This window comes from Acetobacteraceae bacterium (assembly GCA_039613835.1).
In the GTDB taxonomy this organism is placed as follows: Bacteria; Pseudomonadota; Alphaproteobacteria; order Acetobacterales; family Acetobacteraceae; genus Sorlinia.
In genome coordinates this window covers 970,351-1,431,723 of record CP154827.1, presented here as the reverse complement: position 1 = coordinate 1,431,723, position 461,373 = coordinate 970,351, and the positions used below count along the sequence as shown (strand labels likewise).

General features: G+C 56.3%; 456 protein-coding genes, 8 tRNA genes, 1 other RNA gene, 46 pseudogenes and 3 riboswitches (1 of these 514 only partly in view). Of the genes and pseudogenes, 335 read left to right on the top strand and 176 right to left on the bottom strand.

The window, feature by feature from the left end:
* The first annotated feature begins 104 nt into the window (after positions 1-104).
* From AAYR33_07975 to AAYR33_07890, 18 genes and pseudogenes are all read left to right on the top strand, one after another.
* Positions 105-311: a hypothetical protein gene (locus AAYR33_07975; GenBank protein XAO70959.1), complete on the top strand. Its 207-nt coding sequence runs from the start codon at positions 105-107 to the stop codon at positions 309-311.
* Positions 312-314: 3 nt separating this feature from the next.
* A complete protein-coding gene (locus tag AAYR33_07970; GenBank protein ID XAO70958.1) occupies positions 315-542 on the top strand; it encodes a hypothetical protein in 228 nt (75 codons plus the stop codon).
* Between the two features lie 550 nt (positions 543-1,092).
* Positions 1,093-1,728 carry an energy transducer TonB gene (locus AAYR33_07965; GenBank protein ID XAO70957.1) on the top strand — a complete coding sequence of 212 codons (636 nt, stop codon included), beginning with the start codon at positions 1,093-1,095 and terminating at the stop codon, positions 1,726-1,728.
* Between the two features lie 206 nt (positions 1,729-1,934).
* Entirely contained in the window at positions 1,935-2,975 is a 1,041-nt protein-coding gene (locus tag AAYR33_07960) for a MotA/TolQ/ExbB proton channel family protein (protein XAO70956.1), read from the top strand.
* A gap of 2 nt (positions 2,976-2,977) precedes the next feature.
* On the top strand, positions 2,978-3,403 hold the full coding sequence (locus AAYR33_07955; GenBank protein XAO70955.1) for a biopolymer transporter ExbD: 426 nt from the start codon (positions 2,978-2,980) through the stop codon (positions 3,401-3,403).
* Positions 3,404-3,512: 109 nt separating this feature from the next.
* Positions 3,513-3,950 carry a biopolymer transporter ExbD gene (locus AAYR33_07950; GenBank protein ID XAO70954.1) on the top strand — a complete coding sequence of 146 codons (438 nt, stop codon included), beginning with the start codon at positions 3,513-3,515 and terminating at the stop codon, positions 3,948-3,950.
* Entirely contained in the window at positions 3,951-5,234 is a 1,284-nt protein-coding gene (locus tag AAYR33_07945; protein ID XAO70953.1) for a hypothetical protein, read from the top strand. It begins immediately after the preceding gene.
* A 708-nt stretch (positions 5,235-5,942) separates the two neighbouring features.
* Positions 5,943-6,435 (top strand): annotated as a pseudogene (locus tag AAYR33_07940) (response regulator transcription factor).
* A 139-nt stretch (positions 6,436-6,574) separates the two neighbouring features.
* Entirely contained in the window at positions 6,575-6,796 is a 222-nt protein-coding gene (locus AAYR33_07935; GenBank protein ID XAO70952.1) for a hypothetical protein, read from the top strand.
* A 1-nt stretch (position 6,797) separates the two neighbouring features.
* On the top strand, positions 6,798-7,181 hold the full coding sequence (locus AAYR33_07930) for an ATP-binding protein (protein XAO70951.1): 384 nt from the start codon (positions 6,798-6,800) through the stop codon (positions 7,179-7,181).
* Positions 7,182-7,311: 130 nt separating this feature from the next.
* Positions 7,312-7,878, top strand: a complete 567-nt coding sequence (locus AAYR33_07925) for a NifU family protein (GenBank protein ID XAO72435.1) — start codon at positions 7,312-7,314, stop codon at positions 7,876-7,878.
* Positions 7,879-8,015: 137 nt separating this feature from the next.
* Positions 8,016-8,594: a malonic semialdehyde reductase gene (locus AAYR33_07920; protein XAO72434.1), complete on the top strand. Its 579-nt coding sequence runs from the start codon at positions 8,016-8,018 to the stop codon at positions 8,592-8,594.
* A gap of 10 nt (positions 8,595-8,604) precedes the next feature.
* Positions 8,605-9,753, top strand: a complete 1,149-nt coding sequence (gene rimI / locus AAYR33_07915; GenBank protein XAO70950.1) for a ribosomal protein S18-alanine N-acetyltransferase — start codon at positions 8,605-8,607, stop codon at positions 9,751-9,753.
* Between the two features lie 275 nt (positions 9,754-10,028).
* Positions 10,029-10,427 (top strand): MucR family transcriptional regulator, encoded by a 399-nt coding sequence (locus tag AAYR33_07910; protein ID XAO70949.1) that lies wholly within the window; start codon positions 10,029-10,031, stop codon positions 10,425-10,427.
* 238 nt (positions 10,428-10,665) lie between these two features.
* On the top strand, positions 10,666-11,127 hold the full coding sequence (locus AAYR33_07905; protein ID XAO70948.1) for a Fur family transcriptional regulator: 462 nt from the start codon (positions 10,666-10,668) through the stop codon (positions 11,125-11,127).
* 32 nt (positions 11,128-11,159) lie between these two features.
* Positions 11,160-12,020, top strand: a complete 861-nt coding sequence (locus AAYR33_07900; protein ID XAO72433.1) for a GNAT family N-acyltransferase — start codon at positions 11,160-11,162, stop codon at positions 12,018-12,020.
* A gap of 35 nt (positions 12,021-12,055) precedes the next feature.
* Entirely contained in the window at positions 12,056-13,663 is a 1,608-nt protein-coding gene (lnt, locus tag AAYR33_07895; GenBank protein ID XAO70947.1) for an apolipoprotein N-acyltransferase, read from the top strand.
* Complete coding sequence (locus AAYR33_07890) at positions 13,620-14,102, top strand: helix-turn-helix domain-containing protein (protein ID XAO70946.1); 483 nt, start codon at positions 13,620-13,622, stop codon at positions 14,100-14,102. The genes lnt and AAYR33_07890 overlap by 44 nt, the downstream gene beginning before the upstream one ends.
* Before the next feature lie 9 nt (positions 14,103-14,111).
* On the opposite strand, the gene AAYR33_07885 is transcribed toward AAYR33_07890, so the two are convergent.
* Entirely contained in the window at positions 14,112-14,774 is a 663-nt protein-coding gene (locus AAYR33_07885) for a tyrosine-protein phosphatase (protein XAO70945.1), read from the bottom strand.
* 90 nt (positions 14,775-14,864) lie between these two features.
* Between AAYR33_07885 and AAYR33_07880 the strand changes: the two genes are divergently transcribed.
* On the top strand, positions 14,865-15,185 hold the full coding sequence (locus AAYR33_07880; GenBank protein ID XAO70944.1) for a hypothetical protein: 321 nt from the start codon (positions 14,865-14,867) through the stop codon (positions 15,183-15,185).
* A 93-nt stretch (positions 15,186-15,278) separates the two neighbouring features.
* Here AAYR33_07880 and AAYR33_07875 read toward each other — a convergent pair whose 3' ends face one another.
* Both AAYR33_07875 and AAYR33_07870 read right to left on the bottom strand, forming a co-directional pair.
* Entirely contained in the window at positions 15,279-15,464 is a 186-nt protein-coding gene (locus AAYR33_07875; protein XAO70943.1) for a Trm112 family protein, read from the bottom strand.
* An 18-nt stretch (positions 15,465-15,482) separates the two neighbouring features.
* Entirely contained in the window at positions 15,483-16,334 is an 852-nt protein-coding gene (locus tag AAYR33_07870) for a tetratricopeptide repeat protein (GenBank protein XAO72432.1), read from the bottom strand.
* 208 nt (positions 16,335-16,542) lie between these two features.
* Here AAYR33_07870 and AAYR33_07865 point away from each other — a divergent pair, with 208 nt between their 5' ends.
* From AAYR33_07865 to AAYR33_07840, 6 genes are all read left to right on the top strand, one after another.
* The gene (locus AAYR33_07865) at positions 16,543-16,854 is read left to right on the top strand and encodes a glycosyltransferase family 61 protein (protein ID XAO70942.1); all 312 of its coding nucleotides are present in this window, start codon (positions 16,543-16,545) and stop codon (positions 16,852-16,854) included.
* 235 nt (positions 16,855-17,089) lie between these two features.
* A tRNA-Gly gene (locus tag AAYR33_07860) sits at positions 17,090-17,164 on the top strand.
* The gene (locus tag AAYR33_07855) at positions 17,137-17,328 is read left to right on the top strand and encodes a hypothetical protein (GenBank protein XAO70941.1); all 192 of its coding nucleotides are present in this window, start codon (positions 17,137-17,139) and stop codon (positions 17,326-17,328) included. Before AAYR33_07860 ends, AAYR33_07855 begins: the two co-directional genes overlap by 28 nt.
* Before the next feature lie 64 nt (positions 17,329-17,392).
* A riboswitch (TPP riboswitch) is annotated at positions 17,393-17,512 on the top strand.
* Positions 17,513-17,598: 86 nt separating this feature from the next.
* Positions 17,599-19,494, top strand: a complete 1,896-nt coding sequence (gene thiC / locus AAYR33_07850) for a phosphomethylpyrimidine synthase ThiC (protein ID XAO70940.1) — start codon at positions 17,599-17,601, stop codon at positions 19,492-19,494.
* 472 nt (positions 19,495-19,966) lie between these two features.
* Entirely contained in the window at positions 19,967-20,431 is a 465-nt protein-coding gene (locus tag AAYR33_07845) for a thiamine phosphate synthase (GenBank protein XAO70939.1), read from the top strand.
* Positions 20,407-20,550 (top strand): hypothetical protein, encoded by a 144-nt coding sequence (locus AAYR33_07840; protein XAO70938.1) that lies wholly within the window; start codon positions 20,407-20,409, stop codon positions 20,548-20,550. Before AAYR33_07845 ends, AAYR33_07840 begins: the two co-directional genes overlap by 25 nt.
* 233 nt (positions 20,551-20,783) lie before the next feature.
* On the opposite strand, the gene AAYR33_07835 is transcribed toward AAYR33_07840, so the two are convergent.
* From AAYR33_07835 to thiD, 3 genes are all read right to left on the bottom strand, one after another.
* Complete coding sequence (locus tag AAYR33_07835; GenBank protein XAO70937.1) at positions 20,784-20,954, bottom strand: hypothetical protein; 171 nt, start codon at positions 20,952-20,954, stop codon at positions 20,784-20,786.
* A gap of 163 nt (positions 20,955-21,117) precedes the next feature.
* Positions 21,118-21,972, bottom strand: coding sequence for a hypothetical protein (locus tag AAYR33_07830; protein ID XAO70936.1), 855 nt, complete (start codon positions 21,970-21,972; stop codon positions 21,118-21,120).
* Between the two features lie 468 nt (positions 21,973-22,440).
* On the bottom strand, positions 22,441-23,286 hold the full coding sequence (gene thiD, locus AAYR33_07825; GenBank protein ID XAO70935.1) for a bifunctional hydroxymethylpyrimidine kinase/phosphomethylpyrimidine kinase: 846 nt from the start codon (positions 23,284-23,286) through the stop codon (positions 22,441-22,443).
* A 92-nt stretch (positions 23,287-23,378) separates the two neighbouring features.
* On the opposite strand from thiD, the gene AAYR33_07820 reads away from it, so the two are divergent.
* Positions 23,379-23,501, top strand: coding sequence for a hypothetical protein (locus AAYR33_07820; GenBank protein XAO70934.1), 123 nt, complete (start codon positions 23,379-23,381; stop codon positions 23,499-23,501).
* A 74-nt stretch (positions 23,502-23,575) separates the two neighbouring features.
* Here AAYR33_07820 and AAYR33_07815 read toward each other — a convergent pair whose 3' ends face one another.
* Positions 23,576-24,067, bottom strand: coding sequence for an NUDIX domain-containing protein (locus AAYR33_07815; protein XAO70933.1), 492 nt, complete (start codon positions 24,065-24,067; stop codon positions 23,576-23,578).
* A gap of 519 nt (positions 24,068-24,586) precedes the next feature.
* Here AAYR33_07815 and AAYR33_07810 point away from each other — a divergent pair.
* Entirely contained in the window at positions 24,587-25,063 is a 477-nt protein-coding gene (locus tag AAYR33_07810) for a hypothetical protein (protein XAO70932.1), read from the top strand.
* A gap of 135 nt (positions 25,064-25,198) precedes the next feature.
* A complete protein-coding gene (locus tag AAYR33_07805; protein XAO70931.1) occupies positions 25,199-25,564 on the top strand; it encodes a hypothetical protein in 366 nt (121 codons plus the stop codon).
* 105 nt (positions 25,565-25,669) lie between these two features.
* Here AAYR33_07805 and AAYR33_07800 read toward each other — a convergent pair whose 3' ends face one another.
* Complete coding sequence (locus AAYR33_07800; protein XAO70930.1) at positions 25,670-25,882, bottom strand: helix-turn-helix transcriptional regulator; 213 nt, start codon at positions 25,880-25,882, stop codon at positions 25,670-25,672.
* A gap of 285 nt (positions 25,883-26,167) precedes the next feature.
* Here AAYR33_07800 and AAYR33_07795 point away from each other — a divergent pair, with 285 nt between their 5' ends.
* The 4 genes from AAYR33_07795 to AAYR33_07780 all read left to right on the top strand — a co-directional run bounded on the left by AAYR33_07795 (position 26,168) and on the right by AAYR33_07780 (position 28,270).
* Entirely contained in the window at positions 26,168-26,926 is a 759-nt protein-coding gene (locus AAYR33_07795; GenBank protein ID XAO70929.1) for a DNA alkylation repair protein, read from the top strand.
* Positions 26,927-27,257: 331 nt separating this feature from the next.
* A complete protein-coding gene (locus tag AAYR33_07790) occupies positions 27,258-27,398 on the top strand; it encodes a hypothetical protein (protein XAO70928.1) in 141 nt (46 codons plus the stop codon).
* 45 nt (positions 27,399-27,443) lie between these two features.
* Positions 27,444-28,052 (top strand): hypothetical protein, encoded by a 609-nt coding sequence (locus AAYR33_07785; protein ID XAO70927.1) that lies wholly within the window; start codon positions 27,444-27,446, stop codon positions 28,050-28,052.
* Positions 28,040-28,270, top strand: a complete 231-nt coding sequence (locus AAYR33_07780) for a hypothetical protein (GenBank protein XAO70926.1) — start codon at positions 28,040-28,042, stop codon at positions 28,268-28,270. The genes AAYR33_07785 and AAYR33_07780 overlap by 13 nt, the downstream gene beginning before the upstream one ends.
* Before the next feature lie 276 nt (positions 28,271-28,546).
* On the opposite strand, the gene AAYR33_07775 is transcribed toward AAYR33_07780, so the two are convergent.
* Together AAYR33_07775 and AAYR33_07770 are read right to left on the bottom strand one after the other, a co-directional pair.
* Positions 28,547-28,765: a hypothetical protein gene (locus AAYR33_07775; protein ID XAO70925.1), complete on the bottom strand. Its 219-nt coding sequence runs from the start codon at positions 28,763-28,765 to the stop codon at positions 28,547-28,549.
* Positions 28,766-28,868: 103 nt separating this feature from the next.
* Positions 28,869-29,108 (bottom strand): hypothetical protein, encoded by a 240-nt coding sequence (locus tag AAYR33_07770; GenBank protein ID XAO70924.1) that lies wholly within the window; start codon positions 29,106-29,108, stop codon positions 28,869-28,871.
* A gap of 303 nt (positions 29,109-29,411) precedes the next feature.
* On the opposite strand from AAYR33_07770, the gene AAYR33_07765 reads away from it, so the two are divergent.
* Positions 29,412-29,843, top strand: a complete 432-nt coding sequence (locus tag AAYR33_07765) for a hypothetical protein (GenBank protein XAO70923.1) — start codon at positions 29,412-29,414, stop codon at positions 29,841-29,843.
* Between the two features lie 826 nt (positions 29,844-30,669).
* Entirely contained in the window at positions 30,670-32,268 is a 1,599-nt protein-coding gene (locus AAYR33_07760; protein ID XAO70922.1) for a glycoside hydrolase, read from the top strand.
* Positions 32,269-32,345: 77 nt separating this feature from the next.
* Here the strand turns inward: AAYR33_07760 and AAYR33_07755 are convergent, their stop codons facing one another.
* Positions 32,346-32,525 (bottom strand): hypothetical protein, encoded by a 180-nt coding sequence (locus AAYR33_07755; protein ID XAO70921.1) that lies wholly within the window; start codon positions 32,523-32,525, stop codon positions 32,346-32,348.
* Between the two features lie 125 nt (positions 32,526-32,650).
* Here AAYR33_07755 and AAYR33_07750 point away from each other — a divergent pair, with 125 nt between their 5' ends.
* The 36 genes and pseudogenes from AAYR33_07750 to AAYR33_07575 all read left to right on the top strand — a co-directional run bounded on the left by AAYR33_07750 (position 32,651) and on the right by AAYR33_07575 (position 51,631).
* Positions 32,651-33,076: a hypothetical protein gene (locus tag AAYR33_07750; GenBank protein XAO70920.1), complete on the top strand. Its 426-nt coding sequence runs from the start codon at positions 32,651-32,653 to the stop codon at positions 33,074-33,076.
* Between the two features lie 16 nt (positions 33,077-33,092).
* Positions 33,093-33,719, top strand: coding sequence for a hypothetical protein (locus AAYR33_07745; protein ID XAO70919.1), 627 nt, complete (start codon positions 33,093-33,095; stop codon positions 33,717-33,719).
* A 21-nt stretch (positions 33,720-33,740) separates the two neighbouring features.
* Positions 33,741-34,256 (top strand): annotated as a pseudogene (locus AAYR33_07740) (DUF3383 family protein).
* Positions 34,256-34,690 carry a hypothetical protein gene (locus AAYR33_07735; GenBank protein ID XAO70918.1) on the top strand — a complete coding sequence of 145 codons (435 nt, stop codon included), beginning with the start codon at positions 34,256-34,258 and terminating at the stop codon, positions 34,688-34,690. Before AAYR33_07740 ends, AAYR33_07735 begins: the two are co-directional and overlap by 1 nt.
* Complete coding sequence (locus tag AAYR33_07730) at positions 34,690-35,529, top strand: hypothetical protein (protein ID XAO70917.1); 840 nt, start codon at positions 34,690-34,692, stop codon at positions 35,527-35,529. Before AAYR33_07735 ends, AAYR33_07730 begins: the two co-directional genes overlap by 1 nt.
* Positions 35,530-35,923: 394 nt before the next feature.
* Positions 35,924-36,418 (top strand): hypothetical protein, encoded by a 495-nt coding sequence (locus AAYR33_07725; protein ID XAO70916.1) that lies wholly within the window; start codon positions 35,924-35,926, stop codon positions 36,416-36,418.
* Between the two features lie 127 nt (positions 36,419-36,545).
* Positions 36,546-36,875, top strand: coding sequence for a hypothetical protein (locus tag AAYR33_07720; protein XAO70915.1), 330 nt, complete (start codon positions 36,546-36,548; stop codon positions 36,873-36,875).
* Entirely contained in the window at positions 36,865-37,776 is a 912-nt protein-coding gene (locus tag AAYR33_07715; protein ID XAO70914.1) for a hypothetical protein, read from the top strand. The genes AAYR33_07720 and AAYR33_07715 overlap by 11 nt, the downstream gene beginning before the upstream one ends.
* 93 nt (positions 37,777-37,869) lie before the next feature.
* Positions 37,870-38,601 carry a Gp138 family membrane-puncturing spike protein gene (locus AAYR33_07710; protein ID XAO70913.1) on the top strand — a complete coding sequence of 244 codons (732 nt, stop codon included), beginning with the start codon at positions 37,870-37,872 and terminating at the stop codon, positions 38,599-38,601.
* 113 nt (positions 38,602-38,714) lie between these two features.
* Positions 38,715-39,068, top strand: coding sequence for a hypothetical protein (locus AAYR33_07705; GenBank protein ID XAO70912.1), 354 nt, complete (start codon positions 38,715-38,717; stop codon positions 39,066-39,068).
* Positions 39,055-39,501: a hypothetical protein gene (locus AAYR33_07700; GenBank protein XAO70911.1), complete on the top strand. Its 447-nt coding sequence runs from the start codon at positions 39,055-39,057 to the stop codon at positions 39,499-39,501. Before AAYR33_07705 ends, AAYR33_07700 begins: the two co-directional genes overlap by 14 nt.
* Before the next feature lie 46 nt (positions 39,502-39,547).
* The gene (locus AAYR33_07695) at positions 39,548-39,898 is read left to right on the top strand and encodes a hypothetical protein (GenBank protein ID XAO70910.1); all 351 of its coding nucleotides are present in this window, start codon (positions 39,548-39,550) and stop codon (positions 39,896-39,898) included.
* Positions 39,895-40,227, top strand: a complete 333-nt coding sequence (locus AAYR33_07690) for a hypothetical protein (GenBank protein ID XAO70909.1) — start codon at positions 39,895-39,897, stop codon at positions 40,225-40,227. Before AAYR33_07695 ends, AAYR33_07690 begins: the two co-directional genes overlap by 4 nt.
* Before the next feature lie 69 nt (positions 40,228-40,296).
* Complete coding sequence (locus tag AAYR33_07685; protein XAO70908.1) at positions 40,297-40,875, top strand: DUF2612 domain-containing protein; 579 nt, start codon at positions 40,297-40,299, stop codon at positions 40,873-40,875.
* A 56-nt stretch (positions 40,876-40,931) separates the two neighbouring features.
* Positions 40,932-41,123 carry a hypothetical protein gene (locus AAYR33_07680; GenBank protein XAO70907.1) on the top strand — a complete coding sequence of 64 codons (192 nt, stop codon included), beginning with the start codon at positions 40,932-40,934 and terminating at the stop codon, positions 41,121-41,123.
* Positions 41,107-41,316, top strand: coding sequence for a hypothetical protein (locus AAYR33_07675; GenBank protein ID XAO70906.1), 210 nt, complete (start codon positions 41,107-41,109; stop codon positions 41,314-41,316). The genes AAYR33_07680 and AAYR33_07675 overlap by 17 nt, the downstream gene beginning before the upstream one ends.
* 9 nt (positions 41,317-41,325) lie before the next feature.
* Positions 41,326-41,838, top strand: a complete 513-nt coding sequence (locus AAYR33_07670; protein ID XAO70905.1) for a hypothetical protein — start codon at positions 41,326-41,328, stop codon at positions 41,836-41,838.
* Between the two features lie 110 nt (positions 41,839-41,948).
* Positions 41,949-42,173 carry a hypothetical protein gene (locus AAYR33_07665; protein ID XAO70904.1) on the top strand — a complete coding sequence of 75 codons (225 nt, stop codon included), beginning with the start codon at positions 41,949-41,951 and terminating at the stop codon, positions 42,171-42,173.
* 226 nt (positions 42,174-42,399) lie between these two features.
* Positions 42,400-42,591 carry a hypothetical protein gene (locus AAYR33_07660; GenBank protein XAO70903.1) on the top strand — a complete coding sequence of 64 codons (192 nt, stop codon included), beginning with the start codon at positions 42,400-42,402 and terminating at the stop codon, positions 42,589-42,591.
* Positions 42,592-42,777: 186 nt separating this feature from the next.
* Positions 42,778-42,927, top strand: coding sequence for a hypothetical protein (locus AAYR33_07655; protein XAO70902.1), 150 nt, complete (start codon positions 42,778-42,780; stop codon positions 42,925-42,927).
* A complete protein-coding gene (locus AAYR33_07650; protein XAO70901.1) occupies positions 42,928-43,092 on the top strand; it encodes a hypothetical protein in 165 nt (54 codons plus the stop codon).
* Between the two features lie 99 nt (positions 43,093-43,191).
* A complete protein-coding gene (locus tag AAYR33_07645; protein ID XAO70900.1) occupies positions 43,192-44,121 on the top strand; it encodes a LysR family transcriptional regulator in 930 nt (309 codons plus the stop codon).
* A 102-nt stretch (positions 44,122-44,223) separates the two neighbouring features.
* Positions 44,224-44,397, top strand: a pseudogene (locus AAYR33_07640) (NAD-dependent epimerase).
* Between the two features lie 68 nt (positions 44,398-44,465).
* Positions 44,466-44,885 (top strand): NAD-dependent epimerase/dehydratase family protein, encoded by a 420-nt coding sequence (locus AAYR33_07635; protein ID XAO70899.1) that lies wholly within the window; start codon positions 44,466-44,468, stop codon positions 44,883-44,885.
* Positions 44,768-45,211, top strand: coding sequence for a hypothetical protein (locus AAYR33_07630; protein XAO72482.1), 444 nt, complete (start codon positions 44,768-44,770; stop codon positions 45,209-45,211). Before AAYR33_07635 ends, AAYR33_07630 begins: the two co-directional genes overlap by 118 nt.
* 153 nt (positions 45,212-45,364) lie before the next feature.
* Positions 45,365-46,531, top strand: a complete 1,167-nt coding sequence (locus tag AAYR33_07625) for an MFS transporter (GenBank protein XAO70898.1) — start codon at positions 45,365-45,367, stop codon at positions 46,529-46,531.
* Complete coding sequence (locus tag AAYR33_07620) at positions 46,521-46,910, top strand: hypothetical protein (protein ID XAO70897.1); 390 nt, start codon at positions 46,521-46,523, stop codon at positions 46,908-46,910. The genes AAYR33_07625 and AAYR33_07620 overlap by 11 nt, the downstream gene beginning before the upstream one ends.
* Before the next feature lie 156 nt (positions 46,911-47,066).
* On the top strand, positions 47,067-47,585 hold the full coding sequence (locus AAYR33_07615) for an SMP-30/gluconolactonase/LRE family protein (GenBank protein XAO70896.1): 519 nt from the start codon (positions 47,067-47,069) through the stop codon (positions 47,583-47,585).
* Positions 47,582-48,445, top strand: a complete 864-nt coding sequence (locus tag AAYR33_07610) for an L-dopachrome tautomerase-related protein (GenBank protein ID XAO70895.1) — start codon at positions 47,582-47,584, stop codon at positions 48,443-48,445. Before AAYR33_07615 ends, AAYR33_07610 begins: the two co-directional genes overlap by 4 nt.
* A gap of 39 nt (positions 48,446-48,484) precedes the next feature.
* Complete coding sequence (locus tag AAYR33_07605; GenBank protein ID XAO70894.1) at positions 48,485-48,694, top strand: hypothetical protein; 210 nt, start codon at positions 48,485-48,487, stop codon at positions 48,692-48,694.
* Positions 48,695-48,859: 165 nt separating this feature from the next.
* On the top strand, positions 48,860-49,363 hold the full coding sequence (locus AAYR33_07600) for a DUF1440 domain-containing protein (GenBank protein XAO70893.1): 504 nt from the start codon (positions 48,860-48,862) through the stop codon (positions 49,361-49,363).
* Positions 49,353-49,703, top strand: coding sequence for a hypothetical protein (locus AAYR33_07595; protein ID XAO70892.1), 351 nt, complete (start codon positions 49,353-49,355; stop codon positions 49,701-49,703). Before AAYR33_07600 ends, AAYR33_07595 begins: the two co-directional genes overlap by 11 nt.
* A gap of 175 nt (positions 49,704-49,878) precedes the next feature.
* Complete coding sequence (locus tag AAYR33_07590) at positions 49,879-50,040, top strand: hypothetical protein (GenBank protein XAO70891.1); 162 nt, start codon at positions 49,879-49,881, stop codon at positions 50,038-50,040.
* 70 nt (positions 50,041-50,110) lie between these two features.
* The gene (locus AAYR33_07585; GenBank protein ID XAO70890.1) at positions 50,111-50,668 is read left to right on the top strand and encodes a hypothetical protein; all 558 of its coding nucleotides are present in this window, start codon (positions 50,111-50,113) and stop codon (positions 50,666-50,668) included.
* Positions 50,638-50,859 carry a hypothetical protein gene (locus AAYR33_07580; GenBank protein XAO70889.1) on the top strand — a complete coding sequence of 74 codons (222 nt, stop codon included), beginning with the start codon at positions 50,638-50,640 and terminating at the stop codon, positions 50,857-50,859. The genes AAYR33_07585 and AAYR33_07580 overlap by 31 nt, the downstream gene beginning before the upstream one ends.
* 586 nt (positions 50,860-51,445) lie before the next feature.
* The gene (locus AAYR33_07575) at positions 51,446-51,631 is read left to right on the top strand and encodes a hypothetical protein (GenBank protein XAO70888.1); all 186 of its coding nucleotides are present in this window, start codon (positions 51,446-51,448) and stop codon (positions 51,629-51,631) included.
* Positions 51,632-51,737: 106 nt separating this feature from the next.
* On the opposite strand, the gene AAYR33_07570 is transcribed toward AAYR33_07575, so the two are convergent.
* A tRNA-Thr gene (locus AAYR33_07570) sits at positions 51,738-51,809 on the bottom strand.
* Positions 51,810-51,936: 127 nt separating this feature from the next.
* Between AAYR33_07570 and AAYR33_07565 the strand changes: the two genes are divergently transcribed.
* From AAYR33_07565 to AAYR33_07555, 3 genes are read left to right on the top strand one after another with little or no spacing between them, the layout of a single operon-like run.
* Complete coding sequence (locus AAYR33_07565) at positions 51,937-53,613, top strand: paraquat-inducible protein A (GenBank protein XAO70887.1); 1,677 nt, start codon at positions 51,937-51,939, stop codon at positions 53,611-53,613.
* Positions 53,567-55,330, top strand: a complete 1,764-nt coding sequence (locus tag AAYR33_07560) for an MlaD family protein (protein ID XAO70886.1) — start codon at positions 53,567-53,569, stop codon at positions 55,328-55,330. Before AAYR33_07565 ends, AAYR33_07560 begins: the two co-directional genes overlap by 47 nt.
* Positions 55,331-55,333: 3 nt before the next feature.
* Entirely contained in the window at positions 55,334-55,990 is a 657-nt protein-coding gene (locus AAYR33_07555; protein ID XAO70885.1) for a PqiC family protein, read from the top strand.
* A gap of 76 nt (positions 55,991-56,066) precedes the next feature.
* On the opposite strand, the gene nusG is transcribed toward AAYR33_07555, so the two are convergent.
* From nusG to AAYR33_07540, 3 genes are all read right to left on the bottom strand, one after another.
* Positions 56,067-56,597 carry a transcription termination/antitermination protein NusG gene (nusG, locus tag AAYR33_07550; GenBank protein XAO70884.1) on the bottom strand — a complete coding sequence of 177 codons (531 nt, stop codon included), beginning with the start codon at positions 56,595-56,597 and terminating at the stop codon, positions 56,067-56,069.
* A gap of 9 nt (positions 56,598-56,606) precedes the next feature.
* The gene (secE, locus tag AAYR33_07545; GenBank protein ID XAO70883.1) at positions 56,607-56,915 is read right to left on the bottom strand and encodes a preprotein translocase subunit SecE; all 309 of its coding nucleotides are present in this window, start codon (positions 56,913-56,915) and stop codon (positions 56,607-56,609) included.
* Positions 56,916-56,987: 72 nt separating this feature from the next.
* Positions 56,988-57,064 (bottom strand) — tRNA-Trp (locus AAYR33_07540).
* Positions 57,065-57,248: 184 nt separating this feature from the next.
* On the opposite strand from AAYR33_07540, the gene AAYR33_07535 reads away from it, so the two are divergent.
* The 8 genes and pseudogenes from AAYR33_07535 to AAYR33_07500 all read left to right on the top strand — a co-directional run bounded on the left by AAYR33_07535 (position 57,249) and on the right by AAYR33_07500 (position 63,113).
* Positions 57,249-57,322, top strand: a tRNA-Gly gene (locus AAYR33_07535).
* A gap of 986 nt (positions 57,323-58,308) precedes the next feature.
* Positions 58,309-58,779: a restriction endonuclease gene (locus AAYR33_07530; GenBank protein XAO72431.1), complete on the top strand. Its 471-nt coding sequence runs from the start codon at positions 58,309-58,311 to the stop codon at positions 58,777-58,779.
* A gap of 953 nt (positions 58,780-59,732) precedes the next feature.
* Positions 59,733-60,173, top strand: coding sequence for a glycosyltransferase (locus AAYR33_07525; protein ID XAO70882.1), 441 nt, complete (start codon positions 59,733-59,735; stop codon positions 60,171-60,173).
* A 78-nt stretch (positions 60,174-60,251) separates the two neighbouring features.
* Positions 60,252-60,743 (top strand): hypothetical protein, encoded by a 492-nt coding sequence (locus AAYR33_07520; GenBank protein XAO70881.1) that lies wholly within the window; start codon positions 60,252-60,254, stop codon positions 60,741-60,743.
* Positions 60,743-61,543 (top strand): hypothetical protein, encoded by an 801-nt coding sequence (locus tag AAYR33_07515; GenBank protein ID XAO70880.1) that lies wholly within the window; start codon positions 60,743-60,745, stop codon positions 61,541-61,543. The genes AAYR33_07520 and AAYR33_07515 overlap by 1 nt, the downstream gene beginning before the upstream one ends.
* 17 nt (positions 61,544-61,560) lie before the next feature.
* Positions 61,561-61,875: a hypothetical protein gene (locus AAYR33_07510; protein XAO70879.1), complete on the top strand. Its 315-nt coding sequence runs from the start codon at positions 61,561-61,563 to the stop codon at positions 61,873-61,875.
* A pseudogene (locus tag AAYR33_07505) lies at positions 61,869-62,635 on the top strand (PIG-L family deacetylase). The gene AAYR33_07510 and the pseudogene AAYR33_07505 overlap by 7 nt, the downstream one beginning before the upstream one ends.
* The gene (locus AAYR33_07500; GenBank protein ID XAO70878.1) at positions 62,610-63,113 is read left to right on the top strand and encodes an SAM-dependent methyltransferase; all 504 of its coding nucleotides are present in this window, start codon (positions 62,610-62,612) and stop codon (positions 63,111-63,113) included. The pseudogene AAYR33_07505 and the gene AAYR33_07500 overlap by 26 nt, the downstream one beginning before the upstream one ends.
* Positions 63,114-63,263: 150 nt before the next feature.
* Here the strand turns inward: AAYR33_07500 and AAYR33_07495 are convergent, their stop codons facing one another.
* Positions 63,264-63,767, bottom strand: a complete 504-nt coding sequence (locus AAYR33_07495; GenBank protein ID XAO70877.1) for a hypothetical protein — start codon at positions 63,765-63,767, stop codon at positions 63,264-63,266.
* Positions 63,768-65,031: 1,264 nt separating this feature from the next.
* Here AAYR33_07495 and atpH point away from each other — a divergent pair.
* From atpH to atpC, 5 genes are read left to right on the top strand one after another with little or no spacing between them, the layout of a single operon-like run.
* The gene (gene atpH, locus AAYR33_07490) at positions 65,032-65,619 is read left to right on the top strand and encodes an ATP synthase F1 subunit delta (protein XAO70876.1); all 588 of its coding nucleotides are present in this window, start codon (positions 65,032-65,034) and stop codon (positions 65,617-65,619) included.
* Positions 65,619-67,154 carry a F0F1 ATP synthase subunit alpha gene (atpA, locus tag AAYR33_07485; protein XAO70875.1) on the top strand — a complete coding sequence of 512 codons (1,536 nt, stop codon included), beginning with the start codon at positions 65,619-65,621 and terminating at the stop codon, positions 67,152-67,154. Before atpH ends, atpA begins: the two co-directional genes overlap by 1 nt.
* Before the next feature lie 9 nt (positions 67,155-67,163).
* A complete protein-coding gene (locus AAYR33_07480; GenBank protein ID XAO70874.1) occupies positions 67,164-68,060 on the top strand; it encodes a F0F1 ATP synthase subunit gamma in 897 nt (298 codons plus the stop codon).
* Positions 68,061-68,086: 26 nt separating this feature from the next.
* The gene (gene atpD, locus AAYR33_07475; GenBank protein XAO70873.1) at positions 68,087-69,550 is read left to right on the top strand and encodes a F0F1 ATP synthase subunit beta; all 1,464 of its coding nucleotides are present in this window, start codon (positions 68,087-68,089) and stop codon (positions 69,548-69,550) included.
* Between the two features lie 2 nt (positions 69,551-69,552).
* On the top strand, positions 69,553-69,972 hold the full coding sequence (atpC, locus tag AAYR33_07470) for an ATP synthase F1 subunit epsilon (GenBank protein XAO70872.1): 420 nt from the start codon (positions 69,553-69,555) through the stop codon (positions 69,970-69,972).
* Positions 69,973-70,035: 63 nt separating this feature from the next.
* Here the strand turns inward: atpC and AAYR33_07465 are convergent, their stop codons facing one another.
* The 3 genes from AAYR33_07465 to queF all read right to left on the bottom strand — a co-directional run bounded on the left by AAYR33_07465 (position 70,036) and on the right by queF (position 72,038).
* Positions 70,036-70,512 carry a hypothetical protein gene (locus AAYR33_07465; protein XAO70871.1) on the bottom strand — a complete coding sequence of 159 codons (477 nt, stop codon included), beginning with the start codon at positions 70,510-70,512 and terminating at the stop codon, positions 70,036-70,038.
* Entirely contained in the window at positions 70,466-70,915 is a 450-nt protein-coding gene (locus AAYR33_07460; GenBank protein ID XAO70870.1) for a hypothetical protein, read from the bottom strand. The genes AAYR33_07465 and AAYR33_07460 overlap by 47 nt, the downstream gene beginning before the upstream one ends.
* 622 nt (positions 70,916-71,537) lie before the next feature.
* Positions 71,538-72,038 carry a preQ(1) synthase gene (gene queF, locus AAYR33_07455; GenBank protein XAO70869.1) on the bottom strand — a complete coding sequence of 167 codons (501 nt, stop codon included), beginning with the start codon at positions 72,036-72,038 and terminating at the stop codon, positions 71,538-71,540.
* A gap of 51 nt (positions 72,039-72,089) precedes the next feature.
* Between queF and rnd the strand changes: the two are divergent.
* Both rnd and AAYR33_07445 read left to right on the top strand, forming a co-directional pair.
* Positions 72,090-73,282 (top strand): annotated as a pseudogene (gene rnd / locus AAYR33_07450) (ribonuclease D).
* Between the two features lie 83 nt (positions 73,283-73,365).
* Positions 73,366-74,082 carry a GcrA family cell cycle regulator gene (locus AAYR33_07445; GenBank protein XAO70868.1) on the top strand — a complete coding sequence of 239 codons (717 nt, stop codon included), beginning with the start codon at positions 73,366-73,368 and terminating at the stop codon, positions 74,080-74,082.
* A 105-nt stretch (positions 74,083-74,187) separates the two neighbouring features.
* Here AAYR33_07445 and AAYR33_07440 read toward each other — a convergent pair whose 3' ends face one another.
* Positions 74,188-74,721 (bottom strand): polymer-forming cytoskeletal protein, encoded by a 534-nt coding sequence (locus tag AAYR33_07440; protein XAO70867.1) that lies wholly within the window; start codon positions 74,719-74,721, stop codon positions 74,188-74,190.
* A 422-nt stretch (positions 74,722-75,143) separates the two neighbouring features.
* Between AAYR33_07440 and AAYR33_07435 the strand changes: the two genes are divergently transcribed.
* The 3 genes from AAYR33_07435 to AAYR33_07425 all read left to right on the top strand — a co-directional run bounded on the left by AAYR33_07435 (position 75,144) and on the right by AAYR33_07425 (position 78,747).
* Positions 75,144-76,118, top strand: a complete 975-nt coding sequence (locus tag AAYR33_07435) for an adenosine kinase (protein XAO70866.1) — start codon at positions 75,144-75,146, stop codon at positions 76,116-76,118.
* Positions 76,119-76,336: 218 nt separating this feature from the next.
* Positions 76,337-78,160, top strand: coding sequence for a translational GTPase TypA (gene typA, locus AAYR33_07430; GenBank protein XAO70865.1), 1,824 nt, complete (start codon positions 76,337-76,339; stop codon positions 78,158-78,160).
* 284 nt (positions 78,161-78,444) lie between these two features.
* Complete coding sequence (locus AAYR33_07425; GenBank protein ID XAO70864.1) at positions 78,445-78,747, top strand: hypothetical protein; 303 nt, start codon at positions 78,445-78,447, stop codon at positions 78,745-78,747.
* Positions 78,748-78,958: 211 nt separating this feature from the next.
* On the opposite strand, the gene AAYR33_07420 is transcribed toward AAYR33_07425, so the two are convergent.
* The 7 genes from AAYR33_07420 to AAYR33_07390 form a co-directional block, all read right to left on the bottom strand.
* Positions 78,959-79,672 (bottom strand): hypothetical protein, encoded by a 714-nt coding sequence (locus AAYR33_07420; GenBank protein XAO70863.1) that lies wholly within the window; start codon positions 79,670-79,672, stop codon positions 78,959-78,961.
* A gap of 646 nt (positions 79,673-80,318) precedes the next feature.
* The gene (locus AAYR33_07415; GenBank protein XAO70862.1) at positions 80,319-80,708 is read right to left on the bottom strand and encodes a hypothetical protein; all 390 of its coding nucleotides are present in this window, start codon (positions 80,706-80,708) and stop codon (positions 80,319-80,321) included.
* A 272-nt stretch (positions 80,709-80,980) separates the two neighbouring features.
* Positions 80,981-82,066, bottom strand: a complete 1,086-nt coding sequence (locus AAYR33_07410) for a hypothetical protein (GenBank protein XAO70861.1) — start codon at positions 82,064-82,066, stop codon at positions 80,981-80,983.
* A complete protein-coding gene (locus tag AAYR33_07405) occupies positions 82,063-82,608 on the bottom strand; it encodes a hypothetical protein (protein XAO70860.1) in 546 nt (181 codons plus the stop codon). The genes AAYR33_07410 and AAYR33_07405 overlap by 4 nt, the downstream gene beginning before the upstream one ends.
* Positions 82,609-83,006: 398 nt before the next feature.
* The gene (locus tag AAYR33_07400) at positions 83,007-84,266 is read right to left on the bottom strand and encodes a D-amino acid dehydrogenase (protein XAO70859.1); all 1,260 of its coding nucleotides are present in this window, start codon (positions 84,264-84,266) and stop codon (positions 83,007-83,009) included.
* On the bottom strand, positions 84,263-85,450 hold the full coding sequence (gene alr, locus AAYR33_07395) for an alanine racemase (protein ID XAO70858.1): 1,188 nt from the start codon (positions 85,448-85,450) through the stop codon (positions 84,263-84,265). The genes AAYR33_07400 and alr overlap by 4 nt, the downstream gene beginning before the upstream one ends.
* 72 nt (positions 85,451-85,522) lie before the next feature.
* Positions 85,523-86,545: an NAD(P)/FAD-dependent oxidoreductase gene (locus tag AAYR33_07390; GenBank protein XAO72430.1), complete on the bottom strand. Its 1,023-nt coding sequence runs from the start codon at positions 86,543-86,545 to the stop codon at positions 85,523-85,525.
* 186 nt (positions 86,546-86,731) lie between these two features.
* Between AAYR33_07390 and tsaE the strand changes: the two genes are divergently transcribed.
* The 16 genes from tsaE to AAYR33_07310 all read left to right on the top strand — a co-directional run bounded on the left by tsaE (position 86,732) and on the right by AAYR33_07310 (position 93,262).
* Positions 86,732-87,229: a tRNA (adenosine(37)-N6)-threonylcarbamoyltransferase complex ATPase subunit type 1 TsaE gene (gene tsaE / locus AAYR33_07385; GenBank protein XAO70857.1), complete on the top strand. Its 498-nt coding sequence runs from the start codon at positions 86,732-86,734 to the stop codon at positions 87,227-87,229.
* Positions 87,201-87,668, top strand: a complete 468-nt coding sequence (locus AAYR33_07380) for a hypothetical protein (GenBank protein XAO70856.1) — start codon at positions 87,201-87,203, stop codon at positions 87,666-87,668. The genes tsaE and AAYR33_07380 overlap by 29 nt, the downstream gene beginning before the upstream one ends.
* A complete protein-coding gene (locus AAYR33_07375) occupies positions 87,643-87,780 on the top strand; it encodes a hypothetical protein (protein ID XAO70855.1) in 138 nt (45 codons plus the stop codon). The genes AAYR33_07380 and AAYR33_07375 overlap by 26 nt, the downstream gene beginning before the upstream one ends.
* 23 nt (positions 87,781-87,803) lie before the next feature.
* A complete protein-coding gene (locus tag AAYR33_07370) occupies positions 87,804-88,013 on the top strand; it encodes a hypothetical protein (protein XAO70854.1) in 210 nt (69 codons plus the stop codon).
* Positions 87,991-88,317, top strand: coding sequence for a hypothetical protein (locus AAYR33_07365; protein XAO70853.1), 327 nt, complete (start codon positions 87,991-87,993; stop codon positions 88,315-88,317). Before AAYR33_07370 ends, AAYR33_07365 begins: the two co-directional genes overlap by 23 nt.
* A gap of 93 nt (positions 88,318-88,410) precedes the next feature.
* Positions 88,411-88,728 carry a hypothetical protein gene (locus AAYR33_07360; protein ID XAO70852.1) on the top strand — a complete coding sequence of 106 codons (318 nt, stop codon included), beginning with the start codon at positions 88,411-88,413 and terminating at the stop codon, positions 88,726-88,728.
* Positions 88,729-88,766: 38 nt separating this feature from the next.
* Complete coding sequence (locus AAYR33_07355; GenBank protein ID XAO70851.1) at positions 88,767-88,946, top strand: hypothetical protein; 180 nt, start codon at positions 88,767-88,769, stop codon at positions 88,944-88,946.
* Positions 88,947-88,996: 50 nt separating this feature from the next.
* A complete protein-coding gene (locus AAYR33_07350; protein ID XAO70850.1) occupies positions 88,997-89,125 on the top strand; it encodes a hypothetical protein in 129 nt (42 codons plus the stop codon).
* A 119-nt stretch (positions 89,126-89,244) separates the two neighbouring features.
* Positions 89,245-89,643, top strand: a complete 399-nt coding sequence (locus AAYR33_07345) for a PD-(D/E)XK nuclease family protein (protein ID XAO70849.1) — start codon at positions 89,245-89,247, stop codon at positions 89,641-89,643.
* Complete coding sequence (locus tag AAYR33_07340; GenBank protein ID XAO70848.1) at positions 89,607-89,777, top strand: PD-(D/E)XK nuclease family protein; 171 nt, start codon at positions 89,607-89,609, stop codon at positions 89,775-89,777. Before AAYR33_07345 ends, AAYR33_07340 begins: the two co-directional genes overlap by 37 nt.
* The gene (locus tag AAYR33_07335) at positions 89,774-90,076 is read left to right on the top strand and encodes a hypothetical protein (GenBank protein ID XAO70847.1); all 303 of its coding nucleotides are present in this window, start codon (positions 89,774-89,776) and stop codon (positions 90,074-90,076) included. The genes AAYR33_07340 and AAYR33_07335 overlap by 4 nt, the downstream gene beginning before the upstream one ends.
* Positions 90,069-90,452 carry a UvrD-helicase domain-containing protein gene (locus AAYR33_07330; GenBank protein ID XAO70846.1) on the top strand — a complete coding sequence of 128 codons (384 nt, stop codon included), beginning with the start codon at positions 90,069-90,071 and terminating at the stop codon, positions 90,450-90,452. Before AAYR33_07335 ends, AAYR33_07330 begins: the two co-directional genes overlap by 8 nt.
* Positions 90,413-92,014, top strand: a complete 1,602-nt coding sequence (locus AAYR33_07325) for a UvrD-helicase domain-containing protein (GenBank protein ID XAO70845.1) — start codon at positions 90,413-90,415, stop codon at positions 92,012-92,014. Before AAYR33_07330 ends, AAYR33_07325 begins: the two co-directional genes overlap by 40 nt.
* Complete coding sequence (locus AAYR33_07320; GenBank protein XAO70844.1) at positions 92,011-92,541, top strand: hypothetical protein; 531 nt, start codon at positions 92,011-92,013, stop codon at positions 92,539-92,541. Before AAYR33_07325 ends, AAYR33_07320 begins: the two co-directional genes overlap by 4 nt.
* 7 nt (positions 92,542-92,548) lie before the next feature.
* On the top strand, positions 92,549-92,866 hold the full coding sequence (locus AAYR33_07315) for a hypothetical protein (protein XAO70843.1): 318 nt from the start codon (positions 92,549-92,551) through the stop codon (positions 92,864-92,866).
* A gap of 252 nt (positions 92,867-93,118) precedes the next feature.
* Complete coding sequence (locus AAYR33_07310; GenBank protein XAO70842.1) at positions 93,119-93,262, top strand: hypothetical protein; 144 nt, start codon at positions 93,119-93,121, stop codon at positions 93,260-93,262.
* A gap of 40 nt (positions 93,263-93,302) precedes the next feature.
* Here the strand turns inward: AAYR33_07310 and AAYR33_07305 are convergent, their stop codons facing one another.
* Positions 93,303-93,542: a hypothetical protein gene (locus AAYR33_07305; protein XAO70841.1), complete on the bottom strand. Its 240-nt coding sequence runs from the start codon at positions 93,540-93,542 to the stop codon at positions 93,303-93,305.
* Between the two features lie 385 nt (positions 93,543-93,927).
* On the opposite strand from AAYR33_07305, the gene trxA reads away from it, so the two are divergent.
* Entirely contained in the window at positions 93,928-94,254 is a 327-nt protein-coding gene (gene trxA / locus AAYR33_07300; protein ID XAO72429.1) for a thioredoxin TrxA, read from the top strand.
* A gap of 65 nt (positions 94,255-94,319) precedes the next feature.
* Here the strand turns inward: trxA and hpnK are convergent, their stop codons facing one another.
* The 4 genes and pseudogenes from hpnK to AAYR33_07280 form a co-directional block, all read right to left on the bottom strand.
* Complete coding sequence (gene hpnK / locus AAYR33_07295; GenBank protein XAO70840.1) at positions 94,320-95,204, bottom strand: hopanoid biosynthesis-associated protein HpnK; 885 nt, start codon at positions 95,202-95,204, stop codon at positions 94,320-94,322.
* 6 nt (positions 95,205-95,210) lie between these two features.
* Positions 95,211-96,637, bottom strand: a pseudogene (gene hpnJ / locus AAYR33_07290) (hopanoid biosynthesis associated radical SAM protein HpnJ).
* 124 nt (positions 96,638-96,761) lie between these two features.
* A complete protein-coding gene (hpnI, locus tag AAYR33_07285) occupies positions 96,762-97,934 on the bottom strand; it encodes a bacteriohopanetetrol glucosamine biosynthesis glycosyltransferase HpnI (GenBank protein XAO70839.1) in 1,173 nt (390 codons plus the stop codon).
* Positions 97,935-98,014: 80 nt separating this feature from the next.
* A complete protein-coding gene (locus AAYR33_07280) occupies positions 98,015-98,761 on the bottom strand; it encodes an ABC transporter substrate-binding protein (GenBank protein XAO70838.1) in 747 nt (248 codons plus the stop codon).
* 488 nt (positions 98,762-99,249) lie between these two features.
* Between AAYR33_07280 and hpnH the strand changes: the two genes are divergently transcribed.
* Genes hpnH through AAYR33_07265 form a run of 3 tightly spaced genes read left to right on the top strand, consistent with a single transcriptional unit; the run spans position 99,250 to position 101,935 of the window.
* Positions 99,250-100,440 carry an adenosyl-hopene transferase HpnH gene (gene hpnH, locus AAYR33_07275; protein ID XAO70837.1) on the top strand — a complete coding sequence of 397 codons (1,191 nt, stop codon included), beginning with the start codon at positions 99,250-99,252 and terminating at the stop codon, positions 100,438-100,440.
* Positions 100,441-100,460: 20 nt separating this feature from the next.
* A complete protein-coding gene (locus AAYR33_07270) occupies positions 100,461-100,646 on the top strand; it encodes a hypothetical protein (GenBank protein ID XAO70836.1) in 186 nt (61 codons plus the stop codon).
* Positions 100,643-101,935, top strand: coding sequence for a hemolysin family protein (locus AAYR33_07265; protein ID XAO70835.1), 1,293 nt, complete (start codon positions 100,643-100,645; stop codon positions 101,933-101,935). The genes AAYR33_07270 and AAYR33_07265 overlap by 4 nt, the downstream gene beginning before the upstream one ends.
* Before the next feature lie 336 nt (positions 101,936-102,271).
* Here AAYR33_07265 and AAYR33_07260 read toward each other — a convergent pair whose 3' ends face one another.
* From AAYR33_07260 to AAYR33_07220, 9 genes are all read right to left on the bottom strand, one after another.
* Positions 102,272-103,288, bottom strand: a complete 1,017-nt coding sequence (locus AAYR33_07260; protein XAO70834.1) for a hypothetical protein — start codon at positions 103,286-103,288, stop codon at positions 102,272-102,274.
* Entirely contained in the window at positions 103,227-103,541 is a 315-nt protein-coding gene (locus tag AAYR33_07255) for a hypothetical protein (GenBank protein ID XAO70833.1), read from the bottom strand. The genes AAYR33_07260 and AAYR33_07255 overlap by 62 nt, the downstream gene beginning before the upstream one ends.
* A 51-nt stretch (positions 103,542-103,592) precedes the next feature.
* Positions 103,593-103,997, bottom strand: coding sequence for a hypothetical protein (locus tag AAYR33_07250; GenBank protein ID XAO70832.1), 405 nt, complete (start codon positions 103,995-103,997; stop codon positions 103,593-103,595).
* Between the two features lie 164 nt (positions 103,998-104,161).
* Positions 104,162-105,931: a glycoside hydrolase family 39 gene (locus AAYR33_07245; GenBank protein XAO70831.1), complete on the bottom strand. Its 1,770-nt coding sequence runs from the start codon at positions 105,929-105,931 to the stop codon at positions 104,162-104,164.
* Between the two features lie 453 nt (positions 105,932-106,384).
* Positions 106,385-106,975 (bottom strand): hypothetical protein, encoded by a 591-nt coding sequence (locus AAYR33_07240; GenBank protein XAO70830.1) that lies wholly within the window; start codon positions 106,973-106,975, stop codon positions 106,385-106,387.
* The gene (locus tag AAYR33_07235) at positions 106,951-107,904 is read right to left on the bottom strand and encodes a hypothetical protein (GenBank protein XAO70829.1); all 954 of its coding nucleotides are present in this window, start codon (positions 107,902-107,904) and stop codon (positions 106,951-106,953) included. Before AAYR33_07235 ends, AAYR33_07240 begins: the two co-directional genes overlap by 25 nt.
* Positions 107,905-107,916: 12 nt before the next feature.
* Positions 107,917-108,144 (bottom strand): hypothetical protein, encoded by a 228-nt coding sequence (locus AAYR33_07230; protein ID XAO70828.1) that lies wholly within the window; start codon positions 108,142-108,144, stop codon positions 107,917-107,919.
* 271 nt (positions 108,145-108,415) lie between these two features.
* Positions 108,416-110,272: a lytic transglycosylase domain-containing protein gene (locus AAYR33_07225; GenBank protein XAO70827.1), complete on the bottom strand. Its 1,857-nt coding sequence runs from the start codon at positions 110,270-110,272 to the stop codon at positions 108,416-108,418.
* Positions 110,273-110,573: 301 nt separating this feature from the next.
* Positions 110,574-111,425 (bottom strand): uracil-DNA glycosylase, encoded by an 852-nt coding sequence (locus AAYR33_07220; protein XAO70826.1) that lies wholly within the window; start codon positions 111,423-111,425, stop codon positions 110,574-110,576.
* A 111-nt stretch (positions 111,426-111,536) separates the two neighbouring features.
* On the opposite strand from AAYR33_07220, the gene AAYR33_07215 reads away from it, so the two are divergent.
* Entirely contained in the window at positions 111,537-112,760 is a 1,224-nt protein-coding gene (locus tag AAYR33_07215) for a hypothetical protein (protein XAO70825.1), read from the top strand.
* Positions 112,757-113,635 carry a 4-(cytidine 5'-diphospho)-2-C-methyl-D-erythritol kinase gene (locus tag AAYR33_07210; protein ID XAO70824.1) on the top strand — a complete coding sequence of 293 codons (879 nt, stop codon included), beginning with the start codon at positions 112,757-112,759 and terminating at the stop codon, positions 113,633-113,635. Before AAYR33_07215 ends, AAYR33_07210 begins: the two co-directional genes overlap by 4 nt.
* Positions 113,636-113,686: 51 nt before the next feature.
* On the opposite strand, the gene AAYR33_07205 is transcribed toward AAYR33_07210, so the two are convergent.
* From AAYR33_07205 to AAYR33_07175, 7 genes and pseudogenes are all read right to left on the bottom strand, one after another.
* Positions 113,687-114,712, bottom strand: coding sequence for an SDR family oxidoreductase (locus AAYR33_07205; protein ID XAO70823.1), 1,026 nt, complete (start codon positions 114,710-114,712; stop codon positions 113,687-113,689).
* 15 nt (positions 114,713-114,727) lie between these two features.
* Positions 114,728-115,207 (bottom strand): YqaA family protein, encoded by a 480-nt coding sequence (locus tag AAYR33_07200; protein XAO70822.1) that lies wholly within the window; start codon positions 115,205-115,207, stop codon positions 114,728-114,730.
* Positions 115,208-115,321: 114 nt separating this feature from the next.
* Positions 115,322-116,005, bottom strand: coding sequence for an ATP-binding protein (locus AAYR33_07195; protein ID XAO70821.1), 684 nt, complete (start codon positions 116,003-116,005; stop codon positions 115,322-115,324).
* Entirely contained in the window at positions 116,005-116,172 is a 168-nt protein-coding gene (locus AAYR33_07190; protein XAO70820.1) for a hypothetical protein, read from the bottom strand. The genes AAYR33_07195 and AAYR33_07190 overlap by 1 nt, the downstream gene beginning before the upstream one ends.
* Before the next feature lie 749 nt (positions 116,173-116,921).
* Positions 116,922-117,678 (bottom strand): annotated as a pseudogene (locus AAYR33_07185) (response regulator).
* 16 nt (positions 117,679-117,694) lie between these two features.
* Positions 117,695-118,717, bottom strand: coding sequence for a cysteine synthase A (locus AAYR33_07180; protein ID XAO72428.1), 1,023 nt, complete (start codon positions 118,715-118,717; stop codon positions 117,695-117,697).
* A gap of 155 nt (positions 118,718-118,872) precedes the next feature.
* Positions 118,873-119,626, bottom strand: a pseudogene (locus tag AAYR33_07175) (DUF2272 domain-containing protein).
* A gap of 485 nt (positions 119,627-120,111) precedes the next feature.
* On the opposite strand from AAYR33_07175, the gene AAYR33_07170 reads away from it, so the two are divergent.
* From AAYR33_07170 to AAYR33_07160, 3 genes are all read left to right on the top strand, one after another.
* Positions 120,112-120,744, top strand: a complete 633-nt coding sequence (locus tag AAYR33_07170) for an NUDIX hydrolase (GenBank protein XAO70819.1) — start codon at positions 120,112-120,114, stop codon at positions 120,742-120,744.
* A gap of 89 nt (positions 120,745-120,833) precedes the next feature.
* Positions 120,834-121,916 (top strand): glycosyltransferase family 4 protein, encoded by a 1,083-nt coding sequence (locus tag AAYR33_07165; GenBank protein ID XAO70818.1) that lies wholly within the window; start codon positions 120,834-120,836, stop codon positions 121,914-121,916.
* A 3-nt stretch (positions 121,917-121,919) separates the two neighbouring features.
* On the top strand, positions 121,920-122,189 hold the full coding sequence (locus AAYR33_07160; protein XAO70817.1) for a hypothetical protein: 270 nt from the start codon (positions 121,920-121,922) through the stop codon (positions 122,187-122,189).
* Between the two features lie 261 nt (positions 122,190-122,450).
* Here the strand turns inward: AAYR33_07160 and bioD are convergent, their stop codons facing one another.
* The 4 genes from bioD to AAYR33_07140 are packed head-to-tail and all read right to left on the bottom strand — an operon-like array spanning position 122,451 to position 125,758.
* Positions 122,451-123,122: a dethiobiotin synthase gene (gene bioD, locus AAYR33_07155; protein ID XAO70816.1), complete on the bottom strand. Its 672-nt coding sequence runs from the start codon at positions 123,120-123,122 to the stop codon at positions 122,451-122,453.
* Entirely contained in the window at positions 123,112-123,900 is a 789-nt protein-coding gene (locus tag AAYR33_07150; GenBank protein XAO70815.1) for a methyltransferase, read from the bottom strand. The genes bioD and AAYR33_07150 overlap by 11 nt, the downstream gene beginning before the upstream one ends.
* Positions 123,897-124,580, bottom strand: a complete 684-nt coding sequence (locus AAYR33_07145; protein ID XAO70814.1) for an alpha/beta hydrolase — start codon at positions 124,578-124,580, stop codon at positions 123,897-123,899. Before AAYR33_07145 ends, AAYR33_07150 begins: the two co-directional genes overlap by 4 nt.
* Positions 124,577-125,758 carry an 8-amino-7-oxononanoate synthase gene (locus AAYR33_07140; GenBank protein ID XAO70813.1) on the bottom strand — a complete coding sequence of 394 codons (1,182 nt, stop codon included), beginning with the start codon at positions 125,756-125,758 and terminating at the stop codon, positions 124,577-124,579. Before AAYR33_07140 ends, AAYR33_07145 begins: the two co-directional genes overlap by 4 nt.
* Before the next feature lie 115 nt (positions 125,759-125,873).
* Here AAYR33_07140 and AAYR33_07135 point away from each other — a divergent pair, with 115 nt between their 5' ends.
* Positions 125,874-127,157: an adenosylmethionine--8-amino-7-oxononanoate transaminase gene (locus AAYR33_07135; GenBank protein ID XAO72427.1), complete on the top strand. Its 1,284-nt coding sequence runs from the start codon at positions 125,874-125,876 to the stop codon at positions 127,155-127,157.
* A 119-nt stretch (positions 127,158-127,276) separates the two neighbouring features.
* Here AAYR33_07135 and AAYR33_07130 read toward each other — a convergent pair whose 3' ends face one another.
* Positions 127,277-127,762 (bottom strand): hypothetical protein, encoded by a 486-nt coding sequence (locus AAYR33_07130; GenBank protein ID XAO70812.1) that lies wholly within the window; start codon positions 127,760-127,762, stop codon positions 127,277-127,279.
* 831 nt (positions 127,763-128,593) lie between these two features.
* Here AAYR33_07130 and AAYR33_07125 point away from each other — a divergent pair.
* Positions 128,594-128,821 (top strand): hypothetical protein, encoded by a 228-nt coding sequence (locus AAYR33_07125; GenBank protein ID XAO70811.1) that lies wholly within the window; start codon positions 128,594-128,596, stop codon positions 128,819-128,821.
* A gap of 18 nt (positions 128,822-128,839) precedes the next feature.
* Here the strand turns inward: AAYR33_07125 and AAYR33_07120 are convergent, their stop codons facing one another.
* The 5 genes from AAYR33_07120 to AAYR33_07100 all read right to left on the bottom strand — a co-directional run bounded on the left by AAYR33_07120 (position 128,840) and on the right by AAYR33_07100 (position 131,887).
* The gene (locus AAYR33_07120) at positions 128,840-129,394 is read right to left on the bottom strand and encodes a 6-carboxytetrahydropterin synthase (GenBank protein ID XAO70810.1); all 555 of its coding nucleotides are present in this window, start codon (positions 129,392-129,394) and stop codon (positions 128,840-128,842) included.
* A complete protein-coding gene (gene queC / locus AAYR33_07115) occupies positions 129,387-130,088 on the bottom strand; it encodes a 7-cyano-7-deazaguanine synthase QueC (protein ID XAO70809.1) in 702 nt (233 codons plus the stop codon). The genes AAYR33_07120 and queC overlap by 8 nt, the downstream gene beginning before the upstream one ends.
* Positions 130,088-130,729: a 7-carboxy-7-deazaguanine synthase gene (queE, locus tag AAYR33_07110; protein ID XAO70808.1), complete on the bottom strand. Its 642-nt coding sequence runs from the start codon at positions 130,727-130,729 to the stop codon at positions 130,088-130,090. The genes queC and queE overlap by 1 nt, the downstream gene beginning before the upstream one ends.
* Before the next feature lie 151 nt (positions 130,730-130,880).
* Positions 130,881-131,555 carry an aminotransferase class I/II-fold pyridoxal phosphate-dependent enzyme gene (locus AAYR33_07105; protein XAO70807.1) on the bottom strand — a complete coding sequence of 225 codons (675 nt, stop codon included), beginning with the start codon at positions 131,553-131,555 and terminating at the stop codon, positions 130,881-130,883.
* Positions 131,474-131,887 carry a hypothetical protein gene (locus AAYR33_07100; protein XAO70806.1) on the bottom strand — a complete coding sequence of 138 codons (414 nt, stop codon included), beginning with the start codon at positions 131,885-131,887 and terminating at the stop codon, positions 131,474-131,476. Before AAYR33_07100 ends, AAYR33_07105 begins: the two co-directional genes overlap by 82 nt.
* A gap of 347 nt (positions 131,888-132,234) precedes the next feature.
* On the opposite strand from AAYR33_07100, the gene AAYR33_07095 reads away from it, so the two are divergent.
* Together AAYR33_07095 and bluB are read left to right on the top strand one after the other, a co-directional pair.
* Positions 132,235-132,561: a cobalamin biosynthesis protein gene (locus AAYR33_07095; protein XAO70805.1), complete on the top strand. Its 327-nt coding sequence runs from the start codon at positions 132,235-132,237 to the stop codon at positions 132,559-132,561.
* A gap of 7 nt (positions 132,562-132,568) precedes the next feature.
* Positions 132,569-133,165, top strand: a complete 597-nt coding sequence (bluB, locus tag AAYR33_07090) for a 5,6-dimethylbenzimidazole synthase (protein XAO72426.1) — start codon at positions 132,569-132,571, stop codon at positions 133,163-133,165.
* A 60-nt stretch (positions 133,166-133,225) separates the two neighbouring features.
* Here the strand turns inward: bluB and AAYR33_07085 are convergent.
* The 3 pseudogenes from AAYR33_07085 to AAYR33_07075 all read right to left on the bottom strand — a co-directional run bounded on the left by AAYR33_07085 (position 133,226) and on the right by AAYR33_07075 (position 135,573).
* Positions 133,226-134,636: pseudogene (locus tag AAYR33_07085) on the bottom strand (cobyric acid synthase).
* 107 nt (positions 134,637-134,743) lie between these two features.
* A pseudogene (locus AAYR33_07080) lies at positions 134,744-135,181 on the bottom strand (cob(I)yrinic acid a,c-diamide adenosyltransferase).
* Positions 135,182-135,238: 57 nt separating this feature from the next.
* Positions 135,239-135,573, bottom strand: a pseudogene (locus AAYR33_07075) (bifunctional adenosylcobinamide kinase/adenosylcobinamide-phosphate guanylyltransferase).
* 53 nt (positions 135,574-135,626) lie between these two features.
* Between AAYR33_07075 and AAYR33_07070 the strand changes: the two are divergent.
* Together AAYR33_07070 and AAYR33_07065 are read left to right on the top strand one after the other, a co-directional pair.
* Entirely contained in the window at positions 135,627-136,151 is a 525-nt protein-coding gene (locus tag AAYR33_07070; protein XAO70804.1) for an adenosylcobinamide-GDP ribazoletransferase, read from the top strand.
* Positions 136,100-136,381 carry an adenosylcobinamide-GDP ribazoletransferase gene (locus AAYR33_07065; protein XAO70803.1) on the top strand — a complete coding sequence of 94 codons (282 nt, stop codon included), beginning with the start codon at positions 136,100-136,102 and terminating at the stop codon, positions 136,379-136,381. Before AAYR33_07070 ends, AAYR33_07065 begins: the two co-directional genes overlap by 52 nt.
* Here AAYR33_07065 and AAYR33_07060 read toward each other — a convergent pair.
* Positions 136,366-136,644: a WD40 repeat domain-containing protein gene (locus tag AAYR33_07060; protein ID XAO70802.1), complete on the bottom strand. Its 279-nt coding sequence runs from the start codon at positions 136,642-136,644 to the stop codon at positions 136,366-136,368. The genes AAYR33_07065 and AAYR33_07060 overlap by 16 nt on opposite strands.
* On the bottom strand, positions 136,568-137,236 hold the full coding sequence (locus tag AAYR33_07055) for a WD40 repeat domain-containing protein (protein ID XAO70801.1): 669 nt from the start codon (positions 137,234-137,236) through the stop codon (positions 136,568-136,570). Before AAYR33_07055 ends, AAYR33_07060 begins: the two co-directional genes overlap by 77 nt.
* Between AAYR33_07055 and AAYR33_07050 the strand changes: the two genes are divergently transcribed.
* The gene (locus AAYR33_07050) at positions 137,231-137,386 is read left to right on the top strand and encodes a hypothetical protein (protein XAO70800.1); all 156 of its coding nucleotides are present in this window, start codon (positions 137,231-137,233) and stop codon (positions 137,384-137,386) included. The two genes, AAYR33_07055 and AAYR33_07050, sit on opposite strands and share 6 nt — an antisense overlap.
* Positions 137,387-137,426: 40 nt before the next feature.
* Here the strand turns inward: AAYR33_07050 and AAYR33_07045 are convergent.
* Both AAYR33_07045 and AAYR33_07040 read right to left on the bottom strand, forming a co-directional pair.
* Positions 137,427-138,390, bottom strand: a pseudogene (locus AAYR33_07045) (GTP-binding protein).
* 30 nt (positions 138,391-138,420) lie between these two features.
* Positions 138,421-139,776 (bottom strand): O-antigen ligase family protein, encoded by a 1,356-nt coding sequence (locus AAYR33_07040; GenBank protein XAO70799.1) that lies wholly within the window; start codon positions 139,774-139,776, stop codon positions 138,421-138,423.
* A gap of 154 nt (positions 139,777-139,930) precedes the next feature.
* Here AAYR33_07040 and AAYR33_07035 point away from each other — a divergent pair, with 154 nt between their 5' ends.
* A complete protein-coding gene (locus tag AAYR33_07035) occupies positions 139,931-140,932 on the top strand; it encodes an ABC transporter permease (protein XAO70798.1) in 1,002 nt (333 codons plus the stop codon).
* Between the two features lie 26 nt (positions 140,933-140,958).
* Complete coding sequence (locus AAYR33_07030) at positions 140,959-141,702, top strand: ABC transporter ATP-binding protein (protein ID XAO70797.1); 744 nt, start codon at positions 140,959-140,961, stop codon at positions 141,700-141,702.
* Between the two features lie 99 nt (positions 141,703-141,801).
* Here AAYR33_07030 and AAYR33_07025 read toward each other — a convergent pair.
* The 3 genes from AAYR33_07025 to AAYR33_07015 form a co-directional block, all read right to left on the bottom strand.
* Positions 141,802-141,878 (bottom strand) — tRNA-Asp (locus tag AAYR33_07025).
* A 258-nt stretch (positions 141,879-142,136) separates the two neighbouring features.
* Entirely contained in the window at positions 142,137-142,745 is a 609-nt protein-coding gene (locus tag AAYR33_07020; protein ID XAO70796.1) for a DUF1643 domain-containing protein, read from the bottom strand.
* Between the two features lie 187 nt (positions 142,746-142,932).
* Positions 142,933-143,970: a lytic transglycosylase domain-containing protein gene (locus AAYR33_07015; protein XAO70795.1), complete on the bottom strand. Its 1,038-nt coding sequence runs from the start codon at positions 143,968-143,970 to the stop codon at positions 142,933-142,935.
* 217 nt (positions 143,971-144,187) lie between these two features.
* On the opposite strand from AAYR33_07015, the gene AAYR33_07010 reads away from it, so the two are divergent.
* Both AAYR33_07010 and AAYR33_07005 read left to right on the top strand, forming a co-directional pair.
* Positions 144,188-145,009: an ABC transporter permease gene (locus tag AAYR33_07010; GenBank protein XAO70794.1), complete on the top strand. Its 822-nt coding sequence runs from the start codon at positions 144,188-144,190 to the stop codon at positions 145,007-145,009.
* Positions 145,010-145,014: 5 nt separating this feature from the next.
* Complete coding sequence (locus AAYR33_07005; GenBank protein ID XAO70793.1) at positions 145,015-145,797, top strand: ABC transporter ATP-binding protein; 783 nt, start codon at positions 145,015-145,017, stop codon at positions 145,795-145,797.
* A gap of 91 nt (positions 145,798-145,888) precedes the next feature.
* Here AAYR33_07005 and AAYR33_07000 read toward each other — a convergent pair whose 3' ends face one another.
* From AAYR33_07000 to AAYR33_06975, 6 genes and pseudogenes are all read right to left on the bottom strand, one after another.
* Positions 145,889-146,803: a class I fructose-bisphosphate aldolase gene (locus AAYR33_07000; protein ID XAO70792.1), complete on the bottom strand. Its 915-nt coding sequence runs from the start codon at positions 146,801-146,803 to the stop codon at positions 145,889-145,891.
* Positions 146,804-146,872: 69 nt separating this feature from the next.
* Complete coding sequence (locus AAYR33_06995; protein ID XAO70791.1) at positions 146,873-147,325, bottom strand: nitrate reductase associated protein; 453 nt, start codon at positions 147,323-147,325, stop codon at positions 146,873-146,875.
* 218 nt (positions 147,326-147,543) lie between these two features.
* Positions 147,544-148,299 carry a TonB-dependent receptor gene (locus AAYR33_06990; protein ID XAO70790.1) on the bottom strand — a complete coding sequence of 252 codons (756 nt, stop codon included), beginning with the start codon at positions 148,297-148,299 and terminating at the stop codon, positions 147,544-147,546.
* The gene (locus tag AAYR33_06985; protein ID XAO70789.1) at positions 148,202-149,251 is read right to left on the bottom strand and encodes a TonB-dependent receptor; all 1,050 of its coding nucleotides are present in this window, start codon (positions 149,249-149,251) and stop codon (positions 148,202-148,204) included. Before AAYR33_06985 ends, AAYR33_06990 begins: the two co-directional genes overlap by 98 nt.
* 8 nt (positions 149,252-149,259) lie before the next feature.
* Entirely contained in the window at positions 149,260-149,415 is a 156-nt protein-coding gene (locus AAYR33_06980) for a hypothetical protein (protein XAO70788.1), read from the bottom strand.
* 443 nt (positions 149,416-149,858) lie between these two features.
* Positions 149,859-151,083 (bottom strand): annotated as a pseudogene (locus AAYR33_06975) (Nramp family divalent metal transporter).
* A 362-nt stretch (positions 151,084-151,445) separates the two neighbouring features.
* On the opposite strand from AAYR33_06975, the gene AAYR33_06970 reads away from it, so the two are divergent.
* Complete coding sequence (locus AAYR33_06970) at positions 151,446-152,105, top strand: glutaminase (protein XAO70787.1); 660 nt, start codon at positions 151,446-151,448, stop codon at positions 152,103-152,105.
* 163 nt (positions 152,106-152,268) lie between these two features.
* Here the strand turns inward: AAYR33_06970 and AAYR33_06965 are convergent.
* A pseudogene (locus AAYR33_06965) lies at positions 152,269-153,116 on the bottom strand (cobalt-precorrin-5B (C(1))-methyltransferase).
* A 286-nt stretch (positions 153,117-153,402) separates the two neighbouring features.
* A riboswitch (cobalamin riboswitch) is annotated at positions 153,403-153,635 on the top strand.
* A gap of 496 nt (positions 153,636-154,131) precedes the next feature.
* On the opposite strand from AAYR33_06965, the pseudogene cobW reads away from it, so the two are divergent.
* From cobW to AAYR33_06930, 7 genes and pseudogenes are all read left to right on the top strand, one after another.
* A pseudogene (gene cobW, locus AAYR33_06960) lies at positions 154,132-155,176 on the top strand (cobalamin biosynthesis protein CobW).
* 3 nt (positions 155,177-155,179) lie between these two features.
* The gene (locus tag AAYR33_06955; protein XAO70786.1) at positions 155,180-155,626 is read left to right on the top strand and encodes a hypothetical protein; all 447 of its coding nucleotides are present in this window, start codon (positions 155,180-155,182) and stop codon (positions 155,624-155,626) included.
* Between the two features lie 150 nt (positions 155,627-155,776).
* On the top strand, positions 155,777-156,010 hold the full coding sequence (locus AAYR33_06950) for a cobaltochelatase subunit CobN (GenBank protein XAO70785.1): 234 nt from the start codon (positions 155,777-155,779) through the stop codon (positions 156,008-156,010).
* A 116-nt stretch (positions 156,011-156,126) separates the two neighbouring features.
* Positions 156,127-157,272 (top strand): cobaltochelatase subunit CobN, encoded by a 1,146-nt coding sequence (locus AAYR33_06945; GenBank protein XAO70784.1) that lies wholly within the window; start codon positions 156,127-156,129, stop codon positions 157,270-157,272.
* Positions 157,181-159,052: a cobyrinate a,c-diamide synthase gene (locus AAYR33_06940; GenBank protein XAO70783.1), complete on the top strand. Its 1,872-nt coding sequence runs from the start codon at positions 157,181-157,183 to the stop codon at positions 159,050-159,052. Before AAYR33_06945 ends, AAYR33_06940 begins: the two co-directional genes overlap by 92 nt.
* A 172-nt stretch (positions 159,053-159,224) precedes the next feature.
* Positions 159,225-159,650: a histidine phosphatase family protein gene (locus tag AAYR33_06935; GenBank protein ID XAO70782.1), complete on the top strand. Its 426-nt coding sequence runs from the start codon at positions 159,225-159,227 to the stop codon at positions 159,648-159,650.
* A 265-nt stretch (positions 159,651-159,915) separates the two neighbouring features.
* Positions 159,916-161,406 (top strand): carbohydrate porin, encoded by a 1,491-nt coding sequence (locus tag AAYR33_06930; protein ID XAO70781.1) that lies wholly within the window; start codon positions 159,916-159,918, stop codon positions 161,404-161,406.
* Positions 161,407-161,489: 83 nt separating this feature from the next.
* Here AAYR33_06930 and AAYR33_06925 read toward each other — a convergent pair whose 3' ends face one another.
* The 3 genes from AAYR33_06925 to AAYR33_06915 form a co-directional block, all read right to left on the bottom strand.
* Positions 161,490-162,230, bottom strand: coding sequence for a chloride channel protein (locus AAYR33_06925; protein ID XAO72425.1), 741 nt, complete (start codon positions 162,228-162,230; stop codon positions 161,490-161,492).
* Between the two features lie 189 nt (positions 162,231-162,419).
* Entirely contained in the window at positions 162,420-163,337 is a 918-nt protein-coding gene (locus AAYR33_06920) for a cation diffusion facilitator family transporter (protein ID XAO70780.1), read from the bottom strand.
* Positions 163,334-164,380, bottom strand: a complete 1,047-nt coding sequence (locus tag AAYR33_06915; GenBank protein ID XAO70779.1) for a cation diffusion facilitator family transporter — start codon at positions 164,378-164,380, stop codon at positions 163,334-163,336. The genes AAYR33_06920 and AAYR33_06915 overlap by 4 nt, the downstream gene beginning before the upstream one ends.
* A 219-nt stretch (positions 164,381-164,599) precedes the next feature.
* Here AAYR33_06915 and AAYR33_06910 point away from each other — a divergent pair.
* From AAYR33_06910 to AAYR33_06895, 4 genes and pseudogenes are all read left to right on the top strand, one after another.
* Positions 164,600-166,216, top strand: a pseudogene (locus AAYR33_06910) (FAD-dependent protein).
* A gap of 180 nt (positions 166,217-166,396) precedes the next feature.
* A complete protein-coding gene (dhaL, locus tag AAYR33_06905) occupies positions 166,397-168,235 on the top strand; it encodes a dihydroxyacetone kinase subunit DhaL (protein XAO70778.1) in 1,839 nt (612 codons plus the stop codon).
* Between the two features lie 381 nt (positions 168,236-168,616).
* A complete protein-coding gene (locus AAYR33_06900) occupies positions 168,617-168,901 on the top strand; it encodes a FeoA family protein (GenBank protein ID XAO70777.1) in 285 nt (94 codons plus the stop codon).
* On the top strand, positions 168,898-170,754 hold the full coding sequence (locus AAYR33_06895) for a ferrous iron transporter B (GenBank protein ID XAO70776.1): 1,857 nt from the start codon (positions 168,898-168,900) through the stop codon (positions 170,752-170,754). The genes AAYR33_06900 and AAYR33_06895 overlap by 4 nt, the downstream gene beginning before the upstream one ends.
* Before the next feature lie 332 nt (positions 170,755-171,086).
* Here the strand turns inward: AAYR33_06895 and AAYR33_06890 are convergent, their stop codons facing one another.
* Positions 171,087-171,371, bottom strand: a complete 285-nt coding sequence (locus tag AAYR33_06890) for an HU family DNA-binding protein (GenBank protein ID XAO70775.1) — start codon at positions 171,369-171,371, stop codon at positions 171,087-171,089.
* Positions 171,372-172,275: 904 nt separating this feature from the next.
* On the opposite strand from AAYR33_06890, the pseudogene hemA reads away from it, so the two are divergent.
* The 10 genes and pseudogenes from hemA (at position 172,276) to AAYR33_06840 (ending at position 178,475) form a co-directional block, all read left to right on the top strand.
* Positions 172,276-173,500, top strand: a pseudogene (hemA, locus tag AAYR33_06885) (5-aminolevulinate synthase).
* Between the two features lie 189 nt (positions 173,501-173,689).
* The gene (locus AAYR33_06880) at positions 173,690-174,490 is read left to right on the top strand and encodes a hypothetical protein (protein ID XAO70774.1); all 801 of its coding nucleotides are present in this window, start codon (positions 173,690-173,692) and stop codon (positions 174,488-174,490) included.
* Positions 174,447-175,661 (top strand): PAS domain-containing protein, encoded by a 1,215-nt coding sequence (locus AAYR33_06875; protein ID XAO70773.1) that lies wholly within the window; start codon positions 174,447-174,449, stop codon positions 175,659-175,661. The genes AAYR33_06880 and AAYR33_06875 overlap by 44 nt, the downstream gene beginning before the upstream one ends.
* Before the next feature lie 37 nt (positions 175,662-175,698).
* The gene (locus tag AAYR33_06870; GenBank protein XAO70772.1) at positions 175,699-175,881 is read left to right on the top strand and encodes a hypothetical protein; all 183 of its coding nucleotides are present in this window, start codon (positions 175,699-175,701) and stop codon (positions 175,879-175,881) included.
* 153 nt (positions 175,882-176,034) lie between these two features.
* Positions 176,035-176,307 (top strand): hypothetical protein, encoded by a 273-nt coding sequence (locus tag AAYR33_06865; protein XAO70771.1) that lies wholly within the window; start codon positions 176,035-176,037, stop codon positions 176,305-176,307.
* A gap of 85 nt (positions 176,308-176,392) precedes the next feature.
* Positions 176,393-176,587, top strand: coding sequence for a hypothetical protein (locus AAYR33_06860; GenBank protein XAO70770.1), 195 nt, complete (start codon positions 176,393-176,395; stop codon positions 176,585-176,587).
* 158 nt (positions 176,588-176,745) lie between these two features.
* The gene (locus AAYR33_06855) at positions 176,746-177,168 is read left to right on the top strand and encodes a hypothetical protein (protein ID XAO70769.1); all 423 of its coding nucleotides are present in this window, start codon (positions 176,746-176,748) and stop codon (positions 177,166-177,168) included.
* Complete coding sequence (locus tag AAYR33_06850) at positions 177,165-177,503, top strand: hypothetical protein (GenBank protein XAO70768.1); 339 nt, start codon at positions 177,165-177,167, stop codon at positions 177,501-177,503. The genes AAYR33_06855 and AAYR33_06850 overlap by 4 nt, the downstream gene beginning before the upstream one ends.
* A gap of 403 nt (positions 177,504-177,906) precedes the next feature.
* On the top strand, positions 177,907-178,203 hold the full coding sequence (locus tag AAYR33_06845; protein XAO70767.1) for a hypothetical protein: 297 nt from the start codon (positions 177,907-177,909) through the stop codon (positions 178,201-178,203).
* A 56-nt stretch (positions 178,204-178,259) separates the two neighbouring features.
* Positions 178,260-178,475: a phosphatase PAP2 family protein gene (locus AAYR33_06840; GenBank protein ID XAO70766.1), complete on the top strand. Its 216-nt coding sequence runs from the start codon at positions 178,260-178,262 to the stop codon at positions 178,473-178,475.
* 245 nt (positions 178,476-178,720) lie between these two features.
* Here the strand turns inward: AAYR33_06840 and cysC are convergent.
* The 5 genes and pseudogenes from cysC to AAYR33_06815 form a co-directional block, all read right to left on the bottom strand.
* A pseudogene (gene cysC / locus AAYR33_06835) lies at positions 178,721-180,592 on the bottom strand (adenylyl-sulfate kinase).
* 2 nt (positions 180,593-180,594) lie between these two features.
* Positions 180,595-181,389: a sulfate adenylyltransferase subunit CysD gene (gene cysD, locus AAYR33_06830; GenBank protein ID XAO72424.1), complete on the bottom strand. Its 795-nt coding sequence runs from the start codon at positions 181,387-181,389 to the stop codon at positions 180,595-180,597.
* A gap of 23 nt (positions 181,390-181,412) precedes the next feature.
* The gene (locus tag AAYR33_06825) at positions 181,413-181,775 is read right to left on the bottom strand and encodes a phosphoadenosine phosphosulfate reductase family protein (GenBank protein XAO72423.1); all 363 of its coding nucleotides are present in this window, start codon (positions 181,773-181,775) and stop codon (positions 181,413-181,415) included.
* A gap of 172 nt (positions 181,776-181,947) precedes the next feature.
* Positions 181,948-183,357, bottom strand: a pseudogene (cysG, locus tag AAYR33_06820) (siroheme synthase CysG).
* 143 nt (positions 183,358-183,500) lie between these two features.
* A complete protein-coding gene (locus AAYR33_06815) occupies positions 183,501-184,967 on the bottom strand; it encodes an NCS1 family nucleobase:cation symporter-1 (protein ID XAO70765.1) in 1,467 nt (488 codons plus the stop codon).
* A 295-nt stretch (positions 184,968-185,262) separates the two neighbouring features.
* Here AAYR33_06815 and puuE point away from each other — a divergent pair.
* Positions 185,263-186,169, top strand: a pseudogene (puuE, locus tag AAYR33_06810) (allantoinase PuuE).
* Positions 186,170-186,212: 43 nt separating this feature from the next.
* Here the strand turns inward: puuE and acs are convergent.
* A pseudogene (acs, locus tag AAYR33_06805) lies at positions 186,213-188,053 on the bottom strand (acetate--CoA ligase).
* Between the two features lie 393 nt (positions 188,054-188,446).
* On the opposite strand from acs, the pseudogene AAYR33_06800 reads away from it, so the two are divergent.
* Together AAYR33_06800 and AAYR33_06795 are read left to right on the top strand one after the other, a co-directional pair.
* Positions 188,447-189,320: pseudogene (locus AAYR33_06800) on the top strand (MBL fold metallo-hydrolase).
* Between the two features lie 35 nt (positions 189,321-189,355).
* Positions 189,356-190,948: a sulfur transferase domain-containing protein gene (locus AAYR33_06795; protein XAO70764.1), complete on the top strand. Its 1,593-nt coding sequence runs from the start codon at positions 189,356-189,358 to the stop codon at positions 190,946-190,948.
* A gap of 81 nt (positions 190,949-191,029) precedes the next feature.
* On the opposite strand, the gene AAYR33_06790 is transcribed toward AAYR33_06795, so the two are convergent.
* A complete protein-coding gene (locus tag AAYR33_06790; GenBank protein ID XAO70763.1) occupies positions 191,030-191,200 on the bottom strand; it encodes a hypothetical protein in 171 nt (56 codons plus the stop codon).
* A gap of 390 nt (positions 191,201-191,590) precedes the next feature.
* Here AAYR33_06790 and AAYR33_06785 point away from each other — a divergent pair, with 390 nt between their 5' ends.
* Positions 191,591-192,799, top strand: coding sequence for a cupin domain-containing protein (locus AAYR33_06785; GenBank protein XAO70762.1), 1,209 nt, complete (start codon positions 191,591-191,593; stop codon positions 192,797-192,799).
* 293 nt (positions 192,800-193,092) lie between these two features.
* Positions 193,093-194,598, top strand: a pseudogene (locus AAYR33_06780) (aldehyde dehydrogenase family protein).
* 171 nt (positions 194,599-194,769) lie between these two features.
* Here AAYR33_06780 and AAYR33_06775 read toward each other — a convergent pair.
* The 7 genes from AAYR33_06775 to AAYR33_06745 form a co-directional block, all read right to left on the bottom strand.
* Positions 194,770-196,173: a class II fumarate hydratase gene (locus AAYR33_06775; GenBank protein XAO70761.1), complete on the bottom strand. Its 1,404-nt coding sequence runs from the start codon at positions 196,171-196,173 to the stop codon at positions 194,770-194,772.
* Positions 196,173-197,834 (bottom strand): NAD-dependent malic enzyme, encoded by a 1,662-nt coding sequence (locus AAYR33_06770; protein XAO70760.1) that lies wholly within the window; start codon positions 197,832-197,834, stop codon positions 196,173-196,175. The genes AAYR33_06775 and AAYR33_06770 overlap by 1 nt, the downstream gene beginning before the upstream one ends.
* Before the next feature lie 25 nt (positions 197,835-197,859).
* A complete protein-coding gene (locus AAYR33_06765; GenBank protein ID XAO70759.1) occupies positions 197,860-199,251 on the bottom strand; it encodes a hypothetical protein in 1,392 nt (463 codons plus the stop codon).
* A complete protein-coding gene (locus AAYR33_06760) occupies positions 199,245-199,472 on the bottom strand; it encodes a hypothetical protein (protein ID XAO70758.1) in 228 nt (75 codons plus the stop codon). Before AAYR33_06760 ends, AAYR33_06765 begins: the two co-directional genes overlap by 7 nt.
* Positions 199,462-199,911, bottom strand: coding sequence for a hypothetical protein (locus AAYR33_06755; GenBank protein XAO70757.1), 450 nt, complete (start codon positions 199,909-199,911; stop codon positions 199,462-199,464). Before AAYR33_06755 ends, AAYR33_06760 begins: the two co-directional genes overlap by 11 nt.
* Positions 199,912-200,044: 133 nt before the next feature.
* Positions 200,045-200,809 (bottom strand): TonB-dependent receptor, encoded by a 765-nt coding sequence (locus tag AAYR33_06750; protein XAO70756.1) that lies wholly within the window; start codon positions 200,807-200,809, stop codon positions 200,045-200,047.
* A gap of 49 nt (positions 200,810-200,858) precedes the next feature.
* Complete coding sequence (locus AAYR33_06745) at positions 200,859-201,758, bottom strand: TonB-dependent receptor plug domain-containing protein (GenBank protein ID XAO70755.1); 900 nt, start codon at positions 201,756-201,758, stop codon at positions 200,859-200,861.
* Between the two features lie 457 nt (positions 201,759-202,215).
* Between AAYR33_06745 and AAYR33_06740 the strand changes: the two genes are divergently transcribed.
* The gene (locus AAYR33_06740) at positions 202,216-203,271 is read left to right on the top strand and encodes a YihY/virulence factor BrkB family protein (GenBank protein ID XAO70754.1); all 1,056 of its coding nucleotides are present in this window, start codon (positions 202,216-202,218) and stop codon (positions 203,269-203,271) included.
* A 55-nt stretch (positions 203,272-203,326) separates the two neighbouring features.
* Here the strand turns inward: AAYR33_06740 and AAYR33_06735 are convergent, their stop codons facing one another.
* Positions 203,327-203,533 carry a septal ring lytic transglycosylase RlpA family protein gene (locus AAYR33_06735; protein ID XAO70753.1) on the bottom strand — a complete coding sequence of 69 codons (207 nt, stop codon included), beginning with the start codon at positions 203,531-203,533 and terminating at the stop codon, positions 203,327-203,329.
* A gap of 17 nt (positions 203,534-203,550) precedes the next feature.
* On the bottom strand, positions 203,551-203,925 hold the full coding sequence (locus AAYR33_06730) for a hypothetical protein (protein ID XAO70752.1): 375 nt from the start codon (positions 203,923-203,925) through the stop codon (positions 203,551-203,553).
* 263 nt (positions 203,926-204,188) lie between these two features.
* On the opposite strand from AAYR33_06730, the gene aroQ reads away from it, so the two are divergent.
* The 3 genes from aroQ to accC are packed head-to-tail and all read left to right on the top strand — an operon-like array spanning position 204,189 to position 206,448.
* A complete protein-coding gene (aroQ, locus tag AAYR33_06725) occupies positions 204,189-204,656 on the top strand; it encodes a type II 3-dehydroquinate dehydratase (GenBank protein ID XAO70751.1) in 468 nt (155 codons plus the stop codon).
* Positions 204,656-205,087, top strand: a complete 432-nt coding sequence (locus AAYR33_06720) for an acetyl-CoA carboxylase biotin carboxyl carrier protein subunit (protein ID XAO70750.1) — start codon at positions 204,656-204,658, stop codon at positions 205,085-205,087. Before aroQ ends, AAYR33_06720 begins: the two co-directional genes overlap by 1 nt.
* Before the next feature lie 14 nt (positions 205,088-205,101).
* Entirely contained in the window at positions 205,102-206,448 is a 1,347-nt protein-coding gene (accC, locus tag AAYR33_06715) for an acetyl-CoA carboxylase biotin carboxylase subunit (protein ID XAO70749.1), read from the top strand.
* A gap of 58 nt (positions 206,449-206,506) precedes the next feature.
* Here accC and ccmB read toward each other — a convergent pair whose 3' ends face one another.
* Positions 206,507-207,178 (bottom strand): heme exporter protein CcmB, encoded by a 672-nt coding sequence (gene ccmB, locus AAYR33_06710; GenBank protein XAO70748.1) that lies wholly within the window; start codon positions 207,176-207,178, stop codon positions 206,507-206,509.
* A gap of 4 nt (positions 207,179-207,182) precedes the next feature.
* Entirely contained in the window at positions 207,183-207,803 is a 621-nt protein-coding gene (gene ccmA, locus AAYR33_06705; GenBank protein XAO70747.1) for a heme ABC exporter ATP-binding protein CcmA, read from the bottom strand.
* Positions 207,804-208,006: 203 nt separating this feature from the next.
* Here ccmA and acnA point away from each other — a divergent pair, with 203 nt between their 5' ends.
* Genes acnA through AAYR33_06690 form a run of 3 tightly spaced genes read left to right on the top strand, consistent with a single transcriptional unit; the run spans position 208,007 to position 212,959 of the window.
* Complete coding sequence (gene acnA, locus AAYR33_06700; GenBank protein ID XAO70746.1) at positions 208,007-210,691, top strand: aconitate hydratase AcnA; 2,685 nt, start codon at positions 208,007-208,009, stop codon at positions 210,689-210,691.
* A gap of 13 nt (positions 210,692-210,704) precedes the next feature.
* The gene (locus AAYR33_06695) at positions 210,705-211,454 is read left to right on the top strand and encodes an amino acid ABC transporter ATP-binding protein (GenBank protein XAO72422.1); all 750 of its coding nucleotides are present in this window, start codon (positions 210,705-210,707) and stop codon (positions 211,452-211,454) included.
* Positions 211,455-211,486: 32 nt separating this feature from the next.
* Positions 211,487-212,959, top strand: coding sequence for an ABC transporter substrate-binding protein/permease (locus tag AAYR33_06690; protein XAO72421.1), 1,473 nt, complete (start codon positions 211,487-211,489; stop codon positions 212,957-212,959).
* Positions 212,960-213,002: 43 nt separating this feature from the next.
* Here the strand turns inward: AAYR33_06690 and AAYR33_06685 are convergent, their stop codons facing one another.
* The 4 genes and pseudogenes from AAYR33_06685 to AAYR33_06670 all read right to left on the bottom strand — a co-directional run bounded on the left by AAYR33_06685 (position 213,003) and on the right by AAYR33_06670 (position 216,051).
* Complete coding sequence (locus AAYR33_06685; protein ID XAO70745.1) at positions 213,003-213,251, bottom strand: hypothetical protein; 249 nt, start codon at positions 213,249-213,251, stop codon at positions 213,003-213,005.
* Positions 213,252-213,557: 306 nt separating this feature from the next.
* A complete protein-coding gene (locus tag AAYR33_06680; protein ID XAO70744.1) occupies positions 213,558-213,896 on the bottom strand; it encodes a hypothetical protein in 339 nt (112 codons plus the stop codon).
* A gap of 28 nt (positions 213,897-213,924) precedes the next feature.
* A pseudogene (locus tag AAYR33_06675) lies at positions 213,925-215,192 on the bottom strand (AAA family ATPase).
* 199 nt (positions 215,193-215,391) lie between these two features.
* On the bottom strand, positions 215,392-216,051 hold the full coding sequence (locus AAYR33_06670) for a hypothetical protein (protein XAO70743.1): 660 nt from the start codon (positions 216,049-216,051) through the stop codon (positions 215,392-215,394).
* Between the two features lie 208 nt (positions 216,052-216,259).
* Between AAYR33_06670 and rimP the strand changes: the two genes are divergently transcribed.
* The 9 genes from rimP (at position 216,260) to AAYR33_06625 (ending at position 227,397) form a co-directional block, all read left to right on the top strand.
* Positions 216,260-216,865 (top strand): ribosome maturation factor RimP, encoded by a 606-nt coding sequence (gene rimP, locus AAYR33_06665; GenBank protein XAO70742.1) that lies wholly within the window; start codon positions 216,260-216,262, stop codon positions 216,863-216,865.
* 59 nt (positions 216,866-216,924) lie between these two features.
* Entirely contained in the window at positions 216,925-218,466 is a 1,542-nt protein-coding gene (nusA, locus tag AAYR33_06660; GenBank protein XAO70741.1) for a transcription termination factor NusA, read from the top strand.
* 3 nt (positions 218,467-218,469) lie between these two features.
* Positions 218,470-219,084, top strand: coding sequence for an RNA-binding protein (locus AAYR33_06655; GenBank protein ID XAO70740.1), 615 nt, complete (start codon positions 218,470-218,472; stop codon positions 219,082-219,084).
* Between the two features lie 178 nt (positions 219,085-219,262).
* Positions 219,263-221,878 carry a translation initiation factor IF-2 gene (gene infB, locus AAYR33_06650; GenBank protein XAO72420.1) on the top strand — a complete coding sequence of 872 codons (2,616 nt, stop codon included), beginning with the start codon at positions 219,263-219,265 and terminating at the stop codon, positions 221,876-221,878.
* Positions 221,875-222,300 (top strand): 30S ribosome-binding factor RbfA, encoded by a 426-nt coding sequence (gene rbfA / locus AAYR33_06645; GenBank protein XAO70739.1) that lies wholly within the window; start codon positions 221,875-221,877, stop codon positions 222,298-222,300. The genes infB and rbfA overlap by 4 nt, the downstream gene beginning before the upstream one ends.
* Before the next feature lie 17 nt (positions 222,301-222,317).
* Positions 222,318-223,259 carry a tRNA pseudouridine(55) synthase TruB gene (truB, locus tag AAYR33_06640; protein XAO70738.1) on the top strand — a complete coding sequence of 314 codons (942 nt, stop codon included), beginning with the start codon at positions 222,318-222,320 and terminating at the stop codon, positions 223,257-223,259.
* Positions 223,243-223,512 carry a 30S ribosomal protein S15 gene (rpsO, locus tag AAYR33_06635; protein XAO70737.1) on the top strand — a complete coding sequence of 90 codons (270 nt, stop codon included), beginning with the start codon at positions 223,243-223,245 and terminating at the stop codon, positions 223,510-223,512. Before truB ends, rpsO begins: the two co-directional genes overlap by 17 nt.
* A 241-nt stretch (positions 223,513-223,753) precedes the next feature.
* Positions 223,754-225,907 carry a polyribonucleotide nucleotidyltransferase gene (gene pnp, locus AAYR33_06630; GenBank protein XAO70736.1) on the top strand — a complete coding sequence of 718 codons (2,154 nt, stop codon included), beginning with the start codon at positions 223,754-223,756 and terminating at the stop codon, positions 225,905-225,907.
* Positions 225,908-225,966: 59 nt separating this feature from the next.
* Positions 225,967-227,397 (top strand): nitronate monooxygenase, encoded by a 1,431-nt coding sequence (locus tag AAYR33_06625; protein XAO70735.1) that lies wholly within the window; start codon positions 225,967-225,969, stop codon positions 227,395-227,397.
* Between the two features lie 39 nt (positions 227,398-227,436).
* Here AAYR33_06625 and AAYR33_06620 read toward each other — a convergent pair whose 3' ends face one another.
* The 4 genes and pseudogenes from AAYR33_06620 to AAYR33_06605 form a co-directional block, all read right to left on the bottom strand.
* Positions 227,437-227,871: a DUF1489 domain-containing protein gene (locus AAYR33_06620; GenBank protein XAO70734.1), complete on the bottom strand. Its 435-nt coding sequence runs from the start codon at positions 227,869-227,871 to the stop codon at positions 227,437-227,439.
* Positions 227,872-228,013: 142 nt separating this feature from the next.
* Positions 228,014-229,239 (bottom strand): annotated as a pseudogene (gene hemW, locus AAYR33_06615) (radical SAM family heme chaperone HemW).
* Between the two features lie 5 nt (positions 229,240-229,244).
* On the bottom strand, positions 229,245-231,245 hold the full coding sequence (locus AAYR33_06610) for a potassium transporter Kup (protein ID XAO70733.1): 2,001 nt from the start codon (positions 231,243-231,245) through the stop codon (positions 229,245-229,247).
* A gap of 154 nt (positions 231,246-231,399) precedes the next feature.
* The gene (locus AAYR33_06605; GenBank protein ID XAO70732.1) at positions 231,400-232,104 is read right to left on the bottom strand and encodes a YggS family pyridoxal phosphate-dependent enzyme; all 705 of its coding nucleotides are present in this window, start codon (positions 232,102-232,104) and stop codon (positions 231,400-231,402) included.
* Between the two features lie 83 nt (positions 232,105-232,187).
* Between AAYR33_06605 and AAYR33_06600 the strand changes: the two are divergent.
* The 4 genes and pseudogenes from AAYR33_06600 to AAYR33_06585 all read left to right on the top strand — a co-directional run bounded on the left by AAYR33_06600 (position 232,188) and on the right by AAYR33_06585 (position 237,054).
* Positions 232,188-233,541 (top strand): annotated as a pseudogene (locus tag AAYR33_06600) (RsmB/NOP family class I SAM-dependent RNA methyltransferase).
* A 147-nt stretch (positions 233,542-233,688) separates the two neighbouring features.
* Entirely contained in the window at positions 233,689-234,372 is a 684-nt protein-coding gene (rpe, locus tag AAYR33_06595) for a ribulose-phosphate 3-epimerase (protein ID XAO70731.1), read from the top strand.
* Between the two features lie 361 nt (positions 234,373-234,733).
* Positions 234,734-235,900: a heparinase II/III family protein gene (locus tag AAYR33_06590; GenBank protein ID XAO70730.1), complete on the top strand. Its 1,167-nt coding sequence runs from the start codon at positions 234,734-234,736 to the stop codon at positions 235,898-235,900.
* Between the two features lie 35 nt (positions 235,901-235,935).
* On the top strand, positions 235,936-237,054 hold the full coding sequence (locus tag AAYR33_06585; protein ID XAO72419.1) for a glycosyltransferase family 4 protein: 1,119 nt from the start codon (positions 235,936-235,938) through the stop codon (positions 237,052-237,054).
* Between the two features lie 13 nt (positions 237,055-237,067).
* Here AAYR33_06585 and tyrS read toward each other — a convergent pair whose 3' ends face one another.
* Both tyrS and AAYR33_06575 read right to left on the bottom strand, forming a co-directional pair.
* Positions 237,068-238,324: a tyrosine--tRNA ligase gene (gene tyrS / locus AAYR33_06580; protein XAO70729.1), complete on the bottom strand. Its 1,257-nt coding sequence runs from the start codon at positions 238,322-238,324 to the stop codon at positions 237,068-237,070.
* 105 nt (positions 238,325-238,429) lie between these two features.
* A complete protein-coding gene (locus AAYR33_06575; GenBank protein ID XAO70728.1) occupies positions 238,430-239,095 on the bottom strand; it encodes an alpha/beta hydrolase in 666 nt (221 codons plus the stop codon).
* A gap of 373 nt (positions 239,096-239,468) precedes the next feature.
* On the opposite strand from AAYR33_06575, the gene AAYR33_06570 reads away from it, so the two are divergent.
* The 9 genes from AAYR33_06570 to AAYR33_06530 all read left to right on the top strand — a co-directional run bounded on the left by AAYR33_06570 (position 239,469) and on the right by AAYR33_06530 (position 245,015).
* Positions 239,469-240,560 (top strand): aminotransferase class V-fold PLP-dependent enzyme, encoded by a 1,092-nt coding sequence (locus tag AAYR33_06570; GenBank protein XAO70727.1) that lies wholly within the window; start codon positions 239,469-239,471, stop codon positions 240,558-240,560.
* On the top strand, positions 240,557-241,693 hold the full coding sequence (locus AAYR33_06565; GenBank protein XAO70726.1) for a cysteine desulfurase family protein: 1,137 nt from the start codon (positions 240,557-240,559) through the stop codon (positions 241,691-241,693). Before AAYR33_06570 ends, AAYR33_06565 begins: the two co-directional genes overlap by 4 nt.
* Before the next feature lie 23 nt (positions 241,694-241,716).
* Positions 241,717-242,031, top strand: coding sequence for a ferredoxin family 2Fe-2S iron-sulfur cluster binding protein (locus AAYR33_06560; GenBank protein XAO70725.1), 315 nt, complete (start codon positions 241,717-241,719; stop codon positions 242,029-242,031).
* Between the two features lie 18 nt (positions 242,032-242,049).
* Positions 242,050-243,123, top strand: a complete 1,074-nt coding sequence (gene mnmA / locus AAYR33_06555) for a tRNA 2-thiouridine(34) synthase MnmA (GenBank protein XAO70724.1) — start codon at positions 242,050-242,052, stop codon at positions 243,121-243,123.
* Entirely contained in the window at positions 243,116-243,547 is a 432-nt protein-coding gene (locus AAYR33_06550) for a glutathione S-transferase N-terminal domain-containing protein (protein ID XAO70723.1), read from the top strand. The genes mnmA and AAYR33_06550 overlap by 8 nt, the downstream gene beginning before the upstream one ends.
* Positions 243,466-243,792: a glutathione S-transferase C-terminal domain-containing protein gene (locus AAYR33_06545; protein ID XAO70722.1), complete on the top strand. Its 327-nt coding sequence runs from the start codon at positions 243,466-243,468 to the stop codon at positions 243,790-243,792. Before AAYR33_06550 ends, AAYR33_06545 begins: the two co-directional genes overlap by 82 nt.
* A 222-nt stretch (positions 243,793-244,014) precedes the next feature.
* Entirely contained in the window at positions 244,015-244,428 is a 414-nt protein-coding gene (gene dksA / locus AAYR33_06540; GenBank protein ID XAO70721.1) for an RNA polymerase-binding protein DksA, read from the top strand.
* Between the two features lie 67 nt (positions 244,429-244,495).
* Positions 244,496-244,570, top strand: a tRNA-Thr gene (locus tag AAYR33_06535).
* A gap of 316 nt (positions 244,571-244,886) precedes the next feature.
* A complete protein-coding gene (locus AAYR33_06530; protein XAO70720.1) occupies positions 244,887-245,015 on the top strand; it encodes a hypothetical protein in 129 nt (42 codons plus the stop codon).
* 230 nt (positions 245,016-245,245) lie between these two features.
* Here AAYR33_06530 and AAYR33_06525 read toward each other — a convergent pair whose 3' ends face one another.
* From AAYR33_06525 to clpS, 6 genes and pseudogenes are all read right to left on the bottom strand, one after another.
* Positions 245,246-245,620: a hypothetical protein gene (locus AAYR33_06525; GenBank protein ID XAO70719.1), complete on the bottom strand. Its 375-nt coding sequence runs from the start codon at positions 245,618-245,620 to the stop codon at positions 245,246-245,248.
* Between the two features lie 80 nt (positions 245,621-245,700).
* Complete coding sequence (locus tag AAYR33_06520) at positions 245,701-246,162, bottom strand: hypothetical protein (protein XAO70718.1); 462 nt, start codon at positions 246,160-246,162, stop codon at positions 245,701-245,703.
* Complete coding sequence (locus AAYR33_06515; GenBank protein XAO70717.1) at positions 246,141-246,470, bottom strand: hypothetical protein; 330 nt, start codon at positions 246,468-246,470, stop codon at positions 246,141-246,143. Before AAYR33_06515 ends, AAYR33_06520 begins: the two co-directional genes overlap by 22 nt.
* Before the next feature lie 195 nt (positions 246,471-246,665).
* Positions 246,666-248,500, bottom strand: a pseudogene (locus tag AAYR33_06510) (catalase).
* A 290-nt stretch (positions 248,501-248,790) separates the two neighbouring features.
* Entirely contained in the window at positions 248,791-251,136 is a 2,346-nt protein-coding gene (gene clpA, locus AAYR33_06505) for an ATP-dependent Clp protease ATP-binding subunit ClpA (protein XAO70716.1), read from the bottom strand.
* 163 nt (positions 251,137-251,299) lie between these two features.
* Positions 251,300-251,662, bottom strand: coding sequence for an ATP-dependent Clp protease adapter ClpS (gene clpS / locus AAYR33_06500; protein ID XAO70715.1), 363 nt, complete (start codon positions 251,660-251,662; stop codon positions 251,300-251,302).
* Between the two features lie 360 nt (positions 251,663-252,022).
* On the opposite strand from clpS, the gene AAYR33_06495 reads away from it, so the two are divergent.
* From AAYR33_06495 to AAYR33_06450, 10 genes and pseudogenes are all read left to right on the top strand, one after another.
* Positions 252,023-253,099: a D-alanyl-D-alanine carboxypeptidase family protein gene (locus AAYR33_06495; protein ID XAO72418.1), complete on the top strand. Its 1,077-nt coding sequence runs from the start codon at positions 252,023-252,025 to the stop codon at positions 253,097-253,099.
* A gap of 229 nt (positions 253,100-253,328) precedes the next feature.
* Positions 253,329-254,129: a type I methionyl aminopeptidase gene (map, locus tag AAYR33_06490; GenBank protein XAO70714.1), complete on the top strand. Its 801-nt coding sequence runs from the start codon at positions 253,329-253,331 to the stop codon at positions 254,127-254,129.
* 91 nt (positions 254,130-254,220) lie between these two features.
* Positions 254,221-255,963: a gamma-glutamyltransferase gene (ggt, locus tag AAYR33_06485; protein XAO70713.1), complete on the top strand. Its 1,743-nt coding sequence runs from the start codon at positions 254,221-254,223 to the stop codon at positions 255,961-255,963.
* Between the two features lie 56 nt (positions 255,964-256,019).
* Positions 256,020-256,116: signal recognition particle sRNA small type (gene ffs / locus AAYR33_06480), an RNA gene on the top strand.
* 48 nt (positions 256,117-256,164) lie between these two features.
* Positions 256,165-258,324 carry a DNA polymerase III subunit gamma/tau gene (locus tag AAYR33_06475; GenBank protein ID XAO70712.1) on the top strand — a complete coding sequence of 720 codons (2,160 nt, stop codon included), beginning with the start codon at positions 256,165-256,167 and terminating at the stop codon, positions 258,322-258,324.
* Positions 258,325-258,336: 12 nt separating this feature from the next.
* The gene (locus AAYR33_06470) at positions 258,337-258,660 is read left to right on the top strand and encodes a YbaB/EbfC family nucleoid-associated protein (GenBank protein ID XAO70711.1); all 324 of its coding nucleotides are present in this window, start codon (positions 258,337-258,339) and stop codon (positions 258,658-258,660) included.
* Position 258,661: 1 nt separating this feature from the next.
* Positions 258,662-259,277, top strand: a pseudogene (locus AAYR33_06465) (recombination protein RecR).
* 12 nt (positions 259,278-259,289) lie between these two features.
* The gene (locus AAYR33_06460; GenBank protein ID XAO70710.1) at positions 259,290-260,039 is read left to right on the top strand and encodes an SDR family oxidoreductase; all 750 of its coding nucleotides are present in this window, start codon (positions 259,290-259,292) and stop codon (positions 260,037-260,039) included.
* Positions 260,040-260,105: 66 nt separating this feature from the next.
* Entirely contained in the window at positions 260,106-261,038 is a 933-nt protein-coding gene (locus tag AAYR33_06455; GenBank protein ID XAO70709.1) for a hypothetical protein, read from the top strand.
* Between the two features lie 36 nt (positions 261,039-261,074).
* Entirely contained in the window at positions 261,075-261,962 is an 888-nt protein-coding gene (locus AAYR33_06450) for a hypothetical protein (GenBank protein ID XAO70708.1), read from the top strand.
* An 8-nt stretch (positions 261,963-261,970) separates the two neighbouring features.
* Here AAYR33_06450 and AAYR33_06445 read toward each other — a convergent pair whose 3' ends face one another.
* The gene (locus AAYR33_06445) at positions 261,971-262,315 is read right to left on the bottom strand and encodes a hypothetical protein (GenBank protein XAO70707.1); all 345 of its coding nucleotides are present in this window, start codon (positions 262,313-262,315) and stop codon (positions 261,971-261,973) included.
* 265 nt (positions 262,316-262,580) lie between these two features.
* Entirely contained in the window at positions 262,581-262,904 is a 324-nt protein-coding gene (locus tag AAYR33_06440) for an FYDLN acid domain-containing protein (protein ID XAO70706.1), read from the bottom strand.
* A 295-nt stretch (positions 262,905-263,199) separates the two neighbouring features.
* Here AAYR33_06440 and aroA point away from each other — a divergent pair, with 295 nt between their 5' ends.
* The 5 genes from aroA to AAYR33_06415 all read left to right on the top strand — a co-directional run bounded on the left by aroA (position 263,200) and on the right by AAYR33_06415 (position 268,931).
* Entirely contained in the window at positions 263,200-264,534 is a 1,335-nt protein-coding gene (aroA, locus tag AAYR33_06435; GenBank protein XAO72417.1) for a 3-phosphoshikimate 1-carboxyvinyltransferase, read from the top strand.
* Positions 264,531-265,178: a (d)CMP kinase gene (gene cmk / locus AAYR33_06430; protein XAO70705.1), complete on the top strand. Its 648-nt coding sequence runs from the start codon at positions 264,531-264,533 to the stop codon at positions 265,176-265,178. Before aroA ends, cmk begins: the two co-directional genes overlap by 4 nt.
* Positions 265,179-265,357: 179 nt before the next feature.
* Positions 265,358-267,085 carry a 30S ribosomal protein S1 gene (rpsA, locus tag AAYR33_06425; GenBank protein XAO70704.1) on the top strand — a complete coding sequence of 576 codons (1,728 nt, stop codon included), beginning with the start codon at positions 265,358-265,360 and terminating at the stop codon, positions 267,083-267,085.
* Positions 267,086-267,889: 804 nt separating this feature from the next.
* A complete protein-coding gene (locus AAYR33_06420) occupies positions 267,890-268,288 on the top strand; it encodes a DUF3880 domain-containing protein (GenBank protein ID XAO70703.1) in 399 nt (132 codons plus the stop codon).
* Positions 268,272-268,931 (top strand): glycosyltransferase, encoded by a 660-nt coding sequence (locus AAYR33_06415; protein XAO70702.1) that lies wholly within the window; start codon positions 268,272-268,274, stop codon positions 268,929-268,931. The genes AAYR33_06420 and AAYR33_06415 overlap by 17 nt, the downstream gene beginning before the upstream one ends.
* A gap of 27 nt (positions 268,932-268,958) precedes the next feature.
* Here the strand turns inward: AAYR33_06415 and AAYR33_06410 are convergent, their stop codons facing one another.
* On the bottom strand, positions 268,959-269,159 hold the full coding sequence (locus AAYR33_06410; GenBank protein ID XAO70701.1) for a hypothetical protein: 201 nt from the start codon (positions 269,157-269,159) through the stop codon (positions 268,959-268,961).
* Between AAYR33_06410 and AAYR33_06405 the strand changes: the two genes are divergently transcribed.
* From AAYR33_06405 to AAYR33_06375, 7 genes and pseudogenes are all read left to right on the top strand, one after another.
* Positions 269,154-269,717, top strand: coding sequence for a hypothetical protein (locus AAYR33_06405; protein ID XAO70700.1), 564 nt, complete (start codon positions 269,154-269,156; stop codon positions 269,715-269,717). The genes AAYR33_06410 and AAYR33_06405 overlap by 6 nt on opposite strands.
* Positions 269,621-270,451 (top strand): glycosyltransferase, encoded by an 831-nt coding sequence (locus AAYR33_06400; GenBank protein XAO72416.1) that lies wholly within the window; start codon positions 269,621-269,623, stop codon positions 270,449-270,451. Before AAYR33_06405 ends, AAYR33_06400 begins: the two co-directional genes overlap by 97 nt.
* A gap of 12 nt (positions 270,452-270,463) precedes the next feature.
* Positions 270,464-270,889, top strand: coding sequence for a hypothetical protein (locus AAYR33_06395; GenBank protein XAO70699.1), 426 nt, complete (start codon positions 270,464-270,466; stop codon positions 270,887-270,889).
* A gap of 364 nt (positions 270,890-271,253) precedes the next feature.
* Positions 271,254-273,179, top strand: coding sequence for a glycosyltransferase (locus AAYR33_06390; GenBank protein XAO72415.1), 1,926 nt, complete (start codon positions 271,254-271,256; stop codon positions 273,177-273,179).
* Positions 273,176-273,895, top strand: a pseudogene (locus AAYR33_06385) (glycosyl transferase). The gene AAYR33_06390 and the pseudogene AAYR33_06385 overlap by 4 nt, the downstream one beginning before the upstream one ends.
* A 62-nt stretch (positions 273,896-273,957) precedes the next feature.
* Positions 273,958-274,233 carry a hypothetical protein gene (locus tag AAYR33_06380; protein XAO70698.1) on the top strand — a complete coding sequence of 92 codons (276 nt, stop codon included), beginning with the start codon at positions 273,958-273,960 and terminating at the stop codon, positions 274,231-274,233.
* A gap of 24 nt (positions 274,234-274,257) precedes the next feature.
* Positions 274,258-275,303: pseudogene (locus AAYR33_06375) on the top strand (glycosyltransferase).
* Positions 275,304-275,397: 94 nt separating this feature from the next.
* On the opposite strand, the pseudogene AAYR33_06370 reads toward AAYR33_06375, so the two are convergent.
* From AAYR33_06370 to carA, 4 genes and pseudogenes are all read right to left on the bottom strand, one after another.
* Positions 275,398-276,600: pseudogene (locus tag AAYR33_06370) on the bottom strand (threonine ammonia-lyase).
* A gap of 32 nt (positions 276,601-276,632) precedes the next feature.
* Complete coding sequence (gene greA / locus AAYR33_06365) at positions 276,633-277,106, bottom strand: transcription elongation factor GreA (GenBank protein ID XAO70697.1); 474 nt, start codon at positions 277,104-277,106, stop codon at positions 276,633-276,635.
* Between the two features lie 191 nt (positions 277,107-277,297).
* Positions 277,298-280,552, bottom strand: coding sequence for a carbamoyl-phosphate synthase large subunit (carB, locus tag AAYR33_06360; protein ID XAO70696.1), 3,255 nt, complete (start codon positions 280,550-280,552; stop codon positions 277,298-277,300).
* A gap of 2 nt (positions 280,553-280,554) precedes the next feature.
* A complete protein-coding gene (carA, locus tag AAYR33_06355; GenBank protein ID XAO70695.1) occupies positions 280,555-281,898 on the bottom strand; it encodes a glutamine-hydrolyzing carbamoyl-phosphate synthase small subunit in 1,344 nt (447 codons plus the stop codon).
* Positions 281,899-282,063: 165 nt separating this feature from the next.
* On the opposite strand from carA, the gene AAYR33_06350 reads away from it, so the two are divergent.
* The 15 genes and pseudogenes from AAYR33_06350 (at position 282,064) to AAYR33_06280 (ending at position 296,851) form a co-directional block, all read left to right on the top strand.
* Positions 282,064-282,504, top strand: coding sequence for a GatB/YqeY domain-containing protein (locus AAYR33_06350; GenBank protein ID XAO70694.1), 441 nt, complete (start codon positions 282,064-282,066; stop codon positions 282,502-282,504).
* Between the two features lie 140 nt (positions 282,505-282,644).
* Complete coding sequence (dnaG, locus tag AAYR33_06345) at positions 282,645-284,486, top strand: DNA primase (GenBank protein ID XAO70693.1); 1,842 nt, start codon at positions 282,645-282,647, stop codon at positions 284,484-284,486.
* A 261-nt stretch (positions 284,487-284,747) separates the two neighbouring features.
* Complete coding sequence (gene rpoD / locus AAYR33_06340; GenBank protein ID XAO70692.1) at positions 284,748-286,715, top strand: RNA polymerase sigma factor RpoD; 1,968 nt, start codon at positions 284,748-284,750, stop codon at positions 286,713-286,715.
* A gap of 954 nt (positions 286,716-287,669) precedes the next feature.
* Complete coding sequence (locus AAYR33_06335) at positions 287,670-288,509, top strand: hypothetical protein (protein ID XAO70691.1); 840 nt, start codon at positions 287,670-287,672, stop codon at positions 288,507-288,509.
* A complete protein-coding gene (locus AAYR33_06330) occupies positions 288,484-288,756 on the top strand; it encodes a hypothetical protein (GenBank protein ID XAO70690.1) in 273 nt (90 codons plus the stop codon). The genes AAYR33_06335 and AAYR33_06330 overlap by 26 nt, the downstream gene beginning before the upstream one ends.
* Positions 288,757-288,815: 59 nt before the next feature.
* Positions 288,816-289,196, top strand: a complete 381-nt coding sequence (locus AAYR33_06325; protein XAO70689.1) for a hypothetical protein — start codon at positions 288,816-288,818, stop codon at positions 289,194-289,196.
* Positions 289,193-289,669: a hypothetical protein gene (locus AAYR33_06320; GenBank protein XAO70688.1), complete on the top strand. Its 477-nt coding sequence runs from the start codon at positions 289,193-289,195 to the stop codon at positions 289,667-289,669. The genes AAYR33_06325 and AAYR33_06320 overlap by 4 nt, the downstream gene beginning before the upstream one ends.
* 139 nt (positions 289,670-289,808) lie before the next feature.
* Positions 289,809-290,093, top strand: a complete 285-nt coding sequence (locus tag AAYR33_06315; protein ID XAO70687.1) for a hypothetical protein — start codon at positions 289,809-289,811, stop codon at positions 290,091-290,093.
* Between the two features lie 117 nt (positions 290,094-290,210).
* Complete coding sequence (locus AAYR33_06310) at positions 290,211-291,098, top strand: hypothetical protein (protein ID XAO70686.1); 888 nt, start codon at positions 290,211-290,213, stop codon at positions 291,096-291,098.
* 421 nt (positions 291,099-291,519) lie between these two features.
* Positions 291,520-292,779, top strand: coding sequence for a hypothetical protein (locus AAYR33_06305; GenBank protein ID XAO70685.1), 1,260 nt, complete (start codon positions 291,520-291,522; stop codon positions 292,777-292,779).
* A gap of 26 nt (positions 292,780-292,805) precedes the next feature.
* Positions 292,806-293,537, top strand: a pseudogene (locus AAYR33_06300) (Hint domain-containing protein).
* 390 nt (positions 293,538-293,927) lie between these two features.
* Complete coding sequence (gene rpsF, locus AAYR33_06295) at positions 293,928-294,395, top strand: 30S ribosomal protein S6 (protein XAO70684.1); 468 nt, start codon at positions 293,928-293,930, stop codon at positions 294,393-294,395.
* Between the two features lie 5 nt (positions 294,396-294,400).
* Positions 294,401-294,679 carry a 30S ribosomal protein S18 gene (gene rpsR, locus AAYR33_06290; protein ID XAO70683.1) on the top strand — a complete coding sequence of 93 codons (279 nt, stop codon included), beginning with the start codon at positions 294,401-294,403 and terminating at the stop codon, positions 294,677-294,679.
* A 10-nt stretch (positions 294,680-294,689) separates the two neighbouring features.
* Entirely contained in the window at positions 294,690-295,286 is a 597-nt protein-coding gene (rplI, locus tag AAYR33_06285; GenBank protein ID XAO70682.1) for a 50S ribosomal protein L9, read from the top strand.
* A gap of 344 nt (positions 295,287-295,630) precedes the next feature.
* Entirely contained in the window at positions 295,631-296,851 is a 1,221-nt protein-coding gene (locus AAYR33_06280; protein ID XAO70681.1) for a cyclopropane-fatty-acyl-phospholipid synthase family protein, read from the top strand.
* Positions 296,852-296,901: 50 nt separating this feature from the next.
* On the opposite strand, the gene rsmA is transcribed toward AAYR33_06280, so the two are convergent.
* The 9 genes and pseudogenes from rsmA to AAYR33_06235 all read right to left on the bottom strand — a co-directional run bounded on the left by rsmA (position 296,902) and on the right by AAYR33_06235 (position 307,071).
* A complete protein-coding gene (rsmA, locus tag AAYR33_06275; GenBank protein ID XAO72414.1) occupies positions 296,902-297,702 on the bottom strand; it encodes a 16S rRNA (adenine(1518)-N(6)/adenine(1519)-N(6))-dimethyltransferase RsmA in 801 nt (266 codons plus the stop codon).
* Between the two features lie 68 nt (positions 297,703-297,770).
* Positions 297,771-299,123, bottom strand: a complete 1,353-nt coding sequence (locus AAYR33_06270; protein XAO70680.1) for a peptidylprolyl isomerase — start codon at positions 299,121-299,123, stop codon at positions 297,771-297,773.
* Between the two features lie 53 nt (positions 299,124-299,176).
* Positions 299,177-301,492, bottom strand: a complete 2,316-nt coding sequence (lptD, locus tag AAYR33_06265; protein XAO70679.1) for an LPS assembly protein LptD — start codon at positions 301,490-301,492, stop codon at positions 299,177-299,179.
* Positions 301,492-302,628: an LPS export ABC transporter permease LptG gene (lptG, locus tag AAYR33_06260; GenBank protein XAO70678.1), complete on the bottom strand. Its 1,137-nt coding sequence runs from the start codon at positions 302,626-302,628 to the stop codon at positions 301,492-301,494. The genes lptD and lptG overlap by 1 nt, the downstream gene beginning before the upstream one ends.
* A gap of 1 nt (position 302,629) precedes the next feature.
* On the bottom strand, positions 302,630-303,775 hold the full coding sequence (gene lptF / locus AAYR33_06255; GenBank protein ID XAO70677.1) for an LPS export ABC transporter permease LptF: 1,146 nt from the start codon (positions 303,773-303,775) through the stop codon (positions 302,630-302,632).
* A gap of 267 nt (positions 303,776-304,042) precedes the next feature.
* A complete protein-coding gene (locus AAYR33_06250) occupies positions 304,043-304,264 on the bottom strand; it encodes a hypothetical protein (GenBank protein ID XAO70676.1) in 222 nt (73 codons plus the stop codon).
* A gap of 144 nt (positions 304,265-304,408) precedes the next feature.
* Positions 304,409-304,690 carry a hypothetical protein gene (locus AAYR33_06245; GenBank protein ID XAO70675.1) on the bottom strand — a complete coding sequence of 94 codons (282 nt, stop codon included), beginning with the start codon at positions 304,688-304,690 and terminating at the stop codon, positions 304,409-304,411.
* Entirely contained in the window at positions 304,687-305,136 is a 450-nt protein-coding gene (locus tag AAYR33_06240; protein ID XAO70674.1) for a glycerophosphodiester phosphodiesterase family protein, read from the bottom strand. The genes AAYR33_06245 and AAYR33_06240 overlap by 4 nt, the downstream gene beginning before the upstream one ends.
* A gap of 11 nt (positions 305,137-305,147) precedes the next feature.
* Positions 305,148-307,071, bottom strand: a pseudogene (locus AAYR33_06235) (TonB-dependent receptor).
* A 658-nt stretch (positions 307,072-307,729) separates the two neighbouring features.
* On the opposite strand from AAYR33_06235, the gene AAYR33_06230 reads away from it, so the two are divergent.
* Genes AAYR33_06230 through AAYR33_06215 form a run of 4 tightly spaced genes read left to right on the top strand, consistent with a single transcriptional unit; the run spans position 307,730 to position 309,640 of the window.
* The gene (locus AAYR33_06230; protein ID XAO70673.1) at positions 307,730-308,434 is read left to right on the top strand and encodes a hypothetical protein; all 705 of its coding nucleotides are present in this window, start codon (positions 307,730-307,732) and stop codon (positions 308,432-308,434) included.
* A complete protein-coding gene (locus AAYR33_06225) occupies positions 308,435-308,761 on the top strand; it encodes a glycosyltransferase family 61 protein (GenBank protein XAO72413.1) in 327 nt (108 codons plus the stop codon). It begins immediately after the preceding gene.
* Positions 308,706-309,224, top strand: coding sequence for a hypothetical protein (locus tag AAYR33_06220; protein XAO70672.1), 519 nt, complete (start codon positions 308,706-308,708; stop codon positions 309,222-309,224). Before AAYR33_06225 ends, AAYR33_06220 begins: the two co-directional genes overlap by 56 nt.
* A 5-nt stretch (positions 309,225-309,229) precedes the next feature.
* Positions 309,230-309,640 (top strand): hypothetical protein, encoded by a 411-nt coding sequence (locus tag AAYR33_06215; protein ID XAO70671.1) that lies wholly within the window; start codon positions 309,230-309,232, stop codon positions 309,638-309,640.
* A gap of 304 nt (positions 309,641-309,944) precedes the next feature.
* Here AAYR33_06215 and ccmI read toward each other — a convergent pair whose 3' ends face one another.
* Genes ccmI through AAYR33_06180 form a run of 7 tightly spaced genes read right to left on the bottom strand, consistent with a single transcriptional unit; the run spans position 309,945 to position 315,251 of the window.
* Positions 309,945-310,676, bottom strand: a complete 732-nt coding sequence (gene ccmI, locus AAYR33_06210) for a c-type cytochrome biogenesis protein CcmI (GenBank protein XAO70670.1) — start codon at positions 310,674-310,676, stop codon at positions 309,945-309,947.
* Entirely contained in the window at positions 310,673-311,161 is a 489-nt protein-coding gene (locus AAYR33_06205) for a cytochrome c-type biogenesis protein (GenBank protein XAO70669.1), read from the bottom strand. Before AAYR33_06205 ends, ccmI begins: the two co-directional genes overlap by 4 nt.
* Positions 311,158-311,688: a redoxin domain-containing protein gene (locus AAYR33_06200; GenBank protein ID XAO70668.1), complete on the bottom strand. Its 531-nt coding sequence runs from the start codon at positions 311,686-311,688 to the stop codon at positions 311,158-311,160. The genes AAYR33_06205 and AAYR33_06200 overlap by 4 nt, the downstream gene beginning before the upstream one ends.
* 26 nt (positions 311,689-311,714) lie before the next feature.
* Positions 311,715-313,730: a heme lyase CcmF/NrfE family subunit gene (locus AAYR33_06195; protein XAO70667.1), complete on the bottom strand. Its 2,016-nt coding sequence runs from the start codon at positions 313,728-313,730 to the stop codon at positions 311,715-311,717.
* A complete protein-coding gene (ccmE, locus tag AAYR33_06190; protein XAO70666.1) occupies positions 313,717-314,307 on the bottom strand; it encodes a cytochrome c maturation protein CcmE in 591 nt (196 codons plus the stop codon). The genes AAYR33_06195 and ccmE overlap by 14 nt, the downstream gene beginning before the upstream one ends.
* Before the next feature lie 15 nt (positions 314,308-314,322).
* Positions 314,323-314,472, bottom strand: a complete 150-nt coding sequence (locus AAYR33_06185) for a hypothetical protein (GenBank protein XAO70665.1) — start codon at positions 314,470-314,472, stop codon at positions 314,323-314,325.
* A complete protein-coding gene (locus AAYR33_06180; protein ID XAO72412.1) occupies positions 314,469-315,251 on the bottom strand; it encodes a heme ABC transporter permease in 783 nt (260 codons plus the stop codon). Before AAYR33_06180 ends, AAYR33_06185 begins: the two co-directional genes overlap by 4 nt.
* Positions 315,252-315,488: 237 nt before the next feature.
* On the opposite strand from AAYR33_06180, the pseudogene AAYR33_06175 reads away from it, so the two are divergent.
* Positions 315,489-315,898: pseudogene (locus AAYR33_06175) on the top strand (EVE domain-containing protein).
* A gap of 65 nt (positions 315,899-315,963) precedes the next feature.
* Here the strand turns inward: AAYR33_06175 and AAYR33_06170 are convergent.
* The 3 genes from AAYR33_06170 to AAYR33_06160 all read right to left on the bottom strand — a co-directional run bounded on the left by AAYR33_06170 (position 315,964) and on the right by AAYR33_06160 (position 317,351).
* Positions 315,964-316,299, bottom strand: a complete 336-nt coding sequence (locus AAYR33_06170; protein ID XAO72411.1) for an aldehyde dehydrogenase family protein — start codon at positions 316,297-316,299, stop codon at positions 315,964-315,966.
* A complete protein-coding gene (locus AAYR33_06165) occupies positions 316,290-316,652 on the bottom strand; it encodes an aldehyde dehydrogenase family protein (protein ID XAO70664.1) in 363 nt (120 codons plus the stop codon). The genes AAYR33_06170 and AAYR33_06165 overlap by 10 nt, the downstream gene beginning before the upstream one ends.
* A 423-nt stretch (positions 316,653-317,075) precedes the next feature.
* Complete coding sequence (locus AAYR33_06160) at positions 317,076-317,351, bottom strand: aldehyde dehydrogenase family protein (GenBank protein ID XAO70663.1); 276 nt, start codon at positions 317,349-317,351, stop codon at positions 317,076-317,078.
* 262 nt (positions 317,352-317,613) lie between these two features.
* Between AAYR33_06160 and AAYR33_06155 the strand changes: the two genes are divergently transcribed.
* From AAYR33_06155 to AAYR33_06100, 12 genes and pseudogenes are all read left to right on the top strand, one after another.
* The gene (locus AAYR33_06155; GenBank protein ID XAO70662.1) at positions 317,614-318,534 is read left to right on the top strand and encodes an EcsC family protein; all 921 of its coding nucleotides are present in this window, start codon (positions 317,614-317,616) and stop codon (positions 318,532-318,534) included.
* Between the two features lie 123 nt (positions 318,535-318,657).
* A pseudogene (gene aat, locus AAYR33_06150) lies at positions 318,658-319,203 on the top strand (leucyl/phenylalanyl-tRNA--protein transferase).
* A 180-nt stretch (positions 319,204-319,383) separates the two neighbouring features.
* Positions 319,384-320,034 carry a hypothetical protein gene (locus AAYR33_06145; protein ID XAO70661.1) on the top strand — a complete coding sequence of 217 codons (651 nt, stop codon included), beginning with the start codon at positions 319,384-319,386 and terminating at the stop codon, positions 320,032-320,034.
* A gap of 157 nt (positions 320,035-320,191) precedes the next feature.
* On the top strand, positions 320,192-320,668 hold the full coding sequence (locus tag AAYR33_06140; GenBank protein XAO70660.1) for a hypothetical protein: 477 nt from the start codon (positions 320,192-320,194) through the stop codon (positions 320,666-320,668).
* 223 nt (positions 320,669-320,891) lie between these two features.
* Positions 320,892-321,375, top strand: a pseudogene (bcp, locus tag AAYR33_06135) (thioredoxin-dependent thiol peroxidase).
* A 185-nt stretch (positions 321,376-321,560) separates the two neighbouring features.
* Positions 321,561-322,805 (top strand): hypothetical protein, encoded by a 1,245-nt coding sequence (locus AAYR33_06130; GenBank protein XAO70659.1) that lies wholly within the window; start codon positions 321,561-321,563, stop codon positions 322,803-322,805.
* Positions 322,806-322,973: 168 nt separating this feature from the next.
* Positions 322,974-323,978 (top strand): hypothetical protein, encoded by a 1,005-nt coding sequence (locus tag AAYR33_06125; GenBank protein XAO70658.1) that lies wholly within the window; start codon positions 322,974-322,976, stop codon positions 323,976-323,978.
* 149 nt (positions 323,979-324,127) lie between these two features.
* Positions 324,128-324,460, top strand: a complete 333-nt coding sequence (locus tag AAYR33_06120) for an AsmA-like C-terminal region-containing protein (GenBank protein ID XAO70657.1) — start codon at positions 324,128-324,130, stop codon at positions 324,458-324,460.
* Positions 324,461-324,519: 59 nt separating this feature from the next.
* The gene (locus AAYR33_06115) at positions 324,520-325,875 is read left to right on the top strand and encodes a replication-associated recombination protein A (GenBank protein XAO70656.1); all 1,356 of its coding nucleotides are present in this window, start codon (positions 324,520-324,522) and stop codon (positions 325,873-325,875) included.
* Complete coding sequence (locus tag AAYR33_06110; protein ID XAO70655.1) at positions 325,872-326,867, top strand: RluA family pseudouridine synthase; 996 nt, start codon at positions 325,872-325,874, stop codon at positions 326,865-326,867. The genes AAYR33_06115 and AAYR33_06110 overlap by 4 nt, the downstream gene beginning before the upstream one ends.
* Positions 326,864-329,389, top strand: coding sequence for an AsmA family protein (locus AAYR33_06105; protein XAO70654.1), 2,526 nt, complete (start codon positions 326,864-326,866; stop codon positions 329,387-329,389). Before AAYR33_06110 ends, AAYR33_06105 begins: the two co-directional genes overlap by 4 nt.
* Positions 329,386-330,108 (top strand): ATP12 family protein, encoded by a 723-nt coding sequence (locus AAYR33_06100; protein XAO70653.1) that lies wholly within the window; start codon positions 329,386-329,388, stop codon positions 330,106-330,108. Before AAYR33_06105 ends, AAYR33_06100 begins: the two co-directional genes overlap by 4 nt.
* 64 nt (positions 330,109-330,172) lie before the next feature.
* On the opposite strand, the gene ispF is transcribed toward AAYR33_06100, so the two are convergent.
* From ispF to AAYR33_06080, 4 genes and pseudogenes are all read right to left on the bottom strand, one after another.
* Positions 330,173-331,372, bottom strand: a complete 1,200-nt coding sequence (gene ispF / locus AAYR33_06095; GenBank protein ID XAO70652.1) for a 2-C-methyl-D-erythritol 2,4-cyclodiphosphate synthase — start codon at positions 331,370-331,372, stop codon at positions 330,173-330,175.
* 163 nt (positions 331,373-331,535) lie between these two features.
* Positions 331,536-332,945: a sugar porter family MFS transporter gene (locus tag AAYR33_06090; protein ID XAO70651.1), complete on the bottom strand. Its 1,410-nt coding sequence runs from the start codon at positions 332,943-332,945 to the stop codon at positions 331,536-331,538.
* A gap of 338 nt (positions 332,946-333,283) precedes the next feature.
* Complete coding sequence (apaG, locus tag AAYR33_06085; GenBank protein ID XAO70650.1) at positions 333,284-333,757, bottom strand: Co2+/Mg2+ efflux protein ApaG; 474 nt, start codon at positions 333,755-333,757, stop codon at positions 333,284-333,286.
* A 43-nt stretch (positions 333,758-333,800) separates the two neighbouring features.
* A pseudogene (locus AAYR33_06080) lies at positions 333,801-334,989 on the bottom strand (aminotransferase class I/II-fold pyridoxal phosphate-dependent enzyme).
* 59 nt (positions 334,990-335,048) lie between these two features.
* A riboswitch (SAM riboswitch) is annotated at positions 335,049-335,129 on the bottom strand.
* Between the two features lie 103 nt (positions 335,130-335,232).
* Here AAYR33_06080 and AAYR33_06075 point away from each other — a divergent pair.
* The 8 genes from AAYR33_06075 to AAYR33_06040 all read left to right on the top strand — a co-directional run bounded on the left by AAYR33_06075 (position 335,233) and on the right by AAYR33_06040 (position 343,801).
* Positions 335,233-335,306: transfer RNA gene (locus tag AAYR33_06075), tRNA-Gly, on the top strand.
* 1,466 nt (positions 335,307-336,772) lie between these two features.
* Positions 336,773-338,347, top strand: coding sequence for a hypothetical protein (locus AAYR33_06070; GenBank protein ID XAO70649.1), 1,575 nt, complete (start codon positions 336,773-336,775; stop codon positions 338,345-338,347).
* The gene (locus tag AAYR33_06065; protein XAO70648.1) at positions 338,334-338,915 is read left to right on the top strand and encodes an autotransporter-associated beta strand repeat-containing protein; all 582 of its coding nucleotides are present in this window, start codon (positions 338,334-338,336) and stop codon (positions 338,913-338,915) included. Before AAYR33_06070 ends, AAYR33_06065 begins: the two co-directional genes overlap by 14 nt.
* A complete protein-coding gene (locus AAYR33_06060; protein XAO70647.1) occupies positions 338,893-339,510 on the top strand; it encodes a hypothetical protein in 618 nt (205 codons plus the stop codon). Before AAYR33_06065 ends, AAYR33_06060 begins: the two co-directional genes overlap by 23 nt.
* 14 nt (positions 339,511-339,524) lie before the next feature.
* Positions 339,525-339,701, top strand: coding sequence for a hypothetical protein (locus AAYR33_06055; protein XAO70646.1), 177 nt, complete (start codon positions 339,525-339,527; stop codon positions 339,699-339,701).
* A gap of 34 nt (positions 339,702-339,735) precedes the next feature.
* Positions 339,736-341,583: an autotransporter domain-containing protein gene (locus tag AAYR33_06050; GenBank protein XAO70645.1), complete on the top strand. Its 1,848-nt coding sequence runs from the start codon at positions 339,736-339,738 to the stop codon at positions 341,581-341,583.
* Between the two features lie 542 nt (positions 341,584-342,125).
* Entirely contained in the window at positions 342,126-342,359 is a 234-nt protein-coding gene (locus AAYR33_06045) for a hypothetical protein (protein XAO70644.1), read from the top strand.
* Between the two features lie 1,043 nt (positions 342,360-343,402).
* On the top strand, positions 343,403-343,801 hold the full coding sequence (locus AAYR33_06040) for a hypothetical protein (protein XAO70643.1): 399 nt from the start codon (positions 343,403-343,405) through the stop codon (positions 343,799-343,801).
* Here AAYR33_06040 and AAYR33_06035 read toward each other — a convergent pair.
* Entirely contained in the window at positions 343,769-343,984 is a 216-nt protein-coding gene (locus AAYR33_06035) for a hypothetical protein (GenBank protein ID XAO70642.1), read from the bottom strand. The genes AAYR33_06040 and AAYR33_06035 overlap by 33 nt on opposite strands.
* A gap of 122 nt (positions 343,985-344,106) precedes the next feature.
* On the opposite strand from AAYR33_06035, the gene AAYR33_06030 reads away from it, so the two are divergent.
* From AAYR33_06030 to AAYR33_05930, 21 genes and pseudogenes are all read left to right on the top strand, one after another.
* Entirely contained in the window at positions 344,107-344,685 is a 579-nt protein-coding gene (locus AAYR33_06030; protein XAO70641.1) for a Hint domain-containing protein, read from the top strand.
* Positions 344,628-344,966: a Hint domain-containing protein gene (locus AAYR33_06025; GenBank protein ID XAO70640.1), complete on the top strand. Its 339-nt coding sequence runs from the start codon at positions 344,628-344,630 to the stop codon at positions 344,964-344,966. Before AAYR33_06030 ends, AAYR33_06025 begins: the two co-directional genes overlap by 58 nt.
* Positions 344,923-345,294 (top strand): hypothetical protein, encoded by a 372-nt coding sequence (locus tag AAYR33_06020; GenBank protein ID XAO70639.1) that lies wholly within the window; start codon positions 344,923-344,925, stop codon positions 345,292-345,294. The genes AAYR33_06025 and AAYR33_06020 overlap by 44 nt, the downstream gene beginning before the upstream one ends.
* A 705-nt stretch (positions 345,295-345,999) precedes the next feature.
* Entirely contained in the window at positions 346,000-347,235 is a 1,236-nt protein-coding gene (locus AAYR33_06015; protein XAO72410.1) for a PfaD family polyunsaturated fatty acid/polyketide biosynthesis protein, read from the top strand.
* 81 nt (positions 347,236-347,316) lie between these two features.
* Positions 347,317-347,529, top strand: coding sequence for a hypothetical protein (locus tag AAYR33_06010; GenBank protein ID XAO70638.1), 213 nt, complete (start codon positions 347,317-347,319; stop codon positions 347,527-347,529).
* Positions 347,530-347,568: 39 nt separating this feature from the next.
* Positions 347,569-347,898 carry a beta-ketoacyl synthase N-terminal-like domain-containing protein gene (locus tag AAYR33_06005; protein XAO70637.1) on the top strand — a complete coding sequence of 110 codons (330 nt, stop codon included), beginning with the start codon at positions 347,569-347,571 and terminating at the stop codon, positions 347,896-347,898.
* A 207-nt stretch (positions 347,899-348,105) separates the two neighbouring features.
* Positions 348,106-349,107 (top strand): annotated as a pseudogene (locus AAYR33_06000) (beta-ketoacyl synthase N-terminal-like domain-containing protein).
* Complete coding sequence (locus AAYR33_05995) at positions 349,087-350,595, top strand: phosphopantetheine-binding protein (protein ID XAO72409.1); 1,509 nt, start codon at positions 349,087-349,089, stop codon at positions 350,593-350,595. The pseudogene AAYR33_06000 and the gene AAYR33_05995 overlap by 21 nt, the downstream one beginning before the upstream one ends.
* Before the next feature lie 266 nt (positions 350,596-350,861).
* Positions 350,862-351,434, top strand: a complete 573-nt coding sequence (locus AAYR33_05990) for a hypothetical protein (GenBank protein XAO70636.1) — start codon at positions 350,862-350,864, stop codon at positions 351,432-351,434.
* A pseudogene (locus tag AAYR33_05985) lies at positions 351,416-352,036 on the top strand (SDR family NAD(P)-dependent oxidoreductase). The gene AAYR33_05990 and the pseudogene AAYR33_05985 overlap by 19 nt, the downstream one beginning before the upstream one ends.
* 142 nt (positions 352,037-352,178) lie before the next feature.
* Complete coding sequence (locus AAYR33_05980) at positions 352,179-352,523, top strand: hypothetical protein (GenBank protein XAO70635.1); 345 nt, start codon at positions 352,179-352,181, stop codon at positions 352,521-352,523.
* Positions 352,524-352,672: 149 nt separating this feature from the next.
* Positions 352,673-353,311: pseudogene (locus tag AAYR33_05975) on the top strand (polyketide synthase).
* Between the two features lie 15 nt (positions 353,312-353,326).
* Complete coding sequence (locus AAYR33_05970) at positions 353,327-354,040, top strand: beta-ketoacyl synthase N-terminal-like domain-containing protein (protein ID XAO72408.1); 714 nt, start codon at positions 353,327-353,329, stop codon at positions 354,038-354,040.
* Positions 354,041-354,080: 40 nt separating this feature from the next.
* Positions 354,081-354,494, top strand: coding sequence for a hypothetical protein (locus AAYR33_05965; protein ID XAO70634.1), 414 nt, complete (start codon positions 354,081-354,083; stop codon positions 354,492-354,494).
* 99 nt (positions 354,495-354,593) lie between these two features.
* On the top strand, positions 354,594-355,400 hold the full coding sequence (locus tag AAYR33_05960; GenBank protein XAO70633.1) for a hypothetical protein: 807 nt from the start codon (positions 354,594-354,596) through the stop codon (positions 355,398-355,400).
* Entirely contained in the window at positions 355,315-357,000 is a 1,686-nt protein-coding gene (locus tag AAYR33_05955) for a hypothetical protein (protein ID XAO72407.1), read from the top strand. The genes AAYR33_05960 and AAYR33_05955 overlap by 86 nt, the downstream gene beginning before the upstream one ends.
* Positions 357,001-357,047: 47 nt before the next feature.
* Positions 357,048-357,164, top strand: a pseudogene (locus tag AAYR33_05950) (NAD-dependent epimerase/dehydratase family protein).
* 230 nt (positions 357,165-357,394) lie between these two features.
* The gene (locus AAYR33_05945; GenBank protein XAO70632.1) at positions 357,395-358,003 is read left to right on the top strand and encodes an SDR family oxidoreductase; all 609 of its coding nucleotides are present in this window, start codon (positions 357,395-357,397) and stop codon (positions 358,001-358,003) included.
* 731 nt (positions 358,004-358,734) lie between these two features.
* Complete coding sequence (locus AAYR33_05940; protein XAO70631.1) at positions 358,735-359,472, top strand: enterotoxin A family protein; 738 nt, start codon at positions 358,735-358,737, stop codon at positions 359,470-359,472.
* Between the two features lie 1,210 nt (positions 359,473-360,682).
* On the top strand, positions 360,683-361,120 hold the full coding sequence (locus AAYR33_05935) for a hypothetical protein (protein ID XAO70630.1): 438 nt from the start codon (positions 360,683-360,685) through the stop codon (positions 361,118-361,120).
* A gap of 358 nt (positions 361,121-361,478) precedes the next feature.
* Positions 361,479-362,255 (top strand): hypothetical protein, encoded by a 777-nt coding sequence (locus tag AAYR33_05930; protein ID XAO70629.1) that lies wholly within the window; start codon positions 361,479-361,481, stop codon positions 362,253-362,255.
* Between the two features lie 33 nt (positions 362,256-362,288).
* Here the strand turns inward: AAYR33_05930 and AAYR33_05925 are convergent, their stop codons facing one another.
* Positions 362,289-362,669, bottom strand: a complete 381-nt coding sequence (locus AAYR33_05925; GenBank protein XAO70628.1) for a hypothetical protein — start codon at positions 362,667-362,669, stop codon at positions 362,289-362,291.
* Between AAYR33_05925 and AAYR33_05920 the strand changes: the two genes are divergently transcribed.
* From AAYR33_05920 to AAYR33_05910, 3 genes and pseudogenes are all read left to right on the top strand, one after another.
* On the top strand, positions 362,668-363,090 hold the full coding sequence (locus AAYR33_05920; protein XAO70627.1) for a hypothetical protein: 423 nt from the start codon (positions 362,668-362,670) through the stop codon (positions 363,088-363,090). The two genes, AAYR33_05925 and AAYR33_05920, sit on opposite strands and share 2 nt — an antisense overlap.
* Before the next feature lie 518 nt (positions 363,091-363,608).
* Positions 363,609-364,298 carry a hypothetical protein gene (locus AAYR33_05915; protein ID XAO70626.1) on the top strand — a complete coding sequence of 230 codons (690 nt, stop codon included), beginning with the start codon at positions 363,609-363,611 and terminating at the stop codon, positions 364,296-364,298.
* Positions 364,299-364,324: 26 nt separating this feature from the next.
* Positions 364,325-365,056, top strand: a pseudogene (locus AAYR33_05910) (Hint domain-containing protein).
* Between the two features lie 543 nt (positions 365,057-365,599).
* Here the strand turns inward: AAYR33_05910 and AAYR33_05905 are convergent.
* Positions 365,600-365,947, bottom strand: a complete 348-nt coding sequence (locus tag AAYR33_05905) for a hypothetical protein (protein ID XAO70625.1) — start codon at positions 365,945-365,947, stop codon at positions 365,600-365,602.
* Between the two features lie 419 nt (positions 365,948-366,366).
* Here AAYR33_05905 and AAYR33_05900 point away from each other — a divergent pair, with 419 nt between their 5' ends.
* Complete coding sequence (locus AAYR33_05900) at positions 366,367-367,296, top strand: hypothetical protein (GenBank protein XAO70624.1); 930 nt, start codon at positions 366,367-366,369, stop codon at positions 367,294-367,296.
* A gap of 242 nt (positions 367,297-367,538) precedes the next feature.
* Here the strand turns inward: AAYR33_05900 and AAYR33_05895 are convergent, their stop codons facing one another.
* The 4 genes from AAYR33_05895 to AAYR33_05880 all read right to left on the bottom strand — a co-directional run bounded on the left by AAYR33_05895 (position 367,539) and on the right by AAYR33_05880 (position 371,015).
* Positions 367,539-367,871: a hypothetical protein gene (locus AAYR33_05895; GenBank protein ID XAO70623.1), complete on the bottom strand. Its 333-nt coding sequence runs from the start codon at positions 367,869-367,871 to the stop codon at positions 367,539-367,541.
* Between the two features lie 26 nt (positions 367,872-367,897).
* Positions 367,898-368,653 carry a 2OG-Fe dioxygenase family protein gene (locus tag AAYR33_05890; protein ID XAO70622.1) on the bottom strand — a complete coding sequence of 252 codons (756 nt, stop codon included), beginning with the start codon at positions 368,651-368,653 and terminating at the stop codon, positions 367,898-367,900.
* 89 nt (positions 368,654-368,742) lie between these two features.
* Complete coding sequence (gene argJ / locus AAYR33_05885) at positions 368,743-369,978, bottom strand: bifunctional glutamate N-acetyltransferase/amino-acid acetyltransferase ArgJ (GenBank protein XAO70621.1); 1,236 nt, start codon at positions 369,976-369,978, stop codon at positions 368,743-368,745.
* Positions 369,979-370,121: 143 nt separating this feature from the next.
* Positions 370,122-371,015, bottom strand: a complete 894-nt coding sequence (locus AAYR33_05880) for a peptidylprolyl isomerase (GenBank protein XAO70620.1) — start codon at positions 371,013-371,015, stop codon at positions 370,122-370,124.
* 277 nt (positions 371,016-371,292) lie between these two features.
* On the opposite strand from AAYR33_05880, the gene secA reads away from it, so the two are divergent.
* The 15 genes from secA to glmM all read left to right on the top strand — a co-directional run bounded on the left by secA (position 371,293) and on the right by glmM (position 387,447).
* Positions 371,293-374,004, top strand: a complete 2,712-nt coding sequence (secA, locus tag AAYR33_05875) for a preprotein translocase subunit SecA (GenBank protein XAO70619.1) — start codon at positions 371,293-371,295, stop codon at positions 374,002-374,004.
* A gap of 22 nt (positions 374,005-374,026) precedes the next feature.
* Complete coding sequence (locus tag AAYR33_05870) at positions 374,027-374,776, top strand: YebC/PmpR family DNA-binding transcriptional regulator (GenBank protein ID XAO70618.1); 750 nt, start codon at positions 374,027-374,029, stop codon at positions 374,774-374,776.
* Positions 374,777-375,283, top strand: coding sequence for a crossover junction endodeoxyribonuclease RuvC (ruvC, locus tag AAYR33_05865; GenBank protein XAO70617.1), 507 nt, complete (start codon positions 374,777-374,779; stop codon positions 375,281-375,283).
* Positions 375,280-375,882 (top strand): Holliday junction branch migration protein RuvA, encoded by a 603-nt coding sequence (gene ruvA / locus AAYR33_05860; protein XAO70616.1) that lies wholly within the window; start codon positions 375,280-375,282, stop codon positions 375,880-375,882. The genes ruvC and ruvA overlap by 4 nt, the downstream gene beginning before the upstream one ends.
* Positions 375,879-376,940: a Holliday junction branch migration DNA helicase RuvB gene (gene ruvB / locus AAYR33_05855; GenBank protein ID XAO70615.1), complete on the top strand. Its 1,062-nt coding sequence runs from the start codon at positions 375,879-375,881 to the stop codon at positions 376,938-376,940. The genes ruvA and ruvB overlap by 4 nt, the downstream gene beginning before the upstream one ends.
* A complete protein-coding gene (locus tag AAYR33_05850) occupies positions 376,930-377,349 on the top strand; it encodes a YbgC/FadM family acyl-CoA thioesterase (protein XAO70614.1) in 420 nt (139 codons plus the stop codon). The genes ruvB and AAYR33_05850 overlap by 11 nt, the downstream gene beginning before the upstream one ends.
* A gap of 90 nt (positions 377,350-377,439) precedes the next feature.
* The gene (gene tolQ / locus AAYR33_05845) at positions 377,440-378,156 is read left to right on the top strand and encodes a protein TolQ (GenBank protein ID XAO70613.1); all 717 of its coding nucleotides are present in this window, start codon (positions 377,440-377,442) and stop codon (positions 378,154-378,156) included.
* Positions 378,157-378,159: 3 nt separating this feature from the next.
* Positions 378,160-378,594: a biopolymer transporter ExbD gene (locus AAYR33_05840; protein XAO70612.1), complete on the top strand. Its 435-nt coding sequence runs from the start codon at positions 378,160-378,162 to the stop codon at positions 378,592-378,594.
* Positions 378,595-378,609: 15 nt separating this feature from the next.
* Entirely contained in the window at positions 378,610-379,593 is a 984-nt protein-coding gene (locus AAYR33_05835; GenBank protein XAO70611.1) for an energy transducer TonB, read from the top strand.
* Between the two features lie 34 nt (positions 379,594-379,627).
* On the top strand, positions 379,628-380,989 hold the full coding sequence (tolB, locus tag AAYR33_05830) for a Tol-Pal system beta propeller repeat protein TolB (protein XAO70610.1): 1,362 nt from the start codon (positions 379,628-379,630) through the stop codon (positions 380,987-380,989).
* A 238-nt stretch (positions 380,990-381,227) separates the two neighbouring features.
* Positions 381,228-381,707, top strand: coding sequence for a peptidoglycan-associated lipoprotein Pal (gene pal / locus AAYR33_05825; GenBank protein XAO70609.1), 480 nt, complete (start codon positions 381,228-381,230; stop codon positions 381,705-381,707).
* Positions 381,708-381,860: 153 nt separating this feature from the next.
* On the top strand, positions 381,861-382,592 hold the full coding sequence (locus AAYR33_05820; protein ID XAO70608.1) for a tetratricopeptide repeat protein: 732 nt from the start codon (positions 381,861-381,863) through the stop codon (positions 382,590-382,592).
* Positions 382,593-382,600: 8 nt separating this feature from the next.
* Positions 382,601-383,884, top strand: a complete 1,284-nt coding sequence (tilS, locus tag AAYR33_05815) for a tRNA lysidine(34) synthetase TilS (protein ID XAO70607.1) — start codon at positions 382,601-382,603, stop codon at positions 383,882-383,884.
* A gap of 176 nt (positions 383,885-384,060) precedes the next feature.
* Complete coding sequence (gene ftsH / locus AAYR33_05810) at positions 384,061-385,983, top strand: ATP-dependent zinc metalloprotease FtsH (GenBank protein XAO70606.1); 1,923 nt, start codon at positions 384,061-384,063, stop codon at positions 385,981-385,983.
* A gap of 84 nt (positions 385,984-386,067) precedes the next feature.
* Complete coding sequence (gene glmM / locus AAYR33_05805; protein ID XAO70605.1) at positions 386,068-387,447, top strand: phosphoglucosamine mutase; 1,380 nt, start codon at positions 386,068-386,070, stop codon at positions 387,445-387,447.
* A gap of 104 nt (positions 387,448-387,551) precedes the next feature.
* Here glmM and AAYR33_05800 read toward each other — a convergent pair whose 3' ends face one another.
* A complete protein-coding gene (locus AAYR33_05800) occupies positions 387,552-388,277 on the bottom strand; it encodes a response regulator transcription factor (GenBank protein XAO70604.1) in 726 nt (241 codons plus the stop codon).
* A 384-nt stretch (positions 388,278-388,661) separates the two neighbouring features.
* Here AAYR33_05800 and AAYR33_05795 point away from each other — a divergent pair, with 384 nt between their 5' ends.
* Entirely contained in the window at positions 388,662-389,054 is a 393-nt protein-coding gene (locus tag AAYR33_05795) for a hypothetical protein (protein XAO70603.1), read from the top strand.
* Between the two features lie 57 nt (positions 389,055-389,111).
* On the opposite strand, the pseudogene hisC reads toward AAYR33_05795, so the two are convergent.
* Both hisC and AAYR33_05785 read right to left on the bottom strand, forming a co-directional pair.
* A pseudogene (gene hisC, locus AAYR33_05790) lies at positions 389,112-390,181 on the bottom strand (histidinol-phosphate transaminase).
* A gap of 4 nt (positions 390,182-390,185) precedes the next feature.
* Positions 390,186-390,686, bottom strand: a complete 501-nt coding sequence (locus AAYR33_05785; GenBank protein ID XAO70602.1) for an ankyrin repeat domain-containing protein — start codon at positions 390,684-390,686, stop codon at positions 390,186-390,188.
* Between the two features lie 538 nt (positions 390,687-391,224).
* Between AAYR33_05785 and tkt the strand changes: the two genes are divergently transcribed.
* The 8 genes from tkt to AAYR33_05745 all read left to right on the top strand — a co-directional run bounded on the left by tkt (position 391,225) and on the right by AAYR33_05745 (position 402,044).
* Positions 391,225-393,345, top strand: coding sequence for a transketolase (tkt, locus tag AAYR33_05780; protein ID XAO72406.1), 2,121 nt, complete (start codon positions 391,225-391,227; stop codon positions 393,343-393,345).
* A 135-nt stretch (positions 393,346-393,480) separates the two neighbouring features.
* Entirely contained in the window at positions 393,481-396,348 is a 2,868-nt protein-coding gene (locus tag AAYR33_05775; GenBank protein ID XAO70601.1) for a bifunctional transaldolase/phosoglucose isomerase, read from the top strand.
* A gap of 80 nt (positions 396,349-396,428) precedes the next feature.
* Positions 396,429-397,424, top strand: a complete 996-nt coding sequence (gnd, locus tag AAYR33_05770; protein XAO70600.1) for a phosphogluconate dehydrogenase (NAD(+)-dependent, decarboxylating) — start codon at positions 396,429-396,431, stop codon at positions 397,422-397,424.
* A 172-nt stretch (positions 397,425-397,596) separates the two neighbouring features.
* Positions 397,597-399,111 carry a glucose-6-phosphate dehydrogenase gene (gene zwf / locus AAYR33_05765; GenBank protein ID XAO72405.1) on the top strand — a complete coding sequence of 505 codons (1,515 nt, stop codon included), beginning with the start codon at positions 397,597-397,599 and terminating at the stop codon, positions 399,109-399,111.
* Positions 399,112-399,140: 29 nt separating this feature from the next.
* Positions 399,141-400,025, top strand: coding sequence for a Cof-type HAD-IIB family hydrolase (locus tag AAYR33_05760; GenBank protein ID XAO70599.1), 885 nt, complete (start codon positions 399,141-399,143; stop codon positions 400,023-400,025).
* Entirely contained in the window at positions 400,022-400,765 is a 744-nt protein-coding gene (pgl, locus tag AAYR33_05755) for a 6-phosphogluconolactonase (protein XAO70598.1), read from the top strand. Before AAYR33_05760 ends, pgl begins: the two co-directional genes overlap by 4 nt.
* On the top strand, positions 400,762-401,493 hold the full coding sequence (gene rpiA, locus AAYR33_05750) for a ribose-5-phosphate isomerase RpiA (GenBank protein XAO70597.1): 732 nt from the start codon (positions 400,762-400,764) through the stop codon (positions 401,491-401,493). The genes pgl and rpiA overlap by 4 nt, the downstream gene beginning before the upstream one ends.
* 11 nt (positions 401,494-401,504) lie before the next feature.
* On the top strand, positions 401,505-402,044 hold the full coding sequence (locus tag AAYR33_05745; GenBank protein XAO70596.1) for a gluconokinase: 540 nt from the start codon (positions 401,505-401,507) through the stop codon (positions 402,042-402,044).
* 139 nt (positions 402,045-402,183) lie between these two features.
* Here AAYR33_05745 and AAYR33_05740 read toward each other — a convergent pair.
* Positions 402,184-402,934: pseudogene (locus AAYR33_05740) on the bottom strand (RNA methyltransferase).
* Positions 402,931-404,292: a cysteine--tRNA ligase gene (gene cysS / locus AAYR33_05735; GenBank protein ID XAO70595.1), complete on the bottom strand. Its 1,362-nt coding sequence runs from the start codon at positions 404,290-404,292 to the stop codon at positions 402,931-402,933. Before cysS ends, AAYR33_05740 begins: the two are co-directional and overlap by 4 nt.
* A gap of 67 nt (positions 404,293-404,359) precedes the next feature.
* Here cysS and AAYR33_05730 point away from each other — a divergent pair, with 67 nt between their 5' ends.
* The 3 genes and pseudogenes from AAYR33_05730 (at position 404,360) to AAYR33_05720 (ending at position 407,914) form a co-directional block, all read left to right on the top strand.
* A complete protein-coding gene (locus tag AAYR33_05730; GenBank protein XAO70594.1) occupies positions 404,360-405,787 on the top strand; it encodes an MATE family efflux transporter in 1,428 nt (475 codons plus the stop codon).
* Positions 405,788-406,023: 236 nt separating this feature from the next.
* Positions 406,024-406,641 (top strand): 30S ribosomal protein S4, encoded by a 618-nt coding sequence (gene rpsD / locus AAYR33_05725; GenBank protein ID XAO70593.1) that lies wholly within the window; start codon positions 406,024-406,026, stop codon positions 406,639-406,641.
* 93 nt (positions 406,642-406,734) lie between these two features.
* Positions 406,735-407,914 (top strand): annotated as a pseudogene (locus tag AAYR33_05720) (GTP-binding protein).
* Between the two features lie 2 nt (positions 407,915-407,916).
* Here the strand turns inward: AAYR33_05720 and AAYR33_05715 are convergent.
* From AAYR33_05715 to aroB, 5 genes are all read right to left on the bottom strand, one after another.
* Complete coding sequence (locus AAYR33_05715) at positions 407,917-408,066, bottom strand: hypothetical protein (GenBank protein ID XAO70592.1); 150 nt, start codon at positions 408,064-408,066, stop codon at positions 407,917-407,919.
* Entirely contained in the window at positions 408,045-408,473 is a 429-nt protein-coding gene (locus AAYR33_05710) for a hypothetical protein (protein ID XAO70591.1), read from the bottom strand. The genes AAYR33_05715 and AAYR33_05710 overlap by 22 nt, the downstream gene beginning before the upstream one ends.
* A 50-nt stretch (positions 408,474-408,523) precedes the next feature.
* The gene (locus AAYR33_05705; protein ID XAO70590.1) at positions 408,524-408,748 is read right to left on the bottom strand and encodes a hypothetical protein; all 225 of its coding nucleotides are present in this window, start codon (positions 408,746-408,748) and stop codon (positions 408,524-408,526) included.
* 336 nt (positions 408,749-409,084) lie between these two features.
* Positions 409,085-410,221, bottom strand: a complete 1,137-nt coding sequence (locus tag AAYR33_05700; GenBank protein XAO70589.1) for an OmpA family protein — start codon at positions 410,219-410,221, stop codon at positions 409,085-409,087.
* A 333-nt stretch (positions 410,222-410,554) separates the two neighbouring features.
* On the bottom strand, positions 410,555-412,264 hold the full coding sequence (gene aroB, locus AAYR33_05695) for a 3-dehydroquinate synthase (GenBank protein ID XAO70588.1): 1,710 nt from the start codon (positions 412,262-412,264) through the stop codon (positions 410,555-410,557).
* A gap of 101 nt (positions 412,265-412,365) precedes the next feature.
* Between aroB and AAYR33_05690 the strand changes: the two genes are divergently transcribed.
* The 3 genes from AAYR33_05690 to AAYR33_05680 are packed head-to-tail and all read left to right on the top strand — an operon-like array spanning position 412,366 to position 414,565.
* Positions 412,366-412,647, top strand: coding sequence for a hypothetical protein (locus AAYR33_05690; GenBank protein XAO70587.1), 282 nt, complete (start codon positions 412,366-412,368; stop codon positions 412,645-412,647).
* A gap of 14 nt (positions 412,648-412,661) precedes the next feature.
* Entirely contained in the window at positions 412,662-413,582 is a 921-nt protein-coding gene (locus tag AAYR33_05685) for a tyrosine recombinase (protein ID XAO70586.1), read from the top strand.
* Between the two features lie 29 nt (positions 413,583-413,611).
* The gene (locus tag AAYR33_05680; protein XAO72404.1) at positions 413,612-414,565 is read left to right on the top strand and encodes an acetyl-CoA carboxylase carboxyltransferase subunit alpha; all 954 of its coding nucleotides are present in this window, start codon (positions 413,612-413,614) and stop codon (positions 414,563-414,565) included.
* 12 nt (positions 414,566-414,577) lie between these two features.
* Here AAYR33_05680 and AAYR33_05675 read toward each other — a convergent pair whose 3' ends face one another.
* A complete protein-coding gene (locus tag AAYR33_05675; GenBank protein XAO72403.1) occupies positions 414,578-414,970 on the bottom strand; it encodes a molybdopterin-binding protein in 393 nt (130 codons plus the stop codon).
* 65 nt (positions 414,971-415,035) lie between these two features.
* On the opposite strand from AAYR33_05675, the gene AAYR33_05670 reads away from it, so the two are divergent.
* Positions 415,036-415,941 carry an SMP-30/gluconolactonase/LRE family protein gene (locus tag AAYR33_05670; protein XAO70585.1) on the top strand — a complete coding sequence of 302 codons (906 nt, stop codon included), beginning with the start codon at positions 415,036-415,038 and terminating at the stop codon, positions 415,939-415,941.
* A 2-nt stretch (positions 415,942-415,943) separates the two neighbouring features.
* Here AAYR33_05670 and AAYR33_05665 read toward each other — a convergent pair whose 3' ends face one another.
* From AAYR33_05665 to AAYR33_05655, 3 genes and pseudogenes are all read right to left on the bottom strand, one after another.
* On the bottom strand, positions 415,944-416,363 hold the full coding sequence (locus tag AAYR33_05665; protein ID XAO70584.1) for a (deoxy)nucleoside triphosphate pyrophosphohydrolase: 420 nt from the start codon (positions 416,361-416,363) through the stop codon (positions 415,944-415,946).
* A 10-nt stretch (positions 416,364-416,373) separates the two neighbouring features.
* Positions 416,374-416,838 carry a GNAT family N-acetyltransferase gene (locus tag AAYR33_05660; GenBank protein ID XAO70583.1) on the bottom strand — a complete coding sequence of 155 codons (465 nt, stop codon included), beginning with the start codon at positions 416,836-416,838 and terminating at the stop codon, positions 416,374-416,376.
* Positions 416,839-417,009: 171 nt separating this feature from the next.
* Positions 417,010-417,849, bottom strand: a pseudogene (locus tag AAYR33_05655) (ATP-binding protein).
* Positions 417,850-417,961: 112 nt separating this feature from the next.
* Between AAYR33_05655 and yajC the strand changes: the two are divergent.
* Positions 417,962-418,273 (top strand): preprotein translocase subunit YajC, encoded by a 312-nt coding sequence (yajC, locus tag AAYR33_05650; protein XAO70582.1) that lies wholly within the window; start codon positions 417,962-417,964, stop codon positions 418,271-418,273.
* A 42-nt stretch (positions 418,274-418,315) separates the two neighbouring features.
* Here yajC and AAYR33_05645 read toward each other — a convergent pair whose 3' ends face one another.
* Positions 418,316-418,924, bottom strand: a complete 609-nt coding sequence (locus AAYR33_05645; GenBank protein ID XAO70581.1) for a superoxide dismutase — start codon at positions 418,922-418,924, stop codon at positions 418,316-418,318.
* Positions 418,925-418,958: 34 nt separating this feature from the next.
* On the bottom strand, positions 418,959-419,528 hold the full coding sequence (locus tag AAYR33_05640) for an NYN domain-containing protein (GenBank protein ID XAO70580.1): 570 nt from the start codon (positions 419,526-419,528) through the stop codon (positions 418,959-418,961).
* Between the two features lie 695 nt (positions 419,529-420,223).
* Between AAYR33_05640 and rpoZ the strand changes: the two genes are divergently transcribed.
* The 25 genes from rpoZ (at position 420,224) to argB (ending at position 443,239) form a co-directional block, all read left to right on the top strand.
* Complete coding sequence (gene rpoZ / locus AAYR33_05635; GenBank protein ID XAO70579.1) at positions 420,224-420,607, top strand: DNA-directed RNA polymerase subunit omega; 384 nt, start codon at positions 420,224-420,226, stop codon at positions 420,605-420,607.
* Positions 420,608-420,657: 50 nt separating this feature from the next.
* Positions 420,658-422,922 carry a bifunctional (p)ppGpp synthetase/guanosine-3',5'-bis(diphosphate) 3'-pyrophosphohydrolase gene (locus AAYR33_05630; GenBank protein ID XAO70578.1) on the top strand — a complete coding sequence of 755 codons (2,265 nt, stop codon included), beginning with the start codon at positions 420,658-420,660 and terminating at the stop codon, positions 422,920-422,922.
* Between the two features lie 7 nt (positions 422,923-422,929).
* Positions 422,930-423,364 (top strand): holo-ACP synthase, encoded by a 435-nt coding sequence (acpS, locus tag AAYR33_05625; protein XAO70577.1) that lies wholly within the window; start codon positions 422,930-422,932, stop codon positions 423,362-423,364.
* A gap of 35 nt (positions 423,365-423,399) precedes the next feature.
* Positions 423,400-424,188 carry a signal peptidase I gene (gene lepB, locus AAYR33_05620; protein XAO70576.1) on the top strand — a complete coding sequence of 263 codons (789 nt, stop codon included), beginning with the start codon at positions 423,400-423,402 and terminating at the stop codon, positions 424,186-424,188.
* Positions 424,189-424,195: 7 nt separating this feature from the next.
* Positions 424,196-424,957, top strand: a complete 762-nt coding sequence (gene rnc / locus AAYR33_05615; protein ID XAO70575.1) for a ribonuclease III — start codon at positions 424,196-424,198, stop codon at positions 424,955-424,957.
* 13 nt (positions 424,958-424,970) lie between these two features.
* Positions 424,971-425,819, top strand: coding sequence for a GTPase Era (gene era / locus AAYR33_05610; GenBank protein XAO70574.1), 849 nt, complete (start codon positions 424,971-424,973; stop codon positions 425,817-425,819).
* Positions 425,820-425,955: 136 nt separating this feature from the next.
* Positions 425,956-426,675 carry a UMP kinase gene (pyrH, locus tag AAYR33_05605; GenBank protein ID XAO70573.1) on the top strand — a complete coding sequence of 240 codons (720 nt, stop codon included), beginning with the start codon at positions 425,956-425,958 and terminating at the stop codon, positions 426,673-426,675.
* Positions 426,676-426,719: 44 nt separating this feature from the next.
* Positions 426,720-427,286, top strand: coding sequence for a ribosome recycling factor (gene frr, locus AAYR33_05600; protein ID XAO70572.1), 567 nt, complete (start codon positions 426,720-426,722; stop codon positions 427,284-427,286).
* Positions 427,287-427,331: 45 nt separating this feature from the next.
* A complete protein-coding gene (gene uppS, locus AAYR33_05595; GenBank protein XAO70571.1) occupies positions 427,332-428,060 on the top strand; it encodes a polyprenyl diphosphate synthase in 729 nt (242 codons plus the stop codon).
* Entirely contained in the window at positions 428,057-428,908 is an 852-nt protein-coding gene (locus AAYR33_05590; protein ID XAO70570.1) for a phosphatidate cytidylyltransferase, read from the top strand. Before uppS ends, AAYR33_05590 begins: the two co-directional genes overlap by 4 nt.
* A gap of 34 nt (positions 428,909-428,942) precedes the next feature.
* Entirely contained in the window at positions 428,943-430,148 is a 1,206-nt protein-coding gene (dxr, locus tag AAYR33_05585; GenBank protein XAO70569.1) for a 1-deoxy-D-xylulose-5-phosphate reductoisomerase, read from the top strand.
* A 26-nt stretch (positions 430,149-430,174) separates the two neighbouring features.
* Complete coding sequence (gene rseP / locus AAYR33_05580) at positions 430,175-431,263, top strand: RIP metalloprotease RseP (GenBank protein XAO72402.1); 1,089 nt, start codon at positions 430,175-430,177, stop codon at positions 431,261-431,263.
* 131 nt (positions 431,264-431,394) lie between these two features.
* Positions 431,395-433,863: an outer membrane protein assembly factor BamA gene (gene bamA, locus AAYR33_05575; GenBank protein XAO70568.1), complete on the top strand. Its 2,469-nt coding sequence runs from the start codon at positions 431,395-431,397 to the stop codon at positions 433,861-433,863.
* A 53-nt stretch (positions 433,864-433,916) separates the two neighbouring features.
* Entirely contained in the window at positions 433,917-434,786 is an 870-nt protein-coding gene (locus tag AAYR33_05570) for an OmpH family outer membrane protein (GenBank protein XAO70567.1), read from the top strand.
* A gap of 3 nt (positions 434,787-434,789) precedes the next feature.
* On the top strand, positions 434,790-435,893 hold the full coding sequence (gene lpxD / locus AAYR33_05565; protein XAO70566.1) for a UDP-3-O-(3-hydroxymyristoyl)glucosamine N-acyltransferase: 1,104 nt from the start codon (positions 434,790-434,792) through the stop codon (positions 435,891-435,893).
* Positions 435,894-436,045: 152 nt separating this feature from the next.
* A complete protein-coding gene (fabZ, locus tag AAYR33_05560) occupies positions 436,046-436,543 on the top strand; it encodes a 3-hydroxyacyl-ACP dehydratase FabZ (protein ID XAO72401.1) in 498 nt (165 codons plus the stop codon).
* A gap of 22 nt (positions 436,544-436,565) precedes the next feature.
* Entirely contained in the window at positions 436,566-437,453 is an 888-nt protein-coding gene (lpxA, locus tag AAYR33_05555) for an acyl-ACP--UDP-N-acetylglucosamine O-acyltransferase (GenBank protein XAO70565.1), read from the top strand.
* Positions 437,450-438,274: a UDP-2,3-diacylglucosamine diphosphatase LpxI gene (gene lpxI, locus AAYR33_05550; GenBank protein XAO70564.1), complete on the top strand. Its 825-nt coding sequence runs from the start codon at positions 437,450-437,452 to the stop codon at positions 438,272-438,274. The genes lpxA and lpxI overlap by 4 nt, the downstream gene beginning before the upstream one ends.
* A 36-nt stretch (positions 438,275-438,310) precedes the next feature.
* Positions 438,311-438,703, top strand: coding sequence for a VOC family protein (locus tag AAYR33_05545; GenBank protein XAO70563.1), 393 nt, complete (start codon positions 438,311-438,313; stop codon positions 438,701-438,703).
* 326 nt (positions 438,704-439,029) lie between these two features.
* Positions 439,030-439,164: a 50S ribosomal protein L34 gene (gene rpmH / locus AAYR33_05540; protein ID XAO70562.1), complete on the top strand. Its 135-nt coding sequence runs from the start codon at positions 439,030-439,032 to the stop codon at positions 439,162-439,164.
* Positions 439,165-439,174: 10 nt separating this feature from the next.
* Entirely contained in the window at positions 439,175-439,522 is a 348-nt protein-coding gene (gene rnpA / locus AAYR33_05535) for a ribonuclease P protein component (protein ID XAO70561.1), read from the top strand.
* Positions 439,509-439,781, top strand: coding sequence for a membrane protein insertion efficiency factor YidD (gene yidD / locus AAYR33_05530; GenBank protein ID XAO70560.1), 273 nt, complete (start codon positions 439,509-439,511; stop codon positions 439,779-439,781). Before rnpA ends, yidD begins: the two co-directional genes overlap by 14 nt.
* A 96-nt stretch (positions 439,782-439,877) precedes the next feature.
* Positions 439,878-441,632, top strand: coding sequence for a membrane protein insertase YidC (yidC, locus tag AAYR33_05525; protein ID XAO70559.1), 1,755 nt, complete (start codon positions 439,878-439,880; stop codon positions 441,630-441,632).
* Positions 441,629-442,300: a ribosome biogenesis GTP-binding protein YihA/YsxC gene (gene yihA, locus AAYR33_05520; GenBank protein ID XAO70558.1), complete on the top strand. Its 672-nt coding sequence runs from the start codon at positions 441,629-441,631 to the stop codon at positions 442,298-442,300. Before yidC ends, yihA begins: the two co-directional genes overlap by 4 nt.
* A 12-nt stretch (positions 442,301-442,312) precedes the next feature.
* Positions 442,313-443,239: an acetylglutamate kinase gene (gene argB, locus AAYR33_05515; GenBank protein XAO70557.1), complete on the top strand. Its 927-nt coding sequence runs from the start codon at positions 442,313-442,315 to the stop codon at positions 443,237-443,239.
* Here argB and AAYR33_05510 read toward each other — a convergent pair.
* Complete coding sequence (locus tag AAYR33_05510) at positions 443,236-444,072, bottom strand: GGDEF domain-containing protein (GenBank protein ID XAO70556.1); 837 nt, start codon at positions 444,070-444,072, stop codon at positions 443,236-443,238. The genes argB and AAYR33_05510 overlap by 4 nt on opposite strands.
* A 639-nt stretch (positions 444,073-444,711) precedes the next feature.
* Here AAYR33_05510 and dapD point away from each other — a divergent pair.
* From dapD to AAYR33_05495, 3 genes are all read left to right on the top strand, one after another.
* Positions 444,712-445,542: a 2,3,4,5-tetrahydropyridine-2,6-dicarboxylate N-succinyltransferase gene (gene dapD / locus AAYR33_05505; GenBank protein XAO70555.1), complete on the top strand. Its 831-nt coding sequence runs from the start codon at positions 444,712-444,714 to the stop codon at positions 445,540-445,542.
* A 3-nt stretch (positions 445,543-445,545) separates the two neighbouring features.
* Positions 445,546-446,676 carry a succinyl-diaminopimelate desuccinylase gene (gene dapE, locus AAYR33_05500; protein ID XAO70554.1) on the top strand — a complete coding sequence of 377 codons (1,131 nt, stop codon included), beginning with the start codon at positions 445,546-445,548 and terminating at the stop codon, positions 446,674-446,676.
* Between the two features lie 101 nt (positions 446,677-446,777).
* Complete coding sequence (locus AAYR33_05495; protein ID XAO70553.1) at positions 446,778-447,353, top strand: hypothetical protein; 576 nt, start codon at positions 446,778-446,780, stop codon at positions 447,351-447,353.
* A 19-nt stretch (positions 447,354-447,372) separates the two neighbouring features.
* Here the strand turns inward: AAYR33_05495 and truA are convergent, their stop codons facing one another.
* Genes truA through def form a run of 3 tightly spaced genes read right to left on the bottom strand, consistent with a single transcriptional unit; the run spans position 447,373 to position 449,619 of the window.
* On the bottom strand, positions 447,373-448,167 hold the full coding sequence (gene truA / locus AAYR33_05490) for a tRNA pseudouridine(38-40) synthase TruA (GenBank protein XAO70552.1): 795 nt from the start codon (positions 448,165-448,167) through the stop codon (positions 447,373-447,375).
* Positions 448,160-449,071, bottom strand: a complete 912-nt coding sequence (gene fmt / locus AAYR33_05485) for a methionyl-tRNA formyltransferase (protein XAO72319.1) — start codon at positions 449,069-449,071, stop codon at positions 448,160-448,162. Before fmt ends, truA begins: the two co-directional genes overlap by 8 nt.
* A gap of 2 nt (positions 449,072-449,073) precedes the next feature.
* Positions 449,074-449,619 (bottom strand): peptide deformylase, encoded by a 546-nt coding sequence (def, locus tag AAYR33_05480; protein XAO72318.1) that lies wholly within the window; start codon positions 449,617-449,619, stop codon positions 449,074-449,076.
* 196 nt (positions 449,620-449,815) lie between these two features.
* Between def and AAYR33_05475 the strand changes: the two genes are divergently transcribed.
* From AAYR33_05475 to AAYR33_05465, 3 genes are read left to right on the top strand one after another with little or no spacing between them, the layout of a single operon-like run.
* Positions 449,816-450,313, top strand: coding sequence for an Hsp20 family protein (locus AAYR33_05475; GenBank protein ID XAO72317.1), 498 nt, complete (start codon positions 449,816-449,818; stop codon positions 450,311-450,313).
* A gap of 56 nt (positions 450,314-450,369) precedes the next feature.
* A complete protein-coding gene (locus tag AAYR33_05470; GenBank protein ID XAO72316.1) occupies positions 450,370-450,624 on the top strand; it encodes a DUF1150 family protein in 255 nt (84 codons plus the stop codon).
* A gap of 1 nt (position 450,625) precedes the next feature.
* The gene (locus AAYR33_05465) at positions 450,626-450,991 is read left to right on the top strand and encodes a RidA family protein (GenBank protein ID XAO72315.1); all 366 of its coding nucleotides are present in this window, start codon (positions 450,626-450,628) and stop codon (positions 450,989-450,991) included.
* An 84-nt stretch (positions 450,992-451,075) separates the two neighbouring features.
* Here AAYR33_05465 and lptB read toward each other — a convergent pair whose 3' ends face one another.
* From lptB to AAYR33_05435, 6 genes are all read right to left on the bottom strand, one after another.
* Positions 451,076-451,846: an LPS export ABC transporter ATP-binding protein gene (gene lptB, locus AAYR33_05460; GenBank protein XAO72314.1), complete on the bottom strand. Its 771-nt coding sequence runs from the start codon at positions 451,844-451,846 to the stop codon at positions 451,076-451,078.
* Positions 451,843-452,790 carry an LptA/OstA family protein gene (locus tag AAYR33_05455; protein ID XAO72313.1) on the bottom strand — a complete coding sequence of 316 codons (948 nt, stop codon included), beginning with the start codon at positions 452,788-452,790 and terminating at the stop codon, positions 451,843-451,845. The genes lptB and AAYR33_05455 overlap by 4 nt, the downstream gene beginning before the upstream one ends.
* Positions 452,787-453,545: an LPS export ABC transporter periplasmic protein LptC gene (lptC, locus tag AAYR33_05450; protein XAO72312.1), complete on the bottom strand. Its 759-nt coding sequence runs from the start codon at positions 453,543-453,545 to the stop codon at positions 452,787-452,789. The genes AAYR33_05455 and lptC overlap by 4 nt, the downstream gene beginning before the upstream one ends.
* A complete protein-coding gene (locus AAYR33_05445; protein XAO72311.1) occupies positions 453,542-454,519 on the bottom strand; it encodes a KpsF/GutQ family sugar-phosphate isomerase in 978 nt (325 codons plus the stop codon). The genes lptC and AAYR33_05445 overlap by 4 nt, the downstream gene beginning before the upstream one ends.
* A gap of 121 nt (positions 454,520-454,640) precedes the next feature.
* Complete coding sequence (locus AAYR33_05440; protein ID XAO72310.1) at positions 454,641-455,291, bottom strand: ribonuclease D; 651 nt, start codon at positions 455,289-455,291, stop codon at positions 454,641-454,643.
* Positions 455,292-455,372: 81 nt separating this feature from the next.
* A tRNA-Leu gene (locus tag AAYR33_05435) sits at positions 455,373-455,459 on the bottom strand.
* Between the two features lie 402 nt (positions 455,460-455,861).
* Between AAYR33_05435 and AAYR33_05430 the strand changes: the two genes are divergently transcribed.
* Positions 455,862-457,334 (top strand): NAD(P)-dependent oxidoreductase, encoded by a 1,473-nt coding sequence (locus AAYR33_05430; GenBank protein XAO72309.1) that lies wholly within the window; start codon positions 455,862-455,864, stop codon positions 457,332-457,334.
* A gap of 3 nt (positions 457,335-457,337) precedes the next feature.
* On the top strand, positions 457,338-461,373 hold the 5' portion of the coding sequence (gltB, locus tag AAYR33_05425; protein XAO72308.1) for a glutamate synthase large subunit. The gene runs 482 nt beyond the window's last position; the window shows 4,036 of its 4,518 coding nt (coding positions 1-4,036); it begins with the start codon at positions 457,338-457,340; its stop codon lies off the right edge, out of view.

The following is a 461,373-nucleotide window of genomic DNA, read 5'->3' as shown; positions in this document are numbered from 1 at the left end:
CGTTTCTTCACCAGCATCGAAGGCGGCCCGGTGACAGCGTAAAATTGTAGCTTCTCGACAATAATAATATTGGAAAACTTTGTGAAAAAGGGCTTAAACGCAACTTGACAGTGTTATGCGCGGCTTTCTGCATCGCGATGATCGGGCGCGCGCAAATGCCGGCCAGTCAGGCTGCGGCGCCGGTCCAGACAGAAAAGCTTCTGGAAACGCAACCCTCCTGGGATGGCACGCCATATGTGGCCTATCCCGCGGGCACGCCGCAGTTGTCGGTGTTGAAGATCGTCATCCCGCCCGATGCAGCCTTAAAGTGACATTTGCACGACGTCCCGAATGCGGCCTATGTGGCGGCGGGTTCACTGACGGCTGAACGGCACCGAGATGGGCTGCATAGAGCCCTCAAGGCCGAAGAGGTTCTGCCTGAAATGATCAAATCCTTGCATCGCAGGATTGCAGGCCTGCAAGGGGCGACGTTGATTGTGTTTTATGCCGGTAAAAAAGGTGCGCCGCTTTCAAGGCCGCAAAAACCGGTCCATGTGAAATAAGGATGCCGGAAATCCCGCCCAGGTTCACACAACGAATCGCGGCGTGACGGGGTGGGGCGCAAGCGTCGAATCCCGCCTCCGGCGGGCCCTCATTCAATCGGCGGGCCCTCATTCAATGTTTCCCGTTAAACAATGTGAATTTTTCATGACTTCGGGCGCGCCCCTTTTTGTGATTTTTCCGCGCTCAAAGCCCGTGATCCCTTGTGCGCGCAAGGGGGGGGCGGAAATGACGGCGCCCTAACGCGATTATTGATTGAAAATGAGAATCTCTTAAATTCGCGTCTTGCTATGCGCACCATTTCGAAGGCAAAATCACCGTGTCTGCCCATAGTTGTCTCTTCCGGGGCCGGGTTGACTTCCTTACGCGCTGGTGTTGTCCAATGGCGGTTGAGACTCGCATTGTCAGATCGTCATGTGATAAGCACTTTTTAAGATATAGGATTCGGTGTAAGCGACTAAAATTGTTAGGTTGTTTCTCATCGTTTCCGGTTGGCCATGATTTTGGCGGTGGCCTGATTAAACTCTGTTGATCCATGGGGTGGCGTTATCGATGAACTACGTCGAGCAGCAAGGCAATCGTACGAAGTATATCATCGTCGGCGTCATTGTGGCGGTGCTGATCCATGTCGTTGCGATCTGGGCATTGATGAATGGCCTGGGGTCGAAGCTCGTTCAGCACTTTAATCCCCCGATCAAAACTAAGATCATCCGCGAGACGTCGCCCCCATCCCCGCCCCCACCGCCGCCGAAATTGACGTCGCCCCCGCCGCCTTACGTGCCGCCGCCGCGGATTCAGATTCAGCCGCCGCCGCAAAAGCAGGCCATCAAGGAAGTCACACACGTCAAGCCGCCAACGCCCCAGCCACCTGTGGCGCAGATCGACCGTAACGCCCGTGCCGCGGGCGACCATTCCGCCGGTGCAAGCCCGATTAATGGCGCGCGGCCGGAATATCCAGATGAAATGCGTGAGGAAGGGCGGGAAGGGCGTGTCGTGGCGACCTGTGACATCAACCCGGACGGGCGGCCGGCCAATTGCCACATATCTCATAGTTCTGGCGGCCCTGCCTTTGTTGAAGCGGCCGAAGATTTTCTCCATCGCGTTAAATACGCACCGGCTGTCGTAAATGGCGTGGCTGTGATCGAGCATCACCATGTCATCAATATTGACTTCGCGCTGGATGAGTAGGCGTGAGATGCCGGCGTCCAGATCACTCGCGCAGAGATATGACTTTCCCGGATGTGGGGCGTTTGGACTCATGATGGGTTTACGGGGACGCGGCAGCGTCGGTCTCCATGTCTGGCCGGCGTCGCCGAGCCCGGGTCGGGGTTGCCGCCGGTGTCCGCTTGGCCAAGACACGTTTCAACCGGCTTTTTACATAGGATATGGAGATCATGACGAGATTGTTCCGCGTTTCCGCGCTCGCCGCTCCCGCCCTGGCTCTGACCCTTGCGATGGCGCCAGCTGCGGCGTTGCTGCCCCAGATTTCTTTCGCCCAGTCGACAGGGGATGTGGCGCCGTCCCAGCCCGCTTCACAGCCTGACGAGAGTCCTGCGGCGACATCGGCCGCCCCAGCCAATACCGCGCCGGAGGCTGAAGGGAGCGCGGCGGACGCTTCGGCCCCCGCAGACGCGGCTGACGCAGCGCCCGCCGACCCGAGTGATGTCGCCGCACCGGCTTCTCCCGAAATTCAGGTGCCGCAGGCGACGGTGCAGGATAATCCTTACGGCCTCAAAGCGCTTTGGGCGGGTGGCGACGCGGTGGCGCGTTCGGTCCTTCTGATCCTGGTTGTCATGTCGGTCGGCACATGGATCATCATAGTGCTGAAATTTATCGAGCAAGCTAAGATTTTCTCCTCCTCCAAGGCGGCTGCAACCGATTTCTGGAGTCAGTCTTCCCTTGAAAAAGGTGCGGCTGCGCTGAGTGAAGATTCACCCTTCCGCTATGTTGCGGAGACCGGGGTTTCCGCAGCCCGTCACCATGAAAATTCGATGCGGGATGCTGTTGACCTTAATAGCTGGGTCGCGACCTCCATCCAGCGTTCCGTTGATATGATCAATTCACGCCTTCAGGGTGGGCTTGCTTTCCTCGGCACGGTGGGCTCGACATCACCATTTGTCGGTTTGTTCGGCACCGTATGGGGTATTTATCACGCGCTGACGGCGATCGGCATTGCCGGTCAGGTCTCCATTGATAAGGTCGCTGGCCCTGTTGGTGAAGCGCTGATTATGACCGCGATCGGTCTGGCGACGGCGGTCCCGGCTGTGCTGGGCTACAATCTGCTGGTGCGCCGTAACAAGGGCGCGATGGACCGCGTCCGGAATTTCGCCGCCGATGTGCAGGCGGTGCTGCTGGGCGGTTACCGTCATGGCGTGGCTGAGCAGGCTGAGTCGGCTTCCCCGACCACAATCACATCTTCCAGCCGGGCGGACTGAATATGGGTATGAATGTCGGTTCAGGCGGTGAAGACGAGGGTGAAGTCGTTTCGGCGATCAACACGACGCCGCTTGTCGACGTCATGCTTGTTTTGTTGATCATCTTCCTCATCACCATTCCGGTCGCTACGCACACAGTCAAGGTCGCGCTTCCCAAGGCGAAGAACCAGCCGACTCATACGCGACCGGGCAATGTCGTGCTGGCCGTCACGTCAGACGGGCGGATGTTCTGGAATGAACGTCAAATCACCAGTCGGCAGGATCTGCATTCCCGATTGGAGAAGGTGGCTGTCATGCAGCCGCAACCGCAGGTGCAGATCCGCGGTGATGAGAAAGCGCGTTATGAGTCAGTCGGGCGGATCGTGGCAACGTGTCAGGAGGCCGGGATCTCCCGCGTTGATTTCATTACGGAGCAACCACATAGTTAGGCATGTCGGATGCATCTTTGTCGGGTGCGTCCCATGTCAGGGCTGATCAGACTTTAAGACTTCGCTTCCACTGAAGCAGGTTGGATTTTCGAAGGGGAGGGCGTCGCTCATGTCCATGAGTGTCGGAACTGAAAGCACGCATGAAGATGAGGGCATCGTGGATATCAACACGACGCCGCTCATCGACGTCATGCTGGTTTTGCTGATCATGCTGATTATCACTATTCCATTACAAACGCACTCCGTTGCGCTGCAATTGCCGCAGGGCAATCCGCCACCCCCCAACGCGCCACCCCATGTGGTGACGGTCGGGATTGATTTTGACAATCAACTGAGCTGGAATGGTGAGCCCATCACCAGTGAGGAAGATCTCCAGGCGCATTTTCAGGCGGCAGCCGCCATGCCCGATCAGCCGGAAATGCATATTCACCCGGATCGCCTCGCAAGTTACAACACTGTCGCGCATGTCCTCGCTGACGCCCAACGTCTTGGCGTCGAGAAACTGGGCATCGTCGGATCGGACCAGTTTATGGATGAGGGCCAGTAAATGGCGCGTGTTTTCGCTTTTCGTCACACGATTCTCGGTAGTGCTGCTGCTTTTAGCCTCGTTGCATTTTCCGCCGCCCCGGGCGGGATTGTGCAGACGGCGGAAGCCGCTTCCTCATCTGCTGATGTTCTGTCCAATGCAGTGGGAAAGCCACTTCAGGCGGCGTCAACGGCACTGAGTCGGAAATCTTATGCCAAGGCCATGGAAGCCGTTGCGAAAGCCGATGCCGTCAAAGGCAAGACCGATTACGAGACTTACACAATCAACCAAATGCGCGCCGCGATCGCCTCAGCGAGCGGCGACCATGCGGCGGCGTCCCGCGCTTATCAGGCGCTGATCGCTTCCCCACGGAGTTCCGCGGGTGAGAAGCATCAGATGATGATGGCGCTCGCGACGAATGCCTATACAGCTAAAGATTACGGTTACGCTGTCACTTATATCCAGCAATATCTCAAATCCGCGGGGCCGAATGCGCAGATGCGGAACCTGCTTGTGCAGGCCTATTACCTCCAGGGCGATTACGCCAACGCCGCAAAGACCCAGCGTGCAATAGTCGATGCAGAGATCCATGCGGGCCACAGGCCGAGCGAGAACGCATTGCAGTTCCTCGCCACATGTTACAATCAAACCCACCAGCCGGATCAGGAAACGTACGCTTATGTGCTGCTGGCAAAATATTACCCGAAGCCGGGATATTGGGAATGCCTGATCCATGACCTCGCGGTGCAACCAAAAATGGCGCCGAGCCTTCGGTTCAACCTGATGCGCCTGCGTGCGGTGACCGGCACGCTCCGTACGCCGGGTGAGTGGGTCGATATGTCGGAGCGCGCCGTTCAGCTGGGTTTACCACAACTCGGCCTGACATTGCTCGACCAGGGCCTCAAAGCCCACCTGATCGGTAACGGTGCGGATGCCGCGCGAATGCAGAGGCTCCGCGCCCAGATGGTGTCTCGCGTCAAGGAATCGACGGCCCATCTCGCTGCGGCGCAGAAAGAAGCTTTCAAGGATGGCACGGGCCAGGCAGCAGTCAAAACCGGCTATAATCTGATCCTGGCCGGTAAGATTAATGACGGCGCCCGTTTGATGCAGGAGGGCGCATCGAAGAGCGCCGGTGCTGAAAAATCTATTGCGCAGCTCCATTATGCGATGGCGTTGCGTGACGCAGGCCGGACGCAGGCCGCCATCACGGCGTTTGACGCTGTTTCGGGTGAGGCGACGGCGGAGAATCTCGCGCAATTATGGGAGATCATCACCCGACACCCGGCTGTGCCCGCAGCGCATTAGCTTCATGAGAGTGGGGGCGGCGCAAGATTTGCGCCTCAGCCAGAAATCTGACGGTTAGAAAGCGATGAAGCCGTGATCCTTCCCGGAGAAAGGTTCGCGGCGCGGCGTTTTCTCCTTCAAGTTCGAGGCAAACTGAGTGGCGTCCCGTAACTCCTGGCCAAACGCATCCTCTCACAAGTTAAAAGACGTTCCCATTGTCAGGGCCAGACCGTCATGAAGCCGGAACACGCGCGGCTATATAACGCCATCGCTCTTATGATGGCAGGTCACGCACCATAATATGACCTTGTCGCGACCACCCAAGTTGGACGACTGAAGCTTTTCTTCACCAAAAACATTCACCGCCTCGGCCCGCACATCGCAAATCCTGACGGCGTGGCCGTGCGGTAGACGGGCCTTGAAGTAACATGTGCAGAGATCGGACCCATCATCAGTCCGACCAGCCCAATTCCCGAAATATAAAGGTAAATAAAAAATTTATAATAATAATATTAAAATATTGATCCGCCGTTTTCTATTATAAGTTTGGTAAAACAATTATATTATCATTTTAATAAGTCCCTAGTATTGTGAAATAATAAGTCATATTTAGAAATATTCAACAACAATTAGAAAAAGTTTCGTTGACGTCTTCACTTTTCGACGACGTTAACGAAGAAGCTGGTGTTTTTAATCGATTTCCATGACAAGATTGCTTACGCCCTTCCCATGAAGACGCTTCCATCGCCCCATTCCTTACCGCCCCGCATTCTCATTTTTGAAGATGACGCCGGGATGCGCACCCTCGTGCAGCGCGCCCTTCAGGGGGAGGGTTATCGTGTCCGTGGCGTTGAAAGCGGGGACGAGATGTGGGATGCGCTCGCCAACGCCGCTGTTGACCTCATCATTCTTGATGTCATGCTCCCCGCCGTCAGTGGCATTGAGCTCTGCCGTGCCCTCTGTGCCGGATATGGCAAGAGCCATGAGGGTGAAGCGCCTTTGCGTCAGACACCGGTCGTCATGCTTTCCGCCCGTGGCGGGGAGGGGGATCGCGTGCTCGGTCTCGAAATCGGTGCGGATGATTATGTGGCCAAGCCCTTCAGCCAGAAGAAGTTACTGGCGCGCGTCAGGGCGGTGTTACGGTGCGGCCAGACGCAGATGGCGCGTGGGTTCAAGGCGGGAGAGGCTTCGTTTCTCCGGCTGGACGCTGGATCTGCGCCGTGTTTCTCGCTTCCTCCTTCATTTACCGCCAGGCGTAGATCAGTCAGGTCAGTGTCGTTCGCCTTTCCGTCCTCGCTGAAGAGCTCAGCGCTGATCTCGACATGCTTCATGCTGTCTCCCCGCGCAAAAGACCGGTGATCGTGGCGCGACTCTCCAGCCCGAATTTACGTCTCTCCATCCGGGAGCATCGCGAGGGCGAGGATATGGAAGATGGGCAGTGCCTTGCGCTGGGTGTTGATTCTCTGGGTTCGGTGCATGCCATGTTGAGCAATGCGCATCTCTGCGTGGCGGATCTTGGTTCAGAGACGGTCGGGATCCGAGGTGCCCTGGCGATTGACGGGGAACAAGGACCTCGTTTTTGAAATGCCCCACGTCCTCATCGTCACATCCATGAATGGGGCGGTCGCGATTGCCGCTGTCTCACATGATCTTCGCACTCCTTTGGCCCGCCTGCGGCTGCGGGCCGATTTTCTGGAAGATGAGGTGGCGTTGAGCGTGGAGGAGAGCCGTATTGTCATATCCGTGACGGATCACGGTCCCGGCGTGCCCGAGCAGGATCTCGCACGCATCACAGAGACTTTTTACCGCGTGGATCACTCCCGATCCCGCCAGACGGGCGGGGCGGGACTGGGGCTTGCGATTGTCAAGCGGGAGGTGAGGCGCGCCAATGGTCGCCTCAGTTTTCGCAACGTTCAACCCTCGGGCCTTGAGGTGCAGGTCATGCTTCCTCGCGAGGTTTCACACTGAAAAACTTCCCTGTCGCCCGTGTGTCACAGTCCCAGCGCGCCAGATTTTAAAGCCTTGCCCTGACCCTGCCCCTTGCATATCGTGGCCCCACGTCGCATTTGAGGCAGAGCGCCGTATGAGTGAGGATATCATGTTTATTGAGACCGAAAATACGCCAAACCCAGCGACGTTGAAATTTCGTCCGGGCTGCCGCGTCACAGGTGACGGGCTGACGGCGGATTTCGCCTCGGCCGAGGCCGCGCAGGGGCGTTCCCCTCTTGTTGGGGCGCTTTTTGCGATTGATGGCGTGACCGGCGTGTTTCTTGGCGCTGATTTCATCTCCGTCACTAAATCTGAGCTGTCAGAATGGGCGGCGCTGAAACCTGCCATTCTGACGGAGATCGCATCTACCCTGACACATGGCACGCCTGTCCTGCTCTCAAAAGGGGAGGAGCAGGCTTACGAAGTTGCCGAGCAGGATCGTGAGGTCGTGGCGCGTATTTGTGAGTTGCTTGACACGCGCGTCCGTCCGGTCGTGGCGGGGGATGGCGGTGACATTGTGTTCCGCGGCTATCAGGATGGTGTGGTGCGACTTTCCATGCAGGGTGCCTGCGCCGGGTGCCCGTCATCCCGTGCGACACTTAAGCATGGCGTTGAGAATATGCTGCGCCATTACGTGCCGGAGGTCAAAGAAGTTGAACAAGTGGAGATGTCGTGACGACTCTTCCGGGCGTGGGTGAGAACGCGCCATATATTGAGACGTCTCCTCCGGTCAATGAAATCCTGCGTCAGCCCGCCCCAGCGTCTGACGCAGGTGGGAGGGCCTCGCCGGTTGATACGGACTTCAGCGGCGCGTTGGACCCTGCCGCCCTGGATCAGATGTTCCGCGCTGCGCGCACGCCGGTCAGTTGGTCCTCCCGCCCCGTTACGGAAGATGTGGTGCGTGCGCTCTATGAACTTGTCAAATGGGGACCAACCTCTGCAAATTGTAGCCCGGCACGCTTTATTTTCCTGACCTCGCGTGAAAGTCGGGGAATGATCCGGCACGCCTTATCCGCCCCCAATATTGAACGTTTCATGGATGCGCCGCTCGGTGTCGTTATCTGTCAGGACCCGATTTTTTTTGACCATCTGCCCGAGCTCAATCCTGAAGAAAATTTGAGGGATTGGTTCGCCTCGGATGTGGGTCTGGCAGAGGAAACGGCTTTCAGGAATGCGACGCTGCAGGGCGGCTATCTGATTATGGCAGCCCGCGCGCTTGGCCTCGCCGCCTGGCCAATTTCCGGCTTTGACAGTGACGACGTTGAGGACGCGCTGATGGCGGAGACGGGCTGGCGCGCCAATTTCCTGATGGGAATTGGGTATTCGGGCGAAACCCGGCCCCCCGCACGGGCACCGCGACTTGACTTCCATGCCGCTTGCCGCTTGTTCTGACAGGTCCGCCATGGGTGAGACGGTCGACCTGGCAGCGGTCAATGTCAGGCGAAATTTGCGCATGTTGGTGATTAACGCCGCGCCGGCAGCAGATGCGCCGGGTGGCGTTATCGCCGCCTTGTCGGAGGGAGAGGTTATTTCCCAAAGCGCGCTTCTCGGGCGCGGCGCATCGGAGATGATGGTGGCGCTCCTGCAGGAGGTGCTTGACGCGGCGGGATGGCGAAAAAAGGGGCCGGATGCCATCACCGTGGTGCGCGGCCCCGGCTCCTTCACCGGGTTGCGCGCGAGCCTTGCTTTAGCCGCCGGATTGGCCAAAGCTTATGGATGTCCGCTCCATGGCGTTTCTATCGGCGCATGTTACCGCGCGGAGACAGAAATGCGGGACGTCTGGACCGCGACACGCGCACGCCGAAACCGGATTTTTCTGGAAAGACCGGATGGCACTTTCTGGGCGGGTGCGCCCGATTCCGTGAACATACCCTCCGGTCGATTGATCGTCGGCGACGCGTCCTCCTGGTTGTATGATCGCCTGGCAACGTCGCATCTCTTCCGGTCAGACATGGATTTGCAACCATCGCCGGGCGCGATTGCCGCGGCGGCGCAGCATGTGCTCCCCATGGAGAGTGTGACACCGCTTTATGTGGACCCGCCTGAAGCGAAGCCCCCTCTTGGCCGGGCTCCGACCTGCCCCGATCCCGTGATGAGGGTCTGGCCTGTTGACGCGGTCGGCCCGGAAGCCGCCAGGGCACTTTCAGACCTTCATGAAGCGTGTTTTCCGAGTGGGGAAGCGTGGTCAGCCCCGAATATAAGAAATCTGCTGGCTATGCCGGGATGTTGCGCCTGGGTGGTCGCGATCCATGACGGTTTGGCCGGTTTGGTCATTGCGCGGAAAGCGCTGGATGAAGCGGAAATTCTGACACTTTGCGTCGCGCCGGATTATCGACGACGCGGCGTCGCGCAGTCTCTCCTTGAGAGAATGTCCGAGTCGATGAAACGCGCCAAAGTGGAAAAGATTTTCCTCGAAGTGCGTGCCGACAACGCGGCCGCGAGATCGCTCTATGCGTCGGAGGGGTATAATAGGTGCGGCTTCCGGGCAAATTACTATAGTGACGGTGGCAACGCCATCGTAATGTGCGCTAATTTGTCGGATAGTATCTGACAAATTTTTACATGCTTTCGGAAAATAGAGTTAAATTTTTATTAAACATGAACAGTGTATCGTGTAGTCATTACTGCGTGCAACCATATATAAAAAATTTTATTAAGTATATATTTATACTTTAATTAATTAAAAAAAACTTATGCGTTATTTAACCTATCATTTCACTACACGTCTCAAGAATATACTAATTTACAAAATAATTATTCTTAATATTATTAGATTTTGAGGTTAAATATTTTCAAAATCAAATTCTAAAGTTCCAGGTGATGTTAATGAAGAGTCCAGCCTCAGACGTGTCGCTCCATGCCTTGACTGCCCAGATAATCTCCGCATATGTCTCGAATAATGAAATCGAAGGCGAGGAATTGATGGCGCTCATAAAGTCGGTGCGCCTCGTGATGATGGAAATCGCCCGTAAAGAAAATGAAGAGGCCAAACCAGTACCGGCTGTTCATCCCAAAAAAGAAGTCTTTCTAGATTTTATTATTTGCATGGAGGACGGAAAGAAATTGAAATTACTGCGGCGTCACTTGCACACTTTTTATAAAATGACTCCGCAACAATATCGGGAGCGGTGGGATCTTCCGCCTGAATATCCGATGGTGGCGCCAAATTACGCCAATCATCGCTCTCAACTTGCGCGTCGTATCGGTTTGGGCCATCGCCGCTGACCGTCTCGGGAGGCGTCTTCTCAAGCGCGTCGCCGAACATCCAATATCATTCCTGAAAAGTTTCAGCCTGCTTCCGCCGCACGAAGGAGAACTTCAGCATCGCTGCAACGTTCGGGGGTGGAAGCTGCCGACCGGGCTGCGTGACGCTTTGTTAGCGTCAATTCTTGGCAAACGGGATGAACTCGGATACGATCAGCTTCGTCCATACCCGCCTTGCTAAAAGCCGAAGCGATATGCAATGTCATCCAGGAACGAGTCAATCATAGAGCGGCTTTGTATCGATCATGGCCTCAAAATGACGGGTCAGCGTCGCGTCATTGCCAAGGTTCTCTCGGAGGCCGAAGATCACCCCGACGTTGAAGAGCTTTATCGGCGCGCATCGTCTCTCGACCGGCGTATATCCATCGCGACAGTTTACCGCACTGTGCGCCTACTTGAGGAAAAAGGCATCCTTGAGCGGCGGAATTTTGGCGGCAATCGCGCGCGTTATGAGGCGAGTGAGCCCGAAGATCACCGGCATTATCATATCATTGATATCGATACGGGTCATGTTGTCGAATTTGAGGATGCGGCGCATCGAGACATGATACGTGACATCGCCCAGAAACTCGGTTTTGACCTCGTTTCCCACCGCCTTGAATTGTTTGGACGGCGGCTTCCGGCTTCCGGGCGGAAGAAGCAACCGGGTGAGATAATATGACTGCGAAGCCGCGCCAGGCTGAACTCCTGAAAATGCTGATTTCGGATGGTGCGCGTAACCCGCCCGCCGGTTCTCTCTCCACTTTGGACCTGTCACGGGATTCCCTGCCGGAATTACGGGCGGGTGCGCTGGGCGTGCGGATCGCGGAGAACAAAGCAGAACGTGAGGCGGCGCAGGCGCTACGTTATCGCGTCTTTTTTGAGGAAATGGGCGCGCATCCCAGCGCGGCAGTCCTGAAGTCGCGCCGGGACGTGGATGATTTCGACGATATTGCGGATCACCTTCTCGTCATTGATCATGATATTTCATCGGGGGCGGAAGGCGTTGTGGGGACTTACCGTCTTTTACGCAGCGATGCAGTCGCGAAAATCGGACGTTTCTATACATCTGGCGAGTATAATATCTCGGTTCTGACGGATTTTCCGGGCCGCCTTCTCGAAGTCGGGCGCTCCTGCGTTGATCAGCGCTATCGGGGGCGCGCCGCGATGCAGCTTCTCTGGCGTGGCATTGCCTCCTACATCTTCCTGCACCGCATCGACGTCCTGTTTGGTTGCGCCAGCCTGCCCGGCACGGACCCGTCGACCAAAGCGCAAGAGCTCACTTATCTCTATCACAACCACCTTGCCCCGCCTGCACTCCGCATCCGCGCCCTGCCGGAGCGCTATGTTTCCATGCAACTTACGGACCCGCATAGTCTGGACCATCGCAAGTGCCTCGCGCGCCTGCCGCCCTTGATCAAAGGCTATCTGCGTCTCGGTGGGTTTGTCGGTGATGGGGCGGTGGTGGACGCGCAGTTCAACACGACGGATATTGCCGTCCTCGTCAAAAGTGAGCTCCTCGCGGATAAATATTATCGCCATTATGAGCGTCGGCTACGGGATGCTTTGGAATAAAGGCCCCTCTCAATCCCAACTTATCGACAGAAAACTTGTCCGGACCTGAAGCCTCAAAACTGCGTCGATATCGTCCCGCACGCGTCTGCTTCCTCTCCGGCCTCTTCGCTGCGACAGCGTACCCGCCTCTTTATTTTCTCCCCGGGCTTATTTGCGGCGTGTGGCTTCTTTACGGGTGCGCCCGGCAGGAGGCCTCATGGCAGCAAGCCGCTTTTTACGGGCTGGTTTTCGGGTTCGGCCTCAATCTCGGCGGACTTTACTGGCTGACACATGCCGTATTGATGGGCGGACGGCAATTCTGGTGGGCGGTGCCGTTGGCGACGCCCGGCTGTGCGCTGATCCTGGCGCCATTCGTGGCGGTGCCGAGCTTGTTAGCCCGAAAATTTCGTTTCGGCTGGGCCAGTATCCTCATTTTCGCGGGCAGTTGGACATTGACCGACATGTCCCGCATCTTCCTCTTTTCCGGTTTTCCGTGGAATCCGCTGGGGGCGGATCTCACCTTTCCCGGCGATGGGGGCACCGTCCTGACGCAGATTGCCAGCGTTATCGGTGTCGATGGGCTGACATTCTGCCTCGTCCTTACCAGCGCCGCGCTTTTTCGCGTGCGGCGGTCACTGTATGTTGCTGCATTATTGTGGATGTTCATCGCGATATATGGTTATGAGCGCGTGCATCACCTGCCGCTTCTTCCCGTTCAGAATCCAGCGCTCGTCCTTGTGCAGAATAATGTGAGCGAAGACCATATCCTCTCTCGCGATGAAAGCGGGGAAGTCCTGCAACGCTCCCTGATGCTGACCCGGGAGGGCATCTCGATCGCGCACGCCCTTTTCCCTGACCGTGATGCCGTTTATGCTTGGCCGGAATCGGGCTTCCCCGGCCTGCTGGATGAGGCACCCTTTGCCCGTCGTCAGATCGCGCGTGAGGCGGGGGGGAGTTGGGGGATCATTGGCAGCGATCGACGGGATGACGTGGGCCAGTGGTATAACAGCGCTATGGCGCTTGATGGTGAGGGTGAGATCGCGGCGATTTATGATAAATCCCGCCTTGTGCCCTTCGGGGAATATCAGCCGCGCTTTCTGCCCTTTAACATCATGCCGGGGCAATTCCGGCCAGGCCCGGGGCTGCGCACATGGCAGTTGCCACAACTGGGGCGCGTCGCGCCGCTCGTCTGTTACGAGGTTGTTTTTTCCGGCCAGGTGGTCACAAATCCGCGACCAAACTGGATGTTGAACCTGACAAATGATGCGTGGTTCGGGGCCAGCGCTGGTCCTTGGCAGCATCTGATGGCCGTGCGCCTGCGTGCTGTTGAAGAAGGGGTACCCATTGCGCAGGTCGCCAATACGGGGCTGACAGCCATTTTTGACGCGGCAGGAAGGAGGACTGGGGCGATTCCACAGGACAAGGCTGATATATTGGCTGCACCACTGCCATCTCCGGTAAAAAAAACGCCATTCGCGATTTTTGGTCGATCAATACCTATCTTTATTTGTTTATTATCCTTTCTTATTGCTTTGCTAACGATTAGAAATGCTAGGAAGCGAAAATCGTCCGAAGGGAAGTTCCGCTCCCCTTCCAACTTGGAAAGCAGGTCGCGCAGTCATGAGCGAAAGCACAAAAACCCCGTCTGCGGCTTGTCCGATTGATGCTCACGTCGGGGCTCGCATCCGCTTGAGGCGCATGCTTCTACGCATGCCGCAGGAGAAACTTGGGGCCGCACTCGGTCTGACCTTTCAACAGGTCCAGAAATATGAGCGCGGCACAAATAAGGTGGATGCCAGCCGACTCTACGAGATGTCCAAAATCCTTCGCGTGCCCATCGGATTCTTTTTTGATGATATGCAGGGAAAGGTGGAGCAATCCGCCTCACTCGGATATTCCTCCGGTTTTCGGGAGACGTCGACAGGTTTCCGAGCCTTTGCTTCGGCGGACAGTGTCAAGACCAATGAGGATCTGCACATCCTTGCCAAGCGGGAAACGCTGGAATTAATGCGCGCTTATTACCGCATACCGGATGCAGAAGTGCGCAAGCGCGTCATGGACCTCATTAAAACTTTGTCTGAACAGGCCGCCGCCGCGGAGTGAATTCTTGTTCTACTCCCGGCGTAAAACTTTGTCGGTGAGAAAGCTGCTTAGCCCCTCTGCCCGGAAGGACGCGCGAAGTCCATCCTCGTCATATTCGTGCCTGACCCATTCCATAAAGCTGAGGCGTCCCTCTGCCTGACGCTGATACAGATGGAAAAAAGCATCGAGCACTCCGGTGCGCGCATGTTTAAAATGCCCGAAACGCCAATGAAGCTGTTTGAGAGCCTCTGACGCCGTCCCGTCTCTGAACATGATGATCAACCCCGCTGCCAACCCTGCGCGGTCAGCGCCAGATTTGCAGTGCAACAGCACAGGCGTCTCGACGGATTGATAAATTTCGTGAAATCGTAAAATACGGTCCCTATGTGGTGCGCCGCGACTCTCGAATGCCATGTCAATCAGATTAATTCCTAATTCCGCCGCCGCCCATCGGGATAAAGCGTCTGAGCCACATTTCCGATGACCGCGAAGATTAATGAGCGTTTTAATGCCGAGTCGCGATTTGAGGTGCCGCAATCGCCGCGGCGTGGGGTGATTGCATCGGTAGAACGCCCCGTCGATGACGGGGGCGAGATTCGTCCAGAACAGCCGAAAAATGGCATGATCAAGGAATATACTGTCGATCCAGGCACGCAGGCGGTTCCTGCTCGTCGTCATCGGACGGTCAAACACGGGGCGCTCCTTTTGAAACGAAAATTTCCCTGCCCGAGAAAGGCCATGCCGTCAATTGAGATCAGTACGGTGAGTTGTTAGGATGCGGCAATGAGGCGCGTTTGGTTAACGCTCGGAAGTTATGGGATGGTCGTGCTTAGTGGCTGCACGGCATCGCGACCGGAAGCCTTTAAACCCGATATCACGGTGCGCGGCCCGTCCGGCCATCCACCGGGACAAAACCCGCATCATCGCCGTCAATTCTGGGATGCGCTCGATCCGTTTATCCCGCTAGACGCAAGCTCAGGCCCTCCCGCTGGGCTTCTAGGACTGGCACCGACGGAAACGAAAAAGAGATCCTCGTCGGAATTCGTCATACCTGATGCGAGTCTGATGTTTGGCCAATCCGAAAGCGCGGACCACAAGCCATGATCTCCGCGACACGCGGGAGATGACGCGTGTCGCGAGAGGCAAAAATACCGATGGTGCAATGACGTGATAGGCAGGGGGCTTCTCCGGCCCTCATCAATCCAGTGTTCGCGCTTCTTCCGGGAGCATGACGGGAATACCATCCCGAATGGGATAGGCCTTTTTTGCCGCCGCGCTGATGAGTTCCTGCGTTTCGGCATTGTAAGTCAGAGAGGTCTGCGTCAAGGGGCAGATGAGGATGTCAAGGAGTTCCTCATCGAAAATATCTGGGTTCTGGCTCATAAATGACCCCTCACGAAATCACGAAAACAGAATGAAAGAAAGTTCACGTCGCATTTCCCGCATCAGCGGGTCCGCTCCGCCCCAGGCTTCAAAAAGACGGAGAAGCTCGGTTTTAGCGGCACCCTCTTTCCAGTTTCGGTCCGTGCTGATGAGCTCCAGCAATGTTTCAGCCGCTTCCCGGCCTTCCCGGTGGACGTCAATGGAGGATTTCGCGGCGAGGATGGCGGCATGTTCCGCGATAGTGTCGGGCACCTGGGATGCAGCCTCCTCTGCGCCCTCCACGTCGTCAAGGATCAACATGGCGCGTATCAGGCCCGCCCAGCCCTCCGGGTTTTCCGGCTCGACTTCCAGGAGACTGCTGAAATGTCCGGCGGCGTCCGCACCATTCTGCGCCTGTAAAGCTTGCTGATCCGCGGCCATAAGTTCCGCGCTGGGTATTTCCGCGCCTGCTGACTTCAGGATATTCTCGACGAAACGCTTGGCGTCGCTCTCCCGCTGCGCGCCCTGCATAATGTCCAATACCTGACCCTTGTAAAAAACCGCGACAAGGGGAATGGATTGCAGGGGCAGCCCGATCTGCACGAGATGGGTGGCCAAAGCGGCATTTGCCTCAACATCCAGTTTGACGAGCTTCACGCGGTCCTGCGCGGCGGTTACCACTTTTTCAAGCACCGGTGTCAACTCTTTGCAGGGGCCACACCACGGGGCCCAGAAATTAACGAGGACGGGGCGCTCACGGCTGGCATCAATGGCCTCCGCCATGAAGTTTGTCTGATCCGCATCGACAATCATGGCGCCTGGTGCTGATGATATGCCGCCTTGCGCCGTCAGGTTGCCAGCGCCCGGCGGCGTGTTGCCCCCGATGATCATCGTCATACGTCTCTCTCTTTCCTCAAAATCACGAAAGTGCCGCAGCACTGTTTTCCGTGTCAGGATAAACGACGAGCGAGGTGGCGTCCAAGGGTTAATGCGGGCCTCACACCTTATTGCCTGATGCGATATGATCCGCATTGCGGGAATTGAGGCATCGCTTTTTGCGGTCTAGACAGGGGGGCGACACGGTCATTTCAAGGGGAGGTTGCAGGTCCAGGCGGAATTTGACCACTTCACAACGCCGCGCGCCGCTTTTCTGCCAAAGCGGTTTTTTATCTCCCGCGCGCAATCGGCTGATCAGCGTATTTCCGCTCAGGACCAGACGGTGATCGATACTGTGCTGGCGGCGCACGAGATCGCGACGGTTAGTCTTGATGATATGGATGTATCAACTCAGATCGCGCTTTTCCGCGGAGCGGAACTCATCATCGCACCCCACGGGGCCGGCCTGGCTAATCTCGCCTTTGCCCGGCCCGGCACAGCCGTGCTGGAACTGAACCGCCAGCTGGACGGGTAGCCCCATCTGCGCAACTACTTCTATCTTCTCTCCGCCATGCGCGGATTGCGATACGCCATGATTGATCTCACGGATGCGCCGCTCGCGATTTTTCAGCTTCAGGAAGCCTTGCGCCGCGTGTCGCAAAGGTAATGTCAAGGCCCCGAGACTGTGCTGCCGGGAGAATCACGCAGAATTTTCACTTTCGGCTCTTGCAAGCGCGGGCAACATCACTTATTCACTATTCCCACGGAGTGCAGGCGTAGCTCAGGGGTAGAGCACAACCTTGCCAAGGTTGGGGTCGTGGGTTCGAATCCCATCGCCCGCTCCAGTTTCTCGGGACATAATGGTCGGGTGCGGGCGCTTTGGGGCGTTGTTTTTGCTGTCTGTCATCCCAGCGGCGTCTTCACAAATCACTTTGACAATATTCAGGCAGATCATCGGATTGAGGTCAATCCGAAGTTTCGGATTGCCACTTATCAGCGGGTATCATGAGGATTTATCTCTTTTGTAAGCCCTCAAACCATTTGACAACTACCCCGTCCCGCCCTACACTCATGGGCAAGACCGGGGGAGCCCTGACAAGGGGCTGAGAAACTGCTACGCCGTGACGCAGGGCGGTGACCCGTTGAACCTGATCCAGTTTATACTGGCGTAGGGAAGGTTACTGCATGAGGGATGCGGCATTGGGCGCATGTCCTCATCCATCCCCCATCGTCACACAACTGGGTCCAGACTATATCTCAAGCGATAGGTGGACGATCCATGACCCAACAAGACGCGCACGCAACCCTCGAAAATGCCGCCATCGAGGCCGATGACGCCAGGGCTTTGTCCTTGAAATTTGGCAGTCCCCAACCGCTTTCGACCGGGCCGTTGCCTGCGTCACGGCGCATCTTTGTTGCGGGCGAGCGCGATACGCAGATCAACGTGCCCATGCGGGAGATCGATGTGCACCCGACAGCGGGGGAACCCCCTTTGTGGGTTTACGATACGTCCGGCCCCTATACGGACCCGCAGGCGCGGATCGATATCAAATCCGGGCTTTCGCGTTTCCGAACGGACTGGGTCATCAAGCGTGGCGACGTCGAATCTTATGATGGCCGCGTCGTGCAGGCGGCGGATAATGGTTTCGCCAAAGGGGCGCAGCTCACACCTTCTTTCCCGGTTACCAACCGCCCTTTGCGGGCGCGACAAGGTCGGGCCGTGACGCAACGGGCCTATGCGCGGGCAGGGATCATCACGCCGGAGATGGAATTTGTCGCGATCCGGGAGAATCTCGGGCGGCAGAAGATGGAAGGTGCAGTGCCGGAGGCGGGTGAAGCGCGCGCGGCGCAGAATTTCGGCGCCGCCATCCCGGATGTCATCACGCCTGAATTTGTGCGTGACGAAATTGCATGTGGGCGGGCGATCATCCCGGCCAATATCAACCACCCGGAAGCTGAACCGATGATTATCGGCCGTAATTTCCTTGTCAAAATCAACGCGAATATCGGCAATTCCGCCATTGCCTCCTCCATGGAAGAGGAGGTCGATAAAATGGTCTGGGCCACGCGTTGGGGAGCGGATACGGTGATGGATCTATCGACCGGGCGGAATATCCATAACATCCGGGAATGGATCATCCGGAATTCCCCCGTGCCCATCGGCACCGTACCGCTTTATCAGGCGCTGGAAAAAGTGAATGGTGTGGCGGAAGATCTCTCCTGGGACGTCTATCGCGACACATTGCTGGAGCAGGCGGAGCAGGGCGTAGATTATATGACGATCCATGCGGGTCTTCGGCTGCATCACATCCCGCTGACGGTGCCGCGCATCGCGGGGATCGTCTCACGCGGCGGGTCGATCATGGCGAAATGGTGCCTGCATCATCATTGTGAAAGCTTCCTCTATACGCATTTTGAGGAGATCTGCGAGATCGCCCGCGCCTATGACGTTAGTTTCTCACTGGGCGATGGGTTGCGCCCGGGCGCGATTGCCGACACCAATGACGCCGCGCAATTCGCTGAGCTTGAGACATTGGGGGAACTCGCAAAAATCGCCGCCGCGAAAGATTGTCAGGTGATGGTTGAAGGGCCGGGCCACGTCCCCATGCATAAAATCCGGGAGAATATGACGAAGCAGCTCGCCATTTGCGATGAAGCTCCTTTTTACACACTGGGCCCGCTGACGACTGATATCGCGCCGGGATATGATCACATTACCTCCGCGATTGGCGCGGCAATGATTGGTTGGTTCGGGACGGCCATGCTCTGTTACGTTACCCCCAAAGAGCATCTCGGATTACCTGATCGTCAGGATGTCAAAACGGGCGTCATCACTTATAAACTGGCGGCCCATGCGGCTGATTTGGCGAAGGGTCACCCCGCCGCGCAGATGCGGGATGACGCCGTCTCACGTGCGCGGTTTGAGTTTCGGTGGGAGGATCAGTTCAATCTTTCCCTTGACCCGGAAACGGCGCGTGATTTCCATGACCAGACCCTCCCGAAAGATGCGTATAAGCTGGCGCATTTCTGTTCCATGTGCGGGCCGAAATTCTGCTCCATGCGGATTTCCCACGATATTCGCGCCGATGCCCAGAAAGAGGGGCTTGCCTCCATGGCCGCGCGCTATCGGGAAAGTGGCGACCTCTATATGGTGCAGAACGGGTCATTTGACTGACATTTGAGGGTCGCCTGCCTCGTGAAGCCCGGCATCCTTTCAGTGAGAGAGGTCGGGTCCGTATTACGCCTCTCTGAACTTGAAGTGAGCGAAGCGAATAGGTAATGGCGCAAACCTGTCTCGATAAACCTATATAGACTTCTAATAAAATGCGCTCCTCATTTTCAACGCGCAGGACGTTCAGGCAGTAAGGGACGATGTTCGTCCCACTTTCGTCTGAGCTTGTGCCTGGATGCGCGTTTCAGGGCGTGTTTCCTGCCCTCAATCTGACGTACACTTGCGTTATTTTACAAGTCAGGGCAGTTTAGATGTCAGGAATGCGCATCCTGAAAGTGACGGTAAATTGTTTCGAAACATGCGATAACGTCCCTGTCTTAACGGGATAGCAACAGGCAAGGGGCGAAATGTGGTGAGGAAATGCGATTTTTCGCTATATGTTGGGCTCGATCTTCCCGTTTTAACACTGAGCAGGGTGGTTTCCGCAGCGCAGGAGGCCATTGATGGCGGGGCGACCGCCATTCAACTTCGGGAAGAAACCAACGATACGGCGCGCATGATCACCGCCGGTCTCGCTCTGAAATCCGTTCTGGATGAGCGTCAAATTCCTCTCATCGTCAATGAGTCCCTGGATGCGGCGCTGGCAATTGGCGCAAGCGGGGTTCAGTTTCGCACCCGGGCCAAGCTTATCCCGGAAGTCCGACGCCGGTTGGGAGAGACAGCGCTGATCGGCCTGACAACGTTTAACGCCGCGGAAGTCGCGGCTGCCAACCCGGGATTGATCGATTTCATCGGGACGGGCCTGGTTTATGAAACATCCGGTATGCCGGATTGGGTGACGCCGATCGGGTGCAGCGGTCTCAAAGCCTTCGTTGATCGGTGCCGGAGCCGGTTGTCGCCCTCGGCGGCACAGATGTGCCGCATATTGCTGATGTGCTGAATACCGGGGTAAGTGGCATCGGCGTCCCGATCTCCGTCCTCACGCCTGAAAAAGTGACGGAAGAACTGCGGCTTTACGCGCAGTCCATCGCGGATTATCGGCGTCTCACGATAGGCTGATTATGCGGCTTCGGGCGGATATCTAACGCATTGCTCCGCCGTGCGTGGGTTCGCAACTTGTCACGAACCCACGTCTCCCGGTGGGGAAAGCGGTCTGCCATCTTCCCGGCTGAAACGGTGGGGAAGCACGGAGGATGTCATCCGATGATCGATAGGTGACGCCATCATCCACGCCTATGTTTCTGATGTGTTTTAACCGATAACGTGATGATCGCGCCGACCCCCAAGCGCGCTTATTCATGATATCCGATAAATGTCCACCACGCATTATCTCCCGGTTTATCCGGGAAACTCATCAAACCATTTTCATCCTTGACGATGTAAAGTGCTTGATTGTCGTCATCCCGAAAAAGCCAGTCATTTTTGTAAACCTGATCATGGTAATGCCGTATGCGGGGGCTCAAATGAGGTGAGAGTGCCTCATCCTGTTTCGGGTAGCGGCCAATATAGGCCTAGTCATCATTATCCGTTTTATCGGTGGGAAAGCTGTTAGGATATTTTCGCTTGATCGTGAAATATTCCGTATCGTGATTTATCGGGTTCCGGCAGATGAAGTAGTCCCCGATTTTAATATCGAGACGGTACCTTATCTTTCCATTCATGCACCCTCTTTTTCTGGATACGGAGGTCATTGATGATGGGATAGCCGATCCCGATGGATCTCCAATCATTATTATCCCCTCCTTCCTCCGGGAAGGGGCCGTATTTGCCATCATGCAAGGCTTCGAAAATATAGGGCTCCGTTGCCGTGACGTCTTTGACAAACATCATGCCCTTCTTGGCAGTGTTTTCATATTTCCCCCACTGATGGAGGCTTCTGAACTGATTTCCCAACAGGGACAGCGTGCCTTGCGTGTCCCATGATGCGGAGCCGTAATCGGCCGCGGTCATGCCAGGCAGGATGTTCTCCTTCGCGCAGAGGTCGGGATCGCCATAGGCATTCCCGTTTGAAGAGGCCAACGCACTGGCCTCGCCGTAATTCCCTCTGATCTGTCCCATCGTCACGCGCGCGTGACGCAATGTCGCGCAATCATAGGGGCCGTAAAAATATTCCAGAAAAACGCGGTTCCAATTCCGGATACCGCCTGATTTTTTTGTTTTCAATTCACAGAGTAGATAGACCTTCCGCGTTGTGAGGTCTGCCAGGGTGAATTGCCACCAGTCACCCGTATCGTCGGACGGCGTGCGGGCACTTTTTTCCATACGGAAACGATAATTATGCCCGACCTTCCAATCGAACGGTCCGTTGATGCTGGCGCAAGGTCCGAACTCATCACATTTCACGACAGGAATGACGCCGCCTTTCGCATCGAGCCCGGCCCAGATGGAGACGATGGCGCGCTTGACGCCGTCGCCACGCATCAAGCCAAGATAGCCGGTTCGGCTTTTATACCATTCTTCCGGCTCGTTGAATCTGATCATCTGCGCCCAATAGACGGATGAAGGTGCCATGCCGGGAACGTCGTATTTTTCTCCGGGGTCGACATCAATGTGCAGTGAATAATCTTTTGCGTTGATGGTCTTTTCTTGAAGTGTCCAGCCGCCCGACGGAACGATGGCGTGCGCATTGATTGCGCAGCTTGCCATCAGCAGCATTGCTGACGTTGCTTTTCTTAACATCAATCACATCCGTCTTATTTTTTTTGTTGCGTGAGGGGTGCATTATAAGGTGCGCGAGAATAGCTTGCCCGAATTTAGTTGAAAAAATTATTTTAATCGTCTCATGCGCTCCCCGATTTTCTAACCTTTTCAAGGTTGTTGATCGCGCTTTCATGTCACGAATTCAGGACGCATCCATCGAGCGGTGCTTGGTCCGTCGGGGCAGGGTGGCTTGAGATTCTGTTCAGGCGTAACGGCAGGTCGCGTCCATTTTTGGCGACAAAATCTGTCTCAGCGTGCTGCCGGGCGGGTCGGCCATAATGCATGGAAATGATGCAGGGGGCCATGTCCCTGACCGACCGAAAGCGCGTGGGCCGCACCCAGAGCGCCATCAAGATAGGTTTTTGCGCGGCGAATGGAAGGGATCAGATCGTGCTGCGGCAGTAGCACCGCGATGGCTGCGGACAGCGTGCAACCTGTGCCATGGTCGCATTGCGTGTTGATGCGTGGAGAGGTGAAGGCAATCGGTTCATCCTCGGCGCGCGACATGTCGAGCAGCCAATCCGTGCTTTCAGTGACATCATGACTGTGACCACCTTTAAGCAAAGTGGCGCGCGCGCCGAGCCTTGAGAAATCGTGCAATTGCGCCCGGACTTCATCATCGGATTGTGCGATTGAGGCACCCAGTAAGGCGGCCGCTTCCGGCAGGTTGGGTGTCACAAGCGTCACGAGAGGGAGTAAATACGTTTTGAGTGCGCTGATCGCGTTCGGGTCAAGCAGATGGTCACCGCTTTTTGCTATCATGACAGGGTCAAGGACGATGTAATCAGGCCGATAATGGCGCAGGCGTGAGGCGACAGCCTTGATAATGCCCTCATCATGCAACATGCCGATTTTGACAGCATCCACACGCACATCATCAAACACGACGTCGATCTGGGCGGCGACACAGTCCGGCGTCATCGGGGTGACAGCTCTGACGCCGCGCGTGTTTTGCGCCACCACGGCGGTGATGACGGACATGCCATATGCACCGAGCGCGGAGAATGTCTTGAGATCTGCCTGAATACCGGCCCCGCCCGTGGGGTCCGTGCCCGCGATGGTGAGGAGATTCGAAATGGGCGTTCGTGATTTCAAACCTTCCCACCTTTCATTCTCATATAAAAAGCTCAGAGTTGGAAGCTTGATTTCCCCACGCGCATTTTTGACCGAAGGCGGCGCGGCGTCAAATGATGGCTGCCACGTCTTCGCTCAACGTCCTTCATGGCGGGAAAGCCATGTTGGAGCGATGTCAGTCACAGGCAGAGCTCGCGGGTGACGTCGTACCCGTGTCTCAGCGTGGCACGGGGTGAAGGGGGATCCTCACATTCCCGGACACTTCTTCCTCTTTTTCTCACGATTCAAAATTTTGGAATGGGGTGGTCGCTCAGGCGCCGACAGTCATTGAACTGCCAAAAGCATGGTCGTGATGAAAGGCGGCGGCCTGACGCACAATTTCAACGACATTCGCATTGAGATTCAGACCCGGATTTGCGAGATCTTCCAGGCGGAACCAGCGCGCCTCATGCGCATCATCGCCGCCGGGCTGCCCATCAATCCAGGCGCAAAGTACGGCGATGAAAATAATATGGCGGCTGGGGTTACCCGCATCGTCAGTTTCGATAATTTCATGCGCTGAAAAAGCGTGGCGTGGCCGGGTCGTCAGGCCTGATTCCTTCGACATTTCCCGCTGTGCTGCATCGAGTATTGTCTCGCCCCAATTGACTTCCTCACCGGGAAGGCCCCATCTTGCGGCCTCCGACGTGTTGTTGCGCCAGACAAGAAGCATGCTGTCATCCCGCAGGGTGACGGCCAGGGTGGCAATGGTCGGGCGCGGATGAGCGCGCTTTTCCGAAGGATGACAATCTGAGCGAGACATCGGTCCGATACCTGTCTTTCCTGGATCAAAATGGGGCGAAATGAATTTGTGTCGGCGCGCCCTGTCCTAAAATGTGAGATATTTGAATTGCTTGAGTCATTCTAACCTCTTTCCACAACATTCAGAACAGGTTTTTTAGAGAAATATGCGCTTTTGTGATCAACCTCACTGACCAGACTACGATTTTTCTGCCTCGCCTGGCGTAAGGTAAAGCCCCCCTTTACGCTTTCTGCCAGATTCCGGTCATAGAAACATGACCGCGATATCATGCGGCGTGAAGAGGAAAAAGCCATTGACCTTATCATGTCGATCTCACCTCATTTGTACTTTAATCTCACATTTATATTTGTATCGAAATTGCAACAGTTCCCGCGTTATGAATCACTATGCCAGAAAAACATGGTTACGGGCTTGATGCACGTCAAACTTTAACATTAACAATGTCAAATCTGTTAACCCGCAATCGAGTTAGGTTCCCCTTTGGTGAATGAAAAATCGATGATGAGAGATTTTCGTCTGATGAAATCCCTGCAAATTGTCCTGCCCGCTGTTCTCGTCATGCTGCTCGACATGCCTCTTGTCAAAGCGGAGGGCGGTTTACCCTCGCATCATTATGAGCAATGGTATACGGGTTCACTCGTCTCGCCGTCAGGCGCCCAGCCAAAAGCCGGCATTCTCGGGGTCGAGTCCTACATGACCTACACCGAGCCGGCGGGGTTCTTCCGTGCTGATGGGGTTCGTCTGCCCTTGCCGGCTCATCAGCGCACTGTCACCAGCAGCACCATGTTCAAATATGGTGTGACGGATCGCCTCAGCCTTCAGACATTTCCCGCCATGTCCTATGGTTGGAAAGATCACGGTCCGACCACAAGCGGCATCAAATTCAACGATCTGCCGCTTGATGCCATTCTGACGGTTGTCAAACCCCACCCGGAGCATTACGTGCCGACAGTTGCTGTCTTCGCCGGCGTATTGGCTCCGATCGGGGACTACTAGCATCTCGGACGCGCAACGGATGGTGTCGGGGGCGGGGCCTGGGTTTTCCGCACCGCGATTGTGCAGCAATCGACGTTCATTTTTCCGAACGGTCATAATTTCCGCATGCGTGCCTGGGGGAATTTCCGACGGGCGATGAGTTCAGCGCGACTTGTCGATATCACATCGTACGGGACGGAAAGGGGATTCCGCGGGTGGGGGCGCCCGGGCATTAATGGGCAGGCGGGCTTCTCGTTCGAATATGGTCTTAACCAACGCTGGGTCATCGCCATGGATTTCGCACGTGACTGGGCTAATGGTGCCCGCGTGCGCGGTGTCGATGGCAATGGCAGGACCGTCAACACAAAAGGCGCGTCCTCATCAGACTGGCAGGTTGCGCCCGCGATGGAGTTCAGCTGGTCGCCGCGCTTCGGCATCATCGCTGGTTGTGCCATTTATGTTGCTGGCCATAACACCAATATGAATGTCGCCCCCCAATTCGCGGTCAATACCGTTTTTTAAGCAATGGTGCAGCCCATCTGAGCGTGCTGACGTAAGAGAGCCCCGTATTGTCCTTATCAGAGCCCGGGCGTCACGCCCGGGCCGACAATATCATCATCAGCCGCCTTACTTGTGTCCACATGGTTCGAGAAGCTTATGCAGTGGAAGGCCGAGGGCTGCGGCCACTTTCCCTGCATTGTCGAGACTGATCGTGATTTTCCCTCTCTCAACATTTGAAATAAATGGCTGACCGAGACCCGTCCTCTCACAAATCTGTTTCTGTGTAATGGCGCGTGCATCTCTCTCCGCACGTAATCTTCGGGCAAAAATCTGCCGCACGTTTTCTTGTGGTATATCTCTCGATTGTAGCAAATGATTATTCCTTCTTACAATTTCTTGAAGATATACTGATCCGGCGCCGAAGAAAACGGATGATTTCAGTATCGCCACATGAGAGTGGGATATGGGGATTTGAGGGAGACGGGCGATATTGCCGCCCGGGCCGTAACCAGCCGGGCATGGAATCGCCATGGCGGCGCATCATGGTAAAATGATGTTGAGGCGTTGCGACTCGCTGTCCCGTCTCTCTGCGGTGAGAAAATCCGGTTCGGGGAATGGCCTGTTATGTCGATGAATATCCCACCTGCACATCTTGCCGCACTTCAGGAAGGTTCGGCCGAAACGCGTCATCTGGCGGACATGCTGGCAATCGATATGTCACGACTTCTCCGGCGCCTTCATCTCCCTCCGGCCGACATTGCCGCGTTGGATCTCCAAAATCAGGGATTTGTGGAGCGTATGCGGCGTGCCGGGGCGCTGCTCGGGTCGCGTTATTCGGAGGGGGAGATCTGCGCATTGCAGTCTCACGCCAGTGACACAATCCGTGGCTTTGCGGCCTATGCGACGATCGAAGCGCTCAATGGAGAAGCGCGACAGAATGCCAGCGAACTTTGTCGCGCCATCCGGCCTTTTGCGGCTGATCGGCATTTCGGTGTGCGGGAATGGGCGTGGATGGCGGTCCGCCCCGCGTTCGCCGCGCGCCTTGCGGAGGCGATCGACACGCTCACGCCCGGGGTGCATGACCCGGACCCGAATATCAGGCGGTTCGCCATTGAAGTCCTGCGGCCGCGCGGTGTCTGGACCCGGCATATTTTAGCTTTGCGACGTGACCCCTCACCGATCCTGCCATTGCTGAATCCTTTGCGGACGGAGACACATAAATATGTCCAGGATTCAGTCGCGAACTGGCTCAATGATGCGGGGAAGGACAATCCGGCGTTTGTCATAGAGCTCTGCCAGTCATGGCGCACCGCGCAGCCTGATCACCCCGGCACGCTGCGCATCTGCCGCCGGGCGCAACGTCGCCTGAAATCCCCCGCCTGATGCCTGAAAAGAGCGTCGGGTGGGGCAATAAAATTTAACAATCCATAAACATATTTTTATTTTCAGCTTCACAAATGGGTTGAAATGCGTCATGTGTCACAGTGGAAAAACACGCGGTCGGCGCCCGACCTTTCGTGATCAAAGTGCAAATTTGAGCAGAGATCGCGCCTCGGAGCTCTCAAGATGCTCTTGCGGGCGCGCTTCGCAGCGGTCCCTTCAGACCGTGACACGGGCGCTTGCCCGCGCATCGATAGGGCAGGATGTCCCGCACGGCGACCCGATCCATCATCCTCGTCATGGCGTCAACCTGCATGGATAAAGGATAGGTAAGATGACAGGACATGAAGTTCCGGCGGAATATCGCGCCTGGTGCTGGGTTGACGGGACATCGGCGCTCGCGTTGGAAATGCGGCATGTGTCCCGGCTCGAACTTGCGGATGATGAAGTCCTCGTGCGCAATTACGTGGCTTGACTGAACCCGGTTGACTGGAAAGCCCTTGGCGAGCGCATTGCGCCCATGAAGCTCGGCCATATCCCAGGCGTGGATGGCGCCGGAATCGTTGTGGAAGTCGGTGCGAGACTTGATCCGGCCTGGGTCGAGCGCCGCGTTGCCTATCATCAAAATCTTATCCGCCCCGGCAGCTTCGCCGAATATACGCCCATTCAGGGCCGCGTATTGATGGTGATGCCGGATGCGCTGGATTTCGGCACGGCGGCCAGTATGCCATGCCCCGCTCTCACCGCGTGGCAGGCTCTCTCCAAGCTGCCCAGACGCGTCGGCGCGAAGCTTCTGGTTTCAGGCGCTGGGGGTGCTGTCGGGAATTATCTCGTCCAACTTACCGCTGATCGCGGTTTTGCCGTGACCGTCATGTGCCATGAGCGTCATTGGGAGCGCCTACGCGCATTGGGCGCCCAACATTGCCTCCCCGGTACCGCCGTGTCGGATGATCATTTCGCGGAGGATTTGAGAAATCAATATTACGCCGTCATCGATACGGTCGGTGCTGATTATGCCGTCAATCTGACGCCGGCCATGAAGGCGAACGGGCATATTGTCTGCATCCTCGGCCGCCTAGACGCTTGGCCGGACCCGATTTCACGCGTGCGACATCCATGCATGAAGTGACGATTAACGGCCTGCATATGTATGGTGATGATGCGGACTGGCATGATCTGACCAAAGCAGGGGAGCGCCTGCTGGCCTGCCTGGCGGAGCAGTCTCTCCATCCGGAAGAGATGGTGACGCGCAGCTTTGACGCGTTGCCAGCATTTCTGAATGACCTTGAGCATCGTCAATTTACGGGCAAAGCACTGGTCAATATGCCGGTCACAGCCAGTATCTGACTTATAAAGGTGGCGCAGAGATGCGTCGCCGCGCCGGGCGACAGTCAGTCGGGTCGCGATGGATGGGTTCCGGGCGCGATAAGTCGCCAGCCGAGCTTTTGTCTTACCATCAGGCCGCATATGTCCAAAGCAGGTGGTGCATCCTGATTAAGGCGGTGGCGGGCAGGTTTTGGGGCATTTTGAGATGATGCAAGGCGTGGGCGCGACGTCGGGACGGTGTCCACGCGCTGCTTCAGTCTGAAGTCATCGTCAAACTGATATTGTTGACCGACCTTTTCAGGCCGCGCGTGTCAGACAGCGGATCAGCGCCGCGACAGAGAAATCCCGCATCTCGTCATCCTGGTCAACGAGGGACTCAAGATAGTCCAGCGTCACGCGTGGCCGATCCGTGTAATCCGTATCCCAACGTCCAACCTCCGAAAATGCGCGATGAAAGACTTGACGCTGTAATGACTGACGCACCTGGCTCTTAATAAGTGTGGACGATTTAGGCATCCCGTTACTTGCCTTTTTTGTTATTCTCAGGACAGAAAAACATTAGCAGAACTAATATTAAACTTCAACTACTTGCTAAGCGACCTTGCCAGAAACTTGGATGTTATTTCGTTTCCGACTTAAAAGCGCGGGCGTAAAGCCGCATGGCTTCAAGCATATCCGGCTGAGCCGCATGGGGAATAAGCCTGAAAAGGCGCAGAGCTGCGAGCTCAAAATCGCTGCGGGCTTGTCCCTCACCCGTTGTGGCGCCTGAAAGCAGAAATGTCAGATCAACTTCCAGAACCTTGGCCAGAATCAGCAGGCGCGGCCGACGGGGAAAGGAACGCCCCGTCTCATATTGCACAATGGCGTTTTCCGGTCCGCAGATGAATTCTGCCGCGTTGGCAGGATCTTGCCAGTTCTTTCTTGATGGCGGTTGCGACGTTTTTGACGTGTCCGGCCTGAAACAGGCGAGGCAATCGGCGCAGCGCCGGGAGGTTCACGGGCTATTCATCAACAAACCCACAACAATAATGAGGGATATAATGTCAAAAAAAAGACCCGCCCTGAACGCACCGCCCCGACTGACGACTTTGCATGTAATGGTCCAACGCCGGAACGCCTGACAAAAACAATGTTCACGCACGGGGCGCCGCGACGTGTCCTGATGACCGTTCAAGCGCTCATCAATTCAGGCGATGTCGATCAGGATTGCGCCGATGCGGAGGAGCGCTGGTTTCGTGATTACACCTTCGCCTTCTTCGATTACGTGGAATATCGGGAGCCATGGCCGGTCAATAATGCGACGCGTCATGACGCGGTCTCGTGGCATGTCCTTCGCGCCATGACCTGTGCGCGCGTGGCCAATGTGAGGCGCGCTTTGGGCGCGGCGGCTGAATTGCGCCTTCGGCTTGTTTATGTGGAAGAATTGAGCTTCATAAAAATGGGTAAAATCCTGTTTCCCCATTTTTCCGCAACCGTAGCGCGGGGAAAGACATCGGCCCAGATCGCGCTGGTGCTTGAACAATTAAGAGATTTTTATAACGAGGAGAACAAAAATAAAAAGAAGGAGATTGAAGGCCGCATGCAGCTATGCTAGTATTACGAAAATAATAGACGTTATGTGTAAAGTAGATCATCGCGAAATGCGAAATATTCAGTCGACAAACAAATCACCTTTTGTGCCGAGTCCAATGTTTGGCGTGCAGCACGTATTTTTTGACGTGTAATTCAGTCCGTATCTCGATTCTTTATCATGGACGCGGCAGAGCGATATCGACGCGCCAACGCGCAGGGAAGCGACAAATGCCAGCGTTGCGCATGTTTCCCAATCGGGGAAGGGCCTCATATCGGGCTTCCGCACAGGGTCAGAGCCTTATGCCTCGCTGCGGCGTCACAGCGTGGGCCGTCAAGGCGTTGCGTAGCCGCCTTCAGGGACGATATGTTACGATCGCCTCAAGATGCGGTCAGGATGGCACGCTGCGCCGCGGATCTTCACTTTCAGTGAGGCGAAGTGTCTCGAATGGCATCGGCCCTTCTATTTAAGGACAAGAATTAAGCCGTCATATTTTGACGCCGCGCTAAAGTCATTCGAGGAACGGACAGGAATTAATCTGAAAATACGTCTCCACAGTGTCTGAAGACGGGATCGCCTCTTCATGACGGGTGAGCATGATCATATGACCACCTCCCCGGCAAGACGGACTTTACGCTTTTTGAAAATGCGCCGTGAAGTCGCCTCACCATGATGATCACCCTCCTGATTGCGACAGGTGCGACACACATCATGAGATGAGAGTGGCCGGTCCCGTAAATACGGGAAAAAACCCTCGTTTCCGAGCCTGCAAAGAGGCTCGACGAATATTTAATCATGAAATTTTATCTATAAGATCCGAAAAAATAAAATTAATAAGGGAACGAATAAAATGAAAGATGTCATACTTCAAATTCTGCAGGAGACAAAAGACGCCATCAATGAAATCATGAAACGTGATGATTTCGATGGATCGGCGCTCGATTACTCTAAATTTTCGGATTATTTCTACGGCGTTTCAGTAAGTGATCTCGTGGCGGAAAGCGATATCTATGATCTGAGCGTTTTATCGGAAATTGAAGACATACTCTCGCAAATCCAGACGCTGCGCAGCGCACGCCCTGACCGTTCCGTCGCGGCGGAAGAGGACGCGCAACAATCCGTCAAGCCCGAACCCCTGAGTTTCTTCTGGGACAAGAAGGAGAAAATCTATCACAGCGCGCCAGCCCAGGCGATTGACGGTTTTGGCGTGTTCGCGGGGCGCGAGACGGTTTTTTACGAGGATAAAAACCGGGACAGCATGTTGAGTGACCTTTTTTCCAAAGAGGGTCTGCATCTGTCCATTTTGCGAGCTGAAATTGATTACGAATATAAAAGCTCGGACCTGAATGATTCCATCAATCAATATTGGGTCTTGAAAAACGCCAAACAGAAATATGACATCGACAAGATCTTCGCCAGCACCTGGTCACCGCCTGCCTGGATGAAAACCATTCCCGATCAGATCGAGGGAAAAAATTTCAACAGGCTCGACTCAAAATATGATGATGTTTTCTGCTGCTATATCCTGAAAATCAGCATGGATTTTGAGACGGCAGGTATCCCGCTCTATGCTGTTTCCCCCATGAATGAGCCGGAATTTCCGACCTCCAGCTGGGCCGGTACGATCTGGCTGCCGACAGATGTCGCGCGATTTGTACCCAAGCTTCACGTGACGCTCAATCGCTTTGGCTCTCATACCAAGACGATTATCGGTGAATGCGCCAACTGGGCAGTGTCCGATATCTTCACGTTCTGCAGTCTCTGCATCATGTGGTTGAGTGGCACACTCGATAAGGTGGAGATCAGCGCCAGTCACGGTTACACCATCTCCAATCCTTTCGGTGGTGACTCGAGTGTGACCTATAATCAGAAATCCTATAACTGGGTTTTTGACCGTTTCAGCAAGCAGAGATGGATCACCGAGATCTCGGAAACCACAGAGTTCGACCCGAGCATGAAGAAAGGTCTGGAGTTTGCCTCCAGTCTTCATGGTTTTCTTACGCGCGGAAACGTCAATGCCTTCACTTTCTGGCTTGGCGTTGAGAAGACGAGTAATGAATGCCTGATCAAAACGGATGGCGAGACCTACACCAAGGGGAAAGTATATTTCGTATACGGTAATTATACGAAGTTCATCAGCCCTGGTTATACACGTCTCAAGACGTCGAGAAACACATCCTATAATGGCGTCCTCTATTCAGCCTATAAGGACCCGAACGCCGCGAACTCCCTGACAATGGTCATGATCAACCAGAGTGACCTTGATAGCGATATCGAGTTTGAGGTGGTCGATTCCGGCATTCAGGCTCTGACGCCTTATCTGACTGCAGAAGGTGACGATAATAACTGGAAAAAACTGGACGATATCCATCTGGACGCGTCGTCAAACAGCTTCAAGACGACCATCCCAACGAATAGCGTCGTGACATTCAAAGAGGTAGCGGCCTAAGGCGCCGGCGTCGGGAATTCCTCTTTTCGTCCAACCAAGGCTCTGTCTATGGATGACGTGGATGCCCGACGCCCATGTCACAGCGCCATGCAGACGATGCGGGCGCTGTGACATGCCATGCCGGCAATCTCTTCTCCTCCCTCCGGTTCATGGGCGCGTGACGCTGCTTTGGCGGTGAGAGTGGCGGGCCGCCATGAAGAAACGCCGTACCGGATAGTGCCACCCGCGCGTGGGGCGTCGTCGCTTGATCGCGTCATGCCCCGGCCGGGCAATTTATCAGGATGATGGTCATGAAACAGTCTCTCCCCAAACCGGACATGTCGACGGCGCTGACATTGTTGCGGCGTTGGCTTTTGACCCTCCTGCCCGAGGGGACGTCATTATGAGGGCGCATCAAAATGACGTCCCGGCGCCGACCGGGCTTTACATTCTGATGCGTCCCCTCCTGGCGACGTGGCTTTCAAGACCATGGCGGGGGTTCTCGGAAAATGCGGTCACGACCTACACGATATTGCGCCTCGACGTTGAGCTGACGGTCGAAGGAGACGACGCGGAGGCGATCAGTCACTGGATTGCGCTGCACTTTAATGATCCGTCAGTCATCTCATGGTTTCACGCGCAGGATAAGCAGGTGACACTGCTCGAAGCATCGTCTCCCGTCAGTGACGTGGCACGGGATGATGTGCGCGGTTACGTTGTTGGCTGGAAGTGCGAATTGGCCCTCCAGCTTAATCAGACCATGTCGGCCTGGATCGAAACGGCGGAGTCCGCTGCGATCCGGGCCGCGCCGACCCACCGAGCCGAATGAAAAAGGAGAAACGGCTTTGTCTGGTATACCCCTTTCACAAATCGTCAATGTCATCCCGCGTGTCATCACGCCGCAAACCCCCAGCAATTTCCTCGACCCTCTTATTTTGACGCATAATATGGACGTTGTCGGACCGGGCGACGTTATCACGTCTGATTCTCCGTCGGATGTTGCGTCTTTATTCGGTCCCGGCTCGATTGAGCATCAGATGGCATCGGTGATTTTCGGTGAGTTGAAAGATGTGTCGCGTTTGCCCACGCAAATTCTCTTCGCTGGCGTGTCAGACGGTGCCAGCAAGATTTCAGGCGATCTCGATAAGGTCGCACAGGGTTGGAGCAGTTGGGTCGGTTTTGCGCCGGCCTTCGTCCCGTCACAGGATGTTGCGCGCAGCCTCGCTTACTGGCTGTTGCTCAATACGCGCTATTGGGCCGTCATCTGGGACGATAACATCAATGCCCTCGTGAGGGATCAAGGGTCGGATGTTTCCAAATGGTCTCTGGGGTGGTTTTTCCAGGGTCTCGCCAATACGCGGAATATTTCTCTCATTTACAAAGATTCCAAAGCCGCTGCGCTGGCGCTGACATGGATGGCCACGCTCGATTTCGATAAGACGGACGGGCGTCGCGCTCTGGCCTTTACGTAAAGTGATTTCGTAACGCCAAGCGTTTCCGAGGCCGCTGACGCCCAGACATTGCTGGAAGGAAATTACAGTTTCTACGGCAATTACGGCGCCGCGACCGGCAGCTTCGCGTTTTTCTATGATGGTCGGGTTTTGGGGTCGAGCCAATGGGTAGATGCCCTGATCTGCCAGACATGGCTGGCCAATCAGCTCCAATATGCGCTGATCACACTTTTCATGCAGCAACGCGACATCCCTTCTACTTCTGAAGGCGATGCGATGATCACCGCCGCCTGCCGGGATGTATTGGTCAGAGCGGCAAATTTCAGGATCATCCGCACCGGCGTCACCTTATCGCCTGACCAGAAAGATACCGCCAACCGCGCTGCCGGGCGCGATATCTCCAATGAGCTTTTCAATCAGGGATATTATCTGCATCCCGGCGCGTCTTCCGCCACCCCGGAGCAAAGGGCTTCACGCAAGATCCCCGGGGCAATGCTTTGGTACAGTGACGGCGGCAGCGTGCAAAGCATCGATTTCAACGTCGTGGAGGTGGTGTAATGGCGCGTAATCTGACTTCAGCTGACGGGGTCTTCACCCTCACGGTCGAAACGCTGTTCAACGCCCCGATCACGCTTGAGAATTGGGGGACAGATCGCGCCTGGGAGGCGGATGCGCTGGACCAGGTCGAGACGCAGATGAGCATTGACGGGTATCTCAATGCCGGGTTTATTCCGTGCCCCGTCGATATGACGTTATATCTCAACGCGGCTTCCTCAAGTGTGGTGGATTTTGAAGTTATCATGACCGCTCAAACCACATCCCGCACGATTTACCGCTTAGATGGGGAGCTTACCCTGCTCGGCATCAGTCGAAAATATACTTTCAACAAGGGCGTTCTGCTTTCCGGCGCGCCGCTGCCGGATGGGATGCGCATCCTGGCGAACCGCGCCTTCAGACTTCGGTGGGAGCGGGTCTTCCCCGTTGGCTTCTGATGGCGCGGCGTGAGATTGAGATCACCATTTCTGAATCGGGTGATGATTATGGCAAAACTTTCCATATCAGGCGCATGTCGGCCTGGGATGCGGATCGTTGGGGCCGACGTGTCATTTACGCCTTGCTGCAAAGCCAGGTTGAGATTGAGGATCTCGATATTGAGCAGGGTATTGCGGGCCTGGTCGGGCGGGGTCTCGAACTTCTGGCCTATATCCCGCCTGAAACGGCGGACGCACTTTTTGACGCGCTGACGGATTGCGTTTTCCGGCGGCCGGACCCGCGTCATCCGGGTGTCGAGGTGCCGCTTCGGCCCGATGATGTCGAGGACGCGCTAACCATCGCGATATTGAGGGAGGCGGTTTTCCGGTTGCACACGGATTTTTTTTCGGGCGTGCAACGCCTCTTCTCCCCCGATGGGAAAGCGACGTCGGATATGGGGGAAGAAGACGCGCCGAAGCCTGCTGCGGAAACCTGTCCAACGCCTTCGCCCTGGTGCTGCAAGCCCGCCTCGCCACTTTGCATGAGTTGCAGACAATTTACGACAGCGAGGATTTTCATCTCCTCTTTGAGGCGGCCATGGTCAACGCCTATAATTGTCAGGGAAGCGAGCCGTGAAACAGATTTTCCGGCAGGACGCCTTTTCAACGTAACGTTAAAAAGGCCGAAACCGACGCGCCGAAAGGGCATGTCGCCAGCCGCCCTGTTGACGTACGCCCATCGCCGCGCTGAGAAATCGCATCACGCACTCGAACTGATGCGACTTTTGCGGGCGGCACACAAAGCCCGGCGAGACGACATCCGCGTCACTTTCGGGGACAACGTGTCTCTGACATTCTGAATTAAAGGCGTGAGGGACGGTATGTCCGACGGGCCCATAGCGGCGCTGAACAACGCCGATCATCTGCGCCTCCTGCGGTAATGCGTCGGGGGAGGGTCGCTCACGAGATGTCACATCTCGTCTCGCCGGAAAGGCGATGGCGACGTAACGCTGGCAGGGCTTTTTCGATGCGCCTGTCCTCCGAAGTTGAAAAGGGACGTGCAAGCCGGAAACGTCGCTCCTCGCCACCATTGCGCGATTCACGGCGCGCGGGCGTGGCACGCGTGGGCGGTCGCGCCGCACGCCATGCGATATTAAGCCCCGCTCATGCTGCCGTACCGGCCTTGACAAGGTGGTTACGACAATCAAGCGTTTCGGAAAGTGCTGATCCTCTCTGGTCAGGTGGGACCTCACGATGGCGGAAACGCTTATTTGCCAGGCGTCGCGCGTCGAGGCAGGCACGTGCGACGATTTTCTCCCGACGGCAAAATACCGCCGCGACCATCCCGGCACGTTTTCACAGGGCCAAGCGCTTTCCGCGCATGATGAGCGCAGCACCCGTGAAAATGCGCTGTCAGACGTAATGATAAAGCGGGCCTTCCACCCGCTCCGGCGTGACGCGATTGAGCGCGCTTCCGGAAATTATGAGCCGATATCTTCCCGAGGCCCGCTCGCAGGCACGCTGCCATCAGGACAGACGGAAACCGGCCACAGAAATCGACCCGAAAATTCTGCGCCCGGCCACGTGACTTCCCGTAACCTGCGCTTACGTCAGAAACGCCGAGCGGAACAGCAATTTCGTAACGGCAATGTCAGCCATTATCGTTTTACGCGGCGGGTTGAGTCCGGCGTGACGATGCCTGTCGCGGAGGTCACGATCCGTGAAGTGCGCAGCAGCCGCGTGACGTAGGCACCCGCAACGCGCCGGGCCTCCCCGCGGCGCCGACCCTTGCGTCAGGCGTCGTGCAGTCCCTTCCCCTCTCTGACTCAGGGGCGGACAGCGCCATCATAGTTCGTTTTCTTTTGGGAGAAATTCTGTGAGAAATCCTGTCGCCCTTTCCAGCGGCGTGCAAATTCCCCTTTCGAGCCTGCCTGGCCAGTCCCTGCGCGTCTCATTATCGGGGCAATCCATGCGGGTCGATGTGCAGCAGAGGGAGAGTGGGCTTTACCTTTCACTTTACCGCGCCGGTACACCCATCTTACTCAATCGCCTCTGCCGTGATCGCACCTGGCTGATTCGTGAAACCTATCTCGACGCGCCGGGTGACCTCACTTTTATGGATCTGATCGGACAGAGTGACCCGGATTATACCGGGCTGACGGATCGTTTCGCGTTGATTTACGTCGCGGGCCGTCATGTGCGCTGACCTCACCTATAAGGAAGCGGGCGCGATCGCGTTTGAGAAACGCAAACTGGCCGTGACCTTCACCATCACGCAGGGTGGTCTCGGCGCGGCGCGGGAGGCAGATGCGGTTATTCTTGAGGATTACCGCGTGCGTTGCCGCATCCTTGAAACCGGGATGGAAGCAAGCTCGACGGCGTCTCTTCGCATTGACGGGCTCTCACTGAATATCATCAACCGCCTGAGCGTCATTCAACGTGCACCGGCGACCGTCTCGGATAATTACGTGTCCATCGCGGTGGAAGATAAAGTGATGGGGCGGGTCGAGGTTTTCTCGGGCGGGATTGTCAGCGCCGCGGCTGATTTTTCAACCATGTCGGAGATTGGGTTTGTCGTCGAGGCGTCTTCAAGTTGCATTGCGGCGGCCCGGCCGATCGCGACGACATCTTTCAAAGGCCATGTCGCGGCGGCGGATATTTACCAGCTCATCGCCGCCAAATCGGGCTTGATGCTGCGTGACCATGGCGTGACCGCGCAGGTCGCCAACCCCAATCTGCCCGGAACGGCCGCCCAGCAGATCGTATTGCTGAGCTACGCGATCGGATCCGTCTATTACATTGGAAGAAGCGCATTGGATGTGTGGCCGGAAGATGCGGCATTGTCGGATGAGAGCGCGACATTGATTTCCGCTGAGACGGGGATGATCGGCACGCCATCTTATTCCTCAACCGAGATGAGCGTGCGCATGATTTTTAATCATCAACTGCAATTCTTCGGGAAAATCCGCGTCCAAAGCCCGTTCCTCCCCGCGATCGGGGCGAAAATCACGCCGAGTCGCGCGGGGGAGGGACATGCGGGTCGCGCCCGGGCGCCATATAATGGGTTATGGTGGATTAATCGCATCATTGCACGCGCTCGATGCTGAAACGCCGGGTGGTGCCTGGTTCACCGCGCTGAATGCCAGCATCCTCCATATCTGAAGTGGGGCGCGCATTATCATTTCATCAGGAGGGTGGTTGTGGATGACAATGTCGATGCGCTCCCGCCTTTGGAGGCGGGGCTTTATCATGGTTCCATGCGGCCTTTCGACAGTGCACAATCTTTCAATGCCATCAATTCACCCATTCGCCGGATGCTGATGATGATAGGGGCCGATACGCTGGTGAAGGTGGTTGCCGTCAATGCTGAGGGGACAGATCCGGTTGGTTCCGTGGATGTGCTGCCGCTCGTGATGCAACAGACGGGGGACGGACATGCTGTCCCGCATGATGTTATCTATAATGTCCCCTATATCAGGGTGCAGGGCGGCAAAACCGCCATTATTCTTGACCCACAGGTTGGGGATATTGGTGCCGTCATTATTTGCGGCCGCGATATTTCGGGCGTGAAGGAGATGCGCGCCGCTTCCCATCCGCGGACATTACGCATGCATGATATGGCAGACGCCATCTATATTGGTGGGCTGTTTAATACGCGTCCGGAAACCTATATCAAGCTTGAGAATGACGAGATCACCATGGTGGCGGAAGGCACGACCCTGAACAGCAGGCTCGACGTCACGGAAACAATGACGGTCAGGAAAGGCGCCACTTTCATTGACGCGCTGCACGTGCAGGGCCCCACATCCCTTAAGGGCGATGCGGAAGTGGGCGGGAAATTGCGTGTGGCGACAGGGGCGAGTGGTCAGTTCGAGACCATGAATGGCCATATGATTGCCGTCGAGAACGGGATTGTCGTCGCGATTTCATGAGACGCCCCCAAAAGCAGGACGGCGTCAGATCGGGCTGAACGCCCCGATGGTGCGCGTCACGCAATCCATTTTCATTGCCTGATCATGCCGGTTCAGCGGGAAAGGAGAGTCGGATGACGTCGCTTCTACTTGATGGTGCGGACTGGGATTTATGTGTCGACCGCAATGGCGACCTCGCTCTCTGCGCCTCACCCTATGATGTCGCACAGGATGTCGCTTGCGCTCTGCGCACGTTTCAGGGTGAATGTTGGTACGATACGGGGCGTGGCCTCCCTTATTTCAGCAAATTACTGGGCCGGTCCCATAATGAGGCCAGCTTCATCACGCTTGCCGAGGAGGTCGCCGAAACGGTTCCCGAAGTGGAGAGTGCGCGATGCATTGCCGCGCTTAACCGGTCAGACCGGCGGTTGCATGGCACGGTCGAACTGACATTGCGCAATGGGGAGACGACACGTGTCGCGTTCTGAAGCCACGACATCCGTACCGAAACTGCAACTGACCGATCGGGGGTTTGTCGTCCCGTCAGAGCCGGATGTGCTGGCGGGGGTGCAGGCCGATATCAACGCGGCTTTGGGTGGGGCTGCCAATATGGCCCTCGATACGCCGCAGGGGCAGATTGCGATGACCATGTCCGCCATCATTGCGGATTGTCATGACCAACTTGTCGCGCTTCTTAACGGGATTGACCCGGCCCTGGCTGCGGGTCGTATGCAGGACGCGATCGGCGCCTTATATTTCATGTCGCGATTACCCGCGATGCCGTCCCGCGTAGAAGCCATCCTCTCCGGCACGCCGGGGCAGAGCCTTAGATCAGGGGCTCGGGTGGCGACGGATGGGCGTCACGCATGGCTGACAGAGGATGGTCTGACTCTCCCCGCCAATGGCACCGCCACCATCTAGCTGCAATGCGATCAGGCAGGTGCCATCACATGCCCGCCAGGGGCCCTTGCGCGCCCATAACGGGGTTGTAGGGCTGCAAAACGTCACCAACCCTCATGCAGGGATATTGGGACGTGAGACGGAAAGCCGTCAGGCTTTCGAGCGTCGACGCCAGCAGATCCTGTCGGGCAATGCGACGGGGACGAATGCGGCGCTGCTCGGGGCGCTGCTCGATCTTGATGGCGTGGTGGATGCATGGGTGACGGATAACCCGACGGATGCGCCGCTGACGTTCAGCGCGACATTGCCGTCCCACAACCTTTTCATCTGCGTGGCGGGTGGGGAGATAGCGGCAATCGGTCAGGTGATCCTGAAGAAAAACCCCCTTGTTGCGCCACATATGGGCATGAAACCGTGACGGTCATGGATGGCAATGCGGCCTATAAGACGCGACATCCGCAATATGAATTTCACTTCAGCCGCCCTGACGATGTGGCCATCCATATTGACGTCACCTTACTGCAAAATGACCGCATCCCCGCGGACGCGCTGGATCAGATCCGTCACGCCATCCTCCAGGCCGCGCAAAGTGCGGATGGCCGCGCGAAATTGCGGATGGGGAGTGAGATACTGGCCAGCCAGTTCAATGCGCCCCTCGCGGCTCTGGGGGACTGGGTGCAGATTCTTGGTGTCAGGCTGGGTTTAAGTGACGGGAAGACGGTCATCCCGACGGAAAAACTTTCCTGACGATGGAAGTCTACCAGCTTCCCTATATTCGGGAGGAATTCATTACCTTGACCCTCAAGGACAGTCACGATGCGTGATGTGTTCGAGACCATCCTGGCGCAATATGCGGCATCCCCGCGCCTGCGTATGATCCTTGATTGGTTTAATCAGAGCATCGACCCGCAAAATACCATTGATCAATGGTATCAGCGCGTCTTCTCGTTGGAGACGGCGTCCGGCTGGGGGCTTGATGTGTGGGGCAGGATTGTCGGGATCGCACGGGTCATTCCCGTTGCTAAAACAGAATATCTGGGTTTTGAGGAGGCCGATGATCGCTCCGGCACGGCGTGGCCGATGAATGATGGCGTTTTCTATCGCGGCACGGCGGTTACATCGGGCTTTGCCCTGACAGACGATGCCTATCGGCAACTGATCATGGCGAAGGCAGCGGCTAATCTCTGTAGCGGCAGCATCGCCGACATCAACGCCATTCTCATGACTCTCTTCGGCGCTTACGGGGATATCTGGGTCGAGGAAACATCCGCCACAACCATGACGATCTGTTACAGCTGGGACCTCACCCACGCCCAAAGCACGATCATCGTGACCTCAAAGGCCCTGCCGCGCCCCAGCGGGCTGCGCCTGACCTACCGGTATGTCGCCCCGTAAAGCGCTGTCCTGCACGCGTGAGGCTTTTCACCTTTTCTCAACGGAAGAACCGTCCGATGAAGCTGGCAGATTTCCAAGCGCTTTTCATGCGCGTTTTTGCGTCCGAGGCGGAAGCCGGGACGGTCGCTTATCCGCTCCCGCAGGACAAGACATCCGCCGGGCGCGTGGGCGTCCGACAGGGCTTTCCGCTGGAGACAATGACGCCCATTGCGGCCGGTGGCCTGCCGCCGCATGGCGCCGGACCTTAACGGTATCCTGCGCATGCTGTTGGCTTCCTGCCAAAGGAGGGAGGCGGGCGTTATCCTACCTTTCTCGGCCGATTTTGCCGCATCGATCGGTGGTTATCCCAAGAATGCGCTCGTCACTTACGGGCCGGAAAGTCTCTTTTATCTGTCGCTCTCGGACGAGAATCAGTTCGTGCCGGGCACGCCTGGCGCATAATGGCGCGGTTTGCTGGAAGATGTGATTACCACCCCATCTTCAGCGGCGGCAGACGTCAAAATCCGCTTCATGGTGATGCAGCCGGCTACAAGTGATGCGGCAGAGATTTTGAGGGCCGTCACCCTGTCCGGCAGCGTGACCGATATGCTGAGCCTGGCCTATATGGAGGCACGCCTGACGGATGTCGTTCGAAGCACAATTTCCAGTGAACAGGAAAGGTTGGTCCGGTTGATCCGTGCCAACAGCGTTTCAGACGCGCGTGGCAGTTTTGTCGTCATGATTGATCAGGATGGCAGGCAACTGACATTACCCTCCCTGGCGCTGGCGCAGAATATGGCTGAAACCGCCGCCGCCGCGGCAACCGCCGATTGCGTAAGGTCTCATCCGGACGCTGATGCGGCACAGGGAATTACCGCGCTTTCGGGATTTGAGAATGCCGACGGGAAAGCTCGCTCGTCGCCGCGGACGGTAAAAAGGGAACGGATTTTCGCCTTCCTTCCGTCCCTTATGTCTTGCAGATAATTTTAGAGGGCGCGGGCCTGAGAGTCAGCCGCGACAACTCCGGATATAGTATGTTGCCGGGCGGCGTGATGCTACAATGGGGGTTTTACAAGACAGATAATGTAAGGGGTATGGCCAACGTCCAATTCCCCACAAATTTTCCCTCCATCTGTGCGGCTGTCATTTTATGTGAGTCCGCAGCGCAGGGCACACGGTTCAACGCCACGCCCACCGTCCATGGCGTGTTCGAAGGTTGGACACCCACCGGCTTTATCGCGGTCACCCGCCTTTTCTCAGCTGCCGGGCAGAATGTACCGCATGAGGCTTCCGGCTCATATTTTGCGATCGGATTTTGACGATGACGGACGATATCTACTGGTCGCCCACCATGAAGGGATTTTACCCCGCGAAATTGAGGCCGGTTTATGAGAGGAACGGAAGCTGGCCGGATGATGCACGCCCTGTCCCGGACCATGTTTTTCGCGCTTTCAGTGGCGCACCGCCGAAGCCAGGCCTGCGAAGGGGCTGCGGTGCGGACCTCATGCCCGTATGGGAGGATGACGGGATGGGGTCTGTCCGACAATGGAGGCGCGGGTCATCATGGCGCAGAAGCGCCTTTTCCAGGCGCGTGAGACCATCCTCAACCAGTTTGTTCTGATGGGAAAATCCGTGCCGCCAGATTGGGTCGACTATCTCAGAATTCTGATAGAAATTAGTTCCGGCGATGACGCGGTAAGGAACTTGTCTGACGCGCCCGCCAAGCCCGTCGATTAAATTCAAGCGTGCGCTGTCATTTGGCGCGGCGCCTTACTGACCCGGAGGGCTTGAAGAAAGAAATTGCAAGTTGAGACGCAGGCGCAGGGACAAACCCGCCGCGTCATGTCCAGAAATTTTACGCTGAAAATGATTTGGGAGGATCGGTGGCATCCGATGGCCCAGTAGATCCGAGATATATAAAAGATGACGGAAAAAGAAACCCCGACGAGCTACATCCAGCGACCGAAATTTGAAGTGCTGCGGCAGGAGGTGTGTTCCATTGAAAAAAATCTGACGCGTCTTGACGTGCTGGTGCAACAACTTTTCGTGCAGGGGCAGGAGCAGAATGGCTGATTGGTGGAAATCTCAGAAATGCTGCAAAGACAGGAAGATGCGCGTGACTCGCGGGATCGCGCCACGCGTAAGATGATCTGCGCGGCCAATACGCTTGGCCCGAAAGCCGTCGCGCTGGGCGCCCTTCTCGTTTCGCTTCTATACGAATGGTTGAAGCGTCGATGAGCTGCCGGAGATAGGCACGGGATGCAGATTGGTTTAAAAAAGCCGTAATGAATGAAGGCCACCTTAAACGGGGCCGTCTTGAAAAAAACGCGGTGCAGAATGGACGAGGCGCGCTCGGCTTTTCTTTCCCGACTGAAATTGCGGCATCTGCGCCTGCTGGTGGCCTTGTCCGAGACGCGCAGCTTGCGGCGCGCGAGTGAATATATGTCCATGACACAGCCTTCATGCTCCGTCCTTTTATCGGAGCTGGAGGCCCTCGCGGGTGCGCCTCTCTGCACACGCCATGCGCGGGGCTTGCAACTCAACGCGCTCGGGCTCATCGCTGCACAGACGGCACGAAGCATGTTGCATGAAGCCCGTAAATTGCAGGAGGAATTCTCCCAATATGCAACGGGTGTCATGGGGTCGGTCCATTTGGGCGCAATTGTCGCCAGTATTGGCGATGTGATGGCGCCGTCCATGCAGGCGCTGACAGCGTCATATCCGCGCATCACGACGCATCTCGTGACGGATACGAGTGATCGCCTCCTGCAACACCTCCATGCAGGTGACCTCGATATTGTGATCGGGCGGCAGATTGAAGCGGTGATCGACCCCACTCTCGATTGTGTCGGTCCAAGGTCCGAGCCTCTCGCGGTTGTTGCGCGGCGCGGCCACCCCATGGCCCGGAAGCGGGCCCTGACATTGCAGGACCTCGCCGGGCTGCAATGGGTGCTGCAGACAGCGCCAAGCCCGATGCGACGCGCCATTGACACAATGTTTATCGCCAGTGGCGTCTCGATCCCGCGCTGTAAAATTGAGACAGCGTCGACTTATGCGACATTCAAAATTGTCAGGAGCTCAGAAATGTGCGCGATCGTGCCGAAATCCGTTGCACAAAGCTTTTCCGACTGGCCAGGAATCACATCGCTTGATATCACTTTACCTGATTTATTAGGGAATTATCACGTCATCACGATAAAGAACCGGACTTTGAGCCCCGCGGCGATCTTGGTCCGCGCCCATTTATCCGAAACGGTGATCGCATAATCAGATCACTTCATTCGAAAATTTGAGATAGTCGTCACATTTAACGCTCAATAAACTCAATTTTAGAAACAGAATATAACATATTAATGTTGGGAATGAGCGATGCATATTCTTGTCACCGGTGCTGCGGGGATGATCGGGCGCAAACTTGTTGAAAGCTTTGCCCGCCAGCCGCAAATCGCGACCCATCCCATTATGCAGTTGACGCTGGTAGATGTCGTGCCGCCACGCACATTGCCCTCGTTCGCAGGGCAACCTCGCATTGTTACCGGTGATATCGCGGATGTGAAAGTGATCCATGACCTCGTCGCGCCGCGCCCGGATGTGATTTTCATCTCGCCGCCGTGGTTTCAGGTGAGGCGGAGCGCGATTTTGAAAAAGGTTATCATGTCAATCTCGCAGGCACGCAGGCATTATTTGAAGCGATCCGCCTTAACGGGATGCGGCATAATTGGGTGCCGCGCGTGGTTTATGCCTCGTCCAATGCGGTTTTCGGCGGTGATTTCCCGGATGTTATACCGGATGATTTCCACCTGACACCGCAAACAAGTTATGGCGTGCAGAAAGCTATCGGCGAGCTGCTTTTGCAGAATTACAGCCGCAAGGGTTTTTCGATGGGATCGGCATCCGCCTGCCCACGATCTCCGTGCGACCGGGCCGGCCCAATGCCGCCGCATCCGGTTTCTTCTCCAGTATTATTCGGGAGCCTCTTGTCGGGCAGGAGGCGATCCTGCCTGTCAGTGACGAGACGCGACACTGGATGACGAGTCCGCGCGCCGCGATCGGGTTTCTGCGCCACGCGGCGGCGCTGGATACGTCATTACTGGCGGGTGACCCTAATCTGAGCATACCGGCCCTCTCCATCACGGTCGGGGAGCAGATTGCGGCCCTGAAGCGCGTCGCAGGCGAGAAAGCGGTAAAATTGATTCAGCGCGTGCCGGATGCGGAAATTGAAAAGATTGTCCTGAGCTGGGCGAGAGGCTTCGACTCGAAGCGGGCCATCTCACTCGGTTTCACGTCGGAAAAATCCTATGACGAGATCATCCGCGCCCATATTGAGGATGAACTTGGCGGAGAGATCCGGCTGTGAGCGCGCCAGCAAATCGCCTTGAAGACGGGTTGCCGCCGGCAGCGTCCCGCGCGGTGGTCAAGGCGCGACGGCGCATCGTGCCTTTCCTGCTGCTGATGTATATGGTCGCGTTTCTCGATCGGACAAATGTCGGCATCGCGAAACAGGCGCTCAATGTCGATCTCGGTATTTCCGACGCTGTTTTTTGCATTGGGCGCGGGGATATTTTTCGTCGGTTATGCTTTGTTCGAGATCCCGAGCAACCTGATCCTGTACCGGGTTGGCGCGCAGCGTTGGATGACGCGCATCATGGTGACGTGGGGGCTGATTTCCGCCGGGATGGCCTTTGTCGTCGGCCCGACCTCCTTTTGCGTCATGCGTCTTTTACTGGGTATAGCCGAGGCTGGGTTTTTCCCCGGCGTCATACTGTATCTGACATTCTGGTTTCCGCAGAGGTCCCGGGCGAAAGTGCTGGGCCTGTTTTATATTGGTTATCCCATGGCCATGGTGGCCGGTAACCCTCTTTCCGGTCTTTGGGGTTTCGCCGGGTGGCAATGGATGTTTGTTGTCGAGGGGCTGCTGGCCGTGCTGATGGGCATCGCAACCTTCATTATCCTGCCGAATGGGCCAAAAGTCGTGTCATGGCTGACGGAATCGGAACGCGTCGGATTGGACAAAATCCTGACGGAGGAGGCCCGAGAAATCGAAGGGCCGCGCCATGAGGGGTTGTGGAAAGCCTTCACCAGCCCTTTAATCATCTACCTCGTCGTTTTTTACGGGCTGATGCAGATTGGCAGTTATGGCGTCGTTTTTTGCCTGCCAGAGCAAGTCTCGCGCATCCTGCATGAGGGGCAGGGCGTCTATGTCGGGCTTGTTTCAGCCATTCCGTGGCTTGCTGTCGCCTTTGCCGTCTGGTTGATGCCGCAGCTTATGCAGAGGCGACTGGGCCTGCGCCCGGGTATCGTGCTGTGCCTGACGGATTTTCCGGCGGGTTGGTGCTGTCAGCCGATCCATGGCGTCGTCACGGGCATTGTCGAGCTCAGCCTGGCTGCTTCTTGCATTATGGTGCTGTCCGCCTTGTTCTGGATTTTGCCGCTTTCGATTTTCACCGGAAAGCGCGCGGCGGCTATGGTGGCTCTGATCAATTCCATCGGTAATCTGGGCGGATTTTTTGCACCGAATATCCGTTCGCTCGCCGATCGATTTTATGAAACGCCAAAGGCCGGTCTTTGTGCCATTGCCATGATCAGCATCTTTGCTATTGCCCTCATCTTGGGGCTGTCAAGGATGTGTTGTATCGCCGGGACGTTGAAAAGTCAGAGGAACGCATATGATGTTTGAACGAACGCGGCTGGATCAAGTCGAGTCGACGAGTCAGGAAACCGCGTCGGTTGAAAATCGGTTGAGTTTGAGCCGTCGCACGGCGCTTTTGGGCGGCCTGGCCGGGTTGGCCACGATGGATTCCGCCCGCGCCGTCGCGCGGCGGATACCGGTCGCACCGCCCAGTGTCATCAGTAATCCGCCACGGCTCTGGGGCGCGGGGGCACCTTACGCCTTCACGCCTGACCCTGATATTCTGATGCTTGACCCTGCATTTAATGACGTTCTTTACGGCAATGCCGGGCTGGAACTCGCCTGGCGCGCCACACAACACCACCCCTGCGCGCTGGCTGGAGGGACCGGCTTGGTGCACGGAGAGGCGCTTTCTGCTGCTGAGTGATGTCGTGGGTGGCGTGCAATATCGTTATGCCCATGATGCACATAATATCACGGTGTTCCAAAAGGAAAGTTATCACCCCAACGGGAACAGTTTTGACCGTGAGGGACGCCTTCTGACCTGTGAGCACGGTCCTCCGACGTGTGATCAGGTGGGAGCATGACGGAAATCGGGGGCCGCGCGCATCGGGAGGCGCATGTCTTCCATGTTGATCCGCACACGCTCGACATTACCGCTGTCCTGTCCGCTTCAGAGTTTGCAGGCCCGAACGGGCTGTGCTTCTCCCCCGATGGGCGCGTGCTTTATATCGCTTCAAGCGAAATCGACACGTCCAGGTCAGGAGGTGGCCATTATAATCTCTATGCTTTCGACGTTGAGGGGAAAACCCTGCGCAATAAGCGCGTCTTTGCGCATACAAATGTCGTGCAGCACAAATTGATGCCTGACGGCATCAAGGCGGATGTTAGCGGCAATATCTGGGTTGGCGTTTCCGGTCCCTTGGGTTTCGAGGGCGTGCTAGTCTATGATCCCTCAGGCAAATTGATCGGGCGTCTCAGACTTCCACGCAGCGTTTCGAATTTGACCTTCGGCGGAACGCAGCGCAATTGCCTGTTCATGTGCGCGAAGGACGCTATTTTCACTCTTGATGTCGCAACACAGGGAGCTGGCTACGCATGAAAAAGCTGTTCGTCCTCACCCTCACTCTCGCGGGGTTCTCCGTCGCGGCGCAGGCCGTGCCGACGCAACTTGAGGTGGTCAAAAAATTTCCACCTGATTTTAACATGATCGGCGTGGGTGTCAGCCATAATGAGACGGTGTTTGCCTCCGCCCCGGCGACCATAAAGCGTTACAGTGCCAGTGTCGTACGCGTCGATGCCAAAACCGGCGCCCTCATCCCCTTCCCGAATGCGGGGTGGAACAGGTTTGACGCTGACCCGGGTGATCGGCCCGTCTGGGTGTCCGTTCCGGCTTTATGGGTTGATGATGAAAATCACCTCTGGGTGTTCGACTCCTCTCTCCCCTCTGTTGATCAAAAGAAACTGCCACCCAAACTTGTGGAATTTGACTCCGCCTCCGGTAGGGTGCTGCGGATTTATCTTTTTAATCACGACATATTGCCGACAGACAGTCTCAATGATGTGCGCGTCGATACGAAAACCCGCACCGCCTATATCACCAATGAGTGGGATCGCGGCGGGCTGGTCGTGCTGAATCTGGAGACAGGCGCTTATCGTCTCGTTCTGGCCAATACGCGCTCCGGTGTTGCGGATGAACGGCAGCATCTGCATATTTACGGTAAATTGGCGCGCAAGAAGGATGGTGGCCTCCCGGTCACGCAGGATGATGGTATCGCGCTTTCTGCTGATTGCAGTTGGGTCTATTACCGTCCTTTAACGGACCATCATTATTACCGCATCCCCGCTGCCGCCCTTCGTGACACAAGCCTGACGGATAAGCAGCTTGATGCGAAGGTCCAATATCTCGGTCAGTCGGTGATGAGTGGCGGTATCGAGATGGATTCATGCGGCCGCATCTGAGCGGGGGATATTGAGCATCACCGGCTCTATATGCTCACCTTGTCGAAAGATCAGAAAAGACTGATCCCGCACAAGATTTGCGATAACCCGAAAGTGATGGACTGGGCCGATGGCTTCGCCATCGCGAATGGCTATCTTTACATCTCGGATTCACGCCTCGATGAATTGGCCTTCCGCAACAGCCCGCCAGTTTCAGGTCCAACGACGATTTTCCGCATGAAGCTTCCGGCCTGCCAGATGAAGAAATAAGGCGTTTATCGGCTTATCGCGTCGGGGCCTCTCTCCGGCGCGCTGGATGCACAATGTGCAACCTTCGCCCGGATGATGATGGGAGTGATGCGATGCGTGAGTTGTCATGATTTCAGATCAGGCTGGTTCAAGGCGTCACAAAAAAGCTGATTTCTGGACGGCGTTGTGGGCGGGGTTTGTTGGGGGAAACATCGCCAGCTTCGTCAAATGGGGCAGCGAAACCCCTTTGCCTCCGAGAACCCCCGATCGCGTGAGCCCGCCAGCCCAGATGTTGCGGGATTGCGGCCTGCCGTGGATGAAATCGTCTATTTTTACGCCCAACATGTCGTGAATCTCGGCGTGCTTCTCGTGCATCATGCCTTCTCTTTTATTTTCGCCATGGCCTACTGCCTTGGCTGTCTGCGCTTTCCCCGCTTCTCCCTATGGCAGGGCGCTGCATTCGGTCTTGTGGTGACGGTCGGTTTCCATGGCATCGTCCTTCCCCTGCGACTTTCTGCCGCCGCCATCTTGGGGGCCTTGCCGGCTTGCACCGTCATTAACGGCAAGAACACAACAACGTTCGTCCTCAATGTTGCGAAGATCTGTGCTTACGCGCAGGCAGGTCTCAATGCCGCTTCAACGATCCTGTCGATACCCCCCGGTCGCAGCGGCTATTTCAGTGGCAAGTGAAGGTGTTTCAGCAGCATTAAGCGCTTTTGAGTCGGAGGCCGGGGATCAAGTGACGATCGTCTATAATTCCGACAGCCTGAAGTCGAAAGTCGATGCCCTGCTGACGGAGTTGGAAAATCTTTCACAAAGTCTCGCAAAAGCGCTCACTTCTGTCTCGATGGAACTGGATGCCAAGACGCGCGCCGACGTCACCACAGCATTGGATGCTCTGAGCACGATTGTCGCCATCTTCCAGGCGCTCCTCAGCGGCACGATCGCTGTCGGTGCCCCCTATGGTCATGCGCGTGGTCTGCCGATGACGGAGGCACGGGCACTCGCCGCACTTCATGTCACGACGTGATGTGTCTATCAGCAGGTCCAAATAGCCCCCAGATGGGCCGAGAGACGCACGAAGGCTCGACCGACTGGGGGGAAAGGTCGGTTTTTAGGAAAATCGGCTGTGACGGTGCCTGAAATCAGGCAGGGAGAGCATCGCCGCGACATGTCACGCGCGTCGCACAGAGCCAATATGATCGATGCTTACTCTTGATTTGAATCTCATGCGAGAGACGATGCTGACATCGTGCACGGCGGAACTCCCCCAACTCATGTCGATGGACCAGCGCGGTCGCCCTCCCGGCTTCGCGCTGGTCCACGACGTCCCCGCCACGGCAGGGATTGACGCGACGTCGCGATAATGGGTCTGCGATCGGCAAGTCATGACGGGACATTTTCAAACGAACAATAAGATCTCAAGGAGACATTTAAATGATCTATAAACTCGGCAAGCACCCCGCAAAGCGTGACCCGCGAACGTACCGCCTCACACCGGCCCTCGCCGCCCACTGGCCCACCGTGCCGGAGGAGCAGGATTGGTCCGATAAGGTCGATTACCAGATGTGGGGCAATGACAAATGCGGTTGTTGCGGCCTCGCGTCGCAGGCGGGGTTTGTCGCGACCTGGACGAAAAACGCGCAGTCGCAAGTCCTGCTTTCCACCGATCAGGTGATCGCCAATTACGCTGATGTGTCCGGTTACGATCCCAAGACGAGGATTGGCGATGACGGCGTCATCCTTCTCGACCTGCTGAAAATCTGGCGCAAAAACGGCTTCCGCCGCCCCGGCCCAGATAAGGGTTTTCTGACCGCTTTTGGCTATGTTGAGCGCAAGGACGTCATTTCCGTCAAACGCTGCATCGCCTTTCTGGGCGGGATTATTGGCGGTGTGCGGATGGTGAAGGACTTTATGGAGCTCGAGCCGGGGCCACGTGGGATCTCGACAAGGTTTCGAATCACATGCCGGTCGGCGGTCATGCCATCGCCGTGACGGGTTACAATAAAGATGGGCTTTTCTTGGCCTCCTGGTGTGCGCGGAGCTTCATGCCCTGGGCGACGTGGGAGCATATTTCTGATGAGAATTACGGCCTGCTGAGCCGCCAGAACTGGCTGGGCGCTCATGGCAAGTCGCCGAAGAACCAGACATTCGATGCCCTGCTGAGTGAGATCAGCTCGCTTTAACCTCTATCCTCGATCGGTGGCTGGCAGCTTCCGGCTTTCGGTCGGGACATCACCCCTCTGAAAACTAAGTCGAGCACTGCACGGTCCGCCAATTGCTTTGCCATTGTGACGCGCGAAAAATCGCTGGAAGAATAATCATGGTCAAAAGTCATGTCACAAAAACGGTACAGCCTGCACCCATTCCGCGTCAGGCGCAGCGGGGTCCCGCCCGTCATCGTGCTACGCGCGCGTCCAGCTCAAGCGGAGGATTATCAGTCGATAAGCTGGTCACCCTGCTGGGCTTGCCAGGCCGTATCGCAGCGCATGAAAGATTGACAGAATGCGGGTTTCAAATCCGGCTTTATGATCGCGACGGAAATGCATAATATTGTCCGACGGAGGCAGCGGAAAAACATCTCGCCGTTGCGTCGGGGAGCGCTGCTTACGGGGCTGATTGCATGAGATGCTCTGCCGGTCCGGAGCAGGAAACGTCGTGGCACGCAACGATCGCGCCATTGCTTGAAACAAGTCATGCCGACAGGCATGCGCACTCTTTTCCTCCTCGACGGGAGAGGATCTTGTAAACGCGATGCAGGCAGGGTGGGAGATGCCTCCCGACCGGGTAGCGATGGCCAGCTCTGTCATGAAAGTCCTGCATGCGATCGACTATCTGCAAGACCCACGCAGCATGACGCTCGCCGATGTTCAGCAACGTCTTCTGGACGCCGCGAAGACACTCAGCACCCTTTGGGCTGAGGCTGAGCAGACGCGTATTACCAACCTGCCAGACTGACAAATGTCAATTTCAGGCGAGGGAGAGGCACGTAGTGACGCGTGAGGTCGAGGAGGGGATCAGGGCGAAGATAGGATCAGCCCTTCACGCGTTCGCGAAAAACTGATGCCGACACTCGGAATTGAACCGAGGACCTACTGATTACGAATCAGTTGCTCTACCCCTGAGCTATATCGGCCTGTTGGCGGAGCTATAGCGAAGCTTTGCAGAAATCGCAACAGCCTATAGGGTGGGTGCGTTAGCGCTGGTGTGCTTGAAAAGACTTGATGATACGATCTTTCTTCCTGAAACGTCTTCAAAAAAAAATGATGGTCCGCGTCAAACGTTTTGACGATCGGGTTTACAGCCTTTTATGCCGTTTCGGGCGGGGGCGGCATGGACAGGCAATGTTGAAGGCGGCGCAACATTATTTCGGCGCTGAGCGTGTCAGCCGATTTGGCCGATTTCTCCATGCATGTTTGACGCCAGCCCATTTGCAGCACGACCCTGCAGGCGCGCTGAGAGCCATGTCCGTCGTGCAGGGTTTGCATGAATGCCCGACTTGCGGGCTGTTCCAGACACTGCCGGAGGTGGCGCCGGGCCAGGTCGCCTATTGCCGACGCTGCGATGAGGCCCTGGTGCGTCGGCGGAGGACATCGCCCCTCGCGACGCCCATTGCTTTCTGCATGACGTCTTTCGCGCTTTACATCGCACTTCTCTGCTCAAATCTGATGACGCTTGACGCAAAAGGGCGCGTCAACACGATCTCCATTCTGACGGGCGTCTATCAGCTTGCCAAGCAGGGCTATGGTGAGATAGGCGCCATCGTCGCCATGACGACCTTCATCATGCCCGGCATTGTGATCGTCCTCATGGGCATCGTGCTTTACGGGGCCAGCCGCGCGGCGGGTACGGATTGGACGGCCCATGTCCTTAAATGGTATCGCCGCCTGCGGGAATGGGCGATGATTGAAGTCTATATTCTCGGCGTGTTCGTGGCCTATACCAAACTTGTCGATCTGGCTCTGGTTGATCTTCAACCCGGCGTTTTTCTTGTCGCGGCCATCATGATCACCATGGCCACGACAGATTCGACGCTGGATACAGAGCGCGTCTGGGACGCCCAGAAAATGGGGATGAATGACCAGGCATTCCGCACAGAGTCGGGTTATTTACGATGTAGTGATGTCACGACCGACCCCATTCCACCGCATGATCAGATGGCGTCATGCCTCACATGTGGCCTGGTAATTGCGTCGTCTGAGCCCGTTGCATCGACACATGCTTTCGGACGGTGCCCCCGATGCGCCGCGTTCGTCTCAAGACGAAAGGCCAATGCGCTGAGCAATGCCACGTCACTCCTCATTGCGGGGGTTCTCGCTTATATCCCGGCAAATCTCTTCCCCGTCATGACATTCATGAAAGTGGGGCAGCGAGATACGAGCACCATCATTCATGGTGCAATTGAGCTTTGGCAATCAAATCTCGTTCCACTTTCACTCCTCGTTATTTTTGCGAGTATCTGCGTGCCAGTGCTCAAAATCGTTGGGCTCGGAACAATGGTGTTCAGCGCGGCAACCGGTCGTCGGCGGCATCTGAAAGGGTTGACGAAACTTTACCGGGTGATTGACTTCATTGGCAGATGGTCCATGATTGACGTGTTTATGATCTCGATCCTTGTCGCTGTCGTGCGCTTTGGTTTTCTTGCCAATGTCCGTGCTGAGCCGGGCGTTGTCTTCTTCACCTTTGTCGTGATTGCGACAATCTTCGCCGTGCACAGCTTTGATATTCGCTGTCTCTGGGATGGTGCGGGCAGGAATGGCGCTGAACTTGCCAGGAACGTACGCGTCAGGCGGGCGTATCCTTTTTTCAGCTTCCGGCGCAACCGCGCGCTCATAAAGGGAGCCGGCGCATCAAAGCGGCGGCACAGGCCGGAGATCTGGAGTCGGAGAAAGCGTGAGCGATCGAAATGTACCCGCCTATCATCAGGCGAATCACTCTAAAGGACATGACGTGCATCATGGTGAGGATGACGGTCATCACGATGATCATCCAAGGCGCCAGGGCGGTGAGCATCATGACCAGGCTGGCGTCAGGCCGACACGTTTTTCAATCGTCTGGCTCCTTCCTATTCTTGCTGTTCTCATTGCGGGTTACCTTATTTCCCGCAATCTGTCTGATCGTGGACCGGATATCACCCTGACATTCGACACGGCCGAGGGGCTGACGGCGGGTCAGACGCAGGTCAAGAACAAAGCCGTCTCCCTCGGCACAGTGCAGAAAATCGAGCTTTCCGGGGATATGCATCGTGTCGTCGTGCATATTCGCATGAAGTCGAGCACCGAACATATCCTGACGGAAAAGACGCGATTCTGGGTTGTGCGGCCGCGCATTAACGGGGCGAGTGTCACGGGGCTTGAGACCCTGCTTTCAGGGGCTTACATCGCTATCGACCCGGGGTCACCCGGGGGCCACCCGCAGAAAAATTTTGTCGGGCTTGAAAGCGCGCCTGGCGTGCGTTCCGATCAGCCCGGATCGACCTTTGTGCTCTTCACCCCGACATTAGGCTCCATCGGAGAGGGGGCGCCGGTGTTTTTCCGGGATAAGGTGGTGGGAGAAATTCTTGGCTACACGATGCCACCGGGTGGGGAAGGGCCGATCCTGCTTCAGGCTTTCATACGATCCCCTTATGACCATTATCTCCATCGTGATTCCCGCTTCTGGAATGTTTCAGGCGTGCAGGTCGGTTTGGGTGCGGGCGGGCTGAAAGTGCAGCTGACCTCTTTCCAGGCGCTGCTTTCCGGTGGTATTGCTTTCGGGCTGCCATCCGGCGCGCATGATGCAAAAGGCGATTTCGCGCCCCCGAATTCCGTCTTCAAACTTTACCGTAGTGAGCAGGACGCGAAAAACGCCAATAGCTATCATAAGCTGAAAGTCATCACCTACCTCGATAACTCCGTCAAAGGTCTCTCCAAAGGCGCTGATGTGACGATGTTCGGGATCAATGTCGGGACTGTCCTTGATGTGGCCCTGAAGGTCGACCCGGAGACGGCCAAAGCGCAAGTGCGCGTGACATTGCAATTGGAGCTGGAGAGGCTCCTGCCGGGTGACCGATATGCGGAGACGAACAAGAATGAAGTTCTCTCCGTCCTGATTGCGCATGGGATGCGCGCCTCGATGACGACGGTCAGTTTCCTGACGGGCGAGTCGGCAATTGCGCTGACTTTCGTGAAAAAAGGCAAACCCGAGACAATTGATTACGAGGATGACATACCCATTGTGCCGAGCATCTCGGTTGGGTTTGACGGTATCATGGCGTCCGTCTCCACCATTATGGACAAGATTGCCGCCATGCCGTTGACGCAACTGGGTGACCATGCAAACGACCTTGTCACCCATGCTGATGAGCGCATCAATAGTGCGGAAGTCAAGCAATCCCTTGTTTCATTACGCGACTCCCTGCAACATCTGTCCAGCCTGAGCCGTCAGATGGATCACGGTGTTAAACCTCTGATGAAGCGATTGCCGGAGATGAGCCGTCAGCTTGACCTGACCCTGAAAAACGCCCGACAGCTTATGGCGACTTATGGTGGCGACGCTGATTTCAAGCGGGATCTGCAAAGCATGATCATCCAGTTGACGCAATCAGCGCGTTCCATACGTTTCCTGACGACTTATCTTAATAACCATCCTTCGGCCCTGATCACGGGGAGGCACTGAACCATGTCGCGACCCAACTCCTCCCCCTTCTTCAGACGGCGAACCCGACGATATCTGATGGGGGTTGCGGGTGTGGCGGCGTTACTCGCCGCTAGTGGCTGTGGGCGTGACCCGACTCTCTACACCATCGTCGCTGTGCCGGGGCCGGTCACAACCGTCCCCGCCTCCCGCATGGCAGGTTTCGGGCCGAAAGTTGTTGAGGTGCGAACGCCGGTCGTCTCGACCATGCTGGACCGTGATGAGATTGTGCGGCAAAGTCGGGATTATAAGCTGAAGCTTGCAAAAGGGGATGCCTGGGCGCAGCCCTTGGGCGAGACGATCGGTCAGGCCCTGACGCTGGATATCGCGCAGCGTCTGCCGGGGATCACTGTTTTTGCGCAGAACGACGCTGTTGACACGCACCCTCAAGCCTATGTCGAATTAACCGTGACGGCGTTCAACCGAAATCAGCAGGGTGAGGCGGTGATTCAGGGGAGTTTGGCTGCACATCCGGCGGAGGAGGGGCCTGGCCCCGTTCAGACAACGCCATTTCATGAGACGATGAAGCTGCCTTCAAACGGGTCAGCGCAACTTGTTTATGCGTTGAGCCAGCTTTTATCTCACATTGCCGATAAGGCGGTCGCACAGATCCGGGCCTGCCCCGTTCCGAGAACCGACTGAGTGGCGCGCGCGATTGGACGCGCAAGCCGAGCGTGATGACCCCCGCCGGATGGCGAGGGTCATCCCTTATATCAACTTAAAGCTTCTCGACCTGATTATATTCGAGATCAACCGGTGTGGAACGTCCGAAGATGAGAACGCTGACTTTGAGTCGCGCACGCTCCTCATCCACTCCCTCAATGACACCATTGAAAGAGGTGAAGGGACCGTCAGCGACGCGGATCTGCTCACCCACTTCAAAGCGCATGGCGGAGCGGGGACGCTCCAGCCCTTCCTGCACCTGTTTAATGATGTGCTCGGCCTCGGCATCCGTCATGGGTGACGGTTTGGTGCGTGACCCCAGAAAGCCCGTGACCTTGGGCGTGTCCTTTACAAGGTGCCACGCATCGTCGGAGAGCTCCATTTTGACGAGCACATAACCGGGGAAGAATTTCCGCTCCGCATTAACCTTACGGCCGCGACGCACTTCCATCACGTCTTCAGAGGGGACGAGCACTTCCTCAAACTGGTCAGCAAGCCCCTTCTGGACGGCTTGTTCCTTGATGTGGGACGCGACTTTTTTCTCAAAGCCGGAATAAACGTGCACAACATACCAGCGCTTAGCCATGGCCCTAACTTAGCCTCCAAAGACCAAAATTTCGCGCACGCCCAAACCAATCAGCTGGTCGACAACGAAGAAGAATATAGACGTCAACGCGGCCATCGCCAGAACAGCGATTGAGGTGATGACCGTGACGCGGCGCGTGGGCCAGGTGATCTTGCCCCCTTCCGCACGGACGTCCTTGAGAAATTGCATCAGCTTGAAGCGCGCAGCCGGTTTGGCCGCCGACTTTCCCTCCTCGCGACCGGATGCGGCAGCAGGCTTGCTTTTATTTTTCTGCGACGTCTTAGCGCCGCGTTGGGGAGTTGAGACTGACACCGTCATCCTCTGCTGCGAAACTTTTGATTATGGCTGTATGGCAGATCGCGCCACAAACGCCAAGCAAGAAACTGTGCCTGGCAGGGGCGGAGGGTCTCGAACCCGCAACCTCCGGTTTTGGAGACCGGCGCTCTAGCCAATTGAGCTACACCCCTAAAGGATCACATTCCATCCTCAAAGCCGCATTGTAAGATGCAGCCTGATGACAGGAAGTCCTCGGAGCGGTAATGCGTTTACGGGCGGGATAAGTCAAGAGGGTTTTATCGCGATTATGCCCTCACAAGCCCTTGCATCAACGCGATGGGAGCGGTATGGGAGGCCGAGGAAGCGACTTTCGGCGCGGGCGTAGCATAGTGGTAATGCAGTAGCCTTCCAAGCTTCTGAGGGGGGTTCGATTCCCTTCGCCCGCTCCATATTTCCCAGAAAGATTTATGAGGTAACGTCGGACGCCGTGAGGGTTCTGGGCGTGGGATTTAGCCTCATGAGGTTGTTGCCCGCGTTTCGGAATATTTCACCAAACAGACGCTCATTTGGCGCAGCTTGACCGTCGAGCTGAGAGGAAGATGATCCGCACCCGTCGGGCAGCGCGAATCCTTGGAGAGGTTCAGACCGCCGCCGGGGAGCGGCGCATTCGTGAAGTGAGGTAGACAGGGTGCTTTTCGCACAATCCGTGACGATTGAACTTGTAACCTCGGTTGACTCATTACTCAAAATCTTCGTTCGATAAGGACATTGTGCCGCATGAGGGACCACACTTCACCGAGAGAACACAAAGTGAGATTCGGACTTCAGCTCCGCCTCTTTTTTGCCTGTCGCAGCCGTAATCTGCCTACGACAAAATAATTGAGCCTTTGATTGCGAAAGACGTAGGATCGAGAAATTAAGATTGTGGATTTCTGAAAAATAATTTGACAAATTGCGAGTGCTAGAAATCTTGACCGTAGAATCGTTAATGGAGTGGAGACGTGGCGAGAAGAAGAAAGAATGATCTCTCTCCGGAAGCGATTGTTTTGATCGTAGTTGCGATAATTTTGGGTGCCATATGGGCATGCCTTGTCTGGGTTTACGAGACAGTTATGACATTTATAGAGTCTTTAGGTTTAGACCGCACGATGTCTATAAGTCTCCTTGTCTCCGGAATAGCGATATCAGGAATTTTTTGCGAACTTGCGCGATCCAGAGCACGGAACAGAGAGAAAAATAGAGTTTCCCAGATCACGCGTGCCGGGCTTGAGGAGATTAAGAGCCAAGCGAAAAACCTTCAAGTCCGCAAAATGCAAACCTGTCACAAAGACTCCTACGGATCGCTCGTAACGAAAGCCTGGGAAAAGGAGAAAGAATATTCGTCTCCACCAGAATAGTTGCAATACTCGCAGATAGATTGGAAAAAGATAGGGTGATGGCGCTTGAGCAATGCATAAAATTTGTTGAGACGGTAGCATCGTCGACTGAGATGGAACTGTTGATGGAGAGCCCAAAAAGCTCTCCTTTAATCTTTTCTCCTCAAATGACGCCTCCAGACTACGAACGTTTCTGTGCCCTTCAATTGAGGAAAGCAGGTTGGGATGCTCGAGTAACCCAAGCATCGAATGATCAGGGGTGTGACGTGATTGCCGTCAAAAGCGGCCGTAAGCTTGTTGTTCAGTGTAAGTTTTATTCGTCATCGGTCGGCAACAGTGCCGTTCAGGAGATCTCCGCTTCTCGACTTCATGAGCGAGCGGACTTCGCAGCCGTCGTTTCCAACGCTGCGTTCACCAAGCCTGCTTTAAGGCTTGCGAACACAAATAATGTCATGCTTATGCATCACGATCAGCTGTCACATGTGGATCGGCAGATCATAGCTCTGACGGTGCTAACGAGTTCGACATAATGAATATTCAGTACGCTCGAATGGAGGGAGGAGGGAAGCGTGTCCCTTCCGAGGCCTTTTATACGATTATTTATACATACAAGAGCATCGTTGCACGGGCCATCTTTGCAAATGGAGGCTTGCCGAAAGGCACCGGTATTCTTCGCCGGCCAACGGTCGACGCGCTTTCGCGATGAAATGAACCTCGATATTTGTAATTATAGCCCTATAATAACTCCGCCATCCAGTAAGATCGTCGCCAAAATTTTTCGTAACTTTTCGAAGGAATATATTGTTTTTCAACCGGCAGAATCAAACTCTGTCCTTCTCGAATCAGAGTGATTCGTTACGAATCCGTTCTATTTCGAAATAAGGTTTGCTTCGGAGCGAATTAGAAGGCCAATTTTAATGCCTTACCAAACATTGTATTTGCCTCTCCGGGCCCTCAATCGCGGAACCGTCATTAAAAATGGCTTAGCTTGACCACGCATCATATTGACGCCTGAAAGATATAAAATCCACCTCAATCGCGTTTTTGCGCCACTCCAAGTCGGCTAACTTCCATGGAAAGTAAGCCCGATTGTCAATCCTGATCTCGACCCACTCCCAACCAAAATCGCGCCGGCGCACGATACAATGTTCGCGCCAATCCTATGCTTCAGCGTAATTGCCCCTTAACGAATGATTTGAGTCGGATAAGGTGAATCGACAGTCGTCGGGCATCATTTACTTTGCGACGCGAACTTAATGAATTCTGAAGCGTAAGGGTCCACAGCGCGTGCAACGAGATTGCACGCTCTTTTGTCTGGATCGACGACGTCGTCAGGCACGTTGGGAAGAGGCCGATGGGACTTTCGGTATTTAAAAACGACTTTTTTGTCAAGTCTGGCAAACAATTTGAATATGCAATCGCCATCCCCGCATGTAACGAAGAAACTTATATAGAACAATGTCTAAAAGCCTGATCATTTTTCATGAGTTCCTTCAGCATGCACGGGACTATTGTCCTTCTAATCAATAACTCTCATGATAATACATTGAATTTGGCCAAGGATTGGGCAAATTCTTCCGAAACGCCTGTTCTAATCGTTGATGTCAAATTTCCCCCGGCGCTCTCCCATGCGGGTAAGGCGCGGCAGACGGCTCTCGGTGTCGCAAGTAAATGTGTTTCCAGGCAGGGATATCTGCTCACGACAGATGCTGACTTTCACCCCTACCCCGATTGGGTTGAAAATTCTATCAGCCCGATGGAAGCGGGAAGAGCGGATATGGTGTGCGGCCAGATCTTCCTGGATCCGGAAGCGGCAGAGCGCCTCCCGGACCTCATCCTTAAACGCGGCGATATTGAGGAAGAATATCGCACCATCTCTAGAGAGATCAATCAACTTATCAACCCGGACCCCGTCAATTCCTAGCCTTTCCATGGCCAGACCAGTGGCGCTTCCATCGCCGTAACGGTTCGGGCCTACCGCGCGGTCGGTGGACTTCCCGCCGTGCCTGTCGGTGAGGACAGGGCGCTTGCCAGAGCTTTTGAAGCTCATGATCTGGCAATTCTATATTCTGACGATGTTAAAGTCTGGACATCGTCACGGTTGGGCGGGCGGGCGAAAGGCGGGATGGCGGACACAATTGCCGCACGTGTAGCCGGGCGCAAACACATCTGTGATGAGTCGATGGAGCTGGCCGAAGCCATTTTATCACGTGTGTCATGGCGTGCCAAATTTCGGCACGCCTACGCCGCCCCCCGAAATCTCAACGCAATCTATGCTGAGGCCGGGATTGATGTTGCGGCAAATATCCCGGATTTCAGGACGTTCGGTGCGTTATGGTCTTACGTGGAGAATAACAGCCCTCTCCTTGCCAAAAGGCGATTATCCTGGGAAGAAATGTACCTCGAACTCCTCAAATTGAAGAAAATCCGGGAGGATGTCAGGGCGATGGTCCGGCCGCGTTCAAAACGTATGCAGATGAGTCGGGCACAGTAATGGACGCTGCCCAACTTCAATCCGGCATAAACGACCGATTTGAGGCGGCGATGCTCGCGATTGCCGCGCGCGCTGACGCAGCGGAGCGAGATCCGCAAGGCTTGGAATCCGAAGTTGCGTTGCTGGCGAAAGTCGGCATCCTGACCGCTTGCCTACCTGCAAATTATGGTGGTAAGGGCCTCGCCACGTCGCCCGAAGCGTCGGTGACTCTATTCGATGTGCTCAGGCGAATCGGCCAGGCCAATCTCTCCCTCGGTCGGCTCTTTGAAGGCCATGTCAATGCGGTCAAACTCGTTTCACTTTATGGCGGGGCGACAGCTCTTGACGAAATGTCCCGCGTTGTTTCTAAAGGGGGACTTCTCGGCGTTTGGGGTGCGAACGGCCGAAAACCCCTTCGCTACATGGCGGCGCGCGGGACATATCGCCTTTCCGGTGAAAAAATCTTCGCTTCCAGCTTGGGCCTGATGCGTCTGGCGGTCGTCACAATGCACGCCTCTGAAACGCCCGACACGCGACCGCAACTCGCCTTGATTGAGGTGACGGAAAAACGCAGGCAGGATGCCTCCCATTGGGACGCGACCGGCATGAAGGCCACCATGTCGGGTCGGTTTGATTTTTCAGATATGTGCGTCAGCGATGCGCATTGCCTCGGTGAACCTGGAATCTATGAGGGTGAGCCACATTTTGAGGGGGCGTCTGGCGCTATTGCGCGGTGCATCTTGGCGTGGTTGAAGCATTGCTGTGCCATAGGCGAGACATGCTTCTTTCCCGTGGGCGCTTCGATGATTCTTTTCAGCTGAGCCGCTATGCGCGTGCCGTGAGCCTGGCCCGCGCCATGGCGAGCCTCTTGAGAGAGACCGCATCGAAACTCCCCCCTGACTCCGTGACAGATGCCCCTCTTATCGAAAAATTCGTGATGGCTGCGCTCCTTGCACGCCAGTTTTCCGAGGAAGTCTGCCTGGAAGTTCTCGCTTTGACGGAGAAGTCACTCGGCACCTCAGCATTCTGGCCTGGCCCTCTGGAACGTATCCGGCGGGATCTTTCGCTCTATGTCCGCCAAGCTGTCCCGGATGAGAAGCTGGAACGGGCGGGCCGCGTCCTGGCAAAAATGGAAGGTGCGCCCTCATGGTGACGGCTTTTGCGCAAGGCACTTTATTGAAGGCTGCCGCTGAGGCGCTTTGGGCCACAATTGATGCGCTGACCGCGGGCAAGGCGGTGACGGTTCTGGCGCCGCACCCTGATGATGAGAGTTTGGGATGCGGTGGCGCCCTGGCAGCGGCGGTTGAATCCGGGCAGGATGTCACGGTCGTCGCGCTGACGGATGGCAGCGGCTCCCATCCCAAATCGAAAGAATTTCCGCCGGAAAATTGGCTGCCTTGCGTGAGGCGGAATTGAAGGCGGCGGTCACGTGCCTGACGTCCGGCAAAGCCCGCGTGTTTTTTCTACGCTACCCGGATCAGGATGTGCCGGAGACGGCGCACGGGCGTCAGGAGATCATTGCACGCCTCGCACAGATCGTTGTGTCCGGTCATATCGGCACGATCTGGACGACATGGAAGGGGGATCCGCACCCGGATCACAAAGCGGCAAATGACATCGCGCGGATGTTGGTCAGGCAGTGTCCCGACCTTCATCTATGGTCCTTTCCGGTCTGGGGGCGATTTGTGTCGATCGCGCCGACCTCATGGCGCGGGATGGTCCGGTTCGACACAACGACATATCGTCAGAGGAAAGCACCCGCCATCGCGGCGCATCAATCTCAAATGACGCACCTTATCACGGATGATCCTGATGGATTTGTCATGGATCGGGAGATGCAATTGCATTTTCTGGAAAGTCCGGAATATTTTTTGCGAGAAACTGGGGATGAGTCACCGAGCACAGCAATTTAACGATATTTACGCGGTGAATATTGATCCCTGGGGCTTTCGCACGACGACTTATGAGAGAGACAAGTATCAGGCGACGCTGGCAGTCCTCCCGAGGCCGGTTTATCAACTCGGCATTGAGGCTGGATGTTCCATCGGGGAGTTGACCCGCTTATTGGCGCCTCGATGTCAGGAACTGATCGGGATTGACGTCTCAGACGTTGCCTTACGGGAGGCGTCCCGGCGGAATGCTGAATTCAAGCATGTTCACTTCGTTAAAGGTGAACTCCCCGCCGCATGGCCGGAGGTCAGGCCGGACCTTATTATATTATCGGAAGTATTGTATTTCCTAAGCGAGAGCGAAATCAGGATGCTCGCCCGTCGCATTGCCTTGAGATGGCAGCGAAAGTCTCACTGTGTGCTCGTGAATTACCTTGGAGATACGCGCCAGCCCCTTCAGGGGCCTGAGGCGGCCTATATTTTCATGCGTGCGCTTGCCTGACGCGGATCACATTTTGCAATCTGTGCGTGACGGATTTCAGATTGACCTGATCCAGGCGCATTAATTGATATGTCGAATCTTCGGCAATCCCCATCCGAGCGTCAGGCGACGCGTTCGTCATTCGCGCATGATCGACCAGACTATGAGAGGTCACATCATGCTGGGATTAAAACTGTCGCATCCCGGGATGAAAATCGGTGGGTTAACCCTCCGCGCATCGGACCGACGCGCCCGCTTGTCCGGATTTCCGTTCAGATAGGCGCTGCGATAGGCGTTAAGCGCTGCTCTGCACCGATTTTGCGCCGTGCGGCGTTGAAAATCCTGCGACATCAGGTTGGACCAGAAATTATTGAGTTGCGCAGTGTAATCTTCCGGTGAAAGCGTGCCGGCATCAACGGCTTTGGCCCTCTCCATACGGAAATTATCGTAAGCATAAAGATAAGTGAGCCAGGAGTCCGAAAAGGCCGCCGGGCCCTGCGTAAAGACCACATCATGCAGACATTGCGCGCCCGCGACAGTGCGGCCTTTCATCACCGGGAATTTCGCGGCACAGGCCGTTGATGACGCGTTGAAAGCGTCCTCCGCCGGGTTATCACACCCGGAGAGTGCGGCTGTGCCGACCAATGTGATCAAAAACCGGGAAACGTATCTCATATGTTTTCCGCCATAAGGGCGATGAAGACGAGCAGGCGGGGAGGTCAGACCATTTTCCCTAATTCGGTTCGCGGGCGACCTGGAGGCAAATCGGCAGGGAATCCACGGCTAAAAGACGTTAGGGATTTCGAAAGATCATATGGTGCTAGAAATAAATTATTAGCAATATGGAAATTTGAGACGTTGGATTTCCAAGTCATCACCAGATACCAAAATTTTCGATAAAGCGCTTGACTCACCGGATTTTTGAAAAGATATTCAGAATATAGATATTAATATGAGAATGTTCAAACAATAACCAACGTCTTTTAAATACAAACTTCGAAGAAAAGGAACAATGAGATCTTTACAAATGTCTAGCGAGTCGCTGAGCCAGATTTCACTTGGTTCAAAGGAAGAAGTTTCATGGCTAAATCTTTGCTGCGCTTACTTTCATTCGTCTCTAAAAATACCGTTCAGAGGCTACCGCCAATCATTTTGCTAATCGCCGTCAATGGCGGTCCGTCTTATGACCTTTATAACGGGCGTTGTTCGGCAAGCTCCGTGCTGGCGGTTGAAATCACGCTTCCACAGCAGCTCTTAAGCAATCATACGACGGAATTAAGGGATGTTTGGTCGGACATAACGTCGCGAATCACAGACACCGCGGAACGACCCTCCCTCCCATCTTAAGGCTCAGCAATGTTTGTCAGGTCAGGAAGCCTGGGGCTTTGCCAAAGTTGTAAAAACCCGTCGTCACGATACAGATGAATCGTCTTATCAAACACATCCGATACTCAAATGCCGTTACGCGCCGACGACGAAGACGGACCTCCTCCTAATTTAACGAGGCGCAATATGATGGATGTGTGGGCCTCACTCTTGAGGGGTGGCGGTCCAGCATCATGACGAAGCTTCCCTTCGACACTCGCCGGGAATTCAAGGCTTTCCACTACAATAATCCGATCATGTCAGCCATTACTGGGAAAAACGACCCCACCGCACGCCCGGGCGCGCCACAAGGCCGACCGCGCCGCATCGCTGCCGCATAAACACGTGAACTGTGGTTTTGAAACATTTAATATCAAACAACGCATGAGGCGTGCGCTCTGTCGGTTGCGTTCCTCCGATACCCTATGCTAGACGCCCCGTGACGAAGGACGTTTTGACGTCGCGGTACGTTGATTTTGGTTTCACGGGACGCGTCAGGCGGGCCTTTTACCGGGGCGGGCGTTATGACGTGTCGGGTGTGCCTGTTACATACTTGTTATTGGGACTGTCGAACGTGGCAAAACTCGAGACATCTTCTGAAATGCCTTCTGAGGCCGGTGTATCGAGCTCTCTTGCGCGCCGTTATGCGCGCGGTTTCTGCAAATATGTTGAGGACAATGCCGACGCGTCAGACGCCTTTGCACAGATGACGCGCCTGGCCAAGGCCATCCGTCAAAGCACCGCGTTGCAGCAATTTCTTCGGGATAAAAGAATCCAGATGACGGATTCGGTCAAGGCGGTTGAGGCACTTGCTCGTTCGCTGGAACTCGGGGACGCTGTCCGCCGGCTTGTCGGTGTTGTCGCGCAAAACCGACGTCTACCCGCCCTCGCCGATATCCTCTTCGCAATTGAGGCGCTTGATCGCGCACGCCGTGGCGAAGTCACGGTGGAGGTGCGGACGGCCTCAAAACTGACCGACGCGCAGCGCGACGCCTTGAGCGCGCGCCTGGCCGAAGCGGGGTATGGACGCCTCGCAATGGTCGAACATGTTGACCCCGCCCTTATTGGCGGCCTGGTCGTCAAAATCGGTCCAAAACTTTTTGACTCATCCATAAGCGGGCGTCTCGCCCGCCTCCAGTTTGCCATGAAGGGAGCCGCGTGATGGATATCCGTCCCGCAGAGATTTCGGACATCCTCAAGCAGCAGATCGCCGCATTTGATGACGGTGCCAAAATATCCGTGACGGGCACTGTCCTCTCGATCGGTGACGGGATTGCCCGCGTCTTCGGGTTGGATAATGTCATGGCTGGGGAGATGGTGCATTTCCCGTCAACCGGCGATACAGGCATCGCGCTCAATCTTGAGCAGGATAATGTCGGTGTCGTTGTTTTCGGCGATGGTGACGGCATTCGGGAAGGCGACACCGTCACACGCGGAAATGCCGTTGTGGAAGTGCCGGTGGGGAAGGGCCTGCTGGGCCGCGTCGTGGATGCGCTGGGCAACCCGATTGACGGCAAGGGGCCGATCAAAGACGCTGAAATGCGCCGCGCGGAAGTCAAGGCGCCTGGCATTATGCCGCGTCAATCTGTCTGTGAGCCCGTCCAGACCGGGATCAAAGCCATTGATGCGCTGGTGCCGATCGGGCGTGGCCAGCGTGAGCTGGTGATTGGTGACCGCCAGACCGGCAAAACAGCCATCCTCGTCGACACAATCGTCGCGCAAAAGCCGGTCAATGCCGCGGGCGATGAAAAAGAGAAACTTTACTGCATCTATGTGGCGATCGGGCAGAAACGCTCGACTGTGGCCAATCTCGTCCGCACACTGACGGAAGAAGGCGCGATGGAATATTCCATTGTCGTGGCCGCGACCGCCTCCGACTCGGCGCCGATGCAATATCTCGCCCCTTATGCTGCCTGCGCCATGGGCGAGTATTTCCGTGATAACGGCATGCACGCGCTGATCTGCTATGATGACCTGTCGAAACAGGCCGTGGCATATCGCCAGATGTCGCTCCTTCTGCGCCGTCCGCCGGGGCGTGAGGCTTTCCCGGGTGATGTGTTCTATCTGCATTCCCGCCTGCTGGAGCGTGCAGCGAAAATGTCGGATGCAAGCGGTGGTGGTTCGTTGACCGCCCTGCCCGTGATCGAGACTCAGGCGGGTGACGTCGCGGCCTACATCCCGACAAACGTGATTTCAATCACGGATGGGCAGATCTTCCTGGAGACGGACCTTTTTTATAAGGGTATCCGCCCGGCGGTGAATGTGGGTGGTTCCGTCTCCCGTGTCGGGTCCGCGGCTCAGATCAAGGCAATGAAGCAGGTTGCGGGCAAGATCAAACTCGACCTGGCGCAATATCGTGAGATGGCGGCGTTCTCCCAATTCGCCTCGGATCTTGACCCCGCGACGCGCAAACAGCTTGAGCGTGGCGCACGCCTGACCGAGCTGCTGAAACAACCGCAAATCTCGCCTTTGCCGGTCGAGGATCAGGTTGTTGTCCTTTATGCCGGGACACGTGGCTATGTGGATGTCGTCCCTGTCGATAAAGTGGTCGAATATGAAAAGGCCCTTCTGGCAGAAGTGCGCGGCCCGGGGCGTGCCATTCTGGATGCAATCCGCGCCGACAAACAACTGAAGCCGGAAGTGGAGGAAAAGCTCAAGGCCTTGCTGGAAACTTTCAATAAGCGCTTTGCCGCGTAAGGACGGGTCATGACCTCGCTGAAGGAACTGCGCGCCCGCATCACGGGCGTCAAATCACAGCGCAAAATTACGAGCGCCATGAAAATGGTCGCCGCCTCGAAGCTGCGTCGCTTTCAAACGCGTGCGGAGGCGTCACGTCCTTATGCGGAAGCGATGCGTCACATGATGGCTGAGCTGGTTGCCGCGACGCCCGCCAGTGAGACGGCCCCCATCCTGATGCGTGGGGGGCAGGGCAAGGAGCACCTTGTCATCATGTTGACAAGTGACCTTGGCCTTGCCGGGGGTTTCAATGCGCAGATTGGTCGCGCTGTCCGAAGCCTCGCGGGTCAGATTTCCCAAAATGGTGAAACTTTGATGTTGCTACCTCTTGGACGCAAGGGCGGCGATATTGCGCAGCGCGCTTTTCCGTCAGAGATCGTGGAGAAGCTGCCCGGCACAGGCGGGAAGGAAGTGCCGTTTGATGTCGCATCCCAATTGAGTGACCGCATTATTTCCATGCTGGAGAAGGGCGAAATCGATAAGGTTTCGGTGGTCTATAACCGCTTCGTCAATGCCATGACGCAAACGCCGGTTACGCTTCCCCTGGTCCCGCTTGCTGTCGATGAAGAAGCGCCCGAGGCTAAAAAGGATGCGCCCTCGGAGGCGGATCAGCCCCTTTATAGTTTTGAACCGGATGAGGAAAGTCTGCTTGAGCAGATCCTGCCGAGAAACCTCAAAGTGCAGCTTTATGCCGCCCTGCTTGAGAGTGCAGCGGGTGAGCAAGGGGCCCGCATGGCGGCGATGGATAATGCGACCCGCAATGCGGGCAAGGCGATTGACCGGCTTTCCCAACATTATAACCGTACCCGCCAAGCCAATATCACCCGTGAACTTATCGAGATTATCTCCGGCGCTGAAGCCGTCTGAGACTTTTACGCAGGAGCCTGTAAGCGATGTCAGATAACACCTCCACCGCCCCCGCATCGAACAGCAATGTCGTTGGCCGTGTGACGCAGATCCGTGGACCGGTTGTTGACGTGCAGTTTGACGGCCCCCTTCCGAGCATTCTGAATGCGCTGCATATTGAGCTCGAGGGCCACCGCCTCGTCCTCGAAGTCGCGCAGGAAATTGGTGAGCGTGAAGTGCGTTGTATCGCGATGGATACGACGGATGGGCTTGTGCGCGGCACGGAAGTCAAAGATACGGGTGAGCAGATCAAAGTCCCGGTCGGCCCGACAACGCTCGGGCGCATCATGAATGTCGTCGGTGAGCCGATTGATGAGCGCGGCCCCATCAAGACCGACAAGCAATATACGATCCACCGCAAAGCCCCGAGTTTTGAGGAGCAGGCTGCAGCCTCTGAAATTCTCGTGACCGGCATTAAAGTCGTCGATCTTCTCTGCCCTTATCTTAAAGGCGGTAAAATCGGCCTGTTTGGCGGTGCGGGCGTTGGTAAGACGGTCATCATCCAGGAGCTGATCAATAATATCGCCAAGGCCCATGGCGGCGTTTCCGTCTTTGCCGGGGTCGGTGAGCGCACGCGTGAAGGCAACGACCTGTATTTTGAAATGCAGGATGCCGGAGTCATTAAACTCGGGGAAAATGGCAGCACTGAGGGCTCAAAAGTGGCGCTCGTCTATGGCCAGATGAACGAGCCGCCCGGTGCCCGCGTGCGTGTCGCCCTTTCCGGACTGACACAGGCAGAATATTTCCGCGATGAGGAGGGGCAGGATGTTCTTTTCTTCGTCGATAATATTTTCCGCTTCACCCAGGCCGGTTCGGAAGTCTCGGCTTTGTTGGGGCGCATCCCCTCGGCCGTGGGCTATCAGCCGACCCTCGCGACGGAAATGGGTGCTCTGCAGGAGCGCATCACATCCACCAAAAAAGGCTCCATCACTTCCGTGCAGGCTGTCTATGTCCCGGCCGATGACTTGACCGATCCGGCCCCTGCCGCGACCTTCGCCCATTTGGACGCCACGACGGTGCTCAATCGCGCGATTGCGGAAATGGGTATTTACCCCGCCGTGGATCCGCTCGATTCAACCTCCCGCTCGCTCGACCCGAAAATTGTTGGTGAAGAGCATTATCAGGTCGCGCGCGATGTACAGCTTATCCTCCAAACCTATAAGGGTTTGCAGGACATTATTGCCATTCTCGGCATGGATGAGCTCTCAGAGGAAGATAAGCAGACGGTCGCGCGCGCACGTCGCATTCAGCGCTTCCTTTCCCAGCCCTTCCATGTGGCTGAAGTCTTTACCGGCGCGCCAGGCAAGCTCGTCTCTCTCGAAGACACGGTGCGCAGCTTTAAAGCCATCGTGGCGAGCGAGTATGATCACCTGCCGGAAGGCGCTTTCTATATGGTCGGTTCGATCGATGAAGCCGTCGCGAAGGCTGAGAAAATGAAAGAATCCGCCTGATCATGCCTGTCCTGCTTGAAATTATCAGTCCTGAAAAAATCCTGTTCAGCGCCGACGTGGATATGGCGGTTATCCCTGGTGAGGAGGGCGATATCGCCGCCATGCCGGAGCGTGCTCCTCTGATGATTTCATTGCGGGGCGGGGTTCTGCCCTATTATCAGGGCGAGAAAGTGGCCGGCACTTTCTTCATCGCGGGTGGTTTCGCGGATATGAATGCCGAGAAATGCACGGTTCTGGCTGATGATGCCTATTCCGTCAGTGACATTTCAACCCGCGACGCCTACACGGCGCTGGAGGGGCTGGAAGCCGCACTTGCCAATGTGACGGCTGAAAATGTCGTGGAGCAGGATCGCATCGCACGCCGTATCCAGATTGTTCGCGCTGAAATTGAGACGGCGGAAGAAAAATCCTCGACCTATTGACCGTCGCGAGGCGCAGGTCTCACGCGCCTCCAGACTGATCCCTTAAAAAACAGCCACGCGCGATCAGAACGCGCGCCAGTTCGGTGTCTGGAATTTGTAAGGCGTATGAAATTCTTCAATCCGCTCATTAAATTTGGCTTGATCATGAATTTCAATGGATTGCTTGGGACGGTTTCCATTTAAGCTGCGATAGGCAATCCGGTTAATCGCACGTGCATAAACGTCCGGGCCGGTTTTATAGGCAATAAACAGCCCCGGATGGAGATAACAGTTTCTGTAGATGGATAGGAGCGAGTCGGAGAGGACCTCATTATTCGGGCAGGTTCCGAAGAAGTCATTATGCACGACATGACCTCTCGTCAGCAGAAACGTCGCGCTTTTCGTCCGGGTCGCCATGAAATCGAGCGTCGCCTGCTTGCCCAATTTCAGGTCGGCATCGAGCCACCATCCGCCAAGCGCCTGCAATAGATGTAATCCCAGAAAATCCGCGGCTTCAGCTGGGTGGCGGGCATTCAGGAAGATAGCGCGCCTCAATACCATGATTATCATAGAGCCACTCCGTCGCCTCGGCGAAATCCATGATACGGACTTCGAAGCCACTCAGCTTGCGATGATAATCAAAGTTCTCCGCAATTTCCGGCGGCGGGTTTTTGTCCCAATACATAAAGATTCGGCGTGGAATGCGCGTTGATGGTGAATTGACATCTAATCGCACATCAAAAAGGCTTGGCTTTGCACGTAGGGCAAAGCCAAGCCAAAGCGTGTCAGCTTCCTCCCCTGTGTGAAATTCCTCGAAAGCATTGCCGATGGTTTTGAGCGCCTCAATCGCCGAGGCACCGTTCCACCCTTTCTGAACGCCTTCAATATATTGAGCGTAAGGTATACTCAGGCTGCGCATTTCCTGCAGCTCTTCCGGCGGCACAGATTGGCCAGATTTCAGCAAGGTCAGCAAGCGTACCTAAAGAAGGGCTCGCGCATTCGATATTGCGTCGGTGATTTAGAGTGTAAGTCATAGGCGCGACGATAGATAATGGAAGCTTCCACCACATTACCATTCATGTGCAGAATATTGGCGAGATGGAAGCAATAGTCAGTCGACTCAGCCCCATGCTCATGCAAATAGACTTTGGCCTGCGGGTCAAATTCAAGAGGCAGGGAAAAGCCCGCGGCTCCGCTTGTGGTGCGTCCGCGCGGTCCAGAATGGCGTCGCCGCCGCCAGGGCTTTCTTCACCCTGGACACCAGGCGCGTTGCATTGATCTGCCGGAAGCGCCCCATCGGACCCGTCTGACTGCTCGCTCATTCTAAAATTCACCCTCTCGAAACAGGTCCCTCAAATGGCCTGAGAATCATGAACATATGATTTTTGAAAAATTGCATCGCATTCGCCTGAAGCAAAATTTTGATGAAGTTGTCCAATATCTAAACGCGGGGTTAGACTATCCCATAGTTTAAAGCCCACTAACCTAAATTTTTTTTTTCACAGCGGTGAAATGACTGGCGAAACCTCAATTCCTTGATCAATTCATCGTTACTTTAGGCGGAACAGCGCGCGTACCGAGTCGACTTAACCGCGACCGCGATAAGATTTAACGTCTTGCGGAGGGAGCCACACATGGGACGGTGCCGGACCTGTCTGCCAGAAAACATCAATGGGAATACCGCCGCGCGGATACCAGTAAGCGCCGATCCGCAGCCATTTCGGCTTCAATCTTTCAACGAGACGCTGCGCAATCGTCAGAGAGCAATCTTCGTGAAAAGCCCCGTGATTGCGGAAGCTTTGCAGAAATAGCTTGAGGGACTTGCTTTCAACAATCAGCGCGTCAGGAATATAGTCAATCACAATATGCGCAAAGTCAGGCTGTCCGGTAATGGGGCAGAGCGATGTAAACTCAGGCGCGGTAAAACGAATGACGTAATCCTGACCACGGTGCGGGGCGGAGACCGCCTCGAGATGCGCCTCTTCCGGGCTCTGCGGTGTGGGCGTTTTCTGCCCGAGTTGCGTCAGCCCGTCAGGCCCGTTATCACGTTGAGTCACAAATTTTTTCCTCTCGACCCGAAGGAGCATCGTTTGCAAAGAAAGCGCCCGGCCCCCAAGTCGCGTTATCCGGTACCCGAATTGATCATTACGTATGCGGCGCTGGAAAAACTCTGCATGCGCCTTGCAAACGAGTCTTTCGTCACAATCGACGCCGAATTTATGCGGGAAAAGACTTATTAGCCAGAATTATGTCTTGTGCAACTCGCCGGTGCGGCGGATGTGGCCCTGATTGATGTCTGTGCCGAGGGGATGGATCTGGCACCGCTTGCCGCACTCCTTCAGGTAAAAGATTGCGTCAAGGTCTTCCACGCCGTCCGTCAGGATCTGGAGATTTTCCTGCATCTGTTCGGCGATTTGCCGACGCCGATTTACGACACGCAGGTCGCCGCAATGGTGGCTGGATACGGGGATCAGGTCGGTTACGACTCCTTGGTGCAGGTCCTGACAGGGCGAAGCATCGATAAGGCGCATCGATTCAGTGATTGATCCATCCGCCCTTTGACGCCGGCGCAACGGGATTACGCGGCTGCGGATGTCACCTACCTGCGTGAAGTGTATGAAGCTTTGCGGGATGAACTTGCCGCAGCCGGACGACAGGATTGGGCGCAGGCTGAGTTCGCCGTGTTGCAGGACCCCGCGACTTTTCAGTCTGACCCGGAAAAACAATGGGAGCGTCTGAAGCCCCGCACGCATAATCGGCGTATGCTGGGCCTTTTGCGGGAAGTCGCGGCCTGGCGGGAACGTGAGGCGCAGAAGCTGAATATCCCCCGCCAACGCGTTATCCGGGATGAAAGTCTGCTCGAGATCGCCGCGATCCGCCCCGCCGACGCGCAGGCTCTGGAACGTGTTCGCGGCGTGACGCGCGGGTTTGTGCAAAGTAAATCCGGTGAGGGGCTGCTTGCCGCGATAGATGAGGGGTGCGCACTGCCGGATGAGGCTTTACCGCGCCTTCCCAAACGTGTCCGGACGGCGCGCGGCCTTCCGCCGGTGTCGTCGCGCTCTTGCGGCTTTTATTGACCATCCAGTGTGAGGCGCACCGTATCTCGCCGCGTCTGGTCGCGAATAATGACGATATTGATCGCATCGCCCTGGGGGCGCGCGACGTTAAAGCGCTGTCGGGATGGCGTCACGAGGTGTTCGGGGCGGCGGCCCTCGCATTTCTCTCCGGCAGGCAGGCGATTTATATTAACGGGCAAAAAATCGCCTTCACGGAGCGCGGTGACCCCGTGTCACCTGAACCTCACGGCGGTCAACCGAAAAGCGCCACTTGACATCGCGGCAGGAAGTCTCATTTTGCGTAATCTCAACGAGATTTGAGTATAAACCGACAGTTGGTGTCGGAGGAGTTCTGGTCGTGGAATGGACGAATGAAACAATTGCGCGTCTGCAGGAGCTATGGCAGCAGGGGCTCTCCACCGCTGAAATCGGGCGTCAACTGAACATCACCAAAAACGCGGTTGTCGGGAAAGCGCACCGTCTGGGCCTGCCACTGCGTCCTTCGCCGATTCGTTCAGGGGGGCGGCCCACCAAATCTGCCACCGCATCCAAAGAAAAACCCGCGAGATCCACTGCAAAGGCGACACAGCCAAAAAAAGTGAGCGCGCCTGCTGAGACGCCAGCTTCCAGCAGAAAACCGGTGAAAGCCTCGCCTCCGACACTGAAATCCGTACCGGCCACGCCTGCGGCGCCGAAGCAATCCGCGTCAGTGAGCACAAGACCCGCCCCATCTGCGCCGAATGGGACGGCCTCCGCGCGAAGCGTCAAGGCGGCGCCGGCCAAGGCACCCTCCGCGCCCTCCGTTACCGCGAAGGCCCCTGCCGCGACACCTCCTAAAGTGAGCGCAACGGAGAAGGCGCTGACGGAAAAGGAGCTCAGGCCGCTTCTCAAGCCTCTCAATGTCGATAATGGCACCAAGCGCGGGCCATCCTGCTGCTGGCCCTTCGGTGATCCGGGAACGCCGGAATTCCGGTTTTGCGGTGCGAAGCCAGTCCCGGGCAAACCTTACTGCGCGGAACATTGCGCCGTCGCCTACGTCAAGTTACGCGACAGGCGTGACCATTCCGGAAATTAAGAGGCGCGTCGCGAGGGGATTGGTTACCCAACGGCAATATCACGGCATAAAAAGGGCAGGGCGCCAGGGGGTAGCGCGACCTGCCCTTTGTATTTTTCGGAGCGATCAGACGGCGGGTGATTTCTCACGATCCGCGACGGTGAACTCGGCCTTCTCAGCGCCGGGGCCTGCACTGTCAAGGATCATTTCCAGATGGCCGGAGATCTGACCGCCTTCTTCAACCTGAAGACGCTTGCAGCGGGTTTTGCCGATCAGTCGGCCGGTCGCGCGGACGGTCAGATTGCCCTTCACGGTCAGGGTGCCGTCAATTTCACCGGCCAGTTCCGCGTCTTCAACCTCGACTTCACCACGGAGGACGCCGCCCTGCGCGACGTAAAGCTCCTTCGCCTGGAGCATGTTGGCCTCAACTGTGCCTTCAACGACAAGTCTCTCAGCATCCTGCACAGTGCCCTGCACCGAAATGCCGCGACCAACAACAAGGGTGCGTCGCTCAGCCTTGTCACCTGATTGCTGCACGCCAAGCGTGCCGGGGATGGGGCGGGTCGTCGCATTTTGACCAGTGGGAGCGGCAAATGGGCTGCGGGACATGGATGAGGCTTCCTTCATAAGGGGTGGGGTAAAGGTGGATGGCTTATTCACAGGCGCGACACGGTCCTGCGGCGGGGGGGGTGGGCGCCTTGATTTCGGCTGCTCCAGTTTCCTTTTCGGGGGTCTCCTGTTTGTCCGTTGTTTCGGTCTTACGTTTTTTAAACATGCTCACCTCCTCAATATCGCATGTCGGGGTCGAAAAACCTCCACGAAGCGTCGGCAGTTTGACGGTTTAGTTTCGCGGCGCGGGCTACGTATATTGCAGGAGGGCGGCAGCGAACTCCCGAAATCATAATGTTAAAAAGTTGAGGCGGCTATGAGTTTCCTCATAACCACTCAAACTTTATTCATGACGGCGATGAAGGTCGGGTTAAGATCTGTCATTACTGGCATGATCCACAAAAATCTTTATGATGTCGTTACCATAATAAGGGAGGCGTCCCGGCTGCCCCTGTCATGTCATCGGAGTTCTCATGTCAAAAGCCGCCCTTGATCTGCTTTGTATCGGTAATGCCATCGTCGATATTCTCGCCCCTGTTTCTCCTGAGACATTGTCGCTTTTAGGTGCAACGCCGGGGGCGATGATGCTCGTCGATGCGGAAGAGGCGGCACATATTGAATCGATGATCACGCCGAAGGAAGTTATGGGCGGTGGCTCTGCGGCAAATACGGCCGTTGTGGCGCATCGCATCGGTGCACGTGTCGGTTATCTGGGGAAGGTCGCCGCCGATGCGGCGGGGCGCCAATATATTGCGGAATTGCGGGGCCAGGGAATCAGCTTCCCCTCGGAACCCATCGGAAATGCAGCCATGCCCACGGCGCGTTGCATCATCCTCGTCACGCCGGATGGGCAGAGGACAATGCATACTTATCTCGGCATCAGCACTTTATTCAATCGTGACGATCTCGATGAGGCATTCATCATCTCCGCATCCATTCTCTATATGGAGGGATATCTTTTTGATAAGGCCGAAGCGCAATCCGCTTTCCGGGAAGCGGCTTCCATGGCGCATAAAGCGGGGCGGAAGGTGGCGTTGACTCTCTCCGACTCTTTCTGCGTCGATCGGCATCGGGCAGCGTTTCTGGAGCTGATCCGTCATCATATCGATATTGTTTTTGCCAATGAGGCAGAGATATGCGCGCTTTATGAGACGCAGGATTTTGACGAAGCCATCCGTCATGTTGCGGATGACGCCATGTTGGCGGTGATCACCAGGTCGGAGCAGGGCGCCGTCATCATTGAAGGTAAAAATGTGACCACCATCCCGACCCATCCCGTCAAACTCGTGGATTCCACCGGGGCGGGCGATGCTTTTGCTGGCGGGTTCCTCGCTTTTTACACGCGCGGGCGTGATTTGATTGCTTGTGCGCAGGCAGGTCATGCGGCGGCGGCCTCCGTCATTGCTCGCATGGGGGCAAGACCGAATGCAGAGTTCGCGCTGGCCTGAAACGTGCGGGAGGCGGGAACGCGCTTTTACCCGGGCCGCTAGGTTGATGCCCACGGGGTCGGCCCCGGCCTGGCGCGTGAAAATTCCTCGCTTTTGCGGCTTTCATTTGCTTTCAAAGGCAAAATTGTGCAGAAGACAGGCACATTGTACTCGCAAGATGCGGGCGCGCCCTTATCATTTCCGCCTGACATCGGGCCGGATCATTTTCGGAATCACTTATGGACATTCGCAACATCGCGATCATCGCCCATGTTGACCATGGCAAGACGACACTCGTTGACCAGCTGCTGAAACAATCCGGTTCTTTCCGAGAAAATCAGCACGTTGCCGAGCGGGCTATGGACAGTAACGATCTGGAGCGTGAGCGCGGCATCACCATCCTTGCCAAATGCACATCTGTCGTCTGGCAGGATATACGCATCAACATCATCGACACGCCGGGCCACGCGGATTTCGGCGGTGAGGTTGAGCGCATTTTGAGCATGGTGGATGGCGCCATCATCCTTGTCGATGCAGCTGAAGGCGCGCTTCCGCAGACGAAGTTCGTGCTGGGCAAGGCTTTGGCCCGTGGCCTGCGTCCCATCGTTGTCGTCAATAAAATTGACCGCAGCGATGCGCGTCCCGATGAAGTGCATGAGGAAATCTTCGATCTGTTCGCGGCGCTTGGCGCGGATGAGCATCAGTTGGATTTCCCGATGCTTTATGCCTCCGGGCGGCAGGGCTGGGCGGATGACGTTATGGACGGCCCGCGCAAGGATCTTTCACCGCTTTTTGACCTTGTGCTGCGCCATGTCTCGTCTCCGGGTCTTGATAAGGAAGCGCCGTTTGGCATGGTCGCGACGATCCTTGAGAGCGATAACTTCCTCGGACGCATCCTGACAGGCCGGATTGAGCAGGGCCGCGCGCGGATGAATATGCCGGTCCGCGTGCTGCGTCCGGATGGTAAGGTGATCGAATCAGGTCGTCTGACAAAGCTCCTCTCCTTCCGCGGGTTGGAGCGCGTGCCAGTTGATGAGGCGGAAGCCGGTGACATCATTGCTGTGGCTGGATTGTCTGAGGCGACCATTCCCGATACGATCGCCGACCCCGCGCTGGAGAGCCCGCTTCCCTCCACACCGGTTGATCCGCCGACCCTCTCCATGACCTTCCGAATCAATGATGGCCCGCTTGGCGGTCGTGAAGGCAAGAAAGTCACGTCGCGTCAGATCCGTGACCGTCTCTTCGAGGAGACGGAAGGAAACGTCGCCATTAAAGTGACGGAAAGTCCGGAAAGTGAGGCGTTCGAAGTCGCCGGGCGCGGAGAGCTTCAGCTTGGCGTGCTGATCGAGACGATGCGGCGTGAAGGGTTCGAACTTACAATTGGCCGCCCACGCGTCCTTTACCGCACCAATGAGGAAACGGGTGAGCGGGAGGAACCTTTTGAGGAGGTTCTGGTGGATGTGGATGAGCCCTATTCCGGCGTCGTGGTTGAGAAGATGTCGCTGCGCAAAGGCGTCATGCAGGATATGCGGCCTTCCGGCGGTGGGAAACAACGCCTGACCTTCCTCATCCCTTCGCGCGGGTTGATCGGCTACCATGGTGAATTCCTGACCGATACGCGTGGCACGGGCATCATGAACCGCCTTTTTGCCGGTTATCGTCCACATGCAGGCAATATTGAAGGGCGCCGGAATGGCTCTTTGATTTCTGCCGAGGATGGTGCGACAACAGCTTACGCGCTTTTCTCACTTCAGGATCGTGGCACGCTGTTTGTTGAGGCAGGGGAGAAGATCTATCTGGGAATGGTCCTCGGTGAGCACTCCCGTGAGAACGATCTCGAAGTCAATGCTGTCCGGGAAAAGAAGCTGACGAACATCCGCGCAGCCGGCAAGGACGATGCACTGCTTTTGACCCCGCCGCGTCGCATGAGCCTTGAACAGGCGATCGCCTATATCGAGGATGATGAGCTTGTTGAGGTCACGCCTTCCGCCATACGTCTACGGAAGCGCTATCTTGACCCGCATGAGCGTAAAAGAATGGCGAAGTCAACATCGTCAAATTGAGGTATCGAGAAGTCTCGAACTGGAAAACCCCCGCTGAAAGGCGGGGGTTTTTTGTCTTTCTGTTAAAATTCCAGATGGTCATGTCCCGTTTGATCCACGGCTTACAGAGAAAGATGTTCAAATCGTGGCAAAACGGCTGCAAAACGATGACATGGGCGAGATTTAATATAATTTTGTAGCTTACGACTTATTTTCTTCCCTGCTAGCGTCACCTCACTCACCGGGCTCCGGTGCGTTGTCATGGCCGGTCATGTGACCGGACTCGTTTCAACAAGGAGGTCAACATGACCGTTTTTAATCGACGTTTTCTGACCATTATGTCGGCATGCGCCATGATGGGCGCGCCGGCTCTCGCTTTCGCGCAGGTCACCACCGATGCACCGGCCCAGCCGGCAGCCAGCATGTCGGCAGCCCCGGCATCCGCGGCGCCAGGCACGGACATCGCGGGTGAGCAAGGCGCGAAAAACGCGCCATCCTGTGAAAAAGACATGGGTAAGCACTGCAAGGCGATGGGCCACAAACACAAGAAATGTGGAAACCGCCATCGACACCATATGAAAAAAACGGCGCCGTCAGCCGCCCAGTAAAAGCTGCGAAACGCGATGCATAAGGACGGGGCCGCGCGGGCCCCGTTTTTTTTGTGAACTGTGCGGGTGAGGGTTGTGGCGAGATGGATGCCGGTTGAGGTCAGGCGCAGTCAAGGCATGAAAGTGGCGCGCGCCGCATGGTTGGGTCGCTGCGGCTTGTGGGTGATGAGGCGGTTGCGCTGAGGTGGGCCTTTATGCGCGCAAGACCCATTCAACGGATGGCCTCAATTTTCCGTCCTGCGCTCCCAGCGCTCCGGCTCACCTTGCAAGACGCTGGAGCTGTCGCACCCCCAATCGGCGCGATTAATGCTCTGCTCAAGCGACTTGATTCTCGCGTCCTGTAATTTGCGACGAATGGCGTGGAGGCGCGCGACGATTTCAGGGCGTTCGGCATAGCGATGTCATCGGTCAGTCGAAGGAGGAGCCTGTTGCCATAGGGCTGCATGTCGGGCTCATCCTTAAGGACGTCAATGACGGCGGGGTTGCCGAAATAGGTGATGGGGCCGATGATTGGGCCGTTCTCATTCGACACCGTTTCGCCTGACAGCGACTTACCTGTGCGGCAACTCCGATAAATGACGCTGGTGACAATCAGGAAGGAAATACAGGAAATAAATGATTGCGCGAAGAGTGAGGTGATTCGATCAATCGCCTCACTCTCGAGCCAAGCCGCATTCACTTCTCCGGCACCGTAAAAATCGCAGTCGAAAGCGAGCCCGCGCAGCGCACTGATGCCTTCACTGTAAGCTGGCGAGAGGATTGATAATGAGCAACGTTCTTTCGATTTTTTTACGCCGTAATCATCTATGTAGCTCAGATGGAATCCGATATTTGAATATGAATCTGGCAGGAGTTGGTGGGCACCCGGCCTACCTACATTACGAAATCCGTCTTTTCTGTAATCAGACTGCGCGAGTTGCGACATTTCCTCGAAAATTGGAAAAGTCTTCCTCAATCTTCAGATTGCCGTGTCGAGCGGTTGTTCCGCAAACGGAAAAGGGTGATGTCCACGGCGTCTCTTCGCATAGACACCTGAGAAATGCCTGATTCCATGCGATGCTTTCTCGAGCGGTCAGGATTTTGTCAACGCCTCCAGCTTGGATGAGAAGTGAATTATCCATCAGGGCATAATCCTCACACTAAAATTATTGTTGTCGAAATCGAAACGGGCCCCGTCGAGCACTTGCAAGATCCGATCGGCTACATCTTGATTTGGGACGATCCATTCGATTGCCGTTCCATCCGCCGCGTCGATTTGAGATCTGATCTGAGTCATCACGGAATCGCGACTGAACTTCATGCCCGGCAACGGTTAGTTACGATAATATTTCGCATCCTGCAAAACATCGCGCTCTAGAGTCATAGCCGTCAAATTTAACGTAGGTCCCATCCCCCTTCGGCACACGAACGCCATTCCTTGCGGTATGCCGGTGACGCGTTCCTGATAAGCGGCGGCTTCTTTGCCGAAACTCTCATTTGCTTTCTCAAAAGTCCCGGGCCCGCCGTCATTTTGGCCAAGCTTCGGGAATTTGTCGAGATTCTTATTATCATCATCGGGCGGGCCACTTCCATTATCCGAAGAGTCGGAGCCACCATTCCCCCTTCGGTGGTGCCGCCGAATGATCGTCCGGGATGGCGTTCGCCATAATGAGTAGGGTCTGGAGTTCCTCCTCCGTCGCTTCCGTGAGTTCCTTGAGATAAGGGAGGCGCTCATTAATCGGGAGGGAGGAGATGTGCGCGACAAGATCGTCTTCATCGGTCTGGAAGTAAGCGTCGAGATATTTCCGCAACGTCACAACGGAAGGTGACGGGTAATAAACGGTCGCGCCATCCTGGGTCGGTTCCCTTAGTGTGATTTTCGGCTGATGAGACGTATTGCTGGATATCGTATTCGAAATCAGCTCTACGCCCTCACGCACGATGAGTGAGACGAGATATTTAGCTATCGTGCCTGGATCCATCTTCCTAAGGAAGCCGTGGCGATATTTTCGAAAATAATTTCTTTATTTGCTGCTGCATACTGCAGCGTTTTGACGAATACCTCGCGCCCGACCGTGACGGTCTCGCGATACGTGTCACCAAGGCCCGCGACAGCGTCGTGATAAAGTTTGGACAGACGATTTGCTGTCTCGGGGGAATAGGCGAATTTGATCCTGACGTAATCGAGGCCCCACCCGCCTCCCAGGTCATACCGCGCTTGTTTGAGCTGCGCTTCTGTCGGCGCTGTGCCAACTTATCTCCTCACTGATAGACGTGATGACGCGCGTTGACTCGGCGTTTTGGGCCTCAATCGTGCGATAATCTTTGAGGGAGTAACCATTGCTGATCTGCTCGGCGGCCCAATCAATATCGGCTTGAGACGGGTCATGCGCATGAATGTTTTATAGGCGTTCGCATAACCCGCACGTGCGGAGGGACTGTTTGCCTCGTCCTTCCAATATTGCTGCCAGGATGCGCCATCGGCGATTTTCTGCGCGATGGCGTCAATTTCGGCAGAAGATGTGCCATGCATATATATCCGCTGGTAAGATCGTAGGATGCTTGCAAGCACATCGGCACTGCCCGCCTCCTCCAATCGATATTGCTGCCAGGATGTGTCCGTACCAATGCGCCTCGCGGCGTCATCAATGTCGGCGGCAGTTGCGTCGCGTCCGTGAATATCTTTAAAGAGTTTTGCGTAATTGCCGTGCGCATAGTCGCTATGCGCTTCATCCCAACGATATTGATCGAGAGACGTATCGGTACCGATCCGCTTTGCGGCAAAGTTCAGATCAGATTGGACCGGGTCTCGACCATGAACGGTTCTGAAAACCGCTTTATATTCCCGCCCGAGGGCCTCATCATTATGGGCCTCATCCCAGCGATATTGTTGAAGAAACGCGCCATGGATGATTTTCTGTGACGCGAAATCAACGTCCACCTGGGCCGCGTCATGTCCATGAACATCGCGGAAAACGCCGCGATAAATATTAAGGGCCGTATTAGTGTGCGACTGATCCCAGCGATATTGTTCTAACGTCCATCCATTGCCGACCTGCTGGGCGGCCCAATTCAGATCAACATCTGACGCGTTGCGACCAAAGACATCGCGGAAAATATTGCCGTAAGCGGCCATCGCATTGGGTGAATGCGCGTCGCTCCAGCGCACCTCTGCGGGGGAAGGGAGCCTGACGAGCGGGGGATAATAGCCCGGCATGACGGGGTTGATCGGCCCGATGCTGATATTCCATCCACCGTCACCGCCACCTGTTGTCCACCCTCCGCCCGGCGCCGCTTCCCAAATCGGTCCAAGGTTCATACCGTAAGAGGACAGCTTCAAGGCCGGGATTGCAGGTCAGACGCGTCATTGAGCGTGATCAACGTCGCGTGATCGGCGGCGGGTGCGTGTTCTGGCGCTGTGACGGGTTTTGTTACCGGCTGCATCAAAGCAGTGTCACCTGTCAGAAAGGTGAGCGCCGATGAGGCCGGTTTCAAAAGCGAGGCTGCGGGGCCGGCGGTCAGGGCGCTGCTCGCCAAGAATTCCGACGCTCCCCTGCCCGCACTGGCCAGAGATGACGTAATCGGATGACCGGACATTGGGGACTGCGCTGACGCAAGGTGAGTTGCGGCCAGCAGTGTTTCCGGGCCTGTCACGTTCCATAAATAATCCGCCGTCTGCTGACGTGCCGCGATGACGTCCAGCACGGGTGTGCCGCCCTTCGCGGCAGGCAGGACGTCATGCCGCACCCCGGCGTCAGGCGGATTAACTGGGGCGGATGTCGCGCGGAAATCCGTCACGGCCTGCGGGAGCGGCGAAGTAGTTGATGGCTCATCAAAATGGGGATGCGCGGACTGGAATGGGGGCGGCAGCAAATTATCCATGGGCATCCTGCTTCGTGAAATTGATTGTTAAATTATTTTGATCCCATGGCGACCATTTAAATCAATATAAAAATGGAATAGTTTTGTTAAAACGTGGAACGAAGTCTTTTTTTGACAAAAATTATCCTAAATAATAATCACGTAAACGATAAAAATATTTTTTAATGCAACATATTATTAATTAATACGCAATGATAGGACGCGATTACCTCTCAAAGCAATATAGATTTCTTTTCACGCGCCATGATGCGTTCTCAAAGTTCGGCTGATCCAGGATAAGGCGCCCGCGGCGTGCTTCGGCCTTTTTAAGAGGCGGAAGCGTCGCACGACCCACCAGCGCGCAATCGCGTCGTCACACGCGTTTCGGCAAGCGCCAGATAGGAACGGTGGTTAGTTGATCAGGCTGAGTAACGATCGATTGAGAGATCCAAGGCAGGAATCTCCGTTTTCTTCCCGCTGATTCGATGCGCCAGTAATTGGCCCGCACCACATGCCATCGTCCACCCTAATGTGCCGTGGCCGGCATTGAGCCATAAGTTGCGGTAACGCCCTGCGGGTCCGATAATGGGCGTTCCGTCCGGCGTGCAGGGGCGCAAACCCGTCCAGTATGTTGCCTGACGTAAATCAGCCCCGCCGAAAAGTTCGGAAAAAGAACGCTCAAGCGTCGCCCGGCGATCTGCGGAAAGCTGAGTCCTGTAACCTGTCAGCTCCGCCGTGCCGCCGATCCGCACGCGCTGATCGAACCGCGTAATCGCGACCTTGAAGGTCTCATCATTGACCGTCGCCGTCGGAACACATGTCGGGTCGGTTATGGGTGCTGTCAGAGAATAGCCCTTGACCGGATAGACCGGTATTTTAATGTTAAGCGGCTTGAGGAAGCGCGGCGCGTAGCTTCCCGTGGCCAGGACATACGCATCGGCCGTCAGACGCCCCTCGGAGGTGCGCACGCCATATATCGCGTCAGAGGCCGCGTCGAGTGCATCAATCTGCACACGGAACCGAAATTTGACGCCGCGCGCCGCCGCTTTCTCCGCAAGGTGCTTCGTGAAAAGAAAGGAGTCGCCGCTTTCATCACCCGGCAGGCGTAACCCGCCCATCAGGCGCGCGCGCGCGCCCTCAAGCCCGGGCTCATGGGTCAGGATTTCCTGCGTTGACAGAAAATCATGGGGCACGCCATTTTCTGCAAGAAGCCGCATATCCTCCTGCGCATGATCAATCTGCGCCTGTGTGCGGAAGAGCTGGATCAGGCCCTTCTGGCGACCCTCATATTGGATGTCCGTCATCTCACGGAGTTTTACGAGACAGTCGCGACTATATTCCGCGATGCGCAGCATCCGGCCTTTATTAATGTCGTAAGCGTGATGGGTGCAATTATCCAGGACCTGCATCATGAAGCGCAGACCCAAGGGCGTCAGGGCACCCGGGCGGATGACAAGCGGGCTTTCCTTCTGGAGGAGCCAGCGCGCGGCCTTTAAAGGCAGGCCCGGCATGGCCCAGGGTGTCGAATAACCTGGAGAGATCTGCCCTGCATTGCCGAAAGATGTTTCCATCGCGACACCGGGCTGGCGGTCAATAATGGCGACGTCGTGACCCTCCTCAGCCAGATACCATGCTGTTGTCACGCCGACCACACCGGCGCCAAGAATGAGAATTTTCATGAAGGGTCCTCATGATAAAGGCGGAAATGCCGCGCGCCCAATGATGTCAGCACCTCATAGCCAATCGTTGAGAGGGCGGCAGCGACGTCATCCAAAGGGCGGTGCGGGCCGATAATTTCGAACAGGGTATTTTCCGCAAGGTCAGTTGTTGGCAGATCCGTGATATCGATGGCCATGCTGTCCATCGATATGCGACCAACACAGGGGAGGGCAATGTCGGGAAAGGCGGGATGCACGGCGGAGATTTTACCGCCAGTACTGCGCAGAAGCCCGTCCGCATAGCCGATGGCAAGCGTCGCAATTCGGCTTTCACGCGGGGCACGGAAGGTACTGCCATATCCCACTTCCGCGCCTTCCGGCACGGTCCGTGCCTGGATCATACGGGCATAGAGGGCGATCACCGGCTTCATAGGGTTCGGGCGGCCCGGCGTCGGGTTGCCGCCATAAAGGGCGTAACCGGGGCGCACCACGTCGCGATGAAAGCGTTCCCCAAGAAAAATGCCGCTCGAAGCGGCAATTGAAGAGGGACCGGGCGGGAGGTAGGCCAGGATGGCCTCAAACGCTGCTAGTTGGGCGGCATTGCGCGGGTCGGATGCGGCATCGGCATTGGCGAGGTGGCTCATTGTGAAGGCGACGGGAACCCCGTTTAAAAGATCGGGCTCCCACGCGAGACGCTGCGCCTCCGCAAGCGACATGCCGTAGCGCGACATGCCGGTATCAAATTGCAGCACGCAGGGTGGCGCATCGTGATGCGCGGCGATCACGCTTTTCCAGCGTGTCAATTGGGCAAGGCTGTTAATGATCGGGCTGATGCGGGCCGCCGCCAGGGCTGCATCATCGTCCGTGAAAGGCCCGTTAAGGAGGTGGATGGCGACGTCACGAACGCTTTGACCGTCTGCGCAGCGATCCATGATGGCGCGTAATTCAAGTGCTTCATCACGTGTTGCGACAAAAAAACGTCGGCATCCTGCCGCGTAAAGGGCAGGCGCGACCTGCGCGACACCGAGTCCGTAAGCATTGGTCTTGACAGCAGCGGCAACATCGACTGAAGGGCCGACTTCCCTCGTCAGACGCTGATAATTCTCACCGATGGCGGAGAGATTGATCGTCAGTATGCCACCATTATCGGGCGCGGAGAGGGCCATTACATGGTCATTTTGTTTTGGCGGGTCCGCGTGCTTCATATTGATACCGTAGCAAAACCAGATTTTACTGTTAAGTCTTAAAGGTGCCAGCGCCCGCCTGATGTCGCATCATCACCCCGGTTGAGGCACGCCTTTACTGGTCGAATACTCAAAATGCAACGCCGTCTCGGGATAAATAATAGGATAAATGGCGTGCGCGGCCATCGCGCCCTCACTGAAGCCTTGTAAAATCAGCTTGAGTTTGCCCGGATAACTGGCGACATCGCCAATCGCAAAAATGCCGGGTTGGTTTGTCTCCATGGTGACGGGCATGACGGGCAACGTGTTCCGCGTCACAGCGAGATTCCAGCCCAAAATCGGGCCGAGATCTGTCGAGAGGCCGTAAAAAGGTAAAAGATGCGTCGCAGCAAGGCGGCGGGTTTTCCCCTCAAGGTCAATCACCTCCACCTCCGCCAGTTTCCCATCCACGCCATGAAGCGCATGGAGCTGATAGGGAACGATTTTTTCCGCCTTTCCGGAGGCGATGCAGGACTCGACCCGCGCCAGCGTTTCCGGCGCGCCACGAAACCGGTCGCGACGATGGACGAGATATATTTTCCGGCAGATATCGGAGAGCTCAACCACCCAGTCCAACGCCGAATCGCCACCACCGGCGATCACGATATCTTTATCGGTGAAATTGGACTTGCGGCGGACATAATAACGCACAGCGCCGCTCTTCTCAAAATCGCCAAGCGCGTCCAGAGGCGGGCGGTTCGGGCCGAAAGCGCCCGCGCCGGCGGCGATGATGATCGCTTTGGCATGGACCTGCGCGCCTTTATCCGTGCCAAGGCGGAATGCACCGCGATAGCCGCTGAGTGTCGTCACCTGATGCCCCAGAAGGCGCGGCACATCAAACGGTGCAATCTGTGTCTCAAGGGCTTCAACCAAGGCACCGCCCGTGATCGCGGGGTGCGCGGGGATGTCGTAAATCGGTTTCTCCGGATAGAGCGCGGCACATTGTCCGCCCACCTCGTCCAACGTATCGATCAGCAGTGTTTTCAGGTGCAACATGCTGCATTCAAATGCCGCAAAGAGGGCTGTCGGCCCGGCCCCGATAATGGCTACGTCAGTCTCCAATGGTGTTTGCGGCATGTCTGTCACCTATTATCTATCGCGCCCCGCCGTTGCTTATCAGAAACCGAACGCATCGTCTCGGCTTAAAGCGTCAGGCATTGAGAGTCCGTTCTCTCATCATCATGCGGGGTGAGGGTGCGGTTCCGGGCTGTTTCACAGCACAACGCACGCGCATCATCATCTTTTTCATGTTAAGTAGGCAGGATGACAGAACAACCCTTGCGCTACCATGTGGCCAGCATGAAAGAAACAGAAGCCCTCGCACGAAAAGTCGCGCACGTGACGATGTCGGGTGACGTCATCGCGCTTCATGGCGAAATGGGTGTGGGGAAATCGGTATTCGCGCGGGCTTTCATCCGCGCCCGGGCGGGTGACGCGAAACTGGATGTGCCGAGCCCCACTTTCGCGCTGGTTCAGCTTTATAATCTGCCATCGGGCGATATCGTCCATTATGACCTCTGGCGCCTTGACGCGGTGGATGCCATGCAGGAACTCGGGCTGGATGCGGATGAGGGGGCCATCATGCTGGTGGAATGGCCGGAAAAAGCCGGTCTATATCTGCCGGCCCATGCCCTGCATATTCATTTATCCGAGCCGGACAAGGCGCATAGCGTAAAAGATACGGTGAAAAGCGTCGAGAACGGCCCCCGCGACATCATGATCTCCGGATGGCATGAGTGTGGTCGCGGTCGCGGCTTCTGACAGTTTTTTCGACGTCGTTGCCTGTCAATGGCAACGCATCATGGCAGGGGAGGCGCATCGGGAGGCTGACGGCGTCATCATCGTCCCTAATCGTCGCGCCGCCATGCAGGTCTCAGAAGCTTTCCTGCGGCTGTGCGATGGCGAGGCCATGTTGCTGCCGCGGATCGTCCCGTTTTCCGAACTTGAAAAAATTATGGAGTTCACGCTCCGCCCGCAATATGTGCCTGCAATAGGCTCCGACAAGGAATTGAGGTTCGCTCTTGATGCGCTTCTGATCCTGCCGCCCGCATGTGACGAAATGCAGCGTCTGGCCGCTCTATCTTCACTGGTTTTACGGTCGGGCGATGCGTTTGCGGTGCGTCCGGAGCTGGATCAGGCATGGAGCCTCGCCCAGGCGCTCGCGAATCTCATAAATGATGCAGAGCGCGCGGAAAATTGACCTCGCCGCGCGATTGCCAGAGGCGGATGATGGCGAATTCGCCGCGCACTGGCAGCGCTGCCTTGATTTCCTCAAAACAAAATCGTCACGGCGTTCTGGCTGGAATATCTGACGGAGGGGGGTATTACCAATCCGGTGGCGCGTCAAAATCACGTCGTCAAGGTGATGATGGCCGCTTGGGCCGCGGCGCAGCCCACCCTGCCGATTTGGGCTGTCGGATTTACGGATATTGCAAGCGCCGTCGGGATGTTTCTCTCGACGGTTGCCAACCTGTCAGGCGGTTGCGTGGTGCTGCCGGGACTGGATCAGGAGTTTGGAGGACGTGCTCTGGGCAGATCTCCCTGAAAGCCGCCCGCAAGCGGGCCTGAAGGCGATTTTGGACGCGATGGGGGCGGAAAGAGGGGATCTTCCTCTCTGGTCACAGGGTTTTCCGTGGGTTGACCCAGTTCCGGAAGGCCGGGTTGCCATGTTGCGCGCCGCCCTGACGCCCGCAGCCGGTATGGCGCAATGGATGCGTGACCCGCAACCCTGTGATCTGGCTGGTTTATCGAGTCTGAATTGTGAAGATCCGCAGCAGGAAGCCTGCGCCATTGCCATGATCCTGCCCTGCGTGAGGCGCTTGAGAAACCCGGCCATCGTGTGGCCCTGATCACGCCGGATCGCCAGATCGCCCGTCGTGTTTCCGTAGAGCTGCTGCGCTTCGGCATTGTCGCGGATGGATAGTGCGGGTGAGGTACTCGCTTTGACGCCCTCAGCCGTTTTCATCCGCCTGCTTGCTGAAGCTGTCGCGTCGGACCTCGCGCCCGTCCCGTTATTGGCGCTTCTGAAACACCCGCTTACAGCCTGTGGAATGACGCAGGGCGCCTGCCGCGCAAGTGCCCGCAAGTTGGAGCGCATGGTCCTCCGCGGTCCCGCTCCACCACCGGGTTTTGAAGGGCTGCGCCTGCGCTGCCGCGATGGGGGCGATGGTGTGAAGCCGATCTGGCGGATCGACCTGATCAACCCGTTGCGCCTGAGGACTTCATTGATCGCCTGGAGAAAATCCTCGATCCGCTTCTGACATGCGGGGATGGGCCTCTTCCGACCTTACTGACGCGGTTGATCAACGTTGCGGAGGCTCTGGCCAGCACGCCGGAAACGGAAGGAGCGGATCGTTTATGGTTCGGTGAAGCGGGGCACGCTTTGGCTGAGCATCTCTCCGGCCTTGTGCAATTTACCGAGCTGCTCGGGGCGCAGGGTTTTGCGACCCTGCCCGCATTTCTGGCGGCTTCCACGTAGGGGCAATCCGTGATGGGCCAGCACATTCTGCGCGGGCGCGAGGGGGCGCTTTGCATCCGCGCGTCTATATTCTTGGCCTCATTGAAGCGCGGCTGCAACGTTTTGACCTCGCCGTACTGGCCGGACTGGAAGAGCAGATCTGGCCCCGCGTTGCTGAGCCGAGCCCTTGGTTGAGCTGACCCATACGCCTCAAAATCGGCCTGCCTGCGTCGGAACATGATATTGGCGCGGGCGCGTTCGATTCGATCAGCCTGTGGGGCCGACGACGCCCGCCGCGCAACCTGCGCCGCGCCCACCCGTGCCGCTTCGTCTCCGCCGCCTTAGCGTCACGGAAATCGATACGTGGCTGCGTGACCCTTACGCCATCTATGCGCGACATATCCTCAAACTGCGCCCTCTTGATGCTATCGACGCCCCGTCGGGGCGGGCAGATATCGGAGACATTGTGCATGAAGCTCTCGCGGAGTGGCTTCAGGGCCAGAAGCGGGATATCGGCCATCTGACGCGCTTGCTGCATGAGAGACTGGCGCGATCGCCGATGCGGCCTGCCATGCGGGCCTGGTGGCGGGGCCGCTTCACCCTGATTGCGACAGAAATTGTGGCGTTTGAGGCGGGACGGGACTTCCGCCCGGCGCAATCCTGGGGGAAGCCGCCGGCAAATTGCGTCTGGACGCGCCGCAGGGCGGGTTTGATCTGAAAGCGCGCGCGGATCGTATTGATTGTGATGGGTTGGGGCAGGTCTGCGTGATTGATTACAAGACGGGTCAACCGCCGAAACGCAAGGATGCGGATTCAGACTGGGCCTCGCACTCTGGCTGGAAGCGGCGATGATCCTGCGTGGTGCCTTTGACGGCATTACCGCACAAGGTTTCACATCGTTGGAATATTGGCGCGTCTCAGGCAATGCGGCGTCAGATCGCATCGTCGTCATTGCCGGTGGGTCGGAGGGCGACATTGCCGAAGAAGCTGAGGATCGCGTGCGGCGGCTCGAAGACTGGGCGGCGCAATATGATGACCCGGACATGCCTTATATCGCGCAACCTTATCCGGAATATGCGCCGCGCTTTGATGATTACGGCCATCTGGCCCGTGTCAAGGAGTGGCGTATCAGCGCGGAGACGGATGAATGAACCAAGCGCTGCCTGTGATGGGCCTGACGTCCGCCTTAGTGACGCTGCGCCATTGGATGATGCCGTCGCGCGGGCGGAGCGGCTTCAGCGCGACGCTTCTGATCCGCGCGCTTCCGTTTTTGTATCCGCCTCGGCGGGGAGTGGTAAAACCAAATTATTGATCGACCGGTTATTGCGCCTAATGCTGCCATTGGCAGAGCCGGACCCGAGGACCGGCCACATGCTGATCATCCCCGGTATCGATCCCGCTCGGATCCAGAGCCTGACCTATACGAAAGCCGCCGCCGCGGAGATGTGGCAACGCGCCTTCAATCCGTATTGGGGCGGTGGGTCACGATGCGTGAAGACAAGCTTGATCAAGAATTGCGCAAGCTAGACGTGCCATGTTCAGAGGCGACGCGCAATGCGGCGCGCGCCTTGTTCGCGCAGGTGCTGGATTGCCCGGGTGGGATGCGGATCGGGACGATCCACGCTTTCTGCCAGTCCCTTTTAAGACGTTTCCCGCTTGAGGCGGCAATCGCGCCGCAATTTCAGCTGATGGAAGATCCCGATACCGCCTCCGCCCTTCATCAGGCGCTGGAAACGGAAATTCTGGAGACCGCATCCAGAGATTTGGGAGAGCGTTTCGCCGCGCTGAGCCAGAAGCGGGAATATGACTCGGTCAAAGAGTTCGCCGCAAAATTATATAGCGCGCGCGGGTCCCTGCGTGGGTTCCGGCACATGTTTTCCGCAACGATGGAAGATCTGGAAACGACCTGTCGGCGTCTTTTGACGCTTGAACATGATGATCTATCCGCGACTCTCAAAGCCTGCCGGACGCCGCACGATGAAGCCGGGCTGCGTGACGCTGTGAAACAGCTCGCCGAATTCGGAACACCAGCTGCACGCGCGCGGCTTGAAGCGATGATGTTGTGGCTGAGAACACCGGTGGCGGCGCGGGACGTTGAAGCCTGGCGCAAACTCCTGCTGACATTGAAGGATACGCCTCTCAAACCCGTCGCTTATGCCAGCAAAAAATATCAGGACTCTCATGCGCATCTGATCGCCGCGATTGAAAGCGAAGCTGAGCGATTTATTGCGGCCCTGCGGCAATATCAGCTGCTTGAGGTTTATCATTTAAGCATCACCAGCCTTGCACTGATTTTCGGCGCGTTGCGCCGTCTCGATGGTGACAAGGCGCGGCGCGGCCTGGTCGATTATGAGGATCTCATCGCCGCGACCCAGAACCTCCTGCGGGACCCCGGCGCGGCCTGGGTGCTCTTCAGGCTTGATGGGGGCATTGACCATCTTCTACTTGATGAGGTTCAGGACACGTCGCCTGCGCAATGGGATATTGCCCGCGTCCTGACGGAGGATTTCTTCTCCGGCGTGTCTGTGCGGGAAAGCCACGCGCTGCGACCGCGCACGATTTTCGCGGTGGGTGACTTCAAGCAATCCATTTTCAGCTTTCAAGGGGCGAAGCCGCGGGCTTTTCTGGATGCGCGCGCCGATTTCAGTGCGCGCGTGCGTCAGGCGAACCAGAAATGGCGTGCGCCCAGCCTTGACGTGTCGTTCCGCTCCAGCGCGCCGGTCCTGCAACTCGTCGATGCGGTTTTTGCCAACCCACTGGCTGCGGAAGGGATGGCGGCGTTTCAGGAGGATGATGAGACCGGCATACCCCGCCATCGCCCGGCGCGGCAGGGAAATTGGGGCCGTGTCGAGATCTGGCCGAAACTCCTGCGCGCGGAGAAGGATGAGGCGATTGACCCATGGAAGCCAGCCATGCGCGCCAATCCGTCCCGCCTGACCGCGCAACGTATGGCGGGTGCCGTTGCCATGTGGCTGCGGGAACATCTCGGCCAGGCGCCCGCCCCGGTCAGCCGCCACTTACGCCCGGGAATGTGCTCATCCTCGTGCGGCGTCGGTCACCCTTCCTTTGGACGCTGGTCCGCGCTTTGAAGTCTGCCAATATTGACGTGGCGACCCTTATCCGTGCCAGTTTGACCGACCAGCTTGCCGTGCAGGATATGATTGTCCTTGCGGAGGTGCTCCTTCTGCCGCAGGACGATCTGAAACTCGCCACCGTGCTGACTTCGCCGCTGGGTGATCTCTCCGATGAGTCGCTTATGGCATTGGCGGCCGGGCGGGGGCAGGAGAGCTATATCACCGTAAAAGATGGTGCGGTCGATGTGTCTTTCATGACGGTAAGCGGTGCCAGCTATGCCCCCGCCATTGCCGCGGCAAAGGAGGAGCGCGTCAAAGCCATGCGGGAGGAGAGCCATCTCCTGCTTTACGTTGCGCTGACACGGGCAAAGGACTGGCTTGTCATTGCGGATGGGAGCCGGGCAAAAAAGGCCATGAGGCCGATGACTGTACGGTCTCTGCGCCGAGGGATTTGCGCAATTACCAACGCGAGAGGAAGATTTCGCGCAAGGTTGGGCGGGGCAGACCCTCATTCACGAAATTCTGCCGCCGCCGAAAATTGACGTCGACATGGCCAGCGCATCCGGTGAGAGCAGCGCGGTGGGCGAAAAGTCGGAAGAAAATGCCGATCCGACGCCTTTGCCCGCCATTTTCGGGCAGACCCCCTTATGGCGGCCCCAGCCACCGGGGAATGAACCGCGCATTGTGCGCCCTCTGGCACCGAGCCGACCTGAGGGAAATGTTTTTGGCCCGACCCCGCCTTCACGCTCGCCTCTGGACATGACATCGCCGGGGCCGCACGCGCAGGCGCTGCGCCGTGGACTCATTATGCACCGTTTATTGCAGTTTCTGCCGGATTTACCGGAGGCGGAGAGGCACGCGCCCTGAGATGGTTGGGTCAGACGGTTTCGGCCTCGATGAGGCAACAAGATCGCGTCTCGCGGATGACGTGCTGAGTGTCATTGACCACCCGAAGTTGAAACCCCTTTTCGGACCGCATTCAAGGGCGGAGCAAACGATTGCAGGGCTTGTCGGGGAGAGTGTGATTGTTGGGCAGGTGGATCGCTACGCTTTTACAAAAGGGCGACTTTATATCTGTGATTTCAAGACCAATCAGAGGCCCCGCAGCGTCTTGATGCTGTGCCCGAAACCTATCGTCGGCAAATGGTCGCCTATGCGGCGATTTTACGGCAGATTTACAGACCTAAGGAAATCGTGGCCTCCCTCGTCTGGACGGAAGGGGCGCGCGTGACGATTTTACAGCCTGAAATGCTTCATTTTTGAGTGACGATCCCTACCACCTTTACCCCGTTTGAGGAAAGACCTAAAGGTGGGAAAGGGGGCGACGGCTGGTCGTTTTGACGGCCCACCATAAAAGTGCCGGGATGATGAGGAAATTGCCCAGGACGACAATCATCATCACGCCGAGACTATAGGTCAGAATAATTGGGATGAGCGAAAAAATCGGGAAAAAGAGGAGGAGCATGACAGCCCGACCCTTGGTGCTTTCGGGCAGCCACATAATGAATCGTTCAATCGGAAACCAGTCGCGCAAAGCCGTCATCCCGGAGCATAATATCGCTAGTCACTCATCTCAAGCGCCTGTCTGTTTTGAGACAGGAGATTTACAGGCGTGAGGCCCGTATTTAGGAGAAGCTAAGAATGTCATAAGAGTTTTACATGTAAATGTCCAATATCTCGCCCACCATAACGGTTGGAGAGGCGATGAGGCGGGTCAATGTTGAACAAACCTGACCATTTTTAGAGACCCATTGAGATGCGAAAGGTGATGTGATTTCGATCATCTTCAATGCATAATGCCGCGATCTGGGGCGTTACACTCCATGGTGAATGGGGCCCTGACCCTGCGCGGGCTTGAACTCCGTTGCCGGATTACCCATAGTCGAGGCATTGATATTCTTTTGGAAGTAACTTTTGGAGATGCCGTCATGAGTGCCTATACCCGACCTGTTGACGATAAAAAATTTGAATCTGACGTGTTAAAGGCGGAAGGGCCGGTTCTCGTGGATTTTTGGGCTGAATGGTGCGGACCATGCAAAATGATCGCCCCGGCCCTGGAAGAAATCGCCTCGGAATATGGTGGGAAACTCACCGTCGCCAAGCTCAATATCGATGATAATCCGGAGGCCCCGACACGTTTCGGCGTGCGCAGCATCCCGACTTTGATCCTCTTCAATAAAGGTGAAGTTGTCGGTCAAAAGACTGGTGCGCTTCCCAAGAGCCAACTCAAAGCCTGGGTCGATTCACTCCTCTGAACCTGCTTCCTGAATAATGACAGACGGTGACGACGCAGGATTTGTTTTTGTGCCGTCTGCCGTTGTCAAGCGCGCATCATGGCCTGCTGGATGGCGGCGTGACCGCTCCATGTCGCCAGATTGATCCGATTGGCCCGGACAGCGTCACGAAATGCGGGGGTAAGCAGGGCATCAAGCTCTGCCTCATGCTGGTAATCCGGCATGATTGAGGAAATCAGCATGTTTCTGCCCGTTGCGGGATGGAAGTAAATTTCGGAAAGTCCCGGCGGGAGATATGGCATGAGCGCCGCCACGCGCGATGGCGTCATGGCGCCGCTCCAGGCAAGCCCGAAGCACCAGTCATTCGTTGTCATGCCTGCGCGGTGGATCTGCCAGCGCAAGATACGACACCATTGACGCATGGCTTTTGCGCCAAAGCCATCCTGATGCGGGGTGACAGCATCAATGGGGGAAGCGGGCTCAATCGGTAAGCGAATGTGGCGCAACCCGTATTCCGCCCCGATCCGAATCATCAACCGGCCAATTGTGGGGTGGAGGTGCATGTGTTTATGCGCATTGGCATGGTCCAACCGTAAGCCGGACGCGGTAAAAGTCCGAAACTGGGCGCGGATTTCCCGACGCAATTCCCGCCTTGCTGCGGGATGAAAAAAATAGCGCATACCGAGGGCCGCCTGCCGACCATGAAATGCGGCGCGTCCTTCCCCCGTCTCTTCCGCAATATGGGAGACATCTTGAAAGGGGCTTAGCGCATTGCCTTCCACCAGGACGCAATGTAACCCGACCAGCAAGTCAGGAAGGCGGCGCGCCCGTTTGATGGCATCAGACGCGGCAGGCCCCGCGACCATCAGGCTGGCGGTTGAAAGCAGGCCCTCCCGATGGGCACGTTCAACCGCCTCATTGACCTCCTCGCTCAGCCCGAAATCATCAGCTGAGACAATGAGTTTACGCATAAAGCGTTACGCCGCCCGGTTACGGTCCCGCAGAAACTGGAAGAATTCCAGACCTTCCCGCAGGCGACGCTTCATCATTTGCGGGCTGCGCACCATTTCATTGACGATTGAGGCGATTTTCGGCGCGCGGAAATAGAATTTCCGATAAAATTCCTCAACAGAGTTGAAGATCTCTGTGTGGAAAAGATGCGGATATTCCAGCGCCGCGATCTGAACACCGTTTTCATCAATGAGCTCAGCCTCGGACTCATTGAACCAGCCAATTTCCGTCGCCTGCTTATGCAGGAACGTGCCCGGATAAGGTGCGATGAGGGACACTTGCAACGTGTGCGGATTAATATCCTTGGCGAAGTTGATCGTCTCGCGGATGGTCTTTTTTGTTTCTCCAGGCAGGCCGACAATAAACGTGCCATGCACTTTGATGCCCAGTTTATGGCAGTTTTTCGTAAACTCACGGGCGGTTTCGACGCGCATACCCTTCTTGATATTGTGCAGGATCTGCTGATTGCCGCTTTCATACCCGACGAGGAGAAGGCGCAGACCGTTCTCCTTCATGACTTTTAGCGTCTCATAAGGGGCATTGGTCTTGGCATTGCAGGACCATGTGACGCCGAGTTTGCCCATCTCCCGCGCGATGGCTTCCGCCCGCAGCAGGTTATCCGTAAACGTGTCATCATCGAACATGAATTCCCGAACCTGCGGGAAATATTGTTTGGCCAGGCGGATCTCCGCCGCCACATGCTCCGGGCTGCGCGTGCGGTAACGATGCCCGCCCACCGTTTGCGGCCAGAGGCAGAATGTGCAGCGTGATTTGCAGCCGCGCCCCGTATAAATCGAGATATAGGGGCGCATGAGGTAACCGATGAAGTAATCTTCTATACGAAGGTCACGCTTATAGACCTCCGTCACGAAGGGCAGGCTGTCCATGTCCTCAATCATGGCGCGATCACGATTTGCGGTGATGACACCGTTTTTATCGCGTCAGGTGATGCCATCCACATCCTTGAAATCACGCCCTTCCGCGATTTCCTTGATCGTAAAATCAAATTCGTTGCGCGCCACGAAATCGATCGGCGTGCCTTTGGCCATGCTCTCATCCGGCTGGACAGCGACTTTCGCCCCGACCATGCCGATTTAAGATTAGGATTGACGTCCTTGAGCATCTGCGCAACCCGTACGTCGGATGTAAAAGACGGCGTCAAGGTGTGCATCACAACAAGGTCGCGATTTTTCACATCTTCAAGAATGGGCTCGATACCCATGCGCGCGGGCGGCGCATCAATGAGGCGCGAATTTTCAACCATCGCCGTGGGTTGCGCCAGCCATGTCGGGAACCAGAAGGAACGGATCTCCCTTTTCGCCTGGTAGCGGGAGCCAGCACCTCCGTCAAACCCGTCAAATGATGGTGGTTGAAGAAAAAGCGTGCGCATCATGGGACAGCCGACCTCTCAAAGTCACAAAGTTGCGGTGGAAGTTTTAAGCGGACCCGCCAGAAAACCGTCTAGAACCGTTCATCTAAGCATGCAGGGCGTCCGAGACAAGTCTCTTTACCCGCGATCAGCCTTTTGGCCGCGCTGATGTTGCACGAACATGACGGCGTATGTGCAGGTGCTTCCCGCGCCAGGCCACACGTCTGCAGCGGAGGCTACATAGCATGATCAGCGCTGAAAACCAGTCCCGTAATGGTAAGGTGGCGCTCAGGCGCCAGTCAGGTCGGCCCAGGGCACGGTTAATGGCGTGGGCGGCCAGCGCCCGGATCAGCCAGCTTGCAAGGAGGAATAAGATCGCGTCCCCTGCCAGGCCGCTCGTAACGACGCACAGCATCGCCCAGAAAAGGGACAACTGCGTTGAAGAGAGAGCATAACCCAACGGTTCAAGGTTTTTAATGGTCCGGCCCCAGCGCAGTTCATGATGGAAAAGCGCGGCCCAATCTGCCTCCGCGACGGTCGTTTCCGTCAGGCAGGGGGCAAGGGCAACATGCAGGCCCACATCCTGCACCTTATGACCTAACACGGCGTCATCGGCGACATGCCGGACAAGTGCCTCAAGTCCGCCGACCTGCGCCAGCGTGTCACGATGCAGGGCCATTGTCGCGCCGAGGCAATCCTCGCGCCCCAATTGACGCGACAGCAGGACGCCGGGCATGAAGAACTGGTTGATCTGCGCCGCGCCGAAACGGCGTACATATGTCTGTGAAGCGGGCAGACCGGCATAAAGCGTGGTGACGAGTCCGGTGCCTTTGACCTGAAGAAGCTGCACAAGGGCGCGCAGATAATCACGGCCCGTATGAATGTCCGAATCGGCCATAACGATCACATCGTGTCGCGCGGCCGGATACATGTTGATCAGGTTGCTGACTTTGTGATTGACTCCATGGGCGGCGGGATTGATCACAAGATCGATCTCAATGGCCGGAAACCGCACCTGAAGCCTCCGTACGATGGAAATGGCGCTGTCATCATGCCCGTGCACACCAAACACAATCTGGTAACGCGGGTAATCCTGCATGCAGAATGACGCCAGGGCCGTTTCCAACATGGGTTCATCACCATATAACGGCTTGAGAATCGTCACCCCGGGCAAGTCCGCCATCGGGATCTCGGCCCCGGCCAGATTGCGGCTCCCGACTATAAAGCGGCGCGTCAATACGGCGCCCATCGTGGCCTGAAGCGTGCCCACGCCCGATATGGCCGCGCACGCCCAGGCGAGGCTTTGCAATATCATGACCATTTACGTTGAGCCCTGTGCTCACGCAGCCCGGTGTTTTTGTCGGAAGGGAACATCATTGGAAAGAATCGTGAAATGACAGCTCAGTTTCCGAGAAAAGTCTCAGTCTTACGGTCAAGAAGAGTTTTCAACCCTTCTGTGCCGCCGCTTGCAAGACCCGCTGAAAAATCTGCTCTCTGCGCCGCGACCTGACTGATATGCCCGTTGAGAAGCACATCCGTGATGCGATATCCATGGGGAAGATTCTGCACGACGTAATCAATTTCCGTCCTGTTATCAGGACCGGCAATCGTTGAACGGATGATTTTGCCATCTTCGTAAGACGTCGCAGCACTTTGCGGCTTAATGGAGAAATTTATTTTCTTACCCTTACCGAAGCTCGACACATAGCGCGCGACAGTGAAGCGTCGGAACGAGTCGAGAAGACTATGCTGATCCTGCGCGCTGAGATTGGCGAAGCGCATCCCGACAGAATTCCGCAGGATTGTGGGGAGATCAAAAGCCGCATCAATGACGGGGGTCATGATTTTGACACGCTGCGCGGCGCTTAATTCAGCATTTGCCTCCAGCTTGCGCAGGCCTGCATAAAGGGCTTCAACAGGTTGGGCGACTGCGTTGGGCGCGGTAACTTCCGAACGGGTCGGCGTTTGCGCCTTTGCGACGTTCAGGCTCGTTGATACCGCCATGATGGCGGCGGCGCTCAGGAGGAAATGACGGACCCGCACGTACGCCGACACGCCGGAACGAACGTCTTTACCGTTTGCCGTGCTCAGATTTCGCACCGTCCTCTGCCGGACAAGGGAAGATGGGAAAAGCGCATATTCCAGCATGTCGTGTCCTCTACTTAGCACGCCATCGGCCCAAATTCTCACCTGTGGCGGGGACTGGCCAAAAATTGTTACAGGACGTCCCTGCCGGTATGGCGGGCCATGTCCCTGATCGCGCATGCGTAACGCGTCGGGGTCGAAACTGCAATCAATCATTATCAAACTCAGGCGTAACATGAGAAAGCAGAAACTGCTTTACAATCCCGGTCATCATGCCGAGACTATCGCCATCAAGATCGCGACATGCAACTGTCACCCTAAAACCACAATCGCAACCGACCGAAAAAGGGGACGTTGAGGGACGGGTGGACCACGTTATATAGTACAGGGTTAAATGCCAGCAGCAACGGCCCGCCATCCCGGCGGGACAAGACGCGGCATCAAAAGTGACGGCACATGTTGCAGGCGAGACATTATTTAAGAGCACCGGGGTGACGCGGCGAAACCTGACAGCGGAGATGCAGAGTCGCAATGCAGGAGTAGAAAGTTTCATGGCCGTTCCGATAATGCAAGCTATCCGAGTCGGGCATTATATTGTGAAGCAGCATTTGCTGGGGCGTAAGCGCTACCCGCTCGTTCTGATGCTGGAACCGCTATTTCGGTGCAATCTGGCCTGTTCAGGGTGCGGCAAGATCGATTACCCGGCACAGATCCTGAATCAGCGCATGAGCGTGCAGGAATGTCTTGATGCCGATGCGGAGGCCGATGCACCTGTCATCGCGATTGCGGGCGGTGAACCCCTTCTGCACAAGGAAATGCCGCAGATCGTCAAAGGACTGATCGGCCGCAAAAAATACGTTTATCTGTGCACCAATGCGCTTCTGCTTGAGAAAAAGCTCGACGATTATACGCCGTCACCTTTCTTTTCCTTCGATGTGCATCTTGATGGCGACGCCAACATGCATGATGCCTCCGTCTGTCAGGATGGCGTCTATGAGCGCGCTGTGGCCGCTATTCGCAACGCGAAGGCACGTGGCTTCCGCGTATCGATCAATTGCACGCTGTTTGATGGCGCGGACCCGAAGCGTGTGGCCAGCTTCTTTGATGAAGTTATGGCCATGGGTGTGGATGGCATCATGACGACCCCTGGTTACGCCTATGAGCGTGCGCCCGATCAGGAGCATTTTCTGAATCGGCAGAAAACCAAACAGCTTTTCCGGGATATCTTCCGTCTTGATAAGGGTAAGAAATGGCGTTTCACGCAATCGCCTCTCTTCCTCAACTTCCTGGCCGGTAATGAGACGTATCATTGCACGCCCTGGGGCAAGCCCCTGCGGACAGTGTTTGGATGGCAGCGTCCCTGCTATCTACTGGGTGAAGGCTATGCCAAAACCTACCAGGAACTGATGGATGACACAGCCTGGGAAAGATACGGCACGGGCGCTTATGAAAAATGTGCGGATTGCATGGTGCATTCCGGTTACGAGTCGACCGCTGTCATGGATGCGGTTCGGCGCCCCTGGCACATCATGAAGGTCGCGCTTTTAGGACCTGAAATTGAGAAGCCCATGGCGCCGGAGATTTCCCTCAAAAACCAGCGCCCGGCCGAATATCGGTATGAGGAGCAGGTCCACGCGCAGGTCCAGAATATTGAGGCGCAGGAGCCCGCACGTGCACCGCGCATCCGCTTCCATCGTGCTGAGACGGCACCGGCTGAAGAAAAATCAGCGGCAACTGCCTGAAAGCAACGCGGAACCGCGTGATGCAGCCGATCCGATTTGTCAAAAGCGGTCAGGGCCTGAACGGATGTGGATTATCCCCATCCGAGCGGGGCGGGCTGCATCAGGGTGATGGGCGGCATGTCCCGACCTCAGCAAGCTTGACTGATATTGGTGGCCGGGCGGAAGTCAGCCCGTTGCGTCATTGGGGGCATCACCTGTCATCATGACGACGCCTATCCTGATTATCTGCCTCCTTATCCTCATCAATGCGATTTTCGCGATGGGGGAGATGGCGCTCGTCTCCTCCAAACGGTTGCGCCTCGCTGAAATGGCGAAGTCCAAAGTGCGCGGTGCGGTCCGCGCCTTGCAACTGGCGGATGACCCGCAATCTTTTCTGCCGACCGTCCAGGTGGGCATGACGGTCGTCTCCATTCTTGAAGGTGCTTTTGGTGGGAGTGAGATTGAGCACCATCTCGCCCGGGAAATCGCGCGTGTCGAGAACCTGAAAAATTACGCCAATGATATCTCGATTTTCATTGTCGTGCTCATCATCACTTTGGGGATGCTGATTTTTGGGGAGTTGGTCCCTAAGCAGCTCGCACTCTACCACCCTGAGCGTTACGCCGCACGCCTCTCCACCATCCTGTCCGTGACATCGGCCATCATGCGGCCAATCGTCAAGACGTTGAGCGCCGCATCATCGCTTATCATTCGTCTTCTCGGGACGCGCGGGGCGGAACGTACCTCCCTGACAGAGGAGGAATTACGTGCCGTCCTCGTTGAAGGCGCGCGCGCCGGCGTGCTGGAGGCTGAAGAGCGCGTGATGATTGAGCGGCTTTTGCGCCTCGCGGATCGGCCTGTCCGGGCCATTATGACACCGCGAAGTGAGTTATTCTGGGTGGATCGCCATTCCAGCCGTGAAGCATTGATCGTCAAATTACGTGACTCGAAATTCACGCGTATTGTCGTGTGTGATGGCGATGTCGACCATCCCGTCGGCATCGTATTGGCGAAAGATCTGATGGATCGCCTGCTTCAAGGCTTGCCGCTTTCCATTGAAGCGGCGCTGAAAACGCCGGTTGTTGTCCCGGACAGTCTCAGCGCGCAGGACATGATCGAACTCATGCGTCAGAATAGCTCTGGGATTGCTTTTGTCCTTGATGAATATGGCTCGTTTGAAGGTGTTGTGACGCCGTCCGACATTTTTAAAGCCATTGTTGGTGATGAGCATCTGGAACAGAATAAGACGAAGAATGAGAAATCCGCTTTGTCCGGGGAATATGTGCTGGACGGCTTCATGCCGGCAGATGAGGTGCGGTCTCTTCTGGATCTGCCCGAACTCCCCGCCCAGGGAAGTTACCACACGCTTGGGGGGCTGATCCTGACCCTCTTGCGGCGGGTGCCTTCGCAGGGGGATAAGATCATTTTCGGGCGATGGATGTTTGAGGTCACAAAAATGGATAAGAGGCGCGTTATTGAAGCACGCGCCAGCCGTCAGGTGCTTGCCGAAAATTGAAGATGGTGCGGCCGGGGGACTTTGCCAGCATCCATGCGCCGGCCTCCTGCGTGAATTGGCCTTGCATGGCATTCTTATATAAGCGCGGTGGTAGCGGCAGGCCCGACTCCCACTCGGGCCGGTGAAGGCGGGGTGATGTGACGCCTCGCGCCCCATTCCACCCCTCTCCCCGGCGCCCACACTCAGTATCTCGAAGTGATGCGCGACTGAATGTGGCACGTTTGACCGTGACGCCCTCAATCCATTCTCCGACAATTATCTCTTAGTTGAATAGGCGACAAAGTGGGGAAGCGATGCCAGTCCCTCAAAGTGATCGTATAGAGCGTCACCGTGCTTTTAGAGCGTCACCGTGCTTTCCTTCGCATTTCCGTCCTCAATGATATAGTCATTGCCGTCGTACCAATAGGCCAGCTCATGTGAAACATCTGGCGGCATAACCCCACTCAGATCGCCGCCTTCATAGAGGCGATGCGCTTTTATCGAATCGACGCGCCCGGCCAGATTGTTGATCACTAGATGCACGCCGCCAGCGCTTTGTGCGTAATCGCGGGTCCGGATGGGATAGGGTGACGAGGATGGCAATGTGGGCGCCCAGGCCTGCTGGGGCACCTCGTTATTATTATGCAGGGTGGTCGGATCCTGGCCCTCAAACCAATGCTTCCGTGACCAGTCGTCGGAAATCTCAGCGAGGCTTCGACCGGAATCGACATAATGCTGATTATAATAAATATCGCCGACTGGGGGCGTATACATTTGTGGCAGCGACTTGTCGACGCGGTAATTTGCGACAAGGATGTTGATTTTGCCGCTGGACGAATCCGCGAGAATGCTGATACCGGTGCGACCCGCATCCGACGTTGAGAGAAGCTGCGGCGTATCAAACATTTCATTATATAATTTGAAAGTTTGCGCGACATAGGAGCAGAACGCCTTCGCGTCCGGGATTGCGGGGTTGAACGCATCGTTAAATAACCCGAAGGCACCGCCGTCACCGCGATAATAATGGGCATGGTCGATCCGGCACTTATTCATGCCCATCAAAGTGGAGGCGACGAAAGCGGCGTTTTGAGCGCTCTGCACTTTGCTGTACATCAGGTGGGATGCGTACGGGCTGACATTCCACTCTGAGCAGATACTTTCCACATTGCTGAAACCGTAAGCGTCAAGTGCGGCGGCTACACCGTCAGCCGCGTCTAGGATATTTTGCGGATCGGCTGTCTCGCTTGGGTAAAAATGCCATGAGAGAAAATCGATCGGGACATTATTCGCGCGGCAATAAGCAAGGAGCCCGTCAAGGAATGCGCCCCCGATATTCAGCTCGAACGCAGCCCCCGCGCCCCCCGATTTTAACATCGGCGTTAATCGATTTGATCTTCCGGGCGACCGCCGCGTAAAATTCGTAATATCGCGACACATCGTCAATATTCCAGAAGAAGGGAAGGTCGGGCTCATTCCAGATTTCCCAATATTTGACCTTTCGGGAAAGACCCGATTTTGAGAGATCACTGGAATAACGTTTGACAAGTTCACCGACGAGCTCGGCATAGATTTTGAAGTTGGATGGTAATTCCCACCCACCATCGTTTGAGCGCCCGATGCGGAACATGATTTCGCCGCCTGAGGCGCTGCCGGCCGCGGCATCAATGTTATCGATGGTTTACTTGAGGTAATAATCAGTGGGCGCGTAATTCGCATCTTTCTTCGCAAGACTGACACTGAGCTTCTTCATGCCTTTCACGGCATTCGGAAAAATGACGCGCGCATTGCTGAAATCAGCAATGAAATTTTTTGCGCGGTCCTGTTGATCCTGCAGCACGTTGGGGAGAAGCTGGTTTGTATTCGCGGCTCGATTGGCATCGAAGTATGGCTCAATGTCACAGACGCCGTAAATATCGTGTATCCGAATGTGAATGAATCCCAATTGTCTGAATTGATCCTGAAGATCAGGAAAACCCGGCATGACGGAGATGGGTGAACCATTCATGCCATTGATCTGCTTGATCTGCGCGGATGTATTTCCGCTGGAAAGGGGTGTTTTAGGGTCAATTTGAATTCTGAACATGTTGGAGATCCTTTATTTTTCTTTTTTTTGTCATGTTTCCGACAATGTCGTGATGGCCCAACCCGCGCGGTTCGTCCTCGTGTTGAACATCAGCAAGGTGAGAGCGGCCCGCGACGATATTAGGCGGTCGAGTCATCATGTTTAAATATAGATTTAAACAATAACTACCAAATAATGGAATAATAAGTTACTTTATATTGAACATCTAATGGATCATATATTGTTATATTACTGCAATTATATTGCGAATTTACGCCTCCATTATTCACCGGCGGGAGCGCCGCGTCAAGGTCACCACCTTGTACGATTCGACGGACTTCAAGCCTGGGTGTTGAGGTCGGTAAACCACTGACATTCAGCACGATACCATCATTAACGGCCATCACGGCTGGGGCAGGGGCTGAGTCCGGAGCGGGTTGTGAAGCACCCAAATCCTCGCCATCCTTAACGGTTTTCGGCGCGTCCGTGTGCGCGGCGGTCGATGACGGCTCGTAATGCGTTTGGCGTGAGATGCTGGGTTTGGACCCGCCAAACCAGTGCTCACGGCTCCAATCATCTGTGATCTCATTAAGATCACGCCCGGAATCAACGTAATATTGCTTGAAATATTTTTTTCCGGGCGGCGGGGAAGCTGCCGCCGCGAGCGAAACATCCTTCTGGAAGTGCGCGACAAGCACGTTGACCGCATTTGTGCCACGTCCTGACAAAACGTAAAAATTGTTACTCGAATAATCCGGCGTGACGAGGAAGTTCAGCGTGCCGAACATCTCCCTGTATAAACCGAAAGCCTGAGCCGCAGCAGTGCTGAAACCTCGATATTTAGGGTCGAGATAATTGGGCTCATTATTGAAAAGGCCGAGAAAACCGGCATCTCCACGATAATAATAGGCTTTATCGACGCTGCAGCGATTCATGGTGATGAAACTGGCAGCGATGAAAGCCGCGTTCTGTGGTGTCTGGACCGTCGTGGCGTTCGCGACGGATGCGAAGGGTGTAATGTTCCATTCGGAGCATATGCTCTCCGCGGATTTGAATCCGTGTTTATTGAGGACATCACGCTGAACCTTTGCGCAGGTCGCAAACTTCCCTGGATCTGTCGTCATATGAGCATAATAATGCCAGGATAGGAAATCGAGCGGCACCTTTTTTTTCTGACAATAGGCGACGAGGCCCTGCGTGTAAGCGCCCGTGCCGTTTTCACCATCGGCAACGCCGGGCCCACCGACTTTCGCATCCGGATCGATCGATTTGATCTTCCTCACGATTTTCTCGTACATTTCGTAAAATGCGGTTGAGCCACCCTTCCAGAAAATCAGTAGATCGGGCTCATTCCAGATTTCCCAATAGGCAATCCTGCGCGGAATACCAGATAAGGAAATATTCGCAGAGTATCGCTCTGCCGCCTGACCCACCAAATCAGCGTAGATATCAAAATTTGCAGGTACTGAGCTATCTCCACCATTTGAGCGTCCAATGCGAAACATCACATTGCGCTCAATATGTCCGGGGTTCAGACTCTCGATATTCTCCATTGTTTTACGAATATAATAGTCGGTCGGTGCCCAATTGGGTGTTGAACTGGCCAAGGACCGACTTCCTATCCGCATTCCGGCATTTGCATGAGGGAATATGGCGCGATCCTTCGTGATGGCAGCAACGAAAGCCGCCGCACGTACTTTTTGTAGTGTCGGGACGGCGACCATGAGCTGGGAATTTAGTTGCAGGGGGAAGACGACGTCTTCAATGTCGCCTGGCCCGAAAATATCGTGCAAACGCACGTGGCTGATACTCAGCTGATTAAATTGGTCCTGTAAATCAGGGTATCCCGGCATGAATGAGATCGGCGCGCCATTGACGCCATTAATATCTTTGACCTGGCCGTTTTTGTCTTGACCGAACGCAGATTGATTTGCGTTGATACTGATCTGCTGCATGATGTACTATTTTTCTTATTACTTCAATTGTAACCGATGTATACTTCGTACTCAACAATTTATTTTCTTATTTTCAGAAGATTATAGGGTAAACTAAGTCTGATTAGGTTTTTATTAAATGTAACTGCACAAAAATGAGAGATAATAATCTTACCGTCATTGTCGATAACGGCGAGCGTCCTCATAGGTGACGGTGCCCCATCGCCAAAATTCCCTGGATGGTATTTTCTGGATGTTATGAGGCGTGTCCTGACGCGGTGCACCGTCCTGCAAGATCGCGCACCGGGCCGATCCGGACATTTCTGACCGGCTGGTCATTCCGCGGGCATGGTAAAGTTTCAGATCACCGTAGGAATGACCCGCTTATTTCTGTTGAGGCGGATTGACGGATCAGGGGGGTCGCGTCGACGGTTGTGCCCCTAAGTCACGCCTCGCCCAGCAACACTGTAAAACTTACCAAATGATCGAGTAATGTGAGACCGTATATTCGGTTGCATTTGGATCGGTGATCGTGATTGTCGTTCCGCTGGTCTTCATTGTCACACCTTGATTATCTATGACGGGAAGGATCACGCCTAGATTACCCTTATCTTTAACCCTTCTGACCTCAAGGAGGGGCGTTCTTGTCGGCAGGTTTTTCACGGTGACAACCACGCCGTCATTGGTCGCCCTGACAAAAGGCGATGCAGATACGGGCGCTTCACTTTGTGTAACGGGATCGTCAGAGGGGGTGGCGCCGTTCGGATTGTCAATCGACGTGTGAGGCGCGTTGTCGGCGCTGTTCCTGCCTTCACCCACCTTTACTTCGCCGAACCAGTGCTCAATACGCCAATCACCATTGATGGCAAACAGGAGTCGGCTCGAATCCACATAATGTTGCTGATTAAAGCCGCCGTTGGGTGCTCTCCTGCCCGATGACAAACTCGTATCCGGGTGAAAGTTTGATACGAGCACGTTGACAGCATTCGTACCGCGTCCTGCCAGGAAGTAAATGTCGTTATTCGATAGATCTGGGGAAGCTAGAAGTTGTGGCGTGCCGAACATCTGCTTGTAGAGCCCAAAAGCCTGCGCTGCGTAGGTGCAGAAAGCCTTACTGGAAGGGTCCCTCGGATTGGGGCATCATTGAAGAGGCTAAGAAAGCCCGCATCGCCGCGGTAATAATAAGCTTTATCTACAGCGGATTTATTCATTGTGACAAAGCTTGCAACGATATACGCTGCATTTTCGGCGGATTGAATCGCTGAAGCGGTGACAGCTGAAGAAAGGGGCGTGATGTTCCACTCCGTGCAGATGCTCTCTGCATTCGTGAATCCGGCGCGGTCAAGATTTTGTCTTTGAGCGGTAGCGCAACTTGCGAAGCGACGTGGATCCGAGGAGTTGTGGGCATAATAATGCCATGACAGAAAGTCGAGTGGCACGCCTCGAGTCCGACAATAATCAACGAGACCTCGCGTGTAGGGCCCGGAGCCACTCTCCCCATTGGAGACACCGCTGACGCCCACTTTGGCTGACGGATCAATCGATTTGATCTTACGCGCTATTTTCTCATACATAGAATAAAATTGCGTCGGTGATCCGCTCCAGAAAAGGCTGAGATCAGGTTCATTCCAGATTTCCCAATATTCGATTTTACGTGGAATGCCGGAGAGTGAGAGATCCGCAGAATAACGCTTCACGGCCTCCCCGACCAGTTTAGCATAAATGTCGAAATCGGCCGGTGCGTCGGCGCCACCACCATTGGAGCGCCCGATACGAAACATCACATCGCGTTGAATATGTCCCGGATTGAGACTTTCGATATTACGCATCGTTTCATTGATGTAGTAATCAGTGGGTGCCCAGTTCGGTTCTGAAGCCGCAAGCGTCCTGTCATGTTTGCGCATTCCCTCATTCGCATGGGGGAAAATGGCGCGATCATTCATGATGCTGGCGATGAAAGCTGCCGCGCGCTTCTTCTTCTTCTTGGAAGGCACGGCCAGGAGTAACTAGCTCCCTGTATCCGTGGTGGAAGCGCTGTTTTCGAGGTCACCCGGGCCGAATATGTCGTGAAACCGGACATGGCTGACCCCGATCTGGTTGAACTGGTCCTGAAGATCGGGAAATCCAGGTATGAAGTAAATCGGCGTGCCATTGACGCCATTAATCTCTTTAATGAGACCGTTTCTTCCTAAATTTTTGTCGCTAACATTTTCATCAATAGTTATTTGTTGCATTTATTTCTCTTTTTATTATTTTTAATACTCACATTATAATTTTACTTATAATTTATTTCAACCGTCAGATTCACTTTTTTTAACTTGTGGTGATTTTTCGGTTCTCCTGGTGTCGGCCGCCCGCGCCTCTTGTTCATCGTTCGATGACGTCCCGACGCCAGAAATATGAAATCCGGCCTGACGCAATCATCCATCTCTGCCGAGAAATAGACGAGCGGCTTCATCCGCGCAGGCACGACCCTGTCGGCGGTGGGGCGGGATGATTTGGTTATTAATGAAGGGTCGGCGCAGCGTAAGCGAGTTGCTTTTCCTTGGCGAATTCCGGCCAGCGTGCCTGCGCCAAGGCGTTAAGGGACGGCATGGGCAGGTTCATCTTATCGGCGTAGATCCACAGATAGGTTAAAGCGTTGCGCACGTAATTTCGCGTTTCCTTGAAAGGAATGGTCTCAAGGAAAAGCAACGGGTCCCGGGCGATGTCATCATTATGAGTGTTGTTTTCCCAACGCGCGATGGCACCCGGCCCGGCATTATACGAGGCCAGTGTATGCAGCAGTTCTCCCCCTTCCGGTGCGGACTCGGTGCGGGCGGTCAGGGTGGCGAGATAAGTAAGGTATTTCTGCCCGATATCAAGATTAATGGCGGGGTTACGTAATTGCCCGACCATATCGGAAGGGACTTTGATGATGGCCACACCATTCGCATTAAGCGAGGGCTTCGGCCCGACAACAAAGCTCGCTGTCTGGGGCCTAATCTGCATCAACCCATGTGCGCCGCCACTTGATGCGGCTTTCGGATTGAAATTCGATTCGATTTTCGTCAGCGCATAAATCAGTGCCGGGTCCATCCGAAAACCATGTCGCGGCGCAAGATGGGGCATCGGAAAGCCAGGGAGCGCCGCAGACTGCGCCTCACTCGCGGCAAGGATTGCCGCCACCTGACTCGCGAAACGCTGCAAGCCGGCTGCTGAAGCGACAAGTTGCACGGAGTGACACATAGCGCGGTCATGTTCAATGTCGCGCCACATGCGCCGCAGAACCGCTTCAGCGCGGTCCATCTCGCCAATCTGCAACAGGGCGAATAACTGACGTCCCTGCGGTGTGGCTTCCACGGCCTGAATATCCACTTCACCCATCACCGGCACGGCGTTGGTCATCGCCGCCCGATCCGCGCTGGAGACGATCTGATGGGGGCGTGATGTTGCGCGCTGTTTGCTTGTCTGGCGTGCCAGGATACCGTAAAACGTATCGGGCATGGCGGCGGCACGGCGCAGCCAGGCGCGGGCATTCACGACGTGGCCCAGGCGCTTTTCAACGCGTGCGGCCCAGTAAGAAGCACTCGCTTTGACCGTCACCTGTGAAAGGGGGGCATCCGCAGCTTCATTAAAAAGCCGCAGCGCGTCATGATAGCGATTATCCTGCCACGCTGCCAGTCCGGCAACATAGGCGGCATAGCCCAATTGATTTTTTGAGGCAGCGAACCCGGCTTCCGCGGTCGATAAAGCAAATGCATTCTCGCCCGCGCCCAGGGCGCCCAATGCGATCTCCGCATAAAGTTGCGCGCGATAAACGGAACTGATCCATTTGGTGGTGTCGACAATGTGACGCGCCCGCTCAAGCGCCGGCTCTGTTTTTGAAAGGCAATCGGCAATCGTCCGATCCAGTGATGCATTGCGCCGCAATGAGGCGGCGACGGGGTCAGGCTCCGGCAATGCGTCAATCGTGACTTCCGTATCGGACGGGAGGTGGGGCGAGACAAAATGTTGTAATCTGACCGTGCCAGGCGGGCTGATTTCGATTAGACGTCCCTGGATGGCCTCCGCATCAGCGTAATTGCCGTACGTCGCCAGCCAGAGCTTGAGTTGCGGCGCATTGGGATGAAATTCCGGGTTGAGATAGCGCGCTGCCAACAGGTCACCCAGAAGGACTGGGTCATGTGTTGCTTCGCTATATCGGATCGCTGAGGTGAAATCACCCTGCCGCTGAGCCTGGAATGCCTTGCGCAGCGCGGCGGCATCTGCTGCCGAAAGAGGGCGCGGCAACTCATGTCCCGATCCATGAAGACCGGGGGATTGCGGGATGGCGAAGGCGGTTTCTTCGACCTGAGATGGAACTTTGATACCGGTTTGCATCGAGTTTCTGGACGTTTGGGCCCGTAAAGGTGCAGCTGAAAAGCCCGCCAAAAATGCGACGCTCAGCACGAAGGCGCGCGCGCTATTACTCGATGCGAAAAGAGAGGTTTCTCGCATAGTGGAGCGGGAAATACGGGCTCACAGAGAAAATTGCAAGTCTAAATTTGTGGCTCAAAAACCCCAATTCGAGCATCTAACCGGATTTTCTCATATATGCTAGTGCGTCAATCGGTATTAAATATTTATTTCCCAATCGGGATTACATAATTAATAAATGATGCTTAAGGCGTTAAATTTGCGGCTATTTTCTGCTATCGACGAGCGTGAGGAGATCCCGCCAGAAATCCTGGCGCGCGCGGCTGCTTGTCAAAATCTGCAAAGGGTGGCGCATGGGGAGGAGGGCATAAGTTTGGCCGAGAATATCGACATCCATCCATTTGCCCCGCACGCTGGTCAGGGGCGTCGATTCGGCCCGGACAAGCTGCAAGGGGGTGGTGCCCATCGTCACAATCTGGCGCGGACGTATCTGATCAATCAGGGCTTGTAGCTCGGCACGCGCCGGAACCATTTCAGCGGGGTTGAGATGCCGCCCGCCGGGGGTGCGCCAGGGCAAAGCCGGGGCGAGTGAGATTTCGGCACGTGACATATTGACGCTGGCCAGCATCTTATCCAGAACCTCCCCCGTTTTTCCGGAAAATACGATGCCACTCCGGTCTTCATCGGCATTCGGCACCTCGCCGATCACAAGCAGTGACGCGGAAGGCACGATCAGGGGGGTGACAACGGACATCGCCGTGCGCGCCAGACCTGCCAGAACCGGGTGACGCGCTCCGTCTGAAGGCGGCACCGTCTGTCCTCCGCGCGGCGTCGGCGCCTCGTGACGGGTCGTCGCAGGCGTCGATATCGCAGGTTTCGGGTGCGATGCGCGATCCGTGTCCAGCGTGGGGTTGATCGTTGCAGAGGGTTCGTTTGGTGGTGACTGGCTTTCGGGGATGGCGGCGGCTATGTGATTTTGCGCGACCGGCTCATCCTGTAACCAATAGTTTACGCCCCAATTTTCGTAAAAATCAAGAAGGGCCCGGATCGCCTCCGGAGACGGTGGGGGAAGCGCGGCCGCCGGGTGCGGTGCCGTGTCGTGGTCATCTTGCGACATGCGCGCCCTTGCGACTCCCGATTTCAAGCATGGTAACCGCCTCGCGAGACGCCTCGGCGAGGGCGATCGCAGGATTTAAGTTTATCGCATTTAAGTTTAAGATGTCTGCTTATGCAAACCAAACTTTTTTTCCTGCGGCGGTCTCTGGCGTCTTTTCTGTTTGTCCTGCCGACAGCATGTCATGTGGCGGGACAATCGGCGCTGCGGGGCCACGCGGTCAAGCCCGGCCTGTCGCAATCGGGCGCGCTTCTTGGTGCTTTGATCTCGATCCGTCGTCATGATGCCGCGACGGCCAGCAAAGCGCTGATGGCCGCTACCCGGACCGGCGCGCCCGAGCCATTGAGGGAGTTGGCCCTGCTCTATGCCTTGATTGACGCAAAGCCGGATGCCGCGTGCGACGTGCATCGAATCGCCATGATGCAGCAAAAAACGCCGCTCGCGCATTTCACGCTGAGGACGGAAAATATCGCGCAGGGAGAATGGCCGAACGCGCGTGTCCAACTGACGCCGTTGATGAAAGGGCTACATTCTGTCTTCAATAATCTCGCGGCGAGCCTTGTCGCGCTGACCTGGTATGGCCAGGGTGAGCGCGCTAAATCCGTGACATTATTGCAGGATGCGGGCCGTAAGCCGGATGACTGGCTGTCACGATTTCTGCTGATGCGCGTGCTGGCAGCGGATAATCCTTCCAACCCGAAGCTCAAACCCATGTTCCAGGCGGCCGCGCGCCAGATTGACGCGGCACCGACTGTTATTCAGATCTGGTTTATCCAGTTTAAGGCCGCGTGGCAGAATGCCAATCAACATCGTGACAAGGCGCTCTCATTATTGTCGCGTCTGCGACAGCGCGACGCTTCCAAGATTTTCGCTGCAGGCTTGACGCCGGAATATCTCAGTCTTCGGCCTTCCGGGCAGGAAATGGCGGCGGAGATCATGACGCTTTATGCCAGCGCCCTGAGTGAGGCGACATCTCTCGCCGCATCCGGCGCGCAAAGCCCGTCAATCGATCCTGAGGCGCTGCAACTCGCAAAACGCTATCAGAGCGCTGTGCTCGGACGGGCGCTTTACCTCTCCCCACATTTAACGCTCGCACGGTTACAGCTCGCACAATTGCAACGTGACGATGCCCATCTCGGTGTCGCCTATTGGTATCACGGCATGAAAGAGGAAGCGCGGACGGAATGGACCCGCGCGCTCGACGCCAAACCGGATGTTGCGACACATGATGCCCTTGTTGCCGCTTTGAAAGGCGCGCCACCACCCTTGGGCACGCGCATTATCGCGCCCCATCATGCCGGGCCGGATAGCCCTATGTCGGACGCATCGCACCCATGAATCGGGAAAAAGCACACGCCAAAATCAATCTTTACCTGCATATCACAGGCCGCCGGGATAATGGCTATCACCTGCTCGATAGCCTCGCAATATTTGCGGCTTCCGGCGACGAATTAACGGCTTCGACCGCCTTTTCTCATGATGCGCAGCCAAATGACGTGACGTTGGAGATTGACGGTCCCTTTGCGGATGGTCTGACAGATTGCGACGATAATCTCATTTTACGGGCCGCGCGCAGCCTCAAGCGGGTTCGGGCATCCGAATTGGAGTCAGGTTTACACCTAACACTCACGAAAAATCTCCCTGTTGCATCCGGCATCGGGGGGGGGGCCGCAGATGCTGCCGCGGCCCTTCGGATCATGGCGGCGCATTGGGATGTCGATGAAGCCCTAATCCCCGCTCTGGCGCAGGAATTAGGGGCGGATGTGCCGGTCTGTCTCGCGCAGCGCCCGGCGCGGATGCGCGGCATTGGGGAAGATCTGTCCGCGGCACCCGCCATGCCGCCTTTCCATCTCCTATTGGTCAATCCGGGGATCGCTGTTTCCACCCCGGCGATTTTTACATCCTGGAGGGTCAATCACGAGCGCTTCCGCCAGGAGGTAGATCTCCCTGCCGCGTGGCCGGATCTCGACGCGCTGATTTCATTTCTGAATCAAACGACGAATGACCTGCAGGACCCCGCACGGTCAAATTATCTCATCATTGATCAGGTCCTGACCCTTATCGTGTCATCACCGGGGTGCCGGATGGCGCGCATGAGTGGTTCCGGCGCGACCTGTTTTGGTATTTTCGCAGCCGCTGAGGAAGCAGAGCAGGCGTCCCATCAATGTCGCGCGAAAGGATGGTGGGCGGAGGCTGGCCCCGCCCTGACCTGAACCACGTCACGCCCTCTACCGTAAGCCAGATCGGCCGTTAGGCTGGCAGCGTCATTTTTTGCGGGGAAAGCGCGGGGGCGCGACATAACCAAAAGCGTAAAACAGCGCCAAAGTCACAATAGTGCCCAATATATAGCGCAGGCGATGGGTCAGCGGCACAGGCTTGCGCCCGCGTGAGCGGAAAGGCTTGGCCTCATGCGGACCATGCGCTACAAACGCATCCTCGACGCTTTGTTCAAGATTATCTTCGTGAGAGGTTTCCGGAGGGTGATGTGCCTTACCCAACCCTCTCTGCTGGGCGACGCCGCGACACGCATTAAAAGCGTCGCGAACCTGCGGCAGAAATGTGCTGAGAAATTGCGGGATAATGGAGGAAGCCCCCATCGTTACATCGCGCTGTCGGCTGAAAATCGCCCGGGTAATTGCGTGGGCTGCGACTTCCGGCTCATAAATCGGGCCGATCGGTTTCAGTTGATGGCCTGACCGGTTACGGCCCCACGTCCAGCGCAGTGTGTTGATCCAGGAGAGGTTGACCATCGTCAGGGCGATACGGTCGGAAAGGGCGCGTATTTCGGGCCGGACGCAGTCGCAAAACGCATTGAGACCGGCATGGGCGCCATTATTCGCGCTCTGAAGGGGCAGGCCGCGCAGGCGCGGGGCGAGGCCGATATTGACGATCTGCCCTTCACCACGGCGGCGCATGACGCGCAGGGCGGCGCGCGTGCCATTGACGGCGCCGAGATAATTCACCCGCATCACGTGCGCGTAGGCCGCGGCTTCAAGCGAGAGGACGGGGCCAGTGGCGGACACGCCGGCCGCATTGATCCAGACAGTGATCGCGCCAAGTTTCTCCTCAACCCGGTCGGCGGCCGCCTCCAGTGCCTCGCCATCCGCGACATCAACCGGCATGACGAGGGTCTTGACATCGGAGGGCTTAAGCTCCGCCGCCGCGGCCTTGAGGCGTTTCGCATCGCGCCCCATCAAGGCGATGTCAAAACCGTATTCTGCCAGCAGGCGGATTGTGGCGCGCCCGATGCCACTTCCCGCTCCGGTGACGACAGCGACTTGTTGCGGCATGGCGAGCCTCCTGCTTCAGAAATAGAAAACGACCGCAGCACCACCGATAATTAAAACGAGCGCAGCGAGAAGGAATGGCCATATCGGGTAATGCGCCGCCCCGGCCGCGATTGTAATGATTTTAAATGGGATGGGTGTCAGCCCCTTTAAGAGGATGATCGCCATGCCGTATCGCAGGAATTTCTCCTGCATTGCTAGTAAGGTGTGGGTTGCGTGGTAAAATTCTGCAATGGGTAGGGCAACGTAGCTAAACAGAAAGGCCCCGATACACCACCCGATCAAACCGCCGAGGACGCTTCCGACCGTGCACATCGTGGCCAGTCGCCAGGCCTTCTGGGGTTGCGCGAGCACCATCGGGATCAGCAGCACATCGACCGGGATCGGAAAAAATGACGCCTCTGCAAAAGCGACAGTGAACAGCCACCATTTTGCGTTGGGTGCGGCGGAGAGGGCGAGGATTTTCTGGTAAAGACGTTGAAGCATGACCTCAATCACGTCAGTTGCGTTGACCTATCATGGAAGAATTGTCCATTTCTGTCGAGGGCGCAACCGGGTCGGATCGTGTGTCACAGTCGGCCGGAGGAATGCGAGGCGGGTTGCGCGGGGTGATCATCCCCATTGCATGGCAAGTGAGTGTCGCGCGCAGGCCTCCCTCCGCGCGGTTGGTGAGGGTGATGGTGCCGCGATGGGTCTGCGCGGCGGAACACGCAATTGCCAGGCCCAGACCATGGCCGCCCGTCTCACGGTTTTGACTTTTTCCCCACGCGTAAAGGGCTCAAACATCTGATCACGCTGGTCCTCCGGCACGCCGGGGCCGTCATCCTCAATGATGATCACGGCCTGGCGGCCCTCCCTATCGGACGACTCCAGTCGGAGGGCGATTTCCGCGCGGTCACCATAAGTCAACGCGTTGAGAATGATGTTGCTGAGGGCGCGTTTCAGCAGCAGGGTCTGGGCCCGGATCGTGACGGCGACTTCCCGCGATGAGAAACTGATTTTCTCACCATCCTCCGGTCGGCTTACCTTGATGTCTGACACGACATCCAGGATGAGCTGCGTCAGATCAATCGGGATAAGGGGGTCATGGCGCGTCGGGTCGCTGCCCAATGCCAAGGTTGTTGCGACCATCTCCTCCATTTCAGTAAGGTCGAGCGTAAAGCGCTCACGTAATTCAGGGTCATCAATAAATTCTGTCCGGAGTTTCATGCGCGTCAAAGGCGTGCGGAGATCATGGCTGAGGGCCGTGAGGATCAGGATGCGATCACGCAGAAAACGCCGATTGCGATCTGCCATCACATGAAGGTATGGGCGGCGCGACGGATCTCAGTCGCGCACCTCTCGGGTAGAGAGGGCGAAAAAACGTCGAGGCCCAGCCGTTCTGCGGCTGCCGATAATGTGCCGATCGGGGTGATGAGGCGTTGCGTGCCGAAAGCGATGACGAGGCCGCCGCCCGCTGCCATGGTCAGCAGGGCCGCAAAAAACTCCATGAGCCAAAAGGGTTGGGTGGCGGCACGTGAAACCGGACGATCAGCCAACGATCCTCGTCGCTGCACCGCATCGACATGGAAAATAGGTGGGAACGTCTGCGGCGCTCGAAAACGACGGCGCGCGGCCGTTTATCGCCTTCCAACATCATGAGTCCGAGGAGATCGTGACCCTCGACGAGGCTTTCGACGCTCGTGTCGTGATGGTCTTGGATAAAGAAAACTTGCGGAGAGGATATGTAATCCTTCCCAGCGTGAGGATGATCAGGGTCTTTAACAGAATTCTTCGTAAAGAGTCGGACAGATTTCCTTGAAGCTGTGACGGGAAGAAGGTAGAGATTCTGAGACGGGAGGGATGCTGAAAATTCTTCATCGGGCCCATTCGCCAGCTTGACTGAGAAACCTGGTGGTAGGCGTAAATCCGCCACAGCCTGCGCACGTTCACTGATCGGCATCGACATGATCACTTGGTAGATCGACAGAGCCCTGTGTTTGCTCTCCTGCATGACGGCGCGATCCGTGAGCCAGAACCGGCCCAGAGCGTAAATGGCGAAGCTCACACTTTGCACACAGGCGATCCCGAAAAACAGAAGCAAATTCGTGCGGGCTTTGAGTGATTTAGGAACCAGCCATTGAAAAAGGGACGCCGATCGAAAATTCTGCTGTCGCGCGTCACGGGGTTCACGGATAGTCTCCGGTGGTGTCAATGAGCCGGGCACTTCTGACACCGTCGCGGCCAGGACGTAGCCGCCGCTACGCATCGTCTTGATGATTTGCAATGGCGCGCCATCCCCCTGTGGAAGGTCCTGCTCAAGCTTGCGGCGCAGACGTCCGACGGCAACATCGATCGCCCGGTCAAAAGCGCCGCTTTGCCGCCCGCGTAGCAGGTCGGAGAGCATGTCGCGCGTCAGAACGGGTTGGGTCGTTGCAGAAAAAGGCGGAGAAGGTCATATTCCCCGCCTGTCAGGGCAATTTCCTCCCGCTGCGGGGAGAGGAGATGACGCCGTTCCAGATCCAATCGGAAATCGGCGAAAGTGATGATGCCCCCTTTCAAGGCGAGCGGTTTTTCCGGCGGGTTGCTGCGTCTCAGGACAGCGCGGATGCGCGCGAGAAGCTCCCTGAGGTTGAAGGGTTTAGCGAGGTAATCATCCGCGCCCAGTTCCAGCCCTAATATGCGGTTGGTCTCATCTCCCATCGCGGTGAGGAAGAAATCGGCAGGGAGTCATTTTCCCCACGCAGCCATCTCGCAATATCGAGGCCGCTCTCACCAGGGAGCATTAGATCAAGCACGGCGAGTTGGTAATGTCCGCGTTCCCAGACCTGACGGGCCTCCACACAGTCACGCGCTGTCGACACGCGGAAATCGTTTCTCTCAAGATACCGCGCCAGTAAGGCGCGGATCTCGCGATCATCATCAACGACGAGTAGTGGGGGCGCGTGGACATCGTGATGAGGACGGACGGGATGGACGACGAAATTCAAGCGTCGTTACCTATCGTTACATTTCGTCCTTCAGCCATGACGGTATAGGGAGGCCCCTCTGACGTAGAAATTCCGGATTGAAGAGTTTTGACTGATAGCGTGTGCCACCATCGCACAGGATCGTCACAATATTATGGCCCGGGCCCAGTTTTCGCGCCGTGCGCGTCGCGGCGGCGACATTGATGCCCGATGAGCCGCCAAGGCTGAGACCCTCCTGCATTTGCAGCGCGAAAATCAACTCAAGCGCTTCCGCATCGGGGATTTTTTCCGCATCGTCAAATGTGACGCCCTCAAGATTTCCCGTCACGCGGGACTGGCCGATCCCTTCTGTGATGGAACTGCCTGAAGGGGTGAGATCACCGTTTTTGACCCAGCCCGCCAGGCCGGAACCTTCCGGATCCGCGAGGACGATGCGCGGTCGCGCGCGACCTGCCCCACGTGATGCGTCTTCCAGCCCCAATGCGATGCCTGCCAAGGTCCCGCCCGTGCCGCACGCGCAGGTAAATGCATCAATCCGGCCATTCAGTTGTGACCAGATTTCCGGGACGGTCGTCCGGCGATGGCCCTCACGATTGGCGGTATTGTCAAACTGATTGGCCCAGACCGCGCCGGGCGTCTCTTCAGCAATGCGACGGGAAACACGGACGTAATTACCCGCATCGCGATAGGGCTTCGCGGGGACAAGACGCAGGTCAGCGCCGATCATCCTCAAAAAATCGATTTTTTCCCGGCTCTGCGTCTCGGGCATGACAATAATCGTGCGATAGCCGCGCGCATGGGCGACGAGGGTCAGGCCAATGCCGGTATTGCCCGCTGTCCCTTCCACAATAACACCGCCCGGCTTTAACTGACCACGTGCTTCCGCGTCAGAAATAATCGCCAGCGCGGCCCGATCCTTGACCGAACCACCGGGATTCATAAATTCCGCTTTGCCGTAGATTTTGCAGCCTGTCGCCTCGGAGACGCCACGCAAAAGGATGAGCGGTGTGCCACCGATGGCTTCAGACATTGAGTCAGATGTCCGGCGCCAACTGTTCATGTCGAAATTTTTGATCGCTGCGCCCGTTATATCTGACATGCTGCCTTCCATCTTGACGTGACTTCCTCAAATTTATGAGAAGCTGTTGAGATAGGGAGCCGACATCACGGTTTCAATGCGCGTTGCGTCGATGCTGCGATACTTTGATGGACAGGTTACATCCCGGCATCCGGCTCCTGCTCCGCGTCATATCTTACCTGCAGAACGGTCAGCCAGTTATAGCGGCTGTCATAACTCTGCCCGGAGCTGTCCGCCAACCTCCGCGGCGGCGTCCGTCGGGACGTGGGTGAGGGCGACAGCGTCCATGACATTGCCCCCGATCATGCTGATCTGCCTCCCAAATGGCGCCCCGCTCTGACCCGTGCCGACGATGATGCCACAATGGGACGGGAAACTCCGCGTCGTGGGGAGCATCGCGTAAGTAATGTCGCGGCTGCGCCCACGCCCGACACAGATGAGGTCACCCAATTGGGGCGCATAATCGGAGGGGCGGCGGGCAATCAGGCCCGATGTCTGGCCGGAGACGGCGGCGTTAATGTAGGTCGCGTGATCGAGAGAATAGGGAAAGCGGCTATTCGCACCATCAATCCGCATGACATAGGAGATAAAAGCTGCGGACCACGCGTAATTACCATCATCCCGCGCCGGAAAGCGCCGCCCCGGGCCATCCTGCTTGCCTGTCCAGCCAACCTGATGCGCGCCGGCATTTTGCCCGATCCACCAATATTCACCGACGCGCTGCAATAATCCGGGTATACGCTCCGGTTTGAGGCTGGGATCTGCATTATCGGGACGGGATTCTGGGTCATCATCCACGACGGGGCTGCCAAACAGGCGCCATTCACGCAGGGCGATGGCCACCGCATCCTGCCGGTTGAAGGGCTCATAATTCAGTGTCCCGAAATCCGGCGGTGACTATAGCTGGACCAGCTTGCACGGCCATCCGCGTCATACACTACGCCGCCCGATGCCCCGGTGGGGGCGGGGTGGGGCGCTGCATGCAGACATTATCAACAGGGCGCTGACCATGGTCATGACAGGCAGAACATGCCCCCAGTAAGGGGTTATGCTGCGCATTGAGGGCAAAAAAGGCCGACAATGGTGAATCGGTTTTTCAAAAGAAGCTCCCGGATCGGCGATGCGTGTGACCAGATCATTCACCTTCACGCGGTCAGAACCCACAGCATCGCGGTCGAGACCGAATTCCAGAGTCAAAGAATGCTCACGATTCAACGACGCTGTAAAGTCCGAGGAGTTGCCTTTCAGGGCGGTTTCACACCGTGTGCCCGGCGCTTTTGAAAGGGCCGGATGATCCTGCAAAATGTGCGTGTTGAGTGGTTTTTAAGTGATTCAGCCCAGTTTATATTGCAGAAACGCAGAGTGGGAGATACGGGATGACGGAACCGGACTGGTTGACCCTCAGTCGAGAGGTACAGGCCATCGCGCAGAATGGACTGACTTTCAGTACAAATCTCTATGATGTCGCGCGCTATCACCGTCTGCGCGATATTGCGTCAAACCTTCTTGCCATCCGGTCGGGTGAGGATGCGACAACCCTGCGCCTCCTCCATGCGCAGGAGAGCGGTTATGCCACGCCTAAAATTGATGTGCGCGCCGCTGTTTTCGATGAAGAGGGACGTATCCTGCTGGTGCGGGAGACACTCGATGCGGGTCGCTGGACGCTTCCGGGCGGCTGGGCCGATGTTAATCTCACAACGGCTGAAAATGCCGTCAAGGAAGTGCGGGAGGAGAGCGGTTATGACGTCGCCCCCGTCAAGCTCGCCGCTTTATGGGACCGCGTCCGTCAGGGCCATCGACCGGAGGTCTTCAGTTGTGCCAAATTATTCTACATATGTCGCCTTGTGGGCGGGGTCGCGTTGCAGAATACGGATGAGACATGCGGGACGGGCTGGTTCACGCGGGATAAAATTCCGACCGATCTCTCTTCCGGTCGTGTCCGGATGCATCAGATAGAACGTATGTTCGACCATCATCACCAGCCGGATTTGATGACGGATTTTGAATAATGCAGCAGCGGGGCGTCACCGTTTGCAAAAGGGGTTGAATGATGCGGAAGGCACAGGTCAACGGGTCAATGGAAGCTGCACCCCGGGCGATGATCGTCCTCCCCCGTCGGGAAGGTTACGCGTCTGACCAGGCAGGGGCCATTGCATTGCTGGCCTCGCGATTGGCGCAGCCCGAGGATATTGTGGTCGGGATGCCGATCAGCGGGCCTGTCCTGCCCGGCGGGCAGTTTGAAGCTGTGTCCGAACCGGGTCTGCCTTGGCGGTGGGCACGGGAGGGGGTCCGCTATCGCACGGGCGTGCAGCAACTGATCAAAAAATTCCGGCCTGACCTCGTTGAGGTGCATAACCGTCCGGCAATGGCCCATGCTTTGGCGCGGAGCGGCCTGCCCGTCAGTCTCTTCCTGCATAATGACCCCCAGAGCATGAAGGGCGCGCGCACCCCGGCACAACGTGAGGCCCTTATACGCAAGGTGCGGGTCGTAACGGTCTCACGCTGGCTGCGGGAACGTTATCTTGAGGATGTCTATACCGGGGATGTCGATGTCCTCCCCAATTCGCTCGATCTCGGTGCCCTGCCTCCGCGCCCGAAGGCGAAAGCGCCTATCGTCCTCTTCGTGGGACGTGTCGTGGCGGATAAGGGGGCGGATCGTTTCGTGCAGGCCTGGGGCCATGTGCGCAAGCAGGTGCCGAACTGGCGCGCCGTCATGGTCGGTGCTGACCGCTTCCGCTTCAATGCCTCGCGCACCAGTTTTGTCGACCGGGTGGAGCGTGAAGCGGAGGATTACGGCATCACGATTGCGGGTTATCAGATGCATCAGCAAGTGCTGGACATCATGGCCATGGCCGCCATTGTGGTTGTTCCCAGTCGATGGCCGGAGCCCTTCGGGCTGACAGCGCTTGAGGCCATGGCGAGTGGTGCGGCCGTTATTTCCTCCGGCAGTGGTGGCCTGCCGGAGGTGGTGGGTGATGCGGCCCTCACCGCGGCGGTGGATGCACCGGATGAGCTGGAAGAGGCGCTGCTCAGCCTCATGCAGGATTCTCACAAACGCGCGAATTATGCGGCACGTGGGCTTGAGCGCGCCCAGTTATTTGATACACATCCCGCCATTCGCCGCTTGCAGGCGCTACGACTCAAAATGGTCAACAGGGCAGGAACGCCTGCCACACCCTGACAGATGGGAGTGTCAAAAATTGAAAACCGCCCCAAATTTCTCAAAACAAGTCTGGCTTCCGCCGTGGCATTCGGCATGATCCTCGCTTATCCTCAGCATGGCCGGGCACAGTCCGATGCTTCGGCAGCTTCATCATCCAGTGATCATGGCCAGGATTTCCTCGACCGTATGGACGCGGCTGAGACTCGCTTCCACGACAAGGCTTCAAGCTGGAAGAAATCCAACCATGATTGGAAATCAAAAGGTGCTGACTGGCAGAAAGCGCAGAAATAGCGCCTGAAGGAGTCGGGCGACTACCTGAAATCGAAATGGTCCTCAGATAAGGAAAAGCTTGTCGGAGACGCTGACAGTCTGAAGAAAAAATCCGTCGCCTTGTCCGACGCGCGGAAGAAGAGCGTCGAGGCAGGGCGTCAACGCGTCAAGAATTGGCGGGAATCCCGGCAGCGCCATGACCGTAAACTCAGCAATTTCGTGTCAAAAACGAAAAAGGATTTCAAAGATCTGTCGCATTAGGCCGACGCGGATCTCAGGAATTTACGGTCGCGTGGTTTCAGTGCCTGAACGGGTGGAGAAGATTTCCCGGAGCCGCGCGGCCTCTGTTCTCAAAGTTTCCTTTGTCAGTTCGGGCAGATGCGGGATAGAGGCGCATGGAAGCGGCCCGCCAAAATGCAGGATGAGATCCGTGTCATCAGCATGAGGCGCGCCATTCATCACGATCCCGGCAATCGGGAGTTTCCGTCTGCGCAAGGCTTCCAGACCTAGAAGCGCGTGATTGATGCTGCCCAGCCCGGTTCCGACCACAAGGATGACGGGCAGATGGCATGTCGCGATGAGATCAATCATGAGCTGCCCGGCATTGAGCGGCACCATTAATCCCCCAGCCCCTTCAATCACGAGGGGGCGCTTTGTGGCTGGCAGGGAGATGCGCGATAAATCAACATGGCCCCCGTCGCGTCGCGCCGCACTCCAGGGTGAGAGAGGGGCATCAAATTGATAAAGGGGCGCATGACAGCGTTCAGGCGGTAACCCTGTCAGGGAGGCCACGTCCGCTGTGTCGCCAACATCCTCGGCAAGGCCGGTTTGCAGGGGCTTCCAGTAATCGCCATCAAGAGCCAGCGTTATGAGTGCTGAGACGAGCGTTTTACCAACGCCTGTGCCCGTGCCGGTGATAAAAAACCCGGTTCTTCCGTTCTGATCAGCTTTCATGCCGAGCCTCCTGCGCAAGATATATGCCGATCGCGACCTCATAAGTCATGGACGCGCCCGCCTGGTCAAACAATGTCAGGATACGCGTCAATGCTTGGGGGGTGAGTGGGCGCCTCGCAAAGCCGGATGGTGCCGCGCCGATACGTCTGATATCCCGCAAAAACTGCCGCCCGCTCCCGACCGGGTCGGTCAGGCGATGGGCGGACCACGTACCCGTGCCATCCTGCGGGAATTCCGCCTTGAGAGTCGTCAGTGACGGCCATGGGCCAAAACCCGCGGAAATGCCAGCGGCGGCGCAGGCCGTGTGCCACTCCCGAAAACTGCACTCAGCAAGCGTCGAAAGCGCCATAACCCCCTCATCTCGCAACAGGCCGCGAAGTTGCTGAAAACTCTCCCTGCGATTTTGGAACCATTGCACGCAGAAGTTGGAGCATATCAGGTCAAAAGACGGGGTCAGGCTGGGGCGTTCACCATCCATCGCGATGTAGGTGATCCGTCGCGCGGGATATTGCATGCGCATCTTCTCGCGGCATCGTGACAGCATGTCTTGGGAGAGATCCGTCACAATCAGCTCGGATTGCGGGAAGAGGTTGAGCAGCGCCGCCGTCATCAGCCCCGTGCCGCTGCCAATTTCGAGAATGCGCCTCGGAGCTGCACGTGCGATGTAAATCCCGGCAAGCTGGTCGCGCAATAATTTCGCTGTCCGCGCCTGCACGCGCGCGGCTTCATCATAAAGTGTGGCGCGGCTGAAACCCCGCGCGACGTCAGCCGGGTTCATGGGTGCAAGTCGTCAAGAATATTTCTGATAAATCGGGCGCATGAATGTGGCTGGGCAAGGGGGAGCATATGGCCGCCCTCTGCCCATGCAAGATGATGCAGATTTTCAAAACACATGCGGGATAAAGGCGGAGGAATGAGCGGATCGTCAGATCCGGCGAGCGCATATAGCGGAGGCGTCATGATGCGTGCCTGATGTCTGGCGTCATTCGCCGTGAGGTCAGCGAGGCCAGACATCAATCGATTCGTAACAGGATTATTGAAAGTGCTGCTGTCACCAATATTTTTCCGGAAAGTGGTGATGACATCCTTGGGCGCGGTGGCAAGGCGACGTGACATGCGCGCAGGAATGGAGGGTGCCTGACCCAACGGGAAGTCTTCGCCGCGTGTGAAGCGGGTGAAGCTATTGATCAGAATGACGGCGCGGCAATGGGTCAGATTTTGTTTCAGAAACCACAGCCCGCCCGCGGAATGCCCAATGGCGATGAAAGGGCGGGTCGGCAGGGTCAGGAAGGGCGCGGCGCCGAAATAACCGGCCTCAAGCTTTGTGACGGCAAGCGGCGCCAGGAGAGATGCCACATCGTTCCATAATGTGGCGTCGTAGCCCCAGCCATGCATCAGGACCAGTTCAGGCGCTTCACCCGCATTTCCCGTTGCGAGATCAGGATGATGGACTGTCATCGGGTGCCGATCACATCATCGTGGATTTCGATCAGCTTCTCGGCGCAAGTGAGCACATCCTCCCGCGTCAGCCCGGCATGGAGGGCCAATCTCAGTCGCGCCGTATGACTGGGAACCGTCGGAGGGCGGATCGCGGTGGCGTAGATATTTCCCTTCCTGAGTCGGGCTGCGATTTCGAGAGCCGCCTCATTATCACCAATCATGAAAGGGACGATCTGCGTTGATGAATCCCCTGTCGCAAGTCCGGCTTCATGAAGCTTCTGCCGCAGGCATGCCGCCATGGCGGCCACGTTTTCCCGTTCCGCCGTCATGTCTGGCAGGAGATCAAGCGCCGCGTCGATGGCCCCGAGGATCGGGGGGGCGATGGCCGTGCTATAGATAAAAGAGGTACAGTGATTGATAACCCAGTCGCGCAGGGTTTGGGACACGGCAATAAATGCCCCCATTGATCCCATGGCCTTGCCACATGTGCCGAGTATAAGATCAGGCTTGACCACACTGGCAAGGCCGCACCCGGCCTCCCCCAAAATGCCGGTTGCGTGAGCGTCGTCAATATAGAGAAAAGCGTCGTAACGATCCGCCAACAGGCGGAGATCTTCCAACGGTGCGCGGTCGCCATCCATGGAGAAGACGCTTTCCGTGACGATGAAACGCAGCCCCTTTGAGGTGGTGTCGCGTTTGAGAAGGTCCTGAAGATGGTTGACGTCATTATGACGAAAGCGCTTCTGCCTCACTCCCGCCGCGTTGCACGCCAAATGCAGGCTCGCGTGATTAAGTCGGTCCATATAGATGGAAGGTGCCTCGCCAGTGGCCTCCATCGACAGGTTGAGCAGCGCCGATAACACGCCGATATTTGCCTGAAACCCAGATGGAAACAATAAGGCGCTCTCAGTGAATTTGAGCGCGGCAAGTTTCGACTCAACCAACTCATGCGCGGCAAGTGTGCCGGAGACGAGGCGGGACGCACCCGCGCCACTCCCATATTCTTGCGCCCATAAGGCCGCGCGGGATGCCAGCTTCTTATGGTGGGACAGGCCGAGATAATCATTGCTGCGGAAATCATGGAGCCGCGCCGCATGCGTGACCGTCGCGGGATGCGCTGGCAGCGCCTGCCGGAAAATCCCCGAGTTTTTCCGCTGCGCGAGCGATTTCTGGAAGATAGAGTCAAAACGAGACATGTGCCTTCGTGACGCTAAGCGCTCCGCTTGTCAATTCCCGCCTCGAAAATGGCGGCGGCGCTGCTTTTGACCTCTTTTCAGTATGGCGGTAAATGAGTCGTCAGATCCCGTTAAAATGGAAGTGACTCGATTAATGGCGCGTCCCGGCGGCAATCACCTCTGGTTGCCTTACACTCAGATGCAAACAACCACACCGCCTCTGACGGCCGCGCGCACGACGGGCACAACAATCATTCTCGAAGATGGACGCCATCTGGATGACGGTGTCGCTTCCTGGTGGACGGCATGCCACGGCTATAACCACCCGGACATCGCCGCTGCTGTCCGTCGCCAATTGGATGACATGCCGCATATCATGCTGGGCGGAATGGTTCATCGCCCGGCATTGGCATTGTCAGAGACGCTTGCGACGTACCTGCCCGGCGATCTGGATCACGTTTTCTTTTCCGAATCCGGTTCCGTCGCGGTGGAAGTCGCTTTGAAAATGGCGATCCAATATTGGCTCAATAAGGGGCAAACGGGTAAGACGCGCATTCTCTCATTCACCGGTGGCTATCACGGCGATACCCAGGCCACCATGGCGATCTGTGACCCGGAGGAGGGTATGCACCACCTCTTCACGGGGGTTCTGCCGCGCCAATATGTGCAGCCCCTTCCCGTCACGTCTGAGGACGAGGCGGCTTTTGAGCGTTTACTCCAGCAATCATCCGACAACATGGCCGCCATGATTGTGGAGCCACTGGCGCAGGGGGCGGGGGGCATGATCTTCCATCCGCCTTCCATCCTCAAAAAACTGCGTGACCTCGCGGATCGCTATCGTGTCCTGCTGATTTTTGACGAGGTCTTCACCGGGTTCGGCCGGACGGGCACGATGTTTGCCTGTGAGCAGGCCGGAGCGGTCCCGGATATCATCACTTTATCCAAAGCTTTGACGGGTGGTACCATGGCGCTCGCCGCGACTGTGGCGCGCAAGCATGTCTTCGATGCCTTCCTGTCGGATGACCCGAAAGCGGCACTGATGCACGGCCCGACTTTTATGGGCAACCCACTCGCCTGCGCCTCTGCCTGTGCGTCACTCGAACTTTTCCGCCACCAACCCCGACTGGCGCAGGTGCGGAAGATCGCAGAGATCATGCAGCGGGAATTGGAGAAATGCCGGGATTTAGCCTCTGTGCGCGATGTTCGTGTCATGGGGGCGATCGGCGTCGTGGAGATTGAGGCGATCGAGGATATGAACCGACTTAGGGCGGCTTTTGACGCGTCAGGCGTGTGGATAAGGCCGTTCCGCAATATCATTTATCTGACGCCGGCCTTTACCATTGATGAAGCCACGTTGTGCCGCCTGACCGGCGCTATTTACGACGTGGTGCGGGCGGGGGCGTTCAGGAAATTGCCGTGACATATCGACCGAGCAAAAATCATGGCGCGCCGACGCGGCCAAGGGGCGCATAAAAAGCGGGTCACCCCGCCTTTTAAAACGTCAGATGCTCATTTTTCTCGAATCTGGAAGGAAAGTCCCTACGCGCCTGCGGCCAGATGCGCGCCGCGTGTGGCTGAGGTGAATTTGACTTTGACGCCGTTACTATTGCTCATAACCGCGCCACCAATACCGCGATCAAGCGTGACATCACCATTGAGCGCGGCATAGCCACCGTCAAAATCGTGTAGATTTTTCAGATTATAAACCGTGCCTATGGCAGTAATTTTTGAGAAACCGACGGCTGCGATATTCCCGCCGGAGACCTTAAAGCGGTACGCGCGCCCTTTGTAAGTGAGCTTGCCTTCACCCCAGGTGAAGCCGATCCCGATATCTGCGGATTTTGCCTCCAGCGGAAATGAGCCACCGGCTTTCCGAGAGCATCCGGGGCTGCCTGGGCGGGCGATGACAATGCGACAATTGATGTCGCAGAAATGGCGAAAATGGAAGAGTTGAATAAACGGCGTGAGATTGAGCGCATGATGAATGTTCCCTTCAGAAACACGACATGATGAATGGCTTAACACGGCGTGATACGTTATATTTTACGATACGGCGTGACGCCGTGATAAAATAAGATAGCAGGGTCGCGCACCAAACGGGGCGTTGCATCGTCCCCTCCATTCCCGGTGAAAGACCCATGCTGACACGCCCTCTCGGCGTATTGCGACAAATCTATCACGATGTTTCCTTAGGCGGAAGTCTCATCCCGTTTGCTCCACAATGGACAGTCAAGTTACAATTTAAAAAACAGCATGATAGGACGGTATTCGTACAACATGCAACAATGTCAAAGCCTTTCAGGTTCGGCTTCCATCAATGATCCGACAATAATTCTACAATCACGGAATTTTGATATCATCATGGAAATCTCCCGATAATGCGTCGCTTTCCATCCTATGCCAGAATCGGGAGATTTTGATTTTACAAACCGTCATTTTCAAGAGGTGACTCGGCTCCTTAGGATGTCCCGGCGCCGAAGGGGGGCGAGACGTGATTCACTATTTTACGCTCTGTCAATCAACTGGCGCGCGCCGAAATGATGTGAAGTAAAATCTCGTGCGCACACCATGTCCACACGCAATTAAGCAGAGTGGTCATCTGTTGAGAGAGTGAGTCCTAACGGCTTCGTTATTTTACGAAAACAAATTTTAAGAAGCGAATCGGATTGGTATCCAAAGCGTATATAAGAAAGAAATTGAGGTTCAACAGATTAGGAAAAAACTGGATTCTAAAAAATCATCCGTTAGGAAATTGAGTCCTTAATGGGCTGTTGATGACTCCTCCATATGCTGTCGAAGACGCCGGGAAGTGTCGACAGAAGATCCATTTGCAACCGTTTTAATCGGATGACCGCCATGACTATTTCGACTGACCGCTTTAGGAAGCAGGACGAGCCGACAACATCGCGTCAAAATGACGCACCCGCCCAGACGGATCATCACGAGCCGGAAAGCCCTTTCCGCGTTTCGGCGGAACTTCGTGGCGAAGCCTGGAACGAGTGGATCAGGTTTTATGATCCGGGCCGTCAGATCTCTTACTCAGGCTGCATCATGACCTATCACAAGGACGGCGCTATCATTTGATGTTCGGGGAAAGCGGTGTCAGCCCGAGTCACGCAGGTTTAGGTGCGCGTTGGAAATCGTGTCATCGGCACGCCACCACCAGCAAAGTGATCGTGGACGGTCAAGCTGCGGCAGGACATCCTCAACCGGGCCGGAAATCGACACGGCATTCGTCTCTGTCTCACACAGGGTCAGATGATGGCAGACCAGATCCGGCATATCGGCCTCCAGGAAACTATTGATTTTGGCCATCAGGAGAGCGGCCATCAACTCCGTCGTCGGGTCACCGGGCGTGACAATGATCCGACGGTAATTTTCCGGCTCATGCGTTGCAAACCAGTTGAGTAGATTGTCGCCCTCACCGAGTTGCAACGCGTGGTCAAGCTGTGTGTCAATGAAGTGGTGCCAGCGGCGCTTCACATCCGCGAAAGCCGCCACCATATTACGCTGACCATCCAGCGCCTTGGTGTTGCGTGCGCGGATTGAGACTGTCACATATTCATTATGGCCATGGGGTATGGCGCAGCGCGGTGCGGCATCGCTCAGTAAACGGTGCCCCATGGAGAAGCGCCGGGTGAATTGCAGGTCAAGCATTGACGTAATCCTGCCATCCCCGTGCCCGTAATTCACATGCCGGGCAGGTGCCGCATCCATATCCCCATGGGTGATGATGATCGCGATCCCCCAAATAACAGGAATGGCTTTCCTCGCGGATCAGCGACACAAGCGCATCGCCCCCGATCTCCCGCGCGAGCGTCCAGCCTTCCGCTTTATCGATCCACAACAAAGGTGTGTGGAGGACGAACCGCGCTTCCATACCGAGATTCAAGGCGACTTGTAACGCTTTGATGGTATCGTCGCGGCAATCCGGATAGCCGGAATAATCCGTCTCACAAACACCGGTAACGATATGGCGCATGTCACGCCGCACAGCCAACGCCGCGGCGTAAGTGAGGAAAAGAAGGTTACGGCCCGGGACAAATGTGCTGGGCAGGCCGGATTGCGTCATCCTGATCTCAGCCTCCCGCGTCAGGGCCGTCTCTGAAAGCGCGCCCAGTGTCCTGAGGTCTAGCACATGATCCGGTCCGAGGCGGGATGCCCATTCCTGCTTCAGGCGCGGCATGAGTTCGCGCAATTTCAAACGGCATGACATCTCAACAGCGTGACGCTGGCCGTAATCGAATCCCACCGTTTCAACACGGTCATAACGTTGTAACGCCCAGGCGAGACATGTTGCGGAATCCTGCCCGCCGGAAAATAAAATGAGAGCGGCATTATCGGAAAGCATCAGGGGATACCGATCAGCTTATGTGTCTGGAGGGAGAGGCGCCATTGAGGATGCGTCTGACAATAGGCAATCGTTTCCGCAAGATGCTTTTTATAATGCGGTCCATCCATCGGCTGAAGAAAGAAATGCCGGAACGCCCAATCGGAAAAACGCGCCGGGTCCATATTTTCTTGGGGGAAGATGAGCTTCAACTCATCTCCGCGGGTTTGGATTGTTTCAGGACCGGGTTTCGGGCTGATGCAAATCCAGTCAATCCCGTCAGGCGCACGGATCGTGCCATTACTCTCAATGGCGATTTCGAACTGCGCGCGATGCATGGCGTCGATCAAAACCGGGTCGAGCTGAAGGAGCGGTTCCCCACCCGTGAAGACGACATAACGCTGCGCGCGGCCTGCCCCCGTTTCATCCCAGACTTGCGAGATGACACGAACCAGACTTTCCGCATCAGCGAAGCGCCCACCATTGACGCCATCCACCCCGACAAAATCTGTGTCGCAAAATGTGCAATCGGCCTGCGCCCAGTGGGATTCGAGGCCGGACCATAAATTGCAACCCGTAAAACGGCAGAAGACTGCCGCGCGTCCTGAATGCGCACCTTCCCCCTGTAGCGTCGCAAAAATTTCCTTAATGCTGTAGGCCATGCACGCCATGTCGGTGAGGCGCGCGCAATATGCAAGAAAAAAATCAGTTGTGTTGTGCGGAATCCGCGTGGCGGGAGTGCACGGGCCTTATGTCCACGACGGTTTCCAACAGCGTCAGCGCGACGCCGCGATCAGGGCTGTTTCAAGGCGATCAAACGTGGCCGCGTCGCCGCGGGCGGCCTAATCGAAGCCATTCGGGCCTGTCGCGGAAACGTCGCGTCGCCACGCCCTGAGCGGCGCAGTAGCGCCAGAAATGCCTTGCTCGCGGATGCGAGAAGAGCGAGAAGAGAGGCGTGCCACCGACAAAGCTGAATCCGGCACGTGACATCATCACGCGTAATTTCTCGGCATGGACCGTAAGTTTATCCGCTATTTTCAAGCGCCATGCCGCGTCTTCCAGCGCGCTGGTGCCGATATGGAGGGCCAATTCATGGACCGGCCACGGCCCCAAAGCGGTGGCGAGGCGGGACATCACAGAGTGCCGCCCCAGCGCGAAACCGAGGCGCAGCCCCGCCAGCCCGTAAGTCTTCCCGAATGAGCGGAACATAATGACCGCCGGATTTTCCAGAAGCGCGGCGTGGGACGTCGTTTCAAAATCCGCGAAGGAGGCGTCGATGATCAGCGTGCCGCGGCGTTGCTCAATGAGGGCTGCATATTCTTTTAATTCCGTGAGGGTGTTTCGGCGACCGCCGGGGTTGTTGGGGCGGCACAAAATAGAGGTGCATCCGGGGTCGATGGCGTTTGTCATAAGGTCTGCTCGGGCAGTGCAGGCAATGCCCGCACCGCGCCAGCTTTCTTCATGCCCGGTATAAGTTGGTGTTTCCATATAGACGCGCGGCGGGCGGAGGAGATAGGGCAGGAGGCCGATAATGGCCTGCGTGTCCGGGGGGCGACAATCAGGCTGGCGTCACATCCATAGGCTTTGGCGGCGGCTTGACGCAGTCGTGCGAGGGTCTCTGCCTCCGGCAGCGCGCAAAGCGCGTCTTCGGGAAGGTTGCCTATCGGATAATGAAACGGATTGACCCCCGTCGATAAATCGTACCACGGTAAGGGCGCTTCGGGGAAAGCGCGCTGAAAGACCAGCACGGACCCGCCATACGCGCCGAACGCGCTGATATCAGGAATGACCGCATCATGATGCATGTGACGCCACCGCACGACCCTTATGTTTGACGGCCAGGTCACCCTCTGGGCCGCGCTGATCGCCTGTTTGCTGGACGCTTTATAGGGCTATCCGCAAGCTTTATTTCGTCGCATCGGGCATCCCGTAACATGGGTCGGGGCGCTGATCACCCTCATGGAGGCGCAGCTTAACACCCAGCCTCTCCCGGAAAGAAAGGGGCGGTGGCGGGGCATGTTATGTCTCGCCGCCATCATCATACCCGCCGGAATTTTCGCCGGCCTGGTGGAGTGGGGGATTGTGCACCGCTTCCTCTTCATGGCGCGGCCTGTGCTTCTCGAACTTTTCTGCGCCTTTCATCGCACAGAAAAGTCTCTGGCGCCACGTGTCCGATGTCGCACAGGCTCTGTCGCATCACGGGTTCGAGGCGGGGCGTCGCGCTGTGACTCGCATTGTGGGGCGAGACGTGCGCGCGTTGGATGAAAGCGGCGTTGCGCGCGCTGCGATTGAAAGTCTTGCCGAGAATTTTTCCGATGGCGTCATCGCGCCGCTTTTCTGGTTTCTTATGGCCGGGCTGCCGGGCCTTGCGCCTCTATGCGCGTGCCTGTGTCCTCTTTGTCACGATAATTGGATTGCTATGCACCGCCGCCACACGTTAAATATGCCCGCCCCTCGATCTGAACCTTCGATGGGGTCTAAACTTGTCAAATGAGGGTTATATGTCGTCCATGGCGTTTTCTGCCGATTTCACGCAGGAGCTTGATCAACTGCTCCGGTGGCGGCGGGATGTGCGGCATTTTCAGCAACAATCCGTGCCGGAACCTGTCCTTGAGGCGCTTTTGCATCGCGCGTCGATGGGGCCTTCCGTTGGGCTTTCGCAATCATGGCGGTTCATCCGTGTCGAAGACGCTGAGTGCCGTCTAGCGATCCACCGGGAATTTGAACGATGCAATCGCGCCGCCCGCGCGGAGTTGCCGGCGCGTGATGCAGAGGAATATGCGCGTCTCAAATTAAACGGGCTGAAGGACGCACCCCACCACATTGCCGTTTTTTTTGTCCCGGAACCAACGCAGGGGCGTGGATTGGGGCGGCGCACTATGCCGCAAACGGTCGAATGGTCCGTGGTCATGGCGATTTATAATTTCTGGCTAGCGGCGACGGTGCGCGGCATCGGCGTCGGCTGGGTGTCTATCCTTGACCCCGCCATAACGGGCCAAATCCTTGAGGTTGACCCTGGTTGGGAGATGATGGCGTATCTTTGCGTCGGCTACCCGAAGTCACTATCTGAAACGCCGGAGCTGGAAGAGAAAAACTGAGCGGCGCGACATCCGGACCGATCTCGATGGATTTACCGCTAGGTCAGATGGGCTTGAAGCCTAACGCGCCCGGCGAAGCAGGTCATCAAGATCAAGATGCTTTTCAAGGTGGTCAGCGAATCCATCCAATATATCATCCATCATGACCGATTTATCCGGCTGCATCGACTCCCGACCAATGCGCGCGAGGAGAGGTTTCCGCGCGTCATGCGTGTCAAAAAGCCCGTGCACATACGTCCCGAAGACGCGTCCATCTTCCGTTTGCGCACTGCTGGCTGAAGAGGCGGCGGCGATCAGTTTCTTAAGGGGGCCCGCGGGCGATGTCGTGCCACAATGAATTTCATATCCCCCAAAAACCCCTGACTTCCGGCCCTTTCCATCCAGAATATCGCCTTGCACGGCGATCAGCGATTTTTCCCGCCGAATCACTGTATCGACATCCAGCAACCCGATGCCGGACGCCTCCGCAATCCGCGATTCCACAGCTTCCGGGTCACGAATGGTGCGACCCAACATTTGATATCCACCACACAGACCACACACATGCCCACCTACGGCAACATGGCGGCGGATGGTCTCATCCCATCCGACCTGCTTCAATGTGGTCAGATCCTGAATCACGGATTTGGAGCCCGGCAGGATGATAAGGCGGGATCGCGGCAAATGCGGCGCGATGGGGGCACTCTTATCAATCCTGACGAGGCGGACATCGAGATCCGGCTCATCCAGGAGCGGATCAATATCGTCGAAGTTGGCGATGTGCGGCAGGATAAGCACAATAATATCCGCGACGCCCGCACGGTGGGAAACGGCTTCAAGGGAAAGACTATCTTCCGCAGGGAGACGGCGCAAATCGGGGAAAAACGGCACGATCCCCAACGCATCCCACCCCGTATGGCGCGAGATGGTCTCCATCCCCGCAGTGAAGAGCAACGTATCGCCCCGCATTTTATTGATAATGAAGCCGCTGACCTGCGCGGCATCATCGGGCGCGATAACGATTTTAGTGCCGGCGAGGTTTGCGATGACACCGCCGCGATCAATATCCCCGGCAAGGATCACCGGCAGATCCGCCGCGCGCAAAACCCATATTGGCAATATCATGTGCCCTGAGATTGACTTCCGACGCGGCACCGGCGTCTTCAACCAGAATTAGGTCAGATTTTGCAGCCAGTCGCTCATAGCTTTCCATGACAGGGCCAAGCAGATTGCGTTTGACTTGCTGATAATCCCGGGCGCTCATCTGCCGCCAGATCTGACCTTGCAGAATGATCTGCGCCCCCGTCTCCGCCATGGGTTTGAGGAGGACGGGATTCATATCTGTTTCAGGCAATGAACGGCAGGCAAAAGCCTGCAGGGCCTGGGTGCGGCCGATCTCCCTGCCATCGACGGTGACAGCTGCATTATTCGACATATTTTGCGGTTTAAAAGGCAGGACACGCAGGCCCCGCCGCGTAAAAGCGCGCGCCAGTCACGCGACAAGTGATGACTTGCCGACATTGGACCCCGCGCCCTGAATCATAAGCCCTCGCGCGCGGGCGGGGCCGCCCAGTGCCGACCTTGTGCCGCCGGGCGCGCTCAATATTCAATCCCCTCCCGCGCTTTGATCCCCGCATGGAAAGGATGTTTGACGAGCGTCATTTCGGTGACGAGATCGGCCGCTTCAATGAGGTCAGTCGGTGCATTACGTCCTGTGGCCACGATGTGCTGCATAGCCGGACGTTTGGCCAACCCGCTTAAGACGTCCTGGCAGGTGAGATATTTATAGCGCAACGCGATGTCTCGGGCTTTATCCTGCGTATCCTATGCACCTTTGATGAACTGGATGATCGCCACGCGTCGCCCATATCTGGCGCTGCGCAGGGCCATGCCGAAGGCGGCGGTGGATTTTCCTTTTCCATTGCCCGTATGGACGATCAGTAGGCCCTTTTCCCGATCATTTTCCGCGACCATACGGTCCTGCATGGCTTTGCGCTTCTGCATCTTGGCACGGTGATGCTCTGTCTCATCTGACATGAAATTCTCCTGATGATGGATCTACTTGATTTTTAACGGGTAGCCCGCGACCAGCATCTAAAGATGATCGGCCATGCGAGCGAGCTTCTGATTCATCTCACCCGCCTCATCCGCGAAGCGGCGCGCCAGCGCGTTTTCGGGCGTGATGCCGAGTCCGACCTCGGAGGACACAATGATGGTGGGTGCCTCCCGCTTACTGAGCATTTCACAAAGTTGCGCCGTTTCATTTGCAATATGACGGCCTGCATGGAGGAGATTGCTGAGCCAGAGTGTCAGGCAATCCAGTAAGACGGGCTTTTCCGTCTGCAGGGCGCTTTCGAGGGAAGGGGTGCCTCAAAGGTCTCCCACCTCACACCTCGCCGCGCCTGATGTCCGGCGATGCGTGCGCGCATAGACTCATCAAGGGCCTCCGCCGTCGCGACATAGCGCCAGGGCGGGGACATGCATGATTAAACTTTCAGCAAAGGCACTCTTGCCGGAACGCGTGCCTTTGTCAAAGACGGTCTGGGCCTGGCCGGTCATTGGCGGGCCCATCGGCGCGTTTTCCACCCTGCTGATTTTGGTGCTTGCACTGGCGGGTATTGACCTGTCTCTAGCGGTGCTCTGGGTTGTCGCGGCGCAATTTCTTGTGACGGGCGCGCTTCATGAAGATGGGCTGATGGACTCGGCGGATGGTCTGTTCGGTGGGCGAAACCCTGAGCGGCGTCTGGCCATCATGCGGGATGGCCGGGTTGGAAGTTACGGCGTCCTCGCCGGCGTTCTCGCAACGCTCGGCAAATGGTCCGCCTATCTGGCGATCTGCCGGACAGCATCCTTCGACATGGTTCAGACCTTATTTGCCCTGGCCTCTACGGCGGCGTTCGGACGTTTGGGGATGGTGCAGCTTTATCCCTGTCGAGACCGGCCCGGTCAGATGGCATGGCCAGCGAGATCACACTCGCAAAAGATAAATGCGTTGTGCCCATGCTGATCTCCCTGGCCTTCGGTCTTGAGGTCGGGGTGATCCCGACCGCGACGGCCCTTTTGGCAAGCTGGCTTCTGGCGATGGGGGTCGCGCGATATACGCAGCTTAAAATTGGTGGTTACACGGGCGACATCCTTGGTGCGACCGCCATCATCGTTGAGCTCGCCGCCCTCACAATCTACAGCGCCATGGGGGCGACTGTTGGTGAGGGGGCGCGGCGTCACGCCATGATTTGAGGATTAAGGATCAGAACGCCAACCGATCCCCCTTCTGTGCCGAAAGCCATGGCACCGCCTTTGGGCGTGAAGGTGATTTGCGTGACGGCGTCATTTTGGCTGTCTCCATAGCGAATGGGCAGGATCTGCTCCGATGAGAGATCAATCAGAATGATCGTGCCATCTTCAAACCCCGCCGCGATGGCGTCATGACAGGGATGGGATTTGACAGACGTGCAGAAAATCCCATTCAGCCACGCGAGCTCCCGCGGCGCTTTGCCCATGGGCCCACCCCCGAAAAACGGCCATAAAAACGAGCGCATCCGCACCGGATGTCGCAAGCCAGCGCCCATTGCGGCTGAAATCAAGTGATGTGACCTTTTTTGGGTAACCACTCATCCGCATATTATGACCGTCTGAAAGACGCCATCCATGCAGGTCATTCTCCTGCATCGTCGTCACAATGGCGTCGCCTTTAGGATGAATGGCGATACCGGTATGACTGCCCTTCCAAAACAGGCTGCGCACATTATTGGCGTCCGAATTGACGAACCAGGCGGAGGCGCCATTATAATGCGAGGTGAAAACACGTTTGCCCTTGGCGTCAAGAATGATGCCGGTCACTAAGGAAGGGTGATCCAGCTCTTTCAGTGTTCTTTCCCCGGTAGCATCCCGCAATTCCATCGACTTCTCGTAGGAAAAGGCGATGTGCGTCGACGTCACCGCAAGATTTTCAACCCAGCGTCGCCCTTTATAAAGAGCGGTCATGTCGCTGGATGTGCGGGTCCGTGTCAGGCAGCAATCCTCACTCCCTGACAATACAGCATCACGCTGCAACGGATCGGGAGAGAGGCAGGTAATGGCCGCTTCATGCACGCGGAGACGTGCCAATTTTCCGGTGAGCGGGACGCGGCCAACGGGGCGAAAATCATGTCGCCATCCAGCGTGCCGACGGCGAAAGCCAACCCGTCCGCGGTGGCTGTCAGGGCCGTGATCGGGCTTTCAAACGGACGCTCCGCCCCATGAGTCGTGACGAGAGGCTGAGGGCGTTGCTGGGTGTCGGTCATCATGATTTGCAGGCTTCAAAACCGCGTCGCAATTGCGGTCGATTGAGATTGCGCCCGATAAAGACGATGCGCGACTCCCGCTTTTCCCCCGGTTTACACGGGCCGATATAATCGCCATCCGCCAGCATATGCACAGCCTGGAAGACAAAACACTCTTCCTTGCCTTCAAAATAAAGAATGCCTTTGGCACGGAGGATATCCGGCCCCTGAGGCTGCAAAACCGGCCCGATCCACGCATTGAATTTCTGCTCATCAAGGGGTGCCTGCGTAGCAAATGACATGCTGGTAATGCCCTCTTTATGCCCATGCGAGTCATCGGTGAGGAAATTCGGCATTGTTTCAAGCGCGCGGTTCAGGTCGAACCCACCCCGATCAAGTATCTTATCCAGCGCCACCGCGCTTCGAGACGCGCGGTGGATGGCGACATGCGCGTTGATCTGCCGGATACGGGACGTCACGGCCTCAAGATGCGCCGCATCGACCAGATCCGTCTTTATTGAGGATGATCACATCCGCGAAGGCGATCTGACGGACAGATTCGGGGCTTTCATCGAGTGTGGTCAGGATGTTGACGGCGTCAACGACCGTGATGACCGCGTCAAGCCGGGCTTTCTCCCGTAGGTTTTCATCGAGGAAAAAAGTCTGCGCGACGGGGGCCGGGTCCGCAAGCCCGGTGGTTTCGACGATGATTCCGTCAAACTTCTGACGCCGTCGCAAAAGGCTGCCCAGAATACGGATCAGATCGCCACGAACCGTGCAGCAGATACAGCCATTATTTGTTTCAAAAACTTCCTCTTCCGCATCCATGACGAGGTGATTATCAACGCCAAGCTCGCCGAACTCATTGATCAGCACGGCAAATTTGCGGCCATACTGCGCTGAGAGAATATGGTTGAGCAACGTGGTTTTGCCTGCACCGAGGAAGCCGGTCAAAACCGTAACGGGTACTTTTTCTGATGACATATTGACGCCTTAACTCTTTTCGGCCCTGACCTAATGATGGGGCCTCGCGTCACTTTCAAAAGGGGGCCGCGATTGATTTCTGTCGGGCCTGATGGCACGTGCTTCTGCCAACCCGACGCCGATCAATAAAAACGCCCAGCCTCCCAATGGGAGGTTCAGGAAGTCGCTGGTGGAGGCGATCGGCCATTCCTGCACGATAAATGCCACGAACAGTCCCACCCGCCAAGCATGGTGACGCCCCTCTCGCGGCCATAATGCCATCAGAAGTGCGATGACCATCATCACAAAAAGGATCAATCCTGGCCACCCGCCATTGCTGAGTGCCTGGAGGTAATGATTATGCGCATGTTGCATGCAGATTGCCGCCCCACCCCCATCCGGGCGCTGCCCCAACGCGGTGAAACCGTGGAAATAGGCGGGCTGGGGGCACCCGTGACGGAATGCATCGAATCCAAGGCCGGTCCACGGATGTTGCGCGACGATCATCCAGACGCGGGTAAAAATCAGTCCGTAATGCGATTGCGCGAAATGCGCCAATTGCTGGTGGGCGAGGGCGATCAGATGATCCGTACTGCGGTGGGAGAAGAATTTGACGCCCAGCATGATGACCGGCGTTGTCATCAGGCCAATCAGGCCCACCCATCGATAGGGACGGTGAAGAAGCGCGCAGAGCGTAATGCCGAGCAGCATTAACGCTGTCGGCATGCGTTGACCTGCCAATATCAGGGCGGTTAAGGACAGGGCGGTCAGAATAACACCCAGAAGAACGCCGCGCCGCGTCGCCAGCCGGGTGTAAAGCGCGGCGAAAACCAGCATGAGCGTGGGCGGCGCAAGCCGTGATAAGGGCGCCGCCGCGCGGGAATGGGTATAGGGCCCTGTCAGCGTGCCATCCGCAGCACGCGGCACCCCGAAGAGATTGTGACCGAAGAGGGCCTGCATGAAAATCTGGATGGCAATGTAACATGTGCAGGCGCAGATAAGTCCCATAATCCATTGACGCGCCCACCCTTCACGCAGCGTCCAGCATTGCAGGGCGGCGGCAAAGAGGGCGAAACGTATGGAGAGGATGGCCTGGGTGAGGCCGGATCTTCCGACTCCGTCAAGGACAGGGAGGGAGCAGAAAATCTGCCACGCCCACCATAATAAGGCCCATTTCATCCAGTTTTCCGACAGAAATGACCAATCTGCCGCGGCGACACTCCGGATGAGAAAGAGAAAGCTCAGGGCGCTGATTGAAAATTCAGCCAAACCACGCCCATGGGTGAGGAAGAGGGGCAGCAAAATCGTCAGTAAGGTGGCTATTGGCGTGAAACGTGACAGGATGGCGGAAGAACGTGTCATGAGATGGTGGCAGCTCCGTAACAGGATACGCGATGCGAGGAGCATCCTCCCGTGACGCTATTGGGCAAATGGCTTATCGGGTTTTGTTGATGTTGCGTAGCACGAAAAACGTCACGATCGGTGCCAGGAGATACCCGGTCGCGACAAAAGCGATTATGAAGATCGATATCGCGGACAAGTTGGTGAGGTCTTCCCTCTTATGACGGCTTTCGCGATGATGCGTGCGCAAAATATGTCGCGGCAGCGGCACCTTGGGCGAAGCCGCATTTTACGGAAGATTTCCCCCCCGAAAGGCGGTAAACATCGCACTCAGACATGTGCCGGGGGAATTATGAAGCAAATGGAAGCCGCAGCGCAACGGGCAACGCGTTCGGACGGTCATGGAGAGCGGCGTGTCTACCAGCCGACGAATGGGCGCGCGCGCCTGACGGCCGTGCTGGATGATGTGCGGCGCGGACTCGAATTATCCCGCCTCAGCGTGGCGCTGGGCTGGCTGGATATCAAACTGCGTTACAGGGGGTCCATTCTCGGCCCTTTCTGGCTGACATTATCCACTGCCGTTATGATCGCCGCGCTGGGTGTGCTTTATGCGCGCCTCTTCCATATGCCGTTCCGGGAATATCTGCCCTTCCTGTCTATTTCCCTCGTGATGTGGAGTTTCATCAGCACTGTCTGGGGGGAGGGTGCGATGATTTTCGTCGATAATGCCGGACTCATCCTGTCGTCGGACGTGCCTTTTACCGTTTACATCACCCGCGCCGTTATCCGGAATTTCATTGTCATGGCGCATAACGTCGTCGTCATCGCCGTCGTCTTTTACCTTTGCGATGTCACGCCACGCAATGATCCGCTCATTCTGGCGGGGTTCGCGCTCTGGTTTATCGACAGCCTCGCTGTCATGACGCTGCTGGGCGTGCTGGGCGCGCGGTTTCGTGATGTAGGGCCAACTATTGCGACGGTGCTTCAGATTTTCTTCTTCATCACGCCGGTTATGTGGAAGCCCGAACTGGCGCACTCCATGGAGCCCTGGCTGATTTATAATCCGTTTTATCCATTGATCGAGATCGTCCGGCTCCCTGCAATGGGGCAGGCGCTTCCGATCAGAATCTGGGAGGTCGCTATGATCCATAGTGCGATCCTGATGGTCGTGGCTTTTCTCATTTTCGTCCGTTTTCGGGCGCGGCTCGCTTATTGGGTGTAAATATGACATCGCTTCTTATTGAAAAGATGAGCCTGTCTTTTCCCATTTACCATGCGGACAGCCGCAATCTGCGTCGTTGGCTGGGTGCGCGCGTGCAAAGTGCGAAGCGCGGCGCCACGGGGGGTGTCCTTGCGGAGGATGAGCGTCATCGCCTTTCCGTCCAGGTGTTGCGGGATATCTCTTTCTCAGTAAGGTCGGGAGAGCGTCTGGGCCTTGTCGGTCGAAATGGTGCGGGCAAAACCACGCTTATGCGGGCGCTGGCGGGGATTTACGCACCGCTTTCAGGTCGGATCACCATTGAGGGCCGTTCCAGCGCATTGCTGGATGCGCAATTGGGGATGAATCCGGAATTGACCGGGGCGGAGAATATTCGCCTGCGCTGTCTTTTTTCAGGATGCACGCGGAAGGCTTATCGCAGCGTGCTGGAGGACGTCGCCAGTTTTGCTGAGCTGGGCTCCTTCATCGACCTGCCTGTCAAAACCTATAGTTCCGGCATGGCGCTGCGTCTGGCTTTCGGTCTTGCTTCCGCGATCACGCCGCAGATCCTCTTGATGGATGAGTGGATGATGGCGGGGGATGTCCGTTTCATGGAGCGCGCCCGCCTGCGGCTGGAACGCCTGGTGGATTCGAGCGAGATTATGGTGCTCTCCTCCCATGTGGAAGACGTTTTGCGGCAATGGTGCACCAGGATCATCTGGCTCGAAGGGGGCGAGATCCGGCAGGATGGGCCGCCCGACGCGGTTCTGGATGCTTACGCTGCATCCATCTGACCTGCATTTGCCCTCGGGAGCGTCGGAGATGCCGCATCATCATGCCGGGCATTGCTGACGTAAAACCGCGTCCCGATAAGGGAGATGGGAAGGGGATAATGGCGCGAGTGACGGGGCTCGAACCCGCGACCTCCGGCGTGACAGGCCGGCGCTCTAACCAACTGAGCTACACCCGCGAAGCATCGTCGGACGATGCTGACTGATTGAGCAGGAAGCGCTTTGGACATCCGCGTCAAACAGTGAGAGGGGAACTACCAACACTTTCAGGGAATGGCAACAGGGTTAAGAAAGAAAATGCAGTTTTTTGGCTTTAAGCGATTTTAGATTTACCGGCGTAAGTGCGCCTTCGCGGGGCCGTCGCAAGTCAGCTGGGCCCCGTTATAAAAGAGGTCCGATCAGCCATGTTTCAACCTCCGGGCAGAACGTGACCGGCTTTATACGATGTCCTTGAGCTGGATGGCGACAGGTTTCAGGGCGAGGGGCAGGTAAAGGGGATGTTCCGGCCGACCGGATGCGGTGAGGCGCATGACATGAAGCTGATGTCCCGCCGCGGCGAGCTTTCGGGCAACATCCCGCCCACGTTGGCGCAATGCGGGATTGGTGGGGGATCCATAAGCAAGGATGAGTTTATCAGCCTTACGTGCCATCGTCAGAAGGACTTCGTCATTGCCTGGCCCGACAGGGTCAGTAACTTCCATAAGGCGTTTCTGATCCGTGCAGCGATAGGCAAAGCTGTTACCGACATAAATGGCGCCGTAACCCCACATACGCGCCCATTTCTGGCATTTCGCAACGGTGCGATCGTCGCCATACTCCGTCGCGACGGAGGGATTCATCATGATCCAGAGGAGGCTGGGCCGGGCGGCATCCCAGACACGGTGAAGCTGATAACGGTAGCAGGATTTTGGCCCGTCATAGATAGCAGTGCTTTCGACATCATCTTTCAGGCAGAGCGGGGTGGATGACCCGACAAGATGACCCTCGGGCGCGGAAACTTCACGGAAGAGCGGCAATAAACCAGCGCGGCGATCCTCCTTTCTCATGCTGAACCCTTGCAATGGCCTGGCGGCGCGGTTTGATCGATAAGGGTTTTTAAGCGGCGTTCGGCTTTTTGGGAAGGCGGATCTCGCATTTTGCGGCACCAATGCGGGCCGTCGCGTCAAGAGGCGCGGAGATGTCAAAGCGTTTTCACGCAGGCACCTCGACGAATCTTTCAAGCAAAGTGAGCGCCTATTTGGCCGCTTTTCGCTTTGCGATTTTGCGTTGGGACGGGGAAGCTTTTGGCGTGACACGGGCTTTCGGCTGAATTGCGCGCTTTTTGACGGGTGTCGCCTTGAGATGGTGCCCGATCGGTATCGGCTTCGCCGCCGTCGTGCCTGTCCAACCCCGTGTTTTGACATGCGTCCGGTACGTGGCGCGTTTAATATTGGCTTTGAGGACATGCTTCGCGTCAGTCCTCACCCGTCCGCCTGCCGCGCGCATGGGCGCCTGCGCCACCTGTATGTCGCGCGACTTGTAGGCGCGTCGTTTCTGACTGTTCCGCCGCCACGTGTTGCGGACAGCGATGCGGGAAGCGGAGGGCGAGGGCGATGCCTCATAACGCGCAACCATGAGATCAGCCGCCGAACGGTTGACAGGTGTCACACCTTTGATGCGCCGACCGATATTTGCGACATATTGACGCGTTTCCCGCGGGATGGCGCGCCCGGTTTTGAGGTAATTATCAAGGCTGCCCGGCCCGTAATTATAGGCGGCGAGAAAGCCGGGGGAGCCGTAAATTTCATACATCTGCCGGATGTAAGCTGTGCCTGCCAGAATATTATCGTGCGGATCATACGGATCAGGGCCGAGACGATATTGCGCCTTCAACTCGTCGTAGGTGGGCGGCATGAGCTGCATGAGCCCCATCGCGCCCGGCACGGAGGTGATAAGCTGCCCGCTGCGATCATAAAGATGGCCGCCGGATTCCTGATGGATCACGGCGCGAATCCATGTTTCAGGCACATCGAAACGTGAGGAGGCTTCTCTGATATAAGGGCCCCACGGGTCAGCCGGTGGCCCGGGTGGCGCGTAATAGCGCTTTGCGTGGCTGCGATAGGCAGCCTCCTCCTGCGAGACCGGCATGCCGGGCCGATGCGGCCCCTCGGCGCAGGCTGCAAGATAAATTGCGAGAAAAACGGGTAAAACCGCCCGCGTCAGGAATCGGCAGATCTGCCGGCAAACCGAGATACGGCTTAAGCGCGCATAAGATGCATGGTAACGCGGCATGGCGGCGGGCCTGACTTCTTTAAAATGAGTCCCCGTCCGGCAGAACCATGAGGAACTTCGATGACACTGTCGCGGATCATAATGCCATAAAAGCGGGAGGGTTCATAGAGATCTTACCGCGCTGGCCCGAAAGCGACGCGCTTGAGGCGCTTTATCGGTTGTGACGCAGGGTCTGATCGGGTAGGGCAGGAATATGCAGACATCCGCGCCCTCCAATATGTCAGAGAACGAACCGGACCTCCCCGTGCGCGGCCTCAGCCTCATGATGATGCGCGACATTTCAGGCGGTTTTAGAATGTCCCGCTACGCGGCGAAACTGGCCTGGACGGATATCCGCCTGCGTTATAAGGGGTCATTTCTGGGGCCTCTATGGCTGACCTTGTCATTTGCCGTCATGGTCGTGGCAATGGGGATCGTCTATGCCCGATTATTCCAGATCGATCTCGTCGGATATCTGCCTTACACAGCGATTTCCTTCGCCATATGGTTTTCCTGGTTTTCCCCGGTGGCCATGGAATCATGCGGGTGTTTCACCGCGGTACGCGCGCAGATATTTGCCGCCAAATTACCCCTTACCGTGCAGATTTTACGCACATTGATACGCAATAGCCTTGTGCTCGCGCATGTCATCCTGGTCCCGATTGCCGTTTTCATCTGGTTCGGCATTGCCTTGAAGCCGATGGCGCTCTGGAGCCTGGTCGGCATGGCTGTGTGGGTTGCTGATGGTTTCGCCGTCTGTATGGTTTTTGGCAGTATCTGCGCCCGCTACCGCGATATTCCCCAGATTATCGGCGCTGTCATGCAGATCGCCTTTTACGTCACGCCGATCATCTGGCAGCCGGAGCAACTCGGGGAGGATAGTCACTGGCTGCGGCTCAACCCGCTTTTCAGCCTTCTGACGATCGTGCGGGCACCCCTACTCGGGGCGGTGCCGCGTGCGGAAAATTACATTGTTGCGATCCTGTTCAGCCTTGTGCTGATTGGACTTGCCCTGATCGTGTTCCGTGCCACACGTTCAAAAATCCCTTATTGGATATAAGCCCCGTGACGCAGATCCGTTTGACCCAATTCGGCCTGTCCTACCCGATTTACAGCGGCAATACGCGGTCGCTCAAAAAAACGCTCTTTAAAAATGTGCGGCAGAACATCAAAAAAATCTCACCCGTCGGGGGCGAGGTGGTGATGGAAAACAACGTCGCCGTGGTACGCGCCCTGCATGAGATCACGTTCACCGTTCATGCTGGTGAACGTGTCGGGCTTGTCGGACATAATGGTGCTGGCAAATCGACCTTGTTGCGGGCAATCGCCGGTATTTTCGAGTCGTCGCAGGGAGATCTGCACATCAGGGGCGACGTGCACTCACTATTGGATGCGGGTGCGGGGATGAACCCGGATCTCACAGGGCGCGAAAACATCCAGCTTTACGCCGCCTCTCTGGGCTATACGCGTCAATCTTCCCAATTGCTTGAGCAGGATGTCGAATCCTTCGCGGAATTAGGAGCATTTATGGATATGCCGGTCCGCCTTTATTCCGCTGGTATGGGCGTCAGGCTAGGTTTCGCGTTGGCGACAGCACCTCGACCGGATATTTTATTGATGGATGAGTGGTTTATGGTGGGTGATCAGGGCTTTCATAAGCGTGCGGAGCAGCGTCTTCACAGCCTTGTCGATTACGCAGATATACTCGTCCTGACATCTCATGAGCTTCACGTGCTGCGCAAATGGTGCACGCGCATCATCTGGCTGGAGCATGGCCGGATGCGCATGGATGGCCCGGCGAAGGATGTTCTGGACGCCTATGAGGCCGCCGTGTCTGATGGGAATTAACCGGGAAGCATCCCTGAATTTATCGGTTCAATGCCGATGTGCCCCCGTTTCAAGCCGCGTCGCCTGATGTCAGAGCGACGCGGCATCATTGTCAGCCTCTAAAAATATCGGTGATTTCGGAGAGCAGGGCGAGCGCTTCCTTCTTCGGGCGTTGAAAACTATTACGCCCGATGATCGACCCATTCGCCCCGCCTGCCTTGATGGCGCGAATGGTTGAGAGCAGGCTTTCGGTGTCTGCATGTTCCCCGCCCGAGAAAATCAGGATGCGACGCCCCCCAAAGCTGCTCTGCACAATATGCCGGACGCGTGCTTCCATTGAGCTGATGTCGATTTTCTGTGCTTCATAGACTTTTTTAGCCGCGGGGAGCGAGAGCGCATCGGTCGGCGGCTTGACCTTAATGATATGCGCACCGGCCTCCGCCGCCATATGCGCCGCGTAAGCGCAGATATCGACGGCTGTTTCCCCGGCTTTATCCAGCATCGGTCCCCGAGGATAACTCCAGACCACGACGACAAGGCCGGCCGCTTTCGCCTCCTCGGCGAGCTCCCGCAATTCATTCATCTGTTTGAAGCAATATTCGGAGCCGGGATAGATCGTGAAGCCGATGGCTGAACATCCGAGGCGCAGCGCATCTGACACCGTGCCGGTCACGGCCTGGTCCTTCTCCGTCGCGAGGGAGTTGGAGCTGTTGCACTTCAGGATCAACGGGATTTGACCCGCGAAACTTGAGGCCCCGGCCTCCAACATGCCGATGGGTGCTGCAAAAGCGTTGAGCCCGGCTTCAATCGCGAGGGAGAAATGATAATGCGGGTCATACCCGGCCGGGTTGGCGGCGAAAGAGCGTGCGGGCCCATGTTCAAAGCCCTGATCAACCGGAAGAATGACGAGCTTCCCCGTTCCGGCCAGCTTTCCGGTATTGAGAAGGCGGACAAGATTGGCTTTGGTGCCCGGATTGTCAGATTCGTAATTTTTGAGGATGTCATTGACTTGAGGGGTTAAAGACATTGAGTCCTCCTGATGAATTTGGTTTGCGCAGGCGATGTACGCTTCAGCCATAAGATGGGTAAAGTTTACTCACTCGCCTGCACGAAATTCCCTGAGTGCCGGAGCAAGATATTCCTGCAAATCCGGCGTTCTGGCAAGGGTGATGAGGGTGAAACGCTGGAGGGGACTCAGATCATTCCATTGTGGCTCCGTGAGCGGCGGAATTTTTTCAGCTTCCAGACGCGCAGTGACGGCGGCATCGGGTTTCCTCGGATGGGACCATGATGCATTATCAGGGCTTTGAAACGTTTCAGAAGAATTAAGGTGATGCTGCCCTAGCAATTCAAGGACGCGCGATGCGAAAGCTGCGTGATCCTCCGCCTGGATGCCGGGGAAAATGAGGAGCTCGGCTTTTTCATGCGGGCTGAGACGTTCCCATTGTGCCGGCGCCAGGGTGGAAGATGTCAGCGCCAGCCTCATTCGCAGAAACATCGCAATATATTGCGGAGATTTCAGCAGGCCCTGTTCAAACGCAAGCAGCACGTCAATTTGACTCCTCAAGGCCGAATTTACTCGCCTGAACGTCCGAAGCGCCGGGGCGCCCGGAAACATGTCGTGACGAGTTTACGCGCCGTCCTGACAATATTGCAATCGCCTCAACCGAAACACGAGGAATCGTGAATTGTTTCCTAAATCTACGCTTAACCTCCGCAGGCTGGGCAGCGCCATTCTCGACGCTGCCTTTCTGATCATGTGACGTATTAGAAAGATGTGATGAGCGTCATATAAGCTGCCTGTCTCCGACCATATTGCGCCTGAAAAACGCCAACACCCTCGCCGTCACGAATCTGGTAACGGCGGTCAAAGAGGTTGGCGACGTCAAGCCGCAATTTGATCGGGTGATGCGTGGGCGTATTCATGAAGCTGTGCTGATACCCGATATTAAAGACGGCATATTGCGGCTGCGTCCCCTGATTGGCGAAGCCGGACCGCAACCCGCTACTATAAACGAAATCGAGATAGGCCATATCGTGCCGCGTTTCATAGGAGGCGCCGGCTGACGCGGCGATGGAAGCCTGATGGTCCAGCGCGATGGCGTGCTGCTTGATGTAGGCAAACTCCGCCGCTTCAAACTGGTATTCCGCCGAGTTGATGTCGCGTGCGCGAGTGTGCGCGTATGAGACGTTGCCGAAGAGTGACCAGCCGCCCTTGCACCAGCTATTTGACAATTCGGTGCCGTAAACCTGTTCCGTGCGATAGCTGAAGGGCGTGTTGATAACCGCGCGGCCGAACTGCCCGATATCGCCGAGGTTTTTCGCCCACTTATTAAACGCGTCCAGTGTGATCTGGTAATGCGGCGTCACTTTATAGAGGATACCGGCATCGATATAATGACTGTGCTCAACCTTCAGGGGCGATTCAATCAGGCTTTCCGGCGCTGAGGAGGTATTGGCGAATTTCTGCAAAGTGGCCAGGCCGATATATTGCGGGCTGGGGTGGCGTGAAATAACGCGCATAGCCGATATGAGCCGAGAGTTTCGGCGTCACTTTCCAGACGAAATTGGCGCGCGGGCTGATCTGATGGTCATTCACGAAATTTGATGCGAACTGATCCCAGCGTAGTCCATAATTCAAAGTCAGCTTCCGCGTCACGCGATATTCATCCTGGAGGTAAGCGGCCGCCTGCACGGCCCAGTTACCGGATGTATCGTAAATTGACATGGGGAGGCGCGAAAGCTGCTTACCCTCATCTGACGTGGCGAAGGCCAGGCTCTGCGTCCTGAGCCGCTCGGAGGTATATTGCCCGATTAGTCCGAAACGCAGTGTGTGATCGGATGTCAGGCGATAGGAATTGTCAAATTGCGCGCCGCCCGTGATGTAATCATTCATTTCCTGCTGAGCGATGCCCTGAAATGATAGGTCACGCAGGCGGTCGGGATTATAATTGATGTGCCCATAGCTGATATAGGGGGAAAGCTGCATATTATAGCGATCCGCCGTGTGCTGCCATGACAGGACGCCGTAATAATCCTGCTCAAGCTGCGTATCTCTTAAAAGACGGGATTGAATGGTCTGATCACCCGGGGGGACCAGGCCATTATCAAATTTGATGGGCAAAGCTGTGGTGTTCGGTAGTTGGAAGTGCTGGTATGACGCGCTGCCGAGGAGGGAAATCCGGTTTCGATCATCCACACGGTAAGAGAGATAGGTGAAGCCTTTCCCCTGTCGCGTCCGGTCATGCGTGGGGCGGAATGAGGCTGTCGGATTATCGATACCGATATCATCCTGGTTATAGGATGTGACGAAAAACCAGTCCCACCTCCCTTTACTGCCACCCATTTGCAGGGAGGGGTTGATGGTGTTGTAGCTCCCACCGTAGATGCCTAGCTGGTTTTCCTTGAGGCTCGCGCCCGTCTTCGTCGTGACGTTAATGACGCCCGCCGTACGAAAGCCGAATTGCGCCGGCAATGTGCCGGTCAGCAGGGAGACGGGTTGAATGATGCGGCTATCGAGATCCTGCGCATAACCATGAGGCTTTCAGGGAGAAGGATGCCATTGACGCGATAGGTGAGGTTATTATGGTCACCGCGCACATGGATCTGGCCATTCCCATCCTGTACCACCCCGGGCACGCGCAGCAGATATTGGCTGATTGAAGCATTCTGGCCCCCTGGGGTGACGTTGATCTGACGCTGATCAATTTTATAGGAGACGGCACCGAGGCTGGGGAAAATCCATGCCCGTGCATGGTCCAGCTTCGCTGAGACCGTGATCGACTCTTCTTCCGACGATTGATAAGCGCGCGACGACGTGCGGGCCTGTGACGGGGCCTTTTGCGTGGAAGCGGGACGTTGGGACGTCCCGGACGCGTCTTTGCGTAACGCGTCACCCTGCGCCTGGGCGAGACAGTGGCCGTCGAAAGGAAGTAGGCGGCGCAGCAGATCCCTGTTCTGCGGCTGAACATCAGAGCAGGCCGTGACAAATCCGTCTGATGGGAAATGAGAGCATGACGAGAGGCGCGTGCATCTCGATTTTCAGGTCGTCGAATCATTTTTATGCCTCTGTTGAACAAAATTTAGAAAAGAGTGTCGATAAGCAGCTTCACATTCAGTGCCAGGATGATCCCCGCGACGCCCCAGCTCGCGACGGCAAAACTCTTACGAAGCTGGAATGGCCCCATGATTTTGCGGCTCGAGACAAAGAGGATGAGCGGGATCACCGCAAAAGGCAGTTGCAGCGACAACACGACCTGACTCACAATCAGAAGCGTGTTGACACTGCCATCGCCATAGAAGGCGACGGTGAAAATCACCGGGATGATGGCGATGTCACGTGTCAGAAGCCGCCGCGCCCATCGCGCAATGCGGAGATGGAGAAACCCCTCCATGACAATCTGATCGGCCAGCGTTCCGGTAATGGTGGAATTTGTGCCCGCAGCGAGCAGCGCAACCGCAAAAAGCGTTGAGGCCAGTCCAAAGCCCAGAACGGGGGAAAGCAGACGATAAGCGTCCTCAATTTCCGCCACATTCTGATAGGCCGTATTGTGAAAGGCCGCGGCGGCGACAATCAGAATGGCGGCATTGATGAAAAGGGCGAGCATCAGGGCGACGGAACTGTCCGTGACACTCCAGCGCAGGGCATCACGACGTTCAGCAATTGAGGCGCCGTAAGCGCGGGTCTGAACGATGGCGGAATGAAGATACAGATTATGCGGCATCACCGTCGCGCCAATGACACCGATGGCGATATAAAGCATACCAGGATGTGTCACCACGTCGCGATGCGGGATGAATCCGCGCAGTAATTCGGCGACAGGTGGCGCGGCGGCGATAATCTGAAGCGTGAAGCAGAGAGCAATCACGCCCAATAGAAGCTGCAGGGCGATCGCGGTGCCGATCACCTCTGCGACAGCACATGCAATGATGGCGATTTCACAGGCAATCCAGAGCGGGAAACTCAGCCAATGCGGGCACCATTCCCGACATGCCTGCGCGAGGTTCCGACCCGTCGCGATGCCGAGGCGCGCGCTGAGTGCCTGTAACAAAATTGCCATGAAGTTGGACAGCAGGATCACACAGAGCAGGCGATAGCCATATTGCGCCCCCCTGTAGATCAGTCGCCCAGTTACCGGGGTCCATATAGCCGACAGCGACAAGATAGCCCGGCCCCATATAGGAAAATAATTTGCGTGCCCAGTTCTGGTCCGGTGACGCCACGCGAATGGTAGAGAAAACCTCAGGAAGGCTGGCTCTGTCGCGATTTTGCGCCGAAGCATTCGGTGGGAAAACGTCGCCTTGCATTATCTTCCTATCCCATTTTCAAGACGCGTTACCATGCCACGAAATGCTCTCTCTGCGACAAAACATGCCTGTTTCCAACGAGAAGGTTAATGTACATTATAACGTGTTGTTGACAATAACTCTCATTTGAAACGAGCTTGTTTCGTGACACTCGGCTTACGTCTGTTGCATATTAGCCACTCTCCATAACGCGTTGCGTCGGGAGGGGACTTTCGATGAAACTCACGCGTTCTCCGCAAGATGCGTCAATTCATCGCAAGGCCCGGGCCGCCCTATTTACGTTAAGACTTAACGCACGTTAAAAGGCGCGCGCTAAAGGCGAGGGGGTCAGGACTCAGGTGGCGATGTAGAATTTAGACGGGATGCTGGCGCAGATCGCATCCGAAATTGCGAAGATTACCTATCGTGGACGGGTGGCGGACTATATTCCGCCACTTGCCGATGTCTCTCTGGACAAATTCGGCATGTCTGTGTGCTTGGCAGACGGCACATGTGCCCGGACGGGAGACGCGCAGGAAGGTTTTTCAATCCAGAGTGTGTCGAAAATTTTCGCTCTGACTCTGGCGCTACAACATGATGCGGCTGAAATCTGGCAGCGCGTCGGGCGTGAGCCTTCCGGCACGCCCTTTAACTCCATCGTGCAGCTCGAAAGTGAGCATGGCATCCCCCGCAACCCGTTTATCAATGCGGGCGCCATCGTCATCGCAGATATCCTCACTGCACGATATGGTGCGCAAGGTATGCAGGATAAATTGCTGGCCCTCGTGCGTGATCTTTCAGGACCAGCCGCAATGGGGGAATCGCTCGTCAGTATTAATGAGGCGACCGCTCGGGCGGGAAAACTTTCCGAGCATCGGAACGTGGCGCTGGCTCAATATATGCGGGTCTTCGGCAATATACGTCGTGACGTTGAGGAAACGCTGGATGCGTATTTTCATCAATGCGCCCTGACGATGAGTTGCACCCAACTCGCGCGGGCGGGGCGCTACCTCATGATGGCGGGCTGGACCATTTTCAGCTAGGCGGTGGCGCGTTACTTCAACGGTGCGTTCTTTCACGCGGGGCGCGGTGCCGTTCCGCCGATAATCCGCCCTTCACGGTCCGTCACAATGACATCGACCTCAATGTCGGACGGGGCGAGGCAAACGCGCGTGACGGAAGCGGCTTCCGCCGCGATCAGATCGCTCAGAGCGGGATGGTTCGCGAGTTGAAACGCCCCAGCACCGTGTTGGCGCGGCGCATCCTCTCCCTGATTTCCGACGTGACGCCGAGTTTCTCCGCCATGATGGCGAGGCTGCCCGGGTCCGCCAGAGTGCGGCTTGAATGGAGGTCCAGATGGCCCTGCGCCAGCTTGGCCATTTTTGCGATGCCTCCCGCGATGGTGAGATGCGGGACAGGATGCTGGCGAAGATATTTCAGCATCCCGCCAACAAAATCACCCATCTCAATCAGGGCCGCGTCAGGAAGAGCGTAAAAAGCTTTAACACACGCCTCCGACGTGCTGCCCGTGCTGCCCGCAATGTGTGTAAGGCCGCTGGCGCGCGCGACGTCAATGCCGCGATGAATCGTATCTATCCACGCGGAACAGGAAAATGGCACGACAATGCCGGTTGTCTCCAATATTGAGAGGCCACCGACAATTCCCAATCTCGGATTGAGCGTCTGGCGGGCGAGGGCTTCACCATTTTCGACACTGATGGTCACGATGGCGTCGGCACTTTGAGGGGTGACTTCCATGAGGGCATTCGTGATCATGCGGCGCGGCACTGGGTTGATGGCCGGGGCACCGGGTGGGTGATTACACCTACACCTTTACCCGCCTTGAAGGTCACGCCTTGTCCCACCGCGCCTCGCGCAACCGACGCGGTGATGAGCGCGCCATGCGTCACATCCGGGTTATCACCCGCATCTTTGATGATGCGCGCCCAGGCTAACTCACCCATTTGACCGCATCCATCCAAAGCGAAGCTGACCTGACGCTGATTCGGCAATGTGATGGTGACGGGGTCGGGGAATTGACCCATCTGAAGCCAGCTCCAGGCGGATTTCGCTGCGGCGGTGGCGCAACCGCCCGTTGTCCAGCCGCGCCTTAAAGGGGGCGTTCCCGGTCTTTTATCATGGGTTTGAGTGGATCATCGGGTCAGGCCATCGATACATCATAAAGATGGAACATTTCGATTACGTTGCAGATCCGACCATTCCCCGTTGAGAAGCATCACCTCGACGCTGTCTTACCATAGGCTTTTCGCGGGTGGTGAGGCAATCAGCTTGGCGCTTTCCACATATCTTACCTCGACGCGCCGTTAAGATTAAAATATAGTGATGACCTGTTACCGAGGTGCCCTCACGGGCTTAAAGGGGAAGACGGTGCGCCCAAGACTCCGATGATTTTCAAAGGAGATGGGTCAGGCCGGCGCTGCCCCCGCAACTGTAAGTGGTTTGATATCAGGGCGATCGCGCACTGGGCGTCTCATGACGATGTCCAGGAAGGTGCCCTGAAGGAGCGATCCGTGCCACGAGCCAGGAGACCTGCCTCGCATCATTTGAGTCGACGATACTGGCTGGCGGGGTGCCCGGTTGGTGTAGAATGCCGCGGGGCTTGACGCCCGTTGCGGTTTTTGCCGATGCATGTTGCGTGCGCTAGCCGTTTTGTCGCGCTTTTCCCGCCTCAAAGGCGTCCATGATGAATGAAAATGCCGCGACCCGCCCGCATCTGAGCATATGTCTCACTTGCGCCGCGACCGATAAGGACATTTCCGGCCAGAAGCTCTAAGATGCTGTCACGGAGGCCAATGATGGAAGTGTCGAGGTGGTTGGCGTGAATTGCCTGGCATCCTGCCGGAATACATGTTTCGCCACGATTTCCATGCCCGGGAAGTGGGGGTAACTGATGGGCCATCTCCATGCCGGACTCGCACAGGACCTGCTGACATATATTGCAGCCTATCGCCGCTCAGCGCGCGGCGTCGTCCCGCCATCCAAACGGCCTGCCAGTCTTTAGAAAGTCATGATCGGTCGTTTCCCGACCTTTACGCAGAGGGATATCGCATGAACGTTCAACTCACGAAAATTCCGGTTACCATCATCACCGGCTTCCTCGGTGCGGGTAAAACGACCTTGCTGCGCCATCTTCTCGAACATGCGAATGGGCGTCGTATCGCGATTGTCGTCAATGAATTCGGCGCGGTCGGGGTGGATGGCGACACGTTGAGAAGCCGCGGCGTGACAGGTTGCGCGGAGTCCGGTGTCATTGAGCTGACAAATGGCTGCCTTTGCTGCACCGTGGTGGATGATTTCATCCCGACAATGCAAAGCCTTCTGGACCGCGACAACCCGCCTGAACATGTGGTGATCGAAACATCCGGGCTGGCCCTGCTGAAGCCCCTTCTGAAGGCGTTTAACTGGCCTTCCATACGGACGCGCATGACGGTGGATGGCGTGATTACCGTCGTCGATGTCCCTGCCGTTGCGGAAGGGTGCTTCGCGGATGACCCGCAAGCCGTGGCAGCCCAAAGGGCGGAAGATCCATCCCTCGACCATGACAACCCGCTCGCTGAGGTGTTTGAGGATCAGCTCGATTCCGCCGATCTCGTCATCCTCAATAAATCGGATCTCGTCTCATCATCACAATTGCGCACCGTCATCGGCCAGCTTGATGCGCGCGCGTCGGGTCGGGGTGGTTGTGGCGCGCCATGGATGGGTTGACCCGACCGTTATGCTCGGCATCGCCGCCGCCGCGGAAAATGACCTCGCGTCACGACCCTCGCATCATGATGGTGCGGAGGCGCATGAGCATGATGATTTCGTGTCATTCGTGATGGATCTGCCGTTACAAGACAATGCCGAGGCGTTTATCGCCAAGGCTGAGCGCGCCGCTTCCGGGCAGAATATCCTGCGTATGAAAGGTTACGCCCATATTCAAAATCGGGATCTGCCCCTGGGGATTCAGGCGGTCGGCCAACGCATCCAGCATGGATTTGCCCCGATGGCCCTCCGATCCGCTCAAGCCGCGCCGGATGCTGCCGGGAAGATCGTTGTCATTGCGCAGAAGGGATTGGATGAGGACGCGGTGCGCCGCGCCTTCACAGGGTAGGGCATGTACCTCCTTCTGCGTGAGCAGCATAATATCGAGGCGCAGGATGTGGCGGAGGATCTGGACCATCCGGCGGCGCCCCTTCTGCTCATGTCCTTCACCGATAGTGATCTCCTCGGCCTCTCGGCTGCCGCAGCCGCGCAAAGTGCCGACGCGGAGGGTGTGCTTCAGCTTGTTAATCTGCAACAATTGCGCCACCCCATGTCCGTCGATCTTTATCTTGAGAAGACGGCGGCGGGTGCGCGCGTCATTGTGATGCGCCTTCTTGGTGGGCTGGAATATTGGCGTTATGGCGTTGAGGAACTGGTGGCTCTGTGCCGCGCCCGCAAGATCGCTTTGGCCCTGTTGCCGGGTGCCTGTCAGAGCACGAATGCATTACGGGAAAAATCAACCGTCTCCCCGGAGATATGGTCACGGCTGAATGGATTTTTTCAGGAGGGGGTAGAGTAATTGGTCAGGCGCTTTCCGACTGATGCGCAGCCTCGCGGGGTTGGCGGAAGATGATGGTGCGTCTGCAGAGAGCCTTCCATCCTGCGGTATTTACCGCACAGTTGCGGCGCGGTCGGATGCGGGCCGCGCCGTTGGGACGCCGCGCACAGCTTGGGTGATTTTTACCGCGCCCATCTGGCGGCGGGCGATCTGGAAGGTATCGACGCGTTGATTGCGGCCCTGGCTGAGGCCGGTTTGGACGTAAAGGCGCTTTTCGTCGCCTCATTGAAAAATGACGCGGTCGCAGCGTGGCTGGCGCAGATGATGGACAGCGCGCCCCCGAACATCATCCTGAATGCCACGTTTTTCTCCGCCCGTCGGGAGGGGGAAGGACGATCCGTCTGAGGACGCGAGTATTCTCGACCGCGCGCAGGTTCCAGTCATTCAGCTTCTACAGCCGAGCGCAACGCGCGCCCAGTGGATGAAGGCCACGCGCGGTCTCTCCCAAATCCGATATTGCCATGCAGATCGCCTTGCCGGAATTAGACGGGCGCATTGACGGGCCGCCAATTTCCTTCCGTAAAGAGGCGCCACCCGGCTTTCCAACGCGGCGGGAGGCCTTCCCGGAAGGTGTGGCGCAGGCTGTTTCCATGGCGGAAGGCTGGATCCGACTGGCGGCGACCCCTCCCGCGCAGCGTCAATTGGCGCTGATCCTTTCCGATTATCCCGGTGCGGAAGGCCAGATGACGCATGCTGTCGGGCTGGATGGTTTTGCGAGCATCGCATCCATTCTCCAATTGCTCGTTGAATCTGGCTATGACACATTCCCAAATGACCCGGTTGCGATTGCAGGGCAGATTACCCAGACGCAACCCATCCCGATCCTGTCCGCTGCCGAATATCGACGGCTTTTCATAACCCTTCCCCAAGAGGTGCGTGAAGCGGTCACTGCCTTGTGGGGCACGCCGGACCGGGCGATTTCGGCGCGTTTCCACCTTTATGGAAAAGTATGCGTTGCCGTGCAGCCGCGTCGAAGTCAGGCGAGAGACCATAAGGCGCATTATCACGACCCCGATGCGATGCCGGGACATGAGTATCTCGGTTTTCACCTCTGGATGCATCACGTTCAGGCCCCTCATGCCATGATCCATCTTGGCGCGCATGGCACGATGGAGTGGCTGCCGGGCAAGGCCGTGGCGCTGTCGCGCGCCTCTCTGCCGCAGGCACTCTGTCGGGGGCTGCCCGTCATTTACCCGTTTATTGTCAATAACCCCAGAGATGCCGCGGCGGCGAAGCGGCGACTTGGCGCGGTAACAATCGGGCATATGACCCCCATGCGCAAGGCCGGGCATGATCACCACCTTGCGGCGCTTGAACGCCTGATCGATGAATACGCAGAAGCGGAGGGTATGGACCGACGACGCGGGAAGAATCTGCGGCGGGACATCATCCTCAAAGCGCAGTCCTGCGGTTTGTGGGATGAATGCCGCCTTTCAGAAACCCAACTCAACGAAGATGAAGCTCTGGCGCAGATCGGTGCGGCTTATCTGGTGGCCTCAGGCTGGGCCTACAAGGATGAAGGCGCTGAGGCGGGAAGCCGCGGCCTTTCAGGCACAATTAAGGCAATCGGAACTCATCCTGCATGTGCAGGACCACGCCGAGACTGATCTGCTTGATACGCCGGATTGGGCAGCGCATGAGGGTGGGCTTGCGGCTGCAGCCGCCGCTGCAGGCGGGCAGCCGCGCCTTTGGCACGGCGATACAAGTGACGGGCAAAAAATGCGCCTGCGCCAATTGGAGGACGAGGTTGCCCGGATCACGCGCGGACGGCTGACGAACCCTGCCTGGATCACCGCGATGCAACGCCACCATTATCGCGGCGCGGCTGAAATCGCCCGCGCTGTCGCCGCTTTATGCGGGTTTGCGGTGACCCTGCCCTCGCATTTCGATACGCAATTTGACCTTGTTTTTGCAGCGACACTTGGCGACACGAAATGCGATCAGTTTCTGCGTGATGCCAATCCTGAAGCGCGGGAGGATATAAGGCAGCGCCTGGAAATAATGTGGCGGCATGGCCAAATGGAAGCCGCGCAGCAACAGCGTCGCCCTGGCGCTTGCCCCGTGACGCGCGCCCTCATCATCGTCGTACCGCATTCCGGCGCGGGCAAAACCACTGTGACGCTCGCTTTGCTTCTGGCCTTCAAAAATGCGGGTCTGCGGGTGCGGGCGGCCAAATGCGGACCTGATTATATCGACCCGCAATTCCACGCCGCCATCACGAAAGCCCCATGCCCGAATTTGGATGGCTGGGCCATGTCACCCGCTTACCTGCGTCAACAGCTCGCGCGTCTCGCGGAGGGTGCGGATCTCGTGCTGATTGAAGCATCGATGGGGCTCTATGACGGTTTTGACGCCGTGCAGGGATGTCGCGGCAGTGCCGCGGATCTGGCGGCGTTATTGCAGATTCCGGTGATGCTCGTGATAGATGTGCGCGGGCAGGGGCAGTCTGCTGCGATGATTGCAAGCGGCTTCGCGCGGTGGCGTGACGATGTCCGACTGGCCGGAGTCTGGTTCAATCATATCGTCTCGGACCGGCATAAAACGCTTTGCGCGGCCGATCTTGATGTGAAATTGCTGGGCACGATGCGGCGAACCGCCTCTTTGAGCATGCCGCGCCGCCATCTCGGCCTTGTCCAGCCATCCGAATATGAGGCGTGGCGGGCTGGGATTGAGGAGGTGGCACGCCAGATGGCCTGCGAGAACAATCTTGATGATTGTCTCGACGCGGCCTGCAAGCTGGATATTGGACGGTTGCGCGATACAACGCCTTCTACGCCGCGCTTCGTGCCGCTTCCACCGCCGGGGCAGAATATCACTGTTGCGCGTGATGCCACTTTTACCTTCATCTACCCGCATCTGCTTGAAGCCTGGCGTGACCAGGGGGCAAACGTCAGATTTTTCTCACCCCTGTTGGATGAAGGGCCGCCCGAGGATTGCGATGCATGTTGGCTCCCGGGCGGTTATCCCGAACTCCATGCCGGTATCCTGTCTCAATCCGATCAATTCAGGCGGTCGATCCATGCATTTGCTCGCACGCGGCCCGTCCACGGGGAATGTGGCGGCTATATGGTGTTGGGAGAAACGTTGGAGGACGCGTCGGGCCACACACATAATATGTTGGGGCTGCTTTCCTACCAAACGAGTTTTGCGCGTCGCAAAATGACACTGGGTTATCGGGAGGCTCATCTGGATGCCGCCTCCATTCTGGGGCCGAAAGGGACGATTTGCAGGGGGCACGAATTTCATTATGCGCGCGTCATCGCCTCCGGTCATGATGATGCGCTTGCGACGATTTATGATGGCGCGGGGAAGTTGATCGGCAAGGCTGGCGGTAAGCGCGGAAAAGTCTCGGGAAGCTTTTTTCATGTGATGTCACGCCGGATGTAACATGCTGCCTCCATTTTTATCCACCCAGCGCGGTGAGGTGCATGAGGCTGTCATACGATGCGCCTGACCCTCATCCGCCATCCTCCCGATTGAGAACCCACGTCATGTCTGTTACGGCAGGACGGAGCGCCCCCTCGTACCAGGTTGGCAGCGTATCGCGCGCGCATGGCCGTTGACGGGACGGATTTACTGCTCACCCTCCGCGCAGTGTCTGACACCGGCGCGATTCGCTGTTGGCACGGCCTGTCGCCTACAGGTGGATCCTCGCCTTGTCGAGCTTGATTTCGGCGTGTGGGAGGAAGTGCCTTGGGATGTGACCCCGAAAGGTGAACTCGATGCATGGGCGCGCGACCCGGAAAATTTCCGCCCGGGTGGTGGCGAATCGGTTTCGATGTTGCAAAAGCGCCTCATGCCATTCTGGCAGGAGGTGACAGGTCAGGAAACTGACGCGACCGTGGTGACCCATGGCGGGCCGAGCAAAATCCTGATGGCGTTGGCCGAGGGGCGAAATGGCGCCTCAGTGACCCGCCCCTGTTGCCAGGATGTGTGGCGACGTTTAACATTACACCACCGACATAAATTAAGTTTTGATAAATAAAGTTGCATCTCACCTCCTTGAACTCAAGAGCTGATGGAGCCCTGACGAATCATGCGTTTTCATCGGCCTTTGCGTGGTGTAACTCTCCGGTATCTCCGCTCACATTTTCGAGCGGAGGCTTGGGGGTCACTTTACATTAAACAAACTTCACGTTAGTCACATGATTTCAATGTGTTGAATGTAATATTTCCAGGTTATAAGGGAATTTTTCACCTTATCCGGGAAGTAAAGTGGAAAACAACATCTCCGCAAAGAAGGCGAATTGATGAAGACGCAAAAAAGAGTTCCGTTGATCAGTGCCCTCATCGCTTTGATTTTCGGCCTTCCTGCCAGCGCCCATCCAGATGGCGCGCCACCCGCCTCCCCCAAGGTGGCGGGGGACTTCCCGACACAGGCGTCGCAGCTTCAGTCGCAGCTCACGCAGGAGAAGGCAAAGCGCCGTCAGCACGGTTACGTCGCCAAAACCAGCGTGCCGCAACTTCCCCAGCCTGAGGCCATTCTGGTGGATCCGGGTGGCGTCAATACCTGGCTTCGGGAACGGGGCATCGCCATCCTTCTCGATAACACAAATGAAATGTCAGGGATGCTGCATCGGCCCACATCAGGGCTCGGCCTGAAACAGGGTGCAAGCAATGCCGGGCAGTATTCTCTCGAAGACGATATTGACTGGGAGCGTCTGGTCGGCATCAGGGGGCTTGCGACACATGCTATTATCGTCGGACGTTACGGCATTCCGGCAAGTCGGATGTTCGGCGATAATCTCAATCCGAGTCAGGAAATTTACGGCAGTGGTGGCAATGTCTTCGTCCACCTTGTCTTTGCCTATGCGGAAGAAAGTCTTTTCAGTGATCGCCTGGCCTTTGCGGCAGGGCGCATGTCCTTCCTCTCTGACTTCTCGGCCAATCCGCTTTATTGTAACTTCATGAATAATGCTTTCTGCGGCAACCCGAAAGCATCGAGCGACAATTTAGCCCATGCCTCCTACCCGGACGCGAACTGGGCTTTCAGGGTGCGGACTCGTCCAACCAAGGACTCGATCTTTTCTTTCGGCGTGTATCTCACGCAAACCCAGGCGATTTACGGCAATGCCCAGATGCGCACTGGTTTCAAATTTAACGGCGCGACGATTGATGGCGCGGCAATGCCGGTTGAAATCGCATGGACGCCGAATTTCGGGAGGCACCATCAGCTGCCCGGACATTATAAAATCGGCATGGCTTATGACACGGCCGACCACAAAGATAATTTCTTTGACGGGATGAACACGCCAGCCGCCTTATCAGGCCTGCCTGTGCGCTATGATCACGGTGCGTGGGCGGCTTGGGGCCTGGCGGATCAGATGATCTATCATTACCCGGGTGGTGCGCCGGATGCCGGTATTACGCTGCTGGGCGTCACTTATTTCAATCAGCCCGAAACGTCCACGCGGTGGCAGCAATATTCCATCGGTATGTTAAATCGTGGGTTCTGGAAATCCCGCCCTCTCGATGCGATGGGTTTGAACTTCACCTACATGCGCGTGTCTCCCGACCTTTATCGGTCGCAGCTTCTCTATCAGCAACAAGGCATGAAACTGCCGAATGGCTCGCTCTTCCCCCAGAAAAACGCGTATGTTTTTGAGGCAATGTATCAGATCCATGTTTTCCGGGGGATCACCTTCGCACCGGACTTCCAGTATTTTTTCAATCCGGGCGGCATGAAGCCATTGAAAAACCAGGCAATGCTGGGCTTCAAAAGCCATATCGAACTTTTCTGAATCCGGTCGGGGCGGGCTGCATGCCCGTCCTTCTCAGTAGCTGACTCCAATTTCAAATTCCGCCACCGCGTCACGTGGCGGCGTCAGTGCTGTGGCGGACTCTCCCCCTCTGGTGAAGAGAGGGCTTCATCCGCTGATGGGGCAACATCCTGCGGAAGGGACGTGGTTTCGTTCGCGCGTGTTGGCGGTGAGAAGCTGGTCATGAAACGTTCCGCCAGCGCGCCATAGAGACTTTTCTTGCAGATGACGCGTGACACGCCGAAAACAAGGAAGGAAGTCGCCATAAAGGCCAGAGTTACTTGTTGATTATCGGACATTTCCATAACGATGACGGTGGCTGTCAATGGTGCCTGCACAACCGCTGAAAAATACCCCACGACGCCAAGCAGGACGACCGCGCCAGCCGAAGTGTGCAGCAGAAACTGGCTGATCCAACCCCCAATCCCCGCCCCCACCGAAAGGGAAGGCGCAAAAATACCGCCCGGAATACCGGACCAGTAGGAGATGACGGTGGCGGAGAGTTTATACAGGAAGAACGACGCCGGATAATGCTCCCGCCCATCAATGATCGCGCGTGCCTGTGCATATCCGGTGCCGTAGGTCGCGCCATGTGAAATCAGGCCGATCACGGCGAGACCTAACCCGCACAGAATGACGAGGATCATAACCCGCGGGTCCCAGGACAGGATTTGACTGCGTAACTGCGCCGCTGCATCGGCCAGCGCCGCGAAACTGACGGCGGCAATGCCGACAAGGATGGTGCCCACCCAATAGGGCAAGGCGCGCCGCCACTGCGTCGTCGTCACCCAGACGGAACGCCTTATATGGCGTATGTGTGTCGAGGCGTTAGGAAGGGGGGCTTACCTTGTCTCATATCGCCTCAATATGTTCCGAAGTCGAAAACGTGTCTATTATATCGAGCTCTGCGCCCGACAAGAAGCGTATTCGACGATATGCTGACGGGAAGTGACAAAATATGTCGCACTTTGCCCGTCCCTGTCCGGGTCCGTCCCTTAAGGGATCGGGACGCCCTCAGGCAAAAGGTGGCTCTCCGGTTCAATATGGACGTGGATTGTGGTGACGTCCGGCCCGAAATGCGCCTTAAGTGCGTTTTCAACACAATCACAGATGGCATGGGCTTCCGAGACGCGGGTGGCTCCGGGCACGACAAGGTGAAAGTCGATAAAATATTGTGTGCCGGATCGGCGTGCCCTGATGTCATGGGCCTGCAGGGCACCGCCGCCATGGGACGCAATAATCTCAGCGATTTTCTGCAAGGTGGCCGGGTCAGGCACTTCATCCATAAGCCCGGCAATGGAGGCGCGCATGACGCTGAACCCGATGCGCAGGACATTTAAAGCAATCAAGGCTGAAAGGATCGCATCAAGGCAGTAAAAGCCGGTAAGGGGAATGAGGGAGACGCCGATGATGAGAATGAGCGTCGTCCAGACATCGGCAATAATATGGTGGCCGCTGGCGATCACGGCCGGGGAGTTGATGCGCCGCCCTTGCCGCAGCAAAGTCAGCCCCCAGACGAGATTGACAAGACCACCGAGCGCATTGAACATGACGCCCTGCCAGGCGGCCAGATCTGTGTTCGGCGCTTTCCAATGTGTCCAGGCAGCGTAAAAAATGCCGAAGGCCGTCACGACAACCAGGACACCTTCAATAACGGTCGATAGATACTCGACCTTTCCGTGCCCGTAAGTGTGATTATGGTCCGGCGGAAGGTTGGAAATATGCAAAGCGGCGAGGGCAAAGGATGCGGCAACGACATTAATGACCGTCTCCAACGCATCGGAGAGAAGCGCCATACTGCCGCTGAGCCACCAGGCGAGCATTTTCAGGGTGAGGGCGACAAGACTGACGGCCAGAGTGCAGAGGCCGAGACGAATCTTCTGTTTCTCCATTGTTAGAGTCAGAAGTGTCATGGTGATGCGGGGGCCTGTCTGACATGCCCACAAGGGGGCGCGTCTGTGTCATCCTCCAATTGGAAGGTCGTATGGCCGATCCGAAAGCGTGTACGCAGCAAACCTGCTGCGGATTGCAGCAGATCATCCCGTGAGGCAATGTCGGCACTGACGACAAGATGCACGGTCAGGGCCGTTTCTGTCGTGCTCAGGGACCATATATGCATGTGATGTATCTGCCGGACCCCCGGCAGATCCCGAAGCGCCGCGCCAACAGCGTTGCTGTCAATATTCCAGGGTACCGCATCAAGCGTCATATCCAGCGAGGCGCGCAACAAACCCCAGCTTGAGACAACAATCAGGACGGAAATGACCAGACTTACAACCGGGTCAAATATGGACCAGCCTGTCAGCAGAATGGCGACGCCGGTGACCGCGACGCCAGTGGAGATCGCGGCATCCGACACCATATGCAGGAAGGCGCCACGCATATTCAGGTCATCATGACTCCCCCGCATGAGTAACAGGGCCGTGCTGCCATTGACAATAAGGCCGATGAGCGCGGTAATAATTACGCCACAACCGGGCACGTCCTGAGGGTGCAAAATGCGCATGATTGCACCAACGACGATTCCGCCCGTCACGAAGAGCAGCAGCATGGCATTGCCAAGGGCGGAGAGGATAGTGGATCGTTTCAATCCGTAAGTAAAACGCTCCGAGGGTTCCCGCCGCGCGAGATTATAGGCCAGCCACGCCCCGCCGAGTCCGAGCAGGTCGGAGAGATTATGCCCGGCATCTGAGATCAGGGAGAGGGAGTTGATCCATAAGCCGCAAATCGCCTCACCGAAGACGAAAATCGTATTGATGGTGAGGTAAATGAAGAAAATTCGACCGAAATCACTTGGCATGTGATGGTGATGTCCACCACCCTCTCCATGATGATGAGTCGCGTGATCACGATCATGATGGCCATGGTGATCGTGCACCGCGCGATTTTCGTCGCAGGGTCGGGACACATTGGACATAGCCGGAGATGATCTTTCCGGGTCAAGTGATTCAGACATGTGTCACCTTCAGGAATATCTTACGAAAGTCACGTTGCAGCAACGTGAGAAATTTTCAAGAGGCGCGGGGCCGGCGGGGGCATCCGCATACCGCGCTGCGGCGCCGGGACAAGCCGCCGATCGACATTAGAAAACGGCGCGATCACCTTTTACCCCCCCTTGGCCGGAATGTGTTAAAGAGCGCGTGAGCCATCCATTACTGAGCGTTTCGCACGCACTATGATCCGTGTCACTGAAATCCGCCTTCCGCTTGAGCACGGTGAGGACGCCATCAGAAAAACCGTGGCAGCGCGGCTGGGCGTTGATGAACAGGAAGTGCGCGAAATCACGATCGCGCGCCGTGGCTATGATGCGCGCTACAAAATCGGATCATGCTCGTCTACCATATTGATTGTTCCGTCGATAATGAAGCCGAAATCCTTGAGAAATGTCAGGGTGATGATCGCACCGCGATGCGCGTGATGCCGACGTCCGCGCATCAATATGATGTGCCTTCCGCGCCGCACCCGCCGCAGCGTCCCGTCGTGATCGGCGCCGGACCTTGCGGCCTGATAGCGGCACTTGTTCTGGCGAAGGCAGGTCTTAAGCCTATCATTATCGAGCGGGGTAAAAAAGTCCGGGAAAGGACGGTGGACACGTTTGCCTTCTGGCGGAAAGCTGAACTCTCGCCGGAAAGCAATGTCCAGTTCGGGGAAGGTGGAGCCGGGACATTTTCGGATGGCAAGCTTTATAGCGGCGTCAGCGACCCGCGGCATCTTGGCCGCTTCGTGCTGGAGACCTTCGTTAAAGCCGGTGCGCCGGCGGAAATCCTCTATCTTTCAAAACCGCATATCGGCACATTCCGGCTTGTCACGATGGTTGAAAATCTCAGGGCGGAGATTGAGAGGCTGGGCGGCACTTACCAATTTAACAGCCGCGTCGATGGCATCAGGGTGGATGCGCAGAAACGTCTGACAGGGCTTGACCTTGCCGATGGCAGCCACATCGCAACGCGCCATGCTGTCTTCGCTTTGGGCCATAGTGCGCGGGATAGTTTTGATATGCTTCACGGAGCCGGGTTGGCCATGCATGCCAAACCTTTTTCCATCGGCGTTCGCATTGAGCATCTGTAATCCGTCATTGATGCGGCGCGGTTCGGCCCCTCAGCGGGTCATCATCTACTGGGCGCTGCCGATTACAAGCTCGTGCATCGCGCCGCCAATGGGCGATCTGTCTATTCCTTCTGTATGTGTCCCGGTGAAACCGTCGTGGCGGCCACGTCGGAGAGGGGGGCAGGGGGGCGGTGGCGACGAATGGGATGAGCCAATATTCCCGTGCTGAACGAAACGCCAATGCGGGGATCGTCGTCGAAGTCAAACCTGACATCGACTTCCCAGATAATGTTCTTGGCGGGATAGCCTTTCAACGCCGTTGGGAGCAGGCAGCTTTCAAGGCTGCCGGGCGCAATTATTCTGCGCCCGCCCAGAAAGTCGGGGATTTCCTCGCAGGGCGAGCGTCGACGGATCTCGGTGCGGTGATCCCCTCCTACAAGCCGGGCGTGACGCCGGCTAATCTGCGGGACTGCCTTCCGGATTTCGCGATTGACGCCATCAGGGAGGCATTGCCCGTATTTGACGCGAAAATCCCCGGCTTTTCGATGGATGACGCCGTCCTGACCGGGGTTGAGACGCGTACATCCTCCTCCCTCCGTCTTGATCGAGACAAGACCGGGCAAAGCCCTTCGATCCGAGGGATTTTCCCGGCTGGGGAAGGGGCGGGCTATGCGAGGGCATTCTCTCCGCAGGGATTGACGGCATACGTGCGGCGGAATTTCTCGCGGGGGCGTTGCGGGAATAGACCCCCTCTCCCTGACCTGCGACATCGCCGATAAAATCACATTCTTGACTGAAAATAACATTAAAACATCACGTCACCGGCGTAAAAAACTTAAAATTTGTGAAATCTACTACTTTACAGGAAAGATTTCCTTCTTTATCTGGCGAGATACGATATTTTTCTCATTGATTAAGGCCAGATATGAGCGCGAATGCCCCGTCCGTCGACATGACCAACGCTTCCATCAAGCCGGAGGAAGCCACGCATGGCGCGTTGCGGACACGGTTGGACCGTATCTTTAATGATCCGGATCAAGTGGTTGAAGATGGCGTGCGCGGTGTTCTGCTGGCTTATCCAGACGTTATTGCGGCGACGTCGAACCCGCGCGTGCTGAAACGCGCCCGTCCGGCGACGCGTCGCAAGGTCGGGATCGTCACAGGGGGTGGGTCAGGGCATGAACCGGCCTTTCTTGGCTATGTCGGCCCCGGAATGCTAGATGCTGTGGCAGTGGGTGAGATTTTTTCCTCCCCGACCGCGCTCAGTTTTCTGAATGCGATGCGCGAAGCGGATAATGGGGCGGGTGTGGCGTGCCTCTTCGGCAATTATGCGGGCGATACCATGAATGTGCGCGTGGCGGTGCGCGACGCTCAAAATGTGGGCATCAGTGTGAAAACGGTTGTCGCCACGGATGATGTGGCTTCCGCACCAGCCAGTGAAGCTGATCGTCGCCGCGGCGTCGCAGGCGAGATCCTGATGTGGAAGATCGCGGGCGCGCGAGCGGAAGAGGGGGCCTCCCTCGATGAGGTAATCGCTGTCGCGGAAAAGGTGATCCGCCACACGCGTTCCATCGGGGTGGGGCTGACGCCCTGCACCATTGTCGCGAATGGTCATCCTAATTTCTCAATCGCGCTCGGCACGATGGAAGTCGGGATCGGCCATCATGGGGAGCCCGGCGTTTCTGTTCAGAAACTGGGCAGCGCGCGGGAAATCGCGCAATTAATGATCGACCATCTCCTCCCCGATCTGCCTTTTGCAAAAGGGGATCGTGTGACCGTTCTCCTCTCCGGCCTCGGGGCCACGCCTGTCATTGAGCTCTACACGCTTTACGCGGAGATTGCCGATATCCTTGCGGAAAAGGGCATCATGATCGCGCACCGCTTCGTCGGTAATTACTTCACGTCGCTTGAAATGAAGGGCGTGACGCTGACGCTCATGAAGATGGATGAGGAGCTTGAGCGCCTCGTTAAAGCACCGGTGGAATCCATCGGCCTGACCCAGATCGGGCCTGCAGCGTCTAAAGGTGCCGCAGCCAGCGTCGCGGTGGAAGCACCTGTTGCCACGCTGACGCCGGACCATCAAAGTGCCGCGGCGGAGAAAGAAACGGCGCGTTATCTGCCGGAAACCGGCATCGCTCTAGCGGCGACAACCGGGATTGTGCCCGCACTCGTCACGGCGATTACCAATGCACGTGAATGGCTGAGTGAAATCGACGGAAAAATCGGGGATGGTGATCACGGCATCAACATGGCCAAAGGTTTTTCGCGGTGTGGGGAACGTCTCGGCGCAACGCCGCCCCCGATGGGTGAGGGGCTCGCCATCCTTTCTGACAGTTTGATGGCGGGCATTGGCGGCTCTATGGGGCCGCTTTACGGGCGGTTTTTTGAGGGGATGGCGCAATGTCTTGAGGGCGCGCGCTTTCTGGATGCGAAATTATTTGGTCAAATGCTGGGGGCGGCGCTGGCGGGCATTAACAGTCTGGGCAATGCGCGTATCGGTGATAAGACCCTTATTGATACGCTGCAGCCCGCTGTTGAGAGCTTCAACACGGCATTGCAACAGGGTCAGGATTTCAGCCAAGCTCTGGACGCCATGTCGGAAGCTGCTGAGAAAGGGCGTGACTCGACCATCGACCTTGTCGCGCGTATCGGGCGCGCCAGCCGACTGGGGGAACGCTCACGCGGTGTGCTGGATGCGGGCGCAACATCCTGCTGCCTGATTTTGCAGACAATGGCGACGTCATTAAAGCCGCTCACAATCTGAGAGGATTGACCGAGTCGCAATTTGCGCCAAGCTTATCCCGTCAGGTGATGAATAAGGGAAATTCATCACCTGAAGTTTCATCAAGATTTGTTCAGCGGCCTGCGGACATGCAGAATGTCGCATGAAAGGGTAAAAGCTCTGTTGTGAAGGCGGAGCGCGGTTTTTGGCATGTCCTGATCGCCTTATCAATCTATAAAAGGCTGGGCACCTGTTCGCCCGCCCTGCCAGGCAGGTCGCGCTTGACGGATACGAATTTCCTGTCAAGTGTCTGGACGTTTCAAAGGTGAATATTTAATTACGGGCAGAACATTCCAATTTTGACACGCGCGCATTATCTCATAATGAATATCGTTTGCAATTCGCGCGCGGGGTCGTCATTCCATGCTCACCTTAGACAGTCTGCTGCCCGGCCATTCCGGCAAGATCGCCAAAGTTCAGGAAGTCGGGCAGGAGGATGTCGTTTCACGTCGATTGGGGGAGCTCGGCTTCATCCCTGGTGCCGTTGTCAAGATATTGGCGGTCGGACCTTTCGCCCGTGACCCTATTGCCCTCCGGGTGGGTGCCTCCCGCTTCGCGTTGCGCAGAAGTGAGGCGCGGCGTGTGACGATGGAAAGCCATGATGCCTCGTTAAGCGGGCCGGATGAAAAAAAGAGCGCCGCGCTTTGAGCGGCGCTCTCCCTGCATCGAGTCCCTCGCCGCGACGCGTCGCGCTCGTCGGCAATCCGAATAGCGGCAAGACATCTCTTTTCAACCAATTAACGGGGAGCCGTCAGAAAGTCGCCAATTACGCGGGTGTGACGGTTGAGCGGAAGGAGGGGCGTGTCACTCTGCCTGATGGCAGCCATGTCCGACTGCTTGATCTGCCCGGCGCCTATAGTCTTCAGGCCACCTCGCCCGATGAGGCAATCACCCGCGATGTCTGCCTCGGTCAACATGCGAAAGAGGCCAAGCCGGAACTGATCATCTGTGTCATTTCGGCCAGTAACCTGCGTCTGCATCTTCGCTTCTTACTCGAACTGATGCAGATTGGCTGTCCGATCATCGTGGCGCTTAATATGATGGATGAAGCGCGACGCCAGAATTTCGAAATTGACATTGCCGGGCTTGAAGCGGCGCTCGGCGTCCGGATCATCCCGACCGTCAGCCTGCGGAAATCCGGTGTGTCGGCCTTACGCCACGCTTTGGCCGCGCCGCCGGAGAGTCCTCCAGCGCGTGAGGCGGCCCCGATTTATGCGCAGGTTGATGCGTTGATGTCGCAATACACCAATGAGTCTGTCGCAGGGGATAATCAGCTGACAGACCGCATTGATCGCGCCGTTCTCCATCCTGTCTGGGGGATGGCGCTTCTCTTCATCGTTTTGTTTATCATGTTTCAGTCGGTCTTCACGCTCGCCCAACCGGCGATGGACTTTCTGGAAAACGCGTTCTCCCGCCTAGGCGCGGCGATCGTGACGCCGCTCCCCGATGGGGCGCTGCACAGCCTGCTGCAAAATGGCGTGATCGCCGGGGTGGGGAGTGTCGCGGTTTTTCTACCGCAGATCCTGGTGCTTTTCTTCTGGATTATCGTGCTGGAGGAGAGTGGTTACCTGCCACGCGCCGCCTTTATGCTGGACCGCCTCATGGCGTCGGCCGGGCTGAGTGGAAGGTCGTTTATCCCCCTCCTCTCCAGCTTTGCCTGCGCGATCCCGGGGATTATGGCGGCGCGAACGGTGCAGCACCCGCGGGACCGCATTGTGACGATCATGATCGCGCCTCTCATGACCTGCTCCGCGCGTCTTCCGATTTACGCTCTGCTGATCGCCGCCTTTATCCCGCGTCACGTTTATTTCGGCTTTATCGGTTTGCAGAGCCTCGTATTGTTCGGGCTTTACGCCCTTGCCATCCTCAGCGGCATCATCGCCGCGCGCGTTCTGACGCGGGGGGCGGCGGCGGAAGAGCATATTTTAATGCTTGAACTCCCGCCTTATCACTGGCCGAACCCGCGCGCCGTCCTTATCGGGTTGCTTCAGCGTGCCCGCATTTTTCTCACCCGTGTCGGCACGGTGATTGTCTCCCTTAACGTGCTTTTATGGGCGCTTTCCTGCTTTCCGCCCCCGTCTGTGCACGCGACGCAGCCCGCTATTTTTTATTCGCTTGCGGGTAAGATTGGCCATTGGATGCTTCCGGTCTTTGCGCCGATCGGGTTTAACTGGCAGATCTGCGTGTCGCTTATTCCGGGCCTGGCAGCACGCGAGGTGGCGGTTTCCGCCCTCGCGACGGTTTATGCGCTCAATGCCACGGAGGATACGGCGGCCACTGTTCTTGGCCCGCTTTTATCCGCACAATGGAGCCTCGCCACAGCGTTGAGCCTGCTGGCGTGGTATGTCTACTCGCCACAATGTTTCTCAACGCTCGCCGTTATGCGTTGTGAGACAAATTCCTTCAAAATTGTCGCGAGAACGGCACTCAGCCTTTTTGCACTTGCTTATATCGCCTCACTTCTTACCTATCATATGACACGCTTTTTAGGGGGCGCATGAAATATGTGGGAAGATCTGGCCGTTGGTACCGTACTTTTCGGCGCTGCATTTTATTGGGTGAAAAAGGTGATCCCTGGCTTTATCTGCCGGCGTGTCGCACGTCCCGCAGCGACGTCTGACGGGCAGGGCGCATGTTTGCGATGTTCAGGCTGCGGGTCAAATTCCGGCGGGTGTCACTGAAGACGTTGTAGGAAAGTCATGCTGAGTATGGCGCTGTCGTCAGGGTCGCGCACACAGCAAATGACCATTTAATTGCGCAAAAAAGCACGGATGAAGGCGGACTTTGGGTCACGCTTCAACCGCACTTCTCAGAACCTCATGGTGTCAGGCTTTTATCGGTGCTTGGAAGCCAGAGCGTCCTTGACGTTTTTCGCTGAAGAATAGGAAAGCTTTTTGGATGCGGCGATGTTGATGGTTTCGCCGGTCTTGGGATTACGACCCTGACGCGCAGCCGTCGTGCGAACCTGGAACTTGCCGAAACCCGGGATAGAGACTTCTTCACCCTTCCGGGCGGCTTCGATGATGCTGGACCATACTGTATCAAGGGCCTTTTTGGCGTCGGCTTTGGTGCCGCCGGTCGCGGAGGCAATGCGGTCAATCAGATCGGTGGACTTCATAGCTATCCTCTTTCGTTAAAATCGGTCTCTTGAGCCATAATCCGTGTGGCGCGAGTAAACAAGGTGGGAATCAGTCGTCCACGCGCCCAAGCTTCGGATAAACTTTGATCGCGTAACGCGATAAGGCAACGCGATATTTTGAGGGGGGTTCAAGGGTGAGGTGGGAAAACTTCACGTGCCCCGATATTTTACGCTGTGACGTCTCTATTTTGTCCCGACAGGCGCAGGATTGTAAGAAATCGTAAGGATTTGGCCGTCCCTGCGTCGTGAGGTGACGTTTACAAACTAAGCTGTCAGATTTTAACAAAACTCCCCGGCAACCAGTCCCCGGTGCAATCAACGTCGTCACTTTGCGGCAACATCGTCAAATTAATTGAGACGCGTTGCGCAGTATGTGATTTTCTCCGGATTAGGCTGCACGCTACGGTTGAATAGCCCTGCAATCTTCCCGTGTTACGACATTAATTCGACGAAACATGACATTGTGAGGCGGCGGCAGCGCGATCGTCCCGTGCTGTTTTCCGAGCACTCACAGAGTCGCCACGCCACGATGAGACATTGTGAAATATCAAAGCTTCCCCCTTCATGCGTTCCATATGAAGCGACGCGTATATTTCACTGAAAAATCGGACTCGACTTAACATTTTCAATGTCTAAGCGAATACGTAAAATCGCTCACGTGATATGAGAAGAGTAATATTTATTCATTAAGAAAAAGATACTGCCCTCCCGGGATTGAGCTGAAATAAAAACCACACATGCCGCGATCACCCTGTCAGCCTGGCTGAATTGTAAGCCACTTTAAAGGAGGTGATCTCATTGATTTTATGAAGAAATCCTCACGGATCTGGGTTAGATTGCGTCCACAAGGGGCGGCAGGCGCCTTTCAGGAAGGACAGATGAGATGTCGAAAATAGATGCCACATTCGATGCGCAGTTCCGCGCCGCGCTGAACGGTCTGAAGGCCGATGGCAGCTACCGGATCTTTGCGGAGCTGGAGCGCCGCGTCGGCCATTTTCCCAAAGCCTACCATCATGGGCTGAAACGCGATGTAACAATCTGGTGCTCAAACGACTATCTCGGGATGGGTGAGCATAAAGAGGTGCTGACCGCGATGCACGCGGCGCTGGACCAGTCTGGTGCAGGGGCGGGTGGCACGCGGAACATCGCCGGCACCTGCCATGAGCATGTCTTGCTGGAGCAGGAACTCGCCTCCCTGCACGCTAAGGAAGCGGCGCTTCTATTCAATTCCGGCTATCTCTCCAACTGGGCGACGTTGGGCACGATCGCGGCGCGCCTCAAAAACTGTGTGGTGCTTTCCGATGCGCAGAACCACGCTTCCATGATTGAAGGCATCCGCCATTCCCGGGCGGATAAGCGCATATTCCGCCATAATGATGTGGGTGATCTTGAGCGTCACTTAAGTGAACTCCCCGCCAATGTGCCGAAAATCGTCGCTTTTGAGTCGGTATATTCAATGGATGGAGACATCGCCCCGATTGCGGAGATCTGTGATGTCGCGGAACGTTACGGCGCGCTGACCTACCTTGACGAGGTCCATGCGGTGGGCATTTATGGCCATCAGGGTGGCGGCGTCGCGGAGGAGCGCGGCCTGTCCCACCGCATCTCCGTCATTGAAGGCACGTTGGGGAAGGGCTTCGGTGTTGTGGGTGGGTATATCACCGGCTCAGCCGCATTATGTGATTTTGTGCGCTCTTTCGCTTCCGGCTTCATCTTCTCCACCGCGCTGCCCCCGATGATCGCTGCAGGTGCTCGCGCGAGTGTCCGACATCTGCGCCAAAGCTCGGTTGAGCGTGAGGGGCAGAGAGCGGCGGTGCGCTACCTCCGGCGATGTCTTGACGATGCCGGAGGTAGCGCACCTTGCCAATCCGTCTCATATCATCCCGGTGATGGTCTGCGATGCGAAGGAATGCCGCGCGATTTCCGATGCGCTCCTGACGCGCTACGGCCATTACATTCAGCCGATCAATTATCCCACCGTGCCGCGCGGGCTTGAGCGGTTGCGGATCACGCCAGGCCCGCTCCATAGTAAATCGGATATTGATGAGTTGGTCGCGGCGCTGAAGCAATTATGGTCTGAGCGTCCCGGGCTTTCTCAGGTAGGATGAAATACCCGATGATGCCGGGAAACGGGGCTGTAAAGGGGCGGAAAACCGTCAGATTTTCTCAGAAAAGGGCCAGAAAACCTTAAAATCGCGTCCCGCTGGTGGGAACATGTTAAAAACTCGATTGTATTGCTCTTATAGATGACCAAATCGGGACTCGCCCATCATTTCATGGGCGGGGAAGGATGGCCGATGAACGCACGACGCCATGAGCAAACATTGGAAGAAACGCGGGTCCGCAAAGAGATTTCGCGTCTGGCCGCGATGCTGCGCGCATCGTCCCCCGAAACGACTTTCACAATCGCCGTGCGCGGCGGAGATGATGCGTTTATAGAGACAAGCACGGCGCAGCATGTCGGCGTCGGCGCGGGTCGAGAAATCAAGGCGCTGCTACAATCCGGCCCGAAAGGGCCCTCAGGCGCGGACAATATCATTTCAGATGTCCTCACCGAAACGCTCGATCGCGTAAAAACGCGTATCTTTCGTGCGTCTCAAGGTGCCATCGTCGCGCTGATTGCTGTCCCTGACCATAGAGAGGCCCGTCAGCCCGCGTCGGACGCTAAAATAGGCACATATGTGCGGGAATTGGTCGCGGGGCTGGGCCACCAAGATGCGAAGCCGCCGACTAAAGTCAGGCAGACATCGCGCGTTGCTTTCGGGTGCCTTGCATGGGATGAAGCGCGGCAATGCGTGCGCGGCGATGACGCGGCGGCGTCCATGCTCGGCCTGACAGCACAGATCCTCTATGATGGCATGACGCTGGAAAAATTTTCCCGCTCTTTGGCACTTCCGGATGCTTTGATGTCAGCGGGGTCGGGGAGCGCGTCCATCCATCATCTGAAGGTGGACGGGGCGGACGGAGATATTTTTCATTTCTTCGTATCAAAAACATACAGGCTGCTGGAATGCGATCTTCTGCCGTCGAGAGGCGACGCGCGCGGCCCGCGATATGGAGGATGCCCTCCTCACGCAATTGATGCAGGGCACGAGTGACGGGTTTTGTCTGCTGGATCGACAGGGGCGGGTCATCTTTACTTCCGGGGATCGCATCGCCACCCTGTCGAGCTTTCCCGGCACGCAGCAATTCGGGACGGACTGGTCCGGCCTCTGGATGGGGCAGGGTCGTGCTTCCGCACCCCACATTATCGAGAAAGCTCTCGAAAATCACCCCGGACAGATTGAGGAATATGCGTTCTCAGCCGATGGCACATTGCATCGCTGGCGCGCGCGGGTCGTGCCGATATCTCTTCCGCGTGGGGGGCATAAAAGCAACGTCATTTACCTTATGTGCAGTTCACGCGACATGATAGCCTCCACCCAGGATCATGAGCGCCTTGAGCTCGCATCCTATGCCGGCGCGATCTCCGGCGGGTGGATCTGGGACATCAAAGCCCGCCTGCTGCATGGGGATCCGCGTATGGCGGCGACCCTGGCTTTTCCGGTTGGAGAGATGTCTTCCGGCGTGAGGTTGCGGCAGTTATTGCGGCGGGTGGCGGGCGATGACCGTACCGTGCTCCTCTCAGCTTTGCGGAAAAGCCTGTCATCGCTCGGGAGGCTTCAATGCGAATTCCGGGGCCGTACGGCGGATGGGCAGGGCTGGATCTGGACGATCACGGATGACCTCCTGGCCTCTGTGGGGCTGGATGGCCGATTACGCCACGTTAATCCGAGCTGGGCGCACTGCGCCGATCTGGACCGCGCGCAATATAAGGATGAAATGCTGGCCAGTTTTGTCCGCCCCCAGGATCGGCAGAAAATTGCGGAGATGTTACAGGCGCTGGCCGCCAATCAGGGGGAGCGCAGCGCGGACCTACGTCTGAGGTTTGACGATAATTCCTGGCACACATTCAATTGGACGAACTTCCGTGACGATGATGAAATCTTTCTCATCGGGCGCGATATTACGGAGCGAATTATCCTTAAAGACCAACTTCGTCAGTCACAGAAAATGGAACCCGTCGGCCAGCTGACGGGCGGGCTCGCCCATGATTTCAATAATATCCTCGGAGGGATCAGCGGCGCGCTCGGCCTCATGCGGCGGCGGATGGCGCGCGGGCAGATTGAAGGGCTGGAGCGCTACATTAACGCGGCGCAGGAAGCGACGGACCGTGCGGCGGGGTTAACCCCATCGTCTGCTGGCTTTCTCACGGCGGCAAACGCTTGACCCGACAGTGACAGATGTGAATGAGCTGGTCAGCGGGGTGGCTGAATTCCTTCGCCGAACGATTGGCCAAGCCGTGCGCCTCAAGCTGCGTCTCGATGCAAGGTTGGGGCCTATTCTGATTGATCGCAACCAGCTTGAAAATGCCATCCTCAATCTGGGCATTAATGCGCGCGATGCGATGCCGGAAGGGGGGGACGGTGACCATATCAACCCGATCTGACCCACCTCCCGAAGAAGGGAAAGACGCTGTGCGCTTCATGTGCCTGACTGTCGCCGATACAGGCGTGGGCATGACGCCGGAGGTCATGGCCCCGGGCCTTCGACCCGTTTTTTACGACCAAGCCGATCGGCAAAGGCACCGGGTTGGGGCTGCATGATATATGGGTTCGCCTCGCAATCGGGCGGCAGGGTGGAGATCGAGTCCGCACCAGGGGCCGGGACGAAAGTGCATATCTGGTTTCCCCTTTATATCGGAGAGAAACGACCCGTCGCCCAGGGCACCGCGCGCCGCCGAAGCCCGACGGAGGTTGATTTATCCCATCTGCGCCTTCTCCTCGTGGAGGATGACGTGACATTGCGCTTCACCTTGGAGGAAACGCTCCGTGACCGGGGGATCCATGTCGAGACGGCGGAAACGGGAAGTTAGGCGATGGCGCTTCTGGCGGATGAGGATCGCCGTTATGATGTCCTGATGACCGAGTCGGTCTCCCGGGCGGCGTTAATGGGGGCAATTGGCCGACGAAGCGCGCGCCCGCAAGCAGCATCTCTCAGTTCTCTTTATGACAGGCTATTCGGAGCAGACTGTTTTTTCAGATCAGAGCTTCGATGAGTCCACGCAGATCCTCTTCAAGTCCTTCACGACGGAAATGCTGGATGAAAAATTGAGCCGCATCGTTGAATATATGAATCGCAGGCTGAATAATTGATTAAATTGTGACCGCTTTCGGAGTGGACGTGGCCTTAAAGCTCCTGCACGATGAGGATTTTTAACGTCTTCGTCTTCACATTTCCGAGGGTACATTTATGCTTCGCCGTTCTTTGACGCAACGATTTGCCTTGCCCGTTCTGGCCAGTCTCACGCTCGTTGCCTGCCAGAAGGCACCTGATACGACTCAGGTCGCGCCTCTGCCCAACGGGCCTCCTTTCCGTCCCGCCGCCACCGGCGCCTGGCAGCCTGGCGCAACTACAGGATCAACGGATTTTCGCGGCGACCCGCCAGTGGAAAGATTCCCCGCGCTGGAAACTCGCCGTCAATGATGACGATTATACGTTGGACCACGCTCTCAGGAATTTTTCCTGCGCGGCCGGGTTTGATATCGACACGGCCAAGGCACCGCATCTGCGCAAACTTGTCCGGGATGTTCTGAGCCTCGAATCACTCACGATGGTCGCCCTGAAGCGCCACTTTGCCCATCAGCGCGCGTTTGTCGGCAATAATGCGCCGACTGCATGGTTCATAAAGCGGCGCTTGGCTCCTTCCGCTCCTACCCGTCCGGGCATACGATGATGGGGACGACGCTCGGCTTCCTGCTCGCATCCCTGATGCCGGATCACGCTGATGCGTTCTACATGCGTGCCCGTATCTACGGGGAAAGCCGTATCGTCTGCGGCGCACATTGGGCCTCAGATGTTGAAGCAGGCTATCGCATCGCCGCGCAGCAGATCTTCCTCATCATGATGCGGCCTGAAATCAAGGCGCAGCTCCCGGCTGTCCGGAAAGAACTTGAAGTTCTCCATGCAGCTAACGGTAAAACCGGACGCGGCGCAATGCGCGTTGGAGAAAGAGGCGAACACGCATTCTCCCAACCGCTTGCCATAAAGTCACGGGCCTTTCTGTCCTGATCATGATCCGCGTGTTGCATGATATGGGTGCAACACGCGGATCACACCTCCTGTCTTCGTTGATCGGCGAAATCTGATCCGCTCACGCTGGTTTGTCCATGCCGACGCGGCGGTTGGATCGGGTTGCGCATGTCTTAACCGATGGATGAGAAGTCGGGTCCTCCGGTACGCATAACGTCCTCATTTTGCCAGCAAATCGCGTGAAGCCGCAAAAAGCAAATCATTAAAATTTGTAATCAGCGAATTAGACAAAAACATTAAAGAAAATTTATAATATCCCTCTAATAACAAATAAAAAGGGATAAAAATGCCTCTCTTCACAAAAAAGTTCCTGCTGTCGGCGTCGGCTCTGACAGTTTTGGCCTTAGGGGTCAGTCAGCCTGTGAGCGCTGATACAGATAATATGTCGGATAATGCGCCGCCCAACGGCTACCTGATTATCCTGGCGCCGCCTGCCGCAAAAACGGAGGCCCTCCGACGAGATCAGCAGATCTTCAACGAGACGCGAAAGTGGAAAGGCTCGCCGCGATGGGAACCGGCGACGATCGATGATGATTTCTCTCTTCCCGCTGTGATCCAAAATTTCTCATGTGCGCTCGATTTGAAAATTGACCTCACCAAAACGCCGAAGCTGAACAAGCTGATGAGTGACGTCATTGCAATTGAGGGGCCCAGGACAAATGTGGTCAAGGCGCGATGAGCGCGTGTGCGGCCTTATGTCGGGTATGAGAAGTGCCTCTTTGTATCAAGGATCGTGTGACGAAAGATCACAATCGCTCCTATCCCTCAGGCCATACAGTGCGCGGTAATATTGTGGCCTTTGTGCTATCCGTTGTCATGCCGGAGCGGGCGGAGGAAATCCTCGCGCGGGGGCGAATTTTTGGCGAGAGTCGCATTGTTTGCGGCGTGCATTGGTCGACAGATGTGGTGGCTGGCTACAGTTACGCTGCGGGCCTCGTCCCGCCATTCTGAGTCGACCAGAAATTCAGGCGCAGATCCCGGCCGTGCGTGCGGAATTATTGGCACTGAAGCAAAGCCTCAACGCGCCGGAACAGTGCATTTGCGAATTGGAAAAAACCGGCAACACAATAAGCCCTTTCCGCGTCCCCTGATCGCAGGACGCGTGTGATGTGAAATCGGCTTCCTCTCACACGTGCCCCTTCCGGCTCTGCGCCGTCGCACCTGCGAATGACTCATCGCCGGTGCGGGGCGCAGGGTCAGATCTTGGTTTGGATATAGTCGATGAAAGTCTCGGCGGCGCGCCCCGGGCCGGAATCCGAGGAAAGCGTCAATGATGAATCGTCCGAGATTTCAAATAGCGCATCGACACCGGTGAAATGCGCGATCTTCCCGGCGCGGGCGGCGGCATAAAGGCCCTTCGGATCACGCGATTCACAAATATCGGCCGAAGTATCGACAAAAATTTCCGAGAAGGGTTGCCGATAATCTCCGAAGCCAGGGCGCGTTCGGATTTCATGGGCGTGACAAGCGCCACCAGCACGATATGACCCGTTTCCGCAAACATGCGCGCGACATGGGCCGTCCGGCGGATATTTTCCCGACGATCCTCCTGTGAGAAACCGAGATCGCTATTGAGCCCGGCACGCAGACTGTCACCATCAAGTACGACGCAACGCTGCCCATCTCGGAATAAGCGGGCCTCGACTTCCCGCGCGATTGTGCTTTTGCCCGCGGCGGGGCGACCGAAAAGCCAGAAAACATGTCCCTGACGCTCTCCCGCGGCACGTCGCGCCTCGGAGGAGATCACGCTTTCCGTCGGGTGGATCGTATGAGACGGGTCGGAAATTTCCGCCGCACCGATCAGGGGTGCGCCGCCGACGATCTGTTGATATTGGTCGACCAGCACGCCACGCCCATCATTGAGACCGGGTGTGAAAAATGTCGAAAAGCACCGCATGGGCGGTCGTCAGGGCGATGGTCGCAAAGCCCTCAGGCCCGACCATATCGGCCTTCTGGAGGGTCATATCCTCAAGATTGACGACGGAATCAATGGAGGCGACGGTCACTGGATATTCCGCAGGCCCGAGGCGGAGGGTCAAGCGCTCACCGCGTTTGAGGCCCTCCTGACGCAGCCAGAAGACACGAGCCTGAATCCGTGCTGACCGGACCGGGCGCGGCATGTCTTCATCCGGATTGAACAGCAGATCTCCGCGATCCGGCACGATATCCGGCTCCAGGCGCAAAACGATGGATTCCCCGGGCCCGGCAACGGGCAGGGCTGGCACGTGCCAGCGAGCGATTTCAGCGACGCGGGCGGTCTGGCCCTGCGTACCGATGGAGATTGATGCCCCTTCGCGAATAATGCCACGATCAACGCGGCCGACAACGTATCGCGTCTCGTCGAAGCGATAAACATCCTGCACCACCATACGGAAGCCCAGGCGCGCACGCGGCGCGGGCGGGGGCATTGGCCAAAGCCTGCACCAGGGTCGGGCCTTTGTACCACGGGCTGCGATCAGATGGTGCCGCAATATTGTCCCCATCCCGCGCGGAGGCCGGGATGACCGCATCGACGGACACATTTAACTGCGCCAGAAGCGCACGGATCGCTTGCTCAGCCGTTTCAAGGCGCGTGGCATCAAACGCGAGCACATCCGCCTTATTCATCAGAACAATCACATGTCGGATGCCGATCAAATGCAGCAACATGGCATGGCGACGAGTCTGCTTCTGCGCGCCTTCCGCTGCGTCGACAACGAGGACGGCGGCTTCAGCATCCGCCGCGCCGGTGATCATATTGCGCAGAAATTGCCGGTGGCCGGGCGCGTCCATAATGACGAAATCGCGCCCCTTAAACTGGAACGGAATGCGCGTTGAGTCGACTGTGACACCCTGATCGCGCTCAATCTGGAGGGAGTCGAGAAGGAAGCTCCACTCAACGGGTCGCCCGCGCTTCTGGCTCTTTCAACAATCTGTCCCAGCCGTCCTTCAGGGAGGCTGTCTGTATCATGCAGAATCCGCCCGATCAAAGTTGATTTGCCATGATCGACATGGCCGACGATTACAATGGGCGTCGCCGCATTGCGGGCTGTGTTTTCCGCGGGGTGAGGCGCTGTCATAACTGTCATTTTTAGAGATACCTTGCGACGCGGAGGCGCTCAAACGCGTCCTCTGACTCATGATCCATCGCGCGGCCTGCACGCTCGGATGTCCGACTTGATTGGAGTTCGGCAATGATGTCCTCAAGTGTGGCAGCATCGCTTTCAACCGGGCTGGTGATGTCCTGATCACCGAGAGAATGGTAACGCCGGCCATTTTTTGAGAAATACAGATCGACAACCGGAATGTTCTCCCGCTGGATATATCGCCAAATGTCAATCGCACGCCAGGAGAGGAGCGGATGCACACGGATATGCATGCCCGCTTCATGCGGCGTGGCATATTGATCCCAGAATTCGGGCGGTTGGTTGCGGACATCCCATTGGTGCCCGGCGCCCCGGGGGCTGAACACGCGCTCCTTGGCGCGAGTGGCCTGCTCATCCCGGCGGATACCGGCAATGACGCCGCGGAATTTCTGCTCTTCAATCAAAGCGGCGAGACCAGCCGTCTTCCGCGCGGCGGAGCGTGCCGCCGGGGGCAGGCTGGGATCAATCTCTTCAACAGGCGGGCAGTCTCTGACAACAAGATCGAGATTCCATTTTTTGGCGTATTCATCCCGGAAAGCATACATTTCGGGAAATTTCTTGCCCGTATCGACATTAAGCGCGGGGAAGGGCACGCGACTCATGAAGGTCTTGCGTGCCAGCCATATCATCACATTACTGTCTTTGCCCAGGGACCATAACATGCCCAGCGGGCGCAATTTGCGATAAGCCTCGCGCAGGATGAAAATGCTTTGCGCCTCTAACTGATCGAGATCATCCAGTGCGCGTGGCGCCATGTCAGAAGTCATACGGTGCTCCGGTCTGCGGGGGTGAGGTGGATGCCGCATTCTGTTTTGACATGCCCGGCCCAACGGCCTGCGCGCGGGTCTTCCTCCGGGCGGACAGCGCGCGTGCAGGGCGCGCAACCTATGGAGGTAAAACCAAATCCGGTCAAAGGGTGTCGCGGTAGATTGCACCGACGGATTTCCTGCTCAATATCCGCGCGGGACCAGTTACTGAGAGGGTTGATGCGCGACCAACTCTCCCGGTAGCGCAGCGTATTGAGGAAGAGGACCGGCGTCGACGGATCAATTTCCGCGACCATACTGAGGAGAAGGGCGGACTCCGCGCCGAAAGACGACGTCACCGCCAGGCAGCCGCGCAACATCCTGACCGCCGTTTCAAGCACGGTATCATTCGGCACTTCCCGCAATGCGGAAATTTCTTCGAGAGAGAGAGTGGTATGGCCGCCTCGTTAGAATTTATAAACTTTATGTAAGCAAAAGCTAATCACTCATGACAAAACGTTCAATAGGTAAAATGCATCAAATAACGGCTTCTTATCGTTGAATAGGCCGCAATTTCACGACTTCACCGATGATTGTCATGGTGGGTGAGGCAATCCCGTTTTGTGTCACGATTTCGGGAAGCGCTTCAAGTGTCGTGATGAAGACGCGCTGCGATTCCTATGTTCCCTTCTCGATAATAGCGGCTGGCCAGTCCGGCGGTAGCCCGTGTTCCACAAGTTTCCGTGCCAGTGTGGCAAGCGGGGTCAGGCCCATATAAATGGCGAGGGTTTGACCTTTTTTGGCGAGTGCGCCCCAATCCAATGCGAGTTCCTGCCCTGATTTGGCGTGACCCGTGACAAAAATGCAGCTCTGCACATAGTTGCGATATGTCAGGGGGATACCGGCAGAAGCGCCGCAGCCATTTGCCGCGGTGATACCCGGTATAATGCGCACAGGGATGTCCTGCCGCATCAAAGCATCCATTTCCTCCCCACCGCGCCCGAAGATAAATGGATCACCCCCCTTGAATCGCAGGACGCGCAGGCCCTGACGTGCCTTCTCCGCGAGGATCTGCGTGATCTCCGTTTGAGGCAAAGTGTGGTGACTGCGTTTTTTGCCTACAAAAATACGCTCGGCATCGCGGCGGAGACGGTCAAGAATGGCATCGGGGATCAGTTGGTCATAAAGGACGCAATCGGCATTCTGCATGGCGTTCAGGGCGGCGAGTGTCAGGAGGTCCGGGTTACCCGGGCCGGCACCGACGAGCCACACTTCGCCCATTTTTCCTGTCCCGGCGGTCTCTTCAGCGACAGAATTTTCAAGTGCTATCCGGGCGGCTTCCGCATCGTCTTTTTCCGCAGCGACACGTCCGCCGGAATCGAGAAAGCGCTCCCACGCATGACGGCGCTGCGTGATGTCGGGCAGGGCATCGCGTATCCAGGCGCGCTGACGTTTCATAAATTGCGCGAGGCGCGCCACGCCGTGGGGGAGGCTCGCTTCAATCTGCGTGCGCAGCCGTCGCGCCAGAACCAGGGCGGCACCCCCGGAGATGATCGCGACCTGAATGGGCGACCGGTCGATAATGGCGGGTGTGATGAAGCTTGAGGGCGGAATGTCATCCACCACGCAACAGGGCACGCGGCAGTCACCAGCCCATGCGGCGAGCTGCCGGTTATAAGCCGCATCCTCCGTCGCGATGAAGATCAGCCGCGCTGCTTCAAGGCAGACACGGATGGATGATTCATCTCTTTCCTCACCCGCAAGATGAATTTGCCCCGCCTCAATGTGGGCGCGGAGTTCCGGGAGGGGGTTGGTGGTGAAAATCCGTATATCTCGGGCGCGTGAGACGAGGAGACGCGTTTTATTGGCGGCTGCTATGCCGCTACCGACCACCATGCAAGGCGCGTCATCGACGCGCAGTGCCACGTGCAGATATTGGGGTTCGTCAAAATCCGAATGCAACTGTGCCTGTTTCCTGTCTGTACCTTCTGACGGGTAAAATCACGTCAGAACCACTGCGGACACAGATAGGATGGATGGGCCTGATAAAAGGCGCTTTCAGAATAAAGCGTGGTGGGGCGGCTTTCGGCGCATGCTTTATTCAGTCACATATTCCCTTTGTTCATGCCTGACGCGCGGGGCATTTGGCAGAAAGCGGTGCCTATCGATTGAACCTCCCTGGGAAAAACAAGGTAAAGCGTGAAGCTGACACCGCACCCGACAAACCAGGATAATTTATTGAGCAGGGCGAGGGACGGCACGAAGGCACCGATGACGGCGAGGAACCCGCCAATGAGGAAGGCCAGTATGGCCGCAACGCTCCAGCCATGAAGCCCTTCATAAAGGCCGTGACGTCGGTAAAGGTCGGGTAGAAAAAGGCGCTGGCGTCTTCTGACGAAATAATCTGCCAGCATCACCCCGGTCACCGGCCCGAGAAGCCCGCTTATGATGTTGAGCAGCGCAAATACACTCGTGGCCTGGGTGAACCAGAGCCAGGGCATAAAAGTAAGGCCGAGAATGAGGACGAGATAGGCGCTTCGGTGGAAATCAAGCCGACGCGGCATGAGATTGATGAGGTCGTAACAGGCGGGCATGATATTGGCGACGACATTGACAGATAATGTTGCGATGACGATCGTCGCGCCGCCCAATAAGGTGACTGTCGTGTTATCCAGTGCGAGGAGCAGATCCACCGGGTTCCAGATCGCATGACCGAAAGTGATGACGGTTGCGGAGGTCGTCACAATCGCCATCGGGGTAAAAATCAGCGCCGTCACAAGCAGGCCGATAAACTGCCCGATAACCTGATCACGCTGGGATCGCACAAAGCGGGAGAGATCGGGCACATTGACGGCAAATGACACCCACATTCCCATAATGCCGGTGACGCCTCCCGCAAACGTGCCGGCAAAAGCCCAGCCATGAAGGTGTGAGGGCAGGGCGAAAAGCGGGCCAATGCCGTGACCGACAGATAACCCCCAGATGGCCGCGCCCGCACCCATGATGATGACGAGCGGGCCCGCCACCAGCTCAAACCGTCCGATGCTTTGGATGCCGTGATTCATGATCCAGCCATGTAGCGCCCAGATCAACGCCAGGGCGCACCATCCATGCATTGACATGCCGAGCCACGTCACGGAGAGCGTCTTCCATGCGGGCCAGACCGTCATCATAATGGCATCGACCGCCTGTGACGCGTCATAAGCCTGTACGGAAAACCAGAAGATGGCGCAGACGCCGCGTAATATGACCGGCAATTGCGCACCGACAGGGCCAAAGGCACTGTGGATCAGGACGCAGAAGGGCAGGCCATAACGTGTGCCGGAGACGGTATTGAGGCACATGGCGAGAAACAGCACCACATAGGCGACCGCTACGCCCTCCAGACATTCCACCGCTGAAAATCCGAGTGCCATCAGCCCGGCAGCAGCCTCATAAACGACGATATTATGCGCCATGCCCATCCAGATCGTGGCAAGATTCAGCCAGTTCCACGGGCGTCTGTCATGGGGGACGGGGGCGAGATCTTCATTATAGAGCTGCGGGTCGGGCGCGAGGGGAAGTGTCGTCAAAATCTTTCCTCCGGCAGGTCGCGTCGGGATGAAGAGCCACCCCGCGCCGGATGACAGGGCGGGGAAGGCACGTCACGATGCATGCAGGTTTCATGCTGGCACAGAATCTCATTTCGAAAAGAAATAATATGGCAAATTCTATGACGATGTTTTAATTTACCGTTTCGAGTAGGAAATGAGTGTGTCCTGATGAAGGATGCACGCCTGACCCACGCGAGAAATTTCGGATTCTGCCTCATTTCCGTGAGCAGGCTTCGACCGACAGTCAAGAAAACACGAAGATGGTGGTCGCATCATGTCCAACGCCCTGCAGGAATATTGTCGAGACCTTACCGGATATGGCGCGAAACCGCCTGATCCGTATTGGCCTGGGGGCGCCCGTACGGCGGTGCAGTTTGTCATTAATTATGAGGAGGGCGCGGAAAATGCCATTCTCCATGGGGACAGCCAGGCCGAAGCGTTTCTCTCTGAGCTCGTCGGGGCAAAGAACATCTCGGGGATGCGCAATATGCAGATGGAGAGCGTCTATGAATATGGCGCGCGTGCCGGGTTCTTGCGGCTCCATCGCATTTTCACGGACGCAGCCGCACCGGTCACGGTTTTCGGGGTTGCCATGGCTTTGGCGCGTCACCGGGAAGCTGTTGCGGCCATGCATGAAGCCTCGTCGGAGATTGCCTCACATGGTTATCGATGGATCGATTATCAGAATGTGCCGAAAAGCCTTGAACGTGAGCATCTGCGTGCGGCGATACGCATTCACCGGGAAGTAACAGGCGCCGCGCCAGAGGGGTGGTATCAGGGCCGCACCAGCCCGAACACAGCGCGCCTCGTGGCGGAGGAAGGTTTCTTCACTTATGACGCCGACTCTTATGCGGATGACCTGCCTTAATTATGATTGCCGTCATGAACGGGCACAATTGATCGTGCCCTATAGTTTCGACACGAACGACATGAAGTTTGTCGGATATAATGGCTTTACGGAAGGGGCGCAGTTTTACCGCTATCTGCGGGACAGTTTTGAGATGCTGCATCAGGAGGGCGGGAGAATGATGTCAGTCGGGCTCCATTGTCGCATAGCAGGTCGTCCCGGGCGGGCGCTGGCTGTCAGGCGGTTCCTTGATGACCTTAAATCACGATCGGATGTCTGGATCGCGCGTCGCATTGATATCGCCCATCATTGGCTGAAAAATTTCCCGCCGTGACGGGCGCGCGCTCTTCCATATTTCATGCGGGAGGCGCATCGCGTCACATGGGCGTTGCGTCAAGGAGGCGTTCAATGCAATCCGGGTCACTCAGCGTCGATAAATCCCCAAACCCGTCTCTCTCGCCACTTGCGATTTTTCGGAGGAGGCGGCGGACATTTTTGCCGGACCGTGTTTTGGGCAGATCATCCACGACATAAATATGTTCCGGCACCGCATAACGCCCAATCCGACGGGAGACGATCTGGCGTGCATGTTCCGGCAGCATGTCGGCCTGCGCCGCATTTCGCGGCACGATGAACACCACGACGGCCTGGCCTTTCAGGGAATAGGGTATTCCGATGGCGGCACATTCCGCAATATCACGATCATCGGCCAGAACATCCTCAATTTCAGCAGAACCGATGCGATGCCCAGAAACATTAATCACGTCATCAACGCGGCCGGTAATCCAATAATGACCATTTCCGTCGCGTCGCGCCCCATCGCCGGTGAAATAATATCCGGGATAGGGGGCCAGATAGATTTTCTGGAACAATTCATCATTTTTCCAGATGGAAAGCGCGCGTCCGGGCCATGGGCGGCGGATACATAAGACGCCCTCACCTTCATTTTCGCGTTCCTGACCATCCGGGCCCAGCAACACAGCGTCAATACCGGGCAGCGGCAAGGTGACGGCGCTCGGTTCACCCTCAATGATGCCGGGGACGGGAGAGATCATGATGCCCCCCGTCTCTGTCTGCCACCATGTATCCACAAGATGGCAGCGATTGCGGCCAATGACCCGATAGAACCACTCCCATGCCTCTCGGCTGATCGGTTCACCGACGGAACCCAGCACGCGCAGGGAGTTCAGATCGCACTCACCCGGCACATCATCACCCTCCCGCATCAGGGCGCGGATCGCGGTGGGGGAGGTATAAAAACTCGTGACGCGATATTTCTCAATCACGCGCCACCATTGGCCAGGATCGGGGTAGGAGGGAATGCCCTCATAAATCAGGATTGTCCCGCCATTACAGAGTGGCCCGTAAGCCACGTAACTATGCCCGGTAATCCAGCCGAGATCAGCCGTGCACCAGAAGACATCACCCTCACGATGGTCAAAAACCACATTCTGGGTGAAGCTTGCCCAGGTGAGGTAACCGCCCGTGCCGTGCACGATGCCTTTCGACTTGCCCGTGCTCCCCGAGGTATAAAGCAGAAAAAGGGGATCATTCGCATCGCGCGTGACGCAGGGAAGCGCATCCGGCGCTGCGGTGATGAGGGGGCAAGGAGATGGTCTCGCTCTTCCTGCATCGGCACGTCCTCATGCGTTACAGACATGACGAGTATGGTCTTGACCTGGTCGGGTGAAAGGTACGTCAACGCCACATCAATTGTTTTCTTGAACGGGACGCGCTTCGGCCCGCGTCGACCGACATCGGCGGTGATGATAAGTTTGGCATCCGCATCTGCAATCCGGTCAGCGATGGCCTCGGCGGAGAAACCGCCAAAAAGCACCATATGGATCGCCCCGATCCGCGCACAGGCCAGCATCGCGATCACGCCCTCCGCAATGGCGGGGAGGTGGATCGCCACGCGATCACCCTCTTTCACGCCGACTTGCAGAAGGACGTTCGCCATACGGCAGACTTCCCGATGGAGCGCGCGGTAAGTTAGTTCCCGCTTCTCATCGGCCGCTTCTCCCTGCCAGATTAAAGCTAATTGATCACCACGCGTTTCAAGATGGCGATCCACGGCATTGAAGCAGGCATTTAGCTTTCCACCTTCAAACCAAAGGCCGGAAGCACTCAGAGCCTGCGTTGGCGCGGTGAACCATGCCAGGCGCATGGCGAGATCCATCCAGTGCGCGTCCGGGTTCAACGCCGCTTTTTGTTGCATCTCGTGCCATCGAAAAATCGGGGGGAGATGCTCAGGCGCTTCGACATTAGTTGGCGCGATGGATGTCATTCATGAAGCCCTTGATGATATGGGACGCCCAGCAATCCTGATTTGAAATCAACCGTCCGGAACGCGTATGACGCAGCACGTTATGTCTACATCCTCATTCAGCGGACCGTAAACCTTGCAATATTGCACGCACCCTGTCCACTCGCGTCCGGTGGGCGTTTCGCGTCAGTGCACTCATCAAGTGCCGTTTCCATATTTAAGCCGCGCAAAGTAAAGCAAAGTCGCGCGGTGATCATACATTGTCAGACCATTCAAGTTTCTGTCATTGTGCCATCATGAATGATATAAAAAAGTTTCTTTCGGGGCCTCACGGGAAGGCGTGTGATGACGGACGATCCTCTTCGTAACGCGGCAGAAATCATCGAGAAATCGATTGAGAAGGATGCGATTCCCTCTGTGAAAAGCTTCTTTGATGAGGCGACCTTCACGGCGAGCCACGTTGTTTATGACCCGGCTTCCGGCCGCACGGGGGGCGAGCGCCCGGAAGATAATGGAATTCATCCAAGCTGAGAGCCTCAACGTGGTCTGGCAGCTTGAGACCCATGCCCATGCCGACCATCTTTCAGCCGCCCCATGGTTGCAGGAGAAACTAGGCGGCAAGCTTGCGATCGGGGCGCATATCATCGATGCGCAGAATGTCTTCGGGAAAATCTTCAATGCGGGCACAGATTTCGCCCGCGATGGCTCCCAATTTGACCATTTATTCGCGGATGGTGAAAAATTCCGCGTCGGGAAGCTAGAGGCGGTGGCGCTTCATGTGCCGGGCCATACGCCAGCGGATATGGCCTACGTGATCGGTAATGTCGCTTTTATCGGAGACACGTTGTTCATGCCCGATTTCGGCACGGCACGTGCCGATTTCCCCGGTGGCGATGCGAGGCAGCTTTTTCGCTCAATCCGGCGCCTTCTTTCCCTCCCGCGTGAGACGCGGCTTTATTTATGCCATGATTATAAAGCGCCAGGACGGGACGTATATTGTTTCGCCACGACGGTCGGGGCGGAGCGGGACGGGAACATCCATGTGCTTGATGGTGTTTCAGAAGCGGCATTTATCAAAATGCGCCAGGAGCGGGACACGCATCTCGTCATGCCCAACCTTCTCATGCCGTCCGTGCAGGTCAATATGCGCGGTGGCCATCTTCCAGAAGCGGAGGATGATGGGGTAAGTTACATCAAGATTCCGGTCAATCGCCTCTGAGGCGGTGTTATCTGGCCAGGAAGCAGGAGAATAATATGAGCGTGAAACCACTATCCTCCGACTTTACCGCCGCGGGACAGGTCACAGTGGATGATATGCCTCGACTCGTCAAAGAGGGCTATACTGCCATCCTCTGCCTGCGACCGGATGATGAAGAGCCGGAACAGCCGAAAGCAGCTGAGATAGCCGCGGCTGCCGAAGCGGCTGGTTTGCAGTTCGGTCTCCTGCCCATGCGGTCGAGTGAGCGTCCGGATGAAGAAATGTTGCGGCGGCTGCAAAACATCATCAACGACCTTAAAGGCGACGACGCGAAGGCCCGCATCTACGCTTATTGTCGCTCCGGCGGGCGGGTGCGCATTGCGTATGACCTGTTACGTGCGCTTCCTGGTCGCAAGCATGTTGCGGCCCATAAATTTGATGTTGTCATTGTGGGGGGCGGTTCCGGCGGGATCGCCACCGCGGCGAGCCTGATCAAAAGACGACCGGATTTGACGATTGCGGTGATTGAACCGGCAGCCGCGCATTATTACCAGCCAGCCTGGACACTCGTCGGTGGCGGGGCTTTCAGCAAGCACGCCACAAGGCGCACGGAAGCCTCCGTTATGCCGAAAGATGTGAATTGGGTGCATCATGCGGTCGCGGCATTCCGTCCTGAAAATGACACGATCCTGCTCGAGGATGAGACGGAAATCTCCTATAAGGCGCTGGTGGTTGCCACAGGCGTCACTCTGAACTTTGACGCGATCCCGGGGCTTGAGGAGACGTTGGGCAAAAACGGCGTGACCTCGAATTACCGTTATGACCTCGCGCCCTATACGTGGGAGCTGGTGCAGGGGCTTGAAACGGGTAAGGCGATTTTCACCCAGCCGCCCGCGCCGTTCAAATGCGCTGGGGCACCCCAGAAAGCTGTTTATCTTTCCTGCGATGCCTGGGCGAAGCGCCACGTCAATGACGCGATCTCGGTCGAGTTTGACGTGGCGGGCCCGGCTTTGTTCGGCGTGAAAGATTTCGTTCCCGTGCTTATGTCCTATATTCAGCGATATAAGGTTGATTTGCAGCTGAATTCAAAGCTCGTGCATGTTGATGGCAATGCGAAGACAGCGACATTTGAGCGTCAGGCGGGCGGCAAGACGGAAATCGTCACGCGGCAATTTGACATGCTGCATGTTGTGCCACCCCAATCGGCCCCAAAAATCGTGCGGGAGAGCGCGCTTGCCAATGCGGAGGGTTATCTCGCGGTTGATCCGCAGACATTGCAGCACATTACCTTCAAAAATGTTTTCGGTGTGGGGGATGTAATCGGGACATCCAACGCCAAAACAGCGGCCGCCGCGCGGAAACAGGCCCCGATCATCGCGGAGAACCTATTGGCGATGATGGACTCCCGCGACCTGCCTTATGCTTATGATGGATATGGCGGCTGCCCGCTTACCGTCGAAAACGGTAAGGTTGTGCTTGCGGAGTTCGGTTATGGTGGCAAATTAATGCCAAGCTTCCCGAAATGGATCATCAATGGTTTCAAGCCGTCCCGCGCCGCCTGGACCCTGAAAAAATTTGGCCTGCCCTTTATTTACTGGAATGCGATGCTCAAAGGGCGGGAAATCATGCTTGGGCTGAAACGCCGTTAGGCGACCCGTCGCTTCCCAAGCGCGATCTTTACAACAATGTCAGCCAATCTGCGCCGTCGGAAATGAATGTCCGACGGTCACTTATCGAGTCTGCGTCGTCTGATGATAAGCCGGTGGCGACTGGTTCTGACTACCGGAGAAGAAATTCAGCGCATTCATCGGGTTGATGTTAAGGGCATAGGCTGCGGCGACGACAATGATGATACCGACAATGCCGATCCTGCATTTGGTATTTGACAATGTCGTCAACATTCTTGGCTCACTATGATTGTTGTATTCTGTATTATTGTTGCCCTTCTTGAAGAAATTACCAAACACACTTGAGTCGTGGTTTTGGGTGGGCGCGTCGGGATTTTCCGTTTTCGGCGGCGTGTCCTGATTGGGAAGCTGATCCGTTATGTAAAAACTCCTCGTTAACGATGTTCTCCGACAACGCGACGGGCTTGACCCGTTTCAAACTGCTGGATTTTCGGCCCTCTCCCACACTGATCACCAGGGCATTTACCGGATTTAAGCCTTAATGATTGAACGCCATTTGACGGTGACGCCCAGTTGTGAGAAGTCGGGAGATCAGGCGCGCATCATGAATCGCGTCGCATCGCTCAGGGCCAAGCTTTTTCCGGGGAAGAGAAGGTCGAAGAAATGAGTCGTTTCCAACGTCGTGGCTTCCTCTCAATAGCAGGTTTGGCGGGTTTGGGCGGTGTCGCACAGGCCATGCCCGTAGGCGCACCACATTCCGGTAAGGAAAATGGACGTAAATCGGCCAGCACCGCGCCCGGCCCGTCCAAAACACATGCGCCACCCTCGCAGCAAAACCTGCATGGTGCCGCCATCCCCGATTTTGTCGCGTCTCTCAATCGCGCTGAGATGCATAAGGTCGATGGCGGATGGGCGCGAGAGCTCAATGACGCGCAATTTCACGCCCTCAAAGACCTCGCTGTTGTCAATATGGGGCTTGAGGTCGGGTGTATGCGCGAGATGTTCTGGCGACAGCAGGCAGAGTGGGGCTACGTCGTCTCAGGCAAATGCCGCATTATGTCGCTGGATGAGCAGGGACGCTCCTCCGTCGATGATGTCGGGGCGGGCGATATATGGTCGGTTCCTGCCGGGACGCCGCACAGTATCATCGGACTCGCCCCGACCGGTGCGGAAACCCTGATGTTTCTAGATGACGCGGACGGCTCGGAATTTCATACAAATTCGATTTCGGCCTGGATGGCCGCGACACCGCCCGAATTGCTCGAGAAAAACTTCAACATGCCGCAACAGGTTTTTGCCGCGTCAAAAAAAGAACCGCGCTGGATCAGCCGCCTCTCCAACCCCAGTGATCTCGATACGGCACGAAAAAATGCGCGGATCAGGCCGGGTGCCGAGAAAATCGTCTATCTCTTCTCCCGCTCCAATTTTTATGCGCGCACGGCGGGCGGTTATATGCAGGTCGTTGATCCGGCAAGCTTCCCCGCCAGTCGTCCATTCTCAGCGGCGAGCGATGTGATTCACGTCAATGGCATGCGTGAGATGCACTGGCATCCCCATGCGGCGGAATTCGGCATTGTGCTTTCCGGCACGGCGGAACTGACGGTCATGTGCACGGACGGGCATCAGAAGACGGCGCGTCTTGATAAAAACGATGTCTGGAATATTCCGCGGGGGCAGGGACATTGCATCGTCAATCGCGGTGCGCAGGACTTGCATGTCCTGACCGTTTATAAGGCCGATCGATATGCCGGATACGGCCTGTCTGATTGGTTGACGCATGTGCCAGTGGAAGTCACGGCGGAGACGCTCGGCCTTCCCGTTGATGTGATTGACCATTTCCCCATGGCGCGAAGGGGCTTCATGCCGCGTTGAGGCGTGATGGGGTGATCCGGCCTGGCGCCAACACCCGAACGCTGGAGGATCTTTGCGCTTATGACAGGGCGCGGCTCAAATCTCGCCGCGCCGTCACATGTCAGATGTGCTGCCAAAGATTAACAAAATATGAAAAACTTTATCGTACGCGGTTATTTTTGACTTATGAACCATGATCTATAAACAGAAAATAAATTTTTAAGATGTCTTTGCGTCATCGGGGTAGCTTATCCCCATGACGCCAGCCTCGAAGGGCATCCTCGTTATATTTTACGACAAGAAGGCTATTTGATATGTCCTCTGCTTTTCCCGTCAAAACGCGTTTCAAGGCGCGTTATGAGAATTTTATCGGCGGAAAATGGTCCCGCCGGTCAATGGCGCTTACATGACCAATCGGCCTCCGTCGATGGCCGCGTCTTTTGTGAGGTGCCGCATTCATCCGATGCGGATGTTGAATTGGCTCTCGATGCGGCCCATGCGGCGCGCGAGTCATGGGGCCGGACGTCCACCACGGACCGCTCCCGCATTCTGTTGAAAATCGCCGATAAAATGGAGGCGAATCTCGACCTCATCGCGCAGGCGGAGACGTGGGATAACGGCAAGCCCATCCGTGAAACGACCAATGCCGACATCCCGCTGGTGATTGACCATTTTCGTTATTTTGCTGGCTGCATCCGCGCGCAGGAAGGCGGCATCAGTGAGATCGATGCGACGACTTACGCCTATCATTTTCATGAGCCTCTCGGCGTGGTCGGGCAGATCATCCCCTGGAATTTCCCGATTCTCATGGCCGCCTGGAAAATCGAGCCCGCGCTCGCCGCGGGGAACACGATTGTCCTGAAACCGGCAGAAACGACGCCCGCCAGCCTCCTCGTGGTGATGGATCTCATCGCGGATATCCTGCCCCCCGGCACGCTGAATATCGTGAACGGTCTGGGCAAGGAAGTCGGTTCGGCTCTGGCTGGCAATAAGCGCATTGCGAAAATTGCCTTTACAGGGTCAACGGCGGTTGGCCAGCGCATCGCGCATCAGGCGGCGGAAAACATCATTCCCGCAACGCTGGAGCTTGGTGGTAAATCGCCCAATATCTCCTTTGCCGATATTATGGACAAGGATGACGCTTATTTTGATAAGGCCCTTGAAGGCTTTACAATGTTCGCGCTCAATCAGGGGCAGATCTGCTCCTGCCCCAGCTGTGCCCTCGTGCAGGAATCCATCTTCGATGCCTTTATGGAACGGGCGATCGCGCGCGTCAAAGTCATCAAGCAGGGCAATCCGTTTGATCACGCGACAATGATGGGTGCCCAGAATTCCACCATGCAGCAGGAGAAAATTCTCTCCTACATCAAGATCGGTCGTGAGGAAGGCGCTGAACTTCTGACGGGTGGCGACGCCGCCGAATTAGGCGACGGGCTGGATGATGGTTTTTACATTCAGCCAACGGTCTTTAAAGGCCATAATAAAATGCGGATCTTCCAGGAGGAGATTTTCGGCCCCGTCCTCGCCGTGACGACCTTCAAAACGGAGGAGGAAGCACTCGCCATTGCCAATGACACGGAATATGGTCTCGGCGTGGCGTGTGGAGCCGTAACGCGAATACATGCTTCCGCATGGGGCGTGGCATTCAGTCCGGTCGCGTCTGAGTCAATTGCTATTACGCCTATCCCGCGCATTCAGCCTTTGGTGGATATAAGAAATCGGGCATCGGACGTGAGACGCATAAGATGATCCTCGACCACTATCAGCAAACGAAAAACATGCTGGTCAGCTACAGTGAGGATAAAGTCGGTTTCTTCTGAGAAACAGCCTGAAGGGCGGGGGTGACCTTGTCTGACCTTAAAAAAGGGCGCCCGATAAATGGCACCCTTTTTTAAGGCTTGGTCTCGTTCAGGCGAGGCGCGTTCGATATCGTTGAGAGCAGACCCAAATGCTGCTGGCCGCCGAACGCGCGTCGAGGATCGCACATCCCGTCAGGATATGACGACATTCGGCGCCAGCAATTTTTTCGGGTCAATGAGGCGGTCATATTGAGCTTCCGTCAATTTCCCGGAAGCGAGCGCCGCCTCTTTTAAAGTGCGGTCCCGCGCCATCGCATCATGGGCGATTTTTGAGGCAGCGTCATATCCGATCTCCGGCGCCAAAGCAGTGACAAGCATCACTGATTCATCAACATAACGCTGGATGCGCGCGGCATTCAGTTCCGTCCCCTCAATCAGGAAGCGGCGGAAGTTTTCGCAGCCATCATGGATGAGTGTGATGCTCTGCAGAGTGTTATAAATCATCAGCGGCTTATAGACATTCATCTGCAACAGCCCGGACGCCCCGCCCATCCCGACCGCGACATCATTGCTCATCACCTGTAAGGCCAGCATCGCCAGTGCTTCTGCCTGAGTCGGGTTCACCTTGCCCGGCATGATGGATGATCCCGGCTCATTCTCCGGTAAATGAAGTTCGGCCAGCCCGGCGCGCGGTCCGCATGAGAGGAGGCGTATGTCATTGGCGATTTTGAACAGCACCCCGCCGAGCCCCCGGAATGTGCCGGAGAGATGAACAAGCGCATCATGCGCGGCCTGAAGGGCAAATTTGTCATGCCCGCTAGTAAAAGCGTGGCCTGTCAATGTCGCGATCCGGGCGCAGGCATGGGAGGCGAAAGCCCCATCCGTATTAATGCCCGTGCCGAGCGCCGTGCCGCCCAGGGCAAGGGGGTAGAGCCCCTTTACCGCATCTGACACACGTGCGGCCGCCTCCCGTAATTGCGTCGCGAAAGCTGACCACTCCTGCCCGACACTTAAAGGGACGGCATCCTGCATATGGGTGCGGCCGATTTTGACAATGTCGGCCCAGTGATCCGCCTTGCGCTGGATTGCCGCCGCAAGCGCCTGCACGGCGGGCGACACCTTGCGCGCCGTCCCCAGCACAGTGGCGATGTGCATGGCTGTCGGGAAAGTATCGTTAGAGGATTGCGACATATTGACGTGGTCATTGGGGTGCACCGGCATTTTGCTGCCAAGCGCTGTCCCGGCAATCTGGCAGGCGCGGTTGGAAATCACCTCATTGACATTCATATTGAATTGCGTGCCAGAGCCCGTCATCCACACGTGAAGCGGAAACATCTCCGCATGTTGCCCGGCGAGGAGCTCATCACAAACCTGCGTGATCAGGTCATGCTGCGTCTTCCCGAGACGTTGGCTGGCGGCATTGGCCTCGGCGCTCGCCTTTTTGATCATGGCGAACGCCTCGATCATTTCGACCGGCATTCTCTCCCAACCGATGCTAAAATAATGGAGTGAGCGCTGCGTCTGCGCACCCCATAATTTATCGGCGGGGACATCAATATCACCGAGCCCATCCCGTTCGGTCCGAAAATCCGTCATTATACGCGTGCCTTACTGTAGCTTTTATATTGAGGTGACCAGATATGCTGGTCGATCATGCCGTCAAGTGTGTCATCGGAAAAACCCGCGCACACGCCATCTGCGCGGGCCTGAAGCGCAGTCGCGATGGCGATATCTCGCGCGACATCTCTCAATTGCGTGACAGGTGGCAGCAAGTTACCGTCCGGGTCCTGATGTAACGGCGAGAGCGCGGCCAGCTTTTTAGCGGCGGCCATAAACATCGCCTCCGTCACCCGCATGGCGCGGCATGCGATGATGCCCAATCCCATACCGGGGAAGATATAGGAGTTATTTGTCTGATCAACCCGCCGTGTCGTGCCCTTGTATGGCAAAGGCGGGAAGGGGCTGCCCGTGCTGACAAGTGCCTTGCCATCCGTCCAGCGCATGATGTCTTCCGGCGTTGCTTCCGCGTGGGAAGTGGGGTTCGAGAGGGGGAAGATAATCGGCCGTTCCGTCTTACGCGTCATATTGCGGATGATCTCCTCCGAGAAGACACCCGCGACGCCGGACACGCCAATCAGGATGGCGGCGTCGATCGTATCGATCAATGTCGCGAGATCACCTTTCGCGCTCGACCAGTCATCGCGCGCAAAAAGCTTCTGACCCTCATCGAGCATTTCCACTCTTTGCGCTGTCAGTAATCCGTCTTTATCGAGCATATAAAAGCGTTGACGGGCTTCCTCATGCGGTGTGTCTTCATCCTCTATCGCCGCCAGAAGCAGACGCGCAATGCCGACACCTGCGGAACCTGCGCCGAGCATGACGATCGTCTGATCGGAGAGTCTTTTACCGGAAGCCTGATTGGCGGCGAGGATGGCACCCGCGGCAACGGAAGCCGTGCCCTGAATATCATCATTAAAGGTGCAAAGCTGATCCCGGTAACGCGCGAGGAGGCGTGCGGCATTAACCCCGGCAAAATCCTCCCATTGCAGCAGGACATGCGGCCATCTTTTCATGACGCATTCAACAAACTGCTCAATAAACGCATCATATTCCGCGCCACGAACTCGCTTATGACGACTGCCAATGTAAGATGGGTCCGCCAGCCGCGCCTCATTATCCGTGCCGGTATCGAGAAGGATCGGGAGAGTATGTTGCGGGGCAATGCCAGCGCAGGCAGTATAGAGCGATAATTTGCCGATCGGGATGCCCATCCCTCCTGCGCCCTGATCACCTAAACCGAGTATGCGTTCCCCGTCACTGACGACAATCACCCGGACGTCATCAAGCGCGGGGTGTGCCAGGCGGGCTTCCATATTCTCCCGGTCCTCATATGAGAGGAACAGGCCGCGCGGACGTTGCCAGATGGTGGAGAATTTCTGGCAGGCTTCTCCGACAGTCGGGGTGTAAATCAAGGGAAGCATTGTTTCGAGGTCAGACGCGATCAGGGCGTAGAACAAGGTTTCGTTACTATCCTGAATGCTGCGCAGATAAATATGCCGGGCGAAAGGCGACTCCATATCATCAAGCAGCATCCGGGCCGTTTTTAACTGTTCTTCCAGCGTTCTGACGGCAGGAGGTAAAAGCGCGTGCAGGCCAAACGCGTCGCGCTCCGCCTTGCTGAAAGCCAGGCCCTTATTGAGAACGGGATTCTCCAGGAGGCTTTTTGTGGAAAGGTGGAAAGAGAGGTTTTCTGTCATGACGTTTTATTCTCCGAGGCACAATTTACTTATTTTCCCGCCCGGCCGCCCAGCAGCACAAACATAAATTGATGATGACAGCCATAAAGGCGGGGTTAACGCCGTAAAGATTGAATCCACCAAATCGCAGGACGCACCCTGAGGCGAGCCCGCCCACCATGCCGCGTATCAGGTCAGCCGATGAGACGCGCCAATTGAAGGTGATCGCCAGCACGCCAGACAGGATCTGCGCCAGTCCGAGATAAAACATCGTGTTCAGTGAGATCAGCAGATTTCTGGCAGTGAGTGCGCCGATGAGGGAAAGCGTCAGATAGGCGGCGATCGTCACCAGCCCGATGCGGATCTGCTGCCGGGCTGTCTTTTCCAGCACGACGCTGCGTGCCACGACGCCGCCAAGTGTGATGCTGCAACTGGCGAGGATGACGAAGGCGGCGAGACATGTCCCGGCAAGAACAAATCCCATCATCCATGCGGGTAAAAGCGCCTGCGCTGTCGCGAGGAAGATATCATCGGGACGCGCCGCGGCAATATGGTGGTTATGGCCATATACCGCCACAAACCCGAGAAGCGGGAAGAGCAGCATATAAAGGGGCATCCATATCTGGCCCCGTCGCACGGTCTCGACATGACGGGCTGAGAAAATCGCGGCCAGGGTCGGGGGGGAGATACAAAAAGCGCTTGCCTGCACGGCAATGGTGGTCAGGATGAAGAGATCTCCGCTGACACTGGGCGTGAAGGCATGAAAAACTTCTGGCGGTTCGGTGACCCCTTGATGTGACGGGGAAAGCCATCCGGCCCCGGCCATCAACGCCGCGCCCGCCACCATCACGATTGCGGAGATGACCAGCACGTCCTTCAGGATTGCCGCCCGCGCCGTCCCACCCATGCCCTGACCGGCCGCGATGAGAAAGGTCAGCAGCCCGGACAAGACGAGGGCCGCCATCACGCCGCGTGGGGCGCCAGGACCGGCCAGAAGATTGAACGCGGATTGCAGGCCGATAAATTGCGATGTCCCAAGCGGGATGAAACACAGGAAAAGCAGGGCGGCCAGGAGGAGGTCAAAGCGTCGGTCATTGAAACGGTATCGGAAGAGATCCATCAAAGTCGCGGCTTCACATTCCTGACCGATCTGCCATAAGCGGGGATAGAGCATGGTCGCGATGGGGAAAGCGAGCATAATGTAACCGCAAAACCAGAGCGCCGCGAAGCCGCCATCCGCGTAGATGGACCCGGGAAATCCCAGAAGCGTACCAATACTGTAAGTGTCGCCGATGGCGAGCACAGCATACAGGACCAGGCCGAACTGTCCGGCCGCGGCGAAAAAACGCGGCGCATTCTGCCCGGAACGTCCTCCCGACAAAGCGAGAAGTAACGCGATAAGCCCGAGGGACGCGGCAACCTCAATTGTGATCAGCATGTCAGATAGCGTTCCGCCGCCAAGAGATAAAGGCTGGTCAGCGGGATGCTCGCAAAAAGCCAGAGAAAGACGCTGTTAACGCCAAATAAGCTGAACTGAAGGTGCTCCAGAATCAGAAGCGGGATCAGCAAGCTGATAAAAGGCGCTGTGAGGAAGAAAGCTCGTAAGCGCCGCGCCTGCGATGAGATGACGAGTTGAGACGACTTGCCCTCAGAATTCACAGGCGATGCGTCCTCCCCAGCTGGCGGGCGTTCCGGCAAGCGCGACATTGTCTCCGGCCACAAAAAAGTTACGGTCAACATCATATTGCTTATTGAAAATATTGTCGCCGAAAAACGCAAAAACCCAATGGGAATGGGGTGGGCGCACGCTGAGGGACGCGCCGAAGATTTTATAGCCGTTCACGTTATACAGGGGACCGAAAAGGGACCGGTAAGTGCTGTGAAGCGCGTAATTCATGGAGGGGGTGACCTGCCAGTCCGCCATCTGGATCTGATAGGCGATGCTGCCTGTCAGGGTCAGTTTCGGTGCGGGTAGATGGGTGCCGCTTTTATCCTGATAAGTCGCGACAAAAACACCATTTTGCCGTTGGGCGGAAAACAGCGCGGTGAAATCGTCAAACCGCCCGACAGCCCAGCCGCCCCCCTGCGTGATCAGCATATGTTGCCAGGGTGACTAGCGCAGGTTGAATTCGCCGCCCGACATATGGGCGCGCGGCGCGTTGACGATGGCGTCCAGCAGCCCGACAGTGGGGTCAAGGATCGCGGATTGCACCTGCTCATCATGCAGATCATCATAAAACGCACTCAGCTCCGCCGTTAAATGCTAGGCGGGAAGCGTCGCGCGCGCCGGTTTCGAAGGCCCATAATTGCTCCGGCCGGAAAGGGGAGGTGGAGAGGGCAACATTTGTGGAATTATAGGAGGTGAAGTCACCGGATTTCATCCCGCGTCTGGCAGAAGTGTAGAATTGCAGGTGGGATGTCGGGTGGTAATCCAGCCCGATCGCACCGGTTGGCAATGTGTATGTCAGGCTTCGGGATGAAAGCATATTGCTCGGATTGGTGATCACGCCGCCCAGCGTATAAGTATAGGCACGGTAATCATGCAAGGCACGGTTTTCATGATCGACGCGCACCGCCGCATTGAGGGAGAGGGTTGGGGTCAGGTCATAACGCAACTTGCCCAAACCGGCGATGGTCATCCCTGTCTGACGATAAGTGACGGATCGGTTAAAGCCATAGCTTGCGGCAAATCCGGTGAGATACTGGTCGGAGAGCGTCTGATGGTTGAACCAGAGCCCTGTTTCCCAGTGAAAGCGAGATAATGATGTGGAGATCAGACGCAAACTCTGCACCAATGTGTTGGCGTGCGTCTTGAAGGCGATATTTGCTACGAGTTCAATCGCCGCGCCGAAATTATCATATTCCCGCCGGTTTCTCGCATCGAAACCCGTCACAGCTTCCAGTTTCGTCCCAGCGAATTTCTCCTCCAATGTGAAAACGCCACCGTCTGATGAGACGTGATGGAAAGGTTTCTGGCCCAGCTGCAAACCTGCCATGCGGGCGAAGCTGGGTGATGTGCCCCACCATGTCTGCCGACGATCATGATCAGCCGGGAGGACAGGCTCCCCGCTTCTTATTTTTCATCGTCGTCAACGGCGTGAAACGGTGGAGACCCATCCCATCTGAGCGGTCATATAATCCGTGAACATCCAAAGAGAGGGTCAAGGCGTCATGGACCTGAATGCGGTTGATCAGCCGTGCGACAGACTGATTGCTATTGCCGAAATCCGCGCCGGATGGTCCGATCTGCCATGCGCCGCCCTGTCGTGACTCAAAGCTGATGCGGCTCAGCCAGCGTGGCGCAACCTGCCCGGACGCGTGTCCATCCACAACCATCGACCCGAACCGACCATACTGAAAGCGCGCGCCGTAAGCGAGCACGGCTTCCGGCCGGTAAGTGCGATAATCGATCAGACCGGTAGAGACGCTTCGCCCCCCTTCATAACCTTGCGGCCCGCGATGGATGGTCACGGTCGCGATATCCGCCATCAGGCCCCCGGTCAGGAAGGGAAAGGTCTGCGCAACACCATTGATGGATATGCCGACGGCGGCGGCATTATTTGAGGCATAATCGTTAAAGCCGAGACCGCGTATCGTGTAACCAGGCTGCCCGGAGGCGAATTGTGGCGTCACCTGCAAAGAGGGGGTGAGATATTGCAGCCCGAATATCGTCTGCACATTGCGCGCAGTAAGGGTCTCTCCCTTGACGATATCTTCACTCTGCGCGGCGTGCGTTGTGACGCTCTGGCCGTGGATGGTGAGATGTTCGGCCGTCTTCTCCGAAGGGGTGGCGGCCTCAGGCGCGGGTGGTAGTTTTTCACGATCGCTGACAGCCCCCATCGCGCAGGAGACGGAAAGATATGAGAAACCGATATAGCGCACATGAGTGACAAGGCGCGACTTTAACAGCTTCGAGACATGTCGACAGGTCAGGCGGCTGATCAAAAAGGGCCTCGCATGAAATGAGGGGTCGCTGATATAGCGGGCTTAAAACTGACGACGGGGGCGCAAAGGTTAAAATGCAAATTTCGCGGCTGTCAATTATCGTGACTTTTATGCTGCAATACCATTGTGAGATGGTAGTGATATCTGGTCAAGCTGCCTAAGCGTCTGTTAAAAGCAGGAAGAAAATTCTGGTTGTTTCCGTCTGAACAACACGGCCGATGAAGACGACATTTTTCGTATCACCGCTCTTAACTCACTCCCGGACGGTGATGCATGGCGCTTATAAAGACGCCCTTCCCAACCGGCCTGACGACGTTGATACGATGAATTTGGGGAACATTTATGTGGCGGAAGCGTCACATTTCATAGGTGAAGTTATGTCCTGAACACCGTCAGATCATTATACGGGACAATTCATCAGTTACCACCTTTCCGACATGATATTAAAGGCGTTAACGTGACCGAGCGACATCATCTTAAAAAAAAGAAAAAGCCTGTCGATGCCGGGCAGGACGCGCCGGGGACGGATGTCGGCAGTCCGCTGCGTATGCCCTTCAAGGGCTGGCTGCTTGTCCTGAAACAAACTTTTCTCAATTTGATCTCAACACAGTCATCCCTTTCAGCTTCAGGATGTGCGTTCTTCGCGACTTTATCGTTCTTCCCGGCCATGACGACGCTGCTCTCTCTTTATGGTCTTGTCTTTGACATCAACTCAGTTGAGCCGCAACTTCAGGTGCTGCGCAATCTTCTGCCGCCCGCCGCCTTTGACCTGATTTCCGACCAGATCCATCTGCTGATCTGCCGCCCCCATGTATCGCTGACCCTCGGGCTGATTCTGTCCCTTGCTTTCGCTTTATGGACAACGTCCTCCAGCACCAAATCCGTGCTCGCCGCGTTGAATATCGCCCATAATGTAGATGAGACGCGAGGCTTTCTACATTATCAGTTCGTGTCGCTCGGCATGACGTTACTGGCCGTGCTCGGCGCGGCGCTGACTTTGGCCCTGATGGTCGCGCTGCCTGCTTTCGTCGATTATCTCCCTCAAATTCTCGATCATTTCGGGATCTGGAATTTAACGCCTAAACTCCGGGGCTGGGCGCTTTATCTGATGAGTTACGGCATCAAGAACATCGTGCATTTCGGCGCACCGGCATTAATGTTGTTATTTATCTTTGTCGCTGTGTCGTTTTTGTTCCGTTACGCACCCTGCCGGGAAGCACCAGACTGGCGTTGGGTTCTGCCAGGGTCCCTTGTGGCCACGATGCTCTGGGTGCTGACATCACTTGGTTTCTCCTATTATGTCGCGCATTTTGCAAGTTACGGGGCGACATATGGGTCACTCGGCGCGGTCGCGGCGGTTATGATGTGGTTCTTCGTGAGCACCTATGTCGTGCTTTTTGGCGCGCAACTGAATATCGGGTTGCAGGATTGCGATAAAGGGTGTGAGCCGGCTGTCCCCGGTGGGCCGCGTGAGGATGAGGTCCAGACCGCGAAAAACGCCGCCAAGGCGTGAGACTGTATCATTAAAACCCGCTTAAAAAGCGGCGGACCCGCGGGTTAGAGCATAATCACTCAGGTGCCTGCGCAACCTCGATTGGCGTGTCATCCTGGTCCCCTGACGGTGTCAGCAGGGCGATGCGCACATGGGCGAGGCCGCGATGCACAATGCCCAGGCGATTCGCGGCGCCGTGTGACAGGTCAATGACGCGATTATGGCTGTAAGGGCCACGATCATTAATCGTCACAATCACGGATCGATGGGTCTGCGTGTCCACGACCAGAACCTTAGACCCTAGAGGCAAGCGATGATGGGCGGCCGTCTGGCTTTAGGGTTAAAATGTGTGCCGCTGCTTGTGCGGCGTTTGGCAAAGGCCTCACCATACCAGCTTGCGACGCCTCCGCGCACCCACCGGCTAATGAGGTAACGTTTCAGGTCGGCGGCTGTGACACTCCCGACGGGGAAGCGTGTTGTTTTAGAGGAGGCCGAGACCGATTTCCGGTTCGATGTCGGTTTTGGCTTCAGCATCTGGGTGTGTGAGTCAGCGGTCATCGGTGATGTGCCAAGCACAGCACCGAGAAGCACGTAAAGCCCGGCGGCTTTCTGGCGAGATGACGGGACGGCCCGTCTGGATTTCACCTTTCTGCCGCGTGTCGTTTTAGGGCGCAAAAATTTTTACCCTCCATGTCTCATCCTCTCCGACGCTGTCGGTCGATCTGGCGCTGCGTGCCGCATCGATGCGGGCGCTGGTCGCGCTATGTTGCTGACCTTCCTCCGCCTGGCGGTTGACATCTGCGCGCGTAATTCCGCCTAACGGTATATCGTTGCGAAACCTCAATTGTTTCACAAAAAAGCAGGAATGGGGCAAATAGAGGAAGCACCGTCAAAAGGGATATTTCCCAAACTGCCGGAAAGTGCTAAATGCGGCCTTTATGACCCGCCTCAAGATTGCCGTTTTTAACGGTCCCAACCTCAACTTACTCGGCATTCGGCAACCGGAAGTTTACGGTTGTGCGACGCTGGACGATGCTGAACTCCTCTGCCACAGAACGGCGGAAGTTCTCAGTGCAGAGCACCACGTTGTTGAGATTGACTTCCGTCAGACAAATATTGAGGGTGAACTTATGTCCTGGATACAGGAATGCCGGGGCCGGGTGGACGGCATTATCCTGAACCCGGCTGCTTATGGGCACACCTCAATCGCATTGCTGGATGCGCTGCTGGCGGTTGAGCTGCCAACGGTGGAGGTGCACATCTCCAATATCCATCAGCGCGAGGCGTTCAGACATCAACCCTACACCGCACAGGTGGCGATTGGCGTCATATGCGGATTTGGTGTGCGCGGGTATCAAATGGCGATCCGCGCTTTATATGATATGTTCCAGGATGAGGACGAATAATGAGCCGTATGCAAGTGGACGGAGATGCCATACGCGCATTGGCCGATCTTCTCGATGAAACGGGCCTGAGCGAGATTGAAATCGCGGAGAAGGAGCACCGCATCCGTGTCGCGCGCGCGGCGGCGGCGTTGGCGCAGGCCGTGCCAGCGCCAGTGGCCGCCGTGAGTGGCGGCGCCTCTGTGGCGACAGCGGACCATCCCGGCGCGGTGAAGAGCCCGATGGTGGGCGTTGTGTATCTGGTATCGGACCCTTCCGCGCCGCCTTATATGCAGGTGGGACAGTCCGTCACGGAGGGGCAGACAATTCTGCTAATCGAAGCGATGAAGACGTTCAATCAGGTCAAGGCGCCGCGCGCCGGCAAGGTGACGCGCATCCTGGTTTCTAATGGTGACCCCGTTGAATTCGGTGAACCTCTGGCCATCATCGAATAAGGCGTTCCGCGCTCATGTTCTCAAAAATTCTCATCGCTAATCGTGGCGAGATTGCCCTTCGCATCCAGCGTGCCTGCCGCGAGATAGGAATCAAAACCGTCGCTGTTCATTCAACGGCCGATGCGGATGCCATGCATGTGCGCCTTGCGGACGAGGCTGTTTGCATCGGTCCCCCAGCCGCGCGGGATTCCTACCTCAATGTTGCCGCGATCCTTTCAGCGGCGACGATTACGGGCGCGGAGGCCATCCATCCCGGTTATGGCTTCCTGTCTGAAAATGCTGAATTTGCCGAGACGGTGGAAGAGCACGGCATCGCCTTTATCGGCCCGACAGCGCAGCATATCCGGACGATGGGTGACAAGATTTCGGCCAAGACGACCATGGCCGCGCTCGGTGTTCCGCTTGTGCCTGGCTCGGATGGTGGTCTGCCGGATAGCGCGACGGCGCGGGAAGTGGCCTCCCGCGTTGGCTACCCGGTGCTGATCAAAGCTGCGGCGGGTGGCGGTGGTCGCGGCATGAAAGTTGCCGAAAGTGAGGACGCGCTGGAGGAAGCCTGGAACGTTGCCCGGACCGAGGCACGGGCGACTTTCGGCAATGATGAGGTTTATCTTGAGAAATATCTCGATAAGCCGCGCCATATTGAGTTGCAGATCCACGCGGACACGCATGGCCACGTTGTGCATTTCGGGGAGCGGGATTGTTCCCTCCAGCGTCACCATCAGAAACTTTTGGAGGAGGCCGGTTCTCCGGCCCTGACAGCTGCGGAACGCGACACGATCGGCCGGACGGTGACGGACGCCCTCAAGAAAATGGGCTATCGTGGCGTCGGCACCCTCGAATTCCTCTATCAGGACAGGCAATTCTATTTCATCGAGATGAATACTCGCCTCCAGGTTGAGCATCCAGTGACGGAACTGGTCTGTGATGTGGATCTCGTGCGCGAGCAGATCCGCATCGCGGCGGGGGAAAAGCTGGGTTATAAACAATCTGACATCACATTCCGGGGTCATGCGATCGAGTGCCGCATCAATGCGGAAGACCCGGAGACTTTCACGCCGGATCCCGGTCTTATCAAAGTGTTTCACCCGCCGGGAGGGCTGGGTGTCAGGACCGACAGCGCCCTTTATTCCGGTTACCGCGTGCCGCCTTATTATGACAGTATGATCGCGAAACTGATCGTCCATGCGCCAGATCGGGATGCCGCCATTGCACGTATGCAGCGTGCTCTGGATGAATGCGTCGTGGAAGGCGTCAAAACCGTCATCCCCCTGCATCGTAAAATTCTGGCGGACCCGGAATTCCGCAAAGGCGATTACACGATCCACTGGCTTGAAAATTTCGTTGCCCATCGGGAGGGCTAGGTTCCGTTTGACGGACCTGCTGGCAGGGACACGGTAAAGCGGGGCTTTACACCGTGACTTAATCCTGTGAAGCGGCGCGCAAAGCCGCGCCGGTGGCGAAAGCGCAGGCCGGGAGCGCCACCAGCAGAAAAGCGCCAAGCACATCAAGTTCCGGCCCGGATGGAAGGTGATATTGCGCCCGGTAAACGGCGCTTGCACCAAAAATCAGAACGGGTGAGGCCAGCGGCAGAATAATCAGCGGCAATAAGACCCCGCCCCGCCTTGCACCCAGCGCAATCGCGGCGGCCATCCCGCCTATGAGCGATAAGAGGGGCGTGCCGATGGCAAGGCCCACCAGCAGGGCGGGCAGGTCTGCCGGGGACATGCCCAGCATCAACCCCATCGGCCCTGAAGCAAGCAGCGGCGGCAGGCCGGTTGTCAGCCAATGGGAGAAGATTTTCCCAAGCCCGATATAGGGGGCGGGGAGCCCGGTCAGGATCAATGAGTCGAGGGATCCATCCTCAAGATCAGCACTGAAGAGGCGCTCAAGCGGCAACATGGCGGCGAGAAGGGCGCAGACCCAGATGATGCCGGGGGCGACGCGCCGCAGCAAATCGGGCGATGGCCTCAGCGCAAGCGGGAAAAGACTGCTGCACAGGATAAAAAACAGGAGCGCCGCAAATGAGTCCGTGCCGTGGCGCCAGGCCAGGCGGACATCGCGGCTGAGGATGGCGATGAAGGTTTTCGTCACGATTTTAATCCGTCACCCAGGAAGCGGGCCTTTCCGGCAAAGTGAGGATATGGGTGAAGGGGGTGGGCAATTCCGCATGGGTGGTGATAATGGCAATCCCCCCTTCCCGGAGATGGTCCCGCGTGATTTCCCCCAGGCGCAGCAGAGCCGTCGCGTCCAGCCCGAGATGAGGTTCGTCCAATAACCAGATCGGCGCATGTTTCATCACCAGGGCCGCGAGGGCGACGCGTCTCCTCTGGCCAGCGGATAATTGCCGCACCGGTACATCCGCACATTGCGGAAGGTTAAGGCGCGTCAGGGCCTCCGTCACATCGAAGCGCGCATGATGGCGGTGGATGGCGAGATTTTCCCGCGGTGAGAGATCAAGCTTCAGCCCGTCACGGTGGCCGAGATAAGCGACCCGAAGGGCATGCGCATGGAAATCATGGGTGATATCCTCGCTTTGCCACGTCACCCGCCCCCCATCCGGTCGCCTGAGACCGCTGACGACGCGAAGCAGGGTCGATTTACCGGCGCCGTTAGGGCCGGAGACGCGCAGCGCGTGGGCGGGCCCGGCAGAAAAACCGACACGGAGAAGCACCGGTAGCCCGTCCCGTGTAACGGTTATTTGTTCGGCACATAACATGTGCCATAGATAACCCAAATCCTGCGCAATACCCTAAAACTTTTACATTGCCATCTTATCAAGGCGGCGGGGACCAAATAGAGGATGTTAATTGGACCGTCGCTGCCCCTGTTTAAGCGCGTCCCCACCTTGTATAGAAACCCGGAATCGAGTCCGTGCGACCTGGAGGTGAGCACTGACTCACGTTCTTTCGGGAGGACAGTATGCGCATGACAGGGATTGATACACTCGAAGTTACAAGCGAACTGGTCGTTGACGGCAAAACCTACCGCTATTTCTCTCTCCCCGCCGCGGGGGAAAAAATCGGGGATATTTCACGCCTCCCCGTCTCAATGAAAATCTTACTCGAAAACGTTTTACGTTTTGAAAATGGCGGGAGTTGTCAGGTCAGAGACGCCGAGGCCTTCAAAAGCTGGGTGGCGTTTGGACATGACACGCATGAAATTCCGTTTCGGCCGGCGCGGATTTTGATGCAGGACTTCACCGGCGTCCCGGCAATTGTGGACCTCGCTTCCATGCGGGATGGTATCGTGGCGCTGGGCGGCGACCCGACCAAGGTCAATCCGCTTGTCCCGGTTGATCTGGTGATTGATCATTCCGTGATTGTCGATGTGGCGGGTGACAAGGACGCGCTTGAAAAGAACATGGCGCTGGAGTTCAAACGCAATGCGGAGCGCTATGCCTTTCTGCGTTGGGGGCAGAACGCCTTTGAGAATTTCCGCGTCGTGCCGCCCGGCCAGGGTATCTGCCACCAGGTCAATCTTGAATATCTCTCCCAGGTCGTCTGGACGCGTGATGAAGACGATGGGACTTACGCTTTCCCCGACACAGTTTATGGCACGGACTCGCATACGACGATGGTCAATGGGGTCGGTGTTCTCGGGTGGGGCGTTGGCGGGATTGAGGCGGAAGCCGCCATGCTGGGGCAGCCGATCTCGATGGTGCTGCCCGATGTGATCGGTGTGCGGCTGGAAGGCCAGTTATCCCCGCTTGCGACCGCGACCGATCTTGTGCTGAAAATCACCCAGATGCTGCGTCAGGAAAATGTCGTCGGCAAATTTGTCGAGTTTTACGGGCCAGCTCTGGATACGCTGCCCTTGGCGGACCGGGCGACAATTGCAAATATGGCGCCGGAATATGGCGCGACGTGCGGGTTCTTCCCCGTTGATGACATCGCGCTGGCCTATCTGGAGCAGACAGGTCGTGACCCACATCGCATTGCACTGACACGCGCGTATCTCAAAGCGCAGGGCATGTGCCGCGATACAAATGCGCCGGAGCCGATTTTCACAAAGTCGCTGACGCTCGATCTGGCGAATGTGCAGCCTGCAATTTCCGGGCCGAAACGGCCGCAGGATCTCGTTCTGCTCTCCGAAGCCAGTGCAAATTTCAATGCGGTCCTGCAAAAAGATTTCGGGGTTGTATCAACTGCGCGCGTCAAGCTTGCGGGGCAGGAATATGATCTCGGAAATGGCGATATCGTCATTGCCGCCATCACCTCCTGCACCAATACGTCAAACCCGGAGGTCATGATCGCCGCCGGCCTTCTGGCGCGCAAAGCGCATGAACTCAGTTTGCGTCCCAAGCCATGGGTCAAGACCTCGCTCGCGCCTGGCTCCCAGGTTGTGACGGATTATCTCAACAGGGCAGGCTTGACGCCGCATCTCGATGCGCTTGGCTTTGAGACAGTGGGCTATGGCTGCACGACATGTATCGGCAATTCCGGCCCGTTAGCGCCGGAAATCACCGCGGCGATTGAGGCGAACGGTTTGGTCGTGGCTTCCGTCCTATCTGGCAATCGCAATTTTGAGGGCCGGATTTCACTCAGCGTCAAGGCGAATTACCTCGCCAGCCCGCCGCTTGTCGTTGCGTACGCCCTCCTTGGCAGTATGTGTCAGGACATCACCCAAGTCGCGCTCGGGAAGGCACAGGATGGGCGCGATGTGTTCTTGCATGACCTCTGGCCAAGCCGAGAGGAAATCGAGACCGTGCTCGGCAAGGCGATTTCGCGCGATGGTTATGCCTCCAGTTACAAAAATATCTTCGAAGGCAGCTCGCATTGGAAGAATCTTGCCGTCGCGGCAAGCGGGCAACGTTCCGCCTGGGATGATTCATCAACTTATATCCATCAGCCACCCTATTTTGAAAAGCTGAAACCCAGTCCCGGCGTCACAAGCGATATTAAAAATGCTCGTATCCTCGCCATTTTGGGGGATAACATCACGACGGACCATATCTCACCCGCGGGGGCCATCAAGGCGTCGTCACCCGCAGGGCGCTTCCTGATGGAACGGGGCGTTGCCGAGGCGGATTTCAATTCCTACGGGTCCCGACGTGGCAATGATCTGGTGATGGTGCGGGGCGCGTTTGCGAATACGCGTATCCGAAACAGCATGATTCCGGGGGTTGAAGGGGGAATGACCCGTATCTTGCCGGATGGTGATATCGCGTCAATTTACGACGTTGCACAGCAATATCGCGCCCGGAACATTCCTTTGATCGTGATTGGCGGTAAGGAATATGGTATGGGCTCATCCCGGGACTGGGCGGCGAAAGGCACGTTGCTTCTCGGGGTTAAAGCGGTTATTGCGGAGAGTTTCGAGCGTATCCACCGTTCAAACCTTGTCGGGATGGGGGTGCTGCCGCTCGTTTTTCCAAACAATGTCAACGCCCAGACGTTGCAGCTTGACGGTTCGGAAACGATCACGCTTTCTGACCTGACGGATATTAAACCGCGCATAACGGTCCGGGCGGATATTGTGCGGCGCGACGGTCGCGGCTTGCGGGTTGATCTGATCTGCCGCATCGATACGGAAGATGAAGTGGAATATTACCGTCATGGGGGCATCCTGCCCTATGTTCTGCGGGGGATGACCAAAACTGACTGACACGGCAGAGATCATACTCGATGCAGGCGGGGTTGCAAAAACCTATGGCGGGCAGGCTGTATTGCATGACGTTTCCCTCTCCGTTACGAAGGGGGAGCTCGTCAGCATTATTGGTCCGTCCGGGTGCGGTAAATCCACTTTTTTACGTTGCCTTAACCTTCTGGAAGTGCCGGATCGTGGCAGGATCCGCGTACATGGCGTTGCGGTTGATCGCAACGCCGCATCCCGATGGACGCGTGAGGATGAGCGCCAGGCTCATGCTTTGCGGGCGCATGTCGGGATGGTCTTTCAATCATTCAATTTATTTCTGCATCGCACGGTGCTGGATAACGTCATGCTCGCCCCCCGTGTCGTCAAGAAAATGTCGTTTCAGGATGCCAAATCCGTAGCAGAGGAATTGCTCATTAAAGTCGGGCTTGGCCATGTCATGTCGCGCTATTCCTCCACTTTATCAGGTGGCCAGCAGCAGCGCGCGGCGATTGCCCGCGCCATGGCCATGAAACCCGATGTGATCCTTTATGATGAGCCGACATCCGCGCTCGACCCGGAACTTGCAGAGGAGGTGCTGCAAGTCATGCGCGCGCTTGATGATGAGGGGATGACCCAGATTGTGGTCACGCATGATATGCGTTTCGCACGCGCAGCGTCAGATCGCGTCCTGTTCATGGATGCGGGACATATCATCGAGGCCGGTGATCCGGACATTATGTTCGCCCGGCCGGAAGATGCCCGCACCAGGCGGTTTCTGCGGACATTTCTGTGATGCGCTGGCTGATTTCCCTCCTGACTTTTATCATGATGATCACCCCCGCCGCGGCGGGGGGCACTTTATTATGGGCTTCGGATGGGGAGGCGAATGTCCCCTATGTGTTTCATGACCCAGCTTCCCAATCCAGGATGCAGGGTTTTGAATTCGACATTATGCGCGAGGTCGGGCATCGGCTGAATGTCACGCCCAAATTTGTGCAGAATGACTGGGATGGGCTGATCCCTGGTTTGCGGCGCGGCCTGTATCGCCTCGTCGTCGACGGGATTGAGATCACGCCGGAGCATGAAGACGCCGTCCTGTTTTCCCGCCCTTATTACCAGACGGGAGAGCGCATTGTGGTGCGCAAGGGGCAGTCGGGGCTCGACAGTTTGGAAGCCTTGCGCGGTCATGTAGTGGGCACGATCCGTGGCACATATGCTGAACGCCTTTTGCGTGATTCCAGCGATATCGCCATCCGCACTTATATGGAAGAGACAAATGCGGTCTCCGATCTGCGGAATAAGAGGCTTGATGCATTGCTCGTGGATGCGCCGATCGCCGTCTATTATGGCGCGCTATCTGATGATCTGAAGCTCGTCGGCAAGCAGGTCGGCACCGTCCATTACGGCATCGCCATGCGGAAAGGCGATTACGCAATGCGCGACCGGGTGGATCGCGCCCTCTCCGATATGATGGCAGACGGCACATTGCAACGTATCCTCAGCCGCTGGAATCTGTGGACGCCGCAAATGGCGGCTTTTACCGGTGATGAGACGGAGCAGAATATCGCCCCTGTCGAGTGGGATCGATATCGCCTGGCGATGGCGGATCGTGGGGGATGGATTGACCGACTTGAACTTTATGCCGGGTTTCTTCCCCTTATTCTGCATGGGGCGTGGCTGACACTGGCGGTTTCAGCCGCGGCGATGCTGATCGCGGTGTCTTTGGGCGTTTTTCTGGCGCTGATGCGTCATTATGGGAGCAGCCCCCTTAAATTATGCGCGGGTGTTTATATTGAAGTCGTGCGGGGCACACCCTTATTGATTCAGATCCTCCTTATTTTTTATGGCCTGCCGCGATTTGGCGTTAATCTTTCACCCTTCCTGGCGGGTGTCGTGGCTTTGGGGCTCAATTATGCGGCCTATGAGGCGGAAAATTACCGAGCAGGGCTGATGTCTGTATCCCAGGGCCAGATGGAGGCGGCGATCGCGCTGAATATGACGCGGCTCGACGCTGTGCGCTTCGTCATCGTGCCTCAGGCTTTCCGTACGGTTGTGCCTGTCATGACCAATGATTTCATCTCGCTGCTTAAGGACTCATCGCTTGTCAGCGTGATCACCTTGACGGAATTGAGCCAGACTTACATCCGACTCTCATCCACCTATTATGATTATTTCGGGATCGGTCTGCTGATCGGCGGGTCCTATCTTCTGCTGGGACTTCCTTTTGTGAGATTGGCCCGTTATGCGGAGAAGCGCCTCGGTCGTTTCATACTAGCCAATCACAGCCATCACCACTGAAAAGACGGCCCCCATCAATGTAATCAGTTGCAAGGGCCGTTTTTCAGGCCGGGTAGGCTGGGTCCCTGTTCTCTCTACGCATGGGCAGGTTCGGGCCCGCCATACCGTTTTCCATGGCGTTGCGTAAAATGGTGACCCAGTTATCAAACCAGGACTGCGTCCGCCCGATGAAGCTTCGTACCGTGCGGTCAGCTGCAAAATCCCGCACATTCCAGGAAGAGAGTGGCGCGATAAGGCGGAGGGAACCAGACTCATTCGGCGCGAGGAAGACGACATCACGGTGGGGTACCACGTTCCCGTTGTGCCGGGCGCCGCGTAAACCCATCGGGCCTGTACAAACAATGCCGGGTAGGGTATGCCGGGGCGGTCCAGCTCATCACCAATAATGGCGGGGAAGTCCTGTGGTCCTGAGCGATGAGATATTTTGGACGGCGCGAGATACCAACATTCCTTCGTGCCGTCAGGTGACGTTATTTTTGACGATTGTGAAACGTAATTGCCGGTCCCGTCGCATAAATTAAACTCACTCTCAAGCGCCATACGGGTGAGGGGATGCGTGTCTGCACCCAGCATGATGACGCCCGTCACGATATTCTGATCAATCCGCACGAGGGAGAGAACTTCCTGAGAGCCCTGAAGTCCCCCTTCCCGCCGCAACAAGTGGGCGCCATGTTCCGGCGGGAAGGGGAATGCGGTGCCCGGCAAGAGGGATACTGCCCGAGATACTGGCAAGTTCATCCGGTGAAGCCGGTGCTGACCCTGGCTGTGCCGTGGGGCGATCCTGATGTCCCGATTTGTCGGTGACAGACCCCCAGGGGAAATCACGGTGCAGCCATGAAGCCAGGAAGATGATCGCGAGGGCGAGGCAGAAGACGAAAGCGTAAATCGTCAGGCGCCATAAAAATGCGCGGCGCCAGAGGTCTTTCAGTTGTTTCACGACGTCAACCTCCGTGGGGGCAAAATCTTCAGTTCGAGAGGCGGCTGCGCGTACTCCCGGACTCCGCCGTCACTTCAGCTTTGACGCCATCCTGGGAGGAGACGAGGCGGACAAATGTGGCACCTCCCTGGCGGGCAACAATCAGCGTTTCACTGATCATGTCTTCAATGGAACGCACAAGGTCACGCGCTGACGCGCCGGAGCCGATTTTATGTTGCCGCTGCATGATCTGAAACAACAAAGCGGGATCAATCCCGCCGGGCTCGACGCGCAAGCCGTAACCATCAATCATAATTTCGATTTCCAGTGCTGCGACCCGGACAAGGTCGAGCCCTTCAAGCCGCCGGAAGACGAAAATCCGATCAAGTCGATTGAGGATCTCCGGCGCGAAACCCGCCTTACGCAGCGTCTCGGTCGATTCGGCGCGCATCCGGTCGGGGTCGCCTTCGAAATTCTGGGCGATCTCGGTCAGTTCCTCCGTCGCGATATTCGACGTCAAAATAAAAATGGCGCGTGTTGTGGAGACTTGCTCACCAGTGGAAGCTTCCGTCATATGGCCATCATTCCAGGCCGTGAGGAATTTTTTGAAGACATCCGGGTGCGCCTTCTCGATTTCATCCAGCAAAACGATGCTGTCGGGAAATTCCTTCAACCCGCCCGTCAAATTACCGAAGGAGTCGGAGCCGACATATCCTTTGGGCGACCCGAAAAGTTGTGTCGCGGCAAAGGCGTTGGACATTTGCGTCATATCGAAATGCAGCAATTTACGCCCTAATTGACGTGCCACCTGTTTGGCGAGATAGGTTTTGCCCGTCCCTGGTGGCCCGGCCAGCAGAAAAATTCCGACCGGTTTGCCGCGAATATGCAGGGCAAGGCGGCGACGCAATTGCTGCGCGATATCTTCGCAGACAGCATCCTGGCCAATGACGCGGGCACGGAGGCCGGCGGCGAGTTCATCTGCATCGATCAGCGCCTCTTTCTGCTCCTGCGCGAGCATTTCCTCAAGCGCTTTGCGATTGGTGAGGCGGGCGAGAACATCTATGAAAAATCCCCTCTTCCGTCGCAGCCCCTTCCTGGCACGCTTCGTGGCGTGACGGTCGAAAAAAAGCCACTCAAGAGTCATGACGCCAAAAAGCAGCGCGACCGGGTCGTAAAATGCCCGTGCACGTCCTAGTGTCTGAAGATGCCGTCCAGCGAGATGTGCAATGACATCAACGCCTGAAGCGTCAGAAGGATGATCAGGATCGGCATCATCACCGGCATCAGCCGGTTGAGGAGAGGTAGAAGATTTTTCATCTTTGCGGGCGTGGCAACATGAGGTATTTTGACCCTCTGTCACTTTTGAGTGACGTTTCGGACATCGCCAATTTCAACCGAAAAGCCACCAGTTGCAAGTATTAATCTTTTTTACCATGATGCAAGGGGCGATGGCTTGCGATTCACATTCTGCGCTTCTTTCCGCGCGGTTGGATTTTTTCCATTGCGCCACCGCTTTTCATTGCACGATCACATGTAGCAGCGCCGTGTCGCCACGCGTAGAAAGTGGCGCGATGGGTGAGACGTCGTAAATCGTGCCGACACCCAGCGTCAGCCCCGTCGGGCCCTCATCCTGCAAAATGCTGATTTTGATCTCTCCATATCGATCAATTGGCAAAATGATCTGCTGCGCCTCTGTGCCGAGCAAAATATTCTGGGTAAATCCAGCGCTCGAAATCGTGAGGAATGCGCCAGGTTGGCCGGTCAATATGCCCAGAGGCATGATGACGAGGCGCTTATCATCTCGCTTGAGCGCGACACGCAGCCTGTCTTTTTCAGAGAGGGACAGGGAAATTTGCTTGAGCGCGGCGGGCGCATCCCGTTCCGCGATCGCGCTGAGGGGAAGGGTCGGGATGGATGGGTCGGACTGCGCTGCGTTCTCCCGGGTGTCCGGGAGGAGGTTTTGAGACGGGACAGGGCTTTGTCCATTGTCGCGAAAGTGATGCGCGCCAAACCCGATCATGACAAGGGCCCCGATCAGGCTGAAAGGGACCCACCTCCGGAAATTAAAGTGCCTTTCGGGCGCCGGATTGTCGCGCCTTTGCCGAACTTCCTGCGGCTGCGGCTTTGGATCGCATGGTGCCGCATCATCGCGCCAATGGTGTGGATCACTTTCCACTATGTTATTTCCCTGTAAAATCTTTTAACCGGTGCGGGTTCCGGAGGCGTCAGCCTGTGGCGCATCATGTGACGCATTTATCAGGGATTGATCAAGTCGGGCCCCTATTTATTCGGCTTGCATTCATGACATAAGTAAGCGCTTATTCACACTATTATCTTCCGCTCAACGTCTCGGGGGGTGGCCTTCGCGGGCCGCTTTTTTTGTTTTGGCAAATAACATTTATATGCATAACGCCCTTGAAAGCCGCATCGCCGCGCAAATCACGCCGGCGCTTGAGGAACTGGGTTTTGACCTTGTGCGTGTCGCGGTTCTCGGGCGTGAGACGCCGACGATCCAGATCATGGCAGATCGTCATGATGGCGCTTTGATTGCCGTCGATGATTGTAAGCAGATCAGTCATGTTGTCGGTGTCATTCTGGATGTGGATGACCCCATCCCTGGCGCCTGGACGCTTGAAGTCTCCTCAGCGGGGATCGACCGCCCCCTGACGCGGGCGGAAGACTGGGCGCGTTTCGCAGGCCATATGGTGCGCGCTGAGCTGGATACGCCCATTGACGGGCGGAAACGCTTTGCCGGTGTGATTATCGGCGTTAAGGATGATACGGCTATCATCCGGCTGGAAGGTGACCAAGATGCGGTTTTGCCGTTGACGGAGGTCCGCAAGGCGCGTCTCGTCCTGACCGATGCGCTGATTGAGGCGACAGCCGCGCCGGAAGGTGAAGGGGATGAGGCAACCGCCCCGCGACGTGTTCCAAAACTAAATCCGGTCAAACCGGGTAAAGGTTCCAAGACAGGTCGTAAGGTGCAATAACCCTCACGCCTATGTGTTTTTCACCGGCGCAGCAGCGCCCTGTTTGAGGATCAGCTTTGATGGACACTTCCGTCTTACGCCCTGAGCTGCTTTTAGTCGCGGATGCCGTATCGCGCGAAAAGAACATCGACCGAGAAGAAGTCCTCGAAGCGATGGAACAGGCCATCCAAAAGGCCGGTCGCGCTAAATATGGCCATGAGAAGGACATCCGCGCGACAATCGACCGTAAAACCGGTGAGGTGCGCCTGTCCCGCTGGACCGAAGTTGTTGAGACGGTTGAAAATGAAGACACGCAGATCGCGCTTCATATCGCCGTGAAATTCCGTCCCGAAATCAAATTGGGTGAGCATATTGTGAACCCGCTCCCCCCGATTGATTTCGGACGTATTGCCGCGCAGACGGCCAAGCAGGTCATCGTACAACGTGTGCGTGAATATGAGCGCAAACGCCAATATGATGAGTTCAAAGACCGCGTGGGTGAAATCGTCAATGGCACCGTCAAGCGGACGGAATATGGCAATCTCATGGTCGAGATCGGTCATGCGGAAGCCCTGTTGCGCCGCGATGAATTGATCGCGCGTGAGGCTTTCCGCAATTCCGACCGGGTGCGTGCCTATATTTACGATGTACGTGATGAGCCACGCGGGCCGCAGATCTTCCTCAGCCGGACACACCCGGCCTTTCTGGCAAAGCTTTTCGCGCAGGAAGTGCCTGAAATCTATGATGGCATTATTGAGATCAAAGCCGTTGCGCGTGACCCTGGGTCTCGTGCGAAAATGGCTGTCATTTCCAAAGATGCCTCCATTGATCCGGTCGGGGCCTGTGTCGGTATGCGGGGGTCCCGTGTTCAGGCGGTTGTCGCTGAATTACAGGGTGAGAAAATCGACATCATCCCCTGGAGCCCCCAGGCTGCGACATTCGTCGTCAATGCGCTGGCTCCGGCGGAAGTCTCTAAAGTCGTGATTGACGAGGAAGCCGGGCGTGTCGAAGTTGTCGTGCCGGATGAGCAGCTTTCCCTCGCGATTGGCCGCCGCGGGCAGAATGTGCGCCTGGCGAGCCAATTGACGCGCTGGGATATCGATATTCTCACCGAGGCGGAAGAATCCGAGCGGCGTCAGGAAGAATTCCGCAAACGCACGCAGCTTTTCGTGGATGCGCTTGATGTGGATGACGTAATTGCAGGGCTGCTTGTCACCGAGGGCTATCACTCAATTGAGGAACTAGCCTATACGGACCCTGAGGAATTCAATAATATTGAGGGCTTTGATGAGAGCGTCGCTGAGGAGCTGATGCGCCGCGCGGAAGAGTATCTTTCACAACGTGAGCAGGCACTGGAAGAGCAACGCCGCGCCCTCGGTGTTGAGGATGCGATTGTGGAGCTGGATGTCTTCACCAACCCGATGCTGATCACGCTGGGTGAGAAGGGCGTCAAAACCCTTGATGACCTGGCGGATCTCGCCGGTGATGAGCTTATCGAAATTCTCGGCGCCGACTCCTTCAGCCTCGAAGACGCGAATGCGATTATTATGTCAGCACGCGCCCATTGGTTTGAGGACGGCACGGAAGCCGCACCTTCCGACAAAGCCGGGGATGATGCCTGATACGTGACGCACGAGTCGAAACAGGACGCGACGGACGCTTCCGGGCCGGAGGATAAGCACCTCCGACGCTGTATCGTCACGCGTCACTCCCAAAAACGGGAGAAAATGTTGAGATTCGTCGTTTCGGATGCTGGCGTGGTGACGCCGGATCTGGCAGGTCGCCTGCCAGGACGGGGAATTTGGTTGAGTGCACGGCGAGATGTGCTAGAAACCGCCCGAGCGCGGCATCTTTTTTCAAAGGCTGCGCAACGGAGCGTCACCATTCCTGACGATTTGTATGAGCGAATCGTTCTCGGGCTGGAAATGCGGATCGTGCAGGTGCTTGGCCTCGCGCGGCGGGCGGGCCAGGCGCGAACCGGGTTTGTAAAGTGCCGCGAGTGGATCAGCTCTGGCCATGTTGGACTTGTCATCCATAATGAGGATGCAAGTCCTGACGAATTGAGACGTTTACTCTCGGGGGCCACAGCGCTCCCTTGTGTAAAGCTGCCGTTTGGAACGCTTGCAAAGGCCTTCGGACGGGAACATGCAGTTTATGCCGTTGTCAGTCGAGGCGCTTTGGCGCAGAAACTGGCCGACGCGCATGAGAGATTGACAGGACTGGCAGGTAAGCCGGAGTGAGAGCCGTAAAGTGGCGGTTCGGACGGGGACAGGCGGGTAGATGAGCGAAACCAACGATCGGAAGCAGGGCAAACAGGCAAAGGGCGCGCCGGAAGAAAGCAGCGCAGCCCCGGAGCAAGGCGCTCAGGCTCAAAACGAGACTGCAAAGGGACGGCTGTCACTTCGCCCCTCTGGGCGCATGGAGCTTGGACGTACGGTCGATGCCGGTTCCATCCGTCAGAGCTTCAGCCGCGGGCGCTCGAAAGTTGTGCAGGTGGAAGTGCGCAAAAAGCGCACAAGTGCGTCGGAAGGGCGTGCCGGTGGGGGCGCTGCGCGGAGTGGCCGCGGCGTTGGCGCAGGTGGCCGCGCCTTGACAGCCTCCGAGCTTGCCACGCGCCAACGCGTGCTGGAAGAGCAGCGCCTTGAGGCAACTCGTCAGGAAGAAGAGAAAATCCGCGTTCTTTCCGCAGCTGAGGAAGCGCGTCGCAAGGCCGAGGCCTCCGCTGAGGCGGAAGCCCGCGTGGAGGAAGAGCTTCAGCAGGCCAAGCAGGCTGAAAAAGACGCGCAGGATGAGGCAGCACGCCAAGCGCGTGAAGCCCGTCGTGCAGAAGAGGAATCCCGCCGTAAAGCGCCTCTTGACCCCTCATCAAGGCGTGGGACGGGCGGCGTTGAACTGGCACCGCCGATCAAGCGTCTGCGGCCCCTGGCGGAACGCGCTGTCATGGCAGCCCGCCCGATGGTTGCGCGCAAACCTGATGGTGCGCCGACCGTACCTGGTGAGGCCGCGCCGGCGCGGCATGAGACATTACACCTCAAGCGCAATGTCTCTGATGATGATCGCCGTGGCGGCGGGCGCAAAGCCGGTATGGCCGCGCGGCGTGCCGCCACCCCCGCACCGAAAAAAGGCGCGGATTCGCGTCGCTCCGGGCGGATTGATGTCCGTGCGGCCATTGAGGGGGATGACGATAAGATGCGTTCCCTCGCATCGGTGCGTCGCCAGCGTGACCGTGAGCGGCGTCAGGCAGAGTTGGAGCGCCTCCGGTCAGACCAGGTGCGCGTTGTCCGCGACGTCACCCTGCCGGAATCGATCACGGTGGCCGAGCTTGCCAACCGTATGGCCGCGCGCCAGGCGGAAGTTGTCAAAGCCCTCATGAAAATGGGTGTCATGGCGACAGCGACTCAGCTTATCGATGCAGATACGGCTGAATTGGTCATTGGCGAATTTGGTCACCGCGTCCGGCGCGTGGCGGATAGCGACGTTGAGCTTGGCATTGAAGGCGTTGAGGATCGCGATGAGGATCTGAAGCCGCGCGCCTCTGTCGTGACCGTTATGGGACATATTGATCACGGTAAGACGTCACTTCTGGATGCGCTGCGCACGACAGATGTAGCCTCGGGCGAAGCCGGGGGAATTACCCAGCATATTGGCGCTTATCAGATCGCCCTTGCTTCCGGGCAGAAAATCACCTTCATCGACACGCCGGGCCATGAAGCCTTCACCTCCATGCGGGCACGCGGCGCTTCGGTCACGGATGTCGTTATCCTTGTCGTCGCGGCGGATGATGGCGTCATGCCCCAGACGATTGAGGCGATTAAACACGCCAAGGCGGCGGATGCGCCGATCATTGTCGCGATCAATAAGATCGACAAGCCGGGTGCCAATCCTGACCGCGTGCGACAGGAACTGCTCAGCCATGAAATCGTCGTGGAATCCATGGGTGGCGATGTCCAGGATGTCGAAGTTTCGGCTAAGCAGCGTCAGGGGCTGGACCGGCTTCAGGAGGCTATTCTCCTCCAGGCCGAGTTGCTGGAGCTTAAAGCAAATCCTGATCGCCTTGCGGAAGGCTCCGTGGTGGAAAGCCGCCTCGATCGGGGACGTGGCCCTGTGGCGACCCTTCTCATCCAGAAGGGCACGCTCAAACGCAGTGATATCGTTGTCGCCGGTGCTGAGTGGGGGCGTGTGCGCGCCATGCTCGATGAGTGCGGTCGCCCTCTGAAGGAAGCCGGACCCTCCATGCTGGTGGAATTACTGGGTATCACAGGCGTGCCGGGTGCGGGCGAGCCGTTCTTCGTGGTTGAAAACGAGAACAGGGCGCGGGAAATCTGCGCTTTCCGCCAGCGCCAGTTGCAGGATAAAGTGGCGGCCGGTCGTGCCGCAGCGCGTGGAACGCTTGACCAGATGCTGGCCCGTATTCAGGCAGGCAAGCAGAAAGAAGTCGCATTGGTCATCAAAGCGGATGTTCAGGGTTCCGCCGAGGCGCTTCAAGCCTCCGTGCAGAAGCTTTCTCAGGAGGAAGTCGGCGTCCGCGTTCTGAATGCGGCTGTCGGGCAGATCACGGAGAGCGATATCCAGCTGGCCAAAGTCTCACAGGCGGTTGTCATCGCCTTTAACGTGCGTGCGACGGCGCAGGCGCGTGATCTGGCTCACCGGGAAGGTGTGGATGTCCGGTATTATTCGATCATCTATCAGGTGACGGATGATGTTGAGCAGCTCATCAAAGGCCAGCTGGCGCCGAAACATCGCGAGAAATTCCTCGGATATGCGGAAATCCGTCAGGTGTTCAACATCACGCGTGTTGGTAAGGTGGCGGGTTGTTACGTCACGGAAGGTGTTGTCAAACGTGGCTGTGGCGTCCGCCTGCTGCGCGACAATATCGTCATCCATGAGGGTGACCTCAGCCAGCTGAAGCGCTTCAAGGATGACGTCAAGGAAGTGGCGCGCAATTATGAATGCGGTCTCTCCTTCGCCGGTTTCAATGACCTGCGTGAAGGCGATGTTGTTGAGTGCTATGAGATGGAAGTCGTCCCTGTATGAGTGAAGGACGTCGCCGGGCCGCCGGGCCTGGCCTTGGGCCGTCCCACCCGCAGGGGCCGACCCAGCGCCAATTGCGCGTGGGTGAGGAAATCCGACGCCTCCTCGCTGACCAGCTGACACGCACGGGGTTCCGGAATCCTGAACTTGTGGGCGTGCAGGTGACGGTCACTGAGGTGCGTGTCTCTCCCGATCTGCGCCATGCTACCGCGTTTGTCTGCCGCCTGGGACGTCAGGACGTTGAAGAGATTCTACCTGCCCTGCAGAAAGTCGCACCGCATTTTCGCACGGCCTTATCCCGGGCCATGCGCACGCGGATTGTGCCGGAAATTCATTTTCAGGCAGATACGGCTTTTGAACGGGCCATGGATGTTGAAGCCATCTTCAACTCCCCTGAGGTTCGGCGTGATCTGGGTAAAGACTGAGCTGGGCCGGTACTGTTATGGGCCGTAAAAAGGGGTGGCCGATCAATGGCTGGCTTATTATCGACAAGCCGCTACATGTTGGCTCCACCGATGTCGTCAATAAGATGCGCCGTCTTTTCAACGCGCGCAAAGCGGGCCATGCCGGTACGCTTGATCCGCTCGCTTCCGGCATTCTGCCCATCGCTTTCGGCCAGGCCACCCGCACTATTCCGTATATTATGGAAGCGACGAAACGCTATCAGTTCACGCTGGAATTTGGCGCGTCCCGCACGACGGATGACAAGGAGGGGGAGGTTCTGGAGACTTCCGACCACCGGCCCGATGACGCGGCAATTCGCGCGGTTCTCCCACGTTTTATCGGCGAGGTCATGCAGATCCCGCCCATTTACTCGGCCCTCAAGCTTGGGGGTGCCCGTGCCTATGAGCTGGCCCGTAAGGGGGAAGTGCCTGAGTTGCAGCCGCGCCCGGCCCGGATTGATAGCGTCACTCTGACGGAAAGGTTGGATGCTGATCACGCTGTTTTTAACGTCCAGTCAGGTAAAGGCGTCTATATGCGGGCTTTGGCACGGGATATTGCCCGTGCCTGCGGGACAGTCGGGCATATTGCGTCACTCAGGCGAGAAAAATGTGGCCCGTTTGATGTTTCAAACGCGATAACACTGGACAAACTGTTGCAAAATAGCGAGAAAGCTTCAACTCTGGATGGATTTCTCCTTCCGTTAGCGACCGCGCTGGACGACATCCCGGCTCTGGCCGTGACAGAAGGAGAGGCCCAGGCACTCAGATGGGGTCAGACGCTTCCGGCTCTGTATATAAACGCAGAAACCGAGGCGGATCTCCTCCGTGCGGAATTCCAGGGTGACGTCATTGGTCTTTGTCGCGTCTCGGAAGGGCGCCTCAGGCCGGTGAGGATTTTTGACCTGACAAACAATGGAGTTGACGATGTCGATTACAGCTGAGCGCCGCACGGCGCTGATTGATGAATATAAAATCGCCTCGAACGATACCGGGTCACCCGAAGTGCAGGTGGCGCTGCTCAGTGAGCGCATCAGCAATCTGACGGAACATCTGCAAACGCATAAAAAAGATTTTCATTCGCGCCGCGGGCTGCTTATGCTCGTTGGGCAGCGTCGTGGACTTCTTGACTATCTCAAGCGGAAAAGCACTGCACGTTATCAGACGCTGATCGGGTGTTTGGGTCTGCGCCGCTAAACAAGGCGTATTGTGACAATAGGGGCGGGGTTACCTGCCCTTAACGTCGCACATCACTCAACAACAAACAGGACTTGCTTATTGAAGAGATCTTCCTGGTCAAAAGGGATATTCCAGCGTTTCAGGCCACATGGTGACATGCAGCGATTGCATCTGTGCCATGCCGTCCGAAGCGCTGCTTCAGGGTTTGACTCTGCCCTGACCCGGGCCTTTTCGGAGAAGTCCGTCATAAGGATTTTTCATGTTTAATCATTTCAAGAAAACCATCGAATGGGCCGGGAGCGAGCTGACCCTCGAAACCGGCAAGATCGCCCGCCAGGCGGATGGCGCGGTCCTCGTCACCTATGGTGAGACATCCGTTCTCTGCACGGCTGTGAGCGCTAAAACGGTCAAGCCTGGGCAGGATTTCTTCCCCCTGACAGTCAATTATCAGGAGAAGAGCTACGCAGCCGGTAAAATCCCCGGCGGCTTCTTCAAGCGTGAAGGACGTCCTTCCGAGATTGAAACCCTGACTTCCAGATTGATCGACCGCCCCATTCGTCCGCTTTTTCCTGCGAATTTCCTCAATGAGGTGCAGGTGACGGCGACAGTGCTGAGCCATGACCGCCGACATGACTCGGGCATTGTCGCGCTGATCGGTTGCTCGGCGGCACTGACATTGTCGGGCATACCCTTCCAGGGGCCGGTGGGCGCGGCTCGCGTCGGGTGCATTGATGGTAAACTCGTCATTAACCCCACCGTGGATAGGATGCAGGAGAGCACGCTCGACCTCGTTGTCGCCGGCACAAAAGATGGCGTGCTGATGGTTGAATCAGAAGCGCAGGAACTCTCCGAGGACGAGATGCTCGCGGCAGTCATGAAAGGGCATGAGGCTTTCCAGCCTGTGCTCGACCTGATTTGTGACCTTGCTGAACTGGCCGCGCGTGAGCCCTGGACGCTGCCGGAGCTGTCGAAAGAGGCGCTGACACTCCGTGAGCGCGTCGGTAAACTCGCGACGAAGCCGATTACGGACGCCTATAAGGAAAAGCAGAAGCAGAAACGTCAGGAGAAGATCACTGACGTCAAAGAACGCGTCATGGCCGCCATTGAGAAAGAAGGGCTGGACCTTGAAGCCGCCAAGCCGATGCTCAAGGAGGTTGAAGCGCAGGTCGTGAGAGGGTCCATCCTCAAAACCGGGCTGCGTATTGATGGGCGGGATCTCAAGACGGTTCGTCCGATCGTTTCGGAAGTCAATGCGCTGCGTCAGGTGCATGGTTCAGCCTTGTTCACACGGGGTGAAACGCAGGCACTCGTCATCGCCACCCTTGGCGGTCCGCAGGATGGGCAGGTGATTGATGCGATTGAAGGTGAGCATCGCTCCAACTTCATGCTGCACTACAATTTTCCGCTTTATTCCGTGGGGGAATGCGGTCGTATGGGGAGCCCGGGCCGTCGTGAAATCGGACACGGCAAACTGGCATGGCGCGCGATTCATCCGCTTCTGCCCAGCAAGACGGAGTTCAACTTCACCATCCGCGTCGTCTCGGAAATTACGGAAAGTAATGGTTCATCCTCCATGGCAACCGTCTGCGGCACCTCGCTTGCCCTGATGGATGCGGGTGTCCCTCTGCGCAAACCCGTTGCCGGTATTGCGATGGGCCTCATTAAAGAGGATCGTGGCATGGCGGTGCTGACCGATATTCTCGGTGATGAGGATCATCTTGGCGACATGGATTTCAAGGTTGCCGGAACAAGAGACGGCGTGACCGCCTTACAGATGGACATCAAGATTACGTCCATCACGAAAGATATCATGAAGACGGCTTTGGAGCAGGCGCGTGACGGGCGACTGCATATTCTGGGCGAGATGGCCAAGGCGCTTGAGGCGGGTCGTCCGACCGTTTCAGATAATGCCCCGAAAGTCACAACCCTGACCGTGCCGAAGGAAAAAATCCGGGATGTTATCGGGTCCGGCGGCAAAGTCATTCGTGATATTTCCGAAACATCCGGCGCACGTGTTGATATCGCCGATGATGGAACCGTCACCATCATAGCCCAGAATAATGATCAGGCTAAAATGGCGATCTCCCGCATTGAGGCCATTACGGCTGAGCCGGAAGTGGGTCGTATTTATGATGGTAAAGTCGTCAAGACGGCTGATTTCGGGGCTTTCGTCAATTTCCTCGGCCCGCGTGATGGCCTCGTCCATATTTCGGAATTGGCCAATAGTCGTGTTTCCCGGACGACGGACATTGTCAAGCAGGGTGATCAAGTCAAAGTCAAGGTCATTGGTTTTGATGATCGCGGCAAAGTAAAACTGTCGATGCGGGTTGTCGATCAGGAATCGGGTGCCGATATAAGCGACACCGTCGGTGATAAGCCATCCCGCGCGCCACGCCAGCGCGACGGCGAATGATGTGAAGAAGCAGGGTGGCCGCAAGGGCGCGGCCACCCGAGTGGAGTTCTGCATAAGACATGAAGTTACTCGACACGGTCAGAATGGCTGGACGCGAGGTGCTTCCGCTCGTAGAGGGCGGTAAGGGCGTCTCTGTGTCGACTGGTATTTCGGCCGGGAACTGGGCGTTGCAAGGCGGCGTCGGCACCGTTTCCGCAGTCAATGCTGACAGTTACGATGTGGATGGTCGGCCCATTCCGCAGATTTACCATGCCAAGACGCGGCGTGAGCGTCAGGAAGAGCTCATCCGCTACGCCATTGATGGTGGTGTGACTCAGGTGAAAGCGGCGCGGGAGATCGCGGGCGGCCAGGGGATGATCAACGTCAATTTCCTTTGGGAGATGGGCGCGGCCGAGCGGGTGATTGAGGGCATTCTCGACCGGATTCCCGGACTCGTTGACGGGCTGACCTGTGGTGCCGGTATGCCTTACCGCCTGGCCGATATTGCGATGCACCACAATGTCTGGTTTTACCCGATCATCTCCTCGGCACGTGCCTTCAATGCTTTATGGAAGCGCTCATACCACAAAGCGGCGGAGCGCCTGGCGGCCGTCGTTTACGAGGATCCATGGCGTGCAGGCGGCCATAATGGCCTGTCCAACAATGAAGATCCCAACGTCCCGCAGGACCCCTATCCCCGCGTCAAAGCTTTGCGGGACACGATGCGTCAATATGGGTTGGGGGAACTCCCCATCATCATGGCGGGCGGTGTGTGGCGCCTTGATGAATGGCAGGATTGGATCGGCAACTCAGAACTCGGCCCCATCGTGTTTCAGTTTGGCACGCGGCCTTTACTAACCGTTGAAAGCCCGATTCCCCAGGCATGGAAACGTCGCCTGCGCACCATCAAGAAAAGCGATGTCTATCTCAACCGTTTTTCCCCCACAGGATTTTACTCCTCCGCTGTCAATAACAGCTTCATGCAGGATCTCCGTGCACGTAGCGCGCGGCAGATCGCCTTCAGCACCGAAGCGGTCGGGCATCATGACACGATGTTGAGCATCGGTGTACGTCGCCGGGAAGTCTTTGTCAGTCAGGAGGACTTTGAACTGGCGGAAGCTTGGCGTCAGGTTGGCTACACCGAGGCACTGCGCACGCCGGACTCCACGCTGGTTTTCGTGACGCCTGAAAATGCGCGCCAGATCCTCGCGGATCAGGAAGCATGTATGGGCTGCCTCTCAGAATGCCGATTTTCAAATTGGAGTCAGTCGCGGCCCGGCTTCACGACGGGCGCCAAGGCTGACCTGAGATCTTTCTGCATCCAGAAAAGTTTGCAGAACATTGCACACATCCCCGAACAACTTTCCGAATTTGAGGCGGATGAAATTGCTGATCATAATCTCATGTTCGGCGGCACAAATGCCTGGCGTTTCGCGCAGGATCCTTTCTATTTCAATGGCTTCGTGCCTACCGTGAAGGAACTTGTCGAACGCATCAGATCGGGCCAATAACGCGGCCTGTTCCGCCCGGCGCATCTTTTTGATGCGCGCCTAAAGCAGGCACAATTCGGCGAGTGCTTTGCGCAGGTGGGTCGGCATGGCGTGCAGCATATTCTCATCTCGCGCGGTGAGGTCGGGCGGTGCGTCCTCGGGCTTGTAATAGCGCCAGCCCTGAAAGGGCCGCATCGGCCGTGGCTGCACCGATATGATTTCCGGCGCGACAAGAATCATCGTGCCTTCCTGCCCATCATGCCGCGTATGTGGCTCAAAGCGAATCACAAATTGTCGGATGGCGACGAAGCCCGCGATCACGCGGTAAATCGAGCCTTTGCCGGCAATTTCTTCGGCGCGTTTCGGTTGGGTGCGGGTGAAGACAACCTGCAGGCCGTCATGCCAATCGCCCTCACGCATGCGTTGCGCGAGCTCCTCAACAGTCGCACAACCGGGGGTAAGTTTGATCAAATGCAGCACGGGGGAAATTACCACTTGTCACGAGAAATGCCGGTTCAGCCTTCAAGATGAGCGTGCAGTGCATTGCGGTCAAGCGAAGTTTCGACAGTCAATCCGGCCCGCGCTGACAACCCCTTTGCGATGACGCGACAGCCTGACCCATCACGCCCGCATCTCTTCACAGCACCAGCGCAGCGAGAAGCGCCTCCAGACGGATGCGACCTGACTCTGTCGCGGCAATATGCCCGTTTTCATAGGTCAGATAGTCCTCATCGCGGGCCGCTCTAAGAAAGTGGCGTCGAGGCAATCATGCAGGTTCTGCCCTGTTTTGCGCATAAAGCTTTCTGACGTCAGGCCCTCCTGCAGGCGCAAACCCATCAACAGGGCCTCACACACGCGCGCGCCTCGGCCCCCAGAGACGCTTCCGTCTTTGTGCCATGACCGTCCTGATTGACGTGCTCAAGCCAGAGGGAAGGGGCGCGATGCCGTCATGCCGCCCATTTCTGCACGCCGCCAGCAGGGTCCACGCACGTCAAACGACTATGCGCTTCCCGGGCCGATGCCAAGATAGTCGTCATAGCGCCAATAAGCGAGATTATGGCGACTCTCCGCGCCGGGCCGTGTATAATGGAGACTTCATAAGCTTCGAGCCCGTGAAGCGCCGCAATCTCGCCCGTCACTTCGTAAAACCGCGCGGCTTCATCGCCATCGGGCAGGATCAGCCTCCCCTGCCGGGCTTCAGACTCAAATTTCGTCCCGGGCTCGATCGTCAATTGATAGAGCGATAAATGATCGGACGCGAGGGCAAGCGCCTGATGAAGCTCGTCCTGCCAGGCGAAAATTGTTTGGTCAGGGCGCGCATAAATCAGGTCAAACGAGACACGGTCAAAAAGATGGCGGGCCATCTCCAGCGCGCGGATGGCCTCATCCGCGTCATACTGTCGCCCCAGTCGTTTCAAGGCCGCATCGTCAAGACTCTGCACACACCCAGCGAGACGCGATTCACCCCGGCCTCCCGGATCGCGGCGAGGCGGGCTTGCTCCGTGCTTGTGGGATTGGCCTCCAGCGTGACTTCCAATGAGTCGACCGGCTGGAAAAGCTGTGTCGCCTCCGCGATCAGCCTGGCGACATCTTCGAGGCGCATGAGGGACGGTGTCCCCCACCGAAGAAAATTGATGTCAGGCGTCGCTTGCCTAACCGCGTCGCCTCATGGGCCAATTCCCGTTGCAGCGCCTCGACGTAAAGTGCGTGCGGAATTTCGGGGAAAACATGGCCGTTAAAGTCGCAATAAGGGCATTTACTGAGGCAGAAGGGCCAATGAATGTAAAGCGCCAAACTATCCTGCGGGGCGAGGCGCGATGTCGCACCGCCCGCGGCACCGGAAGAAATTTCGTCATGCTGCATCGGACTTAAATCGAGACTCTCACCCCGAATTCAACCACACGATCCGGCGGGATGCGGAAGAATTCCGTCACTGAAACCGCATTACGCGCGAGGAAGAGGAAAAGCCACATACGCCAGATGGGGAGTTTGGGCAGGGAAGAGCGCACGACGATTTCGCGTGAGACGAAATAAGATGCTTGGATGGGGTCAAACTCAATTCCGGCACTGCGGAGATCCTCCAGCGCGCGGGTGACATTGGGCAGCTCCATAAACCCGTATCGTACAATGACGCGGTGAATATGCGGTGCCAGCTCCCGCACTGTGGCGCGGTGTCCCCGCTCCGCCTCTGGCTGGTTGAGGTTCTGCACCGTGACGAAGAAGATATTCTGATGCAGCACCTTATTATGGCGCAGATTATGCAGCAGGCAGTTGGGCACGATATTCGGGTCCGCCGTCAGAAAGACCGCCGTGCCGGGCACACGCGGCGTGCGTGAATGGGGAAGCCGCGCGAGAAACGTGGCCATGGGGAGGTTATCCGCCCGCTGACGCTGCCGGACGAGGTTCCGCCCCCGCTGCCATGTCGTCATCATAATGGTCGCGCACAGGCCGATCGCCAGCGGCACCCACCCGCCTTCCGGGATTTTCAGCACGTTTGAGGTGAAGAATGAGGCATCGCTGAGGAAGAAAAATCCGAAAACAAGCGCGGTGAGCCATTTGCTCCATTTAAACACACGATGAAACACGACAAGCGCCAGCAACGTCGTGCAGACGAACGTGCCGGTAACGGCGATACCGTAAGCTGCTGCCAATGCGGAGGATGACCTGAAAGCCAGCACCAGCATCACCGCACCAATCGCGAGCAGCCAGTTGAAGAAGGGCAGGTAGATCTGCGCCTCCTCATAAGGGTTGGTATGCTTGACGCGCATTCGCGGCAGGTAACCTAACAGCATGAGTTGTCGGAAGAGGGAGAACCCGCCGGAAATACCCGCCTGACTGGCGATGACGGTGGCGAAGGTCGCCAGGATCAGAATGGGGATCTGCGCCCAATGCGGTGCCAAATGGAAAAAAGGGTTTTGCAATGCATCGGGAGAACGGATCAGCAAAGCGCCCTGGCCGAGATAATTCAGCGCAAGGCACGGCAATACCAGGACGCACCAGGCATATCGAATGGGCTGTCGGCCAAAATGCCCCATATCCGCGTAAAGCGCCTCCGCCCCGGTGACAGAAAGCACAACGGACCCGAGTGCGATGAAGGAGAGAAACCGGTGATAGACGACAAATTGCGCGGCGTAATAGGGCGAGAGTAACAGAAGAATATGCGGGTTCTGCGCAATTGAGATCGCGCCCAACGTGCCGATGACGATGAACCATATCAGCATGATCGGCCCGAAGGCGCGGCCGATTTTCCCCGTTCCGAGGGCCTGTGCGCTGAAAAGAGCGATGAGGATAATGATGGCGACGGGCACGACGACATGGGCGGCTGACGGTATGGAAACCTCGATCCCCTCAATGGCTGAAAGCACCGAGATGGCCGGCGTGATGATCCCATCGCCGAAAAAGAGGCACGCGCCCGCGATGCCAACCACACCCAGGAACCATCGATATTGCGGCGTATGGCAGACGCGCTGGGCGAGGGACATCAGCGCGACAATGCCCCCTTCACCATTATGGTCTGCCCGCATGATCAGCAGAACGTATTTGAGGGTAACGACGATCATCAATGCCCAGAAGGTCAGGCTCTCAAGCCCCATAATTTCCCAGGTGTGAATCGGGCGCTGGCCACCGCCAATAATCTCGACAGAGGTCTGAAATGCGTAGAGGGGGCTCGTGCCGATATCACCGAAAACGACGCCGAGCACGCTCAGCAGGCCGGCGACACCGACCGGGGCGGATTTATGCCCGCTATCCCGCCCGAATTCCCGAATAAGCCCGGCTGTTACCTCATGAGGATGGGTTTCGGCCAGATGATGCCCCCCTTCATGATGGCCCTTATGGCCATGTTGAGAGCGGTCATGCGTTGAGGTCATGCAAATCGGCCTAAAATGAAAGGGCAGTATTCCGACTGCGATCCCTCGGGACCCATCATGCGGAACATGCGATTCTCTTCTGATACAGTGATCTCAGTCAAGCTGACAACCAGACAGCATGAACATCAAAGTCTGGGGTCCAAACCGGGTTGCATCACAAATCCGGTGTCAGGTGGCGGGCAGGTTGGGACGCACGCTGCCCGAAAATTGCTGTCCCCACACGAATAAGCGTCGCCCCGCAATGGATCGCCGTTTCGAAGTCATTTGACATGCCCATCGAGACTTCCGGCAGATCGTGACGCGCGGCGAGGGAAGCGAGATAAGTGAAATGCGGTGTCGGGTCATCTTTCTCAGGCGGGATACCCATCACCCCGACAAGCTGCGCGCCAAAGCGCTGACGACACGATTCGATAAACGCATCCGCCGCATCACGACTTATCCCGGATTTTTGCGGCTCATCTCCCGTATTGACCTGCACGAGTAATCGCGGGAGGCGACCCGCCTGATCCGCCGCGCGGGCGATGGCATCGGCAAGGGCAGGGCGGTCAAGCGTTTCAATGACATCGGCCATGCGGCAGGCATCCCGTGCTTTATTCGTCTGGAGCGTGCCAATGATATGGAGTTGCAGCTCCGGGAAGCGCGACCACAGCGGGGGGAATTTCGCCTTGGCCTCCTGCACGCGGTTTTCCCCGAACGTATATTGCCCTGCCTTCAGTGCTGCCATCACCGCGTCCTGCGGATGAAATTTACTGACCGCAACAAGCCTGGTAGCGCCCTCCGGCCGGGCGGCGCGCGCACAGGCGGCCCGCATCCTTTCTCGGAGAGCGTGGAGCGTTTCAGTGATATCGAGGCCCGTCATCGCGGCAACTCCTTTTTTGAACCAGGGTCATGCGCGCACCTTCGATCACGCGTCAGGGGTGACCTCGCGGTGCGTGATATGCGATAGGCAAAGCATGCGTCAAGACAAGTCTCTTATATCCCGTTCCGACCCGACCGCGACCTTGCCTTCGATATACTGACTGGCATCTTCGAGCATCGACGCATGTTGGAAACGACGATGGATCGGAGCAGAGTTAAAGCAGGGCGGGATCGCGCCAGCGCCCACCGCCTCGCCGCGACGGTATTGCGACATTATGGCAGCATGTCCGAGCTTCTGCGTCCTTTGCTTAAAAAAGAGCTGCCTGTACCCGTGCTTTGCGCGCTTCTCATGGGGGCGGCGCAGCTCCGTTATCTGGAGACGCCGCCTCACGCCGTCGTCAACACCATCGTTGCTTTGCTGCGCCGTCGACGCCTGACGCCTTTCGCGGGGCTGGCCAATGCGGTCCTGCGTCGCGTTGCAAGAGAGGGCGCGGAACTTGAAGCGGGACTGGATCACGAGCGCCTCGACATTCCGCCATGGCTGTGGAGCGCCTGGGGGAATCGGGCGCGCGCCATTGCCTCCGGCCTTTATCAGGAAGCGCCTCTCGATATTCGTCTGAAGCCCGATATCGCGCCCCCCAATGCGCTGCCAGCAGGGCGCGACATGGCCATTGAGATAAGCGGCGGAAAAGAGGACCTTACACGGGAGGAGCCGCCCCGCATCGCGCCGCGCCTGTTACCGAATGGATCGGCGCGTTACTCTGCGGGAACGCGCGTCACCCTCCTTGACGGGTTTGAGGAAGGGCACTTCTGGGTGCAGGATGCGGCTGCCGCCATGCCCGTGCTTTTAATGGGCGCGGTTGCGGGCAAAAATGTGATTGATCTCTGTGCAGCGTCCGGGGGTAAGACAGCGCAGCTTGCCAGCCAGGGTGCGCATGTAACCGCTGTGGAGCGTGATGCGACGCCTATGCGCTTCCTCAAGGAAAATATGAAGCGTTTGGACCTTGAAGTCACCTGCGTTCAGGCGGATGCCATGACATGGCGGCCGAAAGATAAGGCCGATATGGTGTTGCTTGATGCGCCGTGTTCCGCCACCGGGACATTTCGTCGTCATCCTGATGTTCTCTGGGTCAAGCGTCCGCGTGACATTCTCTCCCTCACGCAGCGGCAGGACAGGATGATTGATGCGGCGCATGAGATGTTACCTCCGGGCGGCACGATGATCTACGCCGTGTGTTCTCTCCAGGATGAGGAAGGGCCTGACCGTGTGCACGCTGCCTGCGCGCGCGGATGGTCATTGGAGCCTTTTACCGAGGCGGAATTGGGTGCCATGTCCTTCGCCCTGACGGAGGCGGGATTTTTCCGGACGCATCCGGGGATGTGGCCGGAGGAAGGCGGGCTCGACGGGTTTTTCGTGGCGCGGTTGAAGCGTATATAAAATTGTCGCGCTCTGAAATGTCGGGATTGTTCTTCCATCATCTCATCGGGAATAACCGTCGCTTTCTGAGCCGGGATTGCGCGCGTCGCCTCAATATGAGAAGTCACGGCGCCCCTGGTGGGAAAATATTTAGGTCAGGTTTGTTAGATGCCGCAACGTAAGATACCTCTTATTGCCCCTTCCATTCTCTCCGCTGACTTTATGAGATTGGGGGAGGAGGTCACCGCGATTGACCGGGATGGCGCGGACTGGATTCATGTCGATGTCATGGATGGGCATTTCGTGCCGAATATGACCTTCGGCCCCAGTATGGTCGCGGCCCTGCGTCGCCAGACGGATAAGCCGCTTGACGTCCATCTCATGATCGCCCCGGCGGACCCTTATATTGAAAGCTTTGCCCAGGCGGGCGCCAATCACATTTATGTCCATTGTGAAGGCAACCCGCATGTGCATCGAAGCTTGCAGACCATTCGTAAATCAGGCGCCGTCCCGGGCATCGTCATCTGCCCGGGCACGCCGCCCGAGGCACTGACCTACCTCATGGGAGAATTGGATCTCATCCTCGTTATGACCGTCAATCCGGGGTTTGGCGGACAGAAATTCATCGAAGATCAAATCGGCAAAATTGAGATTCTCCGCACGATGGCGGATGCCACGAGTCGTGATATCCGCATCGGTGTTGATGGCGGAATTGATCCGACGACCGCTCCGCGTGTTGTAAAAGCAGGAGCTGACATGTTGGTCGCGGGCACGGCGGTTTATGGCCAGCCGGATTATCGCAAGGCGATCAGCGATCTGCGTGATGCCGGGATGCGCAGCCTACAACCCTGACACGCTGCGAAGGCGCCCCGGCACCGGCGTGGCAGGATTCTAAAATCGGGGTGGTGCGGAGATGAGGAGGATGGGCGATTAAACCTGCGTTAGTCAGGCTGCAACATGCCCTGTCCGGCCTCAAGAGAGCGCCGTCAGAACCCTCTGCCGTTTTACGCGATATCTGGACAGGCAACGCTGACCGCGCGGCGAAACTTCTGGCCGGCTTGATTTACGTTGAAGGGCGCGAATACCCTTTTCTCCTCAATAATGTTGAGCGTCAGAGCCTGCCGCAACTGGTACAGGAGGAAATCGGCAAGTTCCTCTGGCTGTCTGGCTGCGTGACCTCGTCGCTCTGGGCACGGAGGAGGTGCGTCTCCTCGTGCGTTCCAGCATTGCGGGCTGGATCCGGCAACCGCTTCCGCAGGATAACCCTGTCCTGACCGCCGCGCACCTCTGCGCCATGATTGGACATTTCGAATTTTACGCGCGTACGGCGGATGAGCGTTTCCGTCGCAAACTCATGCGGCATCTCATTCTTGTCGATCGCCTCCTCGCCATCGCACCACCGGAACTTGAGTGGCGCTGGCAATCGCTTGTCGTTACGCGGGGCCTGATGGTCGTCGCGTTTTTCCTCCCCGGATTTAAATATCTGCGTGAGCGCGCCCTGCGCCGCCTTGAAACAACAATATTGCATCAGATCTACCCGGATGAGACTGTGCGGCAGCGCAGTCCTGACACGCAATTTCAGGTTGTTCGGGAATTGACGGAAATGAGCGCCATTCTGCGCATGGCACAGCAGCCCGTCTCTGACATCATCATGACGTCCCTGACGCGTCTTTGCCCTGTTTTGCGCGCCATGCGCCATGAGGATGGCGGCGCGCCGCCGGAAGCGGAGTTTGACCAGACGGCACATAATGCGTCCTTTGTCTTTGAGATGTCCTATGGCCGCCAGCGCCTGTTGGTCAATTGCGGCAGTTCTCGGTTGCCTTCCTGGCAAGGGGCGTTGCGCCATCCATTGGCGCATAACAGCCTCGTGACGGAAAATCTCCTCCCGTTCGCAGGGGACGGACAGGCAGGTCCGACATCCATAGAACGCCGTATCTTGACCGACTTTGTGGAGAATGATGCCAGTCTCGTGCTTGAACTGAAAATGGAGGTCACGTCCGGCACAGGCACTTATAGTTGGGAGAGACGCCTGTCCCTTTCTGATGACGGTCGTGCTCTGAAGGGAGAGGAGAGCGTGAAAGCGGATGCGGATCGGGACCTTGTTTATCGCTTTCACCTCGCGCCCGACATTCGGATTTCAGATTTCACGGAGGGGAACTCCTGTGAGCTTGAGTGTGATGGCATGATATGGCAGTTCACCCAGCGAGGCGCGACACTCAGCCTTGAAGAAAGCGTTTATTTCAGGAATGGATTTTACCAGAAGACGAATCAGATCGTGCTGACCGCGAATGATCCCTTTGACCGCCCCGATGAACTCCCATTCTATCGATTGGGAGATGGGCGTCATCGCGTGGTGCAATGGACGCTGGAGAGGCTGTGAGGTTGTTTCGTCGACATACCGGGCCGGGCGGCCGGTTGCGGATTCTGGAAGTGGCGAATATCGATTTCGCGATGCGGCAATTCATCCTTCCCATCATGGAAGGCCTGCGGGATGCTGGCTGCGAGGTGACGGGCGCCTGTGCGGAAGGGCCGCATCTCGCCGCCGTGCGCAAAGCGGGTTTTAAAGTCGTTGCCGTGCCGATGGTGCGCTCCCTTTCTCCTTTCGCACAATGGCGGGCGCTGAAAGCTCTCATCCGGTTGATAAGGGAGATAAGGCCGGATGTGGTGCACGCGCATATGCCGATCAGCGGTTTCATCGCGCGGGTCGCAGCGCTCTATTGCCGCGTACCGTGTATCGCCTACACGTGTCACGGTTTCCTCTTCAATCAGCCCGGTCCTGTCTGGCGTAAGCTTCTCTCCTTCTCGCTGGAGTGGGTGGGGGGGCAATGGACCGATATTTTCATGACGGTCTCGGAGGAAGAGGCGCACGATGCGCGGCGATGGCGCATCAACCGTCACCCGGTCGCCAACCTCAATGGGCGTGACCCGCAGCGCTTCCGGCCTGACCCGGCGGCACGTCAGGCCATTCGTGACGAGTTGGGTGTTGATGATGACACGGTCGTGATCCTGGCCGTGTCTCGTCTGGTGCGCCACAAGGGATATCCTGAGCTTCTCCGCGCGATGGAGGACGTTCCAAATGCGCATCTCTGGATCGTCGGCGCCCCCCTGCCGTCAGATCACGGCGATATGATGACGGCTGAATTCCAGCGCGGGAAGGAAAAACTCGGCACGCGCCTGCACATGCTGGGTTATCGCGACGATGTTCCCGCCATTATGGCGGCTTCGGATATTTTTACGCTGCCCAGCCATTTTGAGGGCCTGCCCATGGCGATTGTGGAAGCCATGCTGACCGGCCTCCCCGTAGTGGCGACAAATATACGCGGCGCGCGTGAGCAAATTCTTGACCAGGAAACGGGTTTAATCGTCCCGGTCGGTCAGGTCGATGAGCTGGCCCGGGCTTTGAACAGTCTCGTCGATGACCGCGACATTCGCCGCGCCTACGGTGCTGCGGGGCTGGCGCGCGCGCGTCATCTCTATGTGGAAAGTGACAGTGTGGCGCGAAGCGTCCAGCTTCTCACCGCGTCGACAAGTTAGATGTAGCGCTTCATCATTCCGGTTTGATGATGACGTGATGTTTTTTCCCTGAAGACACGCGCAATACACCCTCTGAAAGATCGTTCAGCGTGACAGTCTGATTTTCATCCGAGACCACAACATCATTCAGTCTTGCCCCGCCGCCACGGATAAGGCGGCGTGCTTCTCCGCCGGATTTGACGAGACCGGTTTCAACAAAAATCCGATATGCGGGCAGACCCTCCTCAAGCACATGGCGTGCGAGAGATATTGTCGGAAGGGAGGTGGAAAGGCGGCCTTGTTCAAAAGTCGCCATCGCGGTTTGCGCGGCTTCCTCCGCCGAGGCGTGGCCGTGACAGATGGTGGTCGCCTCCGTCGCGAGGATTTTCTTCGCGTCATTGATTTCCGTGCCTTCGAGGGCGCCGAGACGCTCACATTCCGCCACGGGCAGATCGGTGAACATTTTGAGAAAGCGCCCGACATCGGCATCTTCCGTATTGCGCCAGAACTGCCAATATTCAAAAATGGGCAGCTTTTCCGCCAGAACCCATCGCGCCCCTTGCGCGGACTTCCCCATTTTCGCGCCGGAGGCGGTGGTGATAAGCGGCAATGTCAGGCCGAAGACCTGTTTGCTCTCCGTGCGCCGCACCAGCTCGACACCGGCAACGATATGGCCCCATTGATCGGAACCGCCAATCTGCAGCGTTACGCCTTCGGCACGGTTGAGGGCGCGAAAATCGTAGGATTGTAATATGGAGTAATTGAATTCAAGAAATGTCAGGCCCTGTTCCCGCTCTAGTCTTTGGCGAACACTGTCGAAAGAAAGCATTCGATTGACTGAAAAATGCACGCCTACATCGCGCAGGAGGTCAAGATAGGTCAGGCGGTTTAGCCAGGCCGCATTATGGAGCATAAGGGCGGATGACTCCGCGCCGTCGAAATCAAGAAATTGCCGCAGACTGCGCGCCACGCCCTCACTATTTTGCGCGATGGTCTCCGCCGTCATGAGGGACCGCGCTTCTTCCCGGAAAGACGGGTCACCGATCTGGGCGGTTCCGTCGCCCACAAGGGCAATGGGCCGATGACCGTGGCGCTGCATCAGGCGGAGAACCATCAGGCAGAGCGCATGGCCGACATGCAGGGAGTCCGCCGTGGGATCAAACCCGATATAGGCGCTGACCGGCCCTTCAAGAAAAGCCTGATCAAGCGCTTCAGGGTGGGTCGATTGATAAATATATCCGCGCGCCTGAGCTTCTTGCAGGAAAGGGCTTTTATAGGTCGTATTTTCCATGGGGCCTCCGCGCGGGGTCGATTCGGGCGCCTTTCATACGCTTCTCAGCCCCATAAAAAAGCGCCCGTTTGATGGCGCGCTCCCCCCCCCCCGCCTGATTTGCCTTCAGTCCATGGTCAGGGCAAGTGGGCGCTCTGCACGACGTGCGGAGACGTGTTCCTCCAGCGCTTCCGAGACGAGATCCGCTTCATTGGCGAAAATATGGTTCGCATTTTCAAAAACGCGGTAATCGACATCGACATTTTTTTGCGTGTTCAGCTTCTCGACAAGCTTTCTGATACCGGGCTCGGGCGCCATGTCGTCTTTACCGCCTGCAATCATGAGGCCGCCACAGGGGCAGGGGGCGAGGAACCCGAAATCATAATCATTGGCGGGCGGTGCAACACTGGTCCAGCCGCTGATCTCCGGCCGACGCATGAGGAGCTGCATCCCGATAAACGCGCCGAAAGAATAGCCGGCGATCCATAATTCGGAAGAATTCGGGTTGATCGACTGCATCCAGTCCAAAGCCGCGGCCGCGTCGGAAATCTCGCCAATCCCACCATCATAACGCCCCTGAGAGCGCCCTACGCCGCGTGAATTATAGCGCATGACCGAGAACCCCATTTTCTCGAAACTGCGATACATGGAATAAGTGATGCGGTTATTCATCGTGCCGCCATGATGCGGATGGGGATGAAGTACGAGAGCCAGAGGCGCGTCCGCTTCTTCAGAATGGTGATATCGACCTTCCAGTCGGCCGTCAGGCCCGGTAAACATGACTTCAGGCATTAAGGTGCTTCCGTTAATTTGAGTGACAGAGGGGCGCGCTGCGTCATATTCCTAACGGCGCGCCGCGGCTTCAGAACAGAAAAGGAGAGGGACGTGCGTGCCGGGCAGCGATCCGGGGAATGGGGTGCGGTTGACGATTGAAGATTAGGCATGCTCCCGAGCATTCTCCTTCCAGATTACGACAACAGGCCCGGGCCAATGCGGGTCTCGGCTTATGGAATCAGGTACATTTTTAAGCGTGGCGCTTTTTCTCGTCGGCGTGTATACCAGGGCTTCAAGGCAAAATTCTACTTAAATCGTCACGTCATTTTAAAATCGTTTATCCGATACATGGCGGAATCATGCGCGACGTCAGGAAATCACGGGGGTTAGGATGAACTTGTATTTCGACGCCAATGCGACGGAGAAGCCGCGCCCGCAGGCGCGCGAGGCCATGCTGGAAGCGGCGACATTCATCGGTAATCCCGCCTCCATCCATAAGGCCGGTCGTGAAGCGCGCCGCCTGCTTGAGCGCGCACGGACGTTACTCGCGGAAAGCTTCGACATTATTGAGGATCAGGTCATTTTCACTTCCGGTGGTACGGAGGCCAATGCGCTGGCCCTCCATGCCTTCTCCCATGATCGCCGTATCCTGATGACCGCGACAGAGCACGATTCGGTACGGAAGGCGGCGAGAGCCGCCAGCGTCATCCCCGTGATGCCGTCAGGTGAGGTTTCACTGGAAGACCTCGAAACCATGTTGCGTAAAGGTGGGCCTGCCCTTGTCTGCGTCATGGCCGCCAATAATGAAACCGGCGTCATCAACCAGCTTCCGGAAATTGCCGCGCTTTGCCAGATATATGGTGCTTACCTGCATGTCGATGCCGTGCAATATGCCGCGCGACACGTCATGACGATGCGCGGCCTGACCAGTGTTGCGATATCGGGCCATAAGGCGGGTGGCCTTAAGGGAGCCGGTGCGCTTTTACTGAGTGGCGACATGCCGGTTAAAGCGATGATGCCCGGGGGTGGGCAGGAGAGAGGGCGGCGCGGCGGGACGCCCGCATTGCCGGGTATTGCCAGTATGGCGGCGGCGATGCGCGTCGGGCAGGAGCAGGACTGGTCACAGATCGCCGCATGGCGCGATGAGATTGAGCGCGTGGCGCAATCCTGTGGCGCGCTTGTGGTTGGAAGGGAGACCTCCGCCCGTCTGGCCAACGCCACCTGTCTGATCCTGCCGGAAATGAGCGGGCAAGCGCAGCTAATCGCCCTTGATCTGGCGGGGTACTGCGTCTCAACCGGCTCCGCATGTTCCTCCGGCAAAGTGACGCGCTCACACGTGCTTGAAGCCATGGGGCTGGGGCACATTGCCGACCACGCCATCCGCGTTTCCCTGCCCTGGGATGTCACAAAAGAGGATGTCGCGCACTTCTGCACGGCCTACCGGCAAATGGCCTCGACCCGCAAAAAGGGTGTCACGGCGTGATCTATCTGGATTACCTCGCTTCAACGCCTTGTGATCTGGAAGTCATTGCGGAGATGCAGAGATGTTTTTCCGACATTCGTGGCAATCCTCACAGTGCGCATCACGCGCCTGGCCGCGCTGCCGCGCTGAAAATCGAGGCGGCGCGCGCTTCCGTCGCTCGGTTGATAGGTGCGTCGCCGCAGGAGGTGATTTTTACGTCAGGCGGGACGGAGTCCAATAATCTGGCGATTAAGGGAGCTGCACGATTTTTGAAAAAACAGGGTGATCCACGGCGCCGGATCATCACGGCTGCGACGGAGCATAAATGTGTCCTCGAAGCTGTGCGTGACCTGGAACAGGAAGGGTTTGAGCCGGTTATTCTGCCCGTCTTATCTAACGGGGTTGTTTCGCCTGACGCGTTGGCGGAGGCGTTGGCCGTGCCGACCCTGCTCGTCTCCATTATGGGGGCAAATAACGAGACCGGCGTCATGAATGACATACCGGTATTGAGCGCCCTCGCGTGCGGAAAGGGGGCGCTCTTTCATTGCGATGCCAGCCAGGTGATCGGGAAAGCGCCTTTTACCTGTAAGGATGTCGATCTCGCCTCAGTATCAAGCCACAAGATTTATGGCCCGCAAGGCGTTGGTGCGCTTTATGTGCAGAGGCGGCCGCGCATCCGCCTCGCCCCCTTATTCTCCGGCGGCGGGCAGGAGCGTGGCCTGAGGTCCGGCACGCTTCCCGTGGCGCTTATTGCAGGGTTTGGGCTTGCTTGCGCCCTTTGCCTGACCCATATAGCCACGGAAGCGCCGCAACTGGCGGCGCTGCGTGATGCGCTTTTCAAAGGCTTACAGGCGCTCTGGCCGCGAAGCGTTATAAATGGCCAGGATGCTGCGAGGTTACCCGGTGCTTTGAATATCTGCCTCAAAAATGGCCCCGAAGCACAGGGTTTAATGGTATTAACGCCGGAATTAGCTTATTCAAGCGCTTCCGCATGCATGTCCGGTGATGTGGCGCCATCTTATGTCTTACGCGCGATGGGGCTTTCTGAAGCGGATGCGAGACGAAGCTTGCGTCTCTCCGTCGGACGTTTTACCTCGTCATCCGATATTTCGCGGGCGCTGGATGTTTGTGACAGGGCGTTGCGGGCGACCTGAGTTAAAGAAATGGAATGTTGAATATGCCACGTATGGTTTTCGTCGCGCAGGACGGCACAAGAAGTGAGGTTGAAGCGCCCATCGGCCTCTCCGTTCTCGAAATCGCGCATAAGCATGATATTGACCTGGAGGGGGCGTGTGAAGGCTCTCTCGCCTGCGCAACATGTCATGTCGTCGTCGACCCGGCCTGGGCTGACCGCCTGGCGACACCGACGGAGGATGAGGAGGATATGCTCGACCTCGCTTTCGGACTTCAGAAAACCTCCCGCCTTGGCTGTCAGATCGTCATCACGGAAGCGCTTGACGGGCTGGTCGTGCATCTGCCGAAAACGGCCTGATTTGAGAGTGACGTTTTCATGCGTGTGATGGTCGCAATGTCGGGCGGGGTGGATAGCTCCGTTGTGGCGGCACTCCTCAAGGCTGAGGGCCATGAGGTGATCGGGGCCACTTTGCAGCTTTATGATCACGGTCAGGTCAGCCGCAAGGGGGCCTGCTGTGCTGGGCGCGATATTATGGATGCGCGCGCTGTGGCAGATCATCTGGATTTCCCCCATTACGTCATTAATGCGGAAGATCGCTTCCGTGACAGTGTGATCAATGATTTTGCAGCCAGTTATGCGCGTGGCGAGACGCCCGTGCCGTGCGTTGCCTGTAATCAGGGCGTTAAATTCACGGATCTCCTGACCCTCGCGCGGGATCTGGGCTGTGACGCGATGGCGACGGGCCATTATGTGCGGCGCGTTGAAGGCGCGGCCGGGCCGGAATTGCATCGCCCTGTTGATGAAACGCGTGACCAGTCATGGTTCCTGTTCGCAACGACGCGGGATCAGCTCGATTATCTGAGATTTCCGCTGGGTGCCTATGCCTCGAAGGCGGAAGTGCGTCAGAAAGCTGAGTCATTCGGGCTGAAAATCGCCGATAAGGCGGATAGTCAGGACATTTGTTTTGTCACGGATGGCTCCTACGCCAAAATGGTGGAAGCGCTGAGGCCTGAGGTCAAAGGCCCCGGTAACATCACGGATGAGGCCGGAAAGGTCCTCGGCCAGCATGATGGTATTGCGCGCTATACTGTGGGGCAGAGTAAAAAGCTCGGTGACGTCCATACAAAGGATGGAACGCGGCAGATGGTGACGCGCATTGACGCCGCGCATCGGCGCATCATTGTGGGGCCGCGCGCTTTAGCCGGGCGGCGCAGCTTCCGCCTGCAGGATGTGAATTGGCTAGTCAATCCGCCGCCGGAGGGGCTTGCCTGCACAGTCCAGCTCCGCGCCCGGGAAAAAACCCGTGAAGCCCGCATTTTTGCGGAAGAGGGCGCTTCAGCCCGCGTCGAACTGCAAGAGGCGGCGATGCCCGCCCCGGGTCAGGCCTGCGTGTTTTATCGTCAGTCCCATGTTTGGGGGGGCGGCTTCATCCAGGCATTTCATGACTGACGCGTCCGACCTCCTTCTGCTGGGGACACGGCGCTATTCCTCATGGTCGTTACGGGCGTGGCTCGCCGTGCGACTTGCCGGACTTGATGTGCGTGAGGAGGTCATACCCCTCAAAGGGGGCAGGCAGACGGTGGAAATCCATCAACGCAGTCCCAATCGATGCGTCCCCTACCTGCGATATCATGGGTCGGAAATCTGGGAGAGCCTGGCGATCTGCCAGTTCTGCGCGGGTTTTAACGCGCAATTATGGCCGCAATCGCACGAAGCTCATGGGCGGGCGCTGAGCCTCGCTGCGCAGATGCATACGGGTTTCGGGCCTCTCAGACGCGCCTGGCCGATGAATTGCGGGCGCGTCTCTTCCCCCGCGCTGACATACCTGACCCGGATGTCGCCCGAGATCTCGCTGATATCGAGACCTTACTGACGGCAACGCGGGCGCGTTTCGGGAAGGGCGAGGCCTATTTGTTTGGTACGACCTTCGGCATTGCGGATGCCATGTTCGCGCCGGTCATGTCGCGCTTCGCGACGTATCAGGTGCCCGTCTCGACGGCGGCTGGTGGCTCTTATCGCGACGCCGTGCTTGCCCACCCCCTCATGCGGGAATGGTATGCCCTCGTCAGAAAAGAGCCTCCATCTTGGTATCTTGATCAATTTGAGTTTCGGACTTGATCTGACCCGGCTCACGAAAATTTCAACCCGGCTTGAACTCTCCGAACTTCAAGCTTGGCCTCAAAAAACCGGCTTTTCCCGTGGAAGGGCTTGGCGTTTGCCGGGAGGGGACTTATAAACCGGTCGCAACGGCAGCTCCCGACAATCGTTCAGGCATGAAACGTCAGGAAGAGGAGAGCCTGTTATGAGAGAATCTGGTCGTCTTCACGGGAACATTTGCCAATGATTACGCTGCCGCCTGATTACCAACCTTCGGAAGACGAAGAGTTCATGAACCCGCAGCAGGTCTCATTTTTTCGGGAGAAATTGATTCGTTGGCGCATGGACCTGTTGAAAGAAGCCAACCTCACCCTCGCCAGCCTGTCGGAAGGCGGCATTTTGGAACCGGATATTTCTGATCGCGCCAGCGTCGAGACAGATCGGGCGCTGGAATTACGGACCCGTGACCGCGCGCGTAAGCTGATTGTCAAAATCGATCTCGCCCTGCAACGTATTGAAAACGGGACTTATGGGTTTTGTGAGGAGACAGGAGAACCGATCGGCCTCAGACGCCTACAGGCGCGCCCGATCGCGACTCTTTCCATTGAAGCGCAGGAACGTCATGAGCGTATGGAGAAAGTGCGTCGCGATGACTGAAAATCGCCTTGTACGTCGTGGCGAGGGCTTGCGGAATCCCCGTTTAAAAGCTAGTTAGCTGCGGCAGGCTGCTGTAGCTCAGTGGTAGAGCACTCCCTTGGTAAGGGAGAGGCCGCGAGTTCAATCCTCGCCAGCAGCACCATTAAAAAACCCGGCTTTCCGGGTTTTTTTCGCCCGGTTCGGGTATCATGACAGCATTGTTCATGCGTAAAGCGGCCTGTTCGGCAAATTCTGCCTTGTTCGCGATGGCCCGCGCGCGTCACCAATGCCCAAACATAAGTTTGCCCACGCATAAGCAGCCGATGATATTGAGCAGGGAGCAACTGGTGATGAGAATAACCTCCAAAGCTGATGGATATTCCCGCAGGACAAGCCATTGACCGGTCCTGAACATGGCCCCTACCCAGAGGCGAGGCTTGCGAGAAAGAGCAGGCGTAAAAGTCAGGTAAAAATGAATATTGTCAAATCTTCACTCCCTCATCCTCCACCTCAGCGATGTCGGCACGCTTGATGGATGCATCGTCAGCCCCAGCACTTCCGTCAAAAAGGCGATGCGCCTTGCCGATTGTTGCCTGCCACAATCGTGAGGTGCAATATTGACTGGAGCGCGGAAGAGCCGCGACACGATAACGTGATGATCACTATGAATGTTCACACGTCACGACGGCTTTTGCGAAACGTGATACGGGAGAGCGCATGAATAATGCTGTCACGCGTGCCGATGCTTTTAAACGCTCCAGGAAGCGAATTGACCGGTCGGGTCGGGGTCAAAGTCAAAAAGGTTCAGTTCGGTGCTCCGTTCGGAATGACGAAGAACTCAATTGAAGGGCGTGAAAATTTCCCAATGGACAGGCACTTCAACATAAGCCGTCCGACCATCTTCCAATGTTGATAAAAACTTTTTGTCCGGAGACAAAAGTGTAAATCGCTTCGCGATGGCCTGAAGGGTGAAGGGAATGCGCGTCAATCCGGTGGCTGACAGGGAGTAGAGCGCTCCATTCATGACTACGATGAGCTCCCCGCGGCGCACACGGTGCCGATCCGTCTGATGAAAAAGCTTTTCGACAGGGTCATAAGTTAAAAATTCGCCGGTCCAGGTGAGAAGCTTTGAAAATATCGGCACCGCGATATCCGGCGTGCGCAGCATTCTGAGCAAGGTGACAGCCTTTTCAACGTGGCCGAGATCAACCAACCTTACCGCTGCTCGCCCTGGCTCCTTGTAAAAAGTGAGAAATCGCTCACGGGCGCCGGTTTCATAAGCGCGACGACTATTTAAAGCCTCGATGAGAAGGGTGGGCTTTTTCCATGGCAGGCAACCAACATATGAAGGATGTTCTGAGCGCTTCGGCTGTGGATCTTGCGGATGAGCGGGGTCAGGTTGCCATTCGCGAGGACGGTCTCCAACATTGCCGCGCAGTTGCGTGACGCTTTGAGGGAGAAGTCAACCATATGGGTTGCATAAGGCACGGCCATGCATCTCGCATTGTGGATATTGTCGCAGATAACCTCCGCCTCGATCTTATCTTCAATGTTATGCGGGTCATAAAGGATGTAACAAGGCGCCGTGACTTCGTCATTTTTGGGCGCCATTCCCTTCATGTAAGGCTGATAAAAGCCTGAACAGAAATTATGCCTGCCAGTTTCTTCAAAATCGATACTGTATATCGGTGCGAGGGCGATGACAGCGTCGAACTCGAAAGCGCGCGCATATTTTATGGCGGCGTAACCACCCATCGAAACGCCATATCCAACGATTTTGACATGATGCGGAGACGATGCTCGGATTGGTGGATCAATCTCCGAACTTCGGCGATCGCCTCGTTGATACCGTTTTCGAGATACCAGCTTTCAGACTGTGCGACGATACCGATAAAAGGGATATTGAGCGCTTTGGCGACCTGCTGACCGAAAAACGTACCATCATAACGCTCATTCGCCCTCACGCCGGTGAAACTGACGACAATAACGTCAGTAGTCTGTGCCGGAATGAAGCTCCTGACGAAATAACCGTCATTAGCGAATTCTGTCGTTATCTCTGTCATGGATGAATTAATAAATTAATATTTATTAAAGTTAATAATTTCTCCAAGGTGAAGAGGAAAAAAATTTTCATTTTTTTTAGATGTTGGCCTCGATATTTTTCTCTATCTGTATCTTAGCGCGATGACCTCAGAATTGATACAATAAAGCCGCACACGCATCGCGTGTATGGCTCTTTTTAATTGTGATGCTCGCCTTTAAATAGTGTGTGTTTTCACCTCACGCGACCAGAAGCGAAGGGCGCGGCATTTCTCGATAAATTGCTGCATGTCGCCAGCGGATTCGAGATGGATCAGCCCCTCATCCTCATCATTTTCCGTAATCCCGCCCTTACGCAGTAAAGGGACGCAATTATGGCAATATCCGATGAATTTCGCATGTGCCCAGGCATCCGCAACGAAGTCACGCACTGTCGCTTCATTGAGAAGCTGATCTGCGCCCTTTAAAGGAGGTGGGGCCGTTTTTGAGAATGCTCAATTTGTCCGAAGCCGGGAGATCCATCTTTGGCGTGCGCGCCGGCGGGGCGGCGTCTGGCAGGGTTTCCAGGCCTATACCTTTGGCGACATTTTCGGCGAGAGTCTTATCGACATTGATGAGTTGTGACACGACCCGCGCGCGAATATCTTCACGTTCGACCTTACTCAGTTCGAAAACGAACGCATCCTTGATGTGGGTCTGTTCCGTCGCGGTCTGGCTGACATAAAACTGTCGCGCCTGACTATAGTGATCGGCAAAGCGCTCACCACGCTCAAAGGTTTTGACGTCTTCCACGACGGAGAGATAATGCTTGTAACCGCGATCCCGGTTTTCAACCGGCCCTTCTTCCCAGGAATTAGGCTCATAATTGACGCGCCCCTTGGGGTTTTGCACCGCCATATGGCCGTCCTGCTGCAAAGTATGGAAGGGGCATTTGGGCGCGTTAATGGGCAGATGCGTGAAATTCGTGCTTCCGAGACGTTTGACCTGCGTATCGAGATAGGAGAAGTTACGCCCTTGCAGGAGCGGGTCATCCGTGAAGCTGATGCCGGGCACGGCATTATGCGTCATGAAAGCGACCTGCTCCGTCTCCGCGAAGAAATTATCAACGACCCGGTCAAGCACAATGCGCCTGATGATTTTGACGGGGACCAGTTCCTCAGGGATCAGTTTGGTCGCATCAAGGATGTCAAAATCAAATTTATCCGCGAAATCATCGTCAAAAAGCTGGACGCCCAGTTCCCATTCGGGGAAGTTTCCGGAAGTAATGGCTTCCCACAGATCGCGCCGGTGATAATCCGGGTCCGCGCCATTGATCTTGACGGCTTCATTCCAGACGACGGATTGAAGACCAAACTTTGGTTTCCAGTGAAATTTGACGTAAGTGGATTTGCCATCCGCATCGACGAGGCGGAAACTATGGACGCCGAAACCCTCCATAAATCGGAAGGAGCGCGGTATGGCCCGGTCGGACATGATCCACATCAGCATGTGCACGGTTTCAGGCGATAAAGACGCGAAATCCCAGAAATTATCATGGGCGGATTGCGCCTGCGGAAAGCTGCGATCCGGCTCTTCCTTAACGGAATGCATAAGGTCCGAAAAGCGGATCGCATCCTGAATGAAGAAGACCGGGATATTATTCCCGACAATGTCCCAATTGCCTTCCTCCGTGTAAAATTTGACAGCAAAACCACGCACGTCACGCGCCAGATCAAAGGAGCCTTTCGCGCGCCACTGTTGAAAAACGGACGAAGACCGGCGTGCGTTGCCCCTTACGGGTCAGGACTTTGGCCGTCGTGTAATCCGTTAAGGGTGTGTCCAGCTCAAAATACCCATGGGCTCCATATCCGCGCGCATGCACGATACGCTCCGGGATACGCTCATGGTCAAAATGGAAGATTTTTTCCCGGAAATGAAAGTCCTGCATCAAGGCAGGGCCGCGCTGACCGGCTTTGAGGGTATTCTGATCATCCGCAACAGGCGTGCTCTGCTTAGTCGTCATCCCGGGTTGGCTACCGTTACCCAGGTAATGCGTCTGTCCTTGAGGACCGATCTCGACCTTTACATCACCAATTTTTTTGTTCTCGTTTGTAATTGTCGTTTTTCATGGGTGCCTCCGAAATAATTGCTTCAAACTCAACGTGAGCCTATCAGACGGGTTTCGGCTTGCGCCGCCAGGGTGCAAGAGGCACTATAGCATTTTTGGAGGTAAAAGAGGGAGGGGATTCTGTTTTTAGTGCCGGATTATTTTTTGATACTTATCTTGACAAAATGAGCACTTGGTATTTATTAATAAAGGGTGAAACGGGTTGTCCCGCTTTTTTGGCTTTGACTGTGACGTCGTCAGGCGCCCGCCCGCTCGCGTCGGCAACGGGATGGGGGCGGGTTCTTCTCCGGAGGGCGGGCTTCGTCCGGTTTTTCCGACGAGAACTCGAAGGCGAGCGCGTCATTTTTGAGATGGATGCTGACAAGTCCACCGCGATTAAGTTTGCCGAACAGAAGCTCCTCAGCGAGGCGTTTTTTGATCTGATCCTGAATCAGGCGTGCCAGCGGGCGGGCACCATAAAGCCGGTCATAACCGCGTTGCGCGAGCCAGTCACGTGCGGCCGGGCTGAACTCAATCGTGACGTCCCGATCCGCAAGTTGCGCCTCAAGCTGGAAGACAAATTTATCAACCACCCGCGCAACCGCATCGGTTGAGAGCGGCTGGAAGGCAATGACCGCATCCAGGCGATTACGGAATTCCGGGGAGAAGAGGCGTTTAATCACCTCCTCATCATCGCCGGTACGCTCCACCCGTCCAAACCCGATCGCTTCCTTACTCAAATCCGCTGCACCGGCATTTGTTGTCATGATCAATATGACATTGCGGAAATCCACGAGCTTGCCTGAATGGTCAGTCAATGTGCCGTGATCCATGACCTGGAGAAGGATATTGAAAAGGTCCGGATGGGCTTTTTCAATTTCGTCAAGCAGGAGGACGCAATGCGGATATTGATTGACGCTGTCGGTCAGCAGGCCGCCCTGGTCGAAACCGACATAGCCGGGCGGGGCCCCGATCAGGCGGGAAACAGAATGGCGCTCCATATATTCCGACATGTCGAAACGCAGGAGCTTGATCCCGAGGAAAGAAGCGAGCTGACGTGCCACTTCGGTTTTACCGACGCCTGTCGGGCCGGAGAACAGGTAATTACCGATCGGCTTGCCATGATCGCGCAATCCGGCACGGGCGAGTTTGATGGCGGAGGCCAGGGCGTCAATCGCGTCGTCCTGCGCGTAGACCATGCTTTTGAGGTCACGGCTGAGCGTGCGCAATGTCGCTTTATCATCCGCTGAAACTGCCTTGGCCGGGATGCGCGCGATTTTAGCCACCGTGTCCTCAATATCGCGGAGCGTCACATTTTTGCGACGCTTATTCTCGGGCAATAACATACGGGAGGCACCAGCCTCATCGATGACGTCAATCGCCTTATCGGGTAGTTTGCGGTCATTGATGTAGCGCGCGGATAATTCGACCGCGGCGCGGATCGCCTCATCCAGATATTTGACCTTGTGATGGTCCTCATATTGTGGCTTCAGGCCTCGTAATATCTTGATTGTGTCGTCGATATTCGGTTCCATCACGTCAATTTTTTGGAAGCGACGACTGAAAGCGTGGTCTTTTTCAAGAAACTGGCGGTATTCCTTGAAAGTTGTGGACCCGATGCAACGCAAACTGCCCGCCACCAAAGCCGGTTTCAGAAGGTTCGATGCGTCCATGGCGCTGCCGGAGGTTGATCCCGCACCGATCACCGTGTGGATCTCATCAATAAAGAGGATCACCTTTTCATCCTGCGCCAGTTCCGTCATCACGGCTTTGAGTCGTTCCTCAAAGTCACCACGATAGCGCGTTCCGGCCAGGAGGGCGCCCATATCCAATGCGTAGATCGTGCTCTTATTCAAGACATCCGGCACGGAGCGCTCCGCGATCCGCTTGGCTAGACCCTCCGCAATGGCTGTCTTGCCCACGCCCGGATCACCCACGAGGAGGGGGTTGTTCTTCGTGCGACGACATAAGATCTGTATCGTTCGGTCGACCTCACGTTCTCGTCCTATCAAGGGGTCGATTTTGCCCGCGCGTGCGCGTTCATTGAGGTTCATACAATAAGTATTGAGGGCTTCAGCACTCTTACCCGACCGAGCGGCTTTTTCTTCCTTCTCCGCTTCGGAATTCTCGTAAATCGGAGCGGCATCCTCCGTGCGCGCGGCACGGGCCGGTGTTTTCGCGATGCCATGAGACAGAAAATTGACAGCGTCGAGACGCGTCATATCTTGCATCTGGAGGAAATAAATAGCGTGGCTCTCCCGCTCGGCAAAAAGCGCGACGAGCACATTGGCACCGGTGACTTCCTCACGACCGGTAGACTGCACATGGATGGCCGCACGCTGGATGACGCGTTGGAAGGCCGCTGTCGGTTTCGGCTCCTTCGTTTGTTCCGAGACGAGACCGGCGAGGTCCTTATCCAGAAATTCTGACAGATCCTGGCGCAATTTGCCGATATTGATCCCGCAGGCACACAGGACGGCAATCGCGTCCTCATCTTCCGTCAAGGCAAGGAGGAGGTGCTCAAGCGTCGCATATTCATGCTTGCGCTCAGCCGCAAAGGTGAGCGCGCGGTGCAGCGACTGCTCAAGAATACGAGATAACATGATTGACTGCTCCTCTCGCGCCCCTCGTCCGAATGGTCGGGTTCGGTCCTTTAAAAAGGGGCGGTCCAACATGCATCCCGCGACCCATAACTAAACAAACGAGAAAAAAAGAAAAAGTTTTCAGCGGGCTGGCTTCATTTTTTTAACGATATTTTCAAAGTTGTCAGGCTCTCTCCACTGCGCATTGGAGGGGATGCTGGTGACTTCGGGCGAGTTCCGTCACCTGCGTTACTTTCGTTTCAGCGACTTCAAATGTGAAAATACCTGCCACGCCGATGCCCTGACGGTGGATTGTGAGCATAATATTGGTTGCCTCATCTTGGGACTTGTTAAAAAAGGTTTCCAGAATATGCACCACAAAATCCATCGGCGTATAATCATCGTTAAGGAGCAGGACTTTGTACATGGATGGTCGCCGCGTTGCCGTGCGTGACTGCACGGCAAAACCGAGATCCTCCCGCGCAGCGGAAATGACGGAGCCGGGCGACACCGCATCCCGCCGCATCGCGATGACGTCATCATTCAAATGCGCTTCAAGTCCCATCAGGCTGCCTGTCTCTCCTCACTATATGAATAAACCGCATTAACGGCGAAAATCATAGTCTTAATTCCCACCTTTTCGTCATACCATCATCATGATATCGCAAAAAAATAATGTATCTTTTTGATATTTAAAGTGAGTCGCGTTCAGCCGCGTAAATTATGATGTTTACGTTAATCCACGGCGCATCTTAGCGTTATAAACGCGTCAAGATATTACGAAATTATTGCGATCTGTTGAAACTTGCGCGAATCATTGTCGTAAAGATCAGCGTCTGATAGATTCATGGGCGAATTTTGCGTTTGAGTCGGGGAGGCCCGTTTGCGTCGAAGTTTAGTTAATGGCCTGCTTTCAGCGTTGGCGTTCGCGCTGACGTTCTGCCTTCCCAATTTCGCGCGCGCGCAATATGCGGGTCATGTCAGCAGCTTCATCATCGACGCAAAAACTGGTTTCGTCCTTCTGGAGAGCGACCCGAACCTCCAGCGCTACCCGGCATCCCTTACCAAGTTGATGACATTATATCTGACATTCAAAGCGCTGGACGCCGGACATATCTCCTTCAATACACTTGTGCCGGTTTCCGTTCACGCCGCATCGATGGAGCCATCCAAGCTCGGCCTGCGCCCCGGTATGCGCCTGACGGTGCGGGAAGCCGTGCTCGGGCTTGTAACAAAATCGGCCAATGATGCCGCCGCCGCTCTGGGGGAACTCCTCGGCAGGGGAGATGAGGTTTATTTCGCCAATATCATGACGCGTGAGGCCCGGGCCCTCGGGATGCGCGACACGACCTTCCAGAATGCTTCCGGTCTCCCCGATCCGGAGCAGGTGACGACAGCCCATGATATCGCATTGCTCAGCGCACGGTTGATGCATGATTTTCCGGATTATTACCTGTTATTTTCGACGAAAAGCTTTGTTTTCCATGGGCGGGTGATCCCTAATCATAATCCCATGCTCAAAGGTTATGTCGGGGCGGACGGTCTCAAAACCGGATATACGGCGCTCGCCGGACATAATCTTGTCGCGTCAGCGCGGCGCGGTGCGGTGCAGCTTATCGGCGTTGTGCTGGGGGCGCGCAGCAATCTGCAGCGCAATCGCATCATGACGTCATTGCTGGATAAGGGTTTTGAGATGGAAGGGGTCGCGCCGATACCCGCTGCCTCTGAAGCGCCCATCGTGATGGCGTGCGCCGCCACGCGTCATCATCGGGTGCGGAGAAATCGCGCCGGCACTTATCGTAGCACGACCGTTGAAGTGGCTGAGGCCCCATCCGGCCCGCGTCGTTACCGCCTCGTGACGCATCGCGCCGCGAGAAGGCGGGTCGCGCGCAAGCCCGTCTTCGTCCGCGCGGCCAGCTCCGTGCGGCATCACGCGGCGAAAATCAGCAAGACAAAGAGTCATCACAGCCGTCATCAGGGCTGAGATCGTTTAAAGTTCCGCGCTCGATTTCGCTGCCGGGACGACTCTCTTTAAAGATCACCACACCTGACACGCCGCATGTCGCTGCCTTGGCCAAAAGCGGCTGTGGCCTGTCTAGCCTTGGCTTCACCAGTCACAGCGTGCTAAGTCTACCGCCGATCTTGATGAAAGGTTGGAATTGACTGATCTTCGTCTCGCATTGTTAATTTTTATGAGTTGAGGCGGAGAGTAAATGGCTTCAGGTGATTCAGTCCGGCATATCGTGCGATATACGGAGGAGGACTTCGCCGGTCTGCGCGCAGCGGGTCGACTCGCGGCTGAAACATTGGACATGATCACGCCCCACGTCGTCCCCGGCGCGCTCACGGCAGATCTTGATGCGCTGATCCATCAGTTCACACTTGACCATCACGCTGTTCCGGCGCCCTTGAACTACCGTGGATTCCCGAAATCCTGCTGTATCTCTATCAATCATGTCGTCTGCCATGGCATCCCGGGGGATCGTCGCCTTGTCGAGGGTGACATCGTCAATATCGATGTCACTTCCATTCTGGATGGTTGGTATGGCGACACGTCCCGTATGTTCTACGTCGGCAAAGTGCCACGGAAAGCCGTCAATCTGGTTGAAAAAACCTACGAGGCGATGATGCGCGGCATTGAAGTCGTGCGGCCCGGCGCGCCTTTGGGCGATATAGGTCACGCCATCCAGAGTTACGCGGAGGGTCACCGGCTTTCCGTCGTGCGGGATTTTTGCGGGCATGGGATCGGGCGTGTCTTTCATGACGCGCCAAATGTCCTGCATTATGGTATACTCGGCACGGGCATGACGCTTGATGTCGGCATGGTTTTCACAATTGAACCGATGTTAAATATCGGGAGATATGACGTCAAAATACTCGAAGATGGCTGGACAGCTGTTACGCGTGATAGGTCTCTCTCTGCACAATTCGAGCATATGATCGGCGTCAACCATAACGGTTGCGAAATATTTACCCGATCGCCTGCAGGGTTTAATCTGCCCCCTTACGCTTGAATTGTTACAGGAAATAAAAATGATGACGTCCAAAAAAACCTGTTTTCGCCTATTATGTTCAGCTTCGCTTACATTCTTTGCCGTTTTGCCCATGACATGTCTGGCCACCTTAGCAGACCCGCTTGGCTATCAGGCAACGCATCGCGGCGATAACAGCCATCCGGCTGTCGTCGCACCCCATGCAATGGTCGTGTCCGCACAGCATCTGGCGACGGATGCGGGGGTCGAAATCCTGAGAGCGGGCGGTAACGCGGTCGATGCCGCTGTCGCCGTCGGTTACGCCCTCGCCGTCGTTTACCCGGCTGCCGGCAATATCGGGGGCGGCGGTTTTGCGACGATCCGACTGCCGGATGGGCAGACGCATTTCATTGATTTCCGGGAGCATGCGCCGCTTGCCGCAACATCCACAATGTATCAGGACAAAGATGGCAATGTCGATAAAGCGGCAAGCGTTGAGGGCTGGCGTGCTGTGGGTGTGCCGGGTACAGTCGCAGGGCTGGACGCTTTGGAGCGCAAATGGGGCCGCCTCGGCCTGACCCGCGTCATGGCACCCGCCATCCGACTGGCAGAGGAAGGGTTTCATCTGGAGGTCGATGATGTCGATCTGCTGAATTCCGCCAAAGACCGCCTTGCCCGGGACAGTTACGCGAAAAAAATCTTCCTCAATCCGGATGGCAGCGCGCTAGAGGTTGGCGACACGCTCGTGCAGAAAGCCCTCGCCAATAGTTTGCGGCGGATTACGCAGCGCGGTGATAAAGGCTTTTACGAAGGTGAGACAGCGCAGGAGATCGTTGCAGCCAGTCGGCGAGGCGGCGGTATTTTGTCTCTCAAGGATTTCATATCCTATAAGATCCGCGCGCTAGAACCTTTGCACTGCAATTATAGAGGTTATCGTATCGATACGGCCCCACCGCCGAGCGGGGGTGGCGTTGCCATTTGTGAAATCCTCAATATTCTTTCCGCCTATGATCTGAAAAAGATCGGTCTGCGAAGCGTTTCCGGTGTGCAGCTTCAGACGGAAGCCATGCGTCACGCTTATTCCGACCGTCGGGATCTCGGAGACCCTGCTTTCGTGAAAAATCCGATCGCTCATTTGATGGACCCATCTTACGCGGCTGCGATCAGAGCGGGTTTCCGACGCGATCACGCAATCGACTCAGCATCTCTTTTGCCGGGTGAGGCCCTGCCGCAAGGCGATGCCTCTGTCACGCAGCCCTCACGTGAGAAACATGAAACGACGCAATTCTGCGCGGCGGATCGGTCAGGGATCGCGGTCTCCGTCACCTACACCCTGAATGGATGGTACGGTGCGCATGTCGTGGGTGGCCGAACGGGCATCGTGATGAATGACGAGATGGATGACTTCTCCGTCAAGCCGGGCGTGCCCAATATGTATGGGATCGTCGGGTCACGCGCCAATGAGATCGCGCCGGGCAAGACGCCGCTTTCCTCCATGTCGCCGACAATCATCTCCAAAGATGGCAAGCTCGTCATGGCGATTGGCAGCCCCGGCGGCTCCCGCATCCCCACAATTGTCCTCAATGTTGTGCTTGGCGTGATTGACGGGGGGATGGATATTCAGCAGGCCATCAATCAACCGCGTATTCATGAGCAATGGATGCCCCATGCGCTCGAAGTGGAACCGGGTGCGCTGACCTCTCATGTCAGCACGGTCCTGCGGGCACATGGATATCAGATCACGGAGCAGCCGCAATATTGGGGGCTCGCCCAAGGTATTCTCTTCGGTCGTCCGCATCTCGACGCGCCGGTGACGGGTTTTGCTTATGGCGGTTCAGACCAGCGTCATGCCGGGGGGCTGGCGCGCGGATTGTAATTTCAGGCATGATTCCCCTTGCCAGGGGGGAGGGGAATCATGCTAATCCTGCGCCGGGAGGTCGGCCGTGGACGGGCGGCTTGCAAACCCGGTCAGGTCCGGAAGGAAGCAGCCGTAGTGAGTTTTGCACGGGTCGTGTGTTCGGCCTCCCACCTTTCCGATAATTTGGTCTATAAGTGATCGCATGAGTGGTCTGATCGCATGAGTGGTCACGAATCGCATCCCGACGACGCCCTGCCCCTCCCTCCTGCGGCCTATCGCGTCCTGGCGCGGAAATACCGCCCCCAATTCTTTGATGACCTGATTGGTCAGGAAAGCACTATCCGCATCCTGCGGCGGGCTTTCGCCCTCAAACGCGTTGCACATGCATTTATGCTGACAGGCGTCCGTGGTGTCGGCAAAACGACGACAGCGCGCATCATCGCCCGCGCCCTCAACTGCATCGGGCCTGATGGTAAAGGGGAGGCAACCGTTGAGCCCTGTGGCGTCTGCGCAAACTGCACCGCGATCCTGGCTGACCGTCATCCCGACGTGCTGGAGATGGATGCGGCCTCCCGCACCGGGGTTGATGATGTCCGGGAAATTATTGAGCAGACGCGTTTCCGTCCGATTCAGGGGCGTATGAAGGTCTTCATCATTGATGAGGTCCATATGCTGTCCCGTAATGCATTTAACGCCTTGCTCAAAACACTTGAAGAACCGCCGGAGCGCGTCACCTTTATTTTCGCCACCACGGAGTTGCGGAAAGTCCCCGTTACAGTGCTCTCACGCTGTCAGCGTTTTGACCTCAGGCGCGTGCCAAGTCAGATGCTTGTGGCACATTTCGATTCGATTGCGCATAAAGAGGGGGTCGCTTTCTCCCCTGAGGCACTTGGTCTCATCGCGCGGGCGAGTGACGGCTCGGTGCGTGATGGGCTGTCACTTCTTGACCAGGCGATTGTGCGTGGGGCGGAGGAGGGTGCCGACCGTATTGAGGAAAATGTCGTCAGTGCCATGCTCGGATTATCCGATCGGGAGACGGTTTATGACCTCTTTGAAGCCCTCATAAAAGGGGATGTGGCGCGCGTTCTGAGCGTGACGGATAATGCCTATGCACTGGGGGTGGAACTGGGCGGTTTACTCGGTGAACTGCTTGAGCTTGTCCATTTCATCTCTCGCCTGAAAGCGGTGCCGTCCCTCGGAAAACGCCCTGACCTGACAGAGGTTGAGCGCAGTCGCGGTGTCGCCTTTTCGCAGGATCTTTCCATGGCGGTTCTGGGGCGTGCCTGGCAGATTCTGGTCAATGGTTTGAAAGAGCTGGAAATCGCGCCCGACCGCCGCGGCGCTGTGGAGATGATCCTCCTGCGACTCTGTTACGCCAATTCCCTTCCCACCCCGGATGATCTGATCCGTCAGGCACGGGGGACGATATCGCCGCGTGATGCCGGGCTGACATCTCCCGTGCGCGACCCGTCGGATGTGACGCTCACCGCCCTCAATGCCGGGCCTGCGGAAGGCGCGGTCACTGCGGGTCACGACAGGGTGCGTCCCGTCGTCTCGCATCGGGACCTCCATCTCGTCGCGGATAATACGCGTCCCGCGCCGGCCGCCGCATTGGCGCCGCATATCGAGGCGGCACCCGCCGCACATTCTGTCTGCCCGCCGCACCCGATTGAGGAAGAAACCGCTACGGTGAGCGCCGTCCCGTCGGAAGAACCGCCGCCCGAGATGGTCATGACAGGCACAGATGGCGCGCCTCAACATCCCGTGCAAGTGACTCGCCCGGAGACAACATCGCCCCTGCCGCACGTCGCCGCGTCCGAGATCGCGGAACCTGCCACGGACGCGGCACTGGAGATAACGCCGGACGTCTCGGCCGTGCCGCCCATTCGCTCATGGCGTGAGATGGTTGCCTACGTCAAATGGTCGTCTAAGCCACTTTTGCACGGCCTGTTGCGCTATGCCGCGCATTGTGTGCGGTTTGAGCCGCCTGAAATCGCGATCCGTCTACAAAGCGGCGTTAATCCATGCAGTCTGGCGCGACTTCAGGCCGTGCTGAATCTGCATTACCCGGATCGCTTCATCATTATGGCCTCCCATGAGGAGGGCGCGCCGACTTTGGATGAGCAGGGCGCGCAGGTGACGGAATCTTACCGGCAATCCATGCAGGAAGATCCCCTCGTCCAGGCGATCATCACGCATTTCCCCGGCGCGCATCTCGGCTTGCCGCGGGACCTTTCCCTTGATGATTACGGCCTGCCGCCTAAAAATCTGGATGAGGTTATGCCGTCTGCTTTCCCCGAGGAGGGGCCTGATGCTGAAGGGTTGGAGACGGAATTGCCGGAAGACGATATAAGTCAGCCCGGCTATCGCTATCACTGAGGATTTATTTACATGAAAAATCTCGCCGGCCTAATGAAACAGGCTTCCCAAATGCAAGCCAAAATGGAGGAATTGCAGGCGCGGCTCGACGCTTTGATGATTGAGGGTGAAGCGGGCGCGGGTCTCGTCAAAATCACCCTGAATGGCAAAGGCGATATGAAAAAGCTGGTCATCGACCCGAAATTACTGACGCCAACCGATGCTGAGATGGTGCAGGATCTCATCCTGGCGGCTTTCAGCAATGCACGCAGCAAGGTTGAAGCTGCCAGCACGGAGGAAATGCGGCGTCTAACCGGTGGGATCGATCTGCCCGCCGGCTTTAAACTGCCTTTCTGACTTGGCCTGGCACCGCACAGGCGGGGTTGAGCTTGAGCGGCTCATCCAGCTTCTCTCCCGATTGCCGGGGCTGGGGCCGCGCTCTGCCCGACGTGCGGCGCTGTCCTTACTGGCCAGAGCCTGAGCGCCGCCTTGTCCCTCTCGCGCAGGCCATGCAGGATGCCGCCGCCCACATTCAGAGTTGTGAGATCTGCGGCACGCTGGATGTCACAAATCCGTGTATGGTCTGCACAGATTCCGATCGGGATCACAGCGTGATCTGCGTGGTTGAGTATGTCAGTGCCCTCTGGGCGCTTGAACGTGCCATGGTTCATCGTGGCGTTTATCAGGTTCTTGGCGGGATGTTGTCAGCCTTGCTGGGAAAGGCCCGGAGTCGATGGTGCCGCGACCTCCCACTGGTTGGAAGATCCCTTGACTGATACGATGTCACTGTGACACGCGTCGGGCGCGGTGTGCCAATGGGCGGGACACTTGACGGGTTGGATGACGGCGCATTGGTCGCGGCGCTGATGGCTGAAAGAGAAGCGCGAAAGCGCGGTGAAGGATCGAGGCCGCCATTTAACCGATCGCATCCCGCAAGCCGAAAAATTAAGATCTATAATCGACACGGTATTTAACAGAGGCTGATCATGCAATTGAGCATTCCGGATACCATCCCGCGCGTCGCGCTTGTTACGGGCGGCGCGAAACGCATCGGGCGTGCACTGGTCATGGCCCTTGCGGCAGAGGGGTTCAAAATTGCGATTCATTGCCATCAAAGCGCTGCCGAGGCGGAAAAGCTTCTGCAGGAAATCCAGCATCAGGGTTACATCCTGACCGCCGACCTTGCTGACGAATCGGCCGTCTCCGGGCTGATCGGTGCCGCTTCGGCGCAGTTAGGTCCCGTCGGTATCCTCGTCAATAATGCCTCGATTTTTGAGCGCGATGCGTGGGACACTGTGACAGAGGATAGTTGGCAGCGTCATCAGGGGATCAACCTCCGCGCGCCCTTCGTGCTGTCCCAGGCATTTGCGCGGGCGCTTCCATCGTCGGCGGAAGGGGTGATTCTTAATTTATTGGATGATCGGGTCTGGAAATTGACGCCGCATTACACCAGTTATACGGTTTCGAAGTCCGCATTATGGACCCTGACGCAGACATTGGCCCTGGCTTTGGCACCGCGCATCCGCGTGAATGCGATCGGGCCGGGTCCGGTTCTGCCCGCGCAGGGCCAGAGTGACGCGGAATTTCTGCGGATGTGTCAGGCCACGCCGCTTCAACACGGTGCAACGCCGGAGGAAGTCGCCCAAACGGCGATGGCTCTGGCTGCCATGCGCGCCGTGACGGGCCAGATGGTGGCCCCCGATGGCGGGCAACATCTCGCCTGGCGAACAGATTGAGACCGGTTTTTACGGCGGGATAGAGAAGACGAGACGGCGGATGACATCAGATCAGGAAAACGGTTCATGCCGCTGCCCCATATCGGCCTGCGCTCATTAAAAACGGAAGCTGGTACGTATGTTTTTATCTGTCCTGAAACAGATGAATTGGGGCATGTCGACCCGTCAGAACCACAATATCGCGCAACGGCCATGATCACCTTTCCCGAGATCGAAGGGTTTGGCATTCTGTCCCGCGTCAAGCTTCTGCGACGCCCGCCCGGGCGGGCGATGCTGCGCAATACATTGCAGCATAATTTTTTACCGGTCCGTTTAGAGGGGGCGGGCGCTGAGGATCAAGTTATCCTCAAACATGCGCTTTCCGGCGATTTTTTCATCCCGATCCTCGATGGCGAAACCGAGCTTCTCACGCGTCGTCGTTACAAGGGCGAGGCGCATGCGCCGCTTCGGTGGGAAAATTTTCAGGATATGGTGACGCGATGGCGTGATCTCGCTGCGGTACGTCACAATGCGGCGGCATTCCTGGATATTCTTGCGGGCTTTCCGCAGGATTTCACGCATGATTGCCTCGATATCGCGCTTTTGATGATTGCCGATGATGCGCGGGCGAAATTCCTCTCATTTTTTCTGTTCGATGAGGCGCACTTATCGTCCCCTCAGCAGGTGACATGCCTGGCGCTGCTTGATCGCCTCCCTTCCGCGGATTGGCTGAAACAAGTGATTTCAGGCCTTGCGCAATGGCAGGCAGATCGTGATCTGCCCATGCCGCGGCGCTCAGATGCCGCATATGATTTTATGGGGCGCGAGGCGAGTTGGCGCGAGAATGCGCGCGACACGGCGGGTGTCGCCCTCCTCTCCGCATTGCGGGAAAATGTCACGCCGCGCCATAAACTGGCGGCCCTGACCAGCGCCCGAGATGAGGGCGTGTATCTTCTGGAATGGATTGCGTTTCACCGCACAATCGGCGTCGAGAAGATTTCATCTACACCAATAATCTGACGGATGGCTCATATGTGCTGTTGCAACGCCTACACGATGCTGGGATTGCCCATTGGGTCGATAATACGGGTGGAGGGGTGCGCGGGCGTTGATAACCAATTGAAAGCCTTCGCCTACACCTACACATTAATGCCGGCACTGCTGGATTATGAATGGCGCCTGACGGTCGATCTGGATGAGTGGTTTGTGCCCTCAGAGGTGTTTGATCATAAATTGCTGCCCCTTCTGGCGCAGGAGGCGCTTCAGGATGCCGATGCTGTCGTGGCGACATGGCGCGTCAATGGGCCTGATCATCGGCTTCACTGGACAGAGCAATTAAGCTGTGAGCGTTTCGTCGCGCTTGAACCTCATCCTCTGGTCAAATCAGTCCATCGTCCCCGGCGCTTTCAACGGTGCTCGCATCACGTGCCGGTTTCACCGCAAAGGCGGAGTTTCAAGACGGTTGACGGCGCGCCGCATGCCATCAACACCCATTCGGTTTATGAAACCAGTTTCTATCATCAGTCGACAGTGAAGGCGGAGGTTCATCATTTTATCCTGCGCTCCTTCGAGGAATTTGTCTGGCGTTATGCGCGGGATGAAAATGATGGCAATGCCGTCCTGCCTGTCAAACGCTTCCGCTATAATAATCACGGTATTTTTGAGCTCTTCCTCACAAGGTTCCGTCTCAGCGGGCCGCACCTCTCCCCGGTTATTGCGGCGCGATGTCATGAGGAGATCAATGGCTTAATGTCGATCCCCGGTGTGCGCGACGCCTATCAAGATGTGGTGCGTCATTTCGGCCAGACAGTCTCCCTCTATGTCAGACAGAGTCTTGAGGCCGTGTGTCAGGACACGAATGTCAGCGCGGAGGTACGGGAGGAATGGGCGCAACTCGTTGAATCCTGGCAGGAAGCCGATGCCCCCGTCGCGTGCGTTCACTGAGGGCCATTTTATCGGGGATCACGGGTGCGGGTTGCTTCTGAAAGGCGCCGATTATTCTCCGTGTAATTTTCCAGCACGTAGGCGAAGGGCATATGATCGCGTCCCCTCAGCAATAAAGCGCGTTGCTGAAAAATGATGCCGGGAGGCACAGCCGGCGCGAATCCGTGTTCGACCCGACGCGTAAAGGCGAGACCCTTGACCGCCAGCCCGAAAGGGGTTTCGGACATGTTGAGCACCTTATTCATCTCCGCGGTCAGGCGGGATGGCACATACCAGTTCCAGGCATTGGAGAGTTCGATCCCGCCGCATCTTATGCTGACATAGCGTAATTTGAGGGCACCCGGGCGCGTCACCTTGAGGCGCTCCCTGATATCCGGGATCCGAGGCGGGGAGGCGGTGTCAAGGGCGACGCTGTGCAATGACTGGCCGGGGGCCAGGCGCGCGCATTCCGCTTTGAGGATGACGGATGCGCTTCGTCCGCTCGCGAGCTGACCGACCAGGTCGGAAGCCGAAAGGGACTGCGCTGAAACCGGTCTCGAAAAGAAAAGCCCTGTGAGGAGAAAAACAGGCCCCCGGCGAGGAAAATTTCGCCAGGAACCAGCCTGTCCGCGTGCGGGTCTAATTTTCGTGGTCGTCAAAATCCGTGTTGACCTCGATTTCCGCGCCGAGATCGTCATCATCATCCAGATCAGCGGCATCCTCAATGACATCATCATCGTCTTCATCCGTATCCAGATCGACGTCGATATCCTCGCTACGATCATCTTCCGCGACGCGTTTAACATGATCTACCGGGGCTTCATCGACGCGTTTGGGACCCGGCATATCTGTCGGCTGCTCCACACCACATTTGGGGCAGACCGCAGGACTGCGTATCAGATCGTAGAATTTTGCACCGCAGGAAACGCAAACGCGTTTCAGACCCAGTTCCGGTTTCGCCATGGTTGCGCCTATTGATCCTGATCTCGGGATTTGGATATGCGACAGACGCCGCTTCAAACGGGGCCATGCCAGCTTATGCGGGTTCTGTCAAATGCGTTTGCCCCTCCGCCGTGCGGATCTTTTGCACAAAATCCCGCCTGATAAAGGGTGGCCAAGCCTTGCGGCGCAATGCAGGAATATTCCCTGCCGTCTGTCGCCGATGGCGATTGCGGCGGGTGTTGTGCCATTTCAAGTTGACATCACCGCATCGGAGCGGGATGAAGCGGGAATGTCTGACCAAGCGGAGAATAATTGCATGTCTCCCCAAGTGGCTCCTCTGCGTGTCCAGCGCGCCCCTGTCCCTTTGCGCGGCGACGTGGTGGTGGTGCCGGGTGATAAATCCATCAGTCACCGCGCTCTGATGCTCGCCGCCATGGCTGAAGGGCGGTCGGAAATTTCAGGATTGCTGGAGGGGGAGGACGTTTTGCGCACGGCATCCGCCATGCGCGCTCTCGGGGTGGAGATCAGACAGGATGGCGCGCGCTGGGTCGTTCAAGGCCATGGCGCACAAGGTTTGTGGGAGCCTGACGATGTGCTCGATATGGGCAATTCCGGCACGGCGGCCCGTTTGATGGCGGGGATTCTCTCAACGCAGCCCTTTAACAGTTTCATGACGGGTGATGCCAGTCTACGCGCCCGCCCGATGAAACGCGTCACGGACCCGCTCCAGAAAAACGGTGCGTGTTTCGTGACGCGGCAAGGGGGGCGTCTCCCTATGGCGGTGGTCGGCACAGCGCAGGGAACGCCCACCCATTACCGGTTGCCCGTGGCGTCTGCTCAGGTTAAATCCGCCATTCTCCTTGCCGGACTCAATGCGCAGGGTGAAACCCGTGTTGATGAACCGACCCCAACGCGTGATCACACTGAAAATATGCTGCGTTATTTCGGTGTCGATGTCGCCGTCAGGGAAACGGAATCCGGCGGGCGGCTCATCAGTTTGACGGGTCCGGCCCGTCTCCACGCGCAGAATGTGATTGTCCCTGGTGATCCCTCATCAGCGGCCTTTCCGATTGTTGCGGCCTTATTGATTCCGGGTTCGGATCTTCTGATCCGGAATGTCGGGCTTAACCCTCTGCGGACGGGCCTTTTGACGAGTTTGCAGGAAATGGGCGCGCAACTCACGATTGAGGATGTCCGCAGGGAAGGGGGTGAGCGCGTCGGCGATTTGCGGGTCAATGCCTCCACCCTCAAGGCGGTCGACGTGCCTGCAATGCGGGCGCCATCCATGATTGATGAATATCCCATTCTTTCCGTCGCCTGTGCTCTTGCCGAGGGTACGTCCCGCCTGCGGGGATTGGGTGAATTGCGCGTCAAGGAGAGTGATCGCCTTAATGCCACGCTTGCCCTGTTGAAGGCGAACCACGTCACCGCGCACATTGATGGCGATGACCTTGTCATTGAAGGGCGTCCGGACGGTAACGGCCTCGGTGGCGGGCGGGTGGAGACGTTGATGGATCATCGTCTCGCGATGAGTGCCATTATTTTCGGCCTCGCCGCGCCCAATCCGATTGACGTCGATGATACAGGCTTCATCAATACGAGCTTCCCCGGATTCATTCATCTCATGAACGCGTTGGGTGCCGGACTTTGAAAGCCATTATCATCGCCATTGATGGGCCCGCTGCCGCAGGGAAGGGCACTTTGGCCGTGGCGCTGGCGCAGAATCTTGGCCTGCCGCATCTTGATACCGGGCTTCTCTACCGGGCGATCGGGCGTCTGATGCTGATGGAAGGGCGGGATTGTGCGGGTGACGATGCCAGCGATATCGCGGCCCGCCTTCAGCCATCCGACCTCGAGCGCACTGATCTGCGTCTGCCGGAGGTGGATCGTGCAGCGAGCCTCGTGGCGGCGCAACCTGCCGTGCGTGCCGCGTTGCTGCAACGCCAGAGGGACTTTGCCGCCGCACATGGGGCTGTCATGGATGGGCGGGATATAGGCACGGCTGTTTTCCCCGATGCGGATATAAAATTATTCGTGACTGCCTCAGCGCATGCGCGCGCCGTGCGCCGTTATCAACAATATCATGATCATGACCCGAGTGCGGCTGATATTAGCCAGTTGGAAGCGAAAATTGAAGCGCGCGACCATATCGACTCCGCGCGCGGCGTCTCGCCTTTACGGCGGGCTGAGGATGCGATCCTGATTGAAACGGATGGTCTAACGCCGGATCAGGTTCTGGCGCGCGCTCTGGACATCGTGGTCCACCATCCAAAGATTGCGGCGGAAAACCGCTGAATTTCGCCTTTTATGTTGACATGGAAGGGTCAGAGGGGCCAGAACACCCAACGGCATGCGCCGCGCCCGACTGCGGGTTTTTCATTCTCGGCTTATTTAAAAATAAGCACGTCGTGGGTCGCAGGATCTGCGCAAACAACGTCCTGGCAATAAATTTCCGGGGCAGGAATTAATACCACATGGCTTCAGCCACTACTCTTGAATCGGGCAAAAACAAAGCCCAGACCCAAGGCAATGAGGATTTTGCCGCTCTCCTTGAAGAAACTCTCGGCTCAGATAGCGGATTCGAAGGGTCCGTCGTTACGGGACAGGTCATTCGCCTGAATGACGAGTTCGCCATCGTTGATGTCGGTCTGAAAAGTGAAGGGCGCGTCGCGCTTAAGGAATTCGCCCCCCCAGGTGTGGCAGCGGATGTCAAGCCTGGCGACGCGATTGAGCTTTATGTCGAGCGTTATGAGGATCGAGACGGTCTGATCGTTCTCTCCCGTGAGAAAGCCCGCCGTGAAGAGGCATGGACCTCGCTTGAGCGCGCCTTCGCCAATAATCAGCGCGTCAATGGCACAATCTACGGGCGCGTCAAAGGCGGCTTCACTGTGGATCTCGGTGGTGCGATGGCCTTCCTGCCTGGCAGCCAGGTCGATATCCGCCCCGTGCGGGATGTCGGGCCCCTGATGGGTCAGCCCCAGCCCTTCCAGATCCTGAAAATCGACCGTGCACGCGGTAATATCGTTGTTTCCCGCCGTGCCGTGCTGGAAGAAACCCGTGCCGAGCAGCGCTCCGAACTGATTCAAGGCCTGAAGGAAGGCATGATTCTTGACGGTGTCGTCAAGAATATCACGGATTACGGTGCTTTCGTTGATCTTGGCGGCGTCGATGGGCTTCTGCATGTCACGGACATTGCATGGAAGCGCATCAACCACCCTGCGGAAGCTCTGCAGATCGGCCAGCCTGTGCGCGTGCAGGTTATCCGTTTCAATTCGGATACGCAGCGCATTTCCCTCGGCATGAAGCAGCTTGAAGCGGACCCGTGGGAAAATATCGCCATTAAATATCCGCCGGGCGCGCGTTATACGGCCCGTGTCACCAATATCACCGATTACGGTGCGTTTGTTGAGCTGGAAGCGGGTGTTGAAGGTCTCGTCCACGTTTCTGAAATGTCCTGGACCAAGAAAAACGTCCATCCGGGCAAACTCGTCTCCACATCTCAGGAAGTCGATGTCGTCGTCCTTGACGTGGATAGCAGCAAGCGTCGTATCTCCCTCGGCCTGAAGCAGGTGCAGCGTAATCCGTGGGAGCAGTTCGCTGAGGAGCACAAGGTCGGGTCCGTCATTGAGGGTGAAATCCGGAATATTACGGAGTTCGGTCTCTTCGTCGGGCTGTCTGCAGATATTGATGGCATGGTGCACATGTCCGACCTCTCCTGGGATGAGGCCGGCGAGGTCGCTATGGCGAAATATGAGAAAGGCCAGGTCGTTCAGGCCAAGGTGCTGGATGTCGATGCGGAGAAAGAGCGTATCTCTCTCGGTATCAAGCAGTTGCATGATGACCCTGCCGCGGACACACTGTCCCGCGTGCATAAGGGTGACGTCGTAACGTGCGTTGTGACAGCCATCCAGAGCAACGGGATCGAAGTTAAGGTCGATGACGTTCTCAGCGGCTTCATCCGCCGAGCGGAGCTTGCGCGTGACAAGGCTGAGCAACGTCCCGAGCGCTTCGCTGTTGGTGAAAAAGTTGATGCGAAGGTTGTCTCTGTCGATAAGGCAGCACGTAAGCTGGCGCTGACAATCCGCGGTCGTGAGGTCGAGGAGGATAAGCAGGCGATCAACGAATATGGCTCATCCGATAGTGGTGCCTCTTTGGGCGACATTCTTGGCGCGGCCATTCGTCGCCGGAGCACAGAGGCCTAAGCGTCTCAAAATCCAAAGAAAGACCATTCTTCGAGATGGCTTTTTTGCGCCGATCGTGCGGGCCAGCCGGCGGTTCTGCACGCGGCGCATCATATTTCGTCGACCATGTCCCTGGCGGAACATGACGCGGAGACTTATCTCGATTCACCGCCTCGACGTTTTTTACTTGAAGCCGACATGACCTTGCGTCTCAAGCATCAGGCACCGCGCGCGGGTGAATACTTCAGGACATGCTTTCTTAACCTTAAAATCTGTCTTGTCATCAAATGTCGCAATAGGCTGGCGCGTGAATCACTTTTCCGATCTGGAACACAATTTCGCGAACCCGGCCTTAAAGCTTATGCGAATGAGAAAGAAATTTATTTAATAATTTGGAAAAGAAAAGACGTTACAATGACTTCGTAAGAAAATTTAATAGCTGGAATCGCTATAGGATGCGCCAATAACGAAAATAGGACGTCTTGCCCGTGCCTTACGATTCCTGGAGTAAATTTGGATGGCCATGCCCAATGCTGAGGAATTTTTTTTCACATCCGGCACATGCCGGTTTACTTCTACGACAGAAAAATGGCGCATACGCTGGCCTGTGAGATGATTCATCTCTCGCGACATCGGGAGCACGCCCAATAAGGGCCAAAGAAGGGTCGAAGACCAACCTAAAAAACGTATTTTTAGAGTTGGATTTTTCCCGATGTGGTTAATAAACTCTTTTTGAAAATTGATGGACGAGTTTCACTGCGTCGAGCGGCTCGCGTGACTTTGTCAGGAAGTTCGGATATTGCAGTATGCGGTTGTGAGGCATGAATGACGGTAATCTACAACACGAATTTTACGCATAATCCCAATTCCTACTTGACGCTCTGCGTCGAGCGCGCCGCTCAGGCGGTTTTTGGGCATGGCAATGTGGTTGTGGCGGACAACATGTCGCTCGCTGAGATTGCAGCTTCGGGTGAGCATGACACGCTGATCTGCCTTGACGCGCAAAGGCTTAACCTGCCGTTGATCCGTCGCGTCCGCGCCGCATTTAAGACGCTTATTCTCTGGAGATTTGAAGATCCCTTCATGCTTGACTTCAATGTCAATAATGCAGCGATTTTTGACTATGTCTTCACAAATGATCCGTCCTGCGCGGCAAGTTATCGAGAGAAGGGGCATTACCTTCCTCTGGCCGCGAGCGCCTCAATTCATGAGCGTCCCATATAAATCGGCCAAAGCCCTTGATTATGACATTTGTTTTGCGGGGACGATGTGGCCCAACCGGGTCAAGACGTTGCAAATGATCGTGGCGGCTTTCCCGGAAGCGCACATGAAGCTGATCTGTCCGGGCAACCCTTATCTGCCACCATTGCCCGCCGACCTTGCGGCTCTGGCCATTCAACGCCCGGTAAGTCATGAATCTTTCATCGATTTCGCCAATGCGAGTGCAGTGACTCTGACAATGTTCCGTGACTATGCCAGCCATGGTGATGTCAGCCGGGCCACAACGCCAGGGTCGCGTTTCTATGAGCTTGGCCTCGCCGGCACCGCACAGGTGATCGAGGTGCCGGATGCCATGGACATGCAGTATTTCTCGGATGTTGAAGGTGTTTCAGTCGTGCGGGATGCGCATGGCATGGTGAACGCCGTTTACGACCTGCTTGAAAATGAGACACGCCGCCAGCGTGCCGCCCGGGCAGCGCAGGAGAGCGTCCTTTCAGCCCATCTTTATGAGCATCGTCTGAAGAAAATCGCTTACATCACGGGTGCGAATTTCAAACGTCATGTGACGCCGACGGAAATCACCTCGCGACGTGGCAAAATGCGGGTGGTGATGCGCACCCACTCCACTATTTTCGAGAAGGATTGAGGCGGGGTCGAGGTCTATCAACAGACCTTATGTGCCTCTCTCGGACGTGAGATCGAATTTTTCTACTGGTTGCGACGCGGTACGGTATGTCGTCTCACTACCGCAAATGGCCGGGAATTTGAGCAACATGATGTTGAGGAAATCGGCTAGACCGATGCCCTGTGTGATGCTGCGGAGGAACATGCTTTTTCCCAGGTGATCGGGCGTCACAATATTGATATCGTGCATATCCAGCATCTGGGCCATCATGCGCTCTCCCTTCCCATCATCGCGAAGGCCTGCGGCACGGGCGTCATCTTCTCAGCGCATGATTTCTGGCTGATTTCCTCCCGCTATAATCTTCTGAACCAGGATCTCCGCTTCGATGAGGGGCAGGTTCGATCTGTCCTGGCCTCTGACATTATCCATAAAATAACGGATAATGTCGCCTATGGTGGTGACCAGACGCGACGCGCCTTTGTCGGCATGATGTTGCGCAGTGTTGACGCGATACTTTTCGGTACCGATTATTCCCGCAATCTCACCCATGAGATCTATCCTGTTCTGGATGGTAAGCGCAGCTGCGTTTACGACGTACCTTCCCCGGAAACGACGTTCCCCGTCACGCCGAAATCCTGCGCGCCGCTTGAGGGACGACCTCTTGGCGTGGCGATTATCGGTAATTTCCTTCGCACAAAGGCGCGGACGCCATCATCAACCTGCTGGAAATCGCGCATCCGGAGCATTTTGAGTTTCATATTTTCGGGTATATCCATCCCGATTATGAGGCGGTTGTCCATGGTTTAAATCGTGACAACGTTAAATTCTACGGACGCTATAATGCGGGTGATATCAGTGCGCTAACCGTTGCTGATGTCGCGCTCAACCTCTCCATATGGCGGGAGACCTATTGCATCTCATTGTCGGAAGCATGGCAGAGCGGGCTTATCCCCGTTGTGACAGATGTTGGCGCGCTGGGTGACCGTGTTGAGGACGGCGTTAATGGCTTCAAAGTGCCGATCGGTCGTCCCGATGTCGTGCTTGAACGCCTCGAACTGCTTCGCTCCTCCGAATATATGCGGAAGGAAATCATGCAGAACATCACCCCGGCATTGCGGGTGACGGCTTCTGACTACGCGGAGAAAATGCGCACACTTTATCACGACATCGCGCCTCACCGTGCCCTCGGTACGGCGGAGCTACAGGTCGATGCGGGTCAGTTGCATATCCTGCCGCATAAATCATGTCGGCACCAGGCGCCCCCATGCCATATTTTTGACCCGCCGACCCAGCATGACCTGATGATTGAACTGCCCGAACCTGTAACGGATTGGGTCGGTATCCAGGGTGCGGAATATTACATTGACGATGTCTGCCACCGCGTGCTGTCGCGTTCAGGATTGGAAACCTTCCAGCCTGCGGATGAATTCCATATTCGCGGGTGGTATGTCCTGCCCGATTGTAACTCATCCGGTGCAATTTACACGGCATTGATCAGTCAGAATGATGACACGGTTGTTTTCGTTTCCTGCTCACGGTAAGCACGTGGGGATGTGACGGCTTTCCTGCCGAATGCGCCTTTGCGTTTCGGTTTTTCGGGCAAGGCCGCCCTGCGTGGCAAATGGTGTGAGGGGGCGTTCCGGATTGGTCTCGTCAATATCGTTAATGGTGCAGCATCTTTCCTCCTGACGCCGATCATTATCGAAGTTGAAGGCGCGAAAGTGATCGGTCCGCGCAATCAAATTCCTGAAAATGAGGTCGTGCTCAACAGTTTCGACCGCGTGGCAGGGCGAGACGGTGTTCTGCGCGGTTTCAAGCTTAATCGTCTGATGCAGCGCAAATGGTATTTTGAGTCGGCCGAATTCCTCTTCTTTATCGACACGTTTGCGGACTTGCTCGGGCAGGAAGGCGATGGGTCAGATAATCTGCCGAGTAGCTCAGTTTTTCACGCGCGGGTGGGGCTTCATGCGTCGCTTTGATCGCGCAGGAGATATGTTCCTCGCTTTGATATCACGTGATGGTGCGCAGGTGACTTTCTTCGGGTTACAGCGCGCGCCGCGCCTCGATGTGCAGAGTGTGTTTAATGAAGCGCCTCTGAGCGGTTGGCTTCCAGGGGCATATTGACCTCGAAGCGGGCTATCATTCCGATCTCACAGGTCTTTACGACGTTTGCCTCGTCAATACGATCGGCACATCATACGGCTTTAAAGCGATCGGAATTGAGCTTGAGCTGAAGGAAAACAAGTTGGTGCAGTCGCGATATAGAAGCCTGACGCCTGAGGATGATACGCGATTTGAGGGCGCTATCCGTCAGCGGATCGAGAAACAGGATGGCCGGACTTGGTGAGCTATTACGCCGCTTTCGGAGATCGCCTCCCCCTATGGGCGGAGATTGATGAAGCTTGGTATTTTGAGCAAAAACCCAACCTGCGTGAGGAGATCCTCGCGCAAGGCTTTACGGATCTGAGTCTTTATCACGAGGCTGTCGGCGCCGCCGCCGGCCTCTTCCTCAACCCTCATTTCGATGAGGTCTGGTATCGCGCAAAATATCCCGAGGTGCGAGAGGCCATAAAGGAGGGCGTGTTCTCCAGCGGGTTTGAGCATTATTGTCACGAAGGGTTCCGTATTCGCTCTCCCCACTGGCTTTTTTCTGAAGAGCAATATCGCTGGAGCTATGCGGGATATGACGATGCCTGGCTGGAGGCACATGGATATCCTAATGGATATGCGCATTTTCTGAGCAACACAGTGTCGCTTACGCTGACGGGCAGTCCGTTTTTGATCCGTTCGTCACGCGTGCCTGGTTTCAGCCTCAGACCTCCTCCGATCAAGCGGGGCGGCATCCCTATCTCCAATGCGCTCAACCCGACGATCGGCACGGTGGGTGAGCCACGTTTGTCCTGGTTTTTCGATCCTGACTGGTATCTCGCCAAATATCCGGAAGTGGCGCAGGCGATTGCAGAAAAGCGCTTTCAATCAGCGCTTCACCATTATCTGACAAATGACACGCCCGAGCGTTTTGATCCCCTGCCGCAATTCAGTGAGTCAGCCTATCGGGAGGCTTACCCTGATGTCGTGCCTGCTCTCCGTGGCGGCATATTCCGCAGCGCGTATGAGCATTTTCTGCGTCATGGCGCCTATGAGGGGCGTCGACCCGATGCGGAAATTGATCTCGGCCCCTGGATAGAGCGCTTCCGGCAACTCGGCCCGATGGCGGATCGGGAGGCGGATCACCCGTTCCGACAATGGATGCACGCGCAATTCGCCCCGGTGGGGGAGACGCATGCCGCAGTCGAGCTTGATGAGCGTGAGACGCGCATGCTTTTTCTAGAGGAGGCCGAGCAATGTGCTGACATTGCCTTGCGAGGGCGCCTCGATTTCAACTGCCAAGGTGAGCCCGATATCTCGGTCATTCTTGTCATGCGCAATCAATTTGCGTTGACGATGCAGGCTTTGGCATCGTTACGCGCAAATTATGATGGCCCGATTGAGGTCATTACCGTGGATTCCGGGTCAAGCGATCTGTCCGGGCAGATTGAGAACCATGTTAACGGTCTGCACGTCATGCGGTTCCTTTATAATATCGGTTTCCTTCTCGGGGCCAATGAGGCACTGCCGCGTGTCCGATCCCTGTTCTGCCTGTATCTCAATAATGATGTCAAGCTTTTCCCCAATGCCGTCGCCAATGCGCTTCGTCGACTGCAATCCTCCGACGATATCGGTGCTGTCGGCGCGAAGATCATCCGGTCGCATATGCGCCTTCAGGAGGCCGGGTCGATCATCTGGCGCGATGGGGCGAGTTACGGTTATCGCCGTCAGGATGATCCGAACATTGGAGAGGCGAATTTCGTCCGCGATGTGGATTATTGTTCCGCCGCATTTCTGGTGGTGCGCACTGAAGATGCACGACAGCTGAGCGGTTTTGATCCGAAATTCGCGCCAGCTTACTTTGAGGACACGGATTTCTGCCTTCGCATGCTCAAATCCGGTAAAAGGATCGTTTATGATCCGTCCGTCGTGGTTGAGCATATGGAGAGCGGAAGCTTCAGCCTAACCGACTCCCATGACTGGATCCAGATCAACCATCGCGTCTTCTTCAATCGACATCGGCAGCTTTTACTCGCCAAACTGCCCCACATGTCCGCAATGCGGTGCTGGGGCGTGAGCAGAAAAGGGGGCGGGAGACCGTCCTCGTCATTGAGGATCGCCTACCCGTGCGGCGGCTGGGTTCCGGCTATGTGCGCTTCAATGAAGTCGTCCAGGCGATGAGTGCCCTTGGGTATCAGGTCAGCGTATTTCCCATGATGGACAAGGCGAATGACCCGGCGGATCTCGTCCATGATTTCCCCGATAATGTGGAGCTTCTGACGGATTGGCATCTCGACCGGTTTACCTCCTTCATTGAAGAGTGTGCTGGTTATTACGATATTCTCTGGATCTGCCGGACACATAATCTCTCACGTCTGCTTTCGATCGTGACGGAGCATAGTCGTTATCTCCTCATGAAGCGCGTCATTCTCGATACGGAGGTGATCGATACGCCGTGGCGTTTTGAGAAAGCACGCATTCTCGGTGCCCCTAAAATCAAGGGATCCATGGCGGAATTGATCGGCGATGAATTGGTGAGCTCCCATTTCTGCCAGCAGATTGTCGCGGTCTCGGCCGATGAGGCCAAAATGGTACGGGAGGCGGGATATGAGTATGTGTCAATCCTGGGACACGCGCTGGAACCCGACCCGACCCAACGGCCCTTCCAGGAGCGACATCATTTTCTTTTTGTCGGGGCGCTTTACGCGGAAGACACACCGAATTTCGACAGTCTCAAATGGCTCATTGAAGAGGTGTTTCCCCATCTTCATGCTATGATAGATGACCCGCCCCTCCTGACGATCGCAGGATATATGGATCCGGATCTCGACATCAAAGCATGGCGGGAATTGCCCCATGTGCGCTGTGTCGGCCCTGTCAGGGATCTGAAGGCGCTCTATGACAGTCATCGCGTTTTCGTGGCACCGACGCGTTATGCCGGGGGTGTCTCCCTTATAAAGTGCATGAGGCGGCGTCATTCGGCATCCCGATTGTCGCGACGGACGTCCTCGCGCGGCAGGTCGGCTGGAAGAACGATGTCGCGCTTCTCAGCGCAGCAGCGGGTGATCCGCGTGCCTTCGCCCGGCAAATGGTTTCTATTTATTATGATGCGGAAATCTGGCATCGCGTGCGTCTAGAGGCGCTCGCTGCCGTGACGAATGATTGCGACCCGAATGATTTCAAGGCGCGTATTGAAGAAATTCTGACGCGAAGCCTTGCGATTTCTCAAATATAGCTTTGATAGAGGTTAGGCAGGTTGATGGCTGTTAAGACGAACGCGAAGCCCAAAGCGCGAAAGAGCAAGGAAGCGGAGAGAAGCCTCGATGAGGGTGTTGCCGTGCAGCACCGTGTATTGGTCTGTAGCGGCGGGCGCTTTGAATCTCAGGCCAATGCGCAGGTCCGTGAATCTGTCATGGATGGCTGGGCTGAATGTCTGGGTGAGGAAATGTGGCTTCCGTGCATATTAGCGGTGCCGCGGCCTCCATCCAATATCTGAAACCGACAATCGTTTTCGCCATCGGGTCCTACCTGCCGGAGAGCACCTATTTTGGTGAGGTCTGCCGTGAAGCCCGTAAAATCGGGGCGGTAACCGTTTTCTGGACGACGGAAGATCCCTATGAGCAGGATGCGCACTATCGGATCTTGAATGATTTTGACATCGTGTTCTCCTGCGATCATTGGGGCCATAATTTTTACCAGCGTGAGCGGGTTTATCACCTTCCGCTCGCCGCCAGCCGTAAATTGCATTATGTCCCTTTGACGGAAGAGGGTGACCGCCCGATTGACGTGCTTTTCTGCGGTGTCGCTTTTACGAGCCGTAAAGATGTTATGGCGGTGCTCATGCCGGTTCTCTCCCAGCTGAATATCAAGATTATCGGCCCGGGCTGGGGCGAATTCGGCACAGGTTTCTCGGATACGCGTATCGAGAAAGACCAGTTGATTGAGCTGTATCGGCGCTCCAAAATGGTTCTCAATCTCGGACGCGCTCTCCATTTTGAGAATAATCGCTACGTCATCACGCCTTCAACACCGGGTCCCCGCACTTTTGAAGCCGCGGCTGCCGGTGCGTTTCAAGTGTTTCATGAGGACACGTATGAAATGCGCCGCTATTTCACGACGGAGGAAATTCCGCCTTTCTCAAATCTGGTCGATTTTGAACGCGTCGTTGCGACATATATTAAGGATGATGCGGCCCGATACCGCGCCTCACGCCTCGCGCAGGAGCGCACTCTGGCTGAGCACACTTATGACAATCGCATTCGTTCAGTGATTGAGAAGCTTCAGTCGGAAGGCTTACTCGCCTGAGACCGTTTAGTGGCGTCGCGAAGCAGCGGAAAGGCTTGCAGGTTGACGCCACGCATCGGGATCTCATGCCGCGCGGCGCATGGCGCCTTCCTGACTACCGTCGCGTGAGCTTATATTCCTGCGACAGGGAATGCTGGATGATCTCGGCATGGGCACCATCGCGCGTCTCAATCATCACATCCAATTCAGCCGACTGCACGGAGGGCTCCGCAAAGAGCCGCTGGTGGGATACTTCAATGATATTCCCGCCCGCTTCGCTGATGCGACGTGCAATATCGGCCAGCAGGCTGGGACGGTCAGGGATCTGCATACTGAGGAAAAGAATGCGTTCATCGCGGCGTAGAGCTCTGAGGAGCGTATTGGCAAAAACACGCGTGCTGTGATATTGCCGCCCGTCACAGGCAGCCCGACGCGTTTCCCCTCAAAGATTTCCGCATATTTCACGACGGCCGCCAATGCGGCGGCGCCCGCGTCTTCCGAAACAACACGCGCCTGCTCGGCGAGGGTCGCCACGGCGGCTTCGACCTCCAGCTCTGAGACAATCAGCACATGGTCGAGGAGGGGCTGCACCGTTTCCAGACACCGTGCCACCCAGTTTCAGGACGGCCATGCCTTCAGCAATCGTTGAGCCACCAAGTGCCGGACTTTCAGCGGGGAAGCGGGCGAGAGAGGTGTAGCTTTCCACCTGCACGCCGATGATGCGCGTCTGCGGGCTCAGAAATTGCGCGACAATGGCGGAACCACTCAGCAGCCCGTCCTCCGCCAATCGGGAGGACAATGTAATCGAGGGGCGGGGCGTCCTCCAGCAATTCAATGGCGAAAGTCCCCTGACCCGCCATGACAGCGAGGTCATTAAAGGGATGGATAAGGACACGCCCCTCCCGCTCAAGGATCTTTTCGGCAATCAGGGATGCCTCAGCGAAATCCTCACCTTCCACGACGATCTGCGCCCCCATTTCCGGGTGCGCTCAATTTTTGCCGAGGGTGTGTGACGGGGCATGACGATGGTGGCGTCAATGCCGAGGAGATGCGCATGGCGGGTGACACCCTGGGCATGATTGCCCGCGGAAACGGCAATAACCCCTCGCGCACGTTCATCTTCCGTCAAAAGCGCCAGCTTATTTGCGGCTCCGCGCTCCTTGAAAGATGAGATAGCTTGCAAATTTTCAAGCTTCAGCCAGATTTCCGTGCCGAGCCGCTTTGAAAGTGCCTCACACGGTACAGTTGGTGAGCGCAGAATACGACGCTGGATACGCTCATGGGCCACGCGAACGTCATCAAACGTCAGATTCGTCATGCAATTTACTCAAGTCCGGTAGGCGGATCGTCTTATTTATAGGTGACGGAAAGAACCTCATAAGTGCGGTCACCACCCGGCGCGGGGACGCTGACGCGGTCACCGACGGATTTGCCAATCAAAGCCTTGGCGAGCGGGGAGGAAATTGAAATGCGCGCCTGCTTGATATCCGCCTCATGCGCGCCGACGATCTGATACAGGCTTTCTTTCTCGGTCTCTTCATCGACAAGCTGGACATGTGCACCGAATTTCACGGTGTCACCGGAGAGGGAGGTCGGGTCAATAACCTCCGCGGAGGAAATAAGATCCTCAAGTTCCAGGATACGGCCTTCGATGAAAGATTGACGTTCCCGCGCAGCGTGATATTCCGCGTTTTCGGAAAGGTCACCATGTGAGCGTGCTTCAGCAATCGCACGGATGACGGTGGGTCGATCTTCACTTTTAAGGCGGCGAAGCTCATCTTCAAGACGTGTTAGCCCGCCGGCCGTCATCGGAATTTTCTGCACGTTGTTTCCCCAAGTCTTTCCTGCGCACAAGATGCCGTGCGTGCGCCTCGTCTAAAAACGCAAAGTTTGAACCCCTTTTATCACCTCTGTAATCATGTCGCCAGAGATAGGGGAAGGGCGGGGACTGCCGGATGAAGAGGGCCAGGCCTTACCGACCCGGCCCCAAACGGCGACATCCCTCGAAATTTCATTCAAAATGACCGCTTGAAATAAGATTGCAGAGGCGATACCTCCAGCGCGCCATCCCGCATGGCGGAGATGGCGTAAATCGCGGCGCGCGCCCCGGCGAGCGTGGTAAAATGCGGCACACCGCCCAGCAGGGAAGAGCGGCGAATATCAAAACTATCCCGCACGGCCTGCGCACCCGTCACTGTATTGATCACCATCTGGACCTCACCGGAGCGAATCGCGTCGACGCAATGGGGGCGGCCCTCAAGCACTTTATTAACGCGCCTGACGGAGATACCGGACTCCTCAAGCCGATCCGCCGTGCCCCGCGTCGCCATGATCTGGAACCCCATATCGATCAATTTGCGGCCCAAAGCCTGAATCTGGGGCTTGTGACCATCCCTGACGGAAAGAAACACTGTGCCTTCCTTTGGGAGGACAACCCCTGCCGCAAGCTGGGCTTTGGCAAAGGCGCGTTCAAAGCTGCTATCCAGCCCGATAACTTCACCGGTTGAGCGCATTTCCGGCCCAAGGATCGTGTCCGTATCGGCAAAACGATGGAAGGGGAACACGGCCTCTTTAACCGCCACATGCGGTGCGATGGCATCACCATCCAGCTTGAATTCGGAAAGCTTTCGGCCTGCCATGACCAGCACACCAATTTTAGCAATCGGCACACCTGTCGCTTTGGCGACAAAGGGGGCCGTCCGGGAGGCGCGGGGATTAACCTCAAGGACGAAAACTTCATTATCCTTGATGGCATATTGCACATTCATCAAACCGATAATGCCCAGCTCACGCGCCATGGCTTCTGTCTGGCTGCGCAGTTCCGTCACGATGGAGGGTGGCAGGGTATAAGGCGGGATCGAACAGGCGGAGTCACCTGAATGGATCCCCGCTTCCTCAATATGTTCCATCACCCCAGCAACATAGACGTCATGACCGTCTGAGATGCAGTCCACATCCGCTTCAATCGCGTCATTGAGGTAATGATCCAGCAGGATGGGCCCGGAGGAAACTTCCCTCCCTGCAAGCATCAATGTGCTGAGGAGGTATCGTTGCAAGCCATTCGGATCATGCACGATTTCCATGGCGCGCCCGCCAAGAACATAAGAGGGCCGCACAACAACGGGATAACCGACCTGCTCAGCGATAGCTTCGGCCTCACCCGGGTTGCGGGCAATACCGTTCTCCGGTTGGCGCAGACCCAGTTTACGCAGAAGCGCCTGGAACCGCTCACGATCTTCCGCGCGGTCAATGGCATCGGCCGGGGTGCCGAGGAGGGGAATGCCCGCTTTCTCCAACGCGACGGAGAGCTTGAGCGGAGTCTGACCACCATATTGAACGATACACCCCAGAACCTCGCCCCTTTCCTGCTCACGGCGGATCAGGGCGATGACGTCCTCATCAGTCAGGGGCTCAAAATAAAGGCGATCTGACGTGTCGTAATCCGTGGAAACCGTCTCCGGGTTACAATTGACCATGATGGTCTCGAACCCGGCCTCACGCAAAGCGTAGGCCGCATGGACACAGCAATAATCGAATTCGATGCCCTGGCCGATCCGGTTCGGCCCGCCGCCCAATATGACGATCTTCCTGCTTTCCGTCGGCGCGCTTTCACAGTTCGGCGTGCCGAACCCGCCTTCATAACTGCTGTAAAGATAGGGAGTGGAGGAGGCAAATTCCCCCGCGCATGTGTCGATACGGCGATAAACGGGTTGCACACCCAGCCGCGCCCGAAGATCGGCGATGGCTTGGGGCGTCATATCGCTGAGCTGCGCAAGCTGCCGATCCGAAAATCCCATTGCTTTGATCTGTCGCAGGGCAAGGGGGGAACGGGGGAGGCCATTCTCACGAATATGCTTTTCTGCTTCAATAATGGTCTGCAATTGCTCCAGAAACCACGGCTCAAACCGGCAGGCGTGATGAAGGTCATTGATCGACAAGCCGGCACGCAAAGCCTGCGCGGCCATGAGGATGCGTTCCGGTCGCGGCTCGGAAAGGGCTGCGCGGTAGGCATCGTGGGAGCCATCACCGGGCGGCTCAATTGGGTCAAGACCGGTCAGCCCGATTTCCATCGACCGCAGACCTTTCTGCAGGGCCTCGGTAAAGCAGCGCCCGACTGACATGGCCTCCCCCACTGACTTCATGGAGGTGGAAAGCAGGGCCGGGGCGCCGGGGAATTTTTCAAAAGTGAAACGCGGGATTTTAACAACGACGTAATCAATCGTCGGCTCGAAACTTGCCGGGGTCGTGCCGGTAATGTCATTGCGCAATTCATCAAGCGTGTAGCCGATCGCGAGCTTGGCGGCAATTTTCGCAATCGGGAAACCTGTCGCTTTGGAGGCGAGGGCGGAGGAGCGCGAGACACGTGGATTCATCTCAATGACGACCATGCGCCCATCCACCGGGTTGACGCCGAACTGCACGTTGGACCCGCCCGTCTCAACGCCGATCTTGCGCAGACAGGCGATAGAGGCATCCCGCATACGCTGGAATTCTTTGTCCGTCAGCGTCAAAGCGGGGGCGACGGTGATGGAGTCGCCTGTATGGACGCCCATCGGGTCGATATTTTCAATGGAACAAACGATGATGCAGTTACCCGCTTTGTCGCGGACCACCTCCATCTCAAATTCCTTCCAGCCGAGGACGGATTCCTCGATCAGGACTTCTGTCGTGGGGGAGGCATCCAGTCCGCCCGAGACGATATGGTCAAATTCCTCACGATTATAGGCAATTCCGCCGCCTGCGCCGCCCATGGTGAAAGAGGGGCGGATGATGGCGGGCAGGCCGACAATATCCAGCGCCGTGCGTGCTTCCTCCAGCGAGTGCGCAATGGCGCTGCGCGGGCTTTCCACGCCGATTTCGTTCATGGCCTCACGGAATTTCTGGCGGTCTTCCGCGCGGTCAATGACATCCGCATCCGCGCCGATCAAAGCGACGCCGTTTTTCCTCAGAAAACCTGACTGGTCGAGGGCCGTGGCGACATTTAGCGCCGTTTGCCCACCCATGGTCGGCAGAAGCGCGTCGGGTTTTTCCTTCAGGATGATGCGCTCGACAAACTCCGGCGTGATCGGCTCTACATAGGTCGCATCGGCGAGGCCCGGATCGGTCATGATCGTCGCGGGGTTGGAGTTGATCAGAATGACGCGATAACCCTCCTCACGCAGCGCCTTGCAAGCCTGCGTGCCGGAATAATCAAACTCACAGGCCTGCCCGATCACAATAGGGCCCGCACCGATGATGAGGATGGACGCGATATCGGTTCTTTTCGGCATATTCAGGCGGCCTTCTTATCCATCAGCGCAACAAAGCGTTCAAAGAGGTAAAAACTATCAGACGGGCCGGGGCTGGCCTCAGGGTGATACTGGACGGAAAAAGCACGGTAGGTCCGGCTTTCAATCCCTTCATTCGAGCCATCAAAGAGGCTTGTATGCGTCACAATGACATCTTCCGGCAGGCTCTGCTCATCAACCGCGAAACCGTGATTCTGGCTCGTGATTTCGACTTTACCTGTTGCCAGCTCCTTGACAGGCTGGTTGGCGCCGCGATGGCCCTGCTCCAGCTTGTAAGTGCGTGCGCCGAGGACCTGGGCCAGAAGCTGATGCCCCAGGCAGATCCCGAAGATCGGTACGGCTGATTTGAGAAGCGCCTTGATGACCGGCACGGCATACGTCCCCGTGGCAGCCGGGTCCCCCGGACCGTTGGAGAGAAAAATACCCTCCGGATTATACATCATGATCTCTTCAGCTGAGCTCGTCGCGGGCACAACCGTGACCTCACAGCCTGCAGTGATGAGGCAGCGCAGAATATTCAGCTTGGCACCGTAATCAATCGCGACGACCCTTTTGAGCGGGCCGGAGGGCGGCGCCCCACCCCAAACGGGCTCCGTCCATTTATGGGCCTGCGCGCAGGTCACCGCTTTGGCGAGATCCATCCCCTCAAGCCCCGGCCATGAACGCACTTCCGCCAGAAGCGTCTCTATGGGGAACACGCCGTCCTGTGGGTAGAAGATACCAGCGGATTGCGGGCCTTTTTTACGCAGAAGATGCGTGATGAAGCGCGTATCAATCCCGGATAGTCCGGTCAGACCCTGGGCCTGCATCCATTCAGCAAGGGGGGCGGTCGCGCGCCAATTGGCCGGGCTGGTGATGTCCTGCTTGACGATGACACCGCGCGCGGCAACCCGCCGTGCCTCATCATCCTCCGCATTTGTACCGACATTACCAATATGCGGGAAGGTGAAGGTGACGAGTTGGCTTGCATAAGATGGGTCCGTCAATGTCTCCTGATAGCCGGACATGCCGGTGCAGAAGCAGATTTCCCCGATGGCTGCCTGCGTCGTGTGGGCGCCGAAGCCCCGACCCCACAGGATCGTGCCATCGGCAAGCAGAAGCACGGCCGTTGCGCCATGGGGGCGGCCTGTATCATCAAGGGACGCCGCGGGCCCGATATCGGTGAGATCTTCCATGGAAATGCCAGGAAGTTGTAAAAGCGCAGGCCAATGCTTGGCTGGAATGGCGCGGGATTGACGCCATTTGCGCACAGCCTCCGGCCCGACATTTGTCAACTCGGCCAATTGATGTGCCCCGCCAAGTTTTTTAATCAGGAGGTCAACATCCATGGCGCATTCCCTATTTTACATCTGCATCCGCACCGCCTTATATAAGCGGGTAAATTGAGTTTGGGAAGTTTTTCCCCACGTGGTGGGGGCTCCAAAAGGGTGGGAAATTTATTCCCTCAACGATGCTTCTGGGATATGCCTTCACCGGATTCCATAGAAAACGGCATGATGAGAGGCCGAAAAATGTTGCTACGAGACCGGATTAATGAGGACCTTAAAACCGCCATGAAGGCGCGGGATATGACGTGGGTTGCGCAGCTTCGCGCCATCACCAGCCGGTTCAAAGATCTCGATATTGAATTACGGGCGAAAGACGCAGAATTGGATGAGGGGACGATGCTGTCGGCGCTGCGTTCCATGATCAAATCCCGGCGTGAGTCCGCTGTGCTTTATCGGCAGGGTGACCGGCCCGAACTGGCGGAGAAGGAAGAGGCCGAGATTGCGGCGATCGAGCATTATCTGCCGCCGCCGCTCAGCGATGCGGATCTGGAGATCATCGTGCAGAAAGCGCTGGCAGAGACGGGCGCGCATTCTGTCAAAGACCTCAAAAATGTCATGAGCTGGTTGCGGGCACATCACGGTGCGCAACTTGATATGAGGAAATGAGCGTATTGGTAAAGGCGAAGCTGGGGTGAGCGCGTTACGCCTTTAGGCAAATCGAGTCAGCGTGATGCCGCATTACCTCGCAGGAGGGTATGCACGGCGTGACGTTGCGGGGGAAAATTCATGTCAGGCTCTGAGACATAATGGCGCTCGTTTTTGAGCCTAAATTTCTTGATGACATCAGGGACGCCATCCCTTTGCGCAGTGTCATCGGGCGCCGCACAAAATTGGAGCGTTCCGGCAATCAATGGAAGGCGTGCTGCCCTTTCCATGGGGAAAAGACGCCCTCCTTCCATATTTATGATGATCACTTCCATTGCTATGGCTGTGGTGTGCATGGCGATGTCTTCAGTTTCGTCATGCAAAGTGAGGGGCTTTCCTTCCCCGAAGCGGTCGTGGCCCTGGCGGCGGAGGCCGGGCTCGACATGCCGAAACCGGATGCGGGTGCGGTTGAGAGATCAAAAGAATCCACCCGCTTAAGGGATATTCTGTCCGAGGCCGCACAATTTTACCGTAAGGTTTTGACAGGCAACTCAGCCCGTCATGCGCGTGCCCACTTGCGGGAGCGCGGTTTGACGCAGGCCACGATTGATCATTTCGGGTTGGGTTGGGCGGATGCGGATCATGGCGCGCTCGTCAGTTATCTCAAAAAATCGGGTCACACCGAAAAGGATATTTTCAAAGCCGGGCTTTTAAGGACGGAGAAGGGGGGGGGGGCATTTTTCTCCCGCATCATCTTCCCTATCCATGACCGTCGCGGCGCGGTGATCTCATTCGGCGGTCGCGCAATGGGAGATGCGCAGCCGAAATATGTGAATGGGACAGAAACGCCACTTTTCTCAAAAAAACGCACTTTATATAACCTTCATAATGCGCGTCAGGCGGTCCTGAAGGACAAGAAGGATCTTCTGGTCGTCGAAGGTTATATGGATGTGATTGCCCTGTCCCAGGCTGGTTTCACGGCGGGCGTTGCGCCGCTGGGCACGGCCGTGACCACCGAGCAGATTGAACTGATGTGGCGGGAATCATCATCGCCCATCATCTGCTTCGATGGCGATGCGGCGGGCAGCCGGGCTTCCCTGCGTGTTGCTGAACTCGCCCTGCCGATGCTGCGCGCCGACAGGACGCTGCGTTTCTGCCGATTGCCGCAAGGGGAGGATCCCGACAGCCTGATCAAAATCCACGGGCCGGATGCGATGAAGGACGTGCTCGCCCGGTCTCATTCCCTTCATGATGAGATTTTCATGCTGCTGCGACAGGGATGTGACGGCCGTGTGCCGGAGCAACGGGCCGCTCTGCGGCAGCGCCTTGACGCCGCGGCGGAGAAGATTTCTGACAAGACGCTGGGTTACGAATATCGCCGGTCATGGCGTAATAAGGTTTTCGAAAGTTTTCGACCCGCGCCGTCCCCAGGGCGCGCCCGGACAAAAAATCTCGCTTCCAGGACCATTGATCTCCCGGTTAATTTCGTGGTGCAGCAGGGGAATGCGGCGCGCCTTGATATTTTGACGGAAATTCTCCTCCGCCACCCCGCATTGCTGGACGATGTTGAGCAGGCTTACAGCACACTGGATTTGCCGCCTGACCTTGCCCTGCTGAGGGAGGGGCTTCTCGAATTTCATGCAGAGCGGCGTCATTTGTCGGGAGAAGCGTCGACTTCCCCGATTGCCTGGTTTGAAGCTGAGGGCGAGGCGCATGAGGCCATGGCCCGATGTGCCTGGCTTGGCCGTGCATTATTGGATAAATATGATACTCGTGCCCATTCACGCCGGGAAAATGATGATTCCCTGCTTGTTATCAATGCGCCGGAGCGTTGGTGGCATTTTTACGGCCTGGTCAATTTTCCCGCCTTCAGTCAGGAGGTGCGGAAGGACGTTGCGGCGGCCCTGAGCGATGCCACGCTGAAAACTTTCCCTGACGCGCTGAAGGCCCGGCTTGCCGTCCTTGAACGGCTTAAGGCGGGGGAACCACCGGATGACATCTGACGGGGAATGTCAAACCAACTCTCTTTGATCATCAAGGAGGTTCCGCGATGCATAATTTAAACTTATAATGCGGAACATTCCTCGTAGCCCTTGACTTCAAGGCTCGGATAGCCCACCTGCACGCTGCCAAGGTTGCGGGTGAATCGCATATCACGGAGAAAACTCTGAACGTGCCGCGTTGCGCTGTGCGGTGGGCGTAGTGCTTTCCGAGGGTTTGGGGACCGCATATTTGATGGCGAAGGCGGGATATGGGAGTATCGAATGGCGACAAAAACAGCCAGCACGGCCGAGAGAGTTCAGGATCAGGACAACGATAATAACGTTCTTGATACTCTGCCTGCGTCTGTCAAGAGGCTGATCGCCAAAGGGCGCGTGCGTGGACACATCACGTTTGATGAACTCAATACCGTCCTCCCGCAAGAGCAGATATCGTCCGAGCAGATTGAGGACGTCATGGCCAACCTGTCGGAAATGGGCATTCAGGTCGTCGATAATGAAGAAAGCGACGATTCTGAGGAAGCTGAAACCCAGGTTGAAGAGCAGGATGAGTCTGAGGAAGCTGAAGAAGCGCAGACAGGCAATGTCAGCGAAAGTACGGGTCGCACGGATGACCCGGTACGGATGTACCTGCGTGAAATGGGGGCAGTGGAGCTCCTCTCCCGCGAGGGGGAGATCGCCATTGCCAAACGTATCGAGGCGGGTCGGGATGAAATGATTGGTGGGCTGTGTGAAAGCCCTCTGACATTCCGCGCCATTATCTCATGGCATGACCGCCTCAAAGCGGGCAAGATGCTTCTCCGTGAAATTGTTGATCTGGAAGCAAGCCAGACGGATGACGGACCGACAGAGGAAGCGGGCGCCGAAGATAAAGAGCGCGGCTCTGACGATGAGGACGATACGGAAGAGGTGCTCGATGAAAATTGCGGCGGTGAGGAAAGTGGCGAGGGTGACGGCGCTGGCTTGTCTCTTTCCGCCCTAGAAGAAAAGCTGAAGCCGGAGATCCTCGCGACATTTGAGGCGATTGAGCCGCTTTATCATCATTTGTGCAGCCTCCAGGTTGACCGCATTGAGAACATGACCCGGGGTAAGTCGATTTCCTCCAAGCAGGAAAAGGAATATGAGGATGTCCGCCACAGGCTCGTGTCAATGGTTGAGCAGATCAGACTTCATAATAATGGTATTGAGGAACTGGTCACGCATCTGAAGTCGCAATTTCAGCGCCTCAATAGTCTTGAGGGGCAGATGCTGCGCCTTGCGGAAAGCTGCCGCGTGACGCGCGATGATTTCCTCGCCAAATATCGTGGGTGGGAGCTTGACCCGAACTGGCTTGACACGGTCTCCGCCCTCTCCTCGAAAACCTGGAAGAACCTGACCACGCGCCATTATGCACGCATTGCCGAACTGCGCGCGCAAGTGGCAGAGCTGTCGCATCATACCGGCCTGCCTGTCAGTGAGTTCCGCCGGGTTTATGCTGTTGTCTCACGCGGGGAGCGCGATACGACGCGGGCCAAGAAAGAAATGATTGAGGCCAATCTGCGCCTCGTCATTTCAATCGCGAAAAAATACACAAATCGCGGGTTGCAGTTTCTGGACCTGATCCAGGAGGGCAATATCGGCCTGATGAAGGCGGTCGATAAGTTCGAATATCGCCGCGGCTATAAATTTTCCACCTATGCCACCTGGTGGATCCGTCAGGCCATTACGCGTTCGATCGCAGATCAGGCGCGGACGATCCGTATTCCGGTCCATATGATCGAGACGATCAATAAGCTCGTCCGCACGTCTCGCCAGATGCTGCATGAAATCGGGCGTGAGCCGGCCCCGGAGGAGCTTGCCGAAAAACTGGGCATGCCGCTTGAGAAGGTGCGGAAAGTCCTCAAAATTGCGAAAGAGCCGATTTCTCTCGAAACGCCAATCGGTGATGAGGAGGACAGCCATCTCGGCGATTTTATTGAGGATAAGACAGCGGTCATACCGTTGGATGCGGCCATCCAGACCAACCTGCGCGAGGCGACCACGCGCGTGCTTGCATCACTCACCCCTCGTGAAGAGCGTGTCCTGCGGATGCGCTTTGGCATCGGGATGAATACGGACCATACGCTTGAAGAAGTGGGGCAGCAATTTAACGTGACCCGTGAGCGTATCCGTCAGATTGAGGCCAAGGCGCTGCGCAAGTTGAAACATCCCAGCCGCAGCCGTAAGTTGCGGTCCTTCCTCGAAGATAACTGACCTTACGGTTAAGCAGAAAGCGCGACATTCCATTCGCGGAAGTCGCGCTTTTTTGTCTTTTTTGAGTCGATGAGACGGGCTTTCCTGCGCCGCGTAAGACGCCTTGTCGTGCATCTCTCTGCATCGTTTAAGCCGATCGGTCGCTACGGGCGCGATCAGTTTGATTGGCGGCAGTCCGTGAATGCCGTAAATGTGATCGACCTCTTGAAACGATCAACGCCAATCATGGTTGTACCCGGAGACGCTGGTCCCTTTATGATGCGTCGAAACCCCTCAAATTTAATGAAACTTTAAAAGGTTTGACGGCTTCAAGCTTTGTTAACGGTGGGCCTCTGCGCGCATGGCCTCGTCAGCCGTCGACGCTGCGTTTCTGATGAAAATTATGAACGTGCACCGGCGTGACGCATGCCTCTTCCCGAAGGGGGGCGAACATTGTTCGACGGGCTCTGATGAAATGAAGATCAAGCTTCACGGGGTGATCTCGGCAATCTCGGGCAGCGCTGGATTGTCAAGCGCGTCTGGCGTCAAAATGCGCCCACCTTTACCGCGATGGGCGACACCATCAAGTCATTTATCGAGGCGCGTATTCCCGGGTGGAGAGGGGATGAGGGTCTCAGGTAAAAACAAGAAAACTAAAATAAAGTTCAATAAAAAAATGTTAATAACCTCACTTATAGGAGGTCGTGTAAAATTTATTTTAAATAATTTGTCTCTCACATTGACTTAACGGGATAGCGGCACAGTCGCTTCGTTCCTGCTATTTCAGATGACAATAAAATTGCTCTGAATATCTACACCCACAAATGGTGGCGCTTTGGTTCTGAAGGATCTTAAAATGGCGTAGAAAGATACAGGGAAGTCAAAAAAACGGTTGATGAGCGCGCTCAGGACGCATCAGCGTTTCCGCATGGCCGCACGCCGGGCAAGACGACTCTTGATAGTGCACCCTCCTCAATGGATCAGTCTGAAGATGGCGACACGACAATGCCGCAGATGCCTTCGGGCGCAGCGCCGACCGACGCGGCCGCGTCGCCAGGAGATCAGACACCGCGCGCTGATAATGGAATTTCAGAAGATCGCGACGCAAAGCCGGACTACGTCAAAGAGAGCGACACTTTAGTAACTGTCCCGGTATTACTCGCAAACCAGGCGGGTAAGGATGATCCCAGAGTGGATATCCTTACCGGCGATAAAGGCTCGGTTGAACTTAGTGGACAGATCATTTTTGGAAGTAACTTTCTCAACGTTTACATCACGTCCGGCACGCTGACGATTGACCGTGCCTTTGTCATCTCGGGTGACTTCTACATCCAGCCAAAAGGCTCGTATTACTTCAAAGGGCAGGAGCCCGACACGACGGTTTCGGCCGCGGGGCGAGGCGTCAAGGAAGCTGACGTTCATTACGATAATGGCAATGCGGACGGGCACAAGCTTTGGGCGCAGGTTCTGAACAGGTCCACCGTTTATCTTGAAGGCGGTTCAGCCACAACGAGTAATACGGGCGTCATTGTGCTCAATGCCGGTGCGCGTCTCAAAATTGACGTTGAGAGCGTCATCTCCGGTAATTACTGGAATGGCTCATCGTGGAGAACCTCCGCAGTCAAATTTTCAGACGGCGCCACGATTGGCAATCTGACGATCGGCTATAATCCCTATTTCGATCAGGGCATTGGCAGTGCGCAGACGGTTCTTGGTGATGCGTCTCTCAAAAACCTCCATGCACGTTACGGTGTCACGGCGTCGCTCTCCGGGACCGTCAAGCTCAACGGTGACTTTTTTTATTGGTGGCGGTGACAATTCGACCGGCGAGGTTGATCTTGCAAAGAACGCGACGATTCCAAGGCCCGATAAAACTGAGAAGGGTAATGTCGAGATCGTCAATAGTCTCGGCGTTCTGAAACTTGAAGATTCAGCCAAGCTGAATGTCCCGCTGAAAATGGATGACGGCACCGTCACATGTGGCGATAGCGACTACTTCAGTGATGTCAATATACTCGGGGGCACTTCACCTGCGGCAAAAATGACAGTTTCGGCTCTCTGACGATTTCTGGCGGCACATTTGACGGAACACCGAGCGCCGCTGTCGACAACATTCTTACCGTGGATAAGCTCACCCTGACGGGTGGGTTGCTCAAGGCCTCATACGCTCATTTTACAGGTAAAACCGCCGTCAGTGGGGGCATATTGTCGGCGACGTCCCTGAAGTGCGACAGCGCACTGGACGTGTCGGGCAGTGGTGCCGTCAAGCTTTCAGGTGGAACGCTGGCTGGCGTTACCATTAATAGCAGCGGGAGCAACACCATCGGGGCCAGCTTCACCTCGCTGCAACTTACTTTCGAAAATTCCGGCACGAAAACCCTTACCGGAACAAAACTCCCGACCGTCACCGTCGCTGGCGGGACGCTGAAATTCTCGGCGCAGGATGTTGCCGTCAAAACGCTGATAGTTTCAGGGGGCACGTCACCAGCGACCATAATGTGACTGTCGATAAGCTCGCCGACACCAATGGTGATGTCAAGTGCGCTATCCTGCAAGTCAATCAGAGCTTCAGCGTCAGTAGCGGTACCGTCACGGCTGATACAATCAAATACGTGGCGGACACGCTGGCAATTACAGGTTCCGATGCGGTCAATCTGTCAGGTGGCGTTCTCAAGGCGGTGACGGTCAACAGCTCCGCTGACAGCACGCTCGGCGCGGATATCACCAGCCTGACTCTGCAAACCGGAGATACGGGCACAGTCACCCTAACTGGCGGAATGATTGCTACAATTACGCAGCAGGATGGCAATTTGGACGTGACCAAAACGGTCACGGTCGGAACCCTTGATCTCTCCGGTGGTACAACAACGATTTCCGGCACGCTCATCCTGAGTGATGCCGACGTGAAGATCGGGAAGGACGCGGTCATCACGCCAAAAATCCATCTGGAGGTCGGGCGGGTGCGTCTCATTTGAAGACACAGCCAACGCATCGGCGACAATCATCTGTAGTGACGATGCGGCGCAGAAGGGCGGTGTCCTTCACTTCGCGGACGATAATTCGACGGGTCTGGACAAGCACATCAATATCACGATTGAAAATTTCAAAGATGGTGTGCAGCTGGATTTTGACGCGCTGCATGAAAATGGCGCTACTTTCGAGAGAGCATATTACCTCGATGGCAAAATTCACGTTTTCTATAAAGAAAAAAATCAGACGACGAGTGAAGTCGAGGAGCATGAGATTATTCTTGAGCACGTCTCGGGGAAAAATCTGTACAATAATGAATTGCTGAATGCGAGCGTTCTTCCCGACGGGACAATGTCGTGGGACGACGCGTGTAAATGGTATCTCGGTCGGGACTCTCTCAAGATTCATTTGAGTGGTCGTATTGATTAGAAATGCCTCGACGCCAATGTCAGTGGAGACAGTGGCGGCATTAATAAAATGTATTGGAGCACGTGGGGCTGGCACGCTTATGCTAAGGAGCAGGCGTGGGGTCAAGTCAATAGCGTGTTGGGTACGTCCTACGATAAGTCGACTAATTTTGATTTCCTGCCCATCGTCAAGTATATCGAAGTCAGTTATTCCAACCAGATGAGCACAGATATGATCGTGCTCATCCTGGTTGCATCAGGGTCGACCTCGCATACCCCAGTCATTAAAATCGACGTCTCCGACAAATATTCAGTCACGCTGAGCGGGCAGATTATTTATGGTGCGGGCTTCCTTAATGTACAGATCACCTCGGGCACGCTCTCCATAAGTCATGCCTTTTCCGTCAAAGGTGACTTTTATATTTACCAGAATGGTATCTATCATTTCTCCGGCGGCAAGCCCGACACGTCAGCCATGGCTGCCGGGCGCTCCGTCAAAGAAGCAGATGTACAATATTACAATGACAATGCAGGAGAGAACAAAATCTGGGCGCAGGTTCTCGATGGTTCAACTGTTTATATGAAAGGGGGACGCGCAGAGACAAGTAAGTCCGGTGTCATTGTCCTCAATTCACAGGCCCGTCTGGAAATTGATGTTGAGAGCACGCTGTCCAGCAATTATGTGATCGGCTGGGATTACAATACGGTCAAAGTCTCGGCAAAATCCATATTGGACAGCGATGCGAAAGTCTTGGCGTCCGCGGCGACCAATCTGGGCAAGTACAGTTTTTCCGGCGATGGACATCTCGTCCTCTCTGGTAATTACTGGGATGGCGGCTCAAATAGCTGGAAAACCTCTTCGATTTCATTCGCTGATGGTGCATCAATCGGGAATCTGACAGTCGGGTATAACCCGTACTATGATCAGGGTCTTGGCAGCTCTAAAACCGCCTTCGGAAATAACACCCGCACAAATGACCAGCCGCGTTTCGGGGGCTCGGCACCCCGGCGGGGTCGATTACGCTGATAGGTGTCATTTCCATCGGTGGGGGTGATAACGTCACTGGCGAGGTTGATCTGACAAAGGGCGCCAAGATTTCCAGACCCGACGGTAATGAGACGGGAAGCATTGATGTCGCTGACAGTCTGGGTATCCTGAAACTTGCCGACTCAGTGACGCTCAACGTCCCGCTTATCGTGGAAGACGGGAAAGTCACTTGTGGGGTCAATGATATCATTTCATCCCTGACCCTCTCGAGTGGCACGTTCACGGCAACATCCGGCTCTTCCGAACTCACGCAGTTCATGGTCGGGTCCTCACGCAATCCGGCGGTACCTTTGATGGCTCGTGAGTAAAAATTTCCGGCGATGCGGCGGTCAGTGGTGGCAATTTCTCAGTTTCGTACCTGACATGTAGCGACGCCCTGGCCGTCTCGGGCAGTGGTGCGGTGAAGATTTTGGACGGTAGTTTGGGTGATGTGACCATCTCCAGCTCCGGCGATAGCAGCATCAGCGCGTCTTTCACATCGCTCAAACTTCTCAAAGATAATTCCGGCACGACGTCGCTGGGTGGAAGCTCACTTTCGACCATATCGGTCGCGGGCGGCAAGTTGAAATTAACAGCGAACAATGTAACGGTGATGAGCCTCACCGTCTCCGGCGGCGAAGTCATTGATGATAACAAGTCAATCACCGTTGATACGCTTAATGTTTCTGGCGGGACACTCACTTTTGACGGGCTGGTGGTGAAAACCAAATTTACCGTCACGGGTGGTTTCGTTACCGTCAATACCATCAGCTATACGCATGACGTGCTGGCGATCTCCGGCGCGGGCCAGGTCGACCTTAAGCAAGGGATGCTGGGGACTGTCACGGTCAACAGCTCTGCCGATAGCACCTTTGGTACGAATATGACGAGCCTGACGCTGCTCAAGGGTGATACGGGCACGGTCACGCTGAATAGTGACACAATTGATAAGTTGACGCAGTCAGATGGCACGATCAGCGTTGCCGACGCGATGACCGTCAAAGCGCTCAACCTGTCCGGCGGCACGACAAAAATCTCCGGTACGCTGACGTTTGACGGCTCATCACTGACGGCGGATTCAGGCGCTTCCATCGCATTTGAAGGTGGTTCGATCGTCCTGAAGCAAAGTGGTAGTTTCGACATTAAAAGCAATGTTTCCGTCTCCTCGAAAGGCGGCATGATTGATTTCGGCCAGTCGAATGCAGAGCTGGACTTCAGTAATGGCATGTCCGTGAAAGGTGTGCTGAACCTGAAGGGTGACGGCGTCGTCAAATTGTCCGGGACGGTTACAGGTGGACTGGCAAGCGACGTGATCAATGTCGGTGCGTCGGGGATCGTGAAGTTTGAAAATGGTTCCCTATGCACCGCCACGGTCGAAATTAGTGAGGAAGCCGCCAAGCTGGGTTGCACGGTTGGTTTTGAAGAGGCGTTCGAACCAACCGAGATGGAAACGCACATTAAAGTGGGGATCAAGAATTTTGGGGACGGGGTCAAACTCGATCTTAAAGGCCTGTCACTCAAAGGTGTGTCGATCAAGGAGGCTTATTATGAAGCAGGTAAGATCCACATCATTTATGATTACGTTGCGTCGCCCGAAAATCGCGGCGTTCCGCGGCACCATGAACTCATATTTGATAATGTTTCAGGGAAAACCTCAAGGATGGGCAGGATCTCACGGTAAATTCGGACGGTCACGGCGGCACGAACATTGAGACGTGCTTTCTGCCTGGCACACGGATTAAGACGCCGGAAGGCTGGCGCTTGGTTGAGGATCTGGCACCTGGCGACCTTGTGATGACCCTATGAGGATGGCACGTCACATCGCCCTCACCCGTGCGCTGGGTGGGTGAGGGCGATGTGACGTGCCGGGCGGATGTCCCCGGTGACCTTGCGGGCTACGCTGTGCGTATCGTCAAGGATGCTTTTGGCCCTGGTGCGCCGTTTGAGGACGTTCTGGTGACGTCGGAACATTGTGTTTTTGTGGATGGCGGGCTGATCCCTGTGCGTATGCTCGTCAATGGGGGTAGCATTGCCTATGAGCGTGAGATGCCGACATACCGTTTTCACCATTTTGAGACGGAGAAGCACGCGATTGTCAGTGTGGCGGGCCTGCATGTGGAGACATATCTGGATACGGGCAACCGAGCGCGCTTCAGCGCGGGGCATGGCGTTGTGGGATTGCGGCTGAAGACGGTGTCGGAGCTTGCGGCCCCGCTATTTGTGACGCGTGAGCAGGTGGAGCCTGTATGTGCGCGCCTTGCCGGGCGTGCGAGCCGGCCGTGTGATGTGATTAGTCCTTATGTGGATGACCGGCGTGTGCTGGGAGTGCTGGTGGGGGCGGTTCATCTGATAGGGCCGCAGCACATCATGGAGGTCACGCATCATTTCACCGATGATGCGTCGGGGTGGCATGGTATCGAGCACCCCGCCGCAAGGTGAACAGATGGATGCGCCGTCTTGAGGGTGCCCTCCTCTGAAGAACGTGGCAGCTTGGATTTTTCCTTGCATATTCAGTTATTGCAGGAAGGGCCTTATCTGACTGTCACGAAGGCCGATGTGACCCGGCAGGAAATCGCCGCGGCCTGACATCCGCCAAAGGCTTTGAGAAAAATGAGCGGCCCCGCGCGGAAAGCGTTGGGGCCGTTTTTTTTGGAACGGGGTGCAGTCGGGCCGACCGTGATTTACCTTGCTTTATCGGTCTGAATGTGGTTTACGCAACCTCTTTCCTGCCGGGCGACGGCATCGCAACGGCTATACCCATAATCCTGGGGAAAGGATGTCACCGCCATCAAGGCGTGATCGGGTTGAAGCAATCCAAAGGGAGTCACAATGCCATTATATGAAAGCGTGCTGATTGCACGTAACGATATCTCTCAGGCGCAGGTCGAGGGAATTGTTGAACAAATCGAGAAGCTGCTGACTAAAGGCGGTGGATCGATCGAAAAACGCGAATTCTGGGGCCTTCGCAGCCTCGCTTACCGCATCAAGAAAAACCGCAAGGGGCATTATGTCCTTCTCGGCCTCAATGCGCAGCCCGAACTGATTCGGGAGCTTGAGCGTCAGCTGAGCTTCAATGAGGATGTCTTGCGCGTCCTGACCCTGCGTGTCGATGCAATTGACCAGGCACCATCGCCGATCCTGTCGCGCAAAAACGAGGATCGCGGGGGTGATCGTGGCGGTTTCCGTGCCGGTGGCAACAAGCCGTCAGGGCGCTTTGAAAGCGGTCGCGGCGGACGTCGCGGTGATGACCGTGAAGAATATCGCGCGCGTGAAAACGCCGACATGGATGCGGAGTAAGCCTCATGACAGACACAACGAATGAAGTGAATCCCGCAGCGCGTCGCATGGCCGTCGGGGCACGTCGTCCTTTTTACCGGCGTCGCAAATCCTGTCCGTTCTCCGACAAAAATGCGCCGAAGATCGATTATAAGGATGTGCGCCTGCTAAGCCGCTATCTTTCCGAGCGCGGCAAAATCGTGCCGAGCCGCATCACGGCGGTTTCCGCCAAGAAGCAGCGTGAACTCGCCCAGGCGATCAAGCGCGCGCGCTTTCTGGCGCTTCTGCCTTACGTCATGAGCTGAGGGGCACATCATGTCACAGATTGAATTGATCCTCCTCGAGCGCGTTGCGCATCTCGGCCAGATGGGCGATGTCGTGCGCGTCAAGCCCGGTTATGCACGCAATTTCCTGCTGCCGAAGGGCAAGGCCCTGCGCGCAAACGAGACAAACCGCAAGCGTTTTGAAACGGACCGCGCGCAGCTTGAGGCGCTGAACCTCAAAAAGCGTGAGGAGGCGGAACGTCTTGCTGAGCGTATGGATGGTCTGGCGGTTGTCATCATCCGCCAGGCTGGCGACAGCGGCAGCCTTTATGGTTCAGTCACCTCACGCGATATTGCTGAGGCGATCACTGTGTCCGGTTTGACGGTTGAGCGTACGCAGGTTGTGCTGCCGCATCCGATCAAATTGCTGGGACTCGTGGCGGTGCAGGTTGTGCTCCATCCGGAAGTCACGATTTCCGTCACGGTCAATGTTGCGCGTTCCGAGGAAGAGGCTGAGCGTCAGGCGAAAGGCGAAGTTATCGGGCTTGAGCATGATGACGTTGAAGAGCCGGAAGTGCATGCTGAAGAAGGTGAAGTGGTTGCCGAGGCGGAGGCTACGGAGGAAGTCAGCGACGTTTCTGAAAGTTGATCACACCACCATCGTGATTTCGTGGAAAACCCGGCGATCTCTTTCGCCGGGTTTTTTGCGCTATGATGCGGGATTGCGCGCATGTGCCCGCCCCATGTAATATGGGTGGTGAATCACTATGATTTTCTGGCCTGTTTCTATGTCCATACGTCCTTATGCATGAATTGTACAAAAATGGCATCATGAGATGAGAGTATGATGGCGCGCGCCATTAACGAATATTTGTCCAAAACATGAAGCCACCTCAATCATCAGTGGCACGAAATTTTTTTCCATAAGCATTGACGGGGATTTCGCTAAGGTTTCTCATAAGGGCAACCAAGCTGACAGGAATTGGGGCGACGATGACGTTTCTTCTGGAAAAAATTCTCAAAGCGTTTATTCGGACAGGCGCGCTGACGGTTATCCTTCCGGATGGCACTGCTAGGTCGTTCAAGGGTGAGGAGAATGAACGCGCCGCCACGATACGCATTAATGCCGACTCCGCCCTCCGTGGCCTTCTGCTTAATTCCGAGCTGGCTTTTGGCGAAAGCTGGATGAATGGCGATATTGAAGCCGTTGATTGCAGCCTTGAAGATGTCCTGACTGTGTTGATGGATAATATGCGATCCTCCAATCACCTTCCGAACCGTCTCGAAGCTTACGGGCGTTACATGACCCGCCGCGTGCGTCAGCTCAACGGGCTTGTTCGCGCGCGGAAAAATATCGCACAGCATTACGACCTGAATCGCGACCTTTATGCGCTGTTTCTTGATGACGACATGCAATATTCCTGCGCTTATTTTGAGCGCGATGATATGTCGCTGGAGGAAGCGCAAACCACAAAAAAGCGCCATATCGCCGCGAAATTGCGACTGGATCGCCCGGGTTTGCAGGTACTGGATATCGGATGCGGCTGGGGCGGGATGGCATTGACTCTGGCGAAGGATTACGGCGCCCATGTGACGGGCATCACCCTCTCGCGGGAGCAATTGGAGGTCTCGCGGCAACGCGCGCAGGAGGCCGGGCTTGAAAACCTGGTTAAGTTCGAGCTCCGCGATTATCGCAAATCGCAGCAAACTCATGATCGCATCGTTTCAGTCGGCATGTTTGAGCATGTCGGGATCAATCATTACGACGCGTTTTTTCAAACCGTTGCGCGCAGCCTCAATCCGGACGGGGTGGCGCTTATTCATGCGATCGGGCGATCAGATGGGCCGGGCTCAACCAATCCGTGGATCAATAAATATATTTTCCCCGGCGGTTATTCCCCCGCATTGAGTGAGGTGTTACCCAGCATTGAGCGATCCGGCCTCTGGCTGACCGATTGTGAAATTCTGCGCCTTCATTACGCCAAGACGCTTTCCGCCTGGCGGGTGCGCTTCAGCAAAAATCGCGATCAAATCCGCGCGCTTTATGATGAGCGTTTCTGCCGGATGTTTGAGTTCTATCTTACCGGTGCTGAACTCGCTTTTAGACTGCAGGGTCACATGAATTTTCAGCTGCAATTGACGAGAGATATCAACGCCGTGCCATTGACCCGCGACTACATGATGCGGGATGCAGGCCAGCCGAAGGAAAAATAAGTGGGAGCACGGCGTTTAATGGCCGGAAAAAGGGTTTCAGTAACCGCTTCTTACGCTGCCTCGCTTTCAATGTCGCGCAATAAGGTGGCGAGTTGCGTAAACTCTGCGACGCTCAATGTCTCGGCCCTGCGTGAGGGGTCAATTCCGGTGCGGTCCAGAAGCGTCTCACCATGAAGAGTTTTCAGCGCGCTGCGCAGCATTTTGCGCCTTTGGCCGAAGGCGGCGGTCACCCGCCCCATGGCAAGAAATAATGCCGCTGAAGGCTGCTCGGCATGGGGTCTGATATCCACTACTGCTGAGTCAATTTTGGGCGGGGGCGTGAAAGCACCGGCGGGCACATGCATGACAATGCTGCACGACGCGCAGAACTGGGCCAACACGCTCAGCCGCCCATAAGCGGCCGTTCCGGCTTGCGCGCAGATGCGGTCCGCCACTTCCCGCTGAAACATCAGCGTCATACGACGCCACATCGCCGCCTGTGCCAACGAGTTGACCAGAAGCTTGGTGCCGACATTATAAGGCAGGTTTGCAACGAGTTGCCTCGGGGCGGTCCCGAACGCCGCCATGTCCTGCCTCAGCGCATCCGCCTGGATGATATGCAGACGATTTGGTTCATACGCCTTGAGATCTTTGAGGATCGGGATGGCCCGCGGGTCAATCTCCACAGTGAAGATCTGAGCGGCTTCCGTCCGAAGCAGCGCGCGCGTCAATCCGCCGGGACCCGGCCCGACTTCAACCACGGTCACACCGTCAAGCTGGCCCGCCAGCTGCGCGATGCGCGCGACAATGGACGGGTCGAGGAGGAAATGCTGCCCCAGGCTTTTACGGGGTGAGAGACCGTGCTGCTCCATCGCCTGGCGCAGCGGAGGGAAAGTCGCGGCGTTCGTCACGGACGGATCAGACCTTATAAAAGCCGAAATTAATGCGCAGATGCATGAGCGTTCGGGCGCAGTTTGATGATGGAGCGGCGTTCCAGATCGCGCTCAAGCTGTCGCGAGGCTTGTTCAACGCGTTCATTCAACAGATTATCCGCGATTTCGCTGGGTGATTGCTGCGCAACATTTTTCTGCTCACGGGCGCAAACCATAATCAGCGCAATCCCGTCCGGGGAGACAAGCGGTTTGCTTGGGACGCCGATACCGAGATGACTGATGACGGATTTCATTTGCTCATTCATGCGGTCAAGGACGAGGCTAGACCCATTCCCCGGGTCAGAGGGGCGTTTCTCCCCCAGTGACTTATTGAGCTGCTCCATGGCGCTACAGCCTCGCACGCGTTTAACAGCGTTGGTGGCCCGGTCGAGCGCCTGTTTCTGCTGCTCAGTCGGGTTTCGGGGGTTTAAAGCTGAGGTGAAGGGGAAGAAAGCCTGACGTAACGTGACCAGATTCGCCAGCTGATGCCCGACCGTGCGTCTTGCATGGACGGCCACGATATCATACCCGCCCGCCACCTGAATGGGGTTGGAGATCGCCCCAATCGGCATGGCGCGCACGATAGAGACGACAGGCGGGTCAAGACTATCCTCCTGAACCCACCCGAGAGCGCCCCCATCCAGAGCCGTCTGCGCGCGGGAGAACTGGGCCGCAACAATGGGGAAGGGCGCGCCTTTCCGAAGCTCCGCGATGATGGTCTTGGTAAATTCGAGTTCCGGCTCCGGGTGGCGCGGGTCAGCGACCGGGACGAAAATCTCACTGACATTATATTGTGGGCGTCCTTCTTCAGCTTTAAGCGCCGCTTCACGCTGCTCAATCTCGCGCGCGGTGATGCGCGCCCGCCCGCCCACTTCCTGACGTAAAATCGTCATCCAGCCAAGTTGAACGCGGATCTGGTCGATCAGTGTTGACAGGGAAACGCCATCATTACGTAGGCGGCTGCGCAGCGCATCGGTCGGCATCCCATTCCGGGCTTCAATATTGCGGATAGTGTCGGCGATCTGCTGGGGCGGGATGTTGATGTGCCGTTTCAACAGCTCCTGCGTTTTGATGCGCTCATCAACCAGTTGCCGGATGATCTGGGGGCGCAGGCGCTGCATCAGTTCAGGGCTGATCGATAATCCGGTTGAGAGGGCGAAGAGGCGTCCACGATTTTCAACGTCACGCTCGGTCAGAACCTGGCCGTTAATGGTGCCGATGATCTGCGCTTCCGGAGGTGATGCGGCGTCGGGCTTCTTGACGGCATGATGTTTTGTCACGGCGTGCCTGCCATGTTCGGCGTCAGCGGGTGTGATATGGCCGAGGCTCAGCAGACTGACCGCGACCAGACTATGAGACATGCCTCTTAAAGAGCGACGACGGAAATTATGGAGTGTGAAGGTCACGATCAATATCAGCCGTTTATCCCGAAGGTTCCGATGGTTTTCAGAGTGAAGTTGAAGAGCACCGTCGTATTGCGCTGCTGCCCTCCGATGAAAGTATATTGTTTGATAAACATAACGTCCAAGCCGAAGCAATCATTGGCGTATCCGACATCGCCGCCGATGCTGACGAACTCCTTGCGTGATAACGAGCGACGCCCGTAAACAGATGCGTGATAATGACTATAATCGCCATTTACCCCGGCGGTGATTTCACTGATCGGGGTGGAGTAAGCGCGTGAGACCTGATTGAAGCGGTAATTTTGCTGATAGAGGTAATAAGGTGTGATGGGCTCGTAAATATAGCCCGCATTGACATGGAAGTGATTGACCCCCGTATTCACCAGGACCTCACCATAGTCAAAGGGCTTCCCGTAAGGGTTGTAACGGCCGCGCACCGTCAGATCGACGAAGTGGTTGGGGCTCAGCCGGATGCGGCCCACCGGGCTCGATAAGTGATGCCCAAGCCCGTCATAAGGTGAGCGATAAGGGTCGATCGACCTCTGAATGCTCTCCCCGACGAGGAAATCGATCACGTGCCCGCGCCATGTCCAGTTGCCATGCAGCCCGACATTGCCGCGCACACCGCTATCGAGCCGATCCGTCCCGTTATAACGGTTGAGGGAGAAGAGCGTGCTGTCGGTGAACTCATATTGGAAGCTGTCCTCATTCGGGATGAGGCTGGTGGGCTTATAGAACCGTGTCGGGGATGCGATGATCTGCCCGATCGGTTCGATGATCTGCACCCCGGCGCCGTGCGCGAAACTGCGCATGAAAGGCCAACTGACTTTCAGCGCCGCTGTGGGGAGGAACTGGCCTGACGTGTGCGTGCCGCCGATCGGTGCATAAAGGGGTTGCTGACGGTAATGGCTGGCCTGATACCCTGCCGCATCGAGACGCAATGTAAACAGCTGTTCCTGCCCAAGCGAGTTATGAAAAGGCCGATCCCAATTGAGGCGGATCTGCGCCCGGTCCGTATTGACACCTTCAGGGCGGTAAACAACGAAATCCGTCGTATTGACCGAGAAGACACCTCCTAACGGGTCACGCTGCGCCTGAAAGCCATAACTGAAACGTGGCAGGACAAAAGGCAATTGCGAGTTTTGAATGACGCCCTGATTCAGCCCCTGATAAAGCTGCGCATCCAGGCGCGCCCAGGACCCGACGCCAAAGCCCTCGACAAACCCATCAGAGGCAAGGACTTCGTTACCGTAACCGGTGATGCGATAATCGCGCATGTAATTTGCTGAAGAGGCAACATTGACATTGGCCCCGGCACGCCAATTGCGATTAATGACGAAATCGACTTTACCACGCGCATAACCCTGTATGCCCGTCGTGCTCGTGCTTTCCATCCTCTGATCAAGGAAGTTCAGGAAAGACGTGTTGTGACGGGTTGCGTCGGCAACACCGCCCGTGAAGCGAATTTTCCCGAAGCGCAGATTATTCCGATATTGAGCGCTGATCTGCGGGCCGGTGCGGGTGGAGACGAGGGCCTGCACCGTCATATCCTGTGAGTCATTAATGACCCAGTAATATGGGATGGTGGCGTAGGTGCCGAGATAGCGGTCATGCGGGCTGATACCTAGCATGAGGAAGCCGCTTTGCCGTTTCACGGTCGGGTCCGTCATAGAAAATAACGGGAAATAAAAGACGGGCACCCCGAAAAACTGAAGATAAGCGTGGGAAAATTCTATCCTTTTATGTTCCGAATCCTGTTTGGCGTCATAAGCCCGGATTTGCCAGAAAGGCGGTTTGTCCGGATTTTTCTCACAGGTTTTGCACGCCGTATAAATCACCTTGCTGAGGTCATTGATCCGGCTTTCCGTTCGTCTCATCCCATTCGCGGCGATTTTGGCGTTATCCTGCATCCGAATGTAAATGCCGCGCGCGATGGCATTATGCATGCCATTACTCAATTCCAGCGTGTTGGTGAAAATCGTGCTGTTGTCCGGCTCGATCATGGCGATGTGCCCCATCGCGCGCATAATGCCGGAATTCCGATCATAAACGATCTTATCGGCGCGCATGGCCTGATCACCCTGCCAGACCTGAACATTGCCGGACCAGGTGGCAACGCCATCTTTCGTGTAGGATTCGTGATCAGCGAGGTAAGTGACAGGCTCACTTGAGGAGGAGGTTTTGCCGATATTGACTTTCGGCCCCGGCTCCCGACGCATCCCGCCTGCTTTGGCGCTGTCATGTGTTGTCAGCCCGACGCCGCCCAACAGGGCCACAGCGGCGAGATTTCTCCGCCGGTGCCCGTTTCTGCGCCGCTTACCCGCCATTAACCATCCTCCAAATGTAGCAATAGCGCCACAGCGAGACACAAACCGGCAATCGTCGGTGCCCACGCGGCAAGAAGTGGCGGAAGTGCCCCCGATTCGCCAAACTGGGCCGCGATCTTGGAAACGCTGAACAAGGCAAACCCGGCAGCAACGCCGGAGCCAAGCATCCGCACGACACCGCCGCGCCGCGTTGGGCGCATTGAAAACCCGGCAGAGACGAGGGCCATCGTCCCACAAAGTATCGGCAACGCCAAGAGTGTCTGAAAATGTAATCTGTGACGGATCGTTGAAAAACCGGAGGCCTGAAGCAGCCGGATAAATCGGGGGAGTGCCCAGATCGACAGCGTGTCAGGCGAGGCGAAACTCTGCTCAACTCGGCCCAATGTCAGGCTGGTCGGGATTTTTGTGTTGCCGATCTGATCCGGCAGATGGTTCGGCCGCACCAAGGACACGCCTTCAAGCTCCCAGAAACCCTCGATAAGGCGGCCGGAACTGGCGGTCAGGCGTTCGATCAGGTGGTCTCTGTCATCCAGACGAAAAATCGAGACGGTTCCGAGGCGCAGCGACACGCCTTCCCGATGGACATTCTCAGCATGGATGATGGCGACGCCCTTATCCGGTTCCGCCTCTCGCAGCCAGAGGTTGGTGCCGTTGAATGTCAGGGGGCCGCCACCGGTCTGAAGATAAGTCTGGTCCAGGAGTTCAGCCTGGCGGAACATGAAAGATGAGAGGGGCGAAATCGCGGTCGTGCCCAGCCCGCCGATCAGCAGCGCCGCGGCAAGGGGCGCCGTCAGAAACTGCCAGGCGGAAATGCCCGCTGCCCGGGCCACAATCAACTCCGATGAGCGTGTCAGGCGCCAGAAACAGACGATACCGCCGAGCAAAATCCCGAAAGGCATGATGAGAATCATGAAATAAGGGACGTGCAGCCCCGCAATCTCAAAAACGAGGGTGGTGGGTACATCGGGTTTTGTGGAGACACGTCGCAGCAGATCAATGAAATCGAAAAGTGAAACCAGCCCGGTCAGGGCCAGGATCATGGCGATGACAACCCAGGTGAAGGAGCGCCCGACATAAAGGGCAAGCGTGACGGCGACACCGACGCGGTGCGCGGAAGGGGGTGAAGCTGCCGCCATGTCAGGAGAGACGGGGCCGCAAACGCTGCCGGAGTTCAGGTCCGAATAATAGCCCGGCGCATAAGGCGGCGGGCAGTTCGGCGACGATCCACATCAGGGGGACGAGCTGTAAATTGCGGCTCGTCAGATTTTGCAGCAGAAGGTTGAGGGCGATCATCGCCACCACTGTCAGGATCGCGATGAAGGGCCGCTTGATGTTACCGTGGCGGGAGAATGCGCCGCTCAGGACGGTGAAAAGCGCGACCATCCCGTATGATAGCGCAGTCAGAGGGGATGTCAGGCGCCTCCAGGCTTCGACTGCGAATTTTCCGCGGTCCCGGGGGCTGACACTGGCATTTTCAGGATTTAATAATTCGGAAATCGACATTTCCCCCGCATCCCGCGGTTGCCGCGCCGGGTGATTTTTGGAAGTGAGGTCAATGAGATTCCGCTTAAAGGTCAAGACATCCAGCCTTCCATTATGCCTGTCGATTTCCTGTCGCGAGCCGTTATAAAGCACAACATGTGGCACATCGTCGACGACGATCATTGAGCCATATTCTGCCAGAATGGTGGCATGACTTTGCGGCAGGCGGTCATCTTCGACAAAAATGCCCCGCAACTGGCCATTACGGTCCTTGCTGCGCATATAGACCGTCATATCCTTTGAAAGCGGCGTAAATACGCCTTCCTGGATAAGATAGGCGGCAAGGCGGTTCCGGATTTCAAACTGATATTTCTTGAAGGAATGGTAGGAAGTCGGGACAATCCAGAGATTGAGCAGATAGCAGAGCACGGTCGCAATGGTGGCGCAGATGACGCCGGGCCGCGCCATTTGAGAGGCGGAAAGCCCCGCCGCCTGCATCACGGTGGTTTCCCGGTCGCTCGTCATGCGCTGATAACCGAAGAGAATGACGAGGAAAGTGGTGATCGGCAGGATGACAGCGAGGAATGACGGAATCATCAGGCCGGTCAGCTCAATAAACACCCGCAATGAAAGTCCGCGATCCACAACGAGGGAGACGAAGCGCAGTGACTGCATCAGCCAGATCAAAGCGATGGCGCCTGTCGTGATGCCCGTCAGTCCTAACGCCAATTGCTTGAGGACGTAGCGATCAAGCAGCGTCGTCGGGAAGAAGCGCTGGAAAAGGGTTGACGGCGCGGACATATTTTTCTCATACCTGCTCCCAAGCCAAGCTCAAAGGGGCAAAGCAGATCCTGAACGTTATTTTGCATTGCCGATTTCGAGGGCGCGTATTGTCGCCTGAAGGGAAGGGGGCGATACGCGCCCCCGTGAGACGATGAGGGGCGTTCGCATTGCGTGCGCGGATGGCGGCTGAGAGCGTAATACCTGCCAATTGCAGGCCAGCTTGACACGAAGACATGCCATGCAGGGCACGCGGCCCTCCACATGGCAACGTTGCGCGGGACGGGTTCAGCCAGGCCGGTCGACGGCAAGCCGTTCAAAAGCCGGGTCATCCGTAAAGAAGCCGTCCAGACCCATATCAAGATAGCGTTTAACCTCGGCAATCATGGCCTCAGGGTTGCAGGCTTCCGGCGCGGCACCATTGCGCAATTCCTTTGGGAGGAAAAAATTCTCCGGTCGTGCCGTGCAAGAATGCACGAGAAGCCCCGCCTCATGCGCATCGGTGATCAAAGATGTCGGCCTGCTCCAGGACCCATCTTTTTGCGCGGGATAAGGTCCGCGTTGGAAGGGCCGATAACGTTGGCGAAGCGGCGCACTTTCCGTAGGCCCGCAGGGGTCATGAAGGCGCCGAAATTCATGGCATTTGGGTTCCCATCAGGTCAGGCGGTATCTCATCCGGCGCCCCATCAGAAACATTACGCGGGCTTGCGGGTTGATGACGCGCGTTTTGCCGCCGATGGCCTTGAGATTGCCGGTCTCGAAGGATTGAAGTTCAAGCGGGGCGTGACGCGTATATTGATGAGTCGCGATGGTCTCAAGAAACATTGTCTCAGGGTCAAGGCCGAGGCGATGAAAATGCGTTGAATTTTTAATCTTCGGGATCAACCCGAATGTCTTCCCACGCGCGGCGGACTCGGCAGCGACAAAATCAATCACCTCCTCAAAGGTGGGTATATCAAATGCCCATCATAACGCGTATTATGCGGGCGGATCTTCGGTAGGCGCTCCTTTGCGCGCAGCGTTTTAAGCTCCTTAAGGGTGAAATCAGCGGTGAACCAGCCTGTCTCGGTTATTCCATCAATGACAAGGCTGCGCTTGCGTGCGGCGAATTCGCGTCGTGAAGCGACATCAGTCGTGTCGATGATATTGCTTTCATGGCGCACAACGAGGACGCTATCCTTTGTCATGACGAGGTCAGGTTCGATATAATCGGCCCCATCCTCCATCGCTTTTGCGTAGGATGCCAGCGTGTGCTCCGGCCGCAGGGCGGAGGCCCCGCGATGCGCGAAAACCAGGGGGCGCGGGGCGAGGGAGGGTGCGGCGAAAGCCGGTGCGCACATCCCGGCAATGCCGAGGAGGAGGGCATGACGACGTGTCAGCATATTATTATTCCTTACCAAAGAGCGCTGAGTGTCAGGAAGTACACGCGCGGGGCGATGGGGTCGGCTGTAAACTGACGGGAAACCTGATCCACATTGACCGTCAACCAACCCCGTGTGCCGGTCAGGTTGGTGATATTGCCCTGGACGCGCAGCGACGGCACATGCGGGATGCCCCGAATGTTGTAACCGGCATTCATGCTGAACTGCGCATTTGACGCAGCCCAGAGGTCATTCATATAGGTCGTGTGACGTTTGCCCATGACATCACCGATCAGCTGGCCGTAGAAACGACCCCAATTTGTGGTCACCACAAATTTCTCGGTCCGGTCCGGCTGTCCTGCGACATTGCGTCCCGCGATGCGGATCGTGGAATGACCGGAAGTATAATCATCATTATACACTGATTTATTATTAAGAGAGGCCATTATAGATGGAGAAATGCGGACCAAGCTGCGCGGTGAATGAAAAATCCATGCCATTGGTGGAGATGGAGCCGACATTCGCCAATGTTATCGCGGCACCGATAATGGAGGACAGGCTCTGGGTTGAGGCGATGGCCACAAGACGGTTCGAGAAATGCACATGATAATATTCAAGCTGCGCGGAAATATCCGTCAACGGGCCAACATGCAGGCGATGATGGGTACGCAGGCTGGTCTCATAGGTCCATGAGGTTTCAACCTTGCCATTCTGACGGAAATTTTCGAAAGCGGCCTGGCTTGTTGAACCCCAGGGCGTGACATTGCCATAGCCTGCCGCCTGAAATGCACGCATATTTTCCTAAATATTGGCAAAAAGCTGCTCATGCGGCGTGATATTCCATAGTGCGCCGAAGGAGGGGAGGAAGGGCTTGACCGCGGCAATCCGGCCCCCGGGCACGGTGATGGATGTCGCCGGGGAGAGTGAGCCCGGCCGGGCCGCGACGGGCAACGTCCCTTTCGTGCAGACCAGTTCAGATTTAAACCCCGCCAGAAGCGTCAATTTATCCGAGACTTTCCAGCTGTCCTGAAGGTGGGTCATCCAGCTATTTGTGTAAAAATAATTCGTGTATTGATTGATCAGCGCATTTTGCTGACGCGCATAAGGTGTCGTTGGATGATCGGCCTGAAGCGGATACCAACGCCGCGCCTGCGTGTTATTATTCCGCTCATACCAGCCCCCTAATTCGATATTATGACGATCAAGATGGTAGCGCAGGGTTGAAATCACGCCACCGCGATTATCCCAATATTCGGTTGTGCGGGTCGCGTAGCCTGGCCCGCTAAACACATTGCTGAGTTGATCGGCATTCTGATCAGGGAAATAGGCTCTGAACAAAGTCGGTAGACCTGCGGCACTGATCGGGCCTGCGACAACACCTTCGCCAAGATTATGATGGAAGTAAAAACTGTTATCCCAATGCAGGTGGCGGCTGAAATCATGCTGCCATTTAAAATAGGTCAGAAAATCCTGCCGTTGCGCGGCGGAGTAGTAATTGCGGTAATTCAAACCGGCCTGCCGGTAGGCGGGCGTATTGAGATAGGTTTTTGCATAGTTGAAATCAGGGTAGGTGAAGGGTCGTACATACGTGCCGTAACCGCTCGGGAGCACAATCCCGTCTTCATTTGGCTCAACCTTGTCAGACCAATCGAAAAAATAGGCGAATTTGTCGCTGAGGCTCTTATGAACAAATTTCAGATTGACCTGGTGGCCCCCTGATGACCAACAAAGTCCCAGGCGCGGGCATCCTGACGTGCCCAGGCAATATAGGCCGCATTTCCATGGCCGAATGTGTCGGTATCCAACCGCGCCATAGGTGCGGAAACTTGATAAACTCCCGAAACTCTGGTCGAGCTGGGCACCATATCGGGTTTTTGGATCAAGCGACGTGAAAAGCAACGTGCCACCAAGATTGGAGGTTGACGCCGTGCCAAGCGCGCCTGAGCCGGTGGCGACGATCTGCTCCGGCGCGGCGGGCGCATTGATGGATCTCGTTTTCTCAGCTGTGTGTATTCTAGCGGGGTGTTGCCCTGAACTAGGCTGATGTTTCCCGCCAGCGGCATCGGCATTTTCATACATCAGGGCGAGGGGTGAATAGAAAAGGGGCAAGGTGAGGACGCGGTGCCGCTTGCGAGGCTTCATCTCCGGAAATTCCTTTAGAGGTCGTGAACGCCCCTCAACTTATTCAGCGTCGTCGTGACGGTGTGTGAAGGTTTGATGAAATGAAATTCATAATCCCGGGATGAAGCTGCCTTCAGCCTGTGGGAAGCCGAGACGGTCAGGATTGTGGATGAGAGGCCGGGCGGGGACGGTGACGGCAAAATTCATCGCGACGCCGCATAAAGAGCATCAGGGCTGAGAGGGCGCTGTGCCTGCGCATCCTTATGTCGCGCACGCGATCCCGAAACATCAATATGTTGTTGTATGAGTTATTTACACAATGTAAAATTCACACGACCTTGATTACAACAATCATCTGTTGTGGACATATCGACTATACTGTAAAAAACCTTGAATAAGGGTTATCTGAATTTTCAACCTTGCTGCGTCGACGGGGAGATAAGAAATTCCGAGAAAATTTAAAGATCTGATATGTTTAAGGAATGAAATGCGAATGACTAAGATCAAAAAAGAAAAATTCCCGGAGCGCATTGGAATCAACTTTTATTCCGATCCTGAAGTCTTCTCCTTTGCAGACGCCATTTATATGTGTGGTTACAATCATTTCGACAATCTCATGGGGGTATTTACGCGTGAGGGATATCTCATCCCGCAGGCTGCTTTCCATCATCAATCTCCGTCAATTCCTAAAGGTCAACCGAACTGGACCGACCCAGTAATCGCGGCTTCCTACCCTGTTATTGAGGCGGCTATTTTTGCAGGCCATGTCCATGATCAATACGACCATTTCATCACAGAGTTTATATCCCGCCTTTGGGCCATCAAAGAGGTAAGAACCAATGAAAAAATCCTCGTGCGGTGCGCCCGGGGCCTGGATGAGGTTTTCACATTCAAGTGGGCGATTGAGCTTTTCGACCTTTTGGAACTCACAAAAGATGACTTTATCTGTCCCGATCATCCCATTCGAATCCGTAAACTGATTGTCCCTGCGCCGACCTTTACTGAACAGGGTTATAGCTACAGGCGCATGGCGGAGTATTGTCACACGCTTGGGAATCGGGCCATGGAGCGGCTTGATGAGCAAAAACTTCTGAAAAACAGGGATATTTACGTTTCCCGGTCACAATTGGTCTGCGGAACTGTCAAGATTGACAATGAAGGCGTGCTGGAACGTTATTTGAGGGCTTCGGGTTTTTGAATCATCTACCCGGAGCAACTCTCCATTGACAGGCAGATTTCGTTGTTCAGGAACAATAACATCGTCGTTGGTCCAGTCGGTTCAGCTTTCTATACTTCCATTTTCACGCCAACGCCCTGCGGCGTTGCTTTGAATGTGAAAAATGCCGTCGATAGCAATTTCCTGATGATGGATGGTGTTAATGAGGCCCAGATTAACTACATACAGTCAGGCAATATCGTCGACGCTGAAGAAAAAGATGCAAATTACTATGAGACGAAGACAATCAGAGATGTCGAAAGTTTTGCGCAAACCATTTCTGATCTCTTCAGAGAAAAAAAGGAATAATTTTTATATCCACAATATGGGACGTTTCCCAATCTCGTCCCATGTCGATGTAAAATTTTATGACGTACTGACTCATGAAGGCGCCATTGTAAAATTGGATCCCAGAACGGGATATCTCTCGTCATTGGATGACCGATTTTTCAAGAAACTTGTCCTCGCTGTGTTTATCGATGGCGATCGAGAGAGGGCCTTCCTCGTCTCCAGCGAAGCGAAAATGATCAGTATCGTCATCCATGAATCTTCTCTATCCGGTTTGGCAGTGCCAGTTGATCTGATTGAAAATGAAGGAGGAAGCTACGCCTTTTTCATAACGGAAAATCAACGTTATCTCCAAGCCGTACCCGTTTCTCAAGGAGGATGGGTGCATGACAAAGCTTCGGAAATTCTCAATTGGGAAAATTCAAACTCAGAGAAGAAAGCGCCTTCTCACCGAAGCCAGGGTCAAAAATCGCCCGGCTTTTAAGTGTGATGGCCGGAGTGATGCTTCGTAACAAGCCTTTTCATCTTGATTTTTATCTCAATCAAATCCCGGAAGTTGTTTCCCATATCGTCGATATGAAAAACAAAGTGGAATATTTGCAGGGCGATGACACATTGATTCTCAATCATGAAAGAACGGCGCGTGAAGTTGAGGCGGTTCTCCCCTCAAATCGAGGCGATCCTCGCATTCACGTCGTTCTCACCCGTCGAGGCACGGTGAGGGGCGAGACCGATATAGGTGTCCGACTTAAAAACGGCTCGAACTGCTTCACTCGGCCTGTCGTCCGCGCAGCTCTACCCGAATTTGCAGCTTGGAAAAGCGTCGTTGACCGCGATTTCTGTCATCTATCCGACCCTCTACGCCATCGGTCACCATCAAAACGTATCTGTGCCACGTAAAACCCGACCATGGCACCGACGGCCGCGCATGGAAACGCCCATGAGACTCGATTAAGAATTGTCAGACTGTAAAAAAGACCTGCTGCTACGCCAATCCCTATCGCTATACCGCTTTCCCAATATGTCGGGCCGAAAATTCGCCGACTGCGGCAATGCGGACAGGCCTCCGCTGATTGCCAGATCTCCTCATGGCAGACGGGGCAGAGGAAAACACGCGCCTCAACAGTATTGTCTTGAGCGCGCGGCCTGAAGCGATTCTTGAAGAGAACGGCACCACGGTTCTTACAGCCGGTTTCAGAGCGCGTCATGGTGCGGGCTGCGTATCATGCTCGCCCTGGGCGATGCGTTTCTGCACTTCCAGACGCCAGGGCGCATCCTTTGGGGCGGCATCCAAGGCGCGCTCATAAAGTCGCAAACTTTGCTCATCAATGCGGTTATCCAGTTGTGACTGAAGGTCCGCAACGTGAATAGCGAGAAGCGCCTCGAACTGAACGTGAAGCGCCGCACGATACAGGGCCAAAGCCTCCAGCAGTCGATTTTGCTTCTCACGCACGGCCGCCAGAAGAAGGTGCAGTTTGATATAAGCAGGGTCATCCGGCTGAATGACCGCGACCTGCTTTTCAAGCCGAGCGATGACGGGGCGCATTTGCGGGTCAATCTCGCTTTGCGGGGTTGAGGCTGATTGCGGCCCATAACCTGGCTCACCTTTATAGAGATATAAAGCGGTGCCGAACGTTGGGAGCAGAAGGGAAATCGCAGCGATCACCCGCCAGGAGACGGGTTGAGACGGGGCACGCTCCGTGGTTTTAGCGCGCAGGAGACGCCGCGCGATTTCCATCTGCATATCCCTGGCCTCAACGTCATTAAGGTGCCGTGCGCGTTTTTCCTCCTCAAGGGCGTCCAATTGCGCGGCATAAAATGCCTGTTCAGAATCCGTGGTGGAGGGGACCGTTTCCCGTCTTTGGCGTTTCAGCAGTCCCAGAAGCAAAGGTGAGAGGCATAAAAGCGTCAGGATGATGTAAAGCGCAATCGTCATTTTTCGGCCCCGCCTCCGCCATGGTTTGTGGGCGCGCGGCTTTGCAGCAGGATCTCCAGACGGGCGCGTTCTTCATCCGTCAAAGGCGCCGTTTCCTTATGATGGCGGAAGATGCGGCTGGCGAGGACAAGTCCCAGCGCGAGGGCCATGATGGGTGTCAACCAGAGTAACGCCGTCGCCGCCGTCAGGCGCGGCTTGAGGCGCACAAAATCCCCGTAGCGGCCTGTCATCCAGGCCAAGATGTCGTCTCGGCTTTTCCCCTGCGCCACTTGCTGTCGCACGACACGGCGCAGGTCGCGCGCTAGAGAGGCAGAGCTATCCTCAATCGACTCATTCTGGCAGACAAGGCACCTGAGCTCCGCATCGATCCTTTCGGCCATCCTTTCCTGCGCCGGGTTAGGCAGGAGTTCACGCGGATCATCGACCGCGAAGGCCGGGGAAATCGTAACCATCAGGAGGCAGATCAGCAGGAGACAGCGCATCATCGCGCAGCTTTCAGCAGAGGGCGAATGACGGTCCTGATTGTTTCTGAGGTGATGGGCGCTGAATCATGCCAGATGATGCGCCCGTTGGGCATGACCAGAAAACTCTCCGGCACGCCATTGATTCCCATCTGGATTCCGAAATTCCCATCCACATCCTGTGCTATCATTTCATAGGGCTTGTTATTGCGCAATACGAGGGCACGGGCATTTTCAGGCCGGTCCTTATAGGCAATGCCCCAGATTATCACATCCCGACTCAATTTATGGAGTTCTGGCAGCTCGGTGATGCAGGGGATGCACCATGAGGCAAAGAAATTGATCAGGACCGGTTTGGACCGTGTCATCAAAATGGCGCGGCGCAATCGGGGTTCGTCCGGCATCAGTCCCGGCAGGTCAAAATCGGGGATCAGCCTTGTCGTCGCGGGCGTCTCGACAGCGCGCGGGTCAAAGCGCCCCTCACGCATGCCCGACAGCATCGCCCAGAAACCACCTCCCATCGCGAGAGCGATCAGGATGGGAAGCGACATGACAAGACGCCGTTTCTGAACGGGCATCATATCGTCACCGCCGCATCACGATTTAAACGGCGATTCGGCGCGCCGAATCGCCGGCGTCGATCACATAGGGAGAGTGCGCCTCCCATCGCCATGACCAATCCACCCAACCAGATCCACGGCGCAAGGGGGTTGACATGCAGGCGCAATATAAAAAGCATCTGCCCATCCTTCTCCTCCCGCGCGTCACTCAGCACACAATAAAGGTCCTGAAGCATATTTGTGTAAATGGCCACATCCGTCACCATTTGACGCTGACGCGCAAAGACATGCCGGGCCGGATGAAGCACCGTGACGACACGTCCGTGACGTGTGACGACGACATCCGCAATCAGCGCGTCGAAATTCTTCTCTTTCTGCTGGCGTATATTGCCAAGCGTCCACTCATAGCCGCTAAAAGCAACATGCGCGCCCTCCGCCATTTCAGTGATTTTCTGCTGTGATTGCGACATGCCGGTAATCCCCAGCACCGTGATGGCAACACCCATATGCGCCAAAGCCGTACCCCAGCTTGAGAGGGGGAGGTGGCGCAGGCGCTGCCATCGACCCTGCCAGGATGTGCCGAGCGCCACGCGGCCTCCAATATCGGTGAGGCTGCCGAGAATCAGCCACACAGCAAATATCGCACAGATCGTCGGCAGAGGGCCGGATAAAAGGCAGGATGCCAGCACGGCCGTGAGGATGAGCGGCACAAACGTCCAGCGTAATCGCCTGAAAATGGGGCGGAGCCAACCACGCTTCCAGGAGAGGAGTGGCCCGGCGACCATCACGGCCATAAGGGGAAGTATCAGCGGGATGGTGGTGGCGTCGAAAAACGGTTTGCCGACGGATAACGTCCTGCCCGTAAGAATCTGCATAAAGGGCGGATACATCGTCCCGACAAGGACGATCGCGCAAATGGTGCAAAGCAGGATGTTGTTCAGGATCAACGCCCCCTCCCGCGAGATCGGCATGAAATGCCCGTCATCCACGAGATTGGGCGCGCGCCAGGCAAAAAGGGCGAGGGCGGTGCCAATAACGAGGGCCAGAAGGAGAAGGATGAAAATCCCCCGTGCCGGGTCATTGGCAAAGGCATGGACGGAGTTGAGAATGCCCGAGCGGACGAGGAATGTCCCCGAGAGGGAAAATGAGAATGTCGCGATGGCGAGGAGGATCGTCCAGACTTTCAGCGCCTCACGTTTCTCAACCACGATGGCGGAATGGACCAGCGCCGTCCCGGCCAGCCATGGGATAAGGGAGGCGTTTTCAACCGGGTCCCAGAACCAATATCCGCCCCAACCCAAAACATAATAAGACCACCAGGAGCCCATGGCGATGCCACAGGTCAGGAAGCACCAGGCACCCAGTGCCCAGGGCCGCACCCATCGCCCCCAGACCGCATCAATGCGCCCACCGATCAGCGTCGCGACCGCAAAGGCAAAAGGCACGGCAAACCCAACATAGCCGGCATAGAGAACAGGCGGGTGGAAAGCAAGCCCGGGATCCTGCAAAAGCGGATTCATCCCGAACCCGTCCAAAGGTGGCGTGGTGTTGATGCGGTCAAACGGGTTGGATGTCGTCACGCAGAAAAGCAGGAAGCCGGTCGACACGCCGCCCAATATGGCGATGACACGGGATTTGAGACGGCTGGGCAGATGATGCCCGAAAGCAACGACGGACATGCCGCAAAAGGTCAATATGAGTGCCCAGAGGAGAATGGACCCCTCATGATTACCCCAGACCCCGGTTATTTTATAGAGAAGCGGTTTGTCACGCGCCGAATTCTCAACGATATTGCGGACTGAGAAATCATCCGTGACGGCGCTGAATATCAATGCCAGAAAAGCAAGCAGCAGGGCGACGAGTTGCGCCGCTGCTAGCAGCGAGGTGAAATGCATGAGGCGCGCATCGCCGCGCCCTGCACCCCAGAGGCCAATAACGCATTGCAGGAATGCTGCGACACAGGCAAGCGCCAAAGAGTAACACCCGGCCTCAGCGCCGAAGCTGAGACGAGTCAGAAGATCAATGAGATGCATGTTCAGCCTGTGCAATCGACTTTCGGGTCTGGGATTTTGTCATCATGTCCCATTCCTCCGCACGCGGTGGTTTACCGAAGCGCGGGTCCCATTTGCCGCTTTTACGCAGGGCTTCGGCGACTTCCTTCGGCATGTAGGTTTCATCATGTTTGGCGAGGACTTCAGAGGCTTGCAGGTTTTTATCCGCTGTCATCACGCCAATGGCGACGACGCTCTGACCCTCACGGAACAGGTCAGGCAGAACGCCGCGATAAATGATCGTGACGGCTTTTTGCCCGTCTGTCACGTCAAACTGATTTACCGGCGTGGCGTTCGGCCCGACAGATCGCTTGAGACTGCCTGCGACCACCATGCCCCCCAAACGGATCGATTGGTCAGGACGTGGCGGGTGCTCAAGCGCTTGCGATGGCGCCATAAAAAAAACGATGCTGGATGAGAAAGCCCGCAGCACAAGCGCCGAAGCCGCCGCGAGGTAGATGAGGCAGAGCAGCATAATCCATAGGCGATGGGGCTTGCGGGCGTAACGACGCCGCTGACGGGCCGACCGCCCTTGATAAGGGGCATCACGTTCAGACATTTCGGTGCTCCAGCCTCACAATTGATGCGGCTGATGAGGCTTACGCATCCGCAACCGACTTTGGACGCAGCGCAGCCGTCGCCAACATAAAAGCGCCTGCGTGGCCAGTGTTCCGACTGTCAGCCCGTAAGCGGCAATGATAAAGGCAATGTGGGTGCTGGTCATCCCTCCTCCCTCATCACAGCGTGCGCCGTTGTGGCTGGCGCGTTCGCCTCTTCATCGGATGGCGCATATCTGTCTGAGAAGCGCGCGCGTCGCCATTTGATTTCGAGGAGGGCGGCCCTGACCTGCCCTGTCACGAGCGCTGCGAAACCAAGAAAAAACCCGACCATACAGATGGCGAGTGGCATCAGCATGGAAAGGGACATGGCGGGCGCATGTGTCAGGGTGATGCTGTCAGGCTGGTGCAATGTGTTCCACCAATTGACGCTGAATTTGATGATCGGCAGATCAACCACTCCGGCCAGCGCGAGAATGGAAGCGGCGCGATAGCCACGTTGCGCATCATCAAAACCACGTATCAGCGCAATATGGCCGATATAGAGGAAAAACAGCAGCAGGACAGAAGTCAGTCGCGCATCCCAGACCCACCACGTGCCCCACATCGGTTTACCCCAGAGAGAGCCGGTGATCAGGCAGAGCGTAGTAACCGTCGCGCCAATCGGCCCGATCTCCCGCGCGGCGATATTGGCGATAGGGTGTCGCCAGACGAGGGAGGACGCGCCGCAGATTGCTAGAAGGAAATAGCCGGTCGAGGCCAATATCGCCATGGGGACATGGATATACATGATGCGCACCGTCTCACCCTGCTGCCAGTCGGCCGGTGCGAAAATCAGCGCCCAGCCAAGCCCGATGGCAAGCGTGATGATGCCCGCAATGGTCAGAAGGGGGAGGAGCCATTGCGTCACCCGGATAAATCGGCCCGGATTGGCGAAGCGCTCCATCACTTTAGGGCGTTGGGCGGACGATTCGTCGGGAGAAATGTTCGTAATGGTTTTCAAACGAAACTCACGATATACACGTACAGAATATCGCATACATGATTCACCCCTTGATTGGCCACATAAAGCGGTCACAATGGCGCAGATTCAGGCTGAAGAAATCGGCCTGAGTCCAGGAAAGGGGCGGTTGTCATCGCATCAGCAATCAAGCGCGGCCCTCGCCGCGCTGTCAGGAAGCGCATGAAATACTGGTTGATCAAGTCTGAGCCTGCTACGTTTTCCTGGGATATGCAATGTCACAACAACGTTGAGCCCTGGACCGGCGTCCGCAATTTTCAGGCGCGCAATAATCTGGCCGCGATGGAGAGAGGCCACCGAGCCTTTTTTATCATTCCATGACAGAGAAGGCGATTCGCGGCATTGTTGAAATCGTGCGCACTGCCTATCCGGACCCGACTTCCGATGACCCGAGATGGGTGTGCGTCGATGTGCGCACGGTGAAACCCATGGCGCGGCCCGTCATCCTCGCCCAGATAAAAGCCACACCGGCACTTTCTGAAATGGCCCTTCTGCGGCAATCCCGCCTCTCTGTCGCGCCGATAACAGCGGAAGAATGGGGCGTTATATGTAAAATGGGCGGCATCACGTAACATGCCACGGGTCCGCGCCTGATCGGCCCGTAAAATGGCCGATCCTTTGCGTTGCCTTAAACCGGCTAAGCGGCGGCCCAGACAGGTTTGATATTCATAAATTCCAGCAGGCCGAACTCGGTCAGTTCCCACCCGTAACCACTCGCCTTGATCCCGCCGATCAGGAGGTTCGGGTCGGAGCTTGGCCCCTTATTATTGACAGCCCCGGCTTCAATTTCGCCCGCCAATCGCTCAGCTTTTGCGAGATCTTTCGTCCAAAGGCTGAATGACAGGCCGAAATCACTGTCATTAGCCAATTTGATGGCGTCATCCGTATCTTTCGCGACAATCACGCAGGCAACAGGGTCAAAGAGCTCCTCCCGGAAACACGCCATTTCCGGCGTGACGTCCGTCAGAAGGATAGGCGGATACCAGGCGCCGGGTTGGCGCGGTTTTGAACTCCCACCAAAACAAGTTTCGCCCCTTCCTTGACCGCCATTTTCACCTGTTTATGCAGGGTATCGCGCAGGTCAATGCGCGACATCGGGCCAAGGAAAGTCTCACTATCGAGCGGGTCGCCCGGTTGAATGGCAGCGATGGGTTTGGCGAACCGATCGGTGAAATCAGCGGCAATCGACTCATCGACGATGAATCGCTTCGCGGCGATACAAACCTGCCCGCCATTTCCGAATCGCGATGCCACAGCGCCGTCGACGGCTTTTTCAAGGTCGGCATCGGCGAGAATGATGAAAGGGTCGGACCCACCCAATTCCATAACCGTCTTTTTGCCCGCCTCACCGGCAAGCTGGCTGATGGCACGGCCCGCCCCGACACTATACCCGTCAGGGCGACGCCGGCGATGCGCCTGTCATGGATGATCTGCCGGGAATGTTCACGCCGGAAATTCGCGGCAATGAAGACGTCACCCATCCCGACGGACGCGGCAATATCATTCAGCATCAAGCCGCATTGCATGGTGCATTCTGCGGGTTTAACGAGGTAGCCATTGCCACCCGCCATGATGGGCACGGCGGCGCGAATGATCTGGTAAAGAGGGAAGTTCCAGGGCGTAATGCCAAAAACAGTGCCGACCGGGTCAAAACGGAGCCAGGCGCGCCCGGTGGGTATATTCACTTTCCGCGGCGTCAGGATTTTGGGCGTATGATCGACGATTCAGCGCGTCAATTGCACGCAGCGGTCAATCTCCGCCAAAGACTGGGTGATTTGGCTTGCCCATTTCAATACTGGCCTGATGGGCGAGATTTTCCTTGGCACTCTCAATCGCGGCACCGAATTGTTTCAGAAGCTCGAGCCGGGCCGTCATGCCCATATCCCGCCACGTCTCAAAGCCCAGGGCTGCCCGTTGGAGTACACCATCCACCGCATTATCCTCAATGAAGGGGTGGAAGGCGAGATCCGCGCCCGTTGCCGGGTTCACTGTCTGGATGCCCTGGCTTTTAACGTCTCGATTCATGTCGTGGCGGCCTTTTCACGTCGTTTTTGTTTAAAATGTGGGCGCGAGTCGAGGAGAGGCGACGATCGTTTGAATTTGTGGCGCGGGACAAGCCCTCCGTCAATGAATGTACCGACCGGAACTTCAACAACTGAGACATAAAACATCGTCGCTTTTCACGATGATGCAAGGTCGCATCATTTATTCTTTCACCGTGGTGGCGTGTGCATCCGGCTCAGCACCGTGCTACTATCGAAACATATTTATTGAGGAGGGTCGCGCCATGACGTCATCTGATGCGTCGTCACCGGGTTCTGCAGTCATCCGGTCGAAACTCGATGCCGATTCATTGCAGCAATTACAGGGCGCCCTTGCCGATGTTGAAAAAGGCCGCGGTTTACTTGTCCGGCTGGCTGATCTCATGGGCGGCGCGATCGGGCAGGCCGCCCGGCTGAGCCTTCAGGGGATCGGGCTTGCACCGTCTTTACAGGCCAAGTTTCAGGGCATTGCGGAAGTCGCCATCACCCGTGCCTTTGATGTCGCGATTATGGGAATGTCAAAGCCCGCGGCGCGTCCGCGTCATCGCCTCAGAGAAGGGGGCGCTCAGGTTGCGGTGGCGATATCCGGCGCGGTCGGGGGGTTTAGTGGGGCGCTCGGCCTTTTGCCCGATGTGGGTTTCACCACCCTCACCATTATCCGTGAAATCGCCAATATCGCCCGGCAGGAGGGGGAGGATCTGTCCGACCCGGATACGCGCCGGGCGTGTCTGGAAGTCTTTACCCTGCGGAGCTTCGCCTCGACGGCGCAGGGTGAGGAGAGTGAACTCGGATTCTTTTCCGCGCGCGCCTTGATGCGGGGGCGGCCGATTGTGATGCTGATTGGAGAGGTCGCGTCTCATTACGGGATGGGCCTGTCGCGCAAATTTGCCCTCCAGATGATGCCGGTCGCGGGTGCGCTTTGCGGTGCGTCGTTGAATGCGGCATTTCTGGCACATTACCGCTCACTCGCGCGGGCACATTTTACGATCCGCCGGTTGGGGCGCACCCATGGCATGAGCGTGCGTGAAACAGCTGACCATATGGCCGAGGCTGTGCGTGAAGGGACGTTCAGCGACGTGATGGATTTTTCCGAGCATGAGGATGCCTTCAAAGACACAACCTGCCAACGCACCGAGAAGGCTTACTGTCGATATGATGAACCATAATCCCCCCAGGCGCGGGCAAAAAATATAGATCATCTGCATGAAAAAGAAAGAGACGAGAAAGGCTTTTGTTAGTTCCAAAATGCTCTCCATTGCGACCCAGGCCCCGTGCCATCATAACATTATATGGCGAGCGGTAAAACGTCATGTCAGCGGACCCGCCCTTTTACAATGCAGGATATGCTTGAGGGTTATCATCACGGGCGTTTCCTGATGGTGGACAATGCGGATGATGATGTCTTGCTCTGGTTTCAGCCGACGCAACGCGGAGTGATGCCGCTAAATGACCGGTTTCACCTCCCCCGGCGCCTGCGCCGCACGGTTCTCGCCGGTCGATATGACGTGACGTCCGACCGCGATTTTGTGCGCATCCTGGATCTTTGTGCGGCCGAACATCCAACCCGCACGGAGACCTGGATCAACCAACCCCTCAGAAAACTCTATCTGGCGTTATTTGAGACCGGATACGCGCATTCTGTTGAAATCTAGGCGGGGCGAGAACTCGTGGGTGGTTTGTTCGGCATCCATATGGGTGGCGCGTTTTTTGGTGAAACGATGGTCTCGCGCGCTAGAGATGCCTCAAAGATCGCGCTGGTTCACCTGGTCGCGACTCTTCGCCGACAGGGCTTCGCCTTGCTTGACACGCAATATCCAACGTCGCACCTTGCGTAATTCGGCTGTCTCATCTGGGACGCATCGCATTACCAGGACGCCCTTTCCGAGGCACTTCAACGCGACGTGGTCTGGTGTGCCGATGTCAGGTTGGATGCTTTGATGCCGGAGATTCAATCTTTGAAGGTCCGCGACGCGGCCTGACGATGAATTTAATTTTCCGGGAAGGATTTTCCGCTGATGTTCTCAAAAACATGTCTCGCTGCTTTTAGTGCCGCCATCATTGCAGGTATCTTGATGCCGGGAGCGTCACTAACGGCCTTTGCGCAAGTCAAACCTGCGGTCGGAAAAGAGAGCGGAACCGCCTCCCAACATCCATCCTTGACGCCGATGCGCGATGCTGAAGTCACCTACGCGGTGCAGCCCAAGAAATTTCCTAAACCTCTGGATGTGACCGTATCTTTCAAGGCGGGTGGCGATTTTATGCGGGTTGACGGACCGCAACATATTGCGACCACGATTTTCAATCGCAAAGATCATTTCGTCACGCTGATCCGTCATCAGCAGAAGCTCTATAACCGCTTCTCCCTCAAAGTGGGTTTGAGAAACCCGTTTATGCTCGATCTCTCCATGGCTTTCACCCCGCAGGGCCAGGCGAATGTAGCGGAGCTGACCTGCACGCGCTGGGCGATCACCAGTCGGTACGGTGCCGCGACCGCATGTGTAACGGATGACGGTGTCATCTTGTCGGAGGAGGGGGTCGATGCCGATGGCGTTAATGGCAAGCTCGTCGCCAAACAGGTCAGTTACCGCGAACTGCCCGGTTCAGTTTTTGACGTGCCTGCGGGTTATAATGCCCTCCCTGTCAAAAGTGACAAAGAGAAACATTGAAGAAAGCGAGGATGATGCCGGGGAAAGCGCCGCAACCATCTACCACGCGGTGCGCTGGCATGTATCTGACTCATTTTGTCACAAAATAAACAGCTTTTTGCCGTTTTCCCGGCATGTTTCCGCGCCCATCTGAAAACAGATCCGGCGCGCTGCAAAAATGCCGCGCGACACAATCGCCATTCAGGAGCCTATGATGCGGAGCATTTTTCTCAAAACACTGACAGTGGCTTCGCTGGGCCTTTCAATCAGCCTGTTCTCGCCTGTGATGGCGCAACCTTACGGGCACGGATTCCATCGCGGCGGTCACCATCGATTCGGGCCGGTAAGGTGGCCTTATTTCGGCCCGTGTGGGCCATTCTGGGGGCCGCGCTTCGGGCTACCCCTCCCGCCGCCGCCTGTTTTCAATGACGGTTGGGGTTGGGGCTGGGGGCCGGGTTACTGGTATGGCGGCAATGGCCTTGGCACGAGGCTTGTCGTTGGCGAGCTGCTTGGCGGGGCTGTTGGCATGGAGGTCGCTTCAAGCGCGCATCAGGTCGTTTCGCCGGTGCAGATCAATGTCATCAATGCCCCAGTCTATCCGCCCCCGCCGCCTGAATTGCCGCCCGCCCCACCATGGTTTCAGCCTGTACCCTGAGGTTCAGCGCTCTCCTCAGGGCGCGATCCGGGTCCGCGCAGGCCACATAGGGCGAAATAAAATCGAACCTTAAATAACTTGACCTGTTTGCAGGGTGGGCGTTCGACGTGGTTTACGCTATGAGGGTCGTCCAAGCCAATTGCCCCAGGGTCGCCTCGATATCTGCGCGGCATCGTCAGCTGCGCTAAAGATAACGGGCACTCATCAGGACGGAGAAGCTCGTATGATCGACGTTGGAGACAAAGCGCCGAAATTTTCCCTTCAGGCATCAGGGGGGCGCACGGTGCAGGACACGGATTATCAGGGGCAGCCCTACTTTCTCTATTTTTATCCCAAGGCTGATACGCCGGGTTGCACAACGCAGGCCTGTGACCTGCAAAGTAATCTGCCGCAATTACAGAGGCTTGGCCTTCAGGTGATCGGCGTCAGCCCCGACCCGGTGCCCAAACTTGATAAATTTGCTGAAAAATTCAGTCTGACCTTCCCTTTGGCAAGCGATGCGGATCACGCTTTGTCAAAAATCTACGATGTCTGGGTTGAAAATCTACGATGTCTGGGTTGAAAAGAAGAATTATGGCAAAACCTATCTTGGCATCCAGCGAAGCTCCTTCCTGATTGATCGCGATGGCAAAATCCGCTTCGTATGGCGAAACGTCAAAGCCGCGGAACATGCCCGCCTCGTCAAGGAAACCGCCTCCGAGCTTTAAATTGGTGGAACGTGGCACACCGGCATCGGTGAAAGCCGGGACATCCTCTTTCTGGCGTAGGGCGCTTTATGGCGCCTTTGTGATTGCCGCGCTATCCGCGCTGGGTCTCATTTATCTGGTCATTCAGTTTCGGTCGGGCCCGGTGGATGTTACCCCGATCATCTCGCGTTTCTTCCCGATATCAATTGAACGGAGCCTTTTGCGCGCCTCCCCCTGCGGACCGCCTCTCCGCGGCGCGGTTTAGGATAGGCTGGCGTAGTCCGGCGCACGGCCTGCCTTCGGGCTTTGGCGTCTGGGCTGATGATCTCAAAATCAACGGGCGCGATGGCGATGTTCTCGTATCAGCGCAGCACGCTTATATACGTCTCCTGCCGCGCTATCTTCTCCACAAGCGTTTCCGACCCGTCACTCTGATTGCTGACCATGGTTTCGTAAAATTGCGGTTTTTCGAGGATGGTGATCTTGATATGGATTGGCCCGATGCGCGCCGTCACATGTATCCCATCCCGCCTTTCTCCCTCCGCCTCCTGCATGAGCTGAAAATTGACCATGTGTCGGTCAGCCTCCTCGACAGTGCCTCCGGCAAACACCTGAGCCTCGACGCGGCGCAGGGTGCTTTATCGCGAGCTTATACAGGGCATTACACTTTGTCCTGGGATGGCGCTCTGGAAGGCGGCGTGCGTGCCGGCCCTCAAAATCTCGGACATATTGCAGTCACGACCCATTCATTGCCGGACGGGTCAATCTGGCAGGGCGTCCTGCCGATGCGGAACCTTGCTGACTTGCAAAATTTTCTGCCCCCCGCCGCAAGCTGGCAGATGCCTGCCACATTGACAGGCACCGTCACACTTCGCACGCACGGGCCGGCAATGATGGTGCTCCCGGACTCTCAAATTCATCTGACGCAAATTGATGGAGAAGGGAAGCTGGGTTCGGGGCATATTCAGCAGAAAAATGGACCGGCATTATCTCTCGGGGGCGGTATGGCCGCCATCACCGCAACCCCGCCGGATGCAGCGTCAAACTCGGAACGACCTATCCTCTCCATGCTGCGACGCAAAACCGAGGTGGATGATGCGGCGCGCCTTACACTCTCTCACCTTTCCCTGCAAATGCGCGGTGCTGACGGAAAGATGCATGATTTCACGGCGGAAGGGCAGCTCAATCTCGACCATTTTGCTGCTCCGAAAAATATTGATGGTGACATCCATGCCACTTTCCCCGGACCCATCCAAATCCCGCAATTGATGACGATATGGCCGATGCAGTTCATCCCGCCGGTCAGGCTCTGGGTCGAGCAGAATTTGATGCAGGGCAGGACGGAGGGTCTTGATGTCACGGCGCAGCTCGCCAGCCCGAAGGGGTTCGGTAAACTCGATATTGCGGGCCTCGAGGGGAAATGGCATGTGCGGGACGCGACGCTTTTCTGACGACGTCCCATCCCGCCGGGCATTTACCTCGATGCGGATCTGTCGATCACGCAAAAGGATGCGCTCGATATCGCCTTTCTGCGCGGGTGGCAGACATCACGCCTGACATCATCCGGCAATGCCCCGGGCGGGCAGAATGGCCGCTTCCTGAGATTGAAGGGCGGGCATATGCGCATTAACGGACTGTTTGACGCCTCCCAAATGGCGGATCTCAAACTCAATCTGGTGGGTGACCTGTCCGGCTTCATTAATGTTCTGTCGGAGCCAGAATTAAAATTGCTGAAAGGCAAAAAATTACCGTTCACGAAGTCGTCCGGGCAGGTCGATGCGCAGCTTGCCATGCAGTTCCCGCTGGATTCTGATGCGTCGCCCGATGCTTTCCGGGCAAAATCCGTCGTGACGCCGGGCGACCTTCGCAAAATCCTGCCCGATGCGGAATTCTGGTTTCGGGGTCATGCGCTTTTAAAATCACATTACGCGGCGACGGAGAACGGTCACGCATCGCTCCAGACATCGCTCGACCTGCATGAAGCCGGGATTTCATTCCCCCTATGGCAAAAGCCGCCCGGTATGGCCGCCAAGGCGATGGCGGAGGTCAAATTTCATAACCGCGTTATAACGGATCTGCCGCGTTTTGCCATTACCGGGGACAATATCGACGTGTCAGGCTGGGGGCAAACCGATCATGGCAAGATTTCCATTCTGACACTTGATAAAATGCGCCTTGCTGGTAGTTCAGGGACGGGCCGTATCGTGTTTCCAGCGCGCCACGAAACGCCTGTTGATGCGCGCCTCAAGCTTTCGACGCTCGACATCACGCCATGGCTGCAAACGCCGGAAAATGCTGCATCGCTCAAAGCCGCTCGACAAACGCCAAAGGCGCATCCCGTGTCTCAAGAGGCTGCGCACTGGCAGGCTTCTTTGCGTGCTGATGACGTCGTTTATCATGGGCGCGCCATTTATCGGGATTTACAGATCACTTCAGCAGGGCAGGGGATACGTGTCAGGCGCGGGACATTATATGCGGGCGGTGTTTCCCCCTTAGTGCGGAACTCACACCCCAGGGGCAGCGCGCGCATTTGCAGATTCGCGTGCAAAATCTGGGGAGAAGTCTTGAAAATCTCGCCATCTATGATCGGCTTGAAGGCGGACATCTCGCCTTTGATGGTGTGACAGAGGGGGATTGCTGTCAGGCCCTCCCGCGGATGCGCGGCCAACTGGATGTCGGTGCTCTCAACTTCCGTAAGCCGCCACGCCTGCTGCAAACGTTGGCCCATGCCGCATTGGCGGATTGGTCAAAGACCAATCCGTAGCGTTTTGCGTTGGATTGCCTTCATGCCAAACTCACGATTGACCCCTCTCAAATCCTGATACAAGATGGTTATTTCGGCAATCGCGCCCTTGGGGCGACGCTGCGCGGCCTTATCGATTTGCGCCGGGAAAAGCTCGACCTGCATGGGACGGTCGTTCCGGCTTTCGGGTTTAATGCGATATTGGGACGCTTCCCGAAACTCGGCCATCTCTTCTCCCCGGAAAAAGAAGGGGGCGTTTTTGCCGCGACTTATGTGATCACGGGTGATTTCAAAGATCCTCATCTTGAAGCCAATCCGTTTTCCGTTTTTCTGCCTGGCGTGATACGATCCTTCAACGAATAGAGTGTGATGTGAAGGGCCTTAACGCTGACCAAGCGGTGTGAGGGATGGGGGAGGGTTCGATGGGTGCAGCAGCCGAAGATGATTTGTTTGGCACCGCGTCACCGCCGGATTCAGATCCCCGACGCACCCAAACCAATATGACATCGAAAACCCGGCCCCTCGCGGACCGCCTCCGCCCGACGCGGCTGCGTGACGTTGTGGGGCAGGCGCATCTCCTTGGCGAGGATGGGCGCATCACGCGCATGTTAATGCAGTTGAGCCTTTCAAGCCTCATTTTGTGGGGCGGGCCGGGTTGCGGCAAAACCACGATGGCGCGCCTTCTGGCGGGTGAGGCCGGACTGCGTTTCGCGCCAATATCCGCCGTGTTCTCCGGTGTTGCGGAGCTTAAGAAGGAATTTGACGCAGCGCAACGCTACCAGGCCGCATCCGGGCGGGGCACTCTCTTGTTTGTGGATGAGATCCATCGTTTCAACCGTGCCCAGCAGGATAGTTTCCTCCCGTTTGTGGAAAAGGGGACGGTTGTGCTGGTCGGTGCCACGACCGAAAATCCATCCTTTTCCCTGAATAGTGCGCTCCTCTCACGTTGTCAGGTTCTTATTCTTAACCGATTGGATGATGCCGCGCTTGAAGCGCTGCTTCAGCGCACCGAAGATGATGTAGGGCGGACGCTTCCGCTGACACCGGATGCGCGCGCCAGCCTGCGCGCGATGGCGGACGGGGATGGGCGCTACCTGCTGAACCTCGCGGAGCAACTCCTCTCCCTCAAAACGGATGCCCTCCTTGATTCAACGGCTTTGTCCGCCATCCTCACGCGTCGCGCCGCCTTATATGATCGGGACCGGGAAGAGCATTATAACCTCATCTCCGCCCTGCATAAATCTCTGCGCGGCTCTGACCCTGATGCGGCGCTTTACTGGTTTGCCCGCATGTTGGAAGGGGGGGAGGATCCGCGCTACATCGCTCGCCGGCTGAACCGTTTTGCCGCGGAGGACATCGGTATGGCTGACCCGACCGCTCTGCCACTTTCCATCGCGGCATGGCAGAGTTATGAGCGCCTCGGTAGCCCGGAAGGCGAGCTGGCTTTGGCCCAACTCATTGTGCATCTGGCCACGGCCCCGAAGTCAAACGCTGTCTATACCGCCTATAAAATGGCGCGGGCCACGGCGCGTGAGACGGGCAGCCTCGGCCCGCCTTTACATATCCGTAATGCGCCCACCCAATTGATGCGGGAAATCGGTTACGGGAAAGGCTATGAATATGATCACGATGCGGAAGATGGGTTTTCGGGTCAGAATTTCTTTCCCGATGACATGGCGCGCGTAACATTTTACCGCCCGACGCCACGCGGCCATGAGGCCGAAATTACAAAAGTTCTGGACAATTATGCACGACTCCGGGCAAGGCGTGGGTCATGAGTGTCATGACACGTGTTATCGACCAGGATGAGGCCGAGATGAGGGTCGATCGCTGGTTCCGCCGGCATTATCCTTCTCTTACCCAAGGGGCCCTGCAAAAATTATGTCGAACGGGGCAGATTCGCCTTGATGGAAAGCGCGTCACAGCATCAACGCGCGTCATTGCCGGGCAGAATCTCCGGATCCCTCCTTTGCCCGCAGGGGCGCTTGCGCCGCAAGGTAGGCAGAAGCGCCCCCTTGACCCCAGCCTGATCCGCGACATCCAACGTATGGTTGTCTATCAGGATAAAGCGTTGATTGTGCTCAATAAACCGTCCGGGCTGGGGACGCAGGGTGGGCCGGGGATCACAACGCATATTGACATGATGCTCGATGGGCTGCGGGAGGGGGAGGTGGAGCGTCCCCGCCTCGTTCATCGCATTGACCGTGACACGTCGGGGCTCCTCCTGGTGGCGCGCACGCCGGGTGTGGCGGCGAAACTGGCGGCGGCCTTTCGCGGGCGCCATGTGCGGAAAACCTATTGGGCGGTGGTGGTCGGGCGACCCTCCCCGCAATCCGGTACAATTGATCAACCCCTCGTGAAGTTGGGGGCCGGGCAGGGCGCATTGATGATGGCGGCGGACCGCAAGGATGCCGACGCCCAGCGGGCTTTGACGGATTATGAGGTTGTTGATGCGGCGGGGCGCAAACTGACCTGGCTGCAACTCAACCCTCTGACGGGGCGGACACATCAATTGCGCGTGCATTGTGAAAGCCTCGGGACACCGACATTGGGTGACCCGAAATATGGCGGGGATAAAACCCACATCGAGGGTTTCGAAGATCGCCTTCATCTTCATGCAAGGTATCTCGAAATCCCGCATCCTGAGGGCGGTATGTTGAGCGTCGCCGCGCCGCTGCCGCCCCATATGAGTGAAACGTTCCGCCGCCTTGGATTTGCGGCGGGCGAGACCCCGAAGGCGAAACGTTCAAAAAACAAGGCGGGTTCATGATGAAGCGCATATTGGCGGGTTTAGTCGTTATTTTGAGTCTGGCCGCGATTGGTATCGTTGCGACACAGATCATCCTCAGCCGTTTGATCGACCGGCAGCATCTCATCGCGCTGGTCAAGGCGCATACGGGGGATGATCTTCAATTTGACGGGGTCCGGGTTCCGGCTTTTCCGCAAATTGGTTTGACGCTGGAACATGTCACGCTCCGCGACCCGGATTTCTCGGAAGGCCCGCCGATGGCGCAGGTGAGTTCCGCCCGGGTGGCGGTCGATATTCTGCCCCTCGTGCATCACAACCTCCGCATCAAGCGGATTGACCTTGCAAATGGCCAGATCAACATCCGCCGAGATGCGTCCGGTCACGCGAGCTGGATGCTTCACCCTGTGCATGAGGCGCACCCCGATTCAACCGATGGGCACGTTAAGTCAGGCCAGAAGCAGAAATATCGCGTGCATCTTGCGGGGATCAGGCTGCGCAACGTCATTTGCAGCCTGGATGATCAGCTCACCCATCGCTCCGGGCAGGTTATGATAGAGAATGCGACGTTTGACGGGCTTCGCTCAAACGCACCGGCGATTGAAGTGCATGCGCGTCATGGTGAGACACCTTTCAGCCTCAGCGGTCATGTTGGCTCATTCGCAGACTTTCAAAATCCGCGCAAACCCTGGCATATCGGGTTGGGCCTGATCCTCGGCTCCGGTGATCGTGAGGATGGCTGGGTGAATTACTCCGGCGCTTTGCGGGATGTTATGCATTTGCGCGGCTGGTCGGGAGAAATTAAAGCGCGGATGCGCCGGACGCAGCAGCTTCAGGCGATCTTCAGTCATGTTCGCCTGCCGAATATCGAGGGGCTTTCCGGGCGGGTCGTCTTTAGTGATCACCCGCTTTCGGAGGATCCGGCCCGTCGGGATAAGGATGAACGCCCCTGGTATCAGTCCCTGGCGCTGGAGATGGCGGATCTTGATATTGGCTATTTACATGTGCCCGGTTTTTTTGAAGGGCGAAATATCAGCGTGTCCGCCCGGAATACGCGGGATGCGTTGAAATTCTCGACTGTCATTTCATCCCCCGGGAAGGATTGGGCCATTCAGGCGACCGTCCCGACTTTGTCTGACCTCAATGACTCCCTGCATAGTCATTTTGAAAAAACCCTTCCCTTTTCAGCGCGTCTGGCGCCGAACACGCACCGGATTGCTTTTTTTGACCGGGATGGCGTAATTCACGTCAATGGTCATGCGGGGCGTTCGGAGGCGTCATTTGATATGGATGGCCGCACGCAATTCCTTCCTGTCGGGCCGATCCTTCTTGAAGACGCCATTTTTGACGCCCGCGCGGAGGCGCATTTCGGCACTTCCCTCGACGTTAAGAGCCTCAAAATCAGAAGCCGCGCTTTGAGCCTTAACGGACAGGGCCATGTGACCTTACCGCCTGACGCAACATCACGCGGTAAGGTTGAGGCGCAGTTTGACGTCACGCATGTTGATTTCCTCAACCTTAAGCAGACGGCGCCTCCACCTGTCATCGCGCCAAAGCCGGAAGCGCGATCAGAAGCGACGTCTTCCCCTGCCGTTCCGCCACCGGCAGACGTCGCCACGGTGGCAGAGATTGCGCCTCCGCCGGATGAAGCGGCGATCAGAAGTCATTGGGCGCAGGATAGCTGGCAGCGTCTCTCTGATGGCGTGGCCGATAAATTCGACTGGTCCATCATTGCGAACGGGAAGAACCTCAAATTTGGCGACCAGCTTTATGATAATGTCAAACTCAGTGCAGATTATGCCAATCAAGTCTGGCGTCTGGATCTTTCTGAGAACAGCGCCAAAACCGGCATGATGGCGGGCGGCGTCGTTTATCACGGTGACACGTCCTCCCCGACTCTCGCACTCCATGCGTCGCCCGTGACGGTTCCGGCGGAGTTATTGCTCGGCGCGCTTGATATGGCCCCCTTCCTGAGTGGACCGGTTGAGGTTGTGGGTAATCTCCAGGGGCCAGCGGACACACGCGACGCGTTTCGACGCCACATGACGGGCCATCTCGGCCTTTCCATGGTGAGTGGGCGGATTCGGACGGCTCCCTTCCGGCCGTACCTTAAAGGTGGGGTCGGGGCTTTTCTGGATGGGAGTGAACTCCCCGTGCGGTGTTTCGGGCTGCATATGAATGTGGCGCCGACGCAACTCAATGTTGATCTGATCGGACTGGATGCCGCACCTGTGGAACTGTCAGGTCATGGGATATTTGACCGGGAGAGTGAAACGATCGATTTCAGCATTAAGCCGGTCATTTCCGTCGCCGGGGCGGGTGTCTCAAAGCGCCTGCGTGTGCAGGGATTGCTCGAAAATCCACATGTGACCGCGGCACAGGGTGAAGATGGCCGAACCGGCTTTACGATCAATGAGCAGAAAACCGATTTCTGTCCCGCATGGCTGCATACAGCGCGTGAAGGTCGGGCCGGAATGGGTGCGGCATCGGTGAAAAAGAGAAAAGGCGCGGCAGATCTGTTGAAAAGCCTCGGCTTGTTCCGGTGAGGGGGAGTAAGGTCTTCTGGTCTGACGTCACTATCGAGCGCGCGGCGGCGGATAAGTGGGGCATCATGCTGGACGGGAAACCGATAATACTACCAGCCGGGTCAAGCTTGATTGTGCCCTCCGCCGCCCTCGCTGACAAAATTGCCGATGAATGGCGATCCTGCCGCAAAAACACGATTTTCAACCCGGAGCACATGCCGATCACGCAACTTGCGGCCAAGCAATTGGAACGCGTTGCGCCGCGTCGAAATGAGGTCGTGGCGCAGTTAATCGGCATCTTTAGCGCCGACGCGCTTTTTTACCGCCATGGTGATGGCGCGCTGGGGCGGGCACAGACGCAAATTTTCGCGATGCCGCGTGAAAAATTTGAGGAGGTGTTTAAGTGCGCTTTGCCTTGGATTGACGAAATCGCGCCGATCGACATCGCGAAAGATATTATCGGGACGGTTGAAGCGAAATTATCAAGCTATGACGATGTCGCCCTGACCGGCCTTTCTGTCCTTTCATCCATGACGGCGAGCCTCATTCTTACCCATGCCATTCTTTATGGTGCCGTCACGGTTGATATGGGGATCGCCTGCGCCTTCATCGAAGAGAACGCACAGATGGCGCGCTGGGGGCGCGATGGTGATCGTGAGGCGGGACAGGCATCCTGTCGTCGCGAGATAGAGCACGTGCTGCAGTACGCCGCCTTGAGCGCGACGGGTCAGGCGGTGTAAAGGTTCCAGCTTTCAATTTGCGCCGAAGGGGCCTCACGCGCTGCGGTAAAACCGTGCCGCCTGGTTAGGGCAGCAGGACGGTCGCGACGGCCGTTGCCGCGATCCCTTCCTCCCGCCCCGTGAAGCCGAGGCATTCGGACGTTGTTGCCTTGACGGAAATTCGCGCCATATCGACCTCCAGCAAGGATGCCAGCCGCGCGCGCATCGCCGCAACATGCGGCCCGATTTTAGGGCGCTCACAAATAATGGTGATGTCGGCATTAATGAGGCGACCGCCGCGCTCACGGATGCGCTGCCCCGCATGGATAAGGAAACGGGCCGAGTCCATATCCTTCCATTCATTCGTTGAAGGCGGGAAGTGATAGCCGATATCGCCTTCAGACAAAGCGCCGTAAATCGCGTCGCATAATGTGTGGATGCCGACATCGGCGTCAGAATGCCCGGCAAGGCCGCGTTCATGCGGGATTTTAACGCCGCAAATGATCAGATCACGGTCATCCGCGAAAGCATGAACATCGTAACCAAGCCCTGTGCGCGGGCAGGGGGGCGTGCCCAGCAATCTCTCCAATCGCACCAGGTCCTCCGCTTGGGTAAGTTTGATATTATCCTCATCGCCCGGAACGATGGCGACCGCTTCACCTGCCGCCTCGAACAAAGCGGCATCGTCGGTTTCAGAGCGTTCATGCCGCCTGTGATGGGCCAGAAGAGCCGGGAAGTGAAAACCCTGAGGGGTTTGCGCGCGGTGAAGATTCGCCCGGTCAATCGTGCCTTGGATAACGTCGCCTTCAACACGTTTGAGGGTGTCCGCGAGTTTAACGGCGGGGATGGCGGCTTTGTAATGCTGGAGGGCATCGAGAACGCCCTGGGTCACAAAATGCGGCAGGTAGGGGCGTGCACCGTCATGGACAAGCACATATTCGGGAGGGGTTTCAAGCGTGGCCAGGGCCTCCAGCCCGGCGCGGACACTATCTTGCCTTTCCGCCCCGCCTGACACAGGCGGGAGGATCGGTAAACCGTCAAGAACCTGGGAGAGCGCCGCCGCGTCACCGACAGGCTGAATCATATCGGCGAAAGGCAAGAGGGCTTCCGCTGCGTGGCGGATGACTGGCTTGCCATCAAACAGCCAATACTGCTTGGGGAGATCCGCCGCATTCCCGACCGCGCCATAAAAGGCTGATACACCGCCTTTTGAGACGAGGCGTTCCAGCCCGGAGGCAAAGCGACGACCGGTACCGGCCGCAAGAAGAATGACGGCTACTCGCATGGCTCATGCAATGCTTGTTTGTCCCGCTTTCGTCAAGAGGTGACGCATGACGCTCTGTGATCGCGGCAACGGGGTTAGCGCGCGAAGCGCGATCGCCATAAAATAAAAAGGGCCGATGCAGCTTTCACCACATCGGCCCGCTTAGTTACGCTAGAGAGCCAGGTTACTGCCCGATATCGCGCAGCCGTATACCGCGGCGCAATTTTGATTCAATGCTTTCGAGCGAGACATCCTTCGTTTCAGGCACGAAACTCTGCGTGAAGATGATGAAGACCGCATTGAGCGCGGCGAAAAGCCACATCGTGTTCCCCGCGCCCAGCATGGAAAGTAACGGCAGGAAGGTCAGCCCGATGACAAAATTGGTCGACCAATTGGAGAATGTCGAGCATGTTACCCCGAAATCCCGGCCTTTGAGAGGCTGAATTTCAGAGCACAGCACCCAGATCATTGGGCCGGCGGAGGAGGCGAACCCGACAATGAAAAGCAGCAGGAAGCCGACAGAGAGGTAAGGCAGGATCGGAGACGTATCCACCCCGATTGTCAAAAGGACGGCAAGCCCGCCCATGCCCAACGCCATCGCGAAAAACCCGACCGTCAAGAGTTTGCGGCGGCCGAAATTATCTGCGTAACTAATGGCGATGAAGGTTGCGAGGCAGTTGACGAGTCCGACGATCGCGGTGCTCCACAAAGCCCCATCCTGACCAAAGCCCGAGCTCTCAAAAATCGTGGGTGCGAAATACATCACCGCATTAATACCGGTCAGCTGCTGCACGAGCTGCAACACAATGCCGAGGAAGACGGCGCGGCGGAAATTCCTGTCCTGCAGGAACATACCAAAACCACGCTGGCTTTTTTTGATCTCAAGCTGTTCCTTGATGTCCTCAACCTCACGCGCGACTTCCGATTGGGATTCGCGCAGGTCATGCAATACGGCGAGGGCTTCCTTCTCCCGTCCGCGCAGCATCAGCCAACGCGGGCTGTCCGGCAGGAAGAACGCTCCGATGAAGAAGAGAATCCCGGGGATCGCGACAATCCCGAGCATCATCCGCCAGGCCGACCAGTAAGCGAGAATCGCGTCAGATACGAATGCGAGGAGAATGCCGATCGTGACCATGAGCTGATAAGTGGAGATCAACCCGCCACGGCGACGCTCATCAGCGACTTCCGAGATGTAAAGCGGGGCGACAAAGCTCGCGACACCGACGGCGAGGCCCAGCACCGCGCGCGCCACCATGAGAAAAATGGCGGAGAGGGCAAAAGCGCAGAGCAGAGAGCCGAGAATGAACAGAAAAGCGCTGATGATGAGCGCCATGCGTCGCCCCAGATGAAGCGAGATCGGGTTGGCACCCAGTGCCCCGGCCATCGCGCCGAACATCATGAAGCTGACGATAAGTCCTTGCTCCGTATTCGAGGCATTGAATTCATGCGCTATGAATTGACGTGCACCAGAGATGACGCCGATATCGAGCCCAAACATCAAGCCTGCAATTGATGCGAGAAGTGCTGCGAAAAGCATCCGCCCCGCGAGCGGACGGTGCGAAGGTTCGGCTGCCGCCTGGTCTATATCACTCAAAACGAAATTCCTTATTTTTCAAGGGAGGTGGTCGGCCCAGTCAGGCACGTCCCACACGGCGCAATAATCAACGACCAATGTCGCCTATAACACATAATTCACATTGAAAACATGACTTTCACGTGATGAGCGCGTCACGGAGGGCGTTGGTTGCAACGTCGCGTCTTTTAAAGCTTTTTAAAAACTCTAGTGGTCTGGACGAGTCGCATCACGATCACTCCATACCAAAAATTTAACATATAAATGTTTTATTTTATCCAGGCGTCAAATGCCATGCTGTTTGCGACTTGATATTACTTAAGACGGCCCGGCTCACAGGGCAGGGCGGCCTATAAATCCTAATGGATTGTCGCTCTGTAATGCGGGCTGTCGAGACTGAAAGTCGGGACGAGCACGTCAAATCGTTGCCCGGTTGAGGGAATGATGACGTGGTAAGTGCCCTGCATGATGCCTGACGGCGTATGCAGGGCGGCGCCGGATGTATATTCAAAGACGGCGCCGCTCGCGATGATCGGCTGCTCACGGATGATCCCTTCACCATGAACATGATCAGATCGGCCACTGCCATTTGTGATGCACCAATGACGACTCAGGATCTGGATGGTTTGCGTGCCGTTATTTTCCACCTGGATCGTGTAGGCCCAGACATAGCGGTGCTCATCCGGCGCGGATTGATCATCCAGCCAGAAGGGACGCACAGTGACGACGATGTCGCCGGTGCGCGCTTCGAACGCGGGGGGAGCATCGAGAATATCCGAAAACTCACCACTTGTTTGCGGGAGGAGCCCCGAGCTGGAGTCACGATCTGCCATAAGCGCGTTTTAGCTTCTAAGTTCGATGGAATGCAACGAATCTTTAATGATCCATCTCCTCTAGCGCCTGGGCAAGATCCGCGATCAGATCTTCACTCTCCTCCAACCCGATGGAAAGGCGCAGCACCGCCTCGGTAATCCCGAGCCTGGCGCGATCTTCCGCCGGCACGCGCATGTGGGTTGTTGAGGCCGGATGCGTGATGAGACTGCGGGAATCGCCCAGATTATTTGAGATGGCGATGAGCTTGAGCGCATTCATGAACCGAAATGCCATCTCTTGATCACCCTGCAATTCGAAAGCGATGAGGCTGCCGCCGTAACTCATCTGCTGACTTATGAGAGACGCGGCGGGGTGATCAGCGCGCCCGGGGTAGTGCAACTTTCGGATCGCTTTGTGCCCGGCAAGGAAGTCAGCCACCATGGCCGCGTTTGACGCCATGGCGCGGTCCCGAAGCGGGAGGGTCTCCAACCCTTTCAGTAAAACCCACGCGTTGAAGGGCGACAGGCTGTTACCCGTATTGCGCGTGAAAGGCTGCACGACATCTTTAATCCAATCCGCCTTTCCCAGAATGGCACCGCCAAGGACGCGCCCCTGGCCGTCAATATGGTTCGTGCAGGAATAGAGAACGACATCCGCGCCGAGTGACAATGGCTTCTGCCCGATGGGTGACGCGAAAACATTATCCACCATCAGAAGCGCCCTTGCACGATGGGACAGATCGGCGATTTTCTGAATATCGATGATGTCGAGCATCGGGTTGGAGGGGGTTTCAATCAACACGGCTGACGTTGGCACGGATAAGGCGTCTTCCCAACCGGCATCATCATGGACGTCGACAAAGACAGTCTCGATTCCGTAACGCGGAAGCAGCGTGGCAATGATCCAGTGGCAGGACCCGAACAAAGCGCGTGAGGCGACGACCCGATCACCCGATTTCGCATGCGCTAAAAGCGTCGAAGAAATGGCCCCCATCCCCGTTGAGGTCACGATGCAGGCTTCAGCACCTTACAAGCCGCGCGAGACGATCCTGTAAAGCATCCGTCGTCGGGTTACCGAAACGGGAATATTGGAAATGATTTTCCTCCCCTTTGAAAGTCGCGGCGGCCTGCTCCGCACTATCGTAAACAAAGCTGGAGGTCAGGAAAATGGCCTCGCTTGTCTCTCCATGCGGTGTGCGGTCAAGATCCGCATGGAGGAGAGATGTTGTCAGGCCAAATTTGTGGGATTTCATAACAGGAAATACTCCAAAATGGGCGTTAGACGCCATTCTGGTCGTGGAAAGCCGAGATCACTTACGTGATGCGGACCTCTTTAGCGCAATTTATTTTACCTCGCTGCAAGCCGGCCTTCCAAATGACGAGGGTCATCGCATCAGGTGCGTGACAATTCCATATGAGCAAGCTTCGTGGGCGACGTCAATGCACCTTGCGCCGCGCTTGTGCGGATGAGGCGTTTCATGTAGGTAAACGCCCATGCGGGTGTAGTTCAATGGTAGAACGGCAGCTTCCCAAGCTGCATACGAGGGTTCGATTCCCTTCACCCGCTCCATATTTCCCGGCGAAATTTATGTTGAGAAGCTAGACGCTGCAAGGGTTTTGGTCTGTGGTGGGAATTTGTTGTGTCACGGACCTAACCCGGCAGGGGGGCTTCGGCCGTGGGGGCCTGTTTGGGCCTTAGTTCAGCTCTGTAAGGCTGCAAAACATACGTCGGAAAGTCACATGAAACCGCCTCGCACTCGGCGCAACGCCACGGGCAGGTTGCGGGGGGGGGGGGGTGACCGGTGCCTGACGGGCGCAATGAGGCTCGATCTGGCGCGAATTTTGAGGCGGGTGGGGCCAGTTCTTCGGCGAGACATCTTCATCACCAGCCTGACTGGCCCTGTAGATGCGCCAATCGTCTCCGGAGGAGTAAATCGAGTCTTCGAGTGAAGCGGGTCGATACGCTTATTGAAAAATGCGCGGGTCTACCAAGGCGCGCCCAGCTTTTGAGAACAGGCGCGCGCATGGCTCTCCGGGCTTGAAAGCGAACATTTTGACCCGCCGACCAGGCATTGAAGGGGAGGCCGCGTGGCGGCGCGTCCCGAGTGACCCCTGTTGGGCGAGATCGCGTCACGGAATGAGCGCCATGTCAGGACGGGTATTGGCGAGCTTAAGAGGAAGAGTGATCGCGCTCTTGGCCAAAGGTGGGAAATCTCTGGAAAGGCCTGAGAATTTGAAAGGCGCAAATGCAGTTGACGCTTATACATCGAGATCATGCTCGCCCGTCGAGATGATGAGCACCGGGCCGCAACACGTTTAGACATAGGGTCGGAGGCTTTCTCCTCTGCCACGCGTTTCATTGCAAACGTCATATTTGAGCTGAAAGCCCGGTTCTGGACGGCTTTTCCGAAAACTTTTGTTTCAGGCGAAACGTTTCAGGGTCTCGCGTGAGAAGCAAGGAATGCGTTCCCTCCGCATGATCAGGAACGTCTTGGTCTTGCACAACAATAAGATGTGGCCATCTGAGATGAGTTTGATTGATCGAACTAAATACCTTTCTTGTCTGATGACATGTTTGTCTTTGGCCATTCTTCTTTTGCCGCGTGAAGCGTGCGCAGCATGTGATGGGACGTCGGGCACAGTGACGTGTACGGGGTCAATCACCTCGACTATCGGCACGGGTCCGAACAGCACAATCATAACTCTCGATATCGCCTCCGGCGCGTTGGTGAATACCTCTGGAATGAGTGTAAGTACGGGTTCCGGGTCGTCCGCAAGCAATCCGAATGTAATCAATGTCAATGGATCATTGCAAAGTGCCGGAAATAGTAGGGGCCATGGAATGAGGGAAGAAACGTTGTCGAATTCAAATATTACACGGTCGTGAACATTTCATCTACAGGAAGTATTGTTCAAACAAACACGGCCAAAAATACAGGTTGGATCAGCGCGATCGGAGGTGGCAACATCGTAAATAATTACGGTACGCTCAGGACCGGCGGGGGTGCAATTTTTTATGCTGAAACGAACAACTCAGTGACGAATACGGTTGCCAACACCATCAATAATTACGGGACAATGGCTTCAGGTGCGCAGGGAACAGATGTCGTTATCGGCACCGGTGTTGCGAACCCGATCCACTTTACGAATTTTGAAGGTGGCGTCGTTAACGGAAATATTTCTCTTAGACCTTCATTGGCTGTTGTAAACATCGTCACCCTCTATAATGGATCGACATTTAACGGGAGTATACTTGGCGGCGGGGATCCATCGATTTTGAACCTGACCGGTTCCAGCGGGTCCAATACACTCGCAAACGCGACTAGTCTTTTTGGAACACTCAATAAGACCGGGGACGGGACCTGGGTCGTTAATGTGCCATCTATCCTCTCAAGCCTGAGTTCAAACCTTGCGGTTAATGTCAATGGTGGCACGCTGGTTTTCGCTGCCAATGAGTCGTCGAGCCAAACAAATGTCTCAATCAATTCTGGTGGCACGCTTCAGCTCGGTCAGGGCGGCACGACAGGCTGGATCGATAATGTAAGCGTCAATAACGGTACACTCGCCTTTAACAGATCAGACAATAATAGTTACGCAAACAACATTTCAGGTTCGGGCGCCGTTACGCAACTCGGCACGGACACCACAACGCTTACGGCCAATAACAGCTATACGAGTGCTACATCCATCAGCAACGGCACTTTGGCGCTCAGCGGCGCGAGCGCGAGCGCTGCGTCAAGCGGCGTACATAATAATGGGACGTTCGGTGTCTCTGGCGCTTCCAGTTCAACGCCCTCTATCCAATCCCTCGACGGCAACGGCAGCACAATCCTCGGACAGAACACGTTGACGATCACCAACGCCAATGCCTCCTTTGGCAATGATTATGCGGGGGTGATGTCTGGCGCTGGTGGCCTGACCATTTCCGGCGGTACACAGGGCCTCTCCGGCCAAAATATCTATACCGGCGCGACAACCGTCAATGGCGGCGCAGGCTTAACCTTGTCTGGTGCCATCGCTGGTGCGCTCACGAATGCGGACACGACTGACGTTAATGGCGGCACTGTCAGCGGCGCGACAACAAATACCGGCACATTAACAGGCGAGGATGCAAGCTTCCAAGCCGTCAGCAATAATGGTGGTTCAGTAAATCTCAGTAATTCTCAGGCGGGTGCCATTACCAATGCGCAAAACGCGACCTTCACAGCGAGTAGCGGAACAGTTGCGTCAGCTTCCAATAATGGTATGCTGACACTCAGCAACGGTCATAATGTCACCGGTAATGTCACGAATAATGGAACGCTCACCCTCGACCGAGCCTCAATCGGGGGTTCACTTGCTGCTGAGTCCGGTCAATTCACGGTCACTTCAAACAATGCCTCTGCCAACTCCCTGAGCGGTGACAGCGATGCCACGCTCGATGGCATTCTGACCCTGAACAACGGGCAGGATACGTTTGCAGGCGTTATGACAGGCTCAGGCGGGCTGACAATTACAGGAAGGTGCGGAAACCCTGACGGGCAACAACACCTATTCCGGCCAGACAACAATCGGCAATGGTGCAAGCCTGACCCTCGGGACAGGCGGTACTTCCGGTATGTTCGGAAGTGACTCCAATGTTGTTGATAACGGCACTCTCACGGTCAATCGAAGTAACAATGTGACAATGAATGGTGTCATTTCCGGCGCTGGCGTCTTCAATCAGACAGGTACGGGAACGACGATCCTTAAGGGAAATAACTCATATACCGGCACGACAACCGTCTCAGCCGGTGAGCTGCAAATCAATGGTGACCAGTCTGCCGCAACAGGTGATACCATCGTCGAATCTGACGCCCAGCTCACCGGTAGCGGTATAATCGGCGGGAATGTTTCGATTGCCGATAACGCGACCGTTGCGCCGGGCGTAACCCAGCCGGACGCTGCAACGCTCACCATCAACGGAAATTTCGATCTCAGCTACAATGCGATCCAAAATTGGGATCTTGGTCAGGCCAATGTTGTCGGTGGTCAATATAATGACCTCGCCATCGTCAAGGGTGACCTCGTCTTTAGTGGGACCGTGAATGTGAGAGGTACGAATGTCGACGACACCGACACGCCCATTTCCGTCTCCAATGGTCTCGGTCGCGGCATCTACCGTATCTACACGTACAATGGCGCTCTTTCCGGTGCTTAATGGATCATCCACCCCCAATGCCCGCCTCGGCACGGTCGATACGGCGCCGGATACGCAGCTTCTTCTTCAAACGAGTATTGACCACGAAATCAATCTCGTCGTCATCGACAGTGTTCTGCCTTTCTGGGACGGCGGGAGCACGGTGTCACCGGGAGGTGGCGGTTTGCCGGGAAATGGCACCGTCAATGGTGGCGATGGAACCTGGACAACCGATAATGCCAATTGGATGGATACAACCGGCAGTATTGATAATATCTGGACATCTGGCACATTCACGATCTTCGCCGCGCAAGCCGGCACCGTGACCGTGCGTGACACGACCGCGAACGGCACAATATCCAAAGTGACCGCCGAAGGAATGCAATTCGCAAACCATGATGGCGGCATCTATCGTTTGACCGGCGACGATATTTACGCGGCTTCAGGCACAATGATCATGCGCGTCGGCGATGGAACACAACAAGGATCACCAATCACCGCGAACCTCGATACGGTTATTAATGATCGTCTCGTGGATGGGGCACATCTTTACAGAAGGTCGATGCCGGTACGCTCATCATCTCGCAAAACCAGACTTATCGCGGCAACACTATAATCAATGGCGGTACGTTGCAACTTGGCAATGGCGGCACGACGGGGCGTCTTACCGCGAGCCCTGCCATCGTCAATGATGGCAATCTGACAATCAACCTCAGCAATGATAACGTTATTCCGCAACCCATCAGTGGGCAGGGAAGCGTAACCCACGCGGGTACGGGTTGTAACGACGCTCAGCAACAGCAATAGTTACGGAGGAGGGACGTCTGTTGCCAATGGCACCTTGAAGGGCACCGCTTCAAGCTTCGGTTCTGGCGGGATCAATATTGGTGGCAACGGAAGCCTCATCATTGATCAGGTGAGTAATGCCTCGATGAGCAACAGCTTTTCGGGCAGCGGCGCCATGTCGAAAATCGGATCGGGAAATGTGACGCTGAATAGTTACAGTCCCGATTTCAATGGTCAGGTCGATGTCCTCGCCGGTGGATTGGGGATCAGCGGTGATATGTCCAATGCCCGTTTCAACGCTCAGAATGGTGGCACAATTTATGGAACAGGCAGCGTCGGGCCAACGACCATCGGCGATGGGGGCGCCCTTGCGCCGGCAGGGCCGGGCGCCGTCGGCACAATATCGATAAACGGCGAACTGAGCATGGGCGCTGGATCAACATTCTCTGCCACAGGCACCGGGCAGGAGATCGGCTCATCGGTGAATGTCAACGGATCCAACCGCAATATCCTCGCAAGCAGCTTCGCCAATGTAAGCGGTAATGTCAGTCTCACAGGCGGAATTGCGGCCCTCACCGTCGCGCCAGGTTCAGTGCTTCGGGTTAATCAGGTCTACCGGCTCATTGAAGCAACCGGCAACATCTCTGGTCAATTCGACCTGTTGTCAGCCAACCTCGGCAGTCAATATATCTTTCTCGATCCTCGTTTATTTTATACCAATAACCTCGTTGGCGTGGCACTTGACCGAAATAATACCAGCTTCACGATTTTAAGTCGGTCGCGCAATGAATTCGCGTCAGGCGCGGCACTCGACCGTTTGCCTTCCGGTAACGTGTTGTCACTGGCGGTCGCAGGGCTCGATATCAACGATGCGCGCAGCGCCTTGAATGCGGCGTCAGGTGAGATCCATGCTTCTGCCGTTACGGCGCTTATTGAAGATGCCTTTATGCTGCGTGAGACCGTCGCAGAACGTCTCAGCAGCGCCGATTGCGACGGGCCTTACTCTTCTGAATCCATCCAGACTGCAGCTCTCTCGGAAAAAGCCCCCTCAAATCGCTGCAATCAAGACCGTCTCGTCCTCTGGTATCAGGCTTATGGCAGTCTCGGCCGAAACTTTGGTGACGGAAACGTCGCGACAATGAACCACATATCCGCCGGTTTCCTCATGGGGGCTGATGTGCCGGTCTTCAGCACAGCGCGCATCGGCGCCTTGATCGGTTACAGCAATGATTCCTTCCATGTTTCAAGTGGACGCGATTCACTAGGCCATAGTAACAACGTCACAATCGGTGCCTATGGCGGCAATCATTGGGGCCGGATCAATCTGCGCCTTGGTGCAAATTATACGTTGAACATGATGAGCATGAGCCGCGCCGTGAACTTCAACGGATATAGTGGCTCGAAACTCAACGCCGATTACCTCTCCGGAACGGCTCAAGGTTTTGGTGAAATCGGTTACCGTATGCGCGGCCGAAAAATCGCATTTGAGCCTTTCGCCGGGTTATCTTACGTCAGCGTCCAAAGTGGAAGCTTCCAGGAAAAGGGGAGTATTGAGGCTCTCAAAGGTCGGTCATTCACGAAGGGCGTGACTTTTTCAACTTTCGGGTTACGGTCATCGGCATTCTACCGAATTGGCAGGACCATTCTTATGCCGCGTCTCATGATCGGTTACCGACACAGTTTTGGCTCTCTCTCGCCCGCGGCGCCCATGCGCTTCGCTGCATCCAACGACGCGGCAATGCGCATCGCTGGCACGCTGCTCGCATCAGATGTCGCTGTCGTTGATGCCGGGTTTAACCTGAGGGTCACGGATCAGATCGATGTCGGATTGTTCTATCTCGGACAATATGGCGTCAAGGCAACCGACAGCGGACTTAAGGGAAGTCTGCACGTCACATTCTAATGAAAAGAGCGTATAAGATCGTCACCATGGTCATGACTGATCAATAATAGAAATATTGATATCACGAACATCTGTCGATCCATTTAATACCAGGTGACGACTGCGGTGCGGCTTTTACGATAGTCGATATGTTATGGCTGAGATCCGGTTGGATTCGTTCAAGCGGAATCGCGCTTCACCCGTCACCGGCAACTCTGAAAAGACTGAACCGAAAGGCATTGAGCAGGGAGAGACCGACCACGCGGACAATATCAGTGCTTGTCATTTCAACGCTTTTGATCTCTAACGCCATCCATTACTTAGGGCGAGAAGAGGCGAATCCGGATTTGCAATGTCAAATTGTGGCAGGCGCTGAAATTCTTGAATGTGCCCAATATCGAGGCGATAGAAGCTCAAATTCTAATCCACAAGTTGAGCAGGAAATGCGAATTTCAATTCTGACAAAATATACCGAATTTTGGTCTTGATTAAATTGTTGAGAAATTCTTAAAATTTTTGACATTATCAGAGAATCGCCGCATGAATATCTTCATGAGATCGACATGATAAGAAATCATATTGGCGGGAAGAAAAATGAGAACATCGAGTGGACCGATATGCAGGAGGGCAGGGATGTTTCAAAAATCGATCAATGTGACCTTCCTCCACGCAGTTGTTACCGTCATGTGCATGATGGTGCTCATACTTATATCGGCGCGTTTACTTCGGTCCATTCAGCGACAGGCAAAAATGCGGGAGACAGCGCAAGTCGCAAGGAAGTGCCTTATAGAGATTGAAAGCCAGGCTGAAAAATTGCGAAATCTGAGACGCGATTTGTCCTCTGGGAAAGGGTCTTATCTGTCTCAAATGACGACGTGGGAGGGAGAGAAAAGAAACTTCATTTCAACCCACCTGAGCGCTTTACTGGAAGAAATTCGAGCGGAAAGAGATCGCGCAACGGTCCTGGATCAATGCTTGAAGTTTATCGAACTCATCACGTCGTCCTCCGTCCCGAGTTAGGATGGCACCTGCCCCGTCCCGGCGCCCGAACACCAACATAAATCGGAAGTCCTATGCTAAATGCGGCAATGCTCGTCATCGCGCCACCATTGACGTCCTGAAGACTTCAAATTGAAGCGTCAGAAATGGCAGGCTTCTCCTCCGTAATTCGCCTCTATGATGGCGCGACGCGAGCTGTTCAGTACTTTTCCGCAATGACCCTACTGCGCCATCTCAGAGAAGTGCGCACGTCTCGGCACGCTTGCCCCGGACCAGAGCACGTCTGAACCTGCAGAGAAAACTGCGATCCATACCCCACTATGTCTCCAAGAGCTGAGTGAGTAGAAGTTCGGACCATCGAGTATCCAAGTCGGTCAGAGGGCGATTTAGCGAGTCACGATAGTGAATAACGAAGATAAGAGACTAAACGATATTTAATGTCTATTTGATGTCCGTGATCGAAATTGCTATTATTTCATCGGGTTACATCTGAATAAATCAAGTTTTAATAAAACTTACTGTTACATTAACGACCCAGACCTTAAAGCTGAACTCGATTTGAGTGACGCGGCGCCGGGTGGGGCGTGTCATTGCGGTGTTCTCCCGCCGTCATTACCCGTTCCCGCCTTAAGTTTTTCATTTGAACTCATGACTATCATCGAATGACGTCGCGCTGATTCCGGGGGATCATAAAGTGACGCAGCATAAGACTAAGAATAAATCGAAGACAGGTCTTGATTATTTGAAGGAGAGATCGCGAAGGCTTCATTCCGCGCATTTTTCACATGCGCGTATATCTCGGAATTCGGGCGCAACGACGCTCACCGAGACCTCTTTTCCCATGACGGCCATTCTTGACGGCACCCTCGATGTCACCGCGCCACATGTGAGCGTGATGAATCTGCAGTTTGTGGGTGGCCATTTGGAGGTCGGGAATACTGTCACGTTGGATTACCTCAATGTGACAGGCGGCACGGTAAATTTCAACACGCTGACCATCCGGAAGAAGCTCACGGTCAGTGGCGGCACGCTGACCGTTAAAACCATTACTTACACAAATGACGTCCTCGCAATCTCCGGTTCAGGCGCCATCAATATTTCGGGAGGCACGCTCGGCGCGGTCACCGTCGCAAGCAGTTCTGACAGCGTGTTTGGCACGGATATGACAAGCCTGTCCGTGCAGGCAGGTGATACGGGCGCCGTCAAATTATCGGGTGGCACGCTGGGTGAATTGTCGTAGCAGGCCAGCACCGTAAGCGTCACGGGCGATGTAACCGTCAATGCGATGGAGCTCTCCGGCGGCACGATCGATTTTGCCAATTCCGGCGGTGAAATCATTGTCAAAAACGGCATGAGCGTCGGCCCACTTACCCTCAAGGGCGTCGGCACCCTGGCACTGAATGGTTTCATCTCCGGATGGCATGATGAGGACCGTATCAATGTCATCTCAGGGGCGACCCTCAGCCTTTCCGATAATGAACATGTGGAGCCGGTTATTGACCTGGGGCCGGTGGTTGTGTCTCTTTCGGACATATATTCTGCGCCGTGGCAACCGTCAACGTTAATGAGAGTGTCGCGAAGGGTGGTGCCACAATCGCCTTTCGACAAACACTCCTGGATGATGATCGGGTGGTGTGGGTCAATGTGACGATTGAAGGCTACCGAAATGGCGTGAAGCTGGACTTCAAAGCCCTGAAATATGCCGATGTCATGGTGCAGGACGCACATTACGATAATCGCGAAATGACCATCGTCTATAAAGTCAAGGGCGAAGATTACACCCGCGAAATTATCCTTTTCGACATTTCAGGGCCTGACCTGGTGGATGGCCAGAAATTCACGGTCATTCCCGATGGCGCCGGGGGCACGGAGTTTGAAACGTGTTTCCTCAGCGGCACAAAGATTTTGACGCCCGATGGCTGGCGCGCGGTTGAAGCGCTGATGCCGGGTGACCTTGTCATTACGCACGAGAATGGTGAAGAAGTCGCGACACCGATCCGCTGGGTGGGTGAGGGGGACGCTGTGTGCCGTCCTGACTTCCCGGGTGACCTCTCTCGGGGTACGCAGTGCGCATCGCGCGCGGTGCTTTTGGAGATGACGTCCCGTTTGAAGATATTCTGCTGACGTCGGAACATTGTGTTTTCGTGGATGGTGGTTTCATACCTGTCCGCATGTTGGTGAATGGTGGGAGTATCACCTATGAGCGAGAGAAGCCGTTTTATCGGTTTCATCACATTGAGACAGAGAAACACGCGATTATCAGCGCGGCAGGTTTACTGACGGAGACCTACCTTGATACGGGTAATCGCGCGCGCTTTCGGGAAGGCATGGGCGTGGTGCCTCTGAAACCGAAGAGGGCTGATGATCTTGTTGCGCCGCTGCGCGTGCGGCGAGCCGGAGGTTGAGCCTGTTTATCAGCGTCTGTCGGGCCGTAACCCATTCTGTGAGCGTCTGCTGGCCATGCCGGGTCCAGCTGGCGCGGCGCGGTCTTTGACGATGGACGCTGCGCTGCGCCTCGTTTTGCCGGGAGGTGGGGAGATCTTCCCATTATCGCGCCGCCGGGATGGTTATGTGTTCAAGGTGCCGCGCTACGTTGAGAAATTGCATATCGTGAGACGGGTAAGCCGTCCATGTGATGTTATCGGGCCCTATGTCGATGATCGCCGTATGCTTAGCGTGCTTGTCGGCGAGATTCATCTGATTGAGGCGTGGCGTATGACGCGGATGACCTGACACCTCACCGATGATGGCGAAGGGTGGCACAATGTTCAGCATTCCGCTGCAAGGTGGACAAATGAGCGGGCCATTCTGACATTATCTGAATGCCTCACTGACCTGAAGTCAACCACTCTCCTTTTTATACACATTTTACAGCAAGGGCCTTATCTGACGCTGACCGCCCCGGATCCGTCCGGGCTCATTATCGCCGCAGCCTGATAGACGGTTTTACGGATTGGAAAGATCCATCCTCGTGCCCGGACGATCGTCCGGGCCGATGGACGATCGGTGCCGGCGAGTCCGGATTGACACGCGCATTCTTGAAACGTCGCTGTCTCAGGCGTCCAGCCAAAATGATGCGTTCCGTCGACGATTTCACTCGAGGGGGTCGATCGAAGCGCCCCTCTTAGGCGGGTGTGTACCTTAAAATAAAAAGATATTTAAAAAAATAACAACCATTTGGAACATGCTCCGTTAACGAATTCCAGGCTGATTGCTCAGGTTCGTTCTGGATCGATTTGGCGCATGATTTTTTTTGCCAATCGAACAAATTTTTGTGAAGTCTAAATTAGTTGCCGCATAATTTACGATTTCGAAACCCATCGAATGAATATGATCAGTTGAGACGGAATATTGCCGCCGCGATAATATTTTAATTTTCAAGTCAACAGCATGATTTGTATTAAATCATGACTTTTTAATTATGATGTTTTAGAAGATATATGGCTGCTCAGTTCGGCGGATAAAATCATTTACATCAACGAAAAATCGATCACGCCCGAGCGTTTAGAGAATAGTAAGGTCATCGCTGTTCTTCCCGATGTTCGTAACCAAACACTCGGCGCCGCTGCTTTCTGTAACGCGCATGATATTCGTCACCCCTATATTGGCGGCGAAATGGCAAATGGGATTGCGTCGGAAGCGATGGTGAAGAGCCTCGCTCAGGCGGACCTGCTCGGGTTTTTCGGCGCAGCGGGCCTGTCGCCCGCAACCGTTGAGAAGGCCATTATCAGCTTTAAGGAGAGTTTAGGGTCTCAGAAGTCATGGGGTGTCAATCTCATCCATGCGCCAGGTGACCAAACCCTTGAGAGGGCCCTCGTCGCGCTTTTCCTGAAGCACGATGTCCAGCGTGTCTCGGCCTCGGCTTTCATGTCCACTACCACCGCAGTCGTGGTGCAATATGCGGCGACAGGACTGCGGGAGGGGCCGGATGGCGCGATCATACGAAAAAATTTCGTCTTTGCGAAAGTCTCGCGACCCGAGATCGCCAGGATCTTCCTTTCACCCGCCCCCTCGGACATCCTCGATGCGCTTGTTGCGGAAGGTGCCTTGACATCAGATGAGGCGCGCCTCGCCCGAAAGGTGCCTATAGCAGAAAATATCACGGTGGAAGCAGACTCAGGCGGCCACACGGATAACCGCCCTCTCACCGTCATCCTGCCCTTGATCCTGAGTTTGCGGGAAAAATTACGGACAGAATTCGCTTACGGCAATCCGATCTATATTGGTGCCGCTGGTGGCCTGGGGACGCCGGAAGCGGTTGCAGCCTCGTTTGCGATGGGGGCTGATTGTGTCCTAACCGGCTCCGTCAATCAATCGACCATTGAGGCCGGGATTAGTTCTGGCGTCAAATCACTACTCGCCAAAGCGAAGGCGACGGATATGGTGATGGCCCCGTCAGCCGATATGTTTGAGATCGGGGCCAAAGTGCAGGTCCTGAAATCTGGCACGATGTTTGCCATACGGGCACAGAAACTCTTCGATCTTTATCAGCGTCACACCAGCTTCTCCGATATTCCCGAAGATCAACCCAAACGCATCGAGAAGGACATTTTCAATGCGTCCCTGTCGGAGTTCTGGGACGAGACACGCAAATTCTGGGAAAAGCGAAACGCGAAGGAAGTCGAGCGGGCATTGAAAAATCCCCGTTATCAAATGGCTTTGACCTTCAGATGATATCTGGGCCTCGCAAGCCATTGGGCGATCCAGGGTGAGACATCACGCGGGCTAGATTATCAGATTTGGTGCGGCCCGGCAATGGGCGCCTTCAATGACTGGGCTGAGGGCTCCTTTCTAGAAGATACGTCACAGCGGAGCGTCGCGCAGATCGGGCGTAACCTGATGCTCGGTGCGATGCTCACTGAAAGGCTGAATCAACTCCGCCTCTACGGCGTGCACATTCCGCCGGATCAATCGCGCTTCCGGCCCGTCCCTTTAGATGAAAATTTGCGGCCCACCCCGTCGCAATAACATCTCCCCCCGAGTTTTGCTCCGCGCAGGTAATCCAATATGTTATATCCGTATCAAATCGCTGTTGTGGGCGTCGCGACCCTGTTTCCCGGATCTGAAGACCGACATGGTTTCTGGAAGGATATTCTGGCAGGCCGGGACCTCATCACCGAGATACCTTTCACCCATTGGTCAATCGCCGATTATTACGATCCTGACCCGAAATCCCCGGATAAGATTTACGCCAAAAGAGGGGCGTTCCTCAGTGAGGTCGCATTTGACCCCCTGAAAAACGGCATGCCGCCAAAAATCATGCCGGTCACCGACACGTCTCAGATTTTGGGCCTCGTCGTGGCGCATGCCGTCCTTGATGACGCTCTCAAGGGGTAGTTTTCAGAGATGGATCGCGAGCGCGCGAGTGTCATACTCGGCGTCACCTCGGGGTAGGAGCTCCTGACGACTTTGGCAAGCCGCCTCCAAAGGCCCGTCTGGCGCGATGCATTGCGGAAAAACGGCGTGGATGATGCGCTGGCGGAAAAGATCTGTCAGGATATTTCTGACCGTTATCCTCCTTAGGAGGAATCCAGCTTTCCCGGCCTGTTGGGCAATGTCATTGCGGGCCGGATTGCCAACCGGTTTGATCTGCGCGGCACAAACTGCATCACGGACGCGGCATGCGCCAGCAGTCTCTCCGCGCTTTCCATGTCCATCAATGAGCTGATTTCCAATCAGTCAGATCTCGTCATCACCGGGGGCGTCGACACGATGAACGACGTCTGCATGTAGACTTGTTTCAGCAAAACCCCGGCACTCTCCCGCGCGGGGAATTGCCGCCCATTTTCATCGGAAGCCGACGGCACCCTCCTGGGTGAGGGGTTGGGCATGTTTGCATTGAAGCGCCTGGAGGATTCGGAGGCGCATGGTGATCATATTTACGCGGTTATTCGCGGTTTAGGTAGTTCATCAGACGGTAAAAGCAAAAGCATTTACGCGCCGCGCCCTGAGGGGCAGATGAAGGCCTTGCGCCGCGCTTACGACGTTGCCGGATATGGCCCTAAAACCGTCGAGCTTGTCGAAGCCCATGGGACCGGCACGATCGCGGGGGATGCTGCCGAATTCACGGCATTAAATGCTGTTTTTTCCGAAGCTGGGGAGGGTCGCCAACAATGGTGCGCCCTTGGTTCCGTCAAGTAGCAGATCGGGCACACAAAGGCCGCGGCGGGCGCGGCGGGGCTCTTCAAAGCCGTTATGGCGCTGCATCATAAAATCCTGCCGCCCACGATTAAAATCAGCCAACCCAACCCCGCACTTCATATTGCGGAAAGCCCGTTCTACCTCAACACGCAGGCGTGCCCCTGGATTACATCCGGAGGTCATCCGCGTCGTGCGGCAGTCAGTTCATTCGGGTTCGGGGGCTCCAACTTTCATGTTACGTTGGAGGAATATCAAGGCACATCTCCGCCGTCGCCCAAAACACGTTATGCGCAGAGCGAGCTCTTCGTTATTTCAGCGGCGGATACATCGCAACTTGTGGAAAAAGCGCGCGCCTTACAAAGCGCTTCCGGTGATTTCGACGAGATGGCGCGCTTATCGCACAACGCTTACACACGGCAGGATTGTCGCATCGCGATCATCTCGTCCGACCTTCCCGATCTGAAGAAAAAGCTCGCCCTCGCCATTGAGAAAATCGAATCAACGCCCGGCCAGGGCTGGGCGCTGCCTCAGAAAATCTTTTACGGGACAGGTGCGCCGGAAGGTCATTTGGGTTTTGTCTTCCCCGGGCAGGGAAGCCAATACACCTCCATGGGCGCGGATATCGCCATGAATTTCGATGTCGCGCGAGCGATCTGGGACGCGGCAGCAAACGTCAACCCGGAATTGCGCGACACAGTCTTCCCCCGCCCCGGTTTCGGAGAAGAAGCGGAGCGATCGAAGTTCGTTCCCTTCAAGAACACTTCCGTTGTCCAGCCCGCGATCGGCCGTCATGTCGGCCGCTTTGCTTGTCTTGCTGAAAGAACTTGGCGTCGCACCATACGCTGTGGCGGGGGGGGGGGTGGTCTTGGGGAGCTTTCTGCCCTTTACAGCGCCGATGCCATTGATTTCACGGATCTACTCCGCGTTTGCAAGCCGCGTATTGAGATCTTCAACAATGCGGGCACCTCATCTACTTCGAAGGATGCGGTTGATTACCGGGAATATCTTGCGGGCCAAATCCTCATGCCGGTCCGTTTCATCGCCCAGATCGAGGCCATGTATGAAGCCGGTGTCAGGATTTTCATTGAGGTGGGGCCGGGGAATATTCTGCAAAGTTTCATCGCGCAGATTCTCAATCAAAAGCCGCATCAGGTCATCGCGCTCGATAAGCGCGGCGCGAATGGCTTGGACTCACTTTGGGAGGCTTTGGGCCGCCTGATTGTCGCCGGTATCGACGTGGATTTGTCGGCTCTCTGGAAAAACGTTGCGACGTCCGAGGCGCAGGCCCGGAAAGTTGAAGGTCGGATGACCGTCCCCATCAGTGGCGCGAACCCGAAATTCCCTCTTCAGAACAATCATGGCAGCCCGGCTGCGTCAAAGCCTGCGCCGCGGCCCGATGACCCGGCGCACAAGCCCACGGACAAGGTGCCGCCTTCCGCCGCTGAAGCTGTGACTGCGATGCCGCAAGTCGAGACGGCGCCAAATGGAGTTGATAATATGATGCATCAGGATTCTCATTCCTGCTCACCCGTCGAAACGCCGTCATCCAATATGGTGAAGCCACAGGACGCACAGGGTAACTCCTCAGATCGCGTAGCTTCTCCATCAGAGGCAATACCGGATGCGGTCGCCGCGCGACGCACGTCGTTGCTTACCGCCAGCCGCGCCATGACCCACGATGACGCCCCTGTCGCGTCTTCGCCTCATACGGCGCCCGTCGCTGCCCCGACCGCGTCGGCCCCCGCTGCGAGTGAGATCTCCGGCATTCTGATGGAGATCATCGCCGAGATGACGGGTTACCCGGTGGAAATGCTGGAGACGCACATGGAGCTTGAAGCGGATCTCGGGGTGGATTCCATCAAACGCATTGAGATTTTCTCCGCCCTGCGTTAGCGTGTGCCGTCATTGCCGGAAGTGGATGCGGCAGAACTCAGCGCTCTGAGGAGTCTCGACCAGATCATTGCGCGCCTCTGCAACGGGGCGGCAGCGCACGCGCCGGAAGGGCGGGGTGGAAAGCGACGTCGCGCCGGGGACAACCCGTTAGAAATGGTCATGCGAAAACCTCAAATGGCATCGTATCAAACGGCCATGATCGGCATCACGCGCTGACAAGATCGATGCGATCCGTCACAGCTGCACCCCTCATGCGTTTCTAAAGCGTGTCATTTGGCCGCAAGATCTTCCTCGCCGGTGATCATAATGACGTGAATGAGGCGCTTGCCCAGCGCCTGGCCGCGCGTGGGTTGATTGTCGATATCGGACACACGCCGCCGGAAGATGCAGAGACGGTGATCATCTCTTTCGGGCTGCATGAAAACCCGGAATTTGCCGACACGGTTGAAGCCGCGCGACGCCTCTTTGGCGTTCCGCATAAAGTCGCGCCCCGTTTTGAGAAATCCGGCGGCGTCTTCGTGACGCTTCAGGATACAGGGGGTGATTTCGGGCTTTTAGGTCAGACGGATCATCCCTGGGTCTCAGGCTTTACGGCCTTTGCCAGCAGCGCCGCGAAAGAATGGCCGAAAGCTCGTGTCAAAGCTATTGATATTGAATGTGGTGACCGCCAGCCGGACGATATCGCGGCAGCTTTGGAGCTGGAACTGCTTTGCGGTTGGGATACGAATTGGGTGGGTCTGCGCGAGGATGGACAGCGTTCAACCATCACTAAGAGGGACATAAACCCTGTTGCCCACCGGTCTCACGCCATTTACGGGCCATGGATGTCATCCTTGTAACGGGCGGGGCACGCGGGATTACAAATGCTGTGTTGCAATCTCTGACGGAGTCAATGAAGCTGTGCATCGCTCTTCTCGGCAGGCAGGAACTGATTGATGAAAATCCGGCCACGCAGGGTGCGATGTCAGAGAAAGATCTCAAAGCGGCGATCATCAAGGATATGATGCAGAGGGGCGACGGGCCCACACCGGCTCTCGTCAATAAGAAGGTCTCGACCATCCTGAAAAACAGGGGGATCCATGAAAACCTCAAGAAGCTGACCGATGCGGGAAATGAAGTGCGTTATTTCTCCGTCAACATCCAGGATGATGCGGTGATTAATCAGATCGTGCAAAAGGTCCGCGCCGAGTGGGGCCCGATCAGTGGTCTCATTCATGGTGCGGGAGAACTCGTCGATAAAAAGATTTCTGCCCTGACATAGGAGGAATTTGAGCGTGTTTACCGCACGAAAGTCCTCGGGTTACGAAACCCGCTGAAATCGACTGAGAGGGAACCGCTGAAATTCATCTCCCTCTTCTCCTCCATTGTCGCGAGCAGTGGCAATCCCGGTCAGCTTGCTTACGGCATGGCCAATAGTGTGCTGAACGGAGTCGCCGCCTGACCTGCAGAAACGCTTCGAGAATCACGGGATTCATTGCATCCCCCTCGATGATGGCGCGCTCGCTGCGACGGATGAGGTTTTCGATGCGGATGCGACCACGGCGGAAGTGATCATCATGGCAAACGGTTTCGCGTGAAACACATTGCGATGCAGACTCATCATTTCCCCCCCCATCGCCATCATCGGGCGGGGCTGTGTTCTTCCGGGGGGCGTTGACGGCGGCGGCGCTGTGGCACCTCGTGCAGGAAGGTGGCAGCGCCATCAGCGCCGCCCCGGAGGGATTAGGGCGACGCCGAAGCAGGATCACCTGAGCACGGCGCAACCGCGTGATCCGGACACGTGCTGGACAGATCGCGGTGGCTATATTGACGGGTTCGACGATGTGTTTGACCCCGCCGATTATCTTCTCAGTCCTGACCAGCTTGCGCAGACGGAGCGCCCCACGCGCTGGCTTTACACGCGGCACGCGACGCCCTCGCGCCTTTGAGGCAAAGCGGAGATTTCAACGGGAATCGTTGCGGCGCGATCATCGGCAATCTCTTCCTGCCGACAAGCGGGGCGGCCGATTTTGCGAAATCTGTCTGGTCCGGACAAACGGCGCGTCACGCGGCGCGAGCATTTTGTACCGGTCTGCCCGTGAAGTTTGCTGCAGCCGCTTTCGGGTTGAAGGGCAATCATTTCGCGATTGATTCCGCCTGCGCATCGTCCCTTTACGCCATCAAGCTTGCCTGTGACCGTCTACATGATGGAGAGACGGATCAGATGATTGCTGGCGGTTTGAGTGGCGCGGATGATCTGTTTCTGCACGTGGGTTTTGCGGCCCTGAATGCATTGAGCCGATCGGGAGATTCCCTTCCATTCCACCAGGCGGCGGATGGGCTTGTGCCCGCGTATGGTTGCGCCGTCTTTACGCTTGAGCGCCTTGAGGACGCCATTCGGGCGGATCGCCGAATTCTGGGCGTGATCCGGGGGATTGGTCTGTCCAATGATGGGCGGCAGAAGACATTGGTCGCGCCATCCATTGAGGGGCAGGTCAGGGCGATGCGTACAGCCTATGACGCGAGCGGACTTCGCCCTGACGATATCGACCTTATTGAGTGCCACGCAACAGGCACTTTGACAGGGGATGCTGCCGAATGCGCAAGCATGGCGTAGATCTTCACAAATCCCGAAGGTTTGGTGATCGAGTCTCTGAAGTCAAATATCGGCCACGCCATGACAGCGGCGGGCGCTGCGGGCCTCATGAAGCTTCTCGGCGCCATTGAGCATAAGACGCTCCCTCCCTCGCGCATGATGGGGCCACTTATTCCTGAGCTCACGGGGTCGCGTTTCAACTTGCTGGAAAAGCCTGAAAAATGGGTTTCAGACGGGCCGCGTCGGGCAGGCATCAATGCTTTCGGGTTTGGCGGCAGCAACGCGCATCTCATCATTGAAGAGTGGCGGGGCCAGCACATTGCGGAAGCACATTCCGAGTTGAAGCGGGGCGACCTCGTGCTCGTCGGCGTCGATCTGCGATGCGCTGCGCCGGTCACAGAAGCCACGCCACCTGAAAATACGGAGAGGGGCAGAATTTCGGAGGTCGGGATTACTCTGAAAGGGCTTAAATTCCCGCTGAAAGATCTGCAATCCGTCTTGCCGCAACAGGCTTTGATGTTCGCGTCGGCGCGGGCTGCTTTCCCGGAAAGGTTGCGACGGGACAAAGCGGATATCGGAGTCTTTGTCGGAATGAGCGCCGACGCCAATATCAGTCGCTATGTTACGCGCCTTCGTCTGCCGATAGGAAGTTGCAAGGCGAAGAAAACCCGCTTCACCCCACCCCTTGATGCGGCGTGCATGATCGGCGTGCTTGGCAACGTAGTGGCCAATCGCATCAATAGCCAGATGGATATACATGGCCCCGGTATCGCGATCGCGGCGGAGGAGGCTTCCGGCCTTATGGCGCTGAAAATAGCCGTGCGCGCTGTCTGCCGGGGAAATTTCGAGCGCGATTATTGGCGCGGTTGACCTCTCATGTGATCCCGTTCATCGCGCGGCTTTGCGGGATATGGGTATTGAGAGAATTGTTGGTGACGGCGTTGTTTCCCTGGTCCTGACATCAAGGGAAAATGCGGCGGCGTCGGGGTGCGATATTCTTGCCGCTTTCGGCCCGGATGATGTGAGTTGCGCCCTCAATGCCGTTCCACATGACGATGCGGTTCATGGCGTCTCCCATGCGGCGCAGGGCTTGACGCAATTTGTGGTGCAGATGTTCGATGATCGTCTCGAAACTGGCTTTACGTCGGCGCTGCCATCTCTGAAAACGGTATCCGACGCAGTGCTTGGTGCCTCGTCGGAAGAAATGCGGCAGAAGCGTGTAGATGACGATGTGTCGAAACGATGGAACGATGAAGAGGGTTCTGACACGCCCATTTTCAAAGTGCCGATGCATTGGCCGGACGTTAACGCCATTACCCGATAGGATGAAGCGGGGAAGAGAGTCGGGGAGCCGCCCGAACTCGCATTGGCAATAACCGCGCATTTACCGAGACCGAAATTTAATCGAAACGACCTGATTTATTTGGCTTCAGAACGCATCTCGAGATTTTTTGGTGAGGGTTTCGAGGCGCAGGATGACGTCCCGAAACAGACGCGTATGCCGGGGCCGCCCTTGCTGCTGGTGGACCGGATCACCGGGATCGACGCGCCTCAGGGCGAAATCGGCGCCGGGTCCATCTGGAGTGAGACGAAAGTCTCCGGCGATCGCTGGTATATGCATCAAGGGCGCATGGCGTCCGGCGTGCTGGTGGAGACGGGCCAGGCTGATCTGCTGCTTATTTCCTGGATGGGGGTGGATAAGTTCAATGAGGGGCGGCGCGTTTATCGATTGCTCGGATGTGAAATTACATTCCACGATGCACTTCCGAAAGCGGGCGAGATATTGTCCCACGATATCCACATTGACCGCCATGTCAGCGCGGGCGCCACGCGGCTTTTCTTTTTTCACTCAACCTGCAGGGTGAATGGCGATAAACGTCTCTCCATCATAAATGGCCAGGCCGGGTTCTTCACGGAAGAGGAATTGAACGGGTCACGCGGTCTCTTCCTGCCACCGACGCCGCCTGCACCGCCAAATGTGCGACATGTCCTCCCCGGAGGTCATCAGCGCTCAGACGAGCTTCTCAAACGCGCAGATCGAGGCTTTTGTGGCCGGGCATGTCAGTCGTTGTTTCGGCCCGGAATTCGCGACGGCGGATCGCCACGTCAACACGCCGCGCCTGCCGTCAAACACGTTGCGACTTATGCATCATGTGTCGGCTTTCGACAGAGAAGGCGGTTTCTGGAAACGCGGCTATCTGCGCGGCTTCATGGCCGTGACGCGCGATAAATGGTTTTTTGCCCGCCATTTCGAGGGCGATCCCTGTATGCCATCGAGCCTGATGCTGGATGGTGGCTTTCAACTCATGTCTTTTTACCTCGCAGCCTGTGGATTCACAATTGACCGCGATGGGTGGGTTTTTGAGCCGAGTAACGCAAATTTTTTCAAATATAAATCGAAGGATGAAATCACGCCGGATAGCGAGGATGTGCATTTCGAGATCTTTGTGCATGATCTGCTGATCATTGAAAACGCACCCACCTTGCGGGCTGATTTCAGTTGTTCATCTTCCGGGCGGCGCGTCTTTTACGCATGGGATATGGAGATCAGACTGACAGTCGACCCTCTTTATGAGCCCGTCTCCGAGGATGTGACGCCATCAGATACGTCCGAGGACGTCCTGCCGCTGAAAAACATGCCGTTAGCAGACATCGAAGATGGGATGATTGTCGATATAAGTGAGGCAAACTGGCTCTGCGATCATCGCCCGGTATATGGTGTGCCCACTTTTCCGCTGGCGTACACTCTGGACCTCATCGCCTCTGCCGCGCGCCGCGTTTCCGGTGGTCAGAAGATCATCGGGTTGCAGAATGTCCATGCGATGAAGTGGATCATCGCAGCCCCTGACCCCGTCAAAATCCGAACCCGCCTGACAAAGCTTGATCTCGCAACGGCGCGGGTCATGCTTGCTGTCTGGCGTGAGGCACGAAACCCGAAATTATCGCGCTATGAGGACGCCGCGGCAAGCGCCACGGTATATTTCGCGCCCGCTTACCCGGCAGTACCCCAGCCTATCACGCCGGCGCCAGACCTCAAAACGGTCCGTGACCCTTACGCGGCAGAGTGGGCCTTTCATGGACCCGCCTTTCAGAAGGTGCGGCAAATGCGCATGTCCCGAAGCGGAAGCCTGACAATATGTGATGCGTCGGAGGGTGTCGTCCCGCTCGGGGTCCTTGCCCCCGCTCTCATTGATGCCGCGTTACATGGCCTCCCTAACCACAGGCTGCGTTTGTGGTGCCACGATATTGGCGAAAATTTCGTTTCATTCCCGTCAAATTTTGATGAGATCCAGATTTTTGGACCGACGCCTGGCTCAGGCGAGGTGACCTGTATCGCGCGATTTGGGGGGTACGATGGTGACCGGCTGATCACGCAACACGTCGATATTGTCCGGGAGGGGAAATTATGGATGTGGTTTCGCCTGACCATGCGGCTGTTCGATTTGGGCCCTTTGGGGAAGATGCCCTCTGACAAACGTCGGTTATTTCTGCAGCGGCGGTATGTTCCCGGCGTGGGGCTGAGCCAGATGGATGGGGAAACGACGCGGTTGCGCATTCAGGATGTGCAATGTCTCGCCTTCCTGTCTGGCACGATTGCGGATGTTTACGCCATCCCCTCGACGGAGAAAAACCCGGAATCGCAGATCGCGATCAAAGAGCATGTTGGAAATCGGGAGGGTGTCCACCCTTCAAAAGTTGATTGCCGCGTGGCCGCTAGTCCGAAGGCGTCGATATCGACGCTCGAACAACTCTGCCGCAGGTTCATGATTGATGTGCAGGATGATGGCAAGGTGATCTCGGTTAAAAATCGTCCCTCACGCGCGTCGTGACGTCCGGCATTCTCATGGAAAACGGTTTTTCGCTGGAGGGGGTTTAGATGAAGACAATCTCAATGACGGGTGTAACCGGTTTCCTCGGCGCGTCACTGGCGACCCGGTTACTGCATTCAGGCTGGCGCGTCATTGCCTTGTCGCGACGGGACTTTGATGAGGCTCGGACGAGAGGCGCGATCCAGGAGGCATTGAACGGGTTTAATATGATGCTCCCGGACTCTCACTGGGCAAATCTCGTCGTCATCGACCCAGCCCATCGGCCGTTACATACGTGCCTGGAGGATCCACGCGTCGGGGAAAGCGATGTTTTTTGGCATGGCGCGGCTGAGAGGCCTTCCTCAACAGCAACCTGCCAACGGCTTTCCGCTCCAATGTGTGTTTCACCTCCGAGATGTATCAGACGATCCGGCAGGTCGCGCCAAAATGCCAGCGTTTTTATTACGTCTCAACAGCTTATACGTGCGGCATGGGGGCGCATTGTTCTGGAGGAGCTCCACACATCCTATCCCCGCATCAATGCTTATCAGACACATCCAAATGGTGCGCTGAACATGCCCTGAACCATCTGCACCAGTCCCATGGTCTGCCCGTCACTATATTTCAGCCTACCATGATCGTCGGACATTCCAAAACGGCTTGGACGCGTAAAAACGGCCTCGGCATTTACCGTTTCGTGGATGCTATCGTGATGATCAAGCGATTGGGAGACTCTGCCATCCGAATGAACCTTTCCGCCACGGGTCGGCCGGATATGGTCCCAATTGACCAGGTGATTGAGGAGGCTTACGGGCTCCTCTCAAATCGCCAGGCGGAAAGCGGCTTCGAGATTTTTCACGCTGCAGCGGGTTGTCCGTTTACAACGCAGCAACTCACCACGATGGGTGGTCAGATACTGGGCGTCAACGTTACGTATGGGCCGCCTGAAACCGATCTGGACCGTGAGGCCCATAATCTGACAAAATGGCTTCTGCCATTTTGTCAGCGAAACCTGGCAATTTGACCGTTCATAGCTTGAAAAAACTCTGGCGCAAAACATCAAGCCGATCACGCCCTCGGCTGAGGATCTTCTCAAACTTGTGCGATGGTATTGCGCCAGTGAATGAATTTACCGGCAATAAGCGGCTTCTTTCGGTCTCATCAGTCTTTGAGATGTCGTCTGACGCGACCGCTGCGCCGTGGTGGTGGGCTACCGATTTTTGAACGCGTGGAATTCGAGCACAGGTTGGCGCGCGCGTCGAAGATCACCAACATTGTTTGTTACATGGATTTAATTTGCTCTTTATTGGTAAAAAGAGAAATAATATCTGTGTAAATACAATAGAAAATGAAGATAAAAGTATTTACGACGTTTTGAAGAGAATTTTCACTTACGTTGATTTCAGATCTTTCAAAATCCACACTCGATTTTCACCGGGCCAGACGCTGCAATGAGATAAATGGCCAATCACGTTTTCAAGCTGGCCTGGATTTCGTCCTCGTCACCTCTGGCGATCGTCAAGTCTGGCTTATCGACCGTGATGGGTCAATGGACCGAATTGCTGTGTTCTGGCCCCTGAGGGAAGTCACGTGCCGCACATCTTCGTGTGTTTGCGGTGACAAAACAACTGGAAGGGGCGCCCTCAAACCTATTTGCGACGATGACAGTCACCTGATGAAATATAAAAATAGAGAATTTCCGGCAAAAATGATGATGTATAACGTCCGTCATTATAAAAATAACAGTATACTTTCATGCGTTTATTATTATCATTAATCTTCATTTTATCGATATTTACAATCCAGAATATTTATGCAGTAGCCGATGATGTGCCCAATAAGGGCACGGTTTTCAGGGTGGACACGCGCCCACCGGACGAAATTTTTCGAGATGGCTTTCGATCATGGGGTGACGACGATAATGTCCGGGATCACTCCACGGGTGCAAGCTGTTACAATCATCGCTGTGAAAGTGCCTTTGTCGCTGTCACGACGGACCCTGAATATGCGGGCCAATATGCCCGGCGAATTGCCGAGCAGATGGAGGGGACCGCCTATGTTTACGTCGTCACCTCTCGCGACAACATGTATAATTTTTTCGAGACTCTTCGTGTGGTCGGTTATCAGACAGGTCTCGGCATGGCGGAAAGACAATCTGAATGTATTGCCGTGGGCGCGATCGCTGCAAATACAATTTCCGGTGTGAGAGCTTACGTTCATGGCTCTGCGTCGACGCCTCCCATAATACCTAATCCAAATTTCAACCCCGGTCTTCAACCACAAATCAATACGCAGCCTTATATCCAGAGAACGGCAGACGCCTTACCCGGTGAAGTTGTCTGGGAAGCCAGGCGTAATCCCGTCATCGGGGCGTGCATGACTGCCACACTCTGGTGCTCACATCGCGGCACGCGATCCGATAACGACGCATGTCATTTCCGGGAACAAATCGGACCGGTAACCTGGGTCGTACTTGAAGATAACAGGTGGTAAATCATAAAAAACAATCATAACGGCTTTTCTGTGTGCAACATTTATCTCCTCACCGGTATTTGCGCGACCCTATTTGCGGGAATATTGTCACAACATCAACGGGCGTTGTTTGTAACGGAGAGCGCCCTCAATATCCTGACGACGAGCGCTGCCGACCCATTTTTCCTGAATACTAAAGATCCCAACTTTGACTCAATTTACAGCATCGTTCGCACGGCGGAACTAGTCGGCACAACGATCGATTTCTGCTACCTGCCGCAGGATCACAGCATTCTCGGGATGAGTTTAAACAGGATGTCTTGACGGCATGATCTGGGTGACGCGTGCGACGCGTTGGGTGATGGAGACGGCATCTTCACCCCATCATCACTAAAAAAATCAACTTGAACCTCATATGGAGGATTGAGATGAGGCGGAGCGGCATGCTCCGCCTTTTTTATTTTGGCTATTGCGGGCGATCTCATCCGGGGATCTGAGCGGGTCGTTGCTTTGATGTTGCGCCATCTGCTTCGGCTCAGCAAGTTTCGAGAGGGCCGAACTCACCGCAGCGATCATTGTCGATGGCACTCTTTGACCCAAGTTACGCGCCTTCGGCACCGTGATGCTCAGGCGATATCGCCCCGAAAAAAGTGGATTTTATCGTCAGGATGTTGTGCGACAAGTGATGGCCCACCTGGCAGAATTCAACGCGATTACCTGAAATTACGCGCTCAAAAAGCCATTTTTGAGAATTTCAGCGCTTCGGGCATTGAAGAGAGGCGAGACGCGGAAAAGTAAATGGAGTTGTGTTCTGCAATCTTCAGACAACAAAAATCTATTCTGGAAAAGCGAGGTTGCCCGATGGTTTACCATGGAAGGTTAACGAATATTTTGGAAAATTATCGACAATACAATAAATAAAATTCAGATTAGTGAAAATTTTATCGACAGTCATCATTGAAAATACGCGTTGCAATTATTAAAAATTTTCAATATAATCACATACATAAAATAATAAAAAAGATAGTGAAATGTCTGAAATAAAAAAATAAAAGAATTTACCTCGACTGTGCTCAAAGCAAAAATCACGGGACTTTCTGATGAAATCGCACGCGATTATCAGGATCGTACCGTCAAGATCACCGACCTAAACGCGGTATAAACGATTGATCTGAAAATTGAGGCCATTGAGGTTGACAAGACAACGACGATTTTCTCACAGAAAATCACCTTGGGTAAAGAGGTGCATATTGTGGGGCCGTTGAAAATTGATCGGCGACGCCAGCTTGCAATCAGCGGTGACGTAACCGGGCAACTGATCAATCCTGCGAATTTTAAAATCGAGTCGATCATGTCTTATGATGATTCATCGATGAGAACTTTGAGATTAAGTGTTTTCTTCGATGGTACGGACTGTAATGCCTATAATAGCGAGAAATATTTCAACCCCTTTACCTCGATCGGTGATTATCTGGAAAGTTTGATCGAGAGAGTAAATGACAGTATCGTACCGAAATCATATCGGTATTCGCTGCAGCTTAGTTACGTATCCGGTCTGTCAAATATCTGGAACCTTTATCGAAGCTTCACTGAAGGTCGCATTGATGAAAAGACCTATCAGGCGAAAACTTACGTCGAAGGCGCAGGTACAAAAAAAAGACGCGCTTGATTCAATGTTTACGATGGGCACAGGGTGGTCACCGCCCGTGGGACCGCAAACAGGGGTCATTGCCAAAACGGATGATGCTGTGCAGTAGATCAAAGATCTGCTCACCAACCTCGGGAATGATTTTGATCGCGTCGAATTATGCATCTTCGGTTTCAGCCGGGGTGCTGCTTCCGCACGCCATTTCGCAAACAGGATTGAGAAACAGGATCGCACACTTCTTTCCGCGTTTGACACTGCAAAATACGGCGCGCCGGAAGTTAGGTTCACCGGATTATATGACACGGTTGCGTCCATCCTGGCGCTCTCTCAAGGGGATATCGATGTCGGTGACAGTAAAACCGGCGATGTCGACATCTCAATGGATGACGCCATTGCCGGAGACGTATTCCACATCACAGCCGGTCATGAAGTGCAGGAAAACTTCTCGTCCAACCACGTCACACTTGTTTTCAAGAAGGAGCTGAAGCTTCCCGGTGTTCATGAGGATATTGGTGGCCTACTTCATGAGAAGGTGGAGGAGCGCATGTATCTCACGCAGATACTTTATAGTTCTTCCTGGCGGAAAATCGATAATAAGGACACATCCTCCTACAAAAAATCCAAGGAAGATCTGAGTAAGCTCCTTGACGTCGTGCATTGGGGGAAAATTTACGAGGCGTGCGGGATTTCCGTCTCATCGGAGGTGCGGGACCGACCTCTTAACTCCACGCTTTACGCGAATGCTGTCCAATTGCGGCGCGAGGCTGTTTATCCGGGGCTCAACTGCGTGTCCTTCCGGGCGATGCGTTATTACGCCGAGAAAATCGGGCTCGCTTTTGCCAAGCTACCGGGAGAGGATGTCGAGACCATTCCTGAAGATCTGCAGGATCTTCATGATCAGGCTTTGCAACAGATCGATCAATTGCTGGCTGGCGGCACGGCGACAAGTCTCGTGGATTATATTCCACCCGCTCTCGGTGCAAAATATGTCCATAATTCCGCTTTCTGGGACGAGGGCCCGAATGATCTGGTCGTCGACAAGACTGGGATCATCGATGACGCAACGTTCAATCTGTTGCTGATCAATTGCCCGCATGAGGGGAATGTGCGTCGCGAATTTAATGCAGACGGCAGCGTATACACTGATCCAACCTGATGATGGATGGACCGCACTTCAGGTGCGGTCCGATTAAAGAGACTTGAGTTTGACCTGAACGATTTCCTGAGAGCGCCATTTCCGTGCTCTAAGCGAACGTTCGGGCCGAATATGCTCCGTCAGCAAGGTCAGGGCATGGAAGTTGGCGCGGATGGGGCGGCCTGAGTCAGCATTCAGGATCCTGACAGTTAAAGTCCCGCCACAGGATAAATCTGAACATAAAAATTTGCGATTTCTTGATAAAGGTAACGTATCTTTTAGCAAGAGCGCTGCTGTAGAAAGCCACTGCGTCAAAAAGAAAAACCTGTCTCTGCGCCGTAAGTTTTCGACAGGACGACCACCATTTGCAACGGCGCCTTGATATGAGATCGCATTAGAAAAATATAAAAACATAGGGATGATTCTGAATTCCATGGGACCGAATCAAATTTACCTTATGATCTCCCTCGTAACCGCTTTGGCGCTTATCCTTATTTCCCTGCGCATGTTGCAAATTTTCAGACAACGAGGCGAAATGAGGAAGGCCACCCGGCTCACCCGGGAATGTTTCAGAGACATTGAAAGCCAGGCGCAACATTTGAGAACGCGCAGGGAACAGACATCGCGCGAGGGCCTCCCTTATTCAACCGTCGCCACCGGATGGGAAAGTGAGAAGAAGACGTTCATCTCCATCCATTTACGATCGAAATTGAAAGAGATCCGGTCCGAAAGTGACCGCGCGACCGCCGCGGAACAATGTTCGAAGTTCATCGAATTCATTGCGTCATCACCAGATGCGGATCTTGACGTGGAAGGCTCCGAAGTACCGGCCGCCAAGGTGCTTGCGCACTCCTGACCTGAAAGCGTGCGCCCGCCATTATGACCCTGGACGGACAGCGCGGCGTGTTATGACGACCTTCTCGTCAGCAATGAATCGTCACATATGACGGTATAATTTGTCCCGCCTGCCATAAATGCCTCTTTGGTGAAGATAATTGTTTTGAGAGGGTCGCGTATATTTGCGGCCGTGTCTGCGAACAGGCCGTCATGATAAGCGAAACGCACCATCCCGAAAATACAATTTCATTTCGCTTAACGGTTGGATAATGGCGCCTAATCGACCCAAATCGACCGTCTAATCTTGATATTGTTACGCACAAAGCTTTCGAAACCGCATAAGTAAACAGCATCATGCACCAATAAAAAAATTAAAACATTTTTCAAATTCCTAGAATTTCGAAAACTATCTGTTAATATCAATCACAAAGCGCAAAAATATCATTTCGTTACCAAAAAATGAATCATTTTTTAATAAAACTTACTGTAACTTTTCTTACCATGAATCTAATAGGCCCAGAAAATTTGGGTGACGCGATGACCGTCAAAGCGCTCAACCTGTCCGGCGGCACGACAAAAATCTCCGGTACGCTGACGTTTGACGGCTCATCACTGACGGCGGATTCAGGCGCTTCCATCGCATTTGAAGGTGGTTCGATCGTCCTGAAGCAAAGTGGTAGTTTCGACATTAAAAGCAATGTTTCCGTCTCCTCGAAAGGCGGCATGATTGATTTCGGCCAGTCGAATGCAGAGCTGGACTTCAGTAATGGCATGTCCGTGAAAGGTGTGCTGAACCTGAAGGGTGACGGCGTCGTCAAATTGTCCGGGACGGTTACAGGTGGACTGGCAAGCGACGTGATCAATGTCGGTGCGTCGGGGATCGTGAAGTTTGAAAATGGTTCCCTATGCACCGCCACGGTCGAAATTAGTGAGGAAGCCGCCAAGCTGGGTTGCACGGTTGGTTTTGAAGAGGCGTTCGAACCAACCGAGATGGAAACGCACATTAAAGTGGGGATCAAGAATTTTGGGGACGGGGTCAAACTCGATCTTAAAGGCCTGTCACTCAAAGGTGTGTCGATCAAGGAGGCTTATTATGAAGCAGGTAAGATCCACATCATTTATGATTACGTTGCGTCGCCCGAAAATCGCGGCGTTCCGCGGCACCATGAACTCATATTTGATAATGTTTCAGGGAAAACCTCAAGGATGGGCAGGATCTCACGGTAAATTCGGACGGTCACGGCGGCACGAACATTGAGACGTGCTTTCTGCCTGGCACACGGATTAAGACGCCGGAAGGCTGGCGCTTGGTTGAGGATCTGGCACCTGGCGACCTTGTGATGACCCTATGAGGATGGCACGTCACATCGCCCTCACCCGTGCGCTGGGTGGGTGAGGGCGATGTGACGTGCCGGGCGGATGTCCCCGGTGACCTTGCGGGCTACGCTGTGCGTATCGTCAAGGATGCTTTTGGCCCTGGTGCGCCGTTTGAGGACGTTCTGGTGACGTCGGAACATTGTGTTTTTGTGGATGGCGGGCTGATCCCTGTGCGTATGCTCGTCAATGGGGGTAGCATTGCCTATGAGCGTGAGATGCCGACATACCGTTTTCACCATTTTGAGACGGAGAAGCACGCGATTGTCAGTGTGGCGGGCCTGCATGTGGAGACATATCTGGATACGGGCAACCGAGCGCGCTTCAGCGCGGGGCATGGCGTTGTGGGATTGCGGCTGAAGACGGTGTCGGAGCTTGCGGCCCCGCTATTTGTGACGCGTGAGCAGGTGGAGCCTGTATGTGCGCGCCTTGCCGGGCGTGCGAGCCGGCCGTGTGATGTGATTAGTCCTTATGTGGATGACCGGCGTGTGCTGGGAGTGCTGGTGGGGGCGGTTCATCTGATAGGGCCGCAGCACATCATGGAGGTCACGCATCATTTCACCGATGATGCGTCGGGGTGGCATGGTATCGAGCACCCCGCCGCAAGGTGAACAGATGGATGCGCCGTCTTGAGGGTGCCCTCCTCTGAAGAACGTGGCAGCTTGGATTTTTCCTTGCATATTCAGTTATTGCAGGAAGGGCCTTATCTGACTGTCACGAAGGCCGATGTGACCCGGCAGGAAATCGCCGCGGCCTGACATCCGCCAAAGGCTTTGAGAAAAATGAGCGGCCCCGCGCGCATTCAGGGCCGATTTGCGGTTAGGTGGGCGTAAAAGCAAACGGCCCGTGCAGAGACGAGCAATGAATGCCGTGTTGACGACACGGCGTTATACGTTGATGCGGCCTTAATAAAAGGAACATGAAGAGAAGAAATCGGAAAAGAATACCGGATGTTACGAGAAATTTAAGTCTTTATATTTCTGAAGCCCGAAGCATTGCAGTTAAAATGCCGAACGTGAAATATCTTGATTGAACTGGCAAAAAAAAGTTAAAATAAATCATAACAACAATAATAATAAAGATATTTTTAAATGTAAAAACTAAAGAAAATTCGGGAATTTTCAGCTGTTGTCTATGATTCGGAAATTATAAACCTATCCGATGATATCATCCGCTTTTATACGGAATATTCCGTAAAAATACATGGGATTTACGCACAGAAAACGATCGATCTCAAAATCAAGACTGTCACAGATGGCCATGAAGACATCATCTTCGCGCAGGAATTTTCGCTGGGGGAAGAAACGCGCATCATCGGGCCTTTCAAGATTGGTCGCAAATGTAAGCTTTCCATTGGTGGGAAAGTCATCGGACACTGGAATCGCTGGGCCGACTGCAAAATTGAGTCGATTATGTCCTATGATGAAAGCGCCATGAAAACGTTGCGGATCGGCGTGTTCTTCGATGGGACTGGGTGTAACGCCTATAATAGCATGAAGCATCAGGCGTCTTTTTCCTCAGGTCCGCAATTCAGGCAGAGTTTATACGCTTTAACCGGCGATAGTGTCATTCCCAAAGCATATTTTTACAATAGAGAAACAAGTAAAGTCAGCTGCACAACGAATATCTGGAAGCTATATAAGAGCTTTCAAGAAGGCCAGATCGACAGCCATATTTACCAGGTCAAAACTTACGTAGAGGGTGCCGGTACGAAGGCGGGCGAGGCTGACTCCGTATTTACGATGGCGACGGGCTGGTCAGCGCCGTTCACCACCCAGACAGGCGTCATTGCCAAGACAGATGATGCGGTGCAACAGATCAAAGCCCTGCTGCAGGGTTGGAAGCCGATTTTGAACGGGTCGAACTCTGTCTTTTCGGCTTCAGCCGCGGGGCGACCTCTGCACGGCATTTTGCGAACAGGGTGGAAAATCAGGACCGGAATCTTCTCGCCGCGTTTGACACGCAGAAATATGGCGTGCCGGAGATCCGTTTTATCAGGTTGTTCGACAGTGTTGCGTCAATTCTTGCGCTTTCACAGTGGGATGTTGATGTGAGAGACAGCAAAACAGGTGACGTGAATATTGCTCTGGATGATGCTACGGCAGCCGACATATTCCATATCACCGCCGCACATGAGGCGCGGGAAAATTACTCCCTGAATCACGTGACGCCCGATTATGCCAAGGAGCTGCAATTGCCGGGTGTCCACTCCGATATTGGTGGCTTTTATCATGATATGCTGCAGGAAAAATTATATCTGACGCAAATCCTCTACAGCTCCTCGTGGAGTAAAATGCGCATTGAAAACACGACGTCCTATAAACTGACATCGGCGGAGCGCGATAAGTTACTGCGCCACGCGCATTGGGGAAAAATCTTCCAATGTTGCGATGTCACCGTGTCATCAGACGTGCTGGATCGGCCTTTTCTGACGACGCTTTACGCGAATGCCCTGCAGCTCAGACGTGACGCCGTCTATGCCGGGCTTGAACGAGTTTCATTTCAGGCGATGCGCTATTATTGTGAGCAGATCGGCCTTTCCTTCACTAAACTCCCGGATGACCTCCAGGACCTTCATCAAAAGGCCGTTCAAGAGGTCGATCGCATTCTTGACGGAAAGGAAGCGGCAAGCCTTGCCGATGCGCTTCCGCCGGAAGTGGCGGCGAAATATGTCCATAATTCGTCATTCTGGGATGAGGAGCCCACAAGTTGGGTCGTCTCTGATCACGGAATTATCGATGAGGTGACCTTCAACTTTCTACTCACCAACCGACCGCATGACAGTTATTTACGACGTGAATATCATGCTGACGGTAGTGTGTTTCCGACCGTTGCGCCAAAAGGTGGCTAAGCTGGGAAGCCTGGTCTCTCTATATCGAACGCATCGCATGACGCGATAGGAAATGGCCCGTATGGACGCGACGCTGTACTCGAAACGCGTCTTTAACCGCCTATCCGGGCCATTTCTCAGAAAAGTTCATCGGTCAAGCGGGTCTATATACTCGGTACCGTTCCAGATCCGCTTGCGCCCTTTGCTGAGACCGAGATCATAGAGCCCGTGATGGGCAGTTGGCAAAATGGTGATGTCGCCTGTCACGTCATTATAGACTTCGGTCCAGCGACCTTTTTCACCGAGAAAGATGGATGTCGCATAACCGATTGCAATTGCGTGAAAAGTACTTGCTGACGCTTTGAACGGCCCAGATCCGCCACGGTTACGAGGATGATCGGGTCATCATGATGACTGCGCGCATCCTTTATCGCCTCCGCATTAAGCTGCCGTGCGAGGCTTTCGATCGCCGGCGTTGCGGGCGTCGTGAGTGTCACTGATTTCGGTGCAGCCCGCGCTCCGACGGCATTCAGGGCCAGTGCACTGCTCCAGATGGCGCATAGCAGGAGGCTCCGGCGATAAAAAGATGATTGCAAAAGCTTTGACCTCTCATTTGATGTCATCAGGCGCGACGGATTGTGACAACCAGGACGTCGCGATGTCCCGGCGCGGAAGGATCGACCCGGGTGATGGGCGTCACACCATGATAGACCCGGTGATCATCAACGAATGCACTGTCTAACGGGTTGCGAAGGGTGAAGCGTCCGACTTCCTTCTTCGACAGATCATGGATTGATGTTTCGCCCTCCGCGACATTCTGTCGCGCCGCCATCATGACCCAGACCCAGTCAACACCATCTCGATGAAGCCCCTCCGGCGTCGGATTGCCTGTCCCTTCCTCCGCAACCTCGATCCGGAATTGATGCATTTCCGCATGCCATTTTTCAGGCTGGGCGGCGTCTGACGTCAAATCTGTGGCGAGATGATAGAGATTACGAAGGATTTTAAGCAGAAATGGGTTTCGTCCCGTTGCTTCCTCAACCGGGCTGAACCACCTCTGCACGCCGCCATTCAACGTATTATAGTCGCGGCTTTGGTAATGAGGCTGGTGCTGCTTGGCCGTGATATGTCCACGATGAAGCGAGAAAACCCCATAGCGGCGGCGGCGATAGCGACCCCCATCCGCCATGTAACGATCAAGCCCGAGATGGTTCCAGCTCTCCGCAAAACGGGGCCAGTCTTGCAGTTCCTGCGGGGTGAAGGTCGGTTTCATCTCCTGACCCGGTTTGAAAACGAACCCATCCCGGATAAGCGACTTCCTGATATCGTCCGGGAGACTCGGCTTCTGACCCGACGGGCGATTGTCTGGATGCGTCATGATGGCGGCTCCGACCTCATTGAAAACAGTGCTGCGCTGCACCCCATCCGCACCTTATGGAGCCGGGCCACGTGTCAAATCGCCCGAAATCAGCTGCGGTAGGAACCATTAATATCGACATAACCATGGGTCAGATCGCAACCCCAAATCCGCGCTGCTCCATTGCCAAGGCCGAGATCAATCTGAATGGTAACGTGGCGCTCATGCAGGTGCTTCTGAATGGGGGCTTCCTCATAACCCACAAGTAACATGCCGTTACGCGCGATCCAGTGACCGCCAATCCCGACGGAAAGCGTATCCCGATTGGCAGGCTCACCACTTTTCCCTACGGCCATGACGATCCGGCCCCAATTCGCATCCTCACCTGAAATTGCGGTTTTGACGAGGGGCGAGTTGGCGACAGACAGCCCGATACGCCTTGCAGAATGCGAGTCGACGCCGCCCGAGACATCAATTTCGATCAGCTTACTCAAGCCTTCCCCATCTTTGACGATCATAATGGCGAGTTCCTGCATCGTGTCCGCGAAGGCGCGGCGGAAATCGGCAAAAGATGGGTCATTCACGTCACGGATCTTGTCGTTTGCGGCGGCACCGGTCGCGAATGCGAGGACCATGTCCGAGGTGGACGTGTCGGAATCGACCGTGATGCTGTTGAAACTGGTTTCTATGTTGCTAGAGACGAGCGTCTGCAACGCGTCATGGCCAATCCGGGTATCCGTCGTGATAAAGGCCAGCATCGTTGCCATGTCGGGCGCGACCATGCCGCTTCCCTTGGCGATGCCTTGGATCGTCACCATCGTGTCGCCGATTTTCACCTGCTTGGACACGGCTTTCGGGAAGGTATCCGTCGTCATGATGGCACGGGCTGCGTCTTCCCAACCCTCAGCCGTGAGGCTGCTGAATAAACCAGGCAGAGCATCGGTGATTTTCTGAGTAGGTAAAATCTCCCCGATGACCCCTGTTGATGCCAGAAAAACCTCGGATGACGCACAGCTGATCAGCCGCGCGGCATGGGCGGCCGTGACCTGCGTCGCCTGCGCCCCCGCCCGCCCGGTAAAGACATTGGCATTGCCCGAATTAACGACCAGCGCCCGCGCATTACCGAGTGAAAGGCAGGCTTTGCACCAGTCAATCGGCGCCCCCGGGCAGCGGCTTTTCGTGAAGACTCCTGCAACCGACGTGCCTTTATCAAACACCATCATCATCAGATCAGGCCGGTCCATATATTTGATCTGCGCCGCCGACGCGCCGAGACGCACACCCTTGACCGGTATGAATGACGGCAAGGGGCACGCCAAAGGGGAGACGGAGGTAATATTGGCCATGATCTGGGTCCTTTTCTGCACTCTAAGAGAGTAAATCGTTGGGGACGGCGTTTCGCGGCGGCTGAATCAAAAGGGACCCGGCCCGACAATGCTGTCGTAAAAGCCGGGCCCCGATAAATATGGCTGAGATCGCCTATTCGAAATTATTTCGCCTTGGTCGGCGCCACAGCTTTGCCTTTATCGTCGTAATGGACGATTTTGACTTGCGACATGGCGTTCTGCACCACTTTCTGCACGTCTTCACGCACGAGCTGCTGACGGATTTCCTCCCGCACCTCATTCAAGGGCGGCACTTTCGCCTTGCGGCTGCCGAGAACTTCAATCACGTGCCAGCCATATTGCGTTTTAACCGGTCTCTGGCTGACGGTATTAGGCTTCATTTTGAAAGCAGCATCCGAGAAAGCCGGAAGCATGTCGGTTTTCTTGAACCAACCGAGATCGCCGCCACTCGCACCCGTGCCTTTATCGGTGGAAAGTTTTTTAGCCAGATCGGCGAAGTTTGCACCTTTTTTTAACTGGGAAATGACATCTTTCGCCTGCACTTCCGTCGCGACAAGGATGTGGCGCGCGTGGATCTCAATATCGTTTTTATGGGCTTCGTAATCTTTCTGATAAGCCTGCTGGATGGCGGCATCCGTCACCATCGGGCGGACTCTCTCGGAGAGATAGGCGTTCTGTAACGCGCTGTTTGCCGCGTTCTCCATCATGGCCTTGACTTCAGGCTTCTTGGCCAGCCCATCACGCTCTGCAGCGATCTGAACCGCTTTCTGGCTGATCATCTGGTTCGTCAACGCGCCGATGATCGTCTGGACAGGGAGGCGCTGCAATTGAGGGGGCAGGTTGGCAGCGGCCTGTCTGACCTCGTTAAGATAGATCTTCTCGCCATTAACGGAGGCAATAAGGGGGTTTTCATTTTCTTTTGCTGCGGGGACAGGCACTGTCGATTTCGCCGGAGCGGGCGCCGCGATAACCGAGGACGACAAAGCTGTGCTGGAAATGATCATGGCGCCAAGGAGCGCGGAGCGGATAAGCCGCATGTTGTTTAACCCTCAAAGAATTGCGTCGGTCGCGGATTATGAAGGCTTTGAGGTAGCATAACAAGACGCGGCGGCTAAATAATCGTAATTTAATAAAACCCCCTCCCAGGCGGGAGAACGCGGCCAGCGCGCCTTTCAACAAGGTTGCAGGGGGTAAGAAGCCGCGACATCGGACTTGACCTGGTAAATGCAGGTGTTGGCGATAGATGGTGTTGGTGTTAGAATCTCTCGCCTTGTTTCTGAAGTCGTTCAGCTTCTGGTTGTCAAAAGGACTATTATGTTCGGATCTCTCGCCCGTGCGCTTTTTGGTACCGCAAATGAGCGTTCGCTCAAAGCCTTTCAGCGGCGTGTGCCCGAAATCAATGCCCTTGAGCCCCAGATGCAGGCCTTGAGTGACGACGCTTTGCGCGTCAGGACGTATGATTTCCGTGCGCGGATCACCGCCGGGGAGGCACCGTCGAAAATCTTGCCGGAAGCTTTCGCCGTTTGTCGCGAGGCATCCCGGCGTGTGCTCGGCATGCGGCACTTTGATGTGCAGCTTGTCGGTGGTATGGTGCTGGATGCCGGCAAAATTGCCGAAATGCGCACGGGTGAGGGTAAAACCCTCGTCGCAACCCTCGCTGCTTATTTCAGCGCCCTTCAGGGCAAGGGTGTACATGTCGTCACGGTCAATGACTATCTTGCGCGTCGCGATGCAGAGGAGATGGGTCGGCTTTATGGTTTTCTGGGCCTCAAAACCGGCGTGATCGTCTCCAACATATCGGATGAGGAGCGTCGGGAAGCTTACGCGGCTGACGTCACATACGGCACAAATAACGAGTTCGGCTTCGATTATCTGCGCGATAATATGAAATATGGCCTCTCAGAGATGGTGCAGCGGCCATTTTATCATGCCATCGTCGATGAGGTGGATAGTATCTTGATTGACGAGGCCCGGACGCCCCTGATTATCTCCGGCCCGACCGACGACACGTCGGAACTTTACCGCGCCGTCGATGTGGTGGTCGCAGAACTGGTCAAATCAGCTCAGCATTATGAAAAAGATGAAAAAGCGCGTTCCGTTATTTTGACGGAGCAGGGCGCGGATGCGGTTGAAGACGCCCTGCGCGATGCTGGTGTCCTGTCAGATGGCGGGTTGTATGACCTGCAAAATGTCGCGGTCACGCATCATGTGCAGCAATCCCTGCGGGCTTATACGCTCTACCAGCGTGATGTCGAATATATCGTGCGGGATGGCAAAGTCGTTATTATTGACGAGTTTACCGGCCGCATGATGGATGGGCGGCGATATTCCGATGGGCTTCACCAGGCACTGGAAGCCAAGGAAAAAGTTGAGATTGAGCCTGAAAACCAGACTCTGGCCTCGATCACCTTTCAGAATTATTTTCGCCTCTATCCAAAATTATCAGGCATGACCGGCACGGCCATGACGGAAGCGGATGAATTCGCCGAGATCTACAAGCTTGATGTCGTGGAAATCCCGACCAATGTCCCGGTCGCCCGTATCGACACAGATGATGAAATTTATATCACCGCGCGAGAGAAATTTGATGCGGTGGCCGATCTCATCTCCGAAGTTGCGGCGACGCGCCAGCCTGTCCTTGTCGGCACGACATCCATCGAAAAAAGTGAGCATCTCTCCGCTCTGCTCAAAAAACGTGGCGTGCCGCATCAGGTGCTGAATGCCCGTTTCCATGAGATGGAATCGCAGATCGTCGCGCAGGCCGGGGCGTCCGGCTCCATCACCATCGCTACCAACATGGCGGGGCGCGGGACGGATATCAAACTGGGCGGTAATGTCGAGATGTTGATCAAGCAGCAGATCGCCGCCATTGAAGATGAAAATGAACGCGCCGCGCGTGAGGCTGATTTGCGCGCCAAAGTGGCGGAGGACCACGAGCGCGTCAAATCCCTGGGGGGACTCTTCGTTATCGGCACAGAGCGCCATGAAAGCCGACGGATCGATAATCAGTTACGCGGACGTTCCGGCCGTCAGGGTGATCCGGGCTACTCACGTTTCTTCCTGTCACTGGAAGATGACCTCATGCGCATTTATGGCGGTGAGAAAATGGGGTCACTCTGGAAGAAACTGGGTATGAAAGAGGGGGAGGCGATTGTTCATCCCTGGCTCAATAAAGCGCTGGAGCGCGCGCAGAAAAAAGTCGAGGCCCGCAATTTCAACCTGCGTAAAAATATCCTCAAATATGATGATGTGATGAATGATCAGCGCAAGGAGGTCTATCAGCATCGGCGTGAATATATAGCGATGGAGGATGTCTCCAGTGTGATTGAGGAAATGCGCGCCCATGCGATCGAGGATGCGGTCGCGGCGCGTATCCCTGAAAAATCCTTCCCCGAACAATGGGAAAGCGCGGATCTTGAAACGGATCTGCATCAACTTCTCGTCCTCGATGTCCCGGTTCAGAATTGGGCGCAGGAGGATGGCGTGGATCGGGATGTCGTTTCCGCACGGGTGGAAGAGCAGGCGACGCAATCCGCCGCTGCCCGCGCCGCCAATATCGGCCCCGCTTTGATGCGCAGCATCGAAAAGCAGGCCCTGCTGACGACATTTGACTCCGTCTGGAAGGAGCATCTCCATGCCCTTGACCGGATTCGTGAAGGGATCGGCCTCCGCGCCTATGGACAACGTGACCCGTTAAATGAATATAAGCATGAGGCTTTTAACCTCTTCTCCAATATGCTGGATGAGTTACGGTATCGGACAATATCCACACTTTCCCGCATTGAAATTCTCTCCCCGCGTGAGGCAGAGGCTTTTGCGGAGACGCGACAGGATGTATTTGGCGCTCAGATGACCTTTGCGCATGATGAGGTCATCGGGGTGGATGGCAATGTGGTGCCGCGGATGGATAAGGACCCGTCGCCCGAGATTTTGTCGTTCAACGCGATGGAAGAAACGCCACGTAACGCGCCGTGCCCCTGCGGGTCCGGCAAGAAGTTTAAACATTGTCACGGTCGATTGGCGTGACACGCTTAGCCCGGGGGTAAGAATGGCCGGCCATTCACAATTCAAAAACATTATGCACCGCAAAGATGCGCAGGATGCGAAACGCGCCAAGCAATTCGCGAAAGTCCTGCGCGAAATTACCGTCGCGGTGCGCTCCGGGTCGCCGGACCCGACGGCCAATCTGCGTCTGCGTGCGGCCATGACGGCCGGGCGTGAAATCAACATGCCGAAGGATAATATCGAGCGGGCCATCAAAAAAGCCTCCGGGGCGGGGGTAGGGGATGATTACACCGAAGTCCGCTATGAGGGTTATGGCCCGGCGGGCGTCGCCATCATTGTGGAAGGTCTGACGGATAATCGTAACCGCACAGCGAGTGAAGTGCGCGCCGCTTTCTCAAAACATGGTGGCTCGCTCGGTGAGAGCAATTCCGTTTCCTTCATGTTCGCGCATGTCGGGATCATCAACTTCCCGACCGAAGTGGCAAGTGAGGAGGAGATGCTGGATGCTGCGATTGAAGCTGGCGCCGATAATCTCCTCCTGACGGAAGACGGGCATGAGATCACCTGCGCGATGGAGACCTTCTTTGCCGTGCGCGACGCGCTTGAAGCGCGTTTCGGGGAGCCGCAGGCCGCAAAGCTGGATTGGCGGCCGGAAAACAGCGTGGTGCTGAATGAGGAAACGGCGCGTTCTGTCCTTAAATTGATTGACGTGCTGGAAGATAATGACGATGTGCAGGCCGTTTACGCCAATTTTGACCTCCCTGACGACGTCGCGCGGGCCCTGGCTGCCTGAATGAAGCGGCTGATCGGCATTGACCCGGGTCTGCGCTTTACAGGTTGGGGCATTATCGATGTTGAGGGCAACCTTATGCGCCACGTGGCTTCCGGCGTGATTGGCAGTGACGGCGATGAGTCCGTGCCGCATCGCCTGTGTGAGCTCCATGGCGCTTTGACGGCTTTCATCAGAGAATTTACCCCCCAGGAAGCCGCAGTGGAGGAGACGTACGTCAATCGCAATGGCGCTTCCACCCTCAAACTTGGCTATGCGCGCGGCGTTGCACTTTTAGTGCCGGCCTATGAGGGGTTACTTGTGGCGGAATACGGTGCCAAGCAAGTCAAAAAATCTGTCGTGGGGACGGGTGCAGCCACGAAGGAACAGGTGACTCTCATGATCACGCGTCTCCTTCCCGGTGCCATCATAAAAAAAGCAGATGCGTCGGATGCGCTGGCCGTGGCCATCTGCCACGCCCATCATCGTGCAAGCCACGCCGCTTATGCCCGAGGAAGGCGCATGGCATGATCGGACGCCTCGTCGGACATGTCGTCGCAACGGAGCTTGATCACTGCCTGATTGACGTTAACGGCGTGGGGTATGTTGTCTCCGTATCCAGCCCAACCTTATCGCACTTGCCACCTTCATCCGAAAAGGCGACGCTGCTGATTGAGATGCATGTGCGTGAGGATGCGATCCAGCTCTTCGGTTTTGCTTCGCAGGGGGAGCGCGCCTGGTTCCGCACCTTGACGACGGTGCAGGGTGTGGGGTCGAAAGTCGCGCTCGCGATCCTTTCCGTCTGCCCGCCAGAGACCCTGCCGCTGATCATCGCCAGTGGCGACAAGGCCCAACTCGCCCGCGCGATGGGAGTCGGGCCGCGCCTGGCAAGCCGCATCATTTCCGAGCTTTCGGCAAAAACGGCGAGCCTGCCTGAATCCGCGTCGGTCGCTGGTCCGACAACGCCGGGCATATCCTCCTCTCTTGAGGGTGAGGCCATGACGGCTTTGGAAAGCCTCGGTTTCCGCCGGGTGGAAGTCTGGGATGTCCTGACTCGCATTATTAAAAGCCATGAAGGGGCGAATCTGGAGAAAATCCTGGGCCTGACGCTGAAAGAACTCGGACGATGAGCGCCCCAGCGGACCGTATCCTCGACCCTGAACGGAAAGAGGATGATTTTTCCGAGAGCACATTGCGGCCGCAAACGCTTGATGACTTTACGGGCCAGCGCGCCAGTTGCGAGAATCTTTCCGTCTTCATCCAGGCTGCCCGGGAGCGGGGCGATGCGCTGGACCACGTGCTTCTCCACGGTCCGCCAGGGTTAGGCAAAACCACCCTTGCCCAGATCGTCGCGCGGGAGTTGGGGGTTGGTTTCCGGGCAACATCCGGGCCGGTCATTCAACGGATCGGGGATCTCGCCGCTATTCTGACAAATCTCCAGCCGCGTGATGTGCTTTTCATTGATGAAATTCACCGCCTGCAGCCGGCCATTGAGGAAATCCTTTATCCCGCCATGGAGGATTATCAGCTCGATCTGATTATCGGTGAGGGGCCCGCGGCGAGATCCGTGCGGATTGACCTGCCACCTTTCACATTGGTCGCTGCCACAACGCGCGCCGGTTTGTTGGCTGCGCCCCTCCGAGATCGCTTCGGTATTCCGTTGCGGCTGATCTTTTATTCGCCTGAGGAATTGCGTGCGATCGTCAGTCGCGGTGCGGTGCGCCTCGGTGTCAATTTGACGGAAGACGGCGCCGCGGAAATTGCCCGTCGCTCACGCGGGACGCCGCGCATTGCCGGACGCCTGCTGCGCCGCGTGCGGGATTTCGCGGCTGTCGGGGCACCGCGAGACCGCGCTATCATGCGGGAGATGGCGGATGCGGCCCTCACGCGGCTGGAGGTCGACCCCATCGGGTTGGACGCGATGGACCGGCGTTATCTGATGCGGATTGCGACGTTCCATCATGGTGGGCCGGTCGGTATTGAAATACTTGCCGCAGCCTTGTCCGAGGCGCGCGACAGCCTTGAAGATGTTGTTGAGCCCTATTTGATTCAGGAGGGATTGATCATGCGCACCTCGCGGGGGCGCGTCCTGGGTGAACGGGGCTGGGCGCATCTGGGCCTGAAGCCGCCCAAAAATGCCGTGATGCAAAGTGACCTCCCGTTTGATGGATCCATCGATGCGCCATGAATTTTCCGTTCATATTTATTACGAAGATACGGACGCGGCAGGGATTGTCTATCACGCGCGCTATCTGCACTTCGCCGATCGTGCACGGACGGAGCTGTTGCGCCAGAATGGGATTTCCCTCCAGCAACTGGCGGAGGAGGAAGAACGTGTCTTTCTCGTGCGCAGCCTGACCGTCCATTACCGCAAGCCGATTTACCTTGATGATGAGATCATCGTCTACTCGGAAGAAATGGAAACTTCCATCTCGCGATCGATTATAAGGCAGGTGATTGAGCGCAAGGGCGAGGAATGTGCGCGTCTGGAAGTTGAGCTTGTCTGCCTTGATCGTGCCACGAACAGGCCCGGGCGTTTCCCGCCGCAGATTGTGTCAGCATTGGGTGCATACCGCGCGGCCCATCTCGATAGGTGACGCGGGCAGCAAATCATCGTAAAGAAAGCAAAATCAGGGCGCGAGTCCTGAGGTGTATACGGGGAGGCGGGCCTCCCCAGGGAGGTTGGATTGGATCGTACGGTAGATACAGCAAATCTGGGGGCGCAAGCGATCAACCTGTCCCCGTTGCACCTTTTCATGCACGCATCCATCGTCGTGCAGCTTGTCATTCTGGGGCTCGTTTTTTGCAGCGCCTTTGTCTGGGCCGTCATCATTGAAAAATATATGTCGGTCCGGCGCGTCAATCATGAAGCGGACGCTTTTGAGGAGCGCTTCTGGTCCGGCGGCAGTCTCGACGATATTTATGAAGCGGAAGGGGCGAAACCCTCCAACCCCATGGCCGCCGTTTTCGGCGCGGCGATGGGGGAATGGCGGCGCTCCGCCCAGATCAACGGTGCGGATATGAGCCGTGGTGGCGTGCGGGAACGTGTCGATCGCGCCATCACCATCACCGTCACGCGGGAGATGGATCGCCTTGGCAAGCGGCTGATCGCGCTGGCGACAATTGGCCCGGTCGCGCCTTTTATCGGCTTGTTCGGGACGATCTGGGGCATTATGCACGCTTTCGGGTCCATTGCCGCGCAGCATAATACCAACCTCGCCGTCGTCGCGCCGGGTATCTCCGAGGCCCTTTTCGCCACGGCGATCGGGCTCCTGACGGCCATTCCGGCTTATGTCGCGTATAACGTCACCAGCGGCGCTCTGGACCTTTTCGCGGAGCGTCTCAATTCCTTCGGGATTGAGTTTGCCGCGATCCTGTCCCGTCAGTCAGAAGAGCGGAGCTGAAAAATGGGCATGCCATCTGCCGGAGGGTCGCGGCGGGGGCGTCGCTTTCGTCCCAGTGCGGAAATCAACGTCACCCCGCTTGTCGATGTCATACTGGTGCTGCTTATCATCTTCATGGTGACAGCGCCGATGTTGACGAGCGGTATTAATGTCGACCTGCCGAAATCCAGCGCCGCGCTGCATAATGTCGATGTCAAACCCGTGAATGTCTCCGTCAAAGAGGATGGGACGATTTATCTGGATGACCATCCGGTAGCGGAGCAGGATCTCGTCGCGCTGTTGCGTGAGCGCGTGCATGATGACCAGCAGCAGCGCATCCATGTGCGGGGGGATCTGCGCCTGAGTTATGGCCAGGTGGCCCGTATCATGGCCATGATCGCGGGGGCCGGCTTCAAACGCATCGCGCTTGACACGCGGGAACAGCCGGCGGGTCAATAGGGGAAGGGGTCGAAATTGCACCGTCCTCTCTCTGCGGATACGCGGCGTTTCCGGCGTTCGGCTGTGGCGTCCGGGCTGCTGCATCTAGGCGTGATCCTCTGGATTCTCATCCACATACATGGATCCATCCCGCCGGAGCCACCCCCGCTTGATTCCGTCGATGTCACGCTTGATGTGGATGCGCCGCCCTCGATCCCGCATAAATCAGATCAACTTTCTAAAGAGAAGTCGCCTGCCCCTGCGCCAGTGACTGAGGATGCGCCGCCCTCGCCGAACGTGCCGAATGAGGAGCCACCGCCCGCCCCGCCACCGCCGCCACCCATCCCCCCCGCGGCGACGCGTGACGCGCAGACATTGCCTGAGCTCAAACCAATGGAAAAGCTCCCGGATGACGATGCGGAGCCGATCAAGACTGTCCCGACGCCGTCTTCACCGCCATCTGCAGCGCATCAGGTGGTGCCGCCACAGGCCTTGACCCGCAAGGACGTCGCGCCGCCCAAAATTTTTCAGCCATCACACATTACGCAGCCCAATGTGACGAAGAAAATGCAGACGGATTCCCATTCCCTGCTTTCAACACTTGATGCGTTCCGCGTTGATCAGAAGAAGACCCACCCGCCCAAGGCGCGTGCCAATCCGAAACAGGGTGGTGCCCCGAAAGGGGCCGACGCGCCGGAAGGGGATATCACAAGCGCGTTGACGCCCACGCAGCGTGGGGCCATCGGGCAGGGCGTGCGACGGTGCTATACGCAGGATACGGCCGCGCAGAATTACGCAAGTTTTTCCGCCGCGTTGGAAATCACCGTGGATGCGCAGGGCGTTGCGCGTCGCGCGGAATTATCCGCCGATACAATGCGGCGGGCGGAATCTGATCCCGTTTTTCAGGTTTTCGCTGAGCGCGCCCGCCAGGCTGTTCTGAGCCCGACATGTGCCAAACTGCGTCTGCCGCCGCAAATGCTCGGTGACGTGCATCGGTTAAAGTTCATTTTTAGGCCATAATCTTCGGCCAAGATCATTGATGGAGGAGCTTGATATGCGTGGCACTGATATGTTCATTAGTGATGACGAGGCTGAAAGCCTGCGCCAGTTCCTCCTTTCTCGTCGAACAGCTCTTGGCATAGGGGTGGCCGCGATCAGCCTCTCCGCCCTTTCACCCCGTTTCGGTTTTGCGCAGGGTTTGGGCCAGTCGGGCGCGGCCATCACGGTCGATCAGGCCCGCTCTGCCCCGATCTCCATTGGCATCCCGAGCTTCGGGCCCGGTCTGGGTGCGCAGATCAGCGAGGTCATTGCCGCAGATCTTGGAAATACGGGGCTTTTCAAGGTGCTGGCCTCGTCCCCCGGCGCACCTGACTTTGAGATGCTGAAAAGCCAGGGTGCGCGCGCAGCCGTCAGTGGCAATGTGTTGGGAAGCGGGGATGTGCAGGTTGAGATGCGCCTCTGGGACGTCCTCACCGGTGGGCAGATTCAGGGCACGCGTTATTCCGCCAATCGGGCGAACTGGCGCCGCATCGCACATATCATCGCTGACGTCATCTATGAGCGCCTGGTAGGTGAAAAAGGCTATTTCGACACGCGCATCGCTTATATTTCCCGCACGGGTCCGGGGCGTCAGCTGACGACGCGGCTGGCCATTATGGATCAGGACGGGGAAAATGCGCACATTCTGACCCAGGGACGATGGCTAACCCTCACACCGCGATTTGACCCGCGTCAGGATCGCCTCGCTTTTATGTCCTACGCCAATAACCGCCCGCGTGTGTATCTCTTCGACATCAAATCGGCGCAGCAGAGATTACTCGGAGAATTTCACGGTATCTCCTTTGCGCCCCGTTTCTCTCCCGATGGTCATCAGGTTGTGCTGTCCGCCACGCGGGCGGGCGGTTCTGATATATGGGTGGTTGATCTCGCTTCCGGCGCGAAACGGCAGATCACCAATTCATGCGCCATCGATACGAGCCCCTGCTTCAGCCCCGATGGCACGCAGATTGTCTTTAACTCGGACCGCGGCGGGTCGCCCCAGCTTTATATCATGAGCGCATCAGGCGGTAATGCACGGCGTATCTCCTATGGTCAGGGCAGTTATGGCTCCCCCGTCTGGTCGCCGCGCGGGGATGTGATTGCATTCAGCCGTATCGCCAATGGCAGTTTCTCTCTTGGGGTTATGGGGCCGGATGGTGAGGGTGAACGTATCCTGACAGAGGGCTTTACGGTCGAAAGTCCCACATTCTGCCCGAATGGGCGCGTGCTGGCCTATTGCCGTCAGACGCGGGCCGGACATCGCGGCGCAGGTTTTTCAACGATGATCGACACGATTGACATTACCGGTTTCCATGGTCGGACGATTCCGACGCGCACCGGTGCGTCTGACCCGGCCTGGTCACCTTATAACGGTTAAGATTTTCAAACATAATGCGGCCAATTTTCCAGAGAACCCGCCAATTACGTTATTAAGGTTTCTCAGGTGGTTCCATGGGAACTTGACCGCCTCCGGGAAGTTTGATTATGGAAGAATCGGACGCTTTATGTCCAAAAAACGCTGCGCGATGGGGTTTGAATTCATCCCTCATCCTAGTAGTCGATCCGTTTATCTGGTTCGGACCTGAAATCAGGCCGGCCTTTCAGGATGGCATATTATGAATTTCAAACTCTTAAGCTGTGTCGGTATCGCGCTTGCGTTGACCGCATGCTCCGGTAAGCCAAGCAATACCGGTTCCACTGATGGCAATGGCGCCGTCGCACAGGAAACGGGCGTGACGCCCGGCAGCGAAGCTGATCTCGTCGCCAATGTCGGGGACCGGGTTTATTTCGCGCTCAATCGCAATGAGCTTTCCAGCGATGCGCAGGCGACGCTTGATAAGCAGGCGGAATGGCTGGGGCGTTACCCGCAAGTCACCGTGCAACTCGCCGGAAATTGTGATGATCGCGGGACGGAGGAATATAATATTGCTCTCGGCCAGCGTCGTGCCAATGCCGCGCGGGATTACCTCGTGGCTAAGGGTGTGAGTGCGTCGCGCATCACCACGATCTCTTACGGCAAGGATCGTCCAACAGCGCAGGGAGATAATGAGGAAGCGTGGTCGCAGAACCGCAATTCAATCACCTCTGTTCAGTAAAAACGCGCCGACCGCAATCCAGGTGAAGGCTTTGGTTGCGGACGGGCTTTTTATCATTTAACGAATATAGTCGGCGCGGTCCCGAATCGGGTCGATTATAAACTTACCTGCAGGCTGGATTGATCCTCGCATCATACGGCGTGGAGAGACAAATTGCGACATCACAACGCTCATTGGCTGACCAGACTTTCCTGCATCACCTGGCTTGGCCTCGTGATCTTCCTTTCCGCGTCGCCGCTCAGCGCGCACGCGGAGGACGAGGGCGGGACGCGCGATCTCGTCGCGCAATTATTACAGCGCGTGGCCGCTCTGGAAGCGTCGCAACGGGAATTGCGTGGTGATGTTGACCAATTGAGCAATCAGGTTAAAACCCGGTCTAAGACGCTGAATAAAAAACTGGATGACGCGCAATTCAATGCAGGCGCGGGTTCAGGCATGGGGGCCAAAAATAGGGACACTGCCGCGGTATCTCAGGAAAAGAGAGAGAGTGCCAAAGCCGCTTCCCCCGCAGATCTCATCAAGCAAGGTAGAGCGGCGCTTTCAGCGCGCAATTTTGATGTCAGCCAGTCAAAAGCGCAGGTGGCCATCAAAGCGGCGCGTGATACGAAGACGAAAGTTGATGCGCGGTTTCTCCTTGCACAATCTCTTGCCGGGCAGAAAAATTACAAGGGTTCGGCTCTGGCTTATTTCGACGCGTATAAAGCCGCACCCCGCGCTGTTTCCGCACAGGAATCCCTCCTTGGTGTCTCGGCCTCCATGTTGGCTCTGGACCGACGTAACGATGCGTGCGAGGCTTTAGGGAAGTTGAAACATGATTTCCAAGATATGTCAGCGCGCATTCGCAAGGCCTATAATTCGTTTTTCCGACGGGCGCATTGCGGCTGAGTCAGTTTTTGCCGGTTCAAGAAGATGAATTTGCGGGGCTGATGTCGCCTTACGGGCCATTCCCTGCGGATAAGACACGTTACCGCGTTGCCGTCGCGGTTTCCGGCGGTGCAGATAGTCTTTGCCTCGGCATTCTGGCGCATCGCTGGCGCGCGAACAGCGTCGCCCTGATCGTCGATCATGGGTTACGCCCCGAGGCAGCGCAGGAAGCACAGGAAACGCAGCGAATTCTGACCTTTCACGGGAGGGAAGCCCATATTCTGAGCCTCACCCATCTGTCAAAAATGCGCGGCGTGCAGGCGCGCGCGCGCGCGGCGAGATATGACATTCTCACAGAATGGTGTCGTCAACATGGCGTGATGGATCTTCTAGTGGCGCATCACCGCCGCGATCAGGCCGAGACTTATTTTTTAAGAAAGGAAAAACAGAGCGGCGCGTCCGGCCTTGCCGGGATGGCGGCTGCCCGTTTCACACCTGACGTTCGGATCATCCGCCCGTTACGAGACATTCCGCCCCAGCGATTACGGGCAACCCTTGACGCAGAAGGCCTGGGATGGATTGAAGACCCGTCAAATCGCAACGCGCAGTTTCGTCGTGTTGCGATCCGGCAAAGCCTGTCAAAGCCGGATATTGACCTCGCTTCGACTGAGACGCGCCGACACGCCGCTTTACGTCAGGCGGCCGAAACGAGCCTGGCCGCTTATTGCGAGCAGCTCATTCCGCATCCGTTTGGCTTTGTCCGTATTGATGGGGAACTGCCACCGCCTGAAATATTGTCGCGTATTTGTCAGGCTGTTTCCGGTGCGGATTGGGCACCCTCCCAGCGACGGTTGGCGCAGCTCCGCACAGCTGTGCAGGACGCAACGTTGGGCGGCGTGTGGTTTTTTCAGCGTCGAAGTGCGGGCGTGACGCGGAGCTGGTGCCTCGTCCGGGAGCCTGATGCGGCCGCGCAGTTTATTGACATCAAATATGTTGCGCGGGCAGAGGGTCTCATCTGGGACCGTCGATGGCGCCTCCAGGGACGCCCCGTGCCGGGTTTCACCATCCGACGCCTCGGCGGGGCCGCGTCGCAATTCAAGACGCGGGACCTGCCCTCACGCTGTCTCATGGCACTGCCCGCCATCTGGCGCGGTGATCAACTTATCGCCGTCCCTCATTTCGGGTTCTGCAGGGATGCGACGGTGGCGCATCTTCGCTTTGTGGCGCGGCGCGGCGCACCCGTCACCGATGCTTCCTTATGGCGCGACACCTCGACCGAACTCTCATCTTTTAGCTGTCAAACAGGATGTTAATGGTTTGATCATGGGCTGAACCTGTTTTTTAACGACAAAGCGTCCTCAGGCGGGGTTGGTAACACGCGTGCTCATACTTATGTTATCTTCACTGAGTTGAGTTTCCCTCTCATCTGTTCGACAATCAGTCATGTGCGATCACGCCCGAGCCGGGCTGTATTTTGGTAGAGAATCTTATGAATAACCTAGGGCGTAGTCTTCTGGTCTGGATAGCGATCATCGTTGCGATCGTCATGGTCTTCGTCGCTTTCCAACCGCATAATGAGTACGCTGTGACGCAGCAGCTTGCCTATTCCGACTTCGTCCATGACGTCGACAAAGGTCAGGTCAGGTCCGTCACCATCCGGGATCAGGACATTACCGGCAAATTAAAGGATGGCGTTGCTTTCCAGACCTATGCGCCAATTGACCCGACCCTCGTCTCGCGATTGACGTCCAAAGGTGTTGAAGTCAATGCCAAGCCGCCTGAGCCTGAGGGAAGCCCGATTTTAAGGGCTATCGCAAACTACCTACCTATCATCCTGATGGTCGGTATCGTCATCCTGTTTCTCCGTCAAATGCAGATGGGGAATGGCAAGGCGATGAGCTTCGGACGCTCGCGCGCCAGATTGCTGAGTGAGAAGCAGGGGAAAGTCACTTTCAGTGACGTTGCCGGTATTGATGAGGCGAAAAGTGAGTTGGAGGAAATCGTCGATTTCCTGAAAGATCCGCAGAAATTCACGCGTCTCGGAGGTAAAATCCCGAAAGGCGCATTGCTTGTCGGGCCGCCAGGCACGGGTAAAACGCTGTTGGCGCGCGCCATTGCGGGCGAGGCCAATGTGCCGTTCTTCAGTATTTCCGGTTCTGACTTCGTGGAAATGTTCGTCGGTGTCGGCGCGTCCCGCGTGCGGGATATGTTTGAGCAGGGTAAAAAATCAGCGCCCTGTATCATCTTTATTGATGAGATCGACGCGGTCGGGCGTCATCGCGGTGCTGGGTTGGGCGGCGGAAATGATGAGCGGGAACAGACACTCAACCAGATGCTGGTGGAGATGGATGGTTTCGAAAGCAATGAGGGCGTGATCCTGATTGCCGCAACTAACCGGCCGGACGTGCTTGACCCGGCTTTGCTACGCCCGGGGCGTTTCGATCGTCAGGTGGTTGTGCCCAACCCGGATGTAACGGGTCGGGAGCGCATCCTGCGTGTTCATATGCGCAAGGTTTCTCTCGGTAATGATGTTGACCCACGTGTGATCGCCCGTGGCACGCCCGGTTTCTCCGGGGCGGACCTCGCCAATCTCGTCAATGAAGCGGCGCTGATGGCGGCGCGTCTTGGCAAGCGTTCCGTCAGTATGCGGGATATTGAGGCTGCGAAGGATAAGGTGTTAATGGGCGCGGAAAGGCGTTCCATGGTGATGAGTGAGGAGGACAGGCGTCTTACCGCTTATCATGAAGGCGGCCACGCCCTCTGCGCAATGCTGACGCCGGGTTGTGACCCGGTGCATAAAGTGACGATCATTCCGCGCGGGCGTGCTCTTGGCCTTGTCATGAGCCTACCCGAGGGAGATGCCTACTCAAAAACAAAAAGCAAATGTCTTGCTGAGCTGGTTCTGGCCATGGGCGGGCGCGCGGCGGAAGAGGTCATTTTCGGTAAGGAGAATATCTGTACCGGTGCCTCAAGTGACATCAAAATGGCCACCGATCAGGCCCGCCGCATGGTAACGGAATGGGGTATGAGCGAGAAGCTCGGCACGATTGCCTATGGTGATAATGGTCAGGAAGTGTTTCTCGGACACTCCGTCACGCAGAATAAACCCGTTTCAGAGGCGACAGCGCAGGAAATTGATCGGGAAGTGCGCGATATTGTGGATCACGCCTATCGACGCGCTCACAGTCTTTTGTTGGAACACATAGACGACCTGCATCGTTTGGCGGAAGTCCTGCTGGAATTTGAAACCCTGACAGGAGATGAAATCAGTCAACTCTTAAAGGGGAAACCTATTGAGCGAGCCGATGTTACGGATGACGGGCCGGAGAATCGACGGGCCTCCGTGCCGACCGTCAATACGGGTTGGGGGACGGGTCCCCTGACGGGCGCGGCGTCCCCGCAGCACGGATAAAGAGAGAGGGCTTCGGCCCTTTTTCTTTAAGTTTCAGTCAGGCCGCAGAGCCTGAGGTATTTTGTTTGTAACAAGGCAGTGTCAATGTCCAAAGCTTCGTCCACGCGCCGCCTCTTCGGTACAGATGGCATTCGGGGGCTTGCCAACCGTTTCCCCATGACAATCGATATCGCGCAAAAGCTTGGCCAGGCTACGGGGATATTTTTTCGCCGGGGTGATCACCGTCATCGTGTCGTTTTGGGTAAAGATACGCGCCTCTCCGGCTACATGCTTGAAAACGCTCTTGTCTCCGGTTTTCTTTCCGCCGGGATGGACGTCACTTTGGTGGGCCCTCTGCCGACCCCGGCCATCGCCATGCTCACGCGGTCGCTGCGGGCGGATCTGGGGGTTATGATTTCGGCCTCCCATAATCCTTTCGGGGATAATGGCATCAAATTATTCGGCCCGGACGGCTATAAATTGTCGGATGAGGATGAGGCCAAAATTGAGGCGCTCATGGCGCAGGATCTCTCGGATTATCTCGCGCTGCCCCAGGATGTTGGCCGAGCCTCGCGCCTCAATGACGCTGCCGGACGTTATATTGAAAGCGCGAAAGCGTCGCTTCCTAATCGATGTCGCCTGGACGGATTGAAGATCGTTCTCGACTGCGCAAATGGCGCGGCCTATCGGGTCGGCCCCATAGCATTGTGGGAATTGGGCGCGAATGTCGTTAAAATCGGCTGTTCACCCAACGGCACCAACATCAACCATCGCTGTGGCTCCACCGTGCCGCAAAGATTGCGTGAAGCCGTTTTGCAGGAGAGGGCAGATATTGGCATCGCGCTGGATGGGGATGCTGATCGCCTCATTATCATTGATGAAAGGGGTGAGACCGTCGATGGCGATCAGGTCCTTGCCTTGATTGCGTCCCATTGGCAGAGCGCGGGGCTTCTTCGGACCAATAATGTCGTCGCGACGGTGATGTCTAATCTCGGGCTGGAGCGTTTTCTTCAGGGGCAGGGGCTCGAATTGCACCGCACCGCGGTGGGTGACCGCTACGTTGTGGAGCGCATGCGGTCCTTAGGTAGTCAGATCGGCGGGGAACAATCGGGGCATATGGTTCTGTCCGATTACGGCACAACGGGAGACGGTCTTGTCGCCGCGCTTCAGGTGCTTGCTGTGCTTGTTGCAACGAAGAAGCCAGCGAGTGAAGCCTGCCGCATGTTTACGCCTTTTCCGCAAACGCTGCGTAGCATTCGTTTCAGCGAGGGAAATCCACTCCAGGCAGATTGCGTCATCGACGCGCAACGCCATGCGGAAAGTCAGTTGCAGGATCGCGGGCGTGTGTTATTGCGCGCCAGTGGCACGGAGCCGCTGATCCGCATCATGGTTGAAGCGGATGACGGGCAGCTTGTCGTAAACGTCGCGGATGCGCTCACGGAGGCTGTTGAGTCGGTCGCCAGATTATCGACACCGATAAAGTGAGCAAGGCCAAAAAAAGGGCACATATAAATTGACCCCGGAAGCGCCTCAATCTGAGAGACGCCTGCCGGGGCCGTGCGCTTTACCTTCGCAAATATCGCTGGGTCCTAGGCGTTGATGAGCGACGATGGTTGCGGGTTTATGACGCGGGAAACAGGTTGGAATTCCTCCATCAGCACGTAGCCGCGTCCCCAGACAGTGCCGATGAGATTACCAATACCGTGTTCCTGCAATTTGCGACGCAGCTTACAGATGAAGACGTCGATAATCTTCATCTCAGGCTCATCACGTCCGCCATAAAGATGATTCAGGAAAGCATCCTTGGTGAGGATCGTGCCGCGCCGAAGCACAAGAAGCTCTAAGATCGCGTATTCTTTACCTGTAAGCGGAATGGAGACGCCGGAAGCAAAAGCGCTCTTGGCGTTAAGGTCAATTGTCAGATTACCCAGGGTAATGACAGCCGTGCTGAAACCGCGCGACCGTCTTGCGACCGCATGGAGACGTGCGATCAATTCTTCATCATCATAAGGTCGTTCAATAAAATCATCCGCACCGGCATTGAATGTCGCAATCTTATCCCGGGCGGAACTGCCCTGCGACGTCACGATAATCGGCGTTTCAACGCGTGCGCGGCGGACACGGCGTATGACATCGCAACCGTCAAGGTCATCGATCGAGAGATCAATGATGGCGAGGTCATAATCATAATGTTGTAGCATTTCAATCGCGTCGAAACCGCTCCCCGCGTGGTCCACGGTAAACCCGCCTTGGTGAAAGGTTTTCAGCGCTGAAACACTCTCGCCACAATCATTTTCGACTAGAAGGAGGCGCATGTTTTCATTCTCCACATCTGATAAATTTTTATTACTACCTAGGGTTGATAAGGACAAGTCAATTACGCCTTCAATGTGAAAAATTTTTTCCCATTGCTAAGTAATAGTTAAGGAGAACGTAAATTTTCAAGGGAAACCATTGATTAACAACAAAAAATAGGCTGAAACTTTTACTAAACTTCAACTTAGTGTTGCAGAATGAGCACGTTACGCTAAGATTTGAAAGGGCGACAATATCAGCCCGTTTAGTTTAACTTAACGTTTTGGACGTTATAAAGGTCCGGATTAAGAAAGAAGTTTTTAAAAATAATCTTTTCGGATAACTTGCAGCGTCGGATAACGAAGCGGGAACATTGTTCAGCGAGGAATCGGGCTTAGGTGACGATGCATTCTATATATGACATGCCGTCGGAGGAGATCTCCCTCCGGCAGCTCAGCATCTTGCGAAAGAGCGAGCGCAATCTGGCGCGCTCAAATGCCCTGGCCACGTGTGAGCGGGAGGAAAGGCTCCGCTCTGAGCGCACGCGCGTTGAGCGTGCGATCTATGAGGAAGAATATGAAGTCCTCGCGCTTTCCATGGATGATGTTGAAGTTGAGCAATTTATGAGTTGGCTTCCGCAGGCACGCCGGGCTGTGTCAGAGGCGCGACGTCTCGAGGGGCGGGCGCGGATCGACATGCTTTACGCCCTCACAGCCTTGGAAACAGCTTCTGCCGCTATGGAGGAGGCGGATGTTGAGCGTCAGGTGACGCCTTCACGCCTCCCGCAATCTGTCTGATATTACAGGCGATCTCCTCCCACTTTACAGCCTGACTATCCCCAAACTAAGGACATTTCAATCGGTTTGGAGAAGACGGTCAAGGGCCGTCAGAAGGCGTTGATGCTGCGATTCTGAGCCAATGGTGATGCGGATCCAATCGGATATGCGCTGCGTCTCCATATGGCGCACCAGGATATTTTCTTTCCTCAGATGACGCGTCAATTCACCGGCGCGCATATTCGTGTGGCGCGCCGCGATGAAATTCGCTTGAGAGGGCAGGATCGTGAACCCCCGCGCCTCAAGCGCGCGGGTTCACGATCCTGCCGCAATTGCTTTATCTGGTGCATAGTCTCCTTCAGCCACGCCGTATCCTCAATGGTGGCAATGGCGCCGGACTGCGCGATGCGGGAGAGGGGGTAGGAGTTGAAGCTGTCCTTGACGCGGGTCAGTCCTTCAATCAGCTTCGGGTGCGCCAAGGCGAAGCCGACACGCAGCCCGGCAAGTCCCCGACTTTTGGACAAAGTCTGCACGACGATGAGGTTGGGATGATCGCTGACGAGGCGCGCGGCGCTCTCCGTCCCGAAATCGACATAGGCCTCATCAATCAGCACCACACAATCCCGCCTTGCACTGACAAGACGCTCAATCTCCCGGCGGGGGAGGGCAAGGCCGGTATTGGCATTCGGATTGGCGATGACAATCCCGCCAGCGGGCTGCTCAAGATAGTCATCGACGTTAATTGTGAAATCATCAGTCAGCGGGACATGTTGATAGGTCAGGTCGAATAAATGGCAATAAAAGGGATAAAAACCGTAAGTGACATCCGCGAAGAGGATGGGCCGATCCTCCTACATCAAGGCTCTAAAAGCATGGCCCAACACCTCATCCGACCCGTTTCCAATAAAAACATTCTCCGTTTCACACCCGTAAAGCCGGGCAATCGACTTCCTTAAAGCTGCGGCTGTCGGGTCAGGATAAAGGCGCAGATCATCGTCACATGCCGCGCGCAAGGCGTCACGTGCGGCAGGCGACGGCGGGAAGGGCAGCTCGTTCGTGTTGAGCTTGACCAAATCCGCTTCCTGACTCTGTTCTCCCGGAATATAAGGGTCCAATTGATGGACGAGGGGGCTCCAATAAGGGTTCATCACGTTACGTCCGATCCGTTTCGGAACGGAAATCCCGTTCATCTGTCCGGGTCAGTTCAGTCCGTGAATGGGCGAGGTCACGCGCGCAGACGCCGTCCACATCTTTAAGGTCGAGATCAGCGCCATGTTCGAGGAGAAGTTTGACGATATCATGGCGCTCAAACATCAAGGCGAACATTAAAGGTGTTCGGCCCAGATGGTTTTGATGGTCGATTTTCGCACCATGCTCAAGCAGCAGGCGCGCCACGCGCTCATGCCCCTTAAAGGCGATCCCGCTTAAGGCAGTCGCGCCTTTCCTGTCTTCAGCATCCACCTTGGCGCCATGATGCCGCAAAAGCACCGCCGCATCGTAACGGTTTTTATAAGTCGCAACGATCAACGCTGTGTGTCCGCGACTATCCGCCGCGTCGATCTCCATACCGGCATCGATAAATTGTTTGATGGTGTTCAGGTCACCCTCACGCGCAGCATCGAGAAATAGCGCGGCAATCTGCTCGTCAGTCAAGTGACCTTCAGAATCTTTTTCGCGCATTGCGCTGCCCTGTCCATCATGTTTCATCATCGTCGATTGCGGCGTAAACGATGCATCATTCAACCCCGCAATCACAACTTTTATGGGAAATCTTGCACCAATTTTCCTTACTACGAAGGTTTTTCCGGTACGGCCAGCCTTTAAAATGGCGTTTAATGCACTATATTTCGCTCTGAGCCGTCTCGACGGGGCAAAATCACAAAATGTTTATCTCGTGACGAAACCGTCATGAATGCTCCGGTTTAAGTGCAAAATCCACTTTTTATGCCGTAGGTTAGCGGCTGTGACGCGGGGCCTCTCTTAGAGAGCTGAGTGAAGATATGTTTTTTTAGGCCACGCTCTTGCGTTCCGGCCGAAGCGTCCTAAAACCCTATCTGAAAATTCTGTGCAAAATATGTGTGATTTTCTGTCGGGTTGGAGTCGCCATATCGCTGCGCTACAGCGTCGAGCCGATTGCTGTGTCCTGTCTGTCGGTTCAACGAGATGATGAGAAATTGGAGGTTAGTTTTTGATGCGTTCTTTAAGTAACCAAGTCGCGTACAACGCGCAGGCGGGCTCCGGCGGCGCCGGTTCAGGTGATATCGCGCAGCTGACGATCAACACCATCCGAACCCTCTCCATGGATGCCGTCCAGAAAGCCAATTCCGGCCATCCCGGCACGGCCATGGCACTCGCCCCGGCAATGTATGCCCTTTGGCAGCATGAACTCAAATACGACCCCCAGCAACCGCTTTGGCCTGCGCGGGACCGTTTTGTCCTGTCAATCGGCCATGCTTCCGTTCTGCTTTACTCAACCATCTTCCTGACCGGCATTCGTGATGTCGCGCATGGCAAGGTGGTTGATCGCCCGTCTCTGACCGTCAAGGATATTGAGCAGTTCCGTCAGCTCAATTCCAAAACGCCGGGCCATCCGGAATATCGCTTCACGTCAGGCGTTGAAACCACGACCGGTCCGCTGGGACAGGGCTGCGGTAATTCCGTCGGTATGGCGATTGCTGAGAAACACATTCAGGCGACGCACGGCCGTCCCGGCTTTGAGGATCTTTTCAGCCATTACGTCTATACGTTCTGCGGCGATGGCGATATGATGGAGGGTGTTGCCTCCGAAGCGGCGTCAACAGCCGGTCATCTTGGCCTTGGTAATCTGATCTGGCTTTATGACAGCAACCAGATCTCCATTGAAGGCTCGACGGAAATCACGTTTACGGAAGATGTAGGCAAACGCTTCGAGGGTTACAAATGGCATGTCCAGACTCTCAGCGACGCGAATGATGTCAACGCCATCCGCAAGGCGCTTGAGGCCGCGCGTCAAGTCAAGGATTGCCCCAGTCTGATCATCCTCAAGACGGTCATTGGTTACGGCGCCCCTAAAAAGGCGGGCACGGCGGCGGCCCACGGTGAGCCCCTCGGTGCGGAAGAAATTGCCGGTGCCAAAAAAGCCTATGGCTGGCCGTCAACGGAGCCTTTCTATGTGCCCGATGGCGTGCAGGACCATTTCAAGCAGGGTCTTGGCAAGCGCGGTGCAGAAGCCTACGCAGCCTGGACGAAGAAATTTGCTGAATATACGGCGAAATATCCGGATGAGGCTGAGCAGCTCAAGGCGATTTTTGAGCATCGTCTGCCGAAAGATTGGGATAAGGATCTCCCGAAATGGGAAGCGGATCCCAAGGGTGTTGCCTCACGCGCCAGCTCTGGTAAGGTCATCAACGCCATCGCGAAAAACGTGCCCTGGATGATCGGTGGTTCCGCCGATCTCTCCCCTTCCACCAAGACGAATCTGACATTTGATGGGGCAGGGAGCTTCCAGCCAGCGCAATGGAATGGCAGCTATGCGGGCCGCAACCTTCATTTCGGTGTGCGTGAACATGCGATGGGCGCCATCTGCAATGGTATCGCCCTTTCCGGCATCCGTCCTTATTGCTCAGGCTTCCTGATCTTCTCTGACTACATGAAGGCACCAATCCGTCTCTCCGCCATCATGGAGCTGCCGGTGATCTACATCTTCACCCATGACTCCATCGGTGTTGGTGAAGACGGTTCGACGCACCAGCCGATTGAGCAGCTCGCCCAGTTGCGCGCAACGCCGGGCCTGATGACGATCCGGCCTGCCGATGCCAATGAAGTGGACGCGGCCTGGCGCACGATCATGCCGCTGACGGAGAAGCCGGCCGTGCTAATCCTGAGCCGTCAGAACCTGCCGACGATTGATCGCAGCAAATATGCGCCTGCGGAAAATCTCTCGAAGGGTGCTTATGTCCTGGCATGTTGCGGGTCGAAACCGGATGTGATCCTGATGGCGTCCGGGTCGGAAGTGGGCCTGGTTGTTGAGGTCTATGAGAAGCTGATTGCGGAGGGCGTCAAGGTCCGCGTCGTCTCCTTCCCGTCATTCGACTTGTTTGAAGAGCAGGATCAGGCTTATAAAGACAGCGTATTACCTCCTGATGTTAAGGGACGTGTTGCTGTTGAGCAGGCGGCTGCTTTCGGGTGGGACCGGTATGCAGGGCTGGGTGGCGATATCATCGCCATGAACAGCTTTGGCGCTTCAGCCCCGCTCAGCGCGCTACTGACCAAATTTGGCTTCACGCCTGAAAAGGTTTACGAGGCTGCCCTCAAACAGTCTAAACGGAAGTAAGACTTTGCTTGGGCCTCGGCAGAAGACTGACGAGGCCCTCATTTTTTGTTACGCCTTGCATTGCGGTTCCGAAACTTGTTTCGCTGCGGTGGAACCGTGGATGCCAAGGTGATGGTATGATGAGAGGAGGACGTCATGGGCGTCGAACAAAAGCCTAACGCGGGGAAAGTCGCAAATGTATTGCGAGGGATGGCGGATTTTGGCCAATCCCCGTGGCTTGATTTCATCCAGCGTTCGTTCACCGCAGACGGCAGCTTGAAAAAACTCGTTGACGAAGATGGACTTAAGGGTGTCACGTCGAACCCTGCAATTTTTGAAAAAGCGATGGGCTACGGCTCAGATTATGACGCGCAGATCAAGGAATTGCTTGCTGACGAGATTCTCTCCCCCGGAGAGCTCTATGAGAAACTCGCCATCACGGATATTCGCGCGACAGCCGACGTGATGCATCCGGTTTTCGAAGCGACCAAGGGCCGTGATGGTTATGTCAGCCTCGAAGTATCGCCTTACCTTGCATTTGAGACGGACGCGACCGCTGGCGAAGCCCGCCGCCTATGGCGTGAGGTCGGGTGCGAAAATCTGATGATCAAAATCCCCGGCACGCGTGAGGGCGTCCCTGCTTTTCAGCAGGTGACGTCGGAAGGGATCAGCGTCAATGTCACGCTGCTCTTCTCCTTCGCCGCCTATAAGGATGTGCTGGAAGCCTATCTTAAAGGGTTGGAAACCTGTCGTGCGCGCGGTGAGTCGATTGATAAGATCGCCAGCGTTGCGTCCTTCTTCGTCAGCCGTATTGACGGCAAAATTGACGCTGAGATTGATCGTCGCGTCAAGGAAGGCGATAAAGATGCCGAGGCCCTCAAGGCGCTGCGCGGCAAAGTGGCAATCGCCAATGCGAAAATGGCATATCAGCATTATCTTGAGGTCATCAAATCACCGCGCTGGCAGAAGCTTGCCGCGGCGGGGGCGCAGCCTCAGCGTTTGCTCTGGGCGTCGACAGGCACGAAAGACAAAGCTTATTCTGACGTGCTTTACGTTGATGAACTGATTGGCAAGGAAACGGTCAATACCATTCCGCCCGCCACATTTGACGCTTTCCGTGACCATGGCAAACTGCGCGCGAGCCTCACGGAAGATGTCGATGCTGCTCGCCATGTGATGGATGAGCAGAAGCGTCTCGGCCTGAACCTTGATGCGGTGACGGAAACACTCGTGACGGAAGGCTGTGCCTCTTTCTGTGACGCTTTCGATAAGCTGCTCGGCGCTGTTGCGCAGAAGCAGAAGGCGATGCTCGGTAACAAGGTGTTGAAACAATCCGTTCAACTTCCTGAAGCGCTGAAAAAAGATGTCACGGAAATCACCGAAGACTGGCGTAAAGCAGGCAAGCTTCGCAAGCTGTGGGCGCGTGATCCGTCTGTCTGGACGGGCGGTGAGGAAGCAAAATGGCTCAAATGGCTCGATATTGTTGAGGAGCGTCTTGCGCACGCAGTAGAGCTTGAAGCTTTCGCGCATGATGTGCGGGCACGGGGCTTCACCGATGTGCTTCTCCTCGGTATGGGCGGGTCAAGCCTCGGGCCGGAAGTGATCGCCGAGACATTTGGCCGTCACGCCAATTTCCCGAAACTGCATGTCCTCGATAGTACGGACCCGCAGCAGATCAAAGCGTTTGAAAACGCGGTTGATCTCAAGAAAACATTGTTCATCGTGTCCTCCAAATCCGGTGGGACGCTGGAGCCGAATATCCTGAAAGCCTATTTCTTCGCCGCGGCGGAGAAGGCTCTCGGCAAGGCACCTAGCGCACATTTCGTCGCGGTGACCGATCCGGGCTCCCACATGGAGGAAGTCGCGAAGAAAGATCTTTTCTGGAAGATCTTCTATGGCGAAAAGCAGATTGGGGGGCGTTTCTCCGTTCTCTCGAATTTCGGGCTGGTTCCGGCGGCGGCGAGTGGGCTTGATGTCAACGCCTTCTTGCGTTCAGCCCTCCATGCTGTTAAATCCGCCGCTGCGAGCAACCCGCCAGTGCAAAATGAGGCCTTCCAGCTTGGCGCCATCCTTGGTGCCGCGGCAACGCGTCACAAGCAGGATAAAGTCACGATTATAGCCTCACCGGAGATTTATGATCTTGGTGCCTGGCTGGAGCAGCTCATCGCCGAGTCAACGGGCAAGAAGGGCACGGGTCTCGTGCCGATTGATGATGAGATGCTTGGTGGCCCCGATGTTTACGGGAAGGATCGCGTCTTCGCCTATCTCCGCTTAAGCGATAGGGCTTCGGCGGCGCAGGATAAGGCGATCAAGGCGCTTACTGAGGCGGGTCACCCCGTCATCACCATCGACCTCGCGGATAAAATGGCGGTCGCGCAGGCTTTCTTCCATTGGGAGTTTGCAACGGCAGTCGCGAGCTCCGTGCTCGGTATTGACCCGTTTGACCAACCGGATGTTGAATTCAGCAAGGTTGAGACGAAGAAGCTCACGAACGCTTTCAATGAAACGGGCAAATTGCCGGATGAGACAGCTTTCGCGAAAGATGGCGCTTTTGCCTTCTATGCGGATGCGTTCAACGCCAAAGCTTTGGCGGGTCACGATGTGGGGACGATCCTCAAGGCCTTCTTCGGTCGGGTCAAAGCAGGCGATTATATCGGCTTGCTTGCCTATATCGCGCGTGATAAAAAGACACGGGCCTGGATTCAGGATGTGCGGCTGACGCTGCGTGATCACCTTAAAGTGGCGACGGCTGCCGAGTTTGGCCCCCGCTTCCTGCATTCGACGGGGCAGGCTTATAAAGGCGGCCCGGATAGCGGTGTCTTCCTGCAGATCACGGCTGAAGATCACGCTGATCTTCCCGTGCCGGGTGAAAAATTCACTTTCGGTGTCGTCAAGGCAGCGCAGGCACGCGGTGATTTCAACGTGCTGTCCGAACGCGGCCGCCGTGCCTTGCGTATCCACATAAGTGGGCCGCTGGAGGCCGGTCTGAAGGCGCTCGCGGAGGCGATCAGCAAAGCGTTGTAATGTGAATGCGGCCCGACCTCCATCGGGCCGTTTCTCCAAAGAGAAATCACGTTTTCGTAACGTGTTGAAGGTTTAAGAGAATGCAAATTGGTATAATTGGTCTGGGCCGGATGGGTGGCAATATCGCGGTGCGTCTGACGCGCCACGGCCATGACGTCGTCCTTTATGATCGTAATCAGGCAGCCGTGTCCCGCACGGCGGAGCGGGCGGAATCCGGCCGTGGCAAGCCGGCGAGCAGCGTATCGGATGTCGTCAGCAAATTGACGGCAGCGCGTAAAATCGTCTGGGTGATGCTTCCTGCCGGTGACATTACCGAAGCCTGCGTGCAGGAGCTTCATGGGCTGCTCGGCAAGGACGACATCATTATTGATGGCGGCAACTCCTATTACAAAGACGATATGCGCCGTGCGAAGCAGCTGGCCGAAAAGGGCATTCACTACGTCGATGTCGGCACGTCCGGCGGCGTTTGGGGCCTTGAGCGCGGTTACTGCATGATGTACGGCGGCACGAAGGACTCAACGGATCATATCGACCTCATCCTGAAGGCCCTGGCGCCGGGTAAAGGCGATGTTGTGCCCACAACGGGGCGTGACCGTGACGGCCTCGACCCACGCGCTGAGGAAGGGTATCTGCATTGCGGTCCCGCAGGTTCCGGCCATTTCGTCAAGATGGTGCATAACGGCATTGAGTACGGCATGATGCAGGCTTTCGCAGAGGGCTTCGACATTATGCAGTCCAAGAGCTCCGACGTTCTGCCGGAAGACCAGCGCTTCGACCTCAATATGGCGGATATTGCTGAAGTGTGGCGTCGTGGCAGTGTCGTCTCCTCATGGCTGCTTGACCTGACGGCTGACGCTCTGGCGAAAAACGGCTCTTTGTCGGAATTTTCCGGTGAAGTTGCTGATTCTGGTGAGGGGCGCTGGACGATTGAGGCCGCGATTGAGGAATCCGTTCCCGCGCCCGTGATCACGGCGTCGCTTTTCACTCGGTTCCGCTCACGCTCCGGCAATAATTTTGCCGAGAAAGTTTTATCGGCCATGCGCTTCGGTTTCGGTGGTCACGTCGAGAAGAAGTAAGCATTTTACGGGGGCGGCGAGATGCCGCCCTCCCATTCCGAAAACTTCTGCCTTCGCTGCGTTTTTCGATTAGATAGATTTTTATAAGGGTAAGTTGCGCAGGCGGCGTAAATTGTCGCAGGTGGGGCTTAAAGGGCTGGTTATGAACGACGTTTTGACGAGCGACCGTGAGATGCTGTCGCCAACACAGTCATTGCGCAGACTGCACAAGGCGCCTCCCGGCGTCATGGTCATTTTTGGCGGTGGCGGTGATCTCACCAAACGTCTCCTCATCCCGGCCATCTATAATCTCGATTGTGCCGATTTATTGAGTGACGAATTCTCGGTTATCGTCGTCGATTGGGTTGAAATGACGTCAGAAACGCTTCTGGCACAATTTCGGAAATCGATCGATGATTTCGTCAGTAAACGTGGTTCCAGCGCTGCCAAACTGAAGGAGGAGAACTGGGATCGCATCACGGGAAATATCCAGTATATTCGTGGATCGTTTGAAGAAGAGAGCACTTATATCCGCCTTAAAGAGGCCCTGGGTGAGCGGAGTGCTGTATTTTACTTAGCTGTTGCGGCGCGTTTCTTTGGCTCTGTTGTTGACCTTATCGGCTCAACCGGCCTCGCGCAAGAGACTGAAAATTGCTCTCGCCGCGTTATTATCGAAAAACCCTTCGGCTCTGACCTGAATTCAGCGAAAGAGCTGAATGCGCGCCTGCTGCGCTCACTCGGTGAAACGCAGATTTACCGTATTGATCATTATCTTGGTAAAGAGACGGTGCAAAACATCCTCGCCCTTCGCTTTTCGAACGGCTTTTTTGAGCCGCTCTGGAATCGCAATAATATTGACCATATCCAGATCACCGCGGCAGAGACGGTGGGGGTTGAGCGACGGGGACGCTTTTATGAAAGCACAGGTGCCATACGGGATATGGTGCCTAATCACCTGATGCAGCTCCTTTCGATGGTGGCGATGGAAGCGCCGACTTCTTTCGATGCCGAAGCCGTCCGGAATGAAAAATCGAAAGTCCTGAGCGCGATCCAGCCTGTCACGCGTGAAAATGCCGTGCGCGGCCAATATGTCAGTGGCTCCTTCAAGAATGGTGACCATGCGGAGGCGCTGCGTGGCTATCGGGGTGAGCCCGATGTTTCCATGGGGAGCGAGACGGAAACCTACGTCGCCATGAAGCTGCGGATCGATAATTGGCGTTGGGCCGGTGTTCCATTCTATATCCGCACGGGGAAGCGCCTGCGCTGCCGCAAAACTGAAATTGCCATCCATTTCAAGCAGGCGCCATACGCACTTTTCCGCGATACGCCGGTTGATAAATTGACGCCCAATATCATGGTGCTGCACATCCAACCGACGGAAGGGGTAACGATGCAGTTTTCTGCCAAAGTCCCCGGCCCCTCCGTTCGGCTTGGCGGCGTGCGCATGAAGTTTGATTACTCGGATTGGTTTCAGGAAGGGCCCAGCACGGGTTATGAGACATTGATCTATGATTGCCTGATCGGTGACCAGACATTGTTTCAACGTGCGGACTCGATTGAAGAGGGATGGCGCATCGTGCAGCCTGTGCTCAGCCAGCAAAGTGCAGAGCAGCCACCCTTATGTTTTTATGCGGCAGGTCTCGATGGCCCGCGTGAGGCCGATGAGTTGCTTTCAAGCAGTCGCCGCAAATGGCTACCGCTTAAATAGCTTGTCAGGAAAAAGGGAGGGGGCTTCATATGGGACAGCCGGATGATCAACCTCGTCAGGAAAATATCTCGGCCGCAAAGACGATCAGACTGGTCGTCTCCGACATGGATGGGACTATCCTCAATAAGGAGAAAATCCTGAGTGAGGAGACGCTGCGTGCTGCGCGGAAATTGACAGCGCAGGGGATCAAGCTTTGCCTCGTCAGTTCCCGTTTTCCGCCGGGGATGGAGAGGTTCCGTCGCCAAATGGGGCTGGATACGCCCATCGGCGCGCTCAATGGTGCTGAAATCGTCGATTCCCAGGGCAAAATCCTTTCATCATTGACACTCGCGCCGCAAACCGTTCGGCAGGCCTGCACGCTTTTGCAGGAAAACGGCGTCGATGCGTGGCTTTACAGTCAGCGTGACTGGTACGTGACGGATAAGACAGCACCACATGTCCAGCATGAGAGCGATGTTGTCGGCACGCCCCCGCAGGTCGTTGAGGATCTCAGCGCCCATTTCCATCAGGTCGGTAAAATTCAGGGCGTCTGCGATGATGCGGAGAAGCTGGAAAAGCTCGAACGGGAAATCAGCAGAACGTTGGGTGACGCGGCAAGTGTCCATCGTTCAAGCGATTATTACCTCGATATTACGCCGCAAAAGGCTAATAAGGGCTTTGCCTTGCAGTTCCTCGCCGCGCATTATGGGTTCAGTTTGGAGGAAGTTGCCTGTATCGGTGATATGAGCAATGATGTGCCGATGCTCAAGCTCGGCCAGGTCTCGATCGCCATGGGCAATGCCCGGGATGACGTCAAGCGTCACGCGAAATATGTGACCGCCAGCAATGCGGAGGAGGGCTGGGCCAAAGCCATGGCGCAATTTGTCCTCCCGCACGCACCGGCCACTGAAATAGACAGGAAGGAAACGCCATGAGCGGTGATACCGTCAAAACAGCGAAAATCATGGTCCGTGCTGACGGCGCGGAGGTCGCTCTCGATATGGCGCAACGCCTCGTCGCGCTGGCACAGGCCAAGAAAGAAGGTATCTTTCGCATCGCTTTATCAGGCGGCAGCACGCCGAAGAAGCTTTTCGAGCTTCTCGCCTCGCCTGCTTTTGTCGCGCGTATGCCGTGGGAGCGCGTTGCATTTTACTATGGTGATGAGCGCCACGTGCCTCATGATGATGCAGCCAGTAATTACCGCATGAGTTGTGAAACGCTTTTCAACCACGTTGCGGCCACGAAAGGTCGCGTCTACCCGATCCCGACAAATGGCACGGCGGAAGAGGATGCGGCATCCTATCAGCGTTTGTTGCAGGCGCATTATGGCGCGCAGGATCTTGACCCGGCGCGGCCATTTTTTGATGTCGTCATGCTGGGGATGGGGCAGGACGGGCACACAGCGTCACTGTTCCCCCGGCAACCGGTCTTGCAGGAGCGTGAGAAGTGGGTCGCGACCTGCGTGCCGGATGATGCGCCTCATACGCGCATCACCTTGACCTACCCCGCCATTGCCTCCAGCCGGCACGTGGTCTTCCTGCTCGAGGGCAAGGGGAAGGCAGAAATGTTCCGCCGTGTCCGGTCGGGAGACGATGCGCTGCCTTCCAGCCATGTCACCACACAGGGTGAGATGACGTTTCTGTGCGACAAGGCCGTTACTGAGGGCGTCTCATGACGGGCACATCATCGGAAGATATCTCGCCCCAGCGCGACGCGCAGCTTCAGTTCAAGTGGGAAGCGGCGCAGGATGCCGTGAAATATATTGAAGACGGCATGGCGGTTGGGCTGGGAAGTGGCACGACGGCAAGTGTCATGATTGATGCGCTTGCCGCACGCGTCAAAAATGAAAATCTCCGCATCCGGGCGATTCCGACATCGGAAGCAAGTGGAGAACAAGCGCGGCGACTGGGCATCACATTATCGGATTTCGTCCAGGATCCCATCCTCGACATCGCCATTGATGGCGCGGATGAGATCGATCGAAAAAGCCTGACATTGATCAAAGGGCGCGGCGGCGCGCTTTTGCGGGAAAAAATCGTCGCCTCGGCGGCACGAAAATTCATCGTGATTGTCGATGACAGGAAAATCGTCGATTCTCTTGGTTCCCGTATGCCCTTACCGATTGAGGTCATCCCCTGGGGGTGGGAGCGTATCCAGACCCTACTGATTTCAAAAATCGGGGCGCGCACGGCGCATCCGAGAACGGAGAAAGACGGCAGGATTTATCAGACGGATAACCATAATTTCATCCTTGACTGCGTGTTTGACCCGATCACCGATGCGGCTTCCCTCGCGCGTGACATTGCGGCGATCACCGGTGTTGTTGACCACGGACTTTTTATCGACATGACCTCGGAAGTGCTTGTTGCGGGTCAGAATGGCGTGGCAAGTTTAAGGCGATAACGGAGGAATTCATGGAACGTTATGCGTCAAAACTGGTCGTTGTGATGGGCGTGACCGGCACAGGCAAATCGGCAATCGCCAAGGCGCTGAGCACGGCGTTTGACTGGCCATTTCAGGAGGGGGATGACCTTCATGGCCCCGCCAATATCGAAAAAATGAGTCACGGTATCCCCCTGACGGATGAGGATCGCTGGCCCTGGCTGGAACGCTGCCATGAATGGCTCCGTCAGCATCGCGAGACGGGTGGTGTTTTGACTTGCTCCGCGTTGAAGCGTGTCTATCGCGACGTGCTGCGTCAGGATCTTGATCTCACCTTCCTGTATTTATGGGCACCGCAGGCGGCGTTGGAGGACCGACTCAAGCATCGGCAGCATCATTTCATGCCGGCATCGCTTGTGCCAAGCCAATTGCGGACGCTGGAGCCGCCTTCTGAGGATGAGCCTGTGATTCCCGTTGACGCCTCACCACCGAAAGATGTGGTGTGTCGCGACGCGATTGACGCCGTCCGTACACAGCTGATTGGTGAGGCTCGGCCCATTCTGGGATCGTGATCCTGAGAAGTCGTGGCGCGCATTTACCGGCGATTGCGGCCCGAGGACGTCTAACGCTCAAAAGTGCGTCAACCGTCAGGCTGGCCCTCTTTAGCGCTGCCTTGTGCCGCCTTTTTGAGGCGGACAATTCCGCGGTGCGGGAAAGCTCCGTTACCACGCCATGCAGGGTGCGGAGTTCCTGCTCCGTGATTCCCCCCGCTGGAAATAATGTCGCAGATTGCGAATCATCCCGGGGCGTTTCTGCACATTGCGCCAAAAGCCGGTTTCATCCAGGCGTCGCGTGAGATTTCCAAAAAAGTTCTCGATAGCGCCTTTACTGGCCACTCGTGTCTCATTCGTCATAAGGACGTGCGGCGGGTGTTATCAGCCGCCATCCACCATTCATAGGCCATGATCAGCACGGCCTGTGCGAGGTTTAGAGACATGAAGTCCGGATTGAGAGGATACCGGATAAGCGTGTCAGCGCGGGCCATATCCTCATTATCGAGCCCGGCGCGTTCCGGCTCGAAGAGAATGCCGATGCTGAGATGGCAGGCCTCTGTGAGGCGTATGTCAGCGGCGGCATTGCGGGGAGTCATCACCGTTTTGATAATGTGACGCGGGCGCGAGCAGGTGGCGAATACACGATGCAGGCCAGCAACCGCCTCATCGACCGTTTCATGAACCGTCGTCGCATTAAGGATTCAGTGCACCCCGGAGGATGCATACCAGGCGCGCTCCTGCGACCACCCATCGCGCGGCGCAACAAGACGCAGGTGGAAAAGCCCGCCATTCGCCATGGCGCGCGCGGTGGTGCCGACATTCTCCGCGAGTTGGGGACGGACGAGGATGATGACCGGGCTGTTCTCCGTCGTCGGGCCGATGGCGTCGCCGCCGTCACGCCCTGTCACGCGCGCTTCCAGACCGTGCCTTGGGCCGAATCTTCCAATATGATGCCCATCTCATGAAGTTGGTCCCGGATCGCATCGGCGCGGGCAAAATCGCGTGCGGCTTTCGCGGCGGAACGTTCAGCGACGAGACGAGTGACGTCCGGGTCAGCATCCTGCCGACCGAACCATTGATCCGGGTCGGACTTCAACAGGCCCAATAAAGTGCCGGAAGCCTTCAAGGATGCGGCGGCCTGACAGCCTCCCTCCAATGCGCGGGTCGCGTCGTGGTGCATATGCGCGAGCGCCTGAGCGGTATTAAGATCGTCGCAAAGTGCTTCCATAACGGCTACCGCGACGGATACCTCAGGAAGATCAACGCCCTGATAAGCCTCCAGAGCACGATAGAAGCGATCCAATGTGTTTTTCGCCTCTGCCAGTCTTTCCCACGAAAAATCAAGCACGGCGCGATAATGGGTGCCCAGCATCAGGAGGCGCAGGGCTTCGGCTGGCGCTTTGGCGAGTACATCGCGAACTGTGTAGAAATTGCCCAATGACTTGGACATTTTCTCACCATTAGAGAGCAGCATGGCGTTATGTAGCCAGTAATTGGCAAAGCGGCTCGTCGGGGCGGAGCAAAGTGACTGGGCGCGTTCATTCTCATGATGGGGAAAAAGCAGGTCATCCCCCCCGCCGTGAATATCGAAAGACTCGCCGAGATAACGCCGCGACATGGCCGAGCACTCAATGTGCCAGCCAGGGCGCCCAAACCCGTAAGGGCTGTCCCAACCGGGCTGATCAGCCGCGGAGGGTTTCCAGAGCACAAAATCGCCGGGATGGCGTTTGTAAGGCGCGACCTCAACCCGCGCTCCGGCGAGCAAATCCTCCGACGAACGCCCTGAAAGCGCGCCATAAGAAGGAAAATCCGCGACGGAAAACAGCACATGGCCTTCCGCAATATAAGCGTGGTTTGAGGCGATGAGGGACGCGATCATCTCCAGCATTTCGCCGATATGATGCGTCGCGCGCGGCTCAATATCGGGCGGGACAATCTCCAGTTCCGCTACGTCGGCGTGAAACATCGCGGCCGTCCGCGCCGTCAGATCTGCGATGCTCTCACCGTTTTCAGCCGCACGGGCGGTGATTTTATCATCCACATCGGTGATATTGCGCACATAGGTGACGCGCGGATAAAGGCGTCGCAATAAACGTACCAATATATCGGCGCTGAGCATGGCGCGTAAATTGCCGATATGCACCGCATCATAAACGGTCGGGCCGCAATAATAGACGCGCACATGCTTAGCTTCGATGGGCGTGAAGCGCTCTTTCTTGCGGGTAAAGCTATTGTGCAGCGTGAGCTTGTGATAAGACGATGTCATAATCGGTTTTCATTGCTTGAGTCTGTCGGGCAACGCAACTCTCATTCTCACAAATTGCCGAAATATCTTGGCGATTTATTTGTTTTGGCGTCTCAAAGTGACTGAAGATACCAGCCAGCAGGCGCGGCTCTGGCGGGCACAATTGCACCGGCTCGTCCTTCTGGCCCTGCCACTCAGCTTTTCGCAACTCAGCGAAATCGCCATGGGCGTCACCGATTCGATCCTCCTTGGCGGATTGGGGGCGACGGCGCTGGCCGTGGGCGGCCTGACATCGACATTGTTTTTCTGCACGCTGATCACATTTCAATCCGCCCTCGGCGCTGCCAGTATCCTGATCGCCACGCGACGTGGTGAAGCCCATGCGCGCCGGAAACATTTGACCTCCCTCGCTGACCTGGTGACAACGGGCATCGCATTGGGCGCGTTTCTCTGCGTGCCGGTATTTCTGATCCTGTCCCCGATTGGCAAAATCTTCTCCTGGTTGGGTGAGCCGGAAATTATCGTCATGCAGGGCCGGGTTTTCATGCATATCCTCCTTTGGGGATTGCCACCGGTATTGGTCGTGATCGGGCTGCTGCGCGTCATCCTGCCGGCATTGGGGAGTGAGTTCCTCCTCCTCTGGACGATGCCATTGATGGCGTTGGCCAATGGCTTCCTCAATGCGACGCTGATCTATGGCTGGTTCGGCCTGTCAGCAATGGGTATGTGGGGTTCGGCAATCGCGACGACCGTGACGGGTTGGGGCACGGCGGTCGCCCTGGTGGTCGTCTCCCTGTCGCGTCATCATCTTAAGGACCATCTGCGCCTGACCCGCGTCGACTGGCCGCAACTCTGGAAGATGCTCAAACTGGGCCTCCCCATGGTCGGGGCGAGCGGTGCGGAATTAATGGCCTTTGAAATTTCTGGCCTTAATGCGGGTGTCCTCGGCACGGAATCCGCCGCGGCGCATCAGGTGGCCCTCAATATCGCAACACTGAGCTTTATGGTGAATCTGGCCTTGTCGCAGGCCGTCAATATCCGCGTGTCATTCTGGCTGGGCGCGCGGGATGTCGTTGCGGCGGGGCGCTCCGCCATGGCATGCATTGGGCTCTCCATGCTCTGGAGCCTGCTTGCTGCAACGATTATTTTTGTCTTCTCCGATGATATTGCCCGGTTCATCATCGACCCGAAAACGAATAATGCCCCGCATGTCATCGCGATGGCGTCGAGCCTGCTGAAGATCAGTGGGTTATTTCAGATCGTCGATGGTCTGCAGGCCGCCTGTAACGGGATTTTGCGGGGATGTCAGGATACGCTTCTGCCGATGATCTTCATGTTCATCACTTATATCCCGATTTCGGTTTTCGGTGGTCGCTGGGTGGCTTTTCAGGGGCATTACGGTGTTGAGGGGCTCTGGTGGGGGCTTGCGGCGGGGCTGGCTGTGCTGTCGCTCCTGCTTCTCATCCGGATGGGTTACGTCCTGCGGGCGCGGCGTGCGGCGCTGGGGGCGGCCTGATGGATGGCCTGAACGGGCAGATCGCAGATTTCGGTTGATTTATAGCGATAAAATCGCTACTTTCCCCTTCATTGCCGGGAACGTGGACATATCGGACCGGACTGGGTGCTGCCCCATCGGTTAAGGTATTGGGTATGCGCCCGCTTCTTCTAATTCGAGAGGAAGCCTACCGGCGCAACAGGTGGTGATCTTGCAGCGCAGAGGTTGCCCATATTGTGAAATGAGTTCTTGCAAAGATGAGCAAGCGCCAGGAAAGCAAATATAAGATTAACCGTCGCCTTGGGGTCAACCTTTGGGGACGTGCCAAATCGCCGGTCAATAAGCGTGAATATGGGCCGGGCCAGCACGGACAGCGCCGCAAGCAGAAGCCGTCAGATTACTCTGTGCAGCTGATGGCGAAGCAGAAGCTGAAGGGCTATTACGGCAATATTAGCGAGAAGCAGTTTCGCCGCTATTATGATGAGGCTGTGCGCCGCAAGGGTGATACCTCAGAAAACCTGATTGACCTGCTTGAGCGTCGCCTTGACGCGGTGATTTACCGCCTCAAATTCGTGATCACGCCTTTTGCGGCGCGTCAGTTTGTCAGCCATGGCCATATCACGGTCAACGGGCGTAAAGTGAATATCCCTTCTTTCCTCGTGCGTGATGGTGACGTCATCGAAGTGCGTGAGAAAAGCAAGCAGCTGGCCATCGTCCTTGACGCCGCGCAAAGCGGTGAGCGTGACGTGCCTGAATATATCGAGGCTGATCATCGCCAGATGAAAGGCAAGTTCCTCCGCACGCCACGTCTGACAGATGTGCCATATCCGGTGCAGATGGAACCGAACCTCGTCGTCGAGTTCTATTCTCGCTAATTTTCAGCTTCGGCTGAAGAGTTGCGACAACGCCGGACCGGGACAGCCTGGTCCGGCGTCTTTGTTTCGCGTGTTGTTGAAACATTCCCATGTCTGAAAGCCCCCCTCACATCCGCGTCTCACAAGGCCCTGACGCAGGAGATCGCCAAGCGGCGCAGCTTTGCGATTATCTCCCATCCCGATGCGGGTAAGACGACCCTGACAGAGTGCATCCTACGGGCGGGTGGTGCCCATCCAGATGGCGGGCAATGTCCGTGCTAAGGGTGAGAGACGCCGCACCCACTCGGACTGGATGGGGATTGAGCGGGATCGCGGTATTTCCTCGTGACTTCCATGATGACGTTTGAATATGGCGGGTGCATCTTCAATTCTTCTCGACAGGCCGGGCCATGAAGATTTCTCCGAGGACATTTACCGCACATTAACCGTCGTCGATTGCGCGGTGATGGTGATCGACGCTGCAAAAGGCATTGAGGGGCGGATGCGCAAGCTTTTCGAAATATGCCGCCTGTGGGATATTCCCATCGTCACATTCATCAATAAAATGGACCGTGAGGCGCAGGATTGTTTCGGGTTGCTGGATGAGATTTCCGCCTCCCTGGCCTTGGACACCGCGCCCGCCACCTGGCCGATCGGGCGCGCAGCGCAATTTGTTGGAACATATGACCTGCGCACGCGGGCGAAACATTTTATCTCGGCGCCTTTGCCGGATGATGATCCGAGAATGGTGCAGCTGGCGGAGGAGGCTTTTGCCGGTGACGTTGTGGGTATACCCAACCACGGCGCGCTGCGCATCGGTGATACGCTGACGGAGGGGAAAGATCTGCGCTTTACCGGCGTGCCATATTTCGCGCCCGAAATCCTGCGTCGCGTGCGGCTTGATGACGCCATGAAAGCGAAAAAACTGCGTCAGGCGCTTATCGAGCTGGCCGAGGAGGGGGTTGTTCAGCTTTTCCGCCCGCAGGATGGTCTTGCGCCCATCGTGGGTGTCGTCGGCGTATTGCAGTTGGATGTGCTGCAATCTCGCCTGAAGGCTGAATATGGTGTGGCGATCGGGTTTGAGTCGACGCCATTCACTATGGCGCGCTGGATCACGGGACAGGACAAAGCCATTGAGGCTTTCAGCCAGGCGCAGCGAAGCGCGATGGCGGATGATATTGATGGTGATCCCGTCTTTCTGGCAAGCTCAGCCTTTATGCTGCGTCGTACTGTCGATATAACACCTGACCTGACTTTCCACGACATTAAGCAGATCGGCACGCAGAAGATCTGATTCTACGTTGAGGGATGAGGCGCGCCTGCCGGGTGCTCCTCTTTCCTGACGATGGACGTAACGCGCCGCGCTGTGTCGAGATGGATGACAAGATCGGCACGTTGGGGCATTTCGTCGATGATGTGCCGTGTCAGGCGTTCATAATGTTGCACGAAGCGGGTAAACTTCCGCTTTCGCCACGCTGTGCTAATTTCCGCCGCAATGCATTTTCCTGCTCCTGACGCCATTGCGTGACGATGTTGAAGTCAGGTGGTGAGATTAAGCAAAGCGCGTCGAGCCGCGAAAAAACTTTTTGATAGTCAGACATCAAAGCGTCATTGACGGCGGCGCGCCACACGCCGAGAGGGTCCTCTTGCAGAGCGTGCGGAGATTTCGGCCGGGCGCCAACGCACAAACCCTCAAGTAAAATCACGTCGGGATGGACTGGGGACAGGGCCCAATGATCGGACGGCAGCACGTCATCAAGGCTTTTATCAAATGATGGAATGGGGGTTGGCTGACCCTCCAGCAAGCTATCGATCGTGCGGAGCGCTAAGGGGATATCATGCGTCCCCGGCACGTCGCGTGTCTTGAAAAGTGGATGAGTGGCCGCGGCGCGTTCAAGCCGCTTCAGGCGCGGGAGATAGAAATCATCGAGAGGGGGGGGAGCGTGGTCAGGCCGGGCTTCTCAAGCAAACGCCCTGCGTTGAAACGCCGTGCGTTGTCACAGGCGGTGGACTTGCCCGCACCTTGTGGGCCGCAAAGGCCGATCAGAATGGGGCGGTTCGACCTGACGCGGTCCTGGATAAAGCCAGCGATCAGCGTCGGGACGTCAGGGCGGGGTGATGCCTCCACGTTTGGTCTTTCAGGGCTCACGATCATCCGTATGGTCCTCTCAAAGCTGTTCGGAAGGTGGAGATAACCGCGCGCATTGTTTGAAGGTGCGTGTGGGCTGGGACCGCATTTCACATGGAGGCTATCATAAAGCGTCCGCACGGTGCATGGTCACGCCGAGGATGAATCTTCACGTTTTCCTGAGTCACGACGCTGTCATCGGACAGGGCGATAAGCCCGATAGGAGAGACACGAAATAAATCAGGCAGGAGACTGAACCAAAAAAAATCCCCCTGGCGAACCAGAGGGATTTTTTCCAAGAGACATTTGCACATCTCTCAAACCATGAGCGGTAAATTATCGCAGGATAATTTCAACGCGACGGTTCTGAGGCTCACGGGTGTTGGGACCCGTCGGGACCAGCGGATGCTGCTCACCATAGCCGTGGATGTCGATCGCCGTTTCCGGAACACCGTTATGGATCAGACCAGCCTTGACAGCTTCCGCACGACGTTTGGATAGGCCGAGATTGTAACGCTGGCCGCGCGCACCCGGGTGAGCCGCGGAGTTATCGGTATAACCGTTAACTTCGATGCGGGTCGTCTGGACGTGCGTTGAAGCTTCAGCAGCCTGACGGACGATCTCGCTCGCGCGGGATGTCAGTGTCGCCTTATCCCAGTCAAAGAAGACCAGGTAGGTGCGTGCCAGAGCAACCGCAGGCGGCGTCACGACAGCAGCCGGCGGCGGGGGCGGTGGGGCTGTGTCAAACGCATACCGCATACCCAGAATGAACTGGTGATTGAAGCGGTGGTCGAAATTGACATTGCCCTGATAGGAGCCTGCCGCGTTGGTTGTGCCCGACGTGTAAGCGCCTGCGCCGAAGGTCTGGCCAATCATACGGTATTCCGTCGTGACAGCAAGACCGGGAACGCCTGGGATGTCCCAAGGCGCACCGACGATGCCCTGATAGGCAAAGCCACCGCGGGTCTGGTTCAGGCTGTTGGCAGCGCCGTTTGTGTAGGTCGTCGAGAAGTCATAGGTCTGCCAAAGATAACCGGCACCGACACCGACATAAGGTGTCATCGGCAGATTAAGACCGAAGCGGGTGAGGTCAATGTCGTACAGGACATTGATGAAACCGCCGTAAGACCGGTCATGACCGCTTGTCGAACCGGGGATAGCCGTGCCGCCGCGGTGGTTGATTTGCGACCAGTTATAGACGCTCTCAACCTCAGCGCGCAGACCGTTGCCGAAGCCCCAGCCGAACGACGCAAAACCTGTGTAGCCATTTTTGTGGCGCAGGTTACCTACGGTGCCACCCGCATTGTCGGAGCCATCAGCGAAGGAGCCGGGCGCGAAGTGCGCGTGCTGATTTTGAACAAGATTATAACCGGCGCCAATATTGACGTAGGGGCCGGTGATGGTGCTGGCCGATGCTACCACAGGGGCAGCGACCATTGCCGTCATGGCAAGAAGTGCCGTGCGCAGACGCATTTATTTCGTCCTCTATTCATTCATCCAATCAAGATTGCTGCATCTTCCTTCTAGCCGAAGGGAAGAGACTGCAACGTTCCTAGCGCGATGCATACGCCGGTATAAGACCTCAGGTTGCGCTTGAGGAAGGTCTCAACACGCTGATTTTGACAGGATCTCACAGACTGTGTCGGGGATGCAACAGTGGTTATTTTCACCATTTTAAGATAAAACGCTGTAGAGGTACGGCATATAAGCGTGATCTACCTTAAAATCCTCGTCTGCCTCTTCAGGAAATGTGACAACCTTACAATATTACGTAAGTATAAGGACCCTATCGCGGCAAAGCAAGTTTCAATTATCACATCCTTCAGAAACTAAAAACTGTTTTACATCATCGAGATCTACATCTTTAGTTGTAAACGCATCCCCAATATCATGGAGGAGAATCAACATGATTCTCCGATCGACCATTTTCTTGTCTCGCGCCATATGCGTGGTCAGGCGGGCTGCACTCAAGGGATGCGGGAGGTCGGACAGGGTGCACGGCATGCCATGCGACTTCAGATGGTGGTCGATACGAGTCAAAACCGAGGCGTCGCAATAATTTTTCCGGACGGAGAGGAGGGCTGCGAGGTGCAGGCCGATGGACACGGCTTCACCATGCAGAAGGCGTCCATCATAATGAAATTCGGCCTCAAGCGCATGGCCAAAACTATGGCCAAGATTCAGCAGGGCACGACCATTATGCGGAGAGATTTCCCGCTCATCCTCTAACACGACGGACGCTTTGAAAGCGCAGGCGCGCCGGACGCCTTCCTGGACGGTCTGTTCATCCCCATCCAGCAGGGCAGCGCCATTTGCCTCACACCAGGCAAAAAGGTCACGGTCACCGATCAACCCGGCTTTCACAATCTCAGCATACCCCGCGACGCGCTCCCGTCGTGGCAGGGTTTTTAACGTGGATATGTCGGTTAGGACGGCGCTCGGCTGATGAAAGGCACCAACAAGGTTTTTGCCGCGCGCTGTATTAATGCTGGTTTTCCCCCCGACAGAGCTATCAACCTGCGCCAGCAAGGTCGTCGGAATCTGCACGAAAGGCACGCCGCGTAAGAGTGTCGCGGCGACGAAGCCGCTGAGATCACCGACAACACCGCCACCCAACCCGATGATTACCGTGCGACGTTCAACTCCGTGCGTCAGCACGTTTCCACAGAGTTGGGTATATTGCTTGAAAGACTTGGATTCCTCGCCGCCAGGGATGATCTCCGCATGGGTTTCAAACCCGACTTCATGCAATGAAGCCTCCAGCCGGGAGAGATAGAGGGGGGCGACCCGTGCATCCGTGACAATTACGGCACGGCGCTGTTGCAGAATTGGCGCGAGCAGCGCGCCGGCGCGGTCGAGAACATCGCTGCCGATCACGATATCGTAAGCGTTATCGGGGAGTGCAATCGGAAGGCGGGAAGGCGGGTTATGGGATGAGAGGGCCATCACGACCCGTTCAACCGCGGAACGGACGGTTTCATCGCCGCAATCGACGATGATATCAGCCTCAGCATAAATGTGATGGCGTGTTTCCCTCAAGGTTTCCAGCACGTCCGAGGTGTTGCCGTCGGCCAGTAACGGGCGACCGGGGCGCCCCTCAAGCCGTTTGCGCAGAATGTTGAGAGGGCAGCGAAGCCAGACGGAATGGCCGTTTTCCCGGATGATCTGTCTTGTCTGGGGGTTCATGAAAGCACCGCCCCCCGTTGCGAGCACCATGGGCCGTCCGTCAAGGAGGCGCTGTATGACGCGTCGCTCACCCTCACGGAAGGCCGCTTCGCCATGTCGATCAAATATTTCGGAGACGCTGCACCCGGCTGCGCGTTCGATCTCATGATCCGCGTCGATAAAGGGCAGGTCCAGAGTGTGCGCCAATCGACGGCCGATCGTCGTCTTGCCCGTGCCCATCAGGCCGATCAGCACGATGACGCGCGGGATGGACGCAGGCTTCCGCCTGTCAGCTTGTCCTGCGACGGCATCTTTTGGAGTCATCAAGGGCGTTGCAGATTTGGTGGTCATGGTATGACAGGTCATTATCGGCTTGAATGAGAAAGGCGAAGGCTATCATATCGGGCTTCGACTCGCTATGAAGCTTTTAACTTATATCTATCATCAGAAACGTGCACCCTGTGCCGCATCATGATGCTGACATCGAGAATGAAGGGATCATCGTCATGTCGAACCTGAGTTGGCCTAAAATCTCACTTACTTTAGTGGCTGTGCTCCTTCTCGGCGGCGCCGCGGCGATTTTTTACCTCGGCGCGACGCTGAGCCCACCTGCCCAGACCGTCATTCAGAAAGATCTCGCTTTGCCCGGTGCCGAGGCCGGTGGGTATGTGCTGCCTGTCCCCTCATTGCCGGACCTGCCAGCGCCGCCGCCCCTGCCTGGCGCCGCTCCTTGACACGTTGAGACGGCGTGAAATCATCATCTCGTCACGTTGAAGCCTTTCTGGAAATGCTGGCCGCTGAACGCAACGCGGCATCGCAAACGCGCGCGGCTTATGAAACGGACCTCCGTCATTTTACCAGCTTCATGGCGTCACAGGGCCTGGATGTTGAGGACGCGGTGATGCAGGCTGAGAGCGGCCGCGTTGAAGCTTACATGCAAAGTTTGGGCAAGGATGGATTGTCAGCCCGGACGGCAGCACGCCGCCTGGCCTGTCTGCGGCAGTTTTTCCAGTTCTGCGTCCGTGAATCGTGGCGGAAGGATGACCCGACGGCTAAAATCGAGAGCCCTTCCCTGGGCCTCGTTCTACCCAAATTTCTGAATGAGGCGGAAATTGAGCGCCTCCTTGAGGATGGCACGCGCGGCCATGATGACCCGCGTCGCGACCTGGTCTCCCGCGCGGCTTTGGAATTGCTTTACAGTGCGGGGCTGCGTATTTCCGAATTGCTGAATTTGCCCGCCCGGATCGCTTTATCCGAGTCGGCGATGATTCCGATACGCGGTAAAGGGGGGCGGGAGCGGTTGATCCCGATTTCAGAGAAAGCCCGCGAATCGATTCTGGCATTGCAGGCGCATGACGCGGCGTTGCGGAGCAAATGGCTTTTCCCCGGGCGCGACCCACAACGTCATCTGACGCGACAGGGATTCGATAAAATCCTGCATCAATGCGCCCTTCGTGCGGGGATTGACCCCGCGCGCCTGTCACCACACGTCTTGAGGCACTCCTTTGCCACGCATCTGCTTGAGCGCGGCGCGGATCTTCGCGCTTTACAGACGCTTCTCGGCCATGCGGATATCGCGACAACACAGCTTTACACGCATGTCCTGCAGGCGCGTCTGCAGGAGCTTGTGGAGACACATCATCCCCTTGCACGCAACGTGGATTGTTGAAGCTCTCGCAAGCGTGCTACATATCGGCCATGCTTCAATATCTCGACTTCGAAAAGCCCGTCGCGGAGCTTGAAAATAAAATCGCCGAATTTCGACAGATGGTCAAAGACGGTGGGGGCATCAACATCTCTGATGAGATTACCAAGCTCTCCGGGAAGGTGGAAAAGCAGTTACGCATGCTCTACGCCAAATTGACCCCATGGCAGAAAGTTCTGGTCGCGCGGCATGCACAGCGTCCTCAGGCAATGCAATATTTCGATGCGCTCCTGACCGACTTCACACCATTGGCAGGCGACCGGCTTGGCTATGACGATCAGGCCATAATCGGGGGTATGGGCCGACTGGAGGGCCGCCCTGTCATCGTAATTGGCACGCAGCGTGGCTATGACACTGAGTCACGCCTGAAACATAATTTCGGCATGCCCAAGCCGGAAGGGTATCGCAAGGCCCAGCGTCTCGTTGATCTGGCGGGGCGCTTCAAAATGCCGATTCTCACATTTGTTGACACGTCCGGCGCGTGGCCCGGCATTGATGCTGAGGCGCGCGGGCAGGCGGAGGCCATTGCACAATCTGTCGCGTGTTTCCTTGGTGCGCCTGTGCTGACGATTGCGACAATCATCGGTGAGGGTGGGTCTGGCGGCGCGGTGGCGCTGGCGGCGACGAACAGCGTGATGATGCTGGAGCATTCGATTTACTCCGTCATCGCCCCTGAGGGTGCGGCCTCGATCCTCTGGCGGGACCCGAAACAGGCCTCTGTCGCGGCGGAAGCCCTTAAATTGACGGCGCCTGACCTCTTGAAACTGAAACTGATTGACCGCGTGATTGAGGAGCCTGTGGGTGGCGCGCAGCGGCGACCGGAAGAGGCGATCAAATCTGTCGGTGCGGCTCTCCATGAGGAGCTTGAGCGCCTCACCCAATTGGAACCGGGCGTGCTGCTTTCGCAGCGCCGGGTTAAATTCCTGTCAATGGGGCATACGCATTAGGATCGCGTTGCCTCAGTTGATGGACGGTTCGCCTTCCTCGGGTGTCGCGCCGAGTTCGATAAAGAGCTGTCGGATCTCCTGACTCGCCGCCTCCACGCGGTCCGGCGCGTAACCCTTGGCAACGAGGGCCACGCTGTGCATGCCGAAAGTGTCGGCGATGCACCCTGCGGTAATGTCATCATGGGTCGGCTCTATCCCACCCATCGTAAAAACATAGTCGTAAGCAGCGCGGCACAGATTGACCGTTTCAACAATGCGTGCGGCGTGGTCGGGGATGATGTGCACGCTTTCGAGAGCAATGCCAAGTTCGGCGAGACGGCGCGCAATAAATATCGTATTGGCATCCTGATTACGACCCGAGAGTATTTCGTTGCCGATGACAACAAGACAGGTTTTGGCCGGCATGTGAAAAACTTTCATCAAAATCTTCCGCGTTTTTGCAGGATACCGGTTGTTGAAAGGATAGCAAAATGGATTCACAACTTGCCGTGCCGCAGCTTCAATGCACGACCGCACTTCGGACGCAACTCGGAGAGGGGCCAATATGGGTCGCGGAACGTGAGGCGCTCTATTTTTTCGATATAGTGAATAAGAACCTCTATCGCCTTCGCCCGCGTCACAATGCCCTTAAAACCTGGGCAACACCTTTGAGGCCGGTTTTTGTTGTGCCAACCGATGCGGGGTTACTTCTCGTCGGGATGGAAGATGGATTATATCTCTTTGATGAGACGGAGGGTGACTTCACCTGCATCCAACCCATCCCGATGGCCGATGGGGATCACACCCGCCTGAATGATGCCTGTGTCGATGCGGAGGGGCGCCTCTGGTTCGGAACAATGGATGAGGAGGAGAAAGAGGGGAAAGGCATTCTCTTCTGCTTCAAGGCTGTGCCGGGAGGATACGCCGTCAGCCAGCATGATGATGACTTCATCGTAACGAATAGCCCTTCCGTAACGTCTGACGGCAGAACGCTTTATGTCAGTGACACTCCGCGCGGGGTGATCTACTGCCATAGATTATCGCCGGATGGCACGTTGTCGGACAAAATGGTTTTCGCGAAGTTCAATGATGGGGAAGGGGAGCGGATGGTGTCGTCTGTGATGCTGATGGCAATCTATGGGCATCCTCATGGGGGCAGCAAAATTATCGTCTTCCGGCCTGATGGGTCACGCCGCCTGGAAATGCTTCTTCCGAGCCCGAATATGACAAAAGTGGCTTTTACCGGCCCCAAACTCTCGACTGTTTATGCGACGTCAGCACGTCAGAACCTGTCGGAAGAATCACTGGCACAATATCCTGAAGCAGGCGGCCTGTTCTCAGGGGAGACGCCATTTCGCGGGATCGAAACGCGTCTTTTCAGATGTCTTGCCGTCTGATGTTAAAGGAGTGACTGGAGGAGAGGGATGAGGGGCGCGTCAGCTTCCGGCATGTTGTAACGCGCCATCTCGGAGGGACGGACCCATGCGAGGGCCTGGCCCTCTTTTGCAACCGGCGTGCCAGACCAGGCGCGGCAGAGATAAAGCGGCATGAGCAAATGACCCGCGCCAATATCGTGGGACGCAAAGGTGAAGGGAGAGAGGCAGGACGGGTTGATCCCGATACCCAACTCCTCGCGTAACTCCCGTATCAGCGCGGCTTCCGGCGTTTCTCCGGCTTCTACCTTGCCGCCGGGGAACTCCCATAACCCGACCATATTTTTACCCTCCGGGCGGGTTGCGAGCAAAATGCGCCCATCCGCATCGATGAGAGCAACGGCGACGACGAGGATGAGGCGTTTCCCGGTTTCTGTATCAGACATAGGCGGCGTTTCAGTCTTTGAGGTGGCGGTGCTCTCTGGGGCAGGGGGCTGTCGTTTCGAAGATAAGGACCGGCTGGCGGCCCCTGCGGGCCACGAGATGCCGAATATCCGCCCCAACCTGACGGAAGCCCGCGCGAGCGAGGACGGAAATTGACGCCTGGTTATCCTCAGCGACTTCCGCATAAACGCGTTCAATAGTGAGCCGTGCGAAGGCCCATTTCAAAACGGCCTGCACGGCCTGGGTGGCGATGCCCTGCCCCCAATGCGCCCGGCCTACCCAATAACCAATGCGCGCCGCCTTCCGTAATTTCTCAAACGTGACGCCGATACAGTCGAGCAGTGTGCCGTCCCGCTCCATCGCGAAGTGCCATGCCGTTCCGGCCTGGGCCTGACGCTGCGTGCCGGTGATCCAGCTTTCAGCCAGCCCGAGTGGGTAGGGAAGGGCAGGTTGCTGAGCATCCGGACGACTTCCCAATCATTGGCGAGGCGATGCACGGTCTCAGCGTCCCGCGATTCCAGTGGGCGGAGGGTGAGATGGTCAGAAAAAGGGTGAGTCGGGGCGGTGTGATGTGAGAGATCGATCGTCATGAAAGTACATCTCTCATCATTGAAATCTCCCTTAATGGTTCAAAGGCACGTCGCATCATCAGCGGGGATGGGCCGTGTCCAGGCTGTCAATAAATTGTTTAGCGACCCGTTCGGAACGGCTCATCCGTTCAAGGGACCAGATGAGCGCCTTCTGATGGAGTTTGTCCCGTGAAAAGCTTATGCGTGACGCATCTGCGTAAGCATCAACCATATCAAGATAAGTCGCCTGGTCACAACCATGCAGACCGATCCACAAGCCGAAACGATCGGAGAGGGAGACTTTCTCCTCAACCACCTCTTTCGGGTCAATGGCGTGATCGGACTCGTTTTCCATGATGTCCCGCGGCATGAGGTGGCGCCGGTTGGAGGTGGCGTAAAAAAGAACATTTTCCGGCCGTCCCGCCAGGCCACCATCCAGGGCGGATTTGCGGAGCTTGTAATGCATGTCCTGACTCTCAAATGAGAGGTCATCGCAGAAAATAATGCAGCGTCACGCGTGTCCGCGCAGAAGGCGCATGAGATCGGGGAGGGAGTCGAGATCTCCCGCCCGAATTTCTATAATCGCCAGGGCGTGCGGCAGGGCCTGGTTGACGTCGGCATGGGCAGCTTTGACGATGGATGATTTGCCCATACCACGCGCGCCCCACAACATGACATTATTGGCGGGAAGCCCCTCGGCAAACCGGCGCGTATTGGCAAGCATACGGTCATATCGCATCGACACACCCCGCAGGAGGGCGGCCTCAACATGTGCAACGTGTGAAATCGGGGTGAAAATCCGGCTTTTGCCAGACTACATATAGGCATCTGACGGGTGAAGATCGATTTCATCGGGCGAGGGCAGACGCTCAAGCGCCGCCGCGATCCGCTCACAATTTTTGAGAAATTCCTGTCTCATAAGGCTTTCTTATAGGATGCGCTGCCTTGACGCCAGCGCCCCACCATTTATGGTCTCCCTCAATAGGGAAGACATCCCTTGAACTTTGAATTGTCTATCATGGGCGGCATCAATGCTTACAAATAGTGGGATTGTTCAGTTTCTTCCGCTGATCATCGTTTTCGTCATATTTTATTTTCTGCTGATCCGCCCGCAACAGGCGCGTCAGAAGGAGCTTAAACTGAAGCTTGGGGGACTTCGGCGCGGTGACCGCATTGTGACGTCTGGCGGGATCATCGCCACAGTTATTCTCGCGAAGGAAAACGATCCCGAAATTGACATTGAAATCGCGCCGGAAACACGTGTGAAACTCCTCCGTGCGAATGTCGCCACAGTGTTGAGCAGCAGCGCGAAACCGGCGAATGACATTAAAAAACCGAAATAGAAATAACGGGCGCGGCCGGCACGATGCCGGCCGACATCTGTCTCAGGCTGCCAGAAGGTTTGCTTCAGCAAACGCGTAATTGGCGAGATTATCCAGAAAGTTGGAGATGTAATCGGGACGGCGGTTCCGATAATCAATGTAATAAGCGTGTTCCCACACATCGGCGCAGAGAAGGATTTTGTCCTGATCTTCCGAGAGGGGACTGGCCGCATTCGCTGTTTTTGTCACGGCAAGCTTGCCATCTTTCTCGAGGACAAGCCACGCCCAGCCTGACCCGAATTGCGTTGTAGCAGCGGCTTTAAACGCGGTCTTGAACGCGTCGACACTGCCGAAATCCTCATTGATTTTCGCCTCCAGACGACCGGGGAGCTTTCCGCCCTCAGGGGACAGGCTTTTCCAGCAGATGCAGTGATTGAGGTGCTGGCCGGCATTATTGAAGACGGGCGTGTCATCCACATTCTTGCGCGCTGCAAGAATGATTTCCTCCAGGGATTTGCCCTGATAGTCAGGTTTGGACTCGACGAGGCTATTCAGAGCCGTGACATAAGCCTGATGATGCTTGCCATGGTGAAATTCGAGCGTCTCCTGGCACATATTTCTCTTTGCAAGGGCGCTTGCCTCAAATGGCAATGGGGGCAGTTCAAAGGCCATAAAACTCTCCTATCACGTAGACGGTCATATGAAATCACCATGCGCGACGTGGCATGACGACATCGTGCACTTGGTGATCTCCGTCAGGTTGTTTCGTGCCCGGATGATGTCTTGATGACAATGGTTTTTCCGAGGGCATCAAGGACGGCACTGTAGTCCCGTTGCGCATGCTGCGCAAGGATGAGATAACTGTCACGCGTACACCGCGCCGTTGCACGGCCTCCGTTACACGTCTGAGATCGGAATCCCCGCTGAAGATCATGGCGTGGTCAATATGGCGCGGCTGCTCCATAAGATCGACCGCGATCTCGACATCCATATTGCCTTTGAGGCGTTTGCGCCCGCCTTGATCTGTAAATTCCCGCACTGTTTTGGTGACAAGGGAATAACCGTTATAGGCCAGCCAGTCTGTCAGCGGCTTTAACGGGGAATAATCCTCTGTCTCAGGTATGGCGATGTAATAAAACGCGCGCATAAGTCGGGATTTCAAACGAAAAAAATCAAGCACCATTCTATAATCGACTTCGAATCCCAGATTTCGCGCAGCGAAATACAGGCTAGAACCATTGATGAAGAGAGATGTTTTTTCATTCTTATCAAACATAGCGACATATCACTATAAAAAAATTTTGTTAAAGTTTTTTCAATATCTGTGGATATCTATTCGATCTGCTTTGTCGAAAAAACGAAAGTATATCGCGTGATATTCGAAATAAAATTATGAATATTGAAGATTTTGAATTCTGTTATCAAATTCCACATTATGTAAAAAAACGTTCTGCATGCGGGTGTTTTGGCGAGAAAGATCGGGGTTGTGATAAGGCGATAGGTTTTAAATGCCTCTTTTACATGGCTTTACAGCGCAAATGGTAATTTAAGATATTTTATAATAGTACGGTACAGATATTGTCATTTGGCAAGTATTTTCAAAACGATCTTTTTAATATTAACTTATATTTTTTTCGCAAAATATTTTGCGGGCCGCGTTTATAATTGCTTTCTCCCCCTCCGGCACTTTTTTCATTATCCGGACTTATATGAAATTCTTGCTGCCGATGCGATGGCGGCCTGTCATTTTAACACCTGCCGTGAGAAGGGCGCCGCCCTGGTGACAACGTCGCGTGACGCAGAGCTCCGAGGCGAGGGCGCTGTGATCTTCCTTCAGGCGGGACGGGCAGGGGCGGCCTCCCCGTTATAAACGTCATTGATTTATCGGACCAAATTTTGTAAGTACGTCTCATATTTATGTGAGTAATCCTTACATCTTTAGGCTTGCATTGTTTTTAGGGAACGTACCGCATGGCTCGCGTCACCGTTGAAGATTGCATTGAGAAAATCCCCAACCGATTCGAGTTGGTTCTGCTCGCATCTCAACGTGCGCGTGCTGTGGCCCGCGGTGAGGAGATCCTCGTCGCTCGGGACAATGACAAAAATCCGGTCGTCGCCCTTCGTGAAATCGCTAATGAGAAGCTGAATCTGACCCATCTGGAAGAGGGAATTGTCCGTTCCCTCACCCGCGCGCCAGAGCCGGAGCCGGTGGATGAGGAAGTTCTGGACTTGATCCCGACCGATCAGAATATTTTCGGTCTTCAGGATGTCACCGCGGATGAAGAGCAGGCTCATCTGGCCGAAGGCGGCGCGGAGCGTGGCTTCTCCATTCAGGGTGCCCGCCCGCGCAGTTGACATCTTGACGTCGCGTCACCCAGCATCCTCAGATGGTAAAGGGGGCTGACGTGTCGTCTGGACTTCAGCCCGGTGCCCACCGAAACGGGTTGGGGAATACGCCCGTCATTTCGATAAACGGGCTTCTCACCCGGTTACAGAAATATATCCCGGAAGGCGCGTTGGACCTCATCCAACGCGCCTATGACGTGGCCAGCAAAGCCCATGAGGGGCAGTTGCGGGATAATGGCGACCCGTATATCGTCCACCCCCTCGCCGTTGCCAATATTCTGGCCAAATTCCGTATGGATGCGACGGCCATCGCTGTTGGTCTTCTGCATGATACGGTTGAAGATACGCGGGTTACAAGGGACATTCTGAAAAACGAGTTCGGGAGTGACCTTGTCGGCCTTGTCGATGGCGTGACAAAGCTCACGCGTCTTGAGCTTCAATCCGACCGGACGAAACAGGCCGAAAATTTCCGCAAACTCGTCCTGGCCATGTCGCGCGATATCCGCGTGCTGATCGTCAAGCTGGCGGATCGCCTTCATAACATGCGCACGCTCCATTATGTGGAGCGCAAAGACCGCCGCCTGCGTATCGCGCGTGAAACGATGGATATTTATGCGCCTCTGGCTGAGCGCATTGGTATGGATCGCGTCAAGACGGAGCTTCAGAACCTGGCTTTTGCGGAGCTGGAGCCTGAAGCCGATGCGACAATCCGGCGGCGACTGAATTACCTTCGCGGGCACGGCGCCGATATTATTGAGCAGATTTGTCAGGACCTGCTGGCGCTGCTGCATAAGGCGGATTTTCATGATGTCGAAATTCGCGGGCGTGAGAAATCCGCTTACTCGATCTGGGCCAAGATGCAGAAACGCAATGTCGCGTTTGAGCAGCTTTCGGACATTATGGCCTTCCGCATCATCGTGCCCACGCGGGAGGCTTGTTACGCAGCGTTAGGCACCATCCACGCGACATATCCCATGATCGCGGGCCGTTTTAAGGATTATATCTCCACGCCCAAGGCCAACGGGTATCAAAGCCTCCATACGGGCGTCACACTTTCTCGGCCGAGAAACCAGAAAATCGAAGTGCAGATCCGCACGCCGGAAATGCATAATTTCGCCGAGAACGGTGTCGCCGCGCACTGGGCTTATAAAGAGCGTCCTTCCGCCCATGCGGCTTCCACCGAAGTCACCCCGCTCACTTCGGTCAAAATGCGCTGGGTGCAGGACCTCCTCGAAATTCTGGAAGATTCGGAAGCACCGGAGGATTTCCTCGAAAACACCAAGCTTGAGCTTTATCAGGACCAGGTTTTCTGCTTCACGCCGAAAGGCCAGCTTATTTCCCTTCCGCGCGGCGCAACCCCGATCGATTTTGCCTATGCGGTGCATAGCCAGGTCGGAGATGCCTGCGTCGGGGCCAAAATCAATGGTCGCCTGATGCCGTTGCGGCATGAGCTGCAAAATGGTGACCAGGTTGAAATCATGACCGCGCGGGGCGGTGTGCCCTCCCCATCCTGGGAGCGCTTTGTCGTCACCGGAAAAGCCCGGGCGCGCATCAGGCGCTTCATTGCCCTGCAGCAAAGGCAGAATAATATTGATCAGGGGCGTTCGGCACTTGCCAAACTCTTCCGGCAGGAGGGGGTGGATGGTAGCGAAAAAATTATCGAGACGACCCTCAAAGCCTTCAAATACCTGACCGTTGAGGATCTTTACGTTGCGGTCGGTGGTAATCAGATCACCCCGCGTGAAGTGCTGAACGCCGCTTACCCCGAATTGCGCCTTCTACCACGTGCGCCGCGCATGGTACCGGGTCTGACATCGCGTTTCGCTGCGGCCAATGCCGCCTCGGCGCGCGGTCGTGCGGCATCGGCTATCCTTGCCGGGGTGGGGAGTGGCATTGATGTGCAGTTCGCAGGGTGCTGCCACCCTCTGCCCGGGGATCAGATCGTCGCGGCAATTGCGCAGGGGCGGGGGGTGACGGTGCACCGGCGCAATTGTCAGAATATGAATGCGTCGCGTTTATCGCCGGAAAAGCGCCTGTCCGTTGACTGGAATTACGAGGCGTTGAAGCTCGACCACAGCCAGTTGAAATTCCCTGGGCGATTCAGTGTTATCACGGCAGATGAAACCAACGTGCTTTCCGACCTGACGAACGTCGCCAATAAACATGGCGGGAACATCACGAATATCCGCATCGTCAACCGCCAGCTCGATTTTCTGGAGATTAATTTTGACGTTGAAGTGCAGGATCTGCGGCATTTCCTCGCCATTATGACCGCGCTCCGCTCTGTCGAAGGGGTGATTCAGGTCGAGCGGGCGCAAAGTTGAGGTGGGTATGATCATCGGCACGGGCATGGATATTTGCGATATCAACCGCATCGAGAAGGCCTGTCAGCGCCATGGCGGGCGCTTTCTAGATCGAGTTTTTACGCCGGATGAGCGGAAGCGGATCCTGCGGCGCCAGGGGCCGAGTCGATTTGGCACGCTGGCAAAACGTTGGGCCGCAAAGGAGGCCTGCGCCAAGGCCCTCGGGACAGGATTCTCGGAGGGCGTCTTTCTTCAGGATATTGAGGTGGTCAATCTGCCATCCGGCCAGCCTTCACTGGTCCTGACCGGTGGCGCCCGGGCGCGTCTGGATGCGATAACGCCGCCAGGGCGATGCGCCGTCATTTTTCTATCTTTAACGGATGAACATCCCTACGCTGTCGCGCAGGTCTTTATCGAAGCGCAGGAAATCGATAAAGACAGCTTTCCTCCCAACCCGCCCTAAGGGCGATGGTGCTTGCTGCACAGGTAAAGGTCACTATGTCATCAATAAATCAAGATAATAACAAGGACACCTCCAAGCGGGAGAGCTGGTGGCAAGTTCTGAGATCCCTCATCACGACAATCATCGTCATTCTCGCGATACGTACGCTGATCATCGCCCCCTTCACAATCCCGTCCGGCTCCATGATCCCGACATTGCTTGTGGGGGATTACGTTGCTGTAACGAAATTCGATTATGGCTGGTCCCGGTATGCTTTTCCTTTTGCGTCGCCTGTCTTCGATGGACGCATCGCAGGGAAGGCACCGCATCGAGGGGATGTCGCGGTATTTCGATACACACATGACACGTCGATCGATTACATCAAACGCATTATCGGCCTCCCGGGTGATCGGATCGCGATGCGGGAGGGGCGTCTTTACGTGAATGACCAGCTTATCGACCGCACGCCCTTGCGACCTTACGAGATCCAGGATGAAAATCGCCGCCTGCTGCGCGGTATTCTCTATCAGGAGGTCCTCCCGGGCTCCGATGGCAGAAAGCCGGTCACCCATGACATTTTTCAATGGTCGCAGGCCGGTTTCGCAAATAATTCGGAAGAATATGTCGTGCCGCAAGGCTACTTCTTCGCGATGGGCGATGATCGGGACGACAGCGCTGATAGTCGCTTTCAGGATAAAGACGGGCTGGGCTATGTGCCCATGGAAAACCTCGTTGGGAAGGCGCGTTTTGTTTTCTACTCCTTCGATGCCCGCCACCCCCTCTGGGAGATCTGGCATTGGCCTGCGGAAATCCGCTGGTCCCGCCTCTTCTCCGTCGTGAAATAACGGATTTATGTCGTCTCCGAGGAAGTCCGCCCTCCCATCACCGCATCTGAAGGCGTCTCTGACACGCCTTCAGAAAAGTCTGGATTACGTTTTTAAAGACACCTCCCTTCTGGAGCGTGCCTTAACGCATCGCTCCGCCGTGGCCCTGCGGGGTAAGCGACGTACTGCGCGTCGGGCGGACCCTCGGCAAAGCCTCGCCTCAAATGAGAGGTTGGAATTTATTGGGGATCGCGTCCTCGGCCTCATTGTGGCGGAATGGCTTCTGGAGCGCTTCCCGGATGAGACGGAGGGCGCGCTCGGCCCGCGTCACGCGGCCCTCGTCTCACGCAACGCGCTGGCCCCGGTGGCCGAAGCGCTTGACCTGTCGGAAATGCTGAATATCGCGGAACATGAGGAGCACTCGGACATTCGCCATCTGGCGAATGTCCTCGCTGACGCGATGGAAGCCATTCTCGGCGCGCTTTATCTTGATGGGGGGCTAGACCCTGTCAGGCGCTTCGTGCATCGTCACTGGGCGTCGATCATGGAAGCGCAGATCACACCGCCGAAAGATCCCAAAACGGCGCTTCAGGAATTTGTTCTGGGAAATGACCGCACTTTACCCCTCTATGAAACGATTCGCACGGAAGGCCCGTCCCATGCGCCGCAATTTACCGTGCGCGTCTCGGCCCTCGCCTTGAGTGCGGAAGGCACGGCGCGCAGTAAAAGACTGGCGGAGAGCGCGGCCGCGGCGGCCCTGATGCGGCTGCTTCGGCGAGAACTGATTTAAAAAAGGATATGTCATGATAACCCGATCTGGGTTTGTCGCATTGGTCGGCGCGCCAAATGCGGGAAAATCAACGCTCCTGAACCGCATGGCGGGCGCGAAATTATCCATCGTCAGCCGCAAGGCTCAGGCAACGCGCTTCCGGATTATGGGGGTTCTGATGCGGGGTGCGGCGCAGATCCTGCTCGTGGACACGCCCGGCATTTTCAAACCACGCCGCAAGCTGGACCGCGCCATGGTCTCAGCCGCCTGGACGGGGGCGCAGGATGCGGATGTCACCGTTCTTCTGATAGACGCACGCGCGGGCATGACGGAGGAGCTGCGCGCCATCATCGACACCCTCGCGGCGCAGAAAACACGCTGCTGGGTGGTGCTGAATAAAACCGACGCGGTGCCACGCGCCGCTTTATTGCCGTTAGCCGACGAGCTGCGCGCTTCCTTGTCTTTCGAGCGCCTGTTCATGGTCAGTGCCTGCAAAGGAGATGGTGTTGACGACCTCATTGAAGCCCTGGCGAAGGCGCTGCCGGGGGGGCCTTATCTTTACCCGCCGGATGACCTGACAGATCTTCCCGACCGCCTGCTTGCCGCTGAATTAGTGAGGGAGCAGATTTTCATGCAGACACATGAGGAGATCCCTTACCAGGCGACGGTCGAGACGGAGAGCTTTCAGGAGCGACCGGACGGCTCCATCCGCATTGATGCCACAATCTACGTGTCCCGCGCCGGCCATAAGGCCATTTTGATTGGTCATGGCGGGCAGAAAATCAAAAGCATCGGATTGCGCGCCCGTCAGGATCTGACACGCTTGCTGGAGCGATCTTGCCATCTGTTCCTGAACGTCAAGGAACGTGCGAAGTGGGATTGAGGGATGGGAGGGGCGCGCGCCTGCGTGCCATCGGCTGGACGATAGCTGACGGGCCTTGTGACAAAAGGGAGGGCGCTTTAAGAGAGACGGAAATTTGATTAAAGTGATCTGACAAGCAAGAGAGGCTCGAGACATCATGACCCTTCCCTACCGTCGCGTATTGTTGAAAGTATCCGGTGAGGCCCTAATGGGTGACGAGTCTTTCGGGATCGATCCGACGGTTGTCAAAACCATCGCGGCAGATGTGGCGCAGGTGGCGCAGCAGGGGGCGCAGGTCTGTCTGGTGATCGGCGGCGGAAATATCTTCCGTGGTGTCGCGGCGGCGGCAAAGGGAATGGACCGCAGACAGGGCGATTATGCCGGTATGCTCGCGACGGTCATCAATGCGCTGATGATGCAGAATGCGCTGGAAGCGCTCAATGTGGATACGCGCGTCATGTCCGCCATTCAGATGTCTGCCATTGCGGAGCCCTATATTCGACGTCGCGCCGTGCGCCATATGGATAAGGGGCGAGTCGTAATTTTCGCCGCCGGAACGGGAAATCCGTTTTTCACGACTGACACGGCGGCCGCCCTGCGCGCGAGTGAGATGGAGTGCGATGCCTTATTTAAAGGGACTCAGGTTGATGGTGTTTATTCCTCCGATCCGAGAAAAGACGCGGCCGCGAAGCGCTATGACACCCTGACTTATATGGATGTTCTCTCACGCGACCTCAATGTGATGGATGCGGCTGCGATTTCCCTCGCGCGTGAGAACAGATTGCCGATCATTGTCTTTAATATTCACGCGCCCGGTGCATTTCAGGATGTCATGCGCGGGAAGGGGCCATTTACGCGGATTGACGCGGCGGTATAAAAGCCCCCACGCAGTAAAAGAGGTTTCGAGGAGGAGAAACAACCATGTCCACCGGACTTGACGCGCTACAGGACGATCTAATCCGACGTATGGAGGGCGCGATTGACAGCTTCCGACGTGACCTTGCCGGTCTGCGCTCGGGTCGCGCCAGTCCCAACCTGCTCGAGCCTGTGCGGGTCGAGGCTTACGGGAGTGAGGTGCCTTTGACCCAGGTGGGGTCAATCGCGGTGCCGGAAGCCAGGATGCTGACCGTTTCAGTCTGGGACAAGACGCTGGTCAGCGCTGTGGAGCGGGCTATACGAGATGCAGGGCTGGGGCTGAATCCGGCCTCTGACGGTCAGACGATCCGCGTGCCTATTCCGCAATTGACGGAAGAACGCCGGGTGGAACTGGCCCGCGCGGCGGGACGCTATGCGGAAAATGCACGCATTTCCGTCCGCGGCGTGCGCCGAGACGGAATGGAGCAGATCAAAAATCGTGAGAAGAAAGGCGATATCAGCCAGGACGACATGAAGACATGGTCAGACGCTGTGCAGAAACTGACCGATCGCTTCATAAAGACGGTTGATGAAACCCTTGCCGACAAGGAAAAGGAAATCAAGCAGGTATAAGAGCGCAACGTGCCCATCGTGTCGACAAAGCCTGTTCGGACTCGCGTGACGAGCATCGCGAAGCCAAGCCACATTGCTTTCATTATGGATGGCAATGGGCGTTGGGCACGCACGCGCAAAAAACCGACGGTTTTCGGGCATCGCGCGGGCGCGGAAGCCGTGCGTCGCTGCGTGACGGCGGCGCTAGAACATGGTGTTTCCTTCCTGACCCTTTATGCGTTTTCCTCCGAGAACTGGCGTCGCGCGCCGGATGAGGTGAGCGACCTGACGGCACTTCTGCGTTACTACCTGCGCCATAAAGTGGCGGAACTTCACGCGGAAGGCGTCAGGCTGCGCGTGATCGGGGAATTATCGCGTTTTGAGGCAGATCTTGCGGATGAGATCCGTCGGGCGGAACAACTGACCTCCCGAAATCAGCGCCTGACACTCGTCCTCGCGCTTTCCTACGGCGCGCGGAGCGATGTGCTGCAGGCTGCGCGCAAGCTGGCCCTCATGGCTTCCGAGGGGAAGATCGACCCCGCCACGATCACGGAAGTGCAATTCGCCTCCTGCCTCCAGACACATGGCCTCCCTGACCCGGATCTGATTGTCCGGACGAGTGGTGAGCAGCGTCTCTCCAATTTTCTGCTTTGGGAAAGCGCCTATTCCGAACTGGCCTTTCTGGATGTTTTCTGGCCCGATTTTACGAAAAATCATTTTGAGCAGCTCCTCTCTGATTACGCATCGCGTGAGCGGCGTTATGGCGGGCGGCTTGATGAGGAGGCATGTAAGTGAAAACTGGACAGGCTCAGTCAGGGCATTGGTCCGACCTTCGGTCACGCCTTCTTTCTGTCGCGGTCATGATCCCGATTGTTGCTTTCGTGCTCATCAAAGGGGGGGTGATCTTCGGACTTGCAATGGCGTTGCTCGGTGCCGGGCTTGCCTATGAAGGCGCGACCATGCTGTCCCAGTCAGGGGATGACATATCGCAATGGCGTCGTGTCCTCCTCTGCGCCTGGCCCGTCATCTGCGTCGCCATGGCGCAACGCGGCGCGTGGAGCGAGATCATCCATGTTTGTAGCGTGTCATGGATTTTCGGTTGGCGCTGCCTCGGGCTGATCGTGCCGATCTGCCTCGGCGTCTCAAGCCTTGTCTATCTTCGTTTCTGGCCAGAAACCGGGCTGATCTATGCGGGGTTTGTCGTCACCGTCGTGGTGGCAAGCGACAGTTTTGCCTATCTTGCCGGCCGCCTCATCGGTGGCAAAAAGCTGGCCCCGCGTGTATCGCCGAACAAGACATGGTCAGGCGCGCTGGGCGGGTTATCAGGCGCCACCCTTGTCGGGCTGGGCTGGGCGGTCATCTTTTCACCCGACTGTCTCTTTGGCGGGTTTCTTACCGGGGCTTTTCTCGGGATGGTGGCGCAGGCAGGTGATATGACGGAAAGTGCGACCAAAAGGTGGCTGGGCGTCAAGGATTCCGGGCGTCTCATCCCCGGGCATGGAGGGCTTCTCGATCGTCTGGACGGGCTCCTCGTCGCGGCGCCTTTCGCGGCCCTGATGACGATTGGCGTGACCCATCAGCCCCTCTGGTGCTTTGCGTTTCTCTCCGCCTGGCAGGATCTGATTTCGGCTTTTCTCCCATGATCTTCTTTCGTTTTATGACCGGAGTTAAATTTTGATGTCCCCCCCCCCACGCAGCGTTACCATTCTGGGAAGCACGGGCAGTATCGGTTGTTCAACGATCGCGCTGATCAAGGAACAGCCCGCGCTTTATCGAGTACGGGCCCTCGTCGGCGGGCGCAATGCCGCCCTCCTGGCGGAGCAGGCGCGCGAGTTGCGGGCAGAATTTGCCGTGATCCATGATGAGGCCCTTTTAGGTGCGCTCAAATCCGCCTTAAAAGGCACGGAAACAACATGCATGGCAGGGCGTCAGGCGATCATTGAAGCGGCGTCTATCCCGGCAGATTACACGATGGCGGCCATTACCGGTGCCGCCGGGCTTGAGCCAACTTTGGCAGCGACGGCCAATGGGCGGGACATCGCCCTCGCCAATAAGGAAGCGCTTGTCAGTGCGGGCGATGTCATGTTGCGCGTCGTCAAAAAGGCGGGTGCGACATTGATGCCTGTCGATTCCGAGCATAATGCGATTTTTCAGTGTCTGCAGGGTAATAACGCGCAGGATGTCGAGAAAATCATCCTCACCGCGTCGGGCGGCCCGTTTATCCGCGCTGATCTGGAGGAAATGCGCTGCGCAACGCCGGAAAAGGCGCTGAAGCACCCGACATGGACCATGGGGGCGAAAATCACGATCGACTCCGCCACGATGGCCAATAAGGGGCTTGAGGTGATTGAAGCGGCGCGGCTTTTCCAGCTTGAGGATGCGCGGATCGACGTGCTGGTGCACCCGCAATCCGCAGTGCATGGACTCGTGCAATATCGGGATGGCAGCCTGATCGCGCATGTCGGCGCCAATGATATGCGCATGCCGATTGCGCATACTCTGGGAGGCCATCAACGCCTCGCGACGAAAGCCCCGCGTCTCGACCTTGCTGAACTGGCGACGCTGAGTTTTGAAAAACCGGATGAAACGCGTTTCAAGGCGCTTCGTCTCGCCCGGCAGGCTCTCCGCGCGGGCCATGGTGCGCCGACAATTTACTCAGCCGCGAATGAGGTAGCGGTAGAGAGCTTCCTCCAGCGTCGGATCGGCTTTCTCGATATTGCGGAAGTCATTGAACACACGCTTGAAAAACTCGGCGCGCCGGCCATTGAAAGCCTGGATGCGGTATTTCATTGGGACGCGGAAGCCCGCAAGCTCGCCCAAAGCTGCATCTCACGGCGAGATCGACCCCTAACCAGAGGCGCCGATGTTTCCTCTCATATTTAACTTCCTCAAGTGAGATCGACACTGTGATGCACAGTCTTATTGCCTTTGCCTTTGTTCTCGGTGTCCTGGTTTTTATTCATGAATTAGGCCATTACCTCGCCGCAAAATGGCGGGGTATCAAAGTGGATACGTTTTCGATCGGGTTCGGACCCAAGCTGTGGACGTGGCATGACCGGACCGGCACGGCCTGGTGCATCAGCGCCATCCCTTTGGGAGGCTACGTCAAACCGCATGGCTTTGAAGGGCCTGAAGATGCCACACCGGCGCAGCAGGCAGCGTGGGAAAAGGGCAGAACTTTTCATGAGAAGGGAGTTGGCTCCCGCGCACTCGTTATTGTCATGGGGCCGCTTTTCAATTTCTTCCTCGCTTTCATTCTCTACATCGCTTTATTAAGCTTTTTCGGCCAGCCGAAGCTGAGTGACCGCATCGCGCAGATCTTGCCGGACAGTGCCGCGTCGCGGGCAGGGGTGAAGACGGGTGATGTCATCACGGCCATTGGCGGCCTCAAAATGCTGAATGTGGGCGATGTCCGTGCCGAAGCCTCCAAACGGGCAGGTGAGGTGACAACCTTGCAGGTCCGCCGGGAGGGACAAATCCTGACCCTTCCCATCACGATTGGACGGGACCCGACAGCGAAGGACGCCGCCCATGCAGGGATGATGGGGGTGAGTTTCAAACTCCAGCCCGGCGCGCCGCTCAGTTTGAAGGATGCCGTCGTCACGGGCGCGCAGCAGGTCTGGGATGTGACTGTGCAGACTTTGCAGGGCGTCGGCCAGATGCTGACAGGGCAACGAAGCTCGCGGGAACTCGGGGGCGCTATCCGCATCGCCCAGCTTTCCGGTGAGGTGGCGCATCTGGGGGTTGCAAGCCTCCTGAGTTTTATGGCGGTGCTTTCGATCAATCTAGGTCTGATCAATCTTTTCCCTATCCCGATCCTCGATGGCGGGCGGCTGGTCTTTTACGCGTTTGAAGCGGTTCTGCGGCGACCCGTCCCACGGAAATTGCAGGAAATGGCGTATTATGTCGGGTTTGCGCTCATCGCCGCGCTTTTCCTTTTTTCGACATTTAATGACCTCCTGAATATTGGGCTTTTTCGATGGCTGCGCGGTGCCTGACGCCGCTCCATGGCGCATGGTCACAAGCTGCGACATATTGGGCATAAAATAGGCCGTTTTGGCGCGGACCGCATTGCAAAACACGCAATTATCTGGGATGACCTTGTCTCAGAGATTGTCATAATCGGAGAATGTGCATCTTGACGTGTAAGCGCCTCGTCCTAATGGCTTCGATTTGCATCTTCTCCAACGTGTCGGAAGATGCGCTCGCCCGCCGCGACACTTCTGATGCGGAGGCGAGTCGTGCCGCGCGCGCCCATGGGCGTTCCGATATAGTTGAAGTCATCACGGTCAAGGGCAATCATCGTATCGAGACAGGCACCATCTTGTCCTACATGGTTGTGCAACCCGGGGATCGGTTCAGCGCGGATGAAATTGACCGCACCTTGAAGACGCTTTACGCGACAGGTCTCTTCAGCGATGTGACGATCAACCGCGCGGGGAATGAGCTCGTCGTCAATGTCGTTGAAAACCCGATCGTCAATCGCATTGCCTTTGAGGGGAACAGCGCGGTCAAGGATGCCAATCTCCAGAAGGAAGTCGCCCTGCGCCCGCGTGCTGTCTTCTCATCGCAGGCCGCCGCCGCGGATCGTCAGAAACTGCTGGATCTTTACGCGTCAAAGGCGCATTATGGGGCGACCGTCATCCCGCAGATCATCAAGCTTTCCCATAATCGCGTTGACGTCATCTATAAAATCAACGAGTCACGCCAGACGCTTGTTTATAAGGTTGTTTTCGTCGGGAATAAGGCTTTCTCGCAGGCGCGTCTCGCTTCTGTCATCTCCTCAAAAGAGTCGGAGTGGTATCGCTTTTTCTCATCTTCCGACGAATATAATCCTGAGCGCATGAAGTATGACGCCGAGCTTATGCGGCGCTTCTACCTCCATAATGGTTATGTTGATTTCCGCCTGGATAATGCGACGGGGGAGCTCTCCGCTGATCGCAAGAATTTTATCATCACCTTCACCGTGCATGAAGGGCCGCGTTATCACATCGGAAAGATGGATGTCAGCTCAAGCCTCAAACACGTCAAAAAAGCTGATGTCACAAAATATATCGAGCTCTTCCCCCATCAATGGTACGATGGCACGGCGATCAGTAAAAATGCGACAAGCATGCAGGAGAAGCTTCAGGCGAACGGCCATCCCTTCGCGATGGTGCGCACAGACATCGCCCGCAACCCTGAGAAAAAAATGGTCGACCTTCTGTTTGAAGTCATGGAAGGCCCGAAAGTCTATGTTGAGCGGATTGATATTAACGGAAATACGGTCACAAAAGACGATGTGATCCGGCGTCAGCTGCCGATGGCAGAGGGTGACCCTTTTACGCCTTTTGATAAGAAATACTCAAAAGCGTCGCTTCAGGATCTCGGCTTTTTCAAATCAGTCTCGGTCGATCAATCTCAGGGTTCAGCACCTGATAAATCGAATATCGGTGTTAATGTGGTTGAGAAGCCGACCGGTGAATTCTCTCTCGGTGGTGGGTATGCAACGGATGTCGGGCCGATCGGGAATGGCTCCGTCAAGCAGCATAATCTTCTCGGCACAGGGATGGATGCCGGTGTGTCCGGCTCAATCGCCTATTGGCAGAAGCAGGCGAACGTTTCTTTCACGGACCCGTATTTCCTCGGGCGCAATATCGTTGCGGGCGCGGATATTTTCTGGATACAAAACACGAACCAGACCTATCAATCCTATAATCAGGATCAGATCGGTATGACGTTCCGGTTCGGCTATGCGTTCAATAATTATCTCTCGCAATCCTGGAGCTACTCCCTGATTGACCGCCACGTCAGCGTGAGCAGTTATCTCAGTAAATATGCGACGAAGAATAATGATTATGCTTATGTGCCATCGATCTATGTTCAGCAGTCCATTGGCTGGTCTCTGCTTTCCCAGTTGAGTACGACCCTGTCATATGACCGGCGGGATAATCGCATGACGCCACGCCGCGGCTTTGTTTTGCGCCTGACCGGGGATTTCGCGGGGCTTGGTGGCAATGTTAAATATGCCCGCGCGAAAGCGGACGAGGAATATTACGTTCCGCTCGATAGTCTGACCGGTACGCATGATTGGGGCCTGCAGTTCAGAGCCGGTGCGGGCTATATGGGGGATTGGAGCAAAAGCGGCGATGTCAGCATCATCGACAATTTCTATTTTGGGGGCGCCAATCTTCGTGGCTTCCTGCAAGGTGGTGCCGGGCCGCGCTCAGCCCATGAGCTTTATTATGTCAATGGCCGGAAGCAATATCGCCCGATTGCCGGTCAGGAAGATCTTATCGGTGGTCGCTTCATCTACACGGCATCTGCGCAGCTTAATTTCCCGCTCCCCGCGGGAGACGCAATCGGTATTTCAGGGCGTTATTTCATCGATGCGGGTAGCCTCTCCGGGCTGCGCCTGCGTCAGCGTCACACAAACCCGAGTGACAGTGATTATACGCCAATTTCCGGCAATAGTATGACGCCGCGCGTCTCGACAGGTTTCGGCATCACCTGGAAGAGTCCCTTTGGTATGGTTAATATCGATGCCGCCGTCCCGATCAGAAAATCCAGAAACGATCGCCTTTACCCGCTTCGTTTCGGTTTTGGTCAGCAATTTTAAGCCGGGTAAAAATCCGCGTGGTGTCGAGATACATTCTAGAGGAGTTCAGGGTTATGGCCATTTCAGGTCGTTATATTGCTTTGGTCGCGATGCTTGGTGTGAGCCCGACAGCCAGCCTCGCGGCGCAATCAGCGCCCGCCACCCAGGGCGGTTGGTTTGTGCCAAAGGCCTCTCGCCCCGTGAATCCCGCTCCGGCACGTGCGCCAGCTCCCGCGCCTGCGCCCCAGAACCAGGCAGAAGCGCAACCTTCCGATGCGCCGCCCATCCTGCCGGCGCCGCCGATCCCTGATTCACCGGACCTGCCGAAAACCGCTCCGCCACCGCCAGCCGTCATTGGCGTCATCAGCATTCCGACCGTGATGCAAATGTCCGTCGCCGCGCAGGAGGCACAGCGCGTCCTTGGTGCGCGCCGTGACAAATTGGCGGAAGCCGCGCAGAAGGAGCAGGCCAGCTGGCGAGCTGAACAGCAGAAACTCCAGCAAAATGCCCGTACAATGTCGTCAGAGCAGATCCAGATCCGAGAGCGTCATTTGCAGGAGCGACGGGCGCGCGCGCAACGGGATTTCGCCAATCGTGCCCGCATTATTCAGGAGGCTGCCAATGTCTCACTCAACCAGATTGAGCGTGAGCTTGTCCGGATCGTGCGTCAGGTTGCTGCCTCGCACAGCATGAACCTCGTTTACCATGGTGAGCAAGTCGCTTTGCATGTTGAGGGTCAGGACATCACGCAGGAGACGGCGCAGCAGCTTAATAAGATTTTGCCGCATGTCTTCATACCCGCGGCGGATGTGGATCCGGAGGTGCTCGCAAAATCCGGTAAAATGCCGACAACCGCTGATATTGAGGATGAAAGCATCCCACCGCAGGCGAAGGCGCAGGCAGCATCCTCCACGTCCAAATCTGTGCTTCGCAGCAAGAAGTAACTCATGACGTCACATAATGAGACGGGTCTGCCGGGCGATCGCCGTTTTTTTAACCGTGCGGGCCCTTTCAATATCTCGGCCCTAGCCGAGAAGGCTGAGGTGGAAGTCAGGCCTGGTGCCGACTCGCCGTCCGGGCTTGAATTGCACGGTGTGGCACCCCTGCAGGCGGCGACAGCGGCGGAAGTCAGTTTTCTTGATAATCGTCGCTATCTGCCACTTCTGACGGCGACTCGTGCGGGCGCGGTGATTGTTACACCTGCTTTCGCGGATAAAGTGCCGCCCCACTGCACGGCTCTTGTAACTAAAAACCCTTATCTTGCATGGGCGCGTGTTGCGACACTCTTTCACCCTCGGCGCAGCGTCCGCCCCGGCATTCATCCGACAGCTTGTGTGGCGGAGACAGCCCTTCTTGGCCGGAATGTCGAGATCGGCCCCTTTGCCGTTATCGAGCATGGCGCGAAGCTTGGCGATTATGTTGTCGTCGCAGCGCATGGTGTCATCGGGGCGGGCGTGCATATCGGGCGTGACAGTCGCATCGGTGTGCATGCATCTCTGGAATATAGTCTCGTCGGTGAGCGCGTCATCATCTACCCTGGCGCGCGGATTGGCCAAGATGGCTTCGGGTTTGCGGTCGGGCCGTCCGGTTTTGAGGCTGTCCCGCAGATCGGGCGCGTGATTATTGAGGATGACGTTGAGATCGGCGCCAACTCAACGATTGATCGTGGTTCAATGCGAGACACCGTCATCGGTGCGGGGACGCGCATCGATAATCTTGTGCAGATTGGCCACAATGCCATCTTGGGCAAATGCTGTATCGTCGTCTCCCAGGCGGGGATATCCGGTTCGACAGAACTTGGTGATTTCGTGACGATCGCGGCGCAGGCCGGTCTTATCGGCCATATCAAAATCGGCGCTAAAGCCCGGATCGGTGCGCAATGCGGCGTGATGTCGGATGTCGATGCGGGTGCCGATATGATCGGGAGCCCCGCCATGCCCTTCCGGGAATTTTTCCGTAATGTGGCATGGGTGCGCAAAGCGACGAAAAGGGAAATGGAAAAAAAAGAGGCCGGATCAGCCCCGCCAGTCCCCGAGAAACCCGCTATATAGCGCTAACGACCGGATTTTGTTAGATTGCCTTCAGCTCATTCGAGCCACACAACGTCACAAGTTGAGATGTCGTGACAAGTTATGGCCATTGAGTTTAGGAAAATAACGTGAGTTCGAATTCTGATGCGACGGGGAAAGGAGAGGGCGGCGCGGTGCAGGAAGCCGGACAAGGCTCTATACACATTGAATCGATCGATATTGCGCGCATCATGGCGTCGATTCCGCATCGCTACCCCTTTTTACTTATCGACCGCATGGAGAATATTCATCTGCGGAAACTGACATCCGAGGATAGGCACGGCAAGATTTCGGCGGTCGGGGTCAAAAACGTCACAATCAATGAGCCGTTTTTTGCCGGACATTTTCCTTCATATCCGGTGATGCCCGGTGTTCTGATCGTGGAGGCCATGGCGCAAACCGCAGCAACGCTCGTTGTGCTGTCGCAAGGGCCGGATGCTGAGGGCAAAATTGTTTATTTCATGACGATTGAAAACGCCAAATTCCGCAAACCCGTCGGTCCTGGCGATCAGCTCCGTATCCATGTTGAGGAAATTCAGCAACGTGGAAGAATATGGCGCTTCAAGGGGGAGGCAATCGTTGCTGGCCAAAAAACGGCAGAGGCGACCTTTAGCGCCATGATCAAGGACTGATTCATGTCTGAAAGAGTTTTCGATGTCTGACCCGTCGCGTCTATCTTTCATCCATCCGAGCGCCATCATCGCCCCGAATGCCCAGATCGATGAAAATGTTGAAATTGGACCCTGGTGTGTCATCGGCGCAAACGCGGTCCTTGAGGAAAATGTCAAGCTTCATGCCAATGTGATTATCGACGGGCACACGATTTTACGCCAGGGGGTGGAGGTCTTTCCCTTCGTGACCATCGGCATGGCCCCGCAAGATCTTAAATATGGCGGTGAACCCACAAGTTGCGAGATTGGTGAGCGCACCATCATCCGGGAAAATGTCACAATCCACCGGGGTACGACGCAGGGGATATCGAGTACGAAAGTCGGTGCGCATTGCCTGATTATGGCCAACTCTCATATTGCGCATGATTGCGTCATTGGTGACGGCGTTATCATTGTCAATAACGTCGTCATGGGGGGACATGTTGAAATTGGCGATGGTGCGCGTATCATGGGTTCGGCGGCAATGCACCAATTTGTCCGCATCGGACGGGGCGCGCTTGTTGGTGGCCTCTGCGGTGTGGAGGCGGACGTCATTCCCTATGGATGTGTTCTCGGAAATCGCGCCCGTCTGGTGGGGCTGCATTGGATCTGGCTGAAAAGGCAGGGTGTCTCGCATCCGGAGATGAAGCAGATGCGACAAGCCTATCTAGATCTCTATCCCCGCTATCTCGACGCATCGCGCGCGTCTTCAAAAGTTGGCTCAGACGCAGATGCGGACGTGTTCGCAAGCCGGCTGGCCCAGGTCAAAAAAAACTACGAGAAGAACAGCCGCGTGAAAGAAATCATTGATTTCATGGAAGCCAAAAGTCGTCGTGGCCTGGTTAAAGTCTCGGGTCTTCGTAGGCGGGAAGGCGAACCATTTCAGGATTGATCCCCCTTAAACTGGGCATATTGGCAGGCGGCGGGCCTCTTCCCATCCTTGTGGCCGAGTCGGTTACGGCGCAAGGAGGAAAGGTTTTCATTGTGGGTTTCGAAGGCTTCGTGGACCCGAATCTTATCGCGCAGTGGCCTCATGGCTTTTACCGCCTTGCGGCAGCGGGCCAGATTATCCGTGCATTGCGCGATGCGGGATGCCGGGACATCGTCCTGATCGGCCCTGTCAAACGTCCCGCTCTGCGTGATCTCAAACCGGATAAAGAAGGGGCACGCCTTCTCGCCCGGATGGGGCGCGCCGTTTTCGCGGGGGATGACGGTCTCCTCGGTGCCATTGTGCGTGTCCTGGGGGAGGAAGGGTTCAATGTGCGTGGCGCGCATGAATTTTTAGCGCAGGCGCTGGGACCGAAAGGCGTTTTGACGCGCCTGACTCCTTCCGCTGATGACGCGCAGGATATTTCACGCGCGGTTAAGGTGGTCAAGGCGCTCGGCAGGTTGGATATCGGGCAGGGCTGTGTGGTGCAGTCCGGGCTCGTCCTTGCCGTGGAGGCGCTGGAGGGTACGGACGCCATGTTACAGCGCTGCGCGGCCTTGCGTCAGCCAGGCCCCGGGGGTATCCTGCTCAAAATGTTAAAGCCGGGGCAGGAGAGGCGCGCCGATATGCCAACGATCGGGCCGCGCACGGTCCAGCTTGCTGCTGAAAGCGGGCTGGCCGGTATTGCCTATCAGGCCGATGGGGTGCTCTTCACAGATCTGGCGCAATGCGTGGCTGAGGCTAATGCGCGTCGCCTTTTTCTGATGGGTATTGAGCCCCTTTAAAACATAAATGGATAAGTTTGAGTTAAGGAGGCGCCTATGGCGACGTTTCTACACACCATGATTCGCGTGCGCGCGCTTGATCGCAGCGTGGATTTCTACAAAGCTCTCGGTATGGAAGAGACCTGCCGACGCGATGTGCCGGATGGACGTCACACATTGGTCTATCTTGGTTACGGCGATGGGCCGGAGGTTGAACTCACCCATAACTGGGACCAGGCAGAAGCTTATGATCTCGGTAATGGTTTTGGACATCTGGCCGTTGGCGCCGATGATATCTATGCTGTCGTGGATAAATTGCGCAATGGAGGCGTTAAAGTGACGCGGGAGCCGGGATCGGTAAAATTTGGTATAATCGTCATCGCTTTTGTCGAAGATCCTGACGGATATAAAGTAGAACTGATCGAGACGAAACCCGGCCAGCCGTTCTGAGGGTGTGAAGCACGCAAATGAATCAAGGCAGTCTCAATGGTCTCAATGATCATCAGGGCGTTTTCCTGACATGGGGGTCGGCATGGTCGGTGAGGGAGTCAACTGCGAAGACAGCCGTCGCGAGCGCATTTTTAATATCGTGCCGCGCGTGATCATCGCTCATTTTTACCTCCTGTCTCCGGCCGGGCATGTGCATTTGGATTGACGCCAGCCCCGGCGCACCGTAAAACCCGCACCATCTTTACAGAGTCTGGCGCAGGCCCGACGGTTGAGTGATGGACTTAAACGGTTGCCTCTGGCAACTTTTTTGTTGAGGGATCAAGTTTATGAAGCGTACTTTCCAGCCATCTCGGCTCGTTCGCAAGCGTCGTCATGGCTTCTGGGCGCGTATGGCGACGGTCGGTGGGCGTCGGGTCATTAATAACCGTCGCGCAAAAGGCCGTAAAAAGCTTTCCGCCTAAAGGTCAGACTTTGACCGCGCGGCCTGCACATCGCCTCAAAAAGAGGTCGGCGTTTCTGCGTGTCGCGCGGGAGGGGCGCAAGGTGGCCACGCGCAGCCTTGTGCTGCAATCTCTTGAGACTGACGCCAATTCCGGTCTTCGATCCGGTTTTACGGCGACAAAAAAAATCGGCAATGCGGTGGCGCGTAATCGCACAAAGCGCCGTTTGCGGGAAGCTTTGAGACTGACAACCGCTGAAGCCACCTGCCGCCCGGCCGATATCGTCGTCATCGGTCGCGCCGCAACCCGGCAATTACCTTTCAGCCAGCTCCTGCGCGATATGCGCGATGGTTTGAGGAAGCTGAATGTCCTTCCTTAGCCGCGTCAGATTCCGGCCTGGGACTTTGGTCATTAAAGGGCTTGTCGTCCTCATCAAATTCTATCAATACGCCATAAGTCCTTCTCTTGGCGCAAATTGCCGATTCGAGCCAAGTTGCAGCGTCTATGCACGGACAGCTCTGGAGCGTCACGGCTTGCAAAAAGGGATTATTCTCGCTGTAGGACGTATTTTACGATGTAATCGCCTGTGCCGGGGTGGATATGATCCGGTTCCGGAGGTAAAGAAGGGCTCAGCCTGACCGCCGAACTCCCGCGCGTGGGTGGCTGCATATTCTCGTGGCGCGACGCGTTTCTGCTCTCGCCTTGTTTTGACACGGAAGACCGGCGTCGGGTTTATGGAAATTAAGCACACCCTTATTGCTCTGGCTCTGGCCGCGGCTGTTTTGTTCGGCTTCGATTATTTCGTGCCGAAGCCCGCGGATAAAACGCCGCCTGCCGCGACCAAAATGGTCGATGCAAAGGGTGGGGATAAGGCTCCTGCGGGGGCGCAGTCGGCGATGGGGGTTGCCGCGCCTGCGGTCGCGCCCTCCGGGCCCGCGCGCCGCGTCACGTTCACCTCTCCCGCCATGACAGGGTCCGTCAGCCTACGCGGGGCACGTATTGATGACGTGTCACTGACGCAATATCGTGAGACGCTTGATAAAAACAACACTCATGTACGGCTGCTTGAATCGGCTGACGGGAAACGACCGGGCTTCATCGAAATTGGCTGGCGTCAGGCGCCGGGTGAGGCCCTGAAACTCCCGAATGCGCAGACGGAATGGACCGGGGACTCATCACGTCTCGACCCGGATCACCCTCTCACCCTGCGCTGGGATAATGGTGCCGGACTCATTTTTTTCATCAAGGTCTCGCTTAGTCGCAAATATCTCTTTTCCATTGCGCAGTCGGTTGAGAATAATACGGGCCACGCGGTTTCCGTCGTGCCCTTCACCCGGACGGAGCGTGATTACAAGCCTGATGATGAGGGGAGCTTCATCGTCCATGAAGGGCCCATTGCCGTCGTAAATGACCGCCTCAATGAGGGTTCTTATAAAGACATGCGAAAAGGGACGGGAAACCCTGATCACGTGTCATGGGCGGCTGATAGTCATGGTGGCTGGGCGGGCATTACCGATAAATACTGGCTGACAGCCGCCATCCCGGATCAGAAGGATGATGTCGCGGTGCGATATCAGTTCCAGGGTGAGGAAGAGGGCGGAGAATATGCCGTTGACGTGGCTGCTGCACGCCCCGTCATTATTGAGGCCCATCAAAGCGGCCTTCGCAGCAGCGCGGTTTTTGTCGGTGCGAAGGAAGTGACGCTTTTGGATGATTACACCAATCAGCTTCACATTCCCTATTTCTACAAGGCGGTGGATTTCGGCTGGTTTGCTTTCCTGACCCGCCCCATGTTCCATGTATTGCACTGGCTTTTCGGCCTGGTCGGTAATTTCGGCATTGCATTGCTGATTATGACTTTGATCATCAAGGTTATCCTTTACCCATTTGCGACCAAATCCTTCGCCTCCATGGCGCGGATGCGGGTCCTGGCGCCCAAAATTCAAGCCATCCGTGAAAGCTCAAAAGATGATCAGATGGCGATGAACCAGAAGATCATGACGCTTTACAAGGAAGAGGGCGTTAATCCGGCCGGGGGCTGCCTGCCGCTTCTCGTTCAGGCGCCAGTGGCATTCTGTCTGTATAAGGTGCTCAACATCACGATCGAGATGCGCCATGCGCCGTTTTTCGGCTGGGTGCGTGACCTGTCAGCGCCTGACCCGACAAATATCTTCAATCTCTTCGGGCTGATCCCATTCAACCCGATAATGATCACGCCCATGCTGCAGGTCGGAATCTGGCCCCTGCTTTTCTGCATCACCATCTGGCTGATGCAGAAGCAGAGCACCGTCACCATGGACCCGACGCAGCAACGTGTGATGCAGTTCATGCCCGTGCTTTACACCTTCCTTCTCGGGCGTCTCTCAGCCGGGATCGTCATTTATTATACCTGGAACAATATTCTGAGTTATTTCCAGCAACGGATCATTCAGGCGCGCGTCGATGCGGCCGCGAAACGTGGTAAGCGCGTGAAGACCGGAAAAAAATGACTCAGAAAGATCTTACGACGTTTTCGGATGAGGAGATTGAGCGTGGTCGTCTCCTCTTCGCCGGACCGTGCGACTTTTATTTCGCAACTCAGAAACTGAAGATGTTACCCCCGGTGGGTGGGCCTGAAATTGCGTTTGCGGGGCGGTCAAATGTCGGTAAATCCAGCCTGATCAACGCGCTGACGGGGCGGAACCGTCTCGCGCGCGCCTCCTCTGAACCGGGCCGCACGAAGCAACTGAATTTCTTCAATCTCGGCGGTGAAGTCTCTCTTGTTGATATGCCCGGATATGGTTACGCGAAAGCCTCGAAGCAGGTGAAGGAAGACTGGCAGGGGCTGATGTTCGCCTATCTCCGCGGTCGTCCCAGCCTCGCGCGTGTCTTCCTTCTGCTCGATGCACGGATTGAGCTGAAAAAAGCCGATCTGGAGGCGATGACGCTACTGGATCATGCTGCCGTGGTTTTTCAACTTGTTCTGACCAAATGTGACCAGGTCAGACCGATAGCTCTCGCGGCGAAGCGGCGCGAGGTGGATGAGACGATCCGCAAACATCCGGCCGCTTATCCATTTAGCATCTGGACGAGTAGTGAGACCGGCTCTGGCATTCCCCTGCTGCGGGCCGAAGTGGCGCGTCTCATTGACGCACCCGCTGCCCGTCACATTGTTTGACAAGGTTACGTTATGGACGACCACACCGATAAATCTTCTGACGCCGATCTTTATCGGGATGAGCAGCGCCAGGCAACGCTTCTCACAAGCGCCCTGCCTTATTTGCGGCGTTATGTCGGGGATACGATTGTCGTTAAATATGGCGGTAGCGCCATGGGCAGCATGCAGTTATCGAGTGCTTTTGGCCGAGATATCGCCCTACTCAAACTGGTTGGCATCAACCCGATTGTGGTTCATGGCGGGGGTCCCCAGATCAGCGCCATGCTGGATAAACTCAAACTCCCGTCGCGCTTTATTGATGGTTTGCGAGTCACGGATAAAGAGAGCATCGACATCATTGAAATGGTGCTTTGTGGCAGCGTCAATAAACAGGTTGAGGAGCTGATCAATCGCGCCGGTGCCCTGGCGGTAGGGATCTCGGGTAAAGATGGCGGCCTCATCAAAGCGCGCAAATTGACGCAGCGCAAGCATGTTGCGGCAACAGACGACACGAAGCTTGATTACGGCTTTGTGGGTGAACCGGCAGAAATTGACCCCCGCGTTCTCTTCTCCCTTCTCGGTGCTGGCCTGACGCCGGTCATCGCGCCGATTGGTTATGGTGAAAAAGGGGAGACCTTCAACATCAATGCGGATACGGTGGCCGGTGCCGTCGCCGGAAGCGTCAATGCGTCTCGCCTGCTGATGCTGACAGATGTGCCGGGCGTGCTGGATGAATCCGGGCACCTCATCCCCGAACTTACCGCCAGCGAGGCGCGGGCGCGAATTAAGAACGGAACGATATCCGGCGGTATGATCCCGAAAGTCGAAACCTGCCTGGAGGCGGTGCGTGCCGGCGCTGATGCGGCGGTCATTCTGGATGGACGCGTTCCCCATGCCTGCCTTTTGGAGCTTTTCACGCGGAAAGGCTCCGGCACACTCATCAAAGTGGATGCTGATTAGGCATTTTCGTGGAAGAACGACCAGCAGGAGCGTGAGGACGCCGTTTTATAAAGCGCCAGGCACGCACGTTCAAGAAACGTCTCCAAAGTGTCAACGCTATGCGCCTCACGTGTCACCAACCCGATTTTAAGGGCGAGTGTCGGGGCGAGCGGCGTCGCATAATCCCGGCGGGAGCAGAGATCTTCTGCCCTTTCCGCGGCAGCGAAGCGGTCTGCACCATCGAGCATGATCAGGAAGGTCTGTGAATCAAGCTGGCCGATGAGGTCAGTCGGTCGGACAGTCATTTTAAGACGTTCAGAAATCTGCGTCATCACCGCTTTGAGTTGCTCAACCGGGATCGTGGAAAGATTTTCAATGCGGATCGCCATGAAGGTTGCCGGGGCATTGTCAAAATCGAGCCGCGCCATGCGGCGCTCCGTCTCTGTCTGGAACAACTCCCATTTCGGGAGGTGACTCAGTAGGTCATAAGGAAGGTTTTCCAGAAGCTTCCGGTAGGTCAGATCAACTTCCAACAACGCGGCGGCCGTGGTGAGGAATGCGTCAATATCGGCAATATGGTCCTCCCAGACATTGCGCCGCTCATTGACGTGCGCGATGATGCCGATCTCACCAAGGTAACGTACGCGCGACAGGTGGCGATATTCGCTGTCCATGACCGTCGACTCATCGATCGGGATCGGTGAGGTGGAAGTTGCTTTACCGTTTGACCAGTGACGCAGGCTATACCATTGGCGCTCCGCCCCATCATGCTCATCAACAAGCGGGCCGGAGGAAATCAGGTCGGCTTCTGTCGGGCCGAGACGATCACATACGACGTCGAACGCTTCGCCCAAACCGCGGGCGATCGAAGGTCCGGCCCTTAAACGCGAAACAAACTCGAAACTGCACCGGCATGTCTTGCCAACGGAGAGAGCAGTTTGATTCTCGGCACTACGGCGCTTGAACCAGGCATTACTCAGAAATGACGGTGATCGCACGTTGCTCTCATAAGGCTTTGCAGGGAGGCTGTTTTACGGTCAAAAGATTGGCCGCTCGGGGCCATTTATCAAGCCCCGAAGTGATACTTTATTTTGCAGGCTGAAGCGTCCCGGCGTCAAGGTTAATGCTGTTGCAAAGATTTTAAATGCGTTTCAATGTTCATCATCCGCAGGTAAAAAGGGCGGTGCGTCACGGTGACATTTACGGGGCGCGGCCCGTCAGGGTCACCGATATTTATATCATCGTTACATTAAGCCCCCGGTTACGCTCAGACTATTGCGCGTCATGTGTAGCCCGCGAAAGAATAAGACGCGCAAGACCGGTTGAGGCCGCAAGGTTCGTTTTCGTTCGCCGGTTTTGACATGGTGCGGAAAGGCGCCGGAAACAATTTAAGCTTGCCTTGATGACCATCTCCCGGACATACAGGGGCAGCGGTCATGAGGCCGCTTTTCGGCCAGTAACTGAGTCTGGCAACAATAAGTTGGAACATCCTCATGCAGCTTACAAAAGTGCGATCCCACATTGACGGCCTCTGGAACCGCCGTGACACCCTTAATGCCAAGACGGGTGGCGAAGACCGTCACGTGGTTGAAAATGTGCTCGCTGCGCTTGATCAGGGTCAGTTACGTGTCGCTGAAAAATCCGGACAGGGCTGGACTATTCACGAGTGGCTCAAAAAAGCTATCCTCCTGTCTTTCAGGCTGAATGACAGTCAGCCGGTTGCGCAGGCTTGTGGCGGAGTGGATGGGTTCGATAAAGTGCCGCTTAAATTTGCCGGTTTGGAGAAGAGCCATTTTGACCGCGCCGGTTTCCGGGCAGTTCCAGGTGCGATCGTGCGGCGCTCCGCTTATATCGCGCCTGGCGTGGTGCTGATGCCAAGCTTCGTGAATGTGGGTGCGTACGTGGATATCGGCACGATGGTTGATACATGGGCCACTGTGGGCTCATGCGCGCAAATTGGTAAAAACGTCCATATCAGTGGCGGGGCCGGAATTGGCGGCGTGCTGGAGCCGCTCCAGGTCGCACCGGTAATCATTGAAGATCACTGCTTCATCGGTGCCCGATCAGAGGTGGCGGAAGGCGTCATCGTTGAGGAGGGCGCTGTCCTGTCCATGGGCGTGTTTCTCAGTGCCTCGACAAAGATCGTCGATCGGGAAACGGGAGAGGTCTTCATGGGACGCGTACCGGCTTACTCTGTCGTCGTGCCGGGCACGCTGCCGCCAAAAACGCCGGGTGGGCCGTCTCTCGCCTGCGCCGTCATCGTCAAGCGGGTTGATGCCCGCACACGTGCGAAAACCTCAATCAACGAGTTGTTGAGAGACTGAGCCATGGAGGTCCCGGTCCTCGAACTCGCGCAGGCTCTATTGAAATGTCCCTCCGTCACACCGGCGGATGAGGGCGCCCTCACCTATCTTGCGGATGTTCTCGCGGGGTTAGGGTTCGAGATATGGCACCTTCCCTTTGGCCCGGAGGGGGCGCAAACGCCCAATCTTTTTGCGCGGCGGGGCCGAAACGGGCCGCATCTCTGTTTCGCGGGGCATACGGATGTCGTGCCGCCGGGGGAGGGTTGGCGCCCCCCCCCTTTCGCGGCCATGATTGAGGAGAATGTGCTTTACGGTCGCGGCGCAAGTGACATGAAAGGTGCGATCGCGGCCTTCACCAGTGCGATCTCGTCCATCCTGCACGCGCGTGAGCTTCATGGCTCCATCAGTTTTTTGATCACGGGCGATGAGGAGGGGACGGCGCAGCACGGCACGCGGGACGTATTGGCGTGGATGAAGGCGGAAGGCCATATCCCAGATTTCTGCCTGGTGGGAGAGCCCACCAACCCGGAGAAAATCGGAGAGACAATCAAGATCGGCCGTCGGGGAAGCCTGAATGCGACGGTCACTATTCGGGGTGTTCAGGGCCATGTCGCCTATCCCCATCGCGCGGATAATCCGATCCACCGGCTGGTCGCTCTGATCAATGCGCTCCGGTCCCGCACGCTTGATGAGGGGAATGCATGGTTCCAACCCTCATCACTTCAGATCACCAATATCGATGTCGGCAATGAAGCGACGAATATCATCCCTGGCCAGGCGTCAATGCGGCTAAATATTCGTTTCAACAACCATCATCATGGTACGGATCTGGCGCAATGGGTTAAAGAAACGACGCGGGACTATGCGCCGGACGCCACGGTTGATGTCGCGATCAGCGGCGAGGCTTTCCTGACGGAGCCGAACCATTATGTTGAAAGCCTGGCCCGCTCTATTGAAGCCGTGACGGAACGGCGTCCCCAGATGGATACGTCCGGTGGCACGTCTGATGCTCGGTTCATCGCATCCTACTGCCCGACGGCGGAGTTCGGTCTGGTCGGCGCCACGATGCACAAAGTTGATGAGGCGGTGCATCTTAGTGACCTTGACGCGTTGCGGGACATATATCGTACCTTCATTCTGGATCTTGGGCTTTGATCAGGCTTCACCCATCTTCTCCAAAAGGTGATATCACGTGAAATTTGACTCAACCATGCAGCAGAATTTCGAGCAGGGCCTGAACGGCTTGTTGCGCATGGATGGTTGGGGCCTATGCCTATTTCGCTGGCACACGCCTTGCGGTGTTCAGCGCGCTGATTGTCGTCGTCTTCCTCTCCGAACTTGTCTTTCTCTGCCTTTCCCTTTTAGCGCCGCAATTGCGGACGGATCCATGTAGTTATCCCCGCGTCGCTCTGGGGGAAATCTGCCAATATCTCGTGATCATCACCATTATTCAGGCGGCGGCGGAGCGTTGGGGGCGTGAGGCGCTCTGGCCGCGCTGTGCGACAGCGATCCTCTCCGCTACGGCACTGACCAATCTATTTCTGATTTTCGGCGTTCTGGCCGGCAGTGCGCTGATACAGATCCTCATGAATGATGCGTCCCAGGCCAGAAGGGCGCTGTCCGGCGTGCCGGTCATGCTTTCAATTTATCTGATCATCGTGATGTGCCGCGTCTTGCGCGCAGGGTTGAAAATTCAGTGGCGTCAGGTCGCGGCGATTATGGTGCTCAGTCTCGTCGCCAGTATGATTGTGGTGCAGGTCGGGACGCGGCTCAACCATAATCTCCCCGCCCAATCGCTATGGCTGGACCCGGCGAAACCCAAGGCACCGTAAATCAGCGCCGCGCCCTGCATCACGCAATTTTAAAAAGTTTTTCCGGGTAATCCACCCTGATCAGGCACAGCCCCTCAGGCGGGGCGGTGGGGCCGGCCTGAGTTCTGTCCCGGGCATGAAGCACATCGCGTAAATGCGTTGCGGACCATTTGCCCCGTCCCACTAAAGCCAGTGACCCCGCGAAATTCCGCACTTGATGATGAAGGAAGGAGCGCGCCTGCACCTCAAGGACAATATAATCGTCCGAACGGGTGATGGTCATTTCATCCAACGTTCTGATCGGGCCGCTGGCCTGACAGGACGCCGCCCGGAATGATGAAAAATCATGTCGTCCGATCAGAAAGCGTGACGCCTCCTGCATGGCATCGACATTAAGGGGATGTTTGACGTGCCAGACATGATGGGCGTCCAATATCGGACGCGCCGCCCGGTTGAGGATCGTATAACGATAACGCCGACCAATGGCGGAAAATCGTGCGTGCCAGTCCGTTGGCGCTGGACGGGCCATTCTGACGCCGATCAAGTGGGGCTTCAGGTGGAAATTCAGCCCGTTACGAAGTTGGTGGGCGGAGACGGCGCGCATATCGGGCACATCGAGCTGCACAACCATGGCTGAAGCGTGCACCCCGGCATCTGTCCGGCCCGATGTGGCCGACATCACGGACCGACCACCGAAAAAAGCCGCGCCCGCAGCCTCCAGACAGCCCTGGATGGAGGGACCATTTTCCTGTCGTTGCCAGCCGACAAACCCCGTTCCGTCGAATTCGAGGAGAAGCGCCCAGCGCGTATAACCCGCCTCCGGGAGGTTATTCAAAGCGACTTCCTCGCGGCACGGCCCAGCCTCTCAAAAACACATCTTGCGCGAGCATGGCTTTACCGGGCCTTTGAATATGGGTCAGCCGCAAGGCATCCTGGCCGCATTGAACGGTGAGTGCATCATCCAGAGTCATGCCGGGCTGTGCAGATGAAACGCCTTTCATGACCTCAGCCCCGCCGATTTTGAGGGTCGTACCATTATAGGTCGTAGAGGAGGACGGCCAGGGCGTGAGGGCGCGGATCCGGCGTTCCAGCGTCTCGGCTGGGAGGGACCAGTCAATCCGGCCTGTCTCCCGCGTCAAACGGGCCGCATATGTCGCGCCTTGATCAGATTGCGGTGTGGCCTGCAATGGCGCGTTTAAAGTCTCAATAAGGCGTTCTGCGCCGAGAGCCGACAATTTATCATGCAAAGTCGCCCCGGTTTCATCCAGAGCGATGGGGATGCGCGCCGTTGACAGGACGGGGCCTGTATCCAGCCCCGCATCCATTTGCATGATGGAAATACCCGTTTGCGCATCGCCCGCCATGATAGCGGCCTGAATCGGCGCTGCACCGCGCCAACGCGGCAGGAGACTGGCATGCACATTTATGCAGCCAAGGCGCGGCGCGGTAAGAAAGGCGAGGGGAAGGATGATCCCGTAAGCGACGACAATGGCGGCATCCGCTTTGAAGTCGCTGAATATTTTGAGTTCTTCAGCTTCATCACGAAGCTTCGAAGGCGACATGACCGGGAGGTGTGCTGCCTCTGCGGCCTGACGCACCGGCGAAAGCTGCAATTTTTTGCCACGTCCCGACGGGCGAGGCGGCTGGGTATAGACCGCGACAATCTCATGACCGGCTGCCCGAAGCGCGTCCAGAACCGGAACGGAGAAAGCGGGCGTGCCCATGAAAATAAGGCGCATGACTACTTCCCGCGCTGTTCTTTCGCCAGTTTTCTCATCAGCATATTGCGCTTCAACTTTGAAAGATGATCCACGAAAAGAATGCCATCGAGATGGTCGATCTCATGCTGGATGCAGATCGCGAGGAGACCATCTGTTTCCAGCTCTTCATCCTGACCATCGAGATTCTGATATTTTATCGTGACGCGCTCCGGCCGGATAACCTCCGCATATTGGTTGGGGACGGAGAGGCAGCCTTCCTCCGTCACAGCTTTCTCATCTGAAAAGGAGGTGATCTCCGGGTTAATGAAGATGCGAGGGCACCTTGCGTCATTCTCGGTAATGTCGATAATCATGAAGCGCAGCCCGATCCCCACTTGCGGCGCGGCGAGGCCAATCCCCGGTGCACGATACATGGCCGCGAACATACCGGGCAGGGTCACACGAACTTGCGACAGATCCGAAGCCTGGACGCGCGCAGCCTTGCGCGAGAGGACAGGGTGCGGTGCAACCAGGATCGGTGTCGGCGTGACTGAGTCGAGATCGTTCAAGAATGAGAGAGCTTCCATAGCGCGCTCCTACCGAAATTTCGGCGTCGCGCCAACGTTTTTCGTCGTCGCCATGCCGCCGAAGCAAAAGTTAAAACGGGATCGGGGTGGTTGAAGTTGTCAGTTTGAGTCGCATATGTGATAAAATGATCCTTATTCAACCGTCTGACGCCATTCGGGTCAGGACGGTTTGTCTCGCTCAATGAGGAGGCTTGCTTTGTCAGGACGCTTATTCACTTCCCCGACATTTCTCGGGTTCGATTATCTGGAGCAAATGCTGGAGCGTGCTGCCAAAACTGTCTCGGATGGCTACCCGCCTTACAATATTGAGCAGCTTGACCAGAAAACGCTGCGCGTGACACTGGCCATCGCCGGGTTTGCCATGACGGATCTCCAGATCACGCAGGAAGATAACCAACTTGTGATCAGGGGCCGTCAGAATGACGACTCGCAGGGCCGCGCCTTTATCCATCGCGGTATTGCGGCACGGCAATTTCAAAAATCTTTTGTGCTTGCCGACAATATAGAAGTCGGGGATGCATGGCTGGATAACGGGTTGCTTCACATCGATTTGTATCGCCCTCAGCCTGAAGTTCGCGTTAAGCAGATAGAAATTTCGGACGGCAAACGCAGCGCGCGTGGTATGCCCAATACGGAGATCGAGCTGCCTCGACCCAGGCGCCCGCGCGGAACTCCCGCCCCTGGCGACAATTAAAACCTGAAGGGGTTTCGCCCCCGCTTAGTGTCTTCATACTGAAAGGACGCTTGAATATGGCCAGAACATCCTCCGCTTCGGACGCGCCTTATCCCGCCGGAGCGACATCGGACCTTCGGACTATCTCCAATCTGGAACTGCTTAAACTTGGCATGAAACAGGTTGCCTATGTCAGGGAAGTCGTCTTTGAAGGTGAGGCCGCTTTTGCGATTCATGCGGCTGATGGTACGCCCATGGCCCTGGCCGAGGACCATGATAGCGCCGTTGAAGCGATTATCGATAATGAGTTGACGCCAACCTGGCTTCACTGAGGTGATTCGTTGTTACGCTAATGAACCACGTCTGAGTGGTGCAGTGCGCCATGGCGGTCTTGTCTATCTGGCGGGGCAGGTCGCGGATGACACCTCGCTTGATGCTGAAGGGCAGACCCGCGACATCCTCGCGCAGATCGACCATCTGCTTGCGGAAACCGGGTCGGAGAAGCCTCATTTGCTGTCCGTGCAGATCTTTCTCGCTGATATCACGGATATCGACGCCATGAACAAGGCGTGGGATGCATGGATTGATGTGGGTTGCAAACCGGCTCGCGCAACGGTTGAGGCGCGTCTGGCGGCCCCGTCATGGCGTGTTGAGATCACGGCGATTGCGGCCTGTCGCCCGGACGCACGCGACGCGTAACGAAGGTTTCGGGCCGGGGGTGCAGGAATTTCGCTGTTCGAAGCGCTTCCGCGCGCCTGGTGCAAATCAGGCTGTGATGCGCGACTAAAGCGAGAAATTCTCACCAAGATAAACGCGACGCACATCCTCATTGGCGACAATGGCCCCCGGCACGCCTTCCATCAAAACCTGGCCACTATGCATGATATAGGCGCGGTCAATGACTTCCAGCGTTTCACGCACATTATGGTCCGTGATGAGCACACCGATCCTCCGATCTTTGAGGTGAGAAACGAGGTCACGAATCTCGCCCACCGCAATCGGGTCAATCCCCGCAAGAGGCTCATCCAGCAAAATATAATTTGGCTGGCTCGCGAGGGCGCGGGCGATTTCAAGGCGACGACGTTCACCGCCGGAGAGGGCGAGGGACGGGGCATGACGCAAATGCGAAATGCCGAATTCGCCGAGGAGACCATCCAGCATCGCATGGCGTCGGTCGTAATCTGACTCAACGACTTCCAATGCCGCGAGGATGTTCTGCTCCACATTGAGCCCGCGAAAAATACTGGCCTCCTGCGGCAGATAGCCAATGCCCAGACGCGCCCTGCGATACATGGGCAGGCCGGTAATATCGGCGCCATCGAGAGTGATGGTGCCCGTATCGGGCTGGACGAGTCCAACAATCATATAGAAGCTTGTCGTCTTGCCCGCGCCATTGGGGCCGAGCAGTCCGACAGCCTCGCCTCGCTGCACCTGAAGCGACACATCTTTCACGACCTGGCGCTTTTTATATTTTTTGCCGATGCCATGGGCAATCAAACCTGACGAAACCGCGGGATTATCCACGATTTCATGCAAAGCGATCGTCTCGTTCATTTCGTAGGCCCTGATCTGGTGCTGTTGGTCTGGTTCGGGATGACAAGGCCCTCAATACGTTGCCCCGGTGCGGGGTCCATGATCGCGACACCTGTTTTGACATTCACAATCGCTGATTGCCCGTTATTCTGGTTCTGCCCATTCGTAACATGGACGCTCCCGATCAACCGCGCCAGTTCCGTATCGAAAACATAGACGCCACGGTCCCCGGTCGCTGTTTCCGTCGGGGTGCGGATGATGACATTGCCCCACGCATAGGCGCGATCAAGCCTGCCGGCTTTCGCGCCGGATTGTCCATCCTGCTGCGTTGTTGTTTTGTGGCGCGACGCTTCCGGTGTATCCGGCTTGCCGAACGCAACAAGGATATCGGCCCGGATCCTCTTTCCGTCATTGGTTGTCACCGTGGCGTCGCCGCGCCCGACCGACATTTTATTTGTGGTGTGATATTCAACGACGTCACGCGCGGTCATGACGGTGGTCGGCGTCGTCATTTTCAGGTTTTTCCCTATCATGACCAATGTCGCTTGATCGACATCGTAAAGCGCCCTGTCGCCCCAAGCCTGGTCGGTCGGGGAATAAATATGGACGTGCCCGATGGCCTCCATGCGGTAAAGCTCCATCGACCCGCCCATCGCATAATCCCCGTTCGAGGCGCCGGCTTGAGACGCGTTCCCCGTCTGGTTCTGTGCGGATTGGGGCATTGTCTTCTTGCGTAGAAACCCGATGAGCTGATCAGCATCAATCGTGGCATCGCCGCGCACAGCCCGTGCGCGATCAAGAAAAGTGATCGTCTGGGAGTCGTGATCATAAGTCTGGGGGCCAGCTGAGCTGATGGTGATCTGCTCCCCGTGGGATTTATCAATCGTGTCGGCCCGGGCGTTGACCACGCCATAGAGTGAGATGCATGTCACAAGAGCGAAGGATCGCGTCAGACGGCAGGTCATGGACTGGAAGTTTCATCTTTTCGACGTGTCGGGAGCGTGTCGTTCTGGTCATTATTGCGAACGATGCGCTCCGGCCCGGTAAATTCAAGCAATCCGGCGTGCTGGTCCAGAAAATAGCCCTGCGCGTCAAGCTTGCCAAACGGGCCCTCCGCATGTGCCCAGTCTGAAGATGCGATGATCCCGGCATGGAGGTCAAGATCTGCGGTCGGGCTGTTCATCAACGTCCCATCATCACGATAGAGTACGACGTGACCGCGCAGGTTCAAAGTCTGCTCATGCTGCATGTAAACGCCGCTATCGGCACGGATCTGCGCCCAACCGCCGCTCGTCAGATGCAGCTCAGCTACCGGGTCCACAAGGTCGATGCGATTCAGATCCCGCTGGTTGGCGAATTTCGCGGTGATCATGTAAGGCCGATTTCTGTTATCGAGCCCGCGATAAACCGCGTCCTCCAGCGTGCCATTCTGCACGCGCATTTCTTCCATCTCTTTCAGGACGGCCTGATTGACATTGACCCACCGCGCCACTTCGGGCCAGACAGCGATGGAGCCCAGCATCAGAATGGCCACACAGGGCAGCACCCATTTTGCTATATCAAGCCGTTTGCGCCTTGTATGCAGGGAGGCCTTGGTGGGTAGGTTGCGCGGCCGCTCATTCTGATGGTCCAGCAAGGCGCGGCGATGGGCCGCCTGCGCCTTGCTGTCGCGTTGGAAGTCATCCCGTCGCGGTGGCGGCGTGCGTGGCGTGTCGCTCATGGAACCGTGACGCGGAGGAGGTCATGGAGATGTACAATACCTTGAGGGCACCCTGACTCATCTAGAATAAAAACGCTGGAGACAGGGCGCGCACGCTCCGTCATCAGTTGAAGCACCTCCTGCGCCAGTCGTGAGGGTTCCGTCGTTAGGGGCGAGACATTCATAATGTCACACGCGGTGCGCGTCTTAAGGTCGCCAGATAAAGCGGGCCGTAAATCGCCATCGCTGATCAGACCGATCAGGCGTCGCCGGTCATCAATAATACCGATACATCCGAAAGTTTTGCGCGTCATCTCAACAATGACGTCTGTGAGGGTCATATCCGGCCGGCCAAGAGGCATGGCTGCGCCCGAATGCATTAATTGTGAGATGGGCCGCAGCGCCGTGCCCAATTTGCCGCCAGGGTGAAACGCGCCGAAATCATGGGCGGAGAATTGCCGCTTCTGCAACAAGGAGACCGCCAGCGCATCGCCCAAAGCCAATTGCATAAGTGTACTTGTGGTAGGGGCCAGGCCCATCGGGCAGGCCTCCGCCGCCATGGGGAGGAGCAGAAGCACGCGGCTGGCGCGCGCCAGCGTGCTTTGCGCATGGCCCGTCATCGCGATGACAGACAGGTTATTCCGGATGGCGTGTTCAATGACGGCGACAAGCTCCCCCGTTTCACCGGAATAGGAGATCAGAAGGAGGACATCGTCCTGACGCACCATGCCGAGATCACCATGGGCGGCTTCCGCCGGATGCAGAAAGAGCGAGGGCGTGCCTGTTGAGGTCAGTGTGGCCTGTATCTTACGGCCGACATGCCCTGATTTCCCGATGCCGGAAACAACCAGACGGCCCCGCATCGACAGGATGAGTTGAGTCGCCTCAGTGAAGGCATTCTGAAACATCGTGTCGCAGGTGAGGGCCTCCCGCAGACGCGCAAGTCCGACACTTTCTGCATCGATTGCGTCAATCGCAGATTGGAGAACACTCATAAGCCGGTCCTTGCCGTCAAAACGCGTAAAGCCTCAAATCGAGATGAGTTGGTCATACTGACTGATCAATGAGTCATGTCCCGACCACTCTAACGCATCAGACGACGAAACAACACCGCGTTCAAGCGCGGTGGGAGAATATGTCAGGGTCCGTGTAACCTAACATGTCCAGCTTCGCCCGTGTCGGCAGGAAATCGAAACAGGCCTGGGCAAGCGTCATGCGATCTTCCCGCTCCAGAAGAGCTTTGAGCTTCGCCCACAACGCGTGAAGATAGAGGACATCGGAGGCCGCATACTTCAATTGCTCTTTATTGAGAATTTCGGCGCCCCAGTCGGACGTCTGCTGCTGTTTCGCCAATTCAATGTCTAGAAGCTCCCGGCATAAATGGGCAAGGCCGTGCCGGTCGGTAAAAGTGCGCACGAGGCGCGCGGCGATTTTAGTGCAGATAACGGGCGTCACCTCAATTTTGAGGGCATGTTGCAGGAGGGCGACGTCAAAACGCGCAAAATGCATGAGCTTCGTCGTCTGCGGGCCTGTCAGCAGCGCTTTGAGATTGGGGCAATCCGCATAGCTTCCATTGAGCCGGGGCGGTCTGATCTGCACAAGATGTGCCGTGCCATCACCGGCGGAAAGCTGCACAAGGCAAAGCCGGTCTCGATGCAGGTTAAGCCCCATGGCTTCCGTATCGATCGCGACAATAGCGCCGAAATCAAGGCCGGATGGCAGGTCTCCATCATGGAGGAGGGGTTGGGCTTGCGGGCTGGAAGTCATCGGCAATCGTCCTTCATCCGGCCCGGTCCGGGCGGTGACGGCAAAATGTCGCTTACACCGTCAGACATTTTTAAAGAAAACTGGTGCCCAGAAGAAGACTCGAACTTCCACGTCCTTGCGGACACAGGTACCTGAAACCTGCGCGTCTACCAATTCCGCCATCTGGGCACGGAGCCTGTCATGCATCTCAACGACACATGCAGTTGGTGAGCAAGCGTTTAAACGCCTCGTGGCCTGGCGTCAATATGGTGTTTTGCGTCTCGTGCGCCTGTTTACGGCGGCAGGATGCGCTGGGGGGTGCGAGTCACAATGAGGGTCAGGATAAAACGTCACATATGTGATCTATTAGAGACTGAAGAAAATTTCTGTCCCGATGCGACGAGAGTAAAAACGGCAATTAGGTCAATATAAATGACTTATATTATCAGCCCATTTCCTTTATGTCGCGATATAGGCGCCTTCCCCTTAATCAGCGCCTGCTTTCTTGCAAGGATGAAAAGCGGCGCGCGTGGGCTCCCCCTCACGATTTCGGAATGCGTTTCATCTGATGCTCTGGGAGAGAGGTTGGCGATGGTCGAGCGGATGCTTCAATTTGTTTCTGTCCCGCAGGAAATGCCGCAGAAGCGTGATGCTGACGCACGCCGACGGGATTTTGCAGAAATCTATAAAAACTTCGCGCTCAAACAGGCTGAGCGTCAGGCCGGTCGATGCTCACAATGTGGCGTTCCCTTCTGCTCCGTGCATTGTCCACTGGGGAATAATATACCCGATTGGCTGATGCTGACGGCGGAAGCGCGGTTAGAGGAAGCTTTCGCGGTTTCCTCCGCGACAAATAGCTTTCCCGAAATTTGTGGCCGCGTCTGCCCGCAGGACCGCCTTTGTGAAGGTAATTGCGTCATCCAGAAGGGCTTTGAGAGCGTCACGATTGGCGCTGTCGAAAAATTCGTGACGGAAAATGCCTTTGCCGAGGGTTGGGTTAAGCCGCGTCTGCCGCGCGCTGAATTGGCGCAATCCGTCGCCATTATCGGTGCCGGTCCCGCAGGGCTCGCTGCAGCGGAGCGGCTTCGGGCGCGCGGCTATCAAGTCCATGTTTATGACCGGCATGACCGTATCGGGGGTTTGCTTGTCTACGGTATTCCCAGTTTCAAGCTTGAAAAAGACATCATCGCGCGGCGTCATGATCTGCTCGTGAGGCAGGGCATTCAGTTCCATCTCAAGACGGAGATCGGGGAAGGTGAGGGGCGCATCAGCTTTGCGGCACTGCGTGACCAGCATGATGCCGTTTTCATCGCGACGGGTGTTTATCGATCCCGGGATATCGCGCTCCCCGGCGCAGCGCGCGCGGGCGTCATTCAGGCTTTGGCCTACCTTACGGAGTCAAATAAACGCGGTTATCATGAGATTCCGGACGCAGAGACCGCCCTCCATGCCCGGGATCGCCGCGTCGTCGTGATCGGGGGCGGCGATACGGCTATGGATTGCGTGCGCACGGCGATTCGTCAGGGTGCTGCTTCCGTGGCCTGCCTTTACCGGCGGGATCGTGAAAACATGCCCGGCTCAGCGCAGGAAGTGCGGAATGCGGAGGAGGAGGGCGTCACTTTCTCCTGGCTCACCACGCCGGTCGAATTTGTCGGTGCACAGCAGATTGAGGCTATTCGGGTGAAGGCCATGCACCTGGGTGGTATCGGCCCGACAGGACGACGGGATGTTGAGCCCGTGCCCGGCGATGTCAGGCAAATTCAGGCTGATTTTGTCATATTGGCGCTGGGTTTTGAGCCGGAAGACCTGCGCGCTGACTGGCGCGTGCCTGAGTTGGGCGTGACACATTGGGGCACGGTGCAGACCCGCCCTGGGCAATATGAGACGAACCTTGAAGGCGTATTTGCTGGCGGGGATATTGTGCGCGGCGCTTCCCTTGTCGTCTGGGCCATACGTGATGGGCAGGAGGCCGCTGAATCCATGCACGCTTATCTCAAGACGCGTGACGCGGCCGAATCGCACGCAGCGGCGCCGATGATGAAAAAGCGCCGGGTGGGGGAATAAACCATGTCAGAAAATAACTTCGTCACGGAATGGCAGAATAACGTCGCCGCTCTCAAAAATCTTTATGACCCCGCGCAGGAGAAGGACGCATGTGGCGTCGGTCTCATCGCCGCATTAGACGGGAAGCCCCGTCGCGATGTGGTTGAAGCGAGCATTGAGGCGTTAAAGGCCCTCTGGCATCGCGGTGCTGTGGATGCGGATTGCAAGACGGGTGACGGTGCGGGCATTCATATAGAAATTCCGCAGAATTTTTTCCGGGATGTGATTCATTATAGCGGTGCGGGGACGGAAGATGCCCGGCTCGCAGTCGGTATGGTCTTCCTGCCAAAAACGGACCTCGTCGCGCAGGAGGCCGGGCGCTCAATCATTGAGAGTGAAGTGCTCAATTTCGGCCATGGCATTTATGGCTGGCGACAAGTGTCCATCGATACAAGATGCATTGGGGAAAAAGCCAATGCAACCCGGCCGGAGATTGAGCAGATCATCATCCGCAATGCGCTCGGCCGTTCGGAAGATGAGTTTGAGCGTGACCTTTACGTCATTCGGCGTCGTATTGAAAAAGCCGCTTCCGCCAGCCAGACCGACGTTTATGTCTGCTCCCTTTCCTGTCGGTCCGTCATTTATAAAGGTATGTTCCTGGCGGAGAATTTGACGGATTTTTATCCGGATCTACTCCATCCGCAATTTATCTCGCGCTTCGCCATTTACCATCAGCGTTATTCGACCAACACATTCCCGACCTGGAAGCTCGCCCAGCCTTTCCGGCACATTGCCCATAATGGCGAAATCAATACGCTTTCCGGCAATGTCAATTGGATGCGCAGCCATGAAACGCGCCTGGCCCATCCGGATTTCGACGCTTACATGGAGGATATCAAACCCGTCATTCAAGCCGCAGGCTCCGACACGGCGATGCTTGATAATGTGTTTGAACTCCTCGCTCTCGCCGGGCGACCGGCGCCGCTGGTCAAAACCTTGCTCGTCCCGGCATCTCTGAGCCAGGCCTCCGGTCTGACGAAAGATGAGCGCGCGCTGTTTCATTATCATAATGCGGTGATGGAGCCATGGGACGGCCCGGCCGCCCTCTGCGCCACGGACGGGCGTTGGGTGATTGCGGGGCTGGACCGGGCCGGTCTGCGTCCCCTGCGTTACACGATGACGTCGGACGGATTGCTGATTGTCGGTTCGGAAACCGGGATGGTGCATGTTGAAGATGCGCGCGTCACCGCGAAGGGGCGGTTGGGTCCGGGTGAGACGCTGGGCTTCAACCTTGATAAAGCGCAGCTTTACATGCCTGATGAGATGCTGCGCCACCTCGCGGCGCAAAAGCCCTTTGCCTCCTGGACAGAGCGGACGCGAAACATCAAGGCCATCGTGCGGGATGACGTCGCGGAACCCGTGACTCTCGATGATGATGCCCTCATGCGGCGGCAACTTGCCATGAGCCTGACTTATGAAGATCTGGAGATGATCCTTCATCCAATGATTGAAAATGCGTCAGAAGTCATCGGCTCTATGGGGGATGACGCGCCATTGCAGGTGCTGTCAAAGACCTATCGCGGCCTGGCGCATCATTTCCGTCAAGGTTTCAGCCAGGTCACGAACCCACCTATCGATTCGCTGCGTGAACTGAACGTGATGAGTTTGGCCACGCGCCTCGGCAATCTGGGCAATATACTCGACCAATCGCCGGACCAGTGCGATATGTTGCTTCTGCCGAGCCCCGTCCTGACAAATGGGGAGTTCGAAGCGCTGCGGCAGTTCTGTGGACGTGAAGCGCAGATGATTGACTGCACCTTCCCGCTTGCAGCGGGGGAGGCGGGTTTAAAACAGGCGATCACCCGCATCCGGCGTGAGGCGGAGGAAAGTGTGCGCGGTGGATGCACCCATCTCTTTTTATCCGATGAAAAACAGGACGTATCCCGGGTCGCGATCCCGATGATTCTGGCGACGGCGTCGGTGCATATCCATCTGGTGCGACAATCTTTGCGGACGTTTACGTCGCTAAATGTCCGGTCATCCGACGTGCTTGATGTGCATGGTATGGCGGTGACGATTGGCGTTGGCGCGACGTCGGTCAATCCATTCCTCGCGCAGGAGGCCATTGCCAATCGCCTCAAACGCGGTCTTTTCGGTGCCCTGAGTTTGAGGGATGCGGTCGAGCGTTATCGCAAGGCGCTGGATAAGGGCCTCCTGAAAATCATGTCTAAATCCGGCATTTCCATCGTGGCGAGCTATCGCGGTGGCTATAATTTTGAGGCGATCGGTTTATCGCGTGCTTTTGTCGCGGAGTTCTTCCCCGGAATGCCCTCGCGTATCTCCGGGATTGGCCTGCCCGGACTGGCGCGCAACGTCATCACAGCCCATCGCGCAGCTTGGGGGGGTGATGTCCAGGCGCTTCCCATTGGTGGGCTTTACAAGCTGCGCCGCAAGGGTGAGGTTCATGCGTTTAACGGGCAGTTGATCCATATGCTGCAAAGCGCGGTGAGTAGCGAGAATTTCGCGCTCTACCAGCGTTATGCGGACGCCGTGCGCCAGCAACCGCCCGTCGCATTGCGGGATCTCCTCGATTACCACAAAACCCGTCAGCCCATCCCGGTTGATCAGGTGGAGAGCATCACGAAAATCCGCCGTCGCCTCGTTGCGTCGGGAATTTCCCTCGGGGCGCTGAGCCCAGAAGCGCATGAGACGCTGGCAATTGCCATGAACCGTATCGGTGCCAAATCCGATTCCGGTGAGGGCGGTGAGGATCCTGCGCGTTTTCGCCCGCGGGAAAACGGGGATAATCCGAGTTCAGCCATCAAGCAGGTGGCGTCCGGGCGCTTTGGCGTCACGGCAGAATATCTCAATAGCTGCCGGGAAATTGAAATCAAGGTCGCGCAGGGCGCCAAGCCGGGTGAGGGCGGCCAGTTACCGGGCTTCAAAGTTACGGAACTGATCGCACGCCTGCGCCACGCGACACAAGGCGTGACGCTGATCTCCCCGCCGCCGCATCATGATATTTATTCGATCGAGGACCTCGCGCAGCTCATTTACGACCTTAAGCAGATCAACCCCGACGCCACAGTGACGGTCAAACTCGTCGCACGGAGCGGGATCGGCACGATCGCGGCGGGGGTCGCGAAGGCCAAGGCGGATGCGATCATGATTTCGGGTCATAGTGGGGGGACAGGGGCCAGCCCGCAATCTTCCATCAAATATGCGGGCCTTCCATGGGAAATGGGGTTGAGTGAGGCGCATCAGGTGCTGATGCTCAACCGGTTGCGTCACCGCATTGTCCTGCGCACGGATGGCGGGATCAAAACCGGTCGGGATGTCGTGATCGCCGCCATGCTCGGCGCGGAGGAATTCGGGATAGGCACGGCGGCGTTGGTCGCGATGGGGTGCATTATGGTGCGTCAGTGTCATTCCAACACCTGTCCCGTCGGGGTGTGTGTGCAGGATGAAAAGCTGCGGGCCAAATTTGAGGGTACGCCGGAGAAAGTCATCAATCTTTTCTCCTTCATCGCGGAGGATGTCCGTAATATCCTGGCGGATCTTGGTTATAGTAAGCTGGAAGACGTGATCGGACGCACGGATCTTTTGCGTCAGGTCTCACGCGGGGCGGATTATCTGGATGATCTTGACCTGAACTCCCTCCTCGTCCAGGCCGATCCGGGGCCCTATGCACGATACTGCACGCGAGAAGGCCGGAACCCGGTGCCGGATGCGCTCGATATGCAGGTTATCGCGGACGCCAAGCCCTTTTTTGACGATCGTGAAAAATTGCAACTGTATTACACTGTGCAGAATACGGACCGCGCCATTGGCACGCGCATCTCGTCCATGATCACCCGGCGTTACGGCATGGATGCCCTGCCGGATGACCATCTAACCCTGCGCCTGCGTGGCGCGGCGGGGCAGTCACTTGGGGCTTTCGCCGTCAAGGGCCTCAAGCTTGATGTTGTCGGTGATGCAAATGACTATGTTGGGAAAGGTCTTTCCGGCGGCACGATCGTCATCCGGCCGCCCCCGATGGCGCATTGGCAATCACAGGAAA

Excerpts from the sequence above, each read along its gene's own strand:
- AAYR33_07810 (XAO70932.1), top strand. The coding sequence starts at position 24,587 with ATGAAATCCCTGCAAATTGTCCTGCCCGCTGTTCTCGTCATGCTGCTC.
- AAYR33_07530 (XAO72431.1), top strand. The coding sequence starts at position 58,309 with ATGGCGCTTGAGCAATGCATAAAATTTGTTGAGACGGTAGCATCGTCG.
- AAYR33_06205 (XAO70669.1), bottom strand. The coding sequence starts at position 311,161 with ATGATGCGCTGTCTCCTGCTGATCTGCCTCCTGATGGTTACGATTTCC.
- AAYR33_07955 (XAO70955.1), top strand. The coding sequence starts at position 2,978 with ATGGGTATGAATGTCGGTTCAGGCGGTGAAGACGAGGGTGAAGTCGTT.
- ggt (XAO70713.1), top strand. The coding sequence starts at position 254,221 with ATGACATGTCTGGCCACCTTAGCAGACCCGCTTGGCTATCAGGCAACG.
- AAYR33_05955 (XAO72407.1), top strand. The coding sequence starts at position 355,315 with ATGCATCATGTGTCGGCTTTCGACAGAGAAGGCGGTTTCTGGAAACGC.
- AAYR33_06350 (XAO70694.1), top strand. The coding sequence starts at position 282,064 with ATGATGAGAGGCCGAAAAATGTTGCTACGAGACCGGATTAATGAGGAC.
- dxr (XAO70569.1), top strand. The coding sequence starts at position 428,943 with ATGTCCCCCCCCCCACGCAGCGTTACCATTCTGGGAAGCACGGGCAGT.
- AAYR33_05915 (XAO70626.1), top strand. The coding sequence starts at position 363,609 with ATGACCGTCAAAGCGCTCAACCTGTCCGGCGGCACGACAAAAATCTCC.
- AAYR33_06005 (XAO70637.1), top strand. The coding sequence starts at position 347,569 with ATGTTATATCCGTATCAAATCGCTGTTGTGGGCGTCGCGACCCTGTTT.
- rpsO (XAO70737.1), top strand. The coding sequence starts at position 223,243 with ATGTCGATTACAGCTGAGCGCCGCACGGCGCTGATTGATGAATATAAA.
- AAYR33_07330 (XAO70846.1), top strand. The coding sequence starts at position 90,069 with ATGAATGAACCAAGCGCTGCCTGTGATGGGCCTGACGTCCGCCTTAGT.
- AAYR33_05775 (XAO70601.1), top strand. The coding sequence starts at position 393,481 with ATGGGCGTCGAACAAAAGCCTAACGCGGGGAAAGTCGCAAATGTATTG.
- gnd (XAO70600.1), top strand. The coding sequence starts at position 396,429 with ATGCAAATTGGTATAATTGGTCTGGGCCGGATGGGTGGCAATATCGCG.
- AAYR33_07755 (XAO70921.1), bottom strand. The coding sequence starts at position 32,525 with ATGACGCGATCAAGCGACGACGCCCCACGCGCGGGTGGCACTATCCGG.
- AAYR33_06020 (XAO70639.1), top strand. The coding sequence starts at position 344,923 with ATGATCTTGTTGCGCCGCTGCGCGTGCGGCGAGCCGGAGGTTGAGCCT.
- AAYR33_07615 (XAO70896.1), top strand. The coding sequence starts at position 47,067 with ATGACGGAAATCGGGGGCCGCGCGCATCGGGAGGCGCATGTCTTCCAT.
- argJ (XAO70621.1), bottom strand. The coding sequence starts at position 369,978 with ATGGCCAATATTACCTCCGTCTCCCCTTTGGCGTGCCCCTTGCCGTCA.
- AAYR33_07725 (XAO70916.1), top strand. The coding sequence starts at position 35,924 with ATGGCGGAAACGCTTATTTGCCAGGCGTCGCGCGTCGAGGCAGGCACG.
- acnA (XAO70746.1), top strand. The coding sequence starts at position 208,007 with ATGCGCATGACAGGGATTGATACACTCGAAGTTACAAGCGAACTGGTC.
- AAYR33_07905 (XAO70948.1), top strand. The coding sequence starts at position 10,666 with ATGTCATCCAGGAACGAGTCAATCATAGAGCGGCTTTGTATCGATCAT.
- bioD (XAO70816.1), bottom strand. The coding sequence starts at position 123,122 with ATGAAAGCTGATCAGAACGGAAGAACCGGGTTTTTTATCACCGGCACG.
- AAYR33_07580 (XAO70889.1), top strand. The coding sequence starts at position 50,638 with ATGCCGGTCGGCGGTCATGCCATCGCCGTGACGGGTTACAATAAAGAT.
- AAYR33_07760 (XAO70922.1), top strand. The coding sequence starts at position 30,670 with ATGAAAGATGTCATACTTCAAATTCTGCAGGAGACAAAAGACGCCATC.
- frr (XAO70572.1), top strand. The coding sequence starts at position 426,720 with ATGTCCACCGGACTTGACGCGCTACAGGACGATCTAATCCGACGTATG.
- AAYR33_07070 (XAO70804.1), top strand. The coding sequence starts at position 135,627 with ATGATTAAACTTTCAGCAAAGGCACTCTTGCCGGAACGCGTGCCTTTG.
- aroA (XAO72417.1), top strand. The coding sequence starts at position 263,200 with ATGTCTCCCCAAGTGGCTCCTCTGCGTGTCCAGCGCGCCCCTGTCCCT.
- AAYR33_07030 (XAO70797.1), top strand. The coding sequence starts at position 140,959 with ATGAGCCTGTCTTTTCCCATTTACCATGCGGACAGCCGCAATCTGCGT.
- AAYR33_05440 (XAO72310.1), bottom strand. The coding sequence starts at position 455,291 with ATGACTTCCAGCCCGCAAGCCCAACCCCTCCTCCATGATGGAGACCTG.
- pal (XAO70609.1), top strand. The coding sequence starts at position 381,228 with ATGAATTTCAAACTCTTAAGCTGTGTCGGTATCGCGCTTGCGTTGACC.
- AAYR33_06520 (XAO70718.1), bottom strand. The coding sequence starts at position 246,162 with ATGGGTGGTTACGCCGCCATAAAATATGCGCGCGCTTTCGAGTTCGAC.
- AAYR33_07765 (XAO70923.1), top strand. The coding sequence starts at position 29,412 with ATGACCGTTCAAGCGCTCATCAATTCAGGCGATGTCGATCAGGATTGC.
- AAYR33_07035 (XAO70798.1), top strand. The coding sequence starts at position 139,931 with ATGACGGCTTTCGCGATGATGCGTGCGCAAAATATGTCGCGGCAGCGG.
- AAYR33_06335 (XAO70691.1), top strand. The coding sequence starts at position 287,670 with ATGGATCAGTCTGAAGATGGCGACACGACAATGCCGCAGATGCCTTCG.
- AAYR33_07750 (XAO70920.1), top strand. The coding sequence starts at position 32,651 with ATGAGGGCGCATCAAAATGACGTCCCGGCGCCGACCGGGCTTTACATT.
- tyrS (XAO70729.1), bottom strand. The coding sequence starts at position 238,324 with ATGGAAAATACGACCTATAAAAGCCCTTTCCTGCAAGAAGCTCAGGCG.
- rnc (XAO70575.1), top strand. The coding sequence starts at position 424,196 with ATGTCGTCTCCGAGGAAGTCCGCCCTCCCATCACCGCATCTGAAGGCG.
- apaG (XAO70650.1), bottom strand. The coding sequence starts at position 333,757 with ATGGCAGATCGTGACTCCAGCTCGGGGCTCCTCCCGCAAACAAGTGGT.
- AAYR33_06240 (XAO70674.1), bottom strand. The coding sequence starts at position 305,136 with ATGCTGACACGTCGTCATGCCCTCCTCCTCGGCATTGCCGGGATGTGC.
- AAYR33_07785 (XAO70927.1), top strand. The coding sequence starts at position 27,444 with ATGAAGCTCGGCCATATCCCAGGCGTGGATGGCGCCGGAATCGTTGTG.
- rpsF (XAO70684.1), top strand. The coding sequence starts at position 293,928 with ATGCCATTATATGAAAGCGTGCTGATTGCACGTAACGATATCTCTCAG.
- AAYR33_07215 (XAO70825.1), top strand. The coding sequence starts at position 111,537 with ATGCAAACCAAACTTTTTTTCCTGCGGCGGTCTCTGGCGTCTTTTCTG.
- AAYR33_07500 (XAO70878.1), top strand. The coding sequence starts at position 62,610 with ATGAGTCACCGAGCACAGCAATTTAACGATATTTACGCGGTGAATATT.
- AAYR33_07620 (XAO70897.1), top strand. The coding sequence starts at position 46,521 with ATGATGTTTGAACGAACGCGGCTGGATCAAGTCGAGTCGACGAGTCAG.
- AAYR33_07125 (XAO70811.1), top strand. The coding sequence starts at position 128,594 with ATGACTATTTCGACTGACCGCTTTAGGAAGCAGGACGAGCCGACAACA.
- AAYR33_06850 (XAO70768.1), top strand. The coding sequence starts at position 177,165 with ATGATGGGGACGACGCTCGGCTTCCTGCTCGCATCCCTGATGCCGGAT.
- AAYR33_06460 (XAO70710.1), top strand. The coding sequence starts at position 259,290 with ATGCAATTGAGCATTCCGGATACCATCCCGCGCGTCGCGCTTGTTACG.
- AAYR33_05870 (XAO70618.1), top strand. The coding sequence starts at position 374,027 with ATGGCCGGCCATTCACAATTCAAAAACATTATGCACCGCAAAGATGCG.
- acpS (XAO70577.1), top strand. The coding sequence starts at position 422,930 with ATGATCATCGGCACGGGCATGGATATTTGCGATATCAACCGCATCGAG.
- AAYR33_07230 (XAO70828.1), bottom strand. The coding sequence starts at position 108,144 with ATGCAACAAATAACTATTGATGAAAATGTTAGCGACAAAAATTTAGGA.
- AAYR33_07260 (XAO70834.1), bottom strand. The coding sequence starts at position 103,288 with ATGTTAAAATCGGGGGGCGCGGGGGCTGCGTTCGAGCTGAATATCGGG.
- hpnK (XAO70840.1), bottom strand. The coding sequence starts at position 95,204 with ATGCGTAAACTCATTGTCTCAGCTGATGATTTCGGGCTGAGCGAGGAG.
- AAYR33_06610 (XAO70733.1), bottom strand. The coding sequence starts at position 231,245 with ATGACCTCAACGCATGACCGCTCTCAACATGGCCATAAGGGCCATCAT.
- AAYR33_06220 (XAO70672.1), top strand. The coding sequence starts at position 308,706 with ATGTCGAAAGTTTTGCGCAAACCATTTCTGATCTCTTCAGAGAAAAAA.
- AAYR33_06200 (XAO70668.1), bottom strand. The coding sequence starts at position 311,688 with ATGTCGCTTCCCATCCTGATCGCTCTCGCGATGGGAGGTGGTTTCTGG.
- AAYR33_06890 (XAO70775.1), bottom strand. The coding sequence starts at position 171,371 with ATGAAGTCCACCGATCTGATTGACCGCATTGCCTCCGCGACCGGCGGC.
- ruvA (XAO70616.1), top strand. The coding sequence starts at position 375,280 with ATGATCGGACGCCTCGTCGGACATGTCGTCGCAACGGAGCTTGATCAC.
- AAYR33_06915 (XAO70779.1), bottom strand. The coding sequence starts at position 164,380 with ATGTCTGAATCACTTGACCCGGAAAGATCATCTCCGGCTATGTCCAAT.
- AAYR33_05665 (XAO70584.1), bottom strand. The coding sequence starts at position 416,363 with ATGTCTGATACAGAAACCGGGAAACGCCTCATCCTCGTCGTCGCCGTT.
- AAYR33_06575 (XAO70728.1), bottom strand. The coding sequence starts at position 239,095 with ATGCCTGAAGTCATGTTTACCGGGCCTGACGGCCGACTGGAAGGTCGA.
- AAYR33_07480 (XAO70874.1), top strand. The coding sequence starts at position 67,164 with ATGACCTCGCTGAAGGAACTGCGCGCCCGCATCACGGGCGTCAAATCA.
- AAYR33_07390 (XAO72430.1), bottom strand. The coding sequence starts at position 86,545 with ATGCCGCAAACACCATTGGAGACTGACGTAGCCATTATCGGGGCCGGG.
- AAYR33_07020 (XAO70796.1), bottom strand. The coding sequence starts at position 142,745 with ATGAGAAAGGAGGATCGCCGCGCTGGTTTATTGCCGCTCTTCCGTGAA.
- AAYR33_07415 (XAO70862.1), bottom strand. The coding sequence starts at position 80,708 with ATGGATCCAGGCACGATAGCTAAATATCTCGTCTCACTCATCGTGCGT.
- AAYR33_07805 (XAO70931.1), top strand. The coding sequence starts at position 25,199 with ATGAGTTCAGCGCGACTTGTCGATATCACATCGTACGGGACGGAAAGG.
- rpiA (XAO70597.1), top strand. The coding sequence starts at position 400,762 with ATGACGGGCACATCATCGGAAGATATCTCGCCCCAGCGCGACGCGCAG.
- lptF (XAO70677.1), bottom strand. The coding sequence starts at position 303,775 with ATGTCCGCGCCGTCAACCCTTTTCCAGCGCTTCTTCCCGACGACGCTG.
- AAYR33_05430 (XAO72309.1), top strand. The coding sequence starts at position 455,862 with ATGGTCGAGCGGATGCTTCAATTTGTTTCTGTCCCGCAGGAAATGCCG.
- alr (XAO70858.1), bottom strand. The coding sequence starts at position 85,450 with ATGAAGCACGCGGACCCGCCAAAACAAAATGACCATGTAATGGCCCTC.
- AAYR33_06065 (XAO70648.1), top strand. The coding sequence starts at position 338,334 with ATGTTCGGAAGTGACTCCAATGTTGTTGATAACGGCACTCTCACGGTC.
- AAYR33_07010 (XAO70794.1), top strand. The coding sequence starts at position 144,188 with ATGTCAGAGAACGAACCGGACCTCCCCGTGCGCGGCCTCAGCCTCATG.
- yihA (XAO70558.1), top strand. The coding sequence starts at position 441,629 with ATGACTCAGAAAGATCTTACGACGTTTTCGGATGAGGAGATTGAGCGT.
- AAYR33_06230 (XAO70673.1), top strand. The coding sequence starts at position 307,730 with ATGACTAAGATCAAAAAAGAAAAATTCCCGGAGCGCATTGGAATCAAC.
- AAYR33_07210 (XAO70824.1), top strand. The coding sequence starts at position 112,757 with ATGAATCGGGAAAAAGCACACGCCAAAATCAATCTTTACCTGCATATC.
- AAYR33_06765 (XAO70759.1), bottom strand. The coding sequence starts at position 199,251 with ATGCTGATCACAATTGAGGTTGCCGCGTCCCTCGGGCTTATCGCGTTA.
- AAYR33_07425 (XAO70864.1), top strand. The coding sequence starts at position 78,445 with ATGACCGTTTTTAATCGACGTTTTCTGACCATTATGTCGGCATGCGCC.
- AAYR33_07790 (XAO70928.1), top strand. The coding sequence starts at position 27,258 with ATGACAGGACATGAAGTTCCGGCGGAATATCGCGCCTGGTGCTGGGTT.
- rbfA (XAO70739.1), top strand. The coding sequence starts at position 221,875 with ATGAGTGAAGGACGTCGCCGGGCCGCCGGGCCTGGCCTTGGGCCGTCC.
- AAYR33_06755 (XAO70757.1), bottom strand. The coding sequence starts at position 199,911 with ATGCTGATCACGCAGGGGGGCGGCTGGGCTGTCGGGCGGTTTGACGAT.
- AAYR33_06470 (XAO70711.1), top strand. The coding sequence starts at position 258,337 with ATGAAAAATCTCGCCGGCCTAATGAAACAGGCTTCCCAAATGCAAGCC.
- AAYR33_07965 (XAO70957.1), top strand. The coding sequence starts at position 1,093 with ATGAACTACGTCGAGCAGCAAGGCAATCGTACGAAGTATATCATCGTC.
- rpsR (XAO70683.1), top strand. The coding sequence starts at position 294,401 with ATGACAGACACAACGAATGAAGTGAATCCCGCAGCGCGTCGCATGGCC.
- AAYR33_05495 (XAO70553.1), top strand. The coding sequence starts at position 446,778 with ATGGTTGGGGCCTATGCCTATTTCGCTGGCACACGCCTTGCGGTGTTC.
- ccmA (XAO70747.1), bottom strand. The coding sequence starts at position 207,803 with ATGTTATGTGCCGAACAAATAACCGTTACACGGGACGGGCTACCGGTG.
- tsaE (XAO70857.1), top strand. The coding sequence starts at position 86,732 with ATGACAGAACAACCCTTGCGCTACCATGTGGCCAGCATGAAAGAAACA.
- AAYR33_07000 (XAO70792.1), bottom strand. The coding sequence starts at position 146,803 with ATGTCTTTAACCCCTCAAGTCAATGACATCCTCAAAAATTACGAATCT.
- queF (XAO70869.1), bottom strand. The coding sequence starts at position 72,038 with ATGCTCCTTCGGGTCGAGAGGAAAAAATTTGTGACTCAACGTGATAAC.
- AAYR33_06185 (XAO70665.1), bottom strand. The coding sequence starts at position 314,472 with ATGACCAGCACCCACATTGCCTTTATCATTGCCGCTTACGGGCTGACA.
- ruvB (XAO70615.1), top strand. The coding sequence starts at position 375,879 with ATGAGCGCCCCAGCGGACCGTATCCTCGACCCTGAACGGAAAGAGGAT.
- AAYR33_07140 (XAO70813.1), bottom strand. The coding sequence starts at position 125,758 with ATGTCTCGTTTTGACTCTATCTTCCAGAAATCGCTCGCGCAGCGGAAA.
- AAYR33_06770 (XAO70760.1), bottom strand. The coding sequence starts at position 197,834 with ATGACAGAAAACCTCTCTTTCCACCTTTCCACAAAAAGCCTCCTGGAG.
- tolB (XAO70610.1), top strand. The coding sequence starts at position 379,628 with ATGCGTGGCACTGATATGTTCATTAGTGATGACGAGGCTGAAAGCCTG.
- AAYR33_05675 (XAO72403.1), bottom strand. The coding sequence starts at position 414,970 with ATGCCGGCCAAAACCTGTCTTGTTGTCATCGGCAACGAAATACTCTCG.
- nusA (XAO70741.1), top strand. The coding sequence starts at position 216,925 with ATGGACACTTCCGTCTTACGCCCTGAGCTGCTTTTAGTCGCGGATGCC.
- AAYR33_07675 (XAO70906.1), top strand. The coding sequence starts at position 41,107 with ATGGCGCCGGACCTTAACGGTATCCTGCGCATGCTGTTGGCTTCCTGC.
- secA (XAO70619.1), top strand. The coding sequence starts at position 371,293 with ATGTTCGGATCTCTCGCCCGTGCGCTTTTTGGTACCGCAAATGAGCGT.
- AAYR33_06795 (XAO70764.1), top strand. The coding sequence starts at position 189,356 with ATGAGCGTGAAACCACTATCCTCCGACTTTACCGCCGCGGGACAGGTC.
- AAYR33_05445 (XAO72311.1), bottom strand. The coding sequence starts at position 454,519 with ATGAGTGTTCTCCAATCTGCGATTGACGCAATCGATGCAGAAAGTGTC.
- AAYR33_05800 (XAO70604.1), bottom strand. The coding sequence starts at position 388,277 with ATGCGCCTCCTTCTAGTCGAAAATGATTGTGGCGAGAGTGTTTCAGCG.
- AAYR33_07655 (XAO70902.1), top strand. The coding sequence starts at position 42,778 with ATGACGGAAAAAGAAACCCCGACGAGCTACATCCAGCGACCGAAATTT.
- rplI (XAO70682.1), top strand. The coding sequence starts at position 294,690 with ATGTCACAGATTGAATTGATCCTCCTCGAGCGCGTTGCGCATCTCGGC.
- AAYR33_05700 (XAO70589.1), bottom strand. The coding sequence starts at position 410,221 with ATGCGTCTGCGCACGGCACTTCTTGCCATGACGGCAATGGTCGCTGCC.
- AAYR33_06990 (XAO70790.1), bottom strand. The coding sequence starts at position 148,299 with ATGCGCGTTATTTCACGCCACCCCAGCCCGCAATATATCGGCCTGGCC.
- AAYR33_06940 (XAO70783.1), top strand. The coding sequence starts at position 157,181 with ATGAAGGCGCTGAGGCGGGAAGCCGCGGCCTTTCAGGCACAATTAAGG.
- AAYR33_07380 (XAO70856.1), top strand. The coding sequence starts at position 87,201 with ATGAGTGTGGTCGCGGTCGCGGCTTCTGACAGTTTTTTCGACGTCGTT.
- queC (XAO70809.1), bottom strand. The coding sequence starts at position 130,088 with ATGCTTTCCGATAATGCCGCTCTCATTTTATTTTCCGGCGGGCAGGAT.
- atpC (XAO70872.1), top strand. The coding sequence starts at position 69,553 with ATGCCTGTCCTGCTTGAAATTATCAGTCCTGAAAAAATCCTGTTCAGC.
- dhaL (XAO70778.1), top strand. The coding sequence starts at position 166,397 with ATGAGCGCGAATGCCCCGTCCGTCGACATGACCAACGCTTCCATCAAG.
- clpA (XAO70716.1), bottom strand. The coding sequence starts at position 251,136 with ATGTTATCTCGTATTCTTGAGCAGTCGCTGCACCGCGCGCTCACCTTT.
- bamA (XAO70568.1), top strand. The coding sequence starts at position 431,395 with ATGTGCATCTTGACGTGTAAGCGCCTCGTCCTAATGGCTTCGATTTGC.
- AAYR33_06875 (XAO70773.1), top strand. The coding sequence starts at position 174,447 with ATGGAGGATGCCCTCCTCACGCAATTGATGCAGGGCACGAGTGACGGG.
- AAYR33_07255 (XAO70833.1), bottom strand. The coding sequence starts at position 103,541 with ATGTTCCGCATCGGGCGCTCAAACGATGGTGGGTGGGAATTACCATCC.
- rseP (XAO72402.1), top strand. The coding sequence starts at position 430,175 with ATGCACAGTCTTATTGCCTTTGCCTTTGTTCTCGGTGTCCTGGTTTTT.
- AAYR33_07160 (XAO70817.1), top strand. The coding sequence starts at position 121,920 with ATGGGAGTGTCAAAAATTGAAAACCGCCCCAAATTTCTCAAAACAAGT.
- AAYR33_07170 (XAO70819.1), top strand. The coding sequence starts at position 120,112 with ATGACGGAACCGGACTGGTTGACCCTCAGTCGAGAGGTACAGGCCATC.
- AAYR33_05940 (XAO70631.1), top strand. The coding sequence starts at position 358,735 with ATGCGTTTATTATTATCATTAATCTTCATTTTATCGATATTTACAATC.
- queE (XAO70808.1), bottom strand. The coding sequence starts at position 130,729 with ATGGCCTACAGCATTAAGGAAATTTTTGCGACGCTACAGGGGGAAGGT.
- AAYR33_06865 (XAO70771.1), top strand. The coding sequence starts at position 176,035 with ATGATATATGGGTTCGCCTCGCAATCGGGCGGCAGGGTGGAGATCGAG.
- AAYR33_06515 (XAO70717.1), bottom strand. The coding sequence starts at position 246,470 with ATGACAGAGATAACGACAGAATTCGCTAATGACGGTTATTTCGTCAGG.
- glmM (XAO70605.1), top strand. The coding sequence starts at position 386,068 with ATGTCCAAAGCTTCGTCCACGCGCCGCCTCTTCGGTACAGATGGCATT.
- AAYR33_05925 (XAO70628.1), bottom strand. The coding sequence starts at position 362,669 with ATGGAATTCAGAATCATCCCTATGTTTTTATATTTTTCTAATGCGATC.
- AAYR33_06195 (XAO70667.1), bottom strand. The coding sequence starts at position 313,730 with ATGCATCTCATTGATCTTCTGACTCGTCTCAGCTTCGGCGCTGAGGCC.
- atpA (XAO70875.1), top strand. The coding sequence starts at position 65,619 with ATGGATATCCGTCCCGCAGAGATTTCGGACATCCTCAAGCAGCAGATC.
- AAYR33_07150 (XAO70815.1), bottom strand. The coding sequence starts at position 123,900 with ATGAACCCGGCTGACGTCGCGCGGGGTTTCAGCCGCGCCACACTTTAT.
- AAYR33_06415 (XAO70702.1), top strand. The coding sequence starts at position 268,272 with ATGAGCGTCCCATATAAATCGGCCAAAGCCCTTGATTATGACATTTGT.
- nusG (XAO70884.1), bottom strand. The coding sequence starts at position 56,597 with ATGGCTAAGCGCTGGTATGTTGTGCACGTTTATTCCGGCTTTGAGAAA.
- def (XAO72318.1), bottom strand. The coding sequence starts at position 449,619 with ATGGAAGCTCTCTCATTCTTGAACGATCTCGACTCAGTCACGCCGACA.
- AAYR33_05645 (XAO70581.1), bottom strand. The coding sequence starts at position 418,924 with ATGGCCTTTGAACTGCCCCCATTGCCATTTGAGGCAAGCGCCCTTGCA.
- AAYR33_07585 (XAO70890.1), top strand. The coding sequence starts at position 50,111 with ATGATCTATAAACTCGGCAAGCACCCCGCAAAGCGTGACCCGCGAACG.
- lptD (XAO70679.1), bottom strand. The coding sequence starts at position 301,492 with ATGGCGGGTAAGCGGCGCAGAAACGGGCACCGGCGGAGAAATCTCGCC.
- lptC (XAO72312.1), bottom strand. The coding sequence starts at position 453,545 with ATGAGCGACACGCCACGCACGCCGCCACCGCGACGGGATGACTTCCAA.
- AAYR33_06125 (XAO70658.1), top strand. The coding sequence starts at position 322,974 with ATGCGCATTAACGGACTGTTTGACGCCTCCCAAATGGCGGATCTCAAA.
- bluB (XAO72426.1), top strand. The coding sequence starts at position 132,569 with ATGTCGTCCATGGCGTTTTCTGCCGATTTCACGCAGGAGCTTGATCAA.
- ruvC (XAO70617.1), top strand. The coding sequence starts at position 374,777 with ATGAAGCGGCTGATCGGCATTGACCCGGGTCTGCGCTTTACAGGTTGG.
- AAYR33_05760 (XAO70599.1), top strand. The coding sequence starts at position 399,141 with ATGGGACAGCCGGATGATCAACCTCGTCAGGAAAATATCTCGGCCGCA.
- AAYR33_07065 (XAO70803.1), top strand. The coding sequence starts at position 136,100 with ATGGCCAGCGAGATCACACTCGCAAAAGATAAATGCGTTGTGCCCATG.
- AAYR33_07265 (XAO70835.1), top strand. The coding sequence starts at position 100,643 with ATGACGACGCCTATCCTGATTATCTGCCTCCTTATCCTCATCAATGCG.
- AAYR33_07705 (XAO70912.1), top strand. The coding sequence starts at position 38,715 with ATGACGTCGCTTCTACTTGATGGTGCGGACTGGGATTTATGTGTCGAC.
- AAYR33_05995 (XAO72409.1), top strand. The coding sequence starts at position 349,087 with ATGGCGCGCTTATCGCACAACGCTTACACACGGCAGGATTGTCGCATC.
- rpe (XAO70731.1), top strand. The coding sequence starts at position 233,689 with ATGCCGCAACGTAAGATACCTCTTATTGCCCCTTCCATTCTCTCCGCT.
- rpmH (XAO70562.1), top strand. The coding sequence starts at position 439,030 with ATGAAGCGTACTTTCCAGCCATCTCGGCTCGTTCGCAAGCGTCGTCAT.
- AAYR33_07270 (XAO70836.1), top strand. The coding sequence starts at position 100,461 with ATGCAGCCGATCCGATTTGTCAAAAGCGGTCAGGGCCTGAACGGATGT.
- AAYR33_07610 (XAO70895.1), top strand. The coding sequence starts at position 47,582 with ATGAAAAAGCTGTTCGTCCTCACCCTCACTCTCGCGGGGTTCTCCGTC.
- AAYR33_07910 (XAO70949.1), top strand. The coding sequence starts at position 10,029 with ATGAAGAGTCCAGCCTCAGACGTGTCGCTCCATGCCTTGACTGCCCAG.
- AAYR33_07660 (XAO70903.1), top strand. The coding sequence starts at position 42,400 with ATGGAGGCGCGGGTCATCATGGCGCAGAAGCGCCTTTTCCAGGCGCGT.
- AAYR33_06720 (XAO70750.1), top strand. The coding sequence starts at position 204,656 with ATGAGCCGTATGCAAGTGGACGGAGATGCCATACGCGCATTGGCCGAT.
- accC (XAO70749.1), top strand. The coding sequence starts at position 205,102 with ATGTTCTCAAAAATTCTCATCGCTAATCGTGGCGAGATTGCCCTTCGC.
- pgl (XAO70598.1), top strand. The coding sequence starts at position 400,022 with ATGAGCGGTGATACCGTCAAAACAGCGAAAATCATGGTCCGTGCTGAC.
- AAYR33_07830 (XAO70936.1), bottom strand. The coding sequence starts at position 21,972 with ATGATCAGATTCAACGAGCCGGAAGAATGGTATAAAAGCCGAACCGGC.
- cysS (XAO70595.1), bottom strand. The coding sequence starts at position 404,292 with ATGACATCGTCTTATCACAAGCTCACGCTGCACAATAGCTTTACCCGC.
- AAYR33_07190 (XAO70820.1), bottom strand. The coding sequence starts at position 116,172 with ATGGCAGCGGGCGGCGGCCTCGTCATCGCTTTCGGCACGCAACGCCTC.
- AAYR33_06215 (XAO70671.1), top strand. The coding sequence starts at position 309,230 with ATGGCCGGAGTGATGCTTCGTAACAAGCCTTTTCATCTTGATTTTTAT.
- AAYR33_07435 (XAO70866.1), top strand. The coding sequence starts at position 75,144 with ATGTCAAAAGCCGCCCTTGATCTGCTTTGTATCGGTAATGCCATCGTC.
- AAYR33_07820 (XAO70934.1), top strand. The coding sequence starts at position 23,379 with ATGATGGCTGCCACGTCTTCGCTCAACGTCCTTCATGGCGGGAAAGCC.
- AAYR33_07305 (XAO70841.1), bottom strand. The coding sequence starts at position 93,542 with ATGACGGCTTTGCGCGACTGGTTTCCGATTGAACGATTCATTATGTGG.
- aroB (XAO70588.1), bottom strand. The coding sequence starts at position 412,264 with ATGACCACCAAATCTGCAACGCCCTTGATGACTCCAAAAGATGCCGTC.
- AAYR33_07645 (XAO70900.1), top strand. The coding sequence starts at position 43,192 with ATGGACGAGGCGCGCTCGGCTTTTCTTTCCCGACTGAAATTGCGGCAT.
- AAYR33_06955 (XAO70786.1), top strand. The coding sequence starts at position 155,180 with ATGTACCTCCTTCTGCGTGAGCAGCATAATATCGAGGCGCAGGATGTG.
- AAYR33_07120 (XAO70810.1), bottom strand. The coding sequence starts at position 129,394 with ATGCTTGACCTGCAATTCACCCGGCGCTTCTCCATGGGGCACCGTTTA.
- AAYR33_06930 (XAO70781.1), top strand. The coding sequence starts at position 159,916 with ATGAAGACGCAAAAAAGAGTTCCGTTGATCAGTGCCCTCATCGCTTTG.
- AAYR33_07950 (XAO70954.1), top strand. The coding sequence starts at position 3,513 with ATGTCCATGAGTGTCGGAACTGAAAGCACGCATGAAGATGAGGGCATC.
- typA (XAO70865.1), top strand. The coding sequence starts at position 76,337 with ATGGACATTCGCAACATCGCGATCATCGCCCATGTTGACCATGGCAAG.
- AAYR33_05680 (XAO72404.1), top strand. The coding sequence starts at position 413,612 with ATGCTTCAATATCTCGACTTCGAAAAGCCCGTCGCGGAGCTTGAAAAT.
- ftsH (XAO70606.1), top strand. The coding sequence starts at position 384,061 with ATGAATAACCTAGGGCGTAGTCTTCTGGTCTGGATAGCGATCATCGTT.
- lepB (XAO70576.1), top strand. The coding sequence starts at position 423,400 with ATGTCATCAATAAATCAAGATAATAACAAGGACACCTCCAAGCGGGAG.
- AAYR33_07665 (XAO70904.1), top strand. The coding sequence starts at position 41,949 with ATGGCCAACGTCCAATTCCCCACAAATTTTCCCTCCATCTGTGCGGCT.
- AAYR33_07250 (XAO70832.1), bottom strand. The coding sequence starts at position 103,997 with ATGTTCAGAATTCAAATTGACCCTAAAACACCCCTTTCCAGCGGAAAT.
- trxA (XAO72429.1), top strand. The coding sequence starts at position 93,928 with ATGAGTGCCTATACCCGACCTGTTGACGATAAAAAATTTGAATCTGAC.
- aroQ (XAO70751.1), top strand. The coding sequence starts at position 204,189 with ATGACCCGCCTCAAGATTGCCGTTTTTAACGGTCCCAACCTCAACTTA.
- AAYR33_07590 (XAO70891.1), top strand. The coding sequence starts at position 49,879 with ATGCTTACTCTTGATTTGAATCTCATGCGAGAGACGATGCTGACATCG.
- AAYR33_06035 (XAO70642.1), bottom strand. The coding sequence starts at position 343,984 with ATGCCATCCGGAGATGAAACCATTCAGTGCCAGGGTGCCGACGCCCTT.
- AAYR33_05745 (XAO70596.1), top strand. The coding sequence starts at position 401,505 with ATGGAACGTTATGCGTCAAAACTGGTCGTTGTGATGGGCGTGACCGGC.
- AAYR33_07775 (XAO70925.1), bottom strand. The coding sequence starts at position 28,765 with ATGCCTAAATCGTCCACACTTATTAAGAGCCAGGTGCGTCAGTCATTA.
- AAYR33_07465 (XAO70871.1), bottom strand. The coding sequence starts at position 70,512 with ATGGTATTGAGGCGCGCTATCTTCCTGAATGCCCGCCACCCAGCTGAA.
- AAYR33_07420 (XAO70863.1), bottom strand. The coding sequence starts at position 79,672 with ATGTCGCAACTCGCGCAGTCTGATTACAGAAAAGACGGATTTCGTAAT.
- AAYR33_07960 (XAO70956.1), top strand. The coding sequence starts at position 1,935 with ATGACGAGATTGTTCCGCGTTTCCGCGCTCGCCGCTCCCGCCCTGGCT.
- hpnI (XAO70839.1), bottom strand. The coding sequence starts at position 97,934 with ATGGTCATGATATTGCAAAGCCTCGCCTGGGCGTGCGCGGCCATATCG.
- AAYR33_07195 (XAO70821.1), bottom strand. The coding sequence starts at position 116,005 with ATGGCAGATCGCAATCGGCGTTTTCTGCGTGATCGCATCCTGATCCTC.
- ispF (XAO70652.1), bottom strand. The coding sequence starts at position 331,372 with ATGCGAGTAGCCGTCATTCTTCTTGCGGCCGGTACCGGTCGTCGCTTT.
- AAYR33_05570 (XAO70567.1), top strand. The coding sequence starts at position 433,917 with ATGGCCATTTCAGGTCGTTATATTGCTTTGGTCGCGATGCTTGGTGTG.
- AAYR33_06605 (XAO70732.1), bottom strand. The coding sequence starts at position 232,104 with ATGACGGGCCTCGATATCACTGAAACGCTCCACGCTCTCCGAGAAAGG.
- lptB (XAO72314.1), bottom strand. The coding sequence starts at position 451,846 with ATGAACGAGACGATCGCTTTGCATGAAATCGTGGATAATCCCGCGGTT.
- AAYR33_07180 (XAO72428.1), bottom strand. The coding sequence starts at position 118,717 with ATGAACAGTTGGCGCCGGACATCTGACTCAATGTCTGAAGCCATCGGT.
- yajC (XAO70582.1), top strand. The coding sequence starts at position 417,962 with ATGCTTACAAATAGTGGGATTGTTCAGTTTCTTCCGCTGATCATCGTT.
- dapE (XAO70554.1), top strand. The coding sequence starts at position 445,546 with ATGGAGGTCCCGGTCCTCGAACTCGCGCAGGCTCTATTGAAATGTCCC.
- AAYR33_07730 (XAO70917.1), top strand. The coding sequence starts at position 34,690 with ATGGCGCGGCGTGAGATTGAGATCACCATTTCTGAATCGGGTGATGAT.
- AAYR33_07575 (XAO70888.1), top strand. The coding sequence starts at position 51,446 with ATGCCTCCCGACCGGGTAGCGATGGCCAGCTCTGTCATGAAAGTCCTG.
- AAYR33_07870 (XAO72432.1), bottom strand. The coding sequence starts at position 16,334 with ATGATCATCGGGGGCAACACGCCGCCGGGCGCTGGCAACCTGACGGCG.
- AAYR33_07925 (XAO72435.1), top strand. The coding sequence starts at position 7,312 with ATGTTTATTGAGACCGAAAATACGCCAAACCCAGCGACGTTGAAATTT.
- AAYR33_07335 (XAO70847.1), top strand. The coding sequence starts at position 89,774 with ATGATCCTGCGTGGTGCCTTTGACGGCATTACCGCACAAGGTTTCACA.
- AAYR33_06045 (XAO70644.1), top strand. The coding sequence starts at position 342,126 with ATGATAAGAAATCATATTGGCGGGAAGAAAAATGAGAACATCGAGTGG.
- AAYR33_05905 (XAO70625.1), bottom strand. The coding sequence starts at position 365,947 with ATGCTTCATGCTATTATAGGCGTTACACCCAGTCCCATCGAAGAACAC.
- tkt (XAO72406.1), top strand. The coding sequence starts at position 391,225 with ATGCGTTCTTTAAGTAACCAAGTCGCGTACAACGCGCAGGCGGGCTCC.
- AAYR33_07040 (XAO70799.1), bottom strand. The coding sequence starts at position 139,776 with ATGCTCCTCGCATCGCGTATCCTGTTACGGAGCTGCCACCATCTCATG.
- carB (XAO70696.1), bottom strand. The coding sequence starts at position 280,552 with ATGCCGAAAAGAACCGATATCGCGTCCATCCTCATCATCGGTGCGGGC.
- AAYR33_06410 (XAO70701.1), bottom strand. The coding sequence starts at position 269,159 with ATGCACGATATCAATATTGTGACGCCCGATCACCTGGGAAAAAGCATG.
- AAYR33_07280 (XAO70838.1), bottom strand. The coding sequence starts at position 98,761 with ATGCTGGAATATGCGCTTTTCCCATCTTCCCTTGTCCGGCAGAGGACG.
- AAYR33_07880 (XAO70944.1), top strand. The coding sequence starts at position 14,865 with ATGAGGCGCGTTTGGTTAACGCTCGGAAGTTATGGGATGGTCGTGCTT.
- AAYR33_07715 (XAO70914.1), top strand. The coding sequence starts at position 36,865 with ATGTGCGCTGACCTCACCTATAAGGAAGCGGGCGCGATCGCGTTTGAG.
- mnmA (XAO70724.1), top strand. The coding sequence starts at position 242,050 with ATGCGTGTGATGGTCGCAATGTCGGGCGGGGTGGATAGCTCCGTTGTG.
- AAYR33_07680 (XAO70907.1), top strand. The coding sequence starts at position 40,932 with ATGAAGCTGGCAGATTTCCAAGCGCTTTTCATGCGCGTTTTTGCGTCC.
- map (XAO70714.1), top strand. The coding sequence starts at position 253,329 with ATGGCTTCAGGTGATTCAGTCCGGCATATCGTGCGATATACGGAGGAG.
- atpD (XAO70873.1), top strand. The coding sequence starts at position 68,087 with ATGTCAGATAACACCTCCACCGCCCCCGCATCGAACAGCAATGTCGTT.
- AAYR33_05795 (XAO70603.1), top strand. The coding sequence starts at position 388,662 with ATGCATTCTATATATGACATGCCGTCGGAGGAGATCTCCCTCCGGCAG.
- lpxD (XAO70566.1), top strand. The coding sequence starts at position 434,790 with ATGACGTCACATAATGAGACGGGTCTGCCGGGCGATCGCCGTTTTTTT.
- AAYR33_07900 (XAO72433.1), top strand. The coding sequence starts at position 11,160 with ATGCTGATTTCGGATGGTGCGCGTAACCCGCCCGCCGGTTCTCTCTCC.
- AAYR33_05945 (XAO70632.1), top strand. The coding sequence starts at position 357,395 with ATGTATCAGACGATCCGGCAGGTCGCGCCAAAATGCCAGCGTTTTTAT.
- AAYR33_07060 (XAO70802.1), bottom strand. The coding sequence starts at position 136,644 with ATGGGCAAAGCGCCGCGGGAGCTCGCGTGGCTGAATGGGATTTTCTGC.
- AAYR33_06270 (XAO70680.1), bottom strand. The coding sequence starts at position 299,123 with ATGTCTCATAGTCTGGTCGCGGTCAGTCTGCTGAGCCTCGGCCATATC.
- AAYR33_06970 (XAO70787.1), top strand. The coding sequence starts at position 151,446 with ATGCTGGCGCAGATCGCATCCGAAATTGCGAAGATTACCTATCGTGGA.
- AAYR33_06180 (XAO72412.1), bottom strand. The coding sequence starts at position 315,251 with ATGGAGCGCTTCGCCAATCCGGGCCGATTTATCCGGGTGACGCAATGG.
- AAYR33_06450 (XAO70708.1), top strand. The coding sequence starts at position 261,075 with ATGCTGGGATTGCCCATTGGGTCGATAATACGGGTGGAGGGGTGCGCG.
- AAYR33_05640 (XAO70580.1), bottom strand. The coding sequence starts at position 419,528 with ATGTTTGATAAGAATGAAAAAACATCTCTCTTCATCAATGGTTCTAGC.
- argB (XAO70557.1), top strand. The coding sequence starts at position 442,313 with ATGGACGACCACACCGATAAATCTTCTGACGCCGATCTTTATCGGGAT.
- AAYR33_06750 (XAO70756.1), bottom strand. The coding sequence starts at position 200,809 with ATGGCAGGTTTGCAGCTGGGCCAGAAACCTTTCCATCACGTCTCATCA.
- dapD (XAO70555.1), top strand. The coding sequence starts at position 444,712 with ATGCAGCTTACAAAAGTGCGATCCCACATTGACGGCCTCTGGAACCGC.
- yidD (XAO70560.1), top strand. The coding sequence starts at position 439,509 with ATGTCCTTCCTTAGCCGCGTCAGATTCCGGCCTGGGACTTTGGTCATT.
- era (XAO70574.1), top strand. The coding sequence starts at position 424,971 with ATGATAACCCGATCTGGGTTTGTCGCATTGGTCGGCGCGCCAAATGCG.
- AAYR33_05970 (XAO72408.1), top strand. The coding sequence starts at position 353,327 with ATGATGGGGCCACTTATTCCTGAGCTCACGGGGTCGCGTTTCAACTTG.
- AAYR33_06040 (XAO70643.1), top strand. The coding sequence starts at position 343,403 with ATGACGGCCATTCTTGACGGCACCCTCGATGTCACCGCGCCACATGTG.
- lptG (XAO70678.1), bottom strand. The coding sequence starts at position 302,628 with ATGGCGGCAGCTTCACCCCCTTCCGCGCACCGCGTCGGTGTCGCCGTC.
- AAYR33_06945 (XAO70784.1), top strand. The coding sequence starts at position 156,127 with ATGCAGATCGCCTTGCCGGAATTAGACGGGCGCATTGACGGGCCGCCA.
- AAYR33_07625 (XAO70898.1), top strand. The coding sequence starts at position 45,365 with ATGTCGATCTCGGTATTTCCGACGCTGTTTTTTGCATTGGGCGCGGGG.
- AAYR33_07930 (XAO70951.1), top strand. The coding sequence starts at position 6,798 with ATGCCCCACGTCCTCATCGTCACATCCATGAATGGGGCGGTCGCGATT.
- AAYR33_07050 (XAO70800.1), top strand. The coding sequence starts at position 137,231 with ATGCACGCGGAGACGTGCCAATTTTCCGGTGAGCGGGACGCGGCCAAC.
- AAYR33_07245 (XAO70831.1), bottom strand. The coding sequence starts at position 105,931 with ATGCAGCAGATCAGTATCAACGCAAATCAATCTGCGTTCGGTCAAGAC.
- AAYR33_06790 (XAO70763.1), bottom strand. The coding sequence starts at position 191,200 with ATGTTGACGACATTGTCAAATACCAAATGCAGGATCGGCATTGTCGGT.
- AAYR33_07525 (XAO70882.1), top strand. The coding sequence starts at position 59,733 with ATGAGTTCCTTCAGCATGCACGGGACTATTGTCCTTCTAATCAATAAC.
- AAYR33_06140 (XAO70660.1), top strand. The coding sequence starts at position 320,192 with ATGCCGCGCGACACAATCGCCATTCAGGAGCCTATGATGCGGAGCATT.
- rpsD (XAO70593.1), top strand. The coding sequence starts at position 406,024 with ATGAGCAAGCGCCAGGAAAGCAAATATAAGATTAACCGTCGCCTTGGG.
- AAYR33_06825 (XAO72423.1), bottom strand. The coding sequence starts at position 181,775 with ATGTTGCGCGGCTGCCTGGCGGTGACGTCGTCTTTCGGCGCGGAGTCC.
- AAYR33_07735 (XAO70918.1), top strand. The coding sequence starts at position 34,256 with ATGGCGCGTAATCTGACTTCAGCTGACGGGGTCTTCACCCTCACGGTC.
- AAYR33_06155 (XAO70662.1), top strand. The coding sequence starts at position 317,614 with ATGACGTCATCTGATGCGTCGTCACCGGGTTCTGCAGTCATCCGGTCG.
- AAYR33_07495 (XAO70877.1), bottom strand. The coding sequence starts at position 63,767 with ATGAGATACGTTTCCCGGTTTTTGATCACATTGGTCGGCACAGCCGCA.
- AAYR33_06690 (XAO72421.1), top strand. The coding sequence starts at position 211,487 with ATGATGATCACCCCCGCCGCGGCGGGGGGCACTTTATTATGGGCTTCG.
- AAYR33_07780 (XAO70926.1), top strand. The coding sequence starts at position 28,040 with ATGCATGAAGTGACGATTAACGGCCTGCATATGTATGGTGATGATGCG.
- AAYR33_07405 (XAO70860.1), bottom strand. The coding sequence starts at position 82,608 with ATGGATAATTTGCTGCCGCCCCCATTCCAGTCCGCGCATCCCCATTTT.
- AAYR33_06280 (XAO70681.1), top strand. The coding sequence starts at position 295,631 with ATGACGTTTCTTCTGGAAAAAATTCTCAAAGCGTTTATTCGGACAGGC.
- AAYR33_07400 (XAO70859.1), bottom strand. The coding sequence starts at position 84,266 with ATGAAAATTCTCATTCTTGGCGCCGGTGTGGTCGGCGTGACAACAGCA.
- AAYR33_06550 (XAO70723.1), top strand. The coding sequence starts at position 243,116 with ATGACTGACGCGTCCGACCTCCTTCTGCTGGGGACACGGCGCTATTCC.
- rimI (XAO70950.1), top strand. The coding sequence starts at position 8,605 with ATGGGTGAGACGGTCGACCTGGCAGCGGTCAATGTCAGGCGAAATTTG.
- dksA (XAO70721.1), top strand. The coding sequence starts at position 244,015 with ATGATTACGCTGCCGCCTGATTACCAACCTTCGGAAGACGAAGAGTTC.
- AAYR33_06105 (XAO70654.1), top strand. The coding sequence starts at position 326,864 with ATGATGAAGCGCATATTGGCGGGTTTAGTCGTTATTTTGAGTCTGGCC.
- AAYR33_05890 (XAO70622.1), bottom strand. The coding sequence starts at position 368,653 with ATGACGCATCCAGACAATCGCCCGTCGGGTCAGAAGCCGAGTCTCCCG.
- AAYR33_07325 (XAO70845.1), top strand. The coding sequence starts at position 90,413 with ATGCGTGAAGACAAGCTTGATCAAGAATTGCGCAAGCTAGACGTGCCA.
- AAYR33_06560 (XAO70725.1), top strand. The coding sequence starts at position 241,717 with ATGCCACGTATGGTTTTCGTCGCGCAGGACGGCACAAGAAGTGAGGTT.
- AAYR33_06475 (XAO70712.1), top strand. The coding sequence starts at position 256,165 with ATGAGTGGTCACGAATCGCATCCCGACGACGCCCTGCCCCTCCCTCCT.
- AAYR33_06785 (XAO70762.1), top strand. The coding sequence starts at position 191,591 with ATGAGTCGTTTCCAACGTCGTGGCTTCCTCTCAATAGCAGGTTTGGCG.
- rpsA (XAO70704.1), top strand. The coding sequence starts at position 265,358 with ATGGCTTCAGCCACTACTCTTGAATCGGGCAAAAACAAAGCCCAGACC.
- AAYR33_07220 (XAO70826.1), bottom strand. The coding sequence starts at position 111,425 with ATGTCGCAAGATGACCACGACACGGCACCGCACCCGGCGGCCGCGCTT.
- fmt (XAO72319.1), bottom strand. The coding sequence starts at position 449,071 with ATGCGCCTTATTTTCATGGGCACGCCCGCTTTCTCCGTTCCGGTTCTG.
- AAYR33_05670 (XAO70585.1), top strand. The coding sequence starts at position 415,036 with ATGGATTCACAACTTGCCGTGCCGCAGCTTCAATGCACGACCGCACTT.
- AAYR33_05455 (XAO72313.1), bottom strand. The coding sequence starts at position 452,790 with ATGACCTGCCGTCTGACGCGATCCTTCGCTCTTGTGACATGCATCTCA.
- AAYR33_06920 (XAO70780.1), bottom strand. The coding sequence starts at position 163,337 with ATGACACTTCTGACTCTAACAATGGAGAAACAGAAGATTCGTCTCGGC.
- AAYR33_07165 (XAO70818.1), top strand. The coding sequence starts at position 120,834 with ATGATCGTCCTCCCCCGTCGGGAAGGTTACGCGTCTGACCAGGCAGGG.
- AAYR33_07015 (XAO70795.1), bottom strand. The coding sequence starts at position 143,970 with ATGCCGCGTTACCATGCATCTTATGCGCGCTTAAGCCGTATCTCGGTT.
- AAYR33_07105 (XAO70807.1), bottom strand. The coding sequence starts at position 131,555 with ATGGAAACACCAACTTATACCGGGCATGAAGAAAGCTGGCGCGGTGCG.
- ccmI (XAO70670.1), bottom strand. The coding sequence starts at position 310,676 with ATGACGATTGCGCTTTACATCATCCTGACGCTTTTATGCCTCTCACCT.
- infB (XAO72420.1), top strand. The coding sequence starts at position 219,263 with ATGGAGCTTGGACGTACGGTCGATGCCGGTTCCATCCGTCAGAGCTTC.
- AAYR33_07515 (XAO70880.1), top strand. The coding sequence starts at position 60,743 with ATGGACGCTGCCCAACTTCAATCCGGCATAAACGACCGATTTGAGGCG.
- rsmA (XAO72414.1), bottom strand. The coding sequence starts at position 297,702 with ATGGAGCAGCACGGTCTCTCACCCCGTAAAAGCCTGGGGCAGCATTTC.
- AAYR33_07685 (XAO70908.1), top strand. The coding sequence starts at position 40,297 with ATGCGTGATGTGTTCGAGACCATCCTGGCGCAATATGCGGCATCCCCG.
- AAYR33_06115 (XAO70656.1), top strand. The coding sequence starts at position 324,520 with ATGGGTGCAGCAGCCGAAGATGATTTGTTTGGCACCGCGTCACCGCCG.
- AAYR33_07945 (XAO70953.1), top strand. The coding sequence starts at position 3,951 with ATGGCGCGTGTTTTCGCTTTTCGTCACACGATTCTCGGTAGTGCTGCT.
- AAYR33_07315 (XAO70843.1), top strand. The coding sequence starts at position 92,549 with ATGGCCAGCGCATCCGGTGAGAGCAGCGCGGTGGGCGAAAAGTCGGAA.
- AAYR33_07375 (XAO70855.1), top strand. The coding sequence starts at position 87,643 with ATGATGCAGAGCGCGCGGAAAATTGACCTCGCCGCGCGATTGCCAGAG.
- pnp (XAO70736.1), top strand. The coding sequence starts at position 223,754 with ATGTTTAATCATTTCAAGAAAACCATCGAATGGGCCGGGAGCGAGCTG.
- AAYR33_06440 (XAO70706.1), bottom strand. The coding sequence starts at position 262,904 with ATGGCGAAACCGGAACTGGGTCTGAAACGCGTTTGCGTTTCCTGCGGT.
- AAYR33_05840 (XAO70612.1), top strand. The coding sequence starts at position 378,160 with ATGGGCATGCCATCTGCCGGAGGGTCGCGGCGGGGGCGTCGCTTTCGT.
- AAYR33_07555 (XAO70885.1), top strand. The coding sequence starts at position 55,334 with ATGTCGCGACCCAACTCCTCCCCCTTCTTCAGACGGCGAACCCGACGA.
- AAYR33_06880 (XAO70774.1), top strand. The coding sequence starts at position 173,690 with ATGAACGCACGACGCCATGAGCAAACATTGGAAGAAACGCGGGTCCGC.
- AAYR33_06420 (XAO70703.1), top strand. The coding sequence starts at position 267,890 with ATGACGGTAATCTACAACACGAATTTTACGCATAATCCCAATTCCTAC.
- dnaG (XAO70693.1), top strand. The coding sequence starts at position 282,645 with ATGGCGCTCGTTTTTGAGCCTAAATTTCTTGATGACATCAGGGACGCC.
- truB (XAO70738.1), top strand. The coding sequence starts at position 222,318 with ATGGGCCGTAAAAAGGGGTGGCCGATCAATGGCTGGCTTATTATCGAC.
- AAYR33_07240 (XAO70830.1), bottom strand. The coding sequence starts at position 106,975 with ATGTTCGGCACGCCACAACTTCTAGCTTCCCCAGATCTATCGAATAAC.
- ccmE (XAO70666.1), bottom strand. The coding sequence starts at position 314,307 with ATGTCTGAACGTGATGCCCCTTATCAAGGGCGGTCGGCCCGTCAGCGG.
- hpnH (XAO70837.1), top strand. The coding sequence starts at position 99,250 with ATGGCCGTTCCGATAATGCAAGCTATCCGAGTCGGGCATTATATTGTG.
- AAYR33_05545 (XAO70563.1), top strand. The coding sequence starts at position 438,311 with ATGGCGACGTTTCTACACACCATGATTCGCGTGCGCGCGCTTGATCGC.
- AAYR33_06625 (XAO70735.1), top strand. The coding sequence starts at position 225,967 with ATGAAGTTACTCGACACGGTCAGAATGGCTGGACGCGAGGTGCTTCCG.
- AAYR33_07225 (XAO70827.1), bottom strand. The coding sequence starts at position 110,272 with ATGCAAACCGGTATCAAAGTTCCATCTCAGGTCGAAGAAACCGCCTTC.
- AAYR33_05850 (XAO70614.1), top strand. The coding sequence starts at position 376,930 with ATGCGCCATGAATTTTCCGTTCATATTTATTACGAAGATACGGACGCG.
- thiC (XAO70940.1), top strand. The coding sequence starts at position 17,599 with ATGACCCAACAAGACGCGCACGCAACCCTCGAAAATGCCGCCATCGAG.
- secE (XAO70883.1), bottom strand. The coding sequence starts at position 56,915 with ATGACGGTGTCAGTCTCAACTCCCCAACGCGGCGCTAAGACGTCGCAG.
- AAYR33_07890 (XAO70946.1), top strand. The coding sequence starts at position 13,620 with ATGAGCGAAAGCACAAAAACCCCGTCTGCGGCTTGTCCGATTGATGCT.
- AAYR33_07135 (XAO72427.1), top strand. The coding sequence starts at position 125,874 with ATGGAAGTGACTCGATTAATGGCGCGTCCCGGCGGCAATCACCTCTGG.
- AAYR33_05470 (XAO72316.1), top strand. The coding sequence starts at position 450,370 with ATGGCCAGAACATCCTCCGCTTCGGACGCGCCTTATCCCGCCGGAGCG.
- AAYR33_06145 (XAO70661.1), top strand. The coding sequence starts at position 319,384 with ATGTTCTCAAAAACATGTCTCGCTGCTTTTAGTGCCGCCATCATTGCA.
- AAYR33_05965 (XAO70634.1), top strand. The coding sequence starts at position 354,081 with ATGGGTATTGAGAGAATTGTTGGTGACGGCGTTGTTTCCCTGGTCCTG.
- pyrH (XAO70573.1), top strand. The coding sequence starts at position 425,956 with ATGACCCTTCCCTACCGTCGCGTATTGTTGAAAGTATCCGGTGAGGCC.
- AAYR33_06775 (XAO70761.1), bottom strand. The coding sequence starts at position 196,173 with ATGACGGATTTTCGGACCGAACGGGATGGGCTCGGTGATATTGATGTC.
- rpoZ (XAO70579.1), top strand. The coding sequence starts at position 420,224 with ATGGCTCGCGTCACCGTTGAAGATTGCATTGAGAAAATCCCCAACCGA.
- AAYR33_05920 (XAO70627.1), top strand. The coding sequence starts at position 362,668 with ATGGGACCGAATCAAATTTACCTTATGATCTCCCTCGTAACCGCTTTG.
- AAYR33_06845 (XAO70767.1), top strand. The coding sequence starts at position 177,907 with ATGTCGGATAATGCGCCGCCCAACGGCTACCTGATTATCCTGGCGCCG.
- AAYR33_07815 (XAO70933.1), bottom strand. The coding sequence starts at position 24,067 with ATGTCTCGCTCAGATTGTCATCCTTCGGAAAAGCGCGCTCATCCGCGC.
- AAYR33_07145 (XAO70814.1), bottom strand. The coding sequence starts at position 124,580 with ATGACAGTCCATCATCCTGATCTCGCAACGGGAAATGCGGGTGAAGCG.
- AAYR33_06165 (XAO70664.1), bottom strand. The coding sequence starts at position 316,652 with ATGGAATTGGGTGGGTCCGACCCTTTCATCATTCTCGCCGATGCCGAC.
- carA (XAO70695.1), bottom strand. The coding sequence starts at position 281,898 with ATGGATGTTGACCTCCTGATTAAAAAACTTGGCGGGGCACATCAATTG.
- AAYR33_06010 (XAO70638.1), top strand. The coding sequence starts at position 347,317 with ATGGGCGCCTTCAATGACTGGGCTGAGGGCTCCTTTCTAGAAGATACG.
- AAYR33_07205 (XAO70823.1), bottom strand. The coding sequence starts at position 114,712 with ATGCCGCAACAAGTCGCTGTCGTCACCGGAGCGGGAAGTGGCATCGGG.
- yidC (XAO70559.1), top strand. The coding sequence starts at position 439,878 with ATGGAAATTAAGCACACCCTTATTGCTCTGGCTCTGGCCGCGGCTGTT.
- rpoD (XAO70692.1), top strand. The coding sequence starts at position 284,748 with ATGGCGACAAAAACAGCCAGCACGGCCGAGAGAGTTCAGGATCAGGAC.
- lpxA (XAO70565.1), top strand. The coding sequence starts at position 436,566 with ATGTCTGACCCGTCGCGTCTATCTTTCATCCATCCGAGCGCCATCATC.
- AAYR33_06160 (XAO70663.1), bottom strand. The coding sequence starts at position 317,351 with ATGAATCGAGACGTTAAAAGCCAGGGCATCCAGACAGTGAACCCGGCA.
- AAYR33_06110 (XAO70655.1), top strand. The coding sequence starts at position 325,872 with ATGAGTGTCATGACACGTGTTATCGACCAGGATGAGGCCGAGATGAGG.
- AAYR33_07565 (XAO70887.1), top strand. The coding sequence starts at position 51,937 with ATGATGGTCCGCGTCAAACGTTTTGACGATCGGGTTTACAGCCTTTTA.
- AAYR33_06900 (XAO70777.1), top strand. The coding sequence starts at position 168,617 with ATGCTCACCTTAGACAGTCTGCTGCCCGGCCATTCCGGCAAGATCGCC.
- AAYR33_06570 (XAO70727.1), top strand. The coding sequence starts at position 239,469 with ATGAACTTGTATTTCGACGCCAATGCGACGGAGAAGCCGCGCCCGCAG.
- AAYR33_07795 (XAO70929.1), top strand. The coding sequence starts at position 26,168 with ATGTCGATGAATATCCCACCTGCACATCTTGCCGCACTTCAGGAAGGT.
- AAYR33_05880 (XAO70620.1), bottom strand. The coding sequence starts at position 371,015 with ATGCGGCTTATCCGCTCCGCGCTCCTTGGCGCCATGATCATTTCCAGC.
- zwf (XAO72405.1), top strand. The coding sequence starts at position 397,597 with ATGCTGTCGCCAACACAGTCATTGCGCAGACTGCACAAGGCGCCTCCC.
- AAYR33_05930 (XAO70629.1), top strand. The coding sequence starts at position 361,479 with ATGGATGACGCCATTGCCGGAGACGTATTCCACATCACAGCCGGTCAT.
- AAYR33_06060 (XAO70647.1), top strand. The coding sequence starts at position 338,893 with ATGGCGCTCTTTCCGGTGCTTAATGGATCATCCACCCCCAATGCCCGC.
- AAYR33_07875 (XAO70943.1), bottom strand. The coding sequence starts at position 15,464 with ATGAGCCAGAACCCAGATATTTTCGATGAGGAACTCCTTGACATCCTC.
- AAYR33_06455 (XAO70709.1), top strand. The coding sequence starts at position 260,106 with ATGCCGCTGCCCCATATCGGCCTGCGCTCATTAAAAACGGAAGCTGGT.